The sequence below is a fragment of the Pseudoalteromonas sp. JC3 genome (genome assembly GCF_030291895.1).
Taxonomy (GTDB): domain Bacteria; phylum Pseudomonadota; class Gammaproteobacteria; order Enterobacterales; family Alteromonadaceae; genus Pseudoalteromonas.
This window is the reverse complement of the sequence record NZ_CP127856.1, coordinates 807,401-1,268,773: the sequence shown is the minus strand read 5'-3', so window position 1 is coordinate 1,268,773 and position 461,373 is coordinate 807,401. Positions and strand designations below refer to the sequence as shown.

The 461,373-nt window shown below is 42.2% G+C and carries 401 protein-coding genes and 10 pseudogenes (2 of these 411 only partly in view); 178 read left to right on the top strand and 233 right to left on the bottom strand.

Annotated elements, in window-relative coordinates; translation table 11 throughout:
• From QSH61_RS24170 to QSH61_RS24120, 12 genes and pseudogenes are all read left to right on the top strand, one after another.
• On the top strand, window positions 1–267 hold the final stretch of the coding sequence (locus QSH61_RS24170; RefSeq protein WP_174170657.1) for an alanine racemase. It extends 855 nt beyond the left edge of the window; 267 of the gene's 1,122 nt are visible here — the last part of the coding sequence; the start codon falls outside the window, past its left edge; its stop codon occupies window positions 265–267.
• A 143-nt stretch (window positions 268–410) separates the two neighbouring features.
• Entirely contained in the window at window positions 411–1,361 is a 951-nt protein-coding gene (locus QSH61_RS24165; RefSeq protein WP_010607438.1) for an SPFH domain-containing protein, read from the top strand.
• Window positions 1,362–1,366: 5 nt separating this feature from the next.
• Entirely contained in the window at window positions 1,367–1,819 is a 453-nt protein-coding gene (locus QSH61_RS24160) for an NfeD family protein (protein ID WP_206471156.1), read from the top strand.
• 229 nt (window positions 1,820–2,048) lie between these two features.
• Window positions 2,049–2,735 (top strand): ABC transporter ATP-binding protein, encoded by a 687-nt coding sequence (locus QSH61_RS24155; protein WP_206471157.1) that lies wholly within the window; start codon window positions 2,049–2,051, stop codon window positions 2,733–2,735.
• Entirely contained in the window at window positions 2,717–3,667 is a 951-nt protein-coding gene (locus QSH61_RS24150) for an HlyD family secretion protein (RefSeq protein ID WP_206471158.1), read from the top strand. Before QSH61_RS24155 ends, QSH61_RS24150 begins: the two co-directional genes overlap by 19 nt.
• A complete protein-coding gene (locus tag QSH61_RS24145; RefSeq protein ID WP_206471159.1) occupies window positions 3,657–4,811 on the top strand; it encodes an efflux RND transporter periplasmic adaptor subunit in 1,155 nt (384 codons plus the stop codon). Before QSH61_RS24150 ends, QSH61_RS24145 begins: the two co-directional genes overlap by 11 nt.
• A complete protein-coding gene (locus tag QSH61_RS24140) occupies window positions 4,808–5,998 on the top strand; it encodes an efflux RND transporter periplasmic adaptor subunit (RefSeq protein ID WP_206471160.1) in 1,191 nt (396 codons plus the stop codon). Before QSH61_RS24145 ends, QSH61_RS24140 begins: the two co-directional genes overlap by 4 nt.
• Window positions 5,998–7,233 carry an ABC transporter permease gene (locus QSH61_RS24135; RefSeq protein WP_206471161.1) on the top strand — a complete coding sequence of 412 codons (1,236 nt, stop codon included), beginning with the start codon at window positions 5,998–6,000 and terminating at the stop codon, window positions 7,231–7,233. Before QSH61_RS24140 ends, QSH61_RS24135 begins: the two co-directional genes overlap by 1 nt.
• 673 nt (window positions 7,234–7,906) lie before the next feature.
• On the top strand, window positions 7,907–8,500 hold the full coding sequence (locus QSH61_RS24130; protein WP_206471162.1) for a hypothetical protein: 594 nt from the start codon (window positions 7,907–7,909) through the stop codon (window positions 8,498–8,500).
• Between the two features lie 13 nt (window positions 8,501–8,513).
• Window positions 8,514–8,900, top strand: a complete 387-nt coding sequence (locus QSH61_RS24125) for a glutaredoxin family protein (protein WP_206471163.1) — start codon at window positions 8,514–8,516, stop codon at window positions 8,898–8,900.
• Window positions 8,901–10,174: 1,274 nt separating this feature from the next.
• Window positions 10,175–10,309, top strand: a pseudogene (locus tag QSH61_RS24385) (transposase); the annotation flags it as partial.
• Window positions 10,309–10,746, top strand: a complete 438-nt coding sequence (locus QSH61_RS24120) for a hypothetical protein (RefSeq protein ID WP_206471165.1) — start codon at window positions 10,309–10,311, stop codon at window positions 10,744–10,746. The pseudogene QSH61_RS24385 and the gene QSH61_RS24120, both read left to right, overlap by 1 nt.
• A 93-nt stretch (window positions 10,747–10,839) precedes the next feature.
• Here the strand turns inward: QSH61_RS24120 and QSH61_RS24115 are convergent, their stop codons facing one another.
• Window positions 10,840–11,316: a transposase gene (locus QSH61_RS24115; protein ID WP_206471166.1), complete on the bottom strand. Its 477-nt coding sequence runs from the start codon at window positions 11,314–11,316 to the stop codon at window positions 10,840–10,842.
• Between the two features lie 594 nt (window positions 11,317–11,910).
• Here QSH61_RS24115 and QSH61_RS24110 point away from each other — a divergent pair.
• The 9 genes from QSH61_RS24110 to QSH61_RS24070 all read left to right on the top strand — a co-directional run bounded on the left by QSH61_RS24110 (window position 11,911) and on the right by QSH61_RS24070 (window position 27,149).
• On the top strand, window positions 11,911–12,447 hold the full coding sequence (locus tag QSH61_RS24110; RefSeq protein WP_206471167.1) for a hypothetical protein: 537 nt from the start codon (window positions 11,911–11,913) through the stop codon (window positions 12,445–12,447).
• Window positions 12,448–12,955: 508 nt separating this feature from the next.
• The gene (locus tag QSH61_RS24105; RefSeq protein ID WP_206471168.1) at window positions 12,956–16,633 is read left to right on the top strand and encodes a PKD domain-containing protein; all 3,678 of its coding nucleotides are present in this window, start codon (window positions 12,956–12,958) and stop codon (window positions 16,631–16,633) included.
• Between the two features lie 10 nt (window positions 16,634–16,643).
• A complete protein-coding gene (locus QSH61_RS24100) occupies window positions 16,644–18,587 on the top strand; it encodes a Hint domain-containing protein (protein ID WP_010607429.1) in 1,944 nt (647 codons plus the stop codon).
• A 56-nt stretch (window positions 18,588–18,643) separates the two neighbouring features.
• Entirely contained in the window at window positions 18,644–19,891 is a 1,248-nt protein-coding gene (locus tag QSH61_RS24095) for an internalin (protein WP_206471169.1), read from the top strand.
• An 11-nt stretch (window positions 19,892–19,902) separates the two neighbouring features.
• Entirely contained in the window at window positions 19,903–20,742 is an 840-nt protein-coding gene (locus QSH61_RS24090; protein ID WP_010607427.1) for a GEVED domain-containing protein, read from the top strand.
• Window positions 20,743–20,753: 11 nt separating this feature from the next.
• Window positions 20,754–22,262, top strand: a complete 1,509-nt coding sequence (locus QSH61_RS24085; RefSeq protein ID WP_174170648.1) for a hypothetical protein — start codon at window positions 20,754–20,756, stop codon at window positions 22,260–22,262.
• Window positions 22,263–22,384: 122 nt separating this feature from the next.
• A complete protein-coding gene (locus QSH61_RS24080; RefSeq protein ID WP_206471170.1) occupies window positions 22,385–23,521 on the top strand; it encodes a hypothetical protein in 1,137 nt (378 codons plus the stop codon).
• 278 nt (window positions 23,522–23,799) lie between these two features.
• A complete protein-coding gene (locus tag QSH61_RS24075) occupies window positions 23,800–26,484 on the top strand; it encodes a PKD domain-containing protein (RefSeq protein WP_206471171.1) in 2,685 nt (894 codons plus the stop codon).
• Window positions 26,485–26,612: 128 nt separating this feature from the next.
• A complete protein-coding gene (locus QSH61_RS24070; RefSeq protein ID WP_010607423.1) occupies window positions 26,613–27,149 on the top strand; it encodes a YaeQ family protein in 537 nt (178 codons plus the stop codon).
• A 91-nt stretch (window positions 27,150–27,240) separates the two neighbouring features.
• Here the strand turns inward: QSH61_RS24070 and QSH61_RS24065 are convergent, their stop codons facing one another.
• Window positions 27,241–28,815 carry a lytic polysaccharide monooxygenase gene (locus QSH61_RS24065; protein WP_206471172.1) on the bottom strand — a complete coding sequence of 525 codons (1,575 nt, stop codon included), beginning with the start codon at window positions 28,813–28,815 and terminating at the stop codon, window positions 27,241–27,243.
• Between the two features lie 640 nt (window positions 28,816–29,455).
• Here QSH61_RS24065 and QSH61_RS24060 point away from each other — a divergent pair.
• Complete coding sequence (locus QSH61_RS24060) at window positions 29,456–29,944, top strand: DM13 domain-containing protein (RefSeq protein WP_174170644.1); 489 nt, start codon at window positions 29,456–29,458, stop codon at window positions 29,942–29,944.
• A gap of 355 nt (window positions 29,945–30,299) precedes the next feature.
• Here QSH61_RS24060 and ahpF read toward each other — a convergent pair whose 3' ends face one another.
• Both ahpF and ahpC read right to left on the bottom strand, forming a co-directional pair.
• Complete coding sequence (gene ahpF, locus QSH61_RS24055) at window positions 30,300–31,868, bottom strand: alkyl hydroperoxide reductase subunit F (RefSeq protein WP_174170643.1); 1,569 nt, start codon at window positions 31,866–31,868, stop codon at window positions 30,300–30,302.
• Window positions 31,869–31,973: 105 nt separating this feature from the next.
• The gene (gene ahpC / locus QSH61_RS24050) at window positions 31,974–32,543 is read right to left on the bottom strand and encodes an alkyl hydroperoxide reductase subunit C (protein WP_010377859.1); all 570 of its coding nucleotides are present in this window, start codon (window positions 32,541–32,543) and stop codon (window positions 31,974–31,976) included.
• Between the two features lie 228 nt (window positions 32,544–32,771).
• On the opposite strand from ahpC, the gene QSH61_RS24045 reads away from it, so the two are divergent.
• From QSH61_RS24045 to QSH61_RS24035, 3 genes are all read left to right on the top strand, one after another.
• Window positions 32,772–33,194 (top strand): DUF3429 domain-containing protein, encoded by a 423-nt coding sequence (locus tag QSH61_RS24045; RefSeq protein ID WP_206471173.1) that lies wholly within the window; start codon window positions 32,772–32,774, stop codon window positions 33,192–33,194.
• Between the two features lie 130 nt (window positions 33,195–33,324).
• Window positions 33,325–34,104, top strand: coding sequence for a GGDEF domain-containing protein (locus QSH61_RS24040; protein WP_010607418.1), 780 nt, complete (start codon window positions 33,325–33,327; stop codon window positions 34,102–34,104).
• Window positions 34,105–34,277: 173 nt separating this feature from the next.
• Entirely contained in the window at window positions 34,278–35,360 is a 1,083-nt protein-coding gene (locus tag QSH61_RS24035; RefSeq protein ID WP_010607417.1) for a methyl-accepting chemotaxis protein, read from the top strand.
• Window positions 35,361–35,806: 446 nt separating this feature from the next.
• On the opposite strand, the gene QSH61_RS24030 is transcribed toward QSH61_RS24035, so the two are convergent.
• Window positions 35,807–36,847 (bottom strand): zinc-dependent alcohol dehydrogenase family protein, encoded by a 1,041-nt coding sequence (locus QSH61_RS24030; RefSeq protein ID WP_125254461.1) that lies wholly within the window; start codon window positions 36,845–36,847, stop codon window positions 35,807–35,809.
• Between the two features lie 143 nt (window positions 36,848–36,990).
• On the opposite strand from QSH61_RS24030, the gene QSH61_RS24025 reads away from it, so the two are divergent.
• Window positions 36,991–37,455 (top strand): Lrp/AsnC family transcriptional regulator, encoded by a 465-nt coding sequence (locus tag QSH61_RS24025; RefSeq protein WP_125254462.1) that lies wholly within the window; start codon window positions 36,991–36,993, stop codon window positions 37,453–37,455.
• A gap of 179 nt (window positions 37,456–37,634) precedes the next feature.
• Here QSH61_RS24025 and QSH61_RS24020 read toward each other — a convergent pair whose 3' ends face one another.
• The 29 genes and pseudogenes from QSH61_RS24020 to QSH61_RS23875 form a co-directional block, all read right to left on the bottom strand.
• A complete protein-coding gene (locus QSH61_RS24020; RefSeq protein WP_248298622.1) occupies window positions 37,635–38,093 on the bottom strand; it encodes a YrhA family protein in 459 nt (152 codons plus the stop codon).
• Window positions 38,094–38,271: 178 nt separating this feature from the next.
• Window positions 38,272–38,958: a GAD-like domain-containing protein gene (locus QSH61_RS24015; protein WP_010377850.1), complete on the bottom strand. Its 687-nt coding sequence runs from the start codon at window positions 38,956–38,958 to the stop codon at window positions 38,272–38,274.
• Window positions 38,958–39,773, bottom strand: a complete 816-nt coding sequence (locus QSH61_RS24010) for a polymorphic toxin type 15 domain-containing protein (protein WP_227387791.1) — start codon at window positions 39,771–39,773, stop codon at window positions 38,958–38,960. Before QSH61_RS24010 ends, QSH61_RS24015 begins: the two co-directional genes overlap by 1 nt.
• Before the next feature lie 409 nt (window positions 39,774–40,182).
• Window positions 40,183–40,701, bottom strand: a complete 519-nt coding sequence (locus tag QSH61_RS24005; protein WP_206471176.1) for a group-specific protein — start codon at window positions 40,699–40,701, stop codon at window positions 40,183–40,185.
• A gap of 96 nt (window positions 40,702–40,797) precedes the next feature.
• The gene (locus QSH61_RS24000; RefSeq protein WP_206471177.1) at window positions 40,798–41,196 is read right to left on the bottom strand and encodes an immunity 22 family protein; all 399 of its coding nucleotides are present in this window, start codon (window positions 41,194–41,196) and stop codon (window positions 40,798–40,800) included.
• 428 nt (window positions 41,197–41,624) lie between these two features.
• Window positions 41,625–42,092 (bottom strand): SMI1/KNR4 family protein, encoded by a 468-nt coding sequence (locus tag QSH61_RS23990; protein WP_206471178.1) that lies wholly within the window; start codon window positions 42,090–42,092, stop codon window positions 41,625–41,627.
• Window positions 42,093–42,101: 9 nt separating this feature from the next.
• The gene (locus QSH61_RS23985; protein ID WP_227387789.1) at window positions 42,102–42,809 is read right to left on the bottom strand and encodes an HNH endonuclease signature motif containing protein; all 708 of its coding nucleotides are present in this window, start codon (window positions 42,807–42,809) and stop codon (window positions 42,102–42,104) included.
• Between the two features lie 414 nt (window positions 42,810–43,223).
• Window positions 43,224–43,370, bottom strand: coding sequence for a T6SS immunity protein Tdi1 domain-containing protein (locus tag QSH61_RS23980; protein WP_233525243.1), 147 nt, complete (start codon window positions 43,368–43,370; stop codon window positions 43,224–43,226).
• An 18-nt stretch (window positions 43,371–43,388) separates the two neighbouring features.
• Window positions 43,389–43,520: pseudogene (locus QSH61_RS23975) on the bottom strand (transposase family protein); the annotation flags it as partial.
• Between the two features lie 179 nt (window positions 43,521–43,699).
• A complete protein-coding gene (locus tag QSH61_RS23970) occupies window positions 43,700–44,152 on the bottom strand; it encodes an SMI1/KNR4 family protein (protein ID WP_095728256.1) in 453 nt (150 codons plus the stop codon).
• Between the two features lie 78 nt (window positions 44,153–44,230).
• A complete protein-coding gene (locus tag QSH61_RS23965; protein ID WP_206472073.1) occupies window positions 44,231–44,578 on the bottom strand; it encodes an HNH/ENDO VII family nuclease in 348 nt (115 codons plus the stop codon).
• 10 nt (window positions 44,579–44,588) lie between these two features.
• Window positions 44,589–44,849, bottom strand: a pseudogene (locus QSH61_RS24470) (hypothetical protein); the annotation flags it as partial.
• A gap of 621 nt (window positions 44,850–45,470) precedes the next feature.
• The gene (locus QSH61_RS23955) at window positions 45,471–46,031 is read right to left on the bottom strand and encodes a hypothetical protein (RefSeq protein ID WP_206472069.1); all 561 of its coding nucleotides are present in this window, start codon (window positions 46,029–46,031) and stop codon (window positions 45,471–45,473) included.
• Window positions 46,032–46,502: 471 nt separating this feature from the next.
• Window positions 46,503–46,764, bottom strand: a pseudogene (locus tag QSH61_RS24375) (hypothetical protein); the annotation flags it as partial.
• 437 nt (window positions 46,765–47,201) lie between these two features.
• Window positions 47,202–48,056: an immunity 49 family protein gene (locus QSH61_RS23945; RefSeq protein WP_206472068.1), complete on the bottom strand. Its 855-nt coding sequence runs from the start codon at window positions 48,054–48,056 to the stop codon at window positions 47,202–47,204.
• A gap of 3 nt (window positions 48,057–48,059) precedes the next feature.
• Window positions 48,060–48,893: a hypothetical protein gene (locus QSH61_RS23940; RefSeq protein WP_206472067.1), complete on the bottom strand. Its 834-nt coding sequence runs from the start codon at window positions 48,891–48,893 to the stop codon at window positions 48,060–48,062.
• 168 nt (window positions 48,894–49,061) lie between these two features.
• Window positions 49,062–49,748: a GAD-like domain-containing protein gene (locus QSH61_RS23935; protein WP_206472065.1), complete on the bottom strand. Its 687-nt coding sequence runs from the start codon at window positions 49,746–49,748 to the stop codon at window positions 49,062–49,064.
• Window positions 49,748–50,761, bottom strand: coding sequence for a polymorphic toxin type 15 domain-containing protein (locus QSH61_RS23930; RefSeq protein WP_286124115.1), 1,014 nt, complete (start codon window positions 50,759–50,761; stop codon window positions 49,748–49,750). Before QSH61_RS23930 ends, QSH61_RS23935 begins: the two co-directional genes overlap by 1 nt.
• Window positions 50,762–51,012: 251 nt before the next feature.
• Complete coding sequence (locus tag QSH61_RS23925; RefSeq protein WP_286124113.1) at window positions 51,013–51,693, bottom strand: GAD-like domain-containing protein; 681 nt, start codon at window positions 51,691–51,693, stop codon at window positions 51,013–51,015.
• A gap of 12 nt (window positions 51,694–51,705) precedes the next feature.
• The gene (locus tag QSH61_RS23920; protein WP_286124111.1) at window positions 51,706–52,566 is read right to left on the bottom strand and encodes a polymorphic toxin type 15 domain-containing protein; all 861 of its coding nucleotides are present in this window, start codon (window positions 52,564–52,566) and stop codon (window positions 51,706–51,708) included.
• A gap of 309 nt (window positions 52,567–52,875) precedes the next feature.
• The gene (locus QSH61_RS23915; RefSeq protein ID WP_206473748.1) at window positions 52,876–53,373 is read right to left on the bottom strand and encodes an SMI1/KNR4 family protein; all 498 of its coding nucleotides are present in this window, start codon (window positions 53,371–53,373) and stop codon (window positions 52,876–52,878) included.
• Window positions 53,374–53,376: 3 nt separating this feature from the next.
• The gene (locus QSH61_RS23910; protein WP_206473750.1) at window positions 53,377–53,742 is read right to left on the bottom strand and encodes an HNH endonuclease family protein; all 366 of its coding nucleotides are present in this window, start codon (window positions 53,740–53,742) and stop codon (window positions 53,377–53,379) included.
• 20 nt (window positions 53,743–53,762) lie between these two features.
• Window positions 53,763–54,260, bottom strand: a complete 498-nt coding sequence (locus tag QSH61_RS23905) for an RNA-dependent RNA polymerase family protein (protein WP_206473752.1) — start codon at window positions 54,258–54,260, stop codon at window positions 53,763–53,765.
• Between the two features lie 11 nt (window positions 54,261–54,271).
• On the bottom strand, window positions 54,272–55,027 hold the full coding sequence (locus QSH61_RS23900) for an Imm49 family immunity protein (protein WP_069023620.1): 756 nt from the start codon (window positions 55,025–55,027) through the stop codon (window positions 54,272–54,274).
• A gap of 8 nt (window positions 55,028–55,035) precedes the next feature.
• The gene (locus QSH61_RS23895; protein ID WP_286124454.1) at window positions 55,036–55,851 is read right to left on the bottom strand and encodes a hypothetical protein; all 816 of its coding nucleotides are present in this window, start codon (window positions 55,849–55,851) and stop codon (window positions 55,036–55,038) included.
• Between the two features lie 1,959 nt (window positions 55,852–57,810).
• A pseudogene (locus QSH61_RS23890) lies at window positions 57,811–58,518 on the bottom strand (contractile injection system protein, VgrG/Pvc8 family); the annotation flags it as partial.
• A gap of 441 nt (window positions 58,519–58,959) precedes the next feature.
• A complete protein-coding gene (locus QSH61_RS23885) occupies window positions 58,960–59,532 on the bottom strand; it encodes a hypothetical protein (protein WP_206472403.1) in 573 nt (190 codons plus the stop codon).
• The gene (locus QSH61_RS23880; RefSeq protein ID WP_227387781.1) at window positions 59,498–59,815 is read right to left on the bottom strand and encodes a hypothetical protein; all 318 of its coding nucleotides are present in this window, start codon (window positions 59,813–59,815) and stop codon (window positions 59,498–59,500) included. Before QSH61_RS23880 ends, QSH61_RS23885 begins: the two co-directional genes overlap by 35 nt.
• Before the next feature lie 63 nt (window positions 59,816–59,878).
• The gene (locus tag QSH61_RS23875) at window positions 59,879–60,133 is read right to left on the bottom strand and encodes a helix-turn-helix transcriptional regulator (protein ID WP_174169409.1); all 255 of its coding nucleotides are present in this window, start codon (window positions 60,131–60,133) and stop codon (window positions 59,879–59,881) included.
• A 281-nt stretch (window positions 60,134–60,414) separates the two neighbouring features.
• Here QSH61_RS23875 and QSH61_RS23870 point away from each other — a divergent pair, with 281 nt between their 5' ends.
• The 3 genes from QSH61_RS23870 to QSH61_RS23860 all read left to right on the top strand — a co-directional run bounded on the left by QSH61_RS23870 (window position 60,415) and on the right by QSH61_RS23860 (window position 62,884).
• Window positions 60,415–60,768, top strand: a complete 354-nt coding sequence (locus QSH61_RS23870; RefSeq protein WP_206472405.1) for a hypothetical protein — start codon at window positions 60,415–60,417, stop codon at window positions 60,766–60,768.
• A 298-nt stretch (window positions 60,769–61,066) separates the two neighbouring features.
• Window positions 61,067–61,849: a Rossmann-like fold-containing protein gene (locus QSH61_RS23865; RefSeq protein WP_174169410.1), complete on the top strand. Its 783-nt coding sequence runs from the start codon at window positions 61,067–61,069 to the stop codon at window positions 61,847–61,849.
• Between the two features lie 186 nt (window positions 61,850–62,035).
• Window positions 62,036–62,884 (top strand): EamA family transporter, encoded by an 849-nt coding sequence (locus QSH61_RS23860; protein ID WP_010604254.1) that lies wholly within the window; start codon window positions 62,036–62,038, stop codon window positions 62,882–62,884.
• A 79-nt stretch (window positions 62,885–62,963) separates the two neighbouring features.
• Here the strand turns inward: QSH61_RS23860 and QSH61_RS23855 are convergent, their stop codons facing one another.
• Complete coding sequence (locus QSH61_RS23855) at window positions 62,964–65,447, bottom strand: S9 family peptidase (protein WP_174169411.1); 2,484 nt, start codon at window positions 65,445–65,447, stop codon at window positions 62,964–62,966.
• Window positions 65,448–65,584: 137 nt separating this feature from the next.
• Between QSH61_RS23855 and QSH61_RS23850 the strand changes: the two genes are divergently transcribed.
• The 4 genes from QSH61_RS23850 (at window position 65,585) to QSH61_RS23835 (ending at window position 72,597) form a co-directional block, all read left to right on the top strand.
• The gene (locus tag QSH61_RS23850; protein ID WP_039491211.1) at window positions 65,585–66,595 is read left to right on the top strand and encodes a LacI family DNA-binding transcriptional regulator; all 1,011 of its coding nucleotides are present in this window, start codon (window positions 65,585–65,587) and stop codon (window positions 66,593–66,595) included.
• Between the two features lie 339 nt (window positions 66,596–66,934).
• A complete protein-coding gene (locus tag QSH61_RS23845) occupies window positions 66,935–68,161 on the top strand; it encodes a threonine/serine exporter family protein (protein ID WP_206472407.1) in 1,227 nt (408 codons plus the stop codon).
• A gap of 272 nt (window positions 68,162–68,433) precedes the next feature.
• On the top strand, window positions 68,434–71,010 hold the full coding sequence (locus QSH61_RS23840) for a TonB-dependent receptor (RefSeq protein WP_174169412.1): 2,577 nt from the start codon (window positions 68,434–68,436) through the stop codon (window positions 71,008–71,010).
• Window positions 71,011–71,268: 258 nt separating this feature from the next.
• Window positions 71,269–72,597, top strand: a complete 1,329-nt coding sequence (locus QSH61_RS23835; protein WP_206472409.1) for a TonB family protein — start codon at window positions 71,269–71,271, stop codon at window positions 72,595–72,597.
• 35 nt (window positions 72,598–72,632) lie between these two features.
• On the opposite strand, the gene QSH61_RS23830 is transcribed toward QSH61_RS23835, so the two are convergent.
• Entirely contained in the window at window positions 72,633–74,738 is a 2,106-nt protein-coding gene (locus tag QSH61_RS23830) for a winged helix-turn-helix domain-containing protein (RefSeq protein WP_206472411.1), read from the bottom strand.
• A 99-nt stretch (window positions 74,739–74,837) separates the two neighbouring features.
• Here QSH61_RS23830 and QSH61_RS23825 point away from each other — a divergent pair, with 99 nt between their 5' ends.
• Entirely contained in the window at window positions 74,838–77,438 is a 2,601-nt protein-coding gene (locus QSH61_RS23825) for a TonB-dependent receptor (RefSeq protein ID WP_206472413.1), read from the top strand.
• On the opposite strand, the gene QSH61_RS23820 is transcribed toward QSH61_RS23825, so the two are convergent.
• On the bottom strand, window positions 77,421–78,326 hold the full coding sequence (locus tag QSH61_RS23820; RefSeq protein WP_174169416.1) for a LysR family transcriptional regulator: 906 nt from the start codon (window positions 78,324–78,326) through the stop codon (window positions 77,421–77,423). The two genes, QSH61_RS23825 and QSH61_RS23820, sit on opposite strands and share 18 nt — an antisense overlap.
• Before the next feature lie 96 nt (window positions 78,327–78,422).
• Here QSH61_RS23820 and QSH61_RS23815 point away from each other — a divergent pair, with 96 nt between their 5' ends.
• From QSH61_RS23815 to QSH61_RS23805, 3 genes are all read left to right on the top strand, one after another.
• Window positions 78,423–78,728 (top strand): hypothetical protein, encoded by a 306-nt coding sequence (locus QSH61_RS23815; protein ID WP_206472415.1) that lies wholly within the window; start codon window positions 78,423–78,425, stop codon window positions 78,726–78,728.
• 134 nt (window positions 78,729–78,862) lie between these two features.
• A complete protein-coding gene (locus QSH61_RS23810; RefSeq protein ID WP_010604264.1) occupies window positions 78,863–80,917 on the top strand; it encodes a S9 family peptidase in 2,055 nt (684 codons plus the stop codon).
• Between the two features lie 63 nt (window positions 80,918–80,980).
• Window positions 80,981–81,526, top strand: a complete 546-nt coding sequence (locus QSH61_RS23805) for a GNAT family N-acetyltransferase (RefSeq protein ID WP_206472417.1) — start codon at window positions 80,981–80,983, stop codon at window positions 81,524–81,526.
• 35 nt (window positions 81,527–81,561) lie between these two features.
• On the opposite strand, the gene QSH61_RS23800 is transcribed toward QSH61_RS23805, so the two are convergent.
• The 3 genes from QSH61_RS23800 to QSH61_RS23790 form a co-directional block, all read right to left on the bottom strand.
• Complete coding sequence (locus QSH61_RS23800; protein ID WP_045988026.1) at window positions 81,562–81,774, bottom strand: TIGR03643 family protein; 213 nt, start codon at window positions 81,772–81,774, stop codon at window positions 81,562–81,564.
• Between the two features lie 94 nt (window positions 81,775–81,868).
• Window positions 81,869–82,027 carry a glycine zipper domain-containing protein gene (locus QSH61_RS23795; RefSeq protein ID WP_019647622.1) on the bottom strand — a complete coding sequence of 53 codons (159 nt, stop codon included), beginning with the start codon at window positions 82,025–82,027 and terminating at the stop codon, window positions 81,869–81,871.
• 78 nt (window positions 82,028–82,105) lie between these two features.
• A complete protein-coding gene (locus tag QSH61_RS23790; RefSeq protein ID WP_206472418.1) occupies window positions 82,106–82,987 on the bottom strand; it encodes a LysR family transcriptional regulator in 882 nt (293 codons plus the stop codon).
• Between the two features lie 124 nt (window positions 82,988–83,111).
• On the opposite strand from QSH61_RS23790, the gene QSH61_RS23785 reads away from it, so the two are divergent.
• From QSH61_RS23785 to QSH61_RS23765, 5 genes are all read left to right on the top strand, one after another.
• The gene (locus QSH61_RS23785) at window positions 83,112–83,726 is read left to right on the top strand and encodes a glutathione S-transferase family protein (RefSeq protein WP_206472420.1); all 615 of its coding nucleotides are present in this window, start codon (window positions 83,112–83,114) and stop codon (window positions 83,724–83,726) included.
• Between the two features lie 7 nt (window positions 83,727–83,733).
• Window positions 83,734–84,102, top strand: coding sequence for a nuclear transport factor 2 family protein (locus QSH61_RS23780; protein WP_174169420.1), 369 nt, complete (start codon window positions 83,734–83,736; stop codon window positions 84,100–84,102).
• A 10-nt stretch (window positions 84,103–84,112) separates the two neighbouring features.
• Window positions 84,113–84,325, top strand: a complete 213-nt coding sequence (locus QSH61_RS23775; protein WP_206472422.1) for a tautomerase family protein — start codon at window positions 84,113–84,115, stop codon at window positions 84,323–84,325.
• 256 nt (window positions 84,326–84,581) lie between these two features.
• The gene (locus QSH61_RS23770) at window positions 84,582–85,028 is read left to right on the top strand and encodes an Hsp20 family protein (RefSeq protein ID WP_010379331.1); all 447 of its coding nucleotides are present in this window, start codon (window positions 84,582–84,584) and stop codon (window positions 85,026–85,028) included.
• A gap of 303 nt (window positions 85,029–85,331) precedes the next feature.
• On the top strand, window positions 85,332–88,370 hold the full coding sequence (locus QSH61_RS23765) for an Ig-like domain-containing protein (protein WP_206472423.1): 3,039 nt from the start codon (window positions 85,332–85,334) through the stop codon (window positions 88,368–88,370).
• 515 nt (window positions 88,371–88,885) lie between these two features.
• On the opposite strand, the gene QSH61_RS23760 is transcribed toward QSH61_RS23765, so the two are convergent.
• The 6 genes from QSH61_RS23760 to QSH61_RS23735 form a co-directional block, all read right to left on the bottom strand.
• Entirely contained in the window at window positions 88,886–89,107 is a 222-nt protein-coding gene (locus tag QSH61_RS23760) for an EF-hand domain-containing protein (protein WP_010604270.1), read from the bottom strand.
• A gap of 57 nt (window positions 89,108–89,164) precedes the next feature.
• Window positions 89,165–89,386: an EF-hand domain-containing protein gene (locus tag QSH61_RS23755; protein WP_010604272.1), complete on the bottom strand. Its 222-nt coding sequence runs from the start codon at window positions 89,384–89,386 to the stop codon at window positions 89,165–89,167.
• Between the two features lie 57 nt (window positions 89,387–89,443).
• Window positions 89,444–89,665: an EF-hand domain-containing protein gene (locus tag QSH61_RS23750; protein WP_174169421.1), complete on the bottom strand. Its 222-nt coding sequence runs from the start codon at window positions 89,663–89,665 to the stop codon at window positions 89,444–89,446.
• 58 nt (window positions 89,666–89,723) lie between these two features.
• Window positions 89,724–89,945 (bottom strand): EF-hand domain-containing protein, encoded by a 222-nt coding sequence (locus QSH61_RS23745; RefSeq protein ID WP_206472424.1) that lies wholly within the window; start codon window positions 89,943–89,945, stop codon window positions 89,724–89,726.
• A 65-nt stretch (window positions 89,946–90,010) separates the two neighbouring features.
• Entirely contained in the window at window positions 90,011–90,232 is a 222-nt protein-coding gene (locus QSH61_RS23740) for an EF-hand domain-containing protein (RefSeq protein ID WP_010604274.1), read from the bottom strand.
• Between the two features lie 43 nt (window positions 90,233–90,275).
• On the bottom strand, window positions 90,276–90,497 hold the full coding sequence (locus QSH61_RS23735; RefSeq protein WP_010369619.1) for an EF-hand domain-containing protein: 222 nt from the start codon (window positions 90,495–90,497) through the stop codon (window positions 90,276–90,278).
• A gap of 373 nt (window positions 90,498–90,870) precedes the next feature.
• Between QSH61_RS23735 and QSH61_RS23730 the strand changes: the two genes are divergently transcribed.
• From QSH61_RS23730 to QSH61_RS23700, 7 genes are all read left to right on the top strand, one after another.
• Window positions 90,871–92,241 carry a sensor histidine kinase gene (locus tag QSH61_RS23730; RefSeq protein ID WP_010604275.1) on the top strand — a complete coding sequence of 457 codons (1,371 nt, stop codon included), beginning with the start codon at window positions 90,871–90,873 and terminating at the stop codon, window positions 92,239–92,241.
• Window positions 92,238–92,774, top strand: coding sequence for a hypothetical protein (locus tag QSH61_RS23725; RefSeq protein ID WP_010604276.1), 537 nt, complete (start codon window positions 92,238–92,240; stop codon window positions 92,772–92,774). Before QSH61_RS23730 ends, QSH61_RS23725 begins: the two co-directional genes overlap by 4 nt.
• The gene (locus QSH61_RS23720; protein ID WP_206472425.1) at window positions 92,771–94,099 is read left to right on the top strand and encodes a sigma-54-dependent transcriptional regulator; all 1,329 of its coding nucleotides are present in this window, start codon (window positions 92,771–92,773) and stop codon (window positions 94,097–94,099) included. Before QSH61_RS23725 ends, QSH61_RS23720 begins: the two co-directional genes overlap by 4 nt.
• 183 nt (window positions 94,100–94,282) lie before the next feature.
• Window positions 94,283–96,235 (top strand): methyl-accepting chemotaxis protein, encoded by a 1,953-nt coding sequence (locus tag QSH61_RS23715; RefSeq protein WP_010604278.1) that lies wholly within the window; start codon window positions 94,283–94,285, stop codon window positions 96,233–96,235.
• Window positions 96,236–96,364: 129 nt separating this feature from the next.
• Window positions 96,365–98,533, top strand: a complete 2,169-nt coding sequence (locus tag QSH61_RS23710) for a S9 family peptidase (protein ID WP_206472426.1) — start codon at window positions 96,365–96,367, stop codon at window positions 98,531–98,533.
• 535 nt (window positions 98,534–99,068) lie between these two features.
• The gene (locus QSH61_RS23705; RefSeq protein WP_206472427.1) at window positions 99,069–99,866 is read left to right on the top strand and encodes a substrate-binding periplasmic protein; all 798 of its coding nucleotides are present in this window, start codon (window positions 99,069–99,071) and stop codon (window positions 99,864–99,866) included.
• Window positions 99,867–99,942: 76 nt separating this feature from the next.
• Window positions 99,943–100,812 (top strand): MBL fold metallo-hydrolase, encoded by an 870-nt coding sequence (locus QSH61_RS23700; protein ID WP_206472428.1) that lies wholly within the window; start codon window positions 99,943–99,945, stop codon window positions 100,810–100,812.
• An 80-nt stretch (window positions 100,813–100,892) separates the two neighbouring features.
• Here the strand turns inward: QSH61_RS23700 and QSH61_RS23695 are convergent, their stop codons facing one another.
• Window positions 100,893–101,126 carry a hypothetical protein gene (locus QSH61_RS23695; protein ID WP_010604282.1) on the bottom strand — a complete coding sequence of 78 codons (234 nt, stop codon included), beginning with the start codon at window positions 101,124–101,126 and terminating at the stop codon, window positions 100,893–100,895.
• 334 nt (window positions 101,127–101,460) lie between these two features.
• Between QSH61_RS23695 and QSH61_RS23690 the strand changes: the two genes are divergently transcribed.
• The 6 genes from QSH61_RS23690 (at window position 101,461) to QSH61_RS23665 (ending at window position 104,727) form a co-directional block, all read left to right on the top strand.
• Window positions 101,461–101,718 carry a helix-turn-helix domain-containing protein gene (locus QSH61_RS23690; RefSeq protein WP_119232699.1) on the top strand — a complete coding sequence of 86 codons (258 nt, stop codon included), beginning with the start codon at window positions 101,461–101,463 and terminating at the stop codon, window positions 101,716–101,718.
• A 141-nt stretch (window positions 101,719–101,859) separates the two neighbouring features.
• A complete protein-coding gene (locus QSH61_RS23685; RefSeq protein WP_206472429.1) occupies window positions 101,860–102,297 on the top strand; it encodes a hypothetical protein in 438 nt (145 codons plus the stop codon).
• A 111-nt stretch (window positions 102,298–102,408) separates the two neighbouring features.
• A complete protein-coding gene (locus QSH61_RS23680; RefSeq protein ID WP_206472431.1) occupies window positions 102,409–103,098 on the top strand; it encodes a hypothetical protein in 690 nt (229 codons plus the stop codon).
• Window positions 103,099–103,226: 128 nt separating this feature from the next.
• Window positions 103,227–103,544, top strand: a complete 318-nt coding sequence (locus QSH61_RS23675) for a hypothetical protein (RefSeq protein ID WP_206472432.1) — start codon at window positions 103,227–103,229, stop codon at window positions 103,542–103,544.
• Window positions 103,545–103,546: 2 nt separating this feature from the next.
• Window positions 103,547–104,086, top strand: a complete 540-nt coding sequence (locus tag QSH61_RS23670) for a hypothetical protein (RefSeq protein WP_248298709.1) — start codon at window positions 103,547–103,549, stop codon at window positions 104,084–104,086.
• Between the two features lie 59 nt (window positions 104,087–104,145).
• Entirely contained in the window at window positions 104,146–104,727 is a 582-nt protein-coding gene (locus QSH61_RS23665) for a hypothetical protein (RefSeq protein WP_206472433.1), read from the top strand.
• Between the two features lie 47 nt (window positions 104,728–104,774).
• On the opposite strand, the gene QSH61_RS23660 is transcribed toward QSH61_RS23665, so the two are convergent.
• The 12 genes from QSH61_RS23660 to QSH61_RS23605 all read right to left on the bottom strand — a co-directional run bounded on the left by QSH61_RS23660 (window position 104,775) and on the right by QSH61_RS23605 (window position 119,554).
• Complete coding sequence (locus QSH61_RS23660) at window positions 104,775–105,734, bottom strand: hypothetical protein (RefSeq protein WP_206472434.1); 960 nt, start codon at window positions 105,732–105,734, stop codon at window positions 104,775–104,777.
• Between the two features lie 32 nt (window positions 105,735–105,766).
• The gene (locus tag QSH61_RS23655) at window positions 105,767–106,738 is read right to left on the bottom strand and encodes a hypothetical protein (protein WP_206472435.1); all 972 of its coding nucleotides are present in this window, start codon (window positions 106,736–106,738) and stop codon (window positions 105,767–105,769) included.
• 20 nt (window positions 106,739–106,758) lie between these two features.
• Complete coding sequence (locus QSH61_RS23650) at window positions 106,759–107,451, bottom strand: hypothetical protein (RefSeq protein WP_206472436.1); 693 nt, start codon at window positions 107,449–107,451, stop codon at window positions 106,759–106,761.
• A gap of 427 nt (window positions 107,452–107,878) precedes the next feature.
• Window positions 107,879–108,838: a hypothetical protein gene (locus QSH61_RS23645; RefSeq protein ID WP_286124082.1), complete on the bottom strand. Its 960-nt coding sequence runs from the start codon at window positions 108,836–108,838 to the stop codon at window positions 107,879–107,881.
• Window positions 108,839–108,870: 32 nt separating this feature from the next.
• Complete coding sequence (locus QSH61_RS23640; protein ID WP_206473074.1) at window positions 108,871–109,842, bottom strand: hypothetical protein; 972 nt, start codon at window positions 109,840–109,842, stop codon at window positions 108,871–108,873.
• 287 nt (window positions 109,843–110,129) lie between these two features.
• Window positions 110,130–111,083 (bottom strand): hypothetical protein, encoded by a 954-nt coding sequence (locus QSH61_RS23635; RefSeq protein WP_206473073.1) that lies wholly within the window; start codon window positions 111,081–111,083, stop codon window positions 110,130–110,132.
• Window positions 111,084–111,211: 128 nt separating this feature from the next.
• A complete protein-coding gene (locus tag QSH61_RS23630; RefSeq protein ID WP_286124079.1) occupies window positions 111,212–112,216 on the bottom strand; it encodes a hypothetical protein in 1,005 nt (334 codons plus the stop codon).
• A 32-nt stretch (window positions 112,217–112,248) separates the two neighbouring features.
• Window positions 112,249–113,220: a hypothetical protein gene (locus tag QSH61_RS23625; RefSeq protein ID WP_286124077.1), complete on the bottom strand. Its 972-nt coding sequence runs from the start codon at window positions 113,218–113,220 to the stop codon at window positions 112,249–112,251.
• Between the two features lie 18 nt (window positions 113,221–113,238).
• Window positions 113,239–113,907 carry a hypothetical protein gene (locus QSH61_RS23620; RefSeq protein ID WP_206473076.1) on the bottom strand — a complete coding sequence of 223 codons (669 nt, stop codon included), beginning with the start codon at window positions 113,905–113,907 and terminating at the stop codon, window positions 113,239–113,241.
• Between the two features lie 381 nt (window positions 113,908–114,288).
• Complete coding sequence (locus tag QSH61_RS23615) at window positions 114,289–115,254, bottom strand: hypothetical protein (protein ID WP_206473078.1); 966 nt, start codon at window positions 115,252–115,254, stop codon at window positions 114,289–114,291.
• Window positions 115,244–118,471, bottom strand: a complete 3,228-nt coding sequence (locus tag QSH61_RS23610) for a hypothetical protein (RefSeq protein WP_206473079.1) — start codon at window positions 118,469–118,471, stop codon at window positions 115,244–115,246. The genes QSH61_RS23615 and QSH61_RS23610 overlap by 11 nt, the downstream gene beginning before the upstream one ends.
• 3 nt (window positions 118,472–118,474) lie before the next feature.
• The gene (locus QSH61_RS23605) at window positions 118,475–119,554 is read right to left on the bottom strand and encodes a DUF4150 domain-containing protein (RefSeq protein WP_206473081.1); all 1,080 of its coding nucleotides are present in this window, start codon (window positions 119,552–119,554) and stop codon (window positions 118,475–118,477) included.
• A gap of 475 nt (window positions 119,555–120,029) precedes the next feature.
• Between QSH61_RS23605 and cspE the strand changes: the two genes are divergently transcribed.
• Entirely contained in the window at window positions 120,030–120,242 is a 213-nt protein-coding gene (cspE, locus tag QSH61_RS23600) for a transcription antiterminator/RNA stability regulator CspE (RefSeq protein ID WP_010369631.1), read from the top strand.
• A gap of 57 nt (window positions 120,243–120,299) precedes the next feature.
• On the opposite strand, the gene QSH61_RS23595 is transcribed toward cspE, so the two are convergent.
• The 6 genes from QSH61_RS23595 to QSH61_RS23570 form a co-directional block, all read right to left on the bottom strand.
• On the bottom strand, window positions 120,300–121,634 hold the full coding sequence (locus QSH61_RS23595; protein WP_206473083.1) for a magnesium transporter: 1,335 nt from the start codon (window positions 121,632–121,634) through the stop codon (window positions 120,300–120,302).
• Window positions 121,631–122,458, bottom strand: a complete 828-nt coding sequence (locus QSH61_RS23590; RefSeq protein ID WP_174169440.1) for a magnesium transporter MgtE N-terminal domain-containing protein — start codon at window positions 122,456–122,458, stop codon at window positions 121,631–121,633. Before QSH61_RS23590 ends, QSH61_RS23595 begins: the two co-directional genes overlap by 4 nt.
• A gap of 9 nt (window positions 122,459–122,467) precedes the next feature.
• Complete coding sequence (locus QSH61_RS23585; protein WP_010604290.1) at window positions 122,468–123,325, bottom strand: mechanosensitive ion channel family protein; 858 nt, start codon at window positions 123,323–123,325, stop codon at window positions 122,468–122,470.
• A 216-nt stretch (window positions 123,326–123,541) separates the two neighbouring features.
• Window positions 123,542–124,006 (bottom strand): pyridoxamine 5'-phosphate oxidase family protein, encoded by a 465-nt coding sequence (locus QSH61_RS23580; RefSeq protein ID WP_010369644.1) that lies wholly within the window; start codon window positions 124,004–124,006, stop codon window positions 123,542–123,544.
• Between the two features lie 62 nt (window positions 124,007–124,068).
• Complete coding sequence (locus tag QSH61_RS23575) at window positions 124,069–124,623, bottom strand: type 1 glutamine amidotransferase domain-containing protein (protein ID WP_102058483.1); 555 nt, start codon at window positions 124,621–124,623, stop codon at window positions 124,069–124,071.
• Between the two features lie 179 nt (window positions 124,624–124,802).
• Window positions 124,803–126,806, bottom strand: coding sequence for an alpha-amylase (locus tag QSH61_RS23570; protein ID WP_206473085.1), 2,004 nt, complete (start codon window positions 126,804–126,806; stop codon window positions 124,803–124,805).
• Between the two features lie 506 nt (window positions 126,807–127,312).
• On the opposite strand from QSH61_RS23570, the gene QSH61_RS23565 reads away from it, so the two are divergent.
• On the top strand, window positions 127,313–134,455 hold the full coding sequence (locus QSH61_RS23565) for an Ig-like domain-containing protein (protein WP_206473087.1): 7,143 nt from the start codon (window positions 127,313–127,315) through the stop codon (window positions 134,453–134,455).
• 113 nt (window positions 134,456–134,568) lie between these two features.
• Here QSH61_RS23565 and QSH61_RS23560 read toward each other — a convergent pair whose 3' ends face one another.
• Window positions 134,569–135,303: a substrate-binding periplasmic protein gene (locus QSH61_RS23560; RefSeq protein ID WP_010604294.1), complete on the bottom strand. Its 735-nt coding sequence runs from the start codon at window positions 135,301–135,303 to the stop codon at window positions 134,569–134,571.
• 297 nt (window positions 135,304–135,600) lie between these two features.
• Here QSH61_RS23560 and QSH61_RS23555 point away from each other — a divergent pair, with 297 nt between their 5' ends.
• Complete coding sequence (locus QSH61_RS23555; RefSeq protein ID WP_206473089.1) at window positions 135,601–138,207, top strand: ExeM/NucH family extracellular endonuclease; 2,607 nt, start codon at window positions 135,601–135,603, stop codon at window positions 138,205–138,207.
• Window positions 138,208–138,272: 65 nt separating this feature from the next.
• Here the strand turns inward: QSH61_RS23555 and QSH61_RS23550 are convergent, their stop codons facing one another.
• The 4 genes from QSH61_RS23550 to QSH61_RS23535 all read right to left on the bottom strand — a co-directional run bounded on the left by QSH61_RS23550 (window position 138,273) and on the right by QSH61_RS23535 (window position 143,727).
• Entirely contained in the window at window positions 138,273–138,944 is a 672-nt protein-coding gene (locus tag QSH61_RS23550; RefSeq protein WP_102058479.1) for an SDR family oxidoreductase, read from the bottom strand.
• Between the two features lie 116 nt (window positions 138,945–139,060).
• Window positions 139,061–139,561, bottom strand: coding sequence for a GrpB family protein (locus QSH61_RS23545; protein WP_206473091.1), 501 nt, complete (start codon window positions 139,559–139,561; stop codon window positions 139,061–139,063).
• 270 nt (window positions 139,562–139,831) lie between these two features.
• Complete coding sequence (locus QSH61_RS23540; protein ID WP_206473093.1) at window positions 139,832–142,942, bottom strand: P-loop NTPase; 3,111 nt, start codon at window positions 142,940–142,942, stop codon at window positions 139,832–139,834.
• A 389-nt stretch (window positions 142,943–143,331) separates the two neighbouring features.
• Window positions 143,332–143,727, bottom strand: a complete 396-nt coding sequence (locus QSH61_RS23535; RefSeq protein ID WP_248298739.1) for a hypothetical protein — start codon at window positions 143,725–143,727, stop codon at window positions 143,332–143,334.
• 440 nt (window positions 143,728–144,167) lie between these two features.
• Between QSH61_RS23535 and QSH61_RS23530 the strand changes: the two genes are divergently transcribed.
• Complete coding sequence (locus tag QSH61_RS23530; RefSeq protein ID WP_174169451.1) at window positions 144,168–144,872, top strand: HNH endonuclease signature motif containing protein; 705 nt, start codon at window positions 144,168–144,170, stop codon at window positions 144,870–144,872.
• 731 nt (window positions 144,873–145,603) lie between these two features.
• Here the strand turns inward: QSH61_RS23530 and QSH61_RS23525 are convergent.
• From QSH61_RS23525 to QSH61_RS23515, 3 genes are all read right to left on the bottom strand, one after another.
• A complete protein-coding gene (locus tag QSH61_RS23525; protein ID WP_206473095.1) occupies window positions 145,604–146,068 on the bottom strand; it encodes a GNAT family N-acetyltransferase in 465 nt (154 codons plus the stop codon).
• Window positions 146,069–146,142: 74 nt separating this feature from the next.
• Window positions 146,143–146,679 (bottom strand): GNAT family N-acetyltransferase, encoded by a 537-nt coding sequence (locus tag QSH61_RS23520; protein WP_206473097.1) that lies wholly within the window; start codon window positions 146,677–146,679, stop codon window positions 146,143–146,145.
• An 85-nt stretch (window positions 146,680–146,764) separates the two neighbouring features.
• Window positions 146,765–147,931 carry an MFS transporter gene (locus tag QSH61_RS23515; RefSeq protein WP_286124066.1) on the bottom strand — a complete coding sequence of 389 codons (1,167 nt, stop codon included), beginning with the start codon at window positions 147,929–147,931 and terminating at the stop codon, window positions 146,765–146,767.
• Window positions 147,932–148,032: 101 nt separating this feature from the next.
• On the opposite strand from QSH61_RS23515, the gene QSH61_RS23510 reads away from it, so the two are divergent.
• From QSH61_RS23510 to QSH61_RS23500, 3 genes are all read left to right on the top strand, one after another.
• Window positions 148,033–148,920 carry a LysR family transcriptional regulator gene (locus QSH61_RS23510; RefSeq protein WP_174169455.1) on the top strand — a complete coding sequence of 296 codons (888 nt, stop codon included), beginning with the start codon at window positions 148,033–148,035 and terminating at the stop codon, window positions 148,918–148,920.
• 168 nt (window positions 148,921–149,088) lie between these two features.
• Complete coding sequence (locus QSH61_RS23505) at window positions 149,089–151,374, top strand: InlB B-repeat-containing protein (protein ID WP_206473101.1); 2,286 nt, start codon at window positions 149,089–149,091, stop codon at window positions 151,372–151,374.
• Window positions 151,375–151,643: 269 nt separating this feature from the next.
• A complete protein-coding gene (locus QSH61_RS23500) occupies window positions 151,644–152,318 on the top strand; it encodes a DUF4386 family protein (protein WP_174169457.1) in 675 nt (224 codons plus the stop codon).
• A gap of 66 nt (window positions 152,319–152,384) precedes the next feature.
• On the opposite strand, the gene QSH61_RS23495 is transcribed toward QSH61_RS23500, so the two are convergent.
• Genes QSH61_RS23495 through pdxR form a run of 3 tightly spaced genes read right to left on the bottom strand, consistent with a single transcriptional unit; the run spans window position 152,385 to window position 154,574 of the window.
• The gene (locus QSH61_RS23495; protein ID WP_206473103.1) at window positions 152,385–152,789 is read right to left on the bottom strand and encodes a lysozyme inhibitor LprI family protein; all 405 of its coding nucleotides are present in this window, start codon (window positions 152,787–152,789) and stop codon (window positions 152,385–152,387) included.
• A 17-nt stretch (window positions 152,790–152,806) separates the two neighbouring features.
• A complete protein-coding gene (locus QSH61_RS23490) occupies window positions 152,807–153,124 on the bottom strand; it encodes an RNA-binding protein (protein ID WP_206473105.1) in 318 nt (105 codons plus the stop codon).
• Window positions 153,117–154,574, bottom strand: a complete 1,458-nt coding sequence (pdxR, locus tag QSH61_RS23485; protein ID WP_206473107.1) for a MocR-like pyridoxine biosynthesis transcription factor PdxR — start codon at window positions 154,572–154,574, stop codon at window positions 153,117–153,119. Before pdxR ends, QSH61_RS23490 begins: the two co-directional genes overlap by 8 nt.
• A gap of 96 nt (window positions 154,575–154,670) precedes the next feature.
• On the opposite strand from pdxR, the gene QSH61_RS23480 reads away from it, so the two are divergent.
• The 5 genes from QSH61_RS23480 (at window position 154,671) to QSH61_RS23460 (ending at window position 158,063) form a co-directional block, all read left to right on the top strand.
• On the top strand, window positions 154,671–155,246 hold the full coding sequence (locus QSH61_RS23480; protein ID WP_010603638.1) for a GNAT family N-acetyltransferase: 576 nt from the start codon (window positions 154,671–154,673) through the stop codon (window positions 155,244–155,246).
• Window positions 155,243–155,824, top strand: coding sequence for an FMN-binding negative transcriptional regulator (locus QSH61_RS23475; protein WP_206473109.1), 582 nt, complete (start codon window positions 155,243–155,245; stop codon window positions 155,822–155,824). The genes QSH61_RS23480 and QSH61_RS23475 overlap by 4 nt, the downstream gene beginning before the upstream one ends.
• Window positions 155,825–155,895: 71 nt before the next feature.
• A complete protein-coding gene (locus QSH61_RS23470; RefSeq protein WP_010603640.1) occupies window positions 155,896–156,909 on the top strand; it encodes a DUF5924 family protein in 1,014 nt (337 codons plus the stop codon).
• Window positions 156,910–157,008: 99 nt separating this feature from the next.
• A complete protein-coding gene (locus QSH61_RS23465; RefSeq protein ID WP_174169462.1) occupies window positions 157,009–157,452 on the top strand; it encodes a DUF2000 domain-containing protein in 444 nt (147 codons plus the stop codon).
• 53 nt (window positions 157,453–157,505) lie between these two features.
• Entirely contained in the window at window positions 157,506–158,063 is a 558-nt protein-coding gene (locus tag QSH61_RS23460) for a hypothetical protein (protein WP_010603642.1), read from the top strand.
• A gap of 426 nt (window positions 158,064–158,489) precedes the next feature.
• Here QSH61_RS23460 and QSH61_RS23455 read toward each other — a convergent pair whose 3' ends face one another.
• From QSH61_RS23455 to QSH61_RS23435, 5 genes are all read right to left on the bottom strand, one after another.
• On the bottom strand, window positions 158,490–160,265 hold the full coding sequence (locus tag QSH61_RS23455; protein ID WP_206473110.1) for an FAD-dependent oxidoreductase: 1,776 nt from the start codon (window positions 160,263–160,265) through the stop codon (window positions 158,490–158,492).
• Window positions 160,258–162,021 (bottom strand): alpha-keto acid decarboxylase family protein, encoded by a 1,764-nt coding sequence (locus QSH61_RS23450; protein WP_206473112.1) that lies wholly within the window; start codon window positions 162,019–162,021, stop codon window positions 160,258–160,260. The genes QSH61_RS23455 and QSH61_RS23450 overlap by 8 nt, the downstream gene beginning before the upstream one ends.
• A complete protein-coding gene (locus QSH61_RS23445) occupies window positions 162,008–163,882 on the bottom strand; it encodes a flavin monoamine oxidase family protein (RefSeq protein WP_206473114.1) in 1,875 nt (624 codons plus the stop codon). Before QSH61_RS23445 ends, QSH61_RS23450 begins: the two co-directional genes overlap by 14 nt.
• 168 nt (window positions 163,883–164,050) lie before the next feature.
• Window positions 164,051–164,461 (bottom strand): Cu(I)-responsive transcriptional regulator, encoded by a 411-nt coding sequence (cueR, locus tag QSH61_RS23440; RefSeq protein WP_206473117.1) that lies wholly within the window; start codon window positions 164,459–164,461, stop codon window positions 164,051–164,053.
• Between the two features lie 5 nt (window positions 164,462–164,466).
• A complete protein-coding gene (locus tag QSH61_RS23435) occupies window positions 164,467–166,845 on the bottom strand; it encodes a heavy metal translocating P-type ATPase (protein ID WP_174169466.1) in 2,379 nt (792 codons plus the stop codon).
• 529 nt (window positions 166,846–167,374) lie between these two features.
• Between QSH61_RS23435 and QSH61_RS23430 the strand changes: the two genes are divergently transcribed.
• Genes QSH61_RS23430 through QSH61_RS23400 form a run of 7 tightly spaced genes read left to right on the top strand, consistent with a single transcriptional unit; the run spans window position 167,375 to window position 176,837 of the window.
• Window positions 167,375–168,400, top strand: coding sequence for a DUF4150 domain-containing protein (locus tag QSH61_RS23430; RefSeq protein WP_174169467.1), 1,026 nt, complete (start codon window positions 167,375–167,377; stop codon window positions 168,398–168,400).
• A complete protein-coding gene (locus tag QSH61_RS23425; RefSeq protein WP_206473119.1) occupies window positions 168,397–172,305 on the top strand; it encodes a hypothetical protein in 3,909 nt (1,302 codons plus the stop codon). The genes QSH61_RS23430 and QSH61_RS23425 overlap by 4 nt, the downstream gene beginning before the upstream one ends.
• A gap of 11 nt (window positions 172,306–172,316) precedes the next feature.
• A complete protein-coding gene (locus tag QSH61_RS23420) occupies window positions 172,317–173,258 on the top strand; it encodes a hypothetical protein (protein WP_206473121.1) in 942 nt (313 codons plus the stop codon).
• Between the two features lie 10 nt (window positions 173,259–173,268).
• Window positions 173,269–174,243 (top strand): hypothetical protein, encoded by a 975-nt coding sequence (locus QSH61_RS23415; RefSeq protein WP_206473123.1) that lies wholly within the window; start codon window positions 173,269–173,271, stop codon window positions 174,241–174,243.
• Window positions 174,244–174,253: 10 nt separating this feature from the next.
• On the top strand, window positions 174,254–175,222 hold the full coding sequence (locus QSH61_RS23410; protein ID WP_206473125.1) for a hypothetical protein: 969 nt from the start codon (window positions 174,254–174,256) through the stop codon (window positions 175,220–175,222).
• A 10-nt stretch (window positions 175,223–175,232) separates the two neighbouring features.
• Window positions 175,233–176,198, top strand: coding sequence for a hypothetical protein (locus QSH61_RS23405; RefSeq protein ID WP_206473127.1), 966 nt, complete (start codon window positions 175,233–175,235; stop codon window positions 176,196–176,198).
• Between the two features lie 33 nt (window positions 176,199–176,231).
• On the top strand, window positions 176,232–176,837 hold the full coding sequence (locus QSH61_RS23400; RefSeq protein ID WP_206473129.1) for a hypothetical protein: 606 nt from the start codon (window positions 176,232–176,234) through the stop codon (window positions 176,835–176,837).
• A 76-nt stretch (window positions 176,838–176,913) separates the two neighbouring features.
• Here QSH61_RS23400 and QSH61_RS23395 read toward each other — a convergent pair whose 3' ends face one another.
• The 3 genes from QSH61_RS23395 to QSH61_RS23385 form a co-directional block, all read right to left on the bottom strand.
• Window positions 176,914–178,326: a hypothetical protein gene (locus tag QSH61_RS23395; protein WP_206473131.1), complete on the bottom strand. Its 1,413-nt coding sequence runs from the start codon at window positions 178,324–178,326 to the stop codon at window positions 176,914–176,916.
• A 139-nt stretch (window positions 178,327–178,465) separates the two neighbouring features.
• On the bottom strand, window positions 178,466–179,725 hold the full coding sequence (locus tag QSH61_RS23390) for a metallophosphoesterase (protein WP_102058452.1): 1,260 nt from the start codon (window positions 179,723–179,725) through the stop codon (window positions 178,466–178,468).
• 186 nt (window positions 179,726–179,911) lie between these two features.
• Window positions 179,912–182,701 carry a TonB-dependent receptor gene (locus QSH61_RS23385; RefSeq protein ID WP_206473134.1) on the bottom strand — a complete coding sequence of 930 codons (2,790 nt, stop codon included), beginning with the start codon at window positions 182,699–182,701 and terminating at the stop codon, window positions 179,912–179,914.
• Between the two features lie 353 nt (window positions 182,702–183,054).
• On the opposite strand from QSH61_RS23385, the gene QSH61_RS23380 reads away from it, so the two are divergent.
• The 12 genes from QSH61_RS23380 to QSH61_RS23325 all read left to right on the top strand — a co-directional run bounded on the left by QSH61_RS23380 (window position 183,055) and on the right by QSH61_RS23325 (window position 195,956).
• Entirely contained in the window at window positions 183,055–183,963 is a 909-nt protein-coding gene (locus QSH61_RS23380; protein WP_206473136.1) for a GGDEF domain-containing protein, read from the top strand.
• On the top strand, window positions 183,963–184,955 hold the full coding sequence (locus tag QSH61_RS23375) for a helix-turn-helix domain-containing protein (protein ID WP_206473138.1): 993 nt from the start codon (window positions 183,963–183,965) through the stop codon (window positions 184,953–184,955). Before QSH61_RS23380 ends, QSH61_RS23375 begins: the two co-directional genes overlap by 1 nt.
• 858 nt (window positions 184,956–185,813) lie before the next feature.
• A complete protein-coding gene (locus QSH61_RS23370) occupies window positions 185,814–187,679 on the top strand; it encodes a S8 family serine peptidase (protein WP_206473140.1) in 1,866 nt (621 codons plus the stop codon).
• A 93-nt stretch (window positions 187,680–187,772) separates the two neighbouring features.
• On the top strand, window positions 187,773–188,615 hold the full coding sequence (locus QSH61_RS23365; RefSeq protein WP_206473142.1) for a helix-turn-helix transcriptional regulator: 843 nt from the start codon (window positions 187,773–187,775) through the stop codon (window positions 188,613–188,615).
• A gap of 65 nt (window positions 188,616–188,680) precedes the next feature.
• Entirely contained in the window at window positions 188,681–190,786 is a 2,106-nt protein-coding gene (locus QSH61_RS23360; protein WP_206473144.1) for a TonB-dependent siderophore receptor, read from the top strand.
• Window positions 190,787–190,960: 174 nt separating this feature from the next.
• On the top strand, window positions 190,961–192,094 hold the full coding sequence (locus tag QSH61_RS23355; protein ID WP_206473146.1) for a PepSY-associated TM helix domain-containing protein: 1,134 nt from the start codon (window positions 190,961–190,963) through the stop codon (window positions 192,092–192,094).
• Window positions 192,095–192,157: 63 nt separating this feature from the next.
• Window positions 192,158–192,874 (top strand): aspartate/glutamate racemase family protein, encoded by a 717-nt coding sequence (locus QSH61_RS23350; RefSeq protein WP_174169483.1) that lies wholly within the window; start codon window positions 192,158–192,160, stop codon window positions 192,872–192,874.
• 109 nt (window positions 192,875–192,983) lie between these two features.
• Window positions 192,984–193,208 carry a DUF4177 domain-containing protein gene (locus tag QSH61_RS23345; protein WP_010603664.1) on the top strand — a complete coding sequence of 75 codons (225 nt, stop codon included), beginning with the start codon at window positions 192,984–192,986 and terminating at the stop codon, window positions 193,206–193,208.
• The gene (gene yidD, locus QSH61_RS23340; protein WP_095727766.1) at window positions 193,201–193,425 is read left to right on the top strand and encodes a membrane protein insertion efficiency factor YidD; all 225 of its coding nucleotides are present in this window, start codon (window positions 193,201–193,203) and stop codon (window positions 193,423–193,425) included. Before QSH61_RS23345 ends, yidD begins: the two co-directional genes overlap by 8 nt.
• Window positions 193,426–193,443: 18 nt before the next feature.
• On the top strand, window positions 193,444–193,830 hold the full coding sequence (locus QSH61_RS23335) for a TM2 domain-containing protein (RefSeq protein ID WP_174169484.1): 387 nt from the start codon (window positions 193,444–193,446) through the stop codon (window positions 193,828–193,830).
• Window positions 193,793–194,566, top strand: coding sequence for a M48 family metallopeptidase (locus QSH61_RS23330; protein ID WP_206473148.1), 774 nt, complete (start codon window positions 193,793–193,795; stop codon window positions 194,564–194,566). The genes QSH61_RS23335 and QSH61_RS23330 overlap by 38 nt, the downstream gene beginning before the upstream one ends.
• A gap of 418 nt (window positions 194,567–194,984) precedes the next feature.
• Complete coding sequence (locus QSH61_RS23325) at window positions 194,985–195,956, top strand: transposase (RefSeq protein WP_174169485.1); 972 nt, start codon at window positions 194,985–194,987, stop codon at window positions 195,954–195,956.
• Between the two features lie 67 nt (window positions 195,957–196,023).
• Here the strand turns inward: QSH61_RS23325 and QSH61_RS23320 are convergent, their stop codons facing one another.
• On the bottom strand, window positions 196,024–197,208 hold the full coding sequence (locus QSH61_RS23320; RefSeq protein ID WP_248298710.1) for a serine hydrolase domain-containing protein: 1,185 nt from the start codon (window positions 197,206–197,208) through the stop codon (window positions 196,024–196,026).
• A gap of 342 nt (window positions 197,209–197,550) precedes the next feature.
• Here QSH61_RS23320 and QSH61_RS23315 point away from each other — a divergent pair, with 342 nt between their 5' ends.
• The 3 genes from QSH61_RS23315 to QSH61_RS23305 all read left to right on the top strand — a co-directional run bounded on the left by QSH61_RS23315 (window position 197,551) and on the right by QSH61_RS23305 (window position 201,148).
• A complete protein-coding gene (locus tag QSH61_RS23315) occupies window positions 197,551–198,306 on the top strand; it encodes a hypothetical protein (RefSeq protein ID WP_206472443.1) in 756 nt (251 codons plus the stop codon).
• Window positions 198,307–198,541: 235 nt separating this feature from the next.
• Window positions 198,542–198,898 (top strand): hypothetical protein, encoded by a 357-nt coding sequence (locus QSH61_RS23310; protein WP_206472445.1) that lies wholly within the window; start codon window positions 198,542–198,544, stop codon window positions 198,896–198,898.
• A gap of 279 nt (window positions 198,899–199,177) precedes the next feature.
• On the top strand, window positions 199,178–201,148 hold the full coding sequence (locus QSH61_RS23305; RefSeq protein ID WP_206472447.1) for a TonB-dependent receptor plug domain-containing protein: 1,971 nt from the start codon (window positions 199,178–199,180) through the stop codon (window positions 201,146–201,148).
• Between the two features lie 242 nt (window positions 201,149–201,390).
• On the opposite strand, the gene rsgA is transcribed toward QSH61_RS23305, so the two are convergent.
• Window positions 201,391–202,434, bottom strand: coding sequence for a ribosome small subunit-dependent GTPase A (gene rsgA, locus QSH61_RS23300; RefSeq protein WP_206472449.1), 1,044 nt, complete (start codon window positions 202,432–202,434; stop codon window positions 201,391–201,393).
• A gap of 550 nt (window positions 202,435–202,984) precedes the next feature.
• On the opposite strand from rsgA, the gene QSH61_RS23295 reads away from it, so the two are divergent.
• Window positions 202,985–203,809: a hypothetical protein gene (locus tag QSH61_RS23295; RefSeq protein ID WP_010603671.1), complete on the top strand. Its 825-nt coding sequence runs from the start codon at window positions 202,985–202,987 to the stop codon at window positions 203,807–203,809.
• 88 nt (window positions 203,810–203,897) lie between these two features.
• Here QSH61_RS23295 and QSH61_RS23290 read toward each other — a convergent pair whose 3' ends face one another.
• On the bottom strand, window positions 203,898–205,052 hold the full coding sequence (locus QSH61_RS23290) for an iron-containing alcohol dehydrogenase (RefSeq protein ID WP_206472450.1): 1,155 nt from the start codon (window positions 205,050–205,052) through the stop codon (window positions 203,898–203,900).
• Between the two features lie 10 nt (window positions 205,053–205,062).
• Window positions 205,063–205,926 (bottom strand): type 1 glutamine amidotransferase domain-containing protein, encoded by an 864-nt coding sequence (locus QSH61_RS23285; protein ID WP_206472452.1) that lies wholly within the window; start codon window positions 205,924–205,926, stop codon window positions 205,063–205,065.
• Between the two features lie 110 nt (window positions 205,927–206,036).
• Between QSH61_RS23285 and QSH61_RS23280 the strand changes: the two genes are divergently transcribed.
• Both QSH61_RS23280 and QSH61_RS23275 read left to right on the top strand, forming a co-directional pair.
• Window positions 206,037–206,936, top strand: a complete 900-nt coding sequence (locus QSH61_RS23280) for a LysR family transcriptional regulator (RefSeq protein ID WP_010603674.1) — start codon at window positions 206,037–206,039, stop codon at window positions 206,934–206,936.
• An 88-nt stretch (window positions 206,937–207,024) separates the two neighbouring features.
• A complete protein-coding gene (locus tag QSH61_RS23275; protein ID WP_010369844.1) occupies window positions 207,025–207,258 on the top strand; it encodes a hypothetical protein in 234 nt (77 codons plus the stop codon).
• Between the two features lie 162 nt (window positions 207,259–207,420).
• Here the strand turns inward: QSH61_RS23275 and QSH61_RS23270 are convergent, their stop codons facing one another.
• The 13 genes and pseudogenes from QSH61_RS23270 to QSH61_RS23210 form a co-directional block, all read right to left on the bottom strand.
• Window positions 207,421–207,912 carry a DUF7000 family protein gene (locus QSH61_RS23270; protein ID WP_010603675.1) on the bottom strand — a complete coding sequence of 164 codons (492 nt, stop codon included), beginning with the start codon at window positions 207,910–207,912 and terminating at the stop codon, window positions 207,421–207,423.
• A gap of 274 nt (window positions 207,913–208,186) precedes the next feature.
• Entirely contained in the window at window positions 208,187–208,804 is a 618-nt protein-coding gene (locus QSH61_RS23265) for a DUF6624 domain-containing protein (RefSeq protein ID WP_248298711.1), read from the bottom strand.
• Between the two features lie 406 nt (window positions 208,805–209,210).
• Window positions 209,211–209,372 (bottom strand): annotated as a pseudogene (locus QSH61_RS24465) (transposase); the annotation flags it as partial.
• Window positions 209,373–209,389: 17 nt separating this feature from the next.
• Window positions 209,390–209,659 (bottom strand): Txe/YoeB family addiction module toxin, encoded by a 270-nt coding sequence (locus QSH61_RS23255; RefSeq protein ID WP_010603677.1) that lies wholly within the window; start codon window positions 209,657–209,659, stop codon window positions 209,390–209,392.
• Window positions 209,652–209,906, bottom strand: a complete 255-nt coding sequence (locus QSH61_RS23250; protein WP_053397282.1) for a type II toxin-antitoxin system Phd/YefM family antitoxin — start codon at window positions 209,904–209,906, stop codon at window positions 209,652–209,654. The genes QSH61_RS23255 and QSH61_RS23250 overlap by 8 nt, the downstream gene beginning before the upstream one ends.
• Window positions 209,907–210,061: 155 nt before the next feature.
• Window positions 210,062–211,303: an AAA family ATPase gene (locus tag QSH61_RS23245; RefSeq protein WP_206472454.1), complete on the bottom strand. Its 1,242-nt coding sequence runs from the start codon at window positions 211,301–211,303 to the stop codon at window positions 210,062–210,064.
• A gap of 423 nt (window positions 211,304–211,726) precedes the next feature.
• Complete coding sequence (locus QSH61_RS23240; RefSeq protein WP_206472456.1) at window positions 211,727–212,104, bottom strand: hypothetical protein; 378 nt, start codon at window positions 212,102–212,104, stop codon at window positions 211,727–211,729.
• Between the two features lie 527 nt (window positions 212,105–212,631).
• Window positions 212,632–213,498 (bottom strand): helix-turn-helix domain-containing protein, encoded by an 867-nt coding sequence (locus QSH61_RS23235; RefSeq protein ID WP_206472458.1) that lies wholly within the window; start codon window positions 213,496–213,498, stop codon window positions 212,632–212,634.
• Window positions 213,499–213,555: 57 nt separating this feature from the next.
• Window positions 213,556–214,425, bottom strand: coding sequence for a helix-turn-helix domain-containing protein (locus tag QSH61_RS23230; RefSeq protein WP_206472460.1), 870 nt, complete (start codon window positions 214,423–214,425; stop codon window positions 213,556–213,558).
• A gap of 45 nt (window positions 214,426–214,470) precedes the next feature.
• Window positions 214,471–215,334 carry a helix-turn-helix domain-containing protein gene (locus QSH61_RS23225; protein WP_206472461.1) on the bottom strand — a complete coding sequence of 288 codons (864 nt, stop codon included), beginning with the start codon at window positions 215,332–215,334 and terminating at the stop codon, window positions 214,471–214,473.
• Between the two features lie 257 nt (window positions 215,335–215,591).
• On the bottom strand, window positions 215,592–216,212 hold the full coding sequence (locus QSH61_RS23220; RefSeq protein WP_029215704.1) for a hypothetical protein: 621 nt from the start codon (window positions 216,210–216,212) through the stop codon (window positions 215,592–215,594).
• A 149-nt stretch (window positions 216,213–216,361) separates the two neighbouring features.
• A pseudogene (locus QSH61_RS23215) lies at window positions 216,362–216,634 on the bottom strand (helix-turn-helix domain-containing protein); the annotation flags it as partial.
• A gap of 271 nt (window positions 216,635–216,905) precedes the next feature.
• Window positions 216,906–217,781, bottom strand: coding sequence for a helix-turn-helix domain-containing protein (locus QSH61_RS23210; RefSeq protein WP_206472463.1), 876 nt, complete (start codon window positions 217,779–217,781; stop codon window positions 216,906–216,908).
• Window positions 217,782–218,555: 774 nt separating this feature from the next.
• Here QSH61_RS23210 and QSH61_RS23205 point away from each other — a divergent pair.
• The 4 genes from QSH61_RS23205 to corA all read left to right on the top strand — a co-directional run bounded on the left by QSH61_RS23205 (window position 218,556) and on the right by corA (window position 221,573).
• A complete protein-coding gene (locus tag QSH61_RS23205) occupies window positions 218,556–219,416 on the top strand; it encodes an alpha/beta hydrolase (RefSeq protein WP_206472464.1) in 861 nt (286 codons plus the stop codon).
• Window positions 219,417–219,419: 3 nt separating this feature from the next.
• Window positions 219,420–220,043 carry a TetR/AcrR family transcriptional regulator gene (locus QSH61_RS23200; RefSeq protein ID WP_039496548.1) on the top strand — a complete coding sequence of 208 codons (624 nt, stop codon included), beginning with the start codon at window positions 219,420–219,422 and terminating at the stop codon, window positions 220,041–220,043.
• A complete protein-coding gene (locus tag QSH61_RS23195) occupies window positions 220,040–220,531 on the top strand; it encodes a GNAT family N-acetyltransferase (protein WP_010603699.1) in 492 nt (163 codons plus the stop codon). The genes QSH61_RS23200 and QSH61_RS23195 overlap by 4 nt, the downstream gene beginning before the upstream one ends.
• Before the next feature lie 85 nt (window positions 220,532–220,616).
• Window positions 220,617–221,573: a magnesium/cobalt transporter CorA gene (gene corA / locus QSH61_RS23190; protein ID WP_010603700.1), complete on the top strand. Its 957-nt coding sequence runs from the start codon at window positions 220,617–220,619 to the stop codon at window positions 221,571–221,573.
• A 12-nt stretch (window positions 221,574–221,585) separates the two neighbouring features.
• On the opposite strand, the gene QSH61_RS23185 is transcribed toward corA, so the two are convergent.
• Both QSH61_RS23185 and QSH61_RS23180 read right to left on the bottom strand, forming a co-directional pair.
• Window positions 221,586–221,978: a GNAT family N-acetyltransferase gene (locus tag QSH61_RS23185; protein WP_286124034.1), complete on the bottom strand. Its 393-nt coding sequence runs from the start codon at window positions 221,976–221,978 to the stop codon at window positions 221,586–221,588.
• 403 nt (window positions 221,979–222,381) lie between these two features.
• Complete coding sequence (locus tag QSH61_RS23180; protein WP_206472466.1) at window positions 222,382–223,740, bottom strand: YncE family protein; 1,359 nt, start codon at window positions 223,738–223,740, stop codon at window positions 222,382–222,384.
• A 218-nt stretch (window positions 223,741–223,958) separates the two neighbouring features.
• On the opposite strand from QSH61_RS23180, the gene QSH61_RS23175 reads away from it, so the two are divergent.
• Complete coding sequence (locus QSH61_RS23175; RefSeq protein WP_206472468.1) at window positions 223,959–224,564, top strand: LysE family translocator; 606 nt, start codon at window positions 223,959–223,961, stop codon at window positions 224,562–224,564.
• Between the two features lie 45 nt (window positions 224,565–224,609).
• Here the strand turns inward: QSH61_RS23175 and QSH61_RS23170 are convergent, their stop codons facing one another.
• Window positions 224,610–224,768, bottom strand: coding sequence for a YqaE/Pmp3 family membrane protein (locus tag QSH61_RS23170; protein WP_010369885.1), 159 nt, complete (start codon window positions 224,766–224,768; stop codon window positions 224,610–224,612).
• Window positions 224,769–224,870: 102 nt separating this feature from the next.
• Here QSH61_RS23170 and QSH61_RS23165 point away from each other — a divergent pair, with 102 nt between their 5' ends.
• Entirely contained in the window at window positions 224,871–225,311 is a 441-nt protein-coding gene (locus QSH61_RS23165; protein WP_010603704.1) for an MgtC/SapB family protein, read from the top strand.
• Window positions 225,312–225,313: 2 nt separating this feature from the next.
• Here QSH61_RS23165 and QSH61_RS23160 read toward each other — a convergent pair whose 3' ends face one another.
• The 3 genes from QSH61_RS23160 to QSH61_RS23150 form a co-directional block, all read right to left on the bottom strand.
• Complete coding sequence (locus tag QSH61_RS23160) at window positions 225,314–225,550, bottom strand: hypothetical protein (protein ID WP_010603705.1); 237 nt, start codon at window positions 225,548–225,550, stop codon at window positions 225,314–225,316.
• 159 nt (window positions 225,551–225,709) lie between these two features.
• Complete coding sequence (locus QSH61_RS23155; RefSeq protein ID WP_206472470.1) at window positions 225,710–227,416, bottom strand: alkaline phosphatase D family protein; 1,707 nt, start codon at window positions 227,414–227,416, stop codon at window positions 225,710–225,712.
• Window positions 227,417–227,584: 168 nt separating this feature from the next.
• A complete protein-coding gene (locus tag QSH61_RS23150) occupies window positions 227,585–228,487 on the bottom strand; it encodes a LysR substrate-binding domain-containing protein (RefSeq protein WP_010603707.1) in 903 nt (300 codons plus the stop codon).
• 521 nt (window positions 228,488–229,008) lie between these two features.
• Here QSH61_RS23150 and QSH61_RS23145 point away from each other — a divergent pair.
• Entirely contained in the window at window positions 229,009–231,597 is a 2,589-nt protein-coding gene (locus tag QSH61_RS23145) for a M1 family metallopeptidase (RefSeq protein WP_206472472.1), read from the top strand.
• A gap of 63 nt (window positions 231,598–231,660) precedes the next feature.
• Window positions 231,661–232,407 (top strand): alpha/beta hydrolase, encoded by a 747-nt coding sequence (locus tag QSH61_RS23140; protein ID WP_206472474.1) that lies wholly within the window; start codon window positions 231,661–231,663, stop codon window positions 232,405–232,407.
• Between the two features lie 78 nt (window positions 232,408–232,485).
• On the opposite strand, the gene QSH61_RS23135 is transcribed toward QSH61_RS23140, so the two are convergent.
• Window positions 232,486–232,968: a DoxX family protein gene (locus tag QSH61_RS23135; RefSeq protein ID WP_206472476.1), complete on the bottom strand. Its 483-nt coding sequence runs from the start codon at window positions 232,966–232,968 to the stop codon at window positions 232,486–232,488.
• Window positions 232,969–233,087: 119 nt separating this feature from the next.
• Window positions 233,088–235,853: a methyl-accepting chemotaxis protein gene (locus tag QSH61_RS23130; RefSeq protein ID WP_206472478.1), complete on the bottom strand. Its 2,766-nt coding sequence runs from the start codon at window positions 235,851–235,853 to the stop codon at window positions 233,088–233,090.
• Window positions 235,854–236,082: 229 nt separating this feature from the next.
• Between QSH61_RS23130 and QSH61_RS23125 the strand changes: the two genes are divergently transcribed.
• The 4 genes from QSH61_RS23125 to QSH61_RS23110 all read left to right on the top strand — a co-directional run bounded on the left by QSH61_RS23125 (window position 236,083) and on the right by QSH61_RS23110 (window position 239,579).
• The gene (locus QSH61_RS23125) at window positions 236,083–237,195 is read left to right on the top strand and encodes a sensor histidine kinase (RefSeq protein ID WP_039496529.1); all 1,113 of its coding nucleotides are present in this window, start codon (window positions 236,083–236,085) and stop codon (window positions 237,193–237,195) included.
• Window positions 237,188–237,814 (top strand): response regulator, encoded by a 627-nt coding sequence (locus QSH61_RS23120; protein ID WP_010603713.1) that lies wholly within the window; start codon window positions 237,188–237,190, stop codon window positions 237,812–237,814. The genes QSH61_RS23125 and QSH61_RS23120 overlap by 8 nt, the downstream gene beginning before the upstream one ends.
• A gap of 39 nt (window positions 237,815–237,853) precedes the next feature.
• Window positions 237,854–238,759 (top strand): histone deacetylase family protein, encoded by a 906-nt coding sequence (locus tag QSH61_RS23115; protein ID WP_206472480.1) that lies wholly within the window; start codon window positions 237,854–237,856, stop codon window positions 238,757–238,759.
• Window positions 238,760–238,994: 235 nt separating this feature from the next.
• Entirely contained in the window at window positions 238,995–239,579 is a 585-nt protein-coding gene (locus tag QSH61_RS23110; protein WP_174169509.1) for a hypothetical protein, read from the top strand.
• Window positions 239,580–239,630: 51 nt separating this feature from the next.
• Here QSH61_RS23110 and QSH61_RS23105 read toward each other — a convergent pair whose 3' ends face one another.
• Complete coding sequence (locus QSH61_RS23105) at window positions 239,631–240,368, bottom strand: substrate-binding periplasmic protein (RefSeq protein WP_211200921.1); 738 nt, start codon at window positions 240,366–240,368, stop codon at window positions 239,631–239,633.
• Window positions 240,369–240,445: 77 nt separating this feature from the next.
• On the opposite strand from QSH61_RS23105, the gene QSH61_RS23100 reads away from it, so the two are divergent.
• On the top strand, window positions 240,446–241,324 hold the full coding sequence (locus QSH61_RS23100) for a TPR end-of-group domain-containing protein (protein ID WP_102058410.1): 879 nt from the start codon (window positions 240,446–240,448) through the stop codon (window positions 241,322–241,324).
• Here QSH61_RS23100 and QSH61_RS23095 read toward each other — a convergent pair.
• From QSH61_RS23095 to QSH61_RS23075, 5 genes are all read right to left on the bottom strand, one after another.
• Window positions 241,302–242,204, bottom strand: a complete 903-nt coding sequence (locus QSH61_RS23095; protein WP_206472483.1) for a hypothetical protein — start codon at window positions 242,202–242,204, stop codon at window positions 241,302–241,304. The two genes, QSH61_RS23100 and QSH61_RS23095, sit on opposite strands and share 23 nt — an antisense overlap.
• A 4-nt stretch (window positions 242,205–242,208) precedes the next feature.
• Window positions 242,209–242,949 (bottom strand): ferredoxin--NADP reductase, encoded by a 741-nt coding sequence (locus tag QSH61_RS23090; RefSeq protein WP_206472485.1) that lies wholly within the window; start codon window positions 242,947–242,949, stop codon window positions 242,209–242,211.
• 69 nt (window positions 242,950–243,018) lie between these two features.
• Window positions 243,019–243,984 carry a hypothetical protein gene (locus QSH61_RS23085; RefSeq protein ID WP_206472487.1) on the bottom strand — a complete coding sequence of 322 codons (966 nt, stop codon included), beginning with the start codon at window positions 243,982–243,984 and terminating at the stop codon, window positions 243,019–243,021.
• A 193-nt stretch (window positions 243,985–244,177) separates the two neighbouring features.
• On the bottom strand, window positions 244,178–244,879 hold the full coding sequence (gene deoD, locus QSH61_RS23080) for a purine-nucleoside phosphorylase (RefSeq protein WP_102058407.1): 702 nt from the start codon (window positions 244,877–244,879) through the stop codon (window positions 244,178–244,180).
• Between the two features lie 14 nt (window positions 244,880–244,893).
• Window positions 244,894–246,105, bottom strand: a complete 1,212-nt coding sequence (locus QSH61_RS23075) for a phosphopentomutase (protein WP_206472489.1) — start codon at window positions 246,103–246,105, stop codon at window positions 244,894–244,896.
• Between the two features lie 308 nt (window positions 246,106–246,413).
• Between QSH61_RS23075 and udk the strand changes: the two genes are divergently transcribed.
• Complete coding sequence (udk, locus tag QSH61_RS23070) at window positions 246,414–247,043, top strand: uridine kinase (RefSeq protein WP_010603723.1); 630 nt, start codon at window positions 246,414–246,416, stop codon at window positions 247,041–247,043.
• Window positions 247,044–247,055: 12 nt separating this feature from the next.
• Window positions 247,056–248,279 (top strand): NupC/NupG family nucleoside CNT transporter, encoded by a 1,224-nt coding sequence (locus QSH61_RS23065; RefSeq protein WP_010369948.1) that lies wholly within the window; start codon window positions 247,056–247,058, stop codon window positions 248,277–248,279.
• 171 nt (window positions 248,280–248,450) lie between these two features.
• Here QSH61_RS23065 and QSH61_RS23060 read toward each other — a convergent pair whose 3' ends face one another.
• A complete protein-coding gene (locus QSH61_RS23060) occupies window positions 248,451–249,335 on the bottom strand; it encodes a DMT family transporter (RefSeq protein WP_010603724.1) in 885 nt (294 codons plus the stop codon).
• Window positions 249,336–249,475: 140 nt separating this feature from the next.
• Here QSH61_RS23060 and QSH61_RS23055 point away from each other — a divergent pair, with 140 nt between their 5' ends.
• A complete protein-coding gene (locus QSH61_RS23055; protein WP_206472491.1) occupies window positions 249,476–250,465 on the top strand; it encodes a WD40 repeat domain-containing protein in 990 nt (329 codons plus the stop codon).
• 50 nt (window positions 250,466–250,515) lie between these two features.
• Window positions 250,516–251,274: a DUF3667 domain-containing protein gene (locus tag QSH61_RS24460; RefSeq protein WP_227387705.1), complete on the top strand. Its 759-nt coding sequence runs from the start codon at window positions 250,516–250,518 to the stop codon at window positions 251,272–251,274.
• A gap of 65 nt (window positions 251,275–251,339) precedes the next feature.
• Here the strand turns inward: QSH61_RS24460 and QSH61_RS23045 are convergent, their stop codons facing one another.
• The 3 genes from QSH61_RS23045 to QSH61_RS23035 all read right to left on the bottom strand — a co-directional run bounded on the left by QSH61_RS23045 (window position 251,340) and on the right by QSH61_RS23035 (window position 254,507).
• Window positions 251,340–251,591 (bottom strand): DUF2999 family protein, encoded by a 252-nt coding sequence (locus tag QSH61_RS23045; protein ID WP_010369956.1) that lies wholly within the window; start codon window positions 251,589–251,591, stop codon window positions 251,340–251,342.
• 8 nt (window positions 251,592–251,599) lie between these two features.
• Window positions 251,600–252,799 carry an RsmB/NOP family class I SAM-dependent RNA methyltransferase gene (locus tag QSH61_RS23040; RefSeq protein ID WP_227387704.1) on the bottom strand — a complete coding sequence of 400 codons (1,200 nt, stop codon included), beginning with the start codon at window positions 252,797–252,799 and terminating at the stop codon, window positions 251,600–251,602.
• Window positions 252,800–252,953: 154 nt separating this feature from the next.
• Window positions 252,954–254,507, bottom strand: a complete 1,554-nt coding sequence (locus tag QSH61_RS23035; RefSeq protein WP_206472493.1) for a hypothetical protein — start codon at window positions 254,505–254,507, stop codon at window positions 252,954–252,956.
• A 361-nt stretch (window positions 254,508–254,868) separates the two neighbouring features.
• On the opposite strand from QSH61_RS23035, the gene QSH61_RS24370 reads away from it, so the two are divergent.
• Window positions 254,869–255,141 (top strand): ISAs1 family transposase, encoded by a 273-nt coding sequence (locus tag QSH61_RS24370; RefSeq protein ID WP_158299157.1) that lies wholly within the window; start codon window positions 254,869–254,871, stop codon window positions 255,139–255,141.
• A gap of 506 nt (window positions 255,142–255,647) precedes the next feature.
• Here the strand turns inward: QSH61_RS24370 and QSH61_RS23030 are convergent.
• A complete protein-coding gene (locus QSH61_RS23030; RefSeq protein ID WP_206472495.1) occupies window positions 255,648–257,087 on the bottom strand; it encodes a chitinase in 1,440 nt (479 codons plus the stop codon).
• A gap of 215 nt (window positions 257,088–257,302) precedes the next feature.
• Here QSH61_RS23030 and QSH61_RS23025 point away from each other — a divergent pair, with 215 nt between their 5' ends.
• The 3 genes from QSH61_RS23025 to QSH61_RS23015 are packed head-to-tail and all read left to right on the top strand — an operon-like array spanning window position 257,303 to window position 259,711.
• Window positions 257,303–257,860: a GNAT family N-acetyltransferase gene (locus QSH61_RS23025; RefSeq protein WP_102058401.1), complete on the top strand. Its 558-nt coding sequence runs from the start codon at window positions 257,303–257,305 to the stop codon at window positions 257,858–257,860.
• A 1-nt stretch (window position 257,861) separates the two neighbouring features.
• On the top strand, window positions 257,862–259,196 hold the full coding sequence (locus QSH61_RS23020; RefSeq protein ID WP_206472497.1) for an NAD(P)/FAD-dependent oxidoreductase: 1,335 nt from the start codon (window positions 257,862–257,864) through the stop codon (window positions 259,194–259,196).
• Window positions 259,196–259,711 (top strand): GNAT family N-acetyltransferase, encoded by a 516-nt coding sequence (locus tag QSH61_RS23015; protein WP_206472499.1) that lies wholly within the window; start codon window positions 259,196–259,198, stop codon window positions 259,709–259,711. The genes QSH61_RS23020 and QSH61_RS23015 overlap by 1 nt, the downstream gene beginning before the upstream one ends.
• On the opposite strand, the gene QSH61_RS23010 is transcribed toward QSH61_RS23015, so the two are convergent.
• The 7 genes from QSH61_RS23010 to QSH61_RS22980 all read right to left on the bottom strand — a co-directional run bounded on the left by QSH61_RS23010 (window position 259,692) and on the right by QSH61_RS22980 (window position 269,633).
• Window positions 259,692–260,675, bottom strand: coding sequence for an HD domain-containing phosphohydrolase (locus tag QSH61_RS23010; RefSeq protein WP_174169518.1), 984 nt, complete (start codon window positions 260,673–260,675; stop codon window positions 259,692–259,694). The genes QSH61_RS23015 and QSH61_RS23010 overlap by 20 nt on opposite strands.
• Window positions 260,675–263,953: an MHYT domain-containing protein gene (locus QSH61_RS23005; RefSeq protein WP_206472501.1), complete on the bottom strand. Its 3,279-nt coding sequence runs from the start codon at window positions 263,951–263,953 to the stop codon at window positions 260,675–260,677. The genes QSH61_RS23010 and QSH61_RS23005 overlap by 1 nt, the downstream gene beginning before the upstream one ends.
• Before the next feature lie 178 nt (window positions 263,954–264,131).
• On the bottom strand, window positions 264,132–265,199 hold the full coding sequence (locus QSH61_RS23000; protein WP_206472503.1) for a lipocalin-like domain-containing protein: 1,068 nt from the start codon (window positions 265,197–265,199) through the stop codon (window positions 264,132–264,134).
• On the bottom strand, window positions 265,189–267,654 hold the full coding sequence (locus QSH61_RS22995) for an ABC transporter permease (RefSeq protein ID WP_206472506.1): 2,466 nt from the start codon (window positions 267,652–267,654) through the stop codon (window positions 265,189–265,191). The genes QSH61_RS23000 and QSH61_RS22995 overlap by 11 nt, the downstream gene beginning before the upstream one ends.
• Window positions 267,647–268,303, bottom strand: coding sequence for an ABC transporter ATP-binding protein (locus QSH61_RS22990; RefSeq protein ID WP_010603737.1), 657 nt, complete (start codon window positions 268,301–268,303; stop codon window positions 267,647–267,649). The genes QSH61_RS22995 and QSH61_RS22990 overlap by 8 nt, the downstream gene beginning before the upstream one ends.
• Before the next feature lie 108 nt (window positions 268,304–268,411).
• Window positions 268,412–269,104 (bottom strand): SDR family oxidoreductase, encoded by a 693-nt coding sequence (locus tag QSH61_RS22985; protein WP_010603738.1) that lies wholly within the window; start codon window positions 269,102–269,104, stop codon window positions 268,412–268,414.
• 142 nt (window positions 269,105–269,246) lie between these two features.
• Window positions 269,247–269,633 (bottom strand): SpoIIAA family protein, encoded by a 387-nt coding sequence (locus QSH61_RS22980; protein WP_206472508.1) that lies wholly within the window; start codon window positions 269,631–269,633, stop codon window positions 269,247–269,249.
• Window positions 269,634–269,803: 170 nt separating this feature from the next.
• Between QSH61_RS22980 and QSH61_RS22975 the strand changes: the two genes are divergently transcribed.
• Window positions 269,804–270,601, top strand: a complete 798-nt coding sequence (locus tag QSH61_RS22975) for a putative porin (protein ID WP_010603740.1) — start codon at window positions 269,804–269,806, stop codon at window positions 270,599–270,601.
• A 144-nt stretch (window positions 270,602–270,745) separates the two neighbouring features.
• Complete coding sequence (locus tag QSH61_RS22970; RefSeq protein WP_206472510.1) at window positions 270,746–273,997, top strand: S41 family peptidase; 3,252 nt, start codon at window positions 270,746–270,748, stop codon at window positions 273,995–273,997.
• Window positions 273,998–274,034: 37 nt separating this feature from the next.
• On the opposite strand, the gene QSH61_RS22965 is transcribed toward QSH61_RS22970, so the two are convergent.
• A complete protein-coding gene (locus tag QSH61_RS22965; protein ID WP_206472512.1) occupies window positions 274,035–274,997 on the bottom strand; it encodes an alpha/beta hydrolase family protein in 963 nt (320 codons plus the stop codon).
• Window positions 274,998–275,114: 117 nt separating this feature from the next.
• On the opposite strand from QSH61_RS22965, the gene QSH61_RS22960 reads away from it, so the two are divergent.
• The 5 genes from QSH61_RS22960 to QSH61_RS22940 all read left to right on the top strand — a co-directional run bounded on the left by QSH61_RS22960 (window position 275,115) and on the right by QSH61_RS22940 (window position 282,137).
• Window positions 275,115–275,642, top strand: coding sequence for a hypothetical protein (locus QSH61_RS22960; RefSeq protein WP_211200923.1), 528 nt, complete (start codon window positions 275,115–275,117; stop codon window positions 275,640–275,642).
• A gap of 269 nt (window positions 275,643–275,911) precedes the next feature.
• A complete protein-coding gene (locus tag QSH61_RS22955; protein WP_206472514.1) occupies window positions 275,912–278,239 on the top strand; it encodes a ferritin-like domain-containing protein in 2,328 nt (775 codons plus the stop codon).
• Window positions 278,240–278,252: 13 nt separating this feature from the next.
• A complete protein-coding gene (bufB, locus tag QSH61_RS22950) occupies window positions 278,253–279,203 on the top strand; it encodes an MNIO family bufferin maturase (RefSeq protein WP_206472516.1) in 951 nt (316 codons plus the stop codon).
• Entirely contained in the window at window positions 279,203–280,078 is an 876-nt protein-coding gene (locus tag QSH61_RS22945; protein WP_206472518.1) for an HvfC/BufC N-terminal domain-containing protein, read from the top strand. Before bufB ends, QSH61_RS22945 begins: the two co-directional genes overlap by 1 nt.
• Before the next feature lie 112 nt (window positions 280,079–280,190).
• The gene (locus QSH61_RS22940) at window positions 280,191–282,137 is read left to right on the top strand and encodes a winged helix-turn-helix domain-containing protein (protein ID WP_206472520.1); all 1,947 of its coding nucleotides are present in this window, start codon (window positions 280,191–280,193) and stop codon (window positions 282,135–282,137) included.
• Between the two features lie 51 nt (window positions 282,138–282,188).
• On the opposite strand, the gene QSH61_RS22935 is transcribed toward QSH61_RS22940, so the two are convergent.
• From QSH61_RS22935 to QSH61_RS22920, 4 genes are all read right to left on the bottom strand, one after another.
• Window positions 282,189–283,298 (bottom strand): alpha/beta hydrolase-fold protein, encoded by a 1,110-nt coding sequence (locus tag QSH61_RS22935; protein WP_206472522.1) that lies wholly within the window; start codon window positions 283,296–283,298, stop codon window positions 282,189–282,191.
• Window positions 283,299–283,501: 203 nt separating this feature from the next.
• A complete protein-coding gene (locus QSH61_RS22930; RefSeq protein ID WP_102058384.1) occupies window positions 283,502–283,903 on the bottom strand; it encodes a hypothetical protein in 402 nt (133 codons plus the stop codon).
• A 144-nt stretch (window positions 283,904–284,047) separates the two neighbouring features.
• Window positions 284,048–285,952, bottom strand: a complete 1,905-nt coding sequence (locus QSH61_RS22925) for a S9 family peptidase (RefSeq protein WP_206472524.1) — start codon at window positions 285,950–285,952, stop codon at window positions 284,048–284,050.
• A gap of 121 nt (window positions 285,953–286,073) precedes the next feature.
• The gene (locus QSH61_RS22920; protein ID WP_010603751.1) at window positions 286,074–286,865 is read right to left on the bottom strand and encodes an AraC family transcriptional regulator; all 792 of its coding nucleotides are present in this window, start codon (window positions 286,863–286,865) and stop codon (window positions 286,074–286,076) included.
• 98 nt (window positions 286,866–286,963) lie between these two features.
• Between QSH61_RS22920 and QSH61_RS22915 the strand changes: the two genes are divergently transcribed.
• From QSH61_RS22915 to QSH61_RS22905, 3 genes are all read left to right on the top strand, one after another.
• The gene (locus QSH61_RS22915; protein ID WP_206472526.1) at window positions 286,964–287,674 is read left to right on the top strand and encodes a type 1 glutamine amidotransferase; all 711 of its coding nucleotides are present in this window, start codon (window positions 286,964–286,966) and stop codon (window positions 287,672–287,674) included.
• 391 nt (window positions 287,675–288,065) lie between these two features.
• On the top strand, window positions 288,066–289,151 hold the full coding sequence (locus tag QSH61_RS22910) for an efflux RND transporter periplasmic adaptor subunit (protein ID WP_206472528.1): 1,086 nt from the start codon (window positions 288,066–288,068) through the stop codon (window positions 289,149–289,151).
• Between the two features lie 3 nt (window positions 289,152–289,154).
• Complete coding sequence (locus QSH61_RS22905) at window positions 289,155–292,184, top strand: efflux RND transporter permease subunit (RefSeq protein WP_206472530.1); 3,030 nt, start codon at window positions 289,155–289,157, stop codon at window positions 292,182–292,184.
• Window positions 292,185–292,223: 39 nt separating this feature from the next.
• Here QSH61_RS22905 and QSH61_RS22900 read toward each other — a convergent pair whose 3' ends face one another.
• A complete protein-coding gene (locus tag QSH61_RS22900; protein ID WP_010603755.1) occupies window positions 292,224–292,847 on the bottom strand; it encodes a TetR/AcrR family transcriptional regulator in 624 nt (207 codons plus the stop codon).
• Between the two features lie 169 nt (window positions 292,848–293,016).
• On the opposite strand from QSH61_RS22900, the gene QSH61_RS22895 reads away from it, so the two are divergent.
• Complete coding sequence (locus QSH61_RS22895; protein WP_206472532.1) at window positions 293,017–294,150, top strand: GGDEF domain-containing protein; 1,134 nt, start codon at window positions 293,017–293,019, stop codon at window positions 294,148–294,150.
• A 317-nt stretch (window positions 294,151–294,467) separates the two neighbouring features.
• On the opposite strand, the gene QSH61_RS22890 is transcribed toward QSH61_RS22895, so the two are convergent.
• The 3 genes from QSH61_RS22890 to QSH61_RS22880 form a co-directional block, all read right to left on the bottom strand.
• Window positions 294,468–295,634 (bottom strand): acetyltransferase domain-containing protein, encoded by a 1,167-nt coding sequence (locus tag QSH61_RS22890; RefSeq protein WP_206472534.1) that lies wholly within the window; start codon window positions 295,632–295,634, stop codon window positions 294,468–294,470.
• Between the two features lie 117 nt (window positions 295,635–295,751).
• On the bottom strand, window positions 295,752–297,863 hold the full coding sequence (locus QSH61_RS22885; protein ID WP_206472535.1) for a TonB-dependent siderophore receptor: 2,112 nt from the start codon (window positions 297,861–297,863) through the stop codon (window positions 295,752–295,754).
• A 672-nt stretch (window positions 297,864–298,535) separates the two neighbouring features.
• On the bottom strand, window positions 298,536–299,312 hold the full coding sequence (locus QSH61_RS22880) for a complement resistance protein TraT (RefSeq protein ID WP_099031941.1): 777 nt from the start codon (window positions 299,310–299,312) through the stop codon (window positions 298,536–298,538).
• A gap of 157 nt (window positions 299,313–299,469) precedes the next feature.
• On the opposite strand from QSH61_RS22880, the gene QSH61_RS22875 reads away from it, so the two are divergent.
• The 8 genes from QSH61_RS22875 (at window position 299,470) to QSH61_RS22840 (ending at window position 308,696) form a co-directional block, all read left to right on the top strand.
• Window positions 299,470–303,570 (top strand): PKD domain-containing protein, encoded by a 4,101-nt coding sequence (locus QSH61_RS22875; protein WP_206472536.1) that lies wholly within the window; start codon window positions 299,470–299,472, stop codon window positions 303,568–303,570.
• Window positions 303,571–304,107: 537 nt separating this feature from the next.
• The gene (locus QSH61_RS22870; protein WP_206472537.1) at window positions 304,108–304,293 is read left to right on the top strand and encodes a hypothetical protein; all 186 of its coding nucleotides are present in this window, start codon (window positions 304,108–304,110) and stop codon (window positions 304,291–304,293) included.
• Window positions 304,283–305,389 carry an LPO_1073/Vpar_1526 family protein gene (locus QSH61_RS22865; RefSeq protein ID WP_206472538.1) on the top strand — a complete coding sequence of 369 codons (1,107 nt, stop codon included), beginning with the start codon at window positions 304,283–304,285 and terminating at the stop codon, window positions 305,387–305,389. The genes QSH61_RS22870 and QSH61_RS22865 overlap by 11 nt, the downstream gene beginning before the upstream one ends.
• A gap of 152 nt (window positions 305,390–305,541) precedes the next feature.
• Window positions 305,542–306,558 carry a hypothetical protein gene (locus tag QSH61_RS22860; protein WP_206472539.1) on the top strand — a complete coding sequence of 339 codons (1,017 nt, stop codon included), beginning with the start codon at window positions 305,542–305,544 and terminating at the stop codon, window positions 306,556–306,558.
• Window positions 306,555–306,764 carry a hypothetical protein gene (locus QSH61_RS22855; protein WP_105216139.1) on the top strand — a complete coding sequence of 70 codons (210 nt, stop codon included), beginning with the start codon at window positions 306,555–306,557 and terminating at the stop codon, window positions 306,762–306,764. Before QSH61_RS22860 ends, QSH61_RS22855 begins: the two co-directional genes overlap by 4 nt.
• Before the next feature lie 38 nt (window positions 306,765–306,802).
• A complete protein-coding gene (locus QSH61_RS22850; RefSeq protein ID WP_206472540.1) occupies window positions 306,803–307,297 on the top strand; it encodes a hypothetical protein in 495 nt (164 codons plus the stop codon).
• Between the two features lie 106 nt (window positions 307,298–307,403).
• The gene (locus QSH61_RS22845; protein ID WP_130256695.1) at window positions 307,404–307,739 is read left to right on the top strand and encodes a DUF2314 domain-containing protein; all 336 of its coding nucleotides are present in this window, start codon (window positions 307,404–307,406) and stop codon (window positions 307,737–307,739) included.
• Window positions 307,740–307,847: 108 nt separating this feature from the next.
• Window positions 307,848–308,696: a hypothetical protein gene (locus QSH61_RS22840; protein ID WP_010603762.1), complete on the top strand. Its 849-nt coding sequence runs from the start codon at window positions 307,848–307,850 to the stop codon at window positions 308,694–308,696.
• Window positions 308,697–308,851: 155 nt separating this feature from the next.
• On the opposite strand, the gene QSH61_RS22835 is transcribed toward QSH61_RS22840, so the two are convergent.
• The 8 genes from QSH61_RS22835 to QSH61_RS22800 all read right to left on the bottom strand — a co-directional run bounded on the left by QSH61_RS22835 (window position 308,852) and on the right by QSH61_RS22800 (window position 318,429).
• Entirely contained in the window at window positions 308,852–309,598 is a 747-nt protein-coding gene (locus QSH61_RS22835; protein WP_174169541.1) for an autoinducer binding domain-containing protein, read from the bottom strand.
• A gap of 10 nt (window positions 309,599–309,608) precedes the next feature.
• Window positions 309,609–310,847 carry a class I SAM-dependent methyltransferase gene (locus QSH61_RS22830; RefSeq protein WP_010603764.1) on the bottom strand — a complete coding sequence of 413 codons (1,239 nt, stop codon included), beginning with the start codon at window positions 310,845–310,847 and terminating at the stop codon, window positions 309,609–309,611.
• A gap of 567 nt (window positions 310,848–311,414) precedes the next feature.
• The gene (locus QSH61_RS22825) at window positions 311,415–312,401 is read right to left on the bottom strand and encodes a Calx-beta domain-containing protein (RefSeq protein ID WP_206472541.1); all 987 of its coding nucleotides are present in this window, start codon (window positions 312,399–312,401) and stop codon (window positions 311,415–311,417) included.
• A 9-nt stretch (window positions 312,402–312,410) separates the two neighbouring features.
• Complete coding sequence (locus QSH61_RS22820) at window positions 312,411–312,899, bottom strand: hypothetical protein (RefSeq protein WP_010603766.1); 489 nt, start codon at window positions 312,897–312,899, stop codon at window positions 312,411–312,413.
• A complete protein-coding gene (locus QSH61_RS22815; protein ID WP_010603767.1) occupies window positions 312,899–313,537 on the bottom strand; it encodes a YMGG-like glycine zipper-containing protein in 639 nt (212 codons plus the stop codon). The genes QSH61_RS22820 and QSH61_RS22815 overlap by 1 nt, the downstream gene beginning before the upstream one ends.
• Window positions 313,527–315,662 carry a hypothetical protein gene (locus tag QSH61_RS22810; protein WP_206472543.1) on the bottom strand — a complete coding sequence of 712 codons (2,136 nt, stop codon included), beginning with the start codon at window positions 315,660–315,662 and terminating at the stop codon, window positions 313,527–313,529. The genes QSH61_RS22815 and QSH61_RS22810 overlap by 11 nt, the downstream gene beginning before the upstream one ends.
• Window positions 315,655–317,856, bottom strand: a complete 2,202-nt coding sequence (locus QSH61_RS22805; RefSeq protein ID WP_010603769.1) for a hypothetical protein — start codon at window positions 317,854–317,856, stop codon at window positions 315,655–315,657. Before QSH61_RS22805 ends, QSH61_RS22810 begins: the two co-directional genes overlap by 8 nt.
• Window positions 317,857–318,000: 144 nt before the next feature.
• The gene (locus QSH61_RS22800) at window positions 318,001–318,429 is read right to left on the bottom strand and encodes a hypothetical protein (RefSeq protein ID WP_010603770.1); all 429 of its coding nucleotides are present in this window, start codon (window positions 318,427–318,429) and stop codon (window positions 318,001–318,003) included.
• Window positions 318,430–319,092: 663 nt separating this feature from the next.
• Between QSH61_RS22800 and QSH61_RS22795 the strand changes: the two genes are divergently transcribed.
• Window positions 319,093–319,869, top strand: coding sequence for a 2OG-Fe dioxygenase family protein (locus QSH61_RS22795; protein ID WP_010603771.1), 777 nt, complete (start codon window positions 319,093–319,095; stop codon window positions 319,867–319,869).
• A 76-nt stretch (window positions 319,870–319,945) separates the two neighbouring features.
• On the opposite strand, the gene QSH61_RS22790 is transcribed toward QSH61_RS22795, so the two are convergent.
• From QSH61_RS22790 to QSH61_RS22755, 8 genes are all read right to left on the bottom strand, one after another.
• Window positions 319,946–321,013: a ChuX/HutX family heme-like substrate-binding protein gene (locus QSH61_RS22790; protein WP_102058371.1), complete on the bottom strand. Its 1,068-nt coding sequence runs from the start codon at window positions 321,011–321,013 to the stop codon at window positions 319,946–319,948.
• A gap of 478 nt (window positions 321,014–321,491) precedes the next feature.
• On the bottom strand, window positions 321,492–322,628 hold the full coding sequence (locus tag QSH61_RS22785; protein WP_206472545.1) for an MFS transporter: 1,137 nt from the start codon (window positions 322,626–322,628) through the stop codon (window positions 321,492–321,494).
• A gap of 521 nt (window positions 322,629–323,149) precedes the next feature.
• On the bottom strand, window positions 323,150–323,809 hold the full coding sequence (locus tag QSH61_RS22780; protein ID WP_206472547.1) for a YoaK family protein: 660 nt from the start codon (window positions 323,807–323,809) through the stop codon (window positions 323,150–323,152).
• The gene (locus QSH61_RS22775; protein WP_010603775.1) at window positions 323,806–324,222 is read right to left on the bottom strand and encodes a VOC family protein; all 417 of its coding nucleotides are present in this window, start codon (window positions 324,220–324,222) and stop codon (window positions 323,806–323,808) included. Before QSH61_RS22775 ends, QSH61_RS22780 begins: the two co-directional genes overlap by 4 nt.
• Window positions 324,219–324,659, bottom strand: a complete 441-nt coding sequence (locus QSH61_RS22770; protein ID WP_174169550.1) for a DUF2214 family protein — start codon at window positions 324,657–324,659, stop codon at window positions 324,219–324,221. The genes QSH61_RS22775 and QSH61_RS22770 overlap by 4 nt, the downstream gene beginning before the upstream one ends.
• 20 nt (window positions 324,660–324,679) lie before the next feature.
• Window positions 324,680–325,090 carry a nucleotide triphosphate diphosphatase NUDT15 gene (locus QSH61_RS22765; protein WP_102058367.1) on the bottom strand — a complete coding sequence of 137 codons (411 nt, stop codon included), beginning with the start codon at window positions 325,088–325,090 and terminating at the stop codon, window positions 324,680–324,682.
• 334 nt (window positions 325,091–325,424) lie between these two features.
• Window positions 325,425–326,417: an LLM class flavin-dependent oxidoreductase gene (locus QSH61_RS22760; RefSeq protein ID WP_206472552.1), complete on the bottom strand. Its 993-nt coding sequence runs from the start codon at window positions 326,415–326,417 to the stop codon at window positions 325,425–325,427.
• A gap of 175 nt (window positions 326,418–326,592) precedes the next feature.
• A complete protein-coding gene (locus QSH61_RS22755; RefSeq protein WP_010603786.1) occupies window positions 326,593–327,078 on the bottom strand; it encodes a GNAT family N-acetyltransferase in 486 nt (161 codons plus the stop codon).
• A gap of 314 nt (window positions 327,079–327,392) precedes the next feature.
• Between QSH61_RS22755 and QSH61_RS22750 the strand changes: the two genes are divergently transcribed.
• A complete protein-coding gene (locus QSH61_RS22750) occupies window positions 327,393–328,418 on the top strand; it encodes a linear amide C-N hydrolase (RefSeq protein WP_248298712.1) in 1,026 nt (341 codons plus the stop codon).
• A gap of 54 nt (window positions 328,419–328,472) precedes the next feature.
• On the opposite strand, the gene QSH61_RS22745 is transcribed toward QSH61_RS22750, so the two are convergent.
• A complete protein-coding gene (locus QSH61_RS22745; RefSeq protein WP_010603788.1) occupies window positions 328,473–329,282 on the bottom strand; it encodes a sulfite exporter TauE/SafE family protein in 810 nt (269 codons plus the stop codon).
• Between the two features lie 464 nt (window positions 329,283–329,746).
• Between QSH61_RS22745 and QSH61_RS22740 the strand changes: the two genes are divergently transcribed.
• The 7 genes from QSH61_RS22740 (at window position 329,747) to QSH61_RS22710 (ending at window position 339,400) form a co-directional block, all read left to right on the top strand.
• Window positions 329,747–330,724 (top strand): DUF1852 domain-containing protein, encoded by a 978-nt coding sequence (locus QSH61_RS22740; protein ID WP_010603789.1) that lies wholly within the window; start codon window positions 329,747–329,749, stop codon window positions 330,722–330,724.
• Between the two features lie 28 nt (window positions 330,725–330,752).
• Window positions 330,753–331,793 carry a methionine synthase gene (locus tag QSH61_RS22735; RefSeq protein WP_206472553.1) on the top strand — a complete coding sequence of 347 codons (1,041 nt, stop codon included), beginning with the start codon at window positions 330,753–330,755 and terminating at the stop codon, window positions 331,791–331,793.
• A 298-nt stretch (window positions 331,794–332,091) separates the two neighbouring features.
• Entirely contained in the window at window positions 332,092–332,715 is a 624-nt protein-coding gene (locus tag QSH61_RS22730) for a hypothetical protein (protein WP_206472555.1), read from the top strand.
• Between the two features lie 526 nt (window positions 332,716–333,241).
• Window positions 333,242–334,336 (top strand): uroporphyrinogen decarboxylase/cobalamine-independent methonine synthase family protein, encoded by a 1,095-nt coding sequence (locus QSH61_RS22725; RefSeq protein ID WP_206472557.1) that lies wholly within the window; start codon window positions 333,242–333,244, stop codon window positions 334,334–334,336.
• A 19-nt stretch (window positions 334,337–334,355) separates the two neighbouring features.
• The gene (locus tag QSH61_RS22720) at window positions 334,356–335,345 is read left to right on the top strand and encodes a GGDEF domain-containing protein (protein ID WP_206472558.1); all 990 of its coding nucleotides are present in this window, start codon (window positions 334,356–334,358) and stop codon (window positions 335,343–335,345) included.
• Between the two features lie 352 nt (window positions 335,346–335,697).
• The gene (locus tag QSH61_RS22715) at window positions 335,698–337,731 is read left to right on the top strand and encodes a S9 family peptidase (RefSeq protein ID WP_174169561.1); all 2,034 of its coding nucleotides are present in this window, start codon (window positions 335,698–335,700) and stop codon (window positions 337,729–337,731) included.
• Between the two features lie 460 nt (window positions 337,732–338,191).
• Window positions 338,192–339,400 (top strand): POT-type proton-dependent oligopeptide transporter, encoded by a 1,209-nt coding sequence (locus QSH61_RS22710; protein WP_206472560.1) that lies wholly within the window; start codon window positions 338,192–338,194, stop codon window positions 339,398–339,400.
• Between the two features lie 92 nt (window positions 339,401–339,492).
• Here the strand turns inward: QSH61_RS22710 and QSH61_RS22705 are convergent, their stop codons facing one another.
• From QSH61_RS22705 to QSH61_RS22640, 14 genes are all read right to left on the bottom strand, one after another.
• Window positions 339,493–341,007 carry a cell surface receptor IPT/TIG domain-containing protein gene (locus QSH61_RS22705; RefSeq protein WP_206472562.1) on the bottom strand — a complete coding sequence of 505 codons (1,515 nt, stop codon included), beginning with the start codon at window positions 341,005–341,007 and terminating at the stop codon, window positions 339,493–339,495.
• Window positions 341,008–341,151: 144 nt separating this feature from the next.
• Complete coding sequence (locus tag QSH61_RS22700; RefSeq protein WP_206472564.1) at window positions 341,152–342,408, bottom strand: sensor histidine kinase; 1,257 nt, start codon at window positions 342,406–342,408, stop codon at window positions 341,152–341,154.
• A gap of 13 nt (window positions 342,409–342,421) precedes the next feature.
• Window positions 342,422–343,804 (bottom strand): sigma-54-dependent transcriptional regulator, encoded by a 1,383-nt coding sequence (locus QSH61_RS22695; RefSeq protein WP_206472566.1) that lies wholly within the window; start codon window positions 343,802–343,804, stop codon window positions 342,422–342,424.
• A gap of 4 nt (window positions 343,805–343,808) precedes the next feature.
• Entirely contained in the window at window positions 343,809–346,205 is a 2,397-nt protein-coding gene (locus tag QSH61_RS22690) for an ABC transporter permease (protein WP_206472568.1), read from the bottom strand.
• Between the two features lies 1 nt (window position 346,206).
• Window positions 346,207–346,923 (bottom strand): ABC transporter ATP-binding protein, encoded by a 717-nt coding sequence (locus QSH61_RS22685; protein ID WP_010603799.1) that lies wholly within the window; start codon window positions 346,921–346,923, stop codon window positions 346,207–346,209.
• Window positions 346,924–346,935: 12 nt separating this feature from the next.
• Complete coding sequence (locus QSH61_RS22680; protein WP_206472571.1) at window positions 346,936–348,186, bottom strand: efflux RND transporter periplasmic adaptor subunit; 1,251 nt, start codon at window positions 348,184–348,186, stop codon at window positions 346,936–346,938.
• Between the two features lie 200 nt (window positions 348,187–348,386).
• Entirely contained in the window at window positions 348,387–348,590 is a 204-nt protein-coding gene (locus QSH61_RS22675; protein ID WP_010603801.1) for a DUF1289 domain-containing protein, read from the bottom strand.
• 20 nt (window positions 348,591–348,610) lie between these two features.
• Window positions 348,611–348,895 (bottom strand): hypothetical protein, encoded by a 285-nt coding sequence (locus QSH61_RS22670; protein ID WP_174169568.1) that lies wholly within the window; start codon window positions 348,893–348,895, stop codon window positions 348,611–348,613.
• 71 nt (window positions 348,896–348,966) lie between these two features.
• A complete protein-coding gene (locus QSH61_RS22665; protein ID WP_010603803.1) occupies window positions 348,967–349,128 on the bottom strand; it encodes an I78 family peptidase inhibitor in 162 nt (53 codons plus the stop codon).
• A 24-nt stretch (window positions 349,129–349,152) separates the two neighbouring features.
• Window positions 349,153–349,599 carry a methyltransferase family protein gene (locus QSH61_RS22660; protein WP_102058345.1) on the bottom strand — a complete coding sequence of 149 codons (447 nt, stop codon included), beginning with the start codon at window positions 349,597–349,599 and terminating at the stop codon, window positions 349,153–349,155.
• A gap of 70 nt (window positions 349,600–349,669) precedes the next feature.
• Window positions 349,670–350,269, bottom strand: a complete 600-nt coding sequence (locus QSH61_RS22655) for a Crp/Fnr family transcriptional regulator (protein WP_102058344.1) — start codon at window positions 350,267–350,269, stop codon at window positions 349,670–349,672.
• Window positions 350,269–350,628 carry a GNAT family N-acetyltransferase gene (locus QSH61_RS22650; protein ID WP_239422047.1) on the bottom strand — a complete coding sequence of 120 codons (360 nt, stop codon included), beginning with the start codon at window positions 350,626–350,628 and terminating at the stop codon, window positions 350,269–350,271. Before QSH61_RS22650 ends, QSH61_RS22655 begins: the two co-directional genes overlap by 1 nt.
• Before the next feature lie 86 nt (window positions 350,629–350,714).
• Window positions 350,715–352,004 carry an SAM-dependent methyltransferase gene (locus QSH61_RS22645; protein WP_206472575.1) on the bottom strand — a complete coding sequence of 430 codons (1,290 nt, stop codon included), beginning with the start codon at window positions 352,002–352,004 and terminating at the stop codon, window positions 350,715–350,717.
• A gap of 154 nt (window positions 352,005–352,158) precedes the next feature.
• A complete protein-coding gene (locus tag QSH61_RS22640) occupies window positions 352,159–352,326 on the bottom strand; it encodes a hypothetical protein (RefSeq protein ID WP_174169572.1) in 168 nt (55 codons plus the stop codon).
• Between the two features lie 93 nt (window positions 352,327–352,419).
• Between QSH61_RS22640 and adhP the strand changes: the two genes are divergently transcribed.
• Both adhP and QSH61_RS22630 read left to right on the top strand, forming a co-directional pair.
• A complete protein-coding gene (gene adhP / locus QSH61_RS22635; protein ID WP_102058341.1) occupies window positions 352,420–353,433 on the top strand; it encodes an alcohol dehydrogenase AdhP in 1,014 nt (337 codons plus the stop codon).
• Between the two features lie 177 nt (window positions 353,434–353,610).
• On the top strand, window positions 353,611–355,212 hold the full coding sequence (locus tag QSH61_RS22630; RefSeq protein ID WP_206472579.1) for a sensor histidine kinase: 1,602 nt from the start codon (window positions 353,611–353,613) through the stop codon (window positions 355,210–355,212).
• Window positions 355,213–355,494: 282 nt separating this feature from the next.
• Here QSH61_RS22630 and QSH61_RS22625 read toward each other — a convergent pair.
• From QSH61_RS22625 to QSH61_RS22590, 8 genes and pseudogenes are all read right to left on the bottom strand, one after another.
• Window positions 355,495–355,758 (bottom strand): annotated as a pseudogene (locus QSH61_RS22625) (2OG-Fe(II) oxygenase); the annotation flags it as partial.
• A 24-nt stretch (window positions 355,759–355,782) separates the two neighbouring features.
• On the bottom strand, window positions 355,783–356,388 hold the full coding sequence (locus QSH61_RS22620; protein ID WP_010603808.1) for a GNAT family N-acetyltransferase: 606 nt from the start codon (window positions 356,386–356,388) through the stop codon (window positions 355,783–355,785).
• Window positions 356,389–356,472: 84 nt separating this feature from the next.
• Window positions 356,473–357,072, bottom strand: coding sequence for a LysE family translocator (locus tag QSH61_RS22615; RefSeq protein WP_227388088.1), 600 nt, complete (start codon window positions 357,070–357,072; stop codon window positions 356,473–356,475).
• Window positions 357,073–357,220: 148 nt separating this feature from the next.
• Window positions 357,221–358,396 (bottom strand): 2-methylaconitate cis-trans isomerase PrpF, encoded by a 1,176-nt coding sequence (gene prpF, locus QSH61_RS22610; protein ID WP_206472581.1) that lies wholly within the window; start codon window positions 358,394–358,396, stop codon window positions 357,221–357,223.
• A 2-nt stretch (window positions 358,397–358,398) separates the two neighbouring features.
• Window positions 358,399–360,993 carry a Fe/S-dependent 2-methylisocitrate dehydratase AcnD gene (acnD, locus tag QSH61_RS22605; RefSeq protein WP_206472583.1) on the bottom strand — a complete coding sequence of 865 codons (2,595 nt, stop codon included), beginning with the start codon at window positions 360,991–360,993 and terminating at the stop codon, window positions 358,399–358,401.
• Window positions 360,994–361,067: 74 nt separating this feature from the next.
• Window positions 361,068–362,189: a bifunctional 2-methylcitrate synthase/citrate synthase gene (prpC, locus tag QSH61_RS22600; protein ID WP_206472585.1), complete on the bottom strand. Its 1,122-nt coding sequence runs from the start codon at window positions 362,187–362,189 to the stop codon at window positions 361,068–361,070.
• 78 nt (window positions 362,190–362,267) lie between these two features.
• On the bottom strand, window positions 362,268–363,146 hold the full coding sequence (prpB, locus tag QSH61_RS22595; protein ID WP_010603812.1) for a methylisocitrate lyase: 879 nt from the start codon (window positions 363,144–363,146) through the stop codon (window positions 362,268–362,270).
• Window positions 363,147–363,160: 14 nt separating this feature from the next.
• Window positions 363,161–363,835 (bottom strand): GntR family transcriptional regulator, encoded by a 675-nt coding sequence (locus tag QSH61_RS22590; protein ID WP_174169697.1) that lies wholly within the window; start codon window positions 363,833–363,835, stop codon window positions 363,161–363,163.
• A gap of 246 nt (window positions 363,836–364,081) precedes the next feature.
• On the opposite strand from QSH61_RS22590, the gene QSH61_RS22585 reads away from it, so the two are divergent.
• The 3 genes from QSH61_RS22585 (at window position 364,082) to QSH61_RS22575 (ending at window position 366,091) form a co-directional block, all read left to right on the top strand.
• Window positions 364,082–364,822 carry a substrate-binding periplasmic protein gene (locus QSH61_RS22585; RefSeq protein ID WP_211200924.1) on the top strand — a complete coding sequence of 247 codons (741 nt, stop codon included), beginning with the start codon at window positions 364,082–364,084 and terminating at the stop codon, window positions 364,820–364,822.
• Between the two features lie 19 nt (window positions 364,823–364,841).
• The gene (locus QSH61_RS22580; protein ID WP_010603815.1) at window positions 364,842–365,567 is read left to right on the top strand and encodes a substrate-binding periplasmic protein; all 726 of its coding nucleotides are present in this window, start codon (window positions 364,842–364,844) and stop codon (window positions 365,565–365,567) included.
• Window positions 365,568–365,743: 176 nt separating this feature from the next.
• On the top strand, window positions 365,744–366,091 hold the full coding sequence (locus QSH61_RS22575) for a RidA family protein (protein WP_206472588.1): 348 nt from the start codon (window positions 365,744–365,746) through the stop codon (window positions 366,089–366,091).
• 178 nt (window positions 366,092–366,269) lie between these two features.
• Here the strand turns inward: QSH61_RS22575 and QSH61_RS22570 are convergent, their stop codons facing one another.
• Together QSH61_RS22570 and QSH61_RS22565 are read right to left on the bottom strand one after the other, a co-directional pair.
• Entirely contained in the window at window positions 366,270–366,752 is a 483-nt protein-coding gene (locus QSH61_RS22570; protein ID WP_206472590.1) for a hypothetical protein, read from the bottom strand.
• Between the two features lie 150 nt (window positions 366,753–366,902).
• Entirely contained in the window at window positions 366,903–367,412 is a 510-nt protein-coding gene (locus QSH61_RS22565; protein WP_206472592.1) for a ClbS/DfsB family four-helix bundle protein, read from the bottom strand.
• Window positions 367,413–367,534: 122 nt separating this feature from the next.
• On the opposite strand from QSH61_RS22565, the gene QSH61_RS22560 reads away from it, so the two are divergent.
• Window positions 367,535–368,689 (top strand): IS110 family RNA-guided transposase, encoded by a 1,155-nt coding sequence (locus QSH61_RS22560; RefSeq protein ID WP_286123974.1) that lies wholly within the window; start codon window positions 367,535–367,537, stop codon window positions 368,687–368,689.
• Window positions 368,690–369,099: 410 nt separating this feature from the next.
• On the opposite strand, the gene QSH61_RS22555 is transcribed toward QSH61_RS22560, so the two are convergent.
• On the bottom strand, window positions 369,100–370,053 hold the full coding sequence (locus tag QSH61_RS22555; protein ID WP_206472399.1) for a HEPN domain-containing protein: 954 nt from the start codon (window positions 370,051–370,053) through the stop codon (window positions 369,100–369,102).
• 385 nt (window positions 370,054–370,438) lie between these two features.
• On the opposite strand from QSH61_RS22555, the gene QSH61_RS22550 reads away from it, so the two are divergent.
• Window positions 370,439–371,431: an integron integrase gene (locus QSH61_RS22550; RefSeq protein ID WP_206472397.1), complete on the top strand. Its 993-nt coding sequence runs from the start codon at window positions 370,439–370,441 to the stop codon at window positions 371,429–371,431.
• Here the strand turns inward: QSH61_RS22550 and QSH61_RS22545 are convergent.
• Window positions 371,428–371,769 (bottom strand): zinc ribbon domain-containing protein YjdM, encoded by a 342-nt coding sequence (locus QSH61_RS22545; protein WP_010603818.1) that lies wholly within the window; start codon window positions 371,767–371,769, stop codon window positions 371,428–371,430. The genes QSH61_RS22550 and QSH61_RS22545 overlap by 4 nt on opposite strands.
• 178 nt (window positions 371,770–371,947) lie before the next feature.
• Here QSH61_RS22545 and QSH61_RS22540 point away from each other — a divergent pair, with 178 nt between their 5' ends.
• Window positions 371,948–372,391 (top strand): hypothetical protein, encoded by a 444-nt coding sequence (locus QSH61_RS22540; RefSeq protein WP_174169583.1) that lies wholly within the window; start codon window positions 371,948–371,950, stop codon window positions 372,389–372,391.
• A gap of 128 nt (window positions 372,392–372,519) precedes the next feature.
• Here QSH61_RS22540 and QSH61_RS22535 read toward each other — a convergent pair whose 3' ends face one another.
• The 14 genes from QSH61_RS22535 to QSH61_RS22470 form a co-directional block, all read right to left on the bottom strand.
• Window positions 372,520–372,729: a cold-shock protein gene (locus QSH61_RS22535; protein ID WP_010603820.1), complete on the bottom strand. Its 210-nt coding sequence runs from the start codon at window positions 372,727–372,729 to the stop codon at window positions 372,520–372,522.
• Window positions 372,730–373,080: 351 nt separating this feature from the next.
• On the bottom strand, window positions 373,081–373,911 hold the full coding sequence (locus tag QSH61_RS22530; RefSeq protein WP_206472395.1) for an alpha/beta fold hydrolase: 831 nt from the start codon (window positions 373,909–373,911) through the stop codon (window positions 373,081–373,083).
• Between the two features lie 112 nt (window positions 373,912–374,023).
• The gene (locus tag QSH61_RS22525) at window positions 374,024–374,731 is read right to left on the bottom strand and encodes a hypothetical protein (RefSeq protein ID WP_174169585.1); all 708 of its coding nucleotides are present in this window, start codon (window positions 374,729–374,731) and stop codon (window positions 374,024–374,026) included.
• Window positions 374,721–375,452, bottom strand: a complete 732-nt coding sequence (locus tag QSH61_RS22520) for a hypothetical protein (protein ID WP_102058325.1) — start codon at window positions 375,450–375,452, stop codon at window positions 374,721–374,723. Before QSH61_RS22520 ends, QSH61_RS22525 begins: the two co-directional genes overlap by 11 nt.
• Entirely contained in the window at window positions 375,442–375,801 is a 360-nt protein-coding gene (locus QSH61_RS22515; RefSeq protein WP_102058324.1) for a cupredoxin domain-containing protein, read from the bottom strand. Before QSH61_RS22515 ends, QSH61_RS22520 begins: the two co-directional genes overlap by 11 nt.
• The gene (locus tag QSH61_RS22510; protein WP_174169586.1) at window positions 375,788–377,119 is read right to left on the bottom strand and encodes an ATP-binding protein; all 1,332 of its coding nucleotides are present in this window, start codon (window positions 377,117–377,119) and stop codon (window positions 375,788–375,790) included. The genes QSH61_RS22515 and QSH61_RS22510 overlap by 14 nt, the downstream gene beginning before the upstream one ends.
• A complete protein-coding gene (locus QSH61_RS22505; protein WP_010603826.1) occupies window positions 377,119–377,781 on the bottom strand; it encodes a response regulator in 663 nt (220 codons plus the stop codon). The genes QSH61_RS22510 and QSH61_RS22505 overlap by 1 nt, the downstream gene beginning before the upstream one ends.
• Window positions 377,778–378,434, bottom strand: a complete 657-nt coding sequence (locus QSH61_RS22500) for a tetratricopeptide repeat protein (protein WP_206472393.1) — start codon at window positions 378,432–378,434, stop codon at window positions 377,778–377,780. Before QSH61_RS22500 ends, QSH61_RS22505 begins: the two co-directional genes overlap by 4 nt.
• Complete coding sequence (locus tag QSH61_RS22495; RefSeq protein ID WP_102058321.1) at window positions 378,431–379,222, bottom strand: SDR family oxidoreductase; 792 nt, start codon at window positions 379,220–379,222, stop codon at window positions 378,431–378,433. Before QSH61_RS22495 ends, QSH61_RS22500 begins: the two co-directional genes overlap by 4 nt.
• The gene (locus QSH61_RS22490) at window positions 379,222–379,905 is read right to left on the bottom strand and encodes an iron-containing redox enzyme family protein (protein WP_206472391.1); all 684 of its coding nucleotides are present in this window, start codon (window positions 379,903–379,905) and stop codon (window positions 379,222–379,224) included. Before QSH61_RS22490 ends, QSH61_RS22495 begins: the two co-directional genes overlap by 1 nt.
• Window positions 379,906–379,918: 13 nt before the next feature.
• Window positions 379,919–381,394 carry an AMP-binding protein gene (locus tag QSH61_RS22485; RefSeq protein WP_206472389.1) on the bottom strand — a complete coding sequence of 492 codons (1,476 nt, stop codon included), beginning with the start codon at window positions 381,392–381,394 and terminating at the stop codon, window positions 379,919–379,921.
• Entirely contained in the window at window positions 381,387–382,025 is a 639-nt protein-coding gene (locus QSH61_RS22480) for a thermostable hemolysin (RefSeq protein ID WP_206472387.1), read from the bottom strand. The genes QSH61_RS22485 and QSH61_RS22480 overlap by 8 nt, the downstream gene beginning before the upstream one ends.
• Before the next feature lie 109 nt (window positions 382,026–382,134).
• The gene (locus tag QSH61_RS22475) at window positions 382,135–383,553 is read right to left on the bottom strand and encodes an MFS transporter (protein WP_206472385.1); all 1,419 of its coding nucleotides are present in this window, start codon (window positions 383,551–383,553) and stop codon (window positions 382,135–382,137) included.
• A gap of 225 nt (window positions 383,554–383,778) precedes the next feature.
• Window positions 383,779–384,273 (bottom strand): hypothetical protein, encoded by a 495-nt coding sequence (locus QSH61_RS22470; RefSeq protein WP_206472383.1) that lies wholly within the window; start codon window positions 384,271–384,273, stop codon window positions 383,779–383,781.
• A gap of 389 nt (window positions 384,274–384,662) precedes the next feature.
• On the opposite strand from QSH61_RS22470, the gene QSH61_RS22465 reads away from it, so the two are divergent.
• Window positions 384,663–385,538 carry a trypsin-like serine protease gene (locus tag QSH61_RS22465; RefSeq protein WP_238536683.1) on the top strand — a complete coding sequence of 292 codons (876 nt, stop codon included), beginning with the start codon at window positions 384,663–384,665 and terminating at the stop codon, window positions 385,536–385,538.
• A 194-nt stretch (window positions 385,539–385,732) separates the two neighbouring features.
• On the opposite strand, the gene QSH61_RS22460 is transcribed toward QSH61_RS22465, so the two are convergent.
• Window positions 385,733–385,999: a response regulator transcription factor gene (locus QSH61_RS22460; protein ID WP_211865235.1), complete on the bottom strand. Its 267-nt coding sequence runs from the start codon at window positions 385,997–385,999 to the stop codon at window positions 385,733–385,735.
• A gap of 418 nt (window positions 386,000–386,417) precedes the next feature.
• Here QSH61_RS22460 and QSH61_RS22455 point away from each other — a divergent pair, with 418 nt between their 5' ends.
• The 6 genes and pseudogenes from QSH61_RS22455 to QSH61_RS22430 all read left to right on the top strand — a co-directional run bounded on the left by QSH61_RS22455 (window position 386,418) and on the right by QSH61_RS22430 (window position 392,081).
• Window positions 386,418–386,657 (top strand): hypothetical protein, encoded by a 240-nt coding sequence (locus QSH61_RS22455; protein WP_010603836.1) that lies wholly within the window; start codon window positions 386,418–386,420, stop codon window positions 386,655–386,657.
• Window positions 386,658–386,726: 69 nt separating this feature from the next.
• Window positions 386,727–387,905, top strand: a complete 1,179-nt coding sequence (locus QSH61_RS22450) for a radical SAM protein (protein WP_010603837.1) — start codon at window positions 386,727–386,729, stop codon at window positions 387,903–387,905.
• A gap of 1 nt (window position 387,906) precedes the next feature.
• Entirely contained in the window at window positions 387,907–389,481 is a 1,575-nt protein-coding gene (locus QSH61_RS22445) for a hypothetical protein (RefSeq protein WP_206472381.1), read from the top strand.
• 27 nt (window positions 389,482–389,508) lie between these two features.
• On the top strand, window positions 389,509–390,663 hold the full coding sequence (locus tag QSH61_RS22440; RefSeq protein WP_206472379.1) for a glycosyltransferase: 1,155 nt from the start codon (window positions 389,509–389,511) through the stop codon (window positions 390,661–390,663).
• A 140-nt stretch (window positions 390,664–390,803) separates the two neighbouring features.
• Window positions 390,804–391,022: pseudogene (locus QSH61_RS22435) on the top strand (transposase); the annotation flags it as partial.
• Between the two features lie 32 nt (window positions 391,023–391,054).
• Window positions 391,055–392,081: pseudogene (locus tag QSH61_RS22430) on the top strand (IS110 family RNA-guided transposase).
• Between the two features lie 412 nt (window positions 392,082–392,493).
• Here QSH61_RS22430 and QSH61_RS22425 read toward each other — a convergent pair.
• Genes QSH61_RS22425 through QSH61_RS22400 form a run of 6 tightly spaced genes read right to left on the bottom strand, consistent with a single transcriptional unit; the run spans window position 392,494 to window position 399,213 of the window.
• Window positions 392,494–393,126 carry a hypothetical protein gene (locus tag QSH61_RS22425; RefSeq protein WP_174169601.1) on the bottom strand — a complete coding sequence of 211 codons (633 nt, stop codon included), beginning with the start codon at window positions 393,124–393,126 and terminating at the stop codon, window positions 392,494–392,496.
• Complete coding sequence (locus QSH61_RS22420) at window positions 393,119–394,738, bottom strand: ATP-binding cassette domain-containing protein (protein WP_206472373.1); 1,620 nt, start codon at window positions 394,736–394,738, stop codon at window positions 393,119–393,121. Before QSH61_RS22420 ends, QSH61_RS22425 begins: the two co-directional genes overlap by 8 nt.
• Window positions 394,728–396,389, bottom strand: coding sequence for an ABC transporter transmembrane domain-containing protein (locus tag QSH61_RS22415; RefSeq protein ID WP_206472367.1), 1,662 nt, complete (start codon window positions 396,387–396,389; stop codon window positions 394,728–394,730). Before QSH61_RS22415 ends, QSH61_RS22420 begins: the two co-directional genes overlap by 11 nt.
• The gene (gene cydX, locus QSH61_RS22410; RefSeq protein WP_010603848.1) at window positions 396,382–396,498 is read right to left on the bottom strand and encodes a cytochrome bd-I oxidase subunit CydX; all 117 of its coding nucleotides are present in this window, start codon (window positions 396,496–396,498) and stop codon (window positions 396,382–396,384) included. Before cydX ends, QSH61_RS22415 begins: the two co-directional genes overlap by 8 nt.
• 10 nt (window positions 396,499–396,508) lie before the next feature.
• A complete protein-coding gene (cydB, locus tag QSH61_RS22405; RefSeq protein ID WP_206472357.1) occupies window positions 396,509–397,642 on the bottom strand; it encodes a cytochrome d ubiquinol oxidase subunit II in 1,134 nt (377 codons plus the stop codon).
• Complete coding sequence (locus QSH61_RS22400) at window positions 397,639–399,213, bottom strand: cytochrome ubiquinol oxidase subunit I (protein WP_206472355.1); 1,575 nt, start codon at window positions 399,211–399,213, stop codon at window positions 397,639–397,641. The genes cydB and QSH61_RS22400 overlap by 4 nt, the downstream gene beginning before the upstream one ends.
• Window positions 399,214–399,470: 257 nt before the next feature.
• Between QSH61_RS22400 and QSH61_RS22395 the strand changes: the two genes are divergently transcribed.
• The 5 genes from QSH61_RS22395 (at window position 399,471) to QSH61_RS22375 (ending at window position 404,512) form a co-directional block, all read left to right on the top strand.
• Entirely contained in the window at window positions 399,471–400,814 is a 1,344-nt protein-coding gene (locus QSH61_RS22395) for a sigma-54 interaction domain-containing protein (RefSeq protein ID WP_174169605.1), read from the top strand.
• Between the two features lie 718 nt (window positions 400,815–401,532).
• On the top strand, window positions 401,533–402,345 hold the full coding sequence (locus QSH61_RS22390) for a response regulator transcription factor (RefSeq protein ID WP_206472353.1): 813 nt from the start codon (window positions 401,533–401,535) through the stop codon (window positions 402,343–402,345).
• A gap of 129 nt (window positions 402,346–402,474) precedes the next feature.
• Window positions 402,475–402,843, top strand: a complete 369-nt coding sequence (locus tag QSH61_RS22385; RefSeq protein ID WP_206472352.1) for a VOC family protein — start codon at window positions 402,475–402,477, stop codon at window positions 402,841–402,843.
• Between the two features lie 274 nt (window positions 402,844–403,117).
• Window positions 403,118–403,900 carry a hypothetical protein gene (locus tag QSH61_RS22380; protein WP_206472350.1) on the top strand — a complete coding sequence of 261 codons (783 nt, stop codon included), beginning with the start codon at window positions 403,118–403,120 and terminating at the stop codon, window positions 403,898–403,900.
• Between the two features lie 300 nt (window positions 403,901–404,200).
• On the top strand, window positions 404,201–404,512 hold the full coding sequence (locus QSH61_RS22375; protein ID WP_039496348.1) for a cupin domain-containing protein: 312 nt from the start codon (window positions 404,201–404,203) through the stop codon (window positions 404,510–404,512).
• A 211-nt stretch (window positions 404,513–404,723) separates the two neighbouring features.
• Here QSH61_RS22375 and QSH61_RS22370 read toward each other — a convergent pair whose 3' ends face one another.
• Window positions 404,724–405,617, bottom strand: coding sequence for an alpha/beta hydrolase family protein (locus QSH61_RS22370; protein ID WP_206472348.1), 894 nt, complete (start codon window positions 405,615–405,617; stop codon window positions 404,724–404,726).
• A 2,757-nt stretch (window positions 405,618–408,374) separates the two neighbouring features.
• On the opposite strand from QSH61_RS22370, the gene QSH61_RS22365 reads away from it, so the two are divergent.
• Window positions 408,375–409,049: a hypothetical protein gene (locus QSH61_RS22365; RefSeq protein WP_206471858.1), complete on the top strand. Its 675-nt coding sequence runs from the start codon at window positions 408,375–408,377 to the stop codon at window positions 409,047–409,049.
• Between the two features lie 399 nt (window positions 409,050–409,448).
• Here QSH61_RS22365 and QSH61_RS22360 read toward each other — a convergent pair whose 3' ends face one another.
• Window positions 409,449–410,603 carry an IS110 family RNA-guided transposase gene (locus QSH61_RS22360; protein ID WP_174169329.1) on the bottom strand — a complete coding sequence of 385 codons (1,155 nt, stop codon included), beginning with the start codon at window positions 410,601–410,603 and terminating at the stop codon, window positions 409,449–409,451.
• A 122-nt stretch (window positions 410,604–410,725) separates the two neighbouring features.
• Here QSH61_RS22360 and QSH61_RS22355 point away from each other — a divergent pair, with 122 nt between their 5' ends.
• Window positions 410,726–411,748 (top strand): restriction endonuclease, encoded by a 1,023-nt coding sequence (locus QSH61_RS22355; RefSeq protein ID WP_286123958.1) that lies wholly within the window; start codon window positions 410,726–410,728, stop codon window positions 411,746–411,748.
• Window positions 411,749–411,895: 147 nt separating this feature from the next.
• On the opposite strand, the gene QSH61_RS22350 is transcribed toward QSH61_RS22355, so the two are convergent.
• From QSH61_RS22350 to QSH61_RS22295, 12 genes are all read right to left on the bottom strand, one after another.
• The gene (locus tag QSH61_RS22350; protein ID WP_206472690.1) at window positions 411,896–412,411 is read right to left on the bottom strand and encodes a cupin domain-containing protein; all 516 of its coding nucleotides are present in this window, start codon (window positions 412,409–412,411) and stop codon (window positions 411,896–411,898) included.
• Window positions 412,412–412,520: 109 nt separating this feature from the next.
• Window positions 412,521–415,193: a TonB-dependent receptor gene (locus tag QSH61_RS22345; protein ID WP_206472691.1), complete on the bottom strand. Its 2,673-nt coding sequence runs from the start codon at window positions 415,191–415,193 to the stop codon at window positions 412,521–412,523.
• A 74-nt stretch (window positions 415,194–415,267) separates the two neighbouring features.
• Window positions 415,268–416,311: a FecR family protein gene (locus QSH61_RS22340; protein ID WP_206472692.1), complete on the bottom strand. Its 1,044-nt coding sequence runs from the start codon at window positions 416,309–416,311 to the stop codon at window positions 415,268–415,270.
• Between the two features lie 23 nt (window positions 416,312–416,334).
• Entirely contained in the window at window positions 416,335–416,910 is a 576-nt protein-coding gene (locus QSH61_RS22335) for an RNA polymerase sigma factor (protein WP_010375741.1), read from the bottom strand.
• 87 nt (window positions 416,911–416,997) lie between these two features.
• Window positions 416,998–419,742 (bottom strand): family 20 glycosylhydrolase, encoded by a 2,745-nt coding sequence (locus QSH61_RS22330; protein WP_206472693.1) that lies wholly within the window; start codon window positions 419,740–419,742, stop codon window positions 416,998–417,000.
• A gap of 335 nt (window positions 419,743–420,077) precedes the next feature.
• Window positions 420,078–422,363 (bottom strand): beta-N-acetylhexosaminidase, encoded by a 2,286-nt coding sequence (locus QSH61_RS22325; protein ID WP_206471782.1) that lies wholly within the window; start codon window positions 422,361–422,363, stop codon window positions 420,078–420,080.
• A gap of 86 nt (window positions 422,364–422,449) precedes the next feature.
• On the bottom strand, window positions 422,450–424,972 hold the full coding sequence (locus QSH61_RS22320) for a TonB-dependent receptor (RefSeq protein ID WP_206471781.1): 2,523 nt from the start codon (window positions 424,970–424,972) through the stop codon (window positions 422,450–422,452).
• Between the two features lie 99 nt (window positions 424,973–425,071).
• The gene (locus QSH61_RS22315; protein ID WP_174169623.1) at window positions 425,072–425,968 is read right to left on the bottom strand and encodes an AraC family transcriptional regulator; all 897 of its coding nucleotides are present in this window, start codon (window positions 425,966–425,968) and stop codon (window positions 425,072–425,074) included.
• A 19-nt stretch (window positions 425,969–425,987) separates the two neighbouring features.
• Window positions 425,988–426,923 (bottom strand): alpha/beta hydrolase, encoded by a 936-nt coding sequence (locus tag QSH61_RS22310; protein WP_206471780.1) that lies wholly within the window; start codon window positions 426,921–426,923, stop codon window positions 425,988–425,990.
• Between the two features lie 52 nt (window positions 426,924–426,975).
• Window positions 426,976–427,890, bottom strand: coding sequence for an alpha/beta hydrolase (locus tag QSH61_RS22305; RefSeq protein ID WP_206471779.1), 915 nt, complete (start codon window positions 427,888–427,890; stop codon window positions 426,976–426,978).
• Window positions 427,891–428,080: 190 nt separating this feature from the next.
• Window positions 428,081–430,306, bottom strand: coding sequence for a sensor domain-containing protein (locus QSH61_RS22300; protein ID WP_248298674.1), 2,226 nt, complete (start codon window positions 430,304–430,306; stop codon window positions 428,081–428,083).
• 348 nt (window positions 430,307–430,654) lie between these two features.
• A complete protein-coding gene (locus QSH61_RS22295) occupies window positions 430,655–430,999 on the bottom strand; it encodes a VOC family protein (protein ID WP_010603872.1) in 345 nt (114 codons plus the stop codon).
• 168 nt (window positions 431,000–431,167) lie between these two features.
• Between QSH61_RS22295 and QSH61_RS22290 the strand changes: the two genes are divergently transcribed.
• From QSH61_RS22290 to QSH61_RS22275, 4 genes are all read left to right on the top strand, one after another.
• Entirely contained in the window at window positions 431,168–432,964 is a 1,797-nt protein-coding gene (locus QSH61_RS22290) for a glycoside hydrolase family 3 protein (RefSeq protein ID WP_206471778.1), read from the top strand.
• Between the two features lie 12 nt (window positions 432,965–432,976).
• Complete coding sequence (locus tag QSH61_RS22285) at window positions 432,977–433,774, top strand: D-glutamate cyclase family protein (protein WP_206471777.1); 798 nt, start codon at window positions 432,977–432,979, stop codon at window positions 433,772–433,774.
• A 12-nt stretch (window positions 433,775–433,786) separates the two neighbouring features.
• Window positions 433,787–434,515: a 5-oxoprolinase subunit PxpA gene (locus tag QSH61_RS22280; RefSeq protein WP_206471776.1), complete on the top strand. Its 729-nt coding sequence runs from the start codon at window positions 433,787–433,789 to the stop codon at window positions 434,513–434,515.
• A gap of 62 nt (window positions 434,516–434,577) precedes the next feature.
• The gene (locus QSH61_RS22275) at window positions 434,578–435,108 is read left to right on the top strand and encodes a GNAT family N-acetyltransferase (RefSeq protein ID WP_102058294.1); all 531 of its coding nucleotides are present in this window, start codon (window positions 434,578–434,580) and stop codon (window positions 435,106–435,108) included.
• A 119-nt stretch (window positions 435,109–435,227) separates the two neighbouring features.
• Here QSH61_RS22275 and QSH61_RS22270 read toward each other — a convergent pair whose 3' ends face one another.
• The gene (locus QSH61_RS22270) at window positions 435,228–435,641 is read right to left on the bottom strand and encodes a VOC family protein (RefSeq protein WP_174169629.1); all 414 of its coding nucleotides are present in this window, start codon (window positions 435,639–435,641) and stop codon (window positions 435,228–435,230) included.
• Between the two features lie 165 nt (window positions 435,642–435,806).
• Between QSH61_RS22270 and QSH61_RS22265 the strand changes: the two genes are divergently transcribed.
• The 3 genes from QSH61_RS22265 (at window position 435,807) to katG (ending at window position 441,254) form a co-directional block, all read left to right on the top strand.
• Window positions 435,807–437,825, top strand: coding sequence for a S9 family peptidase (locus tag QSH61_RS22265; protein WP_206471775.1), 2,019 nt, complete (start codon window positions 435,807–435,809; stop codon window positions 437,823–437,825).
• Between the two features lie 102 nt (window positions 437,826–437,927).
• Window positions 437,928–438,701 (top strand): class I SAM-dependent methyltransferase, encoded by a 774-nt coding sequence (locus QSH61_RS22260; protein ID WP_206471774.1) that lies wholly within the window; start codon window positions 437,928–437,930, stop codon window positions 438,699–438,701.
• Between the two features lie 330 nt (window positions 438,702–439,031).
• A complete protein-coding gene (gene katG, locus QSH61_RS22255) occupies window positions 439,032–441,254 on the top strand; it encodes a catalase/peroxidase HPI (RefSeq protein ID WP_206471773.1) in 2,223 nt (740 codons plus the stop codon).
• Window positions 441,255–441,544: 290 nt separating this feature from the next.
• On the opposite strand, the gene QSH61_RS22250 is transcribed toward katG, so the two are convergent.
• The gene (locus QSH61_RS22250; RefSeq protein WP_206471772.1) at window positions 441,545–442,657 is read right to left on the bottom strand and encodes a VarG family subclass B1-like metallo-beta-lactamase; all 1,113 of its coding nucleotides are present in this window, start codon (window positions 442,655–442,657) and stop codon (window positions 441,545–441,547) included.
• Window positions 442,658–442,768: 111 nt separating this feature from the next.
• On the opposite strand from QSH61_RS22250, the gene QSH61_RS22245 reads away from it, so the two are divergent.
• The gene (locus QSH61_RS22245; RefSeq protein WP_206471771.1) at window positions 442,769–443,701 is read left to right on the top strand and encodes a LysR family transcriptional regulator; all 933 of its coding nucleotides are present in this window, start codon (window positions 442,769–442,771) and stop codon (window positions 443,699–443,701) included.
• A 78-nt stretch (window positions 443,702–443,779) separates the two neighbouring features.
• Here the strand turns inward: QSH61_RS22245 and QSH61_RS22240 are convergent, their stop codons facing one another.
• The 5 genes from QSH61_RS22240 to QSH61_RS22220 form a co-directional block, all read right to left on the bottom strand.
• Window positions 443,780–444,235 (bottom strand): hypothetical protein, encoded by a 456-nt coding sequence (locus QSH61_RS22240; protein WP_206471770.1) that lies wholly within the window; start codon window positions 444,233–444,235, stop codon window positions 443,780–443,782.
• A gap of 111 nt (window positions 444,236–444,346) precedes the next feature.
• Window positions 444,347–445,195, bottom strand: a complete 849-nt coding sequence (locus QSH61_RS22235; protein ID WP_102058287.1) for a lipase secretion chaperone — start codon at window positions 445,193–445,195, stop codon at window positions 444,347–444,349.
• Window positions 445,192–446,109, bottom strand: a complete 918-nt coding sequence (locus tag QSH61_RS22230) for an esterase/lipase family protein (protein ID WP_206471769.1) — start codon at window positions 446,107–446,109, stop codon at window positions 445,192–445,194. The genes QSH61_RS22235 and QSH61_RS22230 overlap by 4 nt, the downstream gene beginning before the upstream one ends.
• A gap of 242 nt (window positions 446,110–446,351) precedes the next feature.
• Window positions 446,352–447,314 carry an LNS2 domain-containing protein gene (locus QSH61_RS22225; protein WP_206471768.1) on the bottom strand — a complete coding sequence of 321 codons (963 nt, stop codon included), beginning with the start codon at window positions 447,312–447,314 and terminating at the stop codon, window positions 446,352–446,354.
• 157 nt (window positions 447,315–447,471) lie between these two features.
• Window positions 447,472–448,503, bottom strand: a complete 1,032-nt coding sequence (locus QSH61_RS22220; protein ID WP_206471767.1) for an NAD(P)H-dependent flavin oxidoreductase — start codon at window positions 448,501–448,503, stop codon at window positions 447,472–447,474.
• Window positions 448,504–448,669: 166 nt separating this feature from the next.
• On the opposite strand from QSH61_RS22220, the gene QSH61_RS22215 reads away from it, so the two are divergent.
• Window positions 448,670–449,113 carry a GNAT family N-acetyltransferase gene (locus QSH61_RS22215; protein ID WP_206471766.1) on the top strand — a complete coding sequence of 148 codons (444 nt, stop codon included), beginning with the start codon at window positions 448,670–448,672 and terminating at the stop codon, window positions 449,111–449,113.
• A gap of 87 nt (window positions 449,114–449,200) precedes the next feature.
• The gene (locus tag QSH61_RS22210; protein WP_206471765.1) at window positions 449,201–449,710 is read left to right on the top strand and encodes a hypothetical protein; all 510 of its coding nucleotides are present in this window, start codon (window positions 449,201–449,203) and stop codon (window positions 449,708–449,710) included.
• Window positions 449,711–449,823: 113 nt separating this feature from the next.
• Here QSH61_RS22210 and QSH61_RS22205 read toward each other — a convergent pair whose 3' ends face one another.
• From QSH61_RS22205 to QSH61_RS22160, 10 genes are all read right to left on the bottom strand, one after another.
• Window positions 449,824–450,030 carry an EF-hand domain-containing protein gene (locus tag QSH61_RS22205; protein WP_010375685.1) on the bottom strand — a complete coding sequence of 69 codons (207 nt, stop codon included), beginning with the start codon at window positions 450,028–450,030 and terminating at the stop codon, window positions 449,824–449,826.
• 9 nt (window positions 450,031–450,039) lie between these two features.
• Window positions 450,040–450,261, bottom strand: a complete 222-nt coding sequence (locus QSH61_RS22200) for a crotonobetainyl-CoA--carnitine CoA-transferase (protein WP_010375684.1) — start codon at window positions 450,259–450,261, stop codon at window positions 450,040–450,042.
• A gap of 49 nt (window positions 450,262–450,310) precedes the next feature.
• Entirely contained in the window at window positions 450,311–450,532 is a 222-nt protein-coding gene (locus QSH61_RS22195; protein WP_206471764.1) for a PLC family EF-hand domain-containing protein, read from the bottom strand.
• A 50-nt stretch (window positions 450,533–450,582) separates the two neighbouring features.
• Window positions 450,583–450,804 (bottom strand): EF-hand domain-containing protein, encoded by a 222-nt coding sequence (locus tag QSH61_RS22190; RefSeq protein ID WP_017218753.1) that lies wholly within the window; start codon window positions 450,802–450,804, stop codon window positions 450,583–450,585.
• Between the two features lie 68 nt (window positions 450,805–450,872).
• Complete coding sequence (locus QSH61_RS22185) at window positions 450,873–451,094, bottom strand: EF-hand domain-containing protein (RefSeq protein ID WP_010603891.1); 222 nt, start codon at window positions 451,092–451,094, stop codon at window positions 450,873–450,875.
• Window positions 451,095–451,167: 73 nt separating this feature from the next.
• Window positions 451,168–451,389: an EF-hand domain-containing protein gene (locus QSH61_RS22180; RefSeq protein ID WP_010603892.1), complete on the bottom strand. Its 222-nt coding sequence runs from the start codon at window positions 451,387–451,389 to the stop codon at window positions 451,168–451,170.
• Window positions 451,390–451,448: 59 nt separating this feature from the next.
• Window positions 451,449–451,670: an EF-hand domain-containing protein gene (locus QSH61_RS22175; protein ID WP_010375679.1), complete on the bottom strand. Its 222-nt coding sequence runs from the start codon at window positions 451,668–451,670 to the stop codon at window positions 451,449–451,451.
• A gap of 573 nt (window positions 451,671–452,243) precedes the next feature.
• Window positions 452,244–452,615, bottom strand: a complete 372-nt coding sequence (locus QSH61_RS22170; protein WP_206471763.1) for an SH3 domain-containing protein — start codon at window positions 452,613–452,615, stop codon at window positions 452,244–452,246.
• Window positions 452,605–453,066: a GNAT family N-acetyltransferase gene (locus tag QSH61_RS22165; RefSeq protein ID WP_206471762.1), complete on the bottom strand. Its 462-nt coding sequence runs from the start codon at window positions 453,064–453,066 to the stop codon at window positions 452,605–452,607. The genes QSH61_RS22170 and QSH61_RS22165 overlap by 11 nt, the downstream gene beginning before the upstream one ends.
• A 131-nt stretch (window positions 453,067–453,197) precedes the next feature.
• On the bottom strand, window positions 453,198–454,124 hold the full coding sequence (locus QSH61_RS22160) for a hypothetical protein (RefSeq protein WP_102058280.1): 927 nt from the start codon (window positions 454,122–454,124) through the stop codon (window positions 453,198–453,200).
• 177 nt (window positions 454,125–454,301) lie between these two features.
• Here QSH61_RS22160 and QSH61_RS22155 point away from each other — a divergent pair, with 177 nt between their 5' ends.
• Window positions 454,302–455,114, top strand: a complete 813-nt coding sequence (locus QSH61_RS22155) for a hypothetical protein (protein ID WP_206471761.1) — start codon at window positions 454,302–454,304, stop codon at window positions 455,112–455,114.
• 70 nt (window positions 455,115–455,184) lie between these two features.
• On the opposite strand, the gene QSH61_RS22150 is transcribed toward QSH61_RS22155, so the two are convergent.
• Window positions 455,185–455,910 carry a YebC/PmpR family DNA-binding transcriptional regulator gene (locus QSH61_RS22150; protein ID WP_010375669.1) on the bottom strand — a complete coding sequence of 242 codons (726 nt, stop codon included), beginning with the start codon at window positions 455,908–455,910 and terminating at the stop codon, window positions 455,185–455,187.
• A 197-nt stretch (window positions 455,911–456,107) separates the two neighbouring features.
• Here QSH61_RS22150 and QSH61_RS22145 point away from each other — a divergent pair, with 197 nt between their 5' ends.
• From QSH61_RS22145 to QSH61_RS22130, 4 genes are all read left to right on the top strand, one after another.
• Window positions 456,108–458,852, top strand: coding sequence for a methyl-accepting chemotaxis protein (locus tag QSH61_RS22145; RefSeq protein WP_206471760.1), 2,745 nt, complete (start codon window positions 456,108–456,110; stop codon window positions 458,850–458,852).
• Window positions 458,853–459,014: 162 nt separating this feature from the next.
• Complete coding sequence (locus QSH61_RS22140; protein WP_206471839.1) at window positions 459,015–459,455, top strand: GNAT family N-acetyltransferase; 441 nt, start codon at window positions 459,015–459,017, stop codon at window positions 459,453–459,455.
• Window positions 459,456–460,335: 880 nt separating this feature from the next.
• Window positions 460,336–460,752, top strand: a complete 417-nt coding sequence (locus tag QSH61_RS22135; RefSeq protein WP_010603900.1) for a hypothetical protein — start codon at window positions 460,336–460,338, stop codon at window positions 460,750–460,752.
• Between the two features lie 12 nt (window positions 460,753–460,764).
• Window positions 460,765–461,172 (top strand): hypothetical protein, encoded by a 408-nt coding sequence (locus QSH61_RS22130; protein WP_157782766.1) that lies wholly within the window; start codon window positions 460,765–460,767, stop codon window positions 461,170–461,172.
• Between the two features lie 59 nt (window positions 461,173–461,231).
• Here the strand turns inward: QSH61_RS22130 and QSH61_RS22125 are convergent, their stop codons facing one another.
• Window positions 461,232–461,373, bottom strand: partial view of a phytanoyl-CoA dioxygenase family protein gene (locus QSH61_RS22125; RefSeq protein ID WP_174169645.1) — the 3' portion only. Its footprint extends 605 nt past the window's final position; 142 of the gene's 747 nt are visible here — the last part of the coding sequence; its start codon lies beyond the right edge, outside the window; it ends in the stop codon at window positions 461,232–461,234.

Here is a 461,373-nt window from a genome sequence, read left to right as displayed (position 1 = left end):
GGTACCGCGAGTCAAGCGTTTGATTGTGGCTACGGCCTTGTGTGTGACCAAGAAGGTAATTTACTGCCTGGACTCAAAGTAACCTCAGCGAATCAAGAACATGGCGTTATTGAATGCGAACCTGGCTTCACCTTACCGGACGTGAAACATGGTGACCTACTACGTATTTTACCGAATCATGCATGTGCAACAGCCGCTCAACACTCAGGCTATCATGTGTTAAGTCATGATGACATCGAGTTTTGGCCAAGGTTTGGGGGGTGGTAGCTCTTCACCTTACAGCCTTTAACAATACAAATCCGATTCTCTAAAGCATAAAGTAAATTTACCAATGGTAATTCACAAATCGTTCATCTATATTAGGAACATGCATTTGATGCGAACAATTCTTATGTAGTAGGAGAGCTAACATGGATCCAGTCACACTTATTTTTGATTACCTTTTTACCATTCAAGCGTTTTTATTGATTTTCGTTATCGTGGTACTAAAAGGTAGTATCAAATTTGTCCCGCAGAACCGTGCGTGGATTATTGAACGTTTCGGCAAGTATCAATCCACTAAAGAAGCCGGCCTTAACTTTATTCTGCCATTTATCGATCGTGTAGCCGCCGATAGAAGCTTAAAAGAGCAAGCAGTTGATGTACCGTCTCAATCAGCCATAACCAAAGACAATATTTCATTGATTGTCGATGGTGTACTCTATTTTAGGGTTTTAGATCCGTATAAAGCGACTTACGGTGTTGACGATTATATCTTCGCGGTAACTCAGCTCGCGCAAACCACCATGCGTAGTGAATTGGGCAAAATGGAGTTGGATAAAACCTTTGAAGAACGAGATTTGCTTAACACCAACATCGTCACCGCCATCAACTCAGCTTCTGATCCGTGGGGCATTCAAGTACTGCGCTACGAGATTAAAGATATTGTGCCACCAAACTCTGTAATGGAAGCAATGGAAGCACAAATGAAGGCTGAGCGTGTGAAACGTGCTCAAATATTAGAATCTGAGGGTGACCGTCAAGCTGCAATCAATGTCGCAGAAGGTAAGAAGCAAGCACAAGTACTTGCAGCTGAAGCCGAAAAAGCAGAGCAGATCTTAAGCGCCGAAGGTGAAGCAAAGGCGATCATTGCCGTTGCAGACGCACAAGCTGAAGCCCTGCGTAAAGTCGGTGAAGCCGCAAATACCGAAGAAGGTCAAAAGGCCATTCAGCTTGACTTGGCAACAAAAGCCATTGCAGCAAAAGAAGCAATAGCCAAAGAATCTTCTGTGGTATTGCTGCCAGAAAGTGGCACTGATGCAAGCTCGCTTGTCGCACAAGGCATGTCTATTATTAACACATTGAATAAAAAGCAAGGGTAACACCTATGGCCTTTTTACTTGAGCACTTAGCACAAAACTTAGTAGTACTAGGAATTGCTTGCCTAATTGTTGAGGTTGCTGTTCTCGGTTTTGCGACCTTTGTATTGTTCTTTTTAGGTCTATCGTTGGTGATAAGCGGCGGCTTAATGTACGCAGGTATGCTTGACCAAACTTGGCTAACTGCACTTTGGTTTAATGCGCTAGTCACGACATTACTGGCGGTGTTTTTATGGAAACCACTAAGACGTATGCAAGATGTAACTGACAACAAAGAAGTAACGAGTGATTTTGCTGAGCTTAGCTTTACGCTAGAAAAGGACTTAAATCCAGATAGTCGTATTTTTCATACTTATTCTGGTATTGCATGGCAACTAAAAAGTAAACAACCTATTACTGCAGGAACACCAGTCAAAGTGGTTAAAAAAGAAGTTGGAGCGTTTTGGGTAGAGCCTAATTAAGCAAAATTGGTATAGCCTTGCGAACAAAGTGCCTAGCAACCAATTTTGTTAGGCACTTTCTGTAATCCGCAGTATTCAGAAACAACTTTTTACCTTATTCTCTTTTCGTCTAGTACCTTCTCGGTTTACTCTATCCTGCACAACAGTTACACTCAAATTTAGGTACAAGGTTAGACACCTCTGAACCATGAATAAAATATATTAAAAAAACAAGGGATTATAACCTACAATGATTAGGGTCAAAAACTTAAGCCGAGTATACGGAAGCGGAGAGACACAAGTGCATGCACTAAAATCAGTTTCTCTAGAAGTAATGGAAGGTGAATTTGTCGCAGTGATGGGGTCTTCTGGCTCTGGGAAGTCTACTTTAATGAATATACTTGGCTGCTTGGACTCTCCGACCTCCGGCTCTTACTATCTTGCTAATCAAGAAATTCAGGCCGTGGAAGATGAAGCCTTATCACAAATTAGAAATCAAAAAATTGGCTTTATCTTTCAAACATTCCATCTACTTACTCGCCTAACCGCACTGGAAAATGTCATCTTACCGCTAAGGTACACCGAGACTTCCCCATCAGAGGCAAAAAGTCGCGGACTTGCTATGCTAAAAAAAGTAGGTCTTGATAGCAGAGCACATCATAAACCCTTCGAAATGTCTGGCGGACAACGCCAACGTGTTGCCATTGCACGGGCACTCATTAATGAGCCAAAAGTCATTTTTGCCGATGAACCAACTGGTAACTTAGATAGTAAAACCTCACATGAAATCATGGAGTTACTATGCCAGCTACACCAGCAAGGCCATACCATTGTGATGGTAACACACGAGGACGATATTGCAGCATATGCCGAGCGTATCATCAGAATGAAAGATGGCGAAAAAGTCGAGGATAGCCAATGCACAACTACATCATAAGCATCGCCCTGCTCACCTCTTTGCCGGCTTTTGCCAAACCAATTATCGTCTCAGGCCTTATTAAAGCAGGTGAAACTCAGGTCTTTCACGCACCGATGAGCGACTCTTGGAAAACGCAAATTCAGTGGATGCTGCCCGAAGGGGAAGTTGCCAATGAGGGGGATATTGTCGTCGTCTACGATTCTGGCTCTATCGCGACCTCAATCGACCAAGATAAAGTGGCGCTTGACGCTGCAAAAGATGAGTACAAACGAATTGAGCAAGACGGCGCCCAAAAGATACTCGAAGCTCAGTTTCAGTTGAAAAAAACCATTTTGCTCGTCGAAAGAGCCAAGATAGATGCGAGCGTGCCAAAAGCCAATATCAGCACCTACGACTACGAGCAACACCAGCTGACGTTAGAAAAAGCGATTATCGAAAATCATAAAGCCGAAATAAGTTTAGGCAAGGCAGAAACTGAAGCAAAGGCAAATACTCGGAAACAGCAACTAGAGATAAAGCGTCTAGAAGCAAGCCTTACGCACAACCAAGAACAACTGGAAAAAATGAGTCTAACGGCCAATAATAGCGGACCCATTTTGTATGCGGACAATCCTTGGCACGGCAACAAGTTGTTTGCTGGCGCAACTGTACAAACAGGTTGGAAAGTAGCAGAAATACCTTCTACAGCGGGTCTGTATTTAGAAGCGTGGATCCATGAAGTAGATGCTCTTGGTATTAAGGAAGGTCAAACTGCCGATTTAAAATTTGACGCCTTTCGCTCATCACCAACGCCAGGTACGCTCACTGAGCTATCAACACAACCTGAAAAGCGCCAAGACTGGGGCCAAGGCATGTATTTTCGGGCTAAATTCACATTCAACACCGATTTGCCACTACTGCCTGGCATGAGCGGAAGCATAACTTTGCTAGGAGAGAAAAATGAAAGTTAAGTTGCTAGCAATAATTATTCCACTCTATTTACTTGGCTGCAGTCAGGCCCCCAGCGATATACATATCGTTAAGGCACAGCCAATCACTATCACTGTAGAAGCAAATGGTGAATTGGAATCAAAAAGCCGAGCGTTGATAGCCCCCCCTTCAATCAAGCGTATGTGGCAGTACAAGATAAAGCAGTTAATGCCTGAGAATACCACGGTTCAAAAAGGCCAAACCGTTGTTTCATTTGACGATCAAACCGTTAGAGATCGCTTGATGGAATACAATTCGAAGCTAAGTCAAGCGCAAAAAGAGCTAGAAAATAAACAAGCTCAAGTCGAGAAGCAAGAAGAAGAATACAAACTCGCACTCGCTGAAGCGCAAATGAACTTCGATAAGGCAAAACGCCGCGCAGAAATCATAGACAACTCACGCTCAGACAACGACCGAAAAAAGGCGCAAATCGATTTCACCATTACAACCAATGATTTAGAACTTGCCCGCGGTAAACTCGCTTTTCATCTAAACAACAAAGAACTGAGTATCCAAATGGCAAGAAGTAAGGTTGCACGAATGGATGCTGAAGTAAAAGAACTAAAACGTGACATAGCGCGTTTACAAGTAAAAGCGCCAATGGATGGGTTAGTTGCATATCGCGCAAACAGGGAAGGAGAAAAACCCAGTGTGGGGGAGTCCATGCAGTTTGGTCAACCAGTTGTTGAGCTATCGGTTATTGAACAAATGCAGGTAAAAGCACAAATTAAAGAAGCCGATTTTGGACGGATAAAATTGGGGCAAACAGTAAAAGTTACCATAGACAGTGCCGACGGATATGTTGTCGGTGGGACACTCATTGAAATAGGAAAGGCCTTTAGGGAAAAGTCACATCAAGATAAAAGCCGCATTGTTGATGCCATTATTGAGCTGGATAAGGTCGATACTGAAAAGCTGCGGCCAGGATTGACCGCTCGTGTAGAGATAGTGACAGCACAACTCGATAACGCCTTAACCGTGCCATTAAACGCGTTAAAACAAAGTGCGGATAAAGTGTTTATAGACACAAATAGCGGAGAAAAAGAGGTAACCGTCTCTTATACCACACCGACGCTTGCCGTGATTTCTTCTGGAATTAGTCAAGGCGCGGAGGTAAAGCTATGAGAAAAACATTACTCGCGATCATTATCCCACTTTGGTTACTTGGCTGCCAAGAAGCAACTGAACAGCCTGCGCAACTATTATATACTGTGGAGTCGAAGCCTTTTGCTATCACCGTTAATGCCGAAGGCGAATTGGAGGCCGCAAGTGAAACTGTCATATCCGCCCCAACTTCAGCGAGAGGGGCTCAGACGCTCGCATGGATCATGCCTGAGTATACTCAGGTGAAAAAAGGCGATGTTATTGCACGTTTTGATGGTAGTCAATTAGAAAGGGGAAAGCGTTTTAGCGAGTTCGACAAAGGCAAAGTCGCGCAAGATATCACGGTCACCGATAGTGATTTAATAACAAGAAAGTCCCATTTAGATAGCGATAAGGTTATCGTCAGTGAAGAAAAACACTTTGCAGAAACCTTTTCAGTTGACGATGAACGGATCCGTTCAAAGCTCGACATTTTAGATCAAATGCAAAATGTTGCATATCTCAATGCTAAAGAGGCTTATTTTGATTGGCAGACAGAGCAGTTTTCATCTTCAGCTCTTGGAGAAATGGAACTGTTAAAATTGCAGTCAAAGCAGCATGAAAGCAAAATTGCAATGTACAACGCTAACTTAGACAGTCTCGAAGTCATCGCGCCACATGATGGCTTACTCACTCTCAGTGCCGATTGGCGTGGTGAAAAACCCAAATCAGGGCAAGCGCTATGGCCTGGGCAAAAGATTGGGGGATTACCAGATATCTCATCCCTGCAAGCTAAGCTTTTCGTTCATGAAAAAGAAGCGCTTGGCCTTGCGATTGGTCAAAAGGTTAGGTTTACCCTGCTCTCCAATAGCGATGAGCGCTTTGATGGTAAAGTCACACAAGTATCACCTTACCCACAATCTATTCGTCGTGGAGATCCACAAAAATACTACGAGGTCATAGCGAGCCTTGATGAAACTCCAGCCTACTTTAAACCTGGTAATAAGGTGCTTGCTACGGTATTTGTCCAAGAAAATAAACAAGCGTTACTCGTGCCTAAACACAGCGTGATTAATGATAACAATGCGTTTTTTGTTCAAGTTAAAGACGGTAGTCAGTTTAAACGCGTAAAAGTGGAATTAGGCCAAAGCAACCTAAGCCATACTGAAGTACTTTCTGGTTTATCGCCCAAACAACAAATTGCACTTGTCACGAATAAGGAACTGTAATGAAATATTTGGATTTATTTACCGACGCTATTGTGCAATTAAAGCAACATAAGCTCAGAACCCTATTGACCTTACTTGGGATGATTTTCGGTGTGGGTGCTGTTATTGCTATGTTGAACATCGGTGAAGGTGCTGAACGAGAAGCGCTTAAGATGATCGATTCTATGGGGATCAATAATGTTATTGTCAGCGCTAAAGACATTGAAGAGAATGACCTAAAAGAACAACGAAAGCACTCGCAAGGTCTTAATTTATTAGACGGCCAAGTGATTGTCGACGCCCTGCCCTTTGTTAGTGACTTTTCGGCTGAACGGCTAGTAGATACCTACCAGATATTTAGCGAATTCGGCAGTTTTGAAGGGGAAGCCACGGGCGTCACAGCAAACTATTTTAGCCTTGCGCATTATGAACTCGCTGCTGGTCGCCTGCTAAATGCTGAAGATAGCAAAGAATATAGGCAGGTTGCGTTACTCGGCGCCAATACTGCAAAAACGCTATTTCCCCTCGGGAGCGCTGTTGGCCAACAAGTAAAAGTCAATCATTTATGGTTTGAGGTTGTTGGCATTTTGCAAGCGCCGCACCTGAACAAAAAGGAGTTTCAAGGCGTTGCATTAGGAGGCGAGCAAAGCCGTATTTTTGTTCCGCTAACGACCGCAATTCATCGTTTCAATAAGGGATTACTTGAACCAGAAGTTACCGAACTAAAACTCGCTATCGACAAATCTCAGAGTCCAATTTTGGCATCTCAAGCTATCACTAACATTCTAACCAATCGTCATAGCGATATTGATGACTATAGGTTGACCATTCCCGCAGCGCTTCTTGCTCAGCAAAAACAAACACAAGCCATTTTTAATATGGTTATGTCTTGCGTTGCTGGTATATCGCTCCTTGTTGGTGGTATTGGGATTATGAATATCATGCTCGCAACCGTACTTGAACGGACCAAAGAAATCGGCTTATTACGCGCAATCGGTGCGACTCGGAAAAATATTCAAGTTCAGTTTATTACAGAGAGTTTTACCATCTCGATACTCGGAGGGCTATTAGGCGTGGTGTTTGGTATTTTACTTTCAGAGATAATTGCATTTTATTCAAACTGGGCGGTTTCTTGGTCTCTGAGTGCTATTATTCTTTCTTTTAGTATTTGTGCCTTAGTTGGCTTAACATTTGGTGTATATCCCGCAATAAAGGCTTCAAAGCTAGACCCGATCGAAGCCTTACAAAGTGACTAATTTAGCAGGCAGTACTAGTAGCCCTTTGGTTTTTAGGCCTTTAGAGAGTAAAAGGAAACAAGTAATTAGCTATATAACATTAAAAATGTGCATAAACTAAACCCATACACAGTAGCAACATATAAAAACCTTGCCACAAAAACCACTATTAACAAAATGAAAATAATTGTAAATTAAAATTAAGATTAAAATTAAAAAAGTTGACACCGTCGCTTTTCCATGACAAATTAAAATGGAATATAACAAAAGGAGATATAATGAAAAATTCTAAAATTGCATTTATATTTGGCTTTTTCTTAGCCACATCAATAGGCTCTGCAAGCGCAGGAATTACAAGTAACAACAGCAGATATCTTAGCAATCAGAATGATAATATTAAAATACAAAGAACGATATGCTATCAATGCAACTCATCACATACGTGTGTCGTTATACGCTGCCCTGCATAACAAGAAGACAATACGTAAATAGACACATAATAAACAAGGAGATAAAATGAAAAAGAAAGTTAAAAACATTGCTTTATTGGCAATAACTATAGGTTTCTCTGTTGCGTACGCAGGAGACTTTTACTGTCTAAAGTGCGATGATATAGGGTGCGAAAGAATAATATGTCCAAAATAATAGGAACCATATAAAAAGGGGAACCCTCCCCTTTTAACTGAATAAAAAAATGAATAGAATTAAAGATGTAATAATATTGTTATTGGTAGCCCTAGTCTGTTATCTATATTTAAAGATACCTACCATTGAATCAGATTCAAATGCTGAGTTCGATGAAAGCGTATCTATTGCCTCAGATTCAAATGCTGAGTTCGATGAAAGCGTATCTATTGCCTCAGACTTAGAAAGTGAAAAAAGCGCCTCACCTTTACTTTCTGATATATCAACGGATAAGAGTGAGAATATCTCGCACTTGGGTTTGTCTGAATCCCCGCCCTCCTTTATAGATGAAAGTTTAGCCACTAAAGACACAAAAACCAATAACATAGTTAAAAACGAAAAAACTATGATTGAACGCTCCGATGAAATCTTTAATTTCATCTATTACAATGATAAACTGAAAGATTATAAAATTGAAGATATAAGCTGCAATGAAAAAAAATGCAGCGTGAGTTTATTCGTATCTAAAAACAGTTCAGTCATTGAATCTTCAGGCATTTTAATATCACAATTAAAACACAATGAAAACTGGAAAAGAAACGAAATATATTTCAGCACAAGCACTGATGAAGGAACATTTACAATTGAGATAGATAATAACTAGGGAGAGGAGTAAAATGAATATAAAAAGCGCAATCATATACATAACTACAGTTTTTTTTGGAATAGTATGTGGGATAATATCTTTTAAAATCTACTCTTGGGCTGTTGAGCCTCCACCATATATAGAGATAGAAACATCAGCTCATTTTGCAAAAACTGAAAACAAGGTTGTAATTTATACTACAAGCTGGTGCCAGCACTGCAAGAGATTAAAGAAATTCTTAAAAGAATATAATGTGAAATTTTCAGAAAGAGATATTGAAAAAACAAGCGAGGAAAACAAAAGTCTATATAGATCTCTCAATTTAAAAGGCGTACCGCAGGTAGTAATTGGAAATAAAGTGATTTCCGGGTTCAATGAAGCCTTGATAAGAATAGAGTTAAGTAAAAATAAAATTTAATTCGCTCATTTACCAATCAAGATTTAACGTTAGCATTTTCAAAAAGGAAAATTTATGAAAAATTCGGCTATTATTTTTATATTAAGCTTTCTTACTCCAATAAGTGTTGTTGAAGCACATGATATAACTAATAAAAAAGACTTCTTCAATAACTATCAACTCGCAGTTTCTGATTCTGATGAAGGGCCCTGCTATATTTGTAAAAGTGAACACATTTGTATTAGGGTTCCTTGCGGAGATTCGTGATTTCGTAGTTCATGCATGGGCTACTTAACTCCCCCCTCAATGACTAAAGTCATTAAACAGTTGACTCTGAATATTGATGCTTAGACTGGCTAAAATGTATAAGTTCAGATTGAGCATCATATCATTTACAGTCTTTGTCATTACACAGTACTTTGCCGGTTAATAGCTAATATAAAAGGCCCCTGTCGAACTAGAACTTTACAGCAATTTAGGGCTACACCCGCTAACACCGCATTAAGCCTATCAATGAGCTTCTCTTTTAAGCATATGAAATCCCTGTTACCAGTAATATACATCATAACGCACAGCAAAGTGCCCCATCACTACAAAACAGCTGTAAGACCGCTTATCAGTGATATACTATTCTAAATGTTACACATAACGTATCATCATGTGTGGTGTCTAGGGCGGGACCGCACTTTAAATTGACGAGTATTGGAGTTTTATGATCTGATTGCGCATCGCAATTTTTTAGGTCGTTACAATGAGCATCATCACGCATATAGAGTGGATTGAAGCTCCTAAAACTGATGTTAATATCAAATGTAATCTTGTCGACGTTTTGTTTTTAACTTTGAGTGCCGTGCTTAGTGACACTGACGGATGGAAGTTAATTCAAGAGTTGAATGGCTGCAATTGGATTGGTCAAGGCATCATCGTTCCTTCGAAAATGGCATTCCGAAACGTTATTGTGTTGCTAATATAACCCGAGATCGGTTTAAGCCATCAGTTCATCAACAGAAATTGATGATTTTTTGAATCACACAACCAAAACATTGCACTTTGAGTGTAAAAATGAAACCAAAGCCAACCACGCAAACACCACAAAAGCACCGTTTCAAATCGAGCTTATTAATATTGTTTCACCGCGTCATGAAAATATGCACTCGTGAAACAGGCAAAACTCTTTGATTGGTAGTGCCTAGAGGTCGAATTCAAACAGCACTATGGCGATAAAGGCGCTGGCGCCAAGCCTATTTGCCTGCTCGCGGGCCTCGAATACCTGAAATAAATTCACTGACGAAAACACGGTGGCCATGTGGTGCGAAAACCCGTATTGGCAATATTTTTGTGGCATACAACTTTTCACCCATGAGCCGCCTTGCAGCCCAAGTTCAATGACACGCTTTCGCAAGCGAATTGGTGACGATGGGTTGAATTGATGCTTTCGTTAACTGTTGATACTGGTCTTAAAAGTAATACCATCAAGCCTTCAAGCTTACGAGAGGTGGTTGTAGACAGCACCGTCATGGAGAAAAATATTGCTCACCCGACGGACAGTAAACTACTAGAAAAATGCCGTGATAAACTGGTTGGTTTCGCTAAGCAAGCCGGTATTCGGCTTAGGCAAAGTTATGAACGAATTGGCCCTAGGACCGCGCAAAAAGTAGCACACTATACCCATGCTAAGCAATTTAAACGCATGAAGAAAACACTGAAAAAACAGAAAAACTTATGTGGACTCCCCATTTGTCAACAAATGCTCATTGTTTATTTAAGATTAAATCGCATACTTATGTTCGAGCTCTTCATGGGTAGCTACTCCCGGCTCATTGATATTTTCGGAACAGGCGTTCAAATCTATACAGAGAGCTCATGACTGAAAAGTGTGCATGGCTCGTAGTCATTCACTGAATCTACCTGCTGATTTTACTCTTAAATTTACAATTTCACTTGCTTACAAAGCTTGCTTTTAAGCTGTCAATGGTTGAAGGGTGTAATTAGTATCTTGAGTTAACATCGCAAACACGGTTCGGACATTTTTATTCGCTAACGCAACTGCTGCACAGCGTTTTCCCTTTCTATCAACTAATTGCTTAATCCACAGCTCCTTTTTTGTTTTTGCTGGCCGTATCATAATTTGATTTATTGCTGACATCGCGCCTACGATTAAGTAACTGCGTACGGCTGTATTTCTAACAAACCGACCTATTGAGCCAATTTTAACTTGGCCTCCACTCGAATGCTGAATTGGCGTCAGCCCAATACAAGCCGATGCTTCTCTGCCTGTTTTAAAAGTCAGTTGTTCGCCATTGCCCAGCAGGTTATATAAGTTAATCGCACCTAAAATACCAATCCCTTCTAGCTTCATGGGCTTTTTACACTCATTGACGCCCGAGACCACACACTCAAGGTTTTTATCGTAGTTAGTAATGGATTGACTAACCATTAAATACTGCTCCCAAGCAGTATGAAGTGCATCTCGAAATTCAAAGCTGAAGCCGTTCACCTTCTTCAAAGTGCGTGACACATCGCTTTGTTCGACAAGATATGCTTAAACATAATCAGGCAACATCAAGATAAAAAAGACAATTTAGCAGTGAAACGAAGAAAAGCTGATTGGAACGGTGATTTAGACGGCGTTACTCTTCGGTTAATCTATGAGCAAAGTGGAATCCCACCCGAGGGTGGTGCCGAGCATTACGTGAGAGCAAGCCACAAACTGCAATGTCTTGGTTATGTGATTCAAAAAAGCTGTAATTTCAGAGAAGAGTAAGATTATTTAGCTCTTCAGGTAATTCAATACATTAAATTGGTTTCAGGAGCGATCAAATAGCATGCTTTTTATTGGACTTTTTTTCGCCACAAGGTAAACTTTTATCCGATTTAACTCAAAAATAACAGGAAGCATTATTTGAGCAAAGAATGCTCGTATGACTTGTGTTGTTTTACTGCTTAATAAATCGTTAAATATTTAATTAAGCTTTGAAAAACAGCTAACACAGTTAAAATGCTGCTGAGAATGGAACTTCAAGGACAAATAATGAAAAAAGTAACGCTTATCGCGCTTTCTCTCGCCTCACTCACTGCTTGTAAAAGTAATGATATCAACCGTGTCGTGAATGACGGTGTAGACGGTGCTATTAATGGTATTTTTGGCGGTTCAGGTACCGTTGTTTCAGCAACCGGTAGTGGCTCTAGTAACGATTACTCAGTCGAAAAAGAAGACATATGGCCTCATCAAGCAACGAAAACGGCTCGAGACTATGGCTCATTGGCATTTGTAAAAACGGCAAAAAACCCAAGTGGTAAAACTAGACTTAAGTTTAATGAATGCAAACATCCGCGAATTGGCAAAATAAGGTGCGAAGGCTATCTATACGAAGTTTCACCAGAGGGCTGGTTGGTCAAAGGCGATACTATTCACTTTGGCACACGCCATTACGCTGACATTGTTATTCCAGCCGGCCAATACTATATAAAGATAAAAGGTGAAGATGTGGGTAAAAAAGTCTATGCGACCGGAACCATAGAAATAGTGCCCTTTGTAACTAACTACATCAATGTAACCGTCCAATAAAAAATCACAAAAAGTACCTAGCTTTTGCAAAGTCACTAGGTACTTTTTACCAGAGCAATTTCCCCTTTAATCAAGCAACCTAAAACAACACTTCTTATCCTTTTTATTTCATCAATAGTGCGCAAAAGTTCCCAATAAAGAAACACCCAGTAACCCCACCAGCATTTAAATTTACTTTAAATTACAAAATGATGATTACTTCCTCTAGCGTGTGAGCTTTTCTTACGTTTTTCTCAGGCCCCAAAGAATTTAGATTTATTCAATAATAATAACTAGTTAGATAAAAATAACAAAAAACAAAATCGCTCCCTAAATTCCCAGCGAAAACATAAGGTTATATTTTTGTTTATTTTTTGTTATTTATTTATTTGGAATTCTTTATTACCTTAGAGTTTGTGCTCAAAGTAATAGCACTAATAATCAGCCGCACTCATTCGCTCTTTTATCTCATGTACTGAGTAGTTGCGTTTTAGTGGGAAGGAATCTTCAAAATAATTATGGAGTTAACATGCAAGGGTTAAAGTCTCTGTGCGTTTTAGCATCTGCGATAAGTATGTATTGTCACGGCGCTGAACGCGTCTCTTTATTCAATGACACGCAGAAAATTGCGTCTACTTTACAACAAAAACAATCCACATTTGGTGATGATTCTAATCAAAACTATCTACTCGCGCTTAAAACATTTGCTGCGCAATACACAGGTCACACACTTACATTTCATCAAAGCCAAGTAGATCAAACTAGGCAAAGCCATACCATAACTCAAAAATACCAAAATATACCTATCTGGAATCACGACCTTGTTGTGCTTACGGACGAAAATGGCGTAGTTGAGCAAGTTTATGGCGATCTCATTGTAGACGTTGCTAAAGATTTACCTGCACTAACTCCAGCGTCTGATGACCAACTTAACGCAGCATTAGATTCAATCATCTCGCAATTTGCCAGTGAACGCCCTAGAGTTTTTCGACGTAAATCAACAGAAGAAGTTATTTATATAGATGATCGGGGTAAAGCTCGACATGCAGCTAAACTTACCTTTTTCACCGATTTTAACTCTGCTCCTTTTAAGCCTCAAAGGATCATCTCCTTTGTCGATTTAACAACAAACGAGCTTATCAGCCAATCCGATGTATTGCAGCGGGTTGTGTATGAAGGTGGAAGCGGTCCATCTGGCAATGACAAGATTGCACGTCCAGATTACCAACAAGCTGATTATGTTTCCTACCCACCAAAGACCTTTGTCGTCGCAATGGAAACCGATGCTCAGCAAACTAGCTGCTTATTTGATGCAAAGAACGTTGAGACCAGAAACTACAATCACGGCACAGCGCAAGTTAATACGCCTTATAGCTATAACTGCTCAGATTCAACTCGTAATGATTATAAAGAATATCACGGAGCTCGCTCTGCTTTGAATGATGCCCATCATCACGGACAAACAACGAGTTTAATGTTCGAAGCATATCTGGGACATAAGCCCTACTATAATAAAAAGATAATTCAGAATGTCCATTATGGTCTGAATATGGATCAGGCATTTTATGAAAACGGCGAGGTCTATTTTGGTGATGGGGACTACCTCTTTTACCCTATGGTTTCCTTAGATGTTGTCGCCCATGAAATCGCCCATGGTTTTACTGAGGAGTATGGCTCAAGTACACCAAAGTCAATGTTGACAGGTCAGGCTCGTGCTATCAACGAAGCGTTTTCCGATATGGCTGGTGAGGCAGCTGAATTTTTTTACTCTGGATCGAATGACTGGAAAAGCAATCACGAAACATTCCGCCTAGATGATGCTCTACGTTATTTTGAAACTCCGACGCTAGATGGAAACTCAATCGATCATGTTGATGACTATGACGACTCAGTCACGTCCCACCATGGCGCTGGGGTGTTTAACAAAGCTTTTTACTACCTTACTACTGCTGACCTAGATAGTGACCCCTCTCCTTGGAATACAAAATACTCCTTCATTCTATTTGCTAACGCAAATAAAAATTGCTGGACCAGCAATAGTACTTATCTTACTGGTGCAGATTGTGTAATGCGACAAACCCACACAGTGACTGATCAGCTGACTCAAGATGGGGTTACAAAGCAAGATGGTAGTAACTGGCAAGCCACTGAATTACAAAACCACGTACGTAAGGCATTTGCACAAGTCGGTATAAGTTTAAAGGTAGACCGTGGACTTGAGAGCGAACTTGGTTTTGATCGCCAATTCTTAGCTTTTGACTTTAAGAACTTAACCCGTAGTGATGGCCAGCAAGTCTCGGCAAGTAATAGCGAAGGCTGGCAATGGCAGTGGAACTTTGGTGATGGAAGTGCACAAAACAGCGCCTTTGAGCCAAAACATAATTTCACTACCGCAGGCAAATACAACGTTGAGCTGACTGCCATCGCACCTTCTGGCCAGTCCGATACATTTGTACTACCCATTGAAGTATTTGATGACTATTGTCCGGCACAAGGCATCAATCACAGTAAGTATTACCTATCATCAGTTTCGTTAAATAGTTACAAAAATGATTCCACCTCAAGCAATTACAGTGATTACTCATATGATGTCGTCGAAGTAAAAGACGGTAAAGCACTCAATGTAACGCTGACCGCAGCGCCACACCCAGATACTCAAGACAAAACAAAGAATTTTTATGTCTGGTTAGATAAAGACAACGATGGCCTATTCCATAAGACTGAGGAACTTGTACTCTTTGGAAGCAGTAAGACGCAATTGGCTGGCGACATCTCATTGAGTGGTGAGCTAAATCAAAGCTATCGCCTTCGTACTATGGTGTCATTTGGTTTAGTGAAGTCTGCATGCGGAGATATGTCCTGGGGCGAAGTCGAAGACTACACAGTTAAACTCACTGAAAACAATGACCCTGTTGATTTGAGAATCACCGCCAACCAAGGTGTTAATCAAATGAGTTTTGATAACAACACGGTTGATGCACGTGTTAAACGTTGGAAATGGGAATTTGGAGATGGCTCAACCAGTAGTAAAAAATCGCCTACTCATCAATATGCGCAAGCTGGAAGTTATACGGTCGAGCTAAAAGCATATGACAGATTCAACAAAGTCATAGGAAATTGGAACAAACAGGTTCAGTTTAACACAACTATCACCGCAAGATTCACACCTCGTAAATCCGGTAGCACTGTTTATGTAGACACAAACCAAAGTGTTATCCCTCAAGGTAGCACCATACAGTGGCAATTTGGTGATGGTGCCACGTCCTCGGTAAAAGACACTCAGCACACCTACCAAGCTGATGGTGAATACACTATTACACTCACAGTTAACCATGTTGATGGTACACAATCGGCCAGTGAAACGGTAAAAATTGGCGAGACAAGCTTTATTCCTGAAGTGAGCTACACGGTAGCCGAGCAAGCAGACGGTACGTTTAAGGTCAGCTTTAATAACACCACCGCAAAACCTGACAATGCCGCTTGGAATCCTAATGTCACTTTAGTATGGGATTTCGGAGACGGATCAACGCACAATCAGAATGATAGTTTCGGCCAAGATACAGATCATACCTATCAAGCAGCTGGAACCTATACCGCAAGCTTGACTATCAGTTATGACAAACCTTGGTGGCTTGTTCGAGGAGAACGAGTCACTGGTACCAAGAATATGGTGTTAGAACTAAAGCCCACTCAGCCCGTTGAATACTGCACAGCTGTAGGTATCACTGACTATGAACACATCAGCAGTGTGACTTTCAATCAAGATGGTCCGCTTAGCAATGCGCAGCAGTCTGGTGTTGTTAATCCTAACAATCCAATCAAACTCTATGCCACACAGAATAATACCTATCGTATTGAAGCTGGCTATGCTGGCACAGAAACATTCGCTGAAAATTATCATATTTGGATTGATTTAAACAATGATGGTCAATTTGGTGATGGTGACTGGAGAAACAACAAATCAGAACTTTTAGTAATGGACTTCGACCAAACTAACCAAGACTACGGCAAAGGTTATGTTGAAGGTGAATTTAGCATTCCAAGTAATAAGTTGTCACAACCTGTCACGACGACTCGTATGAGAATTTTGCAGTATTACGGATTTAGCAGAGTAAACAGTATCGATCCTTGCTCTGACTATAGCAGTGCCGCAACCTCGGGGAGCGGAGAAATTGAAGACTACCTTGTAGAAATCTATAAGAATTAAGGAAAATAACATGAAAAAACTAAACAAAAAGGTGCTCATGCCGCTTGCAATCGCGTTAGCAGTCAGTAACGCAGTAGCTGCTAGCAACAGTGTTGATCAACAAGCCACCTCTGCATCGAAGCAAAAGTCTGAACCAGCAGCGATACAAGGCACCGCGGTAACTCAACCGGATCAATTCGGGATCCGTAAACTCGATATGTCCAACCCGCAGCACTATCAATTAGCAAAGTCTCGATTAATGAAGGCAAATCGTATTGAGAGTGAATTCCCACAGCTACACAAAACACTAGACGTAGCAAAAGGACAGCACTTATCAGCAAAAATGAACATCACAACGTCCGCAGTACCACCTGTTAGCGAAACGGATGTGGATATCATTAAAGAAGCGCATTTCTTCTTAGATATGAACCTAGCCATTTCATCAGATACTAATGAACCATACCTGATTGTACGCGCGAAAAGCTCTCGTTTTGGCGGCACAAAAGCGACCTACATCGACTTATTATTAGAAGATGCAAACGGCAATCAGCTTGCGCCTTTAGGTTCTACATTTAATGTATTAGACGGTAAAGACACGCTTGCAACTTCGACTATTTCACTAAAGTCATTGAAAGCAAATTTTCCCGATCTAGATACCATTTACGCTAGTTCATACGTTGAACTTGAGCAAGAAGATGGCACTATCAGCACGACGATGAAGTACACTGAATACCCATTCTCATGGGAACACTTTGAAGCGCTGTATGGCTCTACTTCACCAGTTGCAAAAGGTGAGGCTTCTGCACTTAGCGTAGGGATCAGCTCATCATTGGATACACGTCCGAAATACAATGCGACTGCGCCTATCGATAAGAACAACGACGCTGTTATTAAGATTTGTTTAAATCGTAGTCACGCTGACTGTGACTACGCAGCAGATCAATACCGTGAACCGAATGAAATTACCGATGTAAATATCCCATTCAACGGCGAATTACGCGTTCCTCACGAGATCACTGAAATCTATCCAACTGTGGGCGATTTACCAAACGGTATAGATGAACCAACGAATATCTATCTACAAGAAGGTATCTATGGCGGCGCGACAAAGCAAAGCTATAAAGGGCTCGAAAACGCCGTTAAGCAATTTTCAGATTACTTGGAGTTTGAAGTTGATACAGTAAACCAAGAGTCGATTATTCGCTGGAATATTCCACGTTCAGAAGGGCGTTTTGGTAATGCTAAACTTTTCTCTAATATAGCTGAAGCAAACTGGTATATGACCTTTGCTGTGAAAGGTTATCCGTACTTTAAGAAAGGACGTGGTGGTGCCGTTGCATTCCAAGTTTCACTAACCTCAGAAACATCAACACGTTTTGGTAACTTCTATAGTGAAGTATTGCCTATGATGAAGCTAGGATACAGCTGTCTAGCAACGGGCACAATGATCACCATGGCCGATGGAAAACAACTTGCTATTGAAGACATTGCGAAAGGCGATTTGGTATTAGGTGCACTTGCTTCGAATACCCAAGTTAAAGAACCAATGCAAGTTATTGATGTATCGGTTGGGATTGAAGCTATCAAGATGTATCGCGTAAAAGGCGCCGATGGCTCTGATATCTTAACTACTGAAACTCACCCAATTTCAACGTCAAATAAAGGAATTATTTGGGCGAAAGAACTAAAAGTTGGTGACCGTATCTTAACTGAGGATGGGTCAGTGCTGGTTACTAGCGTGACCAAAGAGAAGTATCGCGACAAGATTTATAACCTAAAACTTGCTCCAACAGCAGATTCTAAACTAGCTGAGTCTCGTAATTTTGCCATGTTTGCCAATGGTATGGCGGTAGGCGATCTTGCTACACAAGATGAGTTCAACTACAAAGATCAGGACTTACGCATGTCAGAAGAAGAGATTCTTCAACGTCTTCCTGAAAAGTGGAAAACAGACTACATCAACAGCCTGAACTAATCGCTGCATCTGGCCTCTCCTATTGAGGGGCCATACTTCTCAGTAAGGAATTCAACATGAAATTTATATATTCTCCATTGGCACGTGCCATGGGGGTAGTGGGACTTTTTGCCTGCAGTTTTTCAGCTACTGCGGATCAAGTTGCTAATCCAGAGTTCACTACCCAAGCAAATAATTCTGATTTAGACTCAGTGACACTCGGTACTGCTTACCATAGCGAAAAAGAAGGCTTTTATGCACTGCAAAGTGTACTTGGTCGAGTTGATGAAACCTATGGTAATACCGAAATGGATTTTGTAGTCGGTGTAGATATGAGCTATAGCCAACTATCTAGCATGCTAGATGGTAACTTAGGCGCTGCACTTGATGTTCCTGTCATAAAAGTTGGGGTTGGCGCAAGCTACGCAAAACAAAACGCCGCAGATAACTACACCGGCACTTACACCCTATTTCTCTCCTTAAAACCAAAAAAACGGCTGTTAGTTGCGGATCCTCAAACCGGGTTTAAACCTACACAAGCTGCGCTTGATTTGGTCAATGCTAACCCTGGAGATAAATTCAATAATATTGGTAATGAGTTTGTATCAGCGATTGAGTACGGCTCTCAAGTTATGATCAATCTCAAGTTTCAATATAAAAATGACGAAGACAAAGTCAAATGGGGTGGTCAGCTTGGTGTAGACTGGGCGGGTAAAGTCAGTGTCAGTGGTAAACTGCAAAAAGTAGACGAAGATGTGAAGCGTAACATCAAAATTACCGTTTCTGCGCTACAACTTGGTGGTGATCCGACTGAACTTTTGAAGGTGATCCCTAATCAACTCGTCAACTGTACGATGGAAAACCCAACACCATGCTTTGATGTATTTAAAAACAGTATCGATTACATCAAAACTAACTACGTAACTCAGTTTGATACCTTAGATAAATACAATGTCGGTCGAGTCTTAACACAAAGTTATACTGACTCAGGGCCAAGCCTATCCCCGTTAGTACCTGATGATGTCTATCCTGCCAAAAGCATCCTAACTAAATTGGCGCTCAAAAACATGAGCGATGATTGGGTGCAAGCAATTCTCGACAATCGTCGTGCCGATAACCTACTCAATTACTATGCCAGTGAGTTGAATAACTCACATCGAACTGCATTAGAAACTATTCGCGATAATGCACTCTTTAACTCATTTATTCTGGCGGACGCCGTTGACTACTGTAAGCGTAATCCAATTGGTAATTACTGCCGCGATAGAGAGTTACAGACTCGTGGCCGCGTTCATCAGTATGACCGTAAATGGCTAGAATTATAAGGAATAAGACTATGTTAAAAGTCATGCTAACCAGCACATTAATTGCCTCCTTTGCTGCCACAATTACACCATCAGCGCAGGCAAATACGACTTTATTTGAATCTCGAGATGTACTTACGCCACAACAAGCGCTAGGACGCTTTCAATGGTTGGAAAAGTGCTACCCAGGACTATTGGTTGAAGTCTCTGATAATATCTTTGATCCCACTACTCCCATTCCAAATGATGAGAAAATAGCAAATCTTAAAAAAGTAATGCTATACAAGAATAGTACCCTCAGGACTGATGCGAAATACCTTACCTTTGGAGATGAAGACAATGCGAATCCAAAGAATTGGTTTGCGGGTAAATCGCCAACGACATCTTGTTTGCAAATCCCGTCTGATTACCGGATCAGTGCTGTAATGATCACACCTGCAATACCGAATTATTGCACCACGAAGTCTCGTGAACGTGCTTATGAGTTCATCAAATCGGTTAAATTTTCAAATATTGAAAATACCAGTAGCAACACCTTTTACAGTAACTATGTCGGCGATACCGCGAAAATATATGCAGATAAAAGCTACCAGTTAACGTTAACTCCAGGATTTAGTAGTGCAGAAACATACCCAGAGACTTGGCATGTGTTTATTGACTGGAACCAAGATGGTGATTTTAACGATACAAAAGAAACCTTATTTGCTGGTGTTTCTGAGCAAGCAGTTCAGATAGAAATTACACCGCCAACGGGCGCCAAAAAGGGCATGACGAAAATGCGCGTCACTATGGATTACTTGGGTGGCAGCAATGACGCATGTAAAGAAGTAGACTCCGGAGAGGTAGAAGATTACCTCCTTTACGTGAAGTAATAGGTGGCAACATGAACTTATACAAACAGACTATCGCGGCACTTATTGCCGGCACTACACCTTTCGCATTCGCAGATTCCAATTTTGTGAAAGAAGCGGAATTAATGCAAAAAGCACAGAATGTAAATACTTTTCAGAGCGAAATCCCTGGATTGATGAACGATCACATTGTACTAGGTACGGCTTATAACAGTGACCAAAAGCGCTTTTTGAATGTTCAAACTGTCGCAGGGGAAACTGTTGAAACTCTCGGCAATACCCGTGTGCAATTTGAACTAGTAAACAATGGCAGCTATGACGAAGTGCTCCGTCAACTCAATGGTAATGTTGATGTTGATGTTGGCTTTCCAGTCATTCGTGTGAAAGCTGGCGGTCACTTAGCCAAAGAGATGTCCTCGACTGAATTTTCTAATACTTATACTTTCCAAGCATCATTAACACCGAAAAAACGTGTACTTATGCCAGCGGATGCCAACATTGGTTACACCTTGACTCCGTCAGGTAATACGCTAGCAAATGAGTACCAAAGTAAGCTAATGAGCATGGCTGGCGATGGATTTATCAGTGAGATTGAATACGGTGCACAGCTACTCATTAACATGAAAATTGAATACTTAAGTGAGCAGCACAAAAGTGAGATTGGTGGTTACTTAGGGGTAAGTTACGGTGCTGGTAATATTGGTATTAGCGTCGATGGTAAGCTTAATTATATCGACGAAGACCTTAAGAAAAGTGTGCGCATTACCGTCAGAGCCTTACAAAAAGGCGGTGATCCTAAACAGCTTCTCAGCATAATCCCTAACAATATTATCACTTGTTCGCTCGATAACTACGAGCCTTGCTTTACTTTATTTGAGCAAGCAGTGAACTATGCGAAGAACGATTTTGGTAATCAGTTTAATGCATTATCTGATTACAACGTAGTGCGTTACAAGGCTACGCCTTACGAGATCAGCTCACAAGATGTACGTCGTTTAGATTCAGGTAATAAAGATATTCGCTTTGAAACCACTTACCGTACTTTATGGCTTGAAGATCAATTCAAAAAGTCGGTTAATCATGAACACCGTGCGCGTGGTGTACTTGCGCAATACGCTAGTTGGATGACGGATGTACAACGTCAAAAAGCAGAAGGTGTACAAGAAGCGGCTTACAACAATGCATGGATTTATGAGCAATATGCTCGAGTTTGTCGCGATAATCCTTATGGTACAGCTTGTACAGATGCGTGGAACGATTACCTAAATACCTGTAGTGGTAGTGGCGTCGGCTGCATACAAAACTACACGCTTGCCGATCTGAATATACCAGCTGATAACATGACGCAATACTTCAAATGTGAAAATGCCCGAGAAGCAACAGCAAACTTTGGGGTTGAAGAAAATCATGTATCACTTGGGTTTAGACAGTTGGGCTGGGCGCCTTCTTTTGTTGATGCAAATGACCCTGCTGCGGGCGTGATGGTTTGGCTACCATGTAAATCAGCCCTGCCAACTTATGGAACCGCTTTTGAAAATTAGTGTGTCGTAAAAACACTAAGACTCAATTAGTCCAATTGAGGCGTGGCAAGTAATAAACAGTAGAATATTGAATTATTACTTCCACGTCTTTTCCACAGTAAACCATCTACAGGAATTTATGTATGCACTTAAGAACCATATTAATAGTGCTCTGTGGCCTGTTAAGCTTCTATACAAATGCACATACCTATTACTCTTTAAATACTGAGCATGAACAACTCGGACAGGGATTTGAACAGGAATTAGGCATACCGCTTGAATCGTGCCTCGATGGTCAGTGGCAATTTCAAGGTGGTAGCATGGGCGACTTGGCTTATCGTGGCGATTTTGACTCCGACACCATGATCAATACTATTACAGGTAGTGTAAAGGCTGGTATCAACTTAGTTATTTTTGGTGGCTCAGCCAAGTTTTCCATGCGCAGGAAAGTAACCAAAAATAGAAATTCAGCTGCCTCAGCGGTCGAGTTAACCTATGAAAAAGGAAGTTATAACTTTGAAAATCGAACCACCAAACCCGCTTTTGTCGAGCTGCTCAGTACAGATCCAACTCAGATAAGAAACCGCTGTGGTGATAGCTTTATTCACAATATCAAACTTGGTTCTCGTATCTATATTACCGCAAAGCTCCATTTTAAAGATCGCACAAAATACGAATGGTTTCAGACCAAAATCAAAGTGAAGTTTCTATTTTTCAGTAAAACTTTTACTAAAACCAAAGTATTTCAAGAGGCAACCAAAGATGCCGTCTATACGATTCAGGTGAATACCGATGGAGGTATGACGCCGGAACTCGCTAGACTCAGTAAAAATGGCACCATGCACTGCAAAACAGATAACCTAACTCCCTGTATTACATATGCCGACAATCTATTTAGCTACTTACTAGACGGTGGTGATTATGTCGACGACCTTAAAGACGAACATTTAAACGTTTTAAAGTACGAAGTCGAAAGCTATGAAGACTCTGGCCATTATGATCTCGCCTATGCTGGTCAAACAGCAATACCTAACCGCTATATTGCACTTTCCGCCAGACTCAGAAGTTATCAAGATTTAGTGTATGACGAAATAGAAAGGTTGAGTGCATTTAAAGCTGTGTCTGAAGACCCGCTTGAAATCGAACAGCTTACAGCTCGTATTACAGCTCGCAATTCTCAGCGCATTGGGCTCGAGCAAGCTGGCGAATACTGTGCGACTCTGCCTGGCACGACTCTATGCGAGAACCGCATTGAATCGGCAATCGCAAACGTTGATTAAACAACACGCTTATTCCGTTATTCACTCGTCCTTATTATTTTGTTCTCCAACCAATGAGGCTATATAGCCTCGCTTCTCGTTTTAATTATCAATGAGTTATAATGGCTCTAGCAAAATGTACTGCTTCCTTTTAGTCTATTGATTTTTCGTTTTTAAAGTCCATATCTAGAGCACAGAGCTATACCATTGCTAGAAAACATGTGTAATTATTGGAAACTAGTATCTAAATAAAGTACACTTCTGCGCTTTCTGACTATTCAATAAAACAAGATATCAAGATGATCAAAAGCGCTATATACAAAGGAATCGTAACTTCATTGCTTGCATCAACTTTAGTCGCATGTGGCGGTGGAAGTGGCAGCGACAGCAATGATACTGGAACTGACAAACCAATCACACCTACTAACAAAGCCCCAGTAATTGCAAGCATGGCACCAATTACAGCAATGGAAAGAGACTCAATCACAGCCGTTGCCACCGTAACAGATGAAGATGGTGCGATTGATACTTTGCTGTGGGAGCAAACGGCAGGAACAACTGTCGAGCTGATCAACGATAATAACGAAACGCTCGAATTTCGTGCACCTGACATCAATGAAGCGACCACGTTAACTTTTAAGTTAACTGCGACAGACGATAAAGGAAGCGCAAGCTCACAAGAATTAACTGTCAACCTAAATGCTTACGCTCCACTTTCAAGCTTAACGATTTCAGACGCAGCGCTAGCGCAATGTTTATCAGATACACATCAAGACGTAGGTATTTCGGTTGTTGAATGCACAGACTACCCAATTGCAACATTAGCGGGGCTCTCTGGTATTAGTGGTTTATCTACGGTGTCTATTAAAAACGCAGAATTGGATAATCTCGAAGAGTTAGCTCAAATTTCTACGCTCACCGCGTTAAAGCTCGATAACGCGTTTGCCGCAGCCCAGAACAGCTCAAATAATGATGCACATTTAGAACAAATTAGTAAGCTCAATAAACTTGAGTCGTTGTCTATTGTTGAAGCCCAAGAAAGTAACAATTATAGTAAGCGCCTAGATTTTTCTTTGTTAGATTTATCAGGCTTTGCACAGCTTCATACGCTTGAAATAGACAACGAAAGTAACCAATATGAAACTATACAGCTTAGTCAACTTCCAAGTGATAAGCTCACTCGTTTGGCTCTAAGTACTCTAAACATTGATGATAAAAATACTCTAAAACGCTTTAGTAACTTGCAAAGTTTATCTTTGACATATATACAAGATCTGAGCTCGCTGTCATTTTTAAACTCTATACCTAACCTCACAGCATTAACACTTAATATTATCGAAGCCGCTGACTCAACGGCAATAGAAGCTAAAACAAATCTGACAACACTTGAACTCAACGGAACGCAGATTGAAGATTTCTCATTCTTAGAAAAGTTTAGTGAGTTGGAAAAACTAGGTCTTCGTAGTTATTATAGTAATGCTGAGTTTGATATCGCGGACATCAGTGGTAATACGAAGCTGACCTCTTTGTCATTAAACAATTTAACCGTAGATAATGTCAGCAAGCTATCAACTTTTACGGAACTACAATCCTTGTCTTTGGAGTGGTTAAACCTTTCTTCTCTTAGGTTTTTGCAAATGATGCCGAAGTTAACATCATTGAAGCTCAATCAGTTACGCAGCGTTAATGATCTAGGTTGGCTAAGTTTCACACCAAACCTAACCGAATTGTACATTCGTGAATTGGATAATAGCACAGATTTTAGCGCATTATCTGAGCTTGAAAATATGCGCGACCTCACCGTCTACAACGATTACTCAAACTTTGCACTAGATACGTTAAGTAAAATGCAAGCATTAGAAACACTTAACCTAGAGGTTAGTTTATTTGAGGCTTCAACTGAGGCAACTTTACCGAACTTAAAGACATTAAACGTAAAAAGTAACCGATATTCAAACATGGTGAACTTGACTAACTTTCCTGCGCTCGAATCAGCCGAGTTATTAAAAGAATACCATTATAGTAACGAAACCAAAATCACAACACTAGACTCTTTAGGTGTAAACACGAGCCTGAAATCGTTAAAGGTCAGCGGCTTTACTGAACTAGAAGATATCACCCATGTATCTCAATTTGAAAACTTAGAAACTCTCTCTATTAACTATTCTCTAGCGGCTGACATCTCTGACATCGCATCATTAACCAAGTTGAAGTCATTAACACTAAGCAACTTTTCTACGTTTTTTAGAGCAGATATGCTTGCCAGTTTAAACACTCTGGAAAGACTTGAAATACAAAGTAGTGCCATTTATTGTGATGATCAGGAGCTATTAAAATCTCTCGATGGTGTAACAACAAATCTTTCTGACTCTTACTGTATTATAAAGCCGGTCAATTTGAGCTTAATTACAGATGCGGCACTTAAAGAGTGTATGCTAGACCGAAGGTATCAAGATGCTGGCAGTGTTAACTCACTCTCTTGCGATGGCTCAGCAATTGAATCATTAAATGGAATTACACAGTTTGAAGGAATTGAGACTTTAACACTAAGTGGCTCAGTTGACAGTTCGTTGTTACGTGATCCTAGCTTAGCTCAACTCCACACTTTACGGAGTCTAGATATCTATAGACTCACGGGTGAACTAACAGCTAAAGCTACACTGCCTCAATCATTGATCTCCTTTGAGTTAAATACAAATAGCCAAACCGTATATGACTTCGCGCTTTTTGGCTTGCCTACTACCTTAACTTATTTGGACTTGGATAATACCAAGCTGACAAACTATGGTTCACTTAAAGATTACACCGAACTTACCCGCTTAGAGTTGGACAATAGCAACATTTCAGATCTGTCACCGCTATTCGGTTTGACCAATCTACGATACCTAAGCATATGGGGAAATCCAGACATCGACTGTGCTCAAATAGGCAAACTAAAAGAGTCATTACCCAATCTTTGGAATATATCGAGCAATTGTAATTAAGAGCTAAAACGCTAAGCAATTCAAATAAACACAGCCTCATTGCGAGGCTGTGTTTATTTCCACAATAGCCTTCTGTAAATTGTTATTTCAACCCGCTATACTAGCGCAAAAATTTTTTAAGCAAATTTATGGCGCTCAAATCCACCATCATTAAAGCCCAACTATCACTCAGTGATATGGACAGACATGTTTACCAAGACTTTAATTTAACGCTAGCTCAACACCCTTCTGAAAACGAACAACGGTTAATGATCCGTTTACTTGCCTATGCACTGAATGCGTGTGAGGGACTTGAGTTTACTAAAGGCTTATGCGCTGATGATGAACCTGAACTATGGGTTAAGAATTACAGCGAAGAGATTGAGCTTTGGATTGAACTAGGACTGCCTGACGAAAAGCGCCTTAAGAAAGCGTGTAATAAATCAAAGCAAGTGGTCCTCTATACTTATGGCGAAAATAATCAGGCGATTTGGTGGCAAAAACACCAGCCGAAATTATACGACTTTAAAAACCTGAGTATTTTCAGCTTGGATTATAGTGCGACTCAGGCTTTAGCTCAGTTAGCAGATCGTAGTATCAAGCTCACTATTACCATTCAAGATGGCGAAGTATGGGTAAGCTCTGATAGTGCTAATATTGAAATCAAACCACAACAGCTGATGTAACATTTTGCTCAGTGTTAGATGATGTAACTCATTGAAAACTTGATCTCACTGGCAGCGATATCTGCCAGTGCTTTGTTAGAGGTGCTTTACATTAAAGCTTACGCCACACTGAGTCAGTGCCAGGTTGCTGACCGCGCGTCCACCAGCGCGCCTGATATTCAACGCCTAGATAACTCACTTTGTCGCCGCCAGTGTATGCCTTATTAGCACTCCATGAGTTACTGCCATCAGACTTATCTACCAGCTCCCACGCATCACTTTGATCGGGCTTTTGGCCTTTTACCCACCATTTAGCGCGATAGCTTTTGCCCTGATACACTGCGGTATCGCCAGCGGTATAAACTTGATCGGCACGCCATGTGTCACCACTTGGTGGTGCGGTTTGGTTAGTCACTGTGATGGTAAAGCTAACAGTTTTCTCAAATGTGCCATCAGAAACGGTGACTTGCCCTTGATAGTCGGTATTTTGCTGGACCTCAGGCGCAGTCAACGTGATAGTTGCACCGCTACCGCTGTAGCTCAGTGGCGATGGGATCTGCCATGCAAAGGTAAGCGGATCTTTGTCATCATCAAACGCATGAACATGAAGTGATGTGCTTGAGACTTCTTTTAGCGTGATATCGGCAGGGGTATGAACCACAGGGGCGCGGTTTTGTGGCTTAGCTAGAATTGAAAGGTTAAAAGTGTACTGGGGAAAACTTACAAACAGCTGATTAGCAGCGAGTTGCGCAGCATCAAATACAATATTGCCGTCACTTTGTTGTACGCCAATTTGCAGCGTATTCGCATGATTATTATTTAGTGTGCTAGCAAGTTGCGCAGTCCAATGAGTGATATTGCTTTGTGTTATCGACAGTTTTTCTTGTACCAATTCTTGGCCATCACCATCAAACACACGTAGCCATACCGTATCGCCTACATTGGCTTGTTGGCCAGGTTTAATTAAAAATCCAGCAGGCGTCCAACTTACCGGCTCAGTCGGTGTAATATCACGCACTATAGTGACGTCGCTACAATTGTAAAAGCCTTCACCTACAACATCATCACGCTGCCAACGCGTATACAAGATAGCATCTCCGCTAAATTTACTCGGCACCGCGACCTGCATTTCATAATAGCGTTTACCATCTGGCGCAACGAAGAAGTCAACATTGCCATACTCTTGCACTAGCTCTAAATCTTGCCACGCTAGGGGCGTTGACTGAATATCCGCCTCCGGTTTGGTGAGATAAAACTGCCAAAAGCTAGGGTTGTGAGGCGTTGTTGCACGAAATCTCACTTTAATTTGGTTTTGAGCATTTGGCGTTATCGCGGTCCTTTGCCACTCACTCGACGCGATATTCATGCCCGCTTTATTTCTATCGCCACCCGCACAAAGTTGTCCGTCAGGAACAGCAGCCTGTACAGCTTGCAAATTAAAATAATCGGGAACATTCGCTGCAAACTCATGCTTTTGAACAAACTGCATATGTTCAGACGCTAGGTAAGCTGCTCGACATGCCGCGTTCGGGATATTGCTTCCATCTTTTGGCCACCAAAATCCCCCCTGTTCTTCACAAATTGCTTGTCTTGCCTTTGGACTATCCATATAACCATGTGCAAATGCGTTCGATGCTGCCATACCAAGTGCCATGCCAATACTGACTGTTAACATTGAGTTTTTCATTTTCTTCTACTCGTTTTAGAGAAGTAGCCGCCGCCACTTCGATTAAGATTAGAATGAGCGAGAGTCTATCGATGCTTGCCACACGAAATTCAACCTTGTTCTGTGCACCTAGGTTTCGCACGTTGATAAACACAACTTATCTTGTTCGCGCTACTGTGTTTCGACAGTAAAAAACAACGCTGTCATTTTTTAACAACTGATAAGTTCTTGCACGTCCATGGCATGCTCGCCTTCATTTTTTGTAATAGAAAAGTATCCAAGTTAATTTTATTGTAAGAATCAACTCGAATTCGAGGCATTTTACTCAAGCACAAATCAATAACAATAGCTGAGATTATTAATTACATTCAGTACTTTATGGTTAAGTTAAAAATACCTTTACACCATAATTTTGGCCTAAACACCTGTTTACTTTGACTATTACAATAACCAAAACAATTGAAATACTCTATTCCCTAATAATTAACAATCAGAAGGAGCTACTATGTGTAAAGTTTTATCTACATTGGGTACTAGATTACATTTAATAAAAACACTTTATTCTTATCAAAAAAATTAAAAACAACCCTTTTTAAGCAGTCAATTTTTCTACTAGAGCCTTATAATTTGGCTATACTTTGACTTTGCTGCTCACTTGGAAATGATTTTGCGGACGCTATTTACGTTACTATTGCTCATTGTGGTGTTTATCACAGGGTTTATTATGGGTGTGTACACTCTACCTATAATGACGCAACCTCCGGCGGCTAGCCACACAGAAATACTGGCGATCAGTAAAGCCGCAACATACAAAGGCCAATTCAAGAAGGAGCTTAAAGATTCAGACGCATTACACTACGCCACTGGTGAAATTTATTTTACGGATAATCATATTGCATTTGTGGGTGAAATAGCCCCAGGGCCTGATTATCGGCTTTACCTCGCCAAAACATTTATTGAGACAGAAGCCGACTTTAAAGCGCAAAAGCACACCATGGTGGAAATTGCCAACATTAACCAATTTTCACAATTCGTGCAGCGTAAATATCGCCAAGTCGATCTGGCCCAGTTTCAGAGTGCTATTATTTGGTGTGAACATTTTGAGCAGTTTATATCGGCAGCGCCATTACAACGCGTTGGTAGCGAGTAGGACTGAAGGAACTGTTTTACACAGCGATCTTGTGTGGAAGATAAGTCACTCTGCTAGGCTAGTAACCTCTCGCCGGGTAAACCGTCTCCCACAGGGCACTCTACACGTTAGAGTAGGAGCTGCTTTACGCAGCGATCTTGTGTTTCTTATTCAACCAAAATCCTATTAGCTAAGCTAGTAACTGCTCGGCGGGTAAGCCTCCTCCCACAGGGCACTCTACACTTTGGAGTAGGAGCTGCTTTACGCAGCGATGAATCTTCGAAATCTAAGCAAAAAAAGCCACACTGCTAGAGTGTGGCTTGGGAGCATTGCATGGGTGTATTGTTGCAATGATTCTTTCCAGTAATGCGATAAGTTAAGCAGCTTGCTCGTCGTCTTGTCCTAGCCGAATTAGGTAATCAAAAGCGCCTAAGCTTGCTGTCGCCCCACCACCCATCGCAATGATAATTTGCTTAAACGGTGTGGTGGTTGCATCGCCTGCGGCGTAAACGCCAGCTAAACTTGTCGCACCTTTGCTGTCAATTTCGATTTCACCAAAGCGGCTAAGAGCAACTTCACTCGACTTTAACCATTCAGTATTTGGTACAAGCCCAATTTGTACAAAAATGCCAGCCAGTGCCAACGAATGAGCGTCACCGCTGACTCTGTCTATGTAATTAAGACCCGTTACTTTACTACCATCTCCAACTACTTCAGTGGTTTGTGCGTTTTTAATAATGGTAACGTTAGCAAGACTTTTCGCCTTTTTGATCAGCACTTCGTCAGCTCTAAGCGTATCGGCAAATTCTAATACCGTGACGTGTTCAACAATATTTGCCAAGTCGATAGCTGCTTCAATACCCGAGTTACCGCCACCAATAACCGCGACAGGTTTCCCCTTAAATAACGGACCATCGCAATGTGGACAATATGCTACGCCTCTACCCTTGTACTCGGTTTCGCCGGGTACATTCATGCTTCTCCATCGTGCACCTGTAGCCAATACTAAAGATTTGGCCCTTAATACCGCACCGCTTTCAAGCGTGATATCAATGGTTTCGCCTTTGTTAATTGCCGCTGCACGCTGGTTCTTCATCACATCAACGCCATACTGGTTAACATGCTCTTCTAACTGTGCAACCAGCTTAGGGCCTTCAGTTTTTTGCACTGAAATAAAGTTCTCAATACCCAAAGTATCGGCAACTTGGCCGCCAAAACGCTCCGCAACTACCCCTGTATTTAACCCTTTACGAGCAGCATAGATTGCAGCTGAAGCACCAGCAGGGCCGCCACCTACAACGAGCACATCAAACACGTCTTTCTCGTTAAGTAAGGCCGCTTGTTTTTCACCAGCTTTACTATCAAGTTTTAATAAAATATCGCTTAAGCTCACTGCGCCTTGGCTAAATTGCTCACCATTTAAGTACACGGTTGGCACGGCCATGATGTTGCGTGACTCCACTTCTTCTTGGAACAAAGCACCATCAATCATGGTGGTGGTAATATTTGGGTTAACAGCCGCCATGAGATTCAAAGCCTGCACTACTTGCGGACAAGTTTGGCAACTCAGTGAGATGTAAACCTCAAAGTTCAATGCGTTATCTATATTTGTGATCAGTTCGAGATCGTCTGCCGATGCTTTAGTTGCATGACCGCCTGAATGCAATAATGCAAGTACCAAACTGGTAAACTCATGTCCCATAGGAACACCAGCAAACGTAATTTCGCTCTTTGCTTCAACACCACGCACCACCATTTGTGGGATACGTTCACCTTCAATTGATTCAGATAAAGTAATTTTGTCGCTCAATGACGCTAAGTCTTGTGCTAACCCTTTTAGCTCTTGCGATTTTTTACTGTCATCAACGGTAATGACGAGTTCAATCGGACGTTGTAGAGAGCTAAAATGGCTTTGTAGTTGAGTTTTAATTTGGTTGTCTAACATATAAGGTAACCCTCTGCAGAAACTACAGTAAAAATTCGCAAAAACGATGAATTTGATTCATCTAGATGGTTGAGATGGGAGTGCATGCTGCACTCCCCTGACAAATTAGATTTTGCCAACTAGGTCTAGTGAAGGCGCTAGTGTTTCTTCACCTGGCTGCCAAGAAGCTGGACAGACTTCACCATCGTGAGATGCGATGTATTGAGCAGCTTGTACTTTACGTACTAGCTCTTTAGCACTGCGACCAATACCTAGGTCATGCGTTTCGATAACTTTGATTTCGCCCTCTGGGTTGATAACAAAAGTACCGCGAAGTGCCAGACCTTCTTCTTCGATCATCACACCGAAGTTACGAGTAATACGGCCTGTTGGGTCACCAATCATTGGGAATTGGATTTTCTTAATGGTGTCTGACGCATCGTGCCATGCTTTATGCGTGAAGTGCGTGTCTGTCGATACAGAGTAAACTTCTACACCCATTTCTTGTAGCTGTGCGTAGTAGTCAGCTAAGTCACCAAGCTCCGTTGGACATACAAATGTGAAATCCGCAGGGTAAAAGAATACGATTGACCATTTACCTAGTAGGTCTTGCTCAGAAACTTCTACGAAGTCGCCACCATGGTATGCAGTTGCGTTGAATGGTTGAATTTTAGTATTGATTAATGAAGTGCTCATCGCTTTCCTCACTGTTGTTTAGTTTAAATAATGTTGGCGATTACTGTTCGCCTTGGCTTGAGTACAAAGATAAGGGGAAGTGCTGATTAAATAAAATGGATTGTTTGAATCACTGTAATCGGAAAAACTGATAGCTCTCTTATAAGTGATCAACTAATTCAGCATAAGAGTATAAAAATAAGATAATTACGGTATGATCCCAGCAATTAACTACAGCAGAGCGTGACTATGCACCCGTACTTCAATCATATTCAACTTGGTTACTTTGGCTTCATTCCCTTTTTGACTTGTATCGCGTGGACGCTAATGACAGGTGTATCGAGTGACGTGCTTCATGCTTTTCAGTTTTATAGTCTGGGGATTCTAGCTTTTATGGCCGGAAGTTTATGGCGTGCAGGTGAGCAAACCTACAAACAAGCGATACTGGCCGTGATTGTCGTGATCCCTTACCCCTTACTTAGTATTGCAGCACCACAATGGTTGCTTCTCTATCTCGCTATCGCATATTGGCTCGTATATTTTATAGAACGCAGTTCATCCCGCTGGAGTGACTATCATAAAGACTATCAAAAAATGCGAACGGTGCTGACTTCTCTCGTTTTTGTTAGTCATCTATTTATGATTGCTCAAGCACTTGAGTTAAACGCATAAGTGGCTTGCTTCTGAAGCTCAATTAACTATAACTAAAGATAACTGAAGCACCAGAAGCCAAAGTATTTTGATCAAACGCGCGTTACCACCCTTAGTAATATGGATAGCCATCATCTTTTTTGGTGGCTACATGTACTATATTGGTCACTACGAATACGAGAGCTACGAAGAGTTGTTCTGGTTCGGCATTTCTTTCACTTTGTTCAATTTGATCACCAGAGAAATCGCAAATTCGTTCTTACGCATTGCCCTACTTGTGTATTGTGCGGGCCTACTCCTTGATATTATTGATAATTTCACCGACGGCTTTTCCATTCCCTTACTTAACTTTGACACTTCTTTGAAAAATATCGGCTTTTTACTCATCAGCTTTGGTTTTTACTGCATGATCACCAATAAAAGAGCCAGCATTACAGAGCTAAAAAAAGAAGTAGAGAGAAGAAGATTGTTAGAGGAGCGGATGCGGTATGAAGCTGACCATGATGCGATGACAGGCGTGGGTAGTCGTCGCGCATGTTTTGAAGGCTTGCAAACACATCGCTTTGATGATCAATGGCTACTCTACCTCGATTTAGATAATTTTAAGCAAGTGAATGACAACTATGGCCATCATATTGGCGACGAGGTTTTGATTAAGTTTACGCAGAATATGAAAGATTACTTTGGCTTAGATTACAGCTTTCGTATCGGGGGAGACGAATTTATTGCCTATATTAATGCAGTGCTTCCGGATACAGACGAAGTAAGAGCGGCATTATTAAAGGGATTACACGATTACAAAATTAACGTCAGTATTGGAATGGTCAAAGTTGACCCAGCTAAACAAGCTGATCTCATCATCCACGAAGCCGATGAGCATATGTATGGCGATAAGCGCGGTAAATCACTCAGATCTAGTGCTCGAGGATAACACTTAGCATTGTTTTATTGGTTAAATTTCAATGACGCTCAGCGCACCAAAATCCAATCACAATTCTACGCTAACTTCTCTAAATTTATAGCTTTTTTAAAAGCTAAAGAAGTAGCACTATTTTCCAATGATTGCTAAGCTTGCGTTAATATCAAGTTACAAGGGAAAATAACGTGTTTGCAAAACTATTTACAAACAATGAAACCCAACAAGCCTTATTAGCCGCGCAACAAGAGATTGCCAGTTTAAAACATGCGAATGCGCAATTAGTTGCTGAAAATGAATCATTAAAACAAGAAGTTGTAAGCTCACAAGCTGCGCTCAATGATAATACTGACAATCAACTACTGCAGTGTGCATTGACTGGGTTAAGCCAAGTGCAAGGGATCCGCGAAACCGTTCTTGCGAGCTTTATGAGTATTGAAGAAGAAAGCCATTCAATTGAGCAAGTAAACTCCGCCTTTTCTAAATCTGAAACCGCATTGCGTAAAATACTCACGGGAATGGAGCAGCTCGGCGGTAATATGGATAGAATGACCACCAATATTTCTGGCCTATCGCAGATGGCAGATAGCATTAATACCTTTGTTACGACGATTTCAAAAATTTCAGATCAAACGAATCTGCTAGCGCTTAATGCTGCTATTGAAGCAGCCCGAGCGGGTGAAGCTGGCCGTGGCTTTTCTGTTGTCGCCGATGAGGTACGTGCACTGGCAACCAATACCAATGAGTCCGCCAACGAAGTCTCCGATCTGGTCAAGAAGATCATCGATACGACTCACACAACCGTGAGTGCTGTGGAAGAAATTCAAGCGTCTAATATCACGCTGTCTGACAGTATTGGACACTTAAACGATGAATACGAAGGGATTGTAAGTTGTTGTGATTCAATGAAAGACACCATTTTGGTTTCTACCACTCAAACCTTTATCCAGACAGTAAAGCTCGATCATGTCGTATGGAAAGGAGACGTATACAACGTTATTATTGGCAATAGCCATAAAAATATCAGCGACTTTGCCGATCATACGATGTGCCGCTTAGGCAAGTGGTTTAGTGGCGATGGCGCCCAAAAGTTTGGCGGTCACAACGCGTTTAAACGCCTAGAAGCTCCGCATAAAGAAGTCCATAGAGCTGGTGTAGAAGCAATGAAAAAGTTTAAAGCAGGCGATTCTCAAGGCGCAGTAAAACAGCTTAACCAAATGGAACATGCCAGCGTTGAAGTAATGGACTTACTCGATCAACTCGGGCATTGATAAGAAGCACTACAGAGCTTCTCAATTTACCCGCTTAACACGTAGACTGGCAGTCACCGATTGAAAGCGGGTAACTTTTCATGTAATCCTGTGTAGTGGCTCATATCTGATCTTACAGTTTCGATGAATAGGTTTTGACTTTATCTGACAGACAGTTTCGAGCGAATTTGAGACGGTCGCAGTTATTTGGTGTCATTGGCTCACTTCCACAAAGCAGACATTCAGCCAAGTTACTAACATCACCTTAAAAGTTAACTGAAGTCGTTATTGTCGCTAAAACAAGCTGTGGTTGTAGAAGCTAACGTTTCTTATCAGAACATTTGGAAATAACAATATTAATGGCAATAACACCATGAGCCATTAAACCTGTGTTCATACTGGTTGCCATGTTTTCCAAATTAATGAAATCAACCTGATTCAAGCAGTTAAATTATTCACATTGCCACTTAAAACTCAGTAACAACAGTTACGCCAGGTACAGAAGATGAATCCATGGTGGTTAAAGCATCGATCGATTGCTCAAGATTAATGCGCTGACCTATTAGTTTTTCAGGTGCCAGTTTCCCAGAAAGCATCATTGCCAACATGTCTTGATAACGGAAAGCTTGCATACCATGACTTCCAATGATTTCTAGCTCTTGAGCAATTACCTTGCTCATAGGGATATTGGGAGCTGCTTGATCCCCCAGCAGCAAGCCTACTTGGACGTGTTTACCTAAGCTGCGCAGGCATTTGATTGAATTGACACAAGTCACACTGTGGCCAAGTGCATCTAGCGAGACATGAGCGCCACCTCGGGTAAGTGACATAATTGCTTCAGCAACATCGTCAACCTTACTTGCGTTAATGACGGCAACGGCGCCTAAAGAGCGAGCAAGCGTAAGTTTATCTTCAGCAATATCGACGGCAATAACATTTGCACCAATGGAATTGGCGATCATGATGGCAGATAATCCAACGCCCCCACAGCCATGAACAGCAACCCACTGCCCAGCTTTCACTTTACCTTGGTCGACCACGGCTCTAAATGAAGTTACAAATCGACAACCAAGACTTGCTGCTGTAGCAAAATCCATATCGTCAGGTAAGTGAACTAAATTTGTATCGGCATTATTAATCGGTACATATTCGGCAAACGACCCCCAATGAGTAAAACCTGGTTGCGTTTGGGTTGAACAAACCTGTTGGTTACCAGAATGACAATCCGGACAACTTCCACAACCATTTACAAACGGCACAGTTACACGTTCACCCACCTTAAAGTGACGAACATTTTTGCCAACCGCTTCTACCACGCCAGCAAATTCATGTCCCGGCACATGAGGCAACTCAATACCTGAGTCATGACCTTTCCAGCCATGCCAATCACTGCGGCACACGCCTGTAGCTCTAACATTGATAATAACGCCATCATCAGCCAATTCCGGCTCTTTAACATTCATTACTTTTGGTGCTTGACCAAATTTTTCGTAAACAACTGCTTTCATCACCAACCGCCTTATGTATCGAGTTTGTTACCTCGGACTATACTACGAGTTAAAACTGAAATTACCTTGCTAAATTAACTTGAAGGCTGCCAAATAAGGAAATACTCTTTCATATATAACCCACTTAAAGAAAGAGTCTCCCTATGAGTAAGCTAACCAAGATAGACAATGATATTTTGTGGCATATGCAAAGAGATGGTCGCTTGACGAATGCGAAGTTAGCCAACGAACTGGCGATGAGTGAGTCCCCCTGTTGGCGAAGGTTAAAGCGTTTAGAGGAGGAAGGATATATCGAAAGTTACCAAGCCAATTTAGACAGACGTAAGCTAGGGTTTGGTGTATTGGCCTTCGTACAGCTCACTTGCACAGAGCATGACAGTCAAACAACCACCACTTTTGAAGCAGTTATCCAAAATTGCGATCAGGTACTTTCTTGCCACAATACAACAGGTGACGCTGATTTCCTATTACAGGTTGTTGCAAAAGATTTGGATGACTATAGCCAGTTCATCGATAATACCTTACGTAAATTACCAGGGGTTTCGTCTATTCGTTCAAGCTTATCACTGCGAGAACTAAAAGCTTCCTCTAGGCTTCCGATTGGCTAAAAATTGCTATATCCAAAAAAGTTTGGTTTGAGCGTCCGCTATCACAATTAGATTTGAGATATTAAGAGCTATAGAGCGGCAGTTGTTGGCACATATGCGACTGTCAGATTTGATTGAGTTTTATTATTCGAATCTGACAGATCAAATTAAGACTTATTCAAATCCTGAGCTGGTACACATTATTCAAACACACAACTCTCCTCAATTAATGCAAGTAACGCTTCTTCAAACGTTTCATACTCATCAATTATTTCCCAAGTAACTCTATCTATGACAGCATAGAGTCGGGTGTTCAAATTGAAAACTACACGACTCATGTTTTCATCAGCATATGCAATAAATTGCTTCAGGGAGTACTCTTCATAAAATGATTCATTGGCTTCAATTATACCTGGTAGATAAATTGGACTTTCGATGGTGTTTGCACCATACACGTTTAAACCATTTACAGAAAAACCATTTGAAATTTTTAATAATTCTATAAACTGGTCTGATATTTTCCTCTTAAACAATCTTAATGAGTTTTCTTGCAGCTTTATAAGTTGTTTCTCAGTTGCAGGAGGAAGTAAAAAACCTTCTTGGTATTGCGATTCTTCTATTTTGTTTTTCTGTTCGATCAAATTGATTAGTACGCTCATCATCATCTCACTTAGGATAAACCAAACCTTCGGGAATTGGCCAATCGACGTTTATTGTTTCATAGTGCGTCATTTTTAAAACGAAAGCAGCAAAAGAAATTTGGTGAGGAGTGTAGGCTAGGAAGATGATCGAACCTAGCCTTGCAACATCTATGTATTTAAAGGACTTAAAAAAGTGCTATTGGTTATGGGGTAATTGGTTAGATAGCGCAACGATATCGGCCATAACACGCTTCTCTCCAAGGTCTGCTAAGAAAGCTAAATGTTCCGTGGCTTTTACCTTTTGAAGATTCTCAAGCTTAGGTTCGCCACCAAGGGCAAGAGCTGGCACAAAGCCATAGATTTCTCCATTTTCTAGAGGACCTAACTTCTCCAAAGCTCGTTCAAATAAAAGCCTATCATCAAGGTCTTTCTCATCAACAAGGTCCTTTGACATCGTAGCAAAAAATAACTCTATACATCGTTCAGAGCCAAACTTATTAAGGTCTTCAGTTTTGTTGGTAGGTAAAATCATTGCATAACCTGGGTTGATTTTAATACTTTGACCCGATGTTTCCCCCCAAATAAACATTCGACCAAAAGCTCCAATTGCGATTACGTGGTACTTATCAACCCCTCGTAATTGTCTCTCTTCGAACTCAGTACCGCGCAACCAATACGCTAAAGCTTCTTCATACTCTTTTGGATTTACGGTCCAGAATATGCCTTTCCCCCAACTGGAAAAGCCATACTCTAGCCAGTAGTCGAGTAATTTTTTGGGTAATTTATCATGATAAAAGTCCAAAACCTCCTGTGAGGTTTCAATTGAGTGGGTAGCCGGCCCAAAACCTTTATAGTTATAAAAATTGTCAAAAAACTTATTCATTATTTGCACCTATGTAGGTTCATATTTAACTTTGTATCGGGACCAAGTGTAGAGAGTGCCTTTTTTGCCTCAATATCCATTATTTCAACTCGACTCGATGTAGTCTTCATACCGTTGTCGTCAAAGCCGTTATTATTCCATTGCGCGCCAATAGATTGGTTCACACTTGCATCCCCTAATTCAACGACCTCATCTAATCCGCCCGCTATCATATCAGGGTTATGTAGCGCATGAAGGGTTTTCATATCTTTACTCGCGAGCTGCTTGGCTTGCTTGATGGCTTCATCTCCAAAATACTCACCGCTATTAATAAGCTTTTCCTCGTACTTTAAAATAAGTTCGTTCTTAAAGTCTTCTCTTGCTTTCTTTTGTGCTTTCCCAGTTCCTTTTCGTCCAATCTTTTTAAAAGCGTCGCGATTATCAAGGTATTCTTTTACTGTCATGTTATTAAGCCCTTTCATTTGGCCTTCTAACTGTCGGTCGTATTCTTGTACAGTGCCTTTATCGTTCTTCTTAAAGCAAGCTACTTTATGTTGCGGCATACGTTTTATTGCAGCCCCCGGCAACTCATTTCCTTTTGGCGGCTCCAATTCATCTGCTTTGGCTTTGGTGGGCTTGTCGGTGACGCCTCGAATTGGTGGTTGGCCTTGATATTCATCCAGTGCTTTATTAACTCGCTGTCCGATTTCTTGGGCGGCTTGTTGCATATGCTGGTCGATTTTGGGGGTGACCTCGTCTAGGCGTTTAACCGTGGCTTGCATGCCTTCGATAGCGGCGTCTGGAAGCAGTAGGTCGTAGTGCCAACTGCTAGACATTTCATCAAGTGAATCGCGCAGGCCTTTGACGATGTTTTTAACTTCCGTGGCGGATTGTTTTCCTAGGTCTTGCCAGTTGATGTCTCTTAGGTATTTAACTGGGTCGCCTTTGCCGAGCTTGCGTAGTACGGCAAGCGCAGCGGAGAGTGATTCTCCGGTATTTTTTAAGATAACCTTGTCTATGGTTGTGACATGTCTTGGGCCTCTATTGGTGGCTTTGAATAACCCCTACAGCCTCTGATTTTGAAGGTAGTGAAACGATGTTAGTATTTTCAATTAACTCGGACACGCGAAGCGCTAAGAAGTTATGAGTTGAGCTGGTGATCCTGACTATTTAATAAAAGCTTTTATCTTAGATGTGTTGTACTAATATTCGCCGAAAATCAGCGAACACAGCTTTCGAATAATATCATTGCTTTCTAGCTCGTTCATTTAGAACTTTAAGTAAGTCAGAATCGCCTTTTACCCAGAACTTGTCATCATCAGGAAAAATATTCTCTGGGTACTCATTTGCAAAATCTATAAATTCACCGTTCCAATGTTGTGGTATGTACTTTTCCATTTGCACGCCCTCATGATAAAATGCGGCTACACTTTTAGCATCAAAGTCGATAAACATGATAGGGAATAAATCAGCAACATCCCACCAAGATCTAGCTGATGGGAACCTAGATGCCAGTCTCTTACTTAGTTCGCTGCAACTTATTTCATTACCTTGAATTTTATCCAGAAAAGTTTCTACATTATTTTCATCTAAAGTATGGAGGCCAAACCTATCAGAGTCGTCAAGCTCTGGAACTTGAGATCCATTTTCTATAAAAGCGTCTCTTAGTTTTACCAAATCTAATATCCATAACTCTCGTTCACCCTTAAACCAGCGAATTTTACTTTGATAGCGTATAACTACTATTACTACTTCGTTAATCATGACTAATAAAAATATTTTTAATGATAAGTTAACTTACTTAGAAAATACTCACGTTATTTTTAATAAATAGATATGGATTCACATCCACTTGAGATTCTAATCATCTTCCTCATAAGCAAATGAACCGATAAAAACAGGGTCACTTTGAACAGAGCGTGTTATTTTTTTAGGGTCATAATCAAAATCAAACTGACAAATAAGCCACCTTGCTTTGGTAATACCGATTGACTTAGCAGAGTCTATGGCACTTTTTTCAAAGGAACTTGCATAAGATATTTCTGTAAAAAGTTCTGCAATATCGACAATTCCTGATTCTATATACTCAGATTCTTGATTTGCTAAGTCATAATAACCAACGCCACACAGATCTTGTAGAACATCAACTTCTATAGATTCATCCGCAGCTTCAACTCCAAGCCATATAGAAACGACACCTTCTTTTTCAAACCCTTGAGTATAATAGTCGTCTTCTTCTAGGCATTCCTCTTTGGTCATTTTAGTGCGCCTTATTTATGAAATCCCTTGGGCAATGAAATATAACCACCTTCAACCCACTTTCTGATATTGTTTTTAAGGATCTAGACTTTCAGATCTTTTTATTATTTTTTGCAATTGATTGTAGATCTTTTCGAGTTTGGAGCTCTCGATCCCAGGGTGAGAGCATACAGTGTTAACTACCATTAACACTGAAGGTCAGCTCTGCCTCAAGTTCATCGTCAATTGAGGTTCGTACATATTTGCGACGTATCGAATCTTCACGACCAGTGTGTTTTACAAAGTTATAAACAACCGGTCTGAACAGTGCGGTTTTCCGCCGAAATTGGTTCACTTTTCTGACAAGCACCTTTCTTAATTACGACATCTAATACCCAATGCTAATAAGGGGGACGCAGACTAACCGTTTATATTACCTATAATTCAGCCTAGCAGAGACGTTCAACAAAAGCTTCAAAACTATCCGAAACTAGTACAAAAACAGGACTTAATTCATCTGATTCATTATGATCCCAGAGTACAACTGACGGCTCAATAACGCTATCTTTGAAGTTTAAACATAAAAAGTCTCCACCAAAAACATGAGCAAAAGGAAGTAGCTCAGCACCCACTAAATCTTCATTGTCGGTTAGGCGCTCTTCAATCTGAGCGAGCACCACTTTTATTTCGTATTGCATAATATCGTCTGACAAATTTGAATCGTTTGTGATAAGAAGTGTTCGCTCAATCAACCGCTCCTCATTGTCTATGTCGTAAGTTAACCCTTCAAAAGCAACGCCATTGTTGTTGCGGAAAAACTCGATAAATGAATGTGGAAGTTTAACTCTGCAAAAGCTTTCCAATTCAAATATGCTTGAGTTATTTAACTCATAAGAGTCATTACGTTTAGTGATCATATATAACCTCTATTTTTTGCTGTATGCCCAATGGCCTTTCGACCTTCCACCTTGGTGGTTAATCATATTATGAGGACCAAAAGGAACCAACTCCATAACACCAGGAATCTCTGAGTGATGCCAAGTGTTACCATCTCTCATACCTACAGGCAACTTTTCATCGAGCCACTTAAATTGAATGTAATCTGATTTTTTCCATAGTCCTTCTGGCAATTCTAACTTTGCTTTAATTAAACCAGCTGACGCAACGTCAGGGTATTTTGTTCCAGATTTAAACGAAACATTAGGAACCAAGCCTTTATCAATAGCCTTTTGCTTGATTGCTCTTTTTTCTTTAATAGTAAGCTTATCGCCTTCTGGAAAATCTTTCCAAGACCAAGGTTTATTTGAATTAATTAAACTCGCATAATCGGAAGCTCGTATCTCTAGTTTTTCAGCTGCTAACAACTTGTTTTGACCACTGGGCAGCTCATTCCCTTTTGGTGGTTCCAACTCATCGGCTTTGGCTTTGATGGACTTGTCGGTAACGCCTCGAATTGGTTGTTGGCCTTGATATTCATCCAGTGCTTTATTAACTCGCTGTCCGATTTCTTGGGCGGCTTGTTGCATATGCTGGTCGATTTTGGGGGTGACGTCGTCTAGACGTTTAACCGTGGCTTGCATGCCTTCGATAGCAGCGTCTGGGAGTAGTAGGTCGTAGTGCCAACTGGTAGACATGTCATCAAGTGGATCGCGCAGGCCTTTGACGATGTTTTTAACTTCCGTGGCGGATTGTTTTCCTAGGTCTTGCCAGTTGATGTCTCTTAGGTATTTAACTGGGTCGCCTTTACCGACTTTTCTTTGGGTAAAAAGCCGCAGTACAGCAAGCGCAGCAGAGAGAGATTCTCCGGTATTTTTTTAAGATAACTTTGACTATGGTTATGATATGTCTTGGGTCTTTATTTACGGCTTTGTCTTACCACTGCATTCCATCTCAATAAAGCAGTTGAAAGTTAGCTACCTCAGCTTCTCTAATTAAAAATGTACATGAAAGCAACAGAAGAAATTTGATGAGAAATGTAGGCTAGGAGGATGATTGAACCTAGCCTTGCAACATTTATGTATTTAAAGGACTTAAAAAAGTGCTATTGGTTATGGGGTTAATTGGTTAGATAGCGCAACGATATCAGCCATAACACGCTTCTCTCCAAGGTCAGCTAGGAATGCCAAATGTTCCGTGGCTTTTACCTTTTGGAGATTCTCAAGCTTAGGTTCGCCAGCAAGGGCAAGAGCTGGCACAAAGCCATAGATTTCTCCATTTTCAAACTGCCTGAGCCATGGTAGTTTACTGCGCCCAAATATTTCGGTATCTTTCCAGCCTTCTCAATTAGATAAAACCGCCGAAATGATAAGAAACAAGACATCAGTAAGAGCATGATGTTGGTTGATGGAAGAACGCTTATCTTCAACAAGTTAAAGTTAGCTAAATAACGACATAATTAACAAGTAGATAGTGATAATGTGGGCGTTATTAGATCAGAAAAGAGCTGGGTGTTAAAGTCTTTTTACAAAGGCGATCCCACCGTGACTACTAAGCGCAGCTCTCAGTATTTTTGACTTAATTATAATTACGAGGTTCTAATCTCAACATATTCACAAAAGAATGAGAAGAAGGAGTCCGAGATTACCTCGTCAACTTGTTTTTTAAATAAGTTATAATTAACCAGTTTGTATTCTTCCTCTTGGGTATTAGAGTCTAAGCACCAACAGATTTCATTTTCTTTATAAAAAATGACAACTAAATGCTTAGGTAATTGAAATTCTCCCCTGCAATCTAGAGTGTCACCTAATATCGTCCCACCGTGCGTTAAGTTGGCATTATTATCTTCAATGCCAGAGATCTCTGAGTCTATCACTCCCCCGCCGCCACACTCTCTTAAAAAACTCACTAGTGAAGGTGGAAGCCTAATCGAAATTAACTTTTCAAGTAGAGCTATTTCTTTCAGGTCAGCCGCACCTTGCCAAAAGGTTTCGTGTTCGCTCAAATCAAGTTGTTTAATTAACTCACTATATTTATTCATATAACTTTCCTACTCAAAATCTTTTGCTCTAAATTTCCAGTACTCTTTTTTAAATTTATCATACTGATATTGGAGTGATTAGTTATTCCTAAAACTTTTACCATCTTCGATTAGACCGTGTAAAGCTTTGTGGTGTTTTTTATGAGTTGAAGATAGAAGCTCCACCATTGGGCTCGGTTCTTGTCCCAAAATGTGATGCAAATTTATTTGCTTACCATCCTTCCCTATCGGAGCATTCCCATTTTTCATTAAATCAAGATTTGACCAACCATTTTCAATTTTAGCTCTAATACTCTTATGAACACTTGAATCAATATGTGCTGGTATTTCTGACGTAAAATCAAGATCGCTTTTATACATTTTGCGATTATTGACCATATTAGGTGTATATTTTTTGTAGTTTGAGCTGGAAATTTTCTCATTCACTGCAGCTCCCCCCCCCCGGCAGCTCATTCCCTTTTGGCGGTTCCAATTCATCGGCTTTGGCTTTGATGGGCTTGTCGGTGACGCCTCGAATTGGTGATTGGCCTTGATATTCATCCAGTGCTTTATTAACTCGCTGTCCGATTTCTTGGGCGGCTTGTTGCATATGCTGGTCGATTTTGGGGGTGACGTCGTCTAGGCGCTTTACCGTGGCTTGCATGCCTTCGATGGCGGCGTCTGGAAGCAGTAGGTCGTAGTGCCAACTGCTAGACATGTCATCAAGTGAATCGCGCAGGCCTTTGACGATGTTTTTAACTTCCGTAGCGGATTGTTTTCCTAGGTCTTGCCAGTTGATGTTTCTTAGGTATTTAACTGGGTCGCCTTTGCCGAGCTTGCGTAGTACGGCAAGCGCAGCAGAAAGGGATTCTCCAGTATTTTTTAAGATAACCTTGCCCACGCCTTTGACTGCTGAGCCCACAACTGGCACTAAGCCAATACCTGTTAGGGTAAAGGCAAGCCAAGCGTCGGTGTCGTTGGCTTCATCATCGTCAGTCAGTAGCATGACATTGGCGGTGATATCTCGTAAATCCATGACTTGGTCGATAATCGGTATCATGGAAATCAAGGTACCTACCACGATTTGTGACGTGGAGGGGTTTTGATTAAAGTCGCCTTGGAGTGTGCCCCACAACCAATCACCTGCTTGGGTTGCAATGCCATTGGCTTCTACCAGTGGTGCGGTATTGCCGCTGCGTACCATTTCAGCGGCTTGCGCTGGGGTGATTTGTCCATACAGTGGGTTTTTAGGGCGGAATTACACTTTGGTTAATCTATGAGCAAAGTGGAATGCCGCCCTAAACTATAAATTAAAAGATAAAAATTTTAAAATCAAAAGTTAACTACTTAGTTGTTCATCTATAAATCTAACAAACCCTCTAAATTCATGCTCATACAGCTTTGAATGAACTACCTTCATCATATTTAGCTCATTCACACTCGCATCACTAAACTGAACGCAAAAAAATATTATCCCATCAAATACTTTCTTTATTTCACTAAGTGCTTTCGTTGAAATGTCTTCATATATTTCAAATATTTCCTCATCACTTAGACCTTCATCATACAATTCTTCCAAAAACAAATCGTTTTTTTCATTTAGCTCTAAAAATGAATCATAATTAAAATATATTATCGGCCACTCATCAACGGAATATAAATAGTAATTTTCTAAAGTAGTTAGTTTATCCTGAGAAGCGGTATTATTCTCAAGTATATTTGCTGAGAGTCCAAACCCCGCACATCCAGAACTTAAGTGGAGAGCTATCGATCCCACCTTTTTATTAGCCGATACAAGGGAAGCAGCCTCAGTGCTAAGGATACTTGTTAAAGTAGTAATTAATTTATCTTTTTGTATTTTTATGCTTCCCATCATCGATTCTCGCAAATAACCTTCCATTCAGACAACACCCTAATAATAGCATCTTTATTGCCTTCAGCTTCTTTTAGACGCCTATTTAACTCAGCTTGAGGAGCTATACCATGTTGTCCTTTCACATTAATTGGGGCCCATGTAAAATTACACCTTGACAATAGAGGATTGATACCAACATCAGATAGAATCTTTCTATTGTCAACACCAAAGTCACCACCGCCTTTTTTCTGCACTAGGTGATGTGCATGAGATGGTAAGCCAGGATATTTTGTTCCTGTAATTTCTTCAAGATACTTTTTCCAGTTATCCCCCCAAAGGTTTTTTCCTGATAACAATGAGCCGTAGTATACGGCATCTTGAATTTGTTCCTTCGTATATCCCTGCTCTGAAAGGTTAGCTTTCCAACTTCTGAAGTCTTTTCTTTGAATAGTGCAAAGCTTTTAGCTAATACACTCTTAGGGCCGGATGTTAGTAACGTTTCTCTTTGACTTTCAGCAGACCCCGGCAGCTCATTCCCTTTTGGTGGTTCCAACTCATCGGCTTTGGCTTTGGTGGGCTTGTCGGTGACGCCCCGAATTGGTGATTGGCCTTGATATTCATCCAGTGCTTTATTAACTCGCTGTCCGATTTCTTGGGCGGCTTGTTGCATATGCTGGTCGATTTTTGGGGTGACGTCGTCTAGGCGTTTTACCGTGGCTTGCATGCCTTCGATAGCAGCGTCTGGGAGTAGTAGGTCGTAGTGCCAACTGGTAGACATGTCATCAAGTGGATCGCGCAGGCCTTTGACGATGTTTTTAACTTCCGTGGCGGATTGTTTTCCTAGGTCTTGCCAGTTGATGTCTCTTAGGTATTTAACTGGGTCGCCTTTACCGACTTTTCTTTGGGTAAAAAGCCGCAGTACAGCAAGCGCTGCAGAGAGAGATTCTCCGGTATTTTTTTAAGATAACTTTGACTATGGTTATGATATGTCTTGGGTCTTTATTTATGGCTTTGTCTTACCACTGCATACCATCTCAGTAGAGTAGTTAAAGATTAACAACCGTGGTTTCTCTAATTAAAAATGTACATGAAAGCAGCAGAAGAAATTTGGTGAGAAGTGTAGGCTAGGAAGGTGATTGAACCTAGCCTTGTAACGTCCATGTTGTTAAAGTGTGTGGTTTAGCAAATTAGACTTCTTTTTTTAATTTACCTTAATCATTTTGGTGGATTAGGGTTTACCAGCCACTGAAGAATATAGCCATTTTCTGTGGTCAAATCATAGCCTTTAATGTCTTTTGCTAATGCAGCCATTGCGATTAGCGGGATGGATAGTGCGCCATCAATTTCAAATTTCTCTTCTTTGGTATCGTAGAATTCTTTATGAAGTAGCGTCGCTTTTTCAATCGCTTGGTTAAACTCCACACCACCATCATCGGTAAATATACCTAAAATGACAGAAACTACGGGCCAGTAGAGTCTACTAGCATAGTGATAAGCCTCATCGTATTTGTAATCGTCTGGATTACTGGTAATTAGTGCTTTTTCAATTGCCGAGGCTAAGTCTGCGTCAGGCGTAAAAATGGACTTGAGCAAATCAACTAGAGCGTAATCAAAAGGAGTGAATTGCTCAGCATAGTTAGCCGCTTTAAAAACTGAATCATCAACTTGAATTAGATAATCAATCGCATCTTGATTTCGCGTAATTATTGCAAGATACATAGCCTTTGGCCAATTAAAAATATCAGCGCCTTCAGGGTCTAATGCCCCGACTACTTCAATAACTTGGTTATCGTAGTGTAGTTGAAATGGCTTACTTGGATTATCGTTAGATTGAAAAATTCCCAATCCTAATTCTTGTGCACGCGTGAGGTATTTCCATGCATTTTTGCTGTTTGGGTTTTCAAGGGCTTCTAGTGGGAATGTTCTTAAGTTGGTTGTTAAAAACGTAGACAAAGCACTTTGCGGTTTATTTCTAATTGCGGTGAGTGTTAATTCGTCAGGAAACCTATTGTATGAGTCTTGGCTATCTTCATAGCTGGCCTGTGCGTACGTATAATGATTTTTAATCATTTTCTATCCCTTTTCTATATTTTTAATATCAAATATGGTGGCATCAATGGCTCCTTTAATTCCAACATCAGAAGCTTTTTGTTGTACACCAATATATTCAATTGGGTCATCAATAATACCGTCCATTTTAATCATATCTTTATAGTGTTCGAGCATTCGGTTTAATTCTTTAACCTGCTCGTTAAACTTAGCCTCATTTGGGTCACCATATTTCGGGTCAGCTATATATTCTGTTAGTTTCTTCTCATAATTCTTAAAAATTGAATCCATATAGGCTCTAGACCCTTGCTGAGCACGCTTTGTTCCGGCCATTCGACTCCCCCAAGTTGCGCTACCCCCTTTGGCTTCAATAACTAGGAGTCTACCGTCTTCGGTTTGATATAATTGGTCAAATTGTCCTTGCTTACCATCTGTGAGCAACTTTGATCTCAGTGGTGTTGCTCCTGGGTAATTTTGTTCTACGAAGATCCGGGCGGCTTCTTCACCCAGCTCTTCACTGGCTGCACGCATATCTTTATATGCTGCTTTAAGGTGCTCTGCATTACCAGACTTTAATGCGGCATCGCGTTTGGCGATGGCTTGATTTCTTTGTGCTTCTAGCGTCCTAAGCTTTTGTTTTGCCGCTGGAGTGAGTGACTTGTGGTCAACCTTCAAGCGTTGCAAGACTTTATTAGGTGTATCAATTCTATTCAAGGCGAAAACAATTTGGCCGTCAACATACTGCAATTGGTCACTGACCGTTTGGTTTCGTCTTGTTATATACGGTTTTCCATCTCGTAATGCAACCCGGTAATTATTCTTTACATGCTCAGGGGCATCACTTAAAAAGTCATCCAATAATATTTGAACATGCGTCCTAGGGTTAACTTTTAATGCAACTGATTCGTTTCTCTAATTAAAAATGTAAATGAAAGCAGCAGAAGAAATTTGGTGAGAAATGTAGGCTAGGAGGATGATTGAACCTAGCCTTGCAACATCTATGTATTTAAAGGACTTAAAAAGGTGCTATTGGTTATGGGGTAATTGGTTAGATAGCGTAACGATATCGGCCATAACACGCTTCTCTCCAAGGTCAGCTAGGAATGCCAAATGTTCTGTAGCTTTTACCTTTTGGAGATTCTCAAGCTTAGGCTCGCCACCAAGGGCAAGAGCAGGCGCAAAGCCATAGATCTCTCCATTTTCAAGAGGGCCTAGCTTTTCGACAGCTCGTTCAAAAAGAGGCTGATCATTGATATCGTCTAAATCAATTTCTGAAGTTGTTTTTATAGAAAAGAAAAGGTCTAGGCTTCTAGTTTCACCTCTACTAACATATTTTTCATTATCAAAGGTCGGAAAAATCATGCCATAACTACTTGTTATTGAAATGCTATTCCCTGAATTCTTTCCCCAGACATAGATCTCACCGAATGCATCTAGTGCAATTACATGGAAGCTGTCTATACCGTTATTTTGCATTTTTTCAAACTTCGTGCCTCTTAACCATTCAGTCAAGATATCTTGATAATCCCTTGGGTTGACCATCCACAAGCGACCACTCCCCCAACCACAAAAGCCGTACTCCTTCCAATACTCTAGTAAATTATTAGGTAAAATACCTTGGTAATACTGGAGTTGCTCATCTGTTGGTTGAATCGCTTCTATCGCTGGACCAAACCCACCAAAGTTATAAAAATTGTCAAAAAACTTGTTCATTATTTGCACCTATGTAGATTCATATTCAATTTTGCATCTGGGCCCAATGCTTTTAGTGCTTTCTCTGCCTCATTATCCATTAGCTCAACACGACTTAACTTAGTCTTTTTACCTGAGTCATCAAAACCTTTTTTATTCCATCGTGCGCCAATAGATTGGTTAACACTAGCGTCACCTAAATCAACTACCTCATCTAACCCCCCTGCAATCATATCAGGGTTATGTAAAGCATTGAGGGTTTTCATGTCCCTTTTTGCTAATTCTTCAGCTTTTCTAACCGCTTCTTCGCCGAAGTACTCTCCACTTTCTTGGAGCTCTAATTTGTATTTGTCAATTAACTTTTTCTTAAACTTTTCTCTAGCCGCCTTCTGCGCCTTACCAGTTCCTTTTCGGCCAATCTTTTTATAAGCATCGCGATTTTCAAGATACTGTTTTACTGTCATGCTATTTAGCCCGTCCATTTGTCCTTTTAATTGGCGGTCATATTCAACAGCGGTTCCTTTGGCATTCTTTTTAAAACAAGGCACATTGTATTGCGGCATACGTTTTATTGCAGATCCCGGCAGCTCATTCCCTTTTGGCGGCTCCAATTCATCAGCTTTGGCTTTGGTGGGCTTGTCGGTAACGCCTCGAATTGGTGGTTGGCCTTGATATTCATCCAGTGCTTTATTAACTCGCTGTCCGATTTCTTGGGCGGCTTGTTGCATATGCTGGTCGATTTTTGGGGTGACGTCGTCTAGGCGTTTTACCGTGGCTTGCATGCCTTCGATGGCAGCGTCTGGGAGCAGTAGGTCGTAGTGCCAACTGGTAGACATGTCATCGAGTGAATCGCGCAGGCCTTTGACGATGTTTTTAACTTCCGTAGCGGATTGTTTTCCTAGGTCTTGCCAGTTGATGTCTCTTAGGTATTTAACTGGGTCGCCTTTACCGACTTTTCTTTGGGTAAAAAGCCGCAGTACGGCAAGCGCAGCGGAGAGGGATTCTCCAGTATTTTTTAAGATAACCTTGCCCACAACTGGCACTAAACCTATACTGATAAGTTAACTAGTGTTTGCCCTGAGAAGAGGAGCAACTTGGAGCGGTGATTTTAGGACGGAGTTACTCTTTGGTTAATCTATGAGCAAAGTGGAATCCCGCCCTGGCTAACTGGTAAGTTAATATTAAAAAACGTGTCTAATGAATCATCATGCTTAACCGGGGATACGGTCATCTTGATGATTCATTAAGTGATGTGCGCCGTTACTAATCACATTTGCATACAGCGTTATTCATGCTGCTTAATAGCGCCACGTACCATAGAAGCCATATCAATGATTTCCATATCACCCATGTCGGCAATTAAATTCAAATAGGCAAAAATATCGCACTTTTCAATATTCTTGACTTTTTTCTCGCCACCCATAAATAAAAATGGCGCAAAGCCGTACACTTCATCGGCATTGAGTGGGCCCTGTTTTTTTAATGTCGCAGGAAAAAGTGGCTTCCTTTGATTATCTTTAATATCAAGTCGTTCAGGGTCTTGAAGCGCTATAAAATCTTTTGCAGTTTGGTTAGCCTTACCAGCTGCGATATCTTGCTCACTACCTACGCTTGTTGTCATCCAATTTAAGTGCGGACTGATTTCAAGTGATACACCTGTTTTCTCGCCGTAGACCTGAAGTTTCCCCCAAGCATTGCGCGCTATAACATAATAGATATCGTGTTGTTCAAACGGAGTATCTTCTAAAAATCGGTCAAGAATGTCTTGATAATCCGCGGGGTTTGTCAACCAAAATAAACCATCGGCAAAGCCGCTGAAACCGAGTATTTGCCAGTATTCAAGTAGCTGATCAGGCAGCTTTCCTCGATACGCTTCTATATCAGCGGTAGTCGCGGGTACAATTGTTGTTGGTTGGCCAAATTCGCTTAAAAAAAAGGCTAAATCGTCATCATTCGTCTCTATCATGGGTTCTCTACTTTACTTTTTGTTTAACGGGCAGCGCTCAAGTCGAATGTTCAACTTAGCATCTGGGCCATATTCTTTAAATGCTTTTTCAACTTGCTCATCCATTAATTCTACGCGTGTTTTATCCCCTTTTTTACTTCCTATAGGTGCTTTGGCCCACTGCGGACCTATAGATTCATTAACTCTTTTATCGCCCAGACGAGTAACCTTATCATAACCGCCAGCACCCATATCAGGGTCGTGTAATGCATGTAAATTTTTCATAATTTCTGTTGTTCTTTGCGCGGCTAATTCTTTTGCTTCAGTACGTGATTTGTTTCTACCGTATGATTGCTTGAGAGATTGAAATAGTTTATCTTCGAACTCATCCCTATAATCATTTTGAGCAGTTCCAGTCCCTTTACGCTTCATATTTTTGTATCGATCGCGGTTTTCTCTGTATTCACCAATGGTTAAATCATTTAAGCCTTTTTCTTGATTCTTAAGCTGCCTTGCGTAATTATGCTCTAAAGCACGTAAGTCGCCCTTATGTTTTTTCCTTAAGTTATCACTTGGTTTAAAACAGGGGACCTTGTATGCTTTCATGCCTGCTTTGAGAGGGTGCAACCCTTTCCCTCCCGGCAACTCATTTCCTTTTGGCGGCTCCAATTCATCAGCTTTGGCTTTGGTGGGTTTGTCAGTAACGCCTCGAATTGGTGGTTGGCCTTGATATTCATCCAGTGCTTTATTAACTCGCTGTCCGATTTCTTGGGCGGCTTGTTGCATATGCTGGTCGATTTTTGGGGTGACGTCGTCTAGGCGCTTTACCGTGGCTTGCATGCCTTCGATGGCAGCGTCTGGGAGTAGTAGGTCGTAGTGCCAACTGCTAGACATTTCATCGAGTGAATCGCGCAGGCCTTTGACGATGTTTTTAACTTCCGTGGCGGATTGTTTTCCTAGGTCTTGCCAGCTAATGACTCATAGGTATTTAACAAAGTCGCCTTTACCAACTTTTCTTTGGGTAAAAAGCTGCATCGGCAATCTCCAGCTTTTAAGTGAATTATGGGCTAGTACATCGTCGTTATTGATAATCGATTACTTGGTCGATCATTTACTCCAAATGTAGCCAGTTTAAAAAGAACTGATCTGACTACAATATTCTATTCTTAGTCATTTAAAAGGAAAGGAAAGACTTATCTTCGTCTATTTTCGAGGCATGATCAGTTGCTTCATCTTCATCCGGCTGTAGCGCTTGAAAAATGAAGATAGGTTCGTAGAAACCTCATAAAATTCCTGTTCGCTTTCACCACTTTCATGATCCCAGCAGTAGACTTTGAGATCTCTTTTTCCCAAACAAAGTTGATCGCCACCACAAGAGGAGCCAAAAATAAAATAGCCTTTTTGCTCAAGTTCTTCGTACATGGCATTTTTCTGGAGTATATTGTTATCTTGATTATCAATACCATAAAGAATTTCCACCGACTGATATCCATCATGATCAGTCAGTGGGGTGGCTTGATTAGGCTTAATTTTTGCACCAGAATCAAAAATAACTGATGAATTAAATAGTGAATAAAGTTCCTTTAGTTCATCTGGTATTTCGAACTTAAATCTATTTTCAAGCTCATTGATATCAATAACTTCATCGCTGCATTCATGCAAAGGTATCGCTCCAAGAGGGTCAAGAACATTCTTAATCATAACTTACTTTCCTTTTCTTAAATCAGAAGCTGATCCTATATGAGGTATATTACCATGCAATTTCGTAGGTATAAGCTGGATTATTGTAGCACTAGCGTGGTGTGGAGTTAAATCTAGCTTACTCAGCAATTGCCTAGCGGCATTTTTACTTTTCAGGCCTTTTTGATCAGCTATATATTTGTATACTTGACCAAAGTCTTGGCATGTACCATTTAATTCATTTGGTGCAAAGGCAATTTGGCCCTTAGACCATGGTGTAAAGTCAGGCCTACCATTTTTAAATATGATTGGCTGACCACCAGTAATTTCATTTACTTCTTTGAGTGTTGATTGCCACGTACCATCACCGTTTAACCATGAGTGGTGCACTTATTATCTGAATTTGGGGATCAATCCTCCATCAAGATCACAATAGATTTGTCTTGCTCTTTGGCATCTCGGAAAGTTCGGTAATAAGCATTTCGAACAATCTCATAAGCGTCTGGGTCTAAGTCGCCTTCGTTTTGCTCAACATATTTAACTAGCTGTTTACCATCATAAGAGTTAATATCGAAGTCTAGATTTTCTTCCATGACATCACTTAAATCGGTAATCATTTCTGAAGGAAAAAAGCCAAAAGAACCATTTATCTCGGCATCAGGAGCAATTAGGTGATTGGGAAAGTAGTGAAATGAACACGCCTCAATCAATTGGCTATTACCAGCAACTTTGTCCCACATGGAAATTGCAGGAATAAAGCCACGCATATTTAATTCAACCGTTTGCCAGCGAATTCCATTACTTAAAGTAATATCAATAAGTTGCTGGTATTTTTGCTGACTGCTTCCTGTTAGTGTTTTTGGAAAAACAGCTTCATCAATGAGATACAAATGAATTAGGCCACTCATTTTTTTCCTTACTAAATTAAATTTAAGAGGTTTAACGGTAAATAGATTGATTCACTAGTACATTCCCACCCATGCATGTCACGACCAAGCTTTGCAAGAGTTAAGGCATTCAAACAAATAACACCTTGCCGGATATCTCTATATTCACCCAATTTTGCTTCGTCAGCGTGCCATTGCAAAGCTTTGTCAATGCCAATTTGCCATTGGGATTTATCACTAGTAATTAGTCCTTTAATTGAGCGTAGTAAAGGCACGATAAATTGTTGAACATCTCTGTCTTTTTCTAATTCAGAAACGTTTAGAGCATTAATTAATGCTGCATCATCAACTTTGAATGTGGTACCAATTTGAATAAGTAGGCGGTCATACAAATAGGATGACTCGTTAATAATGTCCTCGCTCTCTAATTTCCAATTAGAGTCAATAAGTTCGGATTTCAACTCTTTCGTGCCGAAAAGTAAAATACAATTCAAAGTTTCCTGTATGCTCCAGCAGTTTTCTGGCTCTTTCCATAAAGCTTCGAATGCTAACTTAAACTTGTACGGCATAGCTTTTTGAAAGTGTACGATGCTCTTATTATTTTCTTCAAGCATATAATACGCATAACCTAAATCAAGGTATTCTTCTGCGACAGTAAATAATGCTTCTTTACGCTGCTCCAATGATAATGTTTTATCATCTATTTGTGCCTTCCTATTTTCAATAATAATAGGTGAGTCAGCAATAAGCTCTTCAAAATCTTCTTCATATTGATTGATCTTTAACATTGTAATTCCTAAGGTAAAGGTTGAAGTTTTGATGATACAACAGAACCATTCTTTTCAACCGCCTCTATAACTAAACGACGAACAGGCGGAGTTCCACTTTTCATAGCTCTGAGTAAGTCACTTCCGAGTTGGTTTTTAGATTTGTATTTCTTCGAGTTTTTCATCTTTTTTGCGTTAGCTCTGAGCCAAAATAGAGACATCTGGGTTTGCATGGTTTTTGTTTTTTTCAGCGTAGCTCCAGGTCCTTTAGCTTCTACAGCGAAATATTCGATAATATTTCCTTTACCATCTCTCTTAACCCAAATCTGGTCAATTCCTGGTCCAGGCCCAAAACCCATCTCCATTTGCGCTGGTGGAGGTGGTTTGGAAAAGTGTTTTTCCATATGCATTGCAGCTGCTAACTCACCTTTTCCTTCGGTAATTTTAGCCTTAAAAGCACCGATTTTTCTGGAAGAATCACCATTTCTAATAGCTTGATCCATACGTGATTTATAGTGAGCCATATAAGCTGAAACATCTTTATAATGTTTCTGAAGTCTCGGATCTGTTAATTTGCTAACTTTAGTACCCGGCAGCTCATTCCCTTTTGGCGGCTCCAACTCATCGGCTTTGGCTTTGGTGGGTTTATCGGTAACGCCTCGAATTGGTGATTGACCTTGATATTCATCCAGTGCTTTATTGACTCGCTGTCCGATTTCTTGGGCGGCTTGTTGCATATGCTGGTCGATTTTGGGGGTGACCTCGTCTAGGCGTTTAACCGTGGCTTGCATGCCTTCGATAGCGGCGTCTGGAAGCAGTAGGTCGTAGTGCCAACTGCTAGACATTTCATCGAGTGAATCGCGCAGGCCTTTGACGATGTTTTTAACTTCCGTGGCGGATTGTTTTCCTAGGTCTTGCCAGTTGATGTCTCTTAGGTATTTAACTGGGTCGCCTTTACCGAGCTTGCGTAAAACGGCAAGCGCAGCCGAGAGCGATTCTCCAGTATTTTTTAAGATAACCTTTCCTACGCCTTTGACTGCTGAGCCCACAACTGGTACTAAACCAATACCCGTTAGGGTAAAAGCAAGCCAAGCGTCGGTGTCGTTGGCTTCATCATCGTCGGTCAGTAACATGACATTGGCAATGATATCTCGTAAATCCATGACTTGGTCGATAATCGGTATCATGGAAATCAAGGTGCCTACCACGATTTGTGACGTGGAGGGGTTTTGATTAAAGTCGCCTTGCAGTGTGCCCCATAACCAATCACCTGCTTGGGTTGCAATGCCATTGGCTTCTATCAGTGGTGCGGTATTGCCGCTGCGTACCATTTCAGCCGCTCGCGCTGGGGTAATTTTTCCATACAGTGGATTTTTAGGGCGATTATCTTCTGGTAGGTAATCGCGTTTGTCCTCACCATATTGCACGGTATATTGACCGGGCGGGGCATTCTCGATTTTTGCTTTACCGCTGTCATCTAAGTTACCAGTCAACTCTGTGCCGTTTGCAAATCGAATGGTATAAGGCGCGCCCATAATTGGGCTGCCATCTTGATAGGTGTAAGACAACTCAATGGTACTGCTCATCATGGTGGCAATGCCATCGGCGGCAAGTGAGAGTCGAGCATTCTCAGAGAGCGCTTGAATTTGCGGTACACTCGGCATCGTGGCGCTTTGTTTACCACCAATATCTTGCTCCATGCTGCCGTCAAACACGGTCATGGCTTTGCCTTTTAAGGTCAGTAACTTGTCTGCAAAGATGTTGACGTTACCACTTGAGTCAATACTGATTTCACTGCCACCATTGGCAAGGGTGAGGTTGCCAGAGCCACTGCCTTTAATCGTGATATTGCCTTGGCTTTGAATGATTTGACTTCCCGCGGGAGCGGTGATGGTAAGGTTGTTGTCTGCCTTGAGGTTTATATCACTTTGGATAACACTGCGATGACTGCGACCCGCCTTAAGGGTCAAATCTTGTTTGGCGCTGACGTCAATTTGATTGGCGGTGACGTCTAGGTTGGTTGCTGCATCGGCAATGACTGACTTTTTACTCTCCAGTGCCAGTTGTTGTTTGGCGCTGGCAATAAAGGTTTTATTGGTGAGTAGTCGAATTGCGCTTTTAACACTGCCAAGTTGTATGTCTTTGGCTGCAAAAATATTCATCGCGCCAAGTTGCGCAAGCCAGTGGATATAAGGCTGCTTTTTATCCCCATGTAACACCAAGTGCTGGTTGCCTGCTAAGGTTTGCAACACAATATGCGGGGTTTTTGGGGTGTCATCAAACATCAATAGGTTTTGGCCGCGAGAGCAGAGCACGTTTTGGGCGTTATTGGCGCTAGTAACAACAGATGGTTGGGTGTCATTAAGCGCAAACCCTAACAGGTAACTTTGGTCAGGGTCGTTGTTCATACAACCGATGAGCACATTACTGTCTGGCAGCAGTGGAAAGTGTAACCCTGTCGGTTGCTTTTGACCACGACAGGCATATTGTGTGAGGCGCTTTACCGATTCAGTCACCTGACTATCAAAATGTACTTGCGTGGCATATTGCCCTTGGGTATCTAGATGAGGATTGGCCTTTGACCCCGACAGCGAGCGCACTGTGGCGGTAAACACCATCGGTTTAGGACTATGCTCTGGGGGCGTGATACGTATTGGCTCACCCCGTGGTACACACACCGACTCGCTATGATGCGCAACTTGCTTAGGGTCATTGGCACTGCCTTGCTTATACACCTGTTTACTGCGAATACAGGTATAATCGCCACCTTTTGCTGTGCCCAATTTACCATTTAACGAAAACGAATAACCGGCATTGGCTTCGGCTACGTTCCCTACCAGCGTGACTTCATTTTTACCTTGTTGATAGGCAAGCTCGAGATTGCCAGTGCGCTCAAATTGCTCAGCAGGATTTTGTGCAGCAGGCTCAAAATAACTGCGCTGGGCCGAGCTGACCGAGGTTGGTGGATGGGCATTCATGTGCACTTGTGAGCCACCCATTCTAAAACGATGGCGGCTTTGGCACTGCGTAAACCCAACAAAGCCGGTTTCATGTTCGTGCACCAGACCATCTTTATCCGTTACCGACAGCAAGCCTCGCTCAATATAGGGGCTTGCAAGGTTTCCCTCGGCAATCACTATCGATTCAATAAAATCATGGCATTCAAACCAATAAATTAAGCCGTACTTTGCTAAGAGTCGAGTGAAAAAGGTGTAGTCGTTTTCTAGCGCTTGTACGCACTGCGGTAGCGTGGGTAAATCTTTAGTGACTCGCCATTTTATCCGGTCTTGTGAATAGCCGGCTTTTTGTATCAACTTATTGAGGACAGACTGAACATTGGCTTGTACAAAGATTTGGCTTTTTTCAGTTTGCTTAAGTAACTCAAGGCGAGGCTTTAATACCACCTCTGCACCACAGGTGTGCTCAGACACAAAACCAGATTGAATATCAAACAAAGTCCCAGTGAAATACGTCGATATTGCATCTGGTGACTCAATTTCAAACGTGAGCATATTGCCGACAAGTAACTCATCAGCCAGGTCAAATTGGGATTCTAGGTTGGCTTTGAGTAAAAAGCCGCTATTGATACAGGTCGTGAGTTCAAAATCGACGACATGTACAGGATGGTTAGTACCATACACCACAATCCTTGTTTGCATTTTTTATGTCCACTGTTGTTGGTTAAAGCCTTTCCATCAATACGCGGTACTATTTCCTTAGAACACGTAATGGGCTACTTCTAATACTTTATCATGTATATAAATCAATCTACACCCAAACTTTACTCTTTTCTCTCAGGTAGGTCAGGACTAGTTACTCCACCGCCTGCTGCTCCTGTTATTTTTTTAGCTATATCATTGGGTAACAATATCATGAGAATTCTCCAATTTTAATAAAAGTAACCTCTGCACGTTATGTGATAGTACAAAGCTAATTTACTCCGAGCCATGCTCTCACATTGAGCTGCGGCTTGTAGAGTCACGACAAGTATAGAAACCACGATAAGCATCAATGACTAATGAAAATACAACCAGCACGGAAAGAATAGTGAGTATGTGCATCAAGCTTGGGTACGCGTTATAGATAAACATTGGGTTAAAGTCAGTTAGCTTTCTAAACCCTCGCTCGATAAGGGACGCAGTTTGAATGAGAGCAGCACTTGCTAAAATGAGTATGTAAGTGAGCTCATTTGGTGTTAGGGAAAAGTCTTTTGCGCTTTTTTGTGCAAAGCGACTGATAAAGCTTAAATTGAACTGCGCTATATAGTTTGCAATCTGTTTGCGTTTTATGATGAGCGCCATCAAAAGCAAATTTTGCGTCGCCATTATAAAGTAAAACCATCCGCCCAGCTTTAAAGCAGGTTCATACAGTGCAATGTCTAATGTGCGTGCAAATAAAATATTGACTGCTAACCATTGAACATTAGGGCTGTCTTTACTTAGAAAGACTGAAATTATCAAAACCACCCAAATCGAAATATTGATTAGGTGGTTATTTTCCATTATGACTTGATATAACGTACTCATGATTTCTCGTTGCTAGATTTAAAGTAAGGCGTTGTATCGCACCTTCCACTTGTTGAGGATCAACTTGACCGCCTCCACCACCAGCTACACCGCCAGAGCCCGTAATTAGTCGCAAGTACTTGTGAGAAATGACTTGTACTACAGAGGTCGCTATATTGTCTCTTACTTGCCTACGGTTAATTTGAGCGCAATCACCGACCACACCACCCGAACCGATAATACTGCCTAAGTGTTCATCAGGAAGTAGTTGCTTTGAGATGTAATTAGGTTCTTTTTTATACACTTTGTATTCCTTATGTTAATAACATTTGTATGCATAGTGTAACAATCTTGATTGCAAATTGCGCTATTTAATCGAGGTTGGTATCGGTATCACCAAGTTCATCATTACTGCTTTTTTTCGCTTTGGTAGTAAAGACTTGGGGTTCAATCCACAAACAATGTACATTCTAATTACTTGGTTTAAATCCGGTGTTGTCAGGCCGCTCTCCCAGTTGTAGATGGTTTGTTTCGAAACGCCCATCTTCTTTGCAAACTGAATTACAGAGTATCCTGCGGCAAACCTCAGTTGCTGTACTAAACTGCTTGCTTTAATTGTCATTTATCTTTTCCCTTAGGGTACTCCATTAATATTCTTTTACTAACAATGACAACGCTATAGTCCTGCCTGAGCCTTGTTTGTGTATTTTGTGTTAAACAAATGAAACGGTCAAGTGTGAAAATATGAAACAGTCTAAGCTTTTGGACTCGTACCTTTGTAAGATCTGACACTAGAAGGAACAGTAAGGCGCTGTACTTGAAGTAACGCACACTGAAAAAGCAATGCGTTACGCACATCACGTTCCTTTTTGGCATTTTCAGCATATTAAAAAGGACAGCAACATGAGAAAACGTAAGACTGAAACGTTTGAAACAAGCATGACGCAAATTGGTGAGCCAGAGAGTTCATCTGATTTAAGCACCATGAAGCTACGCGTTGAGACTCAAGACGCAATCGAAATTACATCCTTCCGATTACTCATCTATATTTTATCTGGAAAGTGTTCTTTTTTTAGTCTCTCTGGACTGCATCAAGATACTAAGTGCCCATTATGTGCGTTAGCGTATCGCCAACGTGAGCAAAAAGGTACACAGCGAAAACTTATAGCTGACAAGCAAAACGGACAGATAAACCAACGATCCAAACCGCACAAAATGTTATGGCAGGTACAAGACTGGGGGAAATATTTAGAGTGACTTTGCGTACGTTTGACCGCCTACGCACTTTCGGCCCTCAAGTGGATCAAACCATTACTTATGCTTCGCCCTGCCATCTTTACTATTTCAACGTTATGTTTAGTAAGGGGAGCAATTACACTGCCGCTAGCTATAGTTTTCCCTGAAAAAACCACCAGTTTTGCAATTTTGGCTGGGAGCATTTGGTTTTTGGCGGGTGTATTTTGTCTAGTTGGTTTTAAACTAATAAAAGAGCCAATTGCTACAAGATAACTGCCTAGTTTGATAAACTCCTCGTTTTACTGATTTAGACAGTTCCATGATACTCGATAAAAACTGGCGTATTCTTACCGTTGGTGACGGCGATTTAAGCTTCTCATATTCATTAGCAAAGTACTTTGCTCCAGCCCATCTTACTGCAAGTGTTTACGACAGTGAAGGTGAACTTAAGCATAAATATCAAGATAATGCATTTGATAAACTACATACTCTAGGGATTGATGTAGTGACTCAATTTGATGTCACAGAGGCACATTGTTGGCAAAAAGTGCCGTCGCATGCCTTTGATGCGGTAATTTTTCAGTTTCCTCTCATTCCTGCGTTTGACTCGCTTGAAAGCTTCAAAAACCAGACTTTGAGCGTTAACAGCCTCAATCGGAAATTGCTGCGAGAATTCTTAATAAACGCAGCGGCTCATGCACTTGATCCTAAAGGCGCTCAGCTAGGGATCATTACCTCTAAGGACGTAAAACCTTATATAGAGTGGGATCTAGAAGGCAGCCTGATCAACGGACTTGAACAATATTACCTCGGTCAGTCTCAGTTTGAGATTTCACAGTTCCCAGAGTATCAAATTCGCAATGTCGACCGTGATAAACATGTAAAAGACACCAGCGGCATTAGCTATTACTGGTCTGTTAACCCAGCTCACGCCATAAAAGAAAAACTCAAAGTACCTGATTATTTGGGTGATAACTACTGTACTATTTGTAGAGCTGGCCCTTTTATCAATGACCGCGATAGGCTTGCACACTTTAATTCGAAAAAGCATAAAAATATGCAAAGACATGAAAGTGCTTGGCTTAACTACCTGAATACGTAAGCACAATTGGAACGATAACAAAAAGAAAATACTGAAAATTAAAAGTAAATAAATCAACAAATAACCATTTCAAAAACCAATAAAGGCATAAAATATACAAAAGTAATTGAGCCATTATTTAGACACGATTAGACTAGCCTTATATCGCCATCTTTTAAGCTTGTTATTTATCTTGTTGGGGTCTCAATGTCACTACTTAGCCGCGACTTTGTCATTGCGATTTTATGCCTGCTTTGCGCTATGATCACCATCCAATCTGGAGCCTCTATTGCCAAGCAGTTATTTCCATTTGTTGGGCCTGAGGGCACCACAGCATATCGCCTAGGATTTTCAGCTCTTATTTTGTGCTTGGTGTTCAAGCCTTGGCGTCATTTACCGACAAACTGGCGACCACTCATCGTCTATGGCCTATGTTTGGGCGGCATGAATATCACCTTTTACTATGCCATTGAACGTATCCCTATTGGCATTGGTGTGGCCTTAGAGTTTACCGGGCCACTCGCCGTAGCGCTATTTTCATCTAAACGGAAACGTGATTATTTGTGGGTTGCATTTGCTATTTTAGGAATTTTGCTGTTGTTACCAGATCTTGGCGATGTCAATGGTTTGGACCCAGTAGGTGTTGCTTTAGCCTTGGTTGCTGGCGCTTGTTGGGCAGGATATATTCTCTATGGTAAGCGCTCAGGCAACGAAAGCTCCGGCGGGGTGACTGTGGCAATCGGCATGACGGTTGCCGCGCTTACTATCGTACCGTTTGGCGTGATGTCTCAAGGTGTAGCCCTCCTTAATTGGTCACTTATTCCATTGGGTATCGCAATTGGTTTGTTATCCAGCGCCCTGCCTTATAGCCTAGAAATGGTAGCGCTTCGAAAAATGCCCGCACAAGGGTTTAGTATTTTAATGAGCGTTGAACCTGCGGTTGCGGCGTTGGCTGGCTTTTTAATTCTTGGAGAGTTACTGACTGTTTGGCAATGGCTTGCTATTTTTATGGTAATTACCGCTTCCGTCGGCAGTTCGGTGTCTAGTAAAGAGTAGGTAGCTTAATTTTCGTATAACTGAAATAGGGTAAATGGAGGGAGTAGATCTACTACTCCCTCTATTGAATCGATTTATGTTAGTTAACTGTCGCTTCCGTTACGAGCGGTATCACTTCTTCTGTTGATGCGCCTTCAAGAACAGCGTCTTCCTTCTCAGAAAACAGATACTTGTCGAGCCACTGCTCTTGCTCCCAAAGCACATGTAAAATACTTTCTCGTGCTTTATACCCATGGCCTTCTTCTGGCAACATCACCAGCCTTGCATTGGCACCTAAACCATTCATTGCAGCAAACATACGTTTAGACTGCATAGGAAAAGTACCTGAGTTTGGATCTTCCTCTCCATGGATCATCAACATAGGTTCATTGATTTTTTCCGCGTGGAAGAAAGGCGACATGCTGGCATAGACGTTTTGCGCTTCCCAGAAGTTACGCGGCTCACCTTGGAAACCAAATGGCGTCAAGGTGCGATTATAAGCCCCGCTTCGTGCAATGCCAGTGGCAAACAAGTCACTATGGGCGAGTAAGTTAGCCACCATAAATGCTCCATAAGAATGCCCTGCAATCGCAATGCGCTTAGGATCTGCTATACCTTTTTCTACTAAGGTATCAACAGCAGCTTTCGCACTCGCAACCAATTGCTGCCTAAATGTATCATTTGGTTGTGTGTCGCCTGCCCCGACAATCGGCATCGTCGGATCATCAAAAACAGCAATACCTTTTGCTAAATACGGCATTGGCCCCCAATAGCCAATATATGGGAATTGATAAGGCGATTCACGCACCTGCGAAGCAACGGCTTTATCTTTAAACTCAAGCGGATAAGCCCACATCAACACAGGTATACGGCCTTTTGATGGGTCATAATCTGTAGGAAGATAAAGATTACCGGATAACTCAACGCCATCATCACGTTTGTACTTGATTTGCTCTTTTACAACACCTTTAAATGCAGGATAAGGGTGCGCAAACTTAGTTAGCTGCTCCAAAGTATCAAACTGTAAGTCACGGACAAAAAAGTTGGGTTGTTCTTGGCGTGACTCACGCACGGTAATAAAGCGCATACCTTCGTCATCTAACATTGCACGCACTCTTTCGTAATAAGGTTCGCTCGACTGCCAAATACGAGTTGAAGTATTGGTTTTTACGTCAAAACGATCTAAAAAAGGAATATTACCTTTCTCAGATGCACCGTTGCCCGTTAAAAACAAATACCTGCCTCCAACTAACTTCAATACTCTTGAACCTAAATCACTATTTTCATATACAAAGTTGCCAGGATCTTTGTATGCATCATTATAACTGCGCTCTGAAAACACCATGCGATTTTGCTCTGGATTACGCGGAGAAAATACAGAAGAACGAATACTGCGATCGGCAAAGCGCCATTCATTCAAAATCGCAACATTGTTATCAGCCCATTCAATACTTGAAAAACGACGCTCTACTTTTGCGAAAAGTTCAGGTTCCTTTTTGAATGGCGAACTAATCGTATAAAGGTGGTCATGATAGTCAACCTCCACACTCATATCCCCACCATCTTGCGCTTCGGCCCATATCAGTGTCGCGCCATGGTCGTCACGCCATTGGATCTTTCGAGGCCCTTCTCTCACGCTATCAAAGCCCGCAGGCAGTGCGTCGGCTAGTGGTTGTCTTGCAACTTCAAATAATGGATAGCCACGCATTCCCCACACTTGCCATACCGCTGGAAAACGGCTGTAAGGCACTTGGAATGAGAAGGGATCTGCCATCATACCAACCACTAGATTGGTAGAGTCTGGCGAAACAGAGAAATGTTTAAGATACGTTGGATTACCAATTTGCTGCGCGCTGGCATTCAGATTTAGCTTAATTAACTGCCCCTCAGAATAAAACTTAAATAGCTGAATATCATAGGGACTAGACAATAAATTCTGATAAGTGCGTGTTGATGCTTTTTTGCCAGATGTGGTTTGTATTATTGGCGTTAGGCTGGATTTATCTTTTGCGCTTGGCTGTTTGCCATGATTAATAGCAATATTCGCGATAATTGCAGTACTGTCTGGCAACCACTGGTATGGTGTTGAAGTCACCACGCCATTTAATGTTGATTGAGTAAGCTGTTTAAGATTGCGCTGCTCAATATCGTAAGCCCAAAGCGTAGCACTATTTTCTTGTTCAAGAATAAACGCAAGATAGCGGCTATCTGCACTCCAGCTTGGAGACTTGATCTTGCCTTTAGGTAGACCTGTCACCTTAATTAAGGCACCGGTTGCGACATGTTTAAACTCAATAGAGCTATATTGGCGGCTGGAGGTCCGCATAAAGGTTTGCGGATTGAACTTTATCCCCGCAAGCGCTTGCTCTGGCTGTCCAAGCTCTTCGAGCGTGAGTACCCTATTGCGCTGTAACAATGCCAACCAATTACCATTTGCACTCAATTTAGAGGTTGGGATCAATGGTGCATCAACAAGCTTTGCCAGCTCTGGAGAAGGTGTCATGTAGCCTTGCTCTTGTGCACATACTGTATATGATACGGTAGTCATTAATATGATAAATGTGATTTGTTTTAATAATTTCACTGTATTTACCTATCTTCGGCGTTTAGCAGGTGATCATATAACGATTATCGGGAAATGTGCAGAGATTTGCGATTTAATGCGATGAAAACTTGATGTACACTTAGTCACTTAACCAGCCATAATTGATACGAATTAGCATGAACAACGATAAAAAACTCGCTAAGGTTACCATTTTTGATGTTGCCGAAGAGGCACAAGTTTCTAAATCAACAGTATCCCTTGTCCTAACGCATAGCGATAAAGTCAGCGATAAAAGCAAAGAGAAAGTACTAAAAGCCATCGAAAAGCTGGGGTATGTTTATAATCGCGACGCAGCAGCGCTACGTAGTAAAAAGTCTAATCTTGTTGCAGTTGTTATCAACGACTTAACTAACCCGTACTCTGCTCAGCTTGCTGTTGGATTAGAAAAGCATATTTACGCATTAGGTATGGTGCCTATGCTGGTAAATACAGGCGAAGACTTTAATCGCCAACGCCAAGTGGTTAACACACTTAAAGAATACAACGTTTGTGCTTTTGTTATGGTGCCTGCACCAAGTACTCCACGAGAGTGGCTGGACCAATTGGCTGACTCTGGATTTCCAGTTATTACCATTATGCGTGAAGTGGCCTTCGCGAAAGCCCCCTGTATTCTACCTGACAATAAAAAAGGGACTCACCTAGCAACGACTCACCTCATTGAGCAAGGCATAAAAGACATTGCTTTTCTGGGTGGTACTCCCGAAATTTCAGATTACCATGAGCGACTGTCTGGTTTCCAAAGCGCTCTAAAGCTCAATGGATTAAATGAAGCGCAACCTGCGATCGCTGCTCCAACCAATCGCCAAGGGGGCCGAGAAGCATTTAATACTCTCATCGCTAACCATAAAGAGATAAAAGCTATCGTTTGCTTTAGTGACGTCATTGCATACGGTGCAATTGAAGCCATGCGTGAACATGGACTGGTACCTGGTGAAGACATCAAAGTTGTCGGTTTTGATGACTTGCAAGACTCCCAGCTGATGAAACCCGCATTAACGAGCGTTAGAATTGATGCCGACGACATCGGTAAGCGGACATGCCATACGTTATCCGAAATTTTAAACAAATCGCAACCTGCCGTTAGAACCTTGGTGGATGTGTCATTGCAGATCAGAGAATCATCGTAACTCTTAGCGCTTAGCAATAAATGTAGCGCTGATACCTGCTTATAAAAAATGCAAATATTTGCGGCCAAAACTATAGACATTACTGAGAATCTGGATAGAATTCGCAGCAATCTTGGCCGCCAAATTTACCTATGCAAATAGTCTGTTGCGAATATCAAATTCGTGTGCAAAAACATAACTAAAATCTAGTAAAAGCAATGATATGTACCTTACTAGCAGCGCGTACCCATGATGAGCTCAGTTTGATTTTTTTAATTTCAAACACCATACTTTTTTAACATTTTCGCCAATTCGCTTCACTCAGTAGAATTGGCATTACATATTTAAGGTTCTCTTTCGTTGAATAACGCAACCTTTACAGAGAAACGCCGCTTTATTGTGAAGTTAGGCAAAATGCTTCACAAATACGGTACCCCTGCCTATCGACTCGAAGCACATTTAATGGAAATAGCCACTCACCTAGGGCTAAAGTCTTCCTTTGTCATGTCTCCGACATCTGTCACTTTTGTAATTTGGACCGAAGGTCATGAAGAAGAATATACCCATGTGGCGCGAGTTGATCCCGGCGATCATGATTTAGGTTCATTGGCAGATACGGATGACGTCGCAACACGCGTGTTATCTGGTGAGCTTTCAATCCAAGAAGCTGAACAATGCCTTGAAGCCATTTTGCACGCTAAGCCCCCTTATAATAAGTTAATGACGGGTCTTGCATTTGCAACCTCAAGTGGCGCATTTGCGATGCTGATGGGAACTAGCTGGAATGACGTTTGGTGGTCGGCGCTACTATCGCTTGTGGTCTACATATTCGTGCTTTGGGCAAGTATTTCCAAACGCGTAACACATATGCTTGAGCCTTTGGTCGCCATCGTATCAGCGGTTGCTGCCTGCGCTGTGTCTGTGTACATTGACCCGCAGGTCAACATCCGTTTGGTGGTACTTTCGGCCATTATCGTGTTTATACCTGGCTTGGCGCTGGCGCTTGGGTTTGCGGAATTATCGGCTCGTCATCTAGTGTCAGGCACCGCTAGAGTCATGGACTCTATTATGTTGCTCTTTAAGCTCTACTTCGGTGCATTTTTGGGGATCAGTTTAGGGTTTGCGTTTTTTGGACAAGTTGATTTTATACAACCATCACCATTACCACGTTGGACGGCTTGGCTTGCAGTGCTATTACTTTGTAGCAGCCTAGTTATTATCTTTAGAACAAAGTTACGCCATGCAAGTTGGTCACTCGCATCAGGCTTTATCGCCTACGCAGCCAGTATCAGCTCTGCGGTTTACTTTGATTATGCACTTGGTACTTTTGTAGGTGCATTTGCAGTGGGTGTCTTTAGTAATATCTTTAACCGTGTGGTAAATGCCCCTGCGTCCATTGTTGCAATGCAAGGTTTGATTGTGTTGGTCCCTGGTTCTAAAACCTATATTGGACTTAATTCTTTAATTGAAGGCCAAAGCTTTGTTCATGCGGACCATATTGGCCAACAAACCTTTTTAATATTTATGTCTCTTATCGCTGGCCTTATCTTCTCAAACGTTGTACTGCCACCTAAAAAGAGCTTATAACGCGCAAAAAGAACTGGAAAGGCGACTTTCTAGTTCTTTGTAGTTATGAATGTTAACAAAAAACAAAGCAAAATCACTCTAGTAAACTTAATTTAAACAGCACAAAATCCAGAAAAAATTATTTTATAACCATATATTTCAATAAAATAAGAAAAATTAAAGCAAAAAACCACCAAATTCATAACTATTCATTTCAATTCAAGATTTAACAAACCCCGCTGGTGTTTAATCTTTCTCGAGGTCAACCACAAGTAAGCACTCAAGGGGAATTTATGTTTCGCAATAACAAGAAAAAACTGGCTGTATTAATCAGCCAATCTTTGCTCGGCTCGGTACTTTTTGCACCGGGTCTAGCACTCGCTGAAGAAAACAACAATCAAGAAGCAGCTAAAAATGGTGAAGTTGAAGTTATTCAAGTCAGAGGGATCCGTGGCAGCGTTGTTCAATCACTCAATACAAAAAGATACTCAGACGCCATTGTTGATGCAGTAACCGCCGAAGACATTGGCAAATTTCCAGATCAAAACGTTGCCGAATCATTACAACGAATTACCGGTGTTTCAATCACGCGTAGTTTTGGTGAAGGTGAACGCGTTAGCATTCGAGGCACAGGTGAAAGCCAAAACCGGACCTTATTAAATGGTCAAGCTGTTGGCTCAGCGGACTGGTGGACTAACTCAGCGGCGAGCCGTGGATTTAACTACACAATGTTACCCTCTGAAATCATTTCTGGGCTTGAAGTTTACAAATCACCAGAAGCCGATATTGACGAAGGCTCTATTGGTGGAACCGTGATTGTTAGAACACGTAAGCCGCTTGATTTAGAAGCAAATAAAATTGCAGGTTCAATTATCGCACAGCACAGCGAAGTGTCAGGTGAAACCGACCCGCAACTTTCCGCTATGTACAACTTTAAGACCGATGATGAATCTTTTGGCGCCTTAATTTCTGTCGTGCGCCAAGAGCGCAACTTACGTCGTGATGGTATTGAAGCGTGGTCTTGGACCTATCGTGATATCACACTTGAAGACGGTACCGTCGTCGACAATGTCTACAGCCCTGGCGGTGGCGGCTCAGCAATGTTCTCACAGCAGCGCGTGCGCACGGGTATAAACCTCGCCTTGCAATATCGTCCAAATGAAAATATGGACATTGTATTCAATGCGTTAGACTCTACACTTGAAGCCGACAATGAAAACCAAAACTTCCTGTGGTTACCCGGTTACGGCGGCTCACAATATACTGACATTACCGTTATCGACCACCCCGTAGTTGGAAAGATGGCCGTCGGCGGGACGCTTGGCTTATCACCAGATGGTAATAACATTCTGGATGAGACCAAAGTACGTAACTCTGAGCTCAAAACCAAATCGTACGACTTAAAAGTTGAACATCAAGGGCAACTTTGGGAATCTTCATATCACTTAGGTTACACAGAAGGTTCGGGTGGTTCACAAGCGGATCGCTCCGTTGGTTGGGAAGGCAACTATGTTCACAGCTTTGATGCGTCACAAGAGGAAGACGTAAAGACCAGTTATGCTGCCGATCCAAACGATGGTGATAAATGGAATTTAGGCTTTTTACGTTATGACAGCAATGATGCGAAAGATGATGAAACTTATTTTCAAGCCGATTTTAAACGCCCAATTGATGTCGCTATCTTTAACCAGATCAAAGTAGGCTTTAAATATCGTGATCACAGTCGTTTTAATACCAAACACACAACGGATAATCGTACCGACTTAAACTGGAGTCTAGCTGATTACTCTAAAGCCATGCCTTCTGATTACCTTTCAGGCATAGGCTCAGCAGGCACAACGCGCAGCTATGCAATCACTGATTCAGATAAAATACGCCAAGAAGGTGATGCGCTGGGTTGGAATTACCGAGTATTGAAGGCCAGTACTTTCGATATCAATGAAAAAATTACCGCAGGCTACATTAAAGCGAATCTGGATGCAGATGGTCTACGCGGTAATTTAGGCGTAAGGCTTGTAAATACCAAACAAACCTCATCCGCGTTTGCAGGTGAGTCCGGTGCTGAGGTATGGACAACGGAAGAAAAGGACTACTTCGACATTCTTCCAAGCATTAACTTGGCAATTGACTTAGATGACGATTTATTAATGCGTTTTTCTGCGGCACGAGTTATGTCTCGCCCAGATTACGCCGATATGACAGCATCAACCTCATACAACCTAGAAACACAAACCGGCACTGGCGGTAATCCTGACATCGACCCATATAGAGCGACGCAGTTTGATACCGGAATCGAGTGGTACTTTAGCGATGCAGGTCTTTTTTCTGCGGTATTTTTCTACAAAGACATTCAGTCGTTTATCGAGAGCCAACCAGCACTTGAAACTCACGAAGGTAAAGAAGTGCTGATCAGCCGCCCTGTTAATGGGAAAGCAGGCCGCATTCAAGGCCTAGAAGTGGGTTATCAACAAGAGCTATACGAAGGTTTTGGCGTTGCAGCTAACTATACCTATGTAGATGGTGAAGCCAAAGATGATGAAGGTAACGACATCACTATCCCAGGCAACTCTGAGCATACCGTTAACTTGAGTTCTTATTATGAAAACGAATTCATTAGTGCCCGTATCTCATACAACTTCAGAACAGGGTATGATACAGGTCGCGACTGGCCAGGATACATTGACGATTATGGTCAAGTAGATGCCAACCTTACCTATAACTACAATGAGAATGTGGCATTTATTCTTGAGGCCATCAACTTGACGGATGAACATACATTTAGCTATCAGGAAAAGGGAGTTGAGCAAGCACTAACGGGTGTCTATGCCGATGGAAGGCGTTTTAGCGCGGGGGTTAGATTTAACTTCTAACACCGAATAGCGAATGAAACTTTTACCGCTAAATCTGGTCTTATTAGTCGTAAAGAAATAGTTTCATGACTCGAATTAAGTCGCTTCCAAGCTAACACAGGTTCGACTTAGTAAACTCCCTGCCCGGAGTTCCAAAAAGCTGGTAGCGTTTGCTATCAGCTTTTATTATTTAAATTTCCCTTATATTGTGGTTATATAGCCTATTAAAAATGGCCACAGCAACCCCAAAGAGCAGTCCGAGGATGAGTAATCAATAAAATGCGCAACAATCTCATTTCTGGGCTTATTTTTTCATTTTTTCTGAGTATAAGTTGGCAGACAAAAGCCGATCTTTATGATGCTACCCTCGCCTATCAGAATGAAGAATTCACTCTTGCATTTTCTGAATTCAATCGCCTAGCTCAGTTAGGTAATGCAGACGCCATGTATAATCTTGGGGTGATGTATTTGTACGGTCAAGGAACCGAACAAAGTGCCACAAATGCCTTTTCTTGGTTTTCATTGGCTAAAGAGTTCGGTATTGCTGAAGCCTTTCAAACTGCGCAACTCGTTTTGCAGCAGTCCGACGACCAAAGTGGCCTAAAAGATTTCGTAACACTTCAAAAAAATCGTTTGGCAGACACCTACTTACTTGATTCAACACTTGCCCGGCTCAAACAACCCAATATCGTTTCTACGCCGAGTAAAACTCACGATGTATTACCTGACTATCCTGATGAGGCCGTACGACAAGGGGTTGAGGGCTGGGTTTGGTTAGAGTTTGATATCGACCAAAGCGGTAAGGCAACCAATATTGAGGTCGTAGATAGCTACCCCAAGCACATATTCACCGCTAGCCTGTTAAATGCTGTAGAGAAGTGGCGATATAGTGGACCAAAGCATGCACACACGCTGATTTACCATTTTGCGACATATAAAGGCGAGCAATATCGCGAAACCTTAGCCATTCAAAAGAAGGCCTACGAAAAACAGCTAAAGCAGAATATCGACGCTGCAGAACGTGGTGTGGCGCAAGTACAATACTATATTGCTAACTGGTTGAGTATGAAAGATTACAACGCGTATCAGCTGCTGCGCTATCACTGGCGCGCTGAAGAACCAGAAAATGAATTATATTTAGCCGCAGCCAAAAATGGCTTGGACTTGGCACAATATCGTTTAGCAACTCAACTTATCAATGTGGGAGAGCATCGACTTAGTGTACTTTGGCTTGAACACGCAGCACAAACCATGGATATCGCAAAATATCGCTTAGCACGATCACTACTTACAAACACAGAGCTGCAAGATACTCAACGTGCGCTACAAGTACTTACCGAAGCTTCGAACAACGGCCATTTGCGCTCCACACTTCTATTAGCAAACACTTATTTAACTCGTCTCAACGACAAAACTCAGGCAAAGGCTTGGCTGCGTCATGGTCTCACCATCGATCCCGAACACCCTGAACTGCTGCTACTATCTGCCAAGCTTACAGATAATCAGGCAGAGGCCAAGAAGCTTGCCTCACAAGCATTGAAGTCGGCATCACAGCGCAATTGGAGTAGTAAAGCAATACGCTTATTCCAGCAAAAGCTAGCTAACTAACTGTACCCAACCAGGGCTTCGTAACATTGATGTCTTCATCGGTCACCGTACTCCAGTAATACTATGTCACTTTCATAGTTGTTGATCCGATTGAATACTACATGACTGCCATCAAAGCTTGATAATACCTGTAACTCGGTAAACCCAGCGTAAAGGTGTAACCCAATTGGTTGAATTTCTTCGACCTTGTTTTCACTACTTAAATAACGATAAAGCACCAATTGGTGGCCTCTTTTCAGTACAAAGTAAACCCCATCTCGATATACTGCAGGCTGATAAAGAGATAAAGACCCACGTAACTGCTCTACATCAAATGTCTCAGTGAGCGCAGTAATTAGGTATTCCCTAACTTGTTCTTTATACCCCACAAAGCTAGGGTTCTTTTGAGTAAGAGGTAAATCAGGTGAGTGCGTTACCAGAGGTTGTTGCTCACTGCGCCCTTGAGATACGGTAAATTGCCATGCCTGCCATTTTGCTTCCGCCGAGAGCTTCGCTCGATAATACAGGTTTCTACCATCCTGTGACCAATGCAAGTCGGCAATTTCGGCAAAGTTATCAACTACTTTTTTCACCTCTTTAGTAAAAGAGCTTATTAAATACACTTTGTGCGACTTTGATAATACGGCGAGATATTCGTTATTAGGCGACAGCAATAGCAAAATAGGCACTTCTCCCAGCGGCATAGTACCAAGCAAACTCGACGTTGGCCGAAAAGCATGTTTATGCCACAGCTCAAATTGTGGCGCATCGTTATTTTTGGTTGTCACCGAGGCATACACAAAATGTGCGCCATCATCAGACAATGCGGCAAGTAGGTCCATTCGAGCGGGCGACGTCAACTGCTTTTGCTGTGCTTCGCTTTGTGCGTCTACAGCAAGCTGATAAAAGTTAATTTCAGCCACGCCCTCAGTGTGCGCCGAAGCACGCAAGTTCGCATTGACATCAATCTCAGATATCGCACCAAATCCGGAGTATAATAACTGTTGCTCACGACCTTTAAGTACACTCAAGTTTTGTTTGGCGATAATAACCGTATCGTCCTCATAACCATGACTCAATGCCGAAAAAGACTGCTTGGAGAGTGTGGTGGTTTGGCTTTCAAGGTCCCCAAGTTGCCCCAGATTAAGCCGATAAACGCCCTGCTCTTTTACCTGATACAACAGCGTTTGTTGGTTAACTTGATAATGTGTTACATCGCGAATAGGCAACGCCGTGGTGTTGAGCACTTTAGGTTGATTATCCGCAAAAGTGACCGCTACAGATTGCAAATAGGTCCCAGCTTTATCCCAAGACTTAGTGATAAAATGGCCCGCTCGATATTCTAGCCAAGGCGCTGAGTCTTGTGCACTATTACAGCTGCCAAGCACGCTATCGCGCGCTAGTCGCCACATTTCTATTGGACCTTTAACGTGTAACGCCCGTACTTCACAGGAAACCGGATCCGAGCGCGAATAAATCAGCCAGTTACCATCTAAAGACCAACTTGCTGACTCTTCACTATAACCGCTGCTTTTTATCGTATGGGTTGTTTTAGTCTCAAGATCATAGACCGCCAAATCAAATTGATCGGCTCCCTCAGCTAAATAACTGTAGGCTAAATAGTTACCATTTGGAGAAAAGCGCACAAAGACTTCAGCACCCGGTGAGGACGTGATCCGAGTTGCAGTGACGGGCTGCTGTTGCAAGTCACTTTGCCACTGCTTGGTAATAAAAACGCCAAGCAAAGTCACCACAAGACCCATAAAAAACCCGAGCAGCGCAAATTGTGCGCCACGCCCACGAGACAGCTCCTCTACTTGCTCAAGTAGCGTCGGGGCTTTTTCAATTTGTGCAATACATTGATAACCTAGGCGTGGTACCGTTTTAATTATTTTTGGCTCGTTTGAACTGTCACCAAGCAGCTTACGTAGCTGTACCACCAGCTGGCTAACAGAGTTATCACTGACGATAGTACCGGGCCATACGATATCTAAGATGGCATCTCTGGTAACAACCTGTCCCTTGTTAGCAATCAATAGACGTAATAATGCAGCATGTTTCGCTTCGATGCTTCTCCAAGAACCGTCAACACACACAGATAAATTGCTCAGGTCGACAAGTATCTCATTGATTAAAAAACGTTTTTCTAGGTTTTCAACCATCAACTACTAAAAATTTGTAAAACTATGGTTAGGCTCGTAATAAAAGCGTATTATGAGTATCAACTAAAGGTAACTTACTCGTATTATAAGTTGAGCACAATGTCAGAATTTCTCATCCGAACAGTTTCTTGTAGCGCATTCTTTATCACAGCTGCAAGTTATGCCGTTGAGCAAAATCAGACAGCTGAAAATACCATAGAACGCATCGAAATCCGTGCCTTCCATGACAGCGTTGTCAAGTCTCTCAGTAATAAACGTCACAATCAACAAGTTTCAGATACGATCAGTGCTGAAGACATAGGTAAGTTTCCAGATAAAAACGTCGCAGAGGCGCTGCAACGGATCACCGGTATTTCACTCTCTCGAGCACAAGGTGAAGGTGAGCGGATCGGCGTGCGAGGCACAACCCCCGAGCAAAATAGAACTTATTTGAATGGTCAATATCTCGCCTCCGCTGATTGGTGGATCTCAAGTCAGCCAAGCCGAGGCTTTAATTTTACCTTATTACCCAGTGAAATCGTCTCTAGCCTTGAGGTGTTCAAAACACCACAAGCTATGCAGGATGAAGGGTCATTAGGTGGTGCAATCAATATAAAAACCCGCGACCCTCTGCTTACGCCTTCAGGCTATGGCGTTGTAACGGCCCAGTTCCAATACAGTGACTTGAGCGATAAACTCGACCCACAATTATCTGCAATTTATAACTACCATAGCGAAAGTGGCGACTATGCTGTACTTTTTACCGCAACACGACGAGATCGCAGCCTCAGACGCGACGGCCTAGAATCGTGGGGGTGGCACGATAGAACATTATACCAAGGTGAAGGTGATACTTGGTATGCCACCCAGCAGACCCCACAAGACAAAAGCCAGACGTTATGGTTTCCAGGAGGTGGGGGTTCCGCGATTTTTCAGCAGCAAAGAGAGTTGCAAGCTTATACAGTCAATGCCGCATTCCAGCTTTCCCCACGGCTTAGGTTAAATAGCCACTTACTTTATTCTCATCTAAACGCAGACAACAACAATCAAAACTTTCTCTGGCAAAGTGCAAAGTCTATTGACCTAGGCGGCGGGGTAACCGATTTACATGTACAAGATGGTACTTTGGTGAGCGCCCACTATTTACCCACAGCTGCGCCGTTCAATACCAGCATGGAAGCCATTTGGCGAGATTCGCAGATCAGCACTAAAAGTGCTCATCTAGACTTAGTCTATGACGGTATTTATTGGTCGAGCCAATTTCAAGTGGGTCTAAGCCACGGCTCAGGTGGCACCAAAGAAGACGTCACGTCACAGTTTTCTGCTAACACCCGCTTTCATGTTGATACGTCAATGCAAAAAAACATTATCGCAAGTTATGGGGCTTCTCCGTTAGATGCGGCGAGTTGGTTTATCACCGAAGCTCGAAATGACAGCCAAGATGGCAAAGATAAATCATACTTCGCGCAAGCCGATTTTGCGTACGATATCGACTTTAAACAGGTCGACGCGATTAAATTTGGCATTAAACTCAAGGACCATCAACGGGACTTTTTGCGCTATCGCTCAAAAGATGGAGGGCTTGATGGTCTAGCCGGCGAGCTTGGCACTACACTGGCCGCCTATCCGGGCACTTTTGTGGATGATTATTTGCGCGGCGTAGGTAGTGCAAACACCTTAAAAAACTACAGTTATGCCGATATTACACTGCTCGCCAAAGACTTCGATACGCTCAATTTTGAACAAGAGATAGAAAAAGCCAGTCGTTTTCATATTACAGAAAAAACCGCCGCCGCTTACGGTCAAATGCAACTCGCTGGTGAATCCTATGCAGCCAACATTGGGGTACGGGTGGTCAAAACTTTTCAAGACTCTGCCGCATTTAAACGTGTCGCCTCCCCCATCGAAGCGCCCGACAGCTATGTTTGGCATGAAGAATCTCGGGATTACATCGATATTCTACCCAGCGCCAATATCAAGTTTGATTTAAGCGAAAGTCTGGTTGGCCGTTTTTCCGTTGCGCGCGTCATGTCACGAGCGCAATTTCACCACCTTATGCCCTCAACCAATTACAACGTGACCCAAGCTCAAGGACAAGGTGGTAACGCCAGCTTAGATCCATATAGAGCGGCGCAGTTTGATGCCAGCCTTGAGTGGTACTTTGACGATGCAGGACTCGCCTCAATCGCCTTATTTAACAAAGATGTGGAGTCTTTTATTGAGTTTGAGCGAAAGCTTGAGCGTCATGAAAGCATTTTGATGTCTATCGATAGGCCCAGTAATGGCGCTGGCGGCAGTATCCGTGGCGTTGAACTAAGCTACCAGCAGACACTTGCGTACGGATTTGGGTTAATCGCCAATTACACCTATGTTGATGGAGAACGTGACAACGCTGACGTTGGCTTACAGAACAAAGTGCCAGGCACCTCAAAACACAGCGCTAACCTCACCGCTTACTACGAGAACCACCAATTTAGCGCAAGGCTTAGCTATAATTATCGAACCCAGTTTGCCACCGGTGTAGGCGAGACCATGATGGATAACTACGGTCAGTTAGACGGCAGCCTCACGGTGAAATTAAGTGATAACCTTGATGCACAATTTGAGTTTATTAATTTAACCGACGAACAAATCTATACCTATGACCGCAATGAGTACGCACCAACAGGGGTATATGTGAATGGTCGGCGCTACTACGCGGGGCTAAGGTACCAATTCTGATTTGCATGATAATTGCGCCTGTACAAACCCTAAGAATAAATCTAGCTTTGCAGAGTGCTCTCGTTTCACTTTATATATGGCATGCAAAGTAACTTCAGGCCTATTTTGCTCGGGAAACAGCTCAACCAAAGCGCCCGAATCAATATCCCGTTGGCAGAAATAAGACGGTAGCATGGCAATCCCCAATCCTGCCAACACCGCCTCTCGAATGTGAAAGCGACTGTTCGCTATCAAATTACCTTGCAAAGCATAACTTCGAGTTCCGTCATGCCAACTATCTTCAACATGATTAAGTTTTGATAACAACATGTTATGCCTACTCAGTTCGTCCAATTGCTCGGGCTTCCCATGCGCCGCCAAATAACAGGGAGCAGCAACAAAAGTCGAGTTTATATTGATTAATTTCAAGACATAAAATTGACTGTCTTTAAGTGCAGCAGAGAGCCTAAAAGCGACATCAATCTCATCTTCGATTAAATCCTGATTTGCTGCAGTAAACATCAGCTCTAACTTTATTTGTGGATAGCGCTTTTGAAAATCGATACAAATTTGGCTCAGTAGCATACGCCCTATCGTATTTGGAAAGGTTATTTTTAGATGCCCGGATTGATGCACACCAACTTGTTCAACTTCCTCTTCCAAATCGCGTAGCGCGCGAAGGATCTTTTTCCCTTTTTCATAAACCAACTTACCGGCATCAGACAAGGCGAGTTTACGGGTTGTTCTATTTAAAAGTACTTGTCCATAAGACGACTCTAGCTGCGCTATCGATTTACTCACCGCTGAAGTCGTGGTACCGAGCTGCTCTGCAGCTCGACTGAAGGAGTGTTGCTCAGCGACACAACATAATATTTTAAGTAAGTGAAGTTTATCGTATTCCTTTCTCATTATTTCCTCTTAGGAAAAAGTATTTACACCAAATGAATATATATTAACTAAAAATAAAAAGTAAACTTAACTCAAAAGAAAACAAAGGACATCAACATGATCACCACGTCGTGCCACTGCGGCCAGATCCACTATCGTATTTTCATCACGACAACAGCCAACGAAATATGCACTGGTGTGCAGTTTATTCAGGCTCATGGTCTGATCGAAAACCCTTGTAAATCTCTCGAACGATTTGTGGTGCCGCATTCGAAAGCTCAAACCATCCAAGAGCATGGTTTTTGCAAACACTGTGGTGCTTCTATCTACATCATGGATGACAAAGGCAACATTTCGTATGCACTTAATCACCTAATGCCGTTTCAGGCTGATTATTCAGGCGCGCTGAATTTTGGCCTATAAAAGATAACGGTTTTGCTTTATCAGACTTAACCGACAATTAATCGCAAACATTGGTTTTTATTCTGGTGACAAGTAGAATGCCTAAAAACTTCATCTTGAAGTTACAACAAGTGAATGAAAATTTAGGATAAATAATGAAACTACTTAAGTCTGCTTTGGCTTTAGCAATGGGCTTCACCAGTGCTGCAAGCCTCGCAAGCGATACCATCACTATTGAAGACATCCCAAAGATCCAATCGGTAAGCTCAACGTCGGTGAGTCCTGACGGCGAACTCGTTGCTTTTACTCGCTCGGTACCGCGCGAGCTTTACGTTGACCAAAATGGTTCTAATTACAGTGAACTTTATGTGGTTGACGACGAAGGTGTAGAGCGCCCATTTATCACCGGTAAAGTGAGCATATCAAGCATCTCTTGGTCGGCCGACGGTCAGTTCATTTATTTCCTAACCAAGAAAAAAGAAGACAAGCAACGCGCCCTTTATCGCATCGCGGTAAACGGTGGGGAAGCACAGAAAGTGCTTTCACTAAAAGGAACTGGGATCTCGGCTTATAGTCTAAGCCCTGATGGCAAACAGGTTGCAATCCTTGCAATGCCAGCTGCCGATAAGTCAGAAAAAGAGCTGAAAAAGCTAGGTTTTATGGCTGAAGTGTATGAACTGGGTTTAAAAAACAAACAGCTTCATATCATTGATCTTGCAGCGTCAGAAAAACCATTGACCCCAGCGGCACTAAACATCGAAGGTTATGTTAGTGAAATAAACTGGGCTGACGATGCCTCTAAATTACTGGTAAAAACCCAGCCTACAGCGCTTATTGATGACAAGTATATGAAGTCACAATGGCATGTACTTGATGCAAAAACACAACAAATTACCACTTCGTTCAAAACAGAAGGTAAGCTTGGTACCGCAGAGTTTTCTCACGATGGTAAATACATCGCGATTTTAGGCGCTGAAGACAAGCATGATCCGGCAACTGGTCGCTTATACCTTGCCGATGCACAAAGCGGCAAAGTAGAAGAGTGGATCCCAAACTTTATGGGTCACATCGGTGATTTTGAGTGGTCAAACCGCAAAAACCAGCTGACTTTTGTCGCAAACGTCGGCGCTGAGAGTTTTGTTGGCCAAATTAAAGTTGGCTCAAACAAATACAAGAAACTTATCAAAGAAGGTAAGTTTATCGCATCGAATCTATCTATCTCTGACTCAGACAAAACCATTGCCCTACGTGCAAATACAGCTAAGCACCCAAATGAAGTGTTTGTGATCCGCTCAAGCAAGGCAACTCGTCTATCAAACTCAAACCCGTGGTTAGACAACAAACGTTTTGCAAAACAAGAGGCTATTAACTTCAAAGCCCGCGATGGCGTTGAAATTGGTGGCGTATTAATTTATCCACTTGATTACCAAGAAGGTACACGTTATCCACTGATCATGTCGGTGCACGGTGGTCCTGAAAGCCACGATAAGAATGGCTGGCTCACGAGCTATTCAGATCCGGGTCAAATGGGCGCAGCACGCGGCTATGCGGTATTCTATCCAAACTACCGTGGTTCGACAGGTAAAGGCGTTGATTACTCAAAACTTGGCCAAGGCGACTACGCAGGTAAAGAGTTTGACGACTTAGTAGATATGAAAGAATACCTAGTCAATACCGGTTTAGTAGACACTAAGCGTGTTGGTATTACTGGTGGCTCTTACGGCGGTTATGCCTCAGCTTGGGGTGCTACAAAACTAACCGAACACTTTGCAGCAAGCGTGATGTTTGTTGGGGTAACGAACCAACTATCTAAGTTTGGTACTACCGATATCTCAAACGAAATGTACTTAGTGCACGCTCGCTCTTACCCTTGGGATAAGTGGCAGTGGTACCTAGAGCGCAGTCCGATTTACTGGGCTGGTCAATCAAAGACGCCATTACTCATTATGCATGGTAAAGATGACCCGCGAGTACACCCAGCACAGTCTATGGAGCTATATCGCTATATGAAAGTGCAAGGTAAAGACGTACGTCTAGTTTACTATCCAGGCGAAGGTCACGGTAACCGCAAAGCTGCGGCTCAATACGATTACAGCTTGCGCTTGATGCGCTGGATGGACAACTACCTAATCGAAGGCAAAAAAGACATGCCAGATTATGAAATTGACCACGCGGCGAAGCTAAAAGCCGTTAAAGACGCAAATAAATAAGTAAGCAAGCAGCTTATTGTTTGGGGCGCGAATTTGCGCCCTTTTTATCAAGGAAAAAAGATATTGCAATTAACTACAATCCAACTCGACACCGAGCGATTCACACTTAGACCCCTAACCTCACAAGACGCCGAAGCGCTATTTGCCATATTCTCAGACGCAGACGTCATGCGCTATTGGAACACGCCACCTTGGGAATGCCTTGAGGATGCAACGCAATTTATCAAGCAATCACATGAAGATTTGACTACGCAACAAGCGATCACACTGGCCATTGTTTCGAAAAGTGATGAAACATTAATTGGTAAATGTTTACTTTTTAGCTGGGATAAAGAGTCACGTCGCGCCGAAATTGGCTTTGGTATTGCCAAATCTCACTGGGGGCAAGGTGTCATTCAAGAAGCGGGCTCTGCACTCATTAACTATGCTTTTTCAACACTGCAGTTGAGGCGTATTGAAGCTGAAATTGATCCCGCTAATATCGGCTCAGCCAAAGTGCTAACAAAACTTGGATTTACTAAAGAAGGTCACTTACGTGCTCGCTGGGAAATTGCTGGTGAAGTCTCAGACTCTGCACTATTCGGCTTACTTGCAAGCGACCTTCAATAAAGCAAAGACTAATACCCAAAGGTTTAGATAACGCGTTACCTTTGTTTGTATTGGGTTTTGCAATATCCGCGATTGACCGCTTTGCTTCTAAGTTTAATATGCTTAGTGTTACGGCCATTTACTCGTTGCCGCCATAGCCTAAAACTGCTGGGTTTTAGGCTACAACGCATCAATTTGATCACTTCAGGTTCACTGAGCTCAAACTGTCGTTCGATAGCTTCAAATGGCGTCCTATCCTCCCACGCCATTTCAATGATCCTGGAAATTTCTGAGTCACTAAATTGCACTTGCTTAACCTTCCCCTAATTAAAAGCAAAGATACGTAGCGAGTAGCTCATTAGATTAAAAATACTTACGTCCAATCAATATTCCCATCGCAATGCCGATAGGTAAGGTGTACATGATTTGCCCAGATGCAACGCCCACGGCTGTGCCAATTCCTGCGCCGATAGCCAGCCCCAGACCTATTTTTCGATTGGCATTTTGTTTATCACATTTCATTGATCGTTCCATCATTTAAGCCAGTAGTTAATGTGGCAAAGTAATGAAGAAATGTAAACCACCTTATTTGCTTAACAATCAGTGCCCGTCACGCTTAAACCAAGCCTGTAAAAACTCGATACATTGAAGTACCGCGGCTGGCACAAATTGGCGTGCGGGATACAGTGCATATAAGGCTAGCGTTGGCTTGTCAGCGTGCTGCAAAATACTGACTATCTCACCCTTTTCAAGTGCTTCTCTACAGGCAAATTCAGGTAAAATCCCTATTCCCAAGTGGCTTTTAATTGCCTGCAACATAAAAAGGACATTGTTCACTTTAAGGGAGCCTTTTATTCGCACACCTTCGTCTAATGGCCATAAGTTCCTGCGTTTTGAATAGCTGTATTCAAAACAATTATGATGAATTAAATCTGGTGCTGATTCGATAGCAGGGTGACTCGCTAAATATTGTGGTGAGGCGCATACATGATAGCTAAATTGAGTAATTTCTTTTCCTATATAACTTGAGTCAAACGGGCGACTGGAAGCCCGAAAACCTAAATCGAATCCCTGTTCTACTAAGTCGATATCCTCATCTCCTAAATGTATTTCAAGGTCGACATCGGGATACGCTTGCATAAAATCGGCGAACATTGCTGCCAAGTCAGTGATCCCAAGCACCATTGGCACATTCACCTTTAGCTTACCTTTTGGTGCTTGCTGCGACTCTTGTATGAAGGTGTCTGCATCCTCTAACTTATTGAGAATATCCTTAGCACGTTGTAAATAGCCTTCTCCCACATGCGTGAGCTGCAAATTGCGCGTGGTGCGATGTATAAGCCGCGCACCAAGCTCAGCTTCTAGTCGGCTGATCTCCTTGCTGATCATGGATTTGGATGTATTATATTGCTCTGCAACACGAGTAAAACTGCGTACCTCAGCCAGTTTTACAAACATTTCTATCGCTCGTAGCTTATTCATACTTTCCTTGATTATTGTTTCCACTATGTGAACTCTTGGTTCTCATTGTAGCTATATATCAAACAACATCTAGTTTATACACTGAGCTTGTCTTTTAGCCAAGAAGCAAATGAGGAAAACCATTATGTATACGTTATATTACTTACCAGGTGCTTGTGCGCTAGCAACGCAAGTCATATTAAGAGAATTAAAACAACCCTTCGAACTGGTTGACAAACGCGGTGTTGATAACTTTTTAGCCATTAACCCAACAGGTAAAATCCCGGTTCTTAACGATGGCGAAAACTGCTTAGTAGAAGGCGCTGCAATCCTACTTTATCTACTCAATAAACACGAAAATAACCTTCTTCCTCAAGCTGATGTTCTTCAAAAGCAACAAGCGATAGAAAACATTCTGTTTGCCAATGCTACTATGCACCCGGCTTACAATCGTCTGTTTTTTGCCACAGGCGCAATCGCTGATGAGCATGCACGCCAGCCATTTTTAGAAGCGGCAGCGGTTGCCATCAACGAATTATGGGTGTTAGTCGAGAAAAAGTTAGCGCAGCAATCATTTTTAGGCGGCGATCAGGTTTCCACTGCGGATATCATGCTGACTGTATATGCGCGTTGGGGCACCTATTTTCCAGTCGACATTATCATTCCAGAAAAAGTCAGCAAAATGTTAGCTGCAGTTGAGGCAAGGCCCAGCTTTATCGCCTCGATAGCAGCTGAACAAGCACACAGTACAGACGCATGAGCTTAATATGACTAAGCCTATTTTCAAACTACAGGATTTAGACAAAGTAACTGCGGTTATTCAACAATATTTTGACGGGCTACACCAAGGAGATATTAAAAAGTTGGATGCAGTTTTCCACGTTGACGCGGTGCTCAAAGCTCCAGGAATGAGGCGCACCAAATCACAGTGGCTAGATTTGGTTTCATCTCGACAAACGCCCGAAAGCCAAAGCGCTGCTTTTAATTACCGTATTTTGTCGGTGGATGTTGTAAACCATCAAGCAATGGTCAAGCTGTATTGCCCACTGTTTGAACATCACTATATCGACTTTATTGGTTTACTTAAAGAAGATGGACAATGGCGTATCGTCAACAAAATGTATGATGATCTGTAGGAGATAACCAATGCCAATCATCAATATTAAAATCACGAAGGAAGGCGTTACACCTGCTCAGAAGCAAGCCTTAATAAAAGGTGCAACTCAGCTTATGGTGGATGTCCTTGATAAAGCGCCACATGTTACTTTTGTCGTTATAGAAGAAGTTGAAACTGGCGACTGGGGAATAGGGTTTGATCAAGTCTCTATGTTGAGACAGCAAAACTTAAGTCCTAAATGACGCAATAAAAAAGAGGCATCAGATGGTGCTTCTTTACCTGCAAAGACAATTTTCTTGAAAAAGAATCTTATAAAATTCAGGTAAATAAAAACTTTTTTAAAAAAGTTTCTTGAAAAATATTTGCCTCGTCCATAGATAGTATTGTGAGGACGCCGACAGGGTCCCAACCTAAACTAAGTAAATGTTTTATATGCTATTTATTGGCTTTAATTGAAGCAATAAATAGCTTAATTATCGCTTTATGAGGATACAAATTATGCGTACAGTAGACCTATCTCCACTTTATCGTTCATTCATCGGTTTTGACCATTTAGCACAGCTAATGGATGCAGCATCACGCAACGAAAAGCAACCAAGCTTTCCACCATATAACATTGAAGCCACCGGTGAAGACAAGTACCAAATTACCATGGCTGTTGCCGGATTTACCGAGCAAGAGCTTAGCCTTGAGTCAGAAAACAATACTCTGACAGTCAAAGGCGAAAAGCAAAACAAAGAAGACAAAGCTGAGCGTAAATTTATCCATCAAGGCATCGCAGAGCGTAACTTTGAGCGTAAATTCCAACTTGGCGATCACGTCAAGGTGATTGGCGCAGGACTTGAAAACGGCCTGTTAGTTATTGACCTTGAGCGCGAAATTCCAGAAGCACTCAAGCCAAGAAAGATTGAAATTGGCAAAGGCAATCTCATCGAAAATAAATAATCGATTAAGGTCACTTCCCCCTGTTTTTACATGATGTCACGTTTCCAAGTCGCCCTCGGGCGACTTTTTTTCTGTAAAAAATGTATGAGCTGGCGGTGTAAAGCAACCCTAAAAACAAGCAAACGTAGTGTCGTAACATACTTATTTTTTAAGAGCTGTTAAAAAGGCAACATTCACTTTCTCCGTTACCTTCCCCAATTCAGTTACAGATTAAAATAAACTATGCTAACCTACCTTCTACTACCTAATCAAAGTACTTCAGTATCAAAGTGCTTTGATACTTTAATAGTTTAAAGGAATAGCATGAAATTTTTCATCACGTCAACACTTCTCACCTTGCTATTAGCAACCCAACAATCACAGGCTTACGTCGAGAAGATAAAGCATTTCTCAAGCTTTAGAGATTTGAGTAATATTAGAATCATCGATGTTGATAATGATAATAAAAAAGACATCGTTACAATGATTAATAACGACAAGCAACGATTGTATATTGTAAATACACCTTCTGAAAATGAAGGTATAAAAACAACACTGACTGATTCAATAAAACTCGAGAGCGACAATGAATCAATAGATTCTTTCGAAATTTATTATGATAGGCGATCTGATAATCACTTTGCTGTTGTTATAAGTAAAACACAAAACGTACACCTTCTCAATTTAACTGCTAGAAAATATGTAAAAGCGCTCCCAAATGTAACCGCTGAGATCGTTAAATTTAAAGACATAGATAACGATGGTGACGTCGAAATCATGCTGATAAATGAAAGCAGTATGTCTACACTCGATATGCACACACTAGAAACCAAAGCGCACTACAACTTACCACACTATGAATTTGTTGTTGGGAAGTTTACCAATCATCTGTTCAATGAAATGCTGACGTGGGACGGTAAAATCTACCGAATTCAAGATAATGAAATAAATCAAGTTGGTACGCTTGCAGTAACAGGCACCTATTTATTTACTAAAGATATAAACGGTGATGGAACAGATGAAGTAGTTAATAGGGACTGTACTATAGACGTAAAAAACGGCAGCGTTATTTGGCCTGTAGGAAATTCTCTAGAAAGTTGTAAGCAGGAGCCTGGCTATTCAAAGTATGGTCGTTCATCAACGTTCAACAACACTTTATATCAACTTAATGCGGAAGTTTTTAGCGGTCGCGGTTACCCCTATGCTTTAGATTTAAAATACTATAACTACCTAACTCGAGAAAAAGAGGTTATCGGTAAAAATTTCACAGAAGGAGGTGGAGATTATCAACCTAAAGTCTATCACCATATCTATAGCTATTTGGACTTGTATGGTGATGAGAAAAAAGAAAAGATTGAGCAAAAGACTAAACTTCACGTCGAAGAAGTTTTATTTGGTGAAATAACTGAACTGGGATTCAATGGTGATGTGTATTTAGCAAAGCAGAACAACAAACTAAGAATTATTGATAGACATAATACGGTTGCTGGTATCAATGATATAAAATGGCAGCCAGACTACATCAAAGTCACCAGTACAACATTGAAAAATATATCCCCATTTACTCAAAATGAATCATGGTCAAAAGAAGTCGCAAACAATCTCAACTATTATACTGCAACAGACCTTGAAAAGGTGTCAGTAATTCCTTTTGCTAAAAATAGCAACGATAAAATAGTGTATCAGATCGATGATAGGATGCTTAACAAAAAAAAGAGCTATATATTGAACATGGATGGATCTAACCACATCGAAGAGCCCATTATTGGCAGTTTCGAATTTTTGGGTGATATTGATGGTGATGGTACTCCTGAATATCTCCACCACGAAGGATTTTACTATCTCAATATATCAGAACCATTCGAAATCAAAGACTTTAATAGTGACGTGGCTAAATATAGCATTTCACGGGTTGTTGAGCCCACTCACGCACCAGGGTTAATACGGTCAATAGCATTAATAGACTTTGATGGTGATGGTGTTAAAGAGTTAGTATTCGAACATAAAAATCGAGCGACAATCTATAATCTTGTTCAATACAGCCACTCATCACTGGACCTCGGCGATCTTAAATCACTCTACACGTTTACCAATAACGCGGTAGAAAAGCTTTACGGGACAACGCAAAATGGCACTTTGCAGTCCATTTCTGCACAAGGAAGCAAACAAGAAATCGCGACCTTATGTGCATCGTCGAAATTAATTGATATCGAGCAACACCTTGACGGCCAACTCCATATTACCTGTGAAAATGAATTGGGTACCTTTAAGTTGGCTAGCCAACAATATAGTAAGCTGGTAAGCCTTGATGTGGTCGCAACCCATGCAGATATTAAAATAATTGATCAGGATACTTATTGGCTAGTACGACATGATAATGGCAGAGAATTATATAAAATTTCAGAAAGTACTGAGCAGCCTTTTCAGCTGAGTGCAGCTGAGTTTAATACCAACAAATTTACCCCCGTGAATTTTGCCTTATTAGATGAAAAAGATGCTTTTAACTATCGCTTTTATATTTCTAAAGCACCGAGCAAAGGCAATATCTCTTTCTCAGATAGAGCGCTGGGTCATTTCAACTATACACCCACAACAGGCGAAGTCGGACTAGACCAGTTTGAACTTTCCATGACTGTTGGAGGAAAAACTACCGAAAGCGTCTTAGTCTCTATTAATATTGAAGGAACTCCACTTCTTATTGAATCTAGTTCACTTTCTGCCCACTGGCGTACTCCGCTTAATGGTACATTGTCATTATCAGGCATAGACGAAAATACTGTTCTTCAGTTCGGAGTGACTAGCGCACCTGCTTCAGGTGAGTTTGTCTTCAGTAATACAGCAACGGGTGAATTTACATATACACCATCGACTTCAACGTTAGAGCCTGCAATGCTTATCGTGAATGTGAGTAATGAACATGGTCTACACATTGAGAAAGTCATCACTGTAAACCATACGAATTCAACACCGCAGGCACCGCCAGTCGAGTTCGAGGTCAATCAGTCTGGAGTGATGAGTGTCACGCTTTTAGCTCAGGATGCTGATTCAGACCCGCTTATTTACGAATTGGTATCACAACCAAATAAAGGTGTGGTCGAGATAAACCGTAATACGGGGCTGATGTCTTATACCCCAGAAAATGATGCTACTTATGAAGTAAACTTTCAGTATCGAGTGTTTGATGGCGTGAGTTATTCAGAGCCAAGCAATGTTACCCTTAATGTCGACACGACAAAAGCTGACGACAACAAAGACAATACTGATAAAGAGCAACCAAAGAGCAAGAGTGGCGGAAGTATGCCCGTTTACTTACTGTCTCTGCTATTGCTAGCAGGGTTCGTCCGCAAGTTGAGGTTTAGCTAGACTGCTCCCAACCCAACATTGTAATAATCAGTTTTTACTCTTGGATCAATATACTTGATCCAAGAGTAAACACACGGTCGCCCTAAATTTTTCAACCACTGAACCTAAAAGCTTAAATAAGCAAGAAATGATTAATGATTTAAGTTCAGCTAAGTAAACCGGAAGAGCCTGAAAAACAAACAAAAAAAGCTTGGCTATTAAGCCAAGCTTTGGGTGCGGTGCGAATAACCGCCTTACTCTTACCGACTATGATCCTTCACTTTACTTCCCTAATGACATCCAAACTCTCAATTTGGAGCTCAAAGATTCTGATAGCGATGCCTCGCTGTAAGTATTCCTTTATACCAGTTTGTTTAAACTTGCCCGAAAAAAGGCGCTTAGTTGAACAAATCAGTAATGTTGCCAAATAACTCAACAATAATCATAATCTTTGAACTCTATTCCCTGCTCCCTGACATCAGTTCCTTTTCCTATGTCACTCCCTTGCGCAGGTAAATCTACTTCTCCAGCTCTAATTAGCCTTTAAAGTTTGCGAATTCTGTTTCGCTTAGCTCGCCATTTGCATCAGCGTCTAGCACTTTAAATTGCTCTGCAAGTGCAGTATGCGCTTGTGCTTCACTCATGCTGATTGTGCCGCTTTGATCTGTATCTAGCGCTGCGAAGTCTTCACCCGCCATTGCATTAACAGAAGCAAAAGATAAACCTGTGATTGAAAGTGCAATTAGTACGTTTTTCATCATTTATTCCTCAAAAATTTAAATACTGTTCGTTTTATAAAATTGGAGGGCTATTGATTAGCCTTTAAAGTTTGCGAATTCTGTTTCGCTTAGCTCGCCATTTGCATCAGCGTCTAGCGCTTTAAATTGCTCTGCAAGTGCAGTGTGTGCTTGTGCTTCACTCATGCTGATTGTGCCGCTTTGATCTGTATCTAGCGCTGCGAAGTCTTCACCCGCCATTGCATTAACAGACGCGAAAGATAAACCTGTGATTGAAAGTGCAATTAGTACGTTTTTCATCATTTATTCCTCAAAAATTTAAATACTGTTCGTTTTATAAAATTGGAGGGCTACTGTTTAGCCTTTAAAGTTTGCAAATTCTGTTTCGCTTAGCTCGCCGTTTGCATCAGCGTCTAGCGCTTTAAATTGCTCTGCAAGTGCAGTATGCGCTTGTGCTTCACTCATGCTGATTGTGCCGCTTTGATCTGTATCTAGCGCTGAGAAGTCTTCACCCGCCATTGCATTAACAGAAGCAAAAGATAAACCTGTGATTGAAAGTGCAATTAGTACGTTTTTCATCATTTATTCCTCAAAAATTTAAATACTGTATCGTTTTATAAAATTGGAGGGCTATTGATTAGCCTTCAAAATTTGCGAATTCTGATTCACTTAACTCGCCGTCAGCGTTACCATCTAGCTGAGTAAATTGCTCAACAAGATTGGGATTTACTTTCGCTTCGCTCATGCTGATTGTGCCACTACCATCGGCATCGTATTTGGCGAAGTCGTCACCAGCTACCGCATTAACTGATGCCATTGATAGACCCGCTAGGGAAACTGCTACTAGTAGATTTTTCATCATATTCTCCTTAAAATTTAGTCTTGGCGGAGAGTCCGAAGACTCACCGATACCAAACTTTCAAATTAGCCTTCAAAGTGCTCGTACTCTGACTCGCTTAGCTCGCCATTACCGTCAACATCAAGTGTTTTGAATTGCTCAGCTAACTTAGGGTTAACCTGCGCCTCACTCATGCTGATCGTGCCGCTGCCATCTGTGTCGTACTTTTCGAAGTCATCCATCGCCATTGCCGATGCTGAAACTAATGTCATACCTGTAATTGAAAGTGCTGCTAGTAAATTTTTCATGATCTTCTCCTAAACGATTAAAGTGATGTGATAACTGGGCGAATTAACCTTCGTAGTTATCAAATTCTGCTTGGCTTAGTTGACCGTCTTGGTCAGCGTCTAGCTCGTTGAATTGAGCAAGAAGGCCTTCATCTGCTTTTGCTTCTTCAATAGAGATGTAACCGTCACCATTCATGTCTAATTTGTCGAAATCCGTGTTTGCGTGTGCACCTACTGATGCCAAAGTCATTACTGCTGCTGATACTGCGATTGCTAAATTTTTCATCGTGCTTTCCTCGTAAGATTAAAAACTAAATTCTGTGTTAAACATTTTGCTGTTAAAGCTAAAACTGATTTTGCATTTGTTTTTGCGTTTCGTTTTTCGCTTTCGAGATAACTATTCCAACTTTGATGCCAACATTGAAAAAATACCGTTTATCAATGAGTTAAGTTAAATCACTTAAAAAGATTAAGGTTGGATTAAGGCTGACTGTTGCTAAATGGCAACAGTTAAAAAAGCGAAAAATAAAAAGTCTTTATTTTTCTTGAAGTTAGATTGTCGCAGCTTTGCAACAGGTAAATTTTTGGGTAGAAAATTTTGCAAATCTCGCAACACCATTTGATTGAAATTTGTGCACCCTTTTTAAGGATTTAGCATCGTGAAAAAAATTTTTTCTCAGTCATTACAAAAACAGGCACTTATTGCCATGTTTATTGGTGTGCTTCCAATACTCACATTGACTTTGTGGTACGCCCAGGCACTGTCCAAAAACCAACAAAAAACACAGGATATTTATAATAAAAATCAAAAACTTATTCTTGAATACAATTTTGTGAAAGCAGATATCAGTGCGCTTGAAAAAGCACTGCAAAATAATCAGCTGCTGCAAAGTGAAACACTGCAAGAAAGCATCGAGCAGAAGTGGCAAAATACCAAAAAACGCATTCAATTATTAAAAATAAATCTACCCGACTCGCTGTTTGTTGCTAAATGGCGACAATTCGCGCCAGATGAAATCAATGCCACTTCAAAAGCTGAAGAGTTCCAACAATTGGTTAAGGTGCTTAATCAATTCGAGGAAAGCTTTCAACAAACACTTAATAAGCGCTTATCAGATCAAGAATCCCATTTCGTGCAGCTGCAAACATGGTTTATGTTTGGTCTCGTTATCTTGCTACCCACCCTTATCGTGATCAGCATCTTTTTGATCAACCGGATTTGTCAGCAACTTAATCAGGTAGAATCTGCGGTATCTGAGGTAGGTAAAGGTAATTTCGATAAGTCGGTTGAACTCTCTGGCAGTCATGAATTGCAGCAATTGGGTGACAGGCTAAATTGGTTAAGGCTCGAACTTAAGCGTATTCAACAACAAAAAGAAACCTTCTTGCGCCATGTTACTCATGAGCTTAAAACCCCTTTAGCATCGCTAAACGAAGGAAGCAGCTTATTAAATAGTGGATTGCTTGGAGATGTTAATCCAAAACAACAACGTATTCTCATCATTATGGAAAACTCTGTTGCAAAGCTTGGCTCATTGATCGATGATTTGCTCAGCTATAGTGCAGCCAGTCACCCCGATAGCCTACATCACGACGCCGAAATGAATCTTATCCAAGAGGAAGTCTCTAAGCATCTTAGCGATAAGCTAGGAAAGACTGATGTGATAGTGAACTGGCAAAATCATGATGAGCTAAAAGTGCCTTATCTTCCGTGCAAATTAGTGTTAACTCAGTTAGTGAGCAATGCCATCGATCATGCTAAAAGCAATGTCACTATTTCAATTGAAGAGCGAAATGGTGATGTATTGCTGATAGTCCGTGACGATGGTGATGGCATCGACGTCAATGAGGCCGATTCATTATTCCAACCGTTTGTTCGTGGCGAGAAAAATAAAAATAATAATGGCAGTGGCTTAGGTTTAGCCATTGTCTCTGAGTGTGTGAAGCAATTAAAAGGCGATGTGAAATGGCTATCAGTAGAATCTGGCGCCAGTATTCAAGTCGCCTTTCCAAAAAGGGATCCAAAATGAAATACATCGCATTAAGTATCACGCTATTTTTGCTCAGTGGTTGTGCCACAACAGAGCAAAAGGTCGAGCAGACAAAGCAGTTTATTGGTCCTGTAAAAACAGAAACCAGCGCTAAGTTTGTGCCTTTAGCTGAGGTGATCAAAGCCTTAGTCAGCCAGTGCGCTAAAAAACATAACGTGACATTTAACGATTACTATAAAGGTGCGCTGCACTTACAAGGCTTTATTCACACCTATTGCGGTACAGACTCAACAACCAAGCAACTTAAAGCCATTGAAGAAGTAAAACTACAAGATTACTGGCCAGAAGATTACAACATTTGGTTTGAGTCGTTAGCTTGGCATACCCAAAGCCTTCGTGAGCAAAAAATCAGTAATTATTACTCTGACAATAAGGCGCAACAGCACCAAGAGCAATTGTTACAAACCCAAAAGCAGCTTGCCGAGCTAAAACAAAAGCTTGCTGACATAGAAAAACAACGTTTAGAAACCGATCTTTCTGAAAACCCATCACTTGAGGAGGATTCACTATGAGTCAAACACAACAAGGCGCAAAGTTACTTTTAGTGGATGACGATACGTCTTTAACTGAGCTACTGGCGATGCGTTTAGAAAGTCACGGCTACGAAGTTGAAGTTGCGCACCGCGGTACGCAAGCGTTAAATATCCTCAAGCAAATGCCTATCGACTTGGTCATCACCGATTTGAAGATGGCACACATGAACGGCTTTGAACTTAATGAGCAAATAAAGAAGTATTATACCGGCATGCCCGTTGTCATGATGACCGCTCACGGCTCGATTCCTGACGCTGTTGACGCCATGCAGCAAGGCATTGTGAGCTTTTTAACCAAACCCATTGACTCTCAGCAAATGCTCGATGTCATCAATGAGGCGCTTGCAGGAAAAGTAAGAACCGCACAAACCTCAGATCCAAATAACTTCCATGGATTGTTATTCCAAAGTGCCGCAATGCGTCAATTGGTACAGCAAATTCAGGCGCTAGCCAGCAGCAACGCAAACATTCTTATCCAAGGCGAGAGCGGTACCGGTAAAGAAGTGACAGCAAAAGCAATCCATTTGGCCAGTAACCAAGCGCAAGGCCCATTTATTGCAATTAACTGTGGCGCAATGCCCGCTCACCTGTTGGAGTCTGAACTATTCGGCCATAAAAAAGGCGCGTTTACCGGCGCGGTGAGCGACAAAGAAGGCTTAGTACAAGCAGCAGATGGTGGCACCCTATTCCTCGACGAAATTGGCGATATGCCGCTTGATTTGCAAGTTAAGCTACTGCGTGTTTTACAAGAACGCACCGTTCGCCCTGTGGGCGGCCAAACCGAGCACAAGGTCAATGTTCGTTTTGTCTCTGCAAGCCACAAGAATATTCAAAGCGCCGTTGCGGAAAAGCAATTTCGTGAAGATTTATACTATCGCTTAAACGTGGTATCTGTTGAAATACCAAGTCTAAGAGAGCGATTGGAAGATATTCCACTACTTGCATCACGCTTCCTAAGTGCACTTAGCGATGGCGAAAAGCAATTTAACCAACAAAGTATTACGCATTTGTTGAATTATCATTGGCCGGGTAACATCCGTCAGCTCCATAATATCGTAGAGCACTGTGTTGCTATTACTCCGGGTAAAATGATCACTGAAGATATCGTACAAAAAGCCCTGCCTAAGGATAAAGAGCAGAATGCGTTTACGGGGTTAAATGAAGCAAAACGCCAATTTGAGTATGACTACATCCAAAAAGTACTGGCGCTTTGCGAAGGGAATGTATCGGAAGCTGCAAAACTTGCGCAACGTAATCGCTCTGATTTTTACAAATTACTTAAAAAACATGAGATCCAATGCTAAACCTATTAGAGGGGTAAAATTAGTTTTAATTTCTGAAGCGCGTTGATTGGTCAAATTTACCACTGCAAAGTGTTTATAATACGGATTTGAACGAGCCACACCCGTGGCTCAGATTTTGCCCTGAGAATATGCGCTCCTCCTAGGAGCATAATAAAAACACTCGGATAGTTAAGGGTTGTCTGTATGAAAATGCGCAAAAAGCTCATTATTAGCTTTGTTCTCACTGTGATCATTCCTATTTTAGCGATTTCTGTGGTCAGCATTTCTCAGACCAAAAGTGACTCTCTCGATAAATTTCTTGATGCTTCCGGCAATGAGATACGGCAAGCCGAACAGTCTTTTGTACTGTTTTTTGAGCAGATGAAGAAAAATGCACGCTTCCTCGCCGAGTCTAAGGCCGTGCAGCAAGTAAGCCAAGATACCACTACTTATTTTGGTGCAGAGAAGCCCATGACCCCGCTACAAAACGGTCAAACAGAAGCCAATATTTTTGAGCTTTACCGCGCATTTGGGCAAACCCATGAAGAATTACTGTTTGTGTATCTTGGCACTGGTTCCGGTGGTTTTATTCAGTATCCTGCAGAGCCCCTTGGCGATTACGATCCAAGAAAACGCCCTTGGTATCAAAATGCTTCAAAAGATCCAAGCAAAGTTATCCTTACCGAGCCTTATCAAGGGGTAACGGGGCAAGCCATGGTCTCGGTTGCCACAGGTATAAAGCATGATGGCAAAGTGATTGGCGTGCAATCATTAGATGTAACACTCGCTACACTGACCGATATTGTTAGCAATATTCGTCTTGGGGAGTCTGGGTATTTAATCCTCCTTGATGCCGACGGCACTGTACTTGCCGATCCTAAAAATAAAAATAACAACTTTAAACACATTAAAGATCTCACTAGCCCACTCTACGAGGCTATACGAAACGCCACAAACGAACCCTACCTTACCATTGAAACTGATAACAAAACCTATGACGCTAAGATTTATCGCTCCGACACTCTTGGCTGGCAATTTATCGCGGTGATTGATGAAGATGAAATCTTGGCTTCAGCTTACGATATGACGATTAGTATCACTATTATCGCGTTCATCATGGTAATTCTGTTTATTATCATTGCAATAACGCTTGCCAATAAGATAGTTGAACCTATTGAAATGGTGTCTGAAGGCTTAAAAGAGATAGCACAAGGTGAAGGCAATCTTTCTAAACGTTTAAAAGTCGTCACCCATGATGAAATTGGGGAGCTGGCCGCGTGGTTCAATAAATTTTTGGACTCAATTAACTCGCTCGTAAAAGATATTCAAAGCAATGCCTCGACATTGAATGATGCTGCGTTAGGATCACAAAAAAGTATCAACGACATCCGTAATCAATGCCATACGCAGGCCGAAGACTCCGCCAGCGCGACTACGACTACCGAAACCGTGGAGCAGCTTGCCACCGAAATTAGTGAAAGCTGCAGTCATACTTTAGAGGATGTCGTCACTGCGGACGATCACGCTCAGCGTGGTAACAGCACAATAGAAAGTACAGTATCGCAGGTTGCGAGGCTTAATCATTCGTTGGCTGAGTCCGCCAACGCCATGAACCAACTCGAAAGTGAAAGCCAAGATATCACTAATATTTTAGGGGTGATCCGTTCTATCGCAGAGCAAACTAATCTTTTGGCATTAAATGCAGCGATTGAGGCTGCCCGTGCAGGTGAACAAGGTCGGGGCTTTGCAGTGGTTGCTGATGAGGTAAGAACGCTTGCGCAGCGCTCACATGACGCCACACAGGAAATAGAGCAAGTGTTAACTAACCTCATCGCACAAACGAGGACGGTATCGGCCCAAATGACGTCGAGCGTAGGCGAGTCTGAGACAGCTATCAAACAATCACAAAGCGCTCAGCAAGCGTTTACTGATATCGCTCAGGCAGTGTCGAGAATTAAAACTTCGGTTTCAAATATAGCGTCACAAGCCTCATTACAAGGAGAAAATGCAGGCCACACTAGACGTTTGATTGACTCGGTGGATGTTTCCGTACGACAAGTCGGAGAAGAAACGGCAGCATTAAACGCAGGTGCTGACCAATTAGTTAGCTTAGCCAAAGACTTAGAGCGTTTGGTTGGCCGCTTTGATATTAATTAAGTCGCTTACGTTTCGAATGGCTAAACCCAGTCTCTACAATTGTTATAAAATATCGTCTCAATTAGTTGTCCTTATAATAAGAACTAGATAGACTCGATGGATGGATTGATTTATTACAGAAGAATAAAAATGAAGAAATTTAAATTTACATTAGTAGCAGCATCTTTGGTTGCTGTACTTGGTTGTCAAGAAGCGCCATCTCAAAACGCAACATCTGACGTTAAAGCAGAACAGTCCGCAGCCGTTGTGGCACCAGTTGCAGAAAAGATCCCACACAAGACGACCATTCACGGTCAAGAACTTGTCGATAATTATCACTGGCTACGTGACGATACTAGAAGCGATGAAAAGGTGCTGTCACACTTAACCAAAGAAAATGCCTATACCGACAGCAAGCTCGTAAACACAGAGCAACTACAACAAACCTTATTTGAAGAAATAAAGAACAAAGTGGTTAAAGATGACCGCAGCGTGCCGGTACTAAACGGCAGTTATTATTATTTTAGTGCCACTGAGGGTGACAAAGAATACTTCACTTATTACCGCAGTGAACACAAAGATGGTAAAAATGCGGAAGCTATCTTTGATGCGAATATCCGCGCTGAAGGTCAAAACTACTACGGTGTTGGTGGTATTTCCGTTTCAACCAACGAAAATCTATTAGCTTTTGCTGAAGATACAGTAAGTCGTCGAATTTATACTATCCGAATCAAAGGTTTAACAACAGGTAAGTTACTGGACGATACAATCGAAGGTGCGTCAGGCCCTATCGTTTGGGCGAACGATAACAAGACCATCTATTACATCAAAAAAGATCCGGTTACTTTGCTCGGTTATCAAGTATTCCGTCATACTCTAGGCACAGCGCAAAGCACAGATGAACTGATTTACGAAGAAAAAGATAACAGCTATTACACCTATATCTCAAAGAGTAAAGACAAGAGCAAAATATACATTCACCATTCCAGCACCGAGGCATCAGGTGTATCTTTACTAGACGCAGATAATGCAAAAGCAACTCCTGAGCGCTTTATTCCAAGAGAAAGTGGTCATGAATATAGCATTGCTAAACTTGGCGACTGGTATTACATCCACACCAATAAAGATGCCGTAAACTTTAAGCTGATGCGCGTTAAAGCCAGTGATGCAAGTGATATTTCAAAATGGCAAACCGTTGTACCGCACAATGCCGATGCAAAACTAGATAGCTTTGAGCTATTTAATCAGCACCTTGTTTACGAAACGCGTGAAAATGGCCTTAGCCAAATCACCGTATTAGATTTAGATAATAACGAAAGCAAGCGTTTAACCTTTAACGACCCGGCTTACGCAGTGTATTTAACTGGTAATGCAAATTTAGACGCAGGCGCAGTAAGAATTGGTTATCAGAGTATGACGACCCCGGCTTCTGTGTATGATGTCGACCTTGCTAGTTTAGACAAAACACTATTAAAGCAAGACAAAGTATTGGGTGACTTTGCACCTGAAAACTACCAATCTGAACGTATTTTTGTCACCGCACGTGACGGCATAAAAGTACCAGTTTCAATTGTTTATCGTAAAGATAAGTTTAAGCAAGATGGTTCTAACCCGCTACTACAATACGGTTATGGTTCATACGGTTCTAATGTTGAGCCAACTTTCTCTATAAGTCGTTTAAGCCTTTTAGATCGTGGTTTTGTCTATGCTATTGCGCATATTCGTGGTTCAGAAACGCTTGGCCGTCCTTGGTACGATAACGGCAAAAAATTAAATAAAAAGAACACCTTTAACGACTTTGTTGATGTCACAAAAGCACTCGTTGAGCAAAAATATGGTGATGCTTCACGTATTTATGCCAGAGGTGGCAGCGCAGGTGGCCTATTAATGGGTGCAGTCATTAACCAAGCGCCGGAACTATATGATGGTGTACACGCAGCTGTACCATTTGTTGACGTGATCAATACCATGCTGGACGAAACGCTACCGCTGACCACAAATGAGTACGACGAATGGGGCAACCCAAATGAGAAGACGTATTTTGATTACATGCTGTCTTACTCACCTTACGATCAAGTTAAAGCCCAAGCATATCCAAACCTGCTTGTAACCACGGGTTTGCATGATTCTCAGGTGCAGTACTTCGAGCCTGCGAAATGGGTCGCTAAGCTACGCGAATACAAAACAGATGATAATCTACTGCTGCTAAAAACTGATATGGAAGCCGGCCACGGTGGTGCGTCTGGTCGCTTTAAGCGTATCCACGATGTCGCATTAAGTTATAGTTTCTTTATCGCACTCGCTGAAAATAAACTGTAGTCATCGGTCACATTAAACAAAGGAGGCTTTAGCCTCCTTTGACTACCTCTTGCTAAACTATTCAACTAACTTTCTTTAGTACACATCTGCCCTAAAAAGATCTAAATAACCTGAGGTTTGGATAAGGAATGTTCCAACTCATTGTTGCTAAAGCACAACTTAGTTTTTTCCTTGTCTAGCCAGAGAGTTTTAGGGAAAACACCGCTTCCGCGTCCTGCTCTCGCTAAGGTACCTACATCCTGTAGGCAAGGCGAATTTACGCACCAATAGCTGGCTATTGGAAGTGAATTCAACGCAGTTAGCGCTAAAACTGGCTGCTAGAAAGGCATTAATTATCCGCAGCTCAGGTTAAATATACTTTAGCAGTATCAATACCTAAGTGCTTCAATCAAGCAACAATGAAGCATATTAAATAAGTAAATATTAGGCATTTATAGCCTAAGCTCTCCATAACACAAGTTTAGTACCTTCACCTAACAAACTCGCTATTTGTTGGCTATATTTAAAAAATGACTACTACGTACATAAGTGAAAAATGAATTTATTTCGCTTGGTTTTTATTTGCTGCTGTATTTTTCTGCCGCTCTTATCTAACGCCGTTCCCCATAAACCTGAATACTCAGCACCTATCAAGGTAACCATTTTGGTCGACGATGCTTATCCGCCATATAGTTATCAAATTAACGGCGAGCTTTATGGCATCTATGTCGATATTGTAAAGCAAGCAGCGCGTTTGCTGAGTCATGAATATCAAGTTAACTTGCAAGCGGTACCATGGAAGCGAGGCGTTTCCTCGATGGCATCCGGCGAAGCAATGGCATTAATGCCACCTTATATTCATATCAAAAAACGCCCCTATATCTGGCCGTATTCCATTCCCCTTCAAGAAGAGGTAGTGGTTGCCTTTTGCAATCAAGGGATCACCTTAAAGCACTTGCCTCATGTAAAACCAGAAAGAGTACTTAATATTGGCATTAATGCCGGTTATATCATCTTAGATGAAAGCCTAATGGAAGCGCAAAAACAAGGACTTATTCAACTTTGGGAAAACAAAAGCACACGTTCAAATATCGAAAAGCTCGCACGTGGGCGCGTTGATTGTTACGTCAATGATCGGCTTTCCACTTTACTTGGTGTTAATAAAATGTCGCAGATAACACCAAGTTTAAACACCAGTAATATTGTTGAAGATAAAATAGTAATGCGTCGCACTGCCCACATTGGGTACTTAAAAGGGTTTGAAGAAAAATATCCATTTAAACAAGATTTTATCCTAAAGATGGATGCTGCATTGAGGCAGGTAATAGACAACGCAGCAGCGGCAGACGAATGAATCTGCACGCATGATAAAACACCTTAAGCCACTGCTTTATAGAAATAAACAAAAAATAGAACAAAAAGGATGGATCATGATTAAATTAGTAAGAAATTCATTCACTGCGATCGCGCTTGGATTGATAAACATTTCAAACGCACAAGCTGATGACGTTGAGTTTAAGTTGCAAGAGGTTGCAAGGGGCCTTCATGTGCTATTTGGGCAAGGCGGTAATATTGCCATAAGTTCGGGCTCAGATGGCGTTTATATCGTCGATGATCAGTTCGCTAAACTCAGTGAACAAATTAAAGCAAAAATCAAAACAATCCAACCCAATGCACCTGAGTTTGTTATTAATACCCATCATCATGGCGACCATACAGGAGGCAACGAAAATTTCGCACAAGCGGGCAGCCATGTTATCGCGCATCACAATGTATACAAGCGGTTAGAACAAAAACATGGTGACGGTTCTGACTACTTGCCAACCTTGACATTTGGCAGTGATATGAAGCTCCACTTTAACCAAGAGCATGCTCACTTGTGGCATTATCATCACGCCCATACCGATGGCGATGCAGTGATCTTTTTTGACCGAGCAAATGCCGTACATATGGGCGATATCTATTTTAATTTAGGCAGCTTACCTTTTGTCGATGTCGACAGCGGCGGCTCCTTAGACGGAGTCATTGCAGCAGTACAAGATGTGATAGAGAAAATAGGCGACAAGACCACCATCATACCAGGCCATGGCCCTGTAACAGATAAACAAAATTTACAAGATTATCTGGCACTATTACAAAAAGCGAAAACGATTATGCTAGATGCAATGAAAAATAATACAAGCTTGGAAGAAGTTGTAGCCGCGCGTCCGCTACAAGTACTTAATCTTAACTATGCTAATTGGCTACCAGAAGAGCGCGTTACCACTTTATTTTATCGCAGTTTGAAATCCCCCCAGTAAAATAAACTGCTAACCTATTTTAAAAAAGGGGATGCCAGTAATGCACATCCCCTCCACCGAAAATCCTTAGCTTAAAAACACTACTCCATCGTTGGTGCACTGGCATAAACAAGGTCGACTAAATTACTCATTGTTTTAGACTTTTGCATATATGCTTTCTCCATATAGGCAAGCTCTTGTAGCTCAAATAGTGTGGTCTCCACTAACGCTAACCATTTAGCCGTGGACTCTGGCACATCTGAGCCTTGCTTACTTGCTTTTTTTAACGCCTCATAATAAATATTAAGATCGTTATACTGACGTAAGTAATCCATATAATAATCCTTTGTCACCAACCGATATTCTATAAAGCTGAGCTTATCAAAAACTTCGCCTGAAAATTCTGTCGAACAAAAAAATTCACAACAAAAATTTAAATAAACACCATCATTCAATAACTTACATTTTAATAAAATCATTTTAGCAACATAAAAACAAAACAAGCTTGCAAATTTGGTACATGCGGTTACAATCCAAATTTTACAAAATAGAAACAGTAACGGCGTTAAAATTTAACTTTCGCATATCCGCGAGCCCGAGTGAAAAAGGATTAAGTGAGTGGGCAGAACCCGATTTAAGTGTACAGGTGATGATCTTCGAAGACTGCGCATGTCGGCTGATAAAACCACCCAGCAGATGGCTGACTTAGTAGGGATCCGGCGACAAACCTATGAAGAGTATGAAAAAGGTATTCGGAAATTTTCATTCGAGTACTTTTTAGAATGGAGTACATACTGTGGTATGGATGTTAATCCAATTACAGACTACTTTATGGACCTACGCACAAAGATGCAAGACGTAAAGCTCTGGCGAGAAAGCCCTTCTCCTGCAAAAAAGCGCAAAAACCAAAAAGGTCAGGAAGATTAGTGTGTTAACATCCACCTTTTAATACAACATTTTTAGTTTCACTTGTTTACAAAATAAGCAACAAGTTATTCTCATTTTTGACGTTTCGCGATAGAGTAGTGCTAACCAAAACACCGAAAATAATCCTGAAGGGAAATCAACATGCAGCTATTCAAAAATGTGACAGCAGGCACACTAACCTTTTGCTTTATCACGATAAAACAATTTGTGAGTAAAATTAAACAAAGCATTCGCGTGCGCTTACTTAATCACGCTAGTCGTAACAAACATCGCGCTGTAGCAACTCAGTGCTATCGCAACGGTAATACTATGGCGGAGTCACAACTGTACCGAATAGTGGGTGGTTCAGGTTTAGAACATTATAAAAACTTGCAGAGTGAATATGTTTACAATCAGTGCAGTTCTGTGCTGAATTGTCAGGACCTGCAGCAGAACAATCGGGGCTATCGAGGACACCAACATGAAGATACAGGTGCTGCGAGTATGCACGGTGAAACAAGATTACTAATAAACGATAGAGATTTGAAGCGTGTCAATGGGGGTTCTGGTGGACACCAATTTGAAGATCCAAGAGGGTAAAGCACGATACCTTGTGACTTCACAATGTTATCTGTTTAAGCTAACTCTCTTCATGCTAAGACGAAAGTTTGAAATAATACTAAACGAGTAAAGGACAGCAAGGAATAAATAATGAAAACGTCTTGGCTCTTCTATATTGCAGCATTGCTGTTTACTGGGTTATTGTCATATATACATCTCAATACAGAGTTGTTTTATGGTATAGCTACTCTTGTCGTGATGACGACTCTTGCTACCTGTTATAGAAATCAAGTAAATATCGTGCATATCATCACGGTGATATTTCTCTTTACCATAATCGAGTTTGCCTTATTTGAGTTGATTGACATCTATATGCGAGAGGAACCGCCGTATAAAAAGAATTTTATGATTTATTTAATGCACTTCTGTGTTGATGTACCGGTTCTTTTAATACTAAGAAAACGAGTGATGTACTCTTTATTGTTTATGCGCCGCTTCTACCCAAATGACTGGCGTGCCGTCTACATTACCCATGCCGACATTTTATTGTACGGTATCTACATGTTATTTATCATTGTAGACTCAGCCGCGTTTGTAGAAAACTTGTTCCGAAATATGGATTATATCTTTGGCGTCTCAGAAGCAACGGCTAAGCCCTTCTGGAGCTGGAATTGGGTTTACAAAAGTTACCCCTACGCAAAAAGTATTCTGCTTTCTTGTGTTGTAACTATCTTACTCGCCACCATTTTTGTAGAAAATCAACGGCCCGAACAGGAAGATGATGATGAAGATGACAGCGATGAAGTAATACATAAAACAGATCAACAACAAAAGCCGTAATGGCTTTTGTTGTTAGGTATCTAGTTGTCATCTGTTGCCAGCGTTAAGCCCAAACTCCTCGTTCAGCATTAGTTCACCTCTTATCTGTTTTCTCTAAGAATGTATATGGTTCACAAAGGAGATGACCAATGAACGAAGAAAAATCAGTCAAGGATGCCATTAACGCCTTTGATAAAAGTGCAGGCGTTAACTTAAAATTTTCAGGTGAAGTAAACCCTAAAGTCGCTGAAATATTTGGTAAAATGATTGAAGAAACGCGACGGTACAGAACCGCTTTAAAATCGGCGTCTAAACCAACAGGTGCTAAAGCAACAATAGGTTGGATCGCTAAAAACTTTACACAAAGTATTATTAGTCAATTAAGTGAAGAACAATCGCTTTCGTGTGCGAAAAAGGTGATATTAAATTATACATCTCCAATGAAGCTAGCTTCTCTTGGAGTGTAACAATGAAGTTATTATTATCAATTGTACTTTTTGCGCTATTACCCACCTCTAGCTATGCAGAAAGCTGGCCTAAACCACAATGCCAAGACGAACCATACTGGCTTGAATTTAGTACTGTGAAGCTCTGTATCCCCAAGCAAAACGTTACTCATCTCAATATTCTTCATTCAGAGTTACCCTCGTTCACCGTTACAACGGAGCATGGCGAACTCATTTTTCAGTTACAAACGGCTGAGAATATTACCGGTGGTCTACATAGCAAGTATGAACTTGATCTTGCGTCTTATTTTATCGCATTGAAAAACAAAGATAAGCCAGCCATTGATTACAATATTGCCTATCAAGTCCATGAGCTTCTATCACCTAACGACATTGCCATATTTAACACTGGAGACTGGCTGGCCGTATCGCTGACCAACAACACTCGTAGTTTTGATGAGCTTTTTATCTTTAACAAATCTAGCCAACACATACTGCATATTGGTGGGCAATTTGATAGTTTAGAAGCTAAAACACTATTAGCTCAGTTCCGTTTACCATGACTGAATGATATAAAAAACTATTAAAAATATAATAATTAAAAAATAAACAAGGATTTACTATGCGATACCTTACAGCAATAGGGACTATTTTATTAGCTGCTTACTCTATCTATCTGAATACGGTAATCTCAGACTTAGAGCTTGAGCGAGATAATTTGGAGGAGCGTATCGCAGCTCTCTCCAGCAACATTAAGGCTTCCGACAATGTAAAGCCACACCTCGAAGAAGTAGCTATCAGCAAGCCAAAGCCTAATGGTAAGTTTGCAGATGAGAATAGCACTAACCAATATACTGAAATTAAAACACCTAAAGAAAGTGACGAAAGAACAATCACGCCTTCAAAAGATAAAGGGTTTAACGAGCAATCTGTAGACGAAACCTGGGCATTCGAATTTTCCGATCAAATTCATTATTTTTTCATGGAAAACGAAATCCTAAACAAGCTGCGCGTAACTAATATTGATTGCCGTGAAACGGCCTGTAGAGTGGATATATATATCAATAAAGACGAACCAATCGAAACCGCAGCGGCTGTTGGTGAAATATTTGGGAGTGATGAACGCTGGCAAGATCACCCCTTCTATTTTAATTCAACGCCCGAAGATGGGGTGATCCGGGTCGAGATCAACAGGTACAAGTAGTTAAAGGCTCGATAAAAGCATCAGAAGTTAAAAGCTATCCACAACACCTATTCCGGATAGCAAAATACTAGCTGTAACATTATCATGGTGAACATACCTCTTGGCTTGGGTGGCCGTTTGGGATCAGGGGTCCATACTTCCCAAGGCTTTGTAATTTCTGGTTGAACTTTGCCCTCAGACCAGTCAAATTTTAAAGCCTCTTGAAATATTTGCTCTTCAATTTCTCTTTGCTGTTCAAGACTAAATTGTGTCCAAAAGCCTTTTGGTCGACCATTACTTTCATCAAACGATTTCGTGATCGGATCCAACTCTCGATACAGCTCGTATTCCGGTGTATCTGGTAAAGGTTTATCTTGCTCCATGTGCCTAACAATCGACTCCCACTCCAAAAAACACCGTACAGGCTTCGACGTATCACCAGAGGCATTTATTGTTAGTTTCGCATTCGGGTAACGCTCTAAGTCTTTATGTCTGATTTCAATAAACCCTTTCATAATACCTAAAGTTGCAAATTCATTTTTAGTGTGACATTCAATGTCTTTCCAATCGAATGTTGGATTACCAAATCGATCAAATTCACTAGCGTTTTCTATCTTCCACGTAAAGCTGACTTTTTGATCTTTGCGGTCAAAATAAGCTCCTTTAAACTTGACACGATCATATGTTAAGCCTAAAAAATTAACCGCTATAAAGGAGTATATTGGAATTATCAATAGAATCGGCCAGTAGAAACTTCCGTCAGTAAAAATAACAACAAGAAAGTTCAAAAGTAGCAAGACCCAAATAGCAAAGGAAATACCGCATGGTAAATAAAATAGAAAAAAGGTTGTGCTACTAGGCTTTTCTTCATAAAAGTAGCGTTCATTAGTATTTAAATACACATCCAATTTTGGAGTGTAAAACTTTCTATAAACTGCCAAACCATGCCTATTTTTACTTAGCCCACCTTTAAAGCTATTTTCACAAAAAAACCGATTAAAGAAACTATTTTTCTGAAGTGTGTTCACTATTTTCCTCCCTGAAAAAGCTGTAGCAACCGTTATGGTAACCCTGTTAGAACCTGTATTAACGCGACTTTTATAAAGCTTTGCTTTTTATTGACCTGCTCTTGAGTCAGATCTGGTTTCCATTTTAACCAAGGCTTTACAATTTCCTCACGTTCAGGGCCGTAAGTGAAGTTAAAATCTGCTGCGTCTTCTTCATAAAGTCGTTTTAATCGACTCTGCTCTCCCAAACTAAACCCAGCCCAAAAAAGCTTTGGTCGATTGTTTTGCTTATCAAACTCCCTCGTCAAATCATCTTTGCTTCTATCAAGCTCATAAATAGGAATATCTGGTAATGGTTTAGTATTATCCATATGTCGGATAATCAACTCCCACCGTAAATGACAGTACATAGCTGAGTTTTGTATTCCCACAACATCCATACAAAGGTTTACCTTTGGGTATTTATCACGATCTTTGTGCACTAAACGGACAAAAAAACGTGGGACTCCCATATCGCCAATTTGCTCAAAAATTTCCGCTTCTATATCCAGCCATGGAAAACACTGATTGCCAAACTCATCCAGCTCGTCTGAGCCAACATCAAAACTAAAACTAACGGTTTGTTTAACTCTATCGAAGTAGGCGTATCTACGTTCAATTTTATTTAAAAATAGTGGGTAAACATTTAAGAAAAAGAGAGAAAAAAATAAATTAGTGAAGAAAAGTTGAAGGAAGCTTTCAAAGTACTCTTTTCTAGAAACCTCAAAAGAAAAGATGTTAAATATCAAGGTGAATGCGAGATATCCCCAAAGAGTGAGACACAACGCAAGAGGAAGAAAATCAAAAAACTTCCTCCCATCATTTTCTTTTAAAACAATATGATACCGCCACTTTTCAGATTCTACTTTTGAATATACCTTATCATGCTCAGGGTTACTAAAAAAAGCCAAGCCATTGTTTTCATTGTGAGAAGAGAACCTAAAGTCGAAAGTCCTAAAAAAACCATTATATCGTGTAGTTCTCATACTAATATCATCACCAGCTTTTACATTGGTTTTGCTGTAAATAATTGCATGGCGATTAGTAGGATCTCATGCTTAAACCCTTCACCCTCTCCTTTTTTACCATCTGGTTTCCAGTGCTTCCACGGCTCTTTCATCTCTGGCAGTGGCTTTTTAGGAAACTCCTCATTAAGCTCGTAGATTGGTTCATATATTTTATTCGCTATCTCTAACTGCTGTTCGAGTGACATCTCGCTCCAATAGCTCGCAGGTCTTCCTATCGCTTTATCATGCTCCGCTGTAACTGGGTCTAGATGCCTAAACCCTTCATATTCAGGCGACTCTGGGAGTGGTTTGCTTTTATCCATAAAGCGGCGGATATCTTCAAATAACATAAGGCACTCTATCGGCACTCTTCCATTTTCATTTACGATGGCGGTAATTTTCGCTTTAGGGAACTTCTGTCCATCTTTATGGCTGATTATTGGTGCGTATGTCATTGCACCATATTCATTGGTATAAACACGTTGATAGCGTAAGTTTATCTCTGAGTAATCAAAGCAACAATTCCCGAACTCATCTCGCTCAGTACAATGAGGTATCTCAAAAGTAAACGATACTTTTTGTTTTTCCCTGTCAAAATAAACACATTTTTCTTTTACAAAAGTTGACAGGTAGGGGGTAAGATTTACTAGCGCAAAATTAATAGGTATTAGCCAACCTATTGCTTCGAGCATGTGAAACCATTCCTGTTCGGTGAACACACCAACTATAATCGCTGTTAAAAATATCAACAATGCAGTTGTTGATAAAAGAAAAGGGCTTAATAATACCACTCTAACAATCGAATTACCGCTAGTGCAGCTTTTAAAACGATGCGGCTTATTAAATCTTTTACCACAGACACCAGTTATCATATCTGCTGTAAAGCAAACACCAGCTCTTTTTCTATAAAACTCAAAGGTGTTTATAGTCAAATAATAATTGTAATGAAAAGAGTCAAGCATAACTTTCCTTGTATTTTTTGTTCCTTAATGGCCTTAACTTTTCTTTTAGTCGACTAACGAACTACAACACTTATTATGATTAATTCCTACCATACATCCATACGATTAATTTGGCAGTCATTGGCATCAAGTCTGAAGCCAGTTATAACTATAAACCCTATTCCGGATAGCAAAGTACTAGCTGTAACATTATCATAGTAAACATACCTCTTGGCTTAGGTGGCCGTTTGGGGTCAGGGGTCCATACTTCCCAAGGTTTTGTAATTTCTGGTTGAACTTTGCCCTCAGACCAGTCAAATTTTAAAGCCTCTCGAAATATTTGCTCTTCAATTTCTCTTTGCTGTTCAAGGCTAAATTGTGTCCAAAAGCCTTTTGGTCGACCATTGCTTTCATCAAAAGACTTAGTTAGTGGATCCAACTCTCGATACAACTCGTACTCCGGTGTATCAGGTAAAGGTTTATCTTGCTCCATGTGCCTAACAATCGACTCCCATTCCAAAAAGCATCGTACTGGGTTTGATGTATCTCCATTAACTGATAATGTCAATTTCGCATTTGGGTAACGTTCTACATCTTTATGCCTGATTTCAATAAACGCTTTCATCAAACCTAAGGCACCTAGCTCATTTTTAATTATGCACTCTATATCATCCCAATCAAATGTTGGATTGCCAAATTCATCAAGCTCTTCAGCATTTCCTATTTTCCATGTAAAACTTACTTTTTGCTCTATGCGGTCAAAATAAGTGCCCCTAATAGGCATTCGGTCATAGAACAGCCCCAACAAGTTAACCACGAAGAAAGAATATATGGGAATTAGATAGACAATATACCACGTAAAATCCTCCTCCGAAAATAGTGCAACAAGTGAATTAAGAACAAGGATAAACCAAAAATAAAAAGATACGCCTCCTGGTATACAAAGTAAAAAGAAAAGAATATCACCATCCTTTGCTTTATATAAATATCTAGACTTTAATTTGAAGAAAACTTCACTCTTAGGATCGTAAAACTTTTTATAAAACGCTAGCCCACACCGCTCTCTATTCACTCCACCTTTAAAGCTATGCTCGCTAAAAAATCGATTAAAGAAACTATTTTTCTGAAGTGTGTTCACTATTTTCCTCCCTGAAAAAGCTGTAGCAACCGTTATGGTAACCCTGTTAGAATCTGTATTAACGCGACTTTTATAAAGCTTTGCTTTTTATTGACCTGCTCTTGAGTCAGATCTGGTTTCCACTTTAGCCAAGGCTTTACAATTTCCTCACGTTCAGGGCCGTAAGTGAAGTTAAAATCTGCAGCGTCTTCTTCATAAAGTCGTTTTAATCGACTCTGCTCTCCCAAACTAAACCCAGCCCAAAATAGCTCTGGTCGATTGTTTTGCTTATCAAACTCCCTCGTCAAATCATCTTTACTTCTATCAAGCTCATAGATAGGAATATCTGGTAGTGGTTTGGTATTATCCATATGTCGAATTATCAACTCCCACCTTAAATGACAGTACATAGCTGAGTTTTGTATTCCCACAACATCCATACAAAGGTTTACCTTTGGGTATTTATCACGATCTTTGTGCACTAAACGGACAAAAAAACGTGGAACTCCCATATCGCCAATTTGCTCAAAAATTTCTGCTTCTATATCCAGCCATGGAAAACACTGATTGCCAAACTCATCCAGCTCGTCTGTGCCAACATCAAAACTAAAACTAACGGTTTGTTTAACTCTATCGAAGTAGGCATATTTATGCCCCAATATTCTCAAAAAGTATGGATAAATATTTAGAAAAAAAAGTGAAACAGCTACGTTGAAAACAAAGTGACCAGCAGAGAGCTCAATTATCTCTTCAAATGTAAAATCATCATAAAGAAAATAACCTAAAGAATCCAAAAGCAAAAAAAACCATAATGTACAGCATAAACCAAGAGGTAAAAACATCAAAAAACGTTTAAACCCTCCTTCATCTAACACCAAATGATATCGCCACCCATCCTTTTTTATATTTTGAAAAATCTTTCCGTCCGTTTCATCGTTAAGTAAGGCTACTCCTTTTTCTTTCGGCCCCATAAGATACAATATATTACACTCTTTAAAAAACCCATTATATCGTGTAGTTCTCATACTAATATCATCACCAGCTTTTGACCAATAAAAATGAGCAGGAAGCCCCCCAACTCATTGGTTGGAGACATACTTACCTACACTTTAAAAACACTAAAAAATCTTTGAATATTTATCGTAGGCGAATACAACATACTATAAAAATCGATTGATGCATTTTTCATTTTATATTTCCATGTTGATGACCGGAGCGCAGACTAAATCAATCTGGGTTTGTATGAGGCTATATACGCTAGCGTTGCAAACGTCCCATAAAAGCATCAAAAGTTAAAAGCTATCCACAACACCTATTCCGGATAGCAAAATACTAGCTGTAACATTATCATGGTGAACATACCTCTTGGCTTGGGTGGCCGTTTGGGATCAGGGGTCCATACTTCCCACGGTTTTGTAATTTCTGGTTGAACTTTGCCCTCAGACCAGTCAAACTTTAAAGCCTCCTGAAATATTTGCTCTTCAATTTCTCTTTGCTGTTCAAGGCTGAATTGTGTCCAAAATCTATTCGGGCGTTTATTTTTTTCATCTAATTTGGCAGTCAAAGGGTCAAGTTCTCGAAATAGCTCAAACTCAGGTGAGTCAGGTAGTGGTTTACTTATATCCATGTACCTCACGATATATTCCCACATTAGATAATTATTAATGGGCATTGATGTATTATCCAAACCTAAAGGCAACGTCATCTTTGCATTTGGGAACGATTCTAAGTTATGATGACTTAACTCTAAAACACTTACCATAGAGCCTGCGGATCCAACATTTTGCTTTTGTTTGCAAACAATATCCTCCCAATTAAAGCTTAAATTAGCACCTGAAGGAATATCTTTTTCACCATCAATTTTCCACGCAAAGCTTACCGTTTGTTCTACACGATTTAAATACACACCTTTTTTGGGTTTAAAAGACTTTAAATACCCTAACAAGTTAACAAAAAATATTGAATAAATTGGAAGAATTATTAACACTGGCCAATAGAAATCATCTCCCATAAATAAATAAGAAATAAGTTTCCCAAAAAGTGCAAACCACATCAACGCAGATACAAAGCAAGGGAGTGCAAAAATATAAAATGACCAATCTTGAGGAGCATGAATGAAAATAAAACGATTTTTACTATCTTCTTCTTTCCTTTTCATGAACATTATATAAAAGGCCAAACCAAATCGCTCTCTAGATAGACCTCCATAAAAGTTTTCAGCGTTAAAACATCGATTAAAATAGCATACCCTAGTTAGTACTTTCAATTTCGCCCCTAGCTTTCATATTCTTTATAATTAACAGGAATTTTAAATCCATCTCTTCTTATAAATGGCGTTAATTCAACATCCAAAATATCACCATCGAGGGTAAAGCTAAGAATGTCCTTGGAGTTTTACTCCGGATAGCAAAATACTAGCTGTAACATTATCATGGTGAACATACCTCTTGGCTTGGGTGGCCGTTTGGGATCAGGGGTCCATACTTCCCAAGGCCTTGTAATTTCTGGTTGAACTTTGCCCTCAGACCAGTCAAACTTTAAAGCCTCCTGAAATATTTGCTCTTCAATTTCTCTTTGCTGTTCAAGACTAAATTGTGTCCAAAAGCCTTTTGGTCGACCATTACTTTCATCAAAAGACTTAGTGATTGGATCCAACTCTCGATACAGCTCGTATTCCGGTGTATCAGGTAAAGGTTTATCTTGCTCCATGTGCCTAACAATCGACTCCCATTCCAAAAAACATTGCACAGGCTTCGATGTATCACCTGAGGCATTTATTGTTAGTTTCGCATTCGGGTAACGCTCTAAGTCTTTATGTCTAATTTCAATAAACGCTTTCATCAAACCTAAGGCACCTAGCTCATTTTTAATTATGCACTCTATGTCATCCCAATCAAATATTGGATTGCCAAACTCATCAAGCTCTTCAAGCTCTTCAAGCTCTTCAAGCTCTTCAAGCTCTTCAAGCTCTTCAGCATTTCCTATTTTCCATGTAAAACTTACTTTTTGCTCTATACGGTCAAAATAAGCGCCTCTAATAGGCATTCGGTCATAGAACAGCCCCAATAAGTTAACCACGAAGAAAGAATATATAGGAATTAGATAGACAATATACCACGTAAAATCCTCTTCAGAAAATAATGCAACAAGTGAGTTAAGAACAAGGATAAACCAAAAATAAAAAGACCCCCCTCCTGGTATACAAAGTAAAAAGAAAAGAATATCACCATCCTTTGCTTTATATAAATATCTAGACTTTAATTTGAAGAAAACTTCACTCTTAGGATCGTAAAACTTTTTATAAAACGCTAGCCCACACCGCTCTCTATTCACTCCACCTTTAAAGCTATGCTCGCTAAAAAATCGATTAAAGAAACTATTTTTCTGAAGTGTGTTCACTATTTTCCTCCCTGAAAAAGCTGTAGCAACCGTTATGGTAACCCTGTTAGAATCTGTATTAACGCGACTTTTATAAAGCTTTGCTTTTTATTGACCTGCTCTTGAGTCAGATCTGGTTTCCACTTTAGCCAAGGCTTTACAATTTCCTCACGTTCAGGGCCGTAAGTGAAGTTAAAATCTGCAGCGTCTTCTTCATAAAGTCGTTTTAATCGACTCTGCTCTCCCAAACTAAACCCAGCCCAAAATAGCTCTGGTCGATTGTTTTGCTTATCAAACTCCCTCGTCAAATCATCTTTACTTCTATCAAGCTCATAGATAGGAATATCTGGTAGTGGTTTGGTATTATCCATATGTCGAATTATCAACTCCCACCTTAAATGACAGTACATAGCTGAGTTTTGTATTCCCACAACATCCATACAAAGGTTTACCTTTGGGTATTTATCACGATCTTTGTGCACTAAACGGACAAAAAAACGTGGGACTCCCATATCGCCAATTTGCTCAAAAATTTCCGCTTCTATATCCAGCCATGGAAAACACTGATTGCCAAACTCATCCAGCTCGTCTGAGCCAACATCAAAACTAAAACTAACGGTTTGTTTAACTCTATCGAAGTAGGCATATTTATGCCCCAACATTCTCAAAAAGTATGGATAAATATTCAGTAAAAAAAGCGAAATAACTAAGTTAAATAAAAATCGCCCAGAAAAAAGCTCAATTAACCCTTCATTAGTGATATCTTCCGAAAAAAAATACAACACAATATTAAATAACAAGAGAAACCATAGTCCACCGCATAAACCTAGAGGTAAAAACATCAAAAACCGTTTAAACCCCCCTTCATCTAACACTAAGTGAAATCGCCACATTTCCCGCTGGATCGTTTGAAAATCCTCTCCATCCGTTTCACTGTCAAATAAAGCCAACCCTTTTTTTCTCTCCCCCATAAAGTGCAATATATTGTACTCTTCGAAAAAACCATTATAACGTGTAGTTCTCATACTAATACCTAGCCACTTTTACATCGGCTTTGCTGTAAATAGCTGCATGGCGATTAGTAGGATCTCGTGCTTCAACCCTTCACCCTCTCCTTTTTTACCATCTGATTTCCAGTGCTTCCACGGCTCTTTCATTTCTGGCAGTGGCTTTTTAGGAAATTCCTCATTAAGCTCGTAGATTGGTTCATATATCTTATTCGCTATCTCTAACTGCTGTTCGAGTGACATCTCGCTCCAATAGCTCGCAGGTCTTCCTATCGCTTTATCATGCTCCGCTGTAACTGGATCTAGATGCCTAAACCCCTCATATTCTGGCGATTCAGGAAGTGGTTTACTTTTATCCATAAAGCGGCGGATATCTTCAAATAACATAAGGCATTCTATCGGCGTCCTTCCATTTTCATTTACGATGGCGGTAATTTTGGCTTTAGGGAACTTCTGTCCATCTTTATGGCTAATTATTGGTGCATAAGTCGTTGCACCATACTGATCTGTAGTTACACGTTGATAGCGTAAGTTTATCTCTGAGTAATCAAAGCAACAATTCCCGAACTCATCTCGCTCAGTACAATGAGGTATATCCAAAGTAAATGATACTTTTTGATTTACTCTGTCGAAGTAGACGCATTTTTCTCCAACGAAAGTAGACAAATATGGAGTAAGATTAACCAATACTAAATTTATCACCATTAGTAGCGCTATTAGCTGCAAATGGTAAGCTTGAAGCTCTCCCGAAAAGAGAGCGACGAGCATTGTACCTACAAATATAATCATACATGTTAATGAGATAAGAAAAGGGCTTAATAGTACCACTCTAACAAGCGAGTTACCGCTAGTGCAGGTTTTAAAACGATGCGGCTTATTAAATCGCTTACCACTGATACCCGTTATCATATCTGCTGTAAAGCACACTCCAGCTCTTTTTTTATAAAACCCAAAAGTATTAATAGTCAAATAATAATTGTAATGAAAAGAGTCAAGCATAATTCTCCTTGTCTTTTTTGTTCCTTGAAGTTCTTAACTTCTACACTTTTTTGACTACCATCAGCTTAACTGATTTCAAGTCTGTTTTTACATCGGCTTTGCTGTAAATAATTGCATGGCGATTAGTAGGATCTCATGCTTCAGCCCTTCACCCTCTCCTTTTTTACCATCTGGTTTCCAGTGCTTCCACGGCTCTTTCATCTCCGGCAGTGGCTTTTTAGGAAACTCCTCATTAAGCTCGTAGATTGGTTCATATATTTTATTCGCTATCTCTAACTGCTGTTCGAGTGACATCTCGCTCCAATAGCTCGCAGGTCTTCCTATCACTTTATCATGCTCCGCTGTAACTGGATCTAGATGCCTAAACCCCTCATATTCTGGCGATTCAGGAAGTGGTTTACTTTTATCCATAAAGCGGCGGATATCTTCAAATAACATAAGGCATTCTATCGGCGTCCTTCCATTTTCATTTACGATGGCGGTAATTTTGGCTTTTGGGAACTTCTGTCCATCTTTATGGCTGATTATTGGTGCGTATGTCATTGCACCATATTCATTGGTATAAACACGTTGATAGCGTAAGTTTATCTCTGAGTAATCAAAGCAACAATTCCCGAACTCATCTCGCTCTGTGCAATGGGGTATATCCAAAGTAAACGATACTTTTTGTTTTTCTCTGTCAAAATAAACACATTTTTCTTTTACAAAAGTTGACAGGTAGGGGGTAAGATTTACTAGCGCAAAATTAATAGGTATTAGCCAACCTATTGCTTCGAGCATGTGAAACCATTCCTGTTCGGTGAACACACCAACTATAATCGCTGTTAAAAATATCAACAATGCAGTTGTTGATAAAAGAAAAGGGCTTAATAATACCACTCTAACAATCGAATTACCGCTAGTGCAGCTTTTAAAACGATGCGGCTTATTAAATCTTTTACCACAGACACCAGTTATCATATCTGCTGTAAAGCAAACACCAGCTCTTTTTCTATAAAACCCAAAGGAGTTTATAGTCAAATAATAGTTGTAATGAAAAGAGTCAAGCATCATACTCCCCTTTAGTAGTTATTTCATTGTTAAACCTAAAGCTCAAAGCAAACCTCACCTTGTTGATATAACTTTCATCAACCGAGATAAAGTAGCTTGCCTTAGTCATTTTGTTATTTTTATCATAGGTTGATTTGTAATTATCTAGACCTGTGACTTTTTTTAAGTCTCCTTGTCTTAGTCGGTTATATGGATCACCTCCTAAGCCTGACAAAAAGCTCATTGATAATTCCAGCTCTGAAGTACCGCTAATAAAATCAGATGGGTAGACCTCAACAATATACTTTCCCACGCCTACCTTATTAATTTCCACCACAGGCTTTAAGATTATTTTCATAATATGCAAAAGGTATTTTTGGGGGTTGCTAAAGGCTTTTTCTTCTTTATCTTTGCTTTTTTGTAGTTCCTCAAGTTTAACATTAGCACTACTAAAAATACCGCGTTTACACCATCTTTCTATTTCTGAGTCAGTCCACATTGCGGATAAGATCGCAAATACTATCGAACCAATAAAAAGCATCCAACCAATAGGCCCCATTGCCACAAAATAAGCGCCCCAAAGAGCACTAGCGAGCCCCAAACCGGCTGACATTACCCCAGCTACAGCTGCATCTATATCACGCTTCTCATAAAGCTTTATTGAATCGCAAAATTGCACGTAAGCGGCGGCAACTCCTGCTGCTGCTCCTACAATTCTTAACGCAGTAATTTTAACATTTATATCCGATGTATTTGCGTAATTCTTTGTAATTGCTTGAGTGAATTTTGATTTATCGTAGTTTTCCAACACCGTTCCTACAGCGACTAACCCTCCTACGACTAGAGAAAAATGCTTAGCGCCTTGATAGTCAATTCCACCCTTTTCCTCCGCAAACTCTTTCTCATAGTCCATATAGGTTTTAATGACTGTGATCCCCGTGAGCAAAGCAAGTGGAATAGAGGCAAAGCGTTTTCCCTCAAATTCGGTTACTTGACGTGGTGTATAGTTAATTGTTTTGAGACCTCGTTCCGCTCTTATAATGTTCTCTTCATAAATCTCTTCCCTAGAAAAGTTGGATGCGAGTCTGGTGAGTACTTTACCTCCTACACTCGTGTGATCTTTAAAGGTTCCTTCAATATCAATTACTTCATCTAGCATATTTTCAATTTCAGCTCTCACCACACTTGCAGGCAAGGTTTTAAACGTCTTGTAGCCTTCAAGTTCATTGCGAAGTCGCGTAGCTATCGTTGCAATATGGTTACCATGAATAGGCTTTCCCGCCTTTCTTGCTGCCAAAGCCTTTGTTAAAGCGTGCTCAGATTTAGCATGTTGTTCACCGGCCTCTGGTATCACTGTTCGTTCTTGTTTTTTCGCTTTATCTATATCTCTTTGTTGTATTTTAAAGGCTTCAAACAAGGGGTGCTTGGTCAATGGTGCTGTGATGACTACGCGATTGGCTGGTACATTATTAAAATCGTGCAATTCAATATCACTAAAAGTACTTAAGCTAGCACTTTTTGCGATGGCTCCTACCTTATGATAGAAACCTATATACTGATTGGCATCTGCAAGCGTCCTATTTGCGAAGCTTTGTTGCCAGTATATGAGGTTTTCACTTAGCCCTTTCTCAACTACTTGGAGAAATCTAAGCTCAAGAAATAAAAAGGGATACTCGTTTTTATCTATGTCTTTTTCAAACGCTGCTTGCGTAAGTTTCTCAGGGTTATAAGCACCAAACTCGCTTCGAATATTATCAACGATGTAATTTTCTGATTTTAAATCCTCGCCATACAAATCTTCTTGTGGCGTAAATTGAATGCATAACCATGAGTTATCGTCCGCGTGAAGCTCCGAAGTGAAATCTTTATAACCTTCGTGAATTTTTTTAAGCTTTTCAGCAATAAACTTGCGGACTTGATGGTCAACCAATGCGGGAAAGTAAATAGGGAATGTTTTTTCAGAAATATTTAAGCTATTTAAGTGCCCGTATGCGCATTCAAATGCATTTCGATAAGCAAGCGGAGACAAAAGGCTCAAGTCCCAGTAGGCGGCGGTGAAGCTGGTGGGTGGCGCTATCTGATTATTTCGACAGGTATCCGCCAGATTAATCTCTTTTTGTTCACCGTATTTACCCTCAAAAAAATGAAGAAGCTCCTCTCTAAAGCGTAAAAATTGCTTAATTTTAGTGATGAGGTTCGGTAGTTCTTTCGGCGTGTGGACTAAATGCTTTTGCAGCTTTTCAAGACTTAGGCTCTCGCCTATCTTTCGTGTTGCTTCTGATTGTTTATCATTCTTCGTATATACTAAGTTATGTCTAGTTTCTGGTCCATCGAACCCCCGCACTTGATAAGTTTCCATCTTAGATTCAAAAAGCTCAGGGTTTGCAAACATGGTTGAGGCAAGGAGTGCGGAATCGTAGAAGTCTTGGGAAGCTAGGTGGTTTTGATGCTGCACAAACGCCAGATATAAGACATCACCCTCGAGTTTTAAATTTTGTACAATCCCCAAAACGTCATGCAAATAGATACAGGGTTCGCCGTCTTCATTGGCTTTTAGGTTTTCAATACTGTCCCAATTGGGGGCTGATGAAAAATCGATGGTTTGCATGCGCTCACTACGATAGGTCGAGGCTTTACCTTCGTCTGGGCATTTTGACGTCATCGGCTTTTTATCAAAGCGGCTGTCATCAGGTTTCATATCTCCAAGCGCGCTGATGTAATCCCACGACCATTGCACGCGCGAAAAGGCAACTTGATAAGTCATGGTTTCGACAGAAGTTGCGTCTGAGAAGAGGCCTTTTGCGCGAATTGGTAGTGTGAGTCTTGGCATGTGCGTGCCGTTGTTGGGCCTGAAGCTTTGACCGTGATATTCGCGAAGGTCAACTTCACTGAGCATGCCACCTGAAATGGCAGCTATTTCTCGCCACAAATAACCATTAACAAAAAAGTAGTAGTAACCAACCGGCTCATCTTCTTGAAATTCTTTTTGATCTTTAAACATGGGCACGTATTCTGGTGCCTTTGCTTTATTAATATCAAGCGACACTTCTGAGAATACACGTAACTCTACCGTCTCTACAAAAGGAATTTGGTCATCCGGTTTTGGTGATGACGCTCGTTGAACTTCAGCAAAACCAAGTGGCACTGTACAATCTTTGCCATTTAATCCTTGAAGTTGCAATTCCAGCGTACAAGGTGCTTGCTCGTCGTTGAGTTCCGTATTAAAAATATGTGCGCCCATGCTTTATTGCCCTCCCTGTTCTAGTTTTTTTTGTTGTTTGTTTGCGCCTTGCTTTGTCACGAAATTTCCCTGTGAGATAAGACTACGGCTACTTTGATTATTTAAACCAAATGCACTTTGGATTGGATCTTGTTCAGTACCCGCTGCATCTCTTTTCGCCACTGACAGTGAGCTAGGGGTCGCACCACCAGGTTGATTCAAGGGAGAAGGTGGCGTATTTTTGCTGTTAGAGATCATAAGATCTCCTTGGCGCACGGCGGGTTTTCCTTCGATATACACATCAAAAGAGCTGGTGATAAACTCTGCTTTGCCTTTGATTGTACCGCTGGCAATGCCTTTCTTTTTACCGGGTTGGTCACCTGTGCTTTTTGAAAAGTTACTTTTTATATTGGCTGCAGGGTTACCATTAATTTTTACTGAGCTTGCGGTGCTCGCTGCATCACCCGACTTAGCGAGATTGCTATAAGGAATTGGCACGACAACTTTACCAATTTTAGTCCAGCACACATCTATGGTATTTAGCATGCCACCACTGTCTTTATGGACTGCAGTGCGACCATTAATTAATACGTTTTGGCCGCTTACGATACCGACTTGTTGTGCTTCGCTATCTACATCTTTTTCAATTTGTTCCTCAGTGCCAGCTTGCCATCCTATTTTGCGCTCAACCAAATCTAAAAATGCCCGAGGGTTGTCAATGGGCATGTGCATATCCATGCCAGTTTCTGGCTCTTGATGAGGTAAAATTGGCTCGTTTTTTTCGTCGTTCCACTTGGGCGGTGGGACAATATAGTCACTGACAAACTCGGTTATCATTTCACCCAGCATCATATCGCCATATTTAGCGCGCGCAATCTCGTCTATAAATGCGTTTTCACCGCTGGCTTTGTCAGGAAATACGGCTATCCCATTTACACAGCCAATGGCACCATTATTTTTCGCTGCGATAGTAAGCTTTAACAATGCAGGATTATTATGTCGCCACGACACACTCCCACCTACTCTCAGCGTTGCAGACATGGCATCTTGATCGTACTGAATCGAATCTGGTTCTTTACCTTTTACTGCCGCGATAAAGCTCATAACACACTCCTTGTTAGTCTCTATTTGTTTCCTGATGTAGCACACAAAATCGTTGCCTTAATCAAGAATGAATCAAAAGCCTAAACGTACAAAAATTAACGTAAGATTAAAGTTGGTAATGTTTTAAAAGATGATGTAGTAAGTCCTTCTATTCGATTAGGCAGGCAAACACATACTTAACTTAAATTCGTCCATTCCAATCAAAGTTACACTAATAAATCCGCTCAAAATTCATTTCCGCTCACTTTTTAAACAAAAAAGTTGCAAACTTCATTGGACAGCGCCGTCAGAACGCTATACTATATGCAGGCTTTAGATACTTAGAGCACTTACTACTGCTGCACTGTTTTTTCTTGATACTCTTTTTTTTAAAAAGTCGTTTATAGATATACCAATGCGTTACTAGCTAAGTTTTATCTATCGCTTTATCGGTGATTTTCACCACATATTTAATTTTTTGAAAAAGGTTTCAATTATGTCTAACACAGTAAACGGCACAGTTAAGTGGTTCAACGAAGAGAAAGGTTTTGGTTTCATCACTCAAGAAAACGGCGGTAAAGACGTATTCGTACATTTCCGTGCTATCGTTTCTGACGGTTTCAAAACTTTAACTGAAGGCCAATCAGTGTCTTTCACAGTTGAAGAAGGCCAGAAAGGTCCTCAAGCAAGCAACGTAGTAGTTAACTAATACGTATTGCTCAGAGCTAGTGCCTGCACTAGCTCTACGAACTCCCCCACTCCTCACTTAGCCTTTCGGCAACATATCTGACAGTAACAACGCAATCCCCAAAAATGACATAAAACCCGCTATATCTGTAATTGTCGTAAGTACAATTGATGAAGATTGCGCAGGGTCGAGTCCAAATTTTTTCAATGCTATTGGTACAATGGCACCTGAGCTTCCCGCAATGACAAGAGACGATATCATCGCCAGCGCAATAACAAGTGCAAGGCCGAGTGATTGACTCCACAAATATACGCCAATGCCACAAGTAACCGCTATTGCTATGCCATTTAACAGCCCAACCATCATTTCTTTTAGCATCACCTGATACCAGTGTCGCGTTGAAATTTCTCGTAGTGTTAAGCCTCGCATCGTTACAGCCAAAGCTTGAGCCCCTGCGTTACCCGACTGCCCAGCCGCTACTGGCAGCAAAATAGCTAAAGCGGTAACTTGAGCAATCAATCCCTCAAATGCCCCCACTACGGCAGCGGCTGCAAATGCGGTTAACAAGTTAATTTGTAACCACGGAAGCCGTTTCTTTACTGCAAACCAACTACTTGATAGGGCTTTTTCGTCTTTACTCGCACCTACCATGGTCTGCATATCACTCGCTAAATCTTCTTTGGTTGACTGATAGGCATCAAAAAATCGGATCTGCCCAACTAGCTGTTGCTGCGCATCAAGTACTGGAATTGCTCGCACTTTGTGCCCTTCAAACGCTTCCACGACCTGATCTTTATGATCCATTACATTTAGCGTGACTCGGATCGGCGTCGCAACCTGCATTAGGGTTTTACTTGAGGAGCTTCCCACTAAGATATTGAGTGTTGTCTCGCCCACTAAATCCTGCTGCTCGTTTAATACGTAGATGACGTCTGGCACTTTACCGTCTAATCGTTTCAGCTGCGCGAGCACTTCACGTAGTGTTGTATCTGAGTAAAACGCTTGCACCTTTTTGTTCATCATTCTCGCAGCGGTATTTTCAGGAAAAACCAGCAACTCACTAAGTTCATTCGCTATGGTTGAATGCTGCTCCTTTAATTTAGCAAGTAGTACCTGCTGCGCCTCCTGCGACTGTTTATTCAAAAGCCCGACCGCAATATGGCTATCTAGGCTCGCGATAAATTGTGCTTGATAATCCACAGGGAATTGCTGGAAAATTTGTTCAGCGGCTCCCGGCGGCAAATATTTCCATAAACGATAAATGATATGTTGTGCCTGCTGTTGTAATAATTCAGCGGCTTCGTCTGGAGGTAAAGTGCCGAGGAGCTGCGCACTTTTGAGCGGAAACTTACTTAAAAACTCATCACTGAGCTGCTCTACCGCTGAATCTAATGTATCTTTTGCTACGCTCATCGCTTATTTCCCCTGACCTTAACTGGCACCAATGTATCTAACATGCTGGCAAACGAACTGGTGTAGGCATCTAACAAATCTAAAGATTCGCTTGGCTTGTCTTGTGTTTCATCCATTCTGACAAGTGCACTTCTTACTCTGTGATGTGGCAATACCCCAATAAAATCACCACTTCGATTAGCAACCGCAACCTGATCTTGTTGTGCCCAAACGGGCGATTTCAATGCACTATGCAACTCGGTATAACCACTTAGAGAAACAACGTGAGTATCCATTAAATCTGCAATTTTCTGTTGCGGCGCTTTGCGAAGCAAATGAGTTAGTGATAGCTGACCCACCACATGGCGATGCTGATTTACCACATAAACTAGCGTAAACCCGATATAGTCACGTTTTTTTAAGCGCAGCAGTGACTCCTCAACTGTCATTGTTTCTTCAAGAATTAATACGTCCGTTTCAACCCATGCTCCCACAGTATAATCAGGGTAGCTAATCAACATCTTACAGAGTGTTTGTCGTCTTACTGAGATGAGGTTAAGAAAACGGGCAAGTTCTTCATCCTGTAAATGCCTAAAGATAGCAGCAATATCAGCCAACTTCATTTTGCCAAGCCATCTCGCAATATCCACATCCGTTTGCGTTATCAGAATTTCCGCTGCACTGCGGGGCTGCATGACTTTAAGCACGTTTAACGCAACTTCATTTGATAACGTTTTTAGTAACTTGGCAGCGACATCTGGCGTTTGCAAAGAAAGTAAGCGCGCGGCGCCTGCCGGCTCCTCTTGTAAAAAGTGTTGCGCAATTTTGAGGTTTAACGCTGACATAGAGCCTCCCTACTGCTTACTTGAATGGCTGTGTGTCGCGGTAATATGTGCCGAGTCCTGCAAAAATTGCCTTGCCGGTATTAGGGTTCTCCCTTTTTGGGTTTCAATCACTAGCATCGTTGCTGTGATTTCGGTGAGCGTACCTGAAACGCCTGCAATTTCAATTTGATCGTTAATTCGACAGTGACGCAGCGCTTGTTTTGCCGCAACGGTATTTGCGATTAGCTCTCGACTCCCAAGACCAAAGGCCAACGCAACTCCTGCACACAATACGCCTGTCAGCACCACCACCATATTGGTCACGAATTGAATATTGATCCCTAATTGCTCAATACCTATTACCGTTGCGGTAAATAGAATCGCGAGCTTGGCTATGTTACCCGCGACTTCAACTCGCGCAAACCCAACGGACTGCGCTCCGGCTCTTGCCATAGCACTGGCCAAATTGCCAAGCAGATAACCACCAACAATAATAAATATCCCAGCGAGTAGATTTGGTAAATAACTGAGTAGCGAGGAGATCCAATCACTGAAGAAGTTTAAGCCAAGGCTGGATGTGGCCGCTGCGATAAAAAACATCATCGTGACCCAAAACACGGTTTTCCCTATTAATCGAGCGTGTTTTAGATTTAGCTGAAGCGTTTGTTCGGTTTGCACTCGTTGACTTAAACCCGCCAATGCACGATTGCAAAGCTTAAATAACGAAATAGTCAGCTTGCTCAATAGCCAGGCCACTATCCAACCGACAAACAGCATGAGTGCCGCACCCAATAGTTGCGGCGTATGAGTCACAAGTTGATTGATTAATTGCTCGTAACTGGCAGATAAGGCGTGTTGCCAATTATCAAAGGTACCCTCGGTGGCCATGTAAACTCCTGAATTCGCTAAAACAGCTTACTTTTAAATCAATACATTCATTGTTATCACAGCGTTAGCCGTTGTCCAGAGAATTCCCCTAAGTCCTAAATATTTAAACTACTAACAATACGTTTGGGAACATTTTTGAGAGAATGGAAGCAATTAAGGCGCAAAAACAAGTACCGTCTTTGCGCCCTAGTTGTTTCTTTACATTGGGTGATATAGCTACCTAAAGCGGATGGTTTCTCGCTCACCCATTTCTTCCGGTTCCACATTTTTGCCCACGGCTAGTTTTAATAAGCCGCTCAAGTCAGGGCTTACATGCCAAATTTCAGCATCGTCCAGTTCAAAACGGAGCATGATAAGCTCTGGGTCATCTTTACCCTTTTCAAACCAACTCTCTGCCTGCCTTGACCAATGGGCATCAAGTACGTCTTGTCTTGTTTCTTCGATTAAGTGTCCGCGAATACAAGCGAATACATTATGCCCTTTACTGGAAAATTGTGCGGTTGCTTTGCCACACTTAGCAATACGATTTGTTTTGCTGGTAAAAAACCAAAACTCGCCGTTGGCGTCTTTATCCAACTGTGCTCGCATTGGCTCATGGTGATTATTGTCATCACTCAAACCAATCATCACATTGGGGCTGCTGTCTAGCGCTTCCCAAAAAGTTTTCTTTATGTCTGACATTATCTTCTCCTTATTTATATCAATTAGCGTCTGCTTGAAACGGCACAAACCCACTCTTTCGATTAATTGATAGTATCTTGTTGCAGAGCCTCAATAATTGCTTCATTAAAAGCATCAAGATCATTTGGATTGCGACTTGTGATCAAGTTGTCGTCTACCGCAACTTTAAGGTCAATCCAGTCTGCGCCTGCATTTTTAAGATCGGTTTTGATACTTGGGAAAGAGGTAAGCGTTTTTCCCTCTACCAACTGGGCTTCGATTAACAGCCAAGGGCCGTGGCATATCGCCGCAATTGGACGCTTATTTCCAAACTGTGAAAAGGCCTGTATAAATTTAACCGCAGATTTTTCCTGCCTTAGTCTGTCAGGGTTGAATAACCCGCCCGGTAAAACGAGCCCCGCATATTTACTGGGTATGGCTTCATCCAAGGTTAAATCAACGGCGACTTTCTCACCCCAATTGTCTTCATCCCAAGCGGTAATATCTCCCTTTTTTAATGAAATGATATCAACATTAAATCCAGCGCTTTCAAGCGCCTGCTTAGGTTTAATTAGCTCACTTTGTTCGAACCCGTCAGTGGCTAAGATCGCGACTGAAATATTGTCTGACTCCGTCATCATTCTCTCCTTCAATACGTTGCTGGTGTAGAGGTAGATGCGGATACTTATGCAGAATCAATACCATCATATAACCTTATGAAATATATAAATATTAAAGATTAGTGTATTGATTGGATGTAATCTTTACAGAACAGAGGAATGTAAATCTGGACTAGGTTAGCCCTAGTCCATCTTTATTATAATGAAGAGATAGAGGCTGAGTTTGTGCCAAACTCAAACACGTTCAATTTCCCGCATTGAGCAAAGTGATTATTGCTCGTGTATGGCGTGTCTTGTTGGTTAATATCCCCTTCCCAGCCTTGACCATTTTTAACGAATGCTTTTACTTCAAACCAACCGTTGAATGTTTTGCTACAGTCCATTTCTACTTCCAGCAACCAGTAATGTGCTCCCCATTGATTGAGTGACATGACGCCAAAACCATCGCTATCGTAACGCTTTTCCGCGCCCCAGCTAGCAGGCCACATATTGATTGTCCAATCCAGAGGACTCCCTTGGGCATCACTAGACTGCCCTGCTTCAGCCGCTAGCCAATCCAGCCTGTTATCAGCCACTTTCCAAGACGCAGTTGTCATGTTTCGCATGTTCAAATGTTTGACAGGTAAAGAGCAAAGCGTAGGGTCGGCGCTACAATCAACCCCGCGCTGCAATGCTGCGGCATGATCAAGGCCACCTCGGACGAACATATCCTGACCAGATTGCGTTTCTGCTTTAATAAAGACTAATGTGCGTTGCCAATCACCAATCTCTGGTGGTGTTGCCAGTTTACTTTGATGATGAATGGCTAAGGCATCCATAGCAGCTAAATTAATTTGTGCGTAACCATTGGTATCAACTTCGATGCTTCTACCCGCGCAGTTTCCTTGGCCGATACCTCCACTTAGCACATCACAATAGGTGCCCGCTGCAAGCCCCGTTTGCAGGCTTTGAACCATACTAGAAGATTCTCGGTTAATAGCGACAAAGCCTAAATCACCTCGGGAAAATGCAATTTGGTTATTACCATTGTCCCACCAATTTGCCACCGTCCAATTGCCATTAGTATGATTTCTAAACTGCATCGCACCTGCAATCATTGGGCGACGATGCTCACACTGCCATAGTTGACTAGTACAGTTGAGGTTAGCGTTTTGATGAACAGGCACCGAAGGGCCGCCAGCATCGGTGTCGCCATTAAACTCGTAACTCGACATCACTTTAGGATAACCATAAGGATATGCCAGCATAAATACATTTGCTAAATCATACAGTTTATCATCATGAAAGGTAACGATAGAGCCTGCACCACCGTGCCCGCGTTGGTTGTCATGATTATCTGTAAATACCACGGCTTTATAACTTGGCATCATACCCCAAGCTTCGCCAAAGCTTTTTAACCAAGCCAACTTGCCTTGCTTAAATGTCTCACTCAGTTTAATGCTGTATTTAAACTCGGTGACTAAGCCATTTTGATGATATTCAGAAGCAGAAACCGCCTCACCTCCTTGATCAATCACCTCTTGGAAAACGACCGCTGGTTGATTTAACTTGGCTAACACATCGCCAATATCACTTGCAGGCATGTGCTTGCTTGCATCTAACCTAAACCCTGCCACGCCCAGAGACTGTAAATCGTTCAAAAAGCCCGCTAGGATATTTTGTACGTAGCTCGCATCAGTGTCTAAATCATGAAGCCCTACGAGTTCGCAGTGCTGTACTCGCCATGCATTATTACCGTAGTCTTCAGGGTTTATTGCACAGGTGCTATGAAAATCTTGTGGACTATAGATAGGATATTGTTTGTTGCCAAAAGCGTTACCCGCAACTCCGATGCCGCTGCCATGGGCCATGTGGTTTATAACGGCATCAACATAGATGTCTACTCCGGCAGATTTACACCTTGCGACCATATCGGCAAATTCGGCTCGACTACCACTACGACTCGCTATCTCATAACTGACTGGCTGATAACGAGTCCACCATTGATCACCTGTGATATGCTCATTGGGTGGCGATACTTGCACAGCCGCGTAGCCTTTTGGCCCCAAAAATGTTTCACACTCCGTCGCAACATCTGCCCAAGACCACTCGAATAAATGAACGAATGTTGTTGGGTCGCCTTCAGCTGCATGTGCAGGTGTAACGCAACTGGATGTTAACAACACACCCGCTGCAATTTGGTTTAGTTTTATATTTTTCATTATTGCGCCTCTTATTCACACAAGATTAACAATATAGAATTCCTAGCTAAACAATCTACTGAATACGTATGCATTAGTTTTACTAACAAGTAGCCTTACTAAGAAATAGCATAAACACCGAGTAGTATTTTAGCTTCAGCAATGAATGAACTCCTCTAGCAACTGAATCCTTGCTCGCGATATGCGAGAACATGAAAATTGCAATTAACAAAGCAATAACAATTAAATAATTACATAAATAAGCGATTTAAAATACAAAAAAACAACATTAAATAGTGTTTTTTTCTTATTTTTTATTTTGATAGACATAAAGCTATTGTTACAAATAAAACAAGAATTTCCCTAAGTTTCTGTTTTAGGTTACGAATTTTTATAAGAGTCATTCCAAGCTTCAAAACATCAACTACACTCAAATGACATCTTTGTATAAAAAACCCACAGAGATGTCATCCGAAGCAGTTCTATAAATGTTATCAACCTAGTAACTGAACCACTCAGGGGTCATTATGATTACACAGCGCTCACTTTTAAGCCGTGTTCGTAAGATTGTCTCTAGCAGCTGCATAGCTGGCAGTATATTTTTCGCCTTAACCTCATCCGCATTTGCACTCGAAAATTGGCAAAAAGTCGAAAGGCTCACACCAACTGACGAAACTACCAATGCAGATGAATTAGTCTTTAAAGTCACCTTTGTTAACGCACATACCGTTGCGCCAACCGCCAGTGACTTTACGATTCTGGGCGATGAAAAAGACACCAATAACGACACAACTATTGATACAGGTAGTAAAACAACCGCATCAATCACACAAGTCACCGTCGACTCAGGTAACAGCTCAATTTACCATGTTACGCTCTCTGGAGGTGACCTTGCCAGCTACAACGGCGTCGTTGCGTTATTGCCTGCGAGTAACTCGATAAGACCTGAAGTGTTCGAAGCCTACTACGTTAGTAACGGCACTGAGCTACCAGCCTCTGATAAACTCATTGTATTTGATTACGCAGATCAGACCAGCGAGCTGGGCAATGGCTACTTTGGAGCAACTGCTGCAGAAGCAAGAACCACAGCAGATGCCCTATGCAAAAGTAAATTTCTACGCAAGCATAACCGTCTAAACAATATTATTGATAGTTCTGCTTCAACAGCAGTAAGTAATGGACCGGTTAGAGCACATGCTGTAATTTCATTCTCTGCATCCGATGACATCGCCAGCCTTGACACTAATTACAGCCTACCTAGTGTTAATGTTTTTAATAGCGGAGGCACTAAGCTTGCTGACGCCAATTGGGATGACTTTGTCAACGGCACACTTAGCGCCCTTAATAGTAATGCGTCCGACATGCTAGAAAATTCGGGCAACGTTAAGTATTTTTGGAGTTTCTCCGATTCGGGAGGCACTTTTAACGCTGCGAATAACTGTTCGGGCGGAACCTCACCTTCTAATACTGTCAAAGGTGTTGCCAACCAAAACGGCAGTTGGTATACCTTAATAGGCAGTGTGCCCTGTAACAACGCACTGAATTTAATTTGTGTCGCATGGCATGAATCAGCCTATTTAGATGCCAATATTTCCAATACCGCACCTACAATTAGTAACTTACCAGCAAGCTTTACTGTGACAGAAGATGTCGCAACTACGGTTGATCTATCAGCGGTCGTCTTAGCTGATAACGAAGATGACAACTTAACGGTTACCTTGGCTCTGGACAGTGGCACCATCGCAAGCACCGATGGTAATGGCACAGTGAGCAGCGTCACAGTGGCGGGAAGTGGCACTGCAAGTATGACATTAAGTGGGTCAGCGGCTGCGCTTAATACCTATCTCGATGTGACGACTAAGCTAAATATCACCACGGAAACCGACAACACAGCGGCAATGACGCTCACGGTTACGCCGAATGATGGTACCGTTGATGGTGATGCAGCAACCAGCACCGTGAACGTCACGGCAGTCAACGATAAGCCAACCTTTACTTCCACAGCGGTCACTGCATCAACTGAGGATTCAGTGTACAAATATTCAATAGCCACCAGCGACCCTGACAAAGATGATATCACCGTTTCTGTCTCGGCTAGCACCCCGCTTCCAAGTTGGCTAAGCTTAAATACAAGCACAGAAGCAACGGTGTCTACACTTGCAGGTCAAAGCTCTGGTTATGCCGATGGAACTGGGACTGCCGCCTCATTTAAATCTCCTTATGACGTTGCAACCGACAGTAACAACAATGTGTATGTTGCCGATTACAGTAACCATGTGATCCGTAAAATTACACCTGAGGGCGTTGTCACTACACTAGCAGGTTCTGGAACCGCAGGCTCTGATGAAGGCACTGGTAGTGCTGCTTCATTTAACTTTCCCAAAGCCGTAACAGTTGACGCTTCTGGCAATGTTTATGTTGCAGATTCTTCAAACAATAAAATCCGTAAGATCACCCCGGCAGGAGTCGTAACTACCTTTGCAGGCAGTGGTTCTCCTGGCAGCACGGACGGAACTGGCACAGCAGCCACTTTTGCTGCACCAACAGGTATCACGATTGACAGCAACGGAAATCTATTTGTCGTAGAAACGAACCCTCATATCGTTCGTAAAATAACCCCTGCAGGCGTCGTAACCACGTTTGCGGGTAGTAAAGGGTCTTCTGGGTTTACTGATGCAACAGGAACATCGGCAAAATTCAACTTCCCCTATAATGGCGGTAGTAGTAGCAACAACGACCTATTTATAGCGGACCGCAACAATCACGCTATTCGTAAAGTCACCTCGGCAAGTGTTGTAACCACTTTTGCAGGAACGGGATCGGCGGGTTCGGCTAATGGCACAGGAACGCAAGCAAGCTTTAATAAGCCATACGATATCGCACTAGACAGCGCCGATAACCTTTATGTATCCGAGCAAACGGGCCACACTATTCGCAAGATAACCAGTGCAGGCGTAGTAACCACTTTTGCAGGAAGTGCCGGAGTCTCAGGAAGTACAGATGGTTTAGCGAGTGTGGCACGCTTCAGCCAACCCTTTGGTATTGCAGTAGACAGCAATGGCATCGTTTATGTTGCAGATACCGGCAACCATCGAATTCGAAAAATATCACCGGCAGAGACGACGTTGACGGGTACGCCTAGCAATGACGATGTTGGCGATCACTATATTTGTTTAATTGTTTCCGACGGTACTGAAACCAGCGAGCAATGCTTTACCATTACGGTTACAAACGTCAATGATGCGCCCGTTGTCGCAACTAACACGGGTTTAACCTTAGATGGTGGTACAACAATAAACATCACGAGTTCAGCTCTGTCTGCAAGCGATGTTGATGACAGTGGTACAGGTTTAACGTACACAGTAACTACCTTGCCAAGTTACGGAAGCCTCTTTGTTGATGCCAACAGTAATGACAGCTTAGACAGTGGTGAAGCGCTCAGCAGCAATGGTACGTTCACACAAGCTGATATTGAAAATGGCAACTTATTTTATGCCCACGACGACTCTCAAAATGCGAGTGACAGTTTTGTCTTTTCACTAGAGGATGGCTTGGAAGACGGTGTTAGCGCTATTACCAATCAAACATTTAGCTTTGTTGTTGAGTTAAATAAAGCACCGGTTATCAGCGGTACTCCAGCGGCGACCGTCAACGAAAACGTTGCATATAGTTTTACGCCTACCGCAACTGACGAAGATAACGACACCTTAACATTTAGCATCACCAATAAACCAAGCTGGGCAACCTTTAGCACCTCAACCGGCAGTTTAACGGGAACACCTAGTTATACCGATGCAGGTGCATACAATGGTATTGTTATTACAGTGAGTGATGGCACAGCCAGTGATACCTTAAATTTTGATATTACTGTCGTCAACGTGAACCGCACACCAAGTATTAGTGGGACACCAGCGACTAGTGTTGATGAAAATAGCAGTTATAGCTTTACTCCAACAGCCTCTGATCCTGATGGAGATACGCTTACTTTCAGTATCACCAATAAACCAAGTTGGGCCACTTTCAGTACCAGTACAGGAGCCTTGAGCGGCACGCCAAGCTTTACTGATGCTGGCGACTACAACGGTATTGTAGTAACAGTTAGCGATGGCAGTGCAACACAAACGCTGAACTTTAATATTAATGTTGTAAATGTGAACCGTTCACCCTCAATTAGTGGCTCTCCATCCACTTCAGTGCTTGAAGGCGGTACTTATAATTTCACACCAACCGCAAGTGACCCTGATAATGACAACCTAAGCTTCTCTATTGCCAACAAGCCGATCTGGGCATCATTTAGTTCAACTACTGGGGCATTAACTGGAACTCCTAACTTCAATCAGGCAGGTACTTACAGTGGCATAGTCATTACAGTCAGTGACGGTAGCGCCTCTCAAAATCTGACCTTCTCAATCGCTGTAACAGATGTAAATCGCGCACCTACCATTACGGGTACGCCAGCAACCACTGTGAATGAGGGAGTAATTTATAGCTTCACACCTACAGCTTCTGATCAAGACAATGATAATCTTACTTTTAGCATTAGCAACGCACCTGATTGGGCAACGTTTAGTAGTACAACGGGTACACTATCTGGTACCCCCTCCTTTAGCGATGGTGGCGAACAACACATCATCACTATTAGTGTCACCGATGGTACAGAAAGTGACGACCTAAGCTTCATAATAAGGGTAATAAACATCAATCGCTTGCCAACTATCAGTGGTACACCCGGCGTGAAAGTCACTGTGGGAGAAAACTATAGCTTTGTACCTGCTGCAACGGATGAAGATGAGGACACATTAAGCTTTACGATCACTAATAAGCCAAGCTGGGCTCTATTCTCAGCATCAACCGGTGAGCTATCTGGTACTCCGTCAGAGACAGATATTGGTACGACTAGCGGTATTCAAATCAGCGTTAGTGACGGTACTGACAATGCGAGTTTACCAGCATTTAACCTTGAAGTGGTTGCAGAGAATACGGCACCAACAGGTGAAAACCTTTCGCTCACTGTTAAAGAAGATACCTCTTTGACTATTCAGCCGACATTACAAGATGCTGAAGATGATACCTTAACGCTGACAATTGGTAGTCAGCCGACAAATGGATCATTAACCAATAATGCTACAGGCTGGGTATATCAACCAGAAGCTGATTTCAATGGGGAAGATAGCTTTACCTATTCAGTGAGCGATGGAGAACTGCAAAGTGATAGCTATACCGTTGCATTAACTATCACAGCTGTAAATGACTTGCCTATTGCCAACAACGATAACTTCCAGCTTGATGGTAGCGCCAACAATACATTCACCCTGAATGTGTTAGACAATGATACGGATGTTGATGGAGATACCCTCATTATTGAAGGCGTAAAGGCAAGTTTAGGTAGCGCAAGTGTGGTTGGCAATACACTACAGTACACTGCGCCAAGTAACTTCGCAGGCTCTGTGACTTTGAACTACGCCATTCGTGATGGTCATGGTGGTCGAGCTAAAGCAAATGCACTATTAGAAATAAGTGGTGCAGTCAATGGTGAACCTCCTGTTGTCACCGCCCCAGCAGATCTAGAGATTAATGCGACAGGGCTATTTACCAAGGTAAACCTGGGTACTGCGACAGCACTTAATAGCAGCGGTGAGCCTTTACCCGTTACGCTTACAGAAGGTAAAACCATATTTGCACCAGGAGAGCATAACGTCTACTGGCAAGCAACAGACGCAGACGGTAACTTAGGAACAGATCAACAGTTGTTGAGAGTGAATCCGCTAGTGTCGTTGAGTAAAGATAAAACCATTGCTGAAGGCAGTAAGGTAGATATTCAAGTGCTACTAAATGGCCTTGCTCCGCAATATCCTGTAACTGTCGATTATACCGTAACAGGTAGTGCAATATCAGGTGTTGATCATGACTTGAGTAGCGGTTCGGTGACGATAAGCTCGGGCACGAAAGCCAACATTTCAATTCAAACAGTTGCAGATGGTGAGTTTGAGGGCGATGAGACGATCACGGTCAGCTTGAATAACGGTATTAACCTTGGTGCAAAACGGGAAACCACTATTACAGTGAGCGAGCAAAATATTGCGCCGGATGTCTCGCTAGTTGTGACTCAGAATAACCAGAACCGATTAACCGTTAGCCAAGATGAAGGAACTGTATCTGTCGTTGCAACGGTGGCCGATCCAAATGCTGGTGACACAGTGACGAACGCATGGAAAGTAACAGGTATGACTTCCGATCAATATACGGAGGACACACTGCAACTAAGCTTTAACCCTCAAGAACTGCAAGCGGGGACATACAAGATCACGCATACAGCAACTGACTCTAGTAGTGCGCAAGATAGTGAGAGCGTATTTATTCAAGTGACCCAGTCATTGCAACAGTTATCTGATACGGAAGATACGGATGGCGATCTTATCCCAGATAGTCAAGAGGGTTACGCCGATGACGATGGAGACGGGATCCCTGATTTCCAAGACGCTATCACCGAGTGTAATGTTATGCCTCAGGAAGTAGTGACACAGGACGGCTTCTTAGTCGAAGGTAACCCTGGAGTCTGTTTACGTAAGGGCGAGTTTACTGCTAGTGGTGAAACCGGTGGCCTACTGATGACAGATGACGAGGGTAATTCACAACTAGGTAACGATGATGATGCACAAATCACTGGCGGCTTGTTTGACTTTATTGCTTACGGGCTACCGAAAGCAGGTCAAGTATATCAGCTAGTGATGCCACAGCGCCTACCTATCCCAAGAGATGCTGTATATCGTAAGTTTAAAGCGTCCTCAGGCCTTTGGGTGAACTTTGTGGAAGACGCAAATAACCTTGTCTTTAGTGCGGAAGGTGAGTCTGGCATTTGTCCTCCTCCAGGAGATGAAAGCTGGTCTGAGGGCCTGACAGAAGGACATTGGTGTGTGCAACTTCAGATAGAAGATGGTGGTATCAATGATGACGATGGTGAAGCAAACGGTAGTATTGTGGATCCAGGTGGTGTCGGTGTACTGCTATCTAATAATCAGATGCCTGTAGCGCTAGACGATACAATTAGTATGAAGTGGAACACTAATATTACTATCGATGTTTTAGCGAATGACACTGATGCTGATGGAGATATGCTCACCGTAGCAAATGCTTCAGCAAGCTTTGGCGATGTACAAATTAATCCAGATAATACTCTGTACTATACACCAAACACGGGGTATGTCGGAGTAGATACGCTGAGTTACGCCATAACCGATGGTAATGGAGGAACCGCAGGAGCGAGCGTAGTAATTACTGTAGTTGCCAATACGGCTCCCATAACGGTTTCCGATGTTGCAACAGTTGTTTCTGGAAAGCCAATTACCATTAATGTTCTAGCAAACGACAGTGATAGCGATGGCGATACGCTGCAAGTAACTGAGGCAACGGCACAGCACGGTAGTGTCGCAGTTAATGCTGATTACAGCTTAACCTATCAGTCAAATGCTGGGTTTGTTGGCAGTGAAACCGTTACCTACACAATCACAGATGGTGAAGCGAGTGTTCAAGGTAGTGTGAATATTACAGTCAACAAAGCACCTACTGATACCGTCACGAACAAGAGTGATAGTGGTAGTATGCCGGTATGGTTGATTTGGCTCAGCCTTGCATTTGTAGTAATTCGTCGGTGGCAAGCTATAACACGTTAACGACCTGAACAGGTTAAAAACCATACTAGAAAGGGATAATGAAGTTGCACTTCATTATCCCTTTCTTTTAGCGATAAAGCACTGTGGCGATAGAGCCGAGCATGCTCGGTTACTCACTCATCTAATTGATACTTTTTAAGTGTCGCTTTATAAATACCATTAGTCTGTAGTAGTAAAAGGCCTTTATCGAACAATTCAATAACTTCTGTTGCTTTTGGATGGGATTTGCTAATACCGATATGAAGAGGCCATTGTGCAATGGTCGATTGATGTACTTTAAGGTGATGAAATTCAGTGTGTTGACTCCGTAAATAGGCAAAGGCAAGCTCATCGCTTACTACGGCTTCTACTCGCTGCTTATTAAGGAGTGATAAACAAGAGGTCAAATTTGTGAGCTTTTCTAAACGAATTTGCGAAATCTGCGCGAGCGCAATTTCAGAACGAAAACCCCGAATAGCGCATACACTCAACCCCTTTAGATCTTCCAAGTGCTCAAAGTTAATCTCAGATTCTGTACGTGAAATAAGTACCAGCCGGTTACTATAATAAGCTTTGCTAAAAATAAAACGTTCATCGCGACTGTCCGAACGCCATAATGCGGGGATAATATCGACCTGCCCTTTCTCTACCATTCGCATGGCACGACTGAAAGGCGTAATAAGCATTTCAAAATCTTGATTCTCTGCCTTAAATGCCGCACGAACTAAATCTACAGTAAAACCAGAATCTTCATCAATGACATAGGGAGGCCAAACATTATGCGCCCCCACTATGGCATCATTTGCAGATGATGTGCACGACAGGGCAATAAGCAGGAGGCATGACTGTCTTAAACTTTTTATCGCCATGTCCACTCTCTCCCACTTTTACCTTCAAACTAAGTTGGCTGACAACTTTGCTATAAATGTTTGCTCCGACCCTAATTGAGTATAGCGCAACCGTTGCATCACGAAATATACACACACTTGCTCACTGGCAACGTTTGAATATGGCATAAAATTCAACGACTTTTGTCCTTCAACACACAATTTAGTGTAAACCAATGTAAACAAACCGTGAAGTTTAATTGAATTGTCATCAATAGCGCTTAAAATACTGCGTCCGAATAAAAATTCGGATAATTCTAATACACGGGAAAATAAAAAATGATTAAAAAATCTATCCTAGCTTCAGCTATTGCATTAGCTTGCCTAAATGCACAAGCAGAGGTGATTATCTCTGAGTATGTTGAAGGTAGCAGTTATAACAAAGCCGTTGAGCTCTACAATGGTAGTGATGAAGCTGTCAATCTAACTGGTTACTCAGTCAACTTTTTCTTTAATGGCGCAACAGAAGCTCGCACGAATATAGAACTAAGTGGTGAACTTGCGGCTAAATCAACTTATGTTATTGCTCATGCTGACTCAGCAGCAGAGATCATCGCAAAAGCACAGTTAACAAACACAAGTAGCTGGTTTAATGGTGATGATGCCGTGACGCTTACGCTCAATGGTGCAGTTGTTGATAGCCTAGGTCAGGTTGGTGTCGACCCAGGTAGTGAATGGATTGATGGCGATATTAGAACAAAAGATAAAACGCTTGTCAGAGATCCTGCAATAACAACTGGCCGCACCGATGCAACTTCTGCATTTGTTGGCGCTGGACAATGGCTCGCACTCGCTAAAGACGATTTTAGCAACCTAGGTATCCACATTAATGGCGGTGACGTACCTGAGCCAGAGCCAGTTATTTGTGGCGAAAATAATACCTTGATAAGTGCCATTCAGGGCGCAGGCGATGCAAGTCCATTGGCTGGAGAAACGGTTGAAGTTCAAGCTGTTGTCACTGCAAGCCTACAATCAGATGCAGGGCTTGGCGGCTTCTTCCTTCAAGAAGAAAGCACTGACTATGATGCTGATAATAATACTTCCGAAGGTATTTTTGTCGTATATACCGCAACTCCAGTAAGCACAGGAGATGTGGTTAAATTACGTGGTAAAGTTGAAGAGAAGTATGGTCAAACTCAACTTATTAACGTCGACGCAATTGAGCTATGCGGTTCTGCAACGGCTTCAGCGACTACCGTTACTTTACCTGCAGAGAATGGTCTTGAAGCCTACGAAGGCATGTTGGTTTCGATTTCAAATGAGTTGGTCGTTAACGATACATACGGACTTGCACGCTACGGCGAAGTACGCTTAGGTACTGAACGTTTATACCAAAGCACTCAAGTAGCAACTCCTGGTGATGCAGCAAACCAGCTAGAAGCAGAGAACAAGCGCAAAGAAATTTTACTTGATGATGGTTCATCAGTACAAAACCCTGAGGTTATTCCTTACCCATCACCCACACTTGATGCCTATAACACCTTGCGACTGGGCGATTCTGTGACGGGCCTTGAGGGTGTAATGGGATATGGTTATAGCCAATACCGTATTCACCCAACGACAACACCAAACTTTGTTCATACTAATCTACGTACAGAAGCACCTCAGGTAGAAGTGCGTGGAGATTTACGTATTGCTAGCTTCAACGTATTAAACTATTTCAATGGTGACGGTCAAGGCGCAGGTTTCCCAACGTCACGAGGCGCTGACAATCTAGAAGAGTTTGAACGCCAAAAAGCAAAAACGGTTGCTGCAATTTCGGCACTCGATGCCGATATTATCGGTCTGCTAGAAGTGGAGAACGACGGTTTCGGTGAGTTTAGTGCGATTGCCGATCTCGTTAACGCTTTAAATGCGGCAGATTCTGCTAATACTTACGCATTTGTAAACCTAAATGTTGATCAAGTAGGTGGGGACGCAATCACATCCGGTATCATCTATCGTAGTAACAAAGTAGCTGAAGTAGGCACGCCAGCATTTACCGAAGCCGTACCATTTGATTACGGTAACCGCCCTCCTGTCGTACAAACTTTCAAAGAGGCAAACGGCGACGAAGTCTTCACTGTGGTAATGGCTCACTTACGCTCTAAAGGCAGTTGTTCAAAGGCTGAGGGCTTAGATCAAGACCAAAATGATGGTCAGGGTTGTTGGAACCAAACTCGAGTCACAGCGGTTAATACCCTTGCGACTTGGCTTGGTACAAATCCGACAGGGGTTGCAGAAGATGATGTAATAATTCTGGGTGACATGAATGCTTACGCTCAGGAAGATCCAATCAACACCTATGTCGAGAATGGTTATGCCAACATCAAGCAAACACTTCATGGCAGTAGCTTAGATTATTCATACGTGTATCAAGGACGTATCGGTAGCCTAGATCACGCCTTTGCTTCAAACACGATGATGGAAAAAGTAAAGTCAGTGACGGATTGGCATATCAATGCGGATGAACCCGTCGCGCTAGATTACAATACTGAGTACAAATCAGATACTCACAAAGCAAGTCTTTATGCAGCACACGCTTATCGCGCATCGGATCATGACCCAGTGGTAATCGACCTTAACCTTGCTAAAGAGCCGACGATTATTGAAGGCGAGTTTACAGGCCTTGCAGGCTGGTTCTGGTGGCAACATCGCTCAATCGAGCTACCAGCGGGCTTTGATAAACTAGAAGTGTCAATCACAGGTCAAGGCGAAGCAGACCTATATGTGCGCCATAAGAAAATGCCAAACTTCTTTAAGTACGACTGTCGTCCATACCTTTGGGGTAGTGAAGAAAGCTGTGTATTTGATGAGCCTGCAGAAGGTAAATGGAATTTCCGCCTGCGCGGCTTATTCCCTTATTACAATGTAACTATCAAATATAAAGCGACAAAAGCGAATTAATTGCTGCTTTGATGTAAACCCAAGAGCCAAGGCTCTTGGGTTTTTCTTGGCATTGTAGGTCACTCCTATACGAGCATAGCCCCACCATCACTCACTATCGATGCGCCCGTTATATAACTGTCATTCATCAAAAACAAATATGCATTGGAAATTTGTGAATCACTTCCAAGACCTAGAGGAATTTTTTCCTCCAACTCTTTCAATGTTTTAAATCCTGGTGAAACGGTATTGACCCGAATAGGAGCAAGCTCAATTGCCAAAGCCTTCCCAAGTGACTCAACTGCACCGCTTATCGTACTTAATGTTGAGTACCCATTGTAAGGCCGTTTACCTAATGTTCCCGACGAAAACACAATACTCCCGCCATCGTTAATATATTGGTGAGCCAATTTAGCAAAGCTATACTGCCCCCAAAACTTAGTATCGAAAGCATGACGAACCTCTTTGAGGTCGAGTTCTAAAAATGGAGAAACAATGAGTGGAGACTTAACAGTAAAAATAAGGTGATCAATTTTTCCTATTTTCTCAAGTAGGTTTTTAATCTCACTTTCAACCGTAATATCAACCGAATAACAAGTACAACTTTCAAGATATGGCTGACTTCTAATGCTAGCTTGTTTGTCAAATGCAGATCTCGAGGCTATTAATACCTCACCTCCATCTTCACTTACGCGTTTTGCCAATGCGAGACCAATACCTGTACTCCCACCAACAATTAATACCTTTTTTCCTTTCATTCCTTTTCTTCGACTCCTCTAACGTAAAAATCACAACAGAGCCAAGCCTCACCTATTTAATACTCGACTACTGCTTTACGTTATATTGGGCTTAGAACCAAAATATCAACATTAAATTAACAACCCAACACCCGTTTAATGAACGGCCATTTTTGTTGAGTATATTGCTCACGGTCATCTTTGTATTCTTGTACTAACGCCTGCTTCAACGCGCAATACTCAGCTCTTAAAACTGATGATGCTCTTAATTTTTCCCTAAAAGAAATACGCTCTTGCCAAAGTAGGCTGTTGAAAGGAACAAGGTGTAAGTGATGGGTTCTAAACTCAGGCGTTGGTTTGCAAAACCAGTGCATTACGTCAGCTTTATAGGGGTAATAACAATAACTGTGTTGAGTGAGCACTTGGATGGCTTCTTTTGACGCTATTAGCGACTTAACACCCACCATAATATCTATCACCGGCTTAGCAACCATACCAACCACAGCTGTACTACCTACATGTTCAATACCACCTTCAATCCAAGGGCATAGCAAAGGCGCTAACCTTAGCTTTTCCACTTGAAACATTCGTGGCCAATCTTGATTATATTTAGAAAGTGAAATAGCTTGGTCTGCCATTGGAAGGAGGATCCCATAGTTGCGTCAGGTTCGGTTTGGAACAGTATACAGCTAAAGCTAATCATCACTACCACATAAACGCCGCGATAAATGCACTATTGAAGTACGGGCTAACACAGACACCCACCATAATTTGCATTTATGTTATGGTGGGTGTCTGCTATTTGCATTTGCTTTGGCAGTTCCCATTCACCTTTAGCTCATTTTACTAACGTTTTATTCGATTGTATTCCTTTGATATAAATTGGCATATCTCACATAGCCTTGCATTTAAGATGGACTTAAATTCGCTGCAAAAGGTCCGCTGAATGAAAATGCAACATTAAAGTTAACGCGATCCCCTTCTTTGATAGCGTCCCATAAGTTATCGTTAACCTGTTTTGCTGGGACAAATATTTCGTAACCATTACCGTCCATGATTAAGAACCCAAAGCTTTCTCTCTTACGAGATATAGTACCGTGATGCGTTCTTGGGGTTTGTTCTTCTACGTCATAATCTCTTATTTTATGTCTTTCTTCAAACGAAAACCTGCCGCCACGGATGCGATCGAATACGTCTACAGATTTTTGATGTTCTTTTGCTTCAGACGAAAAATATGAAAACCTAGCAAACCAAAATTGAGCTTGATAATTTCTATCTTTCGGGGTGAATGCTCTACGGTAGAAATAAACTAATTCTGATTGCTCTGGTGAGAAGTGGTTCCTCAATAATTCTGCATAGTGGAAGTTTAAGCTATGATCTGCTCTTCTTCTCTCAAGGGCCATTTCTAGTATATTTTTCGCTTTATCAAAATTGTCTGCTTCTATGTATATCACAGCTAACCTAATCGCTAAGTAAGGCTCCCTATCATTTTCAACAAACGACCGCTCCAAAGCTTTGAGTGCATTTTCACTATCATGAATTAATGCTGAAAATTGTGCTTCTAATTTATAAATATGTCCTTCAGATGGGAATTTTTGTTTGTTCTCAGTTAACTCCTGTTGAACCTTACGAATACTCTCGTTTAAAACTCTTGAAGATACAGATTCTTCCCTCAATAAGTTTTTTAAACTTATGATTGATAATTCTATTGATGTAGAAGAAACATATGAGCTGTCTCCCCATTTATTTATTATTTTTTTCAAGTAGCTTCTAGCCTCACTAATAGCCAAACTCAGGTGATGTTGCTCTTTGGTTATTTCTGCTTTATCCCTCCAACAGACCGCTAATGAATGCAGTATGCTTGAGTCATTTGGAGCTGCATCGCTAGCGCTAACCAAAAGTTCTATAGCTTTATCAATACTTCCATTAGGACGAATCCGCTCATAATTCGCCATTTGCTGCAATAAATATGGATCATTACCAAATACGCTTTTTGCATGTTGGTATATGGCTGAAACATCTGATAAATCAGGGAACAACTCCTGCAACGATTTTGCTTTAATAAGCAATCTATAAGACTCTTTATCTGAGCTAAACGATACATTTAGTTTGCTCAAAATATTTATGTATTCGATGTATCTATCTTCTGATTTTTCTAAAGCACGCCTAAAAACTATTTCTGCAATTTCTGAGTGTCTAGCTGTAAAGAAAATGTCTCCATCACCATAAGCTTTAGAAATAACAACCTTTTCAAGTGGGTTGTAAAAATTTTTCTTAAACTCTTCAAAGCTAATTTCATGTATCCGAGAAATCAGCCCCGCTCGAACAGGTACTTTCAATCTATTTAGTACGCAGACTGTCAAGTAAATGCTTTTTGCACTTTCAAGGTATATGCTGGAGTATTCATTAAATATAATATCTTCAAATGGCTCCCCCATCGTAGCCTCATGAAGTGCAACCAAAAGCTGCCGCCCATGACGCTCACGTAACTCTGAACACCTATCTTGTTTTGACTTTTGAGTGAGAATTGGACCTAAAGAATCATGTTTTTCTAAAGAATCAACTAAAGTTTCAATCTCGTTTCCTGACAAATATTTTAAAGAAAACTTGTCAGTAATTTGCTCATCAAGTTCTTCACATCTCATATTCCATTCGTTGTACCTTTCGGCGGAGATAATGGTAGCTTTTAAATCTCTTCTGATGGCTTTAGAAACAAATCTATTTATTTCTATAGAGTTATTAGCTGCGTCGTCCCAAAATACGAATATTCGTTCACCTGATTTCGCACTTAGCTCTTCAATAAGATCTATATCTAGTGGCCTGCCATTGTTGACCCAAATTGAAATGCCGATTTTTGATTGCATCGTTTGCCATGCTAATTGTCGCAACAAAACTGTTTTGCCAGATCCTGCTTCACCTTTAACGACATAAAATTCAGTTTTCAGTTTTCTTTCAGCATCTGGTTTAATTATTACGGAATCAAAAACTCTGGATTGTAATGAACGCTTGATGGCTACATCATCAACAACAGGGGACCACTCTTGATCTACTCCCCTAAAAAAGTCCTTAGGAACACAAGCTGTAACTGCCATTGTATTATGGAGAATAGAAAAGTCTCTTTCAGCAGAAGATATAAGTTCTTCGCTTGGTGCAGCATGTGTATTGAAAAACTGCTGTATATAGTGAGAATCAGAGCTTACGAACTTACCAAGTATTCTATCTACCTCTGAAATACTTGAATTAAGTTCCGAAATAAAACCTTCAAATGTCACATCTAGCGCAGTTATCTTCTTCTGTCCCCAAAAGTCTCTTTCAATACCTTTTAACCCGGGTTTAAGAAGGTAATGCCTTTCTCCATTTGGCGCTTCTTTTTCAAGATCCATAAGAACGGCTCTAATATTTGGATCTTGTAAGCTGTGGCCCACGAAAACTATTGTGTTCTTATATGCCGTTTCAAATAAGTATTTGAACAAACCTGTTCGATTTTTTTTGTATTGATTGTATTGATCAATCGTCAAAATTAGCGGCAGAGCCTCATCATGAGTTCTCGTGATACATCCATGCAATTTTATAAAAGGTAACTCACCTGAAGAAATCGAATAGCTCTCTAAGTCTTCATCATCAGATAAAAATGGAATCAGGTTTTGATTGCTTTCTTTAGACTGCTCATAGCAAGTTTCTACTAGGCGATCGTAGTTTGTGGTAAAAATTGAAGCCCACTTGTATTTAGGAATATCGAAGTGAAATTGCGCAGGAATCACACCTGAAAAATACTCAGCAATGTAAGTTTGTATCTCTACTAAACTATATGCCGATATTGCCATCTCTGAAACTACAGCTAATGACTCTCCTGAGAAATCACCATTGAGAAATCTTTTACTCAAAATATCTCTCAAATCAGTGCCTAGAGGTATACTTTTACCTTCTGGCAATGTCGCTCCATATAACGCTCCAGATCCTAAAAACAAAACTACTCGTCCAGCTTTAACTCTTTCAATAAGTGGATGGGGTAAAGCCATATAAATTCCTTATTATTAGTTTTTTGTCCAATGTTATTATTCTATTTATTCAAGGCTCTCGCCTATGAGAATGTTCCCGTTTATTTTACTCTTTGTCCAGTGGCTGGATAAAGTTAAAACATGAGTTTTTTCTGTATCACGCATTTACACTTCTGAATACCGAATCTTTTTACTGAGCTACAAAGGTATTCAAGTTATGATTTTAATAAAATCGTAGATCTAATATTTATGTTTTTACAACTAAATAGAGGTTGAACAACTCTGGTTTCAAATGTTTCTATCGAAGTATTTCAACTAAGTAACTGTTTCTTCTGTTTAAATTGCTTACCATTTCCGTGACAAACTTGAAATCCTCTTTACTTCCTACAATTTGAATCTCTGATTCTGCTCTAGTAATAGCCGTGTAAAGCCATAGCTCTATCAAGTATCCTTCCTTTCTGCAACGCAATAGCACATTGTGAACCTTGAGCTTTATGTAGGGTTATTGCATAACCCAGATCCATGCAATCCAATACAGATTGATTAACTTCTATCACTTCACCTGTATCAAGCGTTACTTCACCATAAATATCACCAGAAAAATTAACGCTGGTTAGCGTGCCAATAGACCCGTTTTGAATGCCTTTATCATAATGATTCTGGGTAAAAAGAATGTGTTCATTTAGCCTGAGGTTTTGAAAGTACTGCTCTTCGTGCATAGTGAATTCCAACAACTTACCGTTAGAATTAACAGCCTCTTGCGTTAACTTGTTTATATCTGCGACTAACTTCTTAGTTGGAGCCATGATTCGACTATTATTAGGTGATTGCTGGTATATAGTTCACAACATACTTTAGCTATACTTATTTGTCTGTTTGATCGCATTGCAAATCGATGAACGTTTTTGACCAAAGTGATGGACGTGTTTCCATACTTTTTTACTTCACTTCCTCGGCTTTGATGCTAATAGTGATGGATGTCACTTATTTTCGCATTCCTCAGCTTAGACGTTAATAGTGATGGGCGTCACTTATTTTTTCTTATTTTTTTATTTTCCTTTTGTGCAATTTTCGCGAAAGGAAAACTAATAAGGCGTTTAAGATTGGCTCCCAATGCTCCGCATTTTTGGATTGATTCAACTGAAGTATTTACGGCACAATGGCTTAGGCTCGGCGACATGCGCGGTTAACCACTTAATGCTGCGTTATGTTTCTTTGTAAATATCCATTTCGAATAGGACTAAGCATGTTCAAACAAGGTCAAGAATATAGCCGTAAAGAAATTAGTTCTTTAATCGGTGGTCAAATACAAGGCTACATGGGAACTCGGAACAAAAAAGTTATTGGTGTTTACCTTGAGTTGAATTCGAACCCAAATGCACCAAGAGAAATTTTATGTGGCACTGGAATAGATATCGCTAAACATGGTCTTTGGCTGTCTCAACAGGATGAGCCAGTGCCGATATTCGTAAAGAGAAAGGCAAATGAATGGGTATACCAAGGGCTTTTCTCAGTAGAATCGACGATTGTAGACGGATCAACTCTAGAAAAGATCCGAAAGCAAGCAGGGCGAAAGTATCAACTTAGTAGGGCAATATACCTTAGCGAGGTAAGCGAGCAATTAGAATTTGAACAACAAGTAACGTGGTCTAGAGCATTAACTCGAGCTCAGAGAGTTGAGCGTTTATCAAAAGCGGAAGCTACACCAAAAGCAATTCAGGTTAAAACAACTGTCTATATTCGCAATCCAGATGTTGTCGCAGAAGCATTGATTCGTGCTGACGGAATCTGCGAAAACTGCAACAAGCCTGCACCATTCATCAGAAAATCAGATAACACGCCTTATTTAGAGGTTCACCATGTTCTACCCCTAGCGCAAGGTGGAGACGACACAATCGAAAATGTTCTGGCCCTGTGTCCAAATTGTCATCGAGAGGAACATTTCGGCTAAAACCTACAAACTGTTTAAGAGTGATTCGCAACGTGTGGCATTTTACTATGCGTTGTGATTGGTATTTAAAAGTGGTATGTGACGGCTTCAGTATTGCGCTGCTCATACCTTCGCAAGATGTCAGTTATACGTTGAGAATTAGTGCAAATGGAAAAGTCAAAAGTAAAATTTGAAGCCCTTTTTGAGACTACGATTCTCACTATGTTTATTGCATTAGCTGGCCCTAGTTTTTTAAATTACTAAATCCATTTGTTACAAAATTAGTGGCTTTGGTTCTTGTTTTAGCTATGCTTGCTGTGGTGCTTATTTACGGGCTATTTATATTTTCAAGTGTTCATTTAAATGCCATAAAACGCTTTTATTTAGTCCACCAACTGTTGTTTGTAGTAATTACTTTATTAACTTTATTTGGTCAAGTAAGGCACTTGTATACATAAAAAACTGTTAAAAAATGGGAAAATTCAGTTGCAGGTTTGCGCGGGCACCACCGAATATCGGCTGTTTAAAATGGTGCTAATTTGCTCAGAATGCTTGAGTCACTCTGTCTGAATGACACTTTCACGCTGGAACCGGTCAGGTTTGATTAAGCCCCAGCTTTCAAATCTAACAGTTCTGGTTAATATTATTCACTTTAAGCTAATCGCTTCATTATTTTATAAGAAACTATCACCTTGGTGCTTGCGTTAATGCCTCAAAGCCTTATACCTGAGCTTATAATCTAGCTTGTTTAACTAAACTATTGTTTTACTCATCACCACGACATCTACGCCTCGGTAATTGACGTTTTCGAGCGGTTGCCAGCCGAGTTTTCGATAGAGTCCACCTTCTGGATGCTCTGTTTGTAAATATAACGTGGTAACACCAAATATTGAGGCTAATCGCTCTGCTTCTTTGACTAAGCGTGACGCTAGTTTATTTCCACGATAGGGCTTATCCACATAAACGCCACCAATCCAGTGCTCTTTATCTGTGTAGATACTCATTTCATGAAATTTAAGCTGCACGACTCCTGCGATTGTGTCGCCACCCAGCGCGACGATTACACAAGGAATACTAGAGTCGTTAAGGTAGTCTAAAAGCTTATGCTCAAAACGCTCTACAGAGGCCTCCTCAACAATGCTTCCCCACTCATCAAAATACCACTTGGCAATGGTTGGGATGAATGCTTTGTGATGCGCTAAAAGTTTAAATTCCATTTTAATTCCTCAAATAAACATAATACTGACAAAGGATTATCAACCACTTTTACAGTAACTGTATTTTGTTCCCTTTACAATTCCAGATAACAGGCCTTAGTTAATTGATAGATATAGACATCATGCTTTTCACCGCCTATATCCAAAAAGGCATTTAGACGGTTTTTGCGTTTCATCCCTAGCTTCAGCATCAACCCCTGCGATTGTTGATTGCCTACAGCGCATATGGCCTGAATGGTATCTACAGAGAGACTTTGAAAAGCCTCCTTTATTAGTGCTGTTGCGGCTTCTTCCCCATAACCCTTGCCAATTTCGGCCTCAGCTAATCGGAAGCCAATCTCACCGACCCGTTTTCCTGCATCTACATATTTAAAAACGAGTTCACCAATAAGTTGAGCTTGTGGCTTTTTAACGATCGCAAGGATCAAACGCTCATCGACCCCACCTTTCCAAGGCTGGCATGCTTGAACTAGCCGCTCTTTTGCCGACTCGAACGTGGCAGGCGCACCAATATATTTTGACGTATTTGGATTTTTCCGATGGCTATAAACTGCATCAAGGTCGTCCATTGTCATACGTCTCATGGACAAACGTTCGGTTTCAAACTGCATTGGTATTTTTCCTCACTCGCAGACCACACATAATCACCAGTCTCATAAATAAACGCCCCGTAGTAGCAAGCAGCCCTGCATTTTATTACTCTTTACAAACCGGCATAAAAACAGTGCATAAATGCCGCCAGGTTAAAAACAGTAACAGTGCACAGCCAAAAACGAGTACCGCAAGAGACTCTACACCACTCAGTAACCACGTATTGACTACCCATGCCACGCAAGAAAAAAATAGCAGCTCAACCGCCCCTACCAGCGCATTCGCTGTTCCTGCCTTTTCTGGATGTAAAACCCCAATGAGATGCATATAACTTGGAAAATACGCGCCAAATACAAACATAATCGCAGCATAAGCGAGCAGAACAGCAAGCGCACTACCACTTGCAAATAGCAGCAATAACACGCTGACAACTAATGCAGGCCAAGTCCAAATTACAATATCTAAATAGGAGCGCTTACGTTGCAATACCTTAGTTAATATTGACCCTATGAGTAAGCCAAACATGGGGATCATCATCGCCTGACCTATTGCTTTGGATTCCAAGCCAAACTGCCTTGCCAGTAAAAACGGCAGATACAACTGAATGGTAAGATACAAAAAAGTAGGTAACCATTTGAGCGACGCGAGGGAAATAAATGATCGGTTTAGCAATAGACTTTGATATTCATAAAAGAGCGCGTTTGGCCGTAACGACAAAGTAGTTTTACTGCTCTGCTGCATAATTCTATAGCCATACACCAAAATCAAAACATAGTATGCGAATGCAAACCATGACATCCCCTGCCACCCTACCCAGCCAGATAACACCCCAGCCAAGAATGGACTACAAATAGCAGTCACACTCACCGACATTGCCAGTGTCGCCATCGCGCTTTTAAGTTCTGCACCTGATAATCTTGCAGCAAGAAGCGTTCTGCCAATTAACACCGGCGATGCAGCACCAATGCCTTGCAACACTCGACCGATAAAAAATACCTCGGCGCTAGATGCTATTGAGCAAAAAACCGTACCTAACAGTAAAATACCCAGCCCACTAAAAAATAAAGGCCTATCGCCAAACTTATCTCGTAGCGGCCCAACCAGCAGTTGCGCAGCTCCTAGTGTAGTGAAATAGCTAATTACTGCCGCTTGTCCTTGACTAGGCGTAAGCTGTAAGGAATCCGTGATAGTAGGTAAAACAGGGATGTAGATTTGGCTTGCGATCTGAGAGCAAGACATCAGCAAAACAGCTAAAAACACCACTTGAAACACGTCAGCTCCTCTTAACTTAATAGAGGGTAATTTTACCGAGCTTTTAATATCCAAAAAACAAGGTAATAATAAAAACACTTATTCCCATCAGGAAAAAATTAATGGATTGGTTAACCGGAGTACGGAGCTTTAGCAAAGTTGTAGAGTTTGGCAGTTTTACCCGGGCCGCAGATGAAGAAGGTGTTTCAGCGTCTGCAGTGAGCAAACGAATTGACTGGCTAGAACAACAACTAGGCTTAACGCTATTTATTCGCACTACTCGCCAAGTCAATCTCACTGAGGCTGGGGAGCACTTTTTGCCGAAAGCTTCAATATGGCTTGCGCAGTTTGAATGTTTAACTGATCACGGACAAACGCTGAATCAAGCGCCATCAGGTAGCTTGAAAATCGCATCAACTCTCGCGGTAGGCAGCACCATCTTGATGCCAAATATCGCCTCATTTTTAGCTAAATATCCCAAGCTAAAAATTCATCTTAATGTCATCGCCCCTGGCGCACACCCAGATCTTAATCACGATTTAGTGATCACACGCTACTATGAAGCGTTTGACTCAGCCTCTCACAAAGGCAGCCGGCTCATTGACTACCAAATGCAAATCTTTGGTGCTCCTCACTATCTCAAACAGCATAACCCAATCGAATCTCTGGATGATCTCCGCCAACATAAAATGTTGTTAAGCAGTTACTACCATAAGCTAGGTGGGATTATTCTTGAAAATGGAGACACCTTCCAATTTGACAATTACAACTTCGTCTCTGATCAGTTAGACGCAATGCTGACTGCGGCCGTGCAAGGTTTGGGGCTGGTGTTTATTTCTCCTAGCTATGTGAAAAGAGAGCTTGACCAAGGTTTGCTCACACCTGTTTTACCTGAAGTGAAATCAGAAACAAAACAATTGTGGGCGTATTATCCGAAGGCAAACTACACCCCCTATAAAACTCAACTTTTTATTGATCACCTTAAAAAGCACCTTAAAGCAACAGAGTAGAGAAGAATGGCTTTCACATTTGTTCACAATTCAAGTACAAAAAATTCTCTAAAGATTTAGAGCCACATGCTAATTTAGGATATTTACTCAACTTTGTAGTACTAAACCGTGCTAACAGAGTATTTCGCTAAAAATAGAGCCACATACTATAACTTTAAAGGACTAACAATGAGTTTTAATCTCTTCACGAAAACCACACTGGCAACACTAGTCTCTGGGCTAGCTGCAATGAATGCACAAGCAAGCCAACCGCTCAGTTTAGATACCATCACCGATCCACAAATAGGTTGTGATACAAAAATTGAATTACTGATGGCAAATGCTGCCAGTGGCGTAAGTGACAGTTTATTGCCCGCTGAGACTATGTTAGAAGTGCTCAATACCCATTGCCAGCAACACCAACAAACTACAAATGAAACTGAACGAACCCCACCTGAGCTAAGAGCAATCCACTTGACCTCAAACTCAGTTAATGTCAACGACGGTGACAAAACCGTAGATATTACCTTGAGATTTTACGATGAAAGCGGTGTAAAATCCGCACGTGTTTATTTATCACCACCAACAGGCTTTAGTTGGGGTGGCAACAAATCAGCAGTAGCTTCTAATTGGCAGAAAATCGATGAGACTGGTGTGTATGAAAGTAAAGTCAGTTTTACTTTCACTGATGCCGACATCAATGGTAAATGGTTTTTAACCTTAGGCCACGTAACTGACGTAAATAACGCGGTTCGTTTTTGGCTTCGCGAGAGTGAAATTGAAGCCGCCGGCTTTAACCCATACATCGTCGTCTCAAATGATAAGGTCTCTGAAGGAGTTAATCCTGAGATCAAATCTATTGTGATTTCAGGCACTGAAGTTGATGTAAATACAGGCGATAAGACGGTTAACGTAACCGTAGAAGCTTACGACCAGTCGACTATGTCTAAAGGCGTAATTAGGGTTTCACCACCTAGCCAGTATAAATCACTTGCTATAAAACAGGCTGAGTCATCTGATTGGCTAGAAACCGACGTCGAAGGGGTGTATCGCTCAAATTATTCGTTTACCTTTACAGATAAGGCGTTGCCAGGTGAGTGGTTTGTTGCCTCTGCGATGCTCACTGATAGCAACGGAAATATGGGAGTTTACAACCGAGGACACTTTAATACACTAGGCTTACCTTCTGTCATCACTGTAAAAAATGAAACGGAACTAGATCTAGTACCACCCAGAATCAACCATATCGCTTTTTCATCTAATCAACTGGCATCAGCGAATGGTGAGCAAAACATAACGTTAACAGTCACAGCGTCGGATCTATCGGGGATGGCCAAAGGTTATTATGCTCTCAGAGCACCAGAAGGTTCTGACGCGGAAGATAAGCTTTTCACTATAGAGCAATGGCAACAAGGCAATAGTCAAAATGAGTTTGTTGGTACTAAAGGTTTGAGTTTCAGCAACGATGACTTGCAACAAGGTCAAGGTGTTTGGCAATTAGACGCTAGTACTCAAATAGACTCTGCGGGAATATATAGCCAAGGTGCTAAAGCGCGAGAGTTAACAACGTTAGGCGCTACGCCTTATATCTTTGTTGATGAAGAACAGATCAATAAAATTTCTGTTAGGGATATAACGGGAGCCAAGCAGGTAAAAATGGGGTCTAGCATCCCAGTTACGTTAGAAATAACTGAAAACACACTACCCAGTTTACCTAGTCAATTTCATCTTTACCTAGATTCTGAAGCCGCATTAAAGCTTGATTTCGAGTCAGTAGATAACGAATATACTACTAGCTGTGAAGCGTTAAGTAACCGTCACATATGTAGTTTTAGCAATGGCGCTGACATTAAATCAGTTCAAGTCTCGTTTAATGTAACGCCCAGCGAAGTAGGCGTATTTACGCCAACCGTCCGCTTCTCGTCAGAATTCCCTGAATTAGACTACACAGACAACAAAACCGCGTTTCAAGTAACAAGCTACGAACCAAAACTGTTTAATGTCGTGTTTAAGAATTGGGATGGTGGCGTGCTTGCTACTCAAACTATTGAAGAAAGTACTTCCGCGAATGCTCCTCAAGTTCCGCCCAGAGAAGGTTTCACATTCTCTGGATGGAATGGAGATTTTAGCAAAGTGGAGCAAGACCTTATCATTACTGCACAATTTGAAATTAATATGTATCAAGTTAAGTTCGTAGATTGGAATGGTACAGTCATCAAGGCCGTGGAAATCTCTCATGGGCAAGCAGCAACACCGCCTCTAGAGCCAAAACGAAATGGCTACGCATTTACTGGGTGGGATACTACTTTTGACAACGTCACCAGTGAACTAGTTGTTAAAGCGCAGTATAAAGCGAGTTCTAATCCAACGACTACCGATAAGGAAGATAAAGGTAGTTCCGGTGGTGCGTTCGGCTTTTTACTAGCGATGCTAAGCACGCTGTTGGCTTTTGTTAGACGCAGAACACCTGCATAACCTGCATACCTCATTTCAACAGCATAGCGACGCTTCGCTATGCTGTTTACCTTCACCAGATTGCATGAGAACCCATGTCTGGCATCTCAATGGCTCCACCTGCAGCCTGTACTGTGATTATGATGCGAAATAGTAATGCGGATAGCGTTGTTCCTAAAACACCCACACCGATAAACTATTGTTACAAATAATCCCCCCTGTTTTGGCGCTGACTCTCCATATGTTGCTAAACTGAGCACAACAATAATAATCAAGTTTTTGGAGTAGCCATGTCATTACAAAAATGGGGAGGAGTCGCTGCACTCACAGAAGCGGCAACTTATTTGTTTGGCTTTGTATTATTTTTTGGAGTATTGGACTCCAGTGGACATAATACCCCAGCGCTTTACCTAGATTTTTTCATCCAAAATCGCGACACCTTTTTCCTCGGCTATATTGTCATTGGGATTATTTTCAGCTTCACGCTTATCGTATTGGTACAAGCCATGCAGCAGCGCTTGAGTAAAGCCTCTCCTGAGCTGATGAAATTTGCTAGCATAGTGGGTTATATATGGGCCGCAATTGTACTTGCAAGTACCATGGTTTTTTTAACCAGCATTGCAGCAATTGCAAAATTTTATGAGATCGATCCAGCACTTGCCCTAACGGTTAATCGCACCATCTCGATAGTGGTAGATGCGCTTGGCGGTGGTATCGAGTTGGTCGGTGCAATATGGGTACTAGCGGTTAGCTATGTTGGCATTAAACATAACGTTTTTAGTCCACTGTTGCATTATTGGGGGTTGTTGGTCAGTATTGCAGGAATCCTTACATTGTTTTCTGGCCTTTCTTCTTTCTCAGCAAACCCATTTTTTGACGTGACCACTGCTATCTTCGGGTTGGGGCAAATCCTATGGTTTATCGTATTAGGTGTGATGTTATTGAGAGATGAAACACCAGCATAGGCGCATAACCACAGCTGGATAATATCTCCAAGGGGCAATTGCAAAATTATTGCCAGAACCACGCGTTTACTCTGGTTCTGGTAATACTGGAGGCGTACTATCCATATAAGTCAAAAAGTTAGCCCAAAGAGTATGGGTTCTAGTTTTTACTAATTCCTTACGACACTCGAGTGCCATCACGCCACGAATAGTGCCTTCTCGCCATTGGGTATATACCGCGCCGCAGTGTGCATCGAGATAGCTTTGCCACGCCAACTGCGAGGCTTTAATCGCTTCCACCAGTTGCACATCAAAGGCATTATGCTCAAGGCTTTTTTGGTAGTAACGTTCAAGTATTTCAGTTCTCGCGTTAAGCTCGCTCATTGCACACTCGTTGATGTCTATGGTTGAGATAGGGTTTTCACACACATCTCCTCCCGCCAACGCGATTTGGCAATTTAATAAAAACAATGCAGCCGCTATCAATCTCATGATATTTCCTTTTGTATTTAACCTTTAATGAGTTTCAACATATTACCGATGGAATCGAGGTTAATTCCACCCATCAGCTCTGGATTATTCAACGCATAGAGGTAATCTTCTATCAAGGTGCAATCAATCTCGTCACGCAGTTCAACAAACCCAGCCCAATTTTCGAGGTCATCTTCGTCAATTTCACCGCTGAGATATTTTGCTAATACCACGCTTAACATCGCCTTGCTGATAGCGAGCGATACTGCACTGTTATCGCTCAATAATATATTTAATGCCTGTTCTTTGTGTGGGCCGAATGTAACAAACTCGGCCAGTGCTTGTTGCTTATTCATGATTTTTCTCCAGCTCTGCGACCAAAGCAAATAACTCACTCAGCCCCGCTTGCTGTTGCTCGACTTCTTGCGCCGCAAAGCCTAAGCGAATATGACTTAAACTACTAGCCTTACCGAGAGTAAATTCAGGCTCACATTGTACGTAAATCCCTTTTTCAAGTGCTTTTTCAGATAATCTCGAGACGTCGCGTTTGCTGTTTACCCAATACGCCATGCCGCCTTGTGGCACTTCAAAGTCAATATCTAACTTGGCTTTAAGCTCGCTTAGATGCTGCGCCATCGCCTGATGGCGTCCTTGATAGGCTTTGGTCATGCGGCGTAAATGGCGCTCAAACCCTCCCTCTTCCATCCAGTCAGCCACAGCCAACTGGGTAAGGGCATCATTTTTGTGATTAAGTAGCTGCTTACGTGCCACCAATTGCGCAAGCACATCTGCCCGCGCACTCATATAACCCACACGAGCACCGGCAAACATGATTTTTGAGAAAGTAGAAATATAAATCACAATACCACTTGGGTCACTTGCCGCCATTGGCTGTAACGGCGGGCAGAGATAATGAAACTCATGGTCGTAATCGTCTTCAATAATAAACACGCCATACTGCTGGCACAGCTGATAAATCGCCATGCGCCTCGGTACAGATAAAGTCACTGTCGTGGGGTATTGATGTAGAGGAGTTAAATACAACAGCTTCACCTTGTTTTGTTCAAGGCAGCGCGCCAAAGCCTCCACTTTAATGCCTTCTGCATCTTGTGCTAATGCAAAAACTTCAGCCCCTGCATTGGTAAAGGCGTGTCGCGCAGGTGGATAACCAAGCATTTCGATGGCAACACCATCACCTGGATTAACAAATGCATTTGCCACCAATGAGAGCGCTTCTTGGGAGCCATTACAAATCAGTAAATCATCACATACCAGTCCCCTCGCTCTGCGCAAATACCCCTGAATTTGGGATTTCAGTAACTCGCACCCCGCAATGTCTGAATAGTGAAAATGACTGACATTGGTTTTGCGGCACGCCTTTACCAAAAACCGCTTAAACTCATCATAGGGAAAAGCATGAAGGTCCGGTAAGCCCCCTGCAAAACTATAGCGGTAGGCCGTACGCTTAGTGCTGCTTACTGGGGTCAGTATTTTAGCAAATTGCGGTACGATTTGTGGTGTAGCAGGCACTTTTGTGTCTATCTGTTGGCTACTGAAAATAGGTAGTTCAGTATTGACTCGATAGCCGCTGCGCTCTTTAACCACAAGCCAGCCTTCAGCTACCAAGTTTTGTAGCGCATTCATCACCGTGTGCCGATTCATACCATGTAACTCAGCCAGCTTTCGGGCAGAAGGAAGTTTGTCACCGGGTGTGAGCTTACCTTCAGTAATGGCACTGCGTAAAACATCTGCTAAGCGTTTATGTTTAGCATCTTGAGACTGTGTTTTTGGGCTAATAGAAATCAAGTCTGGTCTAATTAAATTATTAAATCTGGTTGTTTTATATCAACCAAAATCAGCGCAATATGCAAGCATTAAAAACACAGAATGAATGGAAAATTGATGCTTTCAAAACAAACGCTAGAATCCAATCGCGTTAAGCTCACTCCGCTTGAAGCCGCGCATTTACCTGAGTTATTGGCTCGAGGCAAAAAAACTGAGATCTGGAAATGGGTATTTAATAATTATTGTCGCGATCAAAAAACCATAGAGCAATGGTTTTACGGCTCTGCGCAATTTGACGAAAGCGAACAACTTGTTGTTGCAATCATAGATAAAGACTCAGGTAAACTGGCTGGTAATAGCCGCTTGTTTAGACTTGATAAACTCAACTTAAGTGCCGAAATCGGCCATACTTTTATTGGTACTGAATTTCAACGTACGCATGTTAATACCCACGCCAAATACCTGTTGCTCAAATATGCCTTTGAAGCGATTGGACTGGTGCGTGTGCAATTTCAAACGCATGAATGTAATCATAAGTCTCGTAATGCCATCGCTCGACTCGGTGCCCATTTTGAAGGCTTGTCGTTAAAAGATAGACGCCTGCCCGACGGAAGTTACCGTAATACAGCACGATTTGCCATCACTGATGAGATGTGGCCTGAAGTGAAAGCGAGGTTGGAGGAAAAGTTATGAGCTACCCAAGAAACTACTACATTGAAAGCAATCCAAACATACTCAGCTCTGTGATCACAAAACACCCGCTGGCCACGCTGACGGTGATCCAGGAAGGCAAGATAAAGACGGTTTTTGTACCGCTAACATTAAGTGATGACCATGCTTATTTGCTCGGACACGCTACAAAAGACAACCCGATTTTTCACACAGGTGGTGTTATTCAAGCAGTTTTCCACTGTGAAGATCATTACCTCTCACCCACGGTTATCCCTGCCATTAAGCTCCCCACGTGGTTGTACGCAAATGTGGTAGTTGAAGGTGAGCTCGCACTTATTGCTACTGATGATGAAAAATACGCGTCAATGCAAGCGCAGATAATGCATTTTGAGCAGTTTTCAAATAGTAATTGGCAACTTGATAGCGTGCCTGCTAATCAACGCCAATCGCTGTTTAACGCCATTAACTTTTTCAAGATTAAAATCAATACGATGCATGGCGCTTTTAAGTTAAGCCAAAACCAGTCGAGTGACATTCGCGCTAAAATCAAAACACATTTAACGCCATCCAAACCAATGTTAGCTAGTTATGTGTGTTAATTACTAAACTCATACTGCATTCATGGTTGAAGTGCTTGAATCTTACAGACCAGCAAGCAATTTCTATTTCAATGCGTTATTTCAAAAACCTAATAACAAAATTTATTTTGATGATGCAGAAGTGGCCCGGCCTAATGGCGCTGCTGGCTTTTTGCAGTGGTATAGCGAGCTTTATTTTAGTTGAACGTAAAGAGTCGTTTTCACAGATCATCGCTCTGCTTTTACTCACCAGTTGGCTGTGGCTTATTATTGATAACTGGCTTCGCGACCAAGTGGAGCAACGTTTTGGTATTGTGTTGTCACCCAACTTTATGCGCTTTGCCCTACAAATGGTGCAACAGGAAAGCCTATTCTTCGCACTGCCTTTTTTCTTGGCTGCCACAACATGGAATCATCCACAGGCCGCGTTTACCTGCTTAATTGCACTCTGCGCGTTTATCTCCGTTGTGGACCCGATATATTACAAAAAGCTAGCCCGGCACAATGTGCTGTTTATGGTATTCCACAATTTTGCTTTGTTTGTTGTGATTTCAGTTACGCTACCTATTTTGCTTCACCTGACAACCGACCAAAGTATACAAATAGCGCTAGTCACCGCCATTATTCTTACCCTACCGAGTCTTGGTAATGTCATGCCACATGCAAGATGGTGGCGTTTTCCCTTATTGGCTCTGCTGCTAAGTGCACTTAGCGCTGGTTTGTGGCAGTTACGTAGCTGGGTTCCCCCGGCGGCCTTACGACTCACCGACATTACGCTGGCTTATGAAGTTGATAGGCAGCAACGAAAGCCAATGAACAGTATCCAGCACCTCGATACCCATTCGCTTCACGAACAAGGCTTGTATAGTTGGAGCGCGGTAAAAGCACCACGGGGACTAAACGAAAAGATCTTTCACGTGTGGGTACACAACAAGCAAGTGGTTGACCGAATCCCCTTAAATATTAGCGGTGGACGCGAGGAAGGCTATCGAGCTTGGAGCCATAAGAGCAACTTTCCCGCCGACTCAACAGGTAAGTGGGAGGTGCACGTTGTCACCAGTTCAGGACAACTGATTGGCCTAACAAAATTTACTGTATCTCCTTAGGAAATTTTTAAGGAATTACAATCAATTATCGAAATCTAGGCGCGGTGATAGTGTTATTATGATATGGTTAAGCGTCTCTTTTCTTATTCAAGGAAGTCTATGACTGATTTTTCCGTTTTACCGGACGAAAACTCGAAGCGATTTGTTGCTGTGCTCAATAAAAAAGTTGAACTTGGTCGACTTTTTAATGCGCTTGGCCATATGACCGCTGGGCTCATTGACCAAATTGGTAATACTGATGAGCTCTGCTTTTTACCGTATCGAGACAAAGATGGCGGCATTCACCCTTCGATTTCGCACTACCCTTTTATTGTGCTTAAAGCAGATAACAGTAATAAAATCAGAAAAGTGCGAGCAGAGCTTGTGGCTCGTAACATCCCCTTTACCGACTTTACAAATACCATGATTGTTGGCACATCCGAACAGCAAGTAAGCGCCACCGCTGAAACACCAGAGCAAGACTTAGAGTACTTTGGCATTTGCATGTTTGGCGATAGCGCGGAGCTTAAAGAATTTACAGGGAAATTCAGCTTGTTTAAATAACCTGAGGTTTATTTTTGGTATCACTTACTTTGGTTGTAGTTTAGGTTTAATTTATGAAACGATTTTCAAGTATTGCGTTGGTCATTGTTGTATTACTGGTCATCCTTAATATGAGTAATTTGCCTTGGGAGTTAAGATTTGCAGCGCCTCAGCATAATTACCTTTTCGTTATGATACTGGCCATCATCTTGCCCGCTTCAGTGTTGTTGTGGTCGTTATGTCGACGCACCAAGTTACTCAAAGTGTCTGGTTTCTTAGTCGCTTTGGCAGCAGCAGTGCCGAGTTTCATCGTATTCATCTTTGCCGCTGGTGATTATTCCGAGATCAAACAAAGCGGCGTTGACAACTCCTTTGCCGAACTTAATCGACTGAATGTCAATGACGATAACTATGTGCTTTACCGAACCGACCGCGGAGCCACCACCTCATATGGTTTAGTTTTACGCTTAGAGCGAGAAATCGGATTTGGTATTCATGCAGTAAAGGTCGTTCACAGCAAATACAAAGCCGCAGAAGGTCAGCTGGAGTTGCTTTCTGAGAGCCAAATAAAAATGCAGATCCAGCCTTATGATACGCAAGACCAAATGGAAGTGGTGGTGTTAGATATTTAACATGCTTTCAAGGCCGCAGCGTAAAGCACATGATAAAAGCGACAAAATCGCTGTGTAAAACAGCTCCTACCCTGTAGTGAAGTCATGCTTGTAGGAGGCGATTCACTCGCCGAGCAGTTTATGTTTTCTAACGAATTTTCGCTGAAGAAATCTCCTCATTTCACCAGCCAAAAATTCAATATAAAAACAACAAGATCGCTGTGTAAAACAGCTCCTGCTACGTAGCGTAAATAGGCTTGTAGGAGGCGATTCACTCGCCGAGCAGTTTATGTTTTCTAACGAATTTTTGATGAAAAATCCCCCTCATCTCACCAGCCAAAAATTCAATATAAAAACAACAAAGTCGCTGTGTAAAACATCTCCTACCTCAAGGTGAAACCAAGCAAAAAGCCGATACTGGCTTTTTGCTCTTCACATTTAACACTGTTAAATAATAGTCTTACGGGTTCTTAGGCGATTAAAGTTGACGTAAACCTCTTTACCACAGTCTAATTTAACTGTGAAACCCGAATACTCCTCTTTGATTTCAATGAGTTTTTCGTAATTCTCTTGGAAGTAGGTTTGCGTCGGGATGGATGCGTCTTTAAAGCTGATAAACGCGCCGTATGCCCCTTCTATGGTGGTGTCGCGGCTAACTTCAATCCAATCAAGTGCACGGTTTACATAACGGTATACTGGATTTGCTTGACCAAGGCGTTTGCTGTCGTAACTGCCGTCGTATTTTAACTCGGTATTCCACCAAGTTTGGTATTGAATGGTGTACTGCGCAGTAGTATAAGGAAAGGCAACACGCTCCTTAGCATCATCCCAAGTATCATTGGCATAAAACTTACCCGCAATGGCACCTAGAGTGACATAACTAAATAGTCCAAGTGGGGCATTTTGTGCAAACAGTAAAGGCGATGTAAGTGAACGCAATAGCGCCAACTTGCCTTGTTCGGTAAGACCAGACTCACGCACTAGCTTCGAGGTGATCTTGTGTGGCGCTGGGGCGTCGAAGTCTGGTGTAAATGGTTCGCCATCAAGACTTGCGGCAAGCGTCCCTTTTAACCCCAGTTTTTTGAGATTAGCCAAAGAGTTTCGCGACCAGTCAGACATCAATGCTTCGCTATAATTCTGCTTTGTATCCGTGCCCGTCACCTGCACTTTAGCAGTGGGAAAATACTGCTTAGCAAACTGAAGTAGCGCCTTTTCTGAGCCTTGCCAATAACCATACATGGTGCTTGGGTGCTTTAACGTTTTTTCGTAACCAGATGATTTTTCACACTCGCTAACATCTGGGATAGCGTTGATTTTTAGGTTAGTACCAACTAAGTTCTCGGTATCCTTTCCCGTATCGTTAATCGCATCTTCCCACCGGCTGAGCAGCTGCCAAGTTGCTAAGTCTGTAGAGCCAACCGCCTCATTATTCCAGTTAATTTCAAAGCGGTGGATTTCGTCAGGTAGCTCAAAAGCTTTGACTCTAAACTCCGTCACTATTCCATAACTTAACGCCCCGCCTCCGCGTAGTGCCCATAAGAGATCTTCATTTTCAGTCTCAGATACCTCAACTCTCGAACCATCTTGCAAAATAACAGTCGCACCAACGAGTGACTCACAGCACATCCCTTTTGCTCGCGTCCACGGGCCCCAGCCACCGCCTTGAATATACCCAGCTAACCCAACCGTGGCACAGGTGCCGTGCGGAATGGTTAACGGCGGAATATCCTTGTAACCAGATTCCGCAAGCTTTGGAACTAATTGATAAAAGCGATATCCAGAGCCAATATGAGCAATATAGTCATCGCCTTCTTTCTCAATGGAGAAGTCTTTTAAACCGCTTAAATCCAGTAGCACCACATCTGTGCCACTACACTCCCCTTCGTGATCATGGCCACCAGAGCGCACCCGAATGGGTAAGTTAAACGCTATCGCCTCTTGATAGGCGCGCATTACATCATCGGTGTTATTACACATCACAATCACCGAGGGCGAAAACTGAAATCGTGTGTTAAAGATAAGCGCTTTAGCTTGATATTCTCTAAAGCGCTCCATCGAAGTATCCCCCGTTGGCAATAAAGTAAGCAACTGCTTTGCAGAAAAGCCATGCTTACTTTCTAACGCGAGTATAAATCCTTGTGTCGCGCGCCAATAGCGGTCGATACGCTTTTGTGCTTCTTCTAACTGATATTCAGGGATTGGTTTATTGGATTGTTTAGGCATTGTTGTTTCCTTGCGCTGTGCTATTTCCACATGGACAGTCGTCCACTTTGTTACCCGTAATGGCTTCGGCGAGATCTTGTATCGCCGGTGCGAGATCTTTTTTATCAATATTGACTTTAATGAGGTACGGCTTACATGGGTTTTCATGAAGCGCAGCAAAAACCTCATTTAGATCCGCGACGGTCTCTACATTCAAATATTCAACAGAATACGCATTCGCTAATGATTTATAGTCCCAATGATGCAAATCATCAAATGGTGCAAACGCGCCCGCAGGAGTAAACGCACAAATATCAACAAACGACTGCTCAATTGCATACACTTGGTTACTCATTACAAACACCGCAGTATTGAGTTTATTATGGCTAATGGTAGACAGTGTTTGGCACATCATCATAAACCCACCGTCGCCTGCAACCACAACACTACGTCGATTGTCAGCCAAAGCTGTGCCAAGTGAACAACCGGTTTCATGACCTAACGACCCCCAAGCCGCGTCACTAATAAAGCGACTTTCTTCAATACCAGTTAAACGAGCCGCCATATAAAGCGAAGAGCTTTCACCTAAAATAAGGTTGAAGTCACGCACCTTTTGGCATTGGGCTAACTGCTTTTGGTATGTGCAAAAGAAGTTTTCGTAGCTGATGGTATCGCAATCTCGTACGGGACTTTTCAAGTAGGGGTTTTCCGGCAACGAGCAAAGCGCATGATGCTGCATCGGGTAATGCTCAATATACACCGTTAAATCATCAATAAACTGTGCTAAATCGATACCACCAAAACGCTCGCAGTTACCAATTCTTGCTTCGCCCATATTCACGCGGATCAATTCGTTGTCTTGCGTTTTTAACATGGTCAGGTAGTCATCAGTGAATATTGCCCCCAACGCTAAAATGCAATCTCGTTTGCTAACAAAGTCAAACGTTTCAGGCCATGACGCTTCACCCGCATAGGTGCCAACAAACAGCTCCTTCCCGAGCCCTTGCGCCTCACTTAATACTGATTTGGCTAGCGTGGTCGTGGTATACGGAATATTGAGATTACAGAGCAAGTTTTCGACTTCCCTTTGTATGCCGAGCCTCGTGATCTCTATACCTAATAATACCAATGGCTTCTCAGCTTCTTTGAGTCGGTTGATTACTTTATCGAGTAAATTTGCCATCATCGTAGGATTAGATGCAGGTCTTGGGATCACTAAATGGCCATCTGGTTTATCACAAGCTGCGCCCCACACGTTTTGCCATGCTTCTAGATAAATAGGCCGTTTTTCACTCATGGCAAGGCGTAACGCATTGTCAATAATGTCAGGAGCAGAAGCAGGATCCGAAAGAATTTCACTGGCGACAGTGACATTTTCAAACACCTTTTTATCAGCGCTATAGTCGCCGGTAGAGTGATGAAATAACACGCCTGTTTCTTCAATATCTACACGGTTTTCAGCCGATGGGCTTGCCGATATAACGACAACAGGATTACGCTCGACATAAGCGCCGGCGATGGCGTTTAATACGCTGAACGTGCCAACGCCGTATTGCACAGACACCGCGCCAATACCTCGGTATCTTGCATATCCATCCGCCGCGTAGCCTGCCCCTAGTTCGGTTACATCGCCCACAGCGTCAATACCTGGAAAGTTGTCCAGTGCGGTCATAAACTCTTGCACATAGTCACCAGGCACTTGAAATACCTTATCTAGGCCCAACTGCTTTAACCGCCACAGTAAATGGTCGGCAACCGTAAAATTAGCGGTACTCATGATTAATACCTCGATAAGCGAACTCAGTGACTTCGTCTAGCGTGTCTGAATTGGCATTTGGCTGCTGCGCTGAATGCTGACACGAGCAGCCACCTTTACGGCAATCTACTGGTAAGTAGTTGTGGTGTGACTCAAGCCACTGTTCATACTGTGCTTTGTCTTTAGATAACCACTTCGGTGTTGGTAAAGCAAAGAACTCAGCCAATGTTGATTCAGCCGTATTTAACGCTCCTTCAACCCAGCCTTGTTCATAGGAGTACGCTTCGCCAACAATATAGATTTCTTCACTCGCAACAGGGTGGCGCATTCTGCACATGATCTCATCGAGACGATAGTTGGCTTTCCACTCATGCCAGCCACCGCCATAAGGGTCATCCCCCCACTCTTGGTAGATTGCAGAATATGGCATTGGGAGCGCTTTTTGATTATGTAACGCTTGAATTTGGCGATGTGCCGCTTCAACCATCCCAGTGGTAATTTGATACTGGTTTTTAGGTACTATCTCATTTTCGGTATAGCCTTGTGCACCATAGGCTGGCATATAGCCTTGGTAATGCTCGCCCTTTTCTAAACCTTTCCAGTAAGGGATAGTGCCAATATCATTGTAAGAAGCCATTAGCAGCGAGTTGGTATTAGGCTCACCATAGGTATGCTCTACTTTACATACCCGTTCGCCTTTTTCGTTGGTCTCGTATTCAAGGCATTCTTTTTGATCGCATTCCGTGCCCATGTAATAAGTTTGACGGATTGGTAAGTCAGTGACAGAGCGACCAGCAACAAGGCCCAAACTGCGCCACCAAGGTTGCTCGTAAGCCATAAACATCTTAATCGCTTTTTGGATAAGCACAGACGGAATGTTTTCTTTTAACCAAGGGTCGTCAAAGAACGGCGATTCAATCAGCTCAAGCGAGCGCCTTGGCATAGCCAAAATAAGCCGCTTCACTTTAACGCTGTACGCTGGAGCATCTTTATCAACCACTTTCCCACTGCTGTTCACTTGTGTTGGTTGAAAGGTGAGTTCATAACGAAACTCGCCACAATGATGCAGCTCAATTTTTGCAAGTCGATGCAACATATTAACGCGCTTACAGCGGTCAAGGCAGCCCGGTGCCGCTGCAAACTCTTCACATAACTTCAGCGGTAACGCCTGAAAACCATCTTTGAGGGTCTTAAATACTGTATCATCGCTATATTCAGTGGCAGGCAACTGAGTAACCGCACTGGCATTCGCCACATTAGCATCGTAGCCCCCCGCTTCTTTCATAAAAAGGTATGCTTCGTTACTCAACACATGCTCAAGCAAGTTCCAAAAGCCAAAGCGCCAGATTTCCTTGCCAAACACTTTGACTTTCATCTGCTCTGCAAGAGACATATCGGCAAAGCCCGGACAGATGAGGTTCATGACTTTAACTTGAAGATCTTCCGGCCCATAGCCTCGCTCTGTTTCTTCAAGCTTGTATGGGATTTTGTCTGGACACTCGGCGAAATCACGATATCTAAAATATTGTCCGCGCAGGTAAAAGAGGTTGTTTTCACTACCTGCTTCAGGGGAGCTTTCTGCATTTGAAGGGTATAACGGCAGCTTTGAGCCCATTGGGAAGTCTTTGGTTTGGAGCTTTAGCTCATCCACCAGCGTACTCACCATCACATGATCATCAGGAATAAAGCGCATGCCACCAAGCTCAGCCACGACGTTGGGTAACCCCGGAAGCGTGCGACTGTACAAACGACCACCGATACGATCGCTATACTCAAATAAGCCTATGCGATGTGTATCACCAAGCTCTTGTTGCAGACGCCATGCACTATAGACACCTGATACACCGCCACCCACAATGGCAATATCTAGTTCTTTATTCATTTTAATATGCTCCTTTAAGCTATTACTTTAAAAGCATATTTAAGGGTGGTGATTTTATCTATTACACCGAGTTACAACAGATTACAGAGACATTACAGCAACTACAAAAATAGCCAGTCTTCAATGATGAAGACTGGCTATTTAACGTTTGCTTATTCTAACCTTCGGCTACTTTGGGCTATTTTGGCAAAGCCCATCTAAAATTGGACAGTTTGCATTTTCGTCACCATTACAGTTGTCCGACAGTTGTTTCAAAGTCTCACGCATTTGCTGAAGTTCATTGATTTTATGCTCAATCTCATTCAAATGATGCTGCGCTATCGATTTGACTTCACGGCTAGTACGATCTGGGTTTTGTAACAAATCGAGCAAAGATTGGATCTGCGCAATAGGAAACCCCAGTTTTCGTGCTTGCTTTATCACACCTAGCAATTGTAATTGTTGTGAATCGTACAGCCGGTAGCCTGCTTCACTTCTTTTGCTGCACTTTAGTAGCCCGCTCGCTTCGTAATGGCGGATCATTTTTGCCGAGAGTCCTGTACGCTGCGCGGCTTCGCCGATTGTGATCAGTTTTTCCATGACGTTTACTCCTTTGGTTGCCAACGTTGCAATAACAACGCATTGCTAATGACTAGTAAACTACTGGTCGCCATCGCCGCACCTGCAAAAATAGGGCTAAGGTAACCCAGTGCTGCCAATGGAATGCCAATGACATTAAAGATAAATGCCCAAAATAGATTTTGCTTGATTTTGCGATAGGTTAATTTTGCCATCGCTAAAGCAGATGCCACTAAGCTTGGCTCGCCACGCATCAGCGTCATTGCCGATGCGCTTACCGCCACTTCCGTACCGGTTGCCATTGCGATACCCAGATCAGCCTGTGCCAGCGCAGGGGCATCATTGATCCCGTCGCCGACCATTGCCACACAGTAACCTTGCTGTTGGGCATTAGCAATATACTCAGCTTTGTGCTCTGGCAGAACTTGCGCTTTATAATCGTCCAGTTCTAGCAATTTAGCGTTGTACTGTGCACTACTTTGGCTGTCTCCAGTCAACATTGCAACTTTAATCCCTTGCTGCCTAAGCTGTTTGACCGCGGTATAGGCATGAGCTTTAAGCTCGTCAGTAAAGTAGAATAGCGCCAAAAACTCGCAGCTCAGTTCACTATTTTGGCTCACTAACCAAGATAAAGAAGCGCCGGGTATTTCTTCTGGTAGCGCAGGCAAAGTTAAGCCTAACTCTTGCATCCAAAAGCCGCTCCCCAAATAGACTGTTTGATCTTGGTATTGTGCTTTAACGCCTCTACCTGCTACCACTTTAAAGTCGCTTACAGGAAGTAATGACAATTGCTTTTCTTGTGCTTTATTGACCACCGCCTTGGCAAGCGGGTGTTCGCTGTATTGCTGTAACGATGCCGCCAGCTGTAACACATCGTCTTGATGATACGTAAAAGTGTGCATATTGCTAAGCTCAGGTTTGCCCATCGTAAGCGTGCCCGTTTTATCAAAAATCACCATATCGATGGCAGTTGCTTGCTCCAGTGCACCGGCATCCTTTACTAAGATCCCATAGCGCGCGGCAGTGCCTGTACCTGCCATAATCGCGGCAGGTGTTGCTAAACCAAGCGCACACGGGCAAGCAATAACAAGAACCGCCACCGCATTCAGAATACCTGTTGGCCAATCTCCAGTACTTAGCCCCCATGCAAAAAATGTAATGATTGCAATCACCAATACCGCTGGTACAAATATCGCACTCACTTTATCCACCAACGCTTGCACTGGTGCTTTCGCGCCTTGTGCTTGTTCTACCAAACGAATAATTTTTGCCAAAGTTGATTCCGCGCCAACACTGGTTGCATCCACTTCAAGCACGCCATCAAGATTCACCGAACCACCAGTAACTTTATCTGTTTGTGCTTTATAAACAGGCACGCTTTCACCGCTGATAAGCGCTTCATCTACCTGTGAGTGACCTTCAACTACAACGCCGTCAACCGGTATACGCTCACCAGGTTTGATCAATAGTCGTTCGCCACTTTTTACTGCCCCAGCAGGGACTTCTTGCCAACTGTTATCACGCCAGACCATAGCCGATGTTGGCCTTAAGCTTTCAAGCGCTTTAAGGGCGCTGGTTGTACGTCGCTTGGCTCGGTGTTCAAGATACTTGCCCAACAGCACCAAACTCAACACGGCACTGCTGCTTTCGAAGTATAAATGTGGAGCGCCATGCTCACCGCTGAATGTCCACCACAAATACAGCGACAGGCCATACGCCGCACTGGTGCCGATGGCCACCAGCAAATCCATATTCCCCGTTCCCGCTTTTATTGCTCCCCATCCGGCACGATAAAAACGCGCACCAAAATAAAACTGAACAGGCGTGGCCAATGCCCATTGCATCCACGCCGGGAGCATCCAGTTTTGGTTAAACAACATGGCAAACATGGGTAACACCATAGGTAAGGTGAGCGTCAGTGACGCCACTGCCGGGAACCAATCAGCGCGATAAAAGGGAATTGCTGCCACTTGTTCGCTTGACTCATCAGGGTCTGCTTGTGGCTGTACCACAGTGTAACCGGCGTCGTTAAGCTTGGCTTCGATTTCAGCGAACGGTAACTCTGCCACTAAAGTTAAGGTTAGCTTTTCAGTCGCTAAATTGACCTCGGCTTTAATTACCTGCGGTAATGTTTGCGCCGCCTTTTCCACTCGGCTCACACAAGACGCGCAAGTCATGCCTTTAACTTGATATTGCACTTCATTGGTATTGACCTTGTAGCCTGCATCTTTTACCGCACTGACCAACGCCGACACTTCCGCACTGCCCTCAACAGACACCGCTTCCAAGGCTAAGTTAACACTGGCACTGACAACGCCAGACACTTTCTCTAAGGCTTTCTCAACTCGGCCAACGCACGAGGCGCATGTCATGCCTGATACATTAAATTTTATTACCTTGTCCATTTCTATCTCCGCAAACGCGTTCATTCTCATTGTTGGACACTAACCCTTACCCTTATGGTAAGGTCAAACAAAATTGTTCATTTATCTAACAGAAGAAAAAAGAGTTTTCATAGATAAATAACCTGAGGTTTAGATAAGAAATAGATGAACTCATTGCCTTTAAGAGAAATAATGACTTCTTTCTCACCTAGCCAGTAAGTTTTAGGGATAACACGGCGAATTTACACACCAAAGGAGAAGACGACGTTATCGCTATTATTGGCGACGCAGGCTATATCAACGAAAGCTTTGCCTAACTCCCAGAACTTATCAATCCAAATCGACCCAAACCACTTTGCATTAGTAAGGTGGTTTATCCACTCACTTCCACCTTCATTGCCACTCTCACTTATTTTATACAGCTCACGTTAATAAACACTCACAATAATTCACACTTTGACAAAGCGCAGACAATGCGGAACAATTACGCCGTTTGTATTAGATAAAACCAATACAACTGCGACTAAAGGAATAATTTAAGGACAACACAATGAGCTTTATCGGCGCCGGTGCAGGCAACGAAGCCCAGAGCGTGCAATACAATGTCGACGCGCAAACTGCCAAATTACGAACCTCAGGTTCTGCTTCTTGGCGGCACAACAATCCAGCCCTACTGCCATTAAATATTAGTGCAAAGCGAAATCAAGCGCTGGGACAGGCCTATCGTATTGCAATATTCCCCGACCGTGCTGCGGGAGAGCAAGCCTTTTTAGAAGAAATCGAAAGAGCCAAATACGGCGATTTTACCTTAGGCCAAATGGTCAATGCGTTTATTCCTGACTACATCATCGACCCGCCACAATGGGATGAACAAAACCAAACGGCTGTTCTACCGCATATTGAGCCAATAACGGGAATGGATGTTAATCTGCCAATTAGCGACCCACAAGCATTCTTAGACTTGGTAACCCTTAAACTGGGTTGGCAAGTAGGAACTGAGAGTGATGTTGCCAGAGACTTTGAAGCCGAAGCCAGACAAGCGTCTATCGTTTCAAATACCAATGTTCTCATTAACGGCAGAACCGCTGTACATAGTGGCAGCGGCGGTGTGTTAAGCACAGTAGACGTTTGTTTGACTAAGATAGGCAAAGTGGTTGTGCCTATTCCTTATGGCAACATCGCCCGCTCATCAGACGCCGCAAGCGTTGCCAGCTCAGTAAAAATTCAAGGTAACGGTGCGGCCAATATCAAGTCTAACTTTTCAAAAAGTACGGGAGACCAACCCGGTAATAAAAAAGGTATCGCTAGTCGAACATTGGGTAAAAAAGCGGAGTTTCTGCAAGGCAGCTTTGATGTTTACATCGAGGGAAAACCGGCGGTTCGGCAGGGAGATTTAATGGTATCTAATAATAAAAATACGCCCCCCGCACCTTTGAGCCAACCCGGCGGTGCCACTCCTGCAGGCCTTGATGTAGTAATCGGCGCAGAGCCATTAAGCCAAGACGGTACGAATAAGATCAATATAAAAGTGTCGGGTAGTAGCAAACCTAGCGATGAAGAGGTGAAGATAGGATGAGCCACACTTTACCAACCAAAACCAATGCTAACGGTAATTTTAGAGAACTTGTTTTTGAGGGCTATGCAAGCGACAAAGAAGTGGTCTCTTTGATGCTCAAAGACACCTCGGTTGATGGCACGAAAGAAGGCTATTATAAGGTCCCCCTTTACACTTCAAATACGGTAGACCAACAAAGCAGCGATGCCGACATTGAGCTGGTGCACATTTATCCATTTTTATACGACACGCCAGAACAGCAACTACAATCGGCCTCTCCGGTAACCAGCGGGTTTATCTATATTTATGTCGATGGCTATTTATGGCGTGAACTACAAGTTATCGAACCCGAAGACTTTGACGCTCCGGCGCTATTTTCAGATGTGAATTTGTATTGGCAAAAAGGTTTTTTAAGTTGGAAAAAGTCGGCCAATAAGCCAAACTCACGACCGCAAGGCACACGTGCAGCAACCTGTAAACCAACCAGCAGCATTCTCGTCCCGCATAAACTAAATGGCAACGAAGTAAGCGTAGAAATCGCATGGTCTGAAGTTCAGTGGTCGTGGGAGCAGATCTTGTTGTTTGGCGGGTTTAATGAACAGGATCCGCGCTTAAATACCGGCACACCACTCGCTGACGAAGAAAGACATTGCCCCGCCCCAAGAGATGCAGCTGTGCTCAGAGCACAGCGCATGACTAAGCTAGATAATTTGGGACAATTTGCCACAGGCTATAACGACCAAGGCAAAGTAGTTAACACCCCGACACTCCATCAAAAACTGCACCTTCCAGAACGCGATAAAATCGCCCAAGTGCCGATTTTTGACGGGATCCATGTGGCTCGAATGTATGTGGTGAAAATTCAAAATTTGGTGGTTGAAATTGAAGCGCTTATGAACCACCTCTCTGGTGTAAACAGCGAAACAGGTGAAATCGACTATCAGCAACGTAATAAATACGAGCTTGCAGTTTACATGCTGCAAACTTTCTATCTGCAAACAGATGCCGTTTTAGATAAAGACATAGAAATACAGTCATCTGGTGAAAAACTAGTCGAATCGGATGAAGACGCCATCGACTTTGCCAACAAACTTAAAGAGTGGCGAACAGAATGCTTAGATGAAGAGGCCTTTTTTGAGTTTTTGCAGGAAAAAACATTTCGAGAACTTGCAGAAAATATAGCGGAGCTCACTGATGAACTCATTAACTTTCTCGATCAAGAATCCTTAGCCGCTGGATTTACCGAGTGCTTTAAGGATTATGCGCATCAAACTGACTTAAGGTTTTTTGAAGCCTATGACTTACTCACCGATTTATTTTTGGTTTTGAAGCCCCATCCGGCAGCACAAATAGCCCAAATTAATAGAGACAAAGAGTTTTGGCACACGCTAAGTAGCGGCCACCGAGGACAAGACTTTATTCTGCAATGTCTAGATCAACACCCAAGCAAACCAGGAAAAGAAATTGCGCAGTTTTTATTTCCAAAACCTACGGGAAATAAGCTAAGTGAATACGAAAAGCGTGACTTTAACCGCTTTGAGCTTAAGCTTGCGAGCGCAAAAATAGAAAAGATCCATAAACAAGAGGAATTAATAGATTGGAATGAAGGAGAACAATTAGGCAGGCGGCTTTCTCAGGTGATTTTTGGTTTAGCCGTTAGCGTATTTGAGATCCCCGATATCGCCCATAAACTTTCGAGTCACGAAGGGACGTTAGGCCAACAAAAATCCGCGACTCAAGCAGCCACAAACGCGACTCAACAGCAGTATGAACAAACTCAAAAAGCACTGAAAGAGGCCGAACTTGCAAGAGATGAAGCGCTTGATGAGCTGACAAAAAAAGAAGCTGAGTATGAACAACGAAAGTCTGAACTATCGCGTTTGACTCCTGAAGAGCATCAGCTCAAAGCTGCAGAATTAGACGCAAAGATACAAGTTGAAAGAGCAAGATTACGACGCCTTGAGACCAAGTTTGCAGCAGCAAAAGCGTCGGTTACACGAGCTCAAAAACAAGTATCTACCTTCGTAAAGGTCAATAATGCATGGCACAAATACCCTTTTGCAAAATTGATTGATGCAAAAGCGGATGTATTACAGCCACTGATGCGATTAGTAGATATCTCAACACCTGGGCACCTTGTTGAAGTCGAAATGAGGGTCTCCGATTATATAAATGGTAACTTTCCTAAAGGTTACATGCCGCTTGACCCCAAATCTCGCCAGCTTTCTGCCGAGAAGCAAGTGAAAGAATTAAACCAGGTGATACGAGCTAACAGAAAGCGAAACGTCAATATAAAATACGGAGGCGCCAGCCATAAGGTGTCTCTGGAAGATGTTTTAAACTTGAATAAACGCCTTGAACTTCTAATTCAATCGTTAGATAGAGCACAAACAACCACCTTTATTGAAAGTAAAGAGAAAGTCATTGCCTATTTGGTTAAAGCAACTGGTGCCGATTTGTCTGCTGAAGCCTCAGCAGCAAGGGCAAAACAAATTTATGATGACACAGTACAAAATACAAAACACTATTCAACCGAGTTAGAAACCCAACACACCACTATCAAAAATCTCGCAGAGCGCACAGCAAACCTAGAGAAATGGCAAAATAAAGTCGTTACCGAGGCCGCATCCAGCCAGTCGCTAAAAAGAGGGATGGTGGGTGTATTAGGCGCTTTATATATCTTTGAAATTGCAAATGTGAGGCAGGTCATTTCAAGTTATGATTTTAAATTTGATAGAAAATTTGCAGACTTAGTTGGAACCGCTTCAGATCTAGCTGCAATTCATTATTCAGTGCATTCTGCAATTACACAAATGCGGTCCGGTTTGCTAAGTCCACGACAATATGCCGCCTTTGAACACCATAGACGTGTCTTTGGAAGTCAAAGCGCACAACAAAAATATGGGCCAACCTTTTCGAGTAAAGCGTCGTTAATGAAATGGACGAGTAGATTAAATTTACTTGCCTCAGCATACAGTGCGACCATATCTGCTTCTGATGCTTATTATGCCTATAAGCGGGGCGATGTGTGGGCAACCACAGGAAACTTACTTGTGACAGCAGGCTTTGCGGGAATGGCCATTGATAGCCTGCCTATGGTGTTGGCCAAATATTCTCGTGCCGCAGTTATGTTACAATTTGGCAGAGTGAGCATCTATGGTCTGATAGCGGTGCTTATAGGCTACGGTATTCTCTATTTAATCCATAAAGATCCGCTCAAAAACTGGTTAACCGTCTGCCCTTGGGGTAAAAATGCCTTTGAAGGTGGTGAAAAAAAGCTACTAGCAGACAACCCAACCTATTCTTGGCAAACTCACCCAGAGTACGCTCTGCATGCACTTTACGACGCGCTATTTGCCCCATCTATTATGGCTGAATCCCAGGTGATGCAGCTCAACACCTTTTCACGTGTTGCTGATAAAATATCAAAACGTGGTAAATTTCATATCGTAAACTTTAATATGCAGGTTCCAGGGCATATTCCTGCATCTCAACTGAGTTATTTAGACCTAGAGTTTGATATTAAGCCCGTTGCCTCTAATAAACCATGGCAATCATTGCTAAGTACAGCGGCAAAGGGGCAAGCCTCCACCGCAATCGACCACTTCTGGGAACATGTCAAAATTAACGTTAGCCCTCAGTTTACCGGGTTTCAGCTGCAATTCGACGAAACCGCGCTGTACCCCTATTTTGATAAACTAAAGTGCACAAAGTTAGAGCTTCGTATGCGCTGCAAGAAGTACCCGCTTGGTAAGGGTAAAACCATTAGCCCAAACTCTAGTCAAGAGTTTAGGCTACCAGCTCCGAAGCGAGATCAAGATGGCAATATTTCAGAAGCACGGCTTTGGAGTGAACAAACCGTAGAGGTAGAGGTCGATGACTATGGTTTAAGTGCAGCAGGGTTGCTACAGAGGCTATTAAACTAGAAGGTCAAATAATGAGAGAAAATCTAAAAACGTTTACAGCCCTATCTGCTATTTTACTTAGAAAAATAGTAAGTAAGGTAATGGAAACCGAGGCAGCGCCCAAAGCATCTAAAGAGATAAAAGAACATACAGAGGACAATTTACCACCCATTGATTTTGGTCGGCCGGTGGAAGAGACTCCGCTACTACCAATAGCAGACTCAGTTCCAAGACGTAAAAAGGTAAAGGGGGGATTTGAGCGAGTACCTGTAAAGTTAAACAGTCGATTCTTGCTGTCGCAAAATAGCCTTATGGCCTCAAACAAAAGTATTAAGTTAGTGAGTGTTGACCTTGATCGTATCGATAAGCTTTCAAATGCAGCTTTTGCTTATATGGCAATATTAGTTGTGGCGATCTGCTATTGGAGTTATTTTCATAATCCTGATCCAAGATTTCTCTGGTTAGGTGGTACGCTCAGCGTACTGGCTACACTTATATTCATTCGTACTTCTCATATAAGACGCACTTCAGCTGAAGTACTCCGTGTTGATTTCTTTCGCCATAGTGGCCTTGTTACCTTTCCCGTTGGTAACAATGTTAGTACCTTTTCGTTAGCGTTAGATGAGGTTGATTTGTATATCGGTAAAGTTTCCGCAGGTCGAGGGGTGCAGTTTAACATGGCCTATTTGGTACCAAAGCGTTACCCCAAACACCTTCGCCATCAACCTATATACCCTGTCGACTGGGAGCCAAGAGACTTAGAAGATAGCATGGAGCTGTGGAGTGAAATCCATCGTTTTTTGGATAACACACAACCTATACCTGCATCCTTTTACAAAGGCTGGCAAGAGGTAATCGAAAGCAGTGACTTTACGGAGCAAGATAAAATAATCATATTAGGCGAAGATTTAGTAAAACAAGCCCCTTTTTACGATTTAGAAAACGACCGTCCGTTAGACAAAGTGATTTGGTAGCAATAAAGCAATGAAAGCACACCACAAGGAAGTCAGCCCTCCCCATAACCGCATCTGGAAAAAAGTGGTGGCCTTGCTCGCTTTAGGTTTTCAAAAAATTGTAAGTAAGGTCATGGAAACTGAAGTAGCTCCCAAAACACCACAAGAGATAAAAGAGCATACAGAGGACAATCTACCACCCATTGATTTTGGTCGACCGGTGGAAGAAACTCCACTACTACCAATAGCAGACTCAGTACCAAGACGTAAAAAAGTAAAAGGGGGGTTTAAGCGAGTACCAGTTCAGCTAAACAGTCGATTCATGCTTTCGCAAAATAACTTAATGGCCTCAAACAAAGATATCAAGCTGGTGAGTGTCGATCTTGATCGAATAGATAAATTATCTAATGCTGCATTTGCGTACATGGCAACAATATGTGCATTTATCACCTTATATTTTTATCTTGCTACCAGAGAAGTCGTTTACATCAAGGTCGTTGCTGTATTGCTGAGCATCGCCATCCCGATCTTCATTCATGTTGGCTACGTAAAACGCACTTCAGCTGAAGTACTCCGTGTTGATTTCTTTCGCCATAGTGGCCTTGTTACCTTTCCCATTGGTAACAATGTTAGCACCTTTTCGTTAGCGTTAGATGATGTTGATTTGTACATCGGTAAAGTTTCTGCAGGTAGAGGGGTGCAGTTTAACATGGCCTATTTGGTACCAAAGCGCTACCCCAAACATCTTCGCCATCAACCTATGTACCCTGTCGACTGGGAGCCAAGAGACTTAGAAGATAGCATGGAGCTGTGGAGTGAAATCCATCGTTTTATGGATAACACACAACCTATACCTGCATCCTTTTACAAAGGCTGGCAAGAGGTAATCGAAAGCAGTGACTTTACGGAGCAAGATAAAATAATCATATTAGGCGAAGATTTAGTAAAACAAGCCCCTTTTTACGATTTAGAAAACGACCGTCCGTTAGACAAAGTGATTTGGTAGCAATAAAGCAATGAAAGCACACCACAAGGAAGTCAGCCCTACCCATAACCGCAGTTGGAAAAAAGTGGTGGCCTTGCTCGCTTTAGGTCTTCAAAAAATTGTAAGTAAGGTTATGGAAACCGAGGGCAAAAAGGAGACGCAAATGTTAACTCCTTCGACACCCGTAGATAAGGTAGTGCATGATCGGCCAATAGAAGAAACACCGCTGCTAAAAATAGAGGACTCGACACCACGAGACTTTAACATTAGTAAAGGGATGCTGAAAGTGAGTCCTGCGGTATCTACTCGTACTCAACCAGTCCAACAAAATAACCTCTTTTCTTCGAATAGGCGAGTAGCGCTTGGTGGTGCCGATTTTTCACGAACTGGTAAATTAGCAAACATTGTATTTGCCTATATGGCATCCATCATCGCGCTACTTTCAATTATTTTTTATTTCGGTAGTGGTGATAGTTTGTATTTATGGCTCACCACGGGACTACTAGCATTTGCTTTGCCCCTGTTTGTCTATGTTTACCGTGTTAAACACTATACTTCTGAAGTGCTACGGGTCGACTTCTTCCGAAATACTGGCCTTGTCACTTTTCCCATTGGCAATAACGAAGGGAGCTTCTCGTTAACACTTGATGAAGTTGAACTGTATATTGTAAAGGTCTCCTCGGGGAAAGGTGTGAGGCATAACTTGGCGTTTTTAGCCCCACTGCGATACCCAAAAACACTTAAGCGCCAAACGCTTTATTCCACCGATTGGGAGCCAAAGGACATGGATAGCAGCGTGCAGCTGTGGAGTGAAATCCACCGTTTTATGGATACCACTCAGCCCATACCAAGTTCGTTTTATAAAGGTTGGCAAGAAACGATAGAAAGCCCCTATCTTGACCACCAAGACCATATTCAAATATTAGGCGAAGATTTAGTAAAACAAGCGCCTTTTTATGACCTAAAAAATAACCGTCTACTAGATAAAGTGTTTTGGTAGCAATAAAACAATGAAAGCACACCACAAGGAAGTCAGCCCTACCCATAACCGCAGTTGGAAAAAAGTGGTGGCCTTGCTCGCTTTAGGTCTGCAAAAAATAGTAAAAATGGTGATGGAAACTGAGGGTAAAAAGGAGACGCAAACGTTAACTCCCTCGGCGCCTGTAGATAAGGTAGTGCATGATCGGCCAATAGAAAAAACACCGCTGCTAAAAATAGAAGACTCGATACCACGAGACTTTAACATTAGTAAAGGCATGCAAAAGGTGGCTGAAAATAGTAAAGCAGACTTTGTCTTGCAAGAGAATAACGTGCTCTCATCGAACCAACGTATCGCATTAGGCGGAGCTGACTTTGCGCGAGCAGGGAAACTTGCGAATGTCGTTTTTGCTTATATGGCCTCAATATTTGCGCTTGTTTGCCTCCCCGTATACTTGAAAGAGTCTGAGCCTCATATTCTTTACCTTATGATTGGGTTAGTGGCGTTTGCAAGCTTCGTTTTTTATAGAGTTCACAGAATTAAACACTATACTTCTGAAGTGCTACGGGTCGACTTCTTCCGAAATACCGGCCTCGTCACATTTCCCATTGGCAATAATGAAGGGAGCTTCTCGTTAACACTTGGTGAAGTTGAACTGTATATTGTAAAGGTCTCCTCGGGTAAAGGTGTGAGGCATAACTTGGCGTTTTTAGCCCCACTGCGATACCCAAAAACACTTAAGCGCCAGACACTTTATTCAACCGATTGGGAGCCAAAGGATATGGACGGCAGCGTGCAGCTGTGGAGTGAAATCCACCGTTTTATGGATACCACTCAGCCCATACCAAGTTCGTTTTATAAAGGTTGGCAAGAAACGATAGAAAGCCCCTATCTTGACCACCAAGACCATATTCAAATATTAGGCGAAGATTTAGTAAAACAAGCCCCCTTTTATGACCTAAAAAATAACCGCCCAATAGATAAAGAGTTTTGGTAATACTCGAATTAATCTCTATAACAAGGAGTTTTTGTGGCAATAAAAAAGTTATTTAAGAAATGCGTTGAGCATATTCTAGATGAAGGAACGCCTACTCGTGCAATCAGTGATGTGAGTGTTAATAATCAACAACCCAAATATGGCCAAGTCTATCAACAGCAACATGCACAGAAAGTGACACGTAACGGACAGCAAGTTACGATGACAAAATCTCAAGTTTCAACAAAGCGAGAGCCCAACCCAGTCGCTGAATTTTTGATTAAAGCCATTGTTATTTTGATAGGCATCTTTGCAGTTGGTGCTTTATGTTTCGATGCATATTATTTAAATAAACGAGGCGACAATGCAGCAGTCGGCTTAATGATGGCAGCCGTTGGTGTGATGTATGGGTATCACTTTATTATGGCAAAGCTTAGCGATTACACTCAGCTTGTAAAGACATCCCGTTTTGTAGGATGGGGCTTAAATGTAGCAGGTACGTTTTATAGCCTGTTTATCTTTGCTGATTTGCTGTCTGACTTTCGCGGGCACTCAGAGGATCAAGTAGCCCTTATCATGGCTTTCATCAATATCGTTTTTATAGGACTTTTGTTCTTTCTAATGCATAAGATAAAGCAACCCATAAAGCAAATTGATTAAACTCCTTGAAATAGTAAGCCACCGCAAAAATCGGTGGCTTACTATTATGAGCCTGAGCGCATTCAGGAAACCTGATTTACTGACTCTTTTGCATTAACTGTAAATAGTTGTTGTAAATATGGCTTACTTGCATCGTTGATTTACCTGCACTTATACCATGGCAACTAAAGCAGTTAGACGACTTAATTTGTGGCTCACTGCCTGTTACATCACTATCGATGGAAGTTTGGGTATAAGTTTCCATAGTGATATTGGCAACCGCCAATGAGCCGCGTAACGCCTCGTTGGCTCCCTTACCCACAATATCGCCACTAATGCCATTTGCAAAATCGTAATCTTGCGTGCTCAGCCAGATTGATCCGGAGTAAAAGTAGTTACTCCAAACGGGATTCTTTTGTTCCAGTTTTACATTCACTAAGCTATTTAGTTCAGTAATATTATTGAAGTTAGTTTCATCTTGAGCTTGTTGTGTCTGACTCCCCACCAGCTCAGGGTTATTACCAGCTATATATGGATTGCCGTTTGGCACGCCGTATTGATATAACCGAAACGTGTTGGTCGTAGTTTCAGAAGCTGGATACGTTAAATGTGCATTTTGCACTTCCGTTCCGCCCCGATAAAATAGCAGATCATGACTGTTACTCACTACTTTATCTTGCTGTAAGTAAGCCGTGCTTTTCTTAAACTTTCCCTCAGAGCTATAGTAATCTGGTGCACTCAATTTATGCTCGAACGTCGCCCAAATAAACTCTGGGTGATTCTCAACCACACCGACAACATGCATGCCAACGAGCGCCACTTCTCCCGTACCGCTATATTTATTGTCTTTTTGGTAAACCGCTTTACGAATATAAAAATGCTCAGCTAAATCAAGCTTTGGATAGACTTGCTGCAGCGCTTTGACATCCATCCAAGCAACCTTTAACTCAACCGACCCCACAGCAAATTCAGCTTTGCTATCTGCTTTAGGGTGGGAGGTTGCTGACTTCATATAAGTATCGTTAACGTGGATCGAATAATGTACGGGCGTCCCACCAAACTTGCTGTAAATAACGCCATCTGATCCAGCTTGATTTATATCTTCAAGGATCAACACATTTGCGGGGCGAAGTCCGGTTGGATTTAATAAATCATTCCAAGGGGCAAAATAAGGTTTTAGCGCATTATCAACCTGCCAAAACCCAGAACCAAACATCAACAAGCCACCAGGAGCACGCTTGTCAGGCTGCGTTAAATAGAGAAACTTATTCCACGACCACTGATGAAAATCGCAGTTTGTCGAAAGATCTTTACCATCTTTAAATGCAAACGGACTATTTGCACCTTCAGAAGGATTTGGCACAGGGCTGCCAAACCAATCGTTATTCGGTTTACAAGAAGTATCATTCGAGTAAGCAAGCGCACTTGGCGCAGCCAATGTACTTGTAGCAAGCAATAATGATATTCCAAGTAGTTGAAGTTTAGTGCGTGTAATTGATGACGGTAGCATGATGCTTTCCTTAAGATGTAAAACTCCTGTTAAATCTAGTTCATCAAAACGGAAGTTATCAATTACACAGTATTACATTTAATCTGTATTTCACCCTTTTTAAATGCTTAAAACCGCATGTTTATCGCCTGCTGATCCGTTACTTACTGCGGTGAGCGAAGCTAAAGCTTTGCTCTGGCACCAGCTGACCGCTTAAATCGTTTGGCGTTGAGTAAAACGACACATTTAACATGTCTTTTTGGTTGTCTAATTCGATATGCGCAAAGCCCCAAGTAAAAGCTTTATTCCAGACTAGCTCGTACTCTGGGTAACGCTTTTCTTGATAGTTAGCAAGCGGTGTATGCGTGCCGCGCATTTTTGATGCGGCGCCGCTGATAATAAGTGGTAAATTAGGCTTTGTGTTTCCAGGGAGTACACGTGAGCAGTCGTCCGTTAACAGTTCCAAATCATGCTCATGGCCTGCAATATATGCATCTGCGTACTCACATAGTTCGGGTAAGATTAAGCGGCGTAATACATGAGCTTCATCGTACTTGGTGCCACCAATAGACCAAAGTACATGGTGTCCATATACAATTTTCCATTTTGCGGTTGAGTTTTTAAGCCCATTTGCAAGCCAAGCCAATTGCCTGTGATCTTCCCCATTGACAGGTTGCTCGTGCTTCTCAATGTCTTCCACTTCAGCTTGTCCGCTTGCCAGTGCACTCGCCAGTCCCTGTTCACTACCGTCCGGTTTTAGTGGAATTTCGTAATAATGCTGGCCAGAGAGCAACATATTGGTATCAAGTACAAAAAACTCGACATTATTGCCTGTCTCACCAAAGGTGTAGCTGTAATAACCTTTGCCATCCATGTGAAAATTAGCTTGCTTAGCCATCCACTCGGTCTGTAATTTCACGCCGCGACGAGACGTCTTCCAATCGTGGTTGCCTAATGCTGAGTACACGACCAACTCTGGGTTTTGAATAAGGAGCGGCTTTAGCGGCCCTAAAATCAAGTCATCCATACGCTTTTGGTCGTCCTTGCCATCGTTAGCCGCCGCTCCATCAGGATAGATATTATCACCAAGCTGAATAGCAAAGTCGCATGGCTTTTTCTCACACAAAGAGGCCATTGCCTGTCCAACCACCAACGCACCGGTTTCCTCCGTTGCGGTTTCGGTTCCCGGATAAACATAGATAGGCGCATGATTAAACTCTTCGAGCGGGCGATGCTCTTCTAACCAATCCGCCTTTTCAGCAGCAATAAACTCAGCCTTATTTTTAGGCGATTTAATGTGCTTTGTTTTTGGATAATCTGGGTGATAGCCGCCATCACCAAAGGCCAGAAAGTTAATATTTTCTGCGGCTTGCGCTGTGCTACTAAGCGCGAATAGTAATGCTATTGATGTTATTTTCATTGTTACCGACGCAGTGTTACCACTGCATCCTCCTGCATATAAATAAGGTGGATGTCCTTTTAATACATCCTATACCTAAGACCCTAGCTCGATACGGTGGCTGTCCTTTTAATACATCCTTCCTTTCAATACATCTTTTTGCTTTTACAAGTTGCTTTTACAAGGACACCCACCTCTACTTCTCTCTTAGAAAGACGTTACCGTTACTCCAAGCTCAAATGAACGCCCATAGGTTTCGTATTGGTAGTTGTAACGAGTGTCGCCTTGATAAATGCTCATCGGCTCGTCGGTTAAATTGATCGCGTTGAAATAAAGCTGAGTTTGCTCGGTATAAAAGTACTTCATGCTGAAATCGAGTTGCAGATGGTCGTCTTGGAAAACGCGCTGCTTGTTTTCTTCAAACAAAAAGCTTTTGCTCTTGTACGACGCACTTAACCTTGCGCTTATTTGGCTATTTTCATAACCAAACATCAGGTTGCCCACGGTGTCGGATTGGTTTGGTAGATTGTCATCAGCGTCAATAAATGTACCATTAGCTGAGAGCATCAAACCGTTTTGAAAGTTCTTCGTGTATGCAAGCTCCACCCCTGTCAGTTCAGCGGCGCCGCCATTAACGCTTTGAATAACTTCTTTATAGCCTTGCCACTGACCGTTATCTTGCACCTCGGCTTTGGCAATAAAATTATCGATGTTTTTGTGAAAAACGCCCGCAGATAACACGCCAATCGCACCGGGGTAATATTCTACCGAGAAGTCATAGTTTGTTGACTTGTATGGGTCTAAGTCTGGGTTTCCGACTTCGGCTTTACGCTCAATTTCAACTTCGCCATCATCTTCTGTGGTCTCTGTTTCTATGATTTGAAATGCTGCTGCATCTTCAAAGCTTGGACGCGCAAGAGTTTGTGTATAGGCAAAGCGGGTGATCAGTTTGTCGCTGATTTCATAGCGTAATGTTAAATTTGGTAATAAATGGTCGTAGCTATCTTCAACTTGCCATTGGTTGATCTCGACGCGCTCAACGTCATTCACTTCATCATTAATGAGTTCAACACGATTACCACTCGTTGCATAATCTGTGTCTTCGTATCTAAAGCCTGCAATAACATTGAGTTTATCAATGTCGACCGTCAGCATCGCGTAGAGCGCGGTGACGGTTTCTTCACTGGTGTATGAGCGACCTTGTGTTTCAATGTCAGTTTCAAGCTGGTTTAGCTCAAGGGCACTGCGATTACTGTAGAAGTAGTCGCGGATCTGGCCGCGACTTAAACCCGGACCAAAGGCCCCAAGCTCATACTCAGGCTCATTGGCGGCAAAGTCTTTCGCCGTTAGATCATCAAAGCCGCCGTCATATAGCTTGGCGTCAACGCGGTTAAACTTTTCACGGTCGGCATATTTACCACCAAATTTAATTTGCGCATTGTGACCAAGTAAAGTGAAGTCTTTAGTTAAGTCCAGTCTAAAGCTAGTATTTTCATCTTCACTTAGGTTGTTCTCCCAGACAATTTCATCGATTTCAAAATTGCTAAGCTGCTGAGAAGCTTCATCCGCTGCAAGCGTGGGTGTCTTACCATCCAGTACATACCCTAACGCAAAATCTTCTCCAGCAAATGAAGTATCCAAGCGATTTGGCTCGCTTTCATCTGATTTCGAGTAGCCAATGCTGTATTCAATAAACCAATCCTGCACTAAGTTTTCGCCGCCCAAAACCACAGATAAAATGCTTTGCTCTTCATATCTGTCTTTGGTATCTCTATCCATTTCTGCACCTGAGAAATAGGCCGCATTTTGACTTAGCTCATCGGCAAATACATCGCCTTTGTCAAACTTGTACTCATTGCGTTGACGAAATTCATCGTCAGAAAACTTGCTGTAGAGCGTGCGTAAGTAGTATTTGTTAAACCCTTTGTGATGCACATCAAGATTCAGTGCCGCCCCTAAACGCTCTCGCGTAATACGATAGTGGCGCTGCTCCATTTCCTCAGCACCAAAAAAGCTCACTTCTTCTTCTGAGTTCACATCGTCCATTTCTAGTTCCATCCAGCCGCCATCGGTTTCCATATTATGAGAACCAAACTCACGCTCAAACCAAGATACCGCCGTTGCAACCCCAACTTCCACCTCTTTGCCTGCGGCATAAATATCGGTGAAGCTAAACGACGCTTTTGGGCTGGTCTCGCTCACCTGTTCATTGTGTGACGCTTGTAACGTCACGCTGTAGCTCTGCCCTTCTCGGTCAAAAGCACTGAGGCTTTTTACTTCGATGCTACCACCCACCGCTGATGCGTCCATATCTGGTGTGACCGTTTTGCTCACCTCTAGGCTTTGCACTAATTCACTTGGGATGACATCCATCGCCACCGAGCGCACGCCCGCTTCAGGAGAAGGCACGTTGGCACCATTGATGGTCACGTTGTTGAGATTTGGGTCGATCCCACGAATTGCCACAAAACGGCCTTCACCTTGATCTCGTTGAATAGAAAGTCCAGGCAGACGTTGCAGTGCTTCTGCTGCGTTTTGATCCGGCAACTGACCGATGGAATCCGCGCTGACGATCGACTTAAGTGACAGGGCATTTTTTTGTCGGTTTAGTGCACCTGCTTGTCCGGCTCTTTGCCCAACAACAATAATATCGTCCATTTGGCCCGTTTGAGAACCAAGCTGTACTTGAACATCGGTGACTTGGTTATCAGTAATTGTGATGCTTTTAGTCACGGTTTCAGCGCCAAGATAACTTATCTCAAGCGTATAATTACCCGCTGGGACATTCGTTGCGGTAAAGCGACCATCTCGCTCAGAGATAAGGGTTCTATCTAATTCTTTGATCACCACTTTAGCCCCTTGAAAGTGGCTCTTTTTCGATACGGAACTGACTTGCCCTGTTAGGGTGTTAGCATTTGCAGCTGAGCTTAACGTCAGTCCAGCGCAGATCATCGCAACGGCAGAAAGTGTAAAGCTAGTCGGTAGATTTTTTTTCATTATTTGCTCGCACAGGTTGAGTAGAATTTTAGCGCCCCGCTAAAACGTCGCGGCTACCCTAGTGCGAAAACGTGACGCTTTTATTTCACTTGAGTGCGCTGCAGCCTATAACAGGGCGTTTATGCCAGCCGAACGCGTAAATTTGAGCCGATATGACCCCCCCCCAGCCCTTAGAATTTTGGCAACGATATTTAACCTGAACTCTGAATAACAATCGGTTTGCTAGCTGCTGTTATGCAAAAGTATTGCGGTTTTTGTCATAAAAACATCGCCTTTACTGAGCTAAATTGACCCTATCAGCACCAAGCGCAAGTTTTTACTATATCGCTTTAAATTTTGACTAGACGACAAACATGAAACTTCAGCCTTTTTTACTGCATCAATCGCGGTGGTTGCTACTGGTGGTACTTACACTGGTTGCCATTACCATCACAGCCTATACCTCTGTATTGCGACCACTGTCGGACGTCAATTGGCTCGATAGCGTTGGTGAAGGTGGCCTCACGCTGATGACACTGATTTGGATAGCGGTGACCTTGCTCACTCGACCAAAAGGACTCGTCACTAACCTACTGTTTGCAGGGTTGAGTGCCATGTATGTTTCTATGCTGTGGGATTTTTTAGATGAGATGGTGGTGTTCACGCCCCATTATTTAACCAGTTTTGAAGCGATCCCTGCTTGCTTTGGCATGGTGCTGATGAGTATTTCAGCCTATTACTGGTATAAAGAACAAAGCATATTCAATCAAACCTTGATGAAAAAAGAGCGTTTTTATCGTGACCACAGCATGACCGACTTTGTCACCGGCCTCTACAGCGTAGAGTATATGCAAAATCAAGTTCGCCACGAACAATCTCGCCTTGCCAATGGCAATAGCCCATTTTGCTTAACACTATTCGATATTTGTGATTTTGCCGCTTACGCTCGCCAGCATGGTATGCAAAAAAGTAATCAGTTACTACGCGATATTGCCGATATGCTCTCTTTGAGCATGCGAGAGAGTGATCTGCTATGTCGCTTTGCAGCGGATAAATTTGTGGTCGTTCACCCACAAACCAACCATATTCAAGCCCAAGCTTTTGCCAACCGTACGGCCGAATTTATCGCCCGCCATGCCAACTATGATGACGGTGAAAACCAGCCGCAATATAGTGCAGTGAGATGGAGCTGTATCGAAGTTGATGACAAACACTGTGAATTTGAACCTTTGATAGCAGCGCTTGTGAACGAGCTGAATCAGACCAAGGTAGCTGCGGCTTAATGTCCTATTTTGAGTGCCAAACAAAACAACTTGCGAGTCGCTATTTTGCACTCCCCTTGGTGGAGTTGGCTTCCCAGCGCGGTGTACATGCAGACGTCATTTTGAAAGGCAGTAAATTGTTTTATACCGATCTGCACGCTAACCCAACCTTCATTAGTTATGAGCAGTTTGAAACAATAGTAAGCAACCTTGTCAGTCAGACGAGCTGTCAGGAAGTCAGTTTTATTTACGGCCAATACCTACTTAATACCCTAATCAGTCACCATGCCGAGCTGCTATTTAATTGCCACAATATACAGCAATTACTCAAAGTACTTCTGCTTAAAGGTTTGGATATACTGCCTTTTTACCACGTTAGAAAACTCCAGACAGAAACAAGCTGCCATTTACTGTTCTCACCCGCCATTGCAGAAGGTAAGCCTGCGGTCACGCGATTTTTATGTGAAACAATGGCAAGCCTTTGTTGTGGCTACCTTAAGTGGCGCAGCCCAGAAACCACATTAACATTGCAGTTTCCGTATACAAAGCCAAAACAAGTCGCGCAATACCTGAGCCATATACACCTAGCTTACAGCTTTGATCACAGTGATTTTGCCGTAGTAATGAGTCACCAAGCTTTAGCTCAGCAACAAATTGGCACTTTTCCTTATTTAGTGGCTCGGCAGTTAAAAGCCTTGCCCTCACCACAGCGTGGATTTCTCGCCCAGCTGCACCGCTTACAGTTAAAATATCCTAAATATCATAGTGAGCAAATCGCCGAAATAATGGGCATGAGCGCTGCAACTTTTAAACGCAAACTCAAGCTGCATCAGACTACTTTTATTAACGAAAAAGACAGACTGCATCGTCAACAAGCCATGTTTTATGTGACTGAGCAAGGCTATTCCAATGAACAAATTGCAACCGCTTTACAGTTTAGCGACATCACTAATTTTCGCCGTGCATTTAAGCGATGGACGGGATTAACGCCTTCCTATTTTCGTAAGATTTAACTTTATCCCTCATTTTTTCTTCTACACTGAAATGGATCTTGCGGTTACTAGGTCTTTTATAACGTGACTGCGTTTCGATCCTTGGCCGAAGCTAAGCACGTTAATAGATAACAAAGAGGATTAAAAACATGAAAGCATTAACGGGCGCTGCAATGGCGATGATGGTAGCGGGTTTGGTCGGTTGTAATAGCACAGAGAACAATTCTACAAGCGCACAGCAATGGTGATGCAGTTACTGCAAAAAGGGCTTAACTTGGGATAGTTTAGTGGCTTTAAAGTTGCTATATAACCGCGATATTCAACAAATCGGCATAGAAAATGAGGAGCAAAGAGAAGCTAAAGCTGTATCAACTAGGTTTAATAATAAGCATGGTTTTCACCTTAGTTGGTTTTGTCCTTGTTAACAATTCAAAAGTCAAAAACCAAACCTAAATGTAAAGATAAATTAACAAAAATCACATACACTATACTCATTTGGAATTTTTACAGCCTATTTATTCCCCTTTCCTTGTAGTATTACCTCTCCCTAAAATAAAAATTAACCACATGTATTTATTGGTAAAATATAAAAAGCAGGAGCAAACCTCTCGCTTATCTGGCCTGCTAATCTATGCATTAAAATACGCATTGTAAATTTTTTTTGTATTTTTTGTTTATTTTTTAAGCTTTACTTCTATCCTAGTGTAACCAGTCGAAATTATGTGCAATTTTTATTTAGCTGGCGTTGCTCATTATCTCAAAACAAACGCAATCAAGCGTTGAACTTTGGTGAATAACGCGTCTACAGCAGCTAGATAAGTTCATAACCTTGAGATTGGTAAACACAATTAAACAAAACAACATGCAAGGAACAACAAAATGCGTAAATTAAGTGCTATTAGTTTTGCAGTATTAGCGGGTTTGACTTCAGTCAACGCACAAGCCGCTAAAATACTTAGCGTAGAGTCAAACAAAGCAATCGATGATCAGTATATTGTGGTATTCACAACACCTTCTGTTTTAAATGTCAAAGACAGTAAAGCGGTTGCAGCCTTCGCTAATAAGCAAGCTAAAGCGTTACAGAATAAACATAACGTAAGCATTACAAAAGAGTTTGGTGGCGTGCTAAACGGTGTGGTCATTAATGCATCGGCAAAGCAACTAAAAGGTTTGCTTAATAACCCAAATATTGACTATATCGAACAAGACCAAGTGGTTACAGTGACTCCAGCTATCACAGCAAGCGGCGACCAAGCTAATCCAACTTGGGGTCTAGATCGCGTCGATCAACGTAATCTACCGCTAAACTCAAACTACCATTATGATTTTGATGGAACTGGCGTAACGGCCTATGTTATCGATACGGGTGTTCGCATTAGTCACAATGAATTTGGTAACCGTGCATCACATGGTTATGACTTTGTTGATAATGACAATGATGCAACAGACTGTAACGGTCATGGTACCCATGTTGCAGGCACAATTGGTGGCGGTGAATATGGGGTAGCGAAAAACGTCAATATCGTTGGCGTAAGAGTATTGGGTTGTAACGGCTCGGGTTCATATTCAGGCGTTATCTCTGGTATCGATTGGGTTAAAAACAATGCATCAGGCCCATCCGTTGCTAACATGAGTTTGGGTGGTGGCGTTTCTCAAGCTGTTGATGACGCAGTAAATAACGCAGTTGCCTCGGGCGTTAGCTTTGTTGTTGCGGCGGGTAATGACAATAGCAATGCCTGTAATTACTCACCAGCACGTGCAGCCAATGCAATCACTGTGGGTTCAACCACAAGCAGCGATGCCCGCTCTAGTTTCTCAAACTATGGTAACTGTCTAGACATTTATGCACCGGGTTCAAGCATCACCTCAGCTTGGTATAACTCAGATACATCAACCAATACCATCAGCGGTACATCGATGGCCGCTCCACACGTTGCGGGTGCTGTTGCGCTATATTTGGATGAAAACCCAAGTCTAAGCCCGTCACAAATTGATAGCTTGCTGAGCCAACGCTCATCAAAAGGTAAAGTCTCTAACCCACAAAGCGGTTCACCTAACGAGCTACTTTATACACTAGCTGATGGCACTGATCCGGATCCGGACCCAGATCCAATCACAGAGCTAGTTAACGGCCAAGGCGTCAGTGCATCTGGTGCATCTGGTCAGCAAACTTTCTATAAGTTGGTTGTTCCAGCAGGCGCTAGCGCACTGAACTTCTCACTTGCTGGTGGTACTGGCGATGCCGACCTGTATGTACAGCAAGGCTCTCAACCAACGCTGAATAGTTACGCTTGCCGCCCGTATCTGGATGGTAACAATGAATCATGCGATTTCACCAATCCGACTGCAGGTGATTGGTATGTGATGCTAAATGGTTACGCTGCGTATGCAAATGCGACCCTCACAGGTACTTACTCATCTGATCCAGGTGGCTGTGGTAGTAATTGCTTAGAAAATGGCATCCCAGTAAGTGGTCTAGCTGGTGCATCTGGCCAAGAGTTGCTATACACCATTGATGTTCCAGCAAATGTAACATTAACAGTTGCAAGCTCTGGTGGTTCTGGCGATGCAGACTTGTATGTTCGTAAAGGTGCGGCACCTACGACATCAACCTATGACTGTCGTCCGTTCTTAAATGGTAACAACGAATCTTGTAGTTTAAGTTCAGGCCAAGGTGCAACCTATTACATCAAGTTACGTGGCTACTCTAGCTTCTCTGGTGTAACACTTGTTGCAAGCTACTAATTGGCTTTATTACAAATAAATCTCATTTCGTTTGGGGTTTATTGAAAAAACAAGTACAGTGGTGGCTCGTTTGAGCCGCCATTTTTGTTTTTAATGAGTATTGTATTAGATCTCTACAGCCAATTATTACATCAAGGGTTTTATGACCATGTATCTGACGGTGAACTACACACCGAAGTGCCACTCATCTGTAGTAGTATCTCGCAAGTAAAGCTCGATGGTATTATTTACCATCGCACTGCGCAAACTGCGGCGATGATGCCTGAAAACTATGGTAGTTTGATCCTTATCTCAGAAGGAAATGGTTGGTGGTTGACTGAACAATCTTTACAGCGTGCTGATCTAACACAGTTAATTTATCTTGAAGCAAATCAAAAACATGTGTTTCACCTTCCTACACAATACCACGCCGTTAGCTTCAACTTTCCAATCAATTGGCTCGCATCTCGAACGGGCAAGCGGCTTTTGCATGGACAAGCACTGACAATTCCCTCTGGTCTAACAACATTACTCAAAAGCGCCTTAACCGCCGCAACGCTAAATTTAACAGCGGCAAAATGGCTTGAAGATGAAATTGTACTGCATCTAAGTGCTTGCCAGCCGACTCAATTACCAACATCGCCGCTGGCGGAGTTAAAACGGCTCATCTCCACACATGCAAGTGATGAAGCATTTTGTATCGATATGCTTTGTGAGCATTCTGGCTGGTCAAAACGTTATATTCACAAACTCTTTGCCGCATCTGATCTGAGTGCCAGTGAATATCTGATCCGCACTAGGCTCACTCACGCTTATTTTGAGTTACTCAATAGTTCCGCATCCTTAAATCAAATTGCTATTGATAGCGGATTTAAAAATCAGGCGCACTTCAGCCGTCGTTTTAAACATTTATTTTCTCTTTCTCCCAAACAAATTTCACAACGAGTGCACTCTTAGACAAAACTGAACCGTGCAAAATATATATAATAAGAATCACTCTCATTATCCATAGTAGTAGAACAATGAAAATTAACACGCTCTATGCTGCAGTGTGCCTCTCACTGCTTTCTCAAACCACAAGTGCCAATGAAAACCAAAAAGATGAGTTAGAAAGAATAGAAGTTCAGGGCAGTCAATATAAAAGTACCGGAACAAAGTCGTCTTTAGCACCAATCAACGCGCCCTTTTCTATTTCTCATATAGATCAAGATACCCTGCAACTACGCCAAGCTGACTCGGTCAATGCTGCGTTACGCTATGTTTCTGGTATCACACCAGAAAGCCGCAGCACGGTCACCATTTTTGACCAATACACTATTCGCGGTTTTGAATCTTATCGAAACTATTACGATGGCCTAGAACTACAATCCAATAACCTTTGGAATTTATATCCTCAAGTTGATGCCTTTGCCACCGACACCATTGAGGTGCTAAAAGGCCCAGCGTCAGTACTTTACGGCTCAGCCCCGCCAGGTGGCATGGTGAATCAAATCGCAAAGCTTGCCAATGGCACTGAGCAAACACAGGTTCGCCTGAGAGTCGGTAGCAGAGCGCTCAAAGAAATCGGCGTTGATCATGGAGGTGTGATCACCGATGAGCTGAGCTATCGTGCCATTGCGCTATCAAGAACAAGTGATGGCCAGCAAAAAACAACTGAAGAAGAACGCACTGTATTTGCACCATCACTGCGCTGGCAACCGAGCCATGATACGGCTTTAACTGCACAGCTTTATTACCAAGACGATCCCAAAGCCATACCGTCCACTCCCTTACATAGCGTTGGTACGCTCACGCGTGCAAGTTACGGTTATCTAGATGCCGATGCATTTGCAGGCGATATCAATTGGTCTAATTTTGATAGAACAACGCTAATGGCAGGGCTAAAGCTGGAACACAATTTGTCCGACAATTGGGCTTTGTTTGCCAACTGGCGTTACACCGATGCAGAAGGCCTACAGCAAAATACCTACAACCAAAACTTAATTGCAGATAGCGATACCATACTTGCCCGTGCAGCATATAAAACCGATGAAACGCAACATGGCTATGTTTTAGACAACCAATTGTCTACTCACTTTACCGTTGGCAATTCATCACACCACTTGCTCTTGGGTTTTGAATACAAAACCTTAAGCTCAACCGTAGGGTATTGGGATACTCTCGGGACAGGCACACCAAACATTAATCTAGCAGCGCCCAATTATGCAGCCTTTGATGTAGGCGCTTTGCCACTTAACTTCTATACCGAAGCGCACGATATTGAACAGAGTAACCGTGCGTTTTACGTCCAAGACGAAGTGACAATATCAGCGCTAACCCTCTTGGCAGGTCTTAGATACGACAGTTTCACAAGTGATGTTACTGCTGATAAAAACTACGCTGGCACCGAGTGGCAAACGGAATCAACTATTGATGACACCCAACTCACCGGGAGGATTGCCGCACTTTATCAGCTGGATTCTGGTTGGCGACCTTACGTAAGCTATAGTCAGTCATTTGAGCCCGTTGCAGGAGAAGATAGCGTAACTCAACAAGCCTTCAAACCAACTGAAGCAGAACAATGGGAACTTGGCGTTAAATATCAATCTCGCGATACACAGCTAACATTTGCGCTATTCGATCTCACCAAGCAGAACGAAATCATTAACAGCAAAGACTTTGTCACGAAAACTCAAGCCGGTGAAATCCAGTCCAAAGGTATTGAGCTTGAGGCTTCTCACACCTTTAACGAACAAGTTGATGTGCAGTTCAATGCCACGCATCTGGACCAGAAAGTCACTAAAAACGAATTAGATCAAGATTTGGTGGGGAAACGCTTAGTGTGGGTTGCAGATAACACCGCATCGCTTTGGTTGAACTATTATCCAAGCCTGCTAGACGCACTTAAAGTAAGTGTTGGTGCTCGGTATGTTGGCGAGAGTTATGTTGGCAAATACAACTCAGATACCGTGCCATCCTATACCTTATTCGACATCGCCTTTGATTATGAACTCAGCGAGCAAGCCAGGCTCACCTTTAGCATTAGTAACCTCAGTGACAAGCGATACGTTGGTGCATGCTATGACGAAAGTAACTGCTGGATGGGTGCTGAGCGTAAAGCCGATATCGGTCTTCACTACCGCTTTTAGTCACTCATCTAGGAGAGCTTACGGAAGGACATAGACTGAAAGATTTAAACGGACACCCACCTTAATGCGCCTGCAAGCATTAAGGTGGGTGTCCTTGTTAATTCAACTTGTTAATTCAGCCTGTTTATTCATCCCTTTATTCATTCTCATTTAGCTTTAACTCAAAGGAAAACAATGCGTAAAACACTATTTAAATGGCACAGTGCAATGGCATTAATCGCGATACTGCCGCTCGCCGTTATGTCAATCACGGGTAGCATGTTGGTGTTTAAATTCGAGATAGACAGCCTATTACTTCCAAAGCAAGCAACATTGACTTATCAGGACCAAGGCGTCCAACGTCAGCCCATGAAGGTGCTCGTTAATTATGTCGCAGACACCCATCCAAATTATGAAATTGGTAGCTGGGAAATATTCGATGATGGCTACGAAGCTGATAGAGTCTATTTATTAAAGCATGGCACAGACACATGGTTTAAAACGTATCTAGATCCTTACGCGGGAAAAATGCTAAGCGAGCCTGTGGGTATTCACAGCGACTTTACCGATTTTATTCTTCACCTACATTACACCTTACTACTCGATGATGTGAGTAAAACCTTTCCACACATGGGTGTCGTTATCGGTTTAGCTGTGGCTATACTTTTTACCCTGCTCGGTGTTTCCGGTTTAGTGATATATCGGCGCTTTTGGCGGCGATTCTTTAGCTTTAGGCGACAAGCTCCTCAGCTCGTCATGATGAGCGACCTGCATAAGGTAATTGGCATTTGGAGTGCGCCAGTATTGCTCGCGCTCGGTATTACTGGCGTTTACTTTAATGCAGTGGAGTATTACCACGAGGCTTTTGAACACCAAGAAGATGAGCACCATATTGTCAGCCACGCAATGTTTAATCACTCATTAGATTTTGATGCCATGATGACCCAAAGCCATCGTGCGGTTAACGGACTTAAACCAACCTACTGGCTATTTCCATTTGAGCCAGAGCAAACCAACATTACCATTTTTGGTAGCGTCGCCGATGCCAACCCGTTCATTAGTAACTATGCAGCAACGGTTAGTTTTGACGCGCAGTCTGGTATACAAACCTTTGCCTACGATATTCGAACGGCGTCTACTGTAGACAGGGTAATCGACAGTTTTAGAAAACTTCACTTTGGCCACTTTGCAGGGCTTACCAGTAAAATAATTTGGTGCATTATGGGACTCGCCCCCGTATTGCTTGGCTTTACTGGGTTATATTTATGGTGGCAAAGAAAGCGTAAGAAACCCAAGAGTAAGAAAAACCGGCAACTCGCCCTAAGCTGACGGTTCAAGTTTCAATCCAGATCCGTTATTGTCGTTATTATCAGCAAATAACGAGCAATCACTATGAAACAACTTGGGCTAATTGGTGGTATGAGTTGGGAGTCAACACAAAGCTACTACCAGCTTATCAATCAAACCGTTAAAGCAAAGCTTGGCGGACTACACAGTGCTAAGCTTTGCTTGTATAGCGTCGACTTTGCCGAAATTGCAGAGCTTCAAGCAGCTGGTGATTGGCAGAAAATGACGACCATTTTGGCAGGTGCTGCTACTTCATTGAAGCTTGCCGGCTCAGATGCCATTGTGATCTGTACCAACACCATGCATAAAATTTCAGATGAAATTAGCGCAGCGTCAGGATTGCCTGTACTGCATATTGCCGACGCAACCGCGAAGCGACTTAAAAATGACGGCATAAAACGCATTGCGCTGTTAGGTACGAGATTTACGATGCAGCAAGACTTTTATAAAGCACGATTACAAGATCTTCACGGCATTGAGGTCATAACACCTGATGGGGACCAACAAGCTTTAGTTCACCACATAATTTATGACGAATTATGTCGCGGTGAAGTCAACGCGAGCTCAAGGCAAACTTATCTAGACATCATCGATGCACTCTATCAACAAGGGGCTGAAGGGGTTATTTTAGGTTGCACAGAAATCGGTTTGCTCGTTCAACAAGTGCATACTCAAGTCCCTCTTTATGACACAACCAAACTTCATGCCGAAGCCGTTGTAGAGTGGTCACTCGGGGCTACATCTTGCTTTATTCATGAGTAATATCAAATTTTGTTGTAATTAAAAAATAACAACGAAATCGCTATTGTCGCGATTACTTGGCTACTATAGAATTAAATCTCACTTATTCTAATTAAATCAGGGATGTATTATGACCCAATACGACGAATATAAAGTTATCCATGTAGTTGAAGGTGGCTGCGGCACACTGTTACTTGGCTCAAGTGGATTACCGTTAAAAAAACTTGAAGCAACTTTAAACATGGAAGCGCAAGATGGCTGGCAGCTTGTTTTCCAAGTTATCGAAAACAAACGTTTTCTGCTATTTTGGAGCCGTGAAGCCGTGATCTTAACACTTGGTCGTAAACGTGCTTAAACGCTTTGCTCTGTCTGCCATTCGCCGCTATCAAGCGAATGGTGGAGCAAAAACCCACTTCAATATAAGTTGTAACTTTACGCCGTCATGCTCTGAATATACCTATCAAGCAATCGAAAAATACGGCTTCTTTAAAGGCGTGCGTATCGGCTTTTGTCGTATCAAGCGCTGTAATGACCCAGATTGTATTGAAGTAAAGTCAGACCCCCTACCGTGACCAATCCTAGGAGTTTGCATGGACGAAATAGCATTAAGAGAACAAGAAGAATCGTTAAGAAACCAAGTTGCTCAGCTAAGTCCTGAAGCGCGCAAGCAGTACTACCAACTTGAAGAACAGCTAGTAAAAGATCCTGATACTTACGCCGTACTCAATTACTTTTTTGCCGCAGGTTTACATCACTTTTATCTGGGTAAAACAGCACGAGGTGTAATTAACCTCACCTTAATGCTATTGGGGCTTGTATTTATTCTCTTTTATGGCTGGGTTCTGCTAATTTTAGTGTGTTTAATTGAGCTACCTCAGTTATTTAACAGCCAAAAAATAGTGAGAAAATACAACATCGATGTAATGCGAGAAGTACTAGATGAGCTCAAAGATACACAACAGAGTCAAACAATCTAAAGAAACGCAGTGGCTTTGGATTATAGCGGCCACAGTAGTGGTCGTTTTATTTAGTGGTTATCAGTTTTATACCAAAGGCGTGCCGTACTTCGCTGAAGAGATCTCGGCCTCATTGCCCAAACAAATCTACCAAATCATCGACGAAGGAAGCCTAAACGAGCTAGATAACTCGGAATTCTCGGAGTCAAAGCTAAGTGAAATCAAACAGCAAGAGACTCGCGCTTTATTTGTCTCACTGCTTGGCACCAATGCATCGAGTGAACGTGAATTTAAACTTGAATTTAGGCAGTGGAAAGATAAAGCCAACGCCATGGCATTGGCCGATGGTAGCATTGTGATCACCGATAACATGGTCGAACTGGCATCTACTCAGCAAGAGCTTAGCGCAGTATTACTCCACGAGATTGGTCATGTCGAGCATAATCACGTCATGGAATCTCTTGTGAGCTCGTCTATCGTATTTGTCAGTTTGAGTGTCGTACTGGGCGATATCTCTGCGCTCTCAGATCTTATGATGCAGGGCGCAATGTTAGGTATCAACCAAAATTACTCTCAGGAAGCTGAACTCGAGGCTGATTTGTACGCGCATAACAAGCTAATGGCGCTGTATGGTAATAGTGACGCAATGATCTCTATATTCGAAAAACTCGCCAAGGAAAGCGATGAACAGCATAGTTGGTTAAGCACACACCCAAGTTTTGAACAACGCATCGAGCAGCTCAAACAAAACCCGTGATCCTTAAAGGTTAAAATGGGTGTCTTATTAAATTCTGCTCAGTAGAAACTTTAAAAACAGCTTTTAAAAAGAAGCTTTTAAAAAGACACCCACCTATTTAACCTGAGGTTTGGATAAGGAATGTTCCAACTCATTGTTGCTAAAGCACAACTTAGTTTTTTCCTTGTCTAGCCAGAGAGTTTTAGGGAAAACACCGCTTCCGCGTCCTGCTCTCGCTAAGGTACCTACATCCTGTAGGCAAGGCGAATTTACGCGCCAATAGCTGGCTATTGGAAGTGAATTCAACGCAGTTAGCACTAAAACTGGCTGCTAGAAAGGCATTAATTATCCACAGCTCAGGTTATTTAGTATTTCGTTTGTTAAATTGGCTAAGGCAATCTACTCTTAAGATACATTCAAAGGATTGAAGGTATCTAATATGGCCACTGCACGCTGCCGACAAATTTGTCTATCAGAAACCAAATATTATCACTGTATTTCTCGCTGTGTTAGGCAAGCCTACCTTTGCGGTCAGGATATAGCCACTGGGCGTTCTTACGAGCATCGCAGAGATTGGGTCGAAGAAAAGCTACTCGCCCTTAAAAAAACGTTTTGCATTGATGTCTGTGCATATGCGGTTATGAATAACCACACTCATATAGTTCTGCACGTTGATATTCAAAAAGCCAAACGTCTAACTGACAAAGCTATTATCATTCGCTGGCACAAGCAGTTTAAAGGCAATTGGCTCACACATAAGTTTATTCGTAATGAGCCATTATCAGATGCGGAAAGATCAATACTTGATAACACTATCAATATATATCGATCACGCATAACCTGTATAAGCTGGTTTATGAGAACTCTTAATGAGTATATTGCACGACGAGCAAATCGAGAAGACCAATGCACAGGTCGGTTTTGGGAAGGGCGCTTCAAATCACAAGCACTACTTGATGAAGCTGCACTTGCTGCGTGCATGGCTTATGTTGATCTAAATCCCATTCGCGCTAACCTAGCTAAGCTACCTGAAGAATCTAAATACACGAGTGTAAAAAAGCGTATTGAATTAGCCAAACAAGGTAAGCAACCTCGCTCACTATTCCGATTTGCTGGCAATCCGAGAAAGCATATGCCTAAAGGTATACCGCTTGAGCTGTCATCATATCTCGAACTGGTCGAACTCACAGGGCGTTGCATAAGAAGTGACAAAATAGGTTGCATTATAAACAAACAACCGATTTTAGACAGGTTAAATCTAACCTCTAAGAACTGGATAACCCTGACAACACAATTTAGTACTGTGATCCATGGAGCTGCAGGTAGCTCAGCAGCAAAGCAAAAATATTGTGATTCACTCTCAATTCAACGGCGTTCGAATATCTCCAATTGTTTAGCACTTTTTGGTTAATCATCAAATTAATTAATAATTGAGAGCCTAGACCAATTGCACCTTAGCGAGAAGCAATATAGCTTGCTTATTCATGCATCCATAATGCAGGCCAATCATAAACTTCAGAAATGGCTCTAGAGATTTCATGGATTAATTGAAAGCCATTGTCTGAGTTTGTCATAACGACAAAACCTCGGCCAACACTAGCAAAAGACACAGCATAGCAAGTATACCCGGCATTCCCACCACTATGTCTAAATCTATAAGCGTTACCTTCTCCATCGAGTCCTATTCCTGTACCACCAGCACCGGGAACTCTAGTAAGCATGACTTTCGCAAGATGTGGAGATAATAAGCTTTCTTCATCACCACGATAGGACTTACCTAGAGCAATCATAAATAATGCTAAATCAGAAGGAGTACTCCATAACCCCGCAGCTGCCTTTTCAGGATATAGCCGATAACCTCCAGCGATCATATTTGCTTGTAAATCATGACCTTTAGCAACTCTATATTGAGGCAGATTCAGCGACGCTAACTCAAAAGAGCTGTTATTCATGTTTAGGGGCTTTAATACCTGCTTTTCCATTAACTCAGAGAATGACAGCCCACTACTATCTTCCATCAACAGTTGCAAAACTGTCATGCCACCACCTGAATAAAATTCAGACTTCCCAGGTGTTTGAAACACTCTAACTGATGGGGAATTACTCAACTCACTCCCTTGTAAAACCTGTACGAGCGAAGGAGTTTTTTGGTTTCTGCCATAACCAGCGAACCCTTGTACATTGAGCCCTGAGGTGTGACTCATAATTCGACTGGGTGTCACTTTATTTTCTTTAGTAAATTTATTATTGGGGACCTGCCAGCGTGTAAGCTTACTGTTTACATCTTCATGTAGTCCAAAACGACCTAGCTCTATCATCTTAAAAGCACCAAAGCTCGTTACAGCTTTAGAAATGGAAGCAGCCTGAAACAGCGTATCCGGCGTTACATTCACTTTTGAGTACTCATCTGTAACGCCGTAACCTTTCGACCAAAGAATATGATTATTATCAAAAACAGTAATGCTAACAGCAGGGACGCGGTATGTGCTCATTCTGGATTGAAGTGTACTCGCTGTTTCACTACTCACCCCGTTATCATTAATTTCGCGAATACTCTGCTCGAATACTCGTTGTTTATTTACATAATCTGGTGCTACAGCTTTCAACTTTTGTTCTGCACAGCTCGCCACAGTAACCAGAGCTGCCAGCAGTGTGATTTTCATGACTCTCATATATCGGCCTATTCAAACACTAAAATATTATTGTCGTATTGAGGCCGTAAAAAGTTTGCTTTGACGACAATTAAGTTTCAAACATCAAACTAACTGTAGCGCCTGTATTGTTGGCATATGCAGACACCCACTTTATCGTCACAGTTTAATAATGGGTGTCTTTTTAACGTTTTCTCTCCGAGGAAAGCGACGAGCAACATAGTTGGATAAACACATACCCCTGCGATTAACAGTGATTATTTCCTTTTACTGTACAACCCTATTACATTTTTTAACTTGTCATCCCTGTTTCTAAATCGGAGAATCTGCTTTTAAATGAAGCACGGGTAAAAAATGAAATCAACCAAATCTTCTCTGTTACTTATAACCGCAGCCAGTGTCAGCACATTTCTTACGGCTTGTACATCTGAGACAGAATCTGATCTGTTGAAAACAAACGCAATTAGTGCTGATATATCAATAACTTCAAATGGGGAGAGAGCCCGAATTGTGGCCGAGCTAAACGTCGGGGACTCGTTCGGCTCTAATGTAAACTTAAGCGAAGGTGATACGCTAAGAGCGATCGTAAATGGCCAGACGATCCAATTGGCTAAAGATACTGACATTCTTGATATTGATTACGAGGGCAGATCCTCAGTTGTAACTGGTAACAGCCTATATACTATCCAGTTAAATCGCAAGAAAGAAGCAAATGCTTCAGCGTCTGTTGAGCTTCCTTTAGGCTTTCTGGTGCTTACCCCCGAAGCAGAGAAAACTTTTCGATATGATGAAAATATTGAAATTCATATTGATGGAATAGACTCAGCTAGTGAAACATCTCTTATCGTTAACTATGCATGTTCAAATAATACGGGGGGGTTAGTGACAGGCTCTTTCTCAACACAGTTTGGAAGCTCGACAAGCAATACATTCAATGCAAAAAGCGCTGGCTTCATAGATCTAGAACAGATTTCAACTTCAAAACCATGTGAATTTGACATGGAAATTCAGAGAGTTAGAACAGGTCATTTTAACGGTGAACTTAAAGAAAATAGCTTGATTAGAGGTATCCAATCAAGAGTTATTAAAGATCTGAAATTTACTTTCTAGTTTACATAATTTTTAAGTCGCTATACGTATTTCAAAAAAGGTGGAATAAGTCCACCTTGACCCAAAACCTGAGTTCATATTGGATAATAAACAGCCTTTCTTAACTTTTTAGTATCGCTACGCCACAGGCTTTTATAATCAGCGCTCATTTATCGTCTCCGATACACTTCACTTATATAAAATTATTCCCTACAATGTGCAGCAGTTTCGAGTTGAGATTATTATGTGTAAGGGAATGTCAAAACTACTTATTATGATGACAATCTTGGTTGCCTTTGTTGGGCAAGCATTAGCATCACCCTTTTTTGTATCTGATGATGACATTATTATCACGCAATCAATCACACTTGAATCTCAAAACGAATACCAGCAAGGTGCAGATGATTGTTGTGACACAGATTGCTGTGAGAACGATTGCATTTGCCCAGAAAACGCCTGTGCAACCTTTGCATACATTCCTATAAACCCTATTGCCTCAGAACTCATTCGTTTTGGTGGTCCTGTACGATCGACTCAGACTCCAGATATTCATAGTATTGTGACCTCATTCTATCGGCCTCCTATTTTACCGCTTAGGCTACAGCCAAACTAAATTCTTACTAAAAATTTAATTTATATGCTGCGAAAGTTATACCAATTGACTTAATTAAGCGGTTTATTTTGAGGCGAAAAAATCTTGTCGATAACACAGCTACCGCGCCCTGCTATCGCCAAGGTATCTACACCCATGTGGGCAAGACGAAAATATTATTATTTAGTCGTTCTAAATAATAAGCCTTTAACGTAGCTCGCGTCAGGTTTTTTCCTCAATTTGAGCTGGTATTAAACTAATAAAAAACTTCACAGTGTTTTGCATTACCTGAGGTAAAACATGCTTAATCAATATTCAAAGGTGGCGCTGGCTATCTTACTTGGCCCGTCTGTATCTTATGCAGGAGAACACCAACATCATGACGAACATAACCAGAATAAAATAGAGAGAATTCAAGTAACCGCGTCACGACTTGGTCGGATCGTGAACGAATCGGCAACTAGAACTGAAATTATCAATAATGAAGAAATCCAAGAAAAAGCCTTAATGCGGCCCGGAAATATTTCTATGCTAGTTGCTGAAACTGGCGGTGTACGAGTACAAAATACCTCTCCGGCTTTAGGCAGTGCCAACATAAGATTGCAAAGCCTGTATGGTCGCTATACCCAGCTACTTAGTGATGGTTTGCCATTATATGGTGGACAAACTGCGTCAATTGGGTTGCTTCAAATCCCTCCAACCGACTTAGCCAATGTTGAAATTATCAAAGGATCAGCTTCTTCTTTGTATGGTGGGTCAGCCTTAGGCGGGGTGATTAATCTTATCTCTCGTACACCAGGGGATGAATTTGAAGGTGAAGTGCTACTCAATGCAACATCAAAAAGTGGTCAAGATATTACCTCCTATTTTGCAACCCCACTGACCCCAAGTACTCGTGCGTCAATTACTCTGGGACTTCATCATCAAGCTCAGCAAGATTTAGATGAGGATGGCTGGCTTGATATAGCAGGCTATGAGCGCGCGACCGTTCGCCCACGTTTTTATTGGGAAGATGAAGACGGTGCCAACCTTTATTGGACGTTTGGTGCGATGAAAGAAAATCGTGAAGGTGGTACGCAACAAACGGATACATTACCTACTGGCGAATCATTTCCTCAACACCAAGACTCATTAAGGTTAGATAGCGGTTTTATTTTCGACCAACCACTTAGTGAAGAAATAAACCTCAGTGTTCGTGGTTCAGCTATGCATCAGGAGCATGACCATGTTTATGGGCTGACTCAAGAAACAGATAACCATGAAAGTTACTTATTTGAATCTAGTGTATCGGGTTATCGTGAAGCTATTGCTTGGCTTGTTGGAATAGCTTATCAGTCTGACCGCTTTGAGTCTGATGACTTTTCAGAGTTTAACTATAACTATCAAGTACCTGGGTTATTTTCACAGATAGACTATGACACAGAAAAAGACGTTTCAATATCATTGAGCGCCAGAACCGATTGGCACAGTGAATACGGCACTCAGTTTAGTCCACGCGCATCCATTTTGTACAATCCAAACAGCTGGACAATTCGCGGATCCTACGGTCAAGGCTTCTTTGCGCCGACACCTTTTATTGAAGATATTGAAGACAGTGGCCTGTCTCGCCTTGAGCCTTTAAGTAACTTAAAGGAGGAACTGGCGACTACAGCGTCTATTGATCTCAGCTATATATTTGATGACATTGAAACAAGTGTCACCCTGTTTGCCTCGGATGTCGACAATGTCACTGAGCTTGAGATCATCGAAGCCCAAAGCCCGAATACAAATAACCACGTTCGATTAGTGAATAACCCAGGCCAGACCGAAATTCGTGGCGCAGAATTGCTTTTGCGATACCGCTGGCATGACATCAAAATAACTGGAAGCTATTTATATACTGACGCAACAAAACTTAGCGGATTAGGCACTGGCCGAACTCCCTTAACCCTAACACCAACACATTCTGCTGGTGCAGTAATTATGTGGGAAAAGCATGGCAGTCACCTACTAGGTTTTGAAGCTTATTATACTGGTACACAGCATCTCGAAAATAACCCTTACCGTGATAGAAGCGACGCTTACTGGCACTTAGGCTTACTTGGTCAAATCACTCTTGGTAGCGTAAGTTACTTCTTAAATGCAGAGAACTTGCTCAATGTTCGGCAAACTAAAGAAGAGCCAATATTGCTAACCCAACAGGCTCCAAGTGGACGATGGACAACTGATATTTGGTCTCGTAACGATGGATTTACGGTCAATGCAGGGATCCGCATTAAATTTGGTCATTAATTATTTCTGAGCTTTGCTGAAACGATACAATTTCATGTTGGCATATGCAGACACCCACTCTAGCGTCACAGTTTAAAAATGGGTGTCTTTTTAACTTATCATTTTAACTTATCACCTCAAAAGATAAGTGGGTGTCTCTTTAGCCGTACTTGCCCTTTAGCTGTACTTTAGCGTAGAAAAGCAAAAACCAAAGTGGAGCGAGTCCACTTTGGTTTAAGATAAACAGAACTAGCAATTACTGCTCAGTAGCCCTTTTTTAGTCTTCTAGTATCGCTTTGTACAAAACGATATTTCTTTGCAAGTGCTCTTTCCTTGTCTCTCTTATCTTTTAGGCTGGCGTTGTTTCTTTGATGTTCACTTCTTAGTTTTATGAAGTTGTTGAAGCGCCTAACTTCAAGTTCGCCACTCTCTATCGCTTGCTGAACAGCACATCCGGGCTCATTTTGATGTGAGCAATCACTGAAGCGGCAAGCGCTTTCTAACACTTCAATTTCTGCAAATGTTTTACTAATCCCTTGTTGGCAATCGGCTAGTTGGATCTCCCTCATTCCTGGTGTGTCGAGCAACACTGAGCCATTGTCCATAAAATGTAACGAGCGAGAGGTTGTCGTGTGCCGCCCTTTTGCATCATCTTCACGGATTGAACCGGTGAGCTGCTCTTTACACTCTAACAGCGTGTTCACCAAGCTGGACTTACCCACACCAGAAGAACCTACAAATGACAACGTTTTTCCCACGCTACACCAAGCTTTTAGGCACTCAACGGAGCTCGGCTCCAACGCATTAATCGCTTCGACTGTCAAAAATGGATCCAACTCCTGAACGAGTTGTACTTGCTGTTGCCAACAATCGACCAAATCCTTCTTGGTCAAAACAACAATTGGCTCCACTTGAGCTTCGTTAGCCAGTGCTAAGTAACGTTCGATCCGGTTTAGATTAAAATCCTGATTTAGCGAGCAAACAATAAACAGGCTATCGATATTTGCGGCTATCAATTGCTCCGCGACTTTACTGCCCGCAGCTTTCCTTGAAATAACCGATTTGCGGGATAATAGCCTAATAAATTGATAATTCTCATCCAACAAAACCCAATCACCAACCGTCATACTAGGCAGTGATACATGAGTAGCTAAAGAAATTTGTCGTGATTGCAACTGGATTAAATAATTACTTCTGTGGTGCGCTATCACGCGGCCAAGATTTGATGATTCTAGTTCTGTTAGTGTCAGTTGCTGTTGAAAAAATGCTTGCCAACCAAGCAGTGTTGGCGAATAAGATGTATTCATTATAAAATCTCAAAAATGCAGAAAGACTGCAAAAATCAAGCAGGGTTAATGAATATCATTGACCCCGGATAAGCCCATTAGGCATCACACCGGGTAAAAGGAGTAAAAAATTTAGAAAAGACGAAAGTTAAAGTCTACTAATCACACCTAGCTACAACTTTTACCGGGTGGCTCAATAAAACAATCATCAAATTCTCCTTAAACTTTTTTTGAATATCACCGTAGAGTAGCACTGAAGATAAGCTAGGTAAACTACGTATTTTGCGATATCCGGACTAAGCCATTTGCAGTATGAAAAATGTTTTCAAACTAATAACACCTTCCAATTTAGCCACATCGTAAAAGAAAACATCGTTTATTTAATCTTTTTTTAACACAACTCACCTAACATAGGTAAGACCCAGCCTTTGGAACTAAGTTTATAAATCAAACCAATCCAAAAGCAGTAAGCATAACAATTCTAAAGCTAGGTAAAAAGCCTGTATTTGATGTGGGTTGTGGGTGCCAAGGTCTATAAAAACATACTTTCTAATATAAAAGGATTATTTCTATGAAATTTCATTCAATCGCCGCAGTAGTAAGCTTAGCGTTATGTAGTGCAACATTTACTGTTGGTGCTACTGAACAAGAAGAAAAAACCGCGACAATCGGTGAGCAGATTTTAGATAAAGTAAAAAGTAAATTACTATCGGGGTTTGGTTCACTTTTAGCTGATGCTGTATTTGGTTCTGGTGGACCACAATACGTTATGCTGAGCGAAGAGAGCCTGCAGGCAATACAAGAGCGCGTTAGAGAAGAAATTGTACGTGATGCGGAGTTCGACTTTCTTTCTGAGTTTAGAAGCGTTGAAGCAAGCTTAAAACACTATGGCGATACCGTAAAATACAATGGAGAAGACCCTGTATTACTTGGTGGATTATTACTAAAAGCTAACGATCTGATAAATCACCGAGCTTTAAATAGTAGCTACAATGATGACTTTTTCTACCTTGCAGACACCTATGCCTTAGCAGCATCGGTTGTAGTGGCAGTGTATACTGAGCGTTATTTGGCTGGCATGGTGCCAAAAACAACCGTCGTTACCGCAGCTAAAAATCTAGCGGATCAGTTAAGCATAATGCTGGCACAGAAAAAGCAGGCGGACTTGCCACTTAGAAGCGGCTGTGAAGCACCTGACCCTTATTCTCAAATCGTTGAATATAAATGCTGGCTTAAAGACCCGTATGGTAACTATTTAGCATCGTACGTGGTAGAGCCACAATATCCAGATGATGTTGAATACTGGAATCGCAAAAAATCCCAAGCTGAAACAGAATACAGGCAAACCAAATTTAACAAAATTCAGGCTGTTATTGATCAACTAAGAAGCCTATAAAAAGCCGATGGAGTAAGATGGTTTAGTTACCTCTAAACCATCTTACTTTTGTTATCAAAGGGTAACACATTGCCACTGATTACTTGTTTTACAACGCCAGCATTAAAATCTCTTTCGCCTTCGCTAAATCAATATCGCCGTGCTCACCTAGTGCCGTCATGCCGTTCTTTTCTAGATTAGCGATAACTTCTTGTACTGCTTTTTCGTCTAATTGATAATCCGCTAAACGGGTTTGCACCGCCATCGACTCAAAAAAGTCTTGAACTGCTTTTATTGTTTGGTCAATTTGCTGCGCTTCGTCTGCGGCTGTAATACCAAATACACGCTCACCAAGTTGCTTGATTTTCTCGGCTTTTTTGTCTCGTTGCACATACATCACCGCAGGTAATACAATCGCAAGCGTTTGCGCGTGGTCAAGGTTATACAATGCCGTTAGCTCGTGACCAATCATATGGGTTGACCAATCCTGTGGTACGCCTTGACCAATAAGGCCATTTAGCGCCATAGTTGCAGACCACATAACGTTTGCTCTTACATCATAATTGTTAGGCTCGCTTAATGCCTTTGGCCCTTCGCTGATAAGCGTTTGTAAAATACCTTCTGCAAATCTGTCTTGCAGTGGCGCATTTACTGAATAAGTTAAATACTGCTCAATCACGTGAACAAACGCATCCACTACCCCATTACTCACTTGGCGAGGCGGCAGTGAATAGGTGTATTCTGGGTCAAGTACCGCAAACTGCGGCTGCACTGTTGGTGACGAAAACGCACGCTTTTGCGAAGTTGCCTTTTTTGTAACCACTGAGTTGCCGTTACTCTCAGAGCCTGTAGCAGGTAAAGTGAGCACAGCACCAATCGGTAATGGATTGCTAAAGCTTGCGCCTTTTACCAAAATGTCCCAAGGCTCACCGTCAAAATTCACGGCTGCCGCCACAAACTTTGCGCCGTCGATAACGCTGCCGCCGCCAACCGCAAGAATAAAATTCACATTATTTTGCTTTGCCGTCGCGACCGCTTGCATTAGCGTTTCATATGTTGGGTTTGGCTCCACACCACCAAATTCCACAACCTCAACACCTGTCAATGCATTCATAGCTTGGTCGTATACACCATTGTTTTTAATCGAGCCGCCGCCGTACAGTAGCAACACCTTTGCAGCCTCTGGTAATCGTGAGGTGATTTCACTCATTTGGCCTTTACCAAAAAGAATTTCGGTTTGATTTTTAAATACAAAATTAAGCATGCTCAATTCCTTACTGTTTAATATTCGGTTCTTCCGCTAACATTTCTAGCAGCTTTTCTGCTAGTAATGTGTCTGAAAACGGGTTTTGCCCTGTAATTAGCTCTCTATCAACAACCACTTTTGGCTGCCATGCATTTGCAAACTGCATTTTTCCTCCAGCCTGAGACATCGCGGCTGCTGGGTAAAAGTTGAGTTTTTCGCCATTTAACGTGCTTTCAAATACTTGTTCTTCTGGGTTCGAAAATATCGTCATTTGATATCCGTCATAAATCCAGTTTTTCGCTTGAACAGGTGACTGTGTTGTTAAACTCTGATAATACGCTTTTGGTTCACTTTGTGCCGAAAGCAACGTAATTGGGCCGTGGCAAATCGCAGCTGTTGGTTTATTCTCGCGGTTAAAATGGCGCAAAATTTCACCCACCTGCGGATTATTCGCCAAATCAATTAACGGTGCGTGTCCGCCTGGAATAAATACCGCATCAAATTCGTCTAGCCCCGCAGCAAGGATCTCGCTAAAACTTGCGGTATCATTAAGATCTGGCAGGTTAGCAATAAATTTTTTGATGCTTTGTAATTTAGTCTCATCACCGCCGAAGTAATTAACCGACACTGATTTTTGATCAACAGCAGGGGCATTGCCTTTTGGTGTTGCTAATATCAGTTTATATCCAGCATCCACTAAAGCCTTTGCAGGTATACCGAACTCATTGAGGTAGTAACCTGTTTCTATTGTCTCACCACTGGCAAGTTCCATAGAGGTTTCGCTCGAAAGTAACACTAATACTTCACCTTCACTTGCATTAGCGCTAAGCGCAAGTGCTGAACCCAACAACGATGACACCCACACTATCGTATTCAGTATACTCTTTTTCATCCCGGCTCCTCATACCAGTTCAATATCGACGAGTTTAGGCGATTTGCGGACACAGGAGAATTCGGATAAATTGGTAGGAGCAATCAGAATATTTATGGCTTAAGTAATTTATGTCTCATCTCACCCAACTAAAAACCTTTGTGGAAGTATACCGCTGCAAAAATATCACCAAAGCAGCGGCCAACTTGGGGATGTCGCAGCCAGCTGTCACGGCACATATTCAAACCATGGAAGCGGTCGTAGGAAAAGCCCTGTTTGAACGCCAAGCAAGAGGGGTAAAGCCAACGCCAACAGCACATGACTTAGCGCTGCAGGTATCTGGTCATATCGATATTTTAGAGCAGAAGATCACCTCAATTCGGGCGCGCTCCAACGCGGTGTTTGGCACACTAAATATTGCTGGCCCCGCGGAGTATTTAAGCTTTGTCTCCGGTCCACAAATCGCCAACTTATTGCAAGCGGGCAACATTAACGTGGTACTTCATATTGGCAATAAAATTAACATTTTCGACGCACTAATAAACGACACCGCCGACATCGCCATTGCCGCCTCTGCGCCAGATCCCACAAGCTTTGACTATTTAGTTCTAGACAAAGAGCAATTGTGGCTAGTGATGAACCGTTTAGAGGGCAGAGAAATTCAAGACAGCGATATTACCGCCGACTTACTCTCAAGCTATAATGTCGTCACGTACGATCAAGACTTACCTTTGGTTAGACAATACTTTGACCGTGTATTTAATGCGGGCTGCAACTCTAATGTCATCGCTATTTGCCCAGACATTAGAGCAATTGCTAACATCATTCGCTCTGGAATAGGTTACTCCGTCCTCCCCGATTATCTCTGCCGAGATCTCATAAAAGCAGGTGAACTGATCCAACTTGGCCCTGTAGGCCCTGAAAACAATATCTATCTAGTATGGAAAAAGGGCGCGTTAAAACACCCACGCATTGCTTTTGCAAAAGATGTGATCTCCGCCTTTGCTAATATTAATTATCTTTCGAATTAAAAAGTTGTAAAAAAATTATTTTCCGCAGATTTCTGCTGAGAATTCCTGTTACCTTGCTGTAAATTAAAAGAGACGGGTTGGAGCATCAATGGACTATCAAAGCCAATATCGTGACTTAACTATTTATTACGACGCACTAAAAAAAGCAACAAAGCAAAGTGAAGCGGTACCAGACACCACAGAAAAATGGCTGGCACTCGTAGAAACGACCTTATTTGAATTACAAGAGCTTGCCCATATGGAAAAGGCTTATATGCAAAAATCAAGAACGATGAATAACCTAATTGAGTTGGTATATTCCAGCGCCCCAAGCATGGACTAGTAACTAAGGGTTATTGCTGTTGAGTTTTGCATTGACAAGAGTGCTACTACTAGCACTCTTTTTTTCGCTAGAAATAGAGTTAAACAGATTTAAAGTTTGAAAATTAGCTGCACATACTTTACGACGCGGATAACCTGCGAAAATTCATGTGTGTTAGGTGTACTATTGGTACACCTTCAATGTAGTAAAGATCTCCTCGGACAGTTCTGCAAACACACCGTGGATCCGCTCAGATAGCGCTTTTACATTATCGAAATCAGGGTCAGCAAGCATTAAAATTTCAAAGATTGACCACTCAGGCATAACATCTTGATCCACCCACCTAACCCCCTGTAACTTTGCCCAATAATCAATCTGAACATCCTTTGTTTGCCCAAGGAGCCAAAGTTCGAATTGCACTTCTTGATGGTTCAACACAACTGCCAATTTGAGCTTGTGTTTTTTAAGGTAATCGTTTTGCAGATAAAAGTATGTAAAGTCAATATATCCGTGTAACACGTTTGCGACTGTAAACTGGCCTTTATACTGCTTACTGAATTCAGCCCTGAGACTTTGAACAATAGAGACGAGATCCTTATAGGTTCTCTGCAGTTCGCCACTTGCAAATGCCATTTTATAGGCTGGAATTCGAGCACGAAGACTTTTATTAGACATGTTGTCCTCTGAGTTTTTCAGGCACATAGCAAAATGACCCACACACGAAGCTAGCATTGCAAGGAGCCTGAGTCATCATTAGATTGCCAATATCATATCAAACAATCAAAGTCGAATGACGCTTCATATATCCCAAGCTCAAAAATCAAGAAGCAAAAATCAATGACACCCACCACAAATTTCAAGCCTTCATTTTCCTAACTTCAATGCAATTAGTGATGGGTGTCACCAATCCATCCTTTAGTCATTGACGCCATAGTCTCTTGTATGCGTTCTAATTCAGCTCTATTTCGGGGTGATCTTTAATACCATACATTTCTTCCATTATCTTTTTATAAAACTCTAATGGAGGCATATTCATTTCAGCCCTCCTTTCATCCACTTTATCAACTTCTGAGATTGGCATGAAAGTGACTTTACCATTTTTAATATCTGCTTGTGTGCCGTACAGTTGCTTTTGCCCCCTATGTATAAGTACGCGATCGGTCAATAATGCGACTTCTTGTCCTGATACGCCTTCATTATTTAAATATGCTCTCTTTAAGATTGGAAGCATTCTTTCTTGAAACTCAGTATCTGACGAGTGCTGTATTATAAGAAATGCTGCTCCAACCCCCTCCTTTCCGACCTCAGCATGTGTTAGCCATTGTCGTTTGCTTAATATTGCTTTGAGTTTTTCAGTATTCTGATGATCAACTGATGATAATTTAGCATGAAGCTCTTTTGGAGCTTTATCCCAACCGGCATCTCCTAACTGTTTTCGTACAGCCTGATCCTGTTTTGCCATTTCAATGAGTTGAGCTTGCAATGGCAAATTTATCTCAGCTGAAACAAAACAAGGAAGAAAGTAGAGTAAAAAAAGTAACCGCATTTTCAAATTCCATTTAAGCATATAACAACCTACTAGTGTAAATTCTGAATATCTCACTTATCCACAAGAGATAAAATCGCAATCATCAAGAAAATTTTATTTAATAATTTTAGCAAGCTACCAGTCAAACATAGTTACCAAATCGCTCAAATCGCTGACACCCACCACTTAATTTGCACCTTCCTAACAAAAATCACTGACACCCACCACAAATTTCAAGCCTTCATTTTCCTAACGTCAATGCAATTAGTGATGGGTATCACCAATCCATCCTTAATACATTTTGCATAGTGGTATCAACCTTAGCCGAGTTCTTTATTTGATTCAATCGTTTACTCTAAACGTCACTGTCATTTTTTTACTGTGTTTTATGAGGCTATAAGGCTGGTCTCTGTGGCTTTTTGAGGTTTAAAATGAGCTACACTTCTTAGTGTATTATTTTTTGCAACTTTTCTAGATTATGCACCAAGCAATACAACTTCCATTGCGCATTCACTTTCCCTTGCCCTCGTAATGTGAGTTTATTCATTCCTTTATTCACTATGATGTTGCCGAACACAGGTTCGATACACCTAAGTCGCTTGCTGTATTATCGCCGCCTCTAATTTAGTAGTGGTAACGACACGAAATTATCGTTATCGCTTGATCATCAACTGCATAAACAAGCCTGTTAGTGTCATCAATACGACGAGACCAAAAACCAGATAAACTCTCTTTCAACGGCTCTGGTTTACCGATGCCCTCAAATGGGGAGCGCTTAACATCATTGATGAGTTTGTTGATGCGCTTGAGTGTTTTCTTGTCTTGAGTTTGCCAATACAGATAGTCATCCCAAGCGTCATCAGTCCACGACAGTAAACGTTGACTACTACTCATCAATTAACTCTCGTGCTGTTGTTTTACCAGCACGGTACTGTGCAATCGAACGATTTAAGTGTTCAGCGTTTTGAGGAGAGCGTAGTAAGTGAACAGTCTCCATAAGGCTATTGTAGTAATCTAAAGACATAACCACAGCATCCTCAGAGTCACGACGTGTAATGACTGTTGTATCTGCGTCGTTAACTACACCGTCTAGAACAGCTTTAAGACTATTTCTAGCTTCAGTAAAAGATACAATTCTCATAAGAACCTCTACATGTACATTTAATGGAACAAGTATAGTCTTCACCATTCTACTTGTACAGTAAATTGAGCATGTAATATTGATAAGGTAACCAACACTCCTCTCACCGGAATTTTGGGAGCGGAGTAAGTGAAATTTCCGAGTGTGGTGGCTTGTTACATTACGTCATCATCTGCATTCAAAGCCATCTTTAAGAAGCTAGGCATTCTTGGATCTGTGAATTGAAAGCACCCCCTCGCGGGCTTATACAGAATTGTCTTTTCACTCCCTTTGGTTAATTTTGTTAGTCTTCGGCTTAAAGTCTGCGAATCAACGATGACACCAAATTTACTTTTTAATTTTTCTCTTAACTCAGAGCTACGAAATTCAGGTGTATTACAATAAGAAGCTGTAAGAAGCAGGAACTTATACTCCTGTGGAGTGTTTAATACGCGAAGTGTAGACTCAAGCATTCTTTGTAATGCTCCCTCAGAATCCTTCACCGCTTCATTGAGTGCACTTTTGAGTACATCTTTTGTTATATGCTTATTGCCTCTAACGATTGCAGCCTCACCACATTTTAAGCTAATTAAATGAGTGAAGTGGGGGTATCCAGCACTTATATCTACTATTTTTTCGACAACGCTATCATCAGGGCGAAGATTTAAAGAATTCATGCCATTAAGAATTATCTTCTTAAGGTCTTCGTCGCACATTCGTTGCAATGAAACTTCTTTTAAGCATCTTTCTACTGAAGGATGACCAGCTGTTAACTCTTCCCCAGTAGCCGCTATACCTACCACCACCAATTTGAAATTGGACTTATGATCGCTAAGCAATTTAATAAGTTCTGCAATTTTTTTCTTATCGGATTCATCTTGAAGTGCGTCAGCTTCGTCAATAAGCATAATTCCTGAAAGGGACTTTAAGTGCTTCGCAACCCAAGATGGAGAGTCAGGTTTAAATGTGGTTACTATTGTAGTTTTTGTTTCCCTTTTAGAGGACAGGTCAGCCTTTGCGAAAACTGCATTTAATACTGCGCCACCACCTTGATTATGCGTTTGAGTTGCTTCTCTGAACGACAAATCAATCCCACATTTTTCAAGTGCTTCAACAAAAATAGAAGAGAAACTATCTCCAGAATCACAACGTTTCTCAAAAAAATGCCCGCGCTGAATTTTATGTAAAATTAGTTTACAAGTAGTTTTCGCAAGAGATGTTTTCCCAACACCGCGATCACCGTAAAGAAGGATATGCTGGCCGGGAGAATTAATAACGCTGACTAATCTTGTTGCTTCATCTTCACGCCCAAAAAAATGAGATATTTCGTCAATCGGAATATGAGGCGTAAAAACATTTCTTATACCACTTTTAATAATTAAAGCCTCGTTATCGAGACCAAAACTTCCATTTGCCAACTTGATGCTCCTTTAGAAATTTAACAGCTAATTAGTATAAATTCTTTAATATCTCACTTATCCACAAGAGAAAAATCGCAATATTCAAGAAACTTTATTTAATAATTTTAGCAAATTACCAGTCAAACATTGTCATTCAACATACGAATTACCTGAAAAAACGAGTTATAACTTATCTGCGAGAAAAATTACTGACACCCACAAATTTCAAATATGGCTGGGTGTCATAACCTTAAGCTGATACCCTTCGTTCTGTAGTGTTAGTTATGGTGGGTGCCCACGTTAGTTCTGCTTCCTCAGCTTTGACGTTAATAGTAATGGGTGTCACTTATTTTCTTCTTTCCTTATTTTCTTCTTATTTTGTGTTCTTATTTTGTGTTCTTATTTTTGTTTTTTTGCTGTTCTTTAAAAAGAACATATATGTTAAGTAACAGGCGAAACAGAGTTACTGCTATTGCTTTTCCATAACCACATGCACGCGCCAAGACAAAAGCCGAGAAAAAGTGTTTGTAGCTGCAATGCTATAGGGTCTTTAATAACTTGCATAGAATAGTAAGCCGCTGAATTAATAACTACGTCACTTATCATTATTATCAAAGTTAAAATTATCCCCAGATTTCTATTCTTTAGCAGAATATAAATAGCTAAAAAATCAATAACACCAAGGGATGTCCAGTATAAATTCACCCAATTTGGTGCAAACTTATATGGTAGAAGTCCAAAGTATACATTGTCAAAAATATGGGTGACACCACCAAGAGCAAGACACAGTGAAATAATTGCGATACAAAACTTTTCCATAAAGCTAAACTTATCCAGTTTTTCTGATTTTATACTAAAAAAGCACAAACCTACTGTTGCGCCCCTATTTCGTTAATTTATTAGGAGCGACTATTGTCAATATTATGACCGCAATTATAACATCTTTCTTTAGGCAACCTATACCTATACCATCCCAGTATTACTTGATTTCTTCGGCACTTTTGGCACGAGTAAAAAATAGCTTTTAACACAAGTAAAACACCAACAAGCATTGAACCGATATAAAAAGGGTTAGTAAAGAAGTTATCAATCGTACCCCTATGAAATTGAAAACCTATAATACAGGCTACGAGTAGAGCCAAATGAATCTTAAACTGTAAACTACGCTTCAATTTAACTCCTAAAAATTGAGCCGAAAAATCACTGACACCCACCGCAGACGATTTTGTGTGCTTTTGCAAAGTAATCTATGATTTAACGCTATCCTCAAAGGGTTGAGGAGACCAAACTATAGCAGCAACTCATAAACGAAAAATCTGTATAATCGACATCAGATACTACCATTATTACTCAACATGTTCAGCCGATCTTGATACTTGATTACGTGCGATATAACCGATATAAAGTACCGCGACACACAGCAACATAGGCACTGATTTTAAGTAAGCAAAATAGTCATAAAAAAAGGTTACTTCCCAGAACGCCTTTGCGGTTTCTTCGTTTATACCTAAATGCTCCAGATTGCGCAGAAAGTTCTCCATCAAGGCAAAAAAATCTATTAACGCTAAGGTCAAAACTAAGAAATGTAATGGCCCCTCCGCATAGTTTTTTTCAAACACAGAGGCACTTCTTCCTCGGGTAAGCAACACCGCAAAAGCCATCCGATGTTTTAGCAAAAAAAGTAATAAAAGGCTGAGTGAGAGCTGGATGAAGAATGCACAAGAGTTTCCTATAAAATTGTTATCCACTATCGGATAAATAAAGTTCTCTAGTGTATATACAGCTACCGTTGAACACAAAAATACCGCTACAAAGCAAAGCGTCAACAGCTGACTATTTTTGTCTTTGTAAGCGTAAAAGAACAAAACTAACAATAAGATAAATAAAGTGGACTCAAAAATAATTACGCCAAAAGCCGATCCCAAGATTAGCGTAAGAATACTGCCCTTGTCCTTCATGTTGTCTGGATACAGTCGTGAGAGCGCTTCGGTATCATCCAAAATATCAGCGAGTTTAACTCTGCAGAGGTCAGCAAACTTCATTAACGTACCAAGCTTGAAGGAGCTAACACCATTGAGATAGTTGTCTAGCGTTCGCATGCCAATCCCGAGGTGGCGACATATATCTTCTCGCGACATCCCGCGTTTATGCTTAAGACCCTTTATTAATAGTCCTATACGCTGGCTTACTTCGTACTCTTCTGGCGTTTGCATCGCCTCGCGATCCTTCTATATAAACTGTTATTAATACTGAATTCGTTATTGCTAAAGTTACAGTGTAGCTCTAACTTGTAGCGGAGCATTTCTTCGCGCGATAAACCCTACATAAAGTAAAGCGATACAGAGAAAAGCTGGGATCGTCTTGAGATATTCAAAATAATCATAAAAGAAGGTAACCTCCCAAAAAGTTTTAGCTAGCTCCTCACTCATACCTAAGCGATCCAAGTTGCGCAGAAAATTTTCCATGAGGGCCAAAAAATCGATAAGCACTAACGTCATTGCCAAAAAATAAATTGGGGCTTCTATGCCATTTTTTTCGAATACAGATGCAGATCTTCCCTGAGTTAAAAATACACTAATCATCATTCTATGTTTAAGTAAAAACAGTAACATGAGGCTAAGAGTTAACTGCAACCCAAAAGCATAAATATTCTCGAAAAAATAGCTTTCAACAGCAGGGAAAATAATGAACCTTAAGAGGTATGCGACAACGACCTCAAGTGCAAAAATAAAAAGGAAAATGCCTGTGATAGTTTGACTATTCTTATCTTTGTAACAGCAACAAAACAAAAGTAATAGAAGGAGGAATACGATAGATTCGAAAATAAGAAAATACCCAGCAATAGATCCCAAGATAAGCGTAAGAATACTCCCTTTGTCCTTCATATTGTCTGGATATAGTCGTGAGAGCGCTTCGGTATCATCCAAAATATCGGCAAGCTTGACTCTACATAAGTCAGCAAACTTCATTAACGTACCAAGCTTGAAGGAACTAACGCCATTAAGGTAGTTGTCTAGCGTTCGCATGCCAATCCCGAGGTGGCGACATATATCTTCTCGAGACATCCCGCGTTTATGCTTTAGACCTTTTATTAGCAGCCCTATGCGCTGGCTTACTTCGTACTCTTCTGGCGTTTGCATCAGCCCGCCGTCTCCTTATTCCGTGATTTACTTATCGACTTATTACTACGTACTTTGAGGCTGCTGCGTATTTCTTTTCCGTGCGAGTATTCCTGCATAGAGGAGTACTAAACTGAGTAAGATCGGCGGGGCTTTAATGTATTCGTAATAATCATAAAAGAAAGTTAATTCCCAGAATGTTTTAGCGAAATCTTCATCCATACCTATATGCTCTAAGTTACGAATAAAATTTTCCATCAATGCGCAAAAATCAATGAGCGCTATCATCATTGCTAGGAAGCACAGAGGTGCCTCTATAGGGTTTTTCTCGAAGACATCTTCAGACTTGCCTCGCGTGATAAATACAGCAAATTTCATTCTATATTTAAGTAAAATGAATAAAAGTAAGCTTAAAGACAAGTTAGTTGAGAAAGCATAAATATTTTGATAGAAGACATTAGTAACCACGGGAAAAAGAACAAAATGCAGCCAGTAGTTAGCGACATTCGTTAATATATAAACAGTGACAAAAATTGCGACCATGCATTGACTGTTTTTGTCCTTATATGAATAGAAAAGCAGCGCTATTAATAAAAGCAAGAAAACCGACTCGAAAAGCATAGCGGTTGTACCTAAGCCAAAAAGCAATGTAAGAATACTGCTTTTGTCCTTCATATTGTCTGGATACAGTCGTGAGAGCGCTTCGGTATCATCTAAAATATCGGCGAGTTTAACTCTGCAGAGATCGGCAAACTTCATTAACGTACCAAGCTTGAAGGAGCTAACGCCATTAAGATAGTTGTCTAGCGTTCGCATGCCAATCCCGAGGTGGCGACATATATCTTCTCGCGACATCCCGCGTTTATGCTTAAGACCTTTTATTAGCAGTCCTATGCGCTGGCTTACTTCGTACTCTTCTGGCGTTTGCATCGCCCCACATTTCCCTTTAAAAAAACCACAAAATTAACCCAAACATTACATTTTGTTTAATATAAAGACAAGTAAATGTTCAAGTCGAATGGTGTAAAAGTGGTACAGACTTTAAATGAGTGAGAGCAATATATAAACTATACTTTGTTAGAAGAATAAAGCGCTTGTATTCTCTCTAATTGTGGCAGGAGTTGAAATGTAAAATTTGAACGCAGTATCTAAGAGATACTAGATACTGCGTTTATAAATACTTTCAGCTAACCTTGAACAGGTTGTCTCTTAGTTCGGACAATCAGTCCAACGTACAAAAGTGTGATACATAACAGAATAGGCACCCCTTTAAGGTATTCGAAATAATCATAGAAGAATCTCACTTCCCAAAATATCTTTGCTGTTTCCTCACTAACTCCCAAACGCTCTAAATTTCGAAGAAAATTTTCCATAAGTGCCATGAAATCGATAAACACAAGAATTAAGACTAGAAAATATAGAGGTCCTTCTGCATAATTCTTTTCGAAAACCGATGCAGACTTACCTTTAGTTATCAAAACTCCGACTGTCATTCTATATTTTAATAGAAAGAGTAAAATAAGATTTACTGCTAATTGAAGCCCAAAAGCATAAATATTCTCATAGTAATAACTTTCTACCGCAGGAAATATAAAATACTTCAACCCTATTGCTACAAAAACTTCCAAAACATAAACAGCCGCAAATATTAATGTTAACATTTGACTATTTTGATCTTTTTTCGAAAAGCACGCCAATATAAAAAGCATAGCACAGACTATTGATTCAAAAACACCGAACTGTACGACTGATACAAATATCAATGCTGAAACACATGTTAACAATGATAAACCAAACAAACTTCTCATATTAATAACCCTAACCATCTGATCCTTGGTCTGCTTTTTCTACCTGTGAATCTTTTACACCACCACCTTTACCAATAGCAGCTCCGCTAACTAATTTACACAATGAACGACTAAGATCTATTTTTATTGGCTTTTTCTGTGCAGCCTTCATTGTTCTTTTCCTCACTTTTTTCTCCATACAGGCCAGAGAGCTTATCTGTATCTTCTAAAATGTCTGATAACTTTACTTTACAGATTTCAGCAAACCGAAGCAATGTCCCAAGCTTAAAGGAGCTAGAGCCATTTAAATAGTTATCAAGGGTCCTGTCACCCACACCTAAACGCCGGCTAACCTCTTCTCGGGTCATCCCTTTTTTGCGCTTTAGCCCCCGTATCAGTCGGCCGATACGTTGGCTTACCTCGTATTCTTCTGGCGTCTGCATCGCCCCACCATATCTCTCAATCACCCCAACCAAGTTAACCAAAAGTTTACATCCAGTTAAATATAAAGACAAGTAGATGACAGTACTATTTTTAGGTGCACACTCGCAAAACAACCCAAAACAGAAACAAACTTATCATTATATTTGAATTTTTGGTATCAATTGATTCAAGCAACCCTCACTAAACCTGCTTATTTGTTGTTTTGCAGACCATTAAAATCAATAATTAAAAACACACAGACTTCTCTATTTTTATGTGAAAATCTTCATATTATTGTGTAGGCGCAGCATTTGCTTTATTTAAAACCTGCTTACGGCGCGCTGTTATTCCTGCGTATAAAACAAACATGCAGAGCAGATAAGGCACGGCCTTTATATAAGCAAAGTAATCAAACATAAAGGTCAGCTCCCAAAATGGTTTGGCAACTTCTTCATTTATACCTAAATGCTCTAGGTTACGGATAAAGTTTTCCATCAATGCGGCAAAATCAATCAAAGCTAACGTACATGCGAGTGCATAAAGCGGCGCGTCTACTTGGTTCTTCTCAAAAATGCTGGCTGAATTCCCTTTGGTAAACCACGCACCTAAAAACATTCTGTATTTGATCATTAACGCCAGCAGTAAACTCAGTAAAAGTTGAGTTGCAAAAGCATAGATATTTTCAATGTAATAGCTTTCAATAGCTGGGATCAATACAAATTTAAGCCAGTAAACAACGGCGATTTCTAACGAAAAAGCAAATATAAAAATTGCAACAATGCTTTGGCTATTCTTGTCATTACGCGCATAAAAAAATAACAAGATCAGTAGTGCAATGAAGATAACTTCAAATACTAAAACGCTGACAATAGAACTCATAAATAGTAAAAAGATATTGCCTTTGTCTTTAAAATTCTCAGGATACAAGCGCTTCAGCGCGTCGGTATCATCCAAAATATCAGCCAGCTTTACCTTGCAAAGATCCGCAAACTTTAACAATGTCCCAAGTTTAAATGAGCTCACCCCGTTTAAGTAATTGTCTAACGTGCGCGAACCTATACCTAAACGTTTACAGACATCTTCTCGGGTCATACCTCTGGTACGCTTTAACCCAAGTATTAACCTACCTATCCGCTGGCTTACCTCATATTCCTCTGGCGTTTGCATCTGTCCACCATTGTTTTACGTTAGCTCCCTTGAAATTAACCCAAACATTACATTTAGTTAAATATAAAGACAAGCTTCTCTCGATAAATTGCAATGAAAAAAACAATAAAGCACTCAATACTTCACCAACTTTACGTAATTTGAAACATTTTCATCGTTTTTCACGCTTAACCGTTCTTTAAAGCCAAACCTTATTGAGGGTACACCCCTCATAGCCCTAAGTAATCCGCAGCCGGCGTATTAAAAAGATCGCTGGATAAACCAGCTCCTACGAGGTGGTGTATCGCTGGGTAAACCAGCTCCTACGCGGAGGTGTATCGCTGAGTAAACCAGCTCCTACGCGAGGTGTATCGCTGGGTGAACCAGCTCCTATGCGGTGGTGTATCGCTGGGTAAAACAGCTCCTACGCGGAGGCGTATCGTTGGGTAAACCAGATCCTACGCGGAGGTGTATCGCTGAGTAAACCAGCTCCTACGCGGGGTGTATCGCTGGGTAAACCAGCTCCTACGCGGAGGTGTATCGCTGGGTGAACCAGCTCCTACGCGGGGTGTATCGCTGGGTGAACCAGCTCCTATGCGGTGGTGTGGAGTCAGTATAAAGTGCTTTGTGCAGCGGTTGGTGCCTCATAAAGATCGCTGGGTAAACCAGCTCCTACATGGAGGTGTATCGCAGAGTAAACCAGCTGCAATATTAAAAGGTGATTGTTATGCTTTACAAAAAAGTACAGTTGTTCTATTTTAATAAAAGTACAAGTGTTCTTTTTTAGAGGTCAGGATGAAATTCAGCTACTTTAACGACAAAGACGGCTCGCTTATTACCAAGATAAGTCGGGGTGTTACAGGGCTTATGTGCACGCTTGCGCCACCTATTACTTCGAGGTTAGGTCAGGTACTACTGATGAGTCCGCATGGTAAGCGTCAATATCAGTTTAAAAATAAAAAACCCAATGGTGAGTTCAATATTCTGACCTCGCTTGGTCGCGTTCATGTAAACGTGTTTGGCCTTGGCCCGAAGACCGTTGTATTAAGTCATGGTTGGGCCGATAACAGCAGTTGCTTTGATACTTTGATCCCTGAACTCGTAGCAGCGGGATTTTGCGTTGTGGCGATTGATCATGTTGGTCATGGACAATCTCATGGTAAGCAAGCCCATTTGCTGGCTTTTGTTGAAGCACTGGATACCCTGATTGAGAAGCTAGAAGCCGATCGCCATGATATCGTGGCTTTGGTGGGGCATTCTATGGGCGCTGTGGCGCTGATGAACTTACCGGATTATCGCCTAGAAAATCGTGTGGTTATAAATGTTGCAACTCCCGTGCAGTTTTTTGAGCTGATGTTTGAGCGCGTTTCGCAAGCGGGCATTTCTGAAAAAATGCTGCACCAAGTGTTAGGCGCTATCACCACAAGATATGGCACGCATTGGCATTTGATCCGAGATAAATTCCACGACGGTGTACTTAAGTTTAAGCCGACATTTATTCACGATACCGAGGACCGATTTGCGCCATTTGAACACGTAGAGTCGCTTATCGCTGCCACTCCTGAGCGTTTAATCCAAACCTCAGGCCTTGGACATCGCCGCATTTTAGGCGATACTGGCGTTATTCAACGTATTACTCAAAGAATAACTGCATAAGTGATGAATAAAGGCGAGAGAACGAGACAAACCATTTTAGAGCAAGGTATGCGCTTTAGTAGCCAATATGGCTTAATAGAAGTCACTATTGGTTCTATGGCAAAGCTTTGTGGCTTGTCTCGCAGCGGGCTTATCTCGCATTTTGACAGTAAAGAAGATATGCAGTTGGCGATCCTCGATTACTGTGAAGATCAATTTATGCTGCATGTCGTCGCACCGGCACGGCACCAAGATCCCCTAGTGCAACTCAAAATGCTCTTTTCTATTTGGGCAGACTGGACTCGCGAATTATTTAATGAACCACATTCAACTTGCCCGTTTATCAAAGCGTTGGTTGAATTTAATTGCCATACAGACAGTCCTATTCATACCAAAGTTACCGAGCAACATAACCGATTATTTAGCTATATTAAGCATAAAATTGTGCAAGGGATAGAAAGTGGTATTTTTCATCCTGAGCTTGATGCGCAGTGCGCGGCGTACGAGCTATACAACTTGTATCTAGGCCATGCGATAGCGAAAAATACGGTACTAACAGAACATGCCAGCGAGTTGTTTAAACGTAATATTGAGCACTTACTTGAAAGTTATCAAGCTGATCCAAAAACACGGAGCGCATCTGCATGATTGAAATAATCTCTACCCCAACCCGCGATATTGTTGAGCAGCTTACTGAGCTATACATCGCGACCTTTTCAGCGCCACCACGCAATGAAGAAATAGACCAAGCAGCTATTCGCTTGCTTATGGAAAAGGAAATCGAAGAAGGCGAAGTACGTGTTATTTTTGATGACTCAACACAGCAACTTATAGGCAGTTTGTCGCTAGTGCCAATCGCGCATTTTAAAGATAAAGCGCGCTTTGATCTTACGTCAGGCCTATACATTTCGAACTTTATGGTTGATGCGAATATTCGCGGCAAAGGAATTGGCAAGCAATTACTACAAGACACCTTAGCCGCTACTCGCCAACCTATCCACACTCGTTGTCGAGTAGATGCCTTAGCAGTGAATCATTTATTTCAGCGCCATGGCTTTAAATTGGTTGCTAATTACACAACAATTATGAATAACTCGGTTGCGGCGCGTAATATCTACACCTATCAAGCTGAATAATCTGCGGATAATCCCTGGATTGTCATTGTTGATTAATACATTCACTCTTATACTTTGCCAAAGAGTCGTCGTGTAGAGTAATGAGATGCTGAGGTTTTTTTCGATTGAACACGGTGTAATTTCCGAAATGGAACCAAGCGCCGACACCCCGATTGAAATAGCAATCAAAAACGCCCATTGGATAGATACTATTAATCCCACTGAGGAGGAGCGAGTTGCTCTGGCAAACACGCTAAATATTACCCTTCCTGGTGCGGATGACGTAGAGGAAATCGAAGCCTCTTCGCGCTGTTTTATCGACAGCGAAGGTCTGCATGTACACGCTTTATTTATGTCTCCCAATGACGGGCGTTTTAATACGGTGACCGTGGCCTGCTTATTACAAAAAAACTGCTTATTAACCATTCGTGATGACGAGCTTGCGGATTTTAGGTTGCTGCGACTGCGTGCGCGTAAAGGGCAAGTGGCGTGCGATAACCCAAAACAGCTGTTAGTGACTTTATTCGACCAAAAAGTCGAAAACCACGCGGATATGCTTGAGGATATGCACCACCAGCTTGAAAAGCTCAGTGCCTATGTGCTTGAGGAAGAAGACTCAGATCTAGAAGAAGCTGTTAGTCGTATTTCAAGGCTAGAAGATGCCAACGGTAAAGTGCGCTTATGTTTGATGGATACGCAGCGCAATATCTCGTTTTTAATGCGTCATGTGGGGGTGCAATCTGAGGAGCGAGAAACGCTACGGGAAGTCACACGAGATATCGAAACCCTAATGTCGCACTGCGCCTTTCTCTTCGATAAAGTGAATTTTTTGATGGACTCTACGCAGGGTTTTATCAATATCGAACAAAACCAAATTATTAAAACCTTCTCCATTGCCTCTGTCGTATTTTTGCCACCCACTGTGGTTGCCAGTGTGTATGGGATGAATTTTAATAATATGCCAGAGCTAAACTGGGCTTGGGGCTATCCTTTTGCCATTGCTATTATGCTGCTCTCTGGTTTTGCGCCTTATTTATTCTTTAAACACAAAGGTTGGCTGTAAACTTTGGTTAATCTAGAGGTGTAGCTTCATTTCAAGCAGGCAAGGTGTAAATCCCGCTTTTTCATAAGCGCGAATTGCTGCGGCATTACTACTGTATACATCAAGGTAGAAGTCGTTGACGTTTTGGGTTTTACACCAAGCGATTAAGTGCTCCATGATCGCTTGATTCAAACCTTTACCACGATGCTCAGGTGTTACATACATAAACCCAAGATAACCATGCTGCGTGTGCTGTAGCTGCTGTTTAGATGCTCTTATTTGCACATACCCTGTTGCCACTATTTGCTCTGATACTTCACCAACAACCACTAACGTATTCGAACAAGTGAGTAATTTTTCAAAATCGTAGTATTTGGCGTCTTGTGATTTGATTGTTGAGTTATACGGACGCTCCGCTTCGATCACTTGCTGTTCTAAATCTAGAAGTGTAGTTAACCTGAGCTGCGGATAATTAATGCCTTTCTAGCAGCCAGTTTTAGCGCTAACTGCGTTGAATTCACTTCCAATAGCCAGCTATTGGTGCGTAAATTCGCCTTGCCTACAGGATGTAGGTACCTTAGCGAGAGCAGGACGCGGAAGCGGTGTTTTCCCTAAAACTCTCTGGCTAGACAAGGAAAAAACTAAGTTGTGCTTTAGCAACAATGAGTTGGAACATTCCTTATCCAAACCTCAGGTTAGTTAAGTCGTTGATGGTGGCTGGTCTAATTATCATATTTTTTCCTTAAAAAAAGCCACCTTAGCTTAACTAAGGTGGCAAAGCCACTATCTACAGTGTTAAAAATTGTCAGGGACTACATGAGGTTAAGTATTAATGGTCGTGAGATTCCTCTGCAGTAATACCAAGCCATACTAGTTTTTCTGGTACGTAATCTAGCTCAAATGTGTCTACCAGTTTGGCTTCTTCTAAATCAAACTTTTTAATTTGTTTTGCGATTGGGTCGCTCACATATACCGCTTGCTCTGAATGAGAAAATGTAATTTGGAAGCCGTGACCTTCTGGCATCGTAGTTAAATCAGCATCACTTACTTGTACTTCACCTGCAGCTTCAAAATGGTGTTCACCATCATGCTCATGACCGGCAAAAATGCTGAGTTTACCTGCGGTATCCATCACCACAACATGCTCACCCGCAAAGCTAAATCCAAAACTCGCAATGCGATAGTTATCACTTACTTGCCATTCAAGCTTCTCGATATGGCCGTGCTCTGGGTCAACCATCAGCACATCATTACCTGCTGATGCGATAAATTGCTCTGCATCATGGTGGCCTTTGAGGGTGCCAATTCGCTGCCCGTCAGCAAAGTAATCTGGATTAGCTAGTTTTACTGCACTAAAGCTTTCGCCTTGCTGAGTGATAACCGCAACACCATCACCACAACCAAATGCCACTGCTTCTTCATTTTGTGCGCTGCCGTGAAGTGCTGGACAGCTTACGTTAAATACCTGCTCTTGATGAAAATGGTCACCATGCGCATGATACAAACCAATTTGCGAGGGTAGAGAAGTTTCGGTTTGAGGGTCTCTGATCGTGCTAATTAGAAATTCGCCTCGAGCTTGCGCCGCACCGTGCATGTAAGTGTTGTAATGTAATGCAGCGACTTCGCTTTGCTCGCCGCTAATATGCGCTTCACTAAACATCGCGGCACTGGCATTTTGTTGGCTGTCTTTGTCGCCATCTGAGAACACAGCAATACCAGACTCACCGACAGTCACGTGTGTTGGCTTCACTGATTCTAAATGGAACGAAGCAAGTGCAGGCGACTCTTCGTGAGTATGGTGATGGTCGCCATGCTCCTCTTCATATAAACCACCGTCAATAAACTCCACTAAACCTTGGTCACGTTGTACCAAGACAGCAAAGCGGTGATTTTCAGAGCTATATACATATTTTGGATAGTGTGTAACGCCAATCGAGTCGATAAGTGATTTATCCGCCGTTGAGTACACATTCACAACGTTACTTTCTGCGCTAGTGACTAACAGGCGACCATTTGCGTCTGTGATCGCATCTCCATGATCATGATCATGATCATCATGACCATCGTCATCATTGCCATTATCTTGTGCTGGCGGGTCTACTTTTACAATTGTGTGCTCAGTACCACCACATGCAGAAAGAAGAATTGCGGAAATGGCAACTGCCAAAAGTTTACCTTTTAATACCATGAGAGAGATCCTATTTTTATTTATGTTATACCATAACTTTAAATATGTTATCTTATAACAAAACTAAAAACAACACCTCGACTAATCACCTATTGACTATTTTGCACGCAAACCCAATAGTGAAGTATGAAATCCACTTGGCATTACCAGACAAAAGACACTCTCAAGATAACAAATGCCTTGATGTAACACTCCGGCTATATAAAAAGGACTACTTAATGGACTATTTGGTTGCTATCACTTTATTTGCTATTGCGTCTTCCGTAACGCCCGGGCCAAACAATATTATGGTAATGACGTCTGGCGTTAATTTTGGCTTACAGAGGAGCATCCCCCTGTTAAGCGGTATTTGTGTTGGCTTTTCGATCATGCTGTTGCTGGTTGGCTTGGGTTTTGCGCAGCTTTTTGAGCTATTTCCTAGTTTGCACTTTATTTTAAAGTGCATTGGCGTCATTTATCTTCTATACCTTGCCTACCTTGTCGCGATGTCTTCACCCACGACTGATGCAGACTCAACCCCTCAACCTTTTTCGTTTTTAAAAGGCGCGCTATTTCAGTGGGTAAACGCAAAAGCATGGATTGTGGCAATAGGTGCTATTTCAACTTATACCTCCACTGGCGCAGATTTTATGAGTCAAAACTTGATGATCACCATTGTCTTTCTGTTGGTGTCATTTCCTTGTGTTGGGATCTGGTTGGTGTTTGGTTCATCGCTGAAACATGTATTAAAAAATGAGCAAAGTCGTAGATGGTTTAATTTTGTGATGGCTGCATTACTTGTGCTTTCAGTAATGCCAATTGTGCTGGAGATCTTTGCAGGATAATACCCTGCAAAGATTACCGTGTTATTGTTACTTGTTGTCCGCTTTTTACCGACGGGCGATCACCCACACTGCATGCACAATTCCTGGTATATAACCCAACAATGTCAGCAAAATATTTAACCAAAAAGCCCCGCCAAGACCGACTTGTAAAAATACACCAAGTGGTGGAAGCAGAATTGCAATGATGATCCTCAATAAATCCATTGTTCTCTCCTAAAAGTTATAGACGCTTTCATCCTGCATGGGTTATGCCAACTCAAAGGAATGCCTTTTGCATTAACCCAATAACAGTATAGGAGATAAAAAATGCCAGATTGGATTAATCTTGATTTAGCACTCATTTGGTATCACTTTTACCAAATTGTTTTTGCGTTTTTACTTACATTACCTTTAGCTATTAATAGAGAAAGTCGCTCTGATAGCGCGGGGCTTAGAACATTCCCATTAGTCGCTATTTCCTGTTGTGCTTTTATTTTAACAAGTATGGATGTATTTGAGTCACATGAAGCACAAGCGAGAGTCATGTACGGTGTCATTACTGGAATTGGTTTTATTGGTGGCGGTTCAATTGTGAAAAACGATAATTCCACACATGGCACAGCAACTGCTGCAGGTATCTGGTTAACCGGGGCAATAGGGATCTCTAGTGCATATCAGCGATATGAAATCGCAATTGTATTAAGCGCGGTGGGCTTTATGGTATTTCGCTTACTTGAGCCTTATAAAAAGCCATCCAGCTCCCAATAAGTTTACATTGAACCTTTAGTCCGCTTGCTCGTCACTTGACGTTTGAGCTCTAGCTTTTCACCAAAAAAGTATTCGTAAACGATAACTGAAGTAAAATAGAAGAATCCGAACACACTGATATCAATTAGCAATTTGCCAAAATCGAAAGGCTCTTCAAAAAGTAAATATTCAAAATCAGTGATGTAAAAGACTAATTTAGTTAAAAAAAGTGCGGGTAAAAGAGAAATGATAAATTTCAAATTAATGTCCTTTTAATTTGCGTGACCTACAATCCATAATGAAGTCTAACTGATTTATTCAGAGATTGCACGCAGTATACAATTTATTTCGATAATTTACAAAGAGTTACTATGTAAGCCCCATATTAGCTGAGCGAGCGCCCAGCTAATATGAACATATCAAAATTTAATGATAGTGGAAACCGCTTCCTCGTTTGCCGTTTCAATAGACATTTTCAGCTCACGATTTTGCCAATCAATGTCTATCAAGCCGTAGTTACTTCCCGATTTATTAATCAAATGGCGGTTAGATGTTGTCAACTTTGCGATATCTTTGCTAACTACGCCAACTCGTCCCGTTGGGATATTAGCACCAGCTGGCGCACAGTTGCCCCATTCACCCTCAATACCTTTTTGGTTATCATCCACTTGGGTATAACACCAAGGCTTATCATTGTCTCGCGTGATACAACCTTGATAGGTAATGCCTGCATATTTGAACGGTAGCTGACATGCTTTGGCAAAATTGCCATCCCCTTTGTCGTCTGCGTAAATAGGTAATCTTAATGGATTTTTAATATGATAAGGCCAGTTTTGACCAAAACCCGATGCCGTCACTTCGTAGACGTTAACTGCTTGACCATATGTGCTGCTTGCGGGAATAGTCTTTTGCAAAAGCTCTCCCCAATGTTGATCGCCAGACAAAAACACAACGGCTTTAGTCTTACCTTCGTTCACTGATTTCTGTACTAACCTAAGCAAACGTTCCCTTTGTGCTGGCATTTCAGCCCAAGACTCATAACTAGTACCAGACATATTTGTTTCTTCTAATGACGCGATGGCAGCATTAAATGTTTTGCCGTCTCCATAAGCACAGTAGTTAGTTTTACTTCTGCCTTGATGCAGCGGAGGCAGTACTTGAATGCCGCTTGCAATGAGCTTGATTTCTGATGGCTTTTGTAACTCTTGCTCAAGCCATTGCCACTGCGCCTCTCCCAATATAGTGCTACTTTCCCCCTCACACGTTCCGTAACTTGAGAAGGTTGGAGAGCGGAAGTAACGGGCATCTAATGTGATCACATGCGTGGTTTCGCCCGATCCCCCCAACATTTTTGCTTCATAAATACCAGCTTGACCATTCAGTCTTGGATCTGTTTTATCGACATCAAAGTGACGCAAATATTCTTTTTGTGCGTTTACTCTCTTTGGATAATGTTTGCCTTCATTGTTCCAACCAAAATCATGGTCATCCCAAGTCGCCATCACAGGGATCTTAGCCTCTAAAAACTTGCGATATTCACTATTATTCTTTTTATCATCATACTTCTGGCGCATCACCGCCATATCAGTGGTATCTGCGTAGATATTGTCCCCTAACCAAAGAAACAGATCCGGTTGTTGGCCAATTAACTTAGCGAGCGCTTCTGGCATATCTCCTTTGGTTTTGAAACATGAACCTAACGCAACTCTATCTAATCGTTTACTTTGTAGGGGTTGAGTGTGAGCTAAAAGCGTTGGCGGCGCTTCTGGTTGACATTCTTCCCAACCGCCCTCTTCGACATAACACCAAGGTGCGGTGTGATTTCGGGTTGTACAGCCATAAAACTTTTCACCTTGATACTCAGATGGCGTTTTACATGCTTTTCCGGTTACCGTTTTGAATTCTGGGATGGTTTCTGTTCTGACATGACCCCATGTTGCGCCTTCGATGCTTTGTTTTAAATAGCACCACTGGGAACCTGAATTATTTTTATCCGTTGTCCCTTGATACTGTGCGGCTAGATAGTTAAAGGTGGATTTACAAGACTCGTAGTGAACTTCAGGTTCTGCACTGGCGACGCTGCTCATGAGCATCAACACGGCTGGCGTGAGAGTATAAGTTTTCATCGTTTCCTCGGTATTTGAATGTTGGCATCCTTGCTAGTTTTCCTTGCGGGAACGGAGTCTAATCCGGCAATGTTAAATTTTAGTTTAATATTTATTTCAAGTTCACATTTACTTCCGCATTCATGAAATAATACGAAAGTGGCTCAATAAATGAGCCATAACGAGGCCTTATGGCAAGTGATTGATAAGCCAATCAATAAATACTTGGATCCGAGCTCTTTTTGGTGAATAGGGATCAAATAACACATAGCGTTGCCATACCACAGGGTGAGGGGTATCAAAAAGCTGCACAATAAGGCCAGCTTGTTGAAAGTCTAAAAATAGCTCTTTGGAGACGATTGCAACACCTTGGCCTTTAAGCGCTGCACTCAATGCCATGTCATTAGAAGAGACTCGAGTGTGTGGGCCTTTGGCACAAATACTTGAACCGCATATCCCCTGAGACTCAAACCATTGCTCCCAGCTTACTTTATCATCGTCGTGGTGAATAAGATTGCACCTTGCTAAATCATTCGGAGACTTAATTTGCAGCGATTCTTTGTAGCTTGGTGAACAAACAGGGTAGTTGCTATCTTCCCCAAGATATAACTGCTCAAGTCCGGCGGGGCAGGCTAACTCTCGCTTGGTAGAAAACCGGATCGCGATATCAATATGATTTAAACGAATATCTTCAAAGCGATTAGAGCCAAGCACGCGAATTTGGATGTCGTCATGAGACTCGTAAAACGAGCACAGGTTAGGCATTAGCCATAAAGAGCAAAAAGACTGGGTTGACGTGATAGTCAAGCTACCAGCCAATTCTTGTGTTTGAATTTGGTTCAATCCCCCAATAATGCGCTTAAACGCACTTTGAGTAGACATTAACAACACTTCGCCGGCTTCAGTTAAGTGCATATTGCGGCCTTTTCTTACAAAAAGCTTAACTGCAAGTGCATTTTCTAATTGCCGCATTTGTTGGCTTACTGCCGCTTGCGTAATGTTCAATTCGAGTGCAGCTTGAGTGTAACTTTGGAGCCGAGCTGCACTCTCAAAACAGCGTAATGCACTTAAGTGCCTTAACCTCTTATCCATAAGCTCAACTTATATTAATTGTAATTAACTATCGTTGGTATCCTGCCATATTTTGACCCAAGATACAGTCATAAATTACTTAACCTAAACGCAGTTTATTCACTACTACGACAGGAGCAACAATGAATTATTGTAAACCAAAGCCAAAGTCACAGTTATTACACTGGTTAACTATAATCGGGGCCTATCTGAAGTTAGAACACATAGTGAAACATAAGTAGTTTCAATATGTGGGAACATTCCTTATCCAAACCTCAGGTTAATTAAGTACGGTGGAGTCTGTTACAATTTTTGTTACACAAAAAGTCGGCTAATCCACCTCTTCAATTTATTGATATTACTTAATATTTAAAATATTAGCCCGATAGTAAACCTTTACCCCCACTCTTTTTGCAACAAGTTTTGTTAAAGTAAAAGGAACATTGCGCTAACTATCTATGCTTTTATCACACCAAGTGACAACATACAGAGCATTGATTCGCAAGATAAATCAACAATAACAAAATGAATAAAGGATTTTTATGCTATCTAGGTCTTTAATATGCAGTGCTATTTTGCTGTCTATCAGCGCTTCAGCTCAGGCCCAATCAAATGCTGAACTTCATCGTCTAGCCACCGTGGCTAAACCTATAGAGCAAGCGGTCACATTTAACTTAGACCCTTCTAAAGAGCGTTTTTCAGGACACACGACTATAAAACTTGAGGTGCTCAAAGCCACCCAATTTATTGAGCTCAACGGATTAGACTATGCGATAGATACCGCTGAACTAGTCGGAAAAACGTCGTGTGAGCTCAGAGATAAAATGCTCGAAACCGGTAAAGTGAGATTGAGTTGCGAAAAAACACTGCAACCCGGTCGCTACACGCTTACTATCGACTATACCGCCCCTTTCAACCGTAATAGCGTCGGTCTCTACAAAACCATAGACAACGGCGTGCCTTACTTATTTACACAGTTTCAGATGAGTGATGCAAGAAGAGCAATGCCTACATTTGATGAGCCTGAGTATAAAATCCCATTTCAGCTCACTATTACAGCCCCAGACGATCAAAAAGTATTCGCCAACACGCCTGTTTTAGAGACCAAAAAGTCGAATGGTATGACCACCCATTACTTCGACAAGACGCCACCTCTTCCTTCTTACTTAGTCGCCTTATCCGTTGGTCCATTCGAAGTACTTGATGTTAAAGGGATGTCGGTTCCGGGTAACATTATTACCCCACAAAAGAAATCAAATCTTGCCGCTTATTCCATCGAAAACACGCCCAAGATACTCAAAGCACTTGAAGACTATTTTGACTTACCCTATGTCTATAAAAAACTAGACCAAGTTGCAGTCCCTGAATTTCCGTTCGGCGCAATGGAGAATGCAGGCCTGGTGACTTATCGTGAGGATATACTACTTATTGACCCTGCAACGTCAACACAACAAGCTCAAACCTCACATGTGAATGTTATCGCTCACGAACTTGCACACCAATGGTATGGCAACCTAGTTACGATGAAATGGTGGAATGACCTGTGGTTAAACGAGGCGTTTGCCACTTGGATGGCTGCAAAGATCACCCAGCAGCTATTTCCTGAACTAGAAACAAATTTATCCCTATCTCAACACAATGCAATGCCCTATGATGCTCAAGCAACCACCTCACCGATCCGTAAACCGGTTATTACAGAGTCTGATGTAACAGACGGCTTGGGTCTTGCGTACAGCAAAGGTAGCGCGGTACTTTACATGGTTGAGCAGTGGCTTGGGGAAGAGGTATTTAAGCAAGGCATGCGCAATTATATCCGTAAATTTGCTTATAAGAATGCAGAAGCCAAAGATCTATGGAATGAGCTGGGTAAAGTATCTAATAAAGATGTAGCGACAGTGCTAGACTCATTTGTATCACAAGCTTCATTTCCACTTTTGACGATTAAGTTAGATGGCCAGAATGCCACCGTGTCGCAACAACGTTTTGTAATAAAAGGACAAGAAGCAGCAACACAAACTTGGCATATCCCCATCACACTGCGCTATGGTAGAGGTGACAAAACAGCCACTAAGACAATACTTCTAGACTCCAAGGCGCAACAGATTAAATTAGACTTTGAGCCTGAGTGGATCTTACCAAACGACAACGCGACAGGTTATTATCGCTGGGATCTTTCTGAGTCTCAACTCGCAAGCCTAATATCACATGCCCCAAACAAGCTAAACGAGCGGGAGAGATTAGACTTACTAAGCAATGTTGACGCGCTGATGGAGTCTGGAAAAATAAACGCCAATGCGTTGATGTTAACGCTCAGTGAGTTTATTAACGACACTCATCCCAAAGTAGCAAAGGCCGCTCTTACTCAATTACTATCACAACATAAACAGTATGAAGACGATTCAAATAAGTTACTTTGGAAGAAACTTTATACCACTTATGTTGAGCCTGCGTTTTCTCGATATGGACTTGAGGCAAATGCAAATGAACCAGCTGCCACATCGGAAATACGTGCAGCATTGGTCAGAGCACTGGCTTTCGAGACAAAGCATCAAACCATTATTAAGCATGCAAAAAAGCAAGCGAGTTTATATTTAACGTCACCTGATAAAGTCGACCCCTACTTGGCTAGAAGCTTCCTGCAAATTGCCGCTTACTACGGTGATGCTGAGCTGTTGAAGTCATACAAAAAAGTATTTGAAACCACCAATAACCCAACTCAACGTACTAATCTATTGCTTGCAATGGGTTATTTTGGTCCACAAGAACTGCAACAACAAGTACTAGATTATGCGCTAAGCGAGCATGTAACGGCCTCCGACTTTAATTACATATTAAGCGGGAATGGTAAAGGCGATGAGCGAAAAGCGCTTTATCAAAAGTGGTTTTATCAGCACTTTGAGCGCTTAAAGGAACGCTTCCCTCCTTTTGCAAAGCCACAGCTACCTTTTTACCTATTTACGTATTGTGACGCGGATGCATTAAAACAAGCTCAGCAGTTTTTTGAACCGATGCAAAAAGAAGTAGAAGGTTTAAGTAAATCACTTAAGCAGCTGGAACTGGCAACAAATACCTGCATCATGCAAAAGCAAAGAGAGCTAGCTTCAGTCAATCAATTTTTGAATAATCTGTAAAAGACTCCAACCAGTTGTGGCGCTTTTGGCTTTTGCCGAGCGCCACTATTTTTTAGGATAAATATGTTACGCCCACTTTTATTATTATTATGTCTGCCATTCGTTTTGGCCGCTGAAACCGTAATTGATCCAGCTCGTGATAGAGCAATTCCAGTAGAAACTCATTTGCCAACCGACACCAACCCCTGTTCAAAAGCGGCACCTTGTCCTGTTGCACTGCTAAGCGCCGGCTATGGTGTCTCACATACTGACTATCAATTTTTGGTCAAGACGCTAAACCGAGCTGGATATTTGGTTATTACTGTAGGCCATGAGCTTGCAACTGATCCTCCTCTTTCCGTCGAGGGGAACTTATACGAAACACGCGCAGAAAACTGGCAACGGGGCGCTGATACGCTGGTGTTTATTCACGATTACTTTAAGCCAAAGTTCACCACCTTTGATTTTGAGCATATCCTCTTAATTGGCCATTCTAATGGCGGCGACATTTCAGCATGGTTAATCAATCACGGGGCTAAATTTGTAAACCAAATCATTACGCTAGATCATCGCAGAGTGCCATTACCGAGAAGCCTTGATGTAAAGGTATTGTCGATACGAGCAAGTGACTTTCCAGCGGACAAAGGGGTGTTGCCAAGTCGCACTGAAAAGCACAAATATCAGGATTGTGTTGTCACGATAGCGAACGCAAAACACAATGACATGACTGACGAAGGTCCGAGCTGGCTAACCGACAAAATAGCACAAATTTTGGCTGATCATTTGGCTGGTATACCTTGCTTAGAGAATGAAAAAGCAAACGACCAATAGTCTAGTCGCGAAATGCAGAAAGGGAAGCGGGTAAATCTCACACCCCTTTCTGTTTATGTGTTCTGCTTGAGCTGAGCTTTATTTAATTTCAGCCACAGGCATTGATAGCGGTTTTACACACATAAAATATGCCCAAGCAATCAATATGATTTGCAGTGGTGCTCTAATTAGCAAATAAACTGGTCCCCACTGATGTCCTCCCAGGCCAACGCTGTTGAGCGCGGCATACACATTTGCGGGAAAAAACAGCATAAAAATGGCAATTGCCGCTTTTGCTGCAGGTAATTGGTATTTTGGTATAAATAACAGAATCGCTACTACGAGTTCGATGACACCAGTGAAGTACACCAAAGGAAGCCTATACGGCATCCAACTAGGTAACATTTCTACCATCCCTTGTGCTTTTACGATATGACCAATAAAAAAGAACATAAATGCGATACCGAGACCCCAACAGGCAAGCGATGTGATCTCTACCTGTACGTCTCTTATCTTTGAATAGATAACACCGAACAATAACGGGCCGCAAAGTAACAGTATAATGATGATTGGTGTAACCATGGTTTATGCCTTATCCCCTAACATTGTTAGCGGCTAAAAAGCCATCTAATTACGCCAATCATGTCACGTGATGTTCCTAAAAACAATAAAGGTCAGCAGGCCCTAGATTTTGCTGACCTTTAGCTCACCACTTTCATCAACTCCGCTTTAGTCTTGCCGATATCAAACTGCTCAACCATCTCTCGCAATTCATTGGCTTTACTCAACAATGACAGCCCCGATGCATTCGTCATCTCTACCAAGGTATTGTTTTGCTGAGTAATACCGTCAATTTGTTTAATCGCTAGATTAATTTGCTCAATACCACTCGATTGCGTATTGCAAGCCTCAGCGATCGTTTGCACTTGCGATGCAAGTCCATATACACTTTCCACAATGGTTTTTAGCGTTTCACCAGATTCTGAAGCCAGCTTAGACCCTTGCTCCACTTTGACGTTACTGCTTCCCAACAGCTCAGAGATATCCTTTGAGGCACTTGCACTACGCAGCGCTAAATTTCTTACTTCTGAGGCAACGACCGCAAAACCTTTTCCTTTTTCTCCCGCTCGTGCAGCTTCAACAGAGGCGTTCAGCGCTAATAAGTTAGTTTGAAACGCAATGGAATCAATAACCTCAATGACTGTGAGTATTTCTTTGGCACTCTTACTAATCTCGGTCATTGCCTCAATCGTTGACTCAACAACCTTTCCACCTTGCTGTGCTTGCTGGTTAACTTCTATAGCCAACTGATTAGCAGATTGCGCATTATTGGCGTTTGAGTGCACGGTTTCGGTGATTTCACCGACTGATACTCGTGTTTCTTCAATAGATGCGGCTTGAGAAGAGGACCGCTCACTTAACTCTTCAATACCCGTGGTGATCTGCTGTACCGAGACAGTGATGGATTCCGCCATGGCCAGCAGCTTTTGCATCATATTGGCTAAGTTGCCAACGCTGGTATTCACAGATTGTTTCAACAGCGCAAAATCACCTGCATAGCTTTTTTCAACTTGGCGAGTTAAATTGCCTTGAGATAGCCCATCCATCACATTCATGCACTCCTTAAGCGGCGCTTCTATCGAGTCCAGCGTTTCATTCATGGCTGTGATTATACTGGCGTATGCGCCGTGGTGTTTACTGGCATCAGCTCTATGTTGTAAGTCTCCCTCACTGGCCGCTTCAGCAAGCTTTTCGGCATCGATTAGCATCAATTTTATCGCACCAACACAAGCGAAGAGGCTTTGATAGATGCTATCAAATTCTCCTTTATAACCATCATTCGTGAATGCGGGTAACTCTCCTTTTGCGATACTTTCTAGATATCCACTTGTAAGTGCAACGGGTTTAGAGACCGCGTCAAGTGTTTCATTAACACCACGAATGATTTTTCGAAATTCACCTTGGTGTTTAGCCTCATCCGCCCGAGTAGAAAGCCTCCCCTCTCCTGCAGCGGCAACTAAACTGTAAGTATCTTCAATAAGTAACGAAAGCGAAGACGTGGCACGTTGTAAGGCCATATGTATTTGCGCAAATTCGCCCTTAAACTCACCGTTAATCTGCTCAGGAATTTCTCCTTTTGAAAGCGAAGTAAGATATTGTTTTGTTTGACTAATAGGTTGCTCAACAGCATCAAGTAGTTTGTTAAGTCCGCTGGCTATTAATTTCATGGAGCCAACGTATCCCTCAAGGCTTAGACGTTCACTTAGTTTGCCATCGGAAGCTGATTTAATGAGCTGTTCAACCTGTTGCTCCGCACGCCTTGTCTGACTTAAATCCTTAAATTCAAATACCGTACCTAACACCCTACCACTTTGATCGGAGACCGGGTTGGCGGTTGCCGCAATGATTATGTCACCTACGCACCACTCCCACTCTAACTGGCGTACTAATTGACCCGAGGCTTGGTGTAGTGCTTTAGAGCTGTGAAGTAAAGCTTCGGGAATTGGATGATTAACGATTTCAGTAGGCACGCTTAGCGCAGTGCGGTAACGATCAAATAGAGACTCACATTGTGCGTTTACGTAGATCACTTGATTACTGTCATCACATAAAAGCACGGGCGCGGCCACGTTATTTAGCGCATAACGGATCCGTAAGTTTTCTTTTGCTTGTAGCTCTAGCTTTTGGGTCGCATCAAGTAAGCTAGTTTGCATTTGCCGTAGATTTGTCAGTAAGTTACCTATTTCATCGTCACTGTGTACAACGACTTTGTTGTCTAATCGACCACTCGCAATTGCCTTTGCCACATCAGATGCACGGCGGATTGGACGAGTGATTAAATGCTGCATATACCAAGTCAGTAATCCTAAAGTCACAAGCGCAACAACGATGAGTCCTAGGGTACTAAAAAAGATAAGTTGGTTTTTTGTTGCGACAATTTCACTCGTTCTCGTGTCTACTAACGCGTTAATTTGCTCATTAATTTCAAGTAGGTACACACTTGCTTGGCGGTCTATTCCACTCACTGAGGCATCAGCAAGGTTAATATCAAAGCCTGAACTTTTGAATAGATCCACCGCTTCACGATATTTTTGTCCTAAGGTGAGGTGCTCTTTTTGATATTCACGCAACTTATTTTCTAGGGTAGGTGGTAATGTATAGGCTGAAACAATTGAACTGAGTTGTTTTTGTACCTCAGCTTCTTTGGTTTCAAATCTTGACCAATATTTATTTAGCTGGGCAGGATCTCTTCCTCTAATGAGTACATTTTTCCACTCTTGTACTTGGGTTTTGAAATCATCGAGCACTATGTTTATTTGCTCGCGAGCAGCCAATTCATTGTCTATCATGTTGTCATACTGTTCCGCTACGCGTTTCATCACCAAAACAGTAACCATCGCCCCGATGAGCATTACCACTAAACCCGCTGTTACCGCAGAAATAAGTTTTGCCTTTACACTTTTCATTCTGAGTATCCCTAATTATGAAAAGATTGTTACATAAAGATAGAACAGGAATAGTGGTGCCACAAATCAATGCACTATTAAGGATGAAAAACCGTTATTGCACTTTGATTTACAATGTAAAACTTATGACATTCGTCATCATCACAGAGTCACAAATATCTGCTAGGATAGGTTCGCAATAGTATAAAGGAATAATACCTGCAGAGCAGGTTTTTAGCGGAGTAAGTAGATGTCGGCGTTTTTTCGCTATCCGACGGCTTGGTTAGTAACAACCATTTTCACTTGGTTAGCCGTTGCAATACCAAGTTTGGTTTATGCTCAGCAAAAAGCACAATGGCTGCCTTGGGTACAGCATATCGGTGTTTTGATCCTCGTGCTTTTATGTATCAATGAATCCGAAAAATACTATGGCTACAAGGTTAGATATTCGATGCTGTTTGTATTGGCGCTTTTGATCCAGTCAATTAACCTTACCTCCCCCGCCGCAATTCATCTCATTTACAACGTAAAACTCGTTGGGATCCTTGCTTTTTATGTTCCTTTGAGCTTTGCGCTTGGGTATATCCTAGTTACCTCTTGCTTGTATGTTGCGTCGCAATACTTTTTTTGGGGACATGGCTTTGAATATCTCAACGCAGTGTTATTTGCCTGTTTTCAGTTATTTGCGTACGTGGTGTGTAAAAGAATGCAAAAGGAACAAGAAGCCAAAGAAGCGCTACAACTCGCCCACAGTCAGCTATCTGCAACGCAGTCTCTGCTAAGCCAAAGTATTGCTAAACAAGAGCGGCTTCAATTAGCACGAGAGTTACATGACGACGTTGGACATCAAATAACCAGTCTGATTGTAAATTTAGATGTCGCAAGACGAACTGCAGCGGCACCATTGACCGAGCTATTAGATAGCTGCTATTTGCAAGCTAAAGACACCCTAAAATGTATTCGCGATTTAGTCAGCGACAAGCGTAGCAACGAGCATATCGATCTCCATGATGCTTTGCTGAGGCTTACTGAATCTATCCCTCGTCTTAACATTGAACTCGACTATGAACATCACCCATTACTCGAGAAACTAAGTTATGCCAATTGCATTCTAAAATGCTGCCAAGAGGCCATCACTAATACCTTGAAGCACGCCAAGGCGGATAAAATGCAAGTACGAGTGTATTGTCAACAAGGATTAAAAGTACAAATAAGCGATAACGGCATTACCTTAAATAGTATTCGATTTGGAAATGGTCTGGCTGGTATGCAGGAGCGGATCCAAGAACTCGGCGGCAGTCTTGATGTGTCAACTCATCAAGGCGTAACATTAACTATCCATTTTGGGACGACAAATGGCTAAAATATCAGTTTACCTAGTCGATGATCAGGCGCTTGTGCGCCAAGGTATGCAAGCACTCCTTTCGCTGAGTGGTGACATTATTTGTTCTGGAAGCTGTGGCAGCGGCAGTGAGTTCATTCAACAGGTTCAATCAAACCAAATTACAGCTGACATTGTGCTTTTAGATATGCGAATGCCTGAGCTAGATGGTGTTGATGTGCTCACCGAGCTTTTGCCTTTGGCTATAAACTTTAAAGTCATTATCCTCACTACCTTCAACGATACTGCAAAGCTAAAATTAGCCCTAGAACTTGGTGCTAAAGGCTGCCTTCTTAAGGACGTGGACTTAGAAGAGTTAATTGATGCCGTTCGACAAGTCCATCAAGGTGAACTCATCATCCAAGACGAGCTTGCTGAGACCCTACTAAAACCTGACCCCACTTTAGATAAGCTCACCACACGAGAAAAGGATATTTTAAAACTAATCGCGAAAGGATATTCCAATAAGGAAATCGCCAATACGTTATATAAAGCGGAAGGTACCATCCGTAACTCGGTTTCTTGCTTGCTCGCAAAACTGCAAGTACGAGACAGAACGCAAGCAACATTAAAAGCTAAAGCGCTCGGCTTCGGAGATTGATATTGCTACACTGCCATATCGCCATTTTTGGAGCCGTTTTTGAACAACCCAAATTTACCACTAGTTTATCACGCTAATTACTCATTCAATTTTGATCCAAAACACCGCTTCGTGATGAGTAAATTTGCGCGTCTATACCAAGAAGTAGATGCATTAAGGCTCATTCATAACAATGTTTATAGCCCAGAGCCCGGCAACCCATCGCCACTTGAAAGCGTGCACTGCGAGCAATATATTTGGGACTTATGGCGTAATCAACTCGACGCTAAAATGATGCGCCGTATAGGTCTACCTTGGTCAGAGCAGCTTATGGCACGTACTTTTACTGCGCCTCTTGGAACGCTAAAAACTGCAGAGCTTGCGCTTCAACACGGTATTGCATGCCATTTAGCCGGTGGCACGCACCACGCACATTATGATTTTGGCTCTGGTTTTTGCATGGTAAACGATCTCGCCTTTACGACCACACATCTGCTCAACAATAATCAGATCACCAATGCCTTAATCTTTGACTTGGATGTTCATCAAGGTGACGGCACCGCCGCCATGTTGAAGCACAACCCGTATGTTTATACCTGCTCAATCCACTGTGAGAAAAACTTCCCATTCCGTAAACATGCTAGCGATTTAGATATTGGCTTAGAAATAGGGATCAGTGACACACACTACCTCGAAATTGTTGCACATACGCTTGAGTCATTATTGATTGACCTAAATCCAGATATCGTGCTGTACGACGCTGGTGTCGATGTTTGGCAAGGTGATAACTTAGGTAAATTAGATATCTCATGGCTTGGCATTGCGAAACGAGATGCACTGGTGCTGACCTTATGTCAAAAGCATGGTGTCCCTGTCGCAACCGTGATTGGTGGCGGATACGATAAAGATCACCAAAGATTAGCAAAGCGCCACGCGATTGTGGTGCAGCAAGCTGCAAAACTTTAAAAAATGATGATCTTTTTATTTTGCTCATTCGTTTATCATTATGAAGGGTTTGATTGGTGTAACACCTTTAGTTAATTTCCCCTTCACCATGGCACTGATTAGGCGCACCGTGTGGTGCGCTTTTCTCTTTACTCTCCTAAAAAACACTTTCACCAATATTTAAAAAACATTTAGTTTACATGAACGGTTCACTCTGTTAACGTACCCACTTCGCTAACTAAAACAAGGAATTAGTATGAAAACCAAACTTGCGATTATCGCTTCATTATTCGCGGCGAACTCAGCGTACGCTACTGTGGAGTTGTATTCAGGTGCAAATAACTGTGCTTTAGACAGTAAACTGGAGGCTGCTGCTTTCACTAAACATGCAAATGCGGTTGGTAACTTAGAAGCGTTAACACAAAAACACAGCGAACAAGCGGGTGCCACGGGAAATGGCTACTTTATTTTCAATCCTGCCTACTTAAGAACAGAGCGTTACTTCAACTGTAGTGTGCCGCTAAATGCTAATATAGGCCAATTTACGCTAACCGTTCATGGAACCACTAAAGGACTAACTGGTACTAATGCCTTTTGTTTGGTTTCAAAAATTCGTAAAGTGAGCGACGGCGGTATCGATAAATGGTTCAAGTTTAGAGAGACAGGTAAAGGTTTCTATTGGACTGATATATCTGATCCAAACGTAACAGAAGAGCAATTTGTTAGCCATACCACCACTTTAGACAATAACTACGAAAGTGGCGCTGTTTTGGACCTCAAGTGCAGAACAACGTGGGATAAAGGCAGCGTGGCAGTTGGTCAAATTGAGCTTAGCTACTAATATTGATTAGTACCCTATCACTATGGGCAACCTTTCCCTGAGGATTGCCCATTATGGCCCAACAAACTCTTGATTGTGCTTCGCCAGCGCACGCCTAATTCTCTCTATTAACATAGGTTCTGTATCCTTGCTAAATGCCATACAGCCACGCTGTTGTGTAGCTTTGGTTACTTCTATCAGAGGTACAACCTCATCATAATTGAGCCCGGCCGCCTTAAGTTCTTCACTCATGATATATTCCGTTGACATTACAAGATCTATCCGCCCTTTGAAAAAGAGTTTGTAAAAGCTTTTTGAATCTGCGGCAACAACCAAGTGCTCTCCCTGAGCGAAGCCATGTTGGATTAAGAAATCATAATAAAGATTTCCCTTCACAACTGCGGACGTGTACTGCTTGGCATCTTCCAATGAAGCAACTTGAATATCTTTACGCGTTTTCAGTTTGAAGAAATACACGCCTACAGGGCGGATCAAAGGGCATGCCCATTCGTAGTCAGCTTCACGCTCGGCAGTACGATAAATCGAATAAATCATTGTGTTTGGTCGCTCTTTGGCAATTTTCATCGCCCGTACCCAAGGGTAAACTTTTATCTCGTAGTCAACCTCGGCTTCTGCAAGCACCTCCCTCACCTTTTTTGTTGCTCTCCCAACAACCTCGCCTTTGTCATTGGTGAAGTTGTATGGCTTCCACTCTTCGGTCACCACCAGTAGCTCTTTTGCAGAGGCACTTAAACTCGTTAAAGAGAGTATAATCAGGCTATAAATCGCTAATTTTATTATATAAGCCAATATTTCTTCTCCGCTTTTTGCAATTCTACCTTAACTCATGCACCATATTAAAAATATAAAGTTTCTAGAACATCAATATGAAAAGCATAGTACTATTTATCCTACTCGTCGCTTGCAGTTTTACTAGCATGGCGAATGAACAAACAACTTCAAAAAAGCCGACAGAAAACCAACAACAACAGGCTTTGTCGCAATTACAAGAGCCCATGTATAGGCCCTTAATTGAGCGTTATATTCTTGATGAATTAAGAGCTGTCAGAGAAGATCAAATGCGCTTAAGAGCTGATATTGAAAAGAAAATCAGTCACTCTCAGCTAGATACTGCAGATCGCGCGATTACCTACACCACAGATACCATCAACAATGTGCTCTTTTTGATCACAGCGGCCGCGTCCATCTTAGTGGTTGTTGGTTGGACTTCTTTTAGAGATATTAAGAGTAAAGTAGAAGATATCGTTAGCCTGCGCGTTGGCACGATCACCGATGAATATGAAAAGCGCCTTCAGGTTATTGAAGAAAAATTACGCGAACGCTCTGAAGAAATCCTCAATAACCAGAAGAAAATATCCATAACGAATGAAGTACACTCTCTGTGGATGCGGGCAAATCTTGAGAGTGACATGAACTCTAAAATTGAGATCTACGATGAGATCCTAAATCGCAAACCTGAAGATGTAGAGGCAATTGCCTACAAAGCTGATGCTTTATTAGAGCTTGGTCAAACCAACACGGCAATTGCTTTGTGTAATCAAGCGCTAGAAATAGACAGTGACTATGGTTATGCCTATTGGCAACGAGCATGTGCTTACTCGATGCTTTACAAGCACGCAGATGCGATGGCCGACATCCGTATGGCTTTGGAATATGCGCCTAACTTAAAGAACGAGCTGCAACACGAGCCAGCGTTTGCGAGTCTTGCAGACAACCAAAGCTTTAACGAGCTGGTGAATAGTTAAGTTGTTTTAGCAGCTCGACTTGTAATTGAGAAATCGCGTCGAGCTGCTTTTTAGAGATAATCAACGGATTTTCAATTTGATGGATGGCGGCACCTTGTAAATTAAAGTGCTTTTTCAGCTCAGTCATCATCGTACTGTCGTAAAAAAGGGCAGCCAAAGAGCCATCTTCAAGCACTTTTGTTAAACCATACTCTAGGCGTTTATAAAGTTTAATATCTTCTTTGCGGACATAGAAGTACACCATTGAAGGATAGAGCAACAGGTTCTTTTCGCCATAAGTCACTTGCTTGTTATCGAACGCCTTGAGCTCAGGTACTACTTCAATGACACCTCGTGGAAAGATCTTACCGGCACTATTTGCGAGCACTCGATAACTTGCCAAGCCATCAACATATTTTTCTACCGTAAAACCTGCCTTTTCAAAAATATGAACATCAGGCCAATCCTGCCCTAAAACAACGTTGAACTTTTGTAGCTCTGATAACGATAAATGCACATTAAGCTTGCCGCTGTCAGCCACATTCATAGCCAGTACTCTTATACCAAAGCTGCCAAACGCTATGGGAATGGCCACAGGCTTTGCCTGAGTGTCTCTAGCGGCTGTTGAAACCGTCCAAAACACATCGACATTGTGCTTTAGCAATTCCTTAAATTGTCGTGATTGATTAATTGGTAAATCAATCGGCTCTATCCAATACTCGCCATAACGTTCGCGTGACTTATCCAATGCTAACCGCAAGACTGACAAAAAATATTGGTTCTGCGGCGTGCCATTTTCTTCTGCTGCGTCCACGACCCTAATGACCTTAGGCTCTGCAGACACAGTGTTCGCGGTTACCAGCAGCAACAAGCACAAGAGATAAATAACACGAACGTGCATAGGTTCACCAATATTGCTCAACGGTGATCTGTCCAGGTTTGGCTCGCCTGTGGCGTTCATATCCCATACTCTGCAACTGAGCACTTAATTGTTTCACCATTTCGGGGTTACCACAGAGCATAAAATGGCTACTATCAGGAAACTGCTTATAGCCTAGGTGAGTTAATAATTGCTTATTTTCTATCAGTTCGGTGACACGGCCCTGACAACCGAGCTCTGGTTTTTCCCGTGTGACGAGCGGCACATAAGTAAAGCCGTCTCTTTGTTGTTGTAACTGTTCGAGCTGTTCACGGTAACACAAGTCTGCATTTAGGCGTACACCATGAATAAGGATCACCCGCTTAACCTTCTGCCATACTTCGCCTTCTCTGAGCATAGACAAAAATGGGCCTACCGCCGTACCTGTACTTATCATCCAAAGCGTATCGCAAGGTGATAGCTCATCTAGTGTAAAAAAACCGTTTGCTTGGTAAGTTACATCGAGCTCATCACCGACTTGTAGCTGATGTAAAGGCACAGAAAGGTTTCCGTCGGGTACTTCGACTAACAATACTTCATGAATTGGTTCTGACGGCGGGTTTACAAAAGAATATGCTCGCGCAATGCGCTTTCCCCCTTGTTGCAAACTCAATTTAGTATATTGACCAGCCTTAAACGGTGCGATATCCGCTTCAAATTTGATACTAAATAATGTGGGCGTCCAATGTGTGATTTCGACGATTTCTCCTTTTACCCATTGCGACATTATTTCTCCAAAACTCACAAGCCGTATTTATTTAACGATAACATAACCATGGCAAAAAAATTGGCTTTGTCAAAGTTTCGGGCACCAGTGTTTTCCCAATTCAACAGGAAGCGGATCTCTGAGGATGACCTGTGAAGTGACTTTCGGCAGCGACAGATTAAACTTGTCGATATGCGCATTCACCATGGACGCATATCCTGCATTCGCAGCGCCTAGCGAATAGGCTTTCATTGTTGTCGACACGGTTAAGGCTTGTTTGTTTTGCTCTAGCTGTTGTACCAGCTCCCTTAACCAACCAAGGTAAAGCTGATTATCTTCTATTAGGGCAGGTTCCGCTGCAATATTAGCAAGCGCTTTGCGATAGCTGGAGAAGTCTGAGTTAAGTACGTATATCCCAAGACTATTGATTGATACCTGCTTCACAGCTCTATAGTTTTCATCTTCTGCGTAATGGATCGCCGCATCAACAAAGTAGCTCAGCGCCTCATCGGTTTCGCCCGTTGCAAATGTTGCATTGCCAAGCGCAGTTAACAGCCCTGCTTGCATAAAGCTTGGTAACATTTCTCTATCCACGCTTTTTAAGAGATTGTAGCCAATCGCGGGTTGTTCAAGGCGCGTGTACGCAATCGCGATGTTCACTTTAAGTGCAGACTTATGCTGGAAGCTGGCTGGAGCGTTCATTGCACATCGATAATGCCAGATAGCTTGTTCATTCTGGTTACGGCGACGATAGCCAACACCAATATTAGTCAGAATCTTCGCCCTGTCTTCGTCCGCCAAAGTCTTAAAGGGTGGTGCTTTAAGCGTATCTAGCGCTTTAATAAAAATGGCATTATTAAATGTACTGGCACTCGCTCTAATCGCAAGATAATGAAGTTGATATAAATCTTGAACTGGAAGATCCTCCCGAGCAATCGCGTTTTGGTATACCTTAAGCGCTTCATCTGGCGCGTTTTTAACCAGAGATTCAAATGCATCTAAGTCAACTTCGGCATTCGCCATCAACGCAAAAAAGCCCAGAGCAAGAATCGTCATCACCTAACACCAATACCTTATCATTAGAAAACTCTACCACCTTTGTGTACTTTAAACTAGTCGAAGGAATTTTGGATGGGCCAAGATCAAAAAAAAAGCCGCTTCAAGCGGCTTTTTTGGGTGTGATTCGCGTTGTTTTAGGCGTGTCTCCAAAACTCTGCGATTACGTTACCAAGGAACTTTTCAAATCGTATTAAATTGACTCTAGCGCAATTTTAACCATTTCATTGAACGTGCTTTGACGTTCTTCTGGTGGCGTTGCCTCACCAGTAATAACATGATCACTTACTGTGAATAGTGCCATCGCTTTTGCACCATATTCAGCCGCTACACCGTATAAACCAGCTGTTTCCATATCAACAGCCATTACGCCTAGCTTGTCTAATTCTCTATAAAATTCGCCATCGGCTTGATAGAAAGTATCTGTAGTGAAAACATTACCAACTTTTGCTTCAATACCTAAACGGCGAGCAGCGTTTACGCCATTTTCTAATAAACCAAAATCAGCAATTGCAGCGAAGTCATAGCCACGTACACGAGCACGATTCACATTTGAGTCTGTGCTTGCGCCTTGTGCAAAGATCACATCGCGGATCTTGATGTCTTGACTAATACCACCACATGTACCGATGCGGATCAGGTTCTTAACACCAAAGCTAACAATAAGCTCACGAGCGTAGATTGACATAGATGGAATACCCATGCCTGAACCCATAATGCTAACTGGCTTACCATTGTAAGTACCAGTAAAACCAAACATGTTGCGAACGTCAGTTACCTGACGAGCATCTTCCAAAAAGTTTTCTGCAATGTATTTTGCTCTTAGTGGATCGCCCGGCATTAATACCGTTTCTGCAAAATCACCTGGCTTTGCGCTAATGTGTGGAGTGCTCATATTGTTTCCTTTAGTTAGGCTTTTATCTCGGCCTTAAAGCCTTCACCGTACTGCGTTGCATCTAAATCAAACCACTGGGCAAGCGTTTGACCTATGTCAGCAAAACTTTGTCTTTCTCCTAACGGAGTATTGTTCATACCCGGTGTATACGCCAATACAGGCACGTACTCTCGCGTATGATCTGTGCCTTCTGCGGTTGGGTCACAACCATGGTCGGCAGTCACTAAAAGCAAGTCATCAGCTTTTAGTTTGGCAATAATTTCAGGTAAAAATGCGTCAAACTCAGCAAGTGCTTCTGCATATCCCACTGCATTTCTGCGGTGACCAAACTTTTCATCGAAGTCGACTAAGTTGGTGAAGATAAGACTATGGTCTGGTGCTGTGTCCATCACTTCGCTTGTCTTTGCTAGCAGATTCAAAAGACCAGGCGCTTTGTGCTTTTGCGTGATCCCTTGATGCGCATAAATATCTGCAATTTTACCAATACTAATTACTTCGCCACCGTCATTGGCTAGCTTATCTAGCACAGTCGGCGAAGGCGGTAATACCGAATAGTCTCGGCGGTTACCAGTACGAATAAAGTCGGCACTTGAAGTGCCTATAAATGGCCGCGCAATCACTCGTCCTATATTCATTTCATCAAGCAGTGCCCGTGCGATTTCACATACTTGATAAAGCTTGTCAAGTCCGAACGATTGTTCATGAGCGGCTATTTGAAAGACGCTATCAACTGAGGTGTAGCAAATCGGCTTACCGCTTTGCATGTGTTCTTCACCCAGCTGTTCTAAAATCGTTGTGCCCGACGCGTAACAGTTACCCAAAATACCTGGGATGTCTGCACGTTTGCACAACTCATCTATAAATTCTTGTGGGAAGCATGGGTTAGTATTTGGGAAGTAACCCCACTCAAACAATACTGGCACCCCAGCCATTTCCCAGTGGCCAGACGGCGTATCTTTACCACTCGATAATTCTTTTGCATATCCCCAAGCAGCACTTGGCTCTATGGTTTGCGCCACGGCGCAGGTTTCTTTACCTGCAGCTTCACATGCTGCAATAAGGCCTAGTTTAGAAAGATTAGGTAAGCCTAACGCTTGTCCTTTTTCTTCTTTATACGCCTGTAATAAATGAGCGAGAGTATTCGCGCCTACGTCACCAAACTTTTCTGCGTCCGGTGCTGCGCCAATGCCTAGGCTATCCGCCATTAAAATGATTGCTCTTGCCATAGATACCTCTCTATACTGCTCAGGCTGTTATTTATTCTTAAATACATGGTTACCTTAAGCGTTGGTTACTTTATGTTTGGTTAAAAAAATCGTACAGGACATAAGTCCGCTGTCATAAAATAGTCACAAAATTCACGAAAAGCTGCGATCTTGCTAATTTGGCTCTGTCGCCCTTAAGCGGACATAAGTCCTGTTTTGAGTCCGCTAAACCCGTTAAATTTGCTCATTAAGCGAGGCAAAAGAGATTAATCGTGTCTTTTTTGCTATTGTGATCTTCCAACATAAACAACTGCTGGGTGTGAACTTTAGTGACACGAACTATTATAGCCATAGCTGGCGCATCTGCGTCTGGTAAGTCTCTTTTTAGTCAAACGATCTACAACGAATTAGTGAATGAGCTTGCCTCAGGCACTATCGCGGTAATCGAAGAGGACGCCTATTATAAAGATCAATCGCATTTACCTATAGAGCATCGTACTCAAACGAATTATGATCATCCTGATGCGTTTGAACACGAGTTGTTACGCGAGCATTTAACTAAGCTTCGCCTAGGTGAATCCGTAGAGGTTCCTACCTACGATTACGGACAGCATACACGTAGTGATAAAACCCGAATAGTAAACCCTGCTAAGATACTAATCGTCGAGGGTATATTACTACTGAGCGATCCTGCATTAAGTGAAGAGTTTGATATCAAGGTGTTCATTGATACACCTTTGGATATTTGTTTGCTGCGTCGCATGCAAAGAGATATAGAGCACAGAGGAAGAAGTCTGTCATCTGTGGTAGAACAATATCAGGCGACGGTAAGACCGATGTTTTATCAGTTTATCGAGCCATCCAAGCATAATGCCGACTTGGTTGTGACCCGTGGCGGTATGAATCGCGTTGCGATTGATATTATTAAAAGTAAAATAAAATATTTGCTACAAGAATAACGGGAAATTGGCATGACAACAATTATGAGCTTAGTGGGCATGATGATGCTCCTAGGCGTAGCATTTGCGTGTTCGACAAATCGCAGTGCTATTAATAAGCGTACCGTAGGCGTTGCATTTTTACTGCAAGTCCTTATTGGTGGCTTTGTACTCTTTATTGAAGCGGGTAAAAATGTATTAGCTTCAATGTCTAGCGCGGTTGCCAAAGTGATTAGCTATGCTAATGACGGTATCGGTTTCTTGTTCGGGCCATTAGCCAAACAAGACTCGCTAGGGTTTATCTTTGCGATTCAGGTATTACCAGTGATCGTGTTCTTCTCAGCGCTCGTTGCTGTGTTGTATCACCTTGGTATTATGAACTGGATCATTAAAATTTTGGGTGGTGGCTTGCAAAAGTTACTACAAACGTCACGACCAGAGTCGCTTTCAGCTACGGCAAATATTTTTGTCGGCCAAACGGAAGCCCCTTTGATCGTAAAACCGTTTATTCCAAAAATGACGCAATCAGAGTTGTTTGCAGTTATGGTGGGCGGTTTGGCGACGGTGGCAGGCTCTGTTATGGCGGGCTATGTGGCGATTGGTGTTGAGCTTAAATACCTCATTGCCGCGAGCTTTATGGCAGCTCCTGGTGGTTTCTTAATGGCAAAAATGATTGTACCAGAAACCGAGAAGCCACACGAAAACCTATCTGATGTAGATAGTGGTGATGATAAACCAGTAAACGTAATTGATGCGGCAGCATCTGGTGCATCAAGCGGTATGCACTTGGCACTGAACGTAGGTGCAATGCTACTTGCGTTTGTGGCACTTATTGCGCTACTAAACGGTTTACTAGGCAGTATTGGTGGAATTTTTGATTACCCAACACTGACGCTACAAGAAATTTTAGGCTACGTCTTTGCCCCTGTTGCTTGGCTACTTGGGGTACCTTGGTCGGAAGCCGTGACGGCAGGTAGTTTTATCGGCCAAAAATTGGTAGTTAACGAGTTTGTTGCCTACCTAGATTATATGAATTATCGCGATACGTTGAGCACGCACACTCAAGCGATTGTCACATTTGCTTTATGTGGATTTGCTAACTTATCGTCGATTGCCATCTTACTAGGCGGACTTGGTGGTATGGCCCCAAGTCGTAGAAAGGATATCGCTCGCCTAGGGCTCAGAGCAGTGTTAGCAGGGTCTATGGCTAACCTCATGAGTGCAGCAATTGCAGGTTTCTTCCTCTCGCTAGCTTAGAAACTTATTGAGATAAGCCGCAGTTGCAAAACAATTGGTTGGTTGCTTTAAGGGGTTAAAGTGACCACACTAACTTGAACGATACTTCACCAAAGGGCCTTTTAGGCCCTTTTATCGTTTCTCAGAAACGCTTTTTTGACAGCACCATGTTGAGGGGCCGTCACTTCTCACCTACAGCTCCTTCATCGCTTTTGGTGGAAATATCTTTTCTTGTAACCCAGTTACTAAACTGACTCCAAGCAAAACTAAAATACTGCCAAGGATTGTGTTAGCACCTATTTGCTCTTGCAAAAAGAGATGTCCCCATAAAATCCCAAACACAGGAATTAAAAAGGTAACAGATAAAGCAGACGCCGCGCCGAGATCTTCGACTAACTTAAAATAGAGAATATAGGCAACGCCTGTACATAATATGCCAAGCCCAACCACCGCACTTATCACCGTAGAGTCAGGCGTTTCTCTCATTGGCATAAACCAAATAAAAGGCAATACCAATAGCGCAGAGCCCCATAAGTTCCCATGGGCATGATTGAATGCGCTCATTTTTGGTGCCGTTTTGGTGTAATGAGAGGCCACCGCATAGCTCAGAGTCGCACACAGGGTTGCAATAATAGGTAACCATGCACCCTCGTCCAATACAGTGCTATCCAACCCGACTAGTGTGATAACACCTGCAATCCCAAATCCACATCCTAGCCACACCGACTTTTGAGTCGGCACTTTTAACCAAAACACACTGATTAACACCCCCCAAAATGGTGCGGTTGAATTTAAAATTGAGAGCATGGAAGCATCAAGCGTTTGCACGGCATAAGCGAATAACATAAAAGGTAACGCTGAGTTAAACAGTCCGAGGATTAAAAAGTGCTTTTTGTACTGCCAAAAATGTAAATTACGCTTTAATACTAAAGCAACCGCGGCGAGCGTTAACGCACCAAATAAGACTCGAAATTCAATGAGTACAGCAGGACCAAGGACACCGGCAGCCACCTTCATAAATAAAAATGAGCCACCCCAAATTGCGGCAAGTAACACTAAACCAAGAAACCCTTTCACTCCATACTCCAAGGTTAATATTAATGGAGCTTTACCTTACGCCGATATATAAATACAGCACAAGCCATTTTTGGTACTGTCATTAGGATGTGTTTAACTTTCTTTGAGAAAGAGGGAAAGGCTAAAACTTAAGGTATAGAATGAGACTCGCTTTTTACGCAATGATAGTCGCTTTGCTTATCCTCACAGGATGTAGCAAAAGGCAGACTCTAGAGCCAACAGAGCAAATACAATTGACTCAGTTGCCGGTTAGTCTCGCCCAACTTTCAAATGACGCGGCGCTAACCTTATTACTCATTGACGATCATTTGCTACAAGTATGGGATAACCAAAGCCAACAGTTGATTAAACAAATTGAAGGAAGTAAATACCAACTTACTTTTCGCGATGCTTTAATAGCGCCGAGCAAGCGCAGTATTCTGAGTATTTCAGACACCCAACTTAACATCTGGCAATTACACTCAAACGAAGTTGTCAGTTATCCATTACCTGAACTTGACTCATTCATTCGCGTTACCAAGGCTCTGTGGTCCAGTGACGAGCAGTTTATCGCCCTTGGCTACAATGACGGCAGCATACTACTTTTGAGTTTAGATGAGCAGATCATCACCAGAATAAACCTTCATGAAAGTAGCATTACACATTTGATTTTTAACCGGAGTTTAACCTCGCTCTACTCAGCTTCTTTAGACGGCCACGCTAAAAAGCTTGAGTTAACTAGTAAAGAAGTCACTGTAGATTATGAGCTGCCTCATCGTATTACCAGTTTGGCATTATCACAAAATGAAAACTGGCTGTTCGTATCAGACGCCCTGCAAGACCAAAAATTCATTGATACGCGCACAGGTCAAGCAGTGTTATCTCTATCCTATCCTCAGCGCTTCAAGTTTTTTCGTAGTGCGCAATTCGTCGCTGACGACAAATTTCTGCTAACCACCTCTTCCAAGGAATATATATCGTTATGGGAATTAACGTCGGGAAAAGAGATTGTCAGTTGGCCAATTGCACAACTGAATTTGGGCAGCACCGTTTATGATGTACACATCTCCGATAGCAATATGCTCACGACGATAAGTTCAGATGGAGTACTAGAAAAGTGGGCCTTAACACCTATATTGTTTGATTATTAGAGACAAAAAAAGGTAGCATTCATCGATATTAAAAAATAATAAATACATCTATGGATCACGCAAATTTTGACAATCAATCGCACTGTTTAAATTGTCACACTCAACTTGTTGGCGAGTACTGCTCAGGTTGCGGACAGAAAAAAGCCTCAAGACTGACCTTTAAACACTTACGCATTTTGCTTCAAAGCGCACTGCTTGAACTCGAATCCCCTTTTTTTAAGTTGCTTTTTGGATTATTACTTAGACCTTTTAAGACTATTCTTGGATATTTGAATGGGCAGAGAAGCCGCTTTGGTAATCCCTTCAAGTTTAGTTTTATTCTACTCACCGTGATCGTGCTTGCCTCACATCTACTTGAAATCAGTTTCATATCCAGCAGTCAACTTTTGGAATCGAAAGATCAGCTCAAATGGCAATCTGAAATCGCACTTTATGAGGCAACTCATGTTTATCGCGTCTTTATCCTGGCATTTTTACTCGGATTAGCCTCTAAGCTAGTGTATCGCTCTGTGCCCTACACAATGCTGGAGTACGCTATAGGACACCTACTCATTCTAACCTTAAGCGTCCTGCTATTCTCAATTCCACTACTGCTTGGTATCTTCGGCGAGCAGCTTTACGCAATTTTTTCGCTCTTATTTTCTGGTTTGTACAGCATAATACTTAACTATAAAATGGCGGAACATGAGTTGGTAAAGTGGAGAAATTGGGGTAAGGCAGTCCTAGCCTATGCAATAGGCTCGTCACTATTTTCTTTTATTCTCACATTTTTATTTGGGGTATACAGTGGTTTTACTCACAAAATTTGATCTGTATGTGAGTTATTTAGCTAGGGCTAGACAAGCCTGAGTTTGTCTAGCCCTAGCCATTAATGTTACTGTTTTAGCTGTGCTTTTGCAGCCTCAACCTTTTCAAAATCAAGACCTAATTCGTTAACTGCTTCTTTGATCAATGCAGGATTTTGCATTACCAAGCCCATCAACTGTTGAAGCTTTTCGGGTGGAATTCCTAGTTGCTGAATAGTCGCCATCGCCATCATTGGATTTTCAGTCAGCTGGGTAAATACCGCTTGGATCTGTTCATCCGAAATATTGTGCTCTTTAAGTAATGCAATGATTGGGTTCATCTTGTTTCCTAACTATTTTTTACTAATCGTGCGGCGTAAAAACCGTCAAATTCTGAATTTACTCCTGGAAGTAAACGTAGTGAGTCTTCTAACTGCCAATTGGGGTTATTTGCCAAAAAGCGTTCAACCTGCTGCTCATTTTCAGAAGGAAGAATTGAACAAGTTGCATACACCAGTTTGCCGCCCACCTTACACATTTGACTGTAACGCGCTAGAATATCGGTTTGCAAAGCAATAAGTGTGTCTAAATTTTGCGAATTCAAGTGCCACTTTGCATCTGGATTCCGCTTTAATACACCAAGACCAGAGCACGGCACATCCAATAGCACGCGATCAAACTTCTCTTTTTGGCGCTTAATGGTTTTATTGTTTTGAATAACGCGCGTTTCAGCAACATGCACACCAGCACGTTTCGCTCGTTGTTTCAGCGTTTCAAGCTTATGTTCATGGATATCCATAGACAACAAGCGACCTTTATTCTCCATTAGCGCCGCTATATGCAAACTCTTACCACCAGCGCCTGCACAGGCATCAACCACTTTATGACCGGGCTGTATTTCTAAAAAAGGCACGATTTGCTGAGAACCTGCATCTTGCATTTCAAACCAACCCGCCTGAAATGCTTGAGAGCGGAACAGATGGCTATTGGACTCAACTTTTAGCGCGACATGAGAATCAAGCGCAACCTGTGAAACCTTGATCCCTTCTTTTGCCAGAGAATCTGTTACTGTCGCAATATCGCTTTTTAGGCTATTGACTCGCAAATATTGTTGAGCACTTTGATTTAGCGCGGATGCAACCGCAGGCCACTGCTCACCCAGTTGCTCATTCGCAACCTCGTTTAACCAATCTGGTAAAGATAAGCGAACAGCTTGAGGCGCCTGCTCAATTAAGCTTTGCAGCTTTTCCAGATTATAACGCTCGGTATCCACCCACTCTGGAAGCGGCTGCGCTGTAACAACTTGGCAAGTTAACCAGTAGCCAAAGCCATCTAGCGGCATTTCTTCATGCTCAAGTAGGTAAGCCAGTAACCGTTTAAAGCGGAAGATATGGTAATAGTTACTCACCACATACTGCCTTTCATCAAGGCTCCACTGAGGGTTGTTCTGTAGTAATTGAGTTAATGCTTTATCGGCATGAAGAGAAGTATCTAGCACATGTTCAATGCACTCAGACAGAGTTTGGACTAACGAGCGAGTTACAGACACGATATGGTCTCGATTATTGCTAAAACACTATTTTAGCGCGCATACCAAGGGGCTTCAATTGGAGTTTATGATATTAGCTGAAATTAAGGTAATGAATCGAAGTACACAACAATATGCGACTTCGATTCATTTTTACATTATTACAGCGAGTCGATTATCGGCTTAAATATCCAATACGGTTGAGCTCATCAGCTCGGTGACGCAATGGGTCCTGAATACGGCACATCCCCTGCCCTTGTTCAATAAACTTAGCGAGCGTCTCGTTTCCTTGATAGCCGCCAGAATCATTACAAGAGTCTGGTAGTAGTCTTGTTTTTAACACCTGAGGGTCAAAAGTGCTCACACCCGTTTCAGTAGCAAGCTTGACCTGCTCATTTATCGCGTATGATGTTGCAACTGGTGTTGTCCAAGAGGAGCCATACAAGGCTTGCTCTACACCATAGCGCATACCAAGTACATCAGGTTCCATTTTAGGCGTACTATTTTTTGCCGTGCTGTCGTATGGGTCATAGCCGACATTAATATACAAATCTATGCTTTCATTGCCCACAAAACTGTCTGGCTGCTCTATATAAACCTGTTGCCACTCAGATTTTCCAAATGGCTGAATTGTCGTGTTTTTTGCTGAAGTTGAATACTGATAAACCCGAATTCGATTGCTAAATTGCATGAGATCCAAGTCATCATTGCTTGTCACAGCATCAATGTTACCAGCATGAAATGCAAGCGCGCTGGGTGAGCTAAATATTGCCTCATAAACAGGCTTCAAAGCATATAAAAACTCTGTAGCTTTTGCGTTATTCAGCTCTCCCGAACACGCATTCTGCTGCCATGCGATATACACATCTTGCAGCGTAAAGCCGCCCGAATAGTTAATAAATTCAACTTCGTTCGCTTCAATAATATCAGCAGTTAACGAGCTTGCTGCACTGGTCATGAAACGAGAAAATTCACTGACATCTTGCGCACAGAGCGCGTTTTTATGCTGAATAAAAGGTGAGAAAGACTCAGTATCAATAGCAACAAACTCTGCCTCAGGGTTATGCTGAGCAAGATAACCAAATACCTTAGTGCCGTGACTATTAAAATTACGCTTCGTGACTCTATCTGCTTTATCAGCAGGCACTACTGCCCTATATTTAATAGCGAGATCAAATAACCACGCGGCGGGTAGAAATGCAGGCTGCGGAGAGTCAAATTTTTCATTCGTAAAGGTAAACTGATTGACCTCTGTTAATAGTTTAACTCCCAGCTTTGAAAGGTTTACCTCTGGATTATCCGCGATAAAAGTTTTGGATTGAGGGTCATATTTAAACGCAGCCTTAACTCGAGAGCGGTATCTAAGCGCCGTATGAAAGTCCATTCCATAATCTAAAACTAGCAATGTTTGCGATGATTTTGTCCGAGATTGATCAAACACACCATCATTAAACTTTACATTAACGATATCGCACATTTCATGGGTCGCTGTCGTATCTGTACAGTTTATGCCTTGCGAGGTCATTACTTCGATTGCATCTGCGACGTACTGTTTGCCCTGCTGTTCAATTGCGTCCATAAACACACTGGGATCGGGCTCAACTATAACTGGATCTGGTGGCGGTTTAATTGGATCCGGTATAGGATCATTTGAATCACTCCCTCCACCGCAACCAGAAATAAATAACAAAGACGAAACGGCAAATAAAGTACCTGTTATTTTAACCATAAAACCTATCCTTAGAATGGTGCTCGATACATTATATTTTGCCTACTAAGCAAAATATTCAACCATAACAAATTAACAAATTAACAAATTAACAAATTAACAAAAATTTTCTTAGAGACTATATCATGGATTGTCAAACAGGCACTATAACGTAACAAATTAGTACAAAGTCCTAATTAGCTACTCAGGACGGGAGCGAACTGTAAATTGACGAGTATTGGGCTTTTATGATCTGATTGAGCATCGCAATTTTTTAGGTCGTTACAATGAGCATCATTGCACATTTAGGCTGGATTGAAGACCCTAGAACTGATGTTAATATTAAAGAACCTGATGTAATGGTCTTGTCAACATATTAACTTTGATTGCCATATTTAGTGGCGCTGACGGATGGAAATCAATTCAAAAGTTTGGTGAGCTGCAACTGGATTGGCTAAGGCATCATTGTTCCTTTGAAAATGACATTCCAAAACGTCATTGTGTTGCTAATATAATCAGAGCATTAGATGCAGATACTTTACTCGAGGCACTGTTAAAATGGATTAATTCTCGTCGAGAAGCACCTCAAAAGCCACACATAGCAATTGATAGATGCTTCGAGGATGCTGGAAAGACAATGTGTACAATGCGCTAAATGTGGTTAGTGCATTTGATGTTGATAATGGGCTAGCCTTATTTCAACAAGTTGCGCAACATCAAGGTAAAAAGACCGTTTAGCTGCGAAACGAAGAAGAACAGATTGGAAAGGTGATTTTAGGACGGAGTTACTCTTTGGTTAATCTGTGAGCAAAAGGGAATCCCATCCAAGCACCTTAGCCACAACGAAGTTACATATAAAAAACAACAAAATGTACATCAATAAAAACTCAATTAAGCGAAACAAAGAACAAATTTGGGAATTTTTTTCAAAAACTTGAAAAACACAACATACAGTTTTTTAAATATTAAAAACTATAAAAAAACCAAAAACCATCAAAAAACAATTAATAAAAACAAAAAATTAAATAAATAACAATAAAATTTCAGTAGTAATAAGACGGGGTGTTTTTAAAAAATAAATAGAACTAAAAGTAATACAAGGTGAGTTTTAGGAAAAAATAAATCTATTAAGAATAGAGGCGGGAAACCCGCCAACACTATCTAGTTAACAGCCAACCAAGGGCCAGAGCCATCGGCAGCAGGTATATTGCCTTTAGTCCACCACTTGGCTTCGTAGATCACACCATTGTAGCTCGCTCTATCACCTTTTAAGTAAACCTTGTCGGCATCCCAAGCGGGTACACCGTCAACAGGCGGTTCGGTAGGATTGGTTGGTAAATCATCGACAACTCGTACTTCAGGCCAGCTTGCGTGTGATTGATAAAAGTTTGTCACGCATTTCTCGTAGTCTCCTGGCACAAGCGCTGAATAAGCCGTTTGATACCCCACGAGTTTACACTCAAATGAATATCCTCCGGGGCGATCTGCATAATAAGCCCAATCACCTTCCCAATTGGTGTAGAGGACATCAGTTGCGCCGTCAAGATTTAAGCTTCCGTATGGTGTTTGCTGCCAACAGGTATTTTCTTCATCGGCTTCAATCGTGATGTTGTAATAATGCGAAAGCCCTTCCCAATAACGAATGCGGTTAACGGGCTGACCCTTGTCTTTATTTTGCGCGCCACACTCAATACCGCCATTGATAATATTAATCGTGGTACCAAAGCCATAACCAATCCCAGCCTCACTTTCACGCAAGGATGGCGTCCAAGTTCTATCAATAACGTGTAACATTGCAGGTTTTGGCGCTTGCGGCGTTAAGAAAAACCAAATTGCAGACGCTAAATTTAGCCAAGAGTCAGCCACTAAGCCCGGATTGTTTAATAACACCGTTGCATCACCGTTAAACATGACTTCACTGAACGCGCCGTAGTTGAAGTGATATGAAAGCTGCTTAGCGCCTCGGCCAAAATATCCTTGTCCCGCCCCACATGGCCAGCGGCGATTTTGCCAGTCATTTTGTCCACACCCTGTGGTATAACCAACTTGTCCTTCTGACCAACCCATTTCACGCACATGCACCAAAGCTTGTTGCCATTCTTCTAACCCGAGAGGGTTATCAGAAATGTTGTCTTTGGCAATATGCCCCCCTGTTTCTTGGGCAAAATGCGCAAAAGCAGTCACAATAGAGCGTTTACAAATTGCATCGGCGTCTCGGCCATCAGTATAGTCGCCGCAAAATGCGGGAAATTTACCAATGGCACGTAAAAAGCGAGTGTAGGTGTATTCAGGTGCCGCCATTTGCGTAAGAAATTGCCACTGGGTTTGACCAAATACCCGTTCAGCTCTTTTTACATTATCAGGGTTACTGGCAAGGCCCGGCGAAATTCCCTCTACAACTGTATTGTCTCTTGTTTCCAGTGCTTTAGACCAAATAGCATACATAGGGTTGTTGGTTTTCGCGCTCTCGGCATTCTTCAATTCTATTCGAGAAATAATATAACCATTGGGGTTTTGTGGATCGGGCTGCGGATTCATGGCCATTACTTGACTTGCAGTTATGGCAAGCGAAACTGCAGTCGCTAGTTTTAGAGTATTCATACTTTTCCTTTACATGTTGTTGTTAATAATGAGACTCATCAATTCAACAATTATTAACAAAATGACATCGCTGTCAAATTTTGTTCACTTTTTATTCTTACAACATATGTAATAACGTTTACTCAAATCGATGAACCTTAGCGTTTTTGGTACATAATCTAACGTGGTATGCTAGCCAAAACGCCTCACAGTAAATAACAACAATAGAGCAGCCTATGAAAATTATTCCTTTACAACCAGAACATTTCGAGCGTGTTATCGCACTTGGTAATCTCGTTCATGGTGATAATTATCTTGATGACGCAAGCATTGAACAAATGCACCAAAAAGGCTGTAAAAACGGTATTAATGCTTCCTTTGTTGCCCTAAACGATGAAGGCGAATTACTCGGTTTTAGAACATCATATAGCGCCGGACAATGGCCTATAGATAGGTGGAGTTCACCGTCTTTGTGGCCTGTTGATCAAAATGATATGGCATATTTTAAATGTATCGCGGTATCACCGAACGCACAGGGCCAAGGTATTGGACCCCAATTACTAAAACACGCAATAACAGCATTAACACAACAAGGCGCGAGAGCTGGCGTTGCACATCTTTGGAAACAAAGCCCAGGTAACGGTGCCGTTAAATACTTCACTAAGGCCGGTGGCAAACTGATCAAAGTCCATGATGATAAGTGGTTAGACGACTGTATCTATCACGGCTATGTCTGTACTATTTGTGGTACTGAATGCCATTGCCAAGCAGCAGAAATGGTATTGGAGTTTTAAGATGTCAGGGTTTGATCCACTCACTCAGCCACATTGCCAAGGCCAAGCTTTTGCCAATAGCTACTGGGCTGCAACCTGCCCTATAGGTACCCCCACCCCTTCGCTAGATAAATCATTACAAGTAGATATCGCTGTGATCGGTGGTGGTTTTACGGGCTTACTTACCGCCTACCATTTGGCAACCACTCATCACCAAAGCGTTGCCCTATTTGAAGCCAATCAAGTTGGCTTTGGCGCGAGCGCGAGAAATGCGGGATTTGTGCTACCAAGTACGGGACGGCTTGGTTATGCGCAACTGGCCAAAAAGTATGGTCTGGATGTCAGTAAAGCCATATATCAAGAGTACAACAACGCCGTTGCTTTGGTCCGTGAACATATCGACGCCAATCACATTGATTGCAATGTGCAAGCATCTGGCTATTTGAAAGTTGCACACAATCAGCAAGCATTTTCGCTACTAAAAGCGCAGTCCGAATTTCTCACTGCAACCATGGGTAGCAAGAGCCATCAGTTACTGTCTCAGCAACAACTGACCGAAACCTATATGCACAACCAGCAAGGGTTTGGCGCATTGCGATTTGACAACGCGTTTGGTGTTCACCCTTTGAAGCTGTTACTAGGTTACAAGGCTTTAGCACAGCAAGCTGGTGTGCAACTTTATGAAAATAGTTTGGTCACTCATTACCAGAACCAAAATGGCAACCACCAGCTAGAAGTGAATGGCCACAGAGTCTCGGCGAACAAAGTCGTGATCGCAGCAAATGCCTACGCTCAACGACATTTTTCGCCATTAACTCAAGGACGTTACCTGCCTATTTTAAGTAGTATTATCGTGACTGAACCACTCAGCGATGAGCAACTTGCTGTCAATGGCTTAATGACAGAGCAAGTCGTCATGGATACCAGACGGCTTAAATACTACTATCGTCGCCTTCCCGACAATCGCATTTTATTTGGTGGACGAGGTGCGGTGTTTGGCCACGATCAGGATAACGCTAAATACCAACACAACTTGCGTTCAGCGCTTAACGATTGCTTTCCTAACCTCAATGCTAAAGTTCATTACTTCTGGAGTGGCTATATTGCCGCCGCACTTGATGATCTCCCCCATATCTACAGTGAAAATAACACTGGATATGTGCTCGGATATTGTGGCTCAGGTGTGGCATTTAGTGCTCAGGCAAGCATTCGTCTTGCTGAAAAATTAATGGGTCATAAAGTGCCTGATTTACCCATCTATACAAAGCCGCTGCCTAAATTTCCAATGCCACAATTAAGAAGAGTGGGCCAACTAGCGTATTACCAATATGCGCAAATAATGGATAAGGTAACGTAATGCCCAACGCCACAATTCGCCCAGCTGTACCCTCTGATGCATTAAAGCTTGCCGCGCTATCGATTCAGGTTTGGTTCGATACCTATGCAGTCCAAGGACTCCGACAAGAATACGCAGAATATGCGCTTTCTACCTTTACAGAAACCTACTTTATATCTTTGCTACAGCAAGAAGAGATCAGCATTTACATCGCAACGCATCAAGGTGCGATACAAGGTTATATTCAAGCTAACCGTCACTCGAGATACCACCAGCAAGATCTTGGCTTTGAAGTAGAGAGACTCTATGTGCTAGGCCGGTTTCAAGGATGTGGGATAGGTCGGCGGTTACTTTCTCATATGGTAGACAAACTTGGCGAGCGGTACTGGCTCTATACTTGGGTCGAGAACGAATCAAATCGATTTTACGAAAAACTGGGACTGGCGCTGATTGGTAAACACCGTTTTCAATTTCATCAATGGGAAATTGAGAATAATGTCTACCACGCACCGGGGATTAGTCATACTGCGCTTTAATCTTTAGGATTTCTGGTAGGTTTTCATCGAGCAATTCAACTAACTTTGGGTCAAAGTGCTTACCACTTTCAGAATGAATGAAGGCCAATGCCTTTTCGATAGGCCAAGCCTCTTTATATGGGCGCTTTGAAGTAAGCGCATCAAACACGTCCGCAAGCGCACAGATCCGTCCTTCAAGTGAGATTTCTTCCCCTTTTAATCCTTTTGGATAACCGCTTCCATCAAATTTCTCGTGGTGCTCCATCGCCATTAAATATGCAAGCTTGACGAGTTTTGAATCAGAGTCCGCAAGTATGTTTGCACCCAGCTCAGCATGTTGTTTCATCACCTCATATTCTTCGGCATCTAAACGTCCAGGTTTCAGCAAAATGCTGTCGGCAATACCGACCTTGCCAATATCGTGCATCGGGGCGGCGAGCATCAAATCTTCCGCATACGCTTCCGGTAAACCGCAAGCTTTAGCAAGCACAAAGCAGTAGCGGCTCATTCTTGCAATATGTTGGCCTGTTTCATTGTCTTTGTATTCCGCCGCCTGACCGAGCCGCTGCATCAGTTCAACGTATGCACTTTTAAGCTCAGTAGCACTGACTAAAGACAAGTGCGTCTTCACTCGCGCTCTAGTTATCGCAGGGCTGATAGGCTTTGTAATGTAATCAACACCACCTAACTCAAAGCCTCGAGCTTCGTCAAACTCTTCACTCAAGGCAGTCACAAAAATCACCGGGATCCTCGCTGTGGTAGGGTCTTCTTTTAATTTGGAGCAAACCTCAAAGCCTGTCATTTCTGGCATCATAACATCGAGTAAAATTAAGTTAGGTAGTTCCTTATCTACTAGCTCCAGCGCCAATTTTCCAGACTTTGCAAACTTCATACGATAATGATTACCCAGCGTTTGCTTTAAAATTTGTAGGTTCGTTGCTTCATCGTCAACGGCTAGGATCAGAGGCTTGTGGTCATTTATCATTACACATCAGTACTCATTAATTGTGCGAGAATTTCCTCCGCACGTTCAAATTCAAAATCATCCAATGCATGTTTCAACGCCTCTACCTGGCTTCGGTACGTAAGGGGCGCGCTCTCTAACAATGCGTCAAGCACATCATCCTCGACTTGCGCCTCATCTATCATCTCTTTTACTTGTGGCAAGTTTTGCTTAAACAAAAAAACGTCCCCCTCACTCAACGCGTTGGTTACAACTTCTTCATCACTCAGTCCAACCACGTCGTCTAGTTTTTCAATAATGAGCGCCATTTTAGCTCTCAAGCGCTCGTCAATTTCCTTCTTACCCTCTATCTGCTCAAGCAGAGCAAAAAGTGTCTCCAACGCCAAGTTTCCAGCAACGCCTTTGATGGTGTGAATATTCTGTAGTACATCATTCGTAAACTGACCTTCGTGGGCAAAAAGCGCTACCACTTCTTCTCTTTTACCATCCCAAAAACGCGCCAATTCTTTTAAAAATCGAGCTTCACTGCCCCACAAATTTATCGCTCTGGCTCTATTTATAAGCTGTTTGTTGCTGGTTTGTCTTACTCCAATCGCCGTATGAGCAATATTGATATTGAGTGTCTCAGCAATGGTGCGAGTTAAATCTTCTATCACCACCGGCTTTGAAGCAAATGCAGCCATACCAGCAGCTTTTGCAGCCGCTCTATCCTCGCCCAACACACTCGCGGTGAGTGCGATTACCGGTGTCTCTTGTTGCCTATTTTCTCGTTCATATGCTTTGATAGTGCGCGTCGCCTCAAGTCCATCACAACCCGGCATATGAATATCCATTAGAATAAGATCGTATTGTTGCGCTTTTGCTTTTTCGATGGCCTCAAGCCCATCCCCTGCGACCTCTATACTATGACCTTGCTTTTCAAGTAATAAGCTCAACAATTCGGTATTTTGTTGAATATCATCGGCAACCAAGATATTTAATGGGGGAAGTTCGACATGAACATCTTGCGCTATTGTGAATGCCGCGATTTTCTTAAGAGGCACAGTAAAGTAGAAAGTAGACCCTTTTCCAAGCTCACTGTGAGCCCATATTTTTCCACCCATTAACTCGACTAGCTGGCGACTAATGGTCGTCCCAAGGCCTGTACCACCAAAGCGGCGACTCATGCTCTCATCGGCCTGTTCAAAGGGATTGAAAATTGAATCTAGTCTATCGTTGGCAATCCCTATACCTGTGTCCGCAATTTTAAACAGTACATAATCGTCATGAGATGACTCAACGCTAAGCTCTACACTGCCCTGTGCAGTAAACTTTATGGCATTACCCAATAAATTGACCAATACCTGCCGTAAGCGGTCGGAAGCACCATGATAAGTTTGATGCAAACTGTGACTCATCGTGAGATCTAGTTTTAAGCCCTTTTTCTTTGCTTGATACCAAAACGTCGATACCACGTTGTCGAGTAGCTCAGAAATACAGAAATCATTCTCAATCAGGTCGAGCTTGCCTTGGTCCAGCTTAGCGGAGTCTAAAATATCGTTAAGCAAGTGCAGTAGCGCCTTTGCACTCGTAAGTATCGTATTTACATGCTTACTTTGATCAGGTTTCAGCTCAGACTCTCTCAGTACTTCACTAAATCCTAAAATGGCATTCATCGGTGTGCGAATTTCATGACTCATGTTCGCTAAAAACGCTTGCTTGGACGCTGCTGCGCTTTCAGCAATGCTTTTTGCACCACGTAGTTCGTCTTCCATGTTCTTGCGCTCGCTAATATCAAGTAATACGCCCGCAATGCCCTCAACTTTACCCGCTTGATCGTATTCAAATGAACCTTTATCCAGCACCCACTTGGTATGGCCTGATTTGTGTAATATTCGATATTCCTGCGAGTAACTCGCTTTGCCGCATTGCAGTGCTTGTTCAACCACATCGTGCGTTAAGCTTTTGTCATCTTCAATAATCAAGCTGGCAAAATGAACTTGCCCAGAAATAAATTCTTCTGCTCGGTAGCCTGTAAGCTGCTCGACAATGGGACTTACGAACGATATCGTCCATTTGCTATCAATCCGGCAACGAAATGCCACGCCAGGCATGTTATTTAGCAGCGTCCGATGACGCGATTCCTGCTCAATCAGTGCTTCTTCCATTTGCTTTTGCGCTGTTAAGTCAGTGATAAAACCCACATAAAACGCGCTTTGGTCTTTTAACTCAACCTCTCCTATTCCCAGCCGAATAGGTACCAGATGCCCGTGCTTGTGTAGCGCCTTGATTTCACGGCCAACCCCCTTAAATTGTTCAAGGTAAGTGCTGTCGAATGATACTTTCGTTTGCGCTTCTTTAGGTAAAAACACAGCAACATTGCGACCAAGCGTTTCTCGCTCAGACCATCCTAAAATTCGTTCAACTAACGGGTTACAGCTTTTAATGATACCATCACCATTGATAGTGATGATCCCATCAACGGCTGTTTCTAGGATAGCCGCAAGCCTAGATTCATTAGCGGCTTTGTCTGCAGCCACTGAGCGGTACTTGCTCGCGGTATGAATAAGCGCAGATAAAGCGCTAATGATCATACTGACAGCAGCAATAAACAATGCAAGCGATTGAGTATGCTGCTCTTGCATTTCTTGGCTGATAATTGGTGAGTCAGATACAAATTTTGCCGCCTGCATGCCCGTGTAATGCATTCCTGACACCGATGCCCCGAGTGCCAAAGCGCCTAGCCATCTTACAACACTGATATTGTTATCACTGACATAATCACGCAGTTTACTTCTCGCTTGAATTGCGATGAAGGCAAGTGACACAGCGACAACAATTGATAAACCAAAAAGTGCGGGGTCGTAACCCAGCATAGGGCCAAGCTGCATGGCTTCCATACCGCTATAGTGCATGGTGCCAATGCCCGCCCCCAAAATGACCGCGGCGAGCCCCTTTACTGCAAGTGTGACATTTGGTCGAGTTATCAAATCAAACGAAACCCAACAACCTAAGAAAGCGGGGAAGATGGACGCCGCAGTAAGCCAAGGATCGTAGTCCACTTCAACACAAAGTGAAAACGCTAACATGCCAATGAAGTGCATACTCCAAATACCACCAGCCATGGCCACAGCACCGCCAAATTTTGCGAGTCGATTTATACGGCTATTTTGGTTTTGCTCAGCAAAGTCGATCTGGATAAGCGTAAAAAATGAGGCGATAACAGCCACAAGCACAGATAACGCTACAAGCGTAGCATCATAAGTTCCGTTGAGTAGCAACTCTGGTGCGGGATCGGTTACAAAAAACGTATTTAACATAGCAACACGGATAGTAAGATATTCCTAGAGTCTAGCTTTCTAGGACTGAGTTTGACAGAAAAAATCGCTGTTAAAACAAGATTTCAGGATAAATTCATGTTTAATGTGGGCTAATACTATCTCACTAGGAAGTTTAAAGACAATATAGGTACAAGTTAATCGGTATAGCCAATGCGGGCTATTCGTATCCGACTAGCTCAGCGTACCCTTCACCGGTATAGCCACCGGACACTTTTACTCTTCCTTCCCAATACGGGATAGTCAGCTGGTTTCTCGCATCACGATTGATACTTTCGATCAGAATAACAGGACTGTGCTTTAGCCGTAGTTGCCATTTAAATGGATAGCTTACTCCATCTAATGAAACCTGCTCCAAAACACTTAATTGAATATCCTTATGCGCTATTTCTGTCGCGCTACCCTCAGCTGTAATTTCAGTGCCTCGGCAATCTTTGTAGACTTGTTGGCTATCACGAATGCAAAATACCATTAGTGCGCCGTTCGATCTGTCTTGACCTCGAATACTAAACCAATCCCAGCCGCTTTGTGCCTTACTGATAAACGAGGAAGACCATTCCCTATCGAGCCACGCGTCACCGCTGACTTGATGTGTGTCACCTTGAAAAGTAAGCTCACCAGAGACGCTTAAAAAAGGATAGCTGTAGTACATGGAAGCGTGGCCGTCGGACGTTTTTTCACTGTAGCCATTGTTCCCATGTAGCACTATCGGACTTTTTCTCAGTGTTAAATTAACACTGTTTTTTTCTTCCTCAGCATGAAGCGTTAACGGAAAAAATGTTTCCGTCGCGCTGCGCAAATGCCAGTTATCTAATTGCGTGATAAATGGGTCAGCTTGAATTTTTACTTGCCCTGCTCTTCCGTATCGTTCGAAGGATTGGTGCCTGGTATTATCTTGAATTGCAAAATGCGCAAAGTATAACTCACCATCCCACCATGGACTGACATATTGAACGCTGACAACTGAGGTTCTAAATAACGTCCATTGAACACCAAATTCTTGCCCTGAATCACTTTTTAAGTTTGCAGTAACATACCACCATTCAATGCCTTGATCAGGATGGCTACCGTGATCACGCGGAAAACTTAACCGATATACGGGAGAGACCGGATCGCCCGACTGAAGATTGAAAAAATCACGTTTTGAAGCAGGTGCTTCTGACAGCTCCGGAGTGCAGCCGACTCCCACCATTAACAGTAATAAAACGATAAGATAATTAGTCTTCATACAACAGATCCGCAGTATCGTGACGACTCAGTTTGAGTAGAGGTAGTACACTAACCAGCAAAGCTAAACTAAAAATGAGGGTGATAAAGACCGCGATCTCAAGATAAGGTAATAGAAAAGGGATCGTCCAACCGAAGCCAATTGGCATCACAAATTTAAGTAATATCCACCCGAGCATTCCCCCGAGTATCGTCGCCAACACTAAACTCACAAGCAGAATAACAGCGCTCTGCCCTAATTTAATAGCAAATGCTTGCCAAGTGGTAACGCCTAATGTTTTTAAGATGGCCAAAGGTTGAATTTGCTTAGCGCCGAGAGTCAGTAATGATACCCACAACCCAAATAGCGCGATAGCAACTATCATTAAATTTAACGCGTGCGTTGCGTAAAACGTATGTTCAAACAAACGCGTAGCGTATTGTTTAAAGCGCTGATTTTGAAACACTTGTGAGTCGTTTAAATGGAATTGCTGCATGACCTTTTGCTTAAATAAAGCGGTATCAATATCTGGCTTTAGAACAATTGAAAAACCATATGCTTCATAGTTAAGCCCGGCGTTTTCAATTGCGTCACTAACAGCGACGAACACCGCGCGCTGTTCGCCATAATCGTAATAAAAACCCGTTATCTCACAGTTAATATGCTTTTTGCCTTGTTGCAAACGAATACGCTGACCCAACTTTACGCCATACAATAATTTGCTTGGCTCGTTGGCAAGGCACCCACTCACATTTTTATTCGCATCATAGTAAAGCACTTCGTTATTAGGTACAGCTCCCGCAAGCAGCGTAAGATTGTAGTGATGTTCGCCAGAGCGACCGAAGCTTATCAAGCTCGCTGATTGAGTGCCTTGTTGATGTGAGCCCAGGCCATAACTTATCTCTGCACGCCAAAATACACCGGCCTTTTCAATATCCTTTTGGCTTAAGAGCCATTGATATTGCACATCAGAGACTTCACTGGGCCGCACATATAGATCTGCGCTAAGGCGATCATCTAAATGGATCTGCAAAGCTGAGCTAAAACTACTCACCATAATTTGCAACCCTACGGAAGTGCCAACCGCAAGCAACACAGCATAAACACTGATTGCAAGTACTCTGATCTGCTCGACACTGTCTGCTTTCATCCATTTGACTAATGGATGCTGAGTTGGAATACCTTTAAACGCAGCCCACAGTGCCACTGGTGTTATCATAAAAAAGAGCAACAGTAAGCAAACGCACAACCCAAGCGCATGAAATGGCGCTTCGCTACCAAGATAAAAATACCCAGCGGCCGTAACCAATAGACTTCCACTCACTATTTTACTCTGCCAAGATTTATAAAAAGTAAGAGGCTTTACTTGGCAATATGCCACACTTGCAAGTACCAAAAGGTTTAACACAAATGCTTGCAGCACGACTAACCAACTGAAATTAACCGGTAAACGCCTATCTAATGCAAATAGGCTCTCTAACGCCATAGAGATCTCGCTCACCAATAAGTTCGCCCCTAGGAAAGCCACACCTGCGCCCACCAATGCAGCAATCAAGCTTAAGACGAGCACCTCAATGACTACCGCTGCGACTACATTTGCTTGAATACATCCAAGTAGTGTGAGTTGCTGATGTAGTTTTTTTCTTGCGTGCAGACAAAGCTTTATAGCGTTAAAACTTAAAAAAGCGCCAACCACGTAGCCTAGGAATGCAAGCGCTTGCAGGTTGAAGAAAAACGCCTTCGACAACGAGTCGAAAGACTGCGCTTGTGCACTTTGCAACTGTGCTTTATCACCAATAATCTGCCTAACTTTTGCCTCATCCAATACTGCATTTGAGATCTCTATATAACTAATTCGACCTGCTGAATTCAGTAAATGGTCAACTAATGCAATATCGGCTATTGCAACATCGCCAGTAAGTTCCGATAAAACAGCGAAATGCACATCCGTATCAAGAAGCTTGATCACTTCATGCCTTCTGAGCGACAAATGTTGGGCCATCTCCTCAGATACGTAAATTGTATTAAATCCGAATTGTAATGGTGCAGTTTGATTGCCTGACTTATCTCCCTGTGATTGCACTTTAGGTAGAGAAAGCCATTTCAAAGTATTAACCCCTTTAATGCGAAGCCTGTTCTCACTGGGCACGACCAGCACACCTTCCAAAACTGGCTCAGCGGATACGACTCCTGCGTTTCGCAGCGCCGTCCATACATCTCCAGTCAACATCTCGCGGCCTACGCTTGGCCGAACAAAGTGACTAATTGGATTATTTATAAGTGCGCTGGTTTGCTGGTAACGATCCGTTGCTTCTTGATTTAGTCCTTGAATTGAGCCAAGTAAAGCACTACCCAAAGATAAGCCAAAAACGAATAACAAAAACAACCAAAGATGCCTTTTATAGAACTGCATAAACACCGTGAGTACCAGCCTAATTTCTGATAACGCGCTCAGCCGTTCCATCGTTTTAGCCATAAGCACGGTTGTTTTGAATGGTGATTTTTCTATCTAGGCTGTCAGCAAGGTGTTGGCTGTGTGTAACCATAAGCAAGTTAACGCCTTGCTCTTCACACAGCTCACGCAGAAGTAATACCACTTCTTCGCTTTTCGCAGCATCTAAGTTTCCCGTCGGCTCATCGGCCAGCAATAACTTAGGCTTGTTGATCATGGCACGTGCGATACCAACTCGCTGCTGCTCACCACCTGACAATTGCTGAGGCAAGGCCGTTAATTTATGTAAAATCCCCAAACGCTCTGCCAGCGCATCAACATCGCTTTGCTTTGGGTTCAATTGATTGAGCTGTGCTTGAAAAACAATATTGTCGTAGACGGATAAAGGTGCAAGCAATTGATAGTGTTGAAATATCATCCCTAACTTGCGACGGTAGAGCGCCTGTTCAATATCATTAAACTGAGTAATATCCCGGCCATCAATAATAATACTGCCGCTATCGGGCTTTAACAAACCACCAATCAGATGGATAAGTGTCGTTTTACCCGACCCGCTATCACCAACAATAGCGACCTGTTCTTTAGCAGCAATACTGAGACTAAGCTTATCTAATACAGCTCGATTCACTTCACCATCACGACGCGTGAAGACTAAACTTTGAACTTCTACCACTGTATGCACATTCCTTTACTACTATGTGGACGCTACGCAACGTACCTTCCTCATTAAGTAACCAAAATTTTTTATTTCTCGTGTAAGCACAGATTAGTTGTCAGTTTATTACCAAGGAATAGCGTCACCGCTATAGTCGTAAAAGCCACCGCTTTGTGCATCCACAAAGTGTGATAACACGGAGTAGATCCCATTTGCAGACTCGTCCGGGGTAATTAACGCGTTGGGGCCCCCCATTTCCGTTTGAACCCAACCAGGATGAAGCGCAACAGTTCGGATCCCCTCACTCAGTAAATCATTAGACAAGCTCTTTACCACTGAGTTTAGCGCAGCCTTCGAACTGCGATAGATATAGCCGCCACCTTTGGTATTCATGGTGTGACTGCCGACCTTAGAGGAAATGGCCGCAAAAATCTTTTCATTACCGTTGCAAAGATGGGTGTAAAATAGTTCAGCAAGTCGCATGGTGGAAAAGACATTAACCTCCATAACTTCTCGCCACGCTTCTATATCGGTTTCACCAAACGCATAGTCTTTCGGCCCATATATACCCGCGTTGTTGATAACGATATCTATAGCTACAGGCGCCAGTTTCTCGCTTAATTCTTCCATCTGGTCGTAATTGGTCACATCTAAGGCAAACACTTGGAGCTCAGGAAAAGTTGGCGCGAGAGAGTTAAGTTCTGAAGCAATAAGCGGGTCTCGACAAGTTGCTAATACGTGCCAGCCAGCCTGCAGATAGGTTTTAGTTAACGCAAGTCCAATACCGCGGTTTGCACCAGTGATCAGTATTTTTTTCACAGTCGAAGCTCCTAAGCCGTTATGACAAAAGCCAATGGTGTTAATTCACTATACTGATGATAGGTTGAATAATCCACTTTTTGCAGATGTGACTAGCATCTCGAGCCACAATGCAAAAATCATGAATTTAATTCAACTTTAGTCAGTCTCGCTCTTTAAGCCAATTCAGTGCATCTTCTTTATCATCAAAATACTTCACTTTACCAGTAACAAACCAGTTACCTATTGTTGCAGCAAGTCGATGCCAATTTTTACCGCCATATATTGCTACTTTGGCAAATTCAGTGCTATGCTCAAAGGCGAATTGGAAGTCATCCCACATGGCTCTTGGCTCCAAGCCTTCAAAATCAGTCGCATCAAGAAATGCATAGATTTTAGGCGATGTTACCGCTTTCAGTGCACTCTCGATTATTGGTGTAATAACAACATAATCTTCATGAGTGAGTTTACCTGTAGGCTTAAGTGTGAGATAAATATTATCTCCAAAGCGCTCAGTGCCTATTGATATACCGTGAAATGAATTTTTCATTTTCACTTCCTTTATGTTTATCTCATAAACAAAAAGCATAATTAAGTCTCAGCTTTTTTGCCAATATCCAAACTTTTTTCATTATTGTCAGCTTCCGTTCAGATTTCTAATACTACCATGCGCGCCGTTGAGTCGATGTAGCTCAATATATGGAAATTAAAGGGATGACTATGAAAAAACTACTATCTATCGCAGCTGTTTCACTACTTGTTTCAGCAGCAGCTCAGGCTAACACTGGTAACGTACAAAAAGAGTGGTTCAACACCGCTAGTTATACAGATTATGATGGCTCTGACAACAGCGCACTGATGCTTTCTTCTCGCTATTTCTTCGCACCTCAAGAATCAGTAGGCGTATGGGATGACTTTGGCTACCTTGATACGGACAGCAATGTAGGCGTAAGTTACTTTAACGATGATTATTCAAATGCTTTCTCAGCGCGTGGTGAAGGCTTCATTACTAAAGAATGGTTTGTAACTGGTAGCATCGCTGATCTTGGTGAGGCTGACGACCATTACTCTGTCGGTTTTGGTTACTTATACAACGACAACCTAAAACTAAGCGTTCGCCACGAAGAGTTTGAAATTGGTGACGTAACTTGGTTCAAAGCTGAGTACAACCACGAACTAAATTCTACAGATTACATTGGTTTCACTGTTGAAACTGAAGACGAATTTGATTATCTAAACCTAAGTGCACGTTACTTCATGCACGTAGGTGGTGAAAGCTACTTCACAATCGACGTAGAGCACAACCGTGTTGATACAGATTTTGAAGATGACTCTGTAACAAACGTACTTGCAAACTACTACTTCACTCGCAACTTTGCGCTTGGTCTAGGTTCATATGATTCAGACTTAGCAGTAGAAGCTAAATACTTCTTCAACGACACTTACTACCTTAAAGGCAGTGTGGTTGACACAGACGGCGGTGAAACAAGCAACCTAACTTTTGTTGCTCAGTTCTAAATCAACACATGATTGAGGTACATCTGTACCTCCCCCAACTACTCAACATCTCATCGCGACCACACTCCGCGGTGGGGTGTTTTTTCACATTTTGAAACAAGCTACTCATCTAAATTGGGTGCATTTCACTTATCAATCGTTATTATGTATCAAAATAATAACGGAAATGCCTATATTATGATGAAGATAAAAACACTCGTGCTCGCCATTGCTGCGGCAGCCGCGCCTTTTGTTTCGGCGTATCAGACCGAAGATACTCGCCTACTCCGCTTTCCAGATATCCACAAAGATAAAGTCACTTTTGTATATGCTGGCGACATATATATTGCAGATACCAACACAGGTAAAAGTCAGCGTCTAACAGACCATATTGGTTTTGAGACCTTCCCTAAGTTCTCTCCAGATGGCAGCAAAATCGCTTTTGCCGCCGAGTATAATGGCAGCCGCCAAATCTATGTGATCAATGCTGATGGTTCAGGATTAAAGCAACTCACTTACTACAACGATGTTGGTCAAATGCCTCCTCGCGGTGGGTTCGACTATCGCGTGATGGACTGGACACCCGATGGTAAACATATCGTTTTTAGAGCAAATCGCACACCATGGGGCAAACGTATGGGTCGCCCGTATATGGTACCAGTAGAAGGTGGACTTGAGCAGCCGATGGCCATTCCAGAAACGGGTGGTGGTATGCTTTCCGCTGATGGTAGCAAGTATGTTTACACACCAATCGACAGAGAGTTTAGAACTTGGAAGCGCTCTCGTGGTGGTCGAGCTCAGGATGTATGGATTTACGACCTTGAAAACAATACGTCCAAACAACTCACCACTGACAAAGCCACCGATCAACAACCAACTTGGGTGAATGACAGTATTTACTTTGTGTCTGATCGTGACTACACGCTCAACCTTTATAAATATCGCGATGGCAAGTCACCGGTTAAAATGACTGACCACAAAGACTTTGACGTGCTGTGGCCTTCAGCCGGGCCAGATGCCATTGTCTACGAAAATGGCGGTTACTTATATCGCTTTGACGAAGCGACAAAAACAACTAAAAAGCTAAAAATCGATGTAGCAGGTGTACGTCAATATGCCATGCCATATAGTAAAAACGTTAGCGACTTTATTGATTCTATGGATATATCACACGATGGTAAGCGTGCATTGTTTACTGCCCGTGGTGAGTTATTCTCAGTCCCAGTAAAACAGGGTCCAACTCGTAACCTCTCTTACACACCAGAAGGTCGTGAAATTGAAGCAAGCTGGTCACCGAATGGCCGTTATATTGCCTACATGAGCGATAAAACAGGTGAATATGAGATCTATCTCAAAGATAGAGCAAATAACAACAAAACCATCCAGTTAACTGACAATGGTACCATCTGGCGCTTTACACCAATTTGGTCCGCTGATAACAGCAAACTACTCTTCGCAGATAAAAACCACACGCTATGGTGGGTTGATGCGAAATCTGGCGATATGCATAAAATTGACACCGCCAAATACGACGAAGATGGTCTAACTGAATATACTTGGTCGCCAAACAGTGAAGATATTGTTTTTGTTAAAAACAATGAAAACCGCTACGCCTCGCTTTGGCACTATAACACTGAGGATAAAAAGGTCACTCGACTGACTGACAACATGACCAGTGAGCGTAACCCTACTTTCTCTCCTGACGGTAACTACATTTATTTCACTTCTGAGCGCGACTATAACCTCACCTTTAGCAGCTATGAATTTGATTATATGTTTAATAATGCCACGCGCATTTATAGCGTTGCGGTGAATAGTCAGATCAAGCCGCTTAATGCCTTTGAAAGTGATGAGTTAAGCATTCAATCAGACGATGAAACGAAAAAGGACAGCGACAAACAAGCAAATCGCATTGAGGCCAACGGCTTTATGTCACGGGTTGTATCACTCTCAGCCCCAGCAGGTAATTACGGTTCGCTTACAGGTGTTGAAGGAGGCGTACTAACCTTAACAGGCGGTGCACTAAAGCTCCTCGGCACAGAGCCAGATAGCAAACTAGAAACCGTCGCCGAAGGCGTAAGCAGTTATAAGGTTGCTGCTGGCGGTAAGCACCTGATCGCTCGCGCTGGTAACAACTTCAGTGTAATTGCACCAAAGCCAAAGCAAGATTTAAAAGCCAGTCAGCTTGATTTATCTAAGATGACACTGAAAATCGACCCGAAAGTTGAATGGCAACAAATGTATGTAGAAGGCTGGCGCACATTACGCGACTGGTTCTACGACGAACATCACCATGGTCAAGATTGGGATGCTATCTTGGAGAAGTATCAACCACTTGCCAGCGCTGTCGCACACCGTAGCGACTTAGACTATGTACTCAGTGAAATTGCGGGTGAAATCAACGCAGGTCACATCTACGTACAATCTGGTGATGCGCCAACAGCCGAGCGCAAAAAGCATGGTTTACTTGGCGCAGAAATAAGCGCTCATCAGTCTGGCTACGTTAAAATTGAGCGTATCTACAAAGGTGAGAACTGGCATGAAGACTACCGTTCACCACTCAATGAAACCGGCGTGAATGCCAATGAGGGTGATTACATCATCTCGGTAAATGGTCGCTCGGTAAAAGACGTGGTTAACTTTTACGAGCTACTTGAAAACACCCAAGGCGAGCAAGTTGAGTTGGTATTGAGTAAATCACCAAGCGCTGATGATAGCTGGAAAACCACGGTAAAACCTGTTGCCAGCGAACAAGGCTTGCGTTACATGGCATGGGTTCAATCACGTGCTGACTACGTGGATAAATTATCAAACGGTAAGATTGGCTACGTTCACCTACCAAATACTCATTATGATGGTAACCGTTCATTATTTAAGAACTTTATGCCACAAACGAGCAAAGATGCGCTGATCATCGACGACCGTTATAACGGCGGCGGCTTTATCCCTGAGCACATGATCACTTGGCTTGCTCGTAAGCCACTTAACTATTGGAAACGCCGTGGTGTTGAGCCAACAAAAACTCCACAATTTGCCCACGATGGTCCAAAAGCCATGCTTATCAATGGTTATTCAAGTTCGGGTGGTGATGCCCTACCTTACTACTTCCGTCAGGCAGGTCTTGGCAAACTGATTGGTACTCGCACTTGGGGTGGCCTTATCGGTATCTCGGGGAATCCAAGTCTTGTTGACGGAGGTCAGGTTATCGCTGCAACCTTCCGAATTCTAGATAACGAAGGCAATTGGATCATCGAAAACGAGGGTGTGAGCCCTGATATCGAAGTGATCGATAGACCAGAGCTTGTTCATGCCGGTAAAGACCCTTCTGTCGAGCGTGCAGTGAAGGAGCTGTTGAAAGAGTTAAAAGATAGCCCGAAGAAAACACTGACAGTGCCTCCTGCGCCGTCTAAGTTCTAATTCCTATAAAAATATAAAAGGCTGAGCAATCAGCCTTTTATATTTTCGAACAATCTTTATTCCTACCTCTACGCGATAGATCTCCCAAAAATTGTACGAGTAGCTTTGTTGTTTCATTTGTCGGCGTTGATGCAAGTAAATGATGCTGATAGTTAGGTATAAAAAACTGTTGTGCACAGTGATTTTTTAATACCAGCTTGCTTGACTCTGGAAGTACATCATCTTTACCTGAATTAATTACTAATAGATTTTCATAATAATTAACAACTTCGAGTCCATCAGAGAAGTACTCTTGCAAATCATTTTCAATTAAATATGACTCTATCACCTTATCGATTAATCCTTGCGGCAAGTACTCAATATATGAAACCGTTTTTGAGGCAGCAACATTTAAGTCTTCCCTAATTAAAAATGGTGCCACACCAATCAAATTGCTAGGGTTATACTTTTGAGCTATATGCAATGCCGGTAGAAAGCCCATAGAAAATCCGACAACATTGACTGACTTATAATTAGAGGATAATTCAGGATAATAGTCGACCAATTTACTACCAAACGAAAATGTAGTTTCATCAACGCTTTTCAAGTCCATTACAATGACATCTGATCCCAATGAGGAAAACCAAATCGCGTAGGAAGTCAGTAGTGATTTATCCACGGCAAAACCGGGGATCAAGAGAGTTAGCTGCCCGCTCAAGTCGAGAGCCCGAGCTTGCTCTTCTCTCACTATTTTGTAACCGGCACTGATACCATTAATTTCAACATTCATATCAATGTCATCCTTGATTGAAATATCACTTGGATAAAAGTCATAAGTCAACGTGTACTCACCTTTTTTTAATTTCCTTTCAATTTTTTTGACATTTATCAACTCTGTGTCGATAACTAGTTTTAACTCATATTTCAATGATTTACTCATAACACTTCGACCTATTGAAGTGCAACCAGAACTAATAAGAAAAAATAAAACAACAATTAAAATTGATCTTTTTGCACACATTAACTAATCTCCTCCTTGCAGTACTAATTTCATATTAAAAAGGATATTTTATGAATTGTAAATTTAGAAACTCAATTATCGCTGCAAATTTATTAGTTGCACTAATCCGGATGTAAAATGACAGCGAATGCAGAGCACGCTCAAGGCAGAGTGTCTATTCAATGCCAAGTTATTATTGGTGGTTCCTCTTCATCCAACTCAATTATTCAAACTTTTGCACCAGAAATTTTCGATCAATATGGTCGAATTAACCTTTCAAATATAGATGCATCCAAGTTAGAGTTTGAAATAAATAATTTATATAATATAAATCACATTAAAGATAACCGTATTCTTATCATTTTGAAGTCAGGTCAAAGTATTTTGGCTCGTAAATGGTTTGATGTATATAAAGCTGACTCGATGTATAGGTTGAATAGCCCTCAATTATTTTCAAACTGGGCTATGACCTATGAAGCGGTGGCGGATGGTTTCGACATAAACTTTGCTCCAAAACCTCGGATAATTACGGCACCGAGTAGCTTTTCAGTCAAAGGTAAGTATCGAAGCGCACCTCTTTTCGAATCGCCACAGGTACAGTTTGAAGGTTGTGAACGTTTGCCTGAATTCCCAGTACCGGATCCTGGTTACTATTGCGAACGGTAAGACTTGCTAGCTAAATTCAGTGAGTAATTATTGATTACTCACTTCTAATAACGATCTACGTTTAGACACAACATATAATCCCCACCCCGTAATCTTGTGTAATCGCCTTTTTTTACTTTTACAGCTACTTTCTAAAGAGAGTGGTGTTTTCACCTGAACCAATCACTTAACTTTATTAACTTAATTGCAATAGTTCGACATATATATCCAATACTACAGGCTATTAGGCGAAAAAATGCAGCAAGTCCACCGTCATCAAGGAGCAAGCTATGAATGTGCAGAATAAAGAGAGTCAGCCTTTAAAAATAAACAAAGAGCTCAACACCAACATCATCCTCAGCAGTACACAAAAGAAGCAAATAAAAGCACGCGCAAGCAAATACAAGAACGCTGATTTATCTTGCCTTAGGGCAATAGCACAAGCCGCAATAAATGTAGAATTATTCACTATCCCTTTATACATGACAGGCCTTTATTCCATTCAAGGCACCCATGCGATCGCTGATTCATCAAACCTTTATCCAGGACGTTATTGGCCAGGACTTGGTCCAACAGCTGGATATATCCCGGAAGAGCGCCGTAGTCAATATGACGTTGATCTCGCGCCGTTATTCGATATAAATACGTTAGTTAGTGATAGTAAACCCAGCGATTTGTCGGATAAGTTTAGATTAACTATCAATCAGCAAGTTTTTAATGGCGTATATAGTGTTTTCATTGAAGAAATGCTCCATTTACAGCTTGCTTCCAATATGGCAAGTAAGTTGGGACTCACACCAAGCTTTACAAGTCCGGCATTGATTGATGAAAACTATGGTTGGAAATGCTACAACAACCAAAGTGGTATTCCACATATTTTGGACTTTGCTGACTGTACCAAAGACTTGTCGCAACTGAGCCCTGAGATTCAAGCTTACTTCAAACAAATTTTCCCAGGTAAAACGTTACAAGATCTACGCGTTAATGCCACTGAACTCAACAAAGAGCAGACACTACTCTTTATGTTGATTGAAGAAACGGAAGAAAACGCAAAGAAAATTATCCAAGAGCAATATTTAGAACCAAACAAAGACACAAAACGGCCAAAATATTTTGAGCAGGCACCTTATGACTGGTGGAAACCAGATTACACTGAGAAAAACCTGCCGCTGTTTGGCTCGATTGGACACATGTACCTCAGCTATTGGGATTATATCCAGATCCAGTATGACGATGGCACAAGCTTGCTCGACTATGCAACCATTCAGCGCGACTATTTTAATGAGCGCCCTGGTAATAAAGATTATCAGCCACAATTCCCAGGTATTAAGGGCTCTCTCAACGTAAAAGAAGATCATACTGTATTAAAAGAAGCGTTAATGAATAATGTAAATGCCATTACTGATCAAGGTGAAGGTGATGGTGTGGCAGAAATGATTTGTAAACGCTGGGCTGATGAGAAATGGGCACAAAACCTCCTAGCAGCGAAAGCGGATGAAGCGGATGATCCCCACCTCAGCACCGTAGAAGAGAAGTTTCAACCTAGTGCAGAAGCATTGAAGGCGGATTATCCCGCAAGCTGCGGTGAGGGTCCAATTTCCGGTTCGGCGTGTGCGCGGATCACTAATAAATACAAAGATCACTTTCAAATATTTACCGATACCATGAGGCTCATTGTCGACTTTGAGAAGTCTTCAAGTCAACCAGACGAACGTTACATGACTTGGTCAACTTGGTTTGCTGAGGGTAATAGCTGGAATGAGGCGTTATTGGACCCCAACGGCGATGATGAAGCAGCTAAGCAAAACCCAAATCTACCTTGCGTCAGCAGTGTAGTAAAAGCGCTTAACAACCTTAAACTCTCATCAAATATTGGCAATACGCATCAATTATTCAGTCAATCTGCGGTAGGCACAATTAAAGGTCTAACTACTGCACTTGATCGTTATTGGTCTGGTAAAACCAGTGAATTTCCGGGCCCTGCGATGGGTGGCTCTGGCGATAGGATCTCGATTTGCTGGGCAACCACGGGAATTGCGCCGGATTTAGTAACGGGTATCGCCCCACAAAATCCGAACGCCCTTTATCATGCCTGCCAAGGAATGAGCTATACCAACATAGGTTCGAATGACTTACCACCTCCTGAGGTATATCACAGTTGTAAAGGCAGTAATGATTGTAAAGCACAAGGTGGTTGCGGCTTTGTTCATAGCACAACGCCCGGCGGTAGCTGTGGTGGTAGCGTATCAACAGGGCCAAAAAGTGCCCCTGCTGATAATAAGTGTAATAACTTGGGTGGGTGTGCCGTGCCTATATCAGCCTCTCAACTCTTCCCTGAACTTTCTGGTGAAGACCAAGAATACGATATGCAACTATTTAAGTTTAACTTAAAAGATAACACCTTCTCTGCTATTGATTACACTTATCCGAAAGGCCAACAAGCCCCAACAGATCAATCTGCAGATCATGTGCTTATGCCTTATAAACAAGGGGATGCCGTATACGATATTGCTTGGCAAGCATACTGCAATGCCAATGGTTTATTGAACGAAGATGGCGAACCTAAAGAGAAGCCAAAACCTTCAGATATTCGTCTAGCACTTCCTCCATCAACTTGATAGGAAAGATAGCATGACAAATCCAATTCGGACGCAGCAGCTTGCTGCGTCCGCTATCGAAAAACTAACCGACTTAGGGTTTGGTGTTGGCCTGAGAAGCCAGCACTATCCCTTTATCATGTCTCAATTGGAACGCGGAGCATCGCTTGATGTTGACTGGTTTGAAATCATCAGTGAAAACTATATAGATAATCACGGCTATGGTCGGCATGTGCTCGCTCAGTTAAAGGAACAATACCCGCTAGTGATGCATGGTGTGTCAATGAATATTGGTAGCAGCGACCCTCTTAACTTTGAATACTTAGGCAAGCTCAAGGAGTTAAGTGAATTCGTTCAGCCACAGCTTATTTCCGATCATTTGTGTTGGACAGGCGTTGCTGGTTTGAATAGTCACGATCTCCTACCTATGCCATTAACTGACGAAAGCCTACAACACGTTATCAACCGTGTTGACCAAGTACAGGATTTTTTAGAGCGACCTTTGGTGCTTGAGAACCCATCAACATACCTTGAATTTCAACATTCAACCCTCACTGAAAGCGAGTTCTTTAGTGAGTTAGTCACCGCAACAGGCTGCGGCATGCTATTGGATGTAAACAACGTCTTTGTTAGTAGCTTTAACCATGGTTTTGACGCTGAAGCGTTTATTCGTCAACTCCCCCATGAGCACATCGTTCAAATCCATCTAGCCGGTCCTAGCGACTGCGGTGATTGTTTGATAGACACCCATGACCAACCAGTGCCCGCCAAGGTTTGGCAGCTTTACCAACTGGCGCAGCAGTTAACGGGTGGCGTGTCTACCTTACTTGAATGGGATGCCAATATCCCCAGCTTTCCTGAACTCGTTGATGAGTTAAGCAAAGCAAAACTGGTACTGGCAGGGCATATTCCAAAGCAAGATACAGTTACTAACACCAACGCGCTGTCAACTCCAATCGTCAAAGAGCGAGCAGAATTAACATAATGAAAACGCCAGACTTAACGCAAACTCAGCAGTGGCTTAGCACCGTTTTAATGGTGCGAGGCGACCTACCACAAAAACTCAATACCGCTGCAAATCCGCAAGGTTTAACGCTGCATGACTGTGTAAAAAGTAGTAAAACACTGGGAGCCATGAGAAGAGTAGACATCTATGCTGCAGGCTATGTGATGCGTTTAGTCGAATGTCTTCGAGGAGAGTTTGCACTACTTCGCCAGTTTATGGGCGACGAAGTATTCGACACCTTCGCCAAAGCCTTTATCGTCACCTTACCCTCTAAGTCTTGGACACTACATCAACTAGGCTCGCGCTTCGCTGATTTTTTAGCACACACAAAACCCACCGGTGATTTTAATGCCCACCAGCAAGCTATGTTTAGCTTGCCTTCAGAGCTGGCTAAGTTTGAAAGAGCCAAAGCGCTTGCACTGTTAAAACCAGGACCGGAAACCGAGCAATCAACTGCAGTAATAAACGAGATTGAGCTCCTTTGCGGTATCGCAGAAAATTTTGTCATTTCGGTGCCAGAATCAGTACAGCTTATTCAAACCGATTACCCTTTGCTGCCGCTTATAACCCAGCTTGAGCAAGCAAAGCCGTACACCTTGCCAACGCCTGAGCAAACGCATATTGCAATATCGCGCCAACAATATCGCATCAAAATGAGTGTATTGAATGACTGGCAAGCAGACTTATTACTACATCTGAGAAACAAACCGCTACGCTATCAAGAAGCGGTAACCTACAGCGCTAACCACCTAAACTTGGATCAACAAGCGCTGCAATCGCGGTTAGCAGTTTGGCTGCCAAGCGCTAGTAATATGGGGCTGTTTACGTTACAAAATGAACCAGTGCCCCAGTGATCCAATTTTCTAAATAATGGCTCAGTTAATAAAGTGAAATAAACCTTGATGGGTTATTTTTATATCCAATACAAGATAGACTAGCTGTATCGACTGCTGCTCCTAAATAATAATGATAACAATCAATAACCGTAAGCTAGACTTAGCCACGGGTGAACTTACCTACCTTGATGAGACAATCAAATTAGAGGCTAAGGTGCTGGCAGTACTTGAAATACTGTATCAACATCGTGGCACGCTTGTTACGCAAGAGCACCTACTTAATTCTGTATGGCAAAATACCGTCGTCGCCCCAAATGCCCTTCAACGATGCATCGCTCAGCTTAGAAAACTACTTGGAGATAGTGATAAACGTATTATCCAGACTTTTCATAAAAAGGGCTATCGTTTACAGGTTGGGGAGCAGCATACTAATTTAAGCCAAAAGCTGAGAACCTGTGCTCTCTATTTCGCTGGTTTCATCATCCTCTTCGGTATATTGTTTAGCTATTCAACTATGCCAAAAGCTAATTTCCAACTTTCAGAGGTTACACCTGTAAGTTACGGATTGGAGTTGGAAAGCACTGCGACACTCACCTCAGGTAGAAGGTTATTATATGTGGCCAGAACACCGCAAGCAGCGGAACTAAAAGTAAAGGATTTGGATTTCCAAACAACTAAGTTAGTTACCCGTGCATTGGATTTTGTTGGCAAACCTCAGCTTAACAAAGAGGGTAAAAAAGCAGTACTCATTGAAACACGCAAAACAAAATCACAAGCTAAGTGTCATCAAGCTATCGTCGTGTTACCAAGATTTGCTGCCAGAAAAGTGATCTCTCCTTGCTTAAATAACGAAGTGCGGCAAGCCTACTGGGTTGGTCATCAAGTGTTACTTATCGCCAATAACGAGTATGCCCTTTTTACTCCGCACTCAGACTCAGTCACATTTACTTCTTTACCTATAGCAGCAACAATTTTAGCGTCCTCATTTAATGAGGATCAACTTACTTTACTCACCCAAGATCCAGATGAAGAGGCTTATCTCTCTAGTTATATGATTAGCAAAGAAAACGAGCTTTTTCTTCTTCAACAAGAAAAATTGTCTGATGTAGAATTAGACCGTTCGTTGATGTTAGTAGAAGGGCCAGATACAACACACATACTTTCAACCGCATCTGCGCTCTATATTTTTCAAAACCTCAAGCTTGTACAAGCCATTCCGGCAATCGGCTCAGAATCGTTTTACATCACTGAATACATTAAAGGTAATAGCTATTTAGCGACACTAGTTCGAGAACAAAAGCAGATTAATATTCAAGACAACCTCTCTACAAGCCGACTTACAATCAGCCACTACGACGAGCTATCAGGGCAATTCCAACCAAGTGGAAATGCCATTGCATTTCTCTCTAATCGTACAGGCACCAATGAAGTTTGGTTAAAGCAAGAACAGCAAGAGATCCCGCTCACCCATAACAAACATATTTCGTCTTTTGTTTGGACAGCCGATGGTAAACAATTGTGGGCAGCATCAAAACAAAGTTTACTGAAAATCAATTTAGTCACTGGCGTTGAAGTTTTTCCTGCTTTATTTGAAAAGCAAATTATAATGCAATCAATTGAAATAAAAGGAAGTAACTACCTTCTCATCAATGATCTTGGCGATGAACAGCTAGTACTTTTCGACCCTGTAACCAACCATAAACAGCCACTTTATCAGGGGCAGGTTCACTGGGCACAAATACAGCAAAACGGTACTGTCTATATAGCCACACCAGATGAGCCAAACTTAAAAGTACTCGTCAACAATTCGCTCAAACCACAGCCAATAACAAACAAAATCACATTGCATTGGCGTTTTTACCTACGTGGGAATGAGCTGATTATTCCCGACAAACAGGCGACTATCTGGCGCTATAACATCAACACGCAAGTTTTGGATACATTGGGCAAATCCGACGAGCAGACTCGCTTGATCACAGATGTTCAACTACATCCTTTTAAGGTTTTAGCTGACTCACCAAAAACACTTAGCGCAAACCAAGTTAAAGTAAAAATAACAGAACCAGAAAACCGCTAATATAAAGGTGGCTCACACATGTGCGCCACCTTTATATTACTCTTAATAACGCTAAAGCCGAGACAATACTTGTTCAATATACTGCTTGGCTTCTTCATTTTTTTGCTCTGTTGCTAGCAGCAAGGCACGCTTTAGCTGAAGTGTTGCTTGTGTTGTATCGCCCGCATTCAAAAGAGTCTGTCCATAACGTAAATTGTAAATTACAGAGTTAGGCATAGTCGCAAGTAGTTCATCAAGCACGTTTTTTCCAAGTGCTGTATTGCCTTGCGCGAATAAATATTGCCCTAGAGCAAGCTGATTGGCCTTAATATCAATCGAGTACCCATAGCGCTGTTCTAGTTTTTGGTGATATTCTCGCAACCCCTTTAGACCTAATTTTTCAAATTGAGCATAATCTTGAAGCTTTATTGCACCAAGAATATGTTGTAATCCATGTCTTAGCGCTAGCTGTGCGCCAACATGATAATGATATTGACTTAAGTCTTCTAGCATCAGGTGTTGGTGTCGTTTTGAAACGGCGAGCGCAGCAAAAAACGGTCTATTTTCATCAAAGCTGCCAAGGCTGATATATAGGTTATTGGTAAGTTCGCCCTTGGTGATGCTGTCACTAATATCCTCTTTTAGTAGCTTGGGGAGGTGATTCCAAATTGGCGCAGACAATATTGCACCTTGGAAATACCCGGGCATTTCTCCTAATAAATTCAAGGCAATCGCCGCCCTGCTTGAGTACCCTTCAATGACTTTAAACGGCGAAAGATTAAATTGCCGTATTAATGTTGGTTCAACTTCACTTGCTAACACGCGGGCTAGCAAGGCAAAATACGCTTGGTCAGATAACTTGTCAGCCCCAGCAAAACTCAATTTGGGCACTCGCACGATCACAAGTTGCGGGATAGGTGAAAAACTAGTGTGACTCAGCCAGTCCACTTCAGCTTTCAGTACATCAAAACGGCTCTCTCCCGCAGTTGTATAAAGCGTTGAGTATGGCTCTTTTCGGTTAACATCAAAATCAAAAGGCAAATATATTTGTACATCAACAGGCCCTCCCACTAACTTTGAACTCACAGTGATATGCTGTAATTTTGAGGCTATCTGAGCGTGAGTAACTAACGCAAACAACGCGCAATTTAACCACATCAAACTTTTTAAAAGTATTTTCATGCTTTTCTCCATTTTTGGGTAAGCTTATGAAATAAAAACTTTTAAAACTTGATGCATTGCTTATTTTTAATTGATGAATTGCTGATGTGGATCTATCGGAGTTTGTTAGAGGCTAAATATCAGGTGCTAACAAACATGGTTACCTAAGTCGCAACGTTTAGCACAGTGACTATGGTTGTAAAAAGTGATGCTACTAAGGCTTATTAATTTCGCGTATACACGTTAAGCAACGGAAACTTGTTCTCACCGAAAGCCAGTGTGAGTGAAAGCGTTTCTCCGCCATCAAAGCTTTCAGAAAGCTTCATCGGCGCGATCCTTTGCCCGTTAGCTGTTAGTGCCAGCAGGTGTTTTTGTGTTAATGTCCGACGCCCGCTCGATTGATTTTTAATCGTGATCATTGCCCAGCGTTCACCGTTTTCGTTGCTCATCAGTACCGCGTTAAGTACCTTGAAGTCACTGATATCTGGGTAAATATTGGCATCATTCGGAAAAGCCAGTTCCATATTGTTAGGCACTACACTATCAATCGTTAACGCTTCTTCAGCTGCCTGTGTATTCACAGCCAACATAAGTAACCAAAAACCACTTATTATCCTTTTAATCATTTAATTTTTCCTTCTATTTTCCTTTGACTAATTCAACTTTTGGGCACAACAATACTAGCACAGCACCAAGGTTACACTGCAAAACAAAAATGCCAGACTACACACTGTGCGATCTGGCATTTTCTTAACTAGTAGTGACATCAATTATAAAGTTTCTTCTAACCACTTGAAGAATTCACGCTGCCAGACTATCCCGTTTTGCGGTGTCAGTACCCAGTGGTTTTCTTCAGGGAAATAAAGAAAACGGCTTTTCAAGCCTCGTAGTTTAGCAGCTTGGAAAGCTTGCATCCCTTGGCTCAGCGGTACACGGTAGTCTTTACCACCATGGATCACGAACATAGGCGCATCCCACTTATCCACATAGCTGATTGGGTTAAACTGATTGTATGCTTTGCTGATGGCCGCATTGTTTTGCTCCCAGTACGCGCCACCCAATTCGTTGTTCACAAAGAACATTTCTTCGGTTGTGCCGTACATACTGCGCAAATCAAAAATGCCACAGTGCGCGATAAAAGTTTTGAAGCGGCCATCATGATTGCCAGCTAAGTAAAACGCAGAATAACCACCAAAACTTGCACCAACTGCCGCGATACGTTTGTTGTCAACGTATGACTCTTTCGCAACATCGTCGATTGCGTCAAGGTAATCTTGCATTACCTTACCACCCCAATCTTGGCTGATATCTTTGTTCCATTTCACACCGTGCCCTGGCATACCACGGCGGTTTGGCGCAACCACAATGTAGCCTTGTGATGCCATCACTTGGAAGTTCCAGCGGAAGGAATAAAACTGAGATAACGGCGACTGTGGACCACCTTGAAGGTATAACAGCGTTGGATATTGCTTACGCTTATCAAAATTAGGTGGGTAGATAACCCAAGTTAGCATGTCTTCGCCGTCTTTTGTCTTCACCATTCGCTTTTCAACGTTAGGTAAATCCAAATCAGCATAAAACGCCTCGTTCACATTTGTCAGCGCAACAAGCTTTTTGCTATTCAGATCAAAGCGGAAGATCTCTTTTGCTTGATTCATGCTATTACGAGTAACAACTAACTGATCATCTAAGGCAGCGACAATGCTATTTACATCAAACATGCCCTTAGTTAGCTGCTTAATTTTTGGATTGGCTTTGGTTTTGCTGCTCACCGCTACTTGAAATAGCTGGATTGTCCCGTCAATTGGTGCAATAAAATAAATATGCTTGCCATCGTGACTCCACTCAAAACTGCTTACCGTGCCGTCCCAATGCGCAGTTAAGTTGACTTCTCTGTCACCCAACTTAACGATAATGTCATTTTTATCCGCCTCGTTACCCGCTTCATCCATACGTAAGAAAGCCAGCAACCCTGTCGATGAGAACTCAGGGCTTTTATCATAACCCAAGTTTTGCTCGGTTAGATTGGTGGTTTTCTTACTGGCTAAGTTATAACGATAAATATCTGTGTTGGTGCTGCTCGCATATTCTGCGCCAGTCAGCTTTTTACTGACGTAGTAGATATTTTCACCTTTAGGGCCCCAAACATAATCGCTTGAACCACCAAATGGTGACGTCGGACTATCAAAAGGCATCCCTTTCATGATGTCGACTTTTTCTTCAGTAGTCAGGTCCTGATAGAACACATGTTTAACACTGCCGTCTTTCCAGGTATCCCAATGGCGGTAATTTAAATCATCAAATACATAAGCATCTGCTTGCGTAAGTGCTTTATGTCTATCCGTCGCCAACACAGCTTCAACATTGACGGTGTCATGAAATAGTTTTTTGCTGCCATCTGGCGAAATGTTGTCGTCTGACAATATCCCTTGATACGCGCTTAAAAGCTGGGACACCCCACCCTTTAACGGCACTTGATAAACTTTGCTATCAAAGTCATTGTTTTCAACACTAGGCGTTGTAACTCGATAAATCACATGGGTTTTGTCTTTAGATAACCCAAGCGCACTCACGCGCTTTACTTGCCAAAGCTTGTCAGGGGTCATTACCTCTTTGGCAACCAACCCAAAACTTGGTGCTAATCCTAAGCTAGCACATAAAAGAATTCGCAACATCGCGAAATGCCTCCAATAATCAAATCCCACCTAGACTACATAAAGCGGGAAGAACTTAAAAGCATTCGCGATAAGATACTTTCGTCTCTAGCGCAAGTCACGAGCAAGCAGCAGAAGTTGCTCAAAATAAATTTACGTTGTGCTGTAAGTTGGCAATTCGGTATTTTCTGGGTGTTTGGTTAAACAATTTCTTAAACGCTTGCACAAACGCAGAGTCAGAAGCGTACCCCAACTCGATAGCAATTTCCTGTATGCTCTTTTGCGACTCTAACAATTGCAAAGATAAAACTAACCTCACATTTTGTCTCCACCGTGAAAATGATTGGGAAAACTCTCTTGAGCACAATCGCGACAAAGTGCGCTCAGAAGCGCCCACTTTTGTTGCCCACTCCTTTAACGTAAATGGTAAATCCGGTTGCTCTTTAAGCTGTAAGAAAATGGATAAAAGACGTTTATCGGTAGGTATGAGCAAAGGTATTTCATAACGGTTTGCGATCTCGATCTGATCTCGCAATACCGTTAGCAAATGTGTGATATTGGACTCTGCTTGAGTGAGCGTCTCGTTTTCAAATAGAAGCAGTATTAATGCTTTAATAAATGGCGTTACCAGACAGGATTTTGGTTTGTCTCCATACTGAACATATTTGTCGGGATTAAGGTAAATCGCCAAAAACTGTGTATTTGTAATCGCTATGGATTTATGCACTGTATTTGCGGGTATGTAGAGCATGCCATTGTGAGGAACAATCCCGCTTTTATCGCCGATACTTGATTGCAGCAGCCCCTGCAAAGGAAACACAATTTGATGCCACAAATGTGAGTGAAAGTCATCAATATAACCAGAAGCCATATTCGTCGTTTTGGTTATGATTTGTTTATTAGGAGAACCTTTGATGAGGTCATTAGCTTGCATCTTGGCGACTTATCAACATTAAACGTCTGTTAGTATAAATTACGCCATCCAAATTTAATATACCATCTACAGCCTATCGTTAATTAAAAGGCACAAAGATGCATATTCACTTTATCGTTCATGAACATTTTGAAGCGCCCGGCGCCTATGAATCGTGGGCAAATAAACGCGGCCATACCATTACCTACTCGCGAGTTTATCAAGGAGAACCGCTCCCAAAAAATGCCAAAAACCTAGATTTTTTGATTGTAATGGGAGGACCTCAAAATCCGTCGACAACTATTGAGCAATGCCCACACTTCGATACAAAAGGTGAGCAAGAAGTCATCTTGAACTCGATTACCGCCGGAAAAGTTGTGCTTGGTATATGCCTAGGGTCGCAACTCATTGGTGAAGCGTTAGGTGCAACATTTGAACCTAGCCCTGAACGTGAAATAGGAAAATACCCGATAACCTTGACGGAAGCTGGGATGACACATCCATTATTTAGTCATTTTGGAAAAGTGTTGAATGTCGGTCATTGGCATAATGATATGCCGGGGCTCACCAATGGATCACAAGTGATTGCATATAGCGCGGGGTGCCCAAGGCAAATTGTCGCCTATCGCGACTTAGTATACGGCTTTCAGTGCCATATGGAATTTACCAAAGATGTCGTCGCATTACTGATTGAAAATGACGACCTCAGTGACGCTTTACAGTATCGATTTGTAGATGAGCCAGACGTTTTACTGAGTCATAACTATGACGAAATGAACCAAAAACTGCACGACTTTTTAGACAAGTTAGAAAGCTTTTATAAATCATAAAAATGAGTGTTCATCATACTATTTAACCTGAGATTTGAATCAGATAGCCAAGAGCGGAATTAGAACATCTTTTTCTGTTAAAAGTAAATGCAGACGCCTGGGATGGACGGGAAATGTCTAATTTATCAATGTCAAATCAATGCACTCTGGCTGTAGAAAGCTTGAGGTTAGTTTCATAAAAATCCACTTAAATATAAAGAGATAGTCTGTTGTATCTAAAGTTAGAACTTGCGTATAACGGCGACTGATTCGAAAATTCCTAAATTTACATAACAAGCGTTTTGTTAAATACAAAAACTGTATTAGAATTGCTCCATTGACGAGCACTGGCTGTTTAGGTTCAGGCTGAAGCCTGTGTTCGATGTTAGAACAACTTTACTGGGGGAACCCGATGAAAAATTTTCCAAACCTGTTAAAGGTAATCTTTCTCCTTTTCGGATCTGTTGTATTGCTTGTTGGATGTGAACAAGCCCAACCTGATGTCCAAAAGCAAGTGTCTAGGCCAGTTAAACTGTTTGCTGTGGAGCAAACCGCAACAAGCTCAACTTACCGCTATCCAGGCAGTGTGTCTTCTGTTAAAGAGACTATTTTGGCATTTGAAGTTCCGGGAAAAGTGATTGATTTACATATCAAAGAAGGAGACTTTGTCAAAAAAGGTACGGTATTAGCGGAATTGGACGATCGTGACTATAAAGCACAGCTAGACAGTGCTAAGTCAGATCTTTCCGTTGTTAATGCAGATTATCAAAGGTATAAAAAAGCGCTAAAAGCAAATGCTGTTACTGCTCAGACGCTGCAACAGGCTAAAAGGAACCTTGACGTCGCATTATCGGCTTTTAATCAAGCAGATAAGGCGTTAATGGAAACTAAGTTAATAGCACCATTTTCCGGGCGCATAGTGACAAGGGATATTGAGCCCTTTGCTACTGTGCATGCCAAGCAACCGATCATGCAAATCAATAGTGAAGCTGGGTATGAAATGGTAGTAAGTGTGCCTGAATCCATTTGGGCGCAAGGGGAAAGAGTCAAATCTGCCGCTGATATTAATCTTGAAAATCAATTAGTTGTTTCACTGAGTGCATTTCCCGATGAACGGTTTGAAGGCACTATTACCGAATTTTCTGGGCAGGCAGATACCGTCACTAGAACTTATAAAGTCAGAGTTGCCTTTAGCGTACCAGACAATGTATCTGTTAGCTCAGGTATGACCGGCCATGCTATTTATACCGAGCTTAATGAGCAGAAAAATACACTCTTAATTCCACTGGATGCCGTTGTAGGTAATAGCGATAACTCTGCCTTTGTTTGGCTTTATGATCAGATACAAGGGAAAGTGACCAAACAACCCATTACAGTTGGCAATATCACAGATAAAACAGCTCACGTTGTTTCTGGGTTAAAGTCTGGCGATGTAATAGCAGTATCCGGCGTGCATAGCTTATATGACGGCTACCCTGTTTACCCTATGAAGGATTAAATCATGAGTATTGCAGCCGTAGCTATAAATAACAGAGTTGTGACGCTGGTTTTAACCGTAGTTATGCTCATTTCTGGCCTGTACATTTTTAATGGTATGAGTCGCTTGGAAGATCCTGAATTCACCATAAAAGATGCATTAATCATCACGCCCTACAGCGGTGCTTCAGCCTTGGAGGTCGAGCAGGAAGTAACAGAGTTACTTGAAAAAGCAGTGCAGCAGTTGGGTGAATTAGACAAGGTAACTTCAAAATCCGAACGGGGTTTATCAACGATAACGGTAACTATTAAAGAGAACTATAACAAGGAAACCTTGCCGCAAGTCTGGAACAAATTAAGGCAGAAAATAGATGACGTGAAACCGTATTTACCGCCAGGTGCGGGTCCTTCGTTAGTGATGGATGATTATGGTGACGTTTACAGTATTTTTATGGTTGTTACTGGTGATGGTTACAGCTTTAAAGAACTAAAAACCTACGTTGACAACCTCCAGCAGCAACTATTGCTTGTTGATAATGTGGGAAAAATAACCACTTTCGGTGAGAAACGGGAAGCGATATATATTGAGTTTAATCGCGCCCGTATGGCGCAGTTAGGTATGTCGCCCGATGTAATCACGGCGCAATTAAGCAGCAAAGGTCTGGTGGTTGATGCAGGTAAAGCGCATGTCGGCAGCGCTAACCTTGCTATTTCCACAACAGGTGCTTTTACGCAGGTTAGTGATTTTGAGAAACTCCTGATTACCCATGAGACGAAACAGTTTTACCTGGGCGACATTGCTCAGGTAAGCAGAGGTTATGAATCGCCAAGTTCGCAGCTTATTTACTATGATGGCAAAGCCGGTATCGGTTTAGGCATTTCTACCGTTTCTGGCGGCAATGTTGTAGAGATGGGGGAAGCTGTTTTAGCTAAGTTGTCGGCGTTAGAAGTTGAGCGACCAGCAGGGATTGAGTTGGGCTACGTTTCGCTACAATCAGAGGGCGTTAAAGAAGCCATCTCTGGCTTTACGTCAAGCCTGGCGGAGGCTGTGGTCATTGTTATCGTGGTTTTACTGTTCTTTATGGGACTACGAAGCGGCCTACTCATCGGCTTTGTATTAATTCTAACTATCGCGGGTTCATTCATCTTCCTTGCTCCTATGGGCGTAGCGTTAGAGCGTATTTCTCTTGGAGCCTTAATCATTGCGCTCGGTATGTTGGTTGATAATGCTATTGTAATTGTCGATGGCGTGTTGATAAGAATGCAAAAAGGAGAAAGTGCTAAAAGTGCCTCCCCGAAAGTGGTGAATCAATCGGCTTTGCCGCTATTAGGTGCTACTTTAATTGCAATATTGGCTTTTGCTGCCATAGGTACTTCTAATGATGCGACAGGTGAGTATTGTCGCTCATTATTCCAGGTGGTAATGGTATCTTTGTTGTTAAGTTGGGTAATCGCTGTTACCGTCACCCCGCTGCTATGCGTGATGTTTTTAAAAGCGCCAGAAATCAACGACCCAGCAAACCCATACCAAGGCACGTTTTACACCAAATACCGAAACTTCTTAGCATATTGTATCAGGCGCAGGTATTTAAGCTCTGCATCTGTGATCGGCGTTTTTGTGCTGTCTTTGTGGGGCTTTTCGTTTGTTCAGCAGAACTTTTTCCCCAGTTCAACGCGCGCTCAATTTATGGTTGATCTCTGGTTGCCACAGGGAACACACATAGAAGACACACAGAAAAATGCTCAATCAGTTGAAAAATACTTATCGCAATTAGCCAATATTGAGCACGTGACGACAACCGTTGGCGAAGGTGCGCTGAGATTTCTGCTGACATATCAGCCACAGCAGCCCAATAGCAGCTATGCTCAATTTTTAGTCGATGTTAACGATTACAACACAATTAAAACGTTAATTCCTAAAATTGAAACAGATCTATTACAACAATTCCCGAATGCGCTAGTTTATGCCTCACCTTTTGAACTTGGCACTGGCACAATTGGCAAAATCCAAGCAAGGATCAGCGGGCCTAATACTGACGTTTTAAGAGAAACATCCGATAAAGTATTTGAGGTGTTCTCTAAAGAAAGTAACGCCAAAGGAGTCAGAACTGATTGGCGAAACAAGCAGTTGTACATTGAAGCAGTGCTTGCTGAAGAGCAGGCAAATGCCAACGGCATTAACCGGGCAATGGTAGCCGAAGCCATCAAAGAAGCTTTTGAAGGCGTTACAACCGGCGTATACAGAGAAAACAATTTACTGCTGCCAATTATTGTCAGGGCTGAAGCAATAGAGCGCTCAGACATCACTAACATAGACAATCTACAAATCTGGAGCCCTAATGCGCAAAAAATGATCCCGCTAAGGCAGGTTCTGCTGGGCTTTGAAACCAAGCTTGAAGATGGCTTAATTCTCAGAAGAAACCGTGAGAGAACCATCACTATTTTCGCTGATCCGATAACAGGCACAGCATCCGAGCTGTTTGCCATGTTAAAACCGAAAGTAGAAGCTATCCCATTGCCTTCTGGTTATACCCTGGAATGGGGTGGTGAATATGAAGACGCCAGCAAAGCAGAGCAGGGGCTGGCATCGAGTATTCCTGTGTTTATATTAGCGATGATCTTAATAACGATAGTCATCTTTAACTCGTTAAAACAAACCTTAGTTATCTGGTTATGTGTTCCGCTTGCTTTAATAGGTGTGACAGCTGGCATGTTGGCAACCAATCAGCCTTTTGGCTTTATGGCATTGTTAGGCTTTTTAAGTCTGATTGGCATGCTTATAAAAAATGCCATAGTGTTGGTCGAGGAAATTAACTTAGAGCAAAGCGAGGGAAAACCTCTGATAGACTCGATATTAAATTCCGGTGTAAGCAGGCTACGCCCTGTTGCTATGGCAGCGCTTACCACAGCTTTAGGCATGATCCCGCTTATTTTTGATGCATTTTTTGTCTCTATGGCAGTAACCATTATTGCCGGTTTGATATTTGCAACCGCGCTAACAATGATAGTGTTGCCAATTTTATATGCGCTGATTTTTAAAGCGAAAAACCCTTAGCACAATATTCGGAACGTAGTGTTGACCGTGTGGCATGCATCACACGGTCATTGCAGGTCTAAGCAAAGTGATTATACCTTTTTTAAACTGAGTTATTTTGTCTGCAGACAGCCTGTTGGGATATATGGATCGCATTATCATCAGGCCATCTCCCATAGCACTGAGCTGTTCAGCTAGTATGTCAGCAGGAATGTCATTTCTGATTTGCTGAGTTTTTTGACCATTTTCTATGAAAAGCTGTAGTTGTGAAATGAAAACGTCATAACGCTTTTGCGCGTAATTAACAAAGGATTCATCCTCAGCAGCATAAGACTGGATTTGTAAAAATGCTTTCCAAAGGTTGCCGTCGTCATTATAAGTCCAGCTAACCCATTCTTCTATCGCCCGCTCTACATCAAAGTCAGTATTCCTTGCCAGTAATAGTGTAAACCGTCTAAATAATTCATCAGATATTCCCTTCATTAACTCACTTTTATTAGCAAAATAATAGGTAATCGCACCGGTAGTTACCTTGGCTTTATTGGCAAGATTACGCATTGATAAACCTGCATAACCTTCATTGGCGAGCAAATCAATCGCAATATTCAACAATTCATAGCGTTTTTCATCATGATCTCCGGCAGGACGTCCGCGCGAAGGTTTGGCAACTTTGGTGGTCTTCATACCTATCCATTTTAATAAAATTATTCGTAAAAAATTTCAATGACACCCGCTAAACGTTTGGTCTACACTTTTGACTAAAGTCTTAAATTAAACCTTCTTAACAGAGTACAAAATTTGTTTCCAACAATTTTCGCATCAGAACCCAAAGGTAGCAACAGGGACTTCAGCAATGGCAAATAGCAATAAATCATCTTTAGCTGCCGTATTTGACATGATCAAGCTTGAATCAAACGCGGTATATCTACAGAAAAAATTTCTTGACCACCGAATTTACACTGTAGCGATATTACTGTTATTAATTCCGCTAGGATTTACTGAAGGGTTGTTCGACTATAAGAATCAACCAACAGTAGAAGATGAGCTATTCCACCTCAGACTGTACCTGTTTTTACTCATCATACCTGCAATTTCAGTTTATAAAACTAAAAGCTTTAAAATAACCACAATAATCATTACCTTAACAACAGCCGCTCTCGCTTTTCATGCAGTAAAAGCAGCTGAGATATTGGGGGAGGAAGCTCTGCATACAGTAACTACGGTAGCGGTTTTTCCATTTCTTATATTTTTTATCCTGATTAGCGTGTCTGTTTATATTCAAATCACTTTTTTAGTTTTGGCTTTTTTGTTTGTTATTTACTTCAAGCTTGCACAGTCAACGAGTGACGTATTGCACGACACGTATTTTCAAATAGCATTTCAGTACAGCCTAGCGGCGTTGTTTGTCATGCTGATATTTTCGTGGAGTTATTATCGTCGTTTTTGTCTAGAGCTTGCTTTAGAAAAAGGCTCAAAAACCGATCCTTTAACCGGCGTAGCAAACCGCAGGCATTTCGACATTGTGCTTAAAACAGAGGTTAACCGAAATGCCCGTTCAGGGAGCAATTGTGCCCTCATTTTATTAGACATTGATCATTTTAAGCGTATCAACGATACCTATGGCCACCCGACTGGTGACCGCGTTATCTGTTGCCTTGCAGATACCTGCGTTACTCTCTCCCGGCAAATTGATTTAGTCGCGAGACTCGGCGGGGAAGAATTTGCAATTATTCTGCCCAACACCAAAATTGAAGACGCAAAAAATCTTGCTGAGCGGATCAGACTACACGTCGAAAATATCGAAGTAAAAAGTGACTCGGAAGAGCCTGTAAAATGGACTATAAGCCTTGGAATATCCGCTTGGCATGCTAGCCAACAAACCAATCAAACAAAAGAATGTTCAGCTGAGAAAATGATTCAGCAGGCAGACACAGCGCTTTATGAAGCCAAGAATAGCGGACGCAACAACACTGTATTGTACAAGTAGAGCTAACTAAATCATCAGGTCTAAGGTCTGGATACGACTCCAATTTGCCCATAGATTAATCAAAAAGTAACTCCGTCCTTAAGTTACCGTTCCAAGCCGCTCCTCTTCGTTTCGCTGCTAAACTGCCTTTTTACCTTGATGCCGCCTCATTATGTTTGATACTAACATCGGGTCTAAGCACCTCAATCCACTCTAAATGCGTGATAGAACAAGTCAATGACCCCCAACCCCAACCACAATTCGCATCTATATTATGATGGGTGGGTGTCTTCCATTCGCTTATATGAAAAACAACAACTTAAACAGCATTTAAATATTTAAAAATACTTTACCCATCTCGCTGATGTTTTTCGTTTATAGCCTGCAAACCATTTACATAATGGGTATAAAAGCGCGCTTAAAAACATTGCGAATAGCCATATCTGCCAAACATGATAAAAGCCAAAATATGCAGTTTGACTGCTACCATAGTGCTGATTCGCACCAAATAGCCATTGTGCCAATATACTAAGAACAAGTAGCGCGTATAGGTGCGTAATGTAGAAAAACATCGGCGCTGACCCTAATACTCGAACCGGCTCTAATACTCTGAGCGCATTAGTCTCTAAAAACGCTAATACGAATGCACCAACTCCCAAGGTAAGTAAAATAAAATCGAGAGACGGCGGATATTTAGTAAAGTTAAAAAAGTCCATTGTAGTGAGAAGTGTTGTTGCCTGTTGAGACCAATCAAGTGTTTCTCCGTATAGATTTAATCCTCTTAAAACCAGTAACCCGACTAATAGCGCAGCTCCGCTTTGCAATAAAATGGTTTTACGTGCTTGCGATGACACTGAGCCTGAAAATAAAGGCCCTACCGCATAGCCGCACAAGATAACGCCAATCCAAGGTAAAACTGGATAAGACGCTTTTACGTTAACAACAGCATCTGTTACTAAATAACCTCGGTCATGCAGAATAGTCCAAACGGTATAACCTATTTCGTTCGGTGCAAACTCGATGGGCGACAATAAATTATGACCAGCAACAATACTTACACCCAATATTACAATCACCCTGCGGGGTAAAGCGACCATCAGTGCCAATACCACCATACTGACGCCAATTGCCCAAATAACTTGCAAGTACAGTGTTTGATACGCGCCAAACCAAGAAAAATTAACCAGTGTCATTTCAAGTAAAATTAAAAATAGGCCACGCTTTAAAAGAAATGATTGGGCCGACCGCTTTGCACCATTCGCGGGGTTTTCATACAACCAAGCCGATAAACCTGTCAAAAAGACAAAAATAGGCGCACAAAAATGGGCACTTAAACGGGTAAAATACAGATCTGGACTCGTGGTATGAATGTCCATTGGATCAAGAACTGGTACATGCAAGAAAAACCGCTCTCTCACATGGTCAACCAACATAAATAGCATCACGATGCCACGCAGTATATCGATAGAAGACAACCGTGTTTTACTGTTTTGAAGATTATTCATTACACTCTTTCTCGTGTTAAAAACGAAAAAACAGTCTAAGTAAAATGACTCAGACTATTATTCTCTCGACAAGCAGAAGACTTAAAATATGCTAAGACTTTACGCTCGTATTAGGGATCAAAACTGATACTTCACACTTGCGCTGTATGTTGTAGGTGATCCCGGCATGGTCCATAGTTTGTGATAGGAGTTTTCAAAATAGGTCTTATCAAACAGGTTGTTGATGTCCAGTTTCACACTTACCTTGTCATTTAATTCAACCGATGCCGATAAATTAACTAGCGTATAGGATGGCAAAATGAAGTTTGCGTCTGTTGTTTCGCCCAGACGATCACCCACATAATTCACGGTTGCCCCAAGATAGGATTCTTTTCCTAAAAGTGTGGTGTAATGCTTCAGTGAAACATGACCAATATGGTCTGCAACATTAATCAAACGTGAGCCTTTGGGAATAGGCACGCCCCAGTCTGCATTAATCACATCATTTGCGGTTTTTGCGTCGGTATAAGCATAAGCAAGCGCGAGCACAGTATCGTCGGTTAATTCAGTCGTTAATTGAAATTCAATACCTTGGCTTTCTACTTCGCCCAAGGTTGCCGATAAGCCGGTGTCAGGTTCAGCGGTAAGCATATTGGTTTTTTGCGCATCAAAAAGTGCAATGCTACCCGAGAAACGATCCGCAACACCTTGCCATTTAGCGCCAATCTCAAATGATTTAGTTTCCTCTGGTTCAAACGCATTACGATCAGAATCTAAACCTGGATTTGGCCTAAACCCTTCTGCGTAACTTGTGTACAGATTAACTTTGTCATTCGCGTTATAAATAAAACCCAAGCGTGGCGTAAACTCGGTTTGCTCTTGGCTTTGCGCTTCATCACTACGAAGGTTAAGAATGTCTTGCTCAAATTTATCAACACGGACACCCACTAATACTTTCGATTTTTCGGTCAGTTCGATCAAGTTTTGAGCATAAATACCAAGACCTTTTTGGTTTTCTTCGGTCAACGTTTTTAATACAGGTTCTGGTTGTGTTTGCGTGTAGTCCGGGTTATTTGGGTTAATGCTATAGGTGGTATCGCCCGACCCCCATGCCGTACGCCATACTTTATAATCAGTATCAATGTCAAAATTATAGTGATCAACGCCCACTAGAATATTGTGCTTTACACTACCTAATTCAATTTCACCACTGAGTTCAATACGCGCAGAAACATCCAAAGCCTGGTAGTCTCGAGCACGTCTTTGACGAGAAAGTAGGCTCGCGTCTGTGTATATCAGCTGTCGACCATCTGATAATTCAGTATCTGAAGATACACCTTCAAATGAAGAATCTCGATAAGCAAACCCGGTGAGTATGTGCCAATCATCGCTTACCTTATGATTTAACACTAACTGATGACCTAAGGCTTCAACTTGGTGCGCACCATCACGAATATCACCATAAAAAGCGTCCGTGTTAACGTCATCAAAGTTATTATTTAGAATATACACACCTCTATCCAACGGCTTTTTCTGATCGAGTACTTCCATTTCATAGCTCAGACTCGTGTCATCAGAAATATTCCACAGTACCGACGGCGATAAGTGCAAGCTATTGATTGAAACATGGTTCCTATGTGTGTCTGAATCTTCATATGCGCCATTTAGTCGATAAGCAGTTTCTTTGGTAGCTGAGTTTGTGTAATCAAATTCAAACTGTTTTTTACTGTAATTACCAAACGTTGCTTGAATATAACCTTGCTCTTCGAACTGAGGCTTTTTGGTAATGATATTGATAGTGCCACCGGGCTCCCCTTGCCCATATAACGCAGAGCCTGGACCTTTCATGACTTCAATGCTTTCGATATTGGCTGTACTTCTATTGCCGTTGTAGCCTCGAGAATTAAAACCATTGACAAGATAACCTGATGGATTATTTTCATCACCCGAGAAACCACGGATAGCAAAGCTATCAAACATGCCTCCAGAGTTATTTTGCCTAACAACACTCGGTGTGAGTTCTAACGCTTCCATAAAGCGAGTAATACTTTCGCTTTCAAGCAGTTCTGAGCTAATGGTATCGACTGCTTGAGGTGTTTGAACTAAAGGTACATTACCACGATAGGGCTGCCGAAACTGTTTAATCTCTATATGCTCTATCTCCCCGTTTGGGCTACGATTTGAAGCTGATTCTTGCGCAGTGGTGCCATTAGCCACCAAAATGAGGGAGAGTAGTAATTTTTTGTTCACTGGTATCTCTATTTTCTGGAATTTAAATTTTGATACAATATAACATACCGCCGCGTATTATTGTTATTTAATAAATTGTCAATTGACGCTTTTTTTGTGTATTTGGTCGAAAGCTCTCACTTGCTTGAGCGCGCAGCACTGACACTTGGTAGTATTTTCCTCATGCTGTTTGTGCTGTTACAAGGCGGGAATATTTACGGTAAAACGGTGGCATGGTGACACTTTAGCTCAGTGATGCCGAAAGTAAGGTCGGTATTTAATGTGACGAAGTGCCCACCATCACTTCACTTTATTCTCATCACATTCGCTGCAATGAATTTAAGCTTAGCTATGCTAGAAAGGCTACGCAAAAACGTAACCCGTGCACCAAGAGAATAGGCTCGGTTCCCAGCACACCTTTGTTTTCTGCATTTGTACGCGCTACTTTTACGTTACACACTAGCCAAATTATTATTAGGCACAAATCATGGGGAATATTTAAGCGTTGACCACTTTGATTGGGGTATTGTATTGGCCTACAAAATGAATTAGCCACTAAAAACACGTTGATCCATCACCTTGGTTGCAGTATTTGTAAAAAGCGACCGAGAACAGTTAAAAATAGCTGGAAATATAGTATTGGCGCCTCACATCCATGCTAATACTATATTTCCATTATTACCGCACACCTTGCTACAACAGACCCGAAATAGAATTTACTAAACCTTGAACTAGCTTAGGTCGAGCCTCAACAAATTCTAGATTTACTTTATTCGCTGTAGAAACGATCCGTGTTTGATACTTTTTACGGTCGGTCACCTCGTTTGAAGTCACCGATTTATAGCCTGAGTTACCTTGCTTTAGTTTAGCTCTATTACCTTCTTGTACTTCGACACCCGATTTCGCGCGCTCAGAAACCTGTAAGTCAGTAACAATATTAAAATAAACGTCTTCCACCATTGCATCAGCAACAAAGCCCGCAGCTGCGCCAAGCAAGCCTGCAGCAGCTTGTCCTCGACCACTACCAAACTGAACACCAACAATAGCACCCGCTACAGCCCCACCATAGCCTTGGGCTAAAATTCCTCGATTTTCATCAGCGGTTGTTCTGCCAGCTTTGAGAATATTCGCTTGGATCCAAAAGTGCGCTGCATCTGGGTCATTAACAACCTTGTAGCCTTTTGACAATAATGCAGTTTGTATCTCGTTAGCGATGACTAAATCCTGCTTATCCGATGTGTTTCTGAGTTGCAAAAACACTGTGCGCTTGTCCTGACTGACTGGATCTAGAAATATAGAGTCGCTCATTTTAGTTTCAACTCTTAAATCTCGCTTTTTCACCGCAGTGTGCATCGCATTACACCCAGCCAGCTGCACTAACAGAAAGAGCAAACAAAGCAGTAAAGGCAAATTCCAAACGCCTGATATAGATTTTCCTGTAGATTGTTGTGATATAGTGCCGTGTTCCATGTCCATAACCCTTTTGATTTTATTAACACCTAGTTAATTTATTCAATGAACCGATACTGAACAAGGTGGAAATTTCGACCCTGTCTCATGCTGTTTTTTTCACGCATTCTTATTTTTTCAAAGCAACTTGATCTCGCTCAAATACATAAGGATGGTTATGGATCTGCATAAATACATTCCTCTACGCACAACCCTAATTACGTTGTTAACAGGCGCTTTAGTCGCATGTGGTGGGGACTCAGATAACGATATAAATAAACCAACGAACAGCCTACCGATTGCTCAAGCAGGAGAAAATCAAACGGTCGATGAAAAGGCAACCGTCACATTACACGGTAGTGGCACAGATAACGATGGGGTGATTAAAAGCTACCAGTGGCAGCAACTTTCAGGCCCCCCAGTTTTGCTATCGGACCAAAGCAACGCAATTTCCTCATTTGTGGCTCCAGATGTCACAGAAAACGAGGAGTTAAGCTTCGAATTAACAGTTATTGATGATGAAGGAGGAAGTGCTACTGATCAGGTAGTTGTCACCGTAAACAACCTGAACAACATAACGATTCAATTGCAAGTACCTCAGAGCATCGCGAAAGGGTCGTGGGCACAATTAAAAGCAGATATATCGAGTGCCGTTGAAATTGACAGCATCGTGTGGGAAGAATCAACAGATATAGAGCTTAACATTGATAACGATAAACCTGATTTTGCTTCACTAAAAATCCCTGAAGACTACACTGGAGATAACCTTGAGTTTACGGTCACAGTCTCAGATAAATCAGGCTACTCTATCTCTGCAAGCGCCAATGTAGAAGTTGCTGAAGCAATAGATTTTGTTGACTACACAGGTGACCATGATGAGCAACCGCTTGAAGATGCTGAAGTCATCGCTACATTAGACCCGAGCAGCGAATTGAAGCCGGCAACAAGAGCCGTTGACGGTTACACAACCTTTATCGTTGATGGCCAATCGGGAGTAGAAATTACCCCAGAGATGGGTAGGCTCACACTCACCGCAGGTGCGTTAAGCGACATACAAGTCGGTGATATTATAGTCGGTGTCACCACTGATGGCGACACCGGGTTTATGCGTGAGGTTCTTGATATTAATGGTAATATTTTAACTACCTCGCAAGCACCATTACACAAAGCTTTTCCAGATGCAGACGTTAAACTAGACCTTGTTATCACGAACCAAGCTGCAACACTTAATCAGTCGATTTCAACTGCTAATAATACAGTACAGTCGAGTGTAGATGTTCCTATCTTAACGTTCTCAAGAACACTGCAACAAAAACTAAGCCCTGAAGTCACGTCTGTTGTAGAACTAAAGATGAACTCAAGCGCTCAGATAGGAATAGAGTTTTCAATTATTCGTGGTGAGGTAACTCACTTTTCTACAATTGCTCAAGCAGATTACCTCACGAATACTTATCTAAAAGCGAACTACAGTTACAAAGGAGGCCTGAATAAAAGCAAGGTATTCAATCCCATTATTAACAAAAATGTTAAGCTATTCGTGGGGCCTATTCCTTTATTTTTAAACGTCAAATTACACCCACAACTTGGCGCTAATGTTATTGTTGCTGGTAAAGCAAATTTAAAGATGGGTATTAGTGCATCAGGAAACTATAGAACCGGATTCAAATATCAAAACGAAAAACTGAGCCCAGTTCACAGCTTTGTGCCTGTCATATCTCAAATTGGACCTGAATACGAACTATCAGGTGAAACATCAGCAAAAGTAAAAGCAGAGCTACAGTTTATGCTTTCTGCTTACGAGTTGTCTGTACCATTACCATTTGGGAATAAGATAGAGTTAGATGGCCCTGGAGCAGGGTTAGCAATGGGCCCATATGCAAAATATGCTGCTAAAGCAAACTACAAAAGCGCAAATCATGAGCCAAATTGTAAACTTGAACTCTCAGTAGGATTAGGAGTTAATGCCAACCTAGATTACGGCTTTGTAGGCGATATTCTTGGGCTGACAAGTAAAGCTAAGAAGAAAAAGATTCCTCTTTATGATTTGGAGCAACCAATTTGGGGCTCTGAAGTATGCCCATTTGAGACTCAATTCAATACGCTTACAGGTGCTATCTCCGACGTTGACGGTAGCCCCATATCAGACGCTGATGTGTCACTAACAAGCGTAAGCACTGGCCTTTCTCAACAATTATCATCCGATACCAGTGGCGCCTTTAGTTCTCCACCACTCGCAGTTGGTGATTATCATGTGATCGCTTCTAAATCGGGTTTTCAACCAGAGCGCATTACAATCACTGTTACCGAGGACACCAACCAACCAGTTCAATTAATTCTGCTCAGTGGTGAGCCCGTAGATGGTAGCAACCCAATTGACGACAACCTAGGCAACCCGCGCAAGCAGGCTCGTGTCACAGGAGACCCAAACTTACGTACGTTTGACGGCTTAAACTATGGATTTAATGGCGTTGGTGAGTATATCTTAGCCAAGTCCAATATCGACACTTTTGAGATTCAGGGCCGTTATGTCGCAGTCCCTGGCAATCAACACGTGTCTTTCAATGCCGCTGTCGCCGCAAATGTCGCAGGAACAAGAGTCACCTTTTACCCCAATGATGAAGGCCTTGCCGTGCTTATTGATGGTCAATTACAAACATTGAATAACGGTGCTAGTGAGCTTTCTAATCAAGCAAGTATCTTTAAACAAAATAATCGTCATTACGAAATAACTTGGCCAGACACCTCATTACTAAAAGTGTATCGGCGGGGTGAATTTGTCGAGACAGAAGTGCTTTTACCAAACTCTCGTGCAGGCAGCGTTAATGGGTTACTTGGATACTTTGATGGCAACGTCGACAATGACTTAACGGATGCTAACGGCAATCAAATTGAAGACAAAGGTAACTTCAATCAACTTTATGATATTTACGGCAATAGTTGGCGTGTAACATCCGAATCCTCTTTGTTCGACTACTTCAATGATGAGACCCCTGAAAGCTTCGTTGACCTTAACTTTCCACGAACATTGTTAACTCAAGCGAGGTTAGAGGCACAAATTGGTAGTGCGGAATATCAACGGGTTAAAGAATTGTGCCAAAAGTATGTAAGCATAAAAAGCAGGCTTGAAGCATGTATCATAGATGTTGCTTTAACAGGAAACGAAAGCGATTTAAGCGCTTATCGCGCAATTTCGGAGCCAACATCTGAGTTAACATTAAAAGTTCCACCACAAATCACAATATTGTCTCCAACACCTGGCGCAATTTTGAGTAGTAACATCTTAATAGAAGGCAAGATTGAAACAGTTCAATCAAGTATCGCCAAATTATTTATTTCTATAAATGGAGAGGCTAAAAGAGACATTACCTTTGCGCTTAATAGTGGCAGTTTCGCACTCACTCAACCAGCGGAGTCTTTTGTTCAAGGTGAAAACAACATTATACTCTATGCGACAGATAGTCAGGGGAGCCGAGCAAATTCAATTATTGGTTTTACGTTTGACAGTAACGTCGCACCTGCAGCTGGTGGAGATTTAATCGTATTCAATGATGTCAATATTCTAGATAATGAGCGGATTTACAAAGCTGATAACACGCAATTTGCGAAAAACCTAGCCAGTTTTTCAGGAAACAGCCTCCGTGCCCAAGGTTCTAAAATAGTCCTAGATCGATCTCATGATTCTCGCTGCAGTTGGTCATGCCAATCTATTAATTACCTGTACAGTACTTGGGAAGATTTAGGCTTTGAAGTTATTACATATCAGTCTCTAGAAGATTGGGATCTTGATGACCCACAAATAAAACTTATCGTACTCTGGACTCCACTTAACTCATATTCTCCGGATGAAGTCAGTCGCTTAAAACAATTTGCTGCACAGGGGGGAAGAATTGTATTTGTCGGTGAGCACGAGCTGTTCTATGGGCTAAAAGGCATTGAAGTTGAAAACAACTTCCTTATCAGTATGGGGGCATTTATGCGTAATATTGGAAAAGATGTATACGGCGGCAACCATTATTTTGATGTCGGTGAAGATAACCAACATCAAACAGTTCAGAATGTAGAAACTTTGGTATTCAACAGAGTATCCCTACTCTCTCTCGGTCCAAACGACTACCCTTTGGTGAAGAGTGCCGATGGTTTAGACGTAATAGCAGGAGTTGCACGTATTGATATCAATAATCAATCCAATGAACGCCAACAATATTACTTTATGCTACACCAGAGTAATAAGCCCAAAAACCCGCCATCACCTATCGTAAGTGATCGCTCAACAAACTAAAATAAAGCAGGCCCACTCATGCACAATTTGATGAGTGGGCCATAAAACCTAGCCATAGTTGACTTAATTAGAGACCACAGCTAAACCACCAGACGTTAATAAACCAGATTAACAGGGCTAAATTAAACTTGGCTGTTGTATGTGTGTTAAAAAGCGGACGTTTGGTACTAACTCGCCTTCGCCCCAAAACAAGCTAGAAAACTTTGCTCAACGGGGTATCATCGGTTCTGAGCGAATACTGCTTAGTCAGCATAAATTTGACGATATGGTTTAAAAATGGCGAACGAGTTCTCATTGAGTTAGCTCTAAAAGTTGACTGTATTTATATACAGTTTCGCCGTATTTCTCCTATAGTCAAGAAAACGACCCTCTGGGTCGTTTTTATCCTTTTCATAATGATGAAAAATATCTGTATAGCAACAAGTTAGTTATTATGATAAAACTGGTACAATGAGATTAATGACCCATGACTCGGTAGAGAAACGACCCATTGGGTCGATATTAAATTGTTATACATCATGAATAGAGAGTGTGCATATGGAATGGGTTTATGAAAATAAAGATTGGCTTTTTAGTGGTGTGGCGATTGCAGTGCCAATTGCGATTATTGGATGGCTGATTTCTTCTCGTAAAAATAAACAAGTTCAAAAAGGTGGAGATAATTCAACCAATATACAAGTAGGCGGAAGTTTAAATATAGGCGGTAAAAAGGATGCTGAGTAAACAGAACCAAAAAGGCGGGGATAACTCAACAAATATTCAAGCTGAAACTATGGTCATGCAAGTCGGTATAGATGAAAAGCGTGCAAGAGAAGTGTTTCAAGAAATGAACTTGCAGTTAAGGAAAGAATATACTCAAGAAGCATTAGATATTGCCAATGCTAGAGTCTCTGAGTTCGAAAATAGCTTAATGCCTAAAATGGAACAAGTTGAAGGGGCTCTGGAGGCTTTTGCTGACCCAAGTTTTCAGTTGTTAGTAGTTGAAGCACAAAAGACAGCAGCCTCAACAGAAAGGCCTGCTGATTATGACTTACTGTCCGAACTACTCGTGCATAGGTTTAAAAAAGGAGACGATCGTATCGCTAGGGCTGGTATTCATCTAGCGGTAGATATTGTCGATAAAATCTCTGACGAAGCACTACTGGGTTTGACCGTTGCTCATGCTGTAAGCAGTTTTTTACCTTCAACAGGTGATGCTCATCGCGGTTTGGATGTACTAAATGCTTTATTCGGGAAGATTTTTTACGGAACTTTACCCAAAGGTCAAGAGTGGCTAGATCATCTTGATATATTAAACGCCGTAAGGTTGAGCACTTTTGGTCAACTTAAAAAGATTCAACAGTTCTATCCTGAAGCTCTATCTGGCTACGTTGATACAGGAATAGAAAACGAATCTGAGAATCATAATCGAGCTATAGAAATATTCAAAAAGAATAATTTACCTCAAGGTTTACTTGTTGAACATTGCTTCAACTCTAGTTTTCTTAGACTGCCTGTATCCAACCGACAACAAATAGATTCAATAACTTTGCAGCAACAAATAATCCATCAAGGTCAAATGATATTGGTTCCGGTAAAGTTATCGCCTGAGCAAGTTGATGCTATCAAATCGGTATACGACCTTTATTCTAACGACGAAAGCGAAAGGCAAAAAAATATTAAATCATTTATGGTGGAATGGGATAAAAGACCTAATTTAAAAGTACTAAAAGACTGGTGGGATGATATTCCAATGATTCTTAATATAACATCAGCAGGCAAAGTTCTTGCTCACTCTAATGCTCAACGGTGCGATAATACACTTCCACCAATGAGTTAATGATGTATAACAAAGCATTTAAGAGTGATTCGCAACGCTTGGTGGTTTCGCTTCGCTCAAGTATAGCCAAGCGCCGCTCACACCTTAATGCGGCGTTAGCTGCTCCATCGTAGCATTGTGCTTAAATTGAATATACAAAAGGAAATATAAGATTGGAAAATGTGTCAAACAACCAGATGATTATCGTAGTTGGGATGGTTGCCATTTGGTTGCTTAGTTTATTCTTTGAACAGTCTAGGTATTTTCATAGAAAGCTTTTCAGAAAAGTTCTTTATGAAAATACAGTAGTCAGAACTATAAGAAACAGGTTTTTACAAGTATTCTTGCCAGGTTTGACAGGTGCATATTTCATTACATTAGATGTATGGGGAGAGCAATGGGATATAATAAAAAACCACACAGATAAGCATGAAGTCGCATTTTCAATCTTAATTGTTGTTTCATTGCTAGCTTTACTAATCCGAGGCATTGCGGATTGGTATGAAGAACAATCTGGGGATGCTTACAAAAAGTTTCTTGAAGGCTTTGCATTGCTTACCACAAGGGTGGTACAAAAAAAGTTAGATAGATTTAAAGACGAATCTGGGAAGTTAAAGCCAAACGGAAATACTTTCAAACAAATCACTCAACCTAAAGAGCAGATAAACTTAATTTTAGGTGAAATTGAATCGCTATTACTAAATAATTTTTCCCTTAAACGTAATCAAATCTGCATAACAATAATGCACAATGATCCCCAAAGTGACACTTGGTATTACGAATACGAGACTAATCGAAATTGGAAGCACACAAAAGCGATCAAGCTGATCGAAGGGAAGTCTGCTGCCGCTGAGTGTCTTTCGATTGGAGAGCCTGTTTTCCACGCATGTAAAAGACTAGCCCACAAAAAGGGAAAATACTACTTGTCCGAAAGGGATGGTCGTACCGGAGATGGTAGTGTTTTTTGCTATCCAGCTTTCACTGTTAACAGTGATTATAGAGATAACTACATTATTTCAATTGTAACTTACGGTCGTAGGCTATGTGACCCTTTGGATGAACAGCAATCAGAAGCAATATCAGAAATTTTCTCGGATATTTGCCGAAGAATAGATTTAGAACTTACACTAAACTCAATTAAGAAGTGGCAGTATGAGTTTCACACAAACAAATCTAGGAGTGTGGCATGAATCAAGTCATAAACTTTATTGTAAAAATATTTAATAACGATATAAGTGATAGAGAGTTGCAGTTAAAAAATGACCGAGAATATGTAATTCAATTTGCAACTTCTATCAAGAAAGCTCGCAAAGACATACAGGTACGAGATTACTCAGTTAGTCGAGAAGAGCAGCTAACAAGCAAATCCAGCGGACTAGCTAAAGCTAGCCGCTGATTTGGGCGTTATGTGATTTATTAAATAAGAGGCCAGAATTGAATAACAAGGTTTGGTTCCAATTAGTAAAACAATGGAAAGAGTCTGGAAGAGGGGAGTACGGACTTACTTTTCCATTTTTAGTTGGTGCGTTGGCAAGAATTCAAGATCGAGAACCAACAGAAGAATTTATTACGGAGTTGTTTGCATCGATTATTGATAACCCGGTTGCTGGTTTTTATGGAGAAGTTAGGTGGTGTGGGAACATTGATGAGCCTGTCATTTCAGTAAATCCACTTGAACGGCTAGCAACTGTTATTATCAAAGATAGCTTCAAGCATGGTGAAGTAACCACTTTAGCGTTTACTACCGATCTTATGAATATGTTTCATCTGAACTGCAAGGATGCTAATGAATGCTTAGGTCAGCTCATTGAGCTTACTAATAATATAACCCAAAAATCAGTATTCTCGAAAAATGCAGGTTCGTTTACAGACTTCACTGAAGATGACTTGAATTTCATTTCGGAAGTATCTGGAGTAAAAATCACATAACAAGCAATTCAATAGGGATAAAAAACTTGCGGGCTATTCGCTTCGCTCAATTTTAGCCCACAGTTTTTTACCCGTTAATCGGGCGTTAGGTGTTTCGAGGTTTTTGATGATTCTGCCAACCTATGAAAGAGATCATTATCAATTGGATAATGGAGAAGAATTAAATAAGGAATATCCAGACACATTCTGGATCCCTGAAAAAGAAGACAGGGAATCTCTTAAAGTAGGCGATTTGGTAAAGCTAATTTTCAGCATGGAAGAGAACATAGGTTCTGACGAAGTTTCGGTTGAACGTATGTGGGTAGAAATTACAGACGTTTACCCTAATTACTATAAGGGCAAATTAGATAATGATCCTGCCGGCAGTGATTGTGTGCAGTGCGGACAACTTGTCACTTTTCAAGCTTGTCATGTAATAGATATTTACGAAGAAAACACCTAACAAGTGCCTAAACCAAGGACGTAAAACAGCAGGCTTGCGCTCCTTCGTCGCTAATTATAGCCTGCTATTTTGCGCCGGTTAGGCAAGCGTTAAACTCCAGAGGAGGCTATGTTGAGTAATCAATCAGAAGGTAAAGACTTTTTGACTTGGTGGAAAGAGGACTTTGAACCGGCGTTGATGGCAACTCGCAAAGCCTTAGAACCCCATATTCAGCAGTGGCGTCAAATTGCACTGGCTGTAAACAAGGCATTGAATGAGTTTGTTGAAGAGCATAGGGAGAGCATTGAACTTTGGACTCAGTTTGCAAAAATATATCCCCAACTCGAACCCTATATAAATAACATTTCTTCTGGGCTCAATGATCCGGACTTTGAAATTGCAAACGATGTAATTGAGTTGGCTCATATCTTCGCAGCTATCGATTTGCAAAAAGATCCGAGTGCAGCATCCATCCTTGATGTTATTTCCAGTGAAGCGTTTCAAAATTCTCTCATCGACTTCTACAGCAGCATGAGTTTGGATGCTGATCGGTTGCCTTTGATCAAAGAGGCTTTAGATTTACACAACAGCGAAAAGTATGCCGGTAGTATTTGCCTGCTCTATGGTCAAATTGAAGGAGTGTTAACCGAGTCGTTTGAAAAAGCGAATTACATAATAATAAATCAGAAAAAAATAAATCCGGTAAAAATTGATGGTTCCGTAAATAATAAATCTAACCTCACGGGGCTAGTGCCAAAGCTTGAGCACGCAATAACCCGGCAAGATCAGCTTCAATCATATTACTCAAAAATAAAAACCTACGAACTTGTTGCGGGTGACGCCGAAGAAACTATTCCAAAAACAAGAAATAAAATTCTTCATGGTGGAGATTTAGGGTTTAATACCGAAAAACGAAGCGCCCAACTAATACTGTGGTTGTACTCCACAATATTGCAGGTTCGAGTGCTAGGAATTTAATAAGGTCAGGCACGGCGCCGACCTTCGGCTCTAAATTGTTTTTGTCCATAAATAAGTTAGCATTAATATCCACTCCTCGCTCAGAGGAGCCTGCCATATTGAAGATAAACTCGTCCGTTAGTACGATAAATCAGATATGAAATACTAGCGTTAAATCAACTAAAGTAGTGCCCTAGCGAATAGAGCAATTTATCTTTTGGCACATTTCCATGCTTTTTTCTAAACTTATCAATTACTTTTGCAGCGTAGCGATAGGTTATTCCAATATGATCTTCAATTTGCTTCATCGGTTTCCCCGAAACCAAGTATCGCATCACTTGACGCTCTGTATCGCTCATTTTTATATAATTGTCGTATAACTCGGCAACTAAGTTTGGATCTGAGAAGATTTTGCTGTTCAACGCCGAGCAAAATAACCCGATTTGTTCTTCATTTTCCTGTACCAGATGATTAAAGTCTTTATCACTTAAATTGCTATACAAAGTAACACAAGCGTAGCCTCTGTGGTCACACATGAGCGGGACGACAAAACCGTTATTGAGACCAAATTCGTTTTTTGCATGGGTCAAGGTAGCAACTTGTAACTCTGTGGGGTTGAAACCATGTAGGTCCCGCCACCAGTTTATTGGCTCTCGATGACCAGCAAGTATTTTAGCTACGAAGATATCTGTCTCAGGCTTAAAAATTTCATTTTCCTGATAGTACTTTAAATAATCGAGAGGGGCGTTTTCGGTGGCTAGTATGATAGGCATTTGGTTCAAGTGTTTAACAAATTCATGGCTTGGCAAAAAACCATAAATTGCGCTATCAAATCCGATATGTGATATGGCACGATAAAAACTTGCAGTGTATTCTGCTTGATTCGAAGCATTCAACAAATCGACTAGATCTTGATAGCGCATTTTTATTTTCCTACTTTTTAGCTACGATTAAATTCATTGCACCATGAAAGTGAGTGCAGTCTCGGTTTGTTACAGACAGTCCAGCTTGTTCTAGCCAACCTTCAACTTTATCTAAAGTATAAAACGAATGTTGGTATTGTGTGACAAATTGTAAATTCAATCTCTTAAAGTCTGCAACAGCAGGATTGCCACTAAATTGCGATTCATACAACTCAATCATCATTTCCATGTGAGATTTTGTCATGTTTTCATTGGGGTTTGCGATAATTAACAGACCACCCGGAGCAAGTAAGTTATAGCAGTGTTTAAAAACCAAAGACGGATTATCCATCGCGTAAACACTGTTTATTAATGTAATCACGTCGTATTGATGCGTATTAACAAACTCTTCTAGTTGGACATGAAATGCTTGAAATCGCTGTGGTTCTTTCAGTCTCTGCAAATTGGCGTTGGCTTTTTGCACCATATCAAGAGATGTATCGACGCCGTGATAAGTAGAAACCTCACCATTAACAAAAGCGGCTAAGTTTCCATTTCCACATCCAGCATCCAGTACAACTCCTGACAACAGCGGAGCAATTGTATTATAAAGTTCAACCTGTGGTGGAGTAATAATAGAGTCAAATGCACTACTATATTCATCCCAATGAGATTTATTCATAATTTCCCTTTTAATTAGACTATCACTCTTATTAAAGCAAGATGATAAGTTTCGATTTAGGAAGCGAAGGCCCCTTTGCTTTATCTCTTTCGTTTCAACAACTAGAGCAGATATTTTTCTATCAACCCCAATATCATAGTTGCAATCACTTTTAATCAGTATAGCGTTAAATAACTTTTTATAAAAATCAACATTTCCTCTCAGGATAAAAAACAACCGCTCATAACCCATCTGTTGTGCTTTATCTAATAACAGGCCATAAACGACTCTGGTAATTGCGACATCTTTACTCGATATACTAAGCTGGCCGACAACTGCATCCTTTTTAGGGTCAAAGTCATCGCTTAATGATGCCCTTACTTCTTTCCAAACATCTTCATCTTCATACGCACTGCTCAGTCCAAAAGTCGCTATTGGATTATGTGGAACTTGGCTTATATCACTAAGTAGGTATAGAGAAATACCTTTACCTAAGATTTTATCTTTAGTAACTCTGATAGCTGGAAAGTTTTCCACATAGTTTTCTTTCAACGTTTTAACTGCGACATCAATATTATTTAAATTACATGCTTCTATTTTAAAAGACATAGTAAATTCCTCTCATTCTGCTTTTAAAGGAGAGGTAAAATCTGTCTGCAGCCAGAGTTCACCTTACATCAGGCGTTTGCTTGTTTGCCCGATAGACATAAGGTTAAGGCGATAATGGCAGATGCCAGAGGCCGATATTTGGAAAATTCACAAACCAATAAGCTATTTAATATCAATTAGTTAATGGATTAGGAAAGAAATAGGAAATAGATTGGAAGTAAAGCAAGGTGCTACTTGTAGCACTTGATATAAAAGGATCTCAAATTAGCTCTGTATTTTTACAAACGTCAGTTACAGACAACCCTCTGCCAGTTCTTTAGTCAGCAATCGTTTTGTTTGAAAGTTTTACAGGTAAATATTGTAGTTCGATGTAATGGTTGAACTTAAACACCGTAAACCAAAGGCTCGCAGTATTTGAGGGTGCTTCAATGAGCTATTGCTAACTCGTCGAATAATGAACAAAAGTTCTCTCGATTTTCACTTCTGTTGATGGGGAGTATGCAGCAGCGCTGAGTGCGCTGCCCATTGGCTTAGTTGAAAGTTAGCCCAATAAATAAGCAACTCAGATTAGATAACACTACCATTGTTATTTGCTTTCACTTCAAGCTTTACTACCTCACCTAACTCCTCGAGCCACTTAGGCGAGTTAGAAACTCTGGAACTCAAGTAGTCAAGTAACTGAGCTTTCATCACAGTTGTTGCTTCATATTGAGTATGAAACTGTTGTTTTTTCAGCGCTTCAAGGTGGGAATCCAATGCATTTCTCAAAACATTAGGGTCCAAATCTAAAGCTTCATTAAAAAGAACGATGTATTTTTCTCTCGCTCTTTGAATATTATCTTGAGTATTACGGTAATTCTTGACCAAGTTCGCCTTTGGATTTTCTTTGGTTGACAGATAGTTACCAAGGATCTCAAGCTGTTTCAAATCATTCGAAAGGTCCGCTGCAAGAGCTGAAAGGTTACTTACCAAAAGGCTGCTTTTTTCCACTAAGTCTTTGTTTACTCCAGCTTCGACAATCATCACGATATGTGACGGCTGCCCTTTCACATTTTTCAGCTTAATGTAAAACATTTCATTGTTTTCATAGACATCGGAGTCAGGAATAATAGGAATATTTATTGATTTTTGCACTTCACCAGGCTGGAACTGTAAAGCAATATCAAGGGCTCGATAGTCCTCAGCTGCTTTTGCAGTACCATCTTCTGTTATCAACTCTATCTGTTGTACTAAATCAATGCCTGTTGTTCGATGAAGAGTAACTTCCACAACGGCATTAGACTCTTGAACTTCAGTCTTCACACCAGAAAAAGTAATATTTTCATATTCTTTAGGAAAAAAATATGGATAAGATAGCGCTGCCAATGTTGATAAACAAAGTACCCAACTAAAGGAAGTGACAAACGAAAAATGCCAACGCGCAAACAGTAATGGCTGAGCACAAACACCACACTTGTTGGCATATGATTTAGTAAATAACTTATGCGCCCGAGCATTGCTGCAGTGTTCTATATTGTTGCAATAATATTGTGCTTTTATTGGTTTAATCGACATCTACATTACTCAAAGTATCATATCTATTTCTTGTGCTAGTGATTCAAGCTCACTCTCTAGCTGGTTTAGCATTTGCTGTTGTCGTGATTCGCTTGCCGCTTCCTGAAATTGTCTCAATACCTCCTCTCGACTCAGGCCGAGCCATGGGTAACGTGTTTTCAGCTGGCTAATTTTTGTCTGATTAATATGTTCAAGACCTTTGTATGTTTCTATCTTATCCAGCAACGCATCATGGCTTGCAATTAAAGCGTTTAACTTCTCACTTTGTATTACTATCAACTGTGTTAGTTGTACCTTGTCACTTTCAAGCTCTTGATTTTCTTCTTCAATCGCATTCATTTGAGCTTCGATATCCACTACTCTTCGGTTTAGCTGTGCCTGTCGTTGCTTTGCTTTTTCTTCGCTCCATCCATACAACCCACCAGTTGTCGGATCACCTGTCGTCTTACAACCTGCTAGCAAAGACAAAAACAAGCAATATATAACCCGCTTCAGCATTAATATAATTTCCGTCTATCTAATGAAGCTAGCTGGGCTTGCATGACTTCTAGCTCGTTCTTTTCAGCAAGAAGTTGTTGAATAACCGTTTCACTATGTGAGGCTAATTGCACAGAAACGGTTTCTCTTTCTTGTGCCAGCACGTCCTTTTGGTACTGAATTTCTTCAGTCAATATCTCGACTAACTTAGCTGACTTGGAAACTGCTTTAGACAGGCTATCTTTTTGCGTTTCTAAGCTACTATACTCAGCACTGCGTTTTTGAGACTCTGCCTCAATGCTTTCTAACTGCGCGGTATAACCTTCTATTTCCAAATGAATTTTTTCTCTTTCATTTTTTGCTGCGATAAGTTTCTCTTGTGCCCCTTTAATCACATCTTGCATATATAACTCAGTATTAGCGTAATCCTGCTTCTTCTTAACCACACTCTTGGCATAAAGATCACCGGCAACAGCACCAATCAATGCACCAATCATAGCGGCTTGCTTATTGTCACCTAACACCAAACCAAGCGCACCACCAATGAGTGCACCTGTCGATGCTCCCTCAGCTCGAGTTTGAGTGTCGTCAGTCATTGCACACCCGGATAGCAAAGCTGTCATGATTGAAGCAGCAACAAGGTTTTTTCTACTTTTCATCGTTCGTTTCCCATTGGTTATTGGATTTAGTAAGTACATCAGCTAATTCTTCGATATCGCTCGAGGCATGGCTGTTAGGGGCTGGCAGTAGCTCTTCTATGGTCGACTCTTTAGTATTTAAATGACGGTAATCATTTTCGATACGCTCTTTTTCGTCTAGTAAGTCCTCAAAATCATCGCTGTCGCGCAGGAAACTCAATCTTCTTTCTGTAACTTCGTCCGCAAGCTTTTGCTTTTCGTCTTTGCTTTGTTTTAAATCAACTAAACGCTGCTCTAAACGCATACTATCGACATCGGCAATTGATTTGAGCTTACGATCTCGACTATCAAGCTGCGCTTGGATCAGGCTTTCGTCTTTAATTTCTAGTCTTTCAATCAGTAGATCCATTCCTCGGCTGCGCCTCAACAGAGCCGATACCTCACAGAGCAATTCATCTTGTAACTTTGCGTTATACTCGCGTTTATTCACCCAAAGCGTAATGGAAGGGATAAGTAATGTTGATGCCTTGAAAAGCCTAATAACTTCCTGTTTTATATCTTCTAGTTCATTCTCAATCGCCAATTTTTTACAGACTCTATCGTCATTCCCTTTAAGGGCGGTGTTGGTATGACGCTCAGGAGAATCAATTCGGTAACCAAAATCCCATTTTTCAAACGTTTCCCAACTATGTTCACCACCGGCGTCACTGACGACTAGACCGAGCACTTCAAATGCACCACTGAATGAATACTCGGCACCAATCCCGTCTTGTCCACCAAAAAAATGCTTAAATTGGATTGGTATTTTTTTACCTCTTAGCTCTTCAAGCCTCATGGCATCTTCAGATTCAACTGCCATAAGTGACTTAATACTTACCACCAAGCCATGTTGTTCACTTAATCGTTTGCCAATTTCATCTTCAAGTTGAGGCCGGATTAATTCTTCAAACTGACTTAATGCTTTGTAATGATTAAACTTGTCATTCAACATCACTTCTTTGCAAATGTCGTGTACTAATACTTTTATTCTGTCGAGAATTTGCGCTTGCGTTATTGCTAACAAATCAATCTGATTGTCGTTTTCACTACTTGCAAATAAGTGACGGTATTTCTCAAACTCTCCTTCTTTCGCCTTAACTTCCATGCGAATATTTAACCGTACACGGCTACCAAACATCCCCGTTTTAAATGCGCCATCTTCTTTATCAAACGTGAGCATCAACCCATTTAATAACCTCAGCGGAGCAATGTTTGGTAATGTATGAAATGAATTAAGTTCATAACCAATCGCAGTAGCTTGTTGCTTAACACTATTTTTAACCTGATCGGAGATAGAGACGTCTTGACTCGTTGCCGTTTTGAAGTTGCTCAGCAGATCCATTTCAGATTTGCCCAAAATATGCTGACGGATTGCTCTCTCAATACCCGCCTTCATGTGTGCTACCACCCCCTCGATATCGCTAATTTCAGACTTGCGATAGGCTTGATAGTTATTCAATGTCATTTGACATTCGGACGTTACTTCTAAGCCCGTTTCTTTTATCTTGGTACTATATTTAAATTCGGCATATCGCTCTGGTGCATTACGCAACGTAAAGCCAATATTAAAATCCATTCCTTTTAATTCTTGCTGCATTTGCTCGCACACCGAAGTGTTTAATTCACTGCTTTCTCCACGCTGTAGCTCTTGCTGATAAAACTCATCCAATAAGTTGCTATTTTGTGAGTCCAAGCATTTCTTATACATTTTCGACATGCAGTGATGCAGGTGCTTATCTATTAAATTAAATAATCCTTTTTCCGGCGTGCCCGACATACTCAAGATTTCGACTAACTTATGTGCTTCAGTTTGATCTGTAATTTTAAGCTGAAAGGTAGCGTAAAACTCTAGTGCAATCTCACTTGCACCTTCATGCCATTCAAATGGAATTTTGCTAATGACGATTGGTTTTGTATGAGATTTAACAAAGAAATATTCATAATGTTTCTTATTAAATAAATCAGATAGCAAACCTTGCTTGGTTACGATTTGGTTGGTTTTCTTATTCCAAGTGACAACAAATCCTTCTCCATGAACTCTCGGATTGTGAAAGTTAGTATCGACTTTTCTGATTAAGTTGCTCAAATTAGAGATGCTTTCATGCATGGTAGGATTCTCTTCTAGGTTTTTTAAATTGTTTAATAGCTTCGCTTAACACGCCTTTTTTTAGCTTTAGTAGCATCCTCAACTCTTTATCTGATATACAATTTCTGTACTGCTCTACCGCCTTATCTCGCTGAATTCTTAAATCTGCTTTAATTTGCTCGTACTGTTTTCTGGTGCAAGCAATGGCAAACAATTGATTCAATCGTTTGAATTTTTCATTTAACTCCGTAAGCATCATGTCGTAATGCTCATATTCGCTTTCATCGGTGATATATTGCGCTTGGAGCAGCGTTTGCTTTATATAAATTGATGTGGTTAAAAATGCTGTGATGTTTCTCTTCTTTAGACTTTCGCTCAAACTTGGCATCGCGAGCAATTGGTAAATTAACTCTTCCGCCCCCTCTTCAAACATTAACGTAATCAAGTAGGAGGTAGCCTTATCATCAACTTGGTTATTTCCCTCTAACACACGATGCATAAGACTAAAAACAAAAAGTCTCACAATCATTAAAGTTAAAACACACTTCTCACTATCGGAAGGTATACTTTTTAGTATTTTTAATAAGTGAAAGGAGTCGCTATATAAATACCCTGAAAAATAGTAGCGAAGCAGCGCAAAGCTAGGACATTTCTTACTCTTATCCAACCCAAGCTCATAGCTTTTAGAAAATATATACTCTAATGACAAAACTTCAGACTCACTTTCAAATTCAATTGAATAGGCTAGAGTATTAAACAAAAAATAGAGGTGATTTTTGAAATCACACACCATCTCTTTAAGCTTATTTTCATAGGTTGATTTAAATACTGGCACCCAGTTGTCAATATGAATTTCTAAGTCTGAAATAGATATTAAATCTTTCTCTTTCTTTTCCACTTGCCCTAGTAGTTGATAAATAAATTCATCGATGGCTATTTTGAATCTATCTTGATAAGAGAGCGCCCTAACAAATGAGATAAAATGAATTATTTTTGAATTTGGACACTGACGATAACGTTCAAATAATTTTAATAGGTAGTCACTGTTAATAGTAATTACCCCGACTTCAGAAAGCTTTAAGTAGAAGTAGGCGAGGTCTGAAAAAAGTGCATCTATGTCAATGAGTTCATTTGTTATATCCTGATCAAAAATGACTTCCTCAATAATTGGCGAGAGTACAGCTAGTTGGAATGGATTGTTTGTAAGCAACTTTTCTCGATATACGCTTGCCTGCTTAATCGAACTTAGCCTGATACAACAAATACCTAAGCCCGACGGTGATGTGAGCTCAAGCCCAGCTAATTTTAAAAACGCATCAGGATCTTGCTGCCAACGAGCATAAGCATGAGTTAACGCTTCGACTCCTTCTCCTATTTCTTTAGCTTGTTTTAATTTATGGTCAAATGCCTTAGCAATTGCATTTTGAAACAACACCAGTGGCATATTGTTAAACCAACAAGTTAGTGTAATAACTAAACAGTCCAACCAATCGTCGTTATCTAGTGCTGCCACAGGTAATGGGTCATGTGTAAAGTGAACTGCAGGCTGCCAATAACCAAGCATAGAACTTACAGAGTTGAAACGCAGGTATTCCTGGATCCTTCTAGGACAGTCACTATCGCCTTTACTATCCAATACCATAAGCAGCGTCGCCTTACGTGCTTTTAGTTTAGACGTTAGTGCATTTAGATTTTCACGGGTTTCGATAAAGCGCTCGAAGCTTTCTAGGTCTTCTATTGGTTGCCTAATAACATAAGCGTGTTGACTTTCTACGTAAGGAAATCTTGCTTCTAAATACTCAGTCATTCGACATGAATTGTGACGTATGTAGTAAGATGATATGTCGGTGTGCTGTAAAGCAGCAGCGATAGCCTCTGAGAGATAAAAGGCATTCTCGTTATTTTTTCCAATAATCAGCCAATTGTGACAAACGAGGAAGTTGTTAAGTTCGGCTAACTTGATGTCATCTAAAATGACCTCATTACTCGCAATTTTTGGAAACGTTCTTAACTGAAGTGCTTCATACTTCAATGGTTTCTTGTCAGCGTTTGAAAAATAGTTATTGACCTGAACATCTCTGTTCCCTTGGATCACGGCCTCTTCAAACGTACTACTATCAAACTGGCTCAGTTGCTGAGGAACATCATTCTCATATGCATTGGTTTCGATGCCAATGCTTGAACCAGCTTCCGCTTCCTTTGGATCCGCACTCATATAAAATCACTTTTAAATATAAAAAAGAAGTAATTAAACCTTAATAGCTTCTAAAAACGAGCACTTCGTTATAGAGATACAAGCTTCTTAACTAGCTTACATTTTCAGGGTTAAGCCACCCCTTATCAGAATTTAAGATTACCTTTAATCTTTAGCACCAAAATTAAGCGTAATATCCCTATTACCAGTGATAACATTTGGGCCATTCGCCCCGCCGTTAAAGGTGCACCCTTGAAACTGAGTATTGCTTTGCTGGCCATTTTGATTTGTAGGGTCTGAGTGGTGGTTGTTTTGTTGATTTTCTATTCGCTTTTGGTGGTATTCCAGCGCTTCTTCAGGCTCAATATTAAGCGCAGTCAATAGATTCTTTAGCTTACTTACCGTCGATGACGAGAGTGGCGCTAAACTGGCTAAGTAGCCTTCCGTCTTATAATTGCGAAGACTTCTATCACTCATGTAAGCACTGTCTGTAACTTGCTGCTCGGACAGTCCGTTTTGATTAATCTTCTCAACAATCAGCTGCCTTAAGGACTCTAATTGCACCTCATCCGCAAAGTTATAAACTTGTTCCATTTCGCGCTCCTTACCCTTAGGCATATCAAAAATCTCGCTTACAGATCTAAAAACCACATTTAGATTACATTTCTATACAATTAGAACACAATTTTCAAATCTATTTTCACTTTGTTACTTAAATATAAATTATGAAGGTAACTACCATTCGGTAACTTGCATCATTGTGAATATCAATGACCATTACTTGGCACTGAAATAAAATTATTTAAAATCATACCGATACTAGCTAACTAACTGTTCTGCACATTTATCAATCGGACTTTGTCAGCGAAACCAGACGCAAATTCATTGCCGAACAAGTCTGTCAAGGTAGAAATAACCACCCCTATCGCTTGGCACAAAATTGCAGAAATATCATTCCTGGATGCAATGCGGGTTTGAATTGGCAACCTTCTATAATTTGCAATTTACTGAAGGCTGTTCACAAAGCTCACTGCCCCTATCTAGACATCAAAGCTTAGCAACGTAATAAATAACTCACTTATAAAACCACTATAAATTTCCGTTCCCATTCCGTTTTTATTCCTTATTTTTCCTTCACAATCATACAGTTAAATGAAAACCTATAAATACCAAAACACATCAGATGGGGTGAATATGAAAAAGCTTATTGAAATTTTTAAGAAAACAAATCAACAAAGACAGATAGGAGAATCAAAGATGACTAAAACTACATTGTTAAGAAATGGTTTCTGCCAATATTCTTTGCCAAATTTAAACGTTGGTTCACGACAAGATATTGAGTCGTTACTGAAGCAGGTAGAACCTGAATTAGGCTTAGACACCTATATTCCATCCGGCCAAAATGCAAGAGGTATCGTGCGCTATACCGTCAAGGACGCTAACACTCACCTTATCAGCCCCGAAAATAGACAAGGAGGCCAATACTATGTTTACGGCTTGTCCCAACAACTAAACCCGGACGCAGGGGGTAAACAAAGATGGTTCAAAGCAATAACACATTGCACTGACGGTACATTGATTTGCAACCACCCAGTAATAGCAGCGCTGACTGAATTTTTGATCCAACATTCAATTCCAGCACCGTCGTACCATGTTGAGCATCAGTTTATTGGCTATTATCCGACACCTCATGCGGATTGCTTAGTAACCCCAAATACGCTTCATTTCGACGGGTTAAGTCATCAAACGATTACCTCAATCCTTACGCTGGCCAGAGAGAATGTATCAGGCGGGGAGTTTGTGATAGCTGACGGTGTCGCGGTAAACACCCCTATAGATAATGTCAGTACCCAAGATCTTCGGCTCTTTGCTGAATTACCAGTGGGGTCAGGAGTGATTATGGACGAGTGTCAACGTGGTACTTCCCGCCCACTTTGCCATAGTGCAATGGCGACAAGAATGGAGAATGTGCAGCAAAATACCGTCTCTAAACGAATAATTTTGGTCTCAGAAGTCACGCCTATTTGGCACTAGAAAACCAAAGGGCTCTTTTATAGAGCCCTTTTCAATTTAGCTGATTGTAGAGGATAGCTTTTCTATAGCTCAAGTATTACGCCGCAACCCGTCCTTTATGGATCAATCGCTCACATAGCGCCTGCCACTCATCGGTTTGTTTTTTGCCTTCAATTCGGCGACCAAACAGCGTTAATACAGTCTCGCGATTGGCATCAAAAAACTCAATAGAGGTAACCACAGTATTGCCGTTATCCGTGGGTTTTCTGACCACGAACGCGCGGGTTAGGTCGTCTGCTTTTATATGCAGGCTAAACTCAGGATCTAATACGTTAAACCAAGGGCCAACTTGTTTGAGGTTTTCAACCTTTCCAGAGAAGATCTGTACCGCACCTGGATTGCCAACGAATACCATAATCTCTTGCTTAAACATGTTTGCTTGCTGAAATATATCTGCAAGGTCAAAGCTTTGTAGCTCAAAGCTCCATGGTGAGCCAACGATTTCAAGGGCCTGCAAGCGTTCAAGGTTGTATGTCTCTAAAAGCTTTGGAAAATGATGGACATCATTTAACTCGCCCCACTGCGACCTAAAATCATCTAGTTGCGCAGTACTCAAGTCCCTAATATTAGTATCTAGGACTTCAAAAGGCGTTACATCCAACTTGTGACTATGTGTTAGCTGGTAGCGTGCTTTAAGGTTCACAAACTCGTTAAAGTCGGCGTCTGCAGTCATATATACCTTATGTACAGCCCGACCATTTTCATCGAAAAATTGAAAACTAGTATGCTTATCCGTTTCAACAAGAAATACACTTTTCCATTTGTGCAAGAAAAGCCGCAGATCAATCCCTCCTGGATTGATGGCCACGGCACTAAGTTTGTTACTGTGCCCTGTAACATAGAGCTTTTCATACAAACCAGTTATCTCGCTCACCACAGAGCCATTTCTAGTCAAAGCCATCACTTTTCCAAGCTTTTTAAATCCTTTTAATAAATCCGCGATTTTATGCTCATCTAATCTGGTAACTCGAGACGTAACAGGCTCATCCAGCTGTGCGTTTAGCAACTCAGCTTCACTCACACCTAGCTGCATAGCCGCAACAATGGGCCTAATGTTAGGCTCTCCGATTAGTAGCATTTTATAATCTTGAATAAGTTGTTCCATATTTCCTCCACAAGGAACCTAGCTTAACCACCCATTTGGCAAAGAAAGAAAACAAGTTGTTGATTTACAGTGCTCACATATATAGACGCAACATCATCCGATCAAACCATGTACCAACTTTGCAAATACCATGAAACCCAAAACAAATGAAAATGAGAATTAATATCAAAAATGATACTAGCAATTTATTTCGTCTAATGAAAGTCCACACAGATTAAAACATTTCTACTCAATCAAAAGCACTCGTGTTCAATTGAATATGCAGGCTGGCATACCAACTCGCTTAATTCAGCTTCCAATTTTGAGGCGAGAGAATCTTGTCGATAACACCGCTACCGCCAAGGTACCTACATCCATGTAGGCAGGGCGAAAATTTTGCTATTCAGTTGTTCTAAATGAGAAATTTTTAACGCCGTTAGCGTCAGATTTGCTCCTTAAAATTGAGCAAGTATTAAGGCTAATTGGTACTAGTTACCTCCTAAATTGATGCGCCTTTTACGGGGCGTAAACACAAAATGGCAAGACTAAACAAAATAATAGCAAGCAGCGCCATTGCGGCCGCACCAAGGCTGTAAGCAAAACCTGCGACGGCAGACCAAATCGCCACACCAATGTGCATCATGCTCATGGCCAGTGAGATAAGTACACCACGATGTGCAGGCGAAAGTCCTGAAATATATGCCTGTAATGCCGGTGAACCAATGCCGCCAGCCAATGCCCAAAGTGTCATCAAAAAGTATAACGGTATGAGAGAGATACCTTGATACCAATAAAGACCGCTACTGGCAATGAGGCAAACGACCAATGACGCACGCATGACCTGCCGCCCACTTTCAAAGTGGGTTGCGAGTTTTGGCATCATCAGGTTTCCAGCAACACTCACTAAGCCTAATAAGGCATACAGTACACCAATAAACCACACTGACAGTGCTTGTGTATCTCGTAAATGCTGCCCAACCAAATTGAACAAACCAATACCACCACCTAAACCGATACACATGGTAAGTAATGCGCCAACAACACCGGGGATTTGCCATAGCTTGACTGATATCTTGGTGCCTTCTCCAGCTTTGTCACTTGGGATCGCACGGCGGTTTACGGTAAGTAATAACGCCACAACCCAAGTGGCGATCCCGAGTGCAACAAAAGCCGCTCGCCACGACATTAAATGCGTTAAAAACGCGCCAAACGCAGGACTTGAGATCATGCCAAGAGTTAAGCCTGCTTGCACCCAACCGATCCGTTTGAGCGCATCTCCACCAGAGCTTGCCGCGATGGCAAACGCAATCGGGAGCATGCCAGCACTGGCAATCCCCGTGATCACACGAGCAACTAAGCCCCACTCAAATGAAGTGACAAGCCCTGTCGCGATGGAGGCACCACCAAAAACCACGATTGCAGGTAAGATGATAGCGCGGTGCCCTGCTTTATCCGAGAGCGCCCCAAATAGTGGAGCCACAATCGCTAGGGCAACGCTGTAAGTGGTAATAAACAGTGTAACTCGCTCAGGCTTTACACCTAATTCGAGTCCAATAGGTTCAAGAATAGGCCCAAGCATCAGCTCATCGGCCCCGACTAAAAACGCAATAAAGGCGAGTAATAAAGTCAATAACATCTCTTTACCCCATTTTTGCGCAGCAAACGTTTACCTTGCAGGTGTTCAGCAAAGCAAAAGAAATAAAGCTAAAATTAAGCTTGTGTTTGTATGAGCCACTACCTGACGTCATCAGGTCATTTAAAAGCAAATTCATTAAATTACATCCATAAAACAACGGGAGGTCGACAGTTATGCCGACCTCCCGTTTCAAAAAACTTTGAAAATGTGTGCCACTGAATTTCGGGCACAAAAAAGCCGGCGATGAAGTATCATCGCCGGCTTCGTCTTTCCAATCATCAGATACACTGCCGCCGCCCACCTTTATTCAAGTAGTCGCCAATGTCTCTGATGAAGATTTAGAAAGTAAGCTCCGAGCAACACTTCATCGTGTTAATGCGCGGAGCAAAGCCTTCTAACAAAATTCTTAAATAGGATGTAAAACATCGTGGAAAGATCCAAATTAAAATCGCGCGCCAATGTATACGATGTCGATTAAGTAGTCAATAATCCAAACCAAGATACGTCAACACAGCGGTGTGCTACCCCTTATCCCTAAGCGCAAAGCGGTAAACACCAGCAATTAGCAAACAGATGGTTATAGGTAACCACAGCGCCTGAAAGTGAAACTTGTTGTAAAGCCAAGCGCCCAACACGCCACCTGCCACAAACCCTGAAATGATCAACACAAACAGTTTTGTTTTTCTGGTATCCAAAGGCTCGCCTCTAAACAATGCCCCAATCATCAGTCCTAAGTCGGTGAATATTCCTGTTACATGGGTTGTCCTCACTACAGCTCCACTGTACGTGGTGGCCAATGCGTTTTGCAGTCCACAAGCGGCTGAGGCAAAAAAGTGGCCGTAAAATGAGCCTTGCATCAGTAAGACGAGAGACACGGTAAGCAAAATAGCTTCAAGTATCAGCGCGGTATCGTAATGCTTGCCAAGGGTTAATGTAGTGCCATGCAGCAAAAACCCCGCAAGTGCAGAGCCAAGCAAGAACGCGAGTAACACTCCAAATAAGTGCAGGGTTTCTTTAAGGCTGCCACCTAAAAAACTAGTTCCGAGCATAGTCGCAGTGCCGGATAAATGAGAAACGGATTGGTGCTCAAAGCTAAGCAGGCCGATTGCATTCACAAATCCTGCAACGAGAGCCAATATAAAAGCGCCGATCTCAACCCATTTTGGTAACTTAGAGATCATCTCTTTGCCATTGGGTGATCAGGGTTTAGTTGCAGTAAGTCCCAGCGGTTGCCATAGAGATCCTCAAATACAGCAACCGTGCCATAATCTTGCTCTTGCGGCTCGCGAATAAACCGAATGCCAATAGATGTCATGCGCTCATAATCACGCCAGAAATCATCGGTATTTAAAAATAAAAATACCCGCCCACCAGCTTGATCACCAATAAATTCCTGCTGCTCTGGCGTAGAAGCTCTGGCAAGTAGTAACGCAGTACCATGAGAATTAGGTGGTGCCACCACCACCCAACGTTTATCTTGCTCGGGTTGATAGGTGTCTTCTATTAATTCAAAACCTAGTTTATTGACGTAGAAGTCGATGGCTTCATCGTAGTCTTTGACGACGAGCGCAATATTGACAATATTTTGTTTCATGATGAGGGCAACCCATAGCCTCTTGCCATAAGTGCAGCAAGTAGCGGTAAAACTAAAAGTAACAGCATTTCTAGCCTTTTAATGACGATAATACGCTGGGGCACAAATAAATTATCTTTTGTTGTATTACGGTGCTTCAATAAAAACACAGTCGGAATGATAGACAGCAAAGCGATTAACAAAAATAGTCCGACTTTGGCATGGAAAATCGGATTTTTAGTGTAGAACTCACAGGGCTTGCCAACTACAAACCACAACGTTAACCCCGCGCCAAGTGTTACCAGCGCACTGACACCATACAAGCCATCAACTACCGCTAACCGCTTAATACTCTGACTACTCATTGATTTAGAGAGTAACACGTTTTCAATCGCGAGCGTCGATGCCAAAAATAAAATACCGATAAAATGAATATATCTAACGACTATTTCTTCCATGCTGTGCCCCAATTACCATTTTAGCCTTGATAAAGTGTGTTGTTTTCTTCTAAAAAGTTCACCAAAGGCAAAAACAGGGGCTGCGGCAATTCATCAAGCGAGAACCACTGCCATTGTTTGCATTTATTTGGCTCTTTAACTTCTGCATCATGAGTATCGCACCTTGCCATGACAAACAGAGTGACATAATGTTTCTGCTCATTGGCAAAATAATCATTAGTAAAACCAAGCTTTTCAACGTTTACAACATCTAGCCCCGTTTCTTCATGCACCTCTCTTATCGCGCATGCCTCAATGTCCTCTCCATACTCTAAATGGCCACCAGGGGTTGCCCAAGTATGTGCGCCATGAGCGCCGATGCGCTCACCAAGCAAAATTTTATTATCGTGCATTATTACCACGCCAACCCCGACGCGTACGACTTGATCCATTATTTTTCCTTTAACTGTTACTGCAAATATTGACTCGCTGAACTTATTATTCAGGGTGATTTAAACACCCCGAGCTCAGCAAGTTTAGCTTCTAGTACCTTAGTGCTTCATTTTCATCACGGAGCGTCGTTTTTTCCGTACCTGACATCAACTTACTCCCCGGTAATGGGGCGTCATCAAAGGTCAGCGCTATTTCTTTCGCCCCGACATAAAAGGCAGAATAAGTAGAGAAAGGATACACAACCAAATCGTTTTCAACTTTCGTTCCTTGTAAATTTTTAACTCGCAGTGTACCGCAAACCTTCTCTTTAGTACTGCCTTCGCACTCAGACTTTTACGTTAAGCTCGCCAAGATTTCAAGCGCATGTTTTCTATCACTTAGCTCGTATAAATCGTTGGTAAAAATAAACTCATCGACCGCTAACTCACGTTTAATCATGCTGAGTTTATGGTGGACAGTCGCGGGGCTTCCAACCACAGATAGGCCTAAAAAGCTTTCAACTTGCATTTGCTCTTGGGCATTCCATAGACCCTCCATCGAATCAACGGGGGGTTTCAACCATAACGCCTGGCCTCGCATCAACGCTAGGATACGTTGCTTTGACGTGGTAGCTAAATACTGCGCTTGTTCGTCGGTATCGGCTGCAACTACCGGTAAGCCAAGCGTTACATAAGGTTTATCTAACACCTTTGATGGTTGGAAATCGCGGCGATAAAGCGCGATAGCATCATGCACGAATCGTGGCGCAAAGTGACCCGCAAATGCATAAGGTAAACCTCGCTTTGCGGCGAGCTGGGCACTATAAAGACTCGAACCAAGCAACCAGATTGGTACCTTGGTGTTTTCGCCCGGAATGGCCCGCACCGAGGATCTACCGTCATAAGGACCGAGCAAGGCTTGTAATTCAGCGACTTCGTCATCAAATTGTTCTGCACGTCTGTCATCGCGACGCAGTGCTCGGCTGGTAATAGGATCGCTACCAGGCGCGCGCCCTAATCCCAAATCAATGCGTCCAGGATAGAGGCTTTCTAAGGTGCCAAACTGCTCAGCGACGACTAACGGTGGATGGTTTGGCAACATCACGCCACCCGCCCCTACCCGAATATTGTGAGTGTGTCCGGCAATATGCCCTATCAATACGGAGGTTGCTGCGCAGACGATGCCACGCATATTATGATGTTCAGCCATCCAAAAGCGTTTAAAGCCAAGTTCATCCGCTTTTTGCGCATAAGCCACGCTGTTAGCGAGGGTTTGTGAAACGGTATCTTGCTCTTTCATCGGGCTTAATTCGAGCAAAGAAAATGGCATGTTAGCAAGTGAAGTCATAACAATCCTTAACGGTTTGAGTTAGACCATAGAGTAAGGGTTGCTACTTCTATTTCAATCCGAAATCCCGCACTACATTGTTGCTGATTTTCGACTATCGCTATTTTGGCGATAACAAGCCAGTTTCACCTGTGATTTGATGGCTGTGTAATAGAGCTTTCAGATCCTGTCCACTTTAATCAGCCAACCATTTATACATAACATAGCTATCTACCAAACCCAATTTCCCGTGTTTATATGCCTTGGGAATGGTGCCCACAATGGTAAAACCAAGCTTTTGCCATAGTTTAATCGCCAGTTCATTGGTCGATACCACACTATTAAATTGCATGGCTTCGAATCCCAGCGCTAATGCTTGTTGCTGGGAATGTTCGCACATCAGCCGTGCAATTCCCTTACCACGAGCCAAACTCGACACCATGTAACCACAGTTACATATGTGGCTACTCGGACCCATCGCATTTTGTCGCAAATAATAGCTGCCAAGTACTTGCCCATTTTCAACATATGCAAAAGCTTTGAGCGGCGTTTCACACCAAAGTAAAAATGCCTGATCTATACTCATATTTGAGTCAAATGCATACGTTTCTTGCGCTTGGATCACTTCTGAAAACGTTGGCCAAAACGACTCAAAATCTTCCCGAGTTATCTCTCTTATCATCCCATTTCCTCTAAACGTCATACCTGATAGCAATTAACCCAATTCTTGCAAATATACTCATTCTACTAACCTCACACCACTTTTGTTTTAGGGAACCCGAGACGAATACTTGTCGAATCATTAGTTTTTCACGCTAATAGTTACTGACTTACCACTCCTGTAATGCACTGTAACTTTCTGTAATGTATTTAGCCTTTTTCAAAGCCTAGTATGAAACAGTAGATTGATGAGAAACCACTCATCAAAAGGATATTTAATTTTCTTGTGAGGTTGTTATGTGTACTAGAGCTTTTAATAACTGGAATAGAGCATATTTGGCTACTGCCAGAAATATGGACTGGATGTTTATATTACCTACCAGCTTGTTTGTACTTGAAAAAGGACTAAAAAAATCGGGGCTTGAGCCAGTTTCTGAGCTAGAGGCAATAGCAAGCGAGAAAACTCGCAACCCACTTACGTGGACATCTTCCTATAGTAGTGTGGTCGCTATGGTAGGAGATGATTGCAGCGGCTGGGCAGCCTCCGATGGCATGAACTCTATGGGGCTTGTCGCAAATGTATTGTACGACTCAGGCGCGACGTACGGTAAATCAGCATGCAAAAGTAAAAAGCAGCTGAGCGTACTGAGATGGTTGCAATATGTATTAGACAAATTTGTACTCGTCAAGGAAGTCGTTGACGTATTCAGCAAACAAGAAATTCAGATCGTTGGTGCAGAAGTACCTAACAGCGAAGGTAAAACCGCAGCATTGCATTTGATAGTGTCGGATATCAGTGGCGATTCAGCCATTATCGAAGTTGAGAATGGGGTTTTTAAGATCCATCACAGCGCTGACTATCGCGTTGTTACCAATGAACCAAGTTATGAAGATCAGCTAAGGATTAATGATTATTGGCTGTGGCAATGGAGTGATAAAAACAGTCAGCCGAGCCATACGATCCCTGGCGGTCCATACTCAACCGATAGATTCGAGCGCGCTGCGTTTTATCTTAATCACTTAGATTTACCAAACGATGAGCATGATGCCCTTGCACAGGCTCGCTCGGTTGCTGCAAGTGCATCAGTACCCCTTGGCTATAATTTTACAAGCAGTGCCAGCCCAAATATATCTAATACCTTGTGGACAACCGTTGCAGCACATAGGAGCCAAACCTATTACTTTTGCAATGCTCGCACGCCTCATGTTGCTTGGGTGGAATTGGCAAACTTTAACTTTGAATCGCCAGTCAGTGCCTTCACACTGATAAGCGAAGATCCATCTGGGGAATACATCAATAGCACCAGAAATGGCAAGTTAAACAAGCATTTTGAACCAACCGAAGATCCGTTCAAAAAGTAAGATTAGCAGATTTTTGAGCCAAACACGCCATAGCTCGTTTTGGCTCAAAAGTACTTAATTCACCGCCATATTCACAGCCATCACTAACAGTAGCACAGCAAATACCTTTTTAATCGTGGCAACAGGCAAATGATGCGTGGCTTTAGCTCCCATTGGAGCAGTGAACCAAGACGTGCACACAATTCCTAACAGGGCTGGCAAATAAACAAATCCGGCGAAACCATCCGAAAGTGCAAAGTGCGCACTGCCCGAGCTAATGTAGCCAACGGAACCAAAGAGCGCGATAACAATGCCACATGCAGAAGCGCATCCTATGGCCTTTTTCATATCAACAGAGAAAAACGTCAACAGCGGTACCAATAGCGCTCCACCGCCAATGCCTATCATGGCAGATAAACCACCTGTGATCGTCGTTAATACCGTAAGTATGCCTTTATTTGGCAGCTGCCTTTGGGTTGAGCTCTCATTTTTACTGCTATAAAACATTTTTATTGCTATCAATACCACACTTACTGCAAATACAATGCGCACTGCGTTTTCGGGTAATAGCGCAGCCAAAAAACCACTGATAAGCGCGCCTAGTGCAACGCCCGTCATTATCCACGGCGCTAAATCCCACGGTACATTGCCATTTTTATGATGCGCGATTGCCGATGAGGTAGAAGTAAATAAAATGGATGCCAGCGATGTCGCTACAGCGGCTATCACCACTTGCTCCGGCGGTAACACGTTAAAGTACAATAAAATACTGCTCAGCACCGGAACAATAACCAGCCCACCGCCAATACCTAACAATCCGGCTAAAAAGCCGACAACACTACCGAGTAGTGCACAATACACAAACAACAATATCAACTCACTCATTCCACTTATCTCTTCTTTTAATTGAGGCGCAATCACCTAAGTGAGCAATATGGCCGTTGCTTTTAGCCTTTGTGCCACCTAAGCGCTGCGAGTATAACAACATAACGCTTTGCCATTGGTGCTTTTGACTTAGATAAGCCTTGAATATTCCTCACGTTTTACTTGAAACAAATGCAACTTAGACATTTAGCAGTCTAGACTTTCGGATTTCCAAAGAGTTTTACTCTACAATTGCTCATATTTTCTGCATATGCGACTCAATAAGCGGCATCTATTTTTGTAACTCATGAATCAGACTCATGTTTTATGTGAAATAAAACCGTTTTTCTTCATCTTGTGATCCACGTATAAATCTTACATCACTTAATGTTCGGCACTCTCACTGCGTCCCCGTGGATATCTGTTTATCGCAGTGAAACGTAATTACCGAGCGCGTTAGCATTAGAATTGGATACCTGAAGAACATGAATAACGAGTTTACTTTCACTATTAAGAGCATTCGTCTTGACGAGAATTACCATCCGTCAAACAGCACGCGGATCACCACCAACTTTGCTAACTTAGCAAGAGGCGAAAGCCGCCAGCAAAACTTACGCAATGCCTTAAAGATGATTGATAATCGCTTTAACGCATTGGCTAGCTGGGATAACCCAAAAGGCGACCGTTATTCTGTTGAGCTTGAGATAGTCTCGGTTGATATGGATATTGCAGGCAGTGGGCAAACTTTCCCGTCAATTGAAGTGTTAAAAACCAATATTGTTGACCACAAAACCAATGAACGCATTGAGGGAATTGTTGGTAACAACTTCTCATCTTACGTACGTGACTACGACTTTAGCGTGCTATTACTTGATCATAATAAAGATCAACCTAAATTCAGCATCCCAGCTAACTTTGGCGACTTACATGGTAAGCTATTTAAATACTTTGTCGATTCAGAAGCTTACAAGAGTCACTTTAGTAAGCCACCGGTGATTTGCCTAAGTGTATCTGATAACAAAACCTATCACCGCACTGAAAATCAGCACCCTGTGCTTGGCTTTGAATATCAGCCAAATGAGTCATCATTAACTGAGCAATATTTCAAAAAGATGGGCTTACAGGTGCGCTACTTTATGCCACCAAATAGCGTTGCACCTTTGGCTTTTTACTTCTTTGGTGACTTACTGAATGACTACACCAATCTGGAGTTGATCAGCACCATCAGCACCATGGAAACATTCCAAAAGATCTACCGCCCTGAGATTTACAACGCCAATGCGGTTGCAGGCAAGTGCTATCAGCCAAACTTGAAAAACCTAGATCATTCATTAACGCAGATTGTTTATGACCGCGAAGAGCGCAGCCAGTTGGCGATTGCACAAGGTCGATTTGCCGAAGAGCATTTCATCAAGCCTTACCAAACCGTACTTGAGCAGTGGTCTGCAAATTACGCTTTATAATCAACGGGAATATGGAACAGCATTTATTATGAAAACACTATTACCAACGTCTACTGCTGGCAGTTTACCTAAGCCCGCTTGGCTTGCTCAGCCAGAAACCCTATGGTCACCTTGGAAACTAGAGGGCGACGAGCTTATTGATGGCAAAAACGATGCGCTACGTATTGCTTTGCAAGAGCAACAACTTGCAGGGATTGATATCGTGAGTGACGGCGAACAAACCCGTCAACACTTTGTAACCACTTTTATTGAACACCTAAGCGGTGTGGACTTTGAGAAGCGTCAAACCGTAAAAATTCGCGACCGCTATGATGCCAGCGTTCCAACCGTGGTGGGCCCTGTATCTCGCCAAAAGCCGGTTTTTGTTGAAGATGCCAAGTTTTTACGCGGCCAAACAGACAAACCTATCAAATGGGCATTGCCAGGTCCGATGACGATGATAGATACGCTGTATGATGACCACTACAAAAGCCGTGAAAAGCTAGCGTGGGAATTTGCTAAGATCCTTAATCAAGAAGCCAAAGAGCTGGAAGCCGCTGGAGTCGATATCATTCAATTCGACGAACCGGCGTTTAATGTCTTTTTTGATGAGGTCAACGACTGGGGCATTGCGGCGCTTGAACGTGCTATTGAAGGACTCAAATGCGAAACCGCAGTGCATATCTGTTACGGTTACGGCATTAAAGCTAACACCGATTGGAAAAAGACCTTAGGATCAGAATGGCGTCAATATGAAGAGGCATTTCCTAAGCTACAAAAATCCAATATCGATATCATCTCTTTAGAGTGCCATAACTCTCACGTGCCAATCGACTTGTTAGCGTTGATCCGTGGTAAAAAAGTGATGGTTGGTGCGATTGATGTTGCAACCAACACCATCGAAACGCCAGAAGAAGTTGCCAACACACTACGCAAAGCGCTTGAGTTTGTTGACGCCGACAAACTCTACCCATGCACTAACTGCGGTATGGCACCACTTTCTCGTGAAGTGGCAAGAGGTAAGCTCGCTGCATTGAGCGCAGGGGCTGAACTTGTGCGCCAAGAGCTATTAGCCAAAAAATCAGCTTGATAAATACTGAATTAACAATAGTTTTAGCTGCTAAATAAAACCTAAATTATGTGCCGCCTTCAAGGAATGATAGGTGGTGCGGCTTTACAACCTTAATCAGTGTTCAGTACGACGGTTTATTACTTAAACTCACCAGGTAACTTCTACTCGCTCTTGTTATCATTGGAGCATCCATATAATTTATTCTCTAATTTATAAGTTAAACCATCAAGCCTAATGCAACCAAGAAATAAGGTTTATACTTGCTAAACAGGTGTTAGTATCTACAAGCTAATGACACAATAAGGATATCATTTGTATGAAAACTATTGCACTCCTATTGCTTTTACTCTGTGTACATAACGCCCAGAGTAAAGCGCGGGATCTAGATACCGAAAGAAATTTGTATGTTCAAACTACAACTCTAAAAGCACTTAGTCTGGATGACGTACAAAAAAGTACATTACGTGCCATAATCCAGAACGCAGAACTAGACAAAAGAATAGATGCTGAATACGAGGATGGTGCTAAATACGCTATCGGAGATACAAGCCGGTCAATCCCCTACACGGGCAATGAAATACTTCACATAACAATAAATAATGAAATGAATTCTGAGAGCTTCACCTTAAAACCAACTTATTTAGCCTATGGTAGTGATTTAATTTTAAGGTCAATCAGTTTTGAATCACAAGAGAAAAGAGCCAGAACCAAAGCCAGACTAATCTTATTTTTGGAAGATGGCGGGAAATCTGCACCCACTCAACTCTATTATGAGCTTGTTATTAAAACGGAAGGAAAAGAAATATACATGGAGCTCTCAAAAGATTGGCAAATCATTAAAGCAATTGAAACAAAACAAAAAAGACGTCCGTTTTTGGGCAATGACGTAATGGAAGTAAGTGGCTTCTTACCCGACCAAGCTCAGGAGATAATACGATAATCTTAAGTAGCTTACCGTTAATTAACGGCTGGGAAGTAAAGGTGCTATATAAACCCAGAAAGAGCATTTGAAACTCTAAAGGGCAAGAAATATTCTCATTGCTTACGAACATCTACTAAAAATATTATCAATTTTCATTTGCTTTCATACACTTAATAAATCCGCTATTTCCCCCTTCACCTAACACACTTTTTTGACTTGAAAAGTACGGATAAAATGGCCTTCTCATAAGTCAGTTTGTTTTCAATCTGAAATTTAGATAAAAGAGAAGCTAACTCATTATTTTTAAAGTTAGCCTCAAATCACCTCCTTGTCTCACTAAAAAGCACCCACCAAAGATTATCTCATCAGGTAAAATCCCATGTAATCAAGGCGATTATATCTATTTGATCCTATACTCACATTGGCGCTTGTGCGTTTGTAAAACAGACAAAGTAACTGGATTGCTATAAGCGCACATTTATTTAATTATTTATGGCTTTTTATCGTTTTACTTAGAATAAGCAACTCGAGAAGGTAGACTACGATGGCGCGGTTCCAGATCCCCAGCGAACAAATCGGATCAATTCCTCGAAACCCCTGTTTAATAAGCGCTTACAGGGACTATAAGCAAGGAAAGATAAGTTACGCAGTTTTAAACGAAATTGCAGAGCGTGAAACACAACAAGTGATAAAAGAGCTCGAAGCGATTGGTTGTCAGATCGTCAGTGATGGCGAGCAAAGAAAGTTTGATGGTTTTGCTCACTATTGCTTACACGATTCACCTTGCTACTCAGATCAGGGCTTGCTCGTTGATTTTAACGATGGTCACTCTCGGGTCTTTGCGCCACACCTTAAAGTACCGCCATTTCGCTATCAACATACGGCGGATGAATTTCTCGCTTTCGCACTCAAACACGCAACTGTGCCCGTCAAACAAGCCGTTATTTCTCCTTCAATGTTGAGCTTAGTTTATCCATCTCACGGGATTGAAAATTACGATCACGAAAGTTTTATCAGTGATTTGATAACTGAGCATGTTGGCGAAGTAAAACGCTGCTTAGCACTGGGTGCACACAAAGTACAAATTGACTTTACAGAAGCGAGGCTGTCTTTAAAACTAGACCCGTCAGGTCAGACCCTCAAGTCCTTTGTTGAGTTAATCAATAAATGTCTCGCCCAATTTAGTGATAGCGAAAGGCAACGAATTGGTATTCATACCTGTCCGGGTGCTGATATTGATGCAACCCATAGCGCCGACATTGACTATAAATATCTGCTGCCTACGCTTTTCGACATTAATGCAGGAAGCTTCTACGTTGCACTTAGAGGTGAAGAGAACCCCAAGAAAACCCTGAAGCTGATAGGCAGCATCCTCAAGCCCTTCCAACGTGTATTTATTGGCGTGATTAACCCGAACAGTAGTGAAATTGAGAGCCCAAGATCCGTACGAGATCTCGTGTTACTGGCGAGTGAATTTATTCCTATTCCACAGCTAGGCACTTGTGATGATTGTGGTTTTTCGCCATTCGCCGATGATAGTTCAACAACCAGAGAAATCGTATATGAAAAAATAAAATCGCGACTAGTCGGCACACAAATGGCCGAAGAAGCACTCAATACACGTGCGCAGAAAAATTGAATTAGCCAATGGGTTATGCATGAGCGAAGTATTTCCACCTAAATCAGATGACGCAGATCTAATTGCTAAACTTGAAGATGAAGTTCTGGCATTAGAAATAGAAAACCACAAGCTGCAACAAAGGTTACGTGAGAACGAATACGATAGAAAAGCTCTGCTGGATATTCAAAAGCTTGCTAATGTCGGTACGTGGCGGCTTAACCACCTAACATACAGCGTTAAAATGAGCGATAAACTTGCTGCCATGCTCGGTATTGATGGCGAAGCCATTACACAGTGGGACGACTTTATCAATGCACTAGATCCAAGCGCCGAGCTAGCAATAAAACAGCAGCTCCACAATGTTTTTGTTCACGGTGGAAGCACCACATTTGAGCATGTTGTAACTAGAGCTGACGGCTCCACACTTTATGTAAGACACCACTGTGAAACGCTACTAAACGGCATTGGCCAACCACTTAATTCAATTGGCCTGATGCTGGATGTCACACAAGATAAAGTCAAGGCCGTGCAATTGGAAGTGCTATCGAATAAGGATGAACTAACCAATTTATACAATCGTAGAAAAATGAATCAGGCACTACACGAGGAAACGACAGAGTGCTTAACTAAAGGCCTTCCCCTTAGCACGATTATTCTAGACTTAGATCTATTTAAACAAGTGAACGATAGGTTTGGCCACCATATCGGCGATGAAGTGTTGGTGCTCGTGTCGCAGGAAATTCAAAATAGTCTAAGGTCAACGGACATCGCATCTCGTTGGGGAGGTGAAGAGTTTCTTATCTTGTGCCCCAACACCTATCTCAACGATGCACAGAAAGTAGCAGAGCGGATCCGTAAAGCGATTGAAGCCATTCAATTATCCTGCCCACACAAGATCACAGCCAGTTTTGGCGTAGGCAGTTTACAAGATGGTCAAGACCTATCTGAGATGCTAAAGCGAGTTGACTCAGCCCTATACCAAGCGAAAAAAGCAGGTAGAAACTGCATACGAGTAGAGCCTGAATAGCGCAAATGCATACTTAATACGGTTATTGACACTATTTAACCTGAGGTTTGGATATTATCGTGAAAAATCCTTATGTTAGGTACGTCACTCATATGACAGTTTTACGTTATTGTTGCGTCATGATCAGAGCGCCACGTAGATCATACCAAAATCAAGTTAATGAACGACGGATAATTCACAGGTACGCATTGTATCCAGCAGAACTATTCTTTGTCTCTCGTAAACAACCTTCTTACACTCCCCTTCATTTGATACACCGAGTTTTTATTTCATTCTATCGCGTATTAGGTGACATTGAATTACACCTGAATAACTATGAAGCCCACATAAAAATTATATTGAAGGTGGCGATATGCCTTTTGAATTGAAACGGACGCTTATTTGCACTTTACTGGCTTGCGCTGCATTGCCAGCACTAGCACAAACTGAGGTGGGATTACAGGCTAAAGACATTTTTGAACTGGAATATGCAAACGACCCACAAATATCCCCAGATGGTACTCAAGTTGTCTATGTGCGTAACAATAATGACGTGATGAAAGATGCTAAGCGACAAAACCTGTGGCTGGTCGATACGAAATCAGGCGCACAATCACCACTCTTCTCTGATGAAAACAATTACAGTCAACCTCGCTGGTCGCCGGATGGTAGCAAAATCGCCTTTGTGAGCAATGTATCTGGCAGCACACAAATTCATGTGCATTATCTTGCTCAAAACCGTACGGCACTACTTACACAGTTGCAATCTGGGATCAGTGGCTTAACTTGGTCACCAGATGGCAAATGGCTGGCTTTTAGCCAAAAGGTTGCTGAAAAGCCAGCAGTCATTGCCAAGATGCCAGAAAAACCAAAAGGCGCGAAGTGGTCCGACTCTGCCATTGTTATCGACAAAGCCTACTACCAAGCAGATGGCCGAGGCCTTATCAAACCGGGCTATCGCCAGATCTTCGTGTTACCGAGTGAAGGCGGCACGCCACGCCAATTAACCTCTGGTAATTATCACCATAGTGGGAAACTCGCGTGGCGAGCAGATGCTAAGGCCATTGTATTTTCAGCAAACCGTATTGCAGACTGGGAATACAAGCGCCTAGAAGGCGACTTATTCGAAGTTGATTTTAACCGTAATATCACCCAGCTTACGTCGGCTCCTGGTCGTGAGTACGCACCTAGTTTTTCCGAAAATGGTAAACAGCTGGCTTATCTTAGTGCATCGAATGCGCTAAACCCTTACCGTAATAGCAAGCTGAATATCATGGATTGGCAGGACAAAACCTCCCACATGATTGCCAAAGACTTCGACCGCTCAATCCAAAACCCAACTTGGATTAGCAGTGATAGACTGGCGATGACGTACGATGACCACGGCAAGCGAAAGCTCGCGAGCATCACCACAAAAGGCAAAATTACCGACATCACAGATACGCTCTCAGGCACAACCCTTGGTCGCCCTTATCTAAGCGGTGAATTTAGTGCTAACTTTGATGGAGAAATTGCCTTTACTCAGGGTTCGAGTGAGCGCCCTGCTGACATCGCAATCACGACAAGAAAAGGCAAAGTAGCGCAATTAACCCGCCTTAACGAAGACCTACTTGCACATAAAACCCTTGGTAAAGTGCATGAGATCACGTATAGCTCGTCGTTCGACGGGGAGAAAATTCAGGGCTGGTATATTACGCCACCAAATTTTGACCCAAACAAAAAATATCCATTACTACTAGAAATTCACGGTGGTCCACACTTAGCCTACGGCCCCCATTTCTCAGCAGAATTACAGCGTTATGCCGCCGAAGGTTATGTGGTATTTTACGACAATCACAGAGGCAGCAGCTCTTACGGCGAGCGCTTTGCGATGTTGCTCAAGTACAAATACAGCTCGAAAGAAGACTTTGCCGATCATAACTCAGGGGTAGACGCTATGCTTGAGAAAGGCTTTATCGACAAAGATAATCTGTTTATTGCTGGCGGCTCTGCAGGTGGTATCGCAACAGCCTACGCAATTGGCTTAACTAACCGTTTCAACGCTGCTGTTGTCGTAAAGCCTGTGATCAACTGGCTGAGTAAAGTACTTACCGCTGACAGTGGCCTTGGTCAAATTCCAACGCAATTCCCAGGTATGCCATGGGAGCATATGGAACACTATTGGCAACGCTCACCGCTTTCGCTCGTTGGCAACGTAACCACCCCAACCATGCTAATGACGGGTGAAGAAGACTTGCGCACGCCAATGGCCGAAACCGAACAGTTCTACCAAGCACTTAAGCTGCGTAAAATTGATTCTGTACTGGTCAAAATTCCAGGTGCGCCACATGGAATTGCAGGCCGTCCTTCTCGGATGATCAGTAAGATTGAACATACCCTAGCTTGGTTTGAAAAATATAAGAAGTAAACGTCATTTGCTTATTTCGATAACCTGGCTTGAGGTCTACAGGCCACATTACTCATGTGTCCTGTAGACCCCTCCCTCTGAAAAATGACACTATTTTAGAGAGACATAAAAGCACTTAGTCTCATCTTGTATGCTTGCTCCGCATAAAATTAATGTGGTGCGTGTCTTTGTTATTTTCTTTTGTTATTTTTCTATCACTTTATATACCCATAGCGCTCAGCAGGATGATGTGTCCATGCTGTGCGCAACCATGAGTGGTTTTACCTACACCAAACATGCTCATGAATAGTATTCAGTAGAAGATTGCTTGATAATTGGGGGTGGGGTGGTGTTCGAGCTTTAAAACCATTTGAATTAGAAAGCTAGTAAATTATATTACAATGTATAATAATATTAGCCCAAAACCTCGCAACTAGCAGAAATTTAATTTATATAAAAAATAAATAAAAAAGGATTAAGAGTGGAAGTCATAAAAAACGCTCCAATTAGTAAATCTGTTGGGTGGATACTATTAGCTAGTTGTCTTGAACGGTTAGCTTATTATGGGGTGAGAGCCTTCATTGTTCTGTTTTTAATGGACCAAAATGGTGGGGCTGGTTGGGACCAATCTAAGACGCTTGATTTTTACGGTCAGTTCACTATGTACGTTTATCTGGCAACATTTATTGGAGGTCTTTTATCAGATTTTTTGTTAGGAGCGTTTAAGTCTACCTTATTGGGCATTTTATTAATGTTTTTTGGATATTTAAGTTTAGGATTCGTAGAGAGCCAACACCTTTTATATTCGGCTGGATTGATTGCGTTAGGCTCTGGATTCTTCAATCCTAACATTCCAACAATAATAGCCCACCAATTGAAAAAAATGCCGAGCAAACTCGATAGCGTTTTTACAGGACAATATCTGGTGATAAATCTGGGCGCATTTATAGGGCCCATGACAATAGGTATTTTGGTTGAAAACGTGAGTTGGTCAGTAGCCTTCATAATGGCTGCGGCAGTTAGCGCGCTTGTATTTATCATCATGTATAGTCAGCGTTCAGCAGTGCCACGGCAAAGCCATAAAGCAAATGTAGCCACCCAAAATCAAGGCAGTAACTTTTTTAGTGGAGTTGGCTTAGTAATTGTCATTTTCTTATTGTCGACTTTATTTTGGTCTTATTTTGAAATTGGTGGCGGAAATCTATATCAAGCATTTCCTCAGATAATGAGTGGGTTGGGTTTTTCGATAAATGCTAAGACAGTTATCGCTACTTGTGTTGTATGTTTTACTTTGTGGTGGTTTTTTAAAGTCAGCTCTTGGTATAAGGTCGCACTTGGTTTTATTATATTTTCATTAAGTTGGCATCTACTTAATTACAGCATTACAAAAAATTCAAGTGTAAAAGACTTCATCATTTTTGTGATGATACTTCAAGCTATTGCGGAGGTATTTTGCTCGGCAATATTTATGTCAATTATTGCTAAACATGGATTCAAGCCATTACTAAGTACAAGCTATGCCATATTTTTCTTTGCTACTTCGCTAGCTAGTTACTTTGCAGGTCAATATAGTGATTCATACTCTACTTTTGCACCGTTTGGTTGGGTATGTTTGATTGTTGGAGGTGTTTTGGTAACACTTCAATTATCATATAATAAATATGTGACTATGCAGTCCCAAGTAGAATAATGGCGGACACCCACGACAAACTTTAACCGTTTTTTCTCTTTCTTTGAGGTGGGTGTCTTAATCTTCTTTGGTCTACTATCGTTCTTTACTTTTTAGCGTGCTTGCACCCGATACCGAACCTTATTGCTCGTTCCAACATTATTCGTTAATTGTAATATGCCTTTTGTTATACCAGTTGGTATAGTAAATGTAAGACTAGATGGTGTATGAGTTGAAGGAACAAGTGTTTTATTTCCCATTATGATGCGGGTTTTATCATCAAACCCCACTCCCTTAAGCTCATATTGCTCACCTTCTTGAACTTTGATTGAGGCATATCCAAATATTAACGGTGAACCCGCTTTGTATGGGCTTAATCGCACTTCATTAGAACGCTTATTTCGAGTGTAAATAAATGCCTTATATTTGCGAAATGGTAGATTGAGCTCAAAGATTAGCTCTGAGTTAGTGTGCGATGTTGGCGCGATATTATAAATTTCTTCACCGTTATAGATAACCACTTTTGGGTTCTCCAGCCCGGCAAAGTCATCACCAGTAAATACAACACTATCGCCGATACGATAAATTCGAGGTAATGAATAGCCATTGTAATAACCGGCTTGAGAGGATATTTGTACACTCGGTGAATCGCTTAATCTAAAGCCTCGCACTCGCTCATACGGCTCGGCGTCATAAATATCTAACACTTTGTCGCCATCATTATCGAGATCGATAAAATCCTCAACCCCGTCTTTGTCAGAGTCTTCCGGCCATCCTTTCGCGTTGAGTTTTTCGTCGGCATCCGCTATGCCGTCATTATCAGAATCAAGATCCAAAAAGTTTAATTTATCATCTTGATCTGCATTTCCTGAGCCTTCGCGCTCATCACTAATGCCGTCGCCATCACTGTCTAAGTCTAATAAGTTAATTACCCCGTTATTGTCCTCATCGAGTGTAGCACCTTGCTTTACATAATATTCATAGAAGTCATGGATAGAGTCTCTATCGGTATCAATACGAGTTGGTTCAACTCCAATTGCATATTCTGCATGATCATCAATACCGTCGGTGTCCTTATCTTTAAATACGTAAATTTCATAGGAATAGTCCGGCGCGCCACCCGAAAAATCATCAATGACGCTCAAATTGAATTTTCCGTCATGGGGTATTTTAGTCAGGATATGCGCCATTTTGAGTGCGCTATGGGTATGGATCTGCGATGAGTTGATCACAAAACCACCTTGCTCGGAAAAATACACTTTAGGCTTAAAATTATCGGAGCTATAGGTAATGCGAGCTGAGATATAGTCGCCCTTGTTTGCACCAAATTGGTACAAATCACCATTATCACCCGCATTTGAAATAACCCCTTTTACTTTAAACGGAAGTTGATGCGCAACTTTTACCGCATTGCTGGGGTTATCATTAGGTTCAATCTCGACAATTTCGGGATAACGAGCGCGTTGACTGTCAAATGGAAACTCATCATGCTCGTCTAACACACCATCACCATCTTCATCTTTGTTCTGCCAAGTTCCCTTAGCTGGGTCGAACGAACCATTATGTGGAGTTGCAAACACAATTGTACTAACCAGTGCAAGTGCCAATAAAATGCATCGTGATGTCATAAACAATCCTTATTAATGTTGTTTTTTTATTAAAGTCTTTCAAATTTTTCACACTGCGACCCGCTTCATACTTGTACTCTTTCACTAATTATTTTGAATACATTACACTGGGTGTCTTCGTTTTTTGCTTGTTACTTTCAGCACTCAACTCCCACCCCGCTCTACGCTAAAACTGACTTTTGCACCACCGCTTGAGTTATTGCCTAGTTTGAGTTGTCCACCGTGGTTTTCAATAATAATGCGAGAGAGCATAAGGCCTATGCCGTTGCCATCAGCTTTGGTGGTGTAAAATGCTTCAGCAGCTTCGTTTAGATTGGAAAAACCGGGGCCAGTATCTGTGACCGTAAACGCTAACTTGTATGCATCGGGGATGATGTTGAGTGTGACTTCTGGCGAAGGTGTGCACGCTTCTTGGGCATTGTTAATAAGATGGCAAAGCACCTGTTTGATTTGACTCGTATCAAAAAAACCGAGCAGGTCCGCTGTGCTTTCTACCTTTAGCTGAGGGTAGATACTTTGTAGCTGAGTGCAAAACTCACTGAGTGCAACAATCTGCTTATGCGCAGGAGGTAATTTGGCAAGTGAGGCATAGTTGCCCATAAAAGATTTAAGGTAATTGGCGCGCTCGTTGATGAGTGACAGCCCACTAGTAAACCTTTCTAAATCTAACTCACGGTCTAGGCGCTTGGTTAGGCTGCGAGCTATCGTACCAATCGGCGCTATGGTGTTATTGATCTCGTGACTTAAAATACGGACAAACCGCTGTAAGGCGTCTTTTTCTTGTTGATATAAAATACTATCGAGCTGTTTTAAAACCAGTAAAGTGTGAGGTTTATTGGCAATGTAGCAGCTGTCGTGTTCAAGCAAAAAAGCATGCTCGGTACCATCAAGCATCACCGTAACCTTTCCTTGTTTTTGCTGAGTTTGTAATGACTGAAACCAGCGCCAGGCATCGTCTTTGTAACAGTCAAAAAAGGTGCGCTCAGCGTAGCTGTTGGCAAATGCAACGCTTTGTTTGTCAAACACGATAAGTGCACAATCAAGCTTTTCAATGATTTGCTTTAGCAGGTCGCTTTGCTCTGCCAGCGCTCGCTGATCGGCTTGCATGGTTTGTGCAAGCGCGTTTAAGTGTTCCACCGTTGAATATAATTGTGCGTCTTTGCCATGTGCCGCTCTTAGAGCATAATCGCCTTGGCGAAGCGATATCAACAAGGTATCAATGAGATTAATAGTGTTTTGTCTTGTAGAGCTATATTTATAAGTAAGCAGTGCAAAACACAGCGCAAATACCAAATCTAGCAATATAACGAGTGCAACCGGGTAATTGTGCACAAGGAGCAGAACGTTAGCAATAACGAGTAGTAATGCACTTAACAACCAGTGTCCAAATCGATAAAACAAGCTTGCTTATCTCCTACTCATATTTATCCATTTTGCGATACCACGCACTGCGCGATAGTCCCAAGCTCTTCGCCGCTTTTGATACATTACCACCGTGAAATTCCAGTCTTTTAAATAGTGCTTGCTCAATAATTTCATCCAGCGTTAAATCGTGATTTTCTGATGTGCTCACAGTAGCAGTATTCACCGATTGCAACGCTGAGTGCGGTGTGGGACTGAGCGCCAAATCGCTGGCAAATACTCGGGCGTTTGAACATGTAAATACCACGCGCTCCATCATATGTTTAAGCTCTCTTACATTGCCAGGAAAGTCATAAGCACTCAGTGCTTTAGCAGCACAAGGCATAATGATTGGTGGTGGTTTTTTGTAATCTTGACTAAAGCGCATTAAAAAACGCTCTGCTAATGGCAAGATATCCTCTGGGCACGCTCTTAAAGGCGGTATTTCTACTTCTATAGTATTTAATCGATAATATAAATCTTGGCGAAACTGGTTATTGGCAATCGCTTCATTGAGTTGGCAGTTGGTGGCAGAAATTATTCTCGCAGTATTATCCAAAACTTTGTGACTGCCAACCGCCGCGTACTTCCGCTCTTCTAGCACTTGAAGCAACTTTGCTTGAGATTGCAAAGATAAATTGGCAATTTCATCTAAAAACAACGAGCCATTACTTGCGAGTGTAAATGCACCCACTCGATCTGCTTTCGCATCAGTAAATGCCCCCTTTTTATGGCCAAATAACTCAGAGTTAAATAGCTCGTCGCTCACTGCCCCCATATTAATCGAAATAAAACTGCCACCAGCACGACTTGAATGCTCGTGTACATACTGTGCGTAATAGCTCTTTCCTGTGCCATTTTCACCGGTCAGCAAGATGTTCATATCGCTTTGTGCCAACTGGGTGAGCTGTGTCAGCACACGCTGTTTTTTCTCACTTTGCGTAACAAAGTTGATCGTTTGTTGGGGCTGTTTAAGGCGTTCGTTTTCAGCAGATAGCCGCGCTAAATGTTGTCTGTCAGCTCGCTTCTCGATTTGTACTTTGATGCTATGAGCAAGGCGCTCATCATCCCATGGCTTTTCAATGAAATCGGCCGCTCCTTGCTTTAGGGCAGTAACGGCAAGGTCTAATGTCGCCCAACCAGTCATCACCACAATGGGTAAAAGCGGATCTATTTGAATGAGCTTAGCAATCGCCGCCAACCCTTCTTTGCCACTGGTGGTGTCATGGGTAAAGTTCATATCCAATAGCACCAAGTCCACTTCCTGTGTACTGACATAATCAAATGCTGCCTCTGGTGTCACCACACCGTGACAGGCGTAGCCTTCATCCTCAAGTAAAAACTTCAGACTCGCCTGAATATCAAGCGAGTCGTCTACTATTAACACCTTTTTCAAATTATTATTCCATTCTTAAGCTAACCGCAGGTTGGACTTTTATGCTGCGTTTCACCGGGATATAAAGCGCAAGGCATACCGCAACAAATACCAGTAGCAAAGTAATGCTACCCGCACCAAACATAACACTAAACGGCACAATACCACGGAAAAAGTCTACAGCAAGATAACACAAGATATAGAAAATTAATGCAGAAATAGTCAGCCCTGTAACGGTATGGGTTAGATTTTTCTTGATAAATAACAACATGATCTGGCGATCTTTGGAGCCAAGCGCACGGCGGATGCCTATTTCATAGCTAGATTGATTAATATTACTAAGGCCCATGGCATAAATGCCGATTAAAGAAAGCGTTAAGGCAAATCCACCCACAATCAAAAACACATAAATGATGCTAGTGAATGCCCCCATCATAGAGCGATGGTTGTCGTAGTGATCAAAAACATAGCTAGTTTCGAGCTTACTTGAAAGTCTACCTAACACGCGATAGAACGCTTCGTAACTTTGGCTTGGCGGCAGTTCAGTGACGAATTTAACCGCCATTGCGTTATCCTTTGGCGCATATTGACGAAAACTAAAATAGACCTCATGACGACGTTCACTGGCGACAACGCTCATTTCATCCACTGCTATGCCAATTATTTTAGCACTTGGCCATTTTGCATCGCGTAACATCAGTGAGCGTCCTAATACATCCTCACTGCCAAACAAAGCCTTTGCGAGAGACTGACTAATGATCACCACGGGTGCCGCTTCTGTGTTGTCTTGTGCGGTAAAGTTTCTGCCGCTTTGCAGTTCGCGCTTGAAAAGATGAGTTACAGCTTCAATATTTATGATTTTATCGGTGTAGACTTCGCCTTCGCTTGTTTGCACATCAAGTTCAATCTCACGCTGATACACGCGCCCTTCTTTAAAAGCAGGATCCAGTGTCAGACCCACAACCAACGCGCTTGCCATTTCGACTGCTTTATCACTCGAAAATTCGTTTTCAGCTTGAAATTGCAGCTCAGTGGAATGCACCCCTTTGAGAGTCTCTCCGTCGATGTTTCCCGCCATAGAGTACATCACATAACCTATGGTGCTCGACGCCATCAACATAAAGCTCACTAAAGTCACCTGCAAAGACAATAGCCGTTTTGACATCAATCCAGCCTGTTTGCCGGTTGCACCTCGCGTGCCGTCTCGCAGTACATCATTGATGTTAAAGTTAGCGGTTTTCACTGCAGGTAACAGCACAGCAATAGTAAATACAAAGCTTATCAACAACAATGACACCAAGATAGTGATGGTATTTAATTGCCAATACCACCAGTACGGCATTTTGCCACCAATCATCATATTAATAACAAAGTTCAGTGCCCGCAAACCGAGATCCGTTAGCAATAGCGCCACTACCCAACTGCTAAAGCAGTAAATAAAGCCCTCACAGGCATGCTGCTGAACAACTCTTAATTTTTTCGCACCAATCGCGGCACGAATAGCCGATTCTTTTTGTCTCTCGATTATTTTGGCAAAGAGTAAGTTACTAATGTTGATTGAGGAAATAAGCAAAATAAGTACGATACCTATCATAAATAGGGTAAATACAAATATCGCCTCACCATCAGTGTTGTATTCTACTAAAGTCATTGATTCAACTCGAACTGTTTTATCCACCTCGAGCTCTGACTGACTAGCGCGTTGCTTTGCATAGTCAGTGAAGAATAAACTTAAGCGTTGCTCCAGCTTAGACTCTACCACCTCGTTTGGCATCTTATAAATAATATCAATAGCATCAGCAGGTGCTGCGTTATTACCTTTAAGCGGTAGCCAGAGTTTAGAAAATATCGGGAAGTTATTACGTTTGGGCATCACGCCGATTATCTCGTAGGGCTTTTGATCAACGATCATCGTACGCCCAATAACATCTTCGCTACCTTGGAATAAATGCGACCATAGATAGTCTGAAATCACGACTACATCTTGAGCTGATCCCACAAAGTCCTCAGCGGTATAAAATCGCCCGAGCTCAGGCTTAATATCCATAAACTGGAAAAAGCGCTCATCAACATAGGAGCCTCGATAATGATTTCCTCGCTCAGCGTCACTTACCCAAACACTCACAGGTGCAATATAAAGCCACTCCTCAAGTTGCTTAACTTCATCAAGTTCTCGTAGTTGTGGCAGCATGCTATATTCAAATCGATTTTGCGTGCTGATAGGGTTGCGAACCTTGAAGATCCTGATTTCAGAGCTGCCATTCCCTACTTGGCTATGTGAGAATGCCACGGTATAAATATAATTAAAGCCAATCAATGATATGGTCAAACTACCAACCATAATAAACATCATCAATAACGTAAATCGCATTGATTTTGCGATGTTTCTCAGCGCATAGCGAAAATCTAAAAGTAATCCCATACTAAGCTCCAACGACTTTACTTACACGGTCAAGCTGCTTTTTATCTCGTAAAATATTGCCATCAAGCATTGAGATCACCCGGCTGGCGTAGGTCGTTGATTCAATATCATGCGTTACCATACATATCGTTTTGCCAGCAGCATGAAGCTCGCTCAACAACCCTAGCACTTGCTGGGCATTGTTTGAGTCTAAGTTACCAGTCGGCTCATCGGCGAGAATGAGGTCGGGGCTGTTAATCAACGCTCTTGCAACTGCGGCCCGCTGTTGCTGACCACCTGAAAGTTGAGAGGGAAAATGATTGACTCGGTTTTCTAACCCCACCATCGCCAGTGCATCTTTGGCTTTTTGCTCCATTTCTTTTTGGCTAATGCCGCCGATATAAGTCAGCGGTAACATGACATTTTCAAGTACATTTAAATCACTGATAAGATTAAATGCCTGAAAAATAAAGCCTATATGGTTAGCGCGAATATGAGCACGCTCGTCTGAGCTCAAATTAAATGCTTGGTTACCGCTGATAAAATACTCGCCGTTACTTGGCTCATCAATCAGGCCCAAAATTGACAGTAACGTAGACTTGCCGCACCCCGAAGGTCCCGTGATAGCCACAAACTCGCCGGGCTCTACCACGAGATTAATACCGTCTAGTGCTTGAGTTGCAATTTCATCCGTCTGAAACCGCTTTTTGATGTTATTAAGTTGAATGACTGAGTTCATAATAGTGTCCTGTTAACGCACTAGCACTTGGCTATCTTGAGTATACTTTTCCATATCGGAAATAATGATAGTTTGATTTTTATTAAGGCCTTCAAGCACTTCGATGTAGTTTACCGAACGCTGACCAAATTTAACCGTTTTTTTCGTCGCGAGATGTTTATTAACAACAAACACGCTCGCTTGATTATTTGCAATGACATTAGCCGGCATTGCGACGAATATAGCCTCGGGTTTATAGCTCGTTACAATAACCCCTTCAATGTTGAGTTTATCTCTGGCCTCTCTTGGCAAAGCGCCTTCAATGCTCAGCTCCACTTCAACTTGGCTATTGGTGACCTTTGGGGAAACACGTTTTACGATGGCGTTAAAACGCGAAGTGTATGTATCGATTGTAGCCGACTGCCCAACTTGTACATGCGGCGCATCTAGTTCCGCGATGTTTATCTTAGCAACCAGCAAACGCGGATCTGCCACCTCTGCAACTGAACTGGTATTAGACAATTGCATGCCCACTTCAATCAGCACATCCTGAATTTGTCCAGTGATTGGCGAGCGCACATCAAGCGCTGCGATATTCTCTTCAAGTAGCTTAATTTCGGATCGTAGGCTTGCTTGCTCAGCCAGCTGCGCTTTGGCTTTTGCCTGCTGTACTTGTTGCTGAGTGGCAACCCTAGCTTGCTGTAACTCCACTTGCTTTTGACTACGCTGCATTGCAAACTCGCTGCGTTGATGATCAAGCATAGAGATAGTGCTATTGCCCTTTTCTATTAAGGTTTTTTGCGCCTGCCACTGAATTTTGTCTGCTTTATAACCCAACAAAGCATCATGATGTGCGGTGTGGGCCTCTTGCACTTTGGCCTTTAACTCTGCAAGTTCGGCCTCATGTTGTGCTGAAATTTTGGTAAGTTGGCTATGTTTTTGAATGAGCGCTTCGCGCAGTGATGGGTTTTCAAGCCGAGCAAGTAGCGTACCTTGAGTGACCATTTCACCCGGTTTAACCAGCACTTCAACTACTTTGCCGCCACTACTACTGGTAACCAAATGGCGTTTCTCCAATGCAAGACTACCAAGTCCCTTAACACTGAGTTCAAACTCGCCCTGTTGGACTGTAGCAACGATTAACTCTTCTTGGAAAACCACGTTTGATGCACTTTGGGTATACGCTTTGGCAAAAAACACCAAACCGACCACAAGTAGCACAATTACAAGCAACGCGAGCTTCTTAATCGGCATGCGCTTTGTTTTCGCCAGTTTTATATCCATACTTTGTACTCCACTTTGAGAATACAGTTGATGAATCAAATTTCAGGCCAAACTTTTTCTAATTATAAATCAATGCCATAGAACTAAATTAAGATAATACCCGATAAAACATGTCTCGAAAATGAGACACGAATACAGTAATGACTGTGCCAAAAGCGAGACAAAAGCTGAGCTATTTTTGCTTTGTCATTCTAGAGAGGTCAATTCCTATTATATTTCTGAGCGTGTTGCTGTTTGCGCCTCGTACAATGCGCTAAGACTTTGAGCTTTTCATCTTCGCTGTAACTTGTCCAGCGGGTGATTTCGTCCAACGTTCTAAAGCAGCCTAAGCACACATCTTTATCATCCAAACAGCACTTTCTGATGCAAGGAGATTGGACCAAATTACAACTTGAGTGTGACATCGCTGCTCCTTTAAATAGATTTACTCAAAATAACTTGCCGGAAAACAAGACTCTCTCTTTTTGCCTTTAAAATGATGGCAGACCTCTCCCGTTTCGGTATTAACTAAAAAGGAATGGTCAATATCCTTAAAGTAAAGCCAAATAAACTCCATGTCTTCTTCTAAGAAGTGTTGTTCAAAAGTGGGCTCATCAAAATGCGCCGCTAGCGCATCTATATCTGTTATTTCATCGTAGCTAACGGCATAGACAGCTAGGCTCGTGAACGTGGCTAAAACAAAAAATACCTTAACTAGGCCAATATGCATCTTGTTACCTTTAGTCATTTTATTGGACGAAATACATCATCTTCATCAATCAATATACAAACTGGGTGGGGCTATCCCCACCACATACGCACGACCTGTTGCGCGTCGTTTAACTCAATATTAAGTCGCTGAGGTTGATGATCTTGGGTAAGCATATCTCCAGATTGGTACACTCTAACCACCTTACCAACGATTGTTTGTAGGGATTTTGAATAATCAATATCTTGCACCATTTAACCCTTATTTATGCTGGAAGTTTAAAGCCAACGACGCACTCTCCTTTGATAGCGTAAATAGGCATCTCCAAAAGTTTGTTCCATCATTTTTTCTTCAAATCGAATGTACCATCTGTCGGCAATAAGTAAAAAAGCAGTCACAAACAAAAATGACACGAGTGCACCACCGATTAATACGGCATAGCCTAGTAATGCAATGACAAAACCTAGGTACATGGGATTGCGGGTATATTGAAATACCCCAGCCTCCACTAATTTATCAGGCTTATTGAAAGTCATAATATCGGTTTCTTCCCTCGCGAATATCATGCTGCCCGACTTTGCCAGTGCAAACCCCAAAGCAATCGGTATTAACCCTAACAGATTGAAAGGGTAATAAATAAAATGTGGTGCAGCAGTCAACCAACACACCACAGGCATCAATATGACAAATAAAAACAGTAAAATAGGAGGCAGTAGCTTTTTCATGATGTTATTCCTTACCTTTAGAACAATAATTAGAGATAAGGTAATGCGAATTTTGTTGCTATGCCTTAACCTATGTTAAGCCAAGCTCTTTTCTAATTCTCGACAGCGATACATCCGTGATCCCAAGGTACATTGCGATATGGCGCAAAGCAACCGAGCGGCTTAATGCTTGATTTTCTGTGATAAAGCGTAAGTACCTTTCCTTTGCACTTAACTGGAGTAACGCCGCTTCGCGTTTCTCTTTTTTAAGCACTAACTGTTCATAAATTTTGCGCACAAACCGTCCCCAGTTGAGGTTTTGCTCAGATACAGTGACTAAGTCAGCATAGCGAATTTCGGCAATAACACAGTCTGTTAGCGTTTGCGTTGAAAATGGACTCGGCTGTTCTTCTAGATAACAAGATAAACAAGAGAATGCCCCGCCCTTCTGTAGCAGAGATTTGTTCCGTTCATTACCCTTTTCATCTAGGTAGAAATAACGTCCATATCCATCTAATAAGAAATAAACACTCGAGATTTTCTCACCTTGTTCGAATAGCATCGTATCGGCTGTGATATGACCGATTTTTATATACGGAGCCATAAGAAGCCAATCCTCAAGTGAGAAATCCACCAACCGCCCATATACAGCTAACCATTTTTGATAATTTTCGTTACTTGATTTAGACATTAGTGTAAGTGCTTTTCGAATATTAACAGGATTTTATTGTCGTAAGGTATCGTATCGAACTGCTGATATCCAAGCTTTTGGTATATGTGCTGCGCTCGCGTATTATCTGCAAAAACATCTAGCCAAACTCGCGTTATACGCAACTCCTCTAACACGTATTTTTCCATCTGATTTATCGCTTCTTGCCCTATTCCCAATCCCTTTTTAGCAACCACAATCCGGCAAAATTCAACACTTTTCAGTTCTGGTTCAACGGCTAAAATTATAAAGCCAACTATTTCACTATCTGAGTGGATTGTTAAATAGTGTATGTTGGGCTCAGAAAATAACTGCTGATGAACAAGCAGCGAATTGCTCAAGATAAATTCCTTATAATCATCCGCATTCTCCATTTTGCTCAAAGCTGGAAGTTGTGTAAAAAACCCCTTGAACTAATGTGAGCATCTCATTCGCTTTTATAGTTAAGTAAGAGTTTTGAATTAAGTTCATTAATGAAAAGGCTATCCTGTAACCTCGATTCTTGCTCGATCAGCCACGCTTCAAAAACTTCTAATGTAGCTGACTGATAAAGTTGCGATAGCCAATCTTGGAGTGATATATCACAAGCCTCACATAAAGCTTGCTGACATAACCAAATATTTTCAGGCATTGCCACATTCTTACCATACTTGATGAGCTGAGAATGCTGAAAAGCACTTTTTATTCCGACAAGGCCAAGCTTCCCCTGTTCATCTATTGGTGCAAGGTGATTATCTTGCACAAAACGCGGCGATGCTGGGAAGTTGAATACGAACTCAGGAGATTCATAATTGGTGTACTCATATTTAACAATAGCGCCAGCAGATAAATTTGTCGCCTCACATGGAATAGTGAAAGGAATATTGAGGCTGCATTCATTTTCACCAAGGACATAATGGCCATAGACTATAATATCCGTTTGCAACTTAAAGCCATCTCCAGGCTGGTGGCTATCCGGGATAATCAACTCCCCACGTAATAACGTATCGTCACCACGGCTGAGCTTCTGTACCGAAGACTTCTGTAAGTTAAAAAATTCTCCAACGTGTATTTGCTCCCCTTTTCTATTTAACATTGCCGACAACGCGATAGACTCAGGGATCAAAATACCGTCTTCTTTTAGGTAGGGAAATAAGTGCTTGAAGATCCAAACTTGTGGCTCTCTTTTTAGTAATGCTGTCATCGTTTCTGAAATCACGATATCAAAGCTACATTTTTCTTCATCCTGCCATTTTAATGCATCACAACAAACCAAGCGTTCGATACGGTGCTCTACATCAAAAGCATCAATTAACTTTTTTACCGCAGCTATATTTTCTGGATGTATGTCAATCAGGGTTGCCCTAACAGGAAGGTTGGGATGTAGTGCTAACAATGGAAGCAGCAACGTGGCGTAAGGACCAGTGCCTGCGTATAAAATATGAACTTCAGATAACCCTTCTTGCTGTTTATCTTCGATAGCCGCTTTTACACCTTGCATAAAAATCAAACTGCGCAGCAGTTCTTGAGAGCATTTAGCTGCCTGAACAGGAGAAATAGCAACACCATATTCAGTATGAACACTACTCCAATCATTCATATCAAACTGAGTATCAACTCCACTCAGTGTACCAAAGAATTTGATAAACTCGTCAAACAAAGTTGTCAGTTCAGGAGACTCCTTATTTGCAGCGAAAATTCCTGTTAAACACCTGCTTTTAAAGCTATTTAGATCCATATGCTTTCCCATGATATAAAACGCTGTCGTATTAAGTACTTATTCTTATTTAAAGTATCATTTAAAGATAGAGTGTATATATTTGCAATAAAAACCTTAAATCAACTCACCGTGATCGGTTTTCTAGTTTGAATCAACAATATAAAAGTAGCGCTTAATTCATCATTTCGACAGCACCTACACCAGATCCAACATCAACACCTTCAAATGACTCACTATCTTGGTTACTACTAGCTGCACCACTGGCGCTGCTACGTAGAAGAAAATAACACCCTACTTTTTTGTAGTTAAGTAATGAATTGGCGAGCATTGTGCTCGCCATTTTTGTTTACTCTCATCTCATTCATTGTTTCGGATCAAGTTGTTTCTGGTTATAGCTGCTAAGCTACCATCGACTCAATCAAGGAGCAAAAAGATGAAAGCAGCGTTAGTGCACCAATTTAAACAACCGTTAGAAATTCAAGAAATTGAGAAACCGCAACTTACACAAGGATCGGTCATCGTTGAAATAGCCGCCTGTGGTGTTTGTCACACCGACTTACACGCCTGTCATGGTGACTGGCCAGTTAAGCCTAAATTACCACTAGTGCCTGGTCACGAAGGTGTGGGTACCGTTATCGCAAAAGCTGACGATGTTAAACACCTAGCCGTTGGTGATAGAGTGGGTGTACCTTGGCTTCATAGCGCCTGCGGTCATTGTGAACACTGCCTAAAAGGCGACGAAAACTTATGCCCGGAGCAGTTAAATAGTGGCTATTCCGTCGACGGCGGTTACGCACAGTACTGTAAAGCCGATGCCAACTACGTGGTAAAAATCCCCGAAGGCTTGTCATTTGTCGATGCCGCTCCTCTATTCTGTGCGGGCGTCACCACCTATAAAGCACTAAAAGTATCGAAAGCTAAACCCGGTGAATGGGTTGCCATTATTGGTGTAGGAGGCCTTGGTCACTTAGCAGTGCAATACGCCAAAGCAATGGGGCTGAATGTAGTTGCAGTTGACACTGGCGAATCAAAGTTAGCACTAGCAAAAGAGCTTGGCGCCGATTTATGTATCGACTTTAAGCAGAGCGATCCCGCAGAGTTGATGCAAAATAAGCTAGGAGGAGTCCAAGCCGTAGTTTGTACCGCGGTCTCAAAGCCTGCCTTTACGACATCATTTAACAGCGTGAAGCGAGGCGGTACTTGCGTGCTCGTTGGCTTACCACCAGAGGAAATGCCTATTCCTATATTTGATACCGTTCTTAAAGGTATCAGTGTTGTTGGCAGCATCGTTGGTACCCGTCAAGATCTCACTGAATGCTTGCAGTTTGCCGCTGAGGGCAAGGTAAAGGCCATTATTGAAACCAAGCCACTTGAGCAAATCAACGATATATTTGACGATATGCTCAATAGCGACATTAACGGCAGGATCGTACTAACTTTCGACTAGACCCATCGAGCAGCCAAATACTTGATAACCATTTGGCTGCTTTCTCACTTCGGCAAAGTGACAAAAGCCTAGAACGACCAACCAGAACGAGAGATGACAACGGCCAGAGAACAAATTGTTATTCCGAGCTTAGGTTAACTATACTTTGTGTATTCGAGTCTTAACAACGTTGAATACATGGCAGCCAGTCAAAACAACATACTTCACCCAAGTCAGTCGTTTAGCTTTAAGTACTTCTACCATATATCAGCGCTCTCCATGCTGCTTTTTTTTCTTTCTGTGGTGTTCACATTTTTAGCATTCGTCAATAAAGAAGCGCAAGAGCAAGAAATAGAAAGAAATTTTAATCTTGTTCGTTTATCCCAAGAGTTAAGACTCAGCTCAGATCAACTCACCATGATGGCGCGGGCTTATGCCGCCACAGGCAACCCTAAGTTTAAGCAATTTTTTGATGAGATCTTAACGATCCGTAACGGCACTTCCCCTCGCCCTAAGCATTTGCACCGCGTTTATTGGGACATGTTGCTGGTCAAAGAGGGTCAGGCGCCATTTGAAAAAGAAGCACCAAAAGCGCTGCTGACATTATTATTAGAAAACGGAGTTTCTACGGATGAATTAACTATGTTGCGAAATGCAGAGGATAAAAGTGAAGCACTCGTGTCACTTGAGCGTGAAGCCTTTGAATTAGTGGTAGCAGGGAAAAATCAACAGGCCCTCAAGATTTTGTACAGCGAGGCTTACCTCCAAAGTAAAGTACATATAATGACGCACATCAATGCCTTTTTAGAACGCAGAGAGCAGGATTTCAGCTCACTCCTTGCAAGCAGCAATAAAAAGGTAAAATCCTATTATGGTGCCGCGTTTGTTTGCTTTATCTTGCTATTACTTAGCCTCATCGCGTTGTACAACTCTCGTTCGGCCATCCGTAAAAGTATTATTGATTACCTAAATACGGAGGTAAAAAGCCAAACTGAAGAGTTAATAGAAAAAAACAAAGCACTTAATCACGCGATCAGTGAACTCAGTGAGACTCAAAAACGCCTGATAAACGCCGAAAAGTCAGCAACGCTGGTGCGATTGATCCCAGGACTTGCCCATGAGATTAACACGCCGATTGGCGTCGCCATGACCGCTTCCAGTAACCAACTATTGCTTGTTGAAGGGGTAAGACAAAGGGTAAATAAAAATGAAATAGCTAAGTCTGCTTTATTGCATTCGATAGAAAATATCGAAAGCTGTGCCAAGCTCGTCGTCAATAGTACCGAGCGGATAACCGGTATTATCGACAAGCTCAAAATCATCACCAATACTGGATTTGAAGGAGAAGTAAAGCCAGTTTACTTACAACCGCTTATCGCACACTGTGTGAGTGAGCTTGCCAATCAACACCCACATATTGATATTACCTTAGATATTCCCGAAGCACTTGCTATCACCGCCCCAGAGAGATTGTTACAGCAGATTTTCCAACCTGTAATAGAAAATGCGTTTTACCACGCCTTTGCTGATAACTCAGTGCAAAGCCCATGTGTGATTATATCGGCTCAAGCCTCAAAACTTGGATATACGATTAAAGTCACGGACAATGGCGGCGGTATTCCACATGAAATCAAAGATAAAGTATTTGATCCTTTTGTTGTCGGTAATCGCACACAAAAAGGCCTGGGCTTAGGGCTAAGTGTTGCGCTCGCTATTGTCACTCAGTATTTTAATGGCGTAATTGAGTGTGAAACAGAATCTAATTCCGGAACATGCATCATTATCAAGTTGCCGAGCTAGTCGCGCTAACGGACCCAGCCGATACTTAACAACACTCGAGTACCCGCTTCTACTTTTGAAACAGAATGCTCTGATTTATCAAAACCTGAACTAGGGATAACAACTTGTCCTCTAGCAGCTGTTATCCCTTACTACTGCGTTAAATTTGCTTGCAATAGGCCAGCTATTGACGCACAAATTTGCCTTGTATTAAGAAATAACTTCTGGCTAGAGTGATATTACGCTTTTGAACTTAGGTATTTTAGTGAATTATCTAACTTCTTATCCCGAGTTCAGGTTCAAAAGTTTGATGCGACTGCTGCTATAGAGCGGATCTTTACACTTAAATTCACCGCCTAACTTCGCCCGCTTTAAAACAATATTTAGCCTGAAATGCTTCCCTGAAACGACTTTATCGGTGTGCGGTGGTACTTCGCATCCAGTCGGAAACTTCAGTAAATACATATCAAACTTAACCGGCCACATCGCGGTTGCTAGTAACATTTTTTGATAGCCGGACTGTTGTCTGCCAAGTTGCCAGCGAAAATACTTTGCTTTACTTTCCATAAATGCACACTTTAAGCTTCATTATTATTGTGGCAATGCTTTGTAAATAGAATACAGAGGAACAACGCACTGCCACTCTTCCTGAGAAATAGAGTACACAGCTTGGTTGAAGCACTCGTTCCGATAAACACCTGCACGACGTAATATGCCATCAAAACACGCACCAAGTTGCTCAACCAACCGGCGTACTAAATCATTACGCTCGTCGACTCTAAATTCAACCAAAGCGAAACCTAGCGTATTCAAATACTCTGTCACGAATAAACAAAACACCTTGTCGAACAGAGTATCGTGGATAAACCAACTCTCTTCTACCAGCACTTTTTTGGCCGCTGAGTCATCGACTGTAATTAAGATCATGCCAAGCATTTCGCGCGTTTGAGTTTGCCGCACACAAATACAGTGCTTTGATTTATCTTCAGCTGCTTGTAAAAAAGGTACTAGCACTCTTTGTTGTCGTAACTTTAATAACTCTTCGGCATCGTACTCTTCACCATATCTAAGCGAAAACAGACGCTCCAACCGTTGATATTCACCCGCTCTTAACGTTCTCAAAGCAAATGCCGAGTCCGAAAATTCAACACGGATGTCACTTATGGGGACGTTGTTTTCATCTGGTGGGGCGATCATTGGCTTTTCTGAGTGACGGTTGCATAACTCAGATTATTACATCTATTCAAGTCTAAAAGCTATGCCTGTGACTTCCCATCAACCTCAAACGACAAATAGCCCGTAAAGAACAAGCACAATCAAAGTCAACGCAAAGCCAACTCGGATCCGCTTGAGTACTGCCTCACCATTCAGTGTTTTAAAAATCACACCACCTAATACCAGCCACATTGTGTCGACCACTATCGCCACCACGTAGCACACGCTAGCAGCAAGTAGCGTAGCAACTAGGTTTGAGCTTGCCGGCACCGAAGCCGTCGCAAAAATAGCGATACAAGCCGCGTAGGCTTTGGGGTTGAGGAGGTTAAGAATAAACCCATCTTTAAAGCTCGGTAGCTGCGCACCTGCACTGCCAAGCGCCGCGTTGTTTGCTGCAATTTTGTAGGCAACATAAATTAAGTAGGCGGCTGCAAGCCATTTGAGTACAAGCGTCACCTGAGGCTGACTCACCAGTAACCCTGCAATTCCAGTGGCTGCAAAGATCACCGCAACAAGCAATCCTGCCAAAATACCTGCTAAGAATGGGAAGCCTTTTTTAACACCTTGACTCGCCCCCGTTGCAGCCAGCGCAAGTGGCGCTGGACCGGGAGAGCCAAGCAACACCGCGGTTGTGATTGCCACAGAAAGTAAAGCTTCAAACATCATATCGTCCTTATGAATTTCAAGTCTGCATGGTGGAAATCAAAGAAAAAGCCGAATGACAGGCACACTTTAACGACCAAGCAACAACTCGGGAGTTTTCTTATGTAGAGAATAAGGCTCTTGGGAACAGAGCCTTTAATTTAGTATGGAGCTACGCCTCTGGGATGCGAACTCGGCCTTCCATTAGCACGCGAGCGCTGCGGCTCATGACGGCTTTTTTAGCTTGCCAACGACCAGACTCTTGTAGTGCTTCAGCGCCAACCTTTAAGGTGCCTGACGGATGTCCAAAGGTCACGGAGTTAAGATCACCACCACCAGCGGCTTCGTTAACTAGGGTGCCAGGAATTGCCGCCGCGGTTGCTATCGCCACTGCGGCAGTTCCCATCATCGCATGGTGCAACTTACCCATAGATAAGGCGCGAACGTTTAAGTCGATGGTATTGGCTTCTACCGCTTTACCGCTCGATGCTGCATAAGATTTAGCAGGTGCAACGAAGGCAATTTTTGGGGTATGTTGGCGAACTTTCGCTTCGTCAATATGACCTATTAAACCCATTTTAACTGCGCCATAAGCACGGATCTTTTCAAATCGCTCTAGTGCACCTGAGTCTCCATTAATCACTTCTTGTAACTCTGTACCTTCATAACCTAAATCGGAAGCACGGAAGAAAAGCGTTGGGATCCCGGCACTTATCATGGTCACTTCAAAGGTGCCTTCATCAGGCACAGTTAACGTATCGACGAGATTGCCCGACGGAAACATATCAACATCTGGGTCGCTTGGATCCATAAACTCAACCACCACTTCTGCTGCTGGGAAAGTTACGCCATCCAGTTCAAAGTCGCCCGTCTCTTGCACTTCTCCATTGCTGATTGGAACATGCGCCACTATGGTTTTGCTAATATTCGCCTGCCAGATTTTAACGACAGCAACACCGTTCTCTGGCACTTTATTCGCGTCGACTAAGCCATTGCTGATTGCAAATGCCCCCACCGCAGCCGTTAAATTGCCACAGTTTCCGCTCCAATCAATAAATGGTTTGTCGATAGCAACCTGACCAAATAAGTAGTCCACGTCATGGTCGGCTTTGTCGCTTTTACTTAAGATCACGGTTTTGCTGGTACTGGAAGTTGCACCGCCCATGCCATCGGTATGTTTACCATAGGGATCTGGGCTGCCAATCACACGTAGCAGCAAGTTATCTCGCGCTTCACCAGGTTGCTGCGCGTACTCGGGTAAATCTGTTAAATTAAAGAACACCCCTTTAGAGGTGCCGCCACGCATATAAGTGGCGGGAATTTTAATTTGCGGCTTAAATTGACTCATGGTTATACGCCTTCCGCTTCGAGGAAGTCTTGAGCGAAGCGCTGCAGTACACCACCTGCAGAGTAAATAGACACTTCTTCAAAGGTATCTAATCGACAAGTCACAGGCACCTCTAGACGCTCACCACTTTGACGGTTAATCACGAGAGTTAATGTAGCACCTGGTGCCGGTTCACCCTCAACGTCATAGGTTTCTGTACCATCGAGCTCAAGCGTTTTACGGGTAGTGCCCGCTTTAAACTCAAGCGGTAGTACACCCATACCGATTAAGTTAGTACGGTGAATACGCTCAAACCCTTCCGCTGTGATAACTTCAACTCCAGCCAAACGCACACCTTTTGCAGCCCAGTCACGAGACGAGCCTTGGCCGTAATCTGCGCCAGCAACGATGATCAGCGGCTGTTTACGCTCCATATAGGTTTCGATGGCTTCCCACATTCTGGTGACTTTGCCTTCAGGCTCAACACGCGCCAGTGAACCTTGTACTACTTCACCGTTTTCTACCACCATTTCGTTTAACAGTTTGGGGTTGGCGAATGTCGCACGCTGCGCCGTTAAGTGATCACCTCGGTGTGTCGCGTATGAGTTGAAATCTTCCTCTGGTAAGCCCATTTTGGCCAGATATTCACCCGCCGCACTGCTTGCTAAAATCGCATTCGATGGCGATAAATGGTCAGTCGTGATGTTGTCCCCTAAAATCGCTAATGGACGCATACCTTTCATGGTACGCTCACTCGCAAGTGCCCCTTCCCAATAAGGAGGGCGACGAATATAGGTACTCGTTGGACGCCACTGATAGAGTGGGTCGTTGTCTTCACCATAGTCTACCGTGAGGTCAAACATTGGCTCATAAACGGCGCGGAACTGCTCTGGTTTTACGCTTTCTTTGATCACCGCATCGATTTCTTCATCGCTTGGCCAGATATCTTTAAGCGTGACTGGATTGCCCTCTTGGTCGCGACCTAAGACACCATTTTCAATATCAAAGCGCACGGTGCCTGCAATTGCATAAGCCACAACCAACGGTGGTGAAGCTAAGAAGGCTTGTTTTGCGTAAGGGTGAATTCGACCGTCAAAGTTACGGTTACCCGATAACACTGCCGTTGAGTATAAATCACGGTCAATCACTTCTTGTTGAATTTTCGGATCAAGTGCACCACTCATGCCATTACAAGTCGTACAAGCAAAAGCAACGACACCAAAACCGAGCTGCTCAAGCTCAGGTAGAAGCTTTGCCTCTTCCATATAAGAACGTACCGCTTTTGACCCCGGTGCAAAAGACGTTTTCACCCAAGGTTTACGAGCAAGGCCTAATTTATTGGCATTACGTGCTAGCAAGCCTGCGGCAACTACGTTGCGTGGGTTACTGGTATTTGTACAGCTGGTGATAGCAGCGATGATCACCGCGCCATCTGGCATCAAGCCATCTTTTGGCGCTTCAATCTCTTTAACGATACCTTGATTAGCAAGGTCGTTAGTTGCAACGCGGCGATGCGGATTTGAAGGACCGGCAATATTACGCGTCACCGTCGACAAATCAAACTTAAGTACACGCTCGTACTGCACGTTTTCTAGGGAATCAGCCCAAAGTCCTGTTAGCTTAGCGTATTTTTCCACCAGCTTGATCTGCTCGTCATCACGGCCTGTGAGCTTCAAATAATCAATGGTTTGCTCATCGATGTAGAACATGGCCGCGGTTGCGCCATACTCTGGTGTCATGTTTGAAATTGTCGCACGGTCACCTAAATTAAGGTCTTGCGTACCTTCACCAAAGAACTCTAAGTAGCTAGAAACGACGCGCTCTTTACGTAAAAACTCAGTGATCGCCAGTACGATATCTGTTGCGGTGATCCCCGGTTGGCGTTTGCCAATGATTTCAACCCCAACAATATCCGGCAATCGCATGTAGGAAGCACGGCCAAGCATCACGCTTTCTGCTTCAAGGCCACCCACACCAACGGCAATAACACCAAGTGCATCAACGTGTGGCGTGTGGCTGTCGGTGCCAACAAGCGTATCAGGGAAGGCAACACCGTCGCGCGCTTGAATAACTGGCGACATTTTTTCTAAGTTGATTTGGTGCAAAATACCGTTGCCTGGCGGGATCACATCAACGTTTTTAAATGCCGTTTTGGTCCAGTTGATAAAATGAAAACGGTCGTCATTTCGACGGTCTTCAATCGCGCGGTTTTTCTCAAATGCATCTTCTTCATAACCGGCGTGCTCTACTGCCAAGCTGTGATCCACAATCAGTTGAGTCGGTACGACTGGGTTGACTTTAGCCGGATCGCCGCCTTTTTCAGCGATAGCATCACGCAAACCCGCAAGGTCGACTAGCGCAGTTTGACCCAAAATATCATGGCAAACCACACGAGCAGGAAACCACGGAAAGTCCAAATCGCGACGACGCTCGATAATTTGTTCAAGATAATCATTGAGTTTTTCAGGCTCAGCGCGGCGTACTAAGTTTTCAGCAAGGACGCGTGAGGTGTAAGGTAAAGTCTCGTAGCTACCTGGTTTGATGGCTTCTACCGCTTCTTTTGTATCGTAATAGCAAAGCTCAGAATCAGGTAAACGTTTACGGAATTGAGTATTCATAACAACTTCCAACAATCGGTGACGGAGAACAGGCGGCCATGGCGACCGCCAGAATAGATTCGAACAGTGTTCGATTAACGCTCAGAAATGGCAGGAACTGGACGTAGCTCCTCGCCGGTGTATTCCGCCGATGGACGAATGATACGGTTATCTGCGCGCTGCTCCATAACGTGTGCAGCCCAACCAGTTAAGCGTGACATAACAAAGATTGGTGTGAACAATTTAGTCGGGATCTTCATAAAGTTATAAGCTGATGCATGGAAGAAATCGGCATTACAGAATAGTTTTTTCTCGCGCCACATGACTTCTTCACAGCGTACAGATACAGGGTAAAGTACCGTATCACCCACATCTGCCGCTAGTTTTTCAGACCAACGTTTGATGATTTCGTTACGAGGGTCACACTCTGAATAGATAGCGTGGCCAAAGCCCATGATCTTTTCTTTACGCTCTAGCATGCCCATCATTTCTTGCTCTGCGTGATCCGCAGATTCAAAGCGCTCAATCATTTCCATTGCCGCTTCGTTTGCACCACCGTGAAGCGGGCCACGTAGAGAGCCGATCGCACCAGTAATACAAGAATGCATATCAGAAAGCGTTGAGGCACAAACACGGGCAGTAAAGGTTGATGCGTTAAATTCGTGTTCTGCATAAAGGATAAGTGATACATGCATCACACGCTCATGTAGCTCACTTGGTTTTTCGCCGTGCAATAAGTGTAAGAAGTGTGCACCGATTGAGTCGTCATCCGTCTCTACATCGATACGAGCGCCATCATGGCTAAAGCGATACCAGTAACAAATAATGCTTGGGAAACTTGCTAGCATGCGATCGGTTACTTTACCTTGCTCATCAAAGCTTGCTTCACCTTCTAGGTTGCCAAGCATTGAACAACCCGTACGTAATACGTCCATTGGGTGTGCGTCAGCAGGAATACGTTCTAATACTTCTTTTAATGCCTGCGGCAAACCGCGCATTGCTTTTAGCTCGCTTTTATAAGCGTCTAGTTCAGCTTGATTTGGTAAGTTACCTTTAAGGATAAGGTGAGCCACCTCTTCAAACTGACAATTTTCAGCTAGATCCTTTACATCGTAGCCACGATAAGTCAAACCTGAGCCCGACTTACCTACCGTTGATAGTGCTGTTTTTCCTGCTACTTGACCACGAAGGCCCGCGCCACTTAGTACTTTAGCCATATTATTGTCTCCTGAATTTTTTACCTGCTGGGTATTGATATTTTGTGCTGCTGAGCACCCCTCAACAGCTTTAATTTCTTACTTATTTTTACCTTCGGCGAATAATGCATCGAGCTTTTGCTCATAATCGTGATAGCCAAGGTAATCATACAAATCCATTCGGGTTTGCATGGTATCGAGTACCGCTTTTTGGTCCCCATTTTCTAAAATAGACTGATACACTAGCTCCGCCGCTTTGTTCATCGCTCTGAACGCACTCAATGGGTAAAGCACCATATCTACGCCCCACTCACCCAGCTCAGCTTTGTTCCAAAGTTCTGTCTTACCAAACTCAGTGATATTCGCGAGGATGGGCACATCAAGTGCTTCGCTGAATGCGCGATAGTGTTCTTCAGTTTGTACCGCTTCTGCAAAAATGCCATCAGCGCCTGCTGCAACATAAGCTTTTGCACGTTCAATTGCCGCTTCTAGCCCTTCTTGTGCAAAAGAATCTGTTCTTGCCATAATGAAAAAGTCAGGATCGGTGCGCGCATCAACTGCGGCTTTAATACGGTCAACCATTTCTTCGGTCGACACGATCTCTTTATTTGGACGGTGACCACAGCGTTTTTGCGCTACTTGATCTTCCATATGTACCGCAGCTGCACCTGCTTTTTCCATATCTCGGATGGTTTTTGCAATATTGAATGCGCCGCCCCATCCAGTATCAATGTCGACCATTAAAGGTAGATCACAAGCCGAGGTAATGCGACTTACATCTGCAATTACATCATTTAGAGATGTCATTCCTAAGTCAGGTAAACCATAAGATGCATTAGCAACGCCACCACCAGAAAGATAGATAGCTTGATGACCGATTTTCTTTGCCATCATCGCGCTATATGCGTTGATAGTGCCGACGATTTGAAGCGGTTTGTTGGCTTTTAATGCTTCACGAAATTTTTTTCCTGCGCTCATGATGATGTTCTCTCTTAAAAGTGTGATTGATTGCTTGCTAACTTGGTTGCGATATTATTTTTAGAATATTGAATATGTCGACGCATCAGTATTTCTGCCAGTTCAGGATCGCGGTTACTGATCGCACGAACGATATGTTTATGCTCGTCAAATGCCGTAGTGACGCGGGGGCCGGCCATCCCTAACTGCACGCGATACATACGTACCAAGTGGTACAGTCCATTGACTAGCATTGAGATAAGGCTCGCATTTTTACTGCCAAGAATAATGCGGTAATGAAAATCGAGATCACCCGCTTCTTGATAATAAGAATGTTGGTTTTTGACTTCATCGAATTGACTCGACAACAAACCTTCTAAGTCTTGAATTTCACTGTCAGTCATGTGCTGCGCTGCAAGCCTTGCCGCCATCCCTTCTAGTGCTTCACGGATCTGATAAAGCTCCATTAACCCTTCCGGTGTGAGAGTAACAACCCGCGCCCCGACATTGGCTTTACGTTCAACTAAATGACATGACTCCAAGCGATTAATTGCCTCGCGAACAACCGCTCTGCTGACCTCATACTTTGTCGACAATTCCATTTCGCTGAGCTTAGAACCTGCCGCTATTTCCCCTTCTACAATTTCCTTACGCATACGAAAGAATGCTTTATCAGAAGAAGTAACCGCTTGCTCGTCAAAAAAGCTCATCATTAGTTAGCCAGTCTTAGTAATTTAAGTTGTAGACAATATAGTGCTGGTTGACGCGCACGTCAACCAGCCTCGCCGCAAATTGTCGACAATTTTCAATATAAGCAATATTCACCATATTTATAGCTTGTGACAAATAATCACTCTCATGTATTTATCTCGATACGGTATCAGGAAAGGATTAATTGCATCGCTTAAAAATCATGCATATTATGAAGATACCTTTACTTTAGCCTGAAGATTGCGATGCGGTGTTTTCAAATAGTAATACTTTCCCTGCTGCTAAAAAGCGGCTTAGCGCAGGCGAACACCTATACCGTACTGGTCTATCACGGTGCTAATCCTCCTTACTATTTTGAAGAGCAGGGAAAACCCAAAGGTATTTTTGTCGACATTTTTCAAGAGTTGGCAAAACTGACTTCACACCAATTTGAGTTTATGCCGCTCTCTGTCGCCAGAGGACAGCGCTATTTCGACCAAGGAAAAATAGATATTGAACCTGGGATCAATAAAGTATGGCGGGCCGAAGCAGACGTTCCGGGGATTTACAGCATCGACTATGCCTTCTCAACCGAAGTACTGCTTGGGTATCAATCTCGCTGTGTAGGCAAGCATAGGCCTGAGCAGTTTTACGGCGCATTGGTCGGCAAAGTAAGAGGATATCGTTACGATAATTTTGAAGCGCACTTAGGCGAAGACAAGATCGTAGTTTATGAAAATGTATCGGAGAAAGAACTGCTCGCACAGCTTGGACATGAGCGTTTAGACTACATCATGATTGGCTCGGTGACAGCAGACTACTATATTTCACAACAACCAAAGTATCGCAAATTTCAGTCTTGCTATGAAATAAGCCGATTACCCGTACATATGCGCTTGCAGCCTCATCTAACTGAGCTACAAACGGAAATAAATATCGCCTTGCGACGAATGGTTAATGACGGAAAAATAAAATCCATCTATGCTAAATATAGATTAACGCATTAACGTGTGGAGTTGTTTAGTAATGACGAATGCTGTTGTTGGACGTCTACTACTTTTTATTTTGCTGAATAGCCCGTTGCCCTTATGGGCTAAATTGCAGGTTGTTACGGAACTTTCTCCACCCAATCAAACCATAGAAAACCACCAAGTTGCAGGTTCAAGTACCGATCTGGTCAAAGCGATTTTAAAAGCAGCTGAACTCGAGGGACAGTTTTCTATTTACCCTTGGGCTAGAGCTTTTAAATTAGCGCAGCATGACAAACATACCTTAATTTATAGCATCGCAAAGACCCCCGCGAGAGAAGACAGCTTTCATTGGATTGGTCCTGTTGCTGTATTTCATTTAGGTTTTGTTACCAATCGCTATCGCGAGGACATAAAAATTCAATCACTTGAGGATGCCAGGCAATACAAAATAGCGGTTCAGCGTGGTGATATCGCAGAAGGCACACTTAAAGCACTCGGGTTTAACTTTGTTCAAACCAGCGACATCGAAAAGTCATATGAATTACTCGTCACAAACCGTGTTGATTTAGTGATTGATGACCCGCGTTATATCAAAACCATGGCCTCGGAGCTTAACCTTCCAGCCGACCACTTTACCTTTTTATACGATGTGGAAGCACTCTCGGTAAAAGGTTACCTTGCAACGAACAACCAGCTTCCGTTAGCGATCGTTGAGAGACTACGTAGTGCATTTACTAAGATAAGTAAAACAGAAGCTTACCGACGCGTTTTAGAGCTGTAGCTAAACCCAATTGCTTTAGTTCAAAATACTCTCACGTATCTTGATTGGTGTAGGTAGCAATTAACCGTCGATGCTTTTCACAAAACCAATACCAAGCAAGTAGCTCATCTTATAAAAAAGAGATAACATTTCAGCCTAAACCTGCCGATTACAGTAACGATTAGAAAGGAAAAACAGTGATTGAACGAATTGACACCAAACAACGAATGAGCCGTATTGTAAAACACAATGGTACTGTTTATTTATGTGGCCAAGTGTGTAAAGACGCAGAACAAGGAATTAAGGAACAAACTGAAACCATGCTTGAGAAAGTTGATGAGCTACTTATTCAAGCAGGCAGCGACCGCAAACACATTCTTTCTGCGACAATTTATATTAAAGACATGAAATATTTTGCAGCAATGAACGAGGTATGGGATGCATGGGTGCCTGAAGGTTATGCACCAGCTCGCGCTTGCGTAGAAGCGAGCATGGCCCGTGATGCATTGCTTGTTGAGATTTCGGTGGTTGCTGCAGAAATCTAGTCTAAAAAATATAAGCCTAGTTTAGAAAAGGCTGACTGTTAATCTGTCAGATTTGGTTTTTAGATATTGATCAAATTTGACAGCCGTATTTGACGCAGCAGTGTAAGGTGGTAATGATACCACCTAAAGTAGTGTCCGGATTTATTGAACCACAACAGTGGGTGTCTTTGGTTTATTGTTATGGCGCTGAACTCAAAGCTAGTTCTTGTATGTCAATTAGGTCAACTTCCCTACCCAATATTCGCTTATACTCTACGAGATGATGTACTGGAATAACTGGCAGTTCGATGTCTTGATAGTATTTTACCACTGACTCTGAAAAGTGGATTTCAAGCTCATGCCAAGAGCCATCTAGAGCCGACTGTATCTTCGTATTTTGAGATAAACCGATTTCAATTTTCTGATTTTGGTAAACCAACTGGAAATACTCTAGATCCCAACCGAACTCTGCATAATGACTTAACGGTTTAGATATGAACTGCGATACGCGAGCTAAGACCTTATTTGCGTCGGAGTTGTGGATATAAAGGTCTATATCAGCGATTTCACGACTGCCACCATGAATCGTTGCAGCTAGCCCACCGACAATTTGATACTCAACACCCTCAGAATCCAAGAGTTCTTTGAGCCATTTCAAGGCTACTTTCACTTTATTACTCATCTAATTCCCTTAGCTGAATTTTGCCCTGCGCCATAACGCCGCGTTAAGGTGTGAACAACGCCACCATCCAACCTAAACCATTATGCCGTAAACACTAAAGCTGATACAAACCGAAATGCCAAGCGGTGAGAATCACTCTTAAACGCCTTGTTATGTGAATTGTCGATTGAAGCGCCGAACTTTTGTACGCATATTTTTCATAGGTGATGACGTATTAAACTGAATCATGCGCCCTAGAGTCCATTGCTCATACCATGCTACACCATACAACTCATAGTCACTTAAACTGGAAATAAGTAAAAGTATCTCGTTAACCGTAGACTCTAGCTCAACAAGCAGATCATCGTATTTCCAGTCACGATATTCTTCGTGGAAACTTTCGGCGAGTAACCCCAGTTGATTCCATTTATAACCAGTTTCAGGGAAATCCACATGCTGATTTTGAGATTTTAGCCGATACCATTTAAGAACGAGTTTTCCCCAACCAATCAAGTAAGCCACTGTATCACTAACGCTAACGATTGTACCTTTGACGTTTCCCTCGACGCCAGATTTACGAGCTTTGCTTTCTGGAATTGAGCGATAGTCAGCCATTAGTTTTGGAAATATTGACTTTATGGCTAGCTCTAATTCATCCTTATTTCTAGGTACGGAAGACATTTTGACCTCCATTCACATAGACATAATGACTCCCACACGGTGCTAGCCTCCGCATTTTCGTGGGTTAGCTTAAAGCCAGAGCCATAATTAGTTTGTCAAATAACTAAATAGCAGAGGCTAGCATGACTAAACATAACATACTTTTCATTGGCTTAGATACTCATAAAGAGTTCATTGAAGTTGCCTACATTGAAGACAATCGAGGCGCACAACCCATTCATTTCGGTCGTATTTCTTCAGCTAAAGTCACCATTAAAAAGCTTATCAGGCAATTTGAATCTAAATACCCTAACACTACGCTCCATTTCGTTTATGAAGCTGGCCCCTGTGGTTACTGGATTTACCGCTTAATTACTTCTCTTGGACATTGCTGTTACGTAGTTGCCCCATCGCTTATTCCTAAAAAACCTGGCGAGCGTATAAAAACTGACAAACGTGATGCACTTAAACTAGCTAAATTACTTAAGTCTGAAGACTTAACCCCTATTTATGTACCTGAGCCGGAAGATGAAGCTATTCGTGATTTATCTCGTGCTCGAGAAGTTGCGATGAAAGATTTAAAAGATGCAAAGTACCAGCTAAAAGCACTGCTTCTTCGAAACAATATCAACTATGCAGGCACGGCAAACTGGTCTCTCAAACACTTACGTTGGCTCACAGAACTAGTATTGCCACATCCTGCACAACAAATCGTTTTACAAGAGTTTATTCAAACTATAAACGAGCGAACTGCACGATTAGAGCGACTCGACAATGAGCTCTCTCATCATGTTTATCAATGGCGTTACTACCCTGTAGTTAAAGCAATCCAAGCTATGCGCGGCGTTCGCTTACTCGTGGCCGCTGGTATTGTCGCTGAGCTTGGTGATTTAACCCGCTTCGACCATCCGCGAAAACTCATGAGTTATCTTGGGCTCATTCCGAGTGAACACTCGAGTGGTGGTAAAAGGCATATTGGCGCAATTACTAAATGTGGCAATGGTCGTGCAAGGCGCTTATTAGTCGAAGGTGCTCACAGTTACCGTCATGCAGCCAACATATCGACTGAGTTACAAAAACGACAAGAAGGCTTACCAAAGCAACTTATTGATATTGCATGGAAAGCACAAATAAGGCTCTGTAAACGTTATAAAAAGCTTATAAATAAAGGCAAGCATTACAACCTCGTTGTCACCGCCATTGCCCGTGAAATGATTGCTTATATCTGGGCAATCGCAAAACAGGTTGTGCTCTCATCGGTAAATCCCAAATTAAGATTATCCAGAGTACCAGATTAAAATGAACGAATTAGAGTTAATGTATTGGGTCAAGCATCGGGTGTGGCACAACCACCGACGGCGTTAGGATGGCAATGCTGCTAACACAGCATTGAACCACGAACATAGACTGAAAACAGGTGCCACGTCGAGTTAAGTAAGGTCTGCTCTGCTCATGAAAATGAGTAACCAACGAATACCAGCAAGAAAACCGACGAAATTACTTGCTTCACCCTATGCATTAACTCTCTCTAATTCGAGTTTAGAAGTTATGGCTTAAAGTTAGGCAAGGATCAGTGTGTGTAACTTGACAGTGGGAGTCATACCAACGCCGCAATATGAGGCGTACAAATACATGGCTATACTTAGCGACGAAGGAGCGCAAGCCAAGCTTTTTGCGTCCTTTGTTGAGGCGTTTGTTATAAGTGCATTCACCCATTTAGTAATTTATCTTTAAAATAATGATCAAATGAATCCTGTTTGCCGTCGAAAATAGCTAAGTATTCAGGAGTGTCAAAAATACTGTTAAGTATTATTCGCAAATATTCATCACACTTTTTACTCATATTTGGGAGAGTTTGCTCTTTATTTGTTTTTAATGTATCTCCATGAATCACTTTAGATCTTACGTTATAGAAAGACTTGATTTCATCATAAACTACAATTGGATCATGACCGTATTGCTTCAAGAACCATGCAACTCGCTCAGATAGCTTGTGAGACAATTCGGAACTATCCGTTGAAAAAAGGCTTTCTAGAGCACTACAATATTGAGCCAATTTTACAGCAGGATGTCGCTCTCTTGATGCCGCTTTTATAAATCTCAGACTTCTACCTAAACGCGAAAAATTAGTGTTTGTGAATGAATCTTTAAATGTGGAATTTGAACTAAATAAATACGCTTGTATTTGCTCGCTTTTTTTATTCCATTGCTTTAATTGTTCAATCGAAAAATCAACAGTTTGCATTGATTCCCCAGTGCTAAGAAATGTAGAGAAAACTAAGCTGTTTTTGGTCCACTCTTCTGATGATTGGTCTGTTAAACTACAGAAAGCCACTTCACAAACCACTGTATTATCTTTAATAAACCAAAGGTCACTTAATAAATATTCAAGCCAAACAAGCCATGTAAATAATGCTTCATGACTACTTTCACCTTGCGCAAAGAAAGAATCATTTATCTCGCCACATATGATATTTTCAGCATTTCTAAAATGTTCATACTCAATTAAACCAGCAATCTCTTTGAATTTTTTCGTTATAATTTTCTCAATCAGAAGCTTATTGTTAGTAATGCTAATACCAGGCATTAATTCTAACCATTCTTCGATTGGCTCAGATACAGTCATAAACCTGAGGGTTGATATAAATCTATAGTTTTTCATTGCACCCAACGTATCAGCACTTATAACAGCTTATTAGCATGAATTCCTGAATATCTCACTTATCCACAAGAGAAATGAATACAACATTCAAGCTAACTTTATTTAATATTTTTAGTAAGTTACCAGCCAAACTTTGTCATTTCAACATGCAAATTACCTGAAAAAACGAGTTGGGACTTATCCGAGCCACAAATTGGCTCGCTAAGAACAAGTTGCAAATAGCTAACATATTAAAAATACTAAGTTTTAAATGGCACTTACGAGATATCCGAGCCTTTTTATTTCTCGTTATTGATCTTTTCTTAAAACATTAGGCAGCTTACCTTGCAATTTTGTTACCTGTCACTTAAAACTGTATAAATAAACAGTGAACAAAGGATTCAAAATGCCTAGATCACCATTTTTAGAGTCTGTTAGGCTAGAGCTTAGAACAAAACGCTATAGCATCAGAACAGAGAAGTCCTACCTATTTTGGATTAAGTCCTACATTTTGTTTAATGATAAAAAGCACCCTGAGCAAATGGGCAATCAAGAAGTTGAGCGTTTTTTAAACCACCTTGCGGTCAACAAGCAAGTTAGTAGCGCAACGCAAAACCAAGCGTTGTGTGCCCTTATTTTTTTATATCGCTATGTGATACAGCGGGAAATTCAAGGGTTAAAATACACGCTAACTAAAAAAGAGCAAGCAATCCCATGTGTACTAACTCATGAAGAGGCAATGATGATTATCTCTAAGCTACATGGCAAGTATCAATTAGTCGCATCTCTTCTTTATGGTTGTGGGCTCAGAATAAACGAAGCCTTACACCTGAGAATAAAAGATATCAACTTTACTAATAGCACTCTATTTGTATTTAGAGGAAAGGGCAAAAAAGACCGATATACGCTGCTGCCCAAGTCATTGCATTCGCAATTAACGGCGCAAATCGAATATGCAACCATGGTACATCAGCAAGATATAAAAGCGGGCTTTGGTTTTACATCTTTGCCTGTATCTCTTATCAAAAAATATAAAAATGCAGCTAAAGATCTTTCATGGCAGTACCTTTTTCCTTCCACTACTCGCTGTCAGCACCCCCATGATGGCTATATTTGCCGGCATCACATACACGAAACCGCTTTTAGAAAACAGCTAAGGAGCGCCGTTAAGCAATGCAATATCCCAAAACAAGTTAAAGCTCATACTTTCCGACACACGTTTGCAACACAACTATTAATCAACGGAACCGATATCAGAACTGTTCAGGAGCTTTTGGGCCACACTGATATTCGTACAACTGAAAGATATACTCATGTTATTGGCACAAGATTTGGCACCACCCTCAGCCCACTGGAGCAACTTCAAAACTCCATAACCTCTGAACACTTACCCACTTAAGTATTTGCTTTTTTCACAAATTTCGCCGTAACCATCATTTCACCTACGCCATCAACCTTGCAGTCAAGTTCGTGGTCTTTTTTATCCAGCACACGCCTTACCAAAGCCTTGGTGCCAATCTTAATGACTTGTGAGCTGCCTTTAATCTTAAGATCTTTAATCACAGTGACTTTATCGCCATCCACTAATAGTGTGCCATTGGCATCTTTTACTTGAATGTCGTCCTCGGTAGCAGTCGCGTTTGGATCCCATTCGTAAGCACATTCAGGGCATATTAGCTGACTTTGATCTTGATAAACATATTCAGAATTGCACTTGGGGCAAGGTGGTAAAGACATAATTAACCGTATCACTTTTAAGACTGTGTATCATGGACATATGATACTGTAAAAGTGACTGGAGCGTCCTCTATATTCTTCTTTAACTCGCTATTGAATTAAGAATAGCTACCCAAAATGTTGCGGCACGATAATTGCTCAATTATTGTTCTACATTTCATCATATAAAGGATTACCTATGCTTGTTAGCCAAACCCAGGAGGTTGGATCACCAGAAACTTATAGCAGCCATAGCCCGCATCAACCAAAAGAGGCTGAAGCAGTACAGAAAGACACCCGAGTCTCTATTAGCCAAACCGCAAACAGTGCCGAACATAATTGGCAAACTATTGCCTCTAACTACAACGTTCACAACATTTCAGCGGCGGAAGTACGGGCTATGTCCCGAGAACTATTCGAAGGAGGATTTATTGATTCAGGCCAAATGATGGCTATCGGCGCGCCAATATCAATAACTGAAAATCCTCACGAAAAAATCAATTTACTTGGTGATATGAAGCGTACATTTGAAATCTCAGCAGCTAGCGGCGGGCTCAATAAAACATCGCGAGAAATTTATGCTTCGGCGATCAATACGCTTGAACATCTCGCCAAGACACACAGAAATACAATGCTAATTTGAGGGGTTAATCTGTCTAGCCGCGCTATACCAGTTTGTTCATTATTCAGTCAACCCGAGGGAGCAAATAGCAATATTTTAGGCACAAAAAAAGCAAGCCTTAGCTTGCTTTTTCTTCATCAATTAAGCGATTAAAGCTTAACGATGTTCTCAGCTTGAGGACCTTTCTGGCCGTCAGTTACTGTGAATTCTACTCTCTCGCCTTCAGCAAGTGTACGGAAACCGTCACCTTTGATTGCGCTGAAGTGTGCGAACACGTCAGGGCCATTTTCTTGAGCGATGAAACCAAAACCTTTAGACTCGTTAAACCACTTAACGGTACCTGTAAGAGTGTTAGACATAATACTAATCCTGATATAAAAACAAAAACCAATGCTGCGCATTGATGAGCTATGCCCATGTGGGCGCATAGACCTAAATTTGTAGAGTGGATAAAACTTCAGGACGGTACTACTACAAGCAAACACTTATACAACAACGTAATGGAGATTTTAAAACACTGACTCAAATTCTGTCTATGAACATCATATAGGGATTCCGCCCTAAGTCAATGTATTTTTAATCATCAATATGACTTGCTAATGACAAATATCAATATTTTTTTCACGGCTTTTTCAACACCCTATTTTTTAAACACATTATTCCCCTAACCCTGTGTAAATAATAGAGATTGCAATAAAATATTCATAAAGCTAGAGAGACTTTTTTGACTCTAATTCCCGAATTAATTGCACCACTTGCTCGACAACCACTTGCGGGGCTTTCATAGGTACGGTGTGGTCGCTTCCCTTGGCAATAATTAGCTCAGAATCACAATGTGATGCCAATGCTTCTTGTCCTTCTCGCCATGCTTTAACATCGCGCTGAGTTGGATCAAATGGTCTTTGGGCAACGATAACACGACATGGTATATGATCAGGTGCTTGATGCGCCCGAACACTCGCAACGGTTTCACTTAGCGCTTGAGTTTCTCGGCGCAGAGCTTCACCGAAGGTATTTTCTGGCAGAGTACTCAAGGGTTTAAGTAGCTTATCCTGCGCTAAGGCATGGGTTTTATCGATGAAGTAAACGGTCACAGGGTCAACATACAACAAGCCTGCAACTTGCTCTGGATAATAGGTGATGTAGTTTTGCATTACATAGTATGCGTATGAATGACCAACATAAATAAATGGCGGCCGAATATCAAGCGTTCTCAACACTTCACGAAGATTGCGATTATCTGTATCAATACTATAGGCTCTGCGGCTAAGCTCGCTTTTGCCATAACCTTCACGGTTATAGGCCACCAATGCATTGGGTACTTGCTGCGCGAGACCCATCATTACTGGTGTCCAATAAATGGCAGGCGCTGCAGAGCCACTTTCAAAAACAACGGCAGGTTCATTGCCCGCAACATGATAAACCTGCAAAGATACTTTGTTCGCAACCACGATGTGCTCTTGAATATCGCGTTCAAGCGCAATCTGTGCATAAGCACTATTAACGAACAACAACCCCAATAAAGTTAGCGTGCGATACATATCGTTTCCTTGATATCTATAGTTCGACTCTAAAGTTAGCAGCTAGATGCACCATAAGCTAATGACATTTTTGCTGCATCTCCCCTTTATTTAAACAAAGTAAAAGCGGCGCTTAAAACTCAAATTCCAATGCGAGTCTAAAGCTATGATCTTTGCCGGATTGGCTGATCTCCGAAATAAAACCCGCTTCCCATTTCAGCTGTTTTTGACCTTCGAATCGATGCAATCCGATAAAACCCGGACCAACACCAAAAAAGTCTTCTCCGACATAGACTTCAATTGCAGGCTGAAAAGCACTATACAAGCGGTAGCGCAGTTGCGCTCTAAACTCAGATTCCCATTCATCCTCAATGTCCTTACCCCACTCCCTCACCAAAAATGCATTCATGGTAAGGCTCGTGCGGCCAAATTCCTTCTCAAATAAAAACCCTGCGGTAGCTTCATAGGCATCGAATTTATGGCGTTTTTCAAGCTCGAACAACATGCCTATATCCGCCCAGTAGCGCCCTTGCTCTACAAATTGCCACCGCGACTCTAGCTCGTAAGCTGCCAAGTCAAAATTGCCCTCATCGTCACGCTCACCTATTGCGTAACCTTCGATGGTCATTGTCTCGGTGAGGCTCCAACCAAGTCCTAAACGCTGTGCCAACACATTCCCTTGCTCGGTTTGGCGAGATAGTAGTCGCCACTCCAACTCACGTTCAAGCGGTAAAACGTATGGATGATAAACTTTGTCCACCACCATACCATCCGCTTTTGCACTAAACGCTACAATCCCAAAAAAACTCACCAGCAGCGCGAGTAAAACATTATTTCGCATGCGCTGTTCTCCAATATGTACATCCCAAGAACGTAATCAACGCGCCTCCAAACCCTGCAAGCGTCGCAGCATTTGGTGTTGCTTCATACCCCACTAATACTCTTAGCACTCGACCAACAACACTGTGTTCGTCCACAATTTGTCGCAAGTCAATTTCAAGTCTGGCGGCACTAATTAAGTCCACTTGAAGCGCCAAGTCCAATGCAATCGACACCTTACTCGCACCGTGTAAAGCCAATAACAATAGCAACAACCAAGGTAAGTGCTTACTCTTCAACCAATCAAGGAAAAAGAAGAGTAGAATAGAAAAGCTCAAACAGATCCCCACACCGAGCGAGGTGCCAATAGCGAGGGTTTGACCATCCGCTGGCTTTGAGTAAGAGAACGCAAAGCTTGCCAAATGGTGCAAATACAGTACCACGGCTAATCCAAAGGCCAAGGCAGCAAGTGCCGTACGTCCGGTGCGTTTTGTTGCAATCATTAAGCAAAATAAACTGAGTAGCAGTCCTATTTGCAATAACTCGAACCCGCGATAATCAAAACTCGAGGCTATTTCTCCACCCAAAAACCATATGCCAAAACAGCCGACTAGCCCCGCACTCAACGCGATGAGTGTCGTTTTAAGTGGTAAAGCAGCATTGGTACATTGTGCTAATAGTACCCAAAGTACAGTTACTGGTAATAATTGGTTCACGCTCACCACCACCGCATTAAGAAGCATTGTTTGGATCCTTCACGATAACGATACCTTGTGCTGTATTTGGTGAAAATTCACCAAAAAAACTATATTCACCGGGTGCTAGCGGGCCGATATAAATCACACTTTTACGGTTTGGAAAGAGCACTTTTTCACGATTAAGATCAAAACTGTCAAACTCTTCAACCTGAGGGTCTTGATTTTCGATGATGAGCTTTACTTTACGATTTGCAGGAACCTCAACTTGTGCAGGTGTAAACAAATGATTTTTAAGAATAATGGTATAACTTTCTTCCGCCCACAAGGCGAAACTACAGGTCGCCAAAGGCAAACCAAGCGCGAAAGACAGCGAAGAGACCTTAGTCCTTAGCATCCAGCCCCCTCGGTAAATTTACACAAACTCTAAGCCCGCCTAAATGACTACGAGCAAAAGAGATATCTGCATGGTAAATTGTAATTATATGATTGACTATCGCCATTCCTAAACCTGCCCCTTTTTCCCCTGAAGGGTGTTTATCTCCACCAACGCGATAAAATCTGTCAAAAATTCGTTCTATTTCCGCATCTGACATACCACAACCCGAATCATCGATTTGCCATACAACCCGCTGCGCATGCTGCTGAATTTTTACTTCTATGTCACCTTCAATTGGCGTGTATTTAATCGCATTACCAATTAGATTAGAAAATAATGTGGTTAATGTGAACTCACAGCCCTCTAAGGTCGCTTCTGATCCCTCTAAGCTGATATTTTGTGATTTTTGTTCAATTCTCGGGTAACAGTTAGCAATCAAGTCTTGAGTTAATACCACTAAGTCTTGCTGCGCAAATTGCTTATGCCACAGTTCTGGCTCTGTACGCGCTAACGTCAGCATTTGCTCAACCACATGGTTTAGCTGCTCAAGCCCTTTTGACATAGCAATGGCACTGGGATGCTTAGTATCGTGCGTTAAATTATGCAGGTGGATTTTTAAGCTTGCGATCGGCGTTTTTAACTCATGAGCGGCATCGGAAGCAAAATAACGCTCTTTAAGATACGCGACTTCAACTTTTTGAAAGAGGTCATTTAGCGTCGCGATAACGATTGCCACTTCCGCTTTGTCGCTTTGCACTGCCAGCTGCGTAAAGTCTTTGGGGTTACGTCGTCTAAGCTCTCTAGAAAGATCTCGTAAAGGCTTTAACGCCGTATAAATAATCCATGCGATAAACACCGCAAGAAACGGCATAATCACCACCAGCGGCGTCATTGCGGAGACAATCATGCCTTCAGCAAGGGCAAAACGCTTTTGTACCGGCTCTGCTACCAGTATTTGCCTTTCGCCAAACGCTTCACTGAAGGTTCTGAGTCTAGTTGCTCCCACATTTTGGGTGCTAAACCCAGCATGATATTTAAGCTTGTTCTTGTACTTAGCAAGTAACTCACTGCCCGCAACAACTTGATTGTGTTCAAGCACTAAAAAGTAAAATGCGTTGTTACCCGCAGCACTGGGCAAGGTAGTCGCAGTAACTTGAGCATTAACGAGTGTTGCGATGGACTCTAAATGGCTGTCTAATTGTGCTTGTGCCATCGCCATGCTGGAGTGATAACCCCGTAGCAGCGCCATGGATGCAGTCAGCACCAAAGCTGACACTAAAATTAGGGTCAACTTTCTCGTTATTGAAGCACCTCCAAGCGAGCTTCTCGTGCCCACTAAGCCCCCTTGCCAACCACGTAGCCAATGCCACGCAGTGTTTTGATAAATCCATCGGGCATTTTCTTGCGGAGGTGGTGAATATGCACCTCAATAGCATTAGAGCCCAAAGCTTCTCCCCAATCATAGAGCTTAGATTCTAACTGAGTTTTAGACAGCACACGGCCGCTGTTTTCCATCAGCGCCTTGAGTAGCATATATTCTTTACGAGGTAATTCTTGAGCGCTACCACTTACAAGCACCTCGTGACTGGCAAGATCTAACACGACATCGTTGCAGCTCAAGGTGCTGCTCACTTGTTTGGTGAAGCGTCGACCAATCACCCGTAAACGCGCAAACAGTTCTTTTGGCTCAAACGGCTTAGCCAAATAGTCATCAGCCCCTAAATCCAGCCCTGCAATTTTATCATCAAGACTATTTCTCGCCGTTAGAATGAGCACAGCGGTTTGCGATTTGGTTTTTTTTAGCGCCCTGAGTACCGCTAAACCATCTCCGTCGGGTAGACCTAGGTCAAGCACCACCAGCTCAAATTCACCAGATTCAACAAAACTGATTGCTTGTCTTTGCGTCGGCGCATGCTCAATGGCATACCCTTCTTTTTTGAGTGATGCGATAAGCCCCTGTGCCAGTAGCTCATCATCTTCTACAAGTAATAGCCTCATTTATTCCTTCTTTTTAGCTTTTTTTCGACTTTCGCCAGTAGCTGTGCCACTTCTTCTTGACGGTATTCATCGGCTTTTTCTCTACCTGGACGGCTTGGCGCATTCTGCGCTTTTTTTAAGTGCGCAAGTGCGGCACTATAATCACGTTCGTCATATAAAAACTGTGCATAGAAATAGTTTACATCAATTCCTGCCGGATTGATCGCTAATGATTCTTGGAACAGCTTTTTCGCCTTTTTATCGCTGCCAAACCCAATTGGCCAGCCTGGGACCTGAGTATAGAGCGTGCCTAAACTCGTTAATGCAGAACCAGACAGTGCGTTTTTATCAAGTTCAATGGCTTTTTCGAATGAGGCTTTTGCATCTTTGGCAAGACCAAGCGCCCCCAAGCCACCTTTCGCTCCAGCAAAGCTCGACTGCACAATACCACGCCAGATGTAAGCTTCAGCGCGATCTGGATATTGTTCAACAAATGCCACGCACTGCTTAACCAGCTCTTCAAATGCTTTTTCTTGGGCATCGCCCTCGGTTTCATAATTTACCGTTACCCATTTAGTTTGGACTTGGCTAAGATCATCGTCAAATGCTGCCCAAGCACCTTGACTGAATACCAGTAATGTTGCTGAAGCTAACAAGGTTTTTAGTGCGTTCATCGTAATGACTCCTTAGTGGAAAAAATGGTTTGGATGGTTTTCACTTTTTTGATTAATGCGTTATCAACAAGCTCTGGTAGCAAGCCATTGAGTCTCGCAAAAAACCGTTCAGGAAAACCAATGGCAGCACGTTTGGTGTTGCTATGGAGCAATTTCATAAAGGCTTGTGCGACGACCTCTGGCGAGTCCATCTGATTGCCTAGTGCATGGTTTACAGCTGTCGCGCGGTCGTCATTCATTTCAGTTGTGGTTGCGCGTGGCGCGAGATATTTAACCGCTACTTGGTTATCGAGCTCCCGCGTCAGTGCCTCTGTAAAACCACGCAAACCGAACTTGCTTGCGCAATAACTGCTTTGATATGGAAAGCCGATAGAGCCAAACGCTGAACCTAGGTTAACTATGGTGCCATGACTTGAGATCAGTTGTGGTAAACAGGCTTGACTAACTAGCATGGGCGCCAATAAATTCGTCTCCATCTGCTTTTTTAAGTCAGTTGGTAAAATTTCAGCAAACCCAGCCATGGTGTTAATGCCCGCGTTGTTGACGAGTAAGTCAACCCCACCCATAGTCGCCGCTTTTCTCGCGATTTGTGTCGCAGCGTCCTCAGCGGTGATATCCAAAGCAAGATAATCGTGCTCTCCGGATAACCCTGCTATCACCTGCTTTAATTTTTCGCTGTCTCGACCAATCAGCAAACAACGCCAATTATGCATGGCCAACTGTTTACTAATGGCCCGACCGATCCCCCGAGATCCCCCGGTGATAACGGCAAGTTTTGTTGCTTTCATCAACCTACCTCCGCAAATTCAACACCTGCAGGCACCGCTTCAATATTGCGGAATATGTCGCCGTACAAGCGATAAAACTGTTTAGCGCTGTGAATAATGATCGCTTGCTCTTTTTCACAGCTGATCTTGTTCATCAGCCCTGCAAAAAAGTCAATATGCTCAACATCTAACCCGCCATGAGATGTTAAATAGGAAAATGCGCTACGAGGCAGACCAAGTTTATTCGCAATTTGACGAGCTGCATCATCGGCAAGTGCGATGGAAGTGCCCTCAAGCACATTAACCATGCCAAAAAAGCTCAATGGATGTTTACGAGCGATACTGTCGTACGCATAAGACACCATCATTTCAGTTGCGAAGCTTGGCATGCTATGACGTATTACTTCTTTATCCACACCACAGGCGGCAATATCATTAAGGATCCACTCTTGGTGTCCCATTTCTTCTTCGATGTAATGCCCTATCGCTTCTCGCAACCATTCTTTACTGTCATCTAGTCTTGCGCCACACGCCATAAGGAGTGGTACTGTGTGCTTTACGTGATGAAACGCCTGCTGTAAAAATGAAACGTATTGGCCTTTGGTGATCTGACCATGAAAAACATCATGAATAATGGGTGCGCTTAGTAGATATTGGCGCGCTTGTTCCGTTTCGGATTGTAGGGTTTGGTAAAAGTTACTCATTGTCGTTTTCCTTTTAAACCGAAGCTACGGGCTCTGCCGCTTCGTATTGATTCTGGGAGTAAAGCGCTGAAATTTGCTGCGCGAAATTAGCTAAAATCACGTCGCGTTTAGGTCTCCCGTTCGCGGTAAGCATGCCGTTACCTACCGAAAAGGCTTCCTCTACGCGCACATAACATTTTATTTGGGCGTAATCAGGGAGTTGCTGGTTGGCAAGCTCAATGGCGTTATCAATCACAGCAGCTGTTAGTTGTGTCGGGGTGTAAATAAGCGCCGTTAAAAATGGCTTGCCATCACCCACCACCACGCATTGCAGTAAAGGTACATAAGCAAGCAAAACGGACTCCGGCCACTCGGGAGAAATATTGCGTCCAAAGCTATTGATCAGAAGATTTTTTAGCCGACCTTCGATGACAAAATGCTGCTCACGCTTGGACACTCTGTCGCCAGTTTTTAACCACGCATCTTGGGCTATCGCTTCGCCGCCTAAGTAACCTAAAAAGTTATTACCTTTGATCTCTAGCTCATCTGCCACAATACGTGCCTGAATATGAGGCAGTAACTTACCAACGCTGCCATCTTGCTCACCAGTATTCAGTGCAACAACAGACCCCGACTCGGAAAGCCCATACCCTTGAAACACAGGTAAGCCCAGCCGTTTAGCTTGCTGTAGCAGTTCAGTGTCAACTTTAGCGCCACCGACCGCAATAAAGCGTAAACTTGCAGGGGGTTGCCACCCTTGCTGTGCAGCGCTTATCAGGCAACGCAGTAGCTCTGGCACTAAAATTAAGCTATTTGGTTGTACTTCACTTATCTTTTGCAGCAACTTTTGTGGATATAGCAACTGGCTCCCCGAAAAGCCTAGCGACGCAAGTTCGGTTACCTCAACCATGCCACCACTGAGTAGCGGCGCATACACACCCGCGATGTTTTCTAGCAACACAGGTAGCGGCAATAAACATAAGTGCTTAGGCCGATTAAGTGCGATGGTTTCGCATAAACTGCTCGCCACGACAAGCTGGTTTTCAACCGACAGACATACGCCTTTTGGTTCGCCTGTTGAACCTGAGGTATAAGTTATCTTTTGCGTTTTAGGAAAATAGATTCCCGTGCTTTCACACCTAGTTTGATATACATAGATTGCTTGACCATAGACATCTAACACCGAATATTCAGCGCTATTTTCAAGCTTGGTATCGCTGATCAACCAGTTTGCTTTTGACTGCTCAAGGGTGTGTTCAACTTGCGCTGTGGTAAAGAAATGAGGTACTGGAATAGACACTTTATTCGCTTGTAATAGTGCAAAATCTACCAATAACCAAGCGATAGAGTTGTCTAGAGAGACCGCAACACTCTCGCCACTCATCACAATAAAGCGCTCAGCCAATGCTTGCGTGTAAGACTTTACCTCAGCAAAAGTGAGACGAGTTTGCCCTTGTTGTAAAATCACATCACTGTCTTGATGTGGCAGTTTTTTTAAGAAATCACACATATAAAAATGCCTCTTTTAAGCTCGCGACTTCCACCTCGAGTCCTTGTAGTAAGTGTTGATACATTTCAGTGTTTGTGATCACCTGCTGGGCTTGATGTAAATCGACCGAACAAACCATGGGAGCACATTGGTAATAGCTGCCATAATCTTTGGCTGAGGCGATAGTGCCGTGTGCCAAAGAAATCTTGTTAACCTCGACTTGGCATAACTTCATCAATGCACGCACTTGTTTGGTTGCCGTAAACACCAAGTAGCGGATGTCACTCTCAAGCAGTGCTTGAGTCAGTACAATGAAGTGGCTTAACGTTGCCATTCGGCCGGTTGAGAACAAATTGCCAAGTTCTGCGATATGATTACGCTCTGAAACCGTTGAGAGACACTGCTCTACCGCACGATTAAGATACTGCTCCACAAATAATGCGTCTTTGGCTGCAAATCTAAGACCTAAAAAGCAATCGCTTTGACGGTAGTTTAAATGGCTTAAAAGGGGATAATACTCATGAATGTCAGCGCCAAAAGCATGGGCAAAACCACTGTGGATAGCGTGCTCCAATTCAGCGCGCGCACCGCAAGTCTTGTTTGCCCATCTAAGACGACTTTGTGAGTTTGTTGCTTGTAGTGCTTCACCCATCGTTTTCACACCTTTCCTGTTCTGATGTAAAAACTTTAAAAAGCGAAAATTAAGAAAACCTTAAGCTTGAAAAAGGGAGGAAAAATTTTTCTAGATACGCATTCCAGTTTTAAAACGCTTGCTTTCGGCTAATCACAAATACGGCAACGAGCGAGACCAAAATAAACAGTGCGGCGAGTAAAAAGGTCATTGAAAATGCCATATTCAGCTGTGCAGGGCTTGCCAAGGTCGCACTCTTGACCTGCAACAACACGCTAAATACACCACCAAGTAATGAGGCTCCGGTCATTAGCCCTAAGTTTTTACATAAATTAATGAGCCCTGATCCCATGCCCTTTTCTTTTTCGGCTACTGTCGTCATCACAAAGGTATGGTGAGCCGCTAGAAACAACTGCCTTCCGGGAGTTAACACAAATAACGCGACAACATAGCCATAAAGTCCAAATAATGAAGGTAGGATTGCAAAGCTAATTGTCCCAATGAGGACCATCAGCAAGCCCAAAAACATGGCAAACGCGATGCCAAAATGATCAACCACCTCGCCTGACGGATAACCAGCGACAGCAGCAATACAAGGCCCGATAGACACAATAAGACCAACCGTAACCGGGCTTAGCCCTAACGCATAAGTGAGATAAAAAGGCCCGACAACTAATGTCGACATCGCGATGGCGTCAACTATAAAGCTCACGATTAACGAGGTGTTGCGTAGCTTGTGTTTCAGAAAAGCCAAACTCACAAGTGGAAATTGAGCACGCTTTTGGCTTTGTACAAAACAGTAGATAAAAGCCACTGAAAATAAGAAAAATACGCTATGCAAGACAAGACTAAACGAACTACTCGATGGCATAGCCAACACATAAAATAGGCATGACGCCGACAGCCACACACTTCCAATAACATCAAAACGTTGTAGCTCAGGTGGATTTGCGACATCATCAGGCAGAAATCTTGCTATTAAAAAGTAAGCTGCACCACCAAGCAATATCATCAACCAAAAAGTGAACTGCCATGATAACCACTCTAGCATTGCGCCACTTAGCAATGGCCCCAGTGCCGTGCCAATCGCAGCGGTAGTACCGAGTAGCCCCATTGCAAGTCCAACTTTACGCTTTGGCATCGCAACGCTTGCCAGTGCAAATACTTGAGATAATAACAGCGCAGCACCAATGCCTTGGAACAGCCTAGCAGCAATCAACATCCAAAGGTTTACGCTCAGCCCAGCGACAATGGAGCCCACACAAAAGACGCTGATCCCAATGCGAAGTGCCCTTTTTCGGCCAACGCTATCTCCAACAGCGCCAGCACCAAGAATAAACGCGGTAAGCGAAAGCAAATATGCCACAACGACCCAATTCACCAATGCCTGCCCCACGCCAAACTCCTCAGCAAGTGTTGGCAACAAGACATTGATACTACTCATGCCAAGCGTTGGCAAAATGAGTACCACAGCCAAGCTGAACAACACCCGCTTTTGTCCGGCTCCCAGCGCAGTTTGATCCTCTGTATTTACCGTATCTTCTAACATGCGTTACCACTCCTACCATTGCGCCATGCTAATAAGAGGTGACTGTACTACTTCAAGTGAACTTGAGGTCAAGAGTGTGGTTGGGTTTGAAGCTTGATTGGCTTAACTGGATTAATTGGATCAACAGCAAAGCCTTAGATAGTTTTAGCGAATCGAAAGCCAGTAACTTAATGTGCTGAGCAGCAGTGATTGGACCTCCGCCACAGCACTTTGATTATGAGATCCCTAAAACCTTGTCGCTATGTTATTTATCACATTTTGAAACTGTGATTGTTGTCCAACAACCTCTATTTTATGAATTACTTGCGCTTCAAGAACAAACACTATCCCGTGTGTTTCCTCTTTGTTGTAACTACTAAATATCGTAATTTCTTGAATAGATTTTTGTTGGACATTCTGTATTTGATAGGTGCTTGCGATCTCTTCTGAAAGTACCTGGAGCCAAGCAGGCAAGTTCATTCTTGAATCGACCTCAAACAAACTCCGTATAAATTGATGTTCATGCCCAGATAAATCAACAGCAGGTACAAACTTTTGCGGATCTAAAGTTTCGTGAAGTAATTTACTGTCTTTAAACGCTAACACTAACGTTTCAGACACATGCGAAATAGTGATAGGTGAGTCAACCTTTAACTTGACGACCTTCGATAAGATAAGCTCTTGAGCGCTAACCTGCATGCCCCAAAGCAATAGAAAAGTTGCAAATATCATCCTTATCATGCGTTGTTCCTTTCAATTTATTTTATGTGATTGCCGCAAAGCGATTTAGCTTTCAGAGATCTCATTGCAAGCAACTCGCTTTTGATTGCATAAACGGCAAATAGCCTAGAGCACGTAAATTAACTTTACCTTAGTGCTGTTACCTCACAAACTTGATTGCACCAGTCACATTTCTTATCAATCATATTTCCCAGCTAATTTGCAATATTTTTGGCGTCATAGCATGACAATAACCATTTGTTTTTATTTATTTTAATCTGGTGAGCGTGCAGATATTTTTGAGGGAGCGAGCGTCGTATGAAAATAGGTACATTTATTGATGCATTGAAAAGAAAGTTTCAGTATGATGATTTATTGGCCACTTTGGAAATAATAATAAATAAGGAATAATGATGAAATACCTTGCCATTTTTTTGCTCATGTTTACCTCTTTTCAGAACCATGCGGTTGTCAAAAGACATGATGTTGACCCTGACTTGTATAAGGTTAACAGCATTCCGCAGTTTTATGTTGATATGCCATTTCAAGGCGGTTCGGTGTTAATCGATAAGCATTGGTTATTGGCACCAGCTCACGTCATTTATACGTTTATGTATGACTACCAAGACAAACCTATCATGGTACATGGCGTTGAAAATCAAATCGCACAAATCATTATTCACCCGGATTACAAAAAGGTAGAAGGTGATTGGAGTGAAGGCGACCCGGCACCGCTTATGGAGCAGCTAAATAACGCCAAAGACATTGCGTTAATTCGCTTAAGTAAGCCTGTGACACACATTCAACCCATCGCTATATATGAGGGAAATGAAGAATTAGGCATGGAAATAACCGGGTTTGGTCGCGGCGCTATCGGAACGGGAATAACGGGTGAAGAGCACGACTCTGAGGGACCAAGCTTAACTACCTATGCATGGTACCAAGTCACCAAATTTTTCTCAGATTGGGCTTTCACTCAAGACGACTATCAAATGCATGTTTACAACAACGTGATCACAGAAGCAAAAGCACACTGGCTCAGATTCACCTTCGAACAAGGAGCCGATGCGCTACCGTTAGAAGGCACTATAGGCTCAGGAGATAGCGGCGGCGCAGCAATCATTTATCAAGGCTCAACTCCGGTATTGGTTGGATTAGCTGCATGGAGAGAAATTGAAGGCGATTTGGAAAATTATACTTTAGGAAAATACGGTTCAACCGCAGTATTAACGCGTGTATCTTATTACCAAGATTGGATAAATAAGCATATCAATAAAGGCCAGTAGCAGGTAAAGCGCGTCTAAAAGCAAACCATAAGACGGTTGCTAAATTTACGAAGGTAATAAGGTATGTTGATCGTTGTGATAAAACAGCCACTGCGACTAAAAGCTTACAGGAATGGTTTGCCAAGTAGTGACAAGTCTTTGTTAAATTTAAGCTTGTCTCTGCTTCCCTTTGAGCTTTAATAAACAATAGCAAGCTAAATGATAGGCTCTTTGGCGTCATTGTATTGTAGTTTATCATTTACAGCCTCATTCTGCTCCAATACATCATGTCTAAAGTACCTAGCCGACAGCACTTTTCTATTGGCAACACCCAGCTTGTCGTAAATGTTTCCACAATGAAACTTCACGGTATTTGATGAAACATGCAGCTCAAATGCAATGTCTTTATAGGACTTCCCTGATAATAAAAGTAGTAATACATCACGCTCTCGGCTTGATAATTTAGAAAAACAGCAAGACACACCCACCTCCTTGATCACATAAAAATTACCTTTAAACTCAACATTAACATTCAAATGCTTTCATCTCAATAAAAACAACCCTTCATTTACTTTCATATTGATAGCAGCTGTTATCTGAAGCGGTATACATCAAACAATTTTCGGCGCAACAGCATCACTCGCAACTCCTCAGCAGCTATAACCATTTGGCAAAAGTTGGTCGCCTCAAAACTACCCACTTAGATAGTTTCATTTAACTTACGTACTGATAAATTAAAAGTTCAGCATTAAGGTACAAAAGTAAACATTATTAACTTTTAAGGCCAATAAGAGCTGATTGATATGACAACGTCACTACGAATGAATTACGAAGTAATGCCTCCAGACATAGACTTCTGTAATTCGAGATATTAATAACAATCTTTTACAAGGAAAGCTCATGATAGAAAAAAGTAATTTATTCAACCAACTACAACAACACGAGGGAAAGGTAACAGAAAGCCCACTAGTGACTAAGCTACTAGAGCCTGAAGTATTACCTTCCATTTCAGGTGGAAACTACGCCCAGTGTGGTGGCTCAAATCCTGGCTATGGACAAAATGGAGGAAGTTACGACCAGAGAAATGATGGGAGTGGTTACACTCAAGGTTCTGGAAGTTACAGCCAGCGCTGTTCATAAGTATAAATCTATGCCCATGTAATGCAAAAGCATGGGCTACTTTTAGCCTAAAAATAGAAAGAGATAATAATGCTAAAGTCTATAGATAGATTGCAGGTTATATTAAAAGTATCTGAAAGATGTAATTTAGCATGTACATATTGCTATTATTTTTTTGGTGGCGATGATTCTTACAAAGATAGACCTGCATTAATTTCAGGCAAAACTGTTGATGACTTAATTGACTTCCTCCTTCGTTCATTAAAAGAAATAAAGATTTCTGTTATCGAGATAGCTTTACATGGTGGGGAGCCTTTGATGCTTCCGCTTAAAAAGTTTTCAGATTTATGTGAAAAACTAAGTAAAGGGCTGTCTGAGCATACCCAGTTGAAGTTATCAGTACAAACTAATGTAACTCTAGTTACTGAAGAGTGGATTACGCTCTTCGAGAAATATCAGGTGAGTCCAGGCTTAAGTATTGATGGCCCAAAGAGCTTCAATGATAAATTCAGAATCGACCACAATGGTAAAGGCTCTTATGACAAAATAAAGGCGGGCACTGAACTTATAACCAAGGCTGCCTCCGAAGGACGACTTACTCAGCCTGGTGTCATTAGCGTATTAAATGGCACCTTTGACTATAAAAAAATCACTGAGCACTTAGTTGAAGATTTAAATATAAAAAATTTAAGCTTCTTATTCCCAGATATAAGTCATGACGACCCATTCCCTAACAATACAACAATCAATGATTATAAAAAAGCAGTGCTCGATATTTTTAATCTTTGGAGAGAAACTAATAATTTTTCAACACGTCAAATTGAAGACAAATTTAGAATATTTCAAAAGAGGGAAGGAGGAGACAATAGACCATATGATCGAAAAGAAATAATAAACAATCAAATAATTTGTATTCAATCAGATGGAACGATAACCATTGATGATTCATTCATTCCAACGAGTGAATGGCGAAAAATGGCGCCAACAAGCAACGTAAAAGAAACCACATTAAGATCATTTTTGGAACACGAAATTTTTAAAGAGATAGATAAAATTTACAAAGAAACACCTGAAGGCTGTAAAGACTGTGTATGGGAGAAGCTCTGCAGAGGCGGAGACTTAGAAAATAGATACAGTAAAAACAACGGGTTTAATAACCCATCCGTGTTTTGCGAGGCAATAAGTGCATTATATTTTGAAATTACTCAGCATTTAGTCTCCAATGGCTATCCTAAAGATGAAATCCTTAAAATTATAGAAGGGAAGTAAAATGATTAAGATTTTTATATTTTTTAGTTCGATGATACTTTCATTCTCTAGTTTCGCAAAAGAGAGCTGTACTTTTCCTGTAAAGTTAATACTTAAACAAAGCCCAAAAGGATTGCAGGTCGAATATCGAGCTAGCAAACCTTACACTGCATTGAAACTCAACGCATCGAAAGAAACAGAATCTGCATTTTTAAATATTAACCAGAGGGAAAATATAGCTCATCATAGTAGTAACATAGTTCTAATGAATGAGAAAGGCTTAACTACCTCATTCCTTCTATCCCCCTTAAATAAGTATATTAACGCAACATACGCGCCATACGTGAATTTAGGAGACTCTCATGGCGTATTCATGACCGCAATCACTCCAATTGCAATGAAAATAAAGCCAGATGATGAATGGGAAAGTTTAGAAGAAAATTGCATCACTTTTTTCGCAGAAAAAGACAAAAAACTGGTAAGTGTAGAGAAGAAAAATAACTTTTTAATATTTAACTTTAACGAAGAATCAGTGCTCGTCAGTAAGAAAAGTAAATTCAACTTCATCTTCAATGATAATCTACCACAATGGCTAAGTGATCTGATAACTGAAAATTTCAAAAAGTTTCACAGTTATTACAGTAAAGAATTAGCACTATCAAATGATAAAAAGTTAACCATTGTTGCAAGCTTCGAGAGTCCAGAGTCTGATTTTTATGATGGCGGAGTGCATAATGGTAACACTTTTGTCTTAAGGTTTGGTGGTAAACGTTACCTCAATTTTAGCCCTGCTATTGCTCAACACCTAGAACAATTTATCGCTCACGAAGTATTCCATATTTGGACAAGTAATGACAGTCATGAACCTCACTGGCTTAGCGAAGGTGGTGCTGAATTCGCAGCAAATATAGCCAAGCTCAATTTAAAGCTCATCGATAGGGAGCAGTTTGACACACAAAATAATCTTCAAAAGCTCACCTGTTCGCTTGAGCATAGCTATAAGGTAATACCGGGAACGCAGTATTGGCCAGGCCGCTATAGCTGCGGACATGCATTTTTACATCACTTAATTGGGGAAAAACAATTTTTTCACTACTGGCGACAAAAACTTCTTAACACTCGAGAAAATAGTCTCAATCACTTCGTGAGTAATATATCTCCTGAAAGTAAAATGGCGTTAGGTGCGCTCACTTCTGGCAACTCAACTCCCCCACCCGAAGAAGCGATAATAAAAAGCTATCAGCAGCTAATCGGTGAAATAATAATTAATAAATCCACTCCTAACCACATATTAAAAAAAGCAATTTTTAGGCATTTTATGACGTCGGCATGTGATGGCTTTTTTTCATTCGAAACTCGCGAAGAGCGAGTAAGAATATACCAACATTCCAGTTGCCCATCGAGTTTCGAAAAAGCAAACGGATACATCGAAAAGATAAATTCGCTGGATATTCGAAGCGACGGATATTTGCTTTTAGATAGCTATAATAAGTCATGCTCTACGAGAGGTGTCCTAACTGTTGAAGGGAAAGAATTTTCTGCAGATTTACCATGCAAATTTTCACCTTCTATCTTTAAGAACTTTCGAATCCAATAAAAACAACAAAATAATGGAAGAACACAAATGATATTGCATGTACTAGCCCCCCCTCATACCGTAACAACAAATCAGGACTATCTGTTTTGCGCCTTCACGCAAAAAGTCGTCAAATTCTGCAAAATGATGAAACCTTTTTTTAAGATCATTCATTATGGTCATGAACGATCAGAGGTTGACTGCCATGAACATGTAACTGTGATGACCGACGACATTTTAACTAAAGCATACGGCGGTAAAAGTTGGCAAGATAGTTATTGCAATCACAGCACATTGGACATCGCTCATCATAAATTTAAACAAAATGTTCAACGAGAACTAGAAATTAGAGTTGAAGCTGGAGACGCTATTTTATGCTTTTGGGGTAATAGTATGGAAGAAGCGGTATCCATGTTCGAGGAAAAATGTTTCATCATAGAACCAGGCATCGGCTACGATGGCAAGGGATGTTTTGCTCCTTTTAAAATATTCGAGTCATATGCTCATATGAGCTATGTTTACGGTCAATTGGGGATAACACATCCCAAACGTTACGACGCAGTAATACCAAACTATTTTGATTGTGATGATTTCGAATACTGTGAAGCTAAAGATAACTATTTTTTATATCTTGGTAGGATGGATCCCAATAAAGGTTTAGTAATAGCTGTTGAAGCAACGAGAAAAGCCAACGCTAAGCTTATTGTCGCTGGTCCGGGAGATATCAATCACCTAAGTTATAAAACAATTCCAAGCCATGTTGAGTTTGTGGGTTATGCTGATTTAAATAAAAGAAAGCATTTACTTAAAAAGGCCAAAGCTCTCTTTCTGCCAACTATTGTTCTTGAAGTGTTTGGGGGCGTTATGATCGAAGCCATGTTGAGTGGTACACCTGTAATTTCTAGTGATTGGGGCGGCATTCCAGAAAATAATCTACATGGCCTCACAGGATTTAGGTGTCGTAACGAAGAGCAGTTTTACTGGGCAACCAAAAATATAGATAAAATTTCTTCAAAACATTGTAGAGAATGGGCTGAAAACAACTACTCAATGGAACGCGTTGCAAAAATGTATTCAAGCTACTTAATAAGTCTAAAAAGAAACTTTAGACATCAAACTAGAGAGCAAACGTTGCAACAAGATTACTCAGAGTTAGCAGAATTAGACTGGCTTAATAAGTACTATCCAGCAATAGAGTCATAAGTTAAGCCTAGCCAATTTAACTTAATCTTGACTTCGGATAAGAATTTAAAAAATCAAAGGAACGAATAGCTCACTTCCTGACCAGTTCATTCGACCAAAAGAAACGAGCGTGAATAAGTTAGTTGAAACCTATTGCGAGGGTCTGTCACGTCATTCGCGCCAAGAGAAATAAGGTATTTGAAAGCATTGCTCAGGATAGCAAAGGCACCATGGTCTGATCGTTTAGATTTACACTGCATTTGATCGTCAATCACATAGGTGAAATTGTGGCGTTGAAGCTAACAAATGTAGATGATCGAAAGCTGGTGACAGAAATGGCCTACACGCTCTTTCGCAAACTCTACGGTTACAGAAGTTACAATGTAGGGTTTGTTCAGATGAGTTGGTTGAGATAAACGCTAACTTTTCTATATTAGCTTTTGGTTCATTCCTTGAACTTTGCAACTCAGGTAAGCAAGGTAATAAATGTTTTTCCAGAAGGTTAGATAGAGCAAAGCTCTTGCAAACATTGACCCAATTACCTGCTTGTAATGTTGTTATGGAATCATGGTCAACGTCTCATTATTGGGGGCGGTACTGCTTACAAGCTGGGCACCAAGTTCAGCTTATCCCTGCGCAACATGTTACCCCTTTTGTCCGTGGCAATAAAAACGATAAAAATGATTGTATGGCGATTTATGAAGCGAGCCTTCGACCTAACATTCGCTTTGTTCCTGTAAAAACAGAGCATCAACAAGCAACCCTAGCACTACATCGCTATCGGGAACGGCTCATACATAATCGAACCGCCTGCATCAACCAAACATGTGGTTTGTTACTTGAATTTGGCATCGTCATCAAGAAGAGCTTAAAGTCTTTTCGTGCAACCATTGCTGATCTGCTCAACCGTAATTTACATGGAGCTTTAAATCTACTCCTCAGAGACGTTTATGAAGAAATGCAAAAGTTAGACGTCAATATTAAAAATGTAGAGGCACAATTTAAGCAGTTTAATGAACAGAGCCAAGCTGCTCAAATTATCCAATCCATCCCCGGAATTGGGATTATCAACGCATCGGCATTGAGTGCCACAATAGATAAAGGGCAAGCATTTTCTAATAAAAAGGAGTTGGCTGTGTGGCTTGGGATCACACCACGTCAATATGCTTCGGGTGAAACCAATAAGATGGGAGGGATCACCAAACGAGGTGATCGTTATCTAAGAAAACAACTCATTCATGGTGCCCGTACAGTGGTCAATCATGCGCACAAAAAGCAGGATGATTTAAACAAATGGATCAACGCATTGGTAGAACGTCGCGGTAAAAATAAAGCGGTGGTGGCCACGGCCCACCGACTTGGCTCGCTTAATGTGGATATTGCTACAAAGAAATGAACCTTATAAAGCCCAATATACACAAAGTGAGGCGCAATCATGACTCAAATTATGGCTATTAAGGAGCCCGGTCGTGACAAGGGCCTCGAGCCCGAGTGGGTGTTTATGAGCCCTTGATAGCCATATTCTCATTGCTGTAAACATAACGATGAACAAAAGGTCAAACCTACCTAGTTAAACCCGTTATAGGCAAGGCATTCAATGCCGCGTGGGTGTATTCTACTTTTTGGGTGGCTAGGTTCGAAACTCATTAGGGGCGCTGAAAGTCAGTTAAGCCCGAATATATGTCAGAGCAGCACCTTATTTAGGGTGACTCAAAGTGACTGTTTATCAATACATACAAATAGTAAATGAGAGATAAATAAAAGAAGCAACAAGGCTGTTAAAACAACCTTGTTGGATGAGTATTACTTGACAGCAGCTGAGCGTCCATATATGTCACTTATTTTCTTTACCTAGCTAGTTTTTAAAGTGTCGGTTAAGTTATTACGGCTTAGCCGTGCTTCGAGTTGCCAAAAAGTAAGTTTTGAAGTCGATAAAGGCCGACTTACTGTGAAGGAAGGGCTGTAAATTTCACTAAATTTATCCCACTTGATGTTGCTTTGTTTAAGCACATTGCCCATGCAAGTGGATGAAAGCTGTAGTGCATTTGATGGCAGACAAAACACCATGTTGTCACAAACAAGTAGCGATACTTTCAGGCTATTTGCTTTGATATATTGAATCGTGAGCATCAAATGGCCTAAGTGCAGTATTTCATTATGCTCAAGCGTGTCACTATTACTTAAATCTAACGCGGCATTGTTTGGTGTATTTATTAAACACGCTTTTGCTAGCATCAATTGCCCTGTAAATCGCAGCACTAACTTGTTAACCCAACTTAGTTGTAAACTTGCATCACGGGCGATTAGCCACCACTGTATTTCGCACGGGCAGTTTTCAAGTCGCTCAACCATATAGTCGTGTTTTTTCTGATCAGAAATACCCAATGCAATCACCGCACAATAAGGCGTTAACGTATCTCTAATCAGATAAGCAATTAGCTGGTTATCATAAACTATCTCAATTACACCTAATGACTCAGCCATAGCACTTTTCCTCCGAGCCATTTTCCTTCGAAAGCAAGGGGATATTCTCAATATCAATACGCTGATTAAGCGTTAGTGTATCCGGCGCAATATGGCTAGCAATCACCACGATACCGGTTTTGCTCAACTGATTGATAAGCTTAACCATAAGTGAAATATTGTAATTATCGAGCGCTTCAAACGGTTCATCTAGTAGCACCACATCGGGCTTAAATAATAACGCTCGTGCGAGGTTAAGCCGCTGTCTTTCGCCACCAGAGAGCTGTCTGCCACCCGAGCCTAGCCATTGCGTTAATACGCCTAGGTAAGACAGATTAACGTCATTGAGTACCTGCTTTTGTATGTCTTGCTCTATTTCATGACCTAAAGAAAGGTTTTCAGCTAAGGTGCCATCTAATACGGGTGATGATTGCCCGCAGTACACAATGCGCTCGTGTAGTTTGCCTAATTGTTGGACGATGTTGCCTTGGTTAAACGTGATGCTGCCTTGAAATGGCTGTAGTCCCGCAATTGCTTTTAATAGGGAAGACTTACCAGTCCCAGAGCTGCCCTCAAATAAATAGCAACCGGCATTATTTATTTCGATTGAAATGGGAAATCGTTGCACGCTGCAAGCGGTTACATTATCGAGGCTCAGCGTATGAATCGCTTGGCTATGTCGGGTAATTTTTGGTGACGATGATTGTGCTTGCTTCTGTGGCTGTTTATCGACAGTCTTTGCGACAGCTTTTTTAGCATTATCTTGCTTGGCTTGAATAAAATCTACCAGCCCTGTTTGCGATTGCAGTAGCTTGCCCAGCCAATCGTTAATGCTTAGCAATAACATGGGCACTAAAATAAACAATGCATTTTGCGATGCCGCGCCAGCATACTGCTTAAAAAGCAGATATAAAGCTAAAATGGCGAAAAGCTGTAAACAGAGTTGGCCGTAAAACATCGCCTTTTGCTGTGTTTGTTGTGCTTTTAACAGCTTAGAGGTTGATGCAAATTGGTTGTCTAACAGCTCAGTTTGAAGATGCCAAAGCGGTGAGCTGTGTAACTTATCGTCAAATACAGTGACAAAGCGCTCTTTTTGTTTGGCAATTTTGACCGCTTGTTTTAAGCCAAACACAATGAGCAGCGCATAAACTATAATAAAAGCAATCGTTACACACAGCACATAAATAAGATGACTTGGAATAAGCAAGTAAACACTAACATTTAACAACAGTAAGGTAATAAACATCGCAGCATTTTGGTTTACCCAAGCAATCCAAAGCGCAGCTTGTTGCTCTGTGGTGGTGCTCATTGCCTCAACCTGCGCGCTGTTTTTAACCTGTTCAAGCAAGCTTAAGTTATTCAAACTTGTTGCAAATAGCGTCATTCGTTTGGCTTGTAACGATTTAAAAAAGCCACTGTGACCAACTAATAGTGCCGCATAGCCAGATGCAATTCGAATAAGCGCTAAGGCCCGAATAATAACTGCGGGTAACATGTAATTTAAGCTACTGCCCATCACACTTGCCGCGGCAATAAACCAACTTGAAACCAGCAATAACCCCATTGCCGCTAGGCTATAAGCCACACTCAGTAGCAGCGCCAAGAAGTTGGTTTTTAATGTATTAGTTTGCATGACAAAGCACCTCGCCAAACTCGTTGATGTGCCAAATATGACTAAACCAGCGCTGTGACTGCGGCTTATGACATGCCCAAATAACGGTTTTATCTTTTAGAACCGTTTCAATTAAACAACAGAGTCGCAAATGTTGCGCGTCACTTAAAAACGCAGTGGGTTCGTCGAGTAAATAAAGGTCGGCATCGCACGATAATAGCCTTGCTAAACTCAAGCGCTGTTTTTCACCGCCAGAAAGTGGCGGACACTCGTCCATAGGCGTATTAAGTCCCTGTTTTAAATTTTTATACCAAGCCATTAGCTCAACTTTTTCTAACATTGTAAAAAGCGCTTTATCAGAGATTGGTCTGTTGAGCGTTAAGTTGTCGCGCACAGTGCCGCGTAAAATACAGGGAGATTGTGTCAGCAGCGCCACTTTTTGTGTGGTTTGGTGGCTTGCTTGGCGCTGTTTGCTAAGCGCTTCAAATAACAGTGTTTTCCCAGCACCTGAGGGAGCACTTAACCAAATATGCTGGCCACGTTCAACAAATAAATGCTTTGCAAAAACCACCGTATTAACGACCTGAAAGTCATGCCAATCAATGCTAGGAGAAAGTGATATATCAGAACTTTTTTGACTGTTACAAAGCACACTAGCCAGCTCTGATGCCGCAACTTGGGCTGCGGCTTTTTGATGGTATAAATTGCCTAACTGTTTAAGTTCGCTAAACACCATAGGCACAGCAATGAGTAAAAATAACCCATCTGCAAACACCAGTTTGGGCCCTAAGTTTATCTCTTCTAATAGGTTAAACCCGACATAAACGGCAATTAGCGCCATCGACAGCGTCGAAAAAAAATCTAAAACAGTTTGGTTTAAAAAAGCCACTTGAAGCACTTTCATGGTGCTGGAATTAAGCGTGTTTGAACTTTGCTCAAGGTGCTGTGTTTGTTGCCTATTGGCAGAAAATACATTGATCAATTCAATGTTGCTAAGGCGATTGGCAAACATACTGCCTAAACGCTCAAATGCCACAAAATAGGTGTTATGCAAGTGCTTTGTGCCTTTGCCTATGATGATCATAAAAAGCGGCACCACAGGCAAACACACTAATAAAATAATAAATACAAACCAGTTCACATAAGCAATCACGCCAAGCAATAACAAAGGCGCAAATACAGCAAACCATTTTTGCAATTGAAATTCACTGATAAACTTCACCATCGCATGAAGGTGCTCGGTGCTTAGTTGCTGCCAGTAAAAATGACTATGTTGACGAACCAACGCGTGCTGCCCTTGCTTAAAAGCGCCATGTAACTGCGCTTCTAAATCGGCCAAGCTACTTGCTTGTAATGCCATTAGGCGGTTATGAGCAAAAAGGTTAAGAATCAAGCTTGAAACTAATGCCCCCACTAATACATTGAGCGTCCATTCATAGTGTGTGTTTGCGCTAAAAAAGTGACTTATAACCAGACTACTTGCATCACTTGCGAGCAATCTGGCCATTAAAAAGCTAAATGCTGCGAAAGCCGTCAGCTGACATAAGAAGGCAGAGCTTTTGAGTGCTAACACACCCAGCAGCGCATTTTTTACTTTGTGCTGCTGGCTATGTAACAGCTCGGTAGCGGCGACCTCCATGTCGCCAGTTGCTGCGTGATTGTGTTTAATCATCGCTGGTGTCGTCTCTGTCCATGTCTTCGGTGGCTTCTAGCCACATCGCATTAATAATGCCGAAAGAACACGCTAATAAAACACCTAAAATCCAAGTGAAATACCACATAAGCCACTCCTTAATAAATTGTGTGTGGTTTATCTAAATCTTGCGCTTTAATGCGCCCGCGCATCACATAAAAACTGTATGCGGTGTAACTCAATACAATTGGCACAAAAATACAGGCAACGATAAACATGGTTTTGAGCGTTAAATAACTCGATGTGGCATCCCACACTGTTAAACTCGCGTTTGGCATGCTGCTACTTGGCATAAGGAACGGGAACATAGCAGCGCCTGCGGTTAAAATAATGCCTGCCATCATCAATGACGACATTAAAAACGCCCAGCCACCGCGCTGTTGCTTGCTAAACCACGCTGAGCCAAGCCCCGCCAAAATGCCAAGTACAGGGGCAATTAGCATCCACGAGTAAGTGCTGTAATTGTTAAGCCACGCGCCCGATACTGCTTCAACCGTTTTGGTCAGTGGGTTTGATGTCGCCATAGGGTCAACGCTAGAGGTGATCACATAACCGTCAAGATTGGCAACGACCACACCCGCTAACATAAAGAGCAACACAGTCACTAATGACAAATAGAACGACACAATGCGTGCGCGCGCGAGTAAATTTCCTTCGGTTTTAAGTTGTAACCAGTTAGCGCCATGAGTCAGCAACATAGCGACCGATACCAGCCCTGCTAAAATGGCAAACGGATTAAGCAAACCAAAAAAACTGCCGGTGTAAGTTGGGCGCAAAGTATTATCAAACTCAAATGGTACGCCTAGTAGTAAATTACCGAACGCCACACCAAAGATAAGCGCGGGTACTAAACCGCCACAAAATAGTGCCCAGTCCCACGCTGTACGCCAGGTTTTACTCGGTAACTTACTGCGATAGTCAAAGCCGATTGGGCGCATCCATAAGGCAATAAGTGTTAGCGCTAAAGCGATATAAAACCCCGAAAATGCTGCCGCATAAATCAGCGGCCAAGCCGCAAAAATTGCGCCGCCAGCAGTAATAAACCACACTTGGTTACCATCCCAATGGGGGCCAATGGTGTTGATCATCACGCGACGATCTTCGTCGCTTTTGCCTACTAACGTAAGCAGTGCGCCCACACCTAAATCAAACCCGTCGGTAATGGCGAAGCCAATCAGCAATACGCCTACTAAGCCCCACCATACTAAGCGTAAAAATTCATAATCAATCATGATTGTGCTCCTTCAGCCGATAGTTGCGCATTGCCATCGAAAGGTGTGCTTTGCTTTTCTGGCACAGGCCCTTTTTTGGCGTATTTCTTCATCAAGTAGAAGCCAATAACAAACATCACCGCATAAAAACTGGTGTAAGCAATTAAGGTAAACCACACTTCACCCACGCTTAAGTTTGATACCGAAGCATGCACAGGCAGCACTTCGGCAATTGACCACGGCTGGCGACCAAACTCTGCGACAAACCAACCCGCTTCAGAGGCAATCCAAGGCAGAGGTAAAGAGAACAGCGCCAGTTTTAACAACCATTTAGGTTTGGTGATTTGATGTTTAGTGCTGTAGTAAAATGCAGCGGCAAAAACGAATAGCATAATAAAGCCCGAGAACACCATTATTCTAAAACTCCAGAAAAGTGGTGCAACAGGTGGAATGCTGTAATTTACCGCTTTTTCGATGGCTTCTTCACTTGGGCTGACAAAGTCATTGGTAAATGGCTCTAATAACATGGCATAGCCCAAGTCTTTTTTATGTGCTTCAAACAGCGCCATTTGCGCTTCAGTTGCGTTACCACTGCGCACGGTATCGAGTAAATTTTTAGCAATCAATCCAGATAAAATACGCTCACGATGCAGCACTTTGTGCTCTTTAATGCCCATCACCTCTTCATCAAGCGAGCGCGTCGCGATAATGCCCATCAGCCAAGGGATGCGCACCGCATATTCGGATTTTTCTTTTTCATCGTTGGGGATAGCAAAAAGCGTAAATGGTGCAGGTGCTGGGTGGGTATCGTATTCGGCTTCAACTGCCGCGAGTTTTACTTTTTGTACATCGCCAAGCTCATAGCCACTTTCATCACCGAGCACGATCACCGATAAAATTGACGCTAAACCAAAACTTGCAGCAATCGCAAATGAGCGACGCGCAAAGGCAATATGCTTATGTTTTAAAAGGTAATAGCTTGAAATAGCTAACACAAACATTGCGCCTGTTACATAACCTGCAGAAACCGTATGCACAAATTTAACTTGCGCAACGGGATTAAACATCACCTCAGCAAAACTGGTCATTTCCATACGCATCGACTCGAAGTTGAACTCTGCACCTACTGGGTGCTGCATCCAGCCATTGGCAATTAAGATCCAAAGCGCCGAAAAATTAGAGCCTAACGCCACAAGCCAGGTTGCCATAAGGTGCCTGACCTTTGACATTTTATCCCAGCCAAAAAAGAACAAGCCAACGAACGTGGATTCTAAGAAAAACGCCATTAACCCTTCAATTGCCAATGGCGCACCAAAAATATCACCCACATAATGCGAGTAATATGCCCAGTTCATACCAAACTGGAACTCCATCGTTAAACCCGTTGCCACACCTAGGGCGAAGTTAATACCAAATAACTTTCCCCAAAACTTAGTCATGGTCTTATAGATTTCTTTGCCCGTCATCACATAAACCGATTCCATAATGGCCAGCATAAAACTCAGGCCCAAGGTCAGCGGTACAAATATGAAGTGGAACATGGCGGTGAGTGCAAATTGCCAACGAGACAATTCGACCAATGCTTCATTCATTTCGAACTCCTTTAGATTAGGTTACTTCCTGATATGGCAGAAAACATACCAATCTTGGGTATAGTCAAAAAATAAATAATGCATTGTTTTTAATAGTTAATTTTACATTTCAAAAATTCATTCGATAAAGATAAACTTACCAATCGACATTTTTGTCAGACAAATTGAATGTGAAGACATTTTTGTCACGGTTATTTTTTTACAGTACACTCATTTTTAGTAAAACGGTAACGAACTAACTTGGGCAAGTGTGCGATATGGCAAATTCGGTGATCCAAGGTTTAATCAATATTATTGATAAACCAGCAATTTTTATTGACCTAAACTATGTCATTGTGGCAGTGAATAACGCCTATCGTGATACCTATCAAACACCGATTGAGCTGGGTAAAAGTACCTGCTTTGCCATATCGCATAAGGCCAGTAAACCCTGCGATCAGATGGGTGAAGCTTGCCCCATGCTAGAGTGCAAAAAAACCAATAAGCCAACCAGTGTCGTGCATATTCACGATACCCATTTAGGTAAGCAATATTGCGATATTGTGATGAAGCCTATTTTTGACGAAAACGATATATTAATGGGCTTTGTTGAGATCCTCGATAAAATCGATTTTGCCTCAGTAAAAGCGCAAAAGAATAAAATGCTTGGTCAGTCTGACGCCTTTAAAGCACTAATCAATAAAGTAAACCGCGCTGCCAAAACCGAAATTTCGGTATTATTACAAGGCGAAACCGGCACAGGTAAAGAGTTAGTTGCTCGCGCGTTGCACGATGCAAGTAGGCGTAAAGATAAACCGTTTATTGTAATTGAATGCTCCGGCTTACCCGAGCAGTTATTTGAGTCTGAGTTATTTGGTCACGAAAAAGGCGCGTTTACTGGCGCCACAAGCCAAAAGAAAGGCTTGGTCGAAATTGTTGAAGGTGGCACTTTGTTTTTTGATGAAATTGGTGATGTACCACTCAATATGCAAGTAAAACTGCTGCGATTAATTGAAACACAAAGCTTTCGTGCGGTTGGCAGCCTAAGACAAAAACGCACAGACTTTCGATTAGTCTGTGCAAGCCATAAAAACCTGTTAGAAATGGTTGAAAAAGGCGAGTTTAGAAAAGATTTATACTATCGGATCGCCACTTTCCCGATAAATTTACCGTCCCTGAAAGCCCGTCAAGCTGACATCGCGTTATTAGCTAAGTTCTTTTTAAAACACTCTGAATTTAAAGACAAACAATTCAGTGAAGCGGCACTTAAAAAGCTCGCGCAATATGCCTACCCCGGTAATATTCGAGAGCTAAAAAGTATTGTATTACAAGCAGCTATTTTGGCCGATGACGATGTCATTTACGACACCGACATCCCTTTCGAAAACACAGCTAATTTGCAGCATACAGCAAAGCCTAACGCAGATTTAGCACAACTGAATTATGACAAGGTATTTGATGTAATATCGTTAGAGCAGGCCGAGCAAAGCTACTTAAAAAAAGCGATCGAACATTTCCAAGGTAGCACCGAAGAGCTGGCCCTTAAATTTGGTGTCAGTAGCCGCACCTTGTATCGCAAACTCACTAAATATGGTTTGTCGCTTACTAGCAAAAACAGTTAATACATTCTCAGTGATAGCTAAAAATCTACAGAGCTTTGAGACCTGGGGTCAAGTTTTGCACCGTGCATGATATAGATGCCCGCCGTCAGCTTTTGGCACAGAGCCATCCTTCGGCTCTAAAACGAGCTGTTGAACAACCGAGATTTGAGCGACGACACTTAAACCAACGATCGCCTTGCGTTTATACGAACCACTACACCTCACTCAAATACTGGATCATCCGTCCTGAGTGTTTCTCTTCTTTAAAGTCACAACTGGTTAGACGATATTGAACTAAGTTATCTGTTAAGCAGCGGGTGCCGTGGATATCGCCGGGTAGAAACTCTCAACAACCGCCGGCTTTGAACGTGTTTGTTCCTCGGGATACGAAGTGGGTTTCGCCGCTTGCTAATTGTGATGGGTGTCACTTATTTTTTAGCTGGATATAGCAACGGCGCAGCAATCATTTATCAAGGCTCAACACCGGTATTGGTTGGATTAGCAGCGTGGAAAGAAATTGAGGGTGATTTGGAAATTTACTTTAGGCAAATACGGTTCAACCGCAGTATTAACACGTGTATCTTATTACCAAGATTGGATAAATAAGCATATCAATAAAGGCCAGTAGCAGGTAAAGCGCGTCTAAAAAGCAGACCATAAAACGGTTGCAAAATTTACCAGAGTCTTAGTTTTTATTTGCTGTAAGCTTCAACCGTCCATAGCTAGAAGCGGAGGTTTTATGGATTACAAAACATTTTTCCCTTGTGAAAATTTATCTTCATTTATCAATTGCTTTTGGACACTGGAGATTACTGCAGATAAAGGTGCCGCAAAGCAACGCATTGTCCCCGACGGCTGCATTGAACTGGCCTTTATATTGGGCGACGATATTAAGCGCTATACATCAGAACATGACTACATACTGCAACCGCGCGCAATGGTGCTTGGACAAACCGTTTCACCTTTTTATATTCAACCAACCGGATACGTTCACACCTTTGCAGCCAGCTTTTTTCCTTATGCCTTTTCCCACTTTATTTCGAAACCTATAAAAAACTTAATAAATAAGGAAACATCGATTTACGAATTATTTAAGCACGATGAGGCCGCGAAGCTTGAAAGCGATATCATCCAAGCGCGAAACACAAGCCAAAGGATTGAGATTTTAGAGGCCTTTCTCCTTCACAAGCTTAGCGACCCGCGGACAATTGAGCACATTATAAAAACAACGGTAGACATTATCTTTGCACAAAATGGCGATATATCGGTTAATGCAATCACCAAATCAAGTCCCAATAAAAGGCGCCAACTAGAGCGGAAGTTTTTAGACCTTGTCGGTATTAGTCCAAAACATTTAAGTAAACTTGTACGCTTGCAAAGCGCTTTAACACTCCTCATAAATCGTGAAGACAACCTCACTAACATCGCGTACAAAAGCAATTATTATGATCAGTCTCACTTTATTAAGGACTTTAAAGCGCTCACGGGGGTAAACCCGCGAGCGTTTCTCGATGACGAAAGCATGACGCTTTCACGGCTTTTCTATAAATAGTCCTGTCGCTTTTTTACAATTAATTGTTGTCTCCCCACGCTATCTTAAAGTCGAACTCGTTGAACCTTAAACGAGTCCAGCCTAGTCACCAATAGCTAGCCGACACACATAGAAAATAAGGACGACAACATGCACAGCTTCGCATCAATTTTTGAAATTCCAGCAACCGACATAACGCGCGCCGTAAAATTCTACGGCCGCATTTTTGCTGTCTCCATTGAAACCATAGATATATCTGAAATGACAATGGCACTCTTCCCGTACGAGGGGCAGTCTACCGTAGGTGTGATTGTTCAAGGCGAAGGCTACACTCCTTCCAGCACTGGCGTTACTCTGTATTTAAACGCAGGTGAAGACCTACAACGAGTGCTATCAAAAGTAGAAGAAAACGGTGGGAAAATACTGACCCCCAAAACCCCACATGCAGACGAAATCGGCTTCTTCGCGTTATTTTTAGATACAGAAGGCAATCGATTAGGCCTGCACTCACCGAAATGAATTCGGTAATATTTTCGTTGTGCACAACCAGACAACTACGACCGAAAACGAATAAATTAAGTTTCGTCGGCACGAATGACAGCGGAACTACGAAAGAGTGGCTATATTTGCTTTACGGTGTTTGGTCGAAGCAACCGACAACAAGCATAACCTTGACTCAACTAATTGACTCGGTGTATTCAAGTGCCAATAAGAGTACCGTCAGGATTGGATATTCGAAAGGACGCAAATAAGAACCCATTATAAGAATTTGGGATTTTTGGAGGATTTTAAGGTGAATTGGAAATCTTTTAGTGCATTTTTACAAAACGTTTTTATACCTCTCATTACGGTCACAATAGCTGCGATGGTAGCTATTTTAAATTTTTCGGTCTCAAATTTAGATCGAGAGTTGAAGGAGCAGGTTGCTGCCGTAGATATTGCAATTAAAGAGGCGCGCGATGAGCGTGAGAGGATAAATGCCGAACGAGAATTTAATTTCAAAATTTATGATCTCGTTCAGCTATCTTTAGAAGAAAACAACGAGCGAAAGCAGGAAGTAGCGAAGCAGTTTGTTTTAGTTATGGTGGATGGTGAATTAAGAAGCCGCTTGTTAGGCGTTTTAGAAGCAGGCGGGACACCAATGATCAAGCAAGAAACTGCAAAAATAATTGCAAAAGAGAAAGAATTTCAAATAGAAGAAGATAGTAATTTAAGAACAGACAGAAGCGTTAAACCTTCTTTTGATTGGGAAGATTGGGATTATGATATCTTTTGGTGTTCGACATCTGGAGCTAGCGCTAAAGAACAAGCAGAGTTTATAAAGCAACAACTTGAGATGGAAGGAGCAAAAGGCAGAGTCAGGGTTAGAGAGCTATTTTCGTCCGTAAATGCTCGATCGGGATACAGAATCTCAGGTTATGCAATTAGACGTAGTGAAAATGAAATAGTCCAAGCTAATGCTTTAGAAAAACTGGCCGAAAGTGTTCTATTAGAAAAAGGCTATCCTGCAGTGTTCAAGCAGCAACTAACTAGCCAAAAAACAAGGTGGTACATTAGTGCTTTTGTATGCCCATGACATGAAAGCGTAGAAACCACTCACCTGAATTTAAAGCCAAAGTGGCATTAGCCAATGAGAAAGAGGATAAAACGATCGCTCAGTTGATCACAGTGAAGTCTAACACTATTTGCGCTTATGCTGGATAAAATAACTTTATAGTTTGTGAGCCCTTTAACTGGACATTGCATAAAGCACCAAGCAATATACTGCTCTTGATTTTTTGAGTACTACCTTACGTAACAGTCTATTCATCAAACGCAACAAAGCCTATAAACGTAAAAATTTGAGAATATTAGCAATTCAAAAATAAGAAGCATCATGGAAATAATTAGAAGCAAAACATTCACTGCACAACGCGCTTGGGGCGCAAAAGACATCGCCAATATGAATGGTATTACAACCCGCCTGCATTGGACTGATCAGCCTTATAAGTGGCATGTTAATGACGGTGAAGAAGTCTTTGTCGTGTTAGACGGCGAGGTTGACATGTTTTACAAAGAGAATGGCGTTGAGCAATCAGCCCTATTGCAAACTGGTGATATCTTTTATGCTTCAATTGGCACTGAGCATGTTGCCCACCCTCGTGGCGAGGCGAGAATTTTGGTCATAGAATCCGAAGGTAGCGTATAAGGTTAGGGTCGGTGTTAAACACCGATATCCGTTAAACTGGATAAGTCTAAACTTGAACTGTCAGAAGCGGAGATTCATTTAGGGTGCTCATAAAGTCGACCTAGCAGCAAGAGAGCTCAGTGACGCTCGGCATAGCCGCTTCGTCACATTTGAGCCATTAGTTAACTACGCTCTTCTATTTGATCAACATCAGCAAAACAACAATTGCGAATTAGTGGGAAAAATTATTTTGCTTTATCCATTGTATCGCAATATCTAGAGGCTCTGCTTTATTAGTATTGTGGCCTAGCGATGGAAATAATACATATTCAAAAGGCTTGCCTTTAGCTTTCATCCTATTCAGTTGCTCGATACACATTTTGACTGGGACCTGTATGTCCTGCTCTCCGAAGAGCCAGAGCCCAGGTATCGATAAAGAATTCAAAGAAATTTTCGGGTCCGTTGCTTTAAAATCATATCTGTCAGGATCATTTAAAGTATGTTCACGCGATTCTTCATCAGTATGAGTTTTCCAAAAGTCTTCTCTACCATTTGTATAAAACTGAAATCTAAGTTGTTCCAGAGTTGTGATTGTAGGGCTACTGAAGAGAACCATAAACTCTACTGATTGATTATTGAATGCGGCAATTGGAATAATCCAGCCAGCCTGACTCGCACCAATAAGTCCAATCGATAACTCTTTGTCATAGCCATGAACCACATCTACCGCAGCACTTGCATCTTTCGCAAGCAAAGTTAAATTATCAACACTTATATTATTGGTTCCCACCTGAGGCCCTACGTAAACGCCACCAGATTCACCAACCCCACGCTTGTCGTACGTCAAAACTAGTAAGTCTCTCTTAGCCAGTGACTGTGCTAACTTAGTCATTCGTGGGACAGGATCAGAGCCGTGCACTAGTACTACTGCTGCTCGTGCATCTTTAGGTATATACATGCTCCCTGATAATTGTACACCTTCGCTTTCAAAAACGACCTCTTCTACAATAGTAACGTCATTTGATTGGTGTTTTTCTTCGTTGAGAGTGTGACTTTGGTCTCTATTGTTTGTAGTACAACCTGACGCAAAAATTAGTAAAAACAAAAAATATCCGAGGTTTCTCATTTTTTAATCCATAATGAAATTAAAGAAACCTTGAGACAGCAAGGTTTGCGCCAACATAAAAACCAATAATTTCATAATGTTAACATTCTCATTTTCGACTAGAGTACTCAATATGACCACTAATTAGTTATACTGACCATCTATTGAAAACCCGTGTGAAATTGGTCGTTTTTTGAAAATGTAAGCCCATGCCTAAATGAACTACACGAAGGGATATTTTGAATGCCTGTTCATTGCTCAAATCTGACCCTTAGTTCATTTATGTTAACGGATTTTGTAGCATAAATGAGTTAGTTGAACACCTGCTATGCAGCATCGAAGACTCTCCCAAGAAGAGCGCCGACAGTCTCAAATTCGCTCTTAGCAGCCATAACTCCCTTCAAAACGGCATGATTAGATGTCAGCGACGACAATTAAACCCACTATCGCCTTGAATTTTTGCAAACCACTACACCTCACTCAAATACTGGATCATCCGTCCTGAGCGTTTCTCTTCTTTAAAGTCACAACTGGTTAAACGATATTGAACGAAGTTAACTGTTAAGCAGCGGGTGTCGTGGATATCACCGGGTAGAAACACTCGGCAATCGCTGGCTTTGAGCGTGTCTGTTCCTCGGGATACAGATTGGGTTTCGCCGTTTGCTAATTGTGATGAGTCTCACTTATTTTGCCTCCCACAAAGCTATCTGCACTGCGAATTAGGAGGCTATGCTGATAGCTTTTATAACCCTTGCAAATAGCTTCATCGTAAAAAGCGTATAAGATCTCACAAGCAACTTATTCCCCCCCTCCATCACACCCGAAAAGCATAAGCTGATATGCAATGTGCCGACAGGATGTCGGCCAAGTCTTGTCTGGCATCATGGACGTGCCTTACAAGACGGTTGCACTATATCGGCTTAGGATTTGAGGATTGAGTGTGATGCTGGGGCGACGTTTTCTTGGTTCGTTCTTTTTCGTCGTTTAAAAAGAATGAACGAGAAGCGCATGGATGCGCTTTGATATTAAACATGGAGGTTTATGTTGCTAACGGCTGGTAGCTCGAAATGTATCGTGAAGTCAGCCCGTCCTCCTGACAGGTTTCGACGCCCATCCATGGGCTACGACATACTTTTCTTTGATGCCCAAAGAATCGTTGCGCAAAAGAAAGGGCACTCCCAACATCACACTGACTCCTCAAGCAAATTGCCAATATGAACGTCACCGCTGTGTAAGGGCCATCCTTGCCCCTGTCACAGCTTTTCACGCATCCACGCGCTGAAATGACTCATTGGCAATTTACTTTCGGGTGTGATGAGGGAGACATACTGTGCTGAAAATTTTTTTTGGTGCTTGCAGGCAAATTTGCTGCTTTTGAGAGAAAAACTAGAACTCGCAGCCAAAACTAACCCCCCCTTAACCACACCAGAAAAACATAACTTCTCGGCGGGTGAACCGCCTCCCACAAAACTATTTAGACTGTTAATTAGGAGGCTATGCTGATAGCTTTTATAACCCTTGCAAATAGCTTCATCGTAAAAAGCGTATAAGATCTCACAAGCAACTTATTCCCCCCTCCATCACACCCGAAAAGCATAAGCTGATATGCAATGTGCCGACAGGATGTCGGCCAAGTCTTGTCTGGCATCATGGATGTGCCTTACAAGACGGTTGCACTATATCGGCTTAGGGTTTGAGGATTAAGTGTGATGCTGGGGCGACGTTTTCTTGGTTCGTTCTTTTTCGTCGTTTAAAAAGAATGAACGAGAAGAGCATGGATGCGCTTTGATATTAAACATGGAGGTTTATGTTGCTAACGGCTGGTAGCTCGAAATGTATCGTGAAGTCAGCCCGTCCTCCTGACAGGTTTCGACGCCCATCCATGGGCTACGACTTACTTTTCTTTGATGCCCAAAGAACAAGTATGCAAAAGAAAGGGCACTCCCGACATCACACTGACTCCTCAAGTAAATTGCCAATATGAACGTCACCACTGTGTAAGAGCCATCCTTGGCCCTGTCACAGTTTTTCACGCATCCATGCGTTGAAATGACTCATTGACAATTTACTTTCGGGTGTGATGAGGGAGGAAAACGGTGCTGATAGTATTGTTTGCTGCTTGCAGGCAAATTTGCTGCTTCAGGAGATAAAACCAGAACTAACAGACAGCGCGATTCCCCCTCCATCACACCCGAAAAGCATAAGCCGATATGCAATGTGCCGACAGGATGTCGGCCAAGTCTTGTCTGGCATCATGGACGTGCCTTACAAGACGGTTGCACTATATCGGCTTAGGATTTGAGGATTGAGTGTGATGCTGGGGCGACGTTTTCTTGGTTCGTTCTTTTTCGTCGTTTAAAAAGAATGAACGAGAAGCGCATAGACGCGCTTTGATATTAACCAAGGAGGGATGCTTGATTAGGGCTGCTTTATAAAATCAAATAGTTAACCTGCCTAATTGCTCAGGCTAGCGACCTCAGTATGCGTAAAAAATATAATTGCTTATCAAGCCAAATTTAGGTGTAATGAATACATAATAAGCGCTGAGCAATGCAGGGAAAGCTTACATAACACTAGCTAAACTGATTACACTAGCTAGGAAAGTGAGAACCTCCAAAAAGCCTATTTTTTCTAAGTAAGTTATAGCATAAACAACACCAACTCGGACACACCGAGCAGGTAGCGACTCAGTCCAACAAGCGATTATGCAACACAAACTGCGTGTCGCATAAATACTAAAATGTTAGTTCTCTATCTTTATCGAGGTTTGGGTTTAATATGAAATGGATTGATGAATCAAAAGGGGTTTTAGATTATTTTTTCGCAGCAGTACCATTGCTTACATTGTTTTTCTTAATTACGGCATACTTTCATACAGTTCACCCTCGCTTTACAAAAGAAGATGAATTGAAAAAAGCAAGTATAGAAATAGCTACACTTAAGGAAAAACTTATATCATCAACTAAGAATAATTCTGACCTGAGCACTGCGATTAAATCATTAAGCTCCCAATTATCTAAAAATGAAGCCAAATTAAAACTTTTAGAACAAGAGTACTTACCTCTGCTTAGTGAAGCTGAAAAAGCTACCTATCTTAAAAACAGAGAATATTTATATTTTTCTAAACAAGAAGTAATAAATGAATTTACAAAAAGTGGGCAAAAATTAATATCAGAATCAGGTGATACAGTTGGCCCATCTACTATCAAAACAATTGATGTCAAAATTACCGGGGGGTTGAGTCCAGACCTTTACTTAGTTGATGCATGGTCATGTGGTAGCGGTGGTTGTATGGGGCCATTGTTTATATATTTTAATGGTGCTTATTGTTTTTCAGCGTGGGCTCACTCTAAGACTATAGATGCAATCAATAAAGTCTATGACCTGAAATGCTCGAAGTTTTCTGATGACGAACGAATACTTTTAAGTGATTTAGTTGGTTCCGAGAGCTAACTAGTCAATTATGGCATGGACGCAAAACGCATGGCTTGCGCTCCTTCGTCGCTAAGTATAGCCATGTATTTGTACGCCTCATATTGCGGCGTTGGTATGACTCCCACTGTCAAGTTACACACACTGATCCTTGCCTAACTTTAAGCCATAACTTCTAAACTCGAATTAGAGAGAGTTAATGCATAGGGTGAAGCAAGTAATTTCGTCGGTTTTCTTGCTGGTATTCGTTGGTTACTCATTTTCATGAGCAGAGCAGACCTTACTTAACTCGACGTGGCACCTGTTTTCAGTCTATGTTCGTGGTTCAATGCTGTGTTAGCAGCATTGCCATCCTAACGCCGTCGGTGGTTGTGCCACACCCGATGCTTGACCCAATACATTAACTCTAATTCGTTCATTTTAAGCTGGTACTCTGGATAATCTTAATTTGGGATTTACCGATGAGAGCACAACCTGTTTTGCGATTGCCCAGATATAAGCAATCATTTCACGGGCAATGGCGGTGACAACGAGGTTGTAATGCTTGCCTTTATTTATAAGCTTTTTATAACGTTTACAGAGCCTTATTTGTGCTTTCCATGCAATATCAATAAGTTGCTTTGGTAAGCCTTCTTGTCGTTTTTGTAACTCAGTCGATATGTTGGCTGCATGACGGTAACTGTGAGCACCTTCGACTAATAAGCGCCTTGCACGACCATTGCCACATTTAGTAATTGCGCCAATATGCCTTTTACCACCACTCGAGTGTTCACTCGGAATGAGCCCAAGATAACTCATGAGTTTTCGCGGATGGTCGAAGCGGGTTAAATCACCAAGCTCAGCGACAATACCAGCGGCCACGAGTAAGCGAACGCCGCGCATAGCTTGGATTGCTTTAACTACAGGGTAGTAACGCCATTGATAAACATGATGAGAGAGCTCATTGTCGAGTCGCTCTAATCGTGCAGTTCGCTCGTTTATAGTTTGAATAAACTCTTGTAAAACGATTTGTTGTGCAGGATGTGGCAATACTAGTTCTGTGAGCCAACGTAAGTGTTTGAGAGACCAGTTTGCCGTGCCTGCATAGTTGATATTGTTTCGAAGAAGCAGTGCTTTTAGCTGGTACTTTGCATCTTTTAAATCTTTCATCGCAACTTCTCGAGCACGAGATAAATCACGAATAGCTTCATCTTCCGGCTCAGGTACATAAATAGGGGTTAAGTCTTCAGACTTAAGTAATTTAGCTAGTTTAAGTGCATCACGTTTGTCAGTTTTTATACGCTCGCCAGGTTTTTTAGGAATAAGCGATGGGGCAACTACGTAACAGCAATGTCCAAGAGAAGTAATTAAGCGGTAAATCCAGTAACCACAGGGGCCAGCTTCATAAACGAAATGGAGCGTAGTGTTAGGGTATTTAGATTCAAATTGCCTGATAAGCTTTTTAATGGTGACTTTAGCTGAAGAAATACGACCGAAATGAATGGGTTGTGCGCCTCGATTGTCTTCAATGTAGGCAACTTCAATGAACTCTTTATGAGTATCTAAGCCAATGAAAAGTATGTTATGTTTAGTCATGCTAGCCTCTGCTATTTAGTTATTTGACAAACTAATTATGGCTCTGGCTTTAAGCTAACCCACGAAAATGCGGAGGCTAGCACCGTGTGGGAGTCATTATGTCTAGGTGTAAAGAGAGCTCTATGGGGACTTGGGTAACAACCAATACAGGTTTTCGATCTTTTTTAAGCGATAGAATCGGTTATAAATCTGGATTGGCGTTGAACAATACAGAGATGATCGAGCTCCTCGATAGTAACGATCCGCTTTTCGATATTTTCAAAAGACAGAATGAAGAACTTGTTCGAATTCGAACTGATCATATTGAAGATACTTTTCAAATTATGTTGTATCGCTTAGGCGTTACCACTCAAGAATTCGTGGGGCACGCCCCAACCATGCTCGACATGGAATTCATGCACTCTCCAAATAAGAGAGCTTTGTTCAAAAAAGTATTAAAGCAGCTTGGAGAGACTCATTTCGATCAGGGTAAGAATTCAATATTCGATGACTTCGATGAAGATGCATATTATGAATACATCCAAATGAATTTGGGTGTTGAGGCGCTGGAGATTGCACGTAGGTTGGTGAGTTTAACCAAGGAAAGCGAAGAAGCGAGTCCTTGGGATTGGCTTTCAGCAAGAGTGACCGAATGGCAGTCTCCAATTGAACTTAAAGGACTATTTGAAAGCGAATCGCTAGATGCTATGTATGGTACTTTTCTCGATCAAAGATATATCAACTATCTAGCAAGCAATTCTGACAAGCTATCTACGATGCACTGGAGAAAGTTTGAAGCCCTTACCGCTGAGTACTTTGATAGAAAAGGTTATAAGGTTCAGATTGGATCAGGAAGGAATGATGGCGGTATTGATGTAAGGGTTTGGAGCAAAGACTCTGAATTTGATCATCCACCAGTGCAGCTTATTCAATGTAAGCGAACGAAATCAAAAATCGATAAAGTCTTAGTTAAGTCGCTCTGGGCAGATGTAGTTGATGAGAACGCTAAAGGTGGGCTAGTTGTTACGACCTCCTCTTTTTCACCCGGCGCCAGTGAAGTCTGCAAGGTCAGAAACTATCCGATTCGAGAGGCTGGAAGAAAAACTGTAACTCAATGGCTAAACGAATTAAGAAAAACTGGAAAAGGGGTTTTCATGGGTGAGTGAGTCACCTAACACATATGAACCTTCTCCGGCCAAGTAAGCATAACGATTCTTTTTAGCTGCTTTTAAGCAGCTAAAAAGAATCGTTATGCTTAAATCTGTTCAACTTCGTTATGTCGGTTAGCCGTTAAAACCGTTTACGGCAAACCACTACACCTCCCTCAAATACTGGATCATCCGTCCTGAGCGTTTCTCTTCTTTAAAGTCACAACTGGTTAAACGATATTGAACGAAGTTATCTGTTAAGCAGCGGGTGTCGTGGATATCGCCAGGTAGAAACACTCGGCAATCGCCGGCTTTGAGTGTGTCTGTTCCTCGAGATACAAGGTGGGTTTCGCCGTTTGCTGTGGTGATGGGTTTGTAAGTTGTCATTTCCATTTCGCCGGATTGCACAGCATAAAATACCCAACCTGCGCCGTGATCATGGGGCGGGCGGTACGTGCCCTTTTCTTCGGCATGGACTAGCAGCATAAAACCATGGTCAGGGTCTTGGTAGAGTGTTTTTGATGCTAGTCTTTCACGCATAATGCTCGCAAGCCAAGGCTCGTGCGGTGGAGACTGAGTAAGTTCGCTTAACAACTCACGTACTGTCACTGTGGTGCTTGAATTTAGCCCGCTCCAGTTGGCTTTTATGTCATTGACGATTTTATCTAAGCTATTTTGCATTACCTCTGCCTCTTATCGTTTGTTCACTGTCATTCGTTTAAGAGGAGCATACAACTTCAAGTTCACTTTAAGTCAAGGAATAGAATTGCTCGAATAATAGCGGTGTCGCTTAAAACTGATAACTTAACGAAAGTTTGATGGTGCGACCAAAAATGGGTCTAGCGTAAAAGATGGCCTCTTGGTGGCTTAAATCATCCCTAGGATTGCCCTCAGTTAGCCCCATAGCATTGGTGAGGTTTTTAACCTCAAGCTGTGCGCTGAGCTGTTCATTAATTGCCAACTCGGTAAATAAGTCCCATGTTTGATAGGCCGGTAAGGCAAACCGATTGGCGATATCCGAATAGCGCTTACCAACATACGACCAGGTGATAGCCGCGGTAATAGGTCCTGCTTTGTATTCCGGCGTCAGTCGTAGTTGTAACTCCGGCGTTCGCGTTATTTGATTGCCATTAAATTCGCTTTGTGGCAATTGCTTAGGAATGCCGTAAAACCCAGCGTCTTGCCACACACCTATCGCTCTAAACTGCAAGGCCGGACTATATTGATAGTCAAATTCGAACTCCAGCCCTCGTGTTTGGGTATTGATTGAAACGGCTTGTTGGGTCGTAGCCGCACCACGGTACACCGTGAGCGGGAGCGGATCAAATTTGGTCTCAAATAACGCGCCACTAAACTGCCAATCAGCGGTTTGATAACGCAGTCCAACTTCACCTAACGCCAAGCGAATGGGTTGACCAAAATCTTGTTGTGCACGCTCCTCTTCACTTTTAGCCCACCCGCGGCCATTGCCGTAATTAATGAGCCGTGGCATTTCAAAGGCGTCGGAATAACGTGCAAATATCGCCATAGCGTCGCCGATTTGGTAATTTGCGCCAATACTGAGCGCATTTTGCGTAAAGGAATCACGTAAAGTGGTAGCTGGGAGGTAGTGAGAATAAGTGGCTTTTGATGAGTCGGTGTACGACTTTACCCCTTCAAGTAGCGTGCTGGTGAGATTCAGATGTTCATTACGAAGTGCCAAATCAACTCTAAGGTTTTCAGTGAGCTGCCAGTCAATATTGGCATACAGCGAATGTGATTGAGACAAGCCGCTACCGCTTAAATAAACGGGACCGGCGTAAGATAAAAAACCTTGCTCGGTAAAATTGGCAATCACATTTTCTTGCCCATCAACCAGTACGATGTCCAGCCGTTCTGGTTGATGCTTTACATCCGTTAGTAACGCGCCAAGCCATTTATCTAGTGGTAACTCGTCGAAATCACTTCGAGCGTAAATATGGCCGAGGGTCAGTGACCACTGCGCGTCGAGATAGTCCACACTAAAATGATTTACCAGCTGCTGTTGCCTGTAACGTGAATATAAAGGATAACTAGCGGTCACGAGACCATTACCATTAAGCGTTGCAGGGTTGGCAACTAAGGTGTTATCTGAATAACGTAAGTATCGAGGGCGCAATGCGCTATTTGCAAAGTGGCGTTTAAATTCGGTGATATCGGCGTGTTGTAATCGGCTTGTGGCGTCGACTATGGTTTGGTTGCCCAAATTCATTAAGGTATACAAGTCATTGTTTAAACTTGAAAATCGCGTACGATTGCTCAGGTTAACGTGTTCAAAAAGCGGCGTATTAAATAGTAAAGTGTAGCTATTTAGGCGTGTTTGCTGAGCGTCTTCTAAGTCACGCTGCACGCGTCCTTCCGGAGTGAAGAAGGTGAGCGACCTGAGATCGTCGCTCAGTAGCGTTCCATCGTCATAAGGCAGGCTCGCCAGCTCTCGAATTTCGCCGCTGTTTTGCATCACTAAAGGCGCGTAAAAGCTGGTTTTATCGTTTAAATGTTTATAGCTAAAATCAAGCTCAAATGCATCGGTTAACCAGCTCATGCGCGCACTCACTTGGCCCCCTAAGTCGCTTTGATAACCCGGCTCCCGAATACCGTCGGATATACGATAAAACCCGCCTACCGTATAAAACCATTCATCATTCAACGCTCCGCTAAACACGCCATCAAAACGAGTGTAGTCATAGCTCAATCCCTGACTCACTTTCACTAAATTAAAAGGATTTTCTGAGCCTCGCCTGCCGATATAGTTCACCATTGCCGCAGGCCCGTTCACAGTAAAAATACCGCTACTGCCGCCCCGCACCGCTTCAATGGCTTGATGGGTTAGGTCTGGACGTAAAAAAAAGTCCCCCCAAATACCGTCATAGGTCACGGGCAACCCATCTTCCATCAGGCTGATAAATCTAAACCCCTCGCCGCCTCTAAGTCCCCTTGGCGCAACATTATTATTCGTTTCGCCACCCGAGTCTTCAACCCAAAAGCCGGTGATATTTTTAAGCGCTTCTGCACTGGAATACGGCGTTTGTTTTTCAAGTTGTAGGCTTGCAAGCTGAGTGATTGAAATAGACGAGTTTAAAATGCTACGGTTTTTGCCGCTTACACCCGTTACGATAATACGCTCAAAGTGTTGTGCAGACTCAAGTTTTTTAGGAGTCACAAAAATACGCTGCTGCTCAGGGTCTAGGGAAAAGTCGTAGGCCGCTTGTTGAAAGCTGGTAAGCAAGACTTGTTCGAGGGTGTAGCGGCCAGTTACCTGCTCAACACTAATGTTATCTGGAATTTCGGCTGCACTTAACTGCCAGCCACTTTGCGCAGCAATATCGAGTAAACGCTGCTGCAAAGTCGCTTGAGGCAAGTTAAATTGATGATCCGTGGTAGCAAATGCAACGCCACCAAACCATATTAACCACGCTAACAGCGGGATTAATAGCTTGAATAACATAGTTTAAATCAATGTCTTTATTATTGTATAAACTTTGTACCACTTATATTGTGACTTTGCTATGACACTTTTAGCTAATTTGCGATTAGGGTGTATTCCTCGCCTTTTTGCATCACAGTGATTGGATAAATTTTTTCTAAACTGTTGAGCCAATCGCCTATTTCAGTGGTTAAAAAGGTGCCGTTGTAGGTCAGCTTTGCTAGGCGTTGATCGCTTAACTTCACTTTGATTTCGCTATATCGCGACACATCATTAAGCACATTGCCTAATTCTGCGTTTTGATACACTAAGTAGCCTTTTTGCCACGCCATGGTCAACGCTTCACCTTGGGCTTTACTACGGGTAACTTCGCCTTGCTGTGTAACTTCTACCGCTTGCCCTTGGGTCAATTTGATCGCTTGTTGCTGAGTCACAGCCACACGGCCCTCAAGCACATCGACTCTAATTGAAGCCGGATTGGCGCGAACATTAAACACTGTGCCTAGCGCCTCAACTTGGCTGTTTTGGTAGCGCACGATAAACGGTCGCTGTTTGTCTTTACTCACGCTAAACAGCGCCTCACCTTGGTACAACAGTAGTTCTCTTGAAGTGTTGCTGTAGCGAACAGCCAATTGGCTATTGGCCCCTAAATCAACCTGACTATTATCATCAAGCGTAATGGTGCGATGCTCATTGACCTTGGTTTGAAAGAACTCGCTGTACACTGTATCGACAGGGGCTGGCTTAGCACTGGCAACAGGTGCTTGCTGTAGTGGCTGCTCTGGTGCCATAAAAGTCACCAAACCAACCAGCAGTAAAGTCGCGGCAATCGCAAGATACCAAGGCTGAGCGAGGCGTTTGGATGGTGGCTTAATGTCAGTTACAGCCGTGGTGTTTTGTGCATCCAGCTGTGCAAGCTGCTGAGTAACATAGTCATCGTCAAGTTGGGCTGAAAGCGTCCAAAGCTCCAACATTTTGTTGAACACATCACTGTGTAGCGGATTTTCAGCTAGCCAAGCGTTTAGCGGCTGTGGATATTGAGTGCTGTCATGAGGTGAGATCTGCTGCTCGTCTAAGACTAATAACCAATCAGCGGCTTGTTCTTCAATTATTGCTAAATCGTCAGATAATGGAATCATGTTTATATCCTTAACACTCATGATCAAAGCTCATGCTGTAACTGCTGGTAGCAATGACGAACTGCACGTAATACATATTTTCTTACCATACTTGGGGATATCTGTAAGGTCAAAGCTATCTCCTCATAGCTTTGACCACGTATTTTATACAATAAAAAAGCCAGCCTACATTTGTCGGGTAAGCTTGCGAGAGACTTTTCCATTTCTTTAAGTAGCTCTTGGTTGTGGTGGTTTTGTTCAGGGTTAGCACTTGCGTAAGGTTGTGGCATTTGATCGCTATCGTGCTCACGGTCATCAAACGGGCTACGCGCTTTACGCCGCAGCTTATCAATGGCCAAATTGGTTGCAATTTTATACAAGTACGCGGCGATATAGTTGCTGACATTATCCTGCTCAAGTCCAAGCAATTTCACAAACGCCTCTTGGGCAACGTCTTCCGCCTCTCGTTTGTCTAACCCTTTGCCCATAATGTGGCGGATCAGCTTTTGCTGTTGTTTTAAAAACAACTCCTCTACCTGTTGACGACGTGCAAGGTCGTCGTTTGCAGCTACCGTAGTGGTATCGACTGCTTTACGCTTAAAAGATAATAACGGTGGCATGAATACGCATCCTACTCTTCCATTTGTGTTAGCGTGCAGCGAACCCATAAATTAATAGGTTCGCTGGCGTTGCTTAAACCAATTTGCTTAATTAACCGTTGCGACTCGGCTTACCTTGCCCGAATCACTCACCGTTCTGAGTTGTACTTTAGATGACGCGGTCAATGTCACAGGCCCTTCATAGCGATGCCATGTTACGCCTTGGTCAATCGAATACTCCGTAGCCATGCCAACAAACCGGGTATTGACGATTAACTTACCACCTTCAATCGCGCCTCCAGGTAATGGAATACGATAATTTACCCCGACCTGCTGTGGTATTTGAGCATTAATATCGACCACTTGGTAATAGTCCAATAGTGGTAGAGCGTATTGTCCTAAAGTGTTGGTAAAGGTGTGCCAAGCCTCGGTAGTCGCTGCGCCTTGCGCTGGCATATCTTGCACCCATGCACGCTCAGCGGCCCCCAGTAATTTCGGGAAAGTCATATAATCAAGAATTTCTGGTGACTTTTGGTTTTCGCCAAAAAGTTGCGCCTGAATACCTTGAACATTTTGTTTACCCGCTTCGCTCAGTAACACCCATTTTGGGTCCCACGGTACTGGGTTGCCCAGCTTGTCATGCTCGGCGTTAGCGTAGATATTAAACGGACGATATTCAAACGCCTTTTTGGTATCTGTGTAACCTGCCCAGTGATAGCCTATTTCATCAGGATGTTTGTTATACGCAAGGTCAAGATACAAGTTTGTCGCATGGGCCAGCACGACTTTGTGACCTTGGTTAGCAAACTTGTAGGCCTGATGCTCATTGCCCCAACCCCACACGTTATTCCAAAACACGGGGAATATCTCACCGTAACTAACATTACCCGTACCATTGTGCGACAACACATCGCCCCAAGTTGCCATATCAAAACCATGCTGATTGACTATCTGTTTCCAGCGTAAAAAGAAGTAGTCAAACAACTCTGCATCGGTTTTGCCCGCCGTAGCTGGGTTTTGATCGACCGCTGGAGATTGCGCCCACCATTCATTCGGACCTAAATGCGGCAGCTCGTCACCACCGCCATGCAGCCGAGTCAATGTCGCATCGGGCACGGCATCATAAATGGCGCGAGTTTCTTTCACCACATGGTTGAGGAAAGTAAAGGTGCTCTCAAGTGCTGGGTTCACAAAGTTGTCGGTATAAAATTGTGGGGTGTAATACTGCGACTGGTCGAGCGGATCAATCAATCTAAAACGATTTGCTTCAACTGGGTCGCTATCTTTATATTTGTTGTAGCGATATTCCATCGCTTTGATTGCTGCGCGCGCATGGGCTGGAAAATCATATTCGATGATCACATCAATATGACGGTCAGCGGCATACTGAAGAATTTCTTTAAAATCATTCACCGTGTAGTAGCCCCAGCCTTTACCGAGAAAGTTTTGCTGAGCAATTTCAAAGCCTTGATAACTAGGCGCGGTACCTAAGTTTGCAGCTGTTTCATCCGTGGGTTTATTTTCAATCCCATCTCCTGGCGCAAATCCATTGGCAGCTCCCATAAACGTATGCAGCATCGTACTTTCGCTCAGGTCATATCCCCGCTTTGCTCCAAACTCCGTGAGTTCAGGAATACCGGGAATTTCTAGTCGCCAACCTTCATCGTTGGCAAGGTTAATTTCAAATTTGTTTAACTTGTAAAAAGCCATTAAGTCTAACAACTTAAATACCGTTTCTTTGCTTTGGAAATTACGCGACACATCCAGCATCATGCCTCGATATTCAAACCGTGGTGCATCCAAAATAGTGCTAGCGGGTAGTACGGCATTGTCGGACAAAGTGGCTGAGTTTTTAGCCGTTTTATACACAGTTGTGGGGATCATTTGCCGGAGTGTTTGAATGCCATAAAACACCCCTTGGGCGTCACTTCCAGTAATGGTGATCCCCGAGAATGCATCGACCTCAAGCTTATAACCACTTAAGTCCGGCTGATTGTCTTGATTGGTATCGAGATTTGGGTCTAGCTGCAACTTGATAAGGTTCGGGCCATTTTGCACAGTGCTATTAATCGCAAATGTGCCACTCAGAATATCGCGCAGTGCCGTTTGTAAGAAGGTGGCTTCTTTAGCCAGTGAAGCTGGCGCTGAAATACTGGTTAATTGGCTCATCAAAGTTAAGAATTCATCATTCGGTGTTACCACTGAATGGGGCTGCGGAACCAAGCGATTTTTCAGCGGCAATGCCATGTGCGTCGCGCTGTTTTCGGCGAATCGGATGGCGGACGTTTGCACCGGCATATTATCGTTAACCGCTTGCTTTGTTTGTTTTGGATCGCTTGGGTTCATCATCACGTCCACCAGCACAGCTTGAGGCGCTTGACTATTGTAGCTAATGTGAAAACCCGACGGTGAGTCGTTTTTCAGCATTTGCCAATACTGTGCAACGATTTCAATAGTACGAGATTCACCCGGTTGAATGGGGGCAAAACCCGCTGTGGGCTTAAGTACAAAGTAATCACCACTTTTTGCGTCATCGGCATTTTCTAAACTTAGATTCTGTGCGGCGATATGCTGGCGCGCATACTGACCATTTGGATCTGAGTCTGGTAGTACGCTTGCAGGCGGCCTTACCGAGCTAAAATAAAGCGCCCAGCCAGACTCACCCAACGGCTCAAGACCATTATTAGTAATCGTCAAACTGCCAAGAAAGATATTCTCTCCAATGCCATGATCCACGACTTGCCAGCGTAATGCTAAGTTATCTGGGTGAGGATGTGCGACGCTATAGTGGCTCGCAGTCAACAAGGCTAAGCCTGACAGTGAGGCAGTAATTATCTGTTTTTTTGCAAACATGTTGGCTCCTAAAATATTGTTATTGTTCGGATAGAGCGCGTACTGCTGCCACTCTATCTATGTAAACGTTTGAGCCGAGGAAGTTGGGAATGGAATCATAAATAATGCCCTTGTTAACCTGAGCTTCGGATAATTAATGCCTTTCTAGCAGCCAGTTTTTGCGCTAACTGCGTTGAATTCACTTCCAATAGCCAGCTATTGGTGCGTAAATTCGTCTAGTTATCCCTAAAACTCTCTGGCTAGATAAGGAAATAATTTAATGTATTTTTAAAAACAATTAGTTAGCTCATTCCTTATCCAAACCTCAGGTTAATTACGTATTAGGGCTGGTGTGATTAATATACCGCTATTTCATCGATATACAGGGGAAGTTTGGGGATTTGAATATCGTCAGATTGCTTACTATTAATGGCCACCACCTTTAAAAAGCGCACACTTACAGGAGCAAACGACAACACCGACATGGGCCCACGCGGATTATTAACCTCAGCTAACGTCTGCCACTGCTGTTTATCACTTGAACCCAACACTTGAATATGTGTTGGCGGGTGCAGTTGTCTATGTCGCCCGCTGTCAAAGCCCAGCTTAACCTGCTGCACTTGCGTTGACGCATCTAAGTCAATAACCGCCTCAAGATCGGTATCGTAAAAAATCGCATAATCATCAACGCTGTAAAATTGATCATAAGCAAATTGACCATCCTGCAACTTAATCGCAGAGCCTTCGGCGGCTAGCGAGGCAAGCGTTATTTCTTTTCCAAGCGCTAAATGAGGTGAAAGCGTTAAACGCGCGTCGCCTACCAGTTGCCCTAAATCGCTTACATAACTGCGGGCGCGAAGCTGCGTTTCGTCAGTTATCACTAGCGGCTTTTGATATTGCTGCGATTGTAGCGTTGGCTCGCTGCCGTCTAAGGTATAGTAAATAGCCGTGTCGGCAATTTCAGAGGTGATGGTGGCGACGAGCCGCTGCCCGTTAACCTCGCTTGAAATAATAGGCTTATGGCTACTATAAGCGGTATTGAGGTGCATCTGCTGGTAGCGTTTTAAAAGCGCGGGTAAACGATATTGGCTGTAATCAGACCACGACTTTTGTGCTTTATCCGACCACAATGTTTCGGCCAGCGCACTCAAGCGCGGAAACAGCATATACTCGGCATGACGAGGGGTTTTTATATATTCAGTCCAAAGTGCACCTTGCGCACCAATAATAAAGGCTTGCTGCTCAGCGCTTAAGTGGCTGGGCTGTGGCTCATATTGATAAACGTTTTTTAGACTTGAAAGCCCGTGGATGGCTTTGGGCTCGTCAAGATTGCGCGATTGATAGGCATCAAAATAAATATATTGATAAGGACTCATGATCACCTGATGGCCCATTTTTGCAGCTTGGATGCCTCCTTCCGTGCCCCGCCAAGACATGATCACGGCGTCATCCGCCACCCCTCCTTCTAATATTTCATCCCAACCAATTACCGTTTTGCCAAGATTTTGGACGATTTTAGCGACCCGTTTAATAAAATAGCTTTGCACTTGCTCAGGTGTGGTTAACTGATGCTGTTGCATCAACTTTTTCACCTCGGGGCTTTCTAACCACTGCTTTTTTATCACCTCATCGCCACCAATGTGGATATATTGGCTCGGAAATAGCTCGGCAACCTCTTTGTATACAACACCAAGAAACGCAAACACGTCTTCACGGGGACAAAGCACATCTTCAAAAATCCCAAACTGCGGCTGCACCTTTACTGCGCGCTGGTGGCAAGATAACTCGGGATATGCGGCAAGCATCGCACTGCTATGCCCCGGAATATCGATTTCAGGGATCACTTCAATATGTCGCGCCTGCGCATACTCAATCACTTCCTTAATTTGCGCCTTGGTATAAAAGCCCGATACCGTTTTATTATCAAACAATGGTTGATAATCATAGGTATGGCCAACCACGGTATTAGGCCGTGTTGCCCCAATCTCGGTTAGTTTAGGGTACGCATCAATGGCGATTCGCCAGCCTTGATCATCGGTTAGGTGCCACTGAAAGACATTGAATTTATGCATCGCCAGCCAATCGATATAACGCTTCACGAACGCCACATCGAAAAAGTGCCGACTTACATCTAAATGCATGCCACGGTATGAGAATCGGGGCTGATCTTTTATTTCTACCGCAGGTATTGCCCAATTCGCCTGATTGATGGGCATACGCGACTCTATCTCAGCAGGGAGTAATTGTCGCAGTGACTGCATCCCCCAAAATAATCCGGTCGCAGTATTCGCTTGTATTTCAACCCCTTCAGGCGTCACGCTCAGCGCATATCCCTCTTGAGATAGCGGTATATCGACAATCTTAAAGGCAATACTATTTTTAGTTGTGCTATCAGCCTGAGACACTGGCAACTGATAGCCCGTAGGCGAGCGTAAAAAGGTCGCTAATTGCTGCGCAACGCGTTGAGCTTGCTGCTGGTTAAAGGTAATTTTACTGTCATGGGTAAGGTTAAAGTGACCATTACCAACACTAGCACTCAGTGGTTTTGGGGTGATCTGTAGCGCTGCACAAAGTGGTGTGAGCAACAAAGAAAACAGTAATAAACTGCTTTGCAAAAATGTATAAAAGACACTCTGGTTCATAAATAACTTCCTGAGAAAAGCCCGCTTTTAGCGGGCTTGAGTGAACTAATGAGCACTGGGCTGTGTGCAAATTAGCAAGGGAAATACTAGAAATTAAGCGTCAGCGAGGCGCTGATGGTGCGTCCTAAGATCGGCCGAGCATAGTAATAGTCGTATCCTGCTTGAACATCGTTGATGGCCCGCGGGTTTCCTTCGGTTAACCCGAGCTCATCACTGATATTTGTCGCTTTCACATGCAGCGCAACCGCGTCGGTAAAGCGATAATTCCCCCCCATATCGATTGTGGTGTAGGCAGGGAGCTCAAACTTATTCTCCCCATCTGAGTAACGCTCCCCTAAATGGTGAATAGTTAAATAGATATCACCATCGTCAAAGTAGTAGGTTGGCGTTAACCTAAGCTGCACTTTGGGTGTGCGCTTCACTTGCTTGCCTTCCCAATGTGCAAATGCTCCGGTAAATCCTTCCATTTTTGGGTCTTGCAACACGCCAGTCAGCTCAAGCTGTAAATTGTCATGCGCCTGCCACACTGTTTCAAACTCAAGACCATCGGTGACAGTGTCTATCGTTTGGTTCGCCACCTCGCCATTGCTGCCGGTAAAATTACGTTCCACTAAGTCATTAAATTTAGTTCTAAACAGGGTCAGTGACGCGCCAATTGAATCACCAGCATAGCGAGCACCCAACTCGCTAAAGGTTAAATTAACGCTGTCATTAAAGTCGGCATCAACCCCTGAGTGAATATTCTGACCAAAGCTCATTAACCTTGGCATTTCAAAGGCATCGGCATAACGACCAAATACTGACACATCATCCGAGAAGGTATAATTGAATCCCACCGTCCATGCGGTTTCGGTTTCGCTACGAGTTTTTGACAGAAATTTGTTTGACGGCATATCGACGTAATTGTTGGCAAGATTGTTATCTATGTCATTACCAGCGCTGTCAAAAGCGCCCGCAACAGGCTGTGCAAATGTGGTTGCGGAGGCGGTGCTATCTAGCTCCAACCACTCAACCCGCACACCACCGTCAATACGAAGGTTATCGGTTGCTTGATATTGTTCATTAATAAATAAAGAGTTGGAAGTACTGGTACCAAAAGCGGTTGCCTGACCCCAACCAGGAGCATAACCCGTTGAGCCGTGGTCGGTTAATTGACCAACCACTTGCTGATTGCTGTTAACTGCAACAATATCGAGTAATCGAGCATTGTCTTTTACTTCCGTTAAAAACTGCGATTCCCATTTATCAACTGGCAAGGAATCCGCATCTACATAGGCAAATAACCACCCGATGGTCAGCGTGTGCTGATCACCTTCATAGGTAAAATTGAGCTTATTAACAAATTGCTCAGCATCGTAGCGCGAGTAAAGCGGGTAGCTTGTGGTGACTAAGCCGTTTCCGTTTAAATTGCTAACATCTGTCAGTATTTCACCACTATCGACGTATCGATACCGTGCGGCAACGGCGCCATCACTGGCAAACTGGTCCAGCATATTTTGCACATCTTGCTGTCCAAGTCGGGTATTGGCATTGACGAGTGTCGAGTTATCGAAGTTAAGCAAAATATACATGTCGTTTTCAAACTGTGAGTAACGGCCAGCGGTATTTAGCAGCCAACGGTCGCTTAACTCCCAATCTAAGTGATAGCCCAGCGTACTAAACTTGGTATGCTGCCCATCTTTAAGGTCTCGTGTTTTATAGCTGCCATCAGGCTGTAAATAGTGTAAAAAGCGCTGACCATTACCAATCAAGGTGCCATGCTGTGGGTCAACACCAGCAATGCCTTTAGGGTCGCTTTGATCTCTAAGCGGAATAGGCACAAAGAAAGTGGTATGGTCATTGAGGTGTTTGGCAGACAGCGTGAGTTGGCCTTTGTCGAACTCACGCACTAAATTGAGTCGAAGTTGGCCGCCGTGATCTGCGGTAAACTCTGTGTCTCTTACGCCATCAGAACGACGATAAGAGCCACCGATCGACATTTTCCAGTTGTCACTAATGGGCGTGCCATAAAAAAACTCGCCGCGATACATGCCGTAATCGGCAGCGGTTAAGCGGATCGTTGCTTCTTCAATGTCATCCGGTTTACGGGTAATAAAGTTTACTAACGCCGCAGGGCCATTGGTAGTAAGTAGACCTGAGGTGCCCCCACGAACCGCTTCCATATGTTCAATCGTAATATCTTGACGCTGATAAAAATCAACCCAAACGCCGTCGTACACCACAGGTAGCCCGTCTTCTTCAACGCCGATGTAACGGAAACCTTCACCGCCACGTAGTCCTCTAGGCGCAACATTATTGTTGGTTTCACCACCTGAATCTTCAACCCAAAAGCCTGGCACGCTTTCCAGTAGATCCGCCGTACCTAGCGGTGCTTCTCGCGCCAACTGCTCAGCGTTTAATGTGGTCACTGAGACCGATGATTCCAATTTAGTCTGGCCGCGCCCACCGCTGCCAGTCACGACAATTCGCTCAAGGTCGAGTAGTTTCTTTTTTTCTGTAGTTTCTTGCGTCTCTTTCGCTTGTGCAACCGCAGTGTGCGAACCCAATAACGCGCCACTGATAGCAAGCGCAATAAGATGTTTGTTATAACGAGATGTATTATTGCTCATGGTATTCCCTTCATTCTTGTTGTTGGCAGAGCAAGTGAGTGAAGCTCTGTAAATCTATAAACGAACGAAGGGAAAGTTTTAGGAATATTTTTATTAAACTTAGCTCAATTTAAGTCTTTGAATGTCTTTTTGCGGTGGTAATCCAAATAATCGACTGTACTCACGGCTGAACTGCGACGGGCTCTCATAACCCACCACACCACTAGCTTGGTTGGCATCTAAACCATTAATCAACATTTGCTCTCGCGCTTCTTGTAAACGCAGGGTCTTAAGATACTGTAATGGGCTTGTGCCTGTGGTACTTTTGAAATGCTGCCGAAAAGAAGACGCACTCATGTGCACTCGCTCTGCCAGTTCATTGATTTCAATTGGTCGCATAAAGTTGGTTTTAAGCCAGCTCACAGCTTTTACAATTTGACTGCTTGCAGACCCCTCAAAAGCCAACCGAGTTAAGATCTCAGCATGCGGCCCCTGTAGCAATCTAATGACGATTTCCTTTTCAATAAGCGGCGCTAAGCTATCTCTTAAATTTGCGTCGTACTCAAGAGAAAATAATCGAGACAATGCATCGGTTAAGCCTGCATCAATATGATGTATTGAGATAGATTTGGAGACTGACTGCTTTGCGGGCTTACTTAAGTTGAGCTCCGCCGCAGTTTGCAAAATAAGGTTGTAATCGAGTTTAACAAGCATACCAACAAAGGGGTGATGGCGAGAGGCTTCGGTCACATGAGAAATGAGCGGTAAATCAAACGTCGTCAGCATAGCTTGGCCTGCGGAGCAAAACAAAATTTCGTTATCTATCGAGATTTGCTTTGTACCTTGAAGCACCACCGCCAAACTCAACGTATAAATACAATGTAATGGCTCTGTTGGGGCACTGCGAATATGCATGGAGAGCTTTTGTACTTGGCTCTCATGATCTCCGGACTTTTTACAACACAGCAGTACACACTGTGCCAGTGGCTTCACGAGTTCACGATAATCCTCAACCATTTAACCTCCCCCTTAGTGCTTACACATGCTTAGCTAAAAATGGAATAATTTGCTCCACGGCTAACGCAACGGCTTCTGGATGATCATAAAGATCGTAATGAGACCACTCTGATAATTCAACCAATTGCCTGTCTGCCGAAGCAAATGACTTCCCGTATATTGCCTTACCATCACGGTAAGCGCCAAACGCACCTACCTTTTGGCCAACAATGGCCATCATAGGCTGTGTCATCAACGTTTCAGCATATGCGAACGCGTCCCAACTTAAAATTTTGTGCGCGTGCGAAAACAACATCCGCGTTGCACCGCCCTCAGCTTGGCCTCGTTTTGTTTTGTAATACTCGGTCGCTTCAAAAACATCACGCTCCGTTAAGCCGTTTTGTTTAGCAAATTCTAGGCTTGGCGGTAGCAGCTCATTTACTTGCCCTTCAGCCCCCAATGCTTCCGCGGTACGCTGCTGTGATATCGCCTCAAGCGTACCTAAAGGATTAAATTCAAAGAAATCTTCACGGAATAAACGACCAAGGTTAACGGGCGTCACACCGATCGCGGCTTTTATCCTTTTCTCTGTAAGCGCTGAATTAAATACATAACCACCGCCGCCACAGATCCCAAGTGAAGCAATACGGTTTGCATCCACGAAATCTAAGGTAACAAGATAATCTATTGCATGGCTAATATCTTCAACTCGCTGATGCGGATCTTCCTTGTATCGCGGTAGTCCTCCCGAACGACCCTGAAAGCTGGCATCGTAAGCAATAACCACATAGCCAGCATCGGCCAGTGCTCGTCCGTAGATAGCACTCGACGTTTGCTCTTTACAGCTACCAAACGGATGTACTGACACTACCGCTGGGTATTTGTTCAAGGGATTAAAGTCATTTGGGGTTAGCATCAGTGCGGCGATATCCCAAGCCATGTCTCTATTTCTAAACGTAATTTCTTGCTGAACCATTGTTATCTCCAATTCCAAGTAACGAGTGGTAATTACCCTTTTACAGCCAAACCTAAAGCGTACGTTTGAAAAACGCTGTTAACACGCTTACGGCTTCATTGACTTGCGCTTCGCCATCGTACAATTCCATGTGGTTTGCTCCGTTAACAACATGCATGGCTTTGTCCGTTGAAGCCGCTCTTGCTATCAGGTCATCGCTCATCCATTTGCTACCTGCAACACTGCCAACTACCGCAAGTAGAGGTTGGGTAAGGAAGGCTTCAGACTTAAAAAAAGCATCGTATGTAATGATTTGAGTCAGGCTTCGCGCAGTTGCAAAACCTGGCGCAGTAGGGTGTGCGGCTCGCGCTGTATGATAGTATTCCCACGCTTGGCGAAGTTCTTCGTTAGGGGCATCCTCTTCTCTAAGGGGTGCTAAAGGGATTGTTGCTGTTTCATCGCTATTTGCATCAGCAGAGCGAGCGTCAGACCCCGCCTGAATATAAGGCATAGCAAGTGCATCAGCTACGCTATTATCCCAACCATTTCTAAACATTTGTCCAATATTTACCATACTAACCATACCAACCGCTTTAATTCTTTGGTCATTGATTGCTGCATTCGCCGAATAGCCAGCACCAGCACAAATTCCCATGACACCAACTCGATCGTTATCAACAAATGGCAGGGTCGTAAGGTAATCAATCACTGCACTGATATCTTCGGTACGCACATGTGGGTTTTCTAATTGACGAGGCTCACCCGTACTTTCCCCTTGATATGAAGCATCGTAGGCGATGGTAACGAACCCTTGCTCCGCCAATCTAGATGCATAGGTGCCAGCAGTTTGTTCCTTTACGCCACCACCGGGATGAGAAACAACAATGGCAGGATAAGTCTTCAACTCGTCAAACTCTGTAGGTAAATTGAGTAAACCTGAAAGCGTGATAGCTAAGCCATTTGTGTTTGGAAAAGTAACTTTGTTCATGTGAAACCCTCAAAAATAAATGTGACTAATGCGCTGATATACATTGCCAAGAACACTGCGCTTTGTTGCTATCTAGTATAGGTAAGCGTAATTATGAATGTTTGCCTAAAATGATGAGGTGTTTGTCTATTTCAACGAAAAGTACTTACATACCGCATAAACGATAAAGATTTGAGTTACTAGAATGTACCTAGTTTTGACCTAATCTGCGCCGTTCTATGCTCATATGGGTACTGAGAATCGGGGTGATCTCTGACTCTGGGGCAGGAGCAAAAAGGTGGTTGCCTTGGATAAGGTGACAGCCATTGAGATTAAGAGACTTAGCCTGCAACGCGGTCTCAACACCTACCGCTACACATTCTACATCCAAGCTCTTTGCCATCTGTACAATCAATTTTGCAATATCATTTTGTGAAGCAACCGACTGAGGGGTCGCAAGGAAAGCCGGTGGAATTTTAATGGTTTCAAACGTAAGTTTTTGCAAGTACAGCATGCTGGTATGCCCAACACCAAAATGATCAATCGAGATCCGCATACCGGTTTGCTCCAATTCCGCCATCACTTCCGGTGCTTTATCAAGTAGCTCTATCAGGTCAACTTCTTTGATTTCTATTTCAATTTGCCGAGATGGCAACTGATGTTGCGCAGCCTGCTCCATAAAGTTTTTTATTACAGTTTTATTGGTTAGTTCAGCAAGCGAAAAATTAAAGCTAACCACGAGATTATCGTACTCGTAAAACCATGTTTTCATCGCCTGAAAGGCCAGTGTTCTGAGCTGTTGCCCAATTTCTACCATTAGATCGCCATCACATGCCGCTTCAAAAAAGTCTTCAGGTACCAACAATTGGTCATCTTGCTGCCACCTTGCGAGCACTTCAAGTTTTTTAATCTTGCGGGTATGCGCATCGACAATAGGCTGGTAATAAGGAATAAATTCTCGATTATCTAATCCCTGAATGATCCGACTTTCTTGCACTAAACGCTGCTCCGACTCGTGATCTAGGCGTGCGTTATAAAATTGAAACTCCGTTTGTGTGGCTTTTTTAGCTCGATACATTGCGGTATCAGCATGCTTTAACAAAGCTTCCGTGTTGTCACCATCATCAGGGTAAATTGCAACGCCAGCACTCACCGTGGCTTTTAGACTAACTTGGCGCAAACAATATTGTCCATTAACGCTACTCAATACTTTGCTCACGACCTTACGTACGTATTTTTTATCTTGGATCCCGTCAATGAGTAACACAAATTCATCGCCCCCCATTCTGGCAACGGTGTCGCACCCTCGAATTTGCTGAGTTAATCGACTCGCAATTTCTTTGAGTAATAAGTCGCCATAATCGTGCCCCAGTGAGTCGTTGATTTTTTTGAATTTGTTGACGTCAATAAATACCAAAGCAAACTGGTGACTCATGCGCTTGGCTCGTTTACAAGCCTGCACTAAACGGTCATGCAGCAATAAGCGATTGGGTAACCCAGTTAATGCATCGTGATGAGCTAGGTGATTCATTTTTTTCGCCATCAATCTCGACTCTGTCACATCTTGAAAGACCATTACAGTGCCAAGGTAGCTGCCATCTTTAGCTATAATAGGAGAGAAGGAATCTTGGATAGCAAAGGTAAGACCAAGATGATTGGTGATGGAAGTGAGTTCAGGTAAACAAATGGTATGGCCTTGCTTTAGGCAAAGTTCAGGGAATTGATTCACCGAAGCTTTGGTTTCTTCGTGATACATAGACATCACATCATCAAATCGCCGCCCGACCACTTCTTCATTTAACATCGCGAGAATGGCTTCTGTGACTGGATTAATATAAGTGATCACGCCATTTACGTCTGTACAGATCACGCCATCACCAATAGAGCTCAGCGTCACTTCGAGCAATTCCTTTTCTTCTTCTAGTGCTTGAGCGAGGCGGTTTTCTCTGTTGCTAGTATTAAAATAACAGAGATACCCTGTAACGGTATCCGCGACTTTAATTGGTAAAGTAACAGGACTAATAACTTTGCCACTGTGTTTAGTCGTGCAATTACCATAACTTTGCATAACAAGCGCTTCGAACATGCTTGTTGCACCACTCTTCCCCTCGCTATGGATGTTACCGCTCACAGCGATTAAATTTTCAAGTTTTAACCCTATTACTGTGCTGCCAACACCCAGTATGGATTGCATTTGGTCATTGGCTTGTAGAATAACGCCATCGCTGTCTAACACCGCTTGTGGCACGGTAGAGTCATCATCAACCATAATTTTTTTAGTATCTTGAGCTTGCCACCAAAGCAGTGCTACAAACAAAAAAACTAAAGCGATGATGATGATAAAAGTCACTGGTGACAGTAAGAATAAGCCCAATTTATCGGCCATAAGCATGGTTAAGGAGAGTAAAATACCAACAACTAAGAATATCCGTCTCATTGCCTAATCAAACCTAAGTATGGTGAAGATGCATTTAGCGGTGTTTTGTAAAATGATTGCCCTTGCTATCGGCACTTCTACGCTGAATCTAAACTCGTTAGATAAGTCTATCGGCTGATTACGCAGTAAGCAGGTATCAAACACAAAGAGATGTTTGCATCAGTGTTTAATAACTATTGTTCACAATAGCAACGAATTCAAGTTTTTATCTGTTCTGAAAACGAAAGATTATTGCAGTAAAACTTCAGTATTTACGTGTGCTGTAAAGGGGCTTTACAGCACATCGCCTGGTTATTTAAGCTGAGGTTTGAATAAGGAATATGTCAACTAATTATTTTTAAACTCAAGTTATTTAGACCACACCGCAAATTCATTGCCGCTCGGCTCAATAAAGTGAAAGCGACGACCGCCAGGAAATTCAAATATAGCCTTGCTTATCTCTCCGCCCGCTTGCTCTACTTTGCTTTGCACGGCTTCCAATTCATCGCTGTACAACACTACGAGCGCTCCACCTTGCGCTTGTTTAGAAGACACATCGGCTCGGAAAAAGCCGCCATCAAGGCCTGAATTTGCAAACGCAATATAATCTGGCCCGTAAGATTCAAATTGCCAATCAAACACCTGCTCGAAGAAAGCTTGTGTTGCTACTAAGTCTTTTGCTGCTAATTCTACATAGTTTATATGGTTGTTCATTTTTTATTCCTTTTAAAATCTGTGCTTCATTTATGCTGTTATTGCCTAATAGAAAGCATTTTGTAGTCGCTTCTAAATCAATGTTAAAGTGTAGGCAATTTTATTCAGCGTTTATTATTGATTGTGCGATTATTATCTCTGCTCACTACTTTAGGAACTATCACATTCATGAGTTTCATCACTTCAGCTCACGCAACAGCAGCACAAGTGCCACTGACCACTTCGCAAATGCTTGGACAAAAGCTTATGCTCGATTTCCGCTATTACTGCGGTGAAAGCAAAAGGCCGAGTGGAGATTGTAGAGCAGCGATGACAACTTTACCGCCTGAGCTGTCCGAATTAATTAGTAAATACGACATCGGCGGCGCTATTTTGTTCGCCGAAAATGTGCAAAACACCGCGCAAATCGTCAGTCTAACCAATGCTTTGCAAAGTGCGGCACAACAAAGTAAAAGTCAACTTCCTTTATTTATTGCCATAGATCAAGAAGGTGGCCGTGTTGCGCGAATAAATCGTGAACAAGCAACGTCGTTTACCGGCAATATGAGTATTGGAGCAACCTATCCAAAACAGGGTGATACTTACGCAACCAAAGTGGCAAGCGCAATTGGAAAGGAGCTAAATAGCTTAGGGATCAACGTAAACTTCGCCCCAACGGTAGATGTGAACAGCAACCCGAACAACCCGGTGATCAATGTGCGTTCATTCTCGGAAAATCCAAAAGTGGTCGCCAAATTAGGTCTTGCTCAGGTAAAAGCATTTGAGGCCGCAGGCGTTCTCTCTGCGCTAAAGCATTTTCCTGGCCACGGTGATACACATGTTGATAGCCACACGGGACTACCTCGTGTTGATCACGACCGCGACAAAATTAACCAGCAAGATTTATTGCCCTTTGCCGAGATAATCAAAGCATCGCCTCCTGGCATGATAATGACTGCCCATATTCAATATCCGGCGCTCGACAACAGTAAAGTCGTCAACTCTCAAGGTGAGAGCATGATAAGGCCTGCGACTATGTCTTATCAGATCATGACACAACTACTGAGACACGAGTTGGGATACCAAGGCGTGACCGTCACCGATGCGCTAGATATGGCTGGGATCAGCGACTTTTTTAACCCAGTCGATGCTACAATTGAAACGTTTAATGCCGGCGTGGATATCGCGCTAATGCCTATTGCTATTCGCAATCGTGCAGACATCAAACGCTTTGAGCAATATATGGCTCAGCTAGCCGAAGCACTGGATACCAATAAACTAAACCAAGAACAACTTAGCAGTTCTATGGCGCGTATCGCTAAGCTCAAGACAAAGCTGCCAAAATCGAGCGCTTCTTTGGCCATTGCCAATTCAACACTGGGTAATCCAAGCCATCGTCGCTTAGAAGCAGAGCTTGCACTAGCGGCTATCACCGAAGTAAAAAATGATGGTGTATTGCCGCTCAGAGATAACGCACAAGTTGTTCACCTTATCATGCCTGACAGACAAAAATGTTTTGCACTGGAGCAAGCGTTACAAACATACAGCAAAAATTCGCTCACACTTTCTTGTACAAGCCTACAAGCCTACGACCCAAACATTGCACATGATGCAATTAAACAGGCCGACGTGATAATCGCCGCACATGCATCACCACCGCAAAGTGCGGTAGAAATTGGCGGCATGGATGATGTAAAAAAGTTACGAGAGCATGGGGTGGCGCGTAATGTACAACCTGAGGCGCTGAAAGCATTACTGCAATACGGTCAGAAACTGGGTAAAAAGCAGCTATTTATCAGCCTAAGAGCACCATACGAAATTAGTACCTTTGGCCCTCTTAGTAACGCAGTATTAGCAAGTTATGCTTATAATGTAGACGTAAATCATGATAAAAAAGTAGCTGGGCCTGCCTACACGGCGCTGGCCAAAGTGATTTTAGGAATAGCGAATGCGGAAGGTTCACTGCCTGTTACAGTAAACCACTAATTGGAGGAATCTATGGATCCCAGTGCTTCTTTAAGTGCACCACATGCAATAAGAAAATTGATCAAGGATGGTGATTATACGGGCCCTACTAAAGGGTTCGTGCCTGGGTTCACACAATGTAATGTGATTATTTTGCCACAAAGCGAAGCATATTCATTCTTTCGCTTTTGTGAGAGTAATCAATCTGTTTGCAAGCTAATTATTCCGCCCAGCGAGCCGGGTAATTTTAACTTTGACACTTTGGGGAAAGATATAGACATTCGCTACCACCTCCCCAAGTATCAGATTTTAAAGCATGGCCAGCTCGCCCAAGAATGCCATAATATAGAAGAGCACTGGCGCGACGATTTAGTTACCTTTGCTTTTGCCAGTTATCTTTCTTTTGATAACTTACTCGCGCAGTATGGAATAAACCCGCCATCGGCGAATCCAACCACGCCTTTACCACTCTACATCAGTAATTTGCCTTGCAATTCAGTAGATAAGTACGAGGCGAATCAAATATTGGCGATGCGCCCATTAACCAAGCAAAATCTTATTAGTGCCATTCAAGCGGCAACACTGAGCCGACTTCCCTATGCGTTGCCACTTCATTTTGGTGAACCTAATGAGGTTGGGATCAAAGATCTTAGCAAGCCTAATTTTGGCGAGCCATTGATTTGTAAAGAGGGGCAGCTTCCGGTTTTTTGGGGTTCCAGCCTAACAGCTCAGTTAGCCATAGCAAAAGCGGCACCTGAGTTTTGTATTATGAATAGTCCACACCATTTATTGGTGACAGATAGACAAGATTTAGAGCTTGCAGTAACGTAGTAGGAAATAAGCATGTTATTAAATTGCGACTTGGGTGAAAGCTTTGGCGCTTGGAAAATGGGGTTAGACGAACACGTAATGCCGCATATCGACATGGCCAATGTCGCTTGCGGTTTTCACGCAGGAGATCCTGATGTACTCGAGCAAACACTAAAGCTGGTCAACACGCATCAAGTGACGCTTGGCGCACATCCAAGCTATCCAGACCGCCAAGGGTTTGGCCGCCGCTCAATGCAACTCTCAGAGCAAGAGATCATCAACACCTTACATTACCAAATTGCCGCAATTGAAGGGATGGCAAAGGTGCAAGACTTGACGCTAAGTTATGTAAAACCACACGGCGCACTTTATAACGATATGATGAAGTCACAAAGGATATTAAGCTGTGTTATCAGGGCCATTTCACACTATCCAAGTGAGCTTAAGTTGATGGTGCTAGCCACTGCGCAACAAGCAAGTCACCAACAACTCGCCGACGACTATAACGTATCACTGATTTTTGAAGCCTTTGCCGATAGGCTTTACACCGATGAAGGCTTACTGACTCCCCGCTCTGAAGCGGGCGCAGTACATGACAAATCAGCACTACTTGCGCAAGTTAAGCAATTACACCAGCAAGGCAGTGTTACAACTGCAAGTGGGAAGTCACTTTCCTTACGTGCCGACACCTTATGCGTTCACGGTGACAACGAGGCGAGCATTGCCTTAATTGAAGAAATAAGAAACGTGATAAATCAATAATTTGTGATAGTCTGGCCGTACATGTTTAATAAGTGAAAGTTAACTAAGCGAAAGGACTTTACATGCAGCTCACAACAGAAAGACTTACCTTAAGACCTATACTTAATACAGATTGGCCGCTATGGTTAGAACTTCATCAACAACCAGATGTCATGCGTTTCATCGGTGAGATTACCGATGAAGCTACGCTGCGTGAAAAGTTTAACCGTGGTTTAAGCGCCGGACTTGGGCAGTGGCACAAAGAAGATAACACCTGGCTCACCTTAGTGATTGAAGAAACGGCCACAGCGACCCCAATCGGGCTACACGGATTTTTAAGTATGTGGGCCCCATTTCAACAGGCCGAGTTAGGTTTTATGCTTTCCCCCGAATTTCAAGGAAAGGGTTACGCCTTTGAAGCTTCTAAAGCCGTCATTGATTTTGCCTTGCACGAATGTAATTACCACAAGCTCATCGCCACCGTTACCCAAGGAAATCATGCCTCTCACCATTTACTCAAAAAACTAGGATTTGAGCTTGAAGGCACGCTAAAACATAACTTCCAAATTAACGGTGAGTGGGTAAATGACGAGAAGTTTGGGTTGCTTAAGTAATAACAGAGCGGTACTCACCAAATGAGGGCGGATCATTTGTTTTTAAAAACACTAGATCTCCCTCATTCTAACCACTCGCTATAGCTATAACATGGGTAACACTTACGCTTCTTAGCAAGTTAATCACTATTACGCTCAGAAGGCAGATCACTCATATATTCCACAAACTCAATTTCATATCCAGCTGGATCAATAAAGTAAACGTTTTTTCGGTGTGGATGCTGCGCCCCGACTTTATCGACCGCATAACCCGCTTCGGTTAGCCTATTAACGACACGCTCGATACTTTGAACCACATAGGCAAAATGTGCCAAGCCGACTTGGTGACCTTCGAGTGCTCTGTTGTGACCCTCACCGTGATCGCTAAACGCTATATAATGATAGTCATCACCAAAGTGCAGCCATGTTCGTGCTTTGCCGTACCACTCGCCTTGCCCTTTGCTTCTAACTTTCCAGTGAGGAAATGCGGCGCGATAAAAGTGAAGCACCTCTTCTAGGTCGCTAACTACCAAATTTACGTGTTCTAAGTACATATCATCCTCTTCATTATAAATTTCGTTAACTGCTGGCAACGATAAAACCGCAAGCTAAGTTGAGGTAAAGCACTTTTTATAGATTTTTAATTTGTTCACCGCAAAGAGTTGATTAAGCTGCAATATGGCGCATAGTGGAAATGATAATTAGAAACAGGATGAGTCATGAAATACTTTCTAGCAGGCGTCGCTATTGCAAGCTCAGCTTGCGCTGTGCAAGCCGCATCGCTTGAGCCAACCGATATATTTAATCTTGAATATGCTAATCAAATTGACATCACCAATGACGGTGACAAAGTCTTCTTCGTGCGCAACCGCATGGATATCAAAAGTGATAGAAAAGTCGGTAATATTTGGTCTGTAGACCTTGCTACCAATGCAATGCAGCCAGTTACCTCTGGATTGCACATGGATTATTCTCCTGTGCTGTCGCCTAGTAATGATCGCATCGCTTTTGTTTCTACTCGCGACGGTAGCAGCCAAATTTATGTGAAATGGTTAGCAACCGGTGCCATTGCCAAGATCAGCAATTTAGCTCATGGACCATCAGGACTACATTGGTCACCAGATGGTAAAAGCTTATACTTTAGCCAGTTTGTTCCCAGCCAAAAGGCACCACCGATATCTGTTACAGGAAAACCCAAGGGGGCAGAATGGGCAAAACCACCCGTATTTATCGATGAGGTATATTATCGCGCCGACGGTGCTGGTTATACCGAACCGGGCTTTAATCATATTTTCAAAATTGACGCCAACGGTGGCAACGCAAAACAGTTAACCTCAGGCAACTTTGATCATGGCGGCGAACTGAGTTTTGCTGATGACGCAAAGGCACTGTATTTTTCGGCTAATCGCCACAAGGATAACCAATTAAACCCAACCAACAGCGAAGTCTATAAGCTAGACCTAAACTCGCTTGAAATCACAGCGGTAACTGACCGAGTTGGCCCAGATAATCACCCAGAGGTGTCACCTAATGGCCGCTATCTGGCTTACCTTGGTTATGATGATAAAAAAACCAATTACGAGAATAGCCTACTCTATGTCAAAGATCTCAAATCAGGCGAAACCAAAACCTATGCAGCCGATTTAGATAGAAGCCTTGCCTCTATCACTTGGGCCGCCAACAGCCGTGGCGTCTATGTAAGTTACGACAGTGAAGGGAAAACCACACTTGGCTACCAGCCGCTAAAAGGGCGTTTTGAGCAGATAACGGATGCCATTGGTAGTGTTAGTTTTGGTCGCCCCTATTCAGGTGGTGACTATGCCATCAGTGATCGTGGACTAGTGGCTTTTACACTTGCAGATACCCAGCGCCCTGCCGATGTCGCAATTGTAAAACGCGGCGAGCCAAGACCAATTACAAAGCTTAACGAAGATGCCCTTGGCGATAAAACACTGGCAAAAGTTGAAGAAGTTTGGCTAAAGTCGACACATGATCAACTGCCAATTCAAGCTTGGGTCGCCTACCCTCCTGGGTTCGATAAATCTAAAAAGTATCCGCTCGTACTTGAGATCCACGGTGGCCCAGTTGCGAACTATGGCCCACATTTTAGCGCCGAAGTACAACTTTTTGCCGCCCAAGGCAGCGTCGTGCTTTACATGAATCCACGAGGCAGCGACTCCTACGGCAAAGAGTTTGCTCAAACTATCCACCATAACTACCCAAGCCATGACTTTGACGACCTAATGACAGGTGTCGATCACCTGATTGGCGAAGGCTATATAGACAAAGACCGCTTGTTTGTTACGGGCGGTTCAGGTGGCGGCGTACTCACTGCGTGGACTGTCGGTCACACGGATAGATTCGCAGCAGCGGTCGTGGCAAAGCCGGTGATTAACTGGTATAGCTTTGTATTAACTGCAGATTTCTATCCATTTTTTGCGGACTACTGGTTCCCAGGAAAACCATGGGAGCACATGGAACATTATATGAAACGCTCGCCTATTAGCTATGTGGGTAATGTAAAAACCCCAACCATGCTACTGACAGGTGAAGCGGATTATCGTACACCAATTTCAGAAACCGAGCAGTATTATCAGGCGCTTAAGCTACAAGGTGTAGAAACAGCTATGGTCAGAATTCCAGATGCCTCACACGGAATCACCAAAAGGCCATCCAACCTGCTAAACAAAGTGGCTTATATTCAGTGGTGGTTCGACAAGCACGATCCGAAGAAATAAACGGGATCCCAACCAAGCCGGGGCAGCCTTGCCTCGGTTTCTTTACTAATTTATCTAACTTGTTTATTGTTAAAGAAAATCCACAAAAATAGGGAATTCAATATGGATTATGTCTCTCTCAATCGTGCGGCATGGGAAGAACGAGCCAAGGCACATTTTGACTCTGAGTTTTATGACGTCAATCGCTTTTTGCAAGGTACCTCTTCGCTCAATCCCATTGAATGTGAGCTACTTGGTGATGTATCAGGCAAGAGTCTGCTTCACCTACAATGTCACTTCGGCTTAGATAGCCTGTCATTCGCAAGGCTGGGGGCTAAGGTAACAGGTGTCGACTTTTCGACAGAAGCCATTACCCGAGCAAATACATTGGCTCAGCAAACTGGGCTTGATGCCAGTTTTATCTGTCAGGATATCGCGCAATTTGGGCTTGAGAATACCACACAATTCGACATTGTCTTTGCATCCTATGGCACCATCTGCTGGTTGCAAGATTTATCTCAGTGGGCTGCCACTATTGCCCGTGCATTGAAGCCCGGCGGTCAGTTTTGTTTCGTGGAGTTTCACCCAAGCATTGACCTTCATTTGGGTTACCCTTATTTCCCACAAACTCAGCCTGATATTAGCGAAGAATCAACCTATACCGAAAACCACCAAGATAGCAAACAAACCATTGCGACTTGGCCACACTCAATCGCCGAAGTGATGCAGTCCTTAATGCAAGCTGGTCTTACAATTACCCACTTCGATGAGCACCCTTTTAGTCCATATAACTGCTTTGAAGGTTTAGAGGCAGTGTCTGGACAAGGCTTTCAGTTATTGAGTAAAGGGCATCAAGTTCCATTGCTATTTTCAATATTGGCGAATAAAGCGGAGTAGGACTCATTACTCCGCCGTATATTTTTTCATACCCAATACAATTACGAGACTATTAAGCACTATCTTTGTGCACCTAGCTAGCTACCAAAATTCAATATGATCTTACAAGCTTTCTGTTTTAAGCCAATTATTGCAAAAGACTAAATTAAAGTTTTACTTCAAAAATATTCTTGCTATAGAAAATAAATATAACACTTTGATAAGTTAGATTTTTTATCGATTTATTTTTCCGAACATACCAATTTGTTTTTCTGGATTTTCTCTTTTTAATTTGTGAACTAAAGTTTAACACGCAGTTTGAGACACACTTTAATTACGAGGGAAAACCCCATGAATAGAAAATCTAGAACGATGTTGTCTGCCGTAACGCTCGCAGTAACAACAACGCTATCAGCCCCGAGCTTTGCTGCAATGAGCGAAGCGAAAACCAACCAATTTTGGTGGCCAGAACAACTAAACCTAAGCCCATTAAGACAACACAGCCCAGAATCCAACCCTTATGGCGCAAGCTTTGACTATGCCGCTGAATTTAGCAAACTAGATCTTAAGCAAGTCAAAAAAGACATTGAGCAAACACTCACTGATTCGCAAGACTGGTGGCCTGCCGACTGGGGTCATTATGGTCCCTTTATGATCCGTATGGCATGGCATAGCGCTGGGGTCTATCGTGTACACGATGGCCGTGGTGGCTCGGCAGGTGGCCAACAACGTTTCGATCCGTTAAACAGCTGGCCTGATAACGCGAACTTAGACAAAGCAAGACGATTATTGTGGCCGATTAAACAAAAATACGGCCGTAGCCTATCGTGGGCAGACTTAATGGTCTTAGCAGGCAACGTTGCGCTTGAGTCAATGGGCTTTAAGACCTTTGGTTTCGCCGGTGGCCGTCAAGACGATTGGGAACCTGATTTAGTTTATTGGGGGCCAGAAGATGCTTTCTTAAAAGACGAGCGTCGTGACAAAAAAGGTAAACTAAAGGGCCCATTGGCAGCAGTTGAAATGGGACTTATTTATGTCAACCCTGAAGGCCCACACGGTAAACCAGACCCATTACTTGCCGCAAAAGATATTCGCATGTCATTTGGTCGCATGGCCATGAACGACGAAGAAGTGGTCGCACTTATCGCGGGTGGTCACACCTTTGGTAAAGCACATGGCGCGAAAAAGCCGTCTGATTGTGTGGGTAAAGAACCAGCCGCAGCAGAGATTGAAGCACAAGGCCTAGGTTGGAAAAATAAATGCGGCACGGGTAAAGGTGCAGACACCACAACAAGCGGTTTAGAAGGGGCTTGGACGGTCACACCAACTCAATGGTCAACCAATTATCTCGACAACCTAATGAACTTCAACTGGGTAATGACAAAAAGCCCAGCAGGTGCGACCCAATGGATCCCTGACAACAAAGCTGCGGCAAACCTAGTGCCAGACGCCCACATTGAAGGTAAACGCCACGCACCAATAATGTTCACCACGGATTTAGCATTAAAATTTGACCCTGAATATCGTAAGGTCATTGAACGCTTCCGCAAAGATCCAAAGCAATATGAGTTGGCGTTCGCGAAGGCTTGGTTCAAATTGACCCACCGTGATATGGGTCCAAGAGCCCGTTATGTGGGTTCAGAAGTACCAAGCGAAGTACTGACTTGGCAAGATCCAATTCCAAAAGCGGATTACAAGATGATTGATAACAAGGACATCAGCGCACTGAAAAAATCAATCTTGAACTCAGGTCTAACAAAGCAAGAACTGATCAGAACGGCATGGTCGGCAGCATCTAGCCACCGTGTTACTGATATGCGTGGTGGTGCAAACGGTGGCCGTTTACGCCTCGAGCCTCAGGTAAGTTGGGAGGTAAACAACCCTGACGAAGTAAACAAAGTGCTAGCTACATTGACGGACATTCAAACCCGCTTTAATAAGCGCGCTGGCAAAAAAGCAGTCTCTATTGCCGACTTGATTGTGTTAGGTGGTTCTGCAGCAGTTGAAAAAGCCGCAAACGACGCAGGTTACAAAGTAAATGTAGCGTTTAAACCGGGCCGTACCGATGCCTCACAAGCACAAACGGACGTCTTATCATTTAGCTATCTGGAGCCAAAGGCAGACGCGTTCCGTAACTATTACAGTGATGAAGCGTTTATGTCACCAACTGAAATGTTAGTAGACAAAGCCAATATGCTGGACTTATCTGTACCTGAAATGACGGTACTATTAGGCGGCCTGCGTAGCTTAGACGCAAACTACAAAGGCGCAGAGCACGGTGTATTTACTGACAAACCAGGTCAGTTGAGCAACGACTTCTTTGTTAACCTGCTAGATATGTCGACTAAATGGTCAAAAGTAGAGGGGCAAGAAGGCTTATACGAAGGTCGTGACCGTAAAACTGGAGAGATAAAATGGACGGCAACACCGGTTGATTTAATCTTTGGTTCTAACTCTGAACTTCGCGCAATTACCGAAGTCTATGCATCAGACGATGCCAAACAGAAGTTTGTAGACGATTTTATCGCCGCTTGGGTGAAGGTAATGCAACTAGACCGCTTTGACTTAAAATAAACCAATTAAGTAGCGCAAACAGGGCCTGATTTAGGCCCTGTTTTTTATTCGTGCTGCACATCTACTAAGGTCAAAATATAGCTAACATGCGTTTTCGCACCACATGCCCGCAGTGTTTTCACCAGACAATTTGTAAATTAGTTTCAGGTACTAGAGACCCTCGGGTAGACAAATATGGTTGATAATTTATCTTACTGGCCATGGGTAGTTGGCTTTATGCAACAGGTAGAGAGCCGATTCTTCAATTTAGTTGATGCACAAAAAATCGGCGCTTAGCGCGCCGAGTGAACTTAATGATCAATCATATCAGCCAAAATGATGGCTGCGTGGGTTTCCACCGCACCTGAATCGAAACCATACATGTGCCCATATTTGTTCGCTAGCTCGGAATGCACATTATTGATGATCTCTTCTTGCCAGCGTTTGAACCAAACGAAGTGGTTGCCGTCACTAAAAATTGGGGTGTAGGGCGCAACTTCTAATTGTTTACCGACTTCCGTTCTAACATCAGCAATGTATTCCAGCAGATCTTTTACGTCCTTTTTTGAGCCTATATTGCCATGGCCGCCATTAATAAAGTTCCAGTGCTTACTGAGCGGTTTCCTCAGAAGATTTTGTAGATCCACTTCGTAACCATGGAAATCTTCCGCTCCCGCGAAATTGTAAAACGGCAGTTGATCAGGGTTAATCATGTCAGCGAAATGCAGCACGCGATCGCTTGGAATTAGAATCATCGTGTTATCTGGTGTGTGACCAGAACCTTCTGGTGCCATCATCTTCAGCCTTATTGAGCCAAATTTGACCGTTCTAGCTCTTTTCAAATCGTACACTTCATTTGGTGCAGGAACTTTAGGGGTTCTCACACCGTTTTCGTTCAATTCAGCGTGAAGGTTGATCTTGTCAGCAACGGTTTGACTCGCGATAACACGGACACGCCCCACCCTTGGGTAATTTTTCTTAATTAAGTCAATAAGTTGATTACCTCCACCTACATGATCTAGGTGATAATGAGAGTACATAATAGCTGTGATCGGCTTATTGGTGATGGATTGAATACCTCGAAACAGCGCATCAATACGACCATCACCAAGAGGGTCAATCAGCAACACCGAGTCTTTGGACACCACAACGGTAGCGTTGTAGTAATTTACTCCGATCCAGTAGGTGTTTTTACCCAATTTCTGTACAGTGAATTTACTGTCATCAAACTGGCGTTCATAAAGGTTATTGATTTTTTGGCCGATTTTCAGCGAGTGCTTTGCTGATGGTTCAACTTCGATTTGAGCCGTTTCACCAGGGAATAAAATCGCGTGTTGGTTATTATGGTCATGGCCTAACGCACTGACATTAAAAGTAAACACTGCAGCAGCAATAGGGGTTAAAGCTAGGGTGGGTAGTTTCATTTTTCTCTCCTCAATAAGATGAAAAAAAGATAAAACAAAAACAAACATATCAAAAATGCATGTTTGTTATAGTATGTAGATCATTTACGCATAATTTTATACGGTGATGGCATGGGTGTACCTGAGTTGAATCTACGCAGTATTGACTTAAATCTGTTAACGATCTTAGAGAAGGTGTTGATCCACAAGCATATTAGTCAAGCCGCTCATGCATTAAACATGAGCCAGCCAGCAGTGAGCCGAGCCCTGATGCGCTTGCGAAAGCAATTTGGTGATCCATTGTTGGTAAAGGTGAAAAATGAGTACCGTTTAACTGCAAAAGGCGAGCGCCTTCGTAGCGAACTGGAGCTATCACTCACTACTATTCGTCATATGTTGGTGGATGATGAGTTTGACCCTCTGCAATACTCGGGCGTGTTCACTATAGGGGCGCTGGATTTCGAAATGATGATGATTGTGCCGAAATTGTTGGCGCGCTTGCAACAGCGAGCTCCAAATTTGAAATTACAAATTGTGTCTTACAACTCGTTTATACCGCTTCATGACTACTTGGAAAAGGTGGCGGATTTATTACTGTATTCCACAGATGAGACACCCACCAACGTATTTAAACAGCGTTTATTTAATGACAATTATGCCATAGTAATGTGTTGTCAGCATCAATGGGCTCATCAGCCTATGACGTTAGCGCGCTATTGCCAGAGCCGACATCTCATCGTTTCTGGTAATGGCTTGTGCAAAACGGATATGGATCATGAGCTAAAAAGGTTGGATGCTCAGCGAGAAGTAGTGGCATCTTTACCACATTTTTCGATGGTGCCGGAGTTATTGATTAACACGGATCTGATTGCCACTTTACCAAAGCGTCTGGTCACTCATTTAAGTAGACGTTATGACATCACGGTAGCCGATTTACCGTTCCACACTGCCGATTTTCAAGTTGAACAATTTTGGCATCTCATTCATCACAATAGCCCAATCCACCAGTGGGTGAGGCAGGAAATAAAAAGCTTGGTGGATGAAGAAATCGGTGAAACGGCGTGAGGCAACTTGATTGAATCGCCTCTTCACTCGATCTCTCAACTGAGCATTATCTTTATCGATAGCCCTGTTATTAAACGGCTAAACAGCGCCTCGCGCAGCTAGACATCCAGAGTTATTTTTAGGCAATGCTACAAAGCAAAGCCGAGATGCGAACTTATCCGTCACCACATCGCTTTGTGCTTTATCGCTACTGTTATAGAGGTGCAAGTGATTATTTTCGACAAAATAAAATCCCAATTGGTTTAATCGTGCCGCCCACCGAAACCCCGATGCTAAATCACACTTTATATAAACACTTAACTCTCGATATTGCATTTGCTGATCACCGCCCCACAGCAACTGATAAGGCACATTTGCGCGTTGTAAAGCCCCTTGCCAAAATCGTGATAAGCGCTGATTTTTATCTTCACAAAGTACGTTTCCATGTGGATTCCAAAGGCTCAAGATAGCGCCCCGTGTATCAAAGCGGGTTGGCCGTAACGGTTGAAAATATACTTGTAAATAAAGCTGCCACAGGTTTGGTTCAATTTTCATGTTTTACTGCTTGTTTGATTGTATTGACCAGTTATCAAGATGGGCTCATGGCTGCTGGTTCGGCTGCTCCATGTAACCGGCCTATACATCTTATCAATAACTAAAAAATTATCACTTAACCAATACAGCAACTCGCTTTTGCTCGTTCTCCGTGAAGGTTTGTTTGAGTAGTAACTCGACTCTTTCTTTTGCGATTTGGCTATCACCAAGCTCGGCTAGAATATTTTGCTTTTGCAGCATAAAGCTTTGTAGTTTTTGCTGCCAATGCTGTTGTTGCTTCTGGACTTCAAGTATACGAGTTGCGGCTTTATCGCCATATTCAGCACTTAGTTCGTTATAGTGTTTTTGCTGCCAGTTTGCGTTTAGGGTGTGTAACTGGGCTGAGGTTTGAAATAACACTTGTTCACGCTTTGGAAGCCCACTGATATGCGTCTCAATTAATTGCTGCTTTTGCGATTCAGATATAGATGCGTCTGACAAAATTTGCCAGCGACTCAAAGCTTGAGTATCCCACGCATTAGCATCTTCAAACCAAACTGCTATCACTTCATCCGTAAAAAATTGCCGCTGCAGTGCGTGTAGCAGCTCAACACGTTCTAGTAGATTAAGATGCGTATCCACATCAATTAAGGCCTGCTTAAATTGCACGTAGAGACCTGCAACTTCGTGAAGGCATTGTGGTAATAATTCCAGATAAGCTTGCCACTGCTCGGCTTGGTTATGGTTTTGTAGCTCAAAAAGCCAATCGTCGATTTGATGCTTATGCTGTTTATTAATGGTCTCACAATGTACGCTTACAGATGCACTCCTTGTGGGTTGTGGGACCTTATGCGCATCATTTTTCAGCTCAGATAACTCCGCGAACCGGGGAACATGACGCGGCGTCTCTTGCTGTTCACTCTCGATATAAACCAGCGACAGCATAGTCAAAATGATTAGCAAAAGGCCCCACTTTTTCATAGCGCCAAACCTTTTAAGCGGCGAATATGCTGGCGATAAACGGTTAATGGGTCTGTTTCGAACAAGTGATGAATACCAATGGTGTGGTTTACCTGATCTAAATGGTTCATTTTGAATTGGTTATTGATCACCTGACCTAAATTACTAGAACAAGCTGATACTAGGCCGTCGTTGGCCTCATCAAAAACTTGAGAGAACAGTGCAAGTGCGTTGTCAGCGGGGTCAAATACGTTGGTCCATGCTTTGCTGCCACTCCATGAAAAATAATGCACGCCATTGCTCGCTAGACTTTGCGTTTCGCCACAATAATGACTTGGCACACCCTCTGGGTATTTTTGGTTGAATGCTAATGTGCCAGCCGTGGTCAAAGCACCTAGTGCTTCGAGTGCGTCTTTTGGTGCGGTGGCTTTACCAGATAGCAAATCAATCAACCCCGCAAGGCCGTTAGCAAGCGACGCTAAAAACTGCTCCGAAAATGAACCATTGTCTACTACACCGCGAACAACATCAGCAAAACGGCTACCCCAGTTTACGCCACCAATACTAGTCGCTGAGGCCACCCACTCAGGTTTAACTGAGGCAACGTAGCGAATAGTTTGCGCACCTTGGCTGTGACCAATTAAATTAACTTTGTCTTTACCCGTTAATGCTCGAACCAACGCAACTTGCTCTAGTAGTTGCTCACCACGCAATTCTGAATTATGGGCTGATGATACTTCTGCAACATAAACCTGCCCACCTTCATCATGGATCACTTGTGGTACGCGATAAAAATAATCTACTCCGAGCAGATTATCAAAACCAAACAGACCGTGAACTAATACCACGGGATACTCTAATTCCTCACCGCTGTGGGCGGGAGAGGTAACGATCGATAGCAACCCAAGCAGGGCGCTGAGAATTAACCTTTTCATGTACTTGCTCCAATTATTACAATTTAGTAACAAATAAACTTTAGATTACAATGGTCAGAGGTCAAGCCAGAATAGTGTGAAAAATGAAATTTTGATGAATGTTACGTAAACAAAAGTAAATAATGGCAGTGTAAGTTAGTACCTAGGCCCAGAGGTTAGCACGCACAGGGTACCCCCAAAAGAAGCCAAAATACGGCTCCTTTCGCGAATTTCTAAAAATTAGATTCAATCGAGGGTAAGGTCTACAAGCAGTCAGCATGAGGATAAGTTGTGAGCTCACCTAAATGCACTTGGTAACTATTGCCGGTAATAGCTGTGGTACCGTAATACCCGGCATCAGAGCCAATAGTAAACGCCTCTGAAGCTGGGATCCCCGCTTTGATAAAGGCTTCAGCATCTGTTTTGGCATTACCATAAGCACGAACGACATCAATGCCCTGCGCCTTTAAGCGATTAATCTCCGCAGTTTTATATTCTGCTGTTTTAAACAAACTGGTTTCATTACTGAGTGATGTGCGTAGAAAGCCTTGCGGTAAGCCCATCCAATTTAACCAACCGCGCGTCCCTTTAGCATACCAATACACTCTGGCTGTTAAGAATACGGGCTGATAGCCCAAATCAAGATAGTGACGAACTAAATCATAGGCGCCATCTTTGGGGTCGGCATGATCTATTCCTGTATAGTCGCCTATTTGCTCGGCATCGGATTCGGTTAATGTGCCATCGATGTCAAACAGGACCGCTTGAGTACCTGGCTCAACAACCGTGACATAACCTTGTGCACCGGTGCCATCAGCTGGTACGCCTGCGTATATACGATACTGCCCTGCCGATAACTCGGGCAAGGTGATAAACGCCTTGCCATCGCCATTGGTGGTTTGCTCACCAAGATACTGCCAATTTGTGTCCGACTCAGCACGGTAGTAAAACTCCACCGACTCGAATTCCAAGTCTTTATGAGTGATGCTACCGTAGTCAAATTTAGCAGTGATCTGAGTTGTAGCACCGGCAGCGGTTACTTGATCGTGCACCATATGGTAACTCGGCAACCAAGATAAGTATTTGTTAAACGAGCTAGAAAAGCTACGCTTGACCATATTAGGTGCAGCATAATGGGTTTCTAATGCGGTAATACTTGGGCAAGTAGGGGTTGCCAGTGATGAAAAAGAGGCAAATAACGCTGCGGTTAAAATAGAATGTCTCATGCACGACTCCGTGTTTATTATTGTCATAACGAATACGTCACCCAAGCAAATAATCGACTTACGTAGGTAACAAAGAGCAAGGCACAACAGAGTTGGCCTTGTCATAAAACGCTAGAGCATAAACTCGAAATGTGTCAAATTTGTTAACTTAAATGTTTTATTTAACATTCCATAGATGTTCTACCATCTCTTGTGTACTGACTTCCATGCAACCTTGGCGGTTAACGCCTGCCCAAAGGGGGCTAAAATCGCCGCATCCTTGCTTTTCAGCAGCAGCGCGCAATGGCGTCAAAGCAGCTGATGCATATGGAAAAGTCGGTACGTCTTCGTTAATGAAGTTAAGATCTATCATTAGCCGATTTTCAATCCCACGGGCAGGGCGACCAGAAAACACATTGGTCACGGCAGACGGCTCAGCCAGTGATTTAAGTGCATCACGATGTACCAAAGAGGTGCTTGCTTCATCACACAGTAAGAAGCAAGTGCCGATTTGTGTTCCACAGGCACCCAATTCGTGCATCATAGTAACATCATGATGAGAAGCAATCCCCCCGGCAGCCACTACAGGCACAGATAGCGCATCACTAAGGATAGTTACCAATTGTCGAGTATGCAGTTGAGACTCAAGTTTTGTCTCGGTGAAGGTTGCCCTGTGCCCACCCGCTTCAATCCCTTGCGCTATCACAATGTCTGCACCATTTTCAGCTAACCATATTCCCTCTTCCAAGGTCGTTGCGGAAGACAAAATAGTCGTCCCCCACGATTTTACGAGCTCGACCAATTCAGTATCAGGAAGCCCAAAATGAAAACTGATCACGGGAGGTTTATAAGGCGCAATGGCCTCAGCCATTTCCCTATCAAATGGGCGTCTTAAGATCCCCATTTCATCAGTAGGTGTTAACTCAAGCTCATCGTAATATGAAGCCAGCTTTTTCTTCCACTTGTCTTGCTGATAAGGATCAGGCTCCGGCATCTCATGGCAAAAAAAGTTAAGGTTATATGGGCCTGAAGCATATGCTTTAAAATGCTCAATTTCTACAACGACCTGCTCTTTACTCAGCATCCCACAAGGGATTGAACCGAGTATTCCGGCATTGGTCGCTGCGACCGCTAAGCGCCAATTTTGCACACCTGCCATTGGCGCTTGGATCATAGGAATGGAGATATTAAGTAATCTGCTAAGCTGCATCACAAGGTCCTTGTTTTAGGCAAAACGACATAAAGCCGAAGGTGCTTTCCAGTGTGGGGAAGAAGCGCTTAACGGTCAATGATTGTGCGGCTAATAAAGCAAACTTTCTCTTGCCAAAACAACCATATTTGAAATAGTGTTTCTATAACAATACAAGGACGCCGTGATGAATATCTCTCTAAGAGCCATTGATAAACAAAACTACGAAGCCATTTGCGATTTAGATGTCAGCCCTGAGCAGCAAGATTTGGTAGCCTGCAACATGTTTTCCATCGTGGAATCAACATTTAATGATGGCTATACCACACGCGCAATTTATCAAGATGATGAAGCTGTTGGGATGCTAATGTGGGTACAAGAGAGTATAGAGCGCATCTCCATTTGGCGCTTTATGGTTGATCAGCAATTTCAGCAACAAGGGATTGGGCGTAAAGCGCTCACCCTCGCACTCGAAGAAATCAAGCAGACACCAAACCTTACCACCATAGAAATCTGTTATGTACCGAGCAACCCCGTTGCAAAATCGTTTTACGCGAGCTTTGGCTTTGAAGAAATTGGAATCAATGAAGAAGATGGTGAAATGCTAGCGGTGATCAAGCTACCTCTATAATAAGTTGTAATTAATGGTAATTTGCGCAAATGAAACATTAGGTTAAACTCACTTAAAAATGTAAGTTGGCCAATTAAAGGAATTACCATGCACGAGCATACTAAACGCATTTGTGATTTTCTCACCGAAATCCAGCTACCTTTTCGATTTCATGAAGTCGAGGAAAATACGTTTTTACCGGGTCTAAAAACGGTAATGGGCACGCTCTATATTGATAATGAGAAATTGCGATATCCAGGTGATATATTGCACGAAGCTGGCCATATCGCCGTATGCGAGCCAATATTCCGCGGCCAACTTCATGAAGATGTGTATAAAAATGGCCTAAAAAATGGCCGAGAGAAACAAGCCATGCAAGGCGAAGAAATGGCCGCCATTGCTTGGTCGGTTGCTGCCATCCAATATATTGGATTGCCTCTAGAGGTCGTATTACATAAGGATGGCTATAAAGGCGCTAGCGCTAGCTTCGTAATTGCTTTTAGGGAAGGAAACGGATTCGGCTACCCATTACTCAGTGCGTGGGATATGACTTGCCCAAAGCAAGGTTTTCCTAAAATGCAGCAATGGATCCGCGAGCTTCGTTGGATCAATGAATGAATTAAGTTAATCCATTCCCTATCTACACCTTAAGCTGTCTAGTAGCTCGAAATAAAAAAGCCCGACCACAAAGTCGAGCTTGGGGAGGCGTGGCGCTTTGGATTGCCACTTGCTTACTGATTAAATTCTTTCTCAGACAGTTTGCCATCTCCGTCGCTGTCGAGCTTATCAAAGATTGAAGCAAGAGATTCTGACAGTGACGCTTCACTTTTAGAAATAAAACCATCTTTGTCTAAGTCAAAATCGTTAAATTCTGCTGCCATTGCTGAGCCGGCAAAAAGTACTGTGGCGGCTGTAATTGCTGTTGCTAACTTTTTCATTGTGACCTCCTAGCCTTTAAAGTTAGAGAATTCAGAAGCACTTAGCTGACCATTTTTGTCTGCATCTAGCTTCTCGAACTGACCAAGTAGTGTTGATGATACTGATGCTTCTTGCTGGCTGATCTGCCCGTCTTTATCCTTGTCTACATCTTGAAATGACAAGGTTGCTGCCAGTGCCATCGTGCTCACCAATACACCTATGGTCGTTGCACATACCGTTCTAAGTTTCATAGCCATTCTCCTCACTATGCCCGTCTCTCATTGCGGCTCTAGTCGCAAATTAACCTTTAAAGTTAGAGAACTCAGTTTCGTTTAGTTCTCCGTCAGCGTTTACATCTAAGTCTTTAAACTGTTCGATAAGCGCTGTATTTACTTTTGCTTCGCTCATGCTAATAGCACCGTTGCCATCTGTGTCATAGCTTGCGAAATCTTCACCAGCAATAGTATTTGCTGAAGCCAATGTTAGACCTGTGATTGATATTGCGATAAGTACATTTTTCATCGTTCTGCTCCTAAAATTTCCTAAATATGATTTGCTTTTGGACGGCTTGATTAGCCTTGGTAATTTGCGAATTCAGACTCGCTTAACTCACCGTCGGCATTACTGTCTAGTTGCGTAAATTGCTCTGCAAGGGACTGATTTACTTTTGCCTCAGTCATGCTGATAGTGCCGTTACCGTCAGTATCATATTTAGTGAAATCTTCACCAGCTAATGCAGAAGCTGAAGCGAATGTTAAACCTGCAATTGAAAGTGCTGCTAATACGTTTTTCATGATAGTCCAATCCTTCTGTCGTTTTCGTAATGGTGTTAAAGGCAGTGGGCGCTACGCCCACCTAGCGATTAACCTTCGTAGTTCGCGTACTCAGATTTGCTTAGCTCGCCATCGGCATTAGTGTCTAAGTCTGCAAACTGCTCAGTTAACGAAGTGCTTACGCTTGCTTCAGTTACACTGATTGAACCGTTGCCATCAGTATCTAGTTTTTCAAAATCGCCACCAGCGAGTGCTGATGCTGAAACCATTGATAGACCTGCGATAGATAGTGCTGCTAGTACGTTTTTCATAATCTAATCCTTCAATTGTGTTATTTTTTGAGTCAGGCACGTGGCCTAACCCATTGTTAAACTCAGTGCTAAATTAGCCTTCGTAATTTGCGTATTCAGACTTACTTAGCTCACCATCTGCGTTAGTGTCTAGATCTGCAAACTGCTCAGTTAATGAAGCGCTCACACTTGCTTCTGCTACACTGATTGAACCGTTGCCATCAGTATCCAATTTTTCAAAATCGCCACCAGCTAGTGCTGATGCTGAAACCATTGATAAACCTGCGATTGATAGTGCTGCTAATACGTTTTTCATAATCTTTTCCTTAAATTGGGGTATATTTTAAACTCTGCTATTATGTCGTCGGCTTGTGACTAGCCTTCAAAGTTATCAAACTCAGACTGGCTTAATTGGCCGTCTTGGTCGGCGTCAAGGTCTTTAAACTGCGCCATCAAATTTGGATTTGCTTTTGATTCGCCTAGTGAGATGTAACCATCTCCATCAACATCGTATTTATCAAACTCAGAGTTTGCGTGAGCACCTACTGATGCGAAAGAAAGTACAGCTGCTGATAGTGCGATTGCTAAAGTTTTCATAATCAGTTCCTCTCATATTTCTAAACTTGTCGTTTCTGCTTCTCTACGTTGGTTTGTGTTGAAGCGAATGTTTTTTGCTTTCGAGATAACTATTCCAACTTTGATGCCAAAGTTTAAAAGAATATAAAAATCAACAAGTTAAAAACAAAGATGAATTTTCATTAAGGATGGATTCAGTGAGATTGTTGCCATTTAGCAACAGGAGATGTCGAGATAAAATTAAAACTTATTTATTTTCAATAAGTTAAACTGTCGCATAAAAGCAACACCTTAAAAAATTAGGATCTAAGTGCAGCCCAAAGCGGTTAAGTTTCATGCGACAATCATTCACATTCGGTATTGAGCAGAACCGCCAGAAAAAATTTTTATAAAAATATCGAAAATTTTTCCTTATCTTTCCTAAAAAATCAGAAAACAAATAAAAAGAATTAAAAATCAACACATTAAAATAGGTTTTCATCCCAAAGCAATTGCTATAAAAGTGACGGAGTGAGCAGGAAACTGACGAAAAACAGAAGTATTTTAAAAAAGTAGCAGAGGAAAAAGAGAGGTGTTGCTAAAAAGCAACATCCGCTAGATTGGTGTTAGATTACGAAGCGGTACCCAACCTTGCAGCTCTGACTTTTTACTTGAGCACCACACCCAACCATTGAGTTGGTTATGACCCAACAAGTGTTCACCTTGAACTACCGATAGTTCCTGAGCGGTATAGTCCATTAATGCAACACCTTGTTTGGGGTTGACTAAGCGAAACACTTGAGCAGGTACCCAACCAGACACTTGCTCCTCAGTTTCACAGAAAAACCAATTGTCCCACCCCTCTTCGCCTTCATATTCTTCACCAACGATCAATCTCGCACCTTGTTTAAACGTGATGGGGGTCGAAAATTCATTGATATGTTCCTTGATTACTTCGTATTCTATATCTAACTGCTTATTTTCCAAGTTTTAACTCCATATAGACAGACAGCGGATCCGATTTGTGATCACCGAATTCTTTTCTTTCGATAAAACCAAACTGCGCATATAACCTGAGGGCTTCTGGTTGCTTAACTCCGGTTTCTAACCGTATCAGTGGATATTGACGATTATCTGCAAAAGCGATTAACTCGGACAAGATTGCTTTTGATAAACCAAGACCGCGATGATTTGGCTTTACATACAGTCTTTTCAACTCACCATAGAGACAATCATGATGCTTTTCGACGATTGCGCCGCAAGCAATGATCTCGTCATGCTGGACAATGCCAATAAAATGCGCAGTAGGTGAGCATAACTCTTGCAATGCCGATAGCTGGTTGCTTTCAGCAGGGTATAGCGAATTCATCAGCGCATCGATTTCTGCTATTAATGTATCAAGCGATGGAAAACTCGCATCAAGTGCAACGATTTGCATTTATCATTCCTTGATTTTCGGTATTAATTAACTAGAGTCGAGGATTAAGCTGAACACCCAAGTGCAACTATTACTAAAAGTACTAAAGTTTGGTAAAGCTCAGCTTCTCACTCAGTTAGCCTTAATGTACGTCAGCCGTTAGACTGGCGCTTTAGCTCCTCTAGCATACGCTCATCGCCCATCAAGTTCTTGAGGATGGCTTTAACCTTAGGATCCGATGCATTTTCGTAGAGAGACAGCAAATCTTGTGCGATCCTTTGCTGCTGCTTTGGATCGGCGCCGGACTGGAAGTACTGTGACATCAACCCTTCTGCAGCGAGACTTTTCACGTAATCATTAGGCTCTTGCTCTAACATTTTCACAAACGATTGTGACAAACGCTCATCAACGATAGGTGTACGCGACACAAGCTCAAGCGCCTGTAGCCTCAACTTTTCATCACTCATGTTATGCGTCATATTGAGGATAGATTCTACTGCTTGATAATCATATTGCTCTAATTCATTGCGATTTAGCATAAACATGTTCATTTGCAGCTGACTCATTGCCGCTAAACGTTCTGCCGCCGGCAAACTGTTATTTAGAATTTTCTGTTTTAAGTCGTTGCTGATTTGACTTGCGTACTCAGGATCAGTTTTTATCCGCATTTCGTAGTCTTCGGGTAAGTCTTCATAAAAGCCATAAATGGGGTTTTCTGCTTTCATCTCGTCGATTTTCTGCTGTTCACGCTTTTCTATCAAAGAGAAGATTAAAGACTCAAACTCATCCGGCGCCTGCTCAGAGAGTAAATCTGATTTTTCCATCGACAACGCCTGTAACCTCGTTTCAAGTTTATTGATCCGAGCCATTAACTGAGCAATTTGTTCAGACTCGTCAGTTGAAATCTGAGTGCCCTGCGTATACTGAGTTGCATTATAGTGAGGCTGTTGAGTAGGACTCTGATACACGTGCGTTGCCACAGGAGAGGTTGCTAATTTGGTTTGAATGACATTAAACCCAGAAAAAGCCAATGCAAGAACTGAGCATGAAAGCGCTATATTGAGTTTAAGATTAGACATGAACGAGTTACCCTTATAAAAAGTAGCAATGTAATAGATCTGCAAGACAAATACTGTAAATGATTGTACTGTAAATTGATACAGCAAGAGGCAATTACGCAGATAATTATTACACTTTGCATAAGGTGAAAAACGAGCCTCTAAACAGCTTGTCATAATTGCCAACAAGGAATGACTGTGAATAATATACTGCAAACCGTCCACTATAAACCTATCACATTGCTTTTACTTGGCATTGCAACGGTTACGTCATTGCTTGGCAGCAGCCCACTTTGGCAAAGTCACCAAGCCTTATTTCAATGGATTTTACCATCAGCCGTACTACTTCTTGTGCTGCGATTAGGGTGGCATGTTCGTAAAACAAGCTTGGCTACTAGCCCCAGCAGTTTGCACAAAGACATAAAACTCTGTTGGATAGCCCTGCTCTTATGTACTTGCGGAGATATCGTCAACTTCAATTTCTTTGAGCTTTATCATCGTCAAGATCAAACCATAAGGCATGACTACTTGATCGACTCCATTTGGTTTTTTGCCCTTGGCTATGGGCTTTTACTTGGACTGCTTATTCGGTTTTTAAGGCGGGAATTTGCATTAACATTAGCAACCGCGACCGTATTGGTTGTGGTGTCTATTACGTTATCGTCGCTTAGCTATCAAATGATGTACCTACCCACGATAAGCCAATACTCCCTGCTGTTGAGCGCAAGTTATAGCTTATTAGTGACCTTGCTCGGTGTATTTGGTTTTTGGCTTATTATTCAAAACGTTAAATTCAACGAAAAAGCCAACTACGCAGTTGCAAGCGGCTTTATCCTAGCAATGCTAGCGGATGCTGTTATCGGTCAATTTTGGCTGTTCGCAAACCAAGGGGATGGCTACTTTCCTATTGCAAGGCACGTTAATTGGGTCATCTATATTGGTTCGCAAACGCTACTATTATTGTTTCCTGTTGCCATGATAAAAACTAATGTCGCGAGGTGTAAAGCATAGGCAATAAAAAGGCCGAACGATGTCGGCCTTAACTATTTGCGCAATATGCCGCGCTATATCGATAAGCGGCTTATCTTTTGACAATCGCATTGTGGTAAACGTTTTGTACGTCATCCACATCTTCAAGCATATTGATTAGCTTTTCGAATGTCTCGATTGCTTCTGGATCTTCAATTTCTACGTGAGTTTGCGGCACCCAAGTGATTTCGTCTACCTCAAACGTGATCCCCTCAAACGCTTCTGTCAGTGCAGTTTTCGCCTTGAAGTATTCAGTGTGAGGTGCGAAAACAGAAACTTGGCCGTCTTCAACTTCTACGTCAGTAACATCAACATCAGCCATCATTAGCGCTTCCAAAACTGACTCGTCGTCATCACCTGCAAATCCTAAGATTGCAAAGTGGTCAAACATATGCGCCACACAACCTGGGTTACCTAAGTTTGAACCAGTTTTGGTAAACGGTAAGCGAACATCTTTGATAGTACGGTTCATGTTGTCTGTTAAACAGTCAACGATGATCATGCTGTTGCCTGGACCGTAACCCTCGTAACGCGCTGGCGTGTAATCTTCACCTGCACCGCCTGCCGCTTTTTCGATTGCTTTATCAATAACGTGTGCAGGAACTTGATCTTTCTTTGCCTTGTCGATTAAACGACGTAGTGACAAGTTCGTTTCAGGATCTGCGCCGCCATTTTTAGCAACAACGTAAATCTCTTTTCCGTATTTTGAGTTTACTTTTGTTTTTGCCGCCGCCGTTTTTGCCATGGCGTTTTTGCGGACTTCAAATGCTCTGCCCATCTTAATGCTCGTTTTTATAAAAATTGGCGAAGATTTTACCAAGACATTTGAGTTACGGCTATACCCTTATTATCCGTGATGGTAATTTGCTTTAAGTCGCACGATTATATGCTTGTTTTGCGGCTATTTTGTGGCGGACCTAAGCAACTTTACTATAGTTAATATTGTTAAAATTTACCGCTACGGGTGGCTTATATATGATTACGTTTGGCTTGGGAAAAGCAAAAAAGCAAGATGGACAAGATACAGCGCTATTTCAACACTTTAAGGCAACAACCCCTTACTTAGAAGTGGATTATCAAACAGATATTTTTCAGGTTAGTCCAGCCTTTAACCGTTTACTCGAATACCCAGTTACCCACGAGCTGAAGTCACTCGCTTTTATATGTCACACCTCAGAAGATGCCGCCGTACTTAAGCGTGGACTCGCTAAACTTGAGCACCAAGCACATGCAAAGGTTGAGCTCTCTTTCAATACAGCGAATGACAACAAACCGAAGAAGTTGTTACTGGAGCTATCACGTACTCAAGAAGGCAGAATTTTAGTTATTGCGACTGACATCGGTCATTACCTCACCAACATTGCCAACATGAGTGCAAATTTACAAGCTTTATCAGCGTCCTTTGCGATTATTGAGTTCGACATGCACGGTAAAGTGCTGAGCGCGAATGACAACTTTTTGTCCGTTATGGGATACAGCTTAGAAGAAATACAAGACAAGCATCACAGTCTGTTTGTTAAGGATGACTACGCAGCCAGTGAGGAATATCAAGCATTTTGGCAACGCTTAAATAATGGCGAATTTTTTGAAGGTGAATTCGCAAGGCAAACAAAATCAGGTAAAACGATATGGATCCAAGCCACTTATAATCCAATTTTTGATGAACACAATAGACCTATCAAAGTCGTAAAATATGCCTCAGATATCACCGCACAAAAATCAAAAGCCGCTGACTTTCAAGGGCAAGTTGATGCCATCAAACAAACTCAAGCCGTTATTGAGTTTGACTCTTACGGCAACATAAAGACTGCAAACAGGCTATTTTTAAATGCGGTTGGTTACACATTAAGTGAAATACAAGGTCAACACCATCGACTCTTTGTGGCACAAGAAGAAGCTGAGAGCAGCGAATATCAAGACTTTTGGCACGCTTTACGACAAGGTAAACATCAATCAGGTGAGTTTAAACGTCTAACCAAATCAGGAAACATTCTGTGGATCCAAGCAACGTATACCCCCATCTATGACGAAAATGGCCAGTTGGACAAAATCGTCAAATATGCCTCCGATATTACTCAAGCAAAACTGGCGTCTTTCGACTTTGCCGGACAACTCAAAGCCATCAATCGCTCGCAAGCTGTTATCGAGTTTGATTTGCAAGGTAATATTTTAAAAGCAAATGAAAATTTCCTGTCTGTTATGGGCTACAAGAAAGAAGAAATCATTGGCAAGCATCACAGCATGTTCGTCGACAGCTTTTACGCGCAAAGCAGTGAATACAAAGCATTCTGGCAGCGTTTAAAACAGGGCCAATTTGAAGCCGGAGAGTTTCACCGTTTCGGCAAAGGTGGCAAAGCAATCTGGATTAGTGCCACCTACAACCCAATTTTAGACGAGCAAGGCAAGCCGATAAAAGTCGTTAAGTTCGCAACGGACATTACCGAGCAAAAGGCCACTGCTGCTGATTTTGATGGTCAGCTTCAAGCCATTCGTAAGTCACAAGCCGTCATTGAGTTTGCAATGGATGGTACTATTTTATGGGCCAATGAGTCATTCCTAGATACGATGGGGTACTCACTTGACGAAATCAAAGGTAAACATCACCGTATTTTTGCTACACACGAACAAGCCACTAGCTCTGAATACCAGCAATTTTGGCAAAAGCTCAACCGAGGTGAGTTCGACTCAGGACAATACTTAAGGTTGGCAAAACAAGGTCGAGAGGTATGGATCCAAGCGTCTTATAACCCTATCCTCGATCAACAAGGCCGCCCCTTTAAAGTCGTTAAATATGCAACGGATATCACAGAACAAAAACAAGCGGTTGAACATATTAAAGATGCTATCTTGGCAATGGAACAAGGTGATTTAAGACATAGGATCACCCACCGCTTAGGTGGCGAGTTCTCGGTGCTGCAACAAGCGATGAACGGATTATTCGACAAATTAAGTGATTTAGTTAACACCATAAACAACGGTGCAGAGCAAGTGTTTGATGTAGCTAAACAAATCGCGAATAACAACGAAGAACTCAATAGCCGCATTGAAAATCAAGCGGCGAGCTTAGAAGAAACCGCCGCTACTATGGAAGAGCTTACCGCTACGGTTAAAAAGAATGCGAGTAGCGCAAGCAATGCCGCAGAGAAAGCGACTATTGTTAGAGAAAAAGCACACTCAGGTAAAGCATCGATTGATGATGCCATTACCGCAGTAGGTAAAATCGAATCTTACAGCACGAAAATCTCTGACATTATCAGTGTCATTGACGAAATCGCTTTCCAAACCAACCTCTTAGCACTCAATGCTTCCGTTGAAGCAGCCCGGGCTGGTGAGGCTGGACGCGGATTTGCCGTGGTTGCCGGAGAGGTAAGAAACCTTGCTCAACGTAGTGCATCAGCGGCACGTGAAATCAAAGCATTGATCAAAAATAGCGTTGATGCTGTGGCGCAAGGCAGCAAACTTGTATACGAGTCTGGCACGACTTTCGATGAGCTAATGCAATCAATTGCCGAGGTGAGCAAAATGGTGGCTGACATAGATAACGCTGGGAAAGAGCAAGCTGAAGGGATAGCTGCGGTTTCCACCACCATCGCGCAAATGGATAATATTACTCAGCAGAACGTTACTCTGGTTGAAACAACATCTCGTTCAGGTAGAAATATGGAAAATCAAGCCAAACTACTTACCGATCAGGTTGCATTTTTTCAACTAGATGAATAGTTAAGGGCGCACTATCTACACAACCACATACAAGTAATTTATCTGAATATACCCGTTGTACCCTTCATGCATCGGGTATGTTATGCTCGTCCCGCTGGCCAATCTTCCTTTTGTTTATCGCTTTACCCATTTGGACTGTTTTATTAAACAAAAGGAAAAATGATGATAAGTCCAGTTACACCAAGCGATCACCAAGAACTACTGGCTGTTTGGGAAGACTCTGTGCGAGCCACTCATGATTTTATCACTGAGGCGGATATCGCTTATTTTAAACCTATTATTATTGAACAGGCGTTTCCAAACGTTACGCTGCACTGTGTAAAAAATAGCGATGCGAATATCGTCGGTTTTATCGGTATACATGACCGAAAGATCGAGATGTTGTTTGTACTGGCGAAATGCAGAGGACAAGGTGTCGGAACTGAGCTGCTTCACTTTGCGCTTGAAACACAAAATGTGCAGTTTGTTGATGTCAATGAGCAAAACCCCGAAGCCGTCGGCTTTTATGAAGCTAAAGGTTTTGAAGTGTATGAGCGCTCACCAACTGACGATATGGGAAAGCCTTACCCAATCCTACGAATGCGACTTCTAACGTCAGCTTAATTCAAATATGGGCCTACGCAACGGGCCCATAATTTATCTTTGTCTAGCCAGAGCACTTAGAAAACGCCTAGCATACTGATATTTAAATCAGAGAAATCGATACAATCACATTACATACAGTAAACGAGCAGTTGAAAGTAAACGCACTAAAGCTGTTTGCTTGGCAAGTATTAGTAACCCGAGCTAATCACTTTCATTAAGGCCGTCTCTTGATCGTTAAAAAACTTTGACCATTTACAATCATTTACTATTTAAATAAGAAGCACAATAAAATTTATCTCCATCTTTAAACTGGCTATTTTTCAATCTAAAGCCCCGCTTTTCAGTACAAAAACCAACCCAATCAAATTTATGTAATTAAAGTTAAATTGACAATCGCACACAAAATAAAATAAATGTAACAAAACAAAAACAAGGAGAGAAAAAATGATAAAACAGTTATTACTTACTTCCGCTCTATTCGGATTAGCAATTTGTTCGACTAATGCACTAGCAGATCAAGTGCTGTGCGCTGTAAGCCCTACGAGTACCCCTCAGGAAATGAAACCCGATTTTTGTGGGAGCCAAAGAGTAACATCCTCGAGACCCTACGTAAGCTTTCAATTTGAACCATCCAAACCTGTAGAGCATGTGACGTGGCGTTTCAGCACACCATTATCTGGTAGATGGGAGTGTGGTCCAAGCACTGAGTGTGTTTTTTATGATGATGGGCTCGACAGCTCACCTTTGAGAGATGCAACAGCGTGTGTCACCAGAGTACTTTACAAAGATGGCACATGGAAAAGTATGAACGAATGCGCAACTGCGATTTATAACTTAGGTTCTAGGTTCTAGAGCTCATCACAAACCAATAATAATTTGAATTATAAGGAATATAAAAATGAAAAAAACGATAATTTCAAGCACACTACTTTTACTCGCTACAACTACCTACTCACAGCAAGCTGAAGCAGCACACGTTGAGTGCCTGATCGGTGGAACTAGTACACAACAGTTTTTTGAACCCGACTTCTGTTCAGCGATGGCTAACACAGACCGTCCCTCCGTTGCATTTAGATTCATTGCAGACAAAGATGTTGCAGATGTGGTTTGGTCATATAGTGCATCCGCTACAGGGAGCTGGAACTGTGGTAGCAGTACATACTGTAGCTTCCGCGATAATGGCAGACAAAATAACGATTTGTTCTACAATGCTTCGGCCTGTGTAACAAAAGTACTTTATAAAGATGGGACGTGGGAAAATACAAACCATTGCGCTAATGGGCATTACTCAAAGCAGTCAAGCAATCCATTCTAAGGGGTTATGCGTATGAAATTTTCAATATCAGCCTTGGTATTTCTCACGACTTCTGTCTTTTCAGGCCACGCCTCAAGCTCAGAAAGTGTACAATGTGTAATTAGCCCTACGAGTACACCACAAGAGTGGCAAGATATGTGTGTAACTCATGATGTTATGTCACCAAAGCCTACTGTAAGCTTCCGTTTTCAATCGACAAAACCGATTGAGCAGGTTAGATGGAACTACAGTGCGTCCGCTACAGGCGTTTGGGATTGTGGTACAACACAATACTGTCAGTTTAAAGATAACGGTAGAGACTCGAGTAGTTTCAGAGATGCTAGAGCTTGCGTAACCCGAGTTTTATACAAAGATGGAACTTGGAAAGACACTAACGAATGCGCACAAGCTTTGTATGGAACTGGAAATCGTTCTAGATAGTGTCAATGGATAAAAATGAAGCTTTGCATTCATATAAAGCTTCATTTTTATTTACCAAACTAAGAAAATAAATTGGGGTAATCTACTTCAGCAAGTTGCATACTATTTGGCAGGCAATCATTTCTCATAAAAGTCATTAGTTCTGGGCGCTTCTCACATAGCAACACATCCAATGCTAAACGATTTTTTCCATACACACCT

Coding starts and splice junctions, on each gene's coding strand:
- QSH61_RS24165 (WP_010607438.1), top strand. CDS start 411: ATGGATCCAGTCACACTTATTTTTGATTACCTTTTTACCATTCAAGCG.
- QSH61_RS24160 (WP_206471156.1), top strand. CDS start 1,367: ATGGCCTTTTTACTTGAGCACTTAGCACAAAACTTAGTAGTACTAGGA.
- QSH61_RS24155 (WP_206471157.1), top strand. CDS start 2,049: ATGATTAGGGTCAAAAACTTAAGCCGAGTATACGGAAGCGGAGAGACA.
- QSH61_RS24150 (WP_206471158.1), top strand. CDS start 2,717: ATGCACAACTACATCATAAGCATCGCCCTGCTCACCTCTTTGCCGGCT.
- QSH61_RS24145 (WP_206471159.1), top strand. CDS start 3,657: ATGAAAGTTAAGTTGCTAGCAATAATTATTCCACTCTATTTACTTGGC.
- QSH61_RS24140 (WP_206471160.1), top strand. CDS start 4,808: ATGAGAAAAACATTACTCGCGATCATTATCCCACTTTGGTTACTTGGC.
- QSH61_RS24135 (WP_206471161.1), top strand. CDS start 5,998: ATGAAATATTTGGATTTATTTACCGACGCTATTGTGCAATTAAAGCAA.
- QSH61_RS24130 (WP_206471162.1), top strand. CDS start 7,907: ATGAATAGAATTAAAGATGTAATAATATTGTTATTGGTAGCCCTAGTC.
- QSH61_RS24125 (WP_206471163.1), top strand. CDS start 8,514: ATGAATATAAAAAGCGCAATCATATACATAACTACAGTTTTTTTTGGA.
- QSH61_RS24120 (WP_206471165.1), top strand. CDS start 10,309: ATGCTTTCGTTAACTGTTGATACTGGTCTTAAAAGTAATACCATCAAG.
- QSH61_RS24115 (WP_206471166.1), bottom strand. CDS start 11,316: ATGGTTAGTCAATCCATTACTAACTACGATAAAAACCTTGAGTGTGTG.
- QSH61_RS24110 (WP_206471167.1), top strand. CDS start 11,911: ATGAAAAAAGTAACGCTTATCGCGCTTTCTCTCGCCTCACTCACTGCT.
- QSH61_RS24105 (WP_206471168.1), top strand. CDS start 12,956: ATGCAAGGGTTAAAGTCTCTGTGCGTTTTAGCATCTGCGATAAGTATG.
- QSH61_RS24100 (WP_010607429.1), top strand. CDS start 16,644: ATGAAAAAACTAAACAAAAAGGTGCTCATGCCGCTTGCAATCGCGTTA.
- QSH61_RS24095 (WP_206471169.1), top strand. CDS start 18,644: ATGAAATTTATATATTCTCCATTGGCACGTGCCATGGGGGTAGTGGGA.
- QSH61_RS24090 (WP_010607427.1), top strand. CDS start 19,903: ATGTTAAAAGTCATGCTAACCAGCACATTAATTGCCTCCTTTGCTGCC.
- QSH61_RS24085 (WP_174170648.1), top strand. CDS start 20,754: ATGAACTTATACAAACAGACTATCGCGGCACTTATTGCCGGCACTACA.
- QSH61_RS24080 (WP_206471170.1), top strand. CDS start 22,385: ATGCACTTAAGAACCATATTAATAGTGCTCTGTGGCCTGTTAAGCTTC.
- QSH61_RS24075 (WP_206471171.1), top strand. CDS start 23,800: ATGATCAAAAGCGCTATATACAAAGGAATCGTAACTTCATTGCTTGCA.
- QSH61_RS24070 (WP_010607423.1), top strand. CDS start 26,613: ATGGCGCTCAAATCCACCATCATTAAAGCCCAACTATCACTCAGTGAT.
- QSH61_RS24065 (WP_206471172.1), bottom strand. CDS start 28,815: ATGAAAAACTCAATGTTAACAGTCAGTATTGGCATGGCACTTGGTATG.
- QSH61_RS24060 (WP_174170644.1), top strand. CDS start 29,456: ATGATTTTGCGGACGCTATTTACGTTACTATTGCTCATTGTGGTGTTT.
- ahpF (WP_174170643.1), bottom strand. CDS start 31,868: ATGTTAGACAACCAAATTAAAACTCAACTACAAAGCCATTTTAGCTCT.
- ahpC (WP_010377859.1), bottom strand. CDS start 32,543: ATGAGCACTTCATTAATCAATACTAAAATTCAACCATTCAACGCAACT.
- QSH61_RS24045 (WP_206471173.1), top strand. CDS start 32,772: ATGCACCCGTACTTCAATCATATTCAACTTGGTTACTTTGGCTTCATT.
- QSH61_RS24040 (WP_010607418.1), top strand. CDS start 33,325: ATGTACTATATTGGTCACTACGAATACGAGAGCTACGAAGAGTTGTTC.
- QSH61_RS24030 (WP_125254461.1), bottom strand. CDS start 36,847: ATGAAAGCAGTTGTTTACGAAAAATTTGGTCAAGCACCAAAAGTAATG.
- QSH61_RS24025 (WP_125254462.1), top strand. CDS start 36,991: ATGAGTAAGCTAACCAAGATAGACAATGATATTTTGTGGCATATGCAA.
- QSH61_RS24020 (WP_248298622.1), bottom strand. CDS start 38,093: ATGAGCGTACTAATCAATTTGATCGAACAGAAAAACAAAATAGAAGAA.
- QSH61_RS24015 (WP_010377850.1), bottom strand. CDS start 38,958: ATGAATAAGTTTTTTGACAATTTTTATAACTATAAAGGTTTTGGGCCG.
- QSH61_RS24010 (WP_227387791.1), bottom strand. CDS start 39,773: ATGTCTAGCAGTTGGCACTACGACCTACTGCTTCCAGACGCCGCTATC.
- QSH61_RS24005 (WP_206471176.1), bottom strand. CDS start 40,701: ATGATTAACGAAGTAGTAATAGTAGTTATACGCTATCAAAGTAAAATT.
- QSH61_RS24000 (WP_206471177.1), bottom strand. CDS start 41,196: ATGACCAAAGAGGAATGCCTAGAAGAAGACGACTATTATACTCAAGGG.
- QSH61_RS23990 (WP_206471178.1), bottom strand. CDS start 42,092: ATGATCACTAAACGTAATGACTCTTATGAGTTAAATAACTCAAGCATA.
- QSH61_RS23985 (WP_227387789.1), bottom strand. CDS start 42,809: ATGTCTACCAGTTGGCACTACGACCTACTACTCCCAGACGCTGCTATC.
- QSH61_RS23970 (WP_095728256.1), bottom strand. CDS start 44,152: ATGAATAAATATAGTGAGTTAATTAAACAACTTGATTTGAGCGAACAC.
- QSH61_RS23955 (WP_206472069.1), bottom strand. CDS start 46,031: ATGGAAGGTTATTTGCGAGAATCGATGATGGGAAGCATAAAAATACAA.
- QSH61_RS23945 (WP_206472068.1), bottom strand. CDS start 48,056: ATGATTAAAAATCATTATACGTACGCACAGGCCAGCTATGAAGATAGC.
- QSH61_RS23935 (WP_206472065.1), bottom strand. CDS start 49,748: ATGAACAAGTTTTTTGACAATTTTTATAACTTTGGTGGGTTTGGTCCA.
- QSH61_RS23925 (WP_286124113.1), bottom strand. CDS start 51,693: ATGATAGAGACGAATGATGACGATTTAGCCTTTTTTTTAAGCGAATTT.
- QSH61_RS23920 (WP_286124111.1), bottom strand. CDS start 52,566: ATGTCTAGCAGTTGGCACTACGACCTACTACTCCCAGACGCTGCCATC.
- QSH61_RS23915 (WP_206473748.1), bottom strand. CDS start 53,373: ATGATTAAGAATGTTCTTGACCCTCTTGGAGCGATACCTTTGCATGAA.
- QSH61_RS23905 (WP_206473752.1), bottom strand. CDS start 54,260: ATGAGTGGCCTAATTCATTTGTATCTCATTGATGAAGCTGTTTTTCCA.
- QSH61_RS23900 (WP_069023620.1), bottom strand. CDS start 55,027: ATGTTAAAGATCAATCAATATGAAGAAGATTTTGAAGAGCTTATTGCT.
- QSH61_RS23895 (WP_286124454.1), bottom strand. CDS start 55,851: ATGTCTAGCAGTTGGCACTACGACCTACTGCTTCCAGACGCCGCTATC.
- QSH61_RS23885 (WP_206472403.1), bottom strand. CDS start 59,532: ATGAGTACGTTATATCAAGTCATAATGGAAAATAACCACCTAATCAAT.
- QSH61_RS23875 (WP_174169409.1), bottom strand. CDS start 60,133: ATGACAATTAAAGCAAGCAGTTTAGTACAGCAACTGAGGTTTGCCGCA.
- QSH61_RS23870 (WP_206472405.1), top strand. CDS start 60,415: ATGAGAAAACGTAAGACTGAAACGTTTGAAACAAGCATGACGCAAATT.
- QSH61_RS23865 (WP_174169410.1), top strand. CDS start 61,067: ATGATACTCGATAAAAACTGGCGTATTCTTACCGTTGGTGACGGCGAT.
- QSH61_RS23860 (WP_010604254.1), top strand. CDS start 62,036: ATGTCACTACTTAGCCGCGACTTTGTCATTGCGATTTTATGCCTGCTT.
- QSH61_RS23850 (WP_039491211.1), top strand. CDS start 65,585: ATGAACAACGATAAAAAACTCGCTAAGGTTACCATTTTTGATGTTGCC.
- QSH61_RS23840 (WP_174169412.1), top strand. CDS start 68,434: ATGTTTCGCAATAACAAGAAAAAACTGGCTGTATTAATCAGCCAATCT.
- QSH61_RS23835 (WP_206472409.1), top strand. CDS start 71,269: ATGCGCAACAATCTCATTTCTGGGCTTATTTTTTCATTTTTTCTGAGT.
- QSH61_RS23830 (WP_206472411.1), bottom strand. CDS start 74,738: ATGGTTGAAAACCTAGAAAAACGTTTTTTAATCAATGAGATACTTGTC.
- QSH61_RS23825 (WP_206472413.1), top strand. CDS start 74,838: ATGTCAGAATTTCTCATCCGAACAGTTTCTTGTAGCGCATTCTTTATC.
- QSH61_RS23820 (WP_174169416.1), bottom strand. CDS start 78,326: ATGAGAAAGGAATACGATAAACTTCACTTACTTAAAATATTATGTTGT.
- QSH61_RS23815 (WP_206472415.1), top strand. CDS start 78,423: ATGATCACCACGTCGTGCCACTGCGGCCAGATCCACTATCGTATTTTC.
- QSH61_RS23810 (WP_010604264.1), top strand. CDS start 78,863: ATGAAACTACTTAAGTCTGCTTTGGCTTTAGCAATGGGCTTCACCAGT.
- QSH61_RS23800 (WP_045988026.1), bottom strand. CDS start 81,774: ATGGCGTGGGAGGATAGGACGCCATTTGAAGCTATCGAACGACAGTTT.
- QSH61_RS23795 (WP_019647622.1), bottom strand. CDS start 82,027: ATGAAATGTGATAAACAAAATGCCAATCGAAAAATAGGTCTGGGGCTG.
- QSH61_RS23790 (WP_206472418.1), bottom strand. CDS start 82,987: ATGAATAAGCTACGAGCGATAGAAATGTTTGTAAAACTGGCTGAGGTA.
- QSH61_RS23785 (WP_206472420.1), top strand. CDS start 83,112: ATGTATACGTTATATTACTTACCAGGTGCTTGTGCGCTAGCAACGCAA.
- QSH61_RS23780 (WP_174169420.1), top strand. CDS start 83,734: ATGACTAAGCCTATTTTCAAACTACAGGATTTAGACAAAGTAACTGCG.
- QSH61_RS23775 (WP_206472422.1), top strand. CDS start 84,113: ATGCCAATCATCAATATTAAAATCACGAAGGAAGGCGTTACACCTGCT.
- QSH61_RS23770 (WP_010379331.1), top strand. CDS start 84,582: ATGCGTACAGTAGACCTATCTCCACTTTATCGTTCATTCATCGGTTTT.
- QSH61_RS23765 (WP_206472423.1), top strand. CDS start 85,332: ATGAAATTTTTCATCACGTCAACACTTCTCACCTTGCTATTAGCAACC.
- QSH61_RS23760 (WP_010604270.1), bottom strand. CDS start 89,107: ATGAAAAACGTACTAATTGCACTTTCAATCACAGGTTTATCTTTTGCT.
- QSH61_RS23755 (WP_010604272.1), bottom strand. CDS start 89,386: ATGAAAAACGTACTAATTGCACTTTCAATCACAGGTTTATCTTTCGCG.
- QSH61_RS23750 (WP_174169421.1), bottom strand. CDS start 89,665: ATGAAAAACGTACTAATTGCACTTTCAATCACAGGTTTATCTTTTGCT.
- QSH61_RS23745 (WP_206472424.1), bottom strand. CDS start 89,945: ATGAAAAATCTACTAGTAGCAGTTTCCCTAGCGGGTCTATCAATGGCA.
- QSH61_RS23740 (WP_010604274.1), bottom strand. CDS start 90,232: ATGAAAAATTTACTAGCAGCACTTTCAATTACAGGTATGACATTAGTT.
- QSH61_RS23735 (WP_010369619.1), bottom strand. CDS start 90,497: ATGAAAAATTTAGCAATCGCAGTATCAGCAGCAGTAATGACTTTGGCA.
- QSH61_RS23725 (WP_010604276.1), top strand. CDS start 92,238: ATGAAATACATCGCATTAAGTATCACGCTATTTTTGCTCAGTGGTTGT.
- QSH61_RS23720 (WP_206472425.1), top strand. CDS start 92,771: ATGAGTCAAACACAACAAGGCGCAAAGTTACTTTTAGTGGATGACGAT.
- QSH61_RS23715 (WP_010604278.1), top strand. CDS start 94,283: ATGAAAATGCGCAAAAAGCTCATTATTAGCTTTGTTCTCACTGTGATC.
- QSH61_RS23710 (WP_206472426.1), top strand. CDS start 96,365: ATGAAGAAATTTAAATTTACATTAGTAGCAGCATCTTTGGTTGCTGTA.
- QSH61_RS23705 (WP_206472427.1), top strand. CDS start 99,069: ATGAATTTATTTCGCTTGGTTTTTATTTGCTGCTGTATTTTTCTGCCG.
- QSH61_RS23700 (WP_206472428.1), top strand. CDS start 99,943: ATGATTAAATTAGTAAGAAATTCATTCACTGCGATCGCGCTTGGATTG.
- QSH61_RS23695 (WP_010604282.1), bottom strand. CDS start 101,126: ATGGATTACTTACGTCAGTATAACGATCTTAATATTTATTATGAGGCG.
- QSH61_RS23690 (WP_119232699.1), top strand. CDS start 101,461: ATGTCGGCTGATAAAACCACCCAGCAGATGGCTGACTTAGTAGGGATC.
- QSH61_RS23685 (WP_206472429.1), top strand. CDS start 101,860: ATGCAGCTATTCAAAAATGTGACAGCAGGCACACTAACCTTTTGCTTT.
- QSH61_RS23680 (WP_206472431.1), top strand. CDS start 102,409: ATGAAAACGTCTTGGCTCTTCTATATTGCAGCATTGCTGTTTACTGGG.
- QSH61_RS23675 (WP_206472432.1), top strand. CDS start 103,227: ATGAACGAAGAAAAATCAGTCAAGGATGCCATTAACGCCTTTGATAAA.
- QSH61_RS23670 (WP_248298709.1), top strand. CDS start 103,547: ATGAAGTTATTATTATCAATTGTACTTTTTGCGCTATTACCCACCTCT.
- QSH61_RS23665 (WP_206472433.1), top strand. CDS start 104,146: ATGCGATACCTTACAGCAATAGGGACTATTTTATTAGCTGCTTACTCT.
- QSH61_RS23655 (WP_206472435.1), bottom strand. CDS start 106,738: ATGAGAACTACACGATATAATGGTTTTTTTAGGACTTTCGACTTTAGG.
- QSH61_RS23650 (WP_206472436.1), bottom strand. CDS start 107,451: ATGCTCGAAGCAATAGGTTGGCTAATACCTATTAATTTTGCGCTAGTA.
- QSH61_RS23640 (WP_206473074.1), bottom strand. CDS start 109,842: ATGAGAACTACACGATATAATGGGTTTTTTAAAGAGTGTAATATATTG.
- QSH61_RS23625 (WP_286124077.1), bottom strand. CDS start 113,220: ATGAGAACTACACGTTATAATGGTTTTTTCGAAGAGTACAATATATTG.
- QSH61_RS23620 (WP_206473076.1), bottom strand. CDS start 113,907: ATGGTGATAAATTTAGTATTGGTTAATCTTACTCCATATTTGTCTACT.
- QSH61_RS23615 (WP_206473078.1), bottom strand. CDS start 115,254: ATGATGCTTGACTCTTTTCATTACAACTATTATTTGACTATAAACTCC.
- QSH61_RS23610 (WP_206473079.1), bottom strand. CDS start 118,471: ATGGGCGCACATATTTTTAATACGGAACTCAACGACGAGCAAGCACCT.
- QSH61_RS23605 (WP_206473081.1), bottom strand. CDS start 119,554: ATGAGCTTTATCGCGGCAGTAAAAGGTAAAGAACCAGATTCGATTCAG.
- cspE (WP_010369631.1), top strand. CDS start 120,030: ATGTCTAACACAGTAAACGGCACAGTTAAGTGGTTCAACGAAGAGAAA.
- QSH61_RS23595 (WP_206473083.1), bottom strand. CDS start 121,634: ATGAGCGTAGCAAAAGATACATTAGATTCAGCGGTAGAGCAGCTCAGT.
- QSH61_RS23590 (WP_174169440.1), bottom strand. CDS start 122,458: ATGTCAGCGTTAAACCTCAAAATTGCGCAACACTTTTTACAAGAGGAG.
- QSH61_RS23585 (WP_010604290.1), bottom strand. CDS start 123,325: ATGGCCACCGAGGGTACCTTTGATAATTGGCAACACGCCTTATCTGCC.
- QSH61_RS23580 (WP_010369644.1), bottom strand. CDS start 124,006: ATGTCAGACATAAAGAAAACTTTTTGGGAAGCGCTAGACAGCAGCCCC.
- QSH61_RS23575 (WP_102058483.1), bottom strand. CDS start 124,623: ATGACGGAGTCAGACAATATTTCAGTCGCGATCTTAGCCACTGACGGG.
- QSH61_RS23570 (WP_206473085.1), bottom strand. CDS start 126,806: ATGAAAAATATAAAACTAAACCAAATTGCAGCGGGTGTGTTGTTAACA.
- QSH61_RS23565 (WP_206473087.1), top strand. CDS start 127,313: ATGATTACACAGCGCTCACTTTTAAGCCGTGTTCGTAAGATTGTCTCT.
- QSH61_RS23560 (WP_010604294.1), bottom strand. CDS start 135,303: ATGGCGATAAAAAGTTTAAGACAGTCATGCCTCCTGCTTATTGCCCTG.
- QSH61_RS23555 (WP_206473089.1), top strand. CDS start 135,601: ATGATTAAAAAATCTATCCTAGCTTCAGCTATTGCATTAGCTTGCCTA.
- QSH61_RS23550 (WP_102058479.1), bottom strand. CDS start 138,944: ATGAAAGGAAAAAAGGTATTAATTGTTGGTGGGAGTACAGGTATTGGT.
- QSH61_RS23545 (WP_206473091.1), bottom strand. CDS start 139,561: ATGGCAGACCAAGCTATTTCACTTTCTAAATATAATCAAGATTGGCCA.
- QSH61_RS23540 (WP_206473093.1), bottom strand. CDS start 142,942: ATGGCTTTACCCCATCCACTTATTGAAAGAGTTAAAGCTGGACGAGTA.
- QSH61_RS23535 (WP_248298739.1), bottom strand. CDS start 143,727: ATGGCTCCAACTAAGAAGTTAGTCGCAGATATAAACAAGTTAACGCAA.
- QSH61_RS23530 (WP_174169451.1), top strand. CDS start 144,168: ATGTTCAAACAAGGTCAAGAATATAGCCGTAAAGAAATTAGTTCTTTA.
- QSH61_RS23525 (WP_206473095.1), bottom strand. CDS start 146,068: ATGGAATTTAAACTTTTAGCGCATCACAAAGCATTCATCCCAACCATT.
- QSH61_RS23520 (WP_206473097.1), bottom strand. CDS start 146,679: ATGCAGTTTGAAACCGAACGTTTGTCCATGAGACGTATGACAATGGAC.
- QSH61_RS23510 (WP_174169455.1), top strand. CDS start 148,033: ATGGATTGGTTAACCGGAGTACGGAGCTTTAGCAAAGTTGTAGAGTTT.
- QSH61_RS23505 (WP_206473101.1), top strand. CDS start 149,089: ATGAGTTTTAATCTCTTCACGAAAACCACACTGGCAACACTAGTCTCT.
- QSH61_RS23500 (WP_174169457.1), top strand. CDS start 151,644: ATGTCATTACAAAAATGGGGAGGAGTCGCTGCACTCACAGAAGCGGCA.
- QSH61_RS23495 (WP_206473103.1), bottom strand. CDS start 152,789: ATGAGATTGATAGCGGCTGCATTGTTTTTATTAAATTGCCAAATCGCG.
- QSH61_RS23490 (WP_206473105.1), bottom strand. CDS start 153,124: ATGAATAAGCAACAAGCACTGGCCGAGTTTGTTACATTCGGCCCACAC.
- QSH61_RS23480 (WP_010603638.1), top strand. CDS start 154,671: ATGCTTTCAAAACAAACGCTAGAATCCAATCGCGTTAAGCTCACTCCG.
- QSH61_RS23475 (WP_206473109.1), top strand. CDS start 155,243: ATGAGCTACCCAAGAAACTACTACATTGAAAGCAATCCAAACATACTC.
- QSH61_RS23470 (WP_010603640.1), top strand. CDS start 155,896: ATGCGTTATTTCAAAAACCTAATAACAAAATTTATTTTGATGATGCAG.
- QSH61_RS23465 (WP_174169462.1), top strand. CDS start 157,009: ATGACTGATTTTTCCGTTTTACCGGACGAAAACTCGAAGCGATTTGTT.
- QSH61_RS23460 (WP_010603642.1), top strand. CDS start 157,506: ATGAAACGATTTTCAAGTATTGCGTTGGTCATTGTTGTATTACTGGTC.
- QSH61_RS23455 (WP_206473110.1), bottom strand. CDS start 160,265: ATGCCTAAACAATCCAATAAACCAATCCCTGAATATCAGTTAGAAGAA.
- QSH61_RS23450 (WP_206473112.1), bottom strand. CDS start 162,021: ATGAGTACCGCTAATTTTACGGTTGCCGACCATTTACTGTGGCGGTTA.
- QSH61_RS23445 (WP_206473114.1), bottom strand. CDS start 163,882: ATGAATAAAGAACTAGATATTGCCATTGTGGGTGGCGGTGTATCAGGT.
- cueR (WP_206473117.1), bottom strand. CDS start 164,461: ATGGAAAAACTGATCACAATCGGCGAAGCCGCGCAGCGTACAGGACTC.
- QSH61_RS23435 (WP_174169466.1), bottom strand. CDS start 166,845: ATGGACAAGGTAATAAAATTTAATGTATCAGGCATGACATGCGCCTCG.
- QSH61_RS23430 (WP_174169467.1), top strand. CDS start 167,375: ATGAGCTTTATCGGCGCCGGTGCAGGCAACGAAGCCCAGAGCGTGCAA.
- QSH61_RS23425 (WP_206473119.1), top strand. CDS start 168,397: ATGAGCCACACTTTACCAACCAAAACCAATGCTAACGGTAATTTTAGA.
- QSH61_RS23420 (WP_206473121.1), top strand. CDS start 172,317: ATGAGAGAAAATCTAAAAACGTTTACAGCCCTATCTGCTATTTTACTT.
- QSH61_RS23415 (WP_206473123.1), top strand. CDS start 173,269: ATGAAAGCACACCACAAGGAAGTCAGCCCTCCCCATAACCGCATCTGG.
- QSH61_RS23410 (WP_206473125.1), top strand. CDS start 174,254: ATGAAAGCACACCACAAGGAAGTCAGCCCTACCCATAACCGCAGTTGG.
- QSH61_RS23405 (WP_206473127.1), top strand. CDS start 175,233: ATGAAAGCACACCACAAGGAAGTCAGCCCTACCCATAACCGCAGTTGG.
- QSH61_RS23395 (WP_206473131.1), bottom strand. CDS start 178,326: ATGCTACCGTCATCAATTACACGCACTAAACTTCAACTACTTGGAATA.
- QSH61_RS23390 (WP_102058452.1), bottom strand. CDS start 179,725: ATGAAAATAACATCAATAGCATTACTATTCGCGCTTAGTAGCACAGCG.
- QSH61_RS23385 (WP_206473134.1), bottom strand. CDS start 182,701: ATGAAAAAAAATCTACCGACTAGCTTTACACTTTCTGCCGTTGCGATG.
- QSH61_RS23380 (WP_206473136.1), top strand. CDS start 183,055: ATGAAACTTCAGCCTTTTTTACTGCATCAATCGCGGTGGTTGCTACTG.
- QSH61_RS23375 (WP_206473138.1), top strand. CDS start 183,963: ATGTCCTATTTTGAGTGCCAAACAAAACAACTTGCGAGTCGCTATTTT.
- QSH61_RS23370 (WP_206473140.1), top strand. CDS start 185,814: ATGCGTAAATTAAGTGCTATTAGTTTTGCAGTATTAGCGGGTTTGACT.
- QSH61_RS23365 (WP_206473142.1), top strand. CDS start 187,773: ATGAGTATTGTATTAGATCTCTACAGCCAATTATTACATCAAGGGTTT.
- QSH61_RS23360 (WP_206473144.1), top strand. CDS start 188,681: ATGAAAATTAACACGCTCTATGCTGCAGTGTGCCTCTCACTGCTTTCT.
- QSH61_RS23355 (WP_206473146.1), top strand. CDS start 190,961: ATGCGTAAAACACTATTTAAATGGCACAGTGCAATGGCATTAATCGCG.
- QSH61_RS23350 (WP_174169483.1), top strand. CDS start 192,158: ATGAAACAACTTGGGCTAATTGGTGGTATGAGTTGGGAGTCAACACAA.
- QSH61_RS23345 (WP_010603664.1), top strand. CDS start 192,984: ATGACCCAATACGACGAATATAAAGTTATCCATGTAGTTGAAGGTGGC.
- QSH61_RS23335 (WP_174169484.1), top strand. CDS start 193,444: ATGGACGAAATAGCATTAAGAGAACAAGAAGAATCGTTAAGAAACCAA.
- QSH61_RS23330 (WP_206473148.1), top strand. CDS start 193,793: ATGAGCTCAAAGATACACAACAGAGTCAAACAATCTAAAGAAACGCAG.
- QSH61_RS23325 (WP_174169485.1), top strand. CDS start 194,985: ATGGCCACTGCACGCTGCCGACAAATTTGTCTATCAGAAACCAAATAT.
- QSH61_RS23320 (WP_248298710.1), bottom strand. CDS start 197,208: ATGAAAATCACACTGCTGGCAGCTCTGGTTACTGTGGCGAGCTGTGCA.
- QSH61_RS23315 (WP_206472443.1), top strand. CDS start 197,551: ATGAAATCAACCAAATCTTCTCTGTTACTTATAACCGCAGCCAGTGTC.
- QSH61_RS23310 (WP_206472445.1), top strand. CDS start 198,542: ATGTCAAAACTACTTATTATGATGACAATCTTGGTTGCCTTTGTTGGG.
- QSH61_RS23305 (WP_206472447.1), top strand. CDS start 199,178: ATGCTTAATCAATATTCAAAGGTGGCGCTGGCTATCTTACTTGGCCCG.
- rsgA (WP_206472449.1), bottom strand. CDS start 202,434: ATGAATACATCTTATTCGCCAACACTGCTTGGTTGGCAAGCATTTTTT.
- QSH61_RS23295 (WP_010603671.1), top strand. CDS start 202,985: ATGAAATTTCATTCAATCGCCGCAGTAGTAAGCTTAGCGTTATGTAGT.
- QSH61_RS23290 (WP_206472450.1), bottom strand. CDS start 205,052: ATGCTTAATTTTGTATTTAAAAATCAAACCGAAATTCTTTTTGGTAAA.
- QSH61_RS23285 (WP_206472452.1), bottom strand. CDS start 205,926: ATGAAAAAGAGTATACTGAATACGATAGTGTGGGTGTCATCGTTGTTG.
- QSH61_RS23280 (WP_010603674.1), top strand. CDS start 206,037: ATGTCTCATCTCACCCAACTAAAAACCTTTGTGGAAGTATACCGCTGC.
- QSH61_RS23275 (WP_010369844.1), top strand. CDS start 207,025: ATGGACTATCAAAGCCAATATCGTGACTTAACTATTTATTACGACGCA.
- QSH61_RS23270 (WP_010603675.1), bottom strand. CDS start 207,912: ATGTCTAATAAAAGTCTTCGTGCTCGAATTCCAGCCTATAAAATGGCA.
- QSH61_RS23265 (WP_248298711.1), bottom strand. CDS start 208,804: ATGCTTAAATGGAATTTGAAAATGCGGTTACTTTTTTTACTCTACTTT.
- QSH61_RS23255 (WP_010603677.1), bottom strand. CDS start 209,659: ATGAGTAGTAGTCAACGTTTACTGTCGTGGACTGATGACGCTTGGGAT.
- QSH61_RS23250 (WP_053397282.1), bottom strand. CDS start 209,906: ATGAGAATTGTATCTTTTACTGAAGCTAGAAATAGTCTTAAAGCTGTT.
- QSH61_RS23240 (WP_206472456.1), bottom strand. CDS start 212,104: ATGGAAAAGTTTTGTATCGCAATTATTTCACTGTGTCTTGCTCTTGGT.
- QSH61_RS23235 (WP_206472458.1), bottom strand. CDS start 213,498: ATGCAAACGCCAGAAGAGTACGAAGTAAGCCAGCGTATAGGACTATTA.
- QSH61_RS23230 (WP_206472460.1), bottom strand. CDS start 214,425: ATGCAAACGCCAGAAGAGTACGAAGTAAGCCAGCGCATAGGGCTGCTA.
- QSH61_RS23225 (WP_206472461.1), bottom strand. CDS start 215,334: ATGCAAACGCCAGAAGAGTACGAAGTAAGCCAGCGCATAGGACTGCTA.
- QSH61_RS23220 (WP_029215704.1), bottom strand. CDS start 216,212: ATGAGAAGTTTGTTTGGTTTATCATTGTTAACATGTGTTTCAGCATTG.
- QSH61_RS23210 (WP_206472463.1), bottom strand. CDS start 217,781: ATGCAAACGCCAGAGGAATATGAGGTAAGCCAGCGGATAGGTAGGTTA.
- QSH61_RS23205 (WP_206472464.1), top strand. CDS start 218,556: ATGAAATTCAGCTACTTTAACGACAAAGACGGCTCGCTTATTACCAAG.
- QSH61_RS23200 (WP_039496548.1), top strand. CDS start 219,420: ATGAATAAAGGCGAGAGAACGAGACAAACCATTTTAGAGCAAGGTATG.
- QSH61_RS23195 (WP_010603699.1), top strand. CDS start 220,040: ATGATTGAAATAATCTCTACCCCAACCCGCGATATTGTTGAGCAGCTT.
- corA (WP_010603700.1), top strand. CDS start 220,617: ATGCTGAGGTTTTTTTCGATTGAACACGGTGTAATTTCCGAAATGGAA.
- QSH61_RS23180 (WP_206472466.1), bottom strand. CDS start 223,740: ATGGTATTAAAAGGTAAACTTTTGGCAGTTGCCATTTCCGCAATTCTT.
- QSH61_RS23175 (WP_206472468.1), top strand. CDS start 223,959: ATGGACTATTTGGTTGCTATCACTTTATTTGCTATTGCGTCTTCCGTA.
- QSH61_RS23170 (WP_010369885.1), bottom strand. CDS start 224,768: ATGGATTTATTGAGGATCATCATTGCAATTCTGCTTCCACCACTTGGT.
- QSH61_RS23165 (WP_010603704.1), top strand. CDS start 224,871: ATGCCAGATTGGATTAATCTTGATTTAGCACTCATTTGGTATCACTTT.
- QSH61_RS23155 (WP_206472470.1), bottom strand. CDS start 227,416: ATGAAAACTTATACTCTCACGCCAGCCGTGTTGATGCTCATGAGCAGC.
- QSH61_RS23150 (WP_010603707.1), bottom strand. CDS start 228,487: ATGGATAAGAGGTTAAGGCACTTAAGTGCATTACGCTGTTTTGAGAGT.
- QSH61_RS23145 (WP_206472472.1), top strand. CDS start 229,009: ATGCTATCTAGGTCTTTAATATGCAGTGCTATTTTGCTGTCTATCAGC.
- QSH61_RS23140 (WP_206472474.1), top strand. CDS start 231,661: ATGTTACGCCCACTTTTATTATTATTATGTCTGCCATTCGTTTTGGCC.
- QSH61_RS23135 (WP_206472476.1), bottom strand. CDS start 232,968: ATGGTTACACCAATCATCATTATACTGTTACTTTGCGGCCCGTTATTG.
- QSH61_RS23130 (WP_206472478.1), bottom strand. CDS start 235,853: ATGAAAAGTGTAAAGGCAAAACTTATTTCTGCGGTAACAGCGGGTTTA.
- QSH61_RS23125 (WP_039496529.1), top strand. CDS start 236,083: ATGTCGGCGTTTTTTCGCTATCCGACGGCTTGGTTAGTAACAACCATT.
- QSH61_RS23120 (WP_010603713.1), top strand. CDS start 237,188: ATGGCTAAAATATCAGTTTACCTAGTCGATGATCAGGCGCTTGTGCGC.
- QSH61_RS23110 (WP_174169509.1), top strand. CDS start 238,995: ATGAAAACCAAACTTGCGATTATCGCTTCATTATTCGCGGCGAACTCA.
- QSH61_RS23100 (WP_102058410.1), top strand. CDS start 240,446: ATGAAAAGCATAGTACTATTTATCCTACTCGTCGCTTGCAGTTTTACT.
- QSH61_RS23095 (WP_206472483.1), bottom strand. CDS start 242,204: ATGCACGTTCGTGTTATTTATCTCTTGTGCTTGTTGCTGCTGGTAACC.
- QSH61_RS23090 (WP_206472485.1), bottom strand. CDS start 242,949: ATGTCGCAATGGGTAAAAGGAGAAATCGTCGAAATCACACATTGGACG.
- QSH61_RS23085 (WP_206472487.1), bottom strand. CDS start 243,984: ATGACGATTCTTGCTCTGGGCTTTTTTGCGTTGATGGCGAATGCCGAA.
- deoD (WP_102058407.1), bottom strand. CDS start 244,879: ATGAGCACTCCACACATTAGCGCAAAGCCAGGTGATTTTGCAGAAACG.
- QSH61_RS23075 (WP_206472489.1), bottom strand. CDS start 246,105: ATGGCAAGAGCAATCATTTTAATGGCGGATAGCCTAGGCATTGGCGCA.
- QSH61_RS23065 (WP_010369948.1), top strand. CDS start 247,056: ATGACAACAATTATGAGCTTAGTGGGCATGATGATGCTCCTAGGCGTA.
- QSH61_RS23055 (WP_206472491.1), top strand. CDS start 249,476: ATGAGACTCGCTTTTTACGCAATGATAGTCGCTTTGCTTATCCTCACA.
- QSH61_RS24460 (WP_227387705.1), top strand. CDS start 250,516: ATGGATCACGCAAATTTTGACAATCAATCGCACTGTTTAAATTGTCAC.
- QSH61_RS23045 (WP_010369956.1), bottom strand. CDS start 251,591: ATGAACCCAATCATTGCATTACTTAAAGAGCACAATATTTCGGATGAA.
- QSH61_RS23035 (WP_206472493.1), bottom strand. CDS start 254,507: ATGGTTAAAATAACAGGTACTTTATTTGCCGTTTCGTCTTTGTTATTT.
- QSH61_RS23030 (WP_206472495.1), bottom strand. CDS start 257,087: ATGAATACTCTAAAACTAGCGACTGCAGTTTCGCTTGCCATAACTGCA.
- QSH61_RS23025 (WP_102058401.1), top strand. CDS start 257,303: ATGAAAATTATTCCTTTACAACCAGAACATTTCGAGCGTGTTATCGCA.
- QSH61_RS23020 (WP_206472497.1), top strand. CDS start 257,862: ATGTCAGGGTTTGATCCACTCACTCAGCCACATTGCCAAGGCCAAGCT.
- QSH61_RS23015 (WP_206472499.1), top strand. CDS start 259,196: ATGCCCAACGCCACAATTCGCCCAGCTGTACCCTCTGATGCATTAAAG.
- QSH61_RS23010 (WP_174169518.1), bottom strand. CDS start 260,675: ATGATAAATGACCACAAGCCTCTGATCCTAGCCGTTGACGATGAAGCA.
- QSH61_RS23005 (WP_206472501.1), bottom strand. CDS start 263,953: ATGTTAAATACGTTTTTTGTAACCGATCCCGCACCAGAGTTGCTACTC.
- QSH61_RS23000 (WP_206472503.1), bottom strand. CDS start 265,199: ATGAAGACTAATTATCTTATCGTTTTATTACTGTTAATGGTGGGAGTC.
- QSH61_RS22995 (WP_206472506.1), bottom strand. CDS start 267,654: ATGGCTAAAACGATGGAACGGCTGAGCGCGTTATCAGAAATTAGGCTG.
- QSH61_RS22980 (WP_206472508.1), bottom strand. CDS start 269,633: ATGAAAAATTCATTTCACGGTATATCAATAGGCACTGAGCGCTTTGGA.
- QSH61_RS22975 (WP_010603740.1), top strand. CDS start 269,804: ATGAAAAAACTACTATCTATCGCAGCTGTTTCACTACTTGTTTCAGCA.
- QSH61_RS22970 (WP_206472510.1), top strand. CDS start 270,746: ATGTATCAAAATAATAACGGAAATGCCTATATTATGATGAAGATAAAA.
- QSH61_RS22965 (WP_206472512.1), bottom strand. CDS start 274,997: ATGTGTGCAAAAAGATCAATTTTAATTGTTGTTTTATTTTTTCTTATT.
- QSH61_RS22960 (WP_211200923.1), top strand. CDS start 275,115: ATGACAGCGAATGCAGAGCACGCTCAAGGCAGAGTGTCTATTCAATGC.
- QSH61_RS22955 (WP_206472514.1), top strand. CDS start 275,912: ATGAATGTGCAGAATAAAGAGAGTCAGCCTTTAAAAATAAACAAAGAG.
- bufB (WP_206472516.1), top strand. CDS start 278,253: ATGACAAATCCAATTCGGACGCAGCAGCTTGCTGCGTCCGCTATCGAA.
- QSH61_RS22945 (WP_206472518.1), top strand. CDS start 279,203: ATGAAAACGCCAGACTTAACGCAAACTCAGCAGTGGCTTAGCACCGTT.
- QSH61_RS22940 (WP_206472520.1), top strand. CDS start 280,191: ATGATAACAATCAATAACCGTAAGCTAGACTTAGCCACGGGTGAACTT.
- QSH61_RS22935 (WP_206472522.1), bottom strand. CDS start 283,298: ATGAAAATACTTTTAAAAAGTTTGATGTGGTTAAATTGCGCGTTGTTT.
- QSH61_RS22930 (WP_102058384.1), bottom strand. CDS start 283,903: ATGATTAAAAGGATAATAAGTGGTTTTTGGTTACTTATGTTGGCTGTG.
- QSH61_RS22925 (WP_206472524.1), bottom strand. CDS start 285,952: ATGTTGCGAATTCTTTTATGTGCTAGCTTAGGATTAGCACCAAGTTTT.
- QSH61_RS22920 (WP_010603751.1), bottom strand. CDS start 286,865: ATGCAAGCTAATGACCTCATCAAAGGTTCTCCTAATAAACAAATCATA.
- QSH61_RS22915 (WP_206472526.1), top strand. CDS start 286,964: ATGCATATTCACTTTATCGTTCATGAACATTTTGAAGCGCCCGGCGCC.
- QSH61_RS22910 (WP_206472528.1), top strand. CDS start 288,066: ATGAAAAATTTTCCAAACCTGTTAAAGGTAATCTTTCTCCTTTTCGGA.
- QSH61_RS22905 (WP_206472530.1), top strand. CDS start 289,155: ATGAGTATTGCAGCCGTAGCTATAAATAACAGAGTTGTGACGCTGGTT.
- QSH61_RS22900 (WP_010603755.1), bottom strand. CDS start 292,847: ATGAAGACCACCAAAGTTGCCAAACCTTCGCGCGGACGTCCTGCCGGA.
- QSH61_RS22895 (WP_206472532.1), top strand. CDS start 293,017: ATGGCAAATAGCAATAAATCATCTTTAGCTGCCGTATTTGACATGATC.
- QSH61_RS22890 (WP_206472534.1), bottom strand. CDS start 295,634: ATGAATAATCTTCAAAACAGTAAAACACGGTTGTCTTCTATCGATATA.
- QSH61_RS22880 (WP_099031941.1), bottom strand. CDS start 299,312: ATGGAACACGGCACTATATCACAACAATCTACAGGAAAATCTATATCA.
- QSH61_RS22875 (WP_206472536.1), top strand. CDS start 299,470: ATGGATCTGCATAAATACATTCCTCTACGCACAACCCTAATTACGTTG.
- QSH61_RS22870 (WP_206472537.1), top strand. CDS start 304,108: ATGGAATGGGTTTATGAAAATAAAGATTGGCTTTTTAGTGGTGTGGCG.
- QSH61_RS22865 (WP_206472538.1), top strand. CDS start 304,283: ATGCTGAGTAAACAGAACCAAAAAGGCGGGGATAACTCAACAAATATT.
- QSH61_RS22855 (WP_105216139.1), top strand. CDS start 306,555: ATGAATCAAGTCATAAACTTTATTGTAAAAATATTTAATAACGATATA.
- QSH61_RS22845 (WP_130256695.1), top strand. CDS start 307,404: ATGATTCTGCCAACCTATGAAAGAGATCATTATCAATTGGATAATGGA.
- QSH61_RS22840 (WP_010603762.1), top strand. CDS start 307,848: ATGTTGAGTAATCAATCAGAAGGTAAAGACTTTTTGACTTGGTGGAAA.
- QSH61_RS22835 (WP_174169541.1), bottom strand. CDS start 309,598: ATGCGCTATCAAGATCTAGTCGATTTGTTGAATGCTTCGAATCAAGCA.
- QSH61_RS22830 (WP_010603764.1), bottom strand. CDS start 310,847: ATGTCTTTTAAAATAGAAGCATGTAATTTAAATAATATTGATGTCGCA.
- QSH61_RS22825 (WP_206472541.1), bottom strand. CDS start 312,401: ATGTCGATTAAACCAATAAAAGCACAATATTATTGCAACAATATAGAA.
- QSH61_RS22820 (WP_010603766.1), bottom strand. CDS start 312,899: ATGCTGAAGCGGGTTATATATTGCTTGTTTTTGTCTTTGCTAGCAGGT.
- QSH61_RS22815 (WP_010603767.1), bottom strand. CDS start 313,537: ATGAAAAGTAGAAAAAACCTTGTTGCTGCTTCAATCATGACAGCTTTG.
- QSH61_RS22810 (WP_206472543.1), bottom strand. CDS start 315,662: ATGCATGAAAGCATCTCTAATTTGAGCAACTTAATCAGAAAAGTCGAT.
- QSH61_RS22805 (WP_010603769.1), bottom strand. CDS start 317,856: ATGAGTGCGGATCCAAAGGAAGCGGAAGCTGGTTCAAGCATTGGCATC.
- QSH61_RS22800 (WP_010603770.1), bottom strand. CDS start 318,429: ATGGAACAAGTTTATAACTTTGCGGATGAGGTGCAATTAGAGTCCTTA.
- QSH61_RS22795 (WP_010603771.1), top strand. CDS start 319,093: ATGACTAAAACTACATTGTTAAGAAATGGTTTCTGCCAATATTCTTTG.
- QSH61_RS22790 (WP_102058371.1), bottom strand. CDS start 321,013: ATGGAACAACTTATTCAAGATTATAAAATGCTACTAATCGGAGAGCCT.
- QSH61_RS22785 (WP_206472545.1), bottom strand. CDS start 322,628: ATGTTATTGACTTTATTACTCGCCTTTATTGCGTTTTTAGTCGGGGCC.
- QSH61_RS22780 (WP_206472547.1), bottom strand. CDS start 323,809: ATGATCTCTAAGTTACCAAAATGGGTTGAGATCGGCGCTTTTATATTG.
- QSH61_RS22775 (WP_010603775.1), bottom strand. CDS start 324,222: ATGAAACAAAATATTGTCAATATTGCGCTCGTCGTCAAAGACTACGAT.
- QSH61_RS22770 (WP_174169550.1), bottom strand. CDS start 324,659: ATGGAAGAAATAGTCGTTAGATATATTCATTTTATCGGTATTTTATTT.
- QSH61_RS22765 (WP_102058367.1), bottom strand. CDS start 325,090: ATGGATCAAGTCGTACGCGTCGGGGTTGGCGTGGTAATAATGCACGAT.
- QSH61_RS22760 (WP_206472552.1), bottom strand. CDS start 326,417: ATGACTTCACTTGCTAACATGCCATTTTCTTTGCTCGAATTAAGCCCG.
- QSH61_RS22755 (WP_010603786.1), bottom strand. CDS start 327,078: ATGATAAGAGAGATAACTCGGGAAGATTTTGAGTCGTTTTGGCCAACG.
- QSH61_RS22745 (WP_010603788.1), bottom strand. CDS start 329,282: ATGAGTGAGTTGATATTGTTGTTTGTGTATTGTGCACTACTCGGTAGT.
- QSH61_RS22740 (WP_010603789.1), top strand. CDS start 329,747: ATGAATAACGAGTTTACTTTCACTATTAAGAGCATTCGTCTTGACGAG.
- QSH61_RS22735 (WP_206472553.1), top strand. CDS start 330,753: ATGAAAACACTATTACCAACGTCTACTGCTGGCAGTTTACCTAAGCCC.
- QSH61_RS22730 (WP_206472555.1), top strand. CDS start 332,092: ATGAAAACTATTGCACTCCTATTGCTTTTACTCTGTGTACATAACGCC.
- QSH61_RS22725 (WP_206472557.1), top strand. CDS start 333,242: ATGGCGCGGTTCCAGATCCCCAGCGAACAAATCGGATCAATTCCTCGA.
- QSH61_RS22720 (WP_206472558.1), top strand. CDS start 334,356: ATGAGCGAAGTATTTCCACCTAAATCAGATGACGCAGATCTAATTGCT.
- QSH61_RS22715 (WP_174169561.1), top strand. CDS start 335,698: ATGCCTTTTGAATTGAAACGGACGCTTATTTGCACTTTACTGGCTTGC.
- QSH61_RS22705 (WP_206472562.1), bottom strand. CDS start 341,007: ATGACATCACGATGCATTTTATTGGCACTTGCACTGGTTAGTACAATT.
- QSH61_RS22690 (WP_206472568.1), bottom strand. CDS start 346,205: ATGGGATTACTTTTAGATTTTCGCTATGCGCTGAGAAACATCGCAAAA.
- QSH61_RS22685 (WP_010603799.1), bottom strand. CDS start 346,923: ATGAACTCAGTCATTCAACTTAATAACATCAAAAAGCGGTTTCAGACG.
- QSH61_RS22680 (WP_206472571.1), bottom strand. CDS start 348,186: ATGGATATAAAACTGGCGAAAACAAAGCGCATGCCGATTAAGAAGCTC.
- QSH61_RS22675 (WP_010603801.1), bottom strand. CDS start 348,590: ATGTCACACTCAAGTTGTAATTTGGTCCAATCTCCTTGCATCAGAAAG.
- QSH61_RS22670 (WP_174169568.1), bottom strand. CDS start 348,895: ATGCATATTGGCCTAGTTAAGGTATTTTTTGTTTTAGCCACGTTCACG.
- QSH61_RS22665 (WP_010603803.1), bottom strand. CDS start 349,128: ATGGTGCAAGATATTGATTATTCAAAATCCCTACAAACAATCGTTGGT.
- QSH61_RS22660 (WP_102058345.1), bottom strand. CDS start 349,599: ATGAAAAAGCTACTGCCTCCTATTTTACTGTTTTTATTTGTCATATTG.
- QSH61_RS22655 (WP_102058344.1), bottom strand. CDS start 350,269: ATGTCTAAATCAAGTAACGAAAATTATCAAAAATGGTTAGCTGTATAT.
- QSH61_RS22645 (WP_206472575.1), bottom strand. CDS start 352,004: ATGGATCTAAATAGCTTTAAAAGCAGGTGTTTAACAGGAATTTTCGCT.
- QSH61_RS22640 (WP_174169572.1), bottom strand. CDS start 352,326: ATGGCGAGCACAATGCTCGCCAATTCATTACTTAACTACAAAAAAGTA.
- adhP (WP_102058341.1), top strand. CDS start 352,420: ATGAAAGCAGCGTTAGTGCACCAATTTAAACAACCGTTAGAAATTCAA.
- QSH61_RS22630 (WP_206472579.1), top strand. CDS start 353,611: ATGGCAGCCAGTCAAAACAACATACTTCACCCAAGTCAGTCGTTTAGC.
- QSH61_RS22620 (WP_010603808.1), bottom strand. CDS start 356,388: ATGATCGCCCCACCAGATGAAAACAACGTCCCCATAAGTGACATCCGT.
- QSH61_RS22615 (WP_227388088.1), bottom strand. CDS start 357,072: ATGATGTTTGAAGCTTTACTTTCTGTGGCAATCACAACCGCGGTGTTG.
- prpF (WP_206472581.1), bottom strand. CDS start 358,396: ATGAGTCAATTTAAGCCGCAAATTAAAATTCCCGCCACTTATATGCGT.
- acnD (WP_206472583.1), bottom strand. CDS start 360,993: ATGAATACTCAATTCCGTAAACGTTTACCTGATTCTGAGCTTTGCTAT.
- prpC (WP_206472585.1), bottom strand. CDS start 362,189: ATGGCTAAAGTACTAAGTGGCGCGGGCCTTCGTGGTCAAGTAGCAGGA.
- prpB (WP_010603812.1), bottom strand. CDS start 363,146: ATGAGCGCAGGAAAAAAATTTCGTGAAGCATTAAAAGCCAACAAACCG.
- QSH61_RS22590 (WP_174169697.1), bottom strand. CDS start 363,835: ATGAGCTTTTTTGACGAGCAAGCGGTTACTTCTTCTGATAAAGCATTC.
- QSH61_RS22585 (WP_211200924.1), top strand. CDS start 364,082: ATGCGGTGTTTTCAAATAGTAATACTTTCCCTGCTGCTAAAAAGCGGC.
- QSH61_RS22580 (WP_010603815.1), top strand. CDS start 364,842: ATGACGAATGCTGTTGTTGGACGTCTACTACTTTTTATTTTGCTGAAT.
- QSH61_RS22570 (WP_206472590.1), bottom strand. CDS start 366,752: ATGAGTAATAAAGTGAAAGTAGCCTTGAAATGGCTCAAAGAACTCTTG.
- QSH61_RS22565 (WP_206472592.1), bottom strand. CDS start 367,412: ATGTCTTCCGTACCTAGAAATAAGGATGAATTAGAGCTAGCCATAAAG.
- QSH61_RS22560 (WP_286123974.1), top strand. CDS start 367,535: ATGACTAAACATAACATACTTTTCATTGGCTTAGATACTCATAAAGAG.
- QSH61_RS22555 (WP_206472399.1), bottom strand. CDS start 370,053: ATGAAAAACTATAGATTTATATCAACCCTCAGGTTTATGACTGTATCT.
- QSH61_RS22550 (WP_206472397.1), top strand. CDS start 370,439: ATGCCTAGATCACCATTTTTAGAGTCTGTTAGGCTAGAGCTTAGAACA.
- QSH61_RS22545 (WP_010603818.1), bottom strand. CDS start 371,769: ATGTCTTTACCACCTTGCCCCAAGTGCAATTCTGAATATGTTTATCAA.
- QSH61_RS22540 (WP_174169583.1), top strand. CDS start 371,948: ATGCTTGTTAGCCAAACCCAGGAGGTTGGATCACCAGAAACTTATAGC.
- QSH61_RS22535 (WP_010603820.1), bottom strand. CDS start 372,729: ATGTCTAACACTCTTACAGGTACCGTTAAGTGGTTTAACGAGTCTAAA.
- QSH61_RS22530 (WP_206472395.1), bottom strand. CDS start 373,911: ATGTATCGCACGCTAACTTTATTGGGGTTGTTGTTCGTTAATAGTGCT.
- QSH61_RS22525 (WP_174169585.1), bottom strand. CDS start 374,731: ATGCGAAATAATGTTTTACTCGCGCTGCTGGTGAGTTTTTTTGGGATT.
- QSH61_RS22520 (WP_102058325.1), bottom strand. CDS start 375,452: ATGCTTCTTAATGCGGTGGTGGTGAGCGTGAACCAATTATTACCAGTA.
- QSH61_RS22515 (WP_102058324.1), bottom strand. CDS start 375,801: ATGCTAAGGACTAAGGTCTCTTCGCTGTCTTTCGCGCTTGGTTTGCCT.
- QSH61_RS22505 (WP_010603826.1), bottom strand. CDS start 377,781: ATGAGGCTATTACTTGTAGAAGATGATGAGCTACTGGCACAGGGGCTT.
- QSH61_RS22500 (WP_206472393.1), bottom strand. CDS start 378,434: ATGAACGCACTAAAAACCTTGTTAGCTTCAGCAACATTACTGGTATTC.
- QSH61_RS22495 (WP_102058321.1), bottom strand. CDS start 379,222: ATGAAAGCAACAAAACTTGCCGTTATCACCGGGGGATCTCGGGGGATC.
- QSH61_RS22490 (WP_206472391.1), bottom strand. CDS start 379,905: ATGAGTAACTTTTACCAAACCCTACAATCCGAAACGGAACAAGCGCGC.
- QSH61_RS22485 (WP_206472389.1), bottom strand. CDS start 381,394: ATGTGTGATTTCTTAAAAAAACTGCCACATCAAGACAGTGATGTGATT.
- QSH61_RS22480 (WP_206472387.1), bottom strand. CDS start 382,025: ATGGGTGAAGCACTACAAGCAACAAACTCACAAAGTCGTCTTAGATGG.
- QSH61_RS22475 (WP_206472385.1), bottom strand. CDS start 383,553: ATGTTAGAAGATACGGTAAATACAGAGGATCAAACTGCGCTGGGAGCC.
- QSH61_RS22470 (WP_206472383.1), bottom strand. CDS start 384,273: ATGATAAGGATGATATTTGCAACTTTTCTATTGCTTTGGGGCATGCAG.
- QSH61_RS22465 (WP_238536683.1), top strand. CDS start 384,663: ATGATGAAATACCTTGCCATTTTTTTGCTCATGTTTACCTCTTTTCAG.
- QSH61_RS22455 (WP_010603836.1), top strand. CDS start 386,418: ATGATAGAAAAAAGTAATTTATTCAACCAACTACAACAACACGAGGGA.
- QSH61_RS22450 (WP_010603837.1), top strand. CDS start 386,727: ATGCTAAAGTCTATAGATAGATTGCAGGTTATATTAAAAGTATCTGAA.
- QSH61_RS22445 (WP_206472381.1), top strand. CDS start 387,907: ATGATTAAGATTTTTATATTTTTTAGTTCGATGATACTTTCATTCTCT.
- QSH61_RS22440 (WP_206472379.1), top strand. CDS start 389,509: ATGATATTGCATGTACTAGCCCCCCCTCATACCGTAACAACAAATCAG.
- QSH61_RS22425 (WP_174169601.1), bottom strand. CDS start 393,126: ATGGCTGAGTCATTAGGTGTAATTGAGATAGTTTATGATAACCAGCTA.
- QSH61_RS22420 (WP_206472373.1), bottom strand. CDS start 394,738: ATGCAAACTAATACATTAAAAACCAACTTCTTGGCGCTGCTACTGAGT.
- QSH61_RS22415 (WP_206472367.1), bottom strand. CDS start 396,389: ATGATTAAACACAATCACGCAGCAACTGGCGACATGGAGGTCGCCGCT.
- cydX (WP_010603848.1), bottom strand. CDS start 396,498: ATGTGGTATTTCACTTGGATTTTAGGTGTTTTATTAGCGTGTTCTTTC.
- cydB (WP_206472357.1), bottom strand. CDS start 397,642: ATGATTGATTATGAATTTTTACGCTTAGTATGGTGGGGCTTAGTAGGC.
- QSH61_RS22400 (WP_206472355.1), bottom strand. CDS start 399,213: ATGAATGAAGCATTGGTCGAATTGTCTCGTTGGCAATTTGCACTCACC.
- QSH61_RS22395 (WP_174169605.1), top strand. CDS start 399,471: ATGGCAAATTCGGTGATCCAAGGTTTAATCAATATTATTGATAAACCA.
- QSH61_RS22390 (WP_206472353.1), top strand. CDS start 401,533: ATGGATTACAAAACATTTTTCCCTTGTGAAAATTTATCTTCATTTATC.
- QSH61_RS22385 (WP_206472352.1), top strand. CDS start 402,475: ATGCACAGCTTCGCATCAATTTTTGAAATTCCAGCAACCGACATAACG.
- QSH61_RS22375 (WP_039496348.1), top strand. CDS start 404,201: ATGGAAATAATTAGAAGCAAAACATTCACTGCACAACGCGCTTGGGGC.
- QSH61_RS22370 (WP_206472348.1), bottom strand. CDS start 405,617: ATGAGAAACCTCGGATATTTTTTGTTTTTACTAATTTTTGCGTCAGGT.
- QSH61_RS22365 (WP_206471858.1), top strand. CDS start 408,375: ATGAAATGGATTGATGAATCAAAAGGGGTTTTAGATTATTTTTTCGCA.
- QSH61_RS22360 (WP_174169329.1), bottom strand. CDS start 410,603: ATGACTAAACATAACATACTTTTCATTGGCTTAGATACTCATAAAGAG.
- QSH61_RS22355 (WP_286123958.1), top strand. CDS start 410,726: ATGGGGACTTGGGTAACAACCAATACAGGTTTTCGATCTTTTTTAAGC.
- QSH61_RS22350 (WP_206472690.1), bottom strand. CDS start 412,411: ATGCAAAATAGCTTAGATAAAATCGTCAATGACATAAAAGCCAACTGG.
- QSH61_RS22345 (WP_206472691.1), bottom strand. CDS start 415,193: ATGTTATTCAAGCTATTAATCCCGCTGTTAGCGTGGTTAATATGGTTT.
- QSH61_RS22340 (WP_206472692.1), bottom strand. CDS start 416,311: ATGATTCCATTATCTGACGATTTAGCAATAATTGAAGAACAAGCCGCT.
- QSH61_RS22335 (WP_010375741.1), bottom strand. CDS start 416,910: ATGCCACCGTTATTATCTTTTAAGCGTAAAGCAGTCGATACCACTACG.
- QSH61_RS22330 (WP_206472693.1), bottom strand. CDS start 419,742: ATGTTTGCAAAAAAACAGATAATTACTGCCTCACTGTCAGGCTTAGCC.
- QSH61_RS22325 (WP_206471782.1), bottom strand. CDS start 422,363: ATGAACCAGAGTGTCTTTTATACATTTTTGCAAAGCAGTTTATTACTG.
- QSH61_RS22320 (WP_206471781.1), bottom strand. CDS start 424,972: ATGAGCAATAATACATCTCGTTATAACAAACATCTTATTGCGCTTGCT.
- QSH61_RS22315 (WP_174169623.1), bottom strand. CDS start 425,968: ATGGTTGAGGATTATCGTGAACTCGTGAAGCCACTGGCACAGTGTGTA.
- QSH61_RS22310 (WP_206471780.1), bottom strand. CDS start 426,923: ATGGTTCAGCAAGAAATTACGTTTAGAAATAGAGACATGGCTTGGGAT.
- QSH61_RS22305 (WP_206471779.1), bottom strand. CDS start 427,890: ATGAACAAAGTTACTTTTCCAAACACAAATGGCTTAGCTATCACGCTT.
- QSH61_RS22300 (WP_248298674.1), bottom strand. CDS start 430,306: ATGAGACGGATATTCTTAGTTGTTGGTATTTTACTCTCCTTAACCATG.
- QSH61_RS22295 (WP_010603872.1), bottom strand. CDS start 430,999: ATGAACAACCATATAAACTATGTAGAATTAGCAGCAAAAGACTTAGTA.
- QSH61_RS22290 (WP_206471778.1), top strand. CDS start 431,168: ATGAGTTTCATCACTTCAGCTCACGCAACAGCAGCACAAGTGCCACTG.
- QSH61_RS22285 (WP_206471777.1), top strand. CDS start 432,977: ATGGATCCCAGTGCTTCTTTAAGTGCACCACATGCAATAAGAAAATTG.
- QSH61_RS22280 (WP_206471776.1), top strand. CDS start 433,787: ATGTTATTAAATTGCGACTTGGGTGAAAGCTTTGGCGCTTGGAAAATG.
- QSH61_RS22275 (WP_102058294.1), top strand. CDS start 434,578: ATGCAGCTCACAACAGAAAGACTTACCTTAAGACCTATACTTAATACA.
- QSH61_RS22270 (WP_174169629.1), bottom strand. CDS start 435,641: ATGTACTTAGAACACGTAAATTTGGTAGTTAGCGACCTAGAAGAGGTG.
- QSH61_RS22265 (WP_206471775.1), top strand. CDS start 435,807: ATGAAATACTTTCTAGCAGGCGTCGCTATTGCAAGCTCAGCTTGCGCT.
- QSH61_RS22260 (WP_206471774.1), top strand. CDS start 437,928: ATGGATTATGTCTCTCTCAATCGTGCGGCATGGGAAGAACGAGCCAAG.
- katG (WP_206471773.1), top strand. CDS start 439,032: ATGAATAGAAAATCTAGAACGATGTTGTCTGCCGTAACGCTCGCAGTA.
- QSH61_RS22250 (WP_206471772.1), bottom strand. CDS start 442,657: ATGAAACTACCCACCCTAGCTTTAACCCCTATTGCTGCTGCAGTGTTT.
- QSH61_RS22245 (WP_206471771.1), top strand. CDS start 442,769: ATGGGTGTACCTGAGTTGAATCTACGCAGTATTGACTTAAATCTGTTA.
- QSH61_RS22240 (WP_206471770.1), bottom strand. CDS start 444,235: ATGAAAATTGAACCAAACCTGTGGCAGCTTTATTTACAAGTATATTTT.
- QSH61_RS22235 (WP_102058287.1), bottom strand. CDS start 445,195: ATGAAAAAGTGGGGCCTTTTGCTAATCATTTTGACTATGCTGTCGCTG.
- QSH61_RS22230 (WP_206471769.1), bottom strand. CDS start 446,109: ATGAAAAGGTTAATTCTCAGCGCCCTGCTTGGGTTGCTATCGATCGTT.
- QSH61_RS22225 (WP_206471768.1), bottom strand. CDS start 447,314: ATGAGACATTCTATTTTAACCGCAGCGTTATTTGCCTCTTTTTCATCA.
- QSH61_RS22220 (WP_206471767.1), bottom strand. CDS start 448,503: ATGCAGCTTAGCAGATTACTTAATATCTCCATTCCTATGATCCAAGCG.
- QSH61_RS22215 (WP_206471766.1), top strand. CDS start 448,670: ATGAATATCTCTCTAAGAGCCATTGATAAACAAAACTACGAAGCCATT.
- QSH61_RS22210 (WP_206471765.1), top strand. CDS start 449,201: ATGCACGAGCATACTAAACGCATTTGTGATTTTCTCACCGAAATCCAG.
- QSH61_RS22205 (WP_010375685.1), bottom strand. CDS start 450,030: ATGAAAAAGTTAGCAACAGCAATTACAGCCGCCACAGTACTTTTTGCC.
- QSH61_RS22200 (WP_010375684.1), bottom strand. CDS start 450,261: ATGAAACTTAGAACGGTATGTGCAACGACCATAGGTGTATTGGTGAGC.
- QSH61_RS22195 (WP_206471764.1), bottom strand. CDS start 450,532: ATGAAAAATGTACTTATCGCAATATCAATCACAGGTCTAACATTGGCT.
- QSH61_RS22190 (WP_017218753.1), bottom strand. CDS start 450,804: ATGAAAAACGTATTAGCAGCACTTTCAATTGCAGGTTTAACATTCGCT.
- QSH61_RS22185 (WP_010603891.1), bottom strand. CDS start 451,094: ATGAAAAACGTACTAGCAGCACTATCTATCGCAGGTCTATCAATGGTT.
- QSH61_RS22180 (WP_010603892.1), bottom strand. CDS start 451,389: ATGAAAAACGTATTAGCAGCACTATCAATCGCAGGTTTATCAATGGTT.
- QSH61_RS22175 (WP_010375679.1), bottom strand. CDS start 451,670: ATGAAAACTTTAGCAATCGCACTATCAGCAGCTGTACTTTCTTTCGCA.
- QSH61_RS22165 (WP_206471762.1), bottom strand. CDS start 453,066: ATGCAAATCGTTGCACTTGATGCGAGTTTTCCATCGCTTGATACATTA.
- QSH61_RS22160 (WP_102058280.1), bottom strand. CDS start 454,124: ATGTCTAATCTTAAACTCAATATAGCGCTTTCATGCTCAGTTCTTGCA.
- QSH61_RS22150 (WP_010375669.1), bottom strand. CDS start 455,910: ATGGGCAGAGCATTTGAAGTCCGCAAAAACGCCATGGCAAAAACGGCG.
- QSH61_RS22145 (WP_206471760.1), top strand. CDS start 456,108: ATGATTACGTTTGGCTTGGGAAAAGCAAAAAAGCAAGATGGACAAGAT.
- QSH61_RS22140 (WP_206471839.1), top strand. CDS start 459,015: ATGATAAGTCCAGTTACACCAAGCGATCACCAAGAACTACTGGCTGTT.
- QSH61_RS22135 (WP_010603900.1), top strand. CDS start 460,336: ATGAAAAAAACGATAATTTCAAGCACACTACTTTTACTCGCTACAACT.
- QSH61_RS22130 (WP_157782766.1), top strand. CDS start 460,765: ATGAAATTTTCAATATCAGCCTTGGTATTTCTCACGACTTCTGTCTTT.